We start from the raw sequence: 461,373 nt of genomic DNA, 5'->3' as shown, positions 1-461,373 counted from the left end.
TTGAAAATATTCAATGAAGGCATAATCACTGCCTTCGCGTTCGATATGTTGTTCCGTTAATTTCATCAACTCGTTTAAGGGACGTTTCAAATCTTCTAAAATTTCGCTACTTGAAAATAGCCCGTGCACTGATGTTTTTAATTTTTCAGCATGTTTTAGTTGCCAGTTGCCATGCATGAAAGCTTTGACATGAATGGCTGAAAAAAACTGCTTTCGAAATAGTTGAAATTCGTTAAAACTGGCACTTTTAAGTGCGCAGGCTAAGTCTTCAGGACTTGGGTTCCAGGGCATCAAATGGGCACCAAGTCGGCTAAACAGTTCGCTAACAGGCTTATTCTTATTGTGATTCTTCCAATGGCGGATAAGTTACTTTTTATATTCCGCAAAGCGAGCTGCATGGATTGGTTGATTCAGTAGCGCCTCGACTAGCTCTAAAACCAAGGTGATTTGATTACCAGTAAGCCCTGCGGTGTGAAGTGTTAAGCCACCTTGATGGGAATTAATATGATAACTAAGGCCGGCTAATTCTGCGCTATAAAAACGCTCAGCGACCGCATCCATAAAGAGATCGGCAAACAGGCGAGAGAGTGCCATATGCTTGTGACAAGTGACGGACGGGGCGGAATCTATTTCGAGATAAAAATGTCCTTTGGTGACTCTAAAAGTCAAATCCTGCTTAAACCAAAATTCAAATCCAGGCTGATCAGCTAGACGAATAGGCGTATCCTGTTCACTCTCTACATCATGAAGTGGGTTTTTCGCGCTGAGGTATGGATTAATTAGTGGTAGCGACATTTGTGGCAAAGGCATATGCACATTATAGAGCGACTCAATCCAATCTTTGGCTATTGGCGAGACACTGTATGGCGTGTTGTACCATTTAGCTTTTTTATTTACCTCCACATGAGGGTGGATAAGCACAAGGCGCATATTAGTAGGGCACAAATGCATCAGTAGTTTTTCGTGCTGCTCTTGAGAAAAGCCATCCATGCGATAATCACCATAGAGAAAATCTTCTTCTTCATAGTGGTGCATATTAACGCTGATTGAATTTACCCAGTCTAACATACGGCCGACTTCTTGGTTATCGAACGCGATATCTAGTAAAGTGCTTTTATCTTGATAAAGGCGTGGTAGTGCAGCGGTATTTTGCTTAATTAATGCTATGTACTCGAACAGCATTTCCACTATGTCTTCATAGTATTCAATCCCTTCATCGGTAAGTGCAAAGCTGATATTAAAATCTCTGAAATTACTACCCGTGATCCCACCACCAGCCGATAGTGCATTAATCCAACCTTGTGACTTGAGGATAGAATACAGTGAGCCTTTACCTTCATACCCTAACAAATGGGCTAAAAAGCTCACGCTTTTATGGCGGTATAAATCGGTAGGGTTGGGCATAGCAAAACTGACAATAAGTTTTTGCATATGTTTTCTAGGCTTTATTTGCAGTTCTAGCTGCAGGTCTTGCTCTCGGTACATAGGCGCTTGGATCGCTGGTTTTTGCGCTTTGCTGCCAACAATTTTTGTAAAAGGTGAGCAAAAGGTCGCAAGTGTAGCCAGCGGTTGTGGTGCAGCTATCACCAAAGTCATCCATTGGGCCTGATAGTATTGATTGAAAAATGCCCGTAATTCACTGGTAATATTACCATTACGATCTGCGAGAGTGTCTCGGGTACCAACAGAAAACTTGGCAAAAGGATGCTGAGGATTGATGGTTTCTTTATGAACTTGATAGATGCGACGGCCATCATCTTTGATTTTCATCTTAAACTCGGCATCGATGGCTTCACGCTCTTTTTCAGTATCGCTCTCGCTCAGCAGTGGAGACACAAAAAATTGGCTAAAGCGTTCTAACGCTTCGTCTAGTTGTTCGGCGTCGCAGTCAAAATAATAGCTCGAGTGCTCGGTACCGGTCCACGCGTTGCTCTGGCCACCATACTGACTAATAAATTGCGAAAAGCCACCTGAATCAGGGTGCTCTGCAGTACCAAGGAATAGCATATGCTCCAAAAAGTGCGCCATCCCTTGACGCGTTTCGGGGTCGTCAAAGTGGCCGACATTAACTGTTAATGATACGGCGCACTTAGCAGTTGAATCGTCATTGATCAACAAGACTCTAAGACCATTGTCCAGTGTTAGTAATTGGTACTGCCGACTATCATTATTACTCAGTTTCAATATGCTGCTGCCGATAAATTAGTTAAAAGATAACTGAAGGTAATTAGAATTTCATTTCATGTTAATCCTTCATTTGTTTTAATATAGCGAACAAACCAGTGAGATAGCTACCGGTTTAGAAGAAAATAATGCCAAGCTGCATATATGAGTAGTCAGCAAGCATAAGATCCCGGGTGTGAGTGGCGCAGAAGGGAAAGGCCATTAACGACAATAGGTTAAACGTGGATCTCATCATGCATAAGTCCGCATATATGTAGGGTGATATAAACAGAAGGTGCTGAACAGTATGAAGACTATCTTGATTATGCGTCATGGTGAAGCTGAACCCATGCAAGCCGACGATGCAAGCAGAAATTTAACCGAACAAGGATTACAACAAGCCAAGGATGTAGGTGAATGGTTGAAACAATATTTTGAGATAGACGCTGCACTTGTGAGTCCCTTCGTCAGAGCACAACAAACCGCGGAGCAAGTGCTTGCACTTCAAACGCCTAAATTTGTTGAAACCTGTTCAGACATAGTACCGAGTGGATCAGCACACACAGCTATCGATTATTTAGAAACACTTATCTCTATGTATCCAGCACACCAAACCTGGATTTTAGTCGCACATATGCCAATAGTTAGTTATTTGGTAGACCGTTTGTGTCCGGATACAATGCCTATCTTCTCAACTGCCGCGGTAGCTATAATTGAATACAATGAACAGACTGGCCGTGCTGAATTCACATCGATGCAGTTACCTTAAGCCTTTTATTTATAAGTGGCATAGAAAGGCTAAAACTTCCCTTTAATCGGTCTAATGTCCTCTTTTTAATTTTGTTTGAACTTTATCATTACACCGGTGTCATATCATTGGCATTGCAATCATGGTTTCCGATATGGCCAATACGTTTGTTTGGGCGCAAATTTGTATTGTTTAGGTAACCGGCACAGTTTCGACCACTGTGTTATGGTTCTGTTATCGGTAAAGATGGTTTTTTGGAACTTATATACCATTAAGTTTAAAGGACAATTGTCCGCTTTTTTGTGTTTTTTGTTGCTAAATGTTGTAAACTGTCAGCTAACGTCGCTGAAAGTTGCAAAAAATTTGATTTTTTAGTTCGGTTTATAAAGCAAAGTAGAAATTACCTGCTATAATTACCGCCGTCTCGTTCAGCCTTACAAAGTTGTATCGCACTCTCGACTGTAAGGTCCGCGTTATTATATTCAAATCGCGAAAAATTGAACGTTCACGCCAAGTGAAACGGCGCCCAAATTTTAAACCGTTGAACAAAGAGTGCACTAAAAGGTCGAAAACCAACATGAAAGCAATGAAAAGATCTACGTTAGCTACCCTTATTAATGCTACGTTGTTCTCTGCTGTGGCAGGTACTTCATTTTCTGCACTTGCTGAAGAAGAGCAAGCCAAAAAAAATCAACTAGAAGTTATTCAAATCACCGCACGTAAACGTGTTGAAAACGCGCAGGAAGTACCTGTGTCTGTTTCAGCGCTTCAAGGTGATAACTTGAATGCTTACAGCTCAGCGGGTATGGACATTCGCTTTATGAATGCGAAGATCCCAAGTTTATCGGTAGAATCTTCGTTTGGTCGTACCTTCCCACGTTTTTACGTACGTGGATTAGGTAATACAGACTTCGATCTAAATGCTTCTCAACCTGTATCTTTGGTTGTTGATGAAGTGGTTCAAGAAAACCCTATTCTAAAAGGCTTCCCTGTATTCGATATTGCACGTATTGAAGTATTACGTGGTCCTCAGGGCACGCTATTCGGTCGTAACACGCCAGCAGGTCTTGTTAAATTTGACACGGTTAGACCAAGCCAAGAGTTTGATGGCTATGCTGCTGTTTCTTATGGTAGCCGCGGCGCGGTAGACTTTGAAGGCGCAGTAGGCGGCTCAGTAACTGACCGTGTATCAACGCGTATTTCTGCATTGTGGCAGGAACAAGAAGACTATATCGATGTAAAAGCGCCAGGCTTCGAGAAAGAAGATTCTCTAGGTGGTTACAGCGAGCAAGCCGTTCGTGTTCAATTCCTATATGAAGGCGATGATTTTAACGGCCTACTTAACTACCACTATCGTGATTTAGATGGTCGCCCAATTGCATTTCGCGCAAATTTAATTGAAGCTGGCACAAATAACATTAACCCATTGTATGACAACGATGTGGTATACCACGATGCGGCCTCTCGTTCGACGCAACAGGTTGAAACTCAAGGTTTGAGTCTAAAACTTGAGTGGGATTTACCTGAGCATACTGTAACGTCAATTACTGCTTGGGAAAGTGCTGAAATCTATTCTCGTGCAGACGTTGACGGTGGTTACGGTGCTGACTTCCTTGGTTTCCAAGGCCCAGGTATCATTCCATTTGCTTCTGAAACAGCAGATGTTATTCCTGAACATAATCAGTACACGCAAGAGCTTCGTTTATCTAGCAACTTCTCAGGCGATTACAACTATCAGGTAGGTATCTTCTTATTTGAAGAAGATCTTATGATTGAAAGCTACAGCTTCGATACATTTGCATTTGATGCTGGCCTTGGTCAGTACGGTGCACAAAATGGTTATGCTTACCAAGATCAAGATACATCAGCATGGGCGGTATTCGGTTCTTTTGATTACACCGTATCTGATGATTTAAAAGTAACTGCTGGTCTGCGTTATTCTGACGATGAGAAAGAGTTTTACGCCAAGCGTACTAAAAATCCAACACCTTGGAACGGCTCTCCAGACGTACTTGATGGTACTGCTAACCCAAGCGATAGCCACGTAAGTTGGGATTTAAGTGCCACTTACAAGCTAACTGATGACGTAAACTTGTTTGGTCGCGTAGCTAACGGCTTCCGTGCTCCAAGTGTTCAAGGCCGTATTTTGTTCGGTGATGAAGTGACTGTTGCTAAGTCAGAAACTACTAACTCGATTGAAGCTGGTATTAAGTCAGACGTACTTGATGGCCAAGGTCGCGTAAACGCGACGGTATTCTACTATCAGATGGACGACCAACAGCTAACGGCTGTAGGTGGCGGCTCAAACTTCAACCGCTTAGTGAATGCTGATAAAACAACCGGTTATGGTTTCGAACTTGATACCGAATGGGTGTTAACGGATGAGCTAAATGCAACCTTTAACCTAAGTTACAACAAAACTGAGCTTGAAGATAAAAACTTAGCAGTAGCGGTTTGTGCGCAGTGTACCGTGACGGATCCAACCTATATGGTTGAGGGTGCTAACGGTCCAGAAGCTCGAGCAATTTTGGACGGTAACAGCTTACCTCACGCACCTGAGTGGATCGCAAACGCAACACTTCGCTACACCAAAGAGTTAGAAGGCGGCGAGTTCTTCGTATATGGTGATATGTCTTACCGTAGTGAAGTAGACTTCTTCCTATACAAATCAGTAGAATTTGAAGGTGAAGCGTTGTTTGAAACAGGTCTTCGTACTGGTTATATGTGGTCTGAAGGCGATAACGAATATGAAGTGTCAGCCTTTGTTCGTAACCTATTTGACGAGCAAGTGGTTATCGGTGGTGTAGATTTCAATAACAACACCGGTATGCTAAATGAAGCGCGCTTCATTGGTGCTGAATTCAAAGTGAAATTCTTCTAATTCACGCTACAGTGATTATAATAGAGTAACTAAAGCCCGCATTAAGCGGGCTTTTTAATGAAATTTTTATGTTAGGAGTGGATATGTCAGGTTTTTGGAATTATCGAGTGATATATTGTGAAGCAACAAAAGACGAAGCGGCTTTATATCAAATCCATGAAGTGGAATATAACTTAAATGGGAAGGTAACGAATTGGTCTGAAACGGGTGCTGCACCTTTTGGTCGTTCGATGGAAGAGTTGCAAGCGGATGCAGATAGACTGAAGTCAGCTTTCGATAAACCAATTCTAAAAGTAATAAGACAGCCACGAGGCTATACATTAGTTGAAGTTGATAGCGGTGAAGAAGCCACTGCTGAGCCACCAGCAGGGATCAACGGTTAATTAATACAACCAAATTAAGGAGTGTAAATGCGTTTTCAGGCAGTTTTATTTGATTTTGACGGTACATTAGTTGATTCAGAAGCACTCCATTACCAAAGTTGGATGAAGGTGTTAGCCCCGTATCAGGTTACTTATACGGAGCATGATTTTTGTGATGAGTTTTCGGGTGTACCAACGCTTAAAGCCGCGCATATTCTTAAAGAAAGACACCAACTTGCGCCTTCTGCCGGCGATTTATGTGATGAAAAAAATGTCGTCTTTGTGGCAACTGCTGCGGAAGTACTCCCTAGATTGATGCATTTTGCAAAGCAAGTGGTTGAATTAACCTCAACGCGTTGTCCAATCGCACTCGTGACAGGAAGTAGCAAAGCAGAAGCGCTCCCTGTTTTACGACACTATCGGCTATTAGAGTTATTCTCTGTCATTGTGTGTAAAGACGATGTCGAACAGCCGAAGCCTCATCCAGAACCTTATCGCAAGGCGCTTGCTGCGCTAAACATTGCACCACACGAAGCCGTGGCAATAGAAGATACCTACACAGGGTTAACTTCAGCCAAAGAAGCTGGGTTAACCACGGTTGTTGTACCAAACATGCACTCAGCTAAGCAAGATTTAAGTCTTGCTGATCATTCATTTACCGATCTCGAAGCGGTTTTTGACTGGCTTTGCCCTGAAAGCTAATACGGATTGCTATAAAGAGGGGGCCTTTTAGTCAAAGCTTGTTTGATTTTACAAACTTCGATTGTTGTGTAATCTTTAAGCATGAAATTTATTAATTTTTAATATCAGTGAACGTAAACAATGCACCTAGTCGCTGGTATTAAATATCCACTGCAAAGGATTATGCTATGCGATATTTACCATTCTTATTCTGTCTATTATTAGGTTTTTCCAATCTCCTTTATGGAAATGAAACCGACACAAAAATCCAGCTTGCTTCGGTATATCAAGGCAACAAAGATATTTCTAATTATCTTGTTAGTGAAAAGTTCGATGGTGTGAGGGCCATTTGGGATGGCTCTCAACTGCGTACGCGTGGCGGTCACTTAATTAAAGCACCAGACTGGTTCACGCAAGGATTACCTGATACTTGGTTAGATGGCGAGTTGTGGGCTGGGTACAATAACTTCGCTTTTGTGAGTGCGATTGCAAGGCGCCACGCCCCTAATAACGAACACTGGCGTCAAGTGACTTATTATGTATTTGACGCACCAAATTCTACAGAAATATTCTCTCAGCGCCATGAGCGTTACTTAAGCCTACTAAGCCATATTGAGTTATCACACATTAGACCCGTCAAGCAGCTATCATTTGGCTCAGTTGATGAGTTAAACGACTATTATCATGGTGTCTTAAAGCGAGGCGGTGAAGGTGTTATTTTGCATGCTAAAAATGCCAAACACGAAGATGGAAGAACAACCAACGTATTAAAATACAAGCCGTACCTTGATGACGAAGCTATCGTGATTAAGCATTTACCCGGTAAGGGAAAGTACCAAGGGATGATGGGATCGCTATTGGTGAGAGATGAACAAGGTATGGAGTTTAAAGTTGGGTCGGGGTTTAGCGACGAAGAGCGCGCATCACCACCACCGATTGGTAGTCAAATTACCTATCGATATCAAGGGTATACTAAGTTTGGTAAACCGCGTTTTGCGCGATTTTTAAGAGTAAGGCCAAAATTATAGAATGGCACTATTGCAAAGAAAGTTTGGGGATCTTTAGACGCTAGCGAGCACAACGGCTCGCTATCAAAAGTGCAATGGACTTATTCTGCACGGCCCATGAACTTAGATTCAGCAGTGTTGATCTTAATTTTGTCACCGCTTGAAATATGCTCAGGAACTTGAACAACAAGGCCAGTCGTTAATGTCGCAGGCTTTGTTCTAGCACTAGCAGATGCGCCCTTGATTGAAGGAGAGGTATCTTCAATCACAAGCTCTACGCTTGAAGGTAAGTCGATAGAAACAGGCATGCCCTGAACCACGACGATAGATAAACCTTTAGTTGATTCATCGATAAACAATAATTGCTCAGCAATAGACTTTTTATTTAGATGGTATGGCGTGTAGTCTTCATCATCCATAAACACATACTCATCACCATCTACATATGAAAGTATTGCAGGGCGGCGGTTAAGATCTGCAAGTGTCAGCATTTCTTCCGCTTTAAAAGTCTCATCTACTTTAGAGTTATCTACTACATCGTACATACGCATACGGTATAGGCTACCACCAGCGCGACCTTGTGGTACTGAACGCTCAATGTCACGAACAATCATTACGCGGCCGTTATACTCGATCGCGGCATGTTTTTTTATTTCACTTGCCTTTGGCATAGCTTAATTCCTAATACAAATAAAGTTGGCACAATATAATCATTTTTCGGCTTTTTGGCGAGTTTCAAAACTCATTCTGAGCCTCAAATACCGTATAAAGTCGTCATTTCTGAGTACTTGATCCCAAAGTGCTGGTCAAACCAACGGTTGATATAGTCATGCTCGGGCTCAAGCTTGGCACAGCGTAGAATATTTTCGCCTTTATTGCTGCCAAGTGCCTGTCCACAGTAATTTTGCTTCCAAGTTAGCGTAAGATCTTGAGAGAATTTTTTGAGTAGTTCGTCAAAGGTCTTTTCAGTTATCTGTGAAAGATTAAGAAAGTCTGGAGACAGTGGGGTGATATCAAGTTGTTCAAAATCAGCCTGATGCGCACGGGTTTTATTATGCTTACTATCGCTTGCACTGCCTTTGATATAACGATGGGCTAAACTCGCCTCATAATTAACGTTGATATCAAATTTCTCATCGTAGATGGTCACCGGGTAAGTGAACTCTCTTGTGACTTCTACGGTGTGCGTCTTATCTGAGTTATTAGGGTCTGGTCGTTCAACTTCCTGTTGATAATGCTTACGCTGAATATATTGATTGCTAGTGCGGTAATAGTCTGCATCTGCATATAGCTCTAATGAAAGCTGTTGACTGCCATCACTATCAAACCAGAGGCTATTATTAAATGCCGTATTTAGGCTTGAGATAAATGCGCCATATTGTCCTCTGATTGAATTGCCAAAGCGCAAGCCAATATCGACACGATCTCGTATGTTCATCGCAAAATAACGACTTTTATCTTGGTTATCTACACGTAAACGTTTTGAAGTTTGCCACGCTAAACAGTATTTTTCCGTGAAACTTTTTAAATAGAAGCGCTGCCCGCTGACCTGTCCTGCAAGTTCATCACACTTTTTCTGCGCTTGCGTTCTTAGCGTGTCATAGTGGGTACTCATGGCGCTTGCTAATTGCGCATTGCTGATCAGATGGCGATAGTTATGTTCAAACAGCTTAAACTTGTCAGGGTAGGGCGTATTTGATAGCGAGCGGGCTTCGTCGAGTAGCCATTGCCTCGCGTAATCTAGTTCTTCTCTTTGGGTATTTGCCATCGCGCCAGTCGGCTTCATTTGCCATTGTGCTTGGTTCTCTACGATTTCTTCTAGCCTAGTTGCAGCAGCGGTGTAGTTATTTGCTAAGCGCAGCATACGCACATCGATAAGTCCTTTATCTATAAGCTTATCTCGCGCCAGTGTTAAACCTTGTTTCGCTTCAAGATCCTCAGGGTCTTCCGCGAGTGCTTGTGAATAATATTCAGCAGCTTGGCGGTACATTCCCGCTTCGTAAAGTTTATTACCTTTATAAACCAGCGATTTACAGCCGCTAATAGCAGCCAATATTGCAATGATGATGGCGGTTTTCTTGATCATAATATCATTCCATTCGCGCAAAAAGTTCCATAAGCACAGTTATTGATTTTAGTATCCATTCGCTTAACGTACAGGCACACCCGTTCCTAAGCTTTTAACAGGCTTATAATACAGGGTTCTGGCGAAATCTACATCACTGAATTGTTACGATTTTGTTTTGGGAGGTATTGAATCTCGCTGTGTTGGTTTGTTGTCCTCCTGACTGGTTTCGGCGCCCGTCCATGGGTGTAGTGGCATAGTTAATTTGGCCACCCATTAAGAAAGAAATGTTATGCTATTTGCATACAAATTTGGGTGAAAAAATGACGAAATTAAAACGCGCAACCTATTCTGCGGCAATCAAATTAGAAACAGCTCAACTTGTAGTTGACCAAGGCTACACACAAGAAGATGCAGCTAAGGCTATGGGGGTTGGTAAATCAACTGTAAGTAAGTGGGTAACTCAATTGAAGCAAGAGCGGAATGGCCAGACACCCACAGCGTCACCAATGACACCTGAACAAATTGAAATCCGCGAACTTAAAAAGCAAATCCAACGCATTGAATTAGAAAAGGATATATTAAAAAAGGCTACCGCTCTCTTGATGTCCGACTCCCTGAACAATTCTCGTTAATTGAGAAATTAAATCAACGAGAGCGTTACCCAATTAGCGTGTTGTGTAGCGTATTCAATGTGCATCGCAGCAGCTATAAATATTGGGCCATACGGGATACAACGCCTACACCAGAGCAAATAAGGCTAGAAGCTGAAGTTAAAGCCATACATGCAATGAGCGGCGGTTCAGCTGGGGCACGGACAATCGCAGCAATCGCAACGAATAACGATTTTGAATTAAGCCGTTATCGCGCCGCTAAGCTAATGGTTAAACTAAAACTAGAGAGCTGCCAAGTACCACAACATCAATATAAAAGGGGTGGTAATGAGCATCTTGAAATCCCAAATTTGCTAGACAGGCAGTTTGATGTTGTTGAGCCGAATACGGTGTGGTGCGGTGATGTGACGTATATTTGGACAGGCAATCGCTGGGCCTATTTAGCGGTCGTTGTTGATTTATTTGCACGTAAAGTCGTTGGTTGGGCAATGTCGTTGTCGCCAGATACTAGCTTAACGCTAAAAGCGCTTGAACTCGCGTATGAAAGCAGAGGTAAACCAAGTGGATTGATGTTTCACTCAGACCAAGGAAGCCATTATACAAGCTTGAAGTACCGCCAACGTTTATGGCGCTATAAAATTACACAAAGTATGAGCAGGCGCGGAAATTGTTGGGATAATGCGCCAATGGAGCGATTTTTTAGAAGCTTTAAAACGGAGTGGATGCCAAAGGTTGGATACGAAAACTTTAAAGATGCTAAATATGGTGTGAGTGATTATATCAACGGATATTATAACAACGTTAGGCCTCATCATTATAATGCTGGTTTAGCGCCAAATGAATCTGAGGTTAGATACCAAGATTCTAAAACTGTGGCCAAAATTAGTTGACCACTACAGGGCTACGACATACTTTTCTTTGATGCCCAAAGAAAAGTATGCAAAAGAAAGGGCACTCCCGACATCACACTGACTCCTCAAGTAAATCGCCAATATGAACGTCACCGCGGTGTAAGGGACATCCCTGTCCCTGTCACCGCTTTTCACGCATCCATGCGTTGAAATGACTCATTGGCACTTTACTTTCGTGTGTGATGAGGGAGGAAAACGGTGCTGAGAGCTTTTTTGGTGCTTGTAAGTGACTTAGCTGCTTCAGGAGATAAAACCAGAAACAACAGTCAATACCACGCCCGAAAAGCGTAACTTCTCGGCGGGTGAACCGCCTCCCACAAAACGATTCAGACTGTGAGGTAGGAGGCTACGCTGATAGTTTTTGTAACCCTTGCAAACAGCTTCACCGTAAAAATCGTAGACGATCTCACAAGCAACTTATTCCCCCCCCTCCATCACACCCGAAAGGCATAAGCCGATATGCAATGTGTCGACAGGATGTCGGCCAAGTCTTGTCAGGCACAAGGACGTGCCTTACAAGACGGTTGCACTACACTGACTCCTCAAGAAAATTGCCAATATGAACGTCACCGCTGTGTAAGGGCCATCCTTGGCCCTGTCACAGCTTTTCACGCATCCATGCGTGAAATGACTCATTGGCAATTTACTTTCGGGTGTGATGAGGGAGGAGAACTGTGCTGATAGTTTTGTTTGGTGCTTGCAGGCAAATTTGCTGCTTTGAGAGGAACACTAGAATTAACAAATAGAGCTATTTCCCCCATATTCAAGAAAATGCGCAAGTTGCGCATTTTTATCTTTCTCAAAAAATCGTAACTTGAACTTTTAATAATGTTGGCCATGAGTTATCAATTTTGTTAAAACTAAACCAATCATAAAAGTGCGCGATTGCAAATCAGAAATATGCGCGATTTGCGGACTATTAAATTGTTATATGGCCTTAGAGAATGTTTGAAATATCAGGAAGAAAATTCACTATTCAAGTGGCTAGCGACATAGTTCGAAACGGAATCGGTGTCGAACTATGCGAAACAACAAATGGTAAATCGGTCTTCTGTTGCGAAATTTTTAGAAATGACTCTAAGAAGCTGATAGAGTTTTCTGCTGCTGAAATAGAGATACCATTTGAAGCCATTGAACTGTTAAAAAGCACTTTTGAATCGGAAATACCAAAAGAGTTTCAAGACTGAACGGCCAAATAACAAGTCAATTATGTGTGGGACGTCTAAAGCTTGGCTGACGCTCATTCTTCGCTAATTTTAGCCAAGCTTAATACGCCCCATATTGAGGCGTTAAGCCTAAAAATATAGAGGAATAGTTTTGCCGAAAGAATGGATAGATGTGGCTGATACAGCCGTAAAAATTGGCTTAGGCTCATTAATTACAGGGGTTTTCACCTACCTAGGGGTGAAGTTTTCGCACAAATCAGAGCAAAATAAATATCTGCTAGAGCACAAAGTTAAAGTTATAGAACAAATTGCTTCAGAAGCAGAAGAATATTTCGCCGCATGGAATGGTGTTATATATAAGATTGGCGGCATAACGAAGAAGATGGATTTTGACATGGAAAATGTTGACCTTAGTGCGAACCAATTGAAATGGATTAAAGAGAGAGATAAAGCCCTTGTTGATTCTTGGTCAGCTAGACAATCTGTTCAGTCAAAATTAAAGTTATTAAAGGCTGAAAATGCTGTAGAAAAATTTAAAGAGTGTTCATCTCTGGAAACTCAACTCAGAGATATGATGTTTTTTGATAAAGAGTATCCAAATTACAATCAGCTTACTAAGTACCGTAAAGAAGCTAAAAAAGCCCAAAGAAAATTTCAAGAAGAGTTAGCCGAGACTTATGAGAATATACCGGCTTAACACATCTGAACCTTCTCCGGTCAAGTACGCATAACGATTCTTTTTAGCTGCTTTTAAGTAAGCAGCTAATTTGTATTGGCAACGCTTAAACCTGTTCAACTTCGTTATGTCGGTTAGCCGTTAAATCGTTTACGGCAAACACATATTGAGGGCCTCTTATTGCGATCTCATCGCTGCCTAAATCAGTCGATACAACTTATCGTTTAGGGCCACTAGACATTCATCGGTTAACCTTAATCTTGCGCTACTCAAGGGATGGCTTATTCGTCCAGTTAGTTAAAGGCTCAGTTAAGGTGTAAACGATTCAATTCATTGCTTAAATAAATGCGCACCAGTTGGGTGTCTAATCAAGGCCAAAGAGCTTATTACTTCGACAACACTTACCTGTAAAATTCAGCTATTACTGACAAAAGCACAAATAATGCATGGTTTTTCGTGCTTCTCTAGTTAGGTGTTGAGCTCACCCCATTGTACGACTTAGCTTTTTAAAAAACGTTTATCGTCGAATACCGTTTTGTTCTTAAGCATAAAATAAACTAACACCATTCTTTTCTGACATACAGACAATCGGGTTTGATTAAATCTGATTAATCAAACCCGATAGATAAAGCTAACTCTTATAAAACCAAGAATTAAACCAAGGTAAGGTTATGGCTCTAGTTTGTCTTGGGTGTTGGTATCAAAGTCGCTGGCGTCGTGCCTTTCATGAAGCTGCTCATGAGGTTCTCCCCATGTTTTATTTACCATTTTTCCGCGTTTGACCGCTTCTCTTGAGGCGATGAGTCCAGCCCAGCGGATCACGTGTTCATAGCCATTGACGTCTAAAAACTCTGCCGCGTCATATAGGTGTCCTTGGGCTAGCACGCCATACCACGGCCAGATTGCCATATCAGCGATAGTGTATTCATCGCCACAAATATATTCTCTTGTGGCTAGGTGTTGATTCAGTAAATCCAGTTGGCGCTTCACTTCCATCGTGTAGCGGTTGATTGGATATTCGTAGTGCTCTGGTGCGTAGGCATAGAAATGACCAAATCCACCACCAAGTAGTGGTGCAGCCCCCATTTGCCAAAATAACCAGTTGAGGCACTCTGTGCGTTTTGTGGGGTCTTGAGGAATGAACTTTTGGAACTTTTCAGCTAAATAAAGCAAAATTGAGCCAGATTCAAAGATTTTGGTAGGTAAATCAGTCGATACAACTTATCGTTTAGGGCCACTAGACATTCATCGGTTAACCTTAATCTTGCGCTACTCAAGGGATGGCTTATTCGTCCAGTTAGTTAAAGGCTCAGTTAAGGTGTAAACGATTCAATTCATTGCTTAAATAAATGCGCACCAGTTGGGTGTCTAATCAAGGCCAAAGAGCTTATTACTTCGACAACACTTACCTGTAAAATTCAGCTATTACTGACAAAAGCACAAATAATGCATGGTTTTTCGTGCTTCTCTAGTTAGGTGTTGAGCTCACCCCATTGTACGACTTAGCTTTTTAAAAAACGTTTATCGTCGAATACCGTTTTGTTCTTAAGCATAAAATAAACTAACACCATTCTTTTCTGACATACAGACAATCGGGTTTGATTAAATCTGATTAATCAAACCCGATAGATAAAGCTAACTCTTATAAAACCAAGAATTAAACCAAGGTAAGGTTATGGCTCTAGTTTGTCTTGGGTGTTGGTATCAAAGTCGCTGGCGTCGTGCCTTTCATGAAGCTGCTCATGAGGTTCTCCCCATGTTTTATTTACCATTTTTCCGCGTTTGACCGCTTCTCTTGAGGCGATGAGTCCAGCCCAGCGGATCACGTGTTCATAGCCATTGACGTCTAAAAACTCTGCCGCGTCATATAGGTGTCCTTGGGCTAGCACGCCATACCACGGCCAGATTGCCATATCAGCGATAGTGTATTCATCGCCACAAATATATTCTCTTGTGGCTAGGTGTTGATTCAGTAAATCCAGTTGGCGCTTCACTTCCATCGTGTAGCGGTTGATTGGATATTCGTAGTGCTCTGGTGCGTAGGCATAGAAATGACCAAATCCACCACCAAGTAGTGGTGCAGCCCCCATTTGCCAAAATAACCAGTTGAGGCACTCTGTGCGTTTTGTGGGGTCTTGAGGAATGAACTTTTGGAACTTTTCAGCTAAATAAAGCAAAATTGAGCCAGATTCAAAGATTTTGGTAGGTTCATTGGTGCTGGTATCTAATAACGCGGGGATCTTAGAATTTGGATTCAGTGCAACAAACCCTGAGCTAAATTGCTCACCTTCCATGATATTAATTAAAAAGGCATCATATTCTGCTTCTTTTACCCCGGCTGCTAAAAGCTCTTCTAGCAAGATAGTCACTTTCACGCCGTTTGGGGTTGCGAGGGAGTAGAGTTGTAACGGGTGTTTGCCTTGCGGTAGGGACTTTTCGAATCTTGCGCCTGCAGTAGGGCGGTTGATATTTGCGAACTTACTACCATCGCCACTTTGCCAAGGCCACTGCCAAACTTTAGGTGGGGTATAACCCGATGTACTCATTTCATGAACTCCTTCTGTGACTGTCCAACTCCATTATAGAGTGTAGAAGTGAAATGGAAATGAACAAATCTCTATGGTCATAGGCTTACCCGCTTTATCCAGATCTTAAGAGAGGGAGCCGAACAAGCTATCAACAAAAGATGAGGGGGGAGTAGTAGAATAAAAAAATGCCGATCAAAAGACCGGCATTCTTGAATTGGTTGGTTGGGAGTTAAAACACAACAGTTTGTGTTGCTGAACAGGCCGCAGTGCTACCTTGTTCGCACACTTGGTAGCCGTATGTACCGCCGCCTTTAACACTGATGCTGTCTGTATGACTATTATCATTGCTAGTTGTGACAATTTTACTACCGTTGCGATAAATATCGACTTGTGACGTGCTTACACCATTCCAGCTTAAGTCAACATTACTGTTACCTTTTTGCTTATAACCTGAAGCTGAAAGCTCAACGCTTGTTGTGTTATCACCGCCACCTGAACCTGTACCACCGCCAGCACAACCATTAGCTGTTAAGTAAGCGCTCGCATCTGCTGCTTTAACGATACCGTAACCAAAGTACACGTCTTTACCTGCAGCGCCAGCATCTGCTGCGGTTGCTTTTAATGCACTACGGATTTCTTCACCAGTACACTCTGGGTGGTTAGACCATACCAATGCTGCAAGACCTGCAACAGCAGGAGTTGCCATTGATGTGCCGCTCATTAAGCCATAATCACTCGTACCAATGCTGATGTTCGCGTTTGTAGCGGCCATCAACGCTGTGCGATCTTCAAATGCAGCGCCAACCGCTGGGATTGATGTGCTGTTAGTATCACCTAAAGTGCCGTATAGCATGCCTGCTTCATTGTTTACGATAATCGCGCCGATACCACCAGATGCTTCACAGTTTGCTACTTTATCGTGGAATGAAATATTACCACGGTCAATTAGGCACACTTTACCGTTTGCAGCGCCATCGGTTGCTTCAGCTGTGCCCATAAAGTAAAGCGAGCCTGAAGCGTTACCGCTATTTTCCATTGCTGAACTTGCAAACGCCGAACCATCAGCGGTCATGCTTGAAGAGGTCGCCATGTCTGCTGGGTAAGTTGAAAGCGTATCAACACCGCCTGCAGTTACCTCTACACAAATATGCTCGTCGTTAGTCGCGCGCTTTCCACGACCAGAAGTACAGCTTGGGTACTGAGAAAAGTCTGCAATTTGATTATCTGCATCGTTTGCACCGATCATCATTACTGATGGGTAGCCTGCAGGATATGAACGAACATTGTTGCCATCGTTACCAGCTGCAGCAACAACTAAGCCACCAGCATTACGGAAGTTTTCAAATGCGTTTGATTCTGTATTGTTTGAGCCACCACCACCCAAGCTCATATTGATGATGTTTGCACCTGCTTGTGAGCATAGGTTTGCCGCGTGAGCAAGGTCAGAAGAGTAGCCCCAGCCTTCTGCGTTAAATACTTTAATAATGTGCATTGGCACGCCAGGTGCCATGCCGATAACACCAATATTATTGTCAGCAGCACCGATAGTACCGGCTACGTGTGTGCCGTGTGGGCCACCATTTTCATACCAATTACCTGTGCCGCTGTCATTATCACCAGTGATATTACCCCAAATGAAATCAGGGTTTGATTGGTCAAGACCTGAGTCAATCACACATACTTTCATGCCTGCATTGGCATCGAAAGTAAGTTGATCAGCTTGTGATTGGTAAACTGCATAAGGCGTAACCTGTTGCTGCATTGGGTTACCTGCGTCGTCGTTATAAATCCCCAGTGGGTAACGCTTTTGGTCTGCTTCAACGAGTTTGATGTGTGGGTTGTTTAATAAGCCCTTTACTTGACTAAGATCTTTGCCTGTAAAAGTTGCAGCGAAGAAGCCATCGCCATCAACGTGCAGCTCAGCGCCAAGCTTTTTAGCAAGTGCTTTTACGACGCCTTTTTTCGAATTGTCGACCTGAATGATGTATCGATCGTCAGATGCCTGTGCTTGTGACATAGCGCAAGCGCCAGCGATAAGTAGTGCCCCAGTTAACTTGTTTAATTTCATTGTTATTTTCTCAGTTACATTGCGTGAATATTGTTGTTAATAAAAACTAACAACTTCTTAACGGTGGTTAGCATATAACCAATAACAAGAACTCGTAAAGAGTAAATTATGCAGATTTGTGGAATTAATAAGAATATTTAATTACTTTAATATAATGTATGGTTATGACAGGACGTCTAACCATACATCGTAGTTATTAATAAAGGAACTGTACTGATAATTGCTATTACATCAATTCTAATTAAGCTGCACTGTGAAGCTGGTGACGATACTTCGTAGCCAGCAATAGCAGGAAAGGTAGTGCGAGTAGTAAGTGCAACGCGAGTTGCATCGGGGCATCCAATGCTAATGGTTGTGTCATGGTTGCAAGTATCCCTGCGCCACTCATCTGTAGTACCCCAATCAGCGCTGAAGCCGTCCCAGCTTGTTTAGCAAACCCAGATAACGCTTTACCAGCCGCGGCTCCAATCGTAAATGCAAAGCCGACTGATGCCATATACATAGGCAGTACAAAGTGCGCTATTTCAGTTTGTGGTAAAGCCAGTAACAACAGGCCGCTAAAGCTAAAAACGGCGAGGCCAAAGGTGAGTGACTTCTGGCTATTACGCTTGATGAAGTGGGGAGCAATAAAACTTGCGACAATACTCAGCACCGCATTGCCAGTAAACCAAAATGTGAAGTCGGAAACACTGCCGCCCATTTTTGCCATGATCCACCCCGGAGCCGAAATCACAAATACCAGCATTGCAGCCATACCAAGCATAGCTAAGGCGGCATTGTATATGAAAGTCGAGCTACTGAGCATCGGCTTAAAACGTCTCAAATCTAGGATATGACCACTGTAATGCGTATCTTCGGGGCGAGTCTCTTTATAGATAAGAGAAACTAAGATGAGGCCAACAACGGCAAAGCCAAACAAAAAGCTAAAATTACTCTGCCAGCCAAACTCGACGGTTAACCACGCACCTAAAATAGGCGCTAATGCTGGGATAAAACATACAATACCATTGAGGTAAGTGATCATTTGGCCACTGCCTTTGTGTCCAAAGCTATCACGAACAATAGCAAAAGCGCTGACGAAAGTGGCGCAAGCGCCCAGACCTTGTAGCACTCGAGCTACCATCATGAGCGGCCAAGTGGAGACTGTGCTTGCCATTACGGCGCCAAGTGCAAACAAAACGATTCCAACCAGTGCAACTGGTTTACGGCCATATTTATCCGCAAGTGGACCTGCTATCAATTGTCCAAGACCCACAGCTAACATATAAATACTCACCGTTTGCTGAATTTGGCTTTCTGATACTTGAAGGCTGGACTGCATGTCCACAAACGCAGGTAGATAGAGATCGATACCTAAAGGGCAAAAGATAACAAGTAAAGCGAGAATAAAAATCAGTGCTTTTGAATTTGATTGGGTCATGGCGTCTCCTTTTGGCCGTTATTGTATTGTGGAGAATGAGAAAAGACAGGACAAAGCGCCGATTTAGCAAATTTTTAAGATATTTTATTCGCTGATAATTGTAGACGGTTGATTAACTGGTCAGATGTGTTAATTTTAAGCAAAATCATTTTAGAAAAATCTTATGTCTGCACCACTTTTAAAAATTTATAAAAGGATGAGTTGGTTGCCATTTGGTAAATGGATGTTCAGTAAGGCGGTATGTCGTAAGGCCCCTTACTTTGGCACCATTAAGCCTAAAATCACACAACTGAAGCCTGGCGTTTGTAGAGCCACAATTCGTAACCGTAAAGCCATTCATAACCACATAGGTACGGTTCACGCTATTGCACAGTGTAATCTTGCCGAGTTGTGTGCAGGAGTCATGACAGACGCAACCATCGATCATAAAACCCATCGCTGGATCCCAAAGGGGATGTCAGTGCAATATTTAGCTAAAGCCGAGACCGATCTGCATGCCGTGGCGCAAATAGAATACCCGCGAACATGGCAAGATAAAGAAGAGATAGTTGTACCGGTGGAAGTTTTTAATACTGTGGGAGAGAAAGTGTTTCACGCTGACATTAACATGTATATCAGCGCGAAAAGATCTTAGTTGTTTACAGTTTGATCGTCAGTAGAGTCAATTGCCGTGACATTATTGGCTCGCTCGTTACGGTGCGTCAGTTTACCATCGACATGCGCACCAGCTTCAATCGTTAAGGTTTCGTGTTCGATATTGCCAAATACTTGAGCACTAGGAAGCAGTGTAACTTGTTTGGCCTGAATATCACCTTCTACCTTACCTAATATCGTCAGTTCATTGGCTTGGATATTACCTTGTACTAAACCTTTATTGCCGATGATTAGTTTTTCGATGTCGAGATTACCATGGACGGTGCCATCTAATTGCAGTTCACCTTCACAGACAATATCGCCCGTGACTTTAGTGCTTTGAGCAATAATGGCCGGGACGTCGTTTCGTTGGTTTTTAAAAGAGTTAAACACGAATTCCTCGCTACCGCAGCGCAATTGCAATTATATGTTACTTATTGAATGCGCGAGCGATTTTAATTGGGTTTAGGTGTTTTTTACCTTGAATCACTTCATAGTGCAAGTGTGTCGCCGTACTTCTTCCTGTGCTACCCATTAATGCAATTACATCACCTTTATTGATTTGTTGACCCGCTTTCACTTTGATGGTGTGAAGATGACCATAACGTGTGGTGATATCATTGGCGTGCTCAATTTCGATAAAGTTGCCATAGCCGCCATTTTTCCCCGCTCGTTTAACGGTGCCAGAAGCGGGGGCTACGATCTGTGTCTTGTGCCAACCTGCGAGATCGATACCTTTATGATAGGCACGACGGCCAGTGATTGGGTCTTTACGAAAACCAAAAGCACTGGAGACATAATATTTCTCCTGAGCGACAGGCAGTGTATCTGGCAGTTGGCCAATCATCGTCGCTAACTGCGCATAAACAGCGTATTGGTCAATGGCATTAATAAAGCTGGCTTCTACTAATTCTAAGTCGGCTTGGAAGTAGGGACCACCTTGTGCTTCTGAGAAGTCAGATGATAGTTGTAATCCCGCACTGTCGATGGATTCTTGCATCGCTGCAATTTCAGCGCTGAACGATTGCCCAAGTTGTTCGCTGAGCTGTCGTTGTTGGATGAGTAGGTAACTGGCTTGGGGAGCAAATTCGGTTGTGGTACTTGGTTGTGAGCTGTTAAGGTCTGTCGGTGTTTCTTCTAGCTCGCCTTCCACTACGTTGTCGTCAGTTGTTTGAGTCGAGTCAACCAATGACTCAAGCACACTGTGCTGCTGTGACAGTTGGTCAAGCATGCCTTTTTGCTGCGCTAATTGTGCTTGAAGCTGTGATTTTTCTTTTTGCCACTTAGCTTGTAGCTGCGCTAAGTTTTGTTGCTCTTTAGTAAGCTTGTCACCGTTTTTTTGTAATTTGAGTGAGGCATTGGCTATCCAAATGGCGACAGCAAGCAGAATCAAAATCGAGCAAGCTTGAACCCAAGATGGCAGTTTCAGCATCTTGACAGTTGCGTCTTGACGAACAATTAATTGAGTCGGCTTAAACAGCTTTAGATATAGGCGCTTGAGTACTTGCAACATTCAACCTCAAATTTAAATCAGCGCTACACTCTAACAATTTTTAGTCAAATTTCCAGTTTTTAGAACTAAAAAAAGGCATGAAATCATCATGCCTTTGATTTAAAAGTAAATAAAATTGCGATTAACGCACGAATAATTGCGATTATTTTGCTGGAAGTACAGTGCCTTCAACACAGCCAAAACCAATACGGTTGTAGCCTTGGGCTTCACACCAACCGCGCATAATTACTTTATCGCCATCTTCTAGGAACTTACGCTCTTCTCCGTTTGCAAGTGTGATAGTTTCTTTACCGCCGCGTGATAGTTCGAGTAATGAACCCGCTTCTACATGCTCAGGACCAGATTGCGTGCCTGAGCCTAGCATATCACCTGGTAGGAAGTTACAGCCGTTCACTGTGTGGTGCGTAACCATTTGCGCAACCGTCCAATAGCTGTGCTTGAAGCTGGATTCAGACAGTTTGCTTGGTTTAGCGCCTTCGCTACGCATTTTTTCAGTCTCTAGTAAGACATCCATGCGAATATCAATAGCACCAGACTCGCGGTTTTGCGTTGATTCTAAGTATTCCAGCGGTTGTGGATCGTTTTCATCACGGTGCCATTGAGTACGGTATGGTGCAAGTGCTTCGGTGGTTACAACCCAAGGAGAAACCGTTGAAGCAAAGTTTTTCGCAAGGAATGGACCTAATGGTTGATATTCCCAAGCTTGCAAGTCACGTGCAGACCAGTCATTGAATAAACAGAAACCAAAAACGTGATCTTCAGCGTCTTTAATTGCGATAGAGTCGCCAAGTTCATTACCTTTACCTAGATAAATACCCAGCTCTAATTCGTAGTCTAGACGTTTACAAGGACCGAATGACGGCGTATCTGCATCTGGTGCTTTGGTCTGGCCTTTAGGGCGAGGGAACGTTTGACCTGAAACACCAATAGACGATGCACGACCATGATAACCGATTGGTACCCATTTGTAGTTTGGTAGCAGAGGGTTATCAGGACGGAACAGGCTACCTACCGCTGTTGCGTGGTAGATTGAGGTATAAAAGTCAGTGTAATCGCCAATGTGACAAGGTAAAGCGTATTCTACGTCATCCTGTGCAACCAATGCGCCTTCAAGGCTTGATTGCAGTTCAGAACCTTCACGTAATGCACGAGACAGGGCAAGTCTAAGAGCCGACCAGTACTGTTGGCCCATACCCATAAATTCATTTAATGCTGGGGCGTTTGCAGCTTCGGCTGCTTCTGCGGCGTCGCCTGAAAATAGGTTAGCGTCAACAACTGCGCCAAGGTCTAGTACTTGATCACCAATCGCAACTCCGCCACGAAACTCTTCATTACTGTTCTTACGACGAAATACTGCAAAAGGTAAGTTTTGAATAGGGAAATCAGTTCCAGTCGCATTCGCACTAGCTACCCAACTTGTTAATTGGATGTCGTGTGTTTCATTAATTTGAGACATTGCCTTTCCTTTAATTTTGGCTTTCAACTTGAGTTATGGTCAAAAGTGAAAAACTCAAGTCGTAATAGCAATTTGATAAACCACAAAAAGCAGCTATCGCTAGCTGCTTCTTTATTAATTTGATATGTGTGTTTAGATTACACCACGGCGCTCTTGGTCGCGTTCAATTGACTCGAATAGCGCTTGGAAGTTACCTTCACCAAAGCCGCCATCGTCAACACGTTGGATCATTTCGATGAAGATTGGGCCAAACAGGTTTTTAGTGAAGATCTGTAGTAGGTAGCAGTCTTCGCTTTGGCTATCTACTAGGATTTGGTGCTGTTTGATCTTTTCTTTATCTTCTTTAACCCAAGGCACACGGTCAAAGATAGTGTCGTAGTAGTGATCTACGATATCTAAGGTGGCAATGGTGCTCTTGTCCAGTTTATCTAGTGAGCCAACTAAATCGTCAGTTAAAAATGCTAAATGCTATACACCTGGACCATTGTACTCATCTAAGTACTCATCGATCTGGTTGTTGTTGTCGTCTTTACCTTCGTTGATTGGAATAGAGAAGGTGCCACATGGTGACTTAAGTGCATAAGAAAGCAGCGCCGTTTTTTGACCTTTGATGTCAAAGTAACGAACTTCAGTAAAACCAAATACGTCTTTATAGAAGTTAGCCCAAGTTTCCATCGTCCCTTTGTAAACATTGTTCGTTAGGTGGTCGATGCGCTTAAAGCCTTTGTCTTCAACAATCTTTTGCTCTTCTAGGTCAACGAAATCTTGCTCGAAGATTGACCCTTTATCGCCAAAGTTTTCGATGAAATAGATAAGGCTATCGCCAATACCGTAAATCGCTGGGTATGGTAAGTCTTTGTGTGTTGAGTCAGTCGCAGGTTTTGCACCACGCTCAACCGCAGTATCAAACGCCTTTTGCGCATTTTCTACACGCCAGCCCATAGAACAAATTGCCGGGCCGTGGCTTTTGGCAAACTGTGCTGAGAAGCCTTCACGCTCGTTATTCAACAGGAAGTGAATATCGTGCTGGTTGTAGTAAACGATATCTTTGTCTTTAAATTTCTTTAGTTTTGAGAATCCAAAGTCAGTGAATACTTTATCCATGTAATCAGCGTCAGGTGTTGCATATTCTGTAAACTCGATGCCGACTAGGCCTAGTGGATTATTTACTTCACTCATTGTTTTACTCCCGTATTAAGCACTGGGTGACTTGTTAGTATTTATGACTGGATGATTAATCAAATTACTGCAAAGGGGAAGTTAGAGGCAGTAAATAGCAGTAGGAGACTTTGTAAATTTAGTTGCACAATTGCCATGTAAAAGACACAAAATTGACACAGGCGTGACGATAATTATTTTTGCTTAAATTTTGACTAAAAACAGCAAGGCGCTTTGTGGGGTATTTTGTAAGTTTATTTGTGTATTGCTATGATTTTATTTGTTTTTTATGTTTTTAATTGATGGACTATATGAGAGAGGGGATTTTTATCACACGACTACATTGAGAGGGGAAATGGCGCTAAGTGTATTTAAATCTTTACGTATGGCTATTGTGGGAGAGGTAAACCACGCTAAATTAGCGTGGTTTACAGCAAATATTATTGCTTCTCAGCGGATACTTCTAGCTCTTCCGCAAGGTAATGTTCTTGCGTATGAGGTTCGTGCTTGCCCTCAGCGCCGTGCATCCAATCTACAAGCTTGTTGCTTAATAGATACATTAACACAGCAGATAGCAAGGCAACGCCGCCTAAACCAATGAAGATGCTCATCGCGTTTTCCATTGCTTCTTGGCCTTCACCGATGAAAGAGCCAACAAGGCCAGCAAGTTTGTTTGCAACGGCCGTACACAGGAACCAAATTCCCATTAGCAGTGATGCTAAACGTAGCGGTGCCAGTTTACTTACCATAGAAAGACCGATTGGTGATAAACATAGTTCACCAAGTGTGTGGAACATGTAGAACAATACTAACCAAATCATGCTGATCTGAAGTGTGCCACCCGCTTCACCACCTTCTGTTGCAAGCGCTAGCATCATGGTTAAGAAACCAAGTGCTAAGAATACTAGACCAATTGCAAACTTCACTGGAGAGTTTGGCTCTTTGTTATCTAGCTTTAACCAGATCATCGCTACCAATGGCGCAAATACAATGATGAAGATAGAGTTAAGCGACTGGAACCAAGAAGCCGGGATCTCAAAGCCCATAAACATACGGTTGGTATAGTCGTTTGCGAATAGGTTCATCAGACCACCAGCCTGCTCGAAACCCATCCAGAAGATAATTGAGAAAACACTCATGGTGAAAATAACACGGATACGATCTTTTTCTTTCTTCGTAAGCGGCTCTTTTGTCTGTGAGTCAGACATCTGTTGAGAAAGTTTAGTAGAAGGTACTTTACCGATATCGCCAAGGTATTTCTGGCTTAAGATAAGCTGCATAACCACAGAAATGATCATACCAATACCTGCTGCGATAAAGCCTGCCTGCCAGTTTACGACCGCTGCTACATAACCCGCAACAAGTGGACCTAATGCACCACCTAAGTTGATACCCATATAGAAGATAGTGAATGCACCGTCACGGCGCTTGTCACCTTCTTGGTATAAATCGCCAACCATCGTTGAGATATTAGGCTTGAATAAGCCATTACCTAAACAAAGTAAAGCCAAGCCCAGGTAGAAGACGTTTACTTCTTGTCCTGCCACAACGCTGTGAGGAATACCCATAATAAAATGGCCAGCAGCCATTAAAATACCACCAATAATGATGGCTTTGCGCTGACCTAATACGTTATCAGCAAGCCAACCACCAAATAGTGGGGTGAGATAAACGGCCATCGTAAACGTGCCGTAAAGACTTAGTGCGTCGGCATTACTCCAACCGAAGCCACCATTTTGTACTTGTGCTACAAGATAAAGAACTAAGATGGCACGCATACCGTAGTAGCCAAAGCGCTCCCACATTTCGGTACCAAATAATAAGAAGAGGCCTTTAGGGTGACCCAGAAATTCTCCGGCCTTCGGAACTGAATTCATATGTACTTCCTAATCTAATCAATGTGTTGTATCTGGCCATTTTTATAAAGGATGCGTTATTGCATCTAATGTTTTTCAATCAACACTGAATAATGAGCCATGTACTTAGCATGCAACGTTTGAAACGACGTGCGGTAAATAGAACACTTTTCAATGCAGATTGGCATTGCCCATCGAGTCACCGACTAAAAATCTTAATCAGATATTAGCTTGTATGAGCTCAGGCTTGCCTGTACTTTTTTTGAACGGGTGACCAGTACCTATTTCAACTAGCGTTTGTTGTATGTAACGACTAACTAATTTAAAAAAGCGCGTCAGTATACTCAGTGAGAATTAATAGGGGAAGTGTTTGGAGTCAGAAAGCGAATAAAATGCGGTCAGTGATTCAGGGAAGGATCATTCATTTAGATGGCGGTGATATCTAAATGAATGGCGTGAGCATTAATATCGCGATATTTCCCATTCATTGCAGGTGTAGGAGCAGGTCGACCCTGCAATCCGTTTGCTGAGAAAACGCCTGCCCCTTGTGGTGCTAGGAGTTGCGAGGGGCTGTGCCCCCACATCATTAGGCTTCTTGACTCAAATATTGTTGGATAAACTCGGTTGCGGCTAAAAAGTCTTGCTCCAATTTATCACGCATCTGGATCAGCTGATCGGTGGTAAGTGTGCCTTCCTTACATAAAGTTTCAAACTCTATGGCTGTTTCAGCTACTTTTTCGGCACCGATAGTTTTAGAGATGGACTTAAGTTGATGACAAGCTTCAATGATTTCTTCTTGGCTCATCGTGATCACCGCGCCATTTACGTCTCGTGTTAACTGGCTACTTTGTTCTAAGTACATTCTAAAAAAGCGATTTCGTTTCGCTTCATCATGATTTACATACTTGTTGAGCATGTCCATATTGATAGCTGGAGCAGATTCGCTGGCCTCAGCTTCAATAGCTTCAGGCTCTAGCTCTGTTTCTTGGTCTGATCCCGGCTGTACTTGGCTAGCGGCTGCTGGTACAGCAGCTGTTGGCTCAGCACTTGGTCTCGGTTGCTGTGCTTTTGGTAGGCTTTCTATACACTTATTAAGTGTTGCCTCTAATACATTTAACTCTACTGGTTTGGTGATATAGTCATTCATGCCACCAGCCTCACAACGTTCTCTTTCACCTTTGAGTGCATTAGCGGTCACGGCAATGATGTATGGTTGTTCAATGGTATCTGTTGCGGTTTCTACATAGTCTCTAATATGTTTGACCATGTCGTAGCCCGACATCTTCGGCATATGTAAATCGGTCAATACGATTGGAAAGTGCTCTTTTTTCCAAAGCTCTAGGCCTTCCTCACCATTTTCCGCAACCTCGACACCATAGCCTAACAGGTGTAATTGGTCGGTCAGCACTTGCTGATTTAATACGTTATCTTCAACTAACAACACCAGTTTGTTGGTTGCTCTTGCTTCATCAACGCTTAAAAAGTCGTTGATAGTGCGTGATGGTTTAATTTCCTTTGGTTTATGCAAACCTGCAGCAACCAAGATAGCCGTCATAAAGCTAGACTTACATAACGGTGATGCATTGAGATAGAAAATATTTTTGTGATTAAGGGCGGCTTCGTCCATTTTACTTAGGACAACAACTTGCTGTTCGTTTTTCTCAAGCGAGTAAACTACGGTTCTTAGCTCTTCATTGACCTTGTCCATGCCGTCTAAACCATCTAGCACCCAAATAAGTTTATCTTCGTGCTGGTGTTCGGTTATTTCGCTTTCATCGATAGCAACCACGCTCGCACCCATGAATGAAAGATAGCGATTTAAAATAGTGCGTCTCTCATTATTTGGGGTGAGTAGGGCAACAGTGCGGCCGTTTAACATTTGCTTATTTGCGTAATTGACTTTGCCATCTACACTAAATGGTAATTCCACAACAAACTCGCTTCCCATGCCAATATCCGAATTAACATGGATACTACCTAGCATGAGTTCGATTAAGCTTTTACAAATAGAAAGGCCAAGTCCAGTACCGCCAAATTCTCGGGTGATAGAGCCCTCAGCTTGAATAAACGGATTAAAAATTTCTCTCAACTGAGCTTTTGTCATGCCTTTACCATTGTCAGTGACGGTAAAGCGTAAGGTGTAATGCTCCGAGGTGTTTTGCGCAACTTCAACGGAGATTTTTACATAGCCTTGGATTGAATCATCTGTAGTCGTGAATTTAATGGCATTACTGCACAGGTTATAAAGTACTTGCCTAACGCGAACGGTATCACCAACTAAATTCGTTGGAATGTCGGGAGCAATAAACAGCTGTAAGTCTAACTTACGTTTTTTCGCTACTGATGAAAGCACACGTGCGACTTCCTCTGTGGTTTCAGCCACCGAGAAAGCACTATTGTCTATGCGTAATTTACCCGCCTCAATTTTAGAAAAGTCGAGAATATCATCGAGAATACCAAGTAACGAGAAAGCCGAGTCGCGAATAATCGTAGTGAGGCGATGTTGAGCACCGTCAAGATCGGTTTGACGCAGTAAATCAATGGTCCCAATGACGCCGTTCATTGGCGTGCGGATCTCATGGCTCATGGTGGCTAAGAAAGTGGTTTTAGCATCACTGGCACGCTCCGCATTTAAAATCGCTTTTTCTAGCGCCAGCGTGCGGGCTTGAACTTCAGTTTCGAGACTTTCTTGAAGCTGTTTTAACTCATTTTGCGTTGCTTGATCGGACTCTATGGATGATTGTACTTGCTTTAACAGCGCATTTATCGCCTCAGCAATCTCAGCCAGACCGCCACTATAATAAGTACCAACTGTCGACTTGTAGTTTTTATCCATCGTTAGATGATTGATTTCTGAGATAAGCTCTTCAGTATCGTTACTTGATGCGCCAGAAAGCCGACGAGCCGCAATTACAACAATCATCAAGGCGCAAATAATAGCGGCAGCGAGCAGTATATAGGCAATGAATGGATCGCCTGATGATGTAGTAGCAACGGGGGGGGGTATAAGTCAAAATGAGTTCACCAACGTTTTGCTCATCTAGTCGCAGTGGCATGTGGTAAACCTGCATTGTGTCTTTGTTATAGGACTCTTCGCGATTCAGTGCAATGATTTGCTCTCCTGCACTTTGTTGAAATACCAGGTTTGGTTGCCCCATCCCCGTATTGACGTACAAATAGGCGCCCAAATGCTCGTTAGATGCTAATAATGCGGATACGATCTGTTTGGCACTGTCAAAACCGTGTTGTGTGACCACCTTAGCAAGGGGAGTTGCAACCGTTGTTGCTTGTTGTTGTAGGTTCACGGTTGGTGCGGTAGGGACGTCAGCTTGCTTTGGTAGTAGATAAGCACCTGCGGCGCTACATAGTCCAACAATCAGTATTGCGATAAATAAAAAAAGTATCCGTCCATTTGCATTGGTATTCGCGCTATTTGGCATGCTTAATCCTGAAAGAATTATTTATACTTATTAGTTGTAGCAATCCTATCACCTTCGGCAAGTTTTTACCTCTCGTTTTTCAATCAATAGTGGCAATACACTGAGAACACTTGATTGTTTTAAATCTTAAAATAATCAGGTTGTTATCTCGATAATTTTAACCACGCCTGCGATGTGTAAAGCATTAAACTTTAATAAAAATTAAATTTTACGTAACGTTTTTATAAAGTAGTATTCGTTCAACCTAATACTTATAAGGATATCTCATGTTTCTACGTCAAAGTCGGCTGGCGTTTGGTTGGCTTATCACACTGCTGGGCTGCGCCTTACTAACTGGCTGTAATAACAGTGACAATTCTATTGCTATTGAAAATAGCGCTAGCGAAGACGTAGCCGTCACTCCGCCGCCCTATGGCAAGGTGGGAGACGGGCTACTCAACGAACAACTGGAAGCAATCCGGGCTGAGTTTGCTATGCCCGCACTTGGCGGGTTTATCGTTTATGGGGATGAGTTGATTGAGCTTGATGTAGCTGGTGTGCGAGTGAGCACAGGGCAAGCTCTGGTCACCAAACTTGATAAGTGGTCGATTGGTTCGTTCAGTAAGTCTATGACAGCAACCGTTGCTGCTCGTTTGGTTGAGCAGGGGTTAATTCGATTTGACAGTCGGGTGAGTGATGTTTTTCCTGAGTTAATCGGAAAAATTAACCCTGAATTTGAGTCTGTTACACTAGGGCCTGTTGATCTTTCAAGTTTGTTTTTGCAGCAGTTTGATTGGTATTTATACAAGGCAGAGCCGGCGTAGCATAGTTATTCTATGTGAGTCTTATTCTATGTGAGTCAGGCGATAACACAGTAGAAATGCCAATCAAGCGCTGCCCTTTGGGTTCACCTGAGTGCGCTTTGTTCATTGTTGCTCAACTTTTGCCTAGATTACTAGGCGGCAAGTCGAGCGTCGCGACCAAAACACACTCAGAAGAACAAAAATCAAACAGCAAAGGTCAACAGGCCCTAACTGCACTGCTTTCGATGGCTTCGGGCTTAAAGCGTGATCTTGACTCCATGTATTCTGGTAAGTGGCATTTAGATCAACGTGGCATGGTCGAGCAAAGATATGCCTGGACTCAAGAGGCGTTAACGACGCAACCAGAAGTGACTCAAGGAACCTATCTATATAGTAACGCAGGTTATGTTGTTGCAGGGCATATGTTGGAGCGTGTGACAGGGCAATCATGGGAAGCGTTAGTGAAGCAAGAGGTATTCATTCCTCTTGGAATGGAAAATATTGGATTTGGGCCTGCTAGCTATGGAGATCCAGAAGGACAGCCGAGTGGTCATCAGATGCGAGAAGGGCAATGGCATCCAATAACACCGGCCGATAGGGTCGATCTACCAAACGTTGTTGGACCTGCTGGGTTAGTCAGTACGACCTTGACCGATCTGTCATACTATTTACGTGCTTATCTCGCGGGCGCCAGAGGTGGTGATAATTTGATTGGTGCTAATTCATATACGCGACTGCTCACACCGGTTAGCCCAGAGTATGGCTTAGGCTGGATCCTTACTCCAAACAACAGTAGCTTTCATCACAATGGCTTTACTGGGACCTTCTATCTAGACAACTTAGTGTTGCCAGAAAAGAACATAGCGATATTAGCGGTAACAAACGGCGATACGAGTAATGCAAAGCAAGCGGTAGAAAAAGCGATACTGGTCATGCAACAAAGATTTGAAGCGCAACATAAAGACAATCTCTAAACAGGATTGATAAACCTTGTTGCCGAGCTTCGCTATAGGAATGAGATAGAATATGTATCGCCATTCTATTTTATTCCTTTAAGCACATATTTCTCTTAAGTGGTGCCTTTTTCTTTGTTGTAGGTCTAAAGTGGTTTGCCTGCTTCATAGATATCAGCCGTTAAATACAGTAAAACATGGTTAGCCGGGTGTTTTTTCAGCGAAAAAGCGGTATTTTAACCGCTTTGTCTGAAAACTGTGCAAACGATAAATGTATTTAAAAAAAGGGTTGACTTAGAACCGCAAAACCCGTTTAATACGCCGCACGCCCAGATAGCTCAGTCGGTAGAGCAGAGGATTGAAAATCCTCGTGTCGGTGGTTCGATTCCGCCTCTGGGCACCAGATTAAAATCATTGCATTAGCAATGTGGTGCATGCAGAAACTGCATGGTACACGAATTAGTGTGCCGACTTAGCTCAGTTGGTAGAGCAACTGACTTGTAATCAGTAGGTCATCCGTTCGACTCGGATAGTCGGCACCATTTAATTTAGGCGTCAGCCTGTGTATTATAGATAGCTTAGTTATTAAGTTATTTAGAGAATAAAAAAGATTTGCCCAGATAGCTCATTCGGTAGAGCTGCTTGGAGTTGTATTGAAAATCCCTTTTAGGATTCAGATACTAAAAAAGATTTGCCCAGATAGCTCAGTCGGTAGAGCAGAGGATTGAAAATCCTCGTGTCGGTGGTTCGATTCCGCCTCTGGGCACCAATAATTTAGTGTGCCGACTTAGCTCAGTTGGTAGAGCAACTGACTTGTAATCAGTAGGTCATCCGTTCGACTCGGATAGTCGGCACCACTTTATTTAGGCGTTAGCCTGTGTTTTCTGGATAGCTTAGTTAGTAAGTTATTCAGATACTAAAAAAGATTTGCCCAGATAGCTCAGTCGGTAGAGCAGAGGATTGAAAATCCTCGTGTCGGTGGTTCGATTCCGCCTCTGGGCACCATCCTTTAAAAAACCTCGCAATCGCGAGGTTTTTTGCTTTCTGGCATTTGTAAATCTTAGCTTAGTGCGGGTTTTACCCACACTAAGCCATAAATCTTATTAGCCTATCATTCAATTCCCATGCAGCTGGCGTAAAAGCTGGTAGTCGCAGGCCAGTCACTAAATACTGCAACTACGTCAACTTGTTTTGCCAATATGTCCAACACCCTAAGTATATCGCCATCATGCTTAACAGCGTTTTTTACAGATTGATAATACCAACCGCCGCCGTTCGCTAAAGGGCCTGAGCGCTCTAAAGACCAAGCAACTATCTTTAATCCTGCGCGTTTAGCGGCTAGGGCGTACTGCGATGGAATGATATCGCCATTTTTATCTTCGCTAATTAACATCCAAATTGGTGGGGCGATAATTTTTACCTTATTTTTGACTAAGTCTTCCATTGACGGTTGCCAAGTACTTGGTTTGTTAATATCAAAATGTTCGCCAGCTTCTCTACCATCAAGAAATACGGCATGGTTTGCAAACTCTGGCGCCTGTTTTATCCAGTACTGAATATCTTGGTACGAAAAGGATTGTGGAAAAACTTGAGATGGGGGGACATTGTGCTCAGTATATTCGTCCAACATTTTTTGCGCGAGCTGACTTTGGCTTAACCCATTAAAGGGCATTGGCACTTCTGGCATTTTTAACTCAGGAGTCATATTTACACCAAGTTGCTTAAATAAAGCAATGCTTTCGCTGTGGGTCATTAAGGTTCCAGAACTGGCATAAAGATCTGTACGCCAATTGGGAGTGCCTTTGACAAACTCTGCTACTGTGGTTGCTTGAGTATTCACACCATCCATTTTTCCTTTTAGTTGCTTGAATTCTGCTAAGGTAATGTCTGAGGTACAGCATTGAGCAGACGCAAGTTTACCGGAGTCTGGATCCGCTGGGGTGAAGGGTTGTCTACACTTGCTAGCAAGCTTAGGCTGTAACAAGATATCGGTTGTTGCATGAAGGTCACATTGCGCATGGCGGCAAACTAAGGTCTTGTCTTTCGTAAAAGTAACATCACATTCGAGCGTTCCAGCTCCCATTTTTGCGGCGGCTATATATGATTCTTTGGTGTGCTCAGGGTATAAAAGTGGCGCACCGCGATGTCCTATGGAAAAACGTGTGCGCTTGATTGGTTTATCTAAACAGCTTGCAAGCTTTTCTTTAAGCTCACCATCTGGAAGTTGCGAGACTAAAAATTGAGGCCGTGTACCGACATCAAACTGTTTTGTTGCCTGGCACCCCGTTAAAAATACCGTTAACCAGATAAGGCCTAATGTTAGGCGCATAGCGACTCCGCTGAATACTTGCAAAAAAGTAAGTAAAGCATGAGTTTTTGACAGCTAGATGTCAGTCATACGAGCGTCTTAGCGATATTGCTGACGATAGTTCTCTACCCATAATTTAGTGGCGCCACAAACGGCAACGGGCATCACGATGAGGTTAACAAATGGGATTGAGGTCAGTACAAACACCGCAAAGCCAAAGCCATAAGACAGCCCTTGTTTACTCTTCAAATCGTCTTTCATTTGCTTGAAATGAATTTTATGGTTATCAAACGGGTAATCATTATATTGCACACTGTACATCCAACACGTAAACATAATCCATAAAATTTGCCCAACGATAGGCAGTATCCAAAGTAAGATGAAAAAGCCAAGTGCACGTGGAAGGTAATAGCAGAGTTTGGTCCATTCTCTACCCAACATTCGCGGCACATCTTTTATGGTATCAATTAGCTTATCATCATTGATGTGTTGGTTGGTCAGGTAAAGTTCCACTTTTTCGGAGAGTAAGCCATTGAAAGGCGCGGCAATAAAGTTGGTTATCACCGTGAAAATCATACTATAACTGAAAAGTATCACTAAGATAGCAATTGGCCACATTAGCCATTCCAGCCAACTGAGCCAATCTGGTAATAATCCGTTGAGATAAGTAAATCCTTGAGTCAGCCAGTCGTAAAGAAAAAAGAGTGATGCACCAAATAGCAGTACATTGATTGTTAAAGGAATAAATACAAAACGTTTTAACCCTTTTTGGGTGATCAAAGAAAAGCCGGCAATAAAGTACTCGATACCGCGTGATAGTTGCACTGTACACCTCGTGTTGTAATACCAATTAGTCTTAATACTTGCGCAATTTGAAGGAGCAAATCTGACGCTAACTGCGTTAAAAATTTCTCATTTAGAACAACCAAATAGCAAAATTTTCACCTGGTTATCGACAAGATTTTCTCGCCTCAAAGTAGATCACCTTAATTAAGAAAATTGGTATGGTTTAATTCTTTTGATTTAAGGCACATATCAAAAATGTTGGCGTTAGTATAACGCTAAATGGCGGGCTACAAATAGGAGATTAGTAACAATTCATCTCAGCTCACACAGTGCCTGAATGTGCGTATGAAAATTAACCTTAGTATATTTAGAAGCTTAGTAAATAGATTAGAAATAATACTTGTAAACGCAAGAAACTGCCCATACACTCAAAGTAAGGCAGTAGAAGTGAGAATACTATGCGGTTAGTTCGTTGGATGATTACATTTTGTATGTTGAGTCTGTTGACAGTGTCAACGGCCGATGCTGCTAAATGTGATACCACGCTTTCAATCGCACCTATCGTTGTCGACCTAGACAATTCGAATTCCAGCCCTGACTTAGATGATTGCGTTGTATCAACAACTCATCGTTTCGTGGTTGCTAGTAGCTTTATCGTAGCGCAATCACAACCCACCTATTCTTATTCAAACTCAGTATGCGAGTCTATTAGAGCACCACCTGTCGCAAATTAATTTAGTCCTTTTCCGTGCTTAATTAATTTTAAAGATAGAGGTGATCTATGAACACTTACACAGTATTGAAAACTCAACCTGTTGCAAATTATGAACTTGCTGAAAATAACTTCCCAGCTTGTAACACTGACAACCTTGAGCAAGCCCCAGCACATTGCCTAATGCACAATCTACATTTGGCACCTATGCAGCATATTGATGAAAACAGTAGCATAGATGAAGCTACGTTAGTGCTGGACAAAACGCACCGCAGAGCAAGCTTTGTCGTTGATAGCAAAGAAAAGCTTGTTGGTATGATCTCTAATGCAAGAATTGGCAGTCGCTACGTGTTGAGTATTGCAGAAAGACGCCGTTGTACAAGACGTGATTTAAACGTCAATGATGTCATGATCCCACTATCAGATCTTCGTCAAATCACCTTAAAACAAACTAGCCAAACTGTGGTTGGCAATGTGCTTAAAACAATGGAAGAAGGTGGCTTTGAGTTTTTACTTGTTATTGATGAAGTGACTCAGCATCCAGTTGGTTATTTTGACCTGATCGATATGATGAAAGCCTGTGGACGTGCAGTAAATTCAATGAAACCGGCAAATAAATTCAGTGATATTGTTGGTACGATATTGCACCACGCAGAAATTTAAAAGAATTCCTATAGTTAATGTAAATTAAAGTTAGCAAGGCGTCGTAAGGCGCCTTTTTTGTGCCTCAAGTTTGCTCCTATGCAGCAGAGGATAGGCGCTATTTTTACTTTGCGCCAGCAAATCCCAGTTGTCGCCAAGACTCATAAACAAAAACGGAAACAGCATTAGATAGGTTCATACTGCGGCTATCAGGGCGCATTGGAATGCGGACTCGCTGAGGCTCAGGCAGTGAAAAAATAATGTCTTCTGGCAAACCTCGAGTTTCAGGGCCAAACAGTAAACAGTCACCAGCTTCATAGGTAACTTCATGATGGTACTTGGTACCTTTTGTCGTGCAAGCAAATACTCGCTTTGGGCTTCGTTTTGCTAAGTATGCTTCAAAGTTTGGGTGGCGCTCTACTTCGCTAAATTCATGATAATCAAGGCCTGCACGTCTTACTCGTTTATCATCCCATTCAAACCCTAGCGGCTCTATCAGGTGTAGTGAATACCCTGTATTGGCACACAAACGAATAATATTGCCTGTATTAGGCGGGATCTCGGGTTGGTATAAAACGATATCTAACATGATAGGCCTCAATTAAATTTTGCCCGGCAGTATAGCTGATACTTGTCGAAATTTATATGTGCTGCGCTTGATAGAGTGAAAGGTATTAGCCAGTTTTTAAAGTACGACTGTTGTGAAAATCTATACAACCGTAATCTGTTTTTCATTTCAAAGCATTACCCTGTAATATAACAGCATCGCGATGCTGTGGCATTTTGCGAGTGGTTTGACGACTAATTAGAGATTTAGGTTAGTTATCCAAACGTCAGATTAAATAACATGAAAAAATGAGGTGCCAGTGGGTCGCAGCTATGAGTTTTGGGTTAGGTTTTCGAGTGTCTTTACCATCATAATGGTGGGATTGATGATCGCAGCTAAGTGTTGGGCTTGGCTGTATTCAGGGAGTGCCGCTATGCTCGGCTCTTTAACTGATTCGCTGCTTGATATTAGTGCCTCTTTAATGAATTTCTTTGTGCTGAGCTATGCACTACGTCCTGCGGACGATGATCATCGATTTGGTCATGGAAAGGCAGAAGCATTAGCTGGGCTTGGGCAAGCGGCCTTTATCGCGGGCTCTGCGAGTTTATTGGCTTTTCATGGTGTAGAGCGAATTATCAATCCAACCCAAATTCCACATTCGTTGTTTGGTGTGTGGGTGAGTTTATTTGCGATAGTGTGTATTTTGTTGGTGGTTGCGGTGCAATATCAAGTGGTTAAACGCACGCAGTCCATCGCCATTAAGGCCGACTCGTTGCATTATAAGGGCGACATTTTATTAAACCTTGCTGTGCTCCTAGCGGTATTGCTTAACTTTTACGGCGTAGGTTATGCCGATCCGATTTTTGGTATTTTGGTGGCGATGTATTTACTTTATAACAGTTGGGATATTGCCAAGGAAAGCGCTGCGCACTTAATGGATAAAGAGCTGCCAGACGAAGAAAAAGCACAGATCATACTTATTGCGTCGAGTCATGAGGACGTTTACGGAGTACATGATTTGCGTACCAGGCAAGGTGGCAAAATCAAATTTATTCAACTGCATCTGGAGCTTGATGACGATATGCCGCTGATGCGAGCGCACCAGGTTGCGGATGAGGTGGTTGCTAGCATTAAAGAAGAGTTTGATTGTGAGATGGACGTGCTTATCCATCAAGACCCCGTTTCTTTAGCGCTAAGTAACTCGTCTGTAAACGCATAAAAATCATCTAGCACGGCTTTGCGGGTATTATCTTGCTCGCAAAGTAGTTCATGTTTCCCGATAAACTCTGTAACGGTCACATTGTCTCTGGTTGCGGCAAATTGACTTTGCGCCTGATTATCAACAATGCTGTCTTCACTGGCTGTCGCGATACGGATTGGCAGATCTAGCTTGATATCTTGAAACGAGCGGCATTTATGTAGCGCCGTGTATAACCAAGCAAAGCTGACACCACCGAGTTGTAGCTCGGGAAATTGATCGTACAAACCTCTAAATAGCGCATATCTAATTGGACAATCAGTAAGGTCATTATCTTGAAAAGGTTTGTTGTGGTAGTGCACCTGTCCCAATGCATAATGCTTACCAAGCCCAAATAAACAAGCTGCGCCTGCCAGTCCCTCGGCAAACCAAGCCGGGTAGGGAGTCGTATTGATCCCAAGCATCGGGGCTGATAAATAGACTCCCTCTATGTTGTGAGGCGCAAATAATGTTAAATAATCGCAGGTAATGGCGCCACCCATTGAATGCGCCAATATAAAAAGTGGCAAGGTATTTTGCTTGGCAACGATTTGGTCCATAAAGCAGTGCAGCGTTGCGGCATAATCTTCAAAGCGTCTAACATAGCCGATTTGTTTGTCTTTAAGTAATCGCGGCGAGTAGCCTTGTCCTGGATGGTCATAGGTAAATACCGCTATGTTGTTTTGCGCAAACTCCCACAGCAATTCTCTGTATTTATGAGCAGATTCAATACGACCATTAACCAACACCAGGCTAAACGTTGCCTTTTCTGGAATGTGGTAGGCGTAAAATAGCCTACCATGAGGGGTATCAAAAAAGCCTTTTTGGCAGCCTTGCCAGTGCTTATCAATTTCCGGAAGGTGTGACTCAAGTTGCTGACTTTGGCTATAAAACATGGCTACCTGTGTAATGGAATTCGAATGCTGACTTGCAAACCAACATTATTACTAAATTCGATATGAGCGTCATGTACTTTTAACGCGTGCTGCGCAATGGCAAGACCTAGCCCAAACCCGCCCATTTGATTTTTGCTTGGCGTACGTGCGCTCGACACTCTGAAAAATGGAATGCAAAGCTTGTCGAGCATGTCTTCACTTACACCTTTACCATCATCACTGATAGTGCATAGCAACTGATTACCATCACGCTCAATATCGACATTAATACGGCTAGTGGCATACTTAATCGCGTTACGAATAATGTTTTCGAATGCGCGGTTAAGTAGCATTGGGTCGCCATAAAGTGTTGCCTCGGGTAGTGCTGTGACGACAAGATCCTTCTCTAATTGCTGTGTTTCGAACAGTGCATCTTCCAATATCGGGTCGAGCAGTTCATTGAGCTTAATTATCTGCATATCGATTGGTACTTGATCCGCTTCGAGCTTAGATAAATGCAAAATATCGCTGAGCATATTTTCAACTAACTGAGCTTCACGCTCAATGCGATCGATATAACTTTGGCTTTGCGCTGTGGCATGACCGGCAGCGAGGCCTGTGGCCATTTGTAAGCGGGTGAGCGGTGAGCGTAGTTCATGGGATATATCAGCAAGCAAGCGCTTTTGGTTGTTAACCAGAGACTCTAATTTATCAGCCATTAAGTTAAAATCATGACCCAGTTGGCCGAGCTCGTCTTGGCGCTTGGTATTTATATTGGCTCTGCTCGACAATTCTCCACGAGAAAGTTTTGCAGCAGCTTTTTGTAGCTCTTTAATTGGCGACAATAGATCTCGAGTAAACCAAAAACACAGTAATAAGCTTGCGCCTAGCACGACCGCAATTTTTACCCAAAGCGGCAGAGTTCTTAATTTGATGAGCGCACTTGGGGTATGGTTTTCAAAAATTAAATATAGGCGATAATTTTCACCTTGAAGTGTAAGCTCTAGGGGGCCAAAAGCCTTGTACTCAGGAGTAAAAATAGCGGCAGGTTTAGCATCTTCGGTAAAACTGAGTAAATCTAAATTCAGCGTTTTTATATTGGGATCGGCGGCAACGCTTTTTTCGGCATCGCGGTGGCTCAAGTAGATATTTAGCGCCTTTCTTTTACGCAGTTTGGCGACCTTATTCAACTCAAAGTTGGGGCGCTCGCTTGCGCGTATTAACGCCTGTTCTAATTGTTTTAGATTTTGCAGCATGGGTTTTGAGATGCGGTGAGTTTCTACAACATCAGGTTGTAGCATGCTGATCCCAAGCAGCAGCAACATAGTGGCAATGATGGTAAGCCAAAACCAGGCAAAAACCTTAACAAGTAAGTACCGCTTCATTCATTACGCCTTTAGAAAAATATAGCCAGCGCCGCGGATCGTTTTGATATAAGTATGTTCACTTAACGCGGCAATTTTCTTGCGAACGTTAGAGACATGCATATCGATAGAGCGATCGTAAGGCACAAGTGGTCGGCCTAGTACTTGTCGTGAAATAGTCTGCTTGTCGACCACTTCTCCTGCGGTTCTGACCAACAATAGTAGCACCTCGTATTCGGTGCCCGTCAGTGACAGCACCTCACCATTAACAGTAGCACTTCTTGAAGCTACATCTAAACGCAGCTGATGGATAGTAAAGGTATCGTCCGGACTGTGTTGTTTATAATGATCGACGCGACGGGTAATCGCTTTAACGCGAGCGAGTAGTTCGCGGTGGTTAAACGGCTTTGGAATATAATCGTCAGCACCTAGCTCCAAGCCAAAGATGCGATCAAAGTCATCGCCTTTTGCCGTTAGCATGATAACGGGTGTCATCTTCTGGACACGTAACGCTTTTAGTACTTCAAAACCATCCATTTCGGGAAGCATTACGTCTAATAATATCAGGTCGAAATTTTGCTTTAATGCCAGCTGTAGACCTTCAGTTCCTGTGTGGGCCATCGCCACTTCAAAGCCTTCTGCAGTAAAGTATTCTTTTAACAGGCCGCAAAGTTCTTGGTCGTCATCAATAAGTAAAATGGAATGTTTCATTGTCATACTTAGTCCAGCATTGTTGATTGGCGTTGGTCTGAATAGTTCGGCTCTAGCATATTACACCTTACTTCAACGCCTTATGTAAATTGCCTTTGCTTTTTTTTGCAAAGCACTGACAAAACTTTACCTCTGTCTGACGTTCCTTTTCTTTGTGCTTGCTAAATTTGGAAATGACAAAGCAATGGCGAACAAGGAGCCAATATCATGAAATTACTATCTACTTTAGCATTAGTTACAGCACTTGGCGTATCGACTTTCAGCTTCACTGCAAACGCAGGCCCGATGGGCGGGCAGCTTGAGCACTCAGCAAGGTTGCTACTATCAGATAAAGGCCAGAAGTTATTAGAGTTAACAGAAGCGCAGCAAGATCAACTAAAGACAATTTATGCGGATTACAAAACTGCCAAAAAAGCGCTAAAAGAAAGCGGGAAAGAAGCATATTCAGCTTATCGTGAGGAAATGAAAGCACTTATGGCAGCGCCAACCTTCGATAAGATTCAAGCGCAACTTTTACTGGAAAAAGGCCAAGATAAAAAGCAAACCTGGGCGCTACTTTCAATGGAAGCTCGCCACAAAGTATTCCATGTATTGAATGAAGAGCAGCGCGATAAGCTCCAAGCACTTAAATCACGCCGTAGCCACAAAGGCCATAAAAAAGCAGATTAAGTCCCAATGTTCTCTCCAACTTAGCCCTGACCTTCACGGTAAGGGCTTTATCATTTCTTGCCAGTTACTGTTGAATAATGAGAGCTGGTACTCCAAATTGACAAAGAGTACAGGCCAGTTGCGATTAATGTACAAAATAATGCGACTGTCTGTACAGCTTTAAGTTACATGTTGATAACATGTTTGCGTTGTGGTACTTTTCGATTAAGAGTACATCTAGCGAGTCTGCGGACAACTCTTTGAAATAGTGTCGAATTGAAAAATTCTTAATTTACGCGCACAAACTTTCCAATAACTTTTGTTTTTTTCAGAGTAACTAAGGGTATTCTTTGTTGTTGGCTGTTTGTTACTAGGTATCACTGAGGGAGACATGCAGACACCTGAAGAATACGAGGTGACACTTAGGATCCGAGAACTGCTAAAAGAACTCAAAAAGCGTAGAGGCTATACTAAAAAAACCATTAGCCAAAAGCTCGGAATAGGTCTCACCACACTAGACGATTACCTAAACGGAACAAGCTCATTTCGCTTGGGTACCTTAATTAAATTGTCGGAAATTTGCCGGATCCAACTAAGCGATATTTTGGAAGGAGCGGGGCATATTGCTAAAAGCTACCAAAATGAAGTGAGAAGCACTGAGCAGAAACCGGAACAAGATCAAACTGAGATAGATCGTTAGCAAATGCTATCGAGATCGAGCTATTTTCGCCAAATAAGCTGTGATTAAAGTGTCAGGCCGAGATACTCGGCCAATAGTTTATTCTTTAAAAAAGCTATCGTCGTTTTTTGCCAGCATCGCTTCTATATCTTCAATCAAATTTTCCGCATCTTGAGGTGTAAGTTCACCACTTTTCATCGGTGTAGAAATCGTATTTGATTCGTCAGACCAATCACCTAAATCAATTAATTGACAGCGTTTTGAGCAGAACGGACGAAATGGGCTTTTATCCGACCATTCAACAGCCTGTTGGCAGGTTGGGCACTTTACTGTGGTTGTCATAATACACTTACTTTTTACTTCGTAGTTGTGTAAGTCTAATCGCATTTTATTGCTTTGTGAACCGAGCGTATATCTACTCTGAACACCTTGCATACTAGGTGGGGATCCGTGATAGGATGGTGTAGCTAGGTAAAAGGAGAGGATGTAGTAAAGGTGGAGAAGTTCGAAGCAACACTAGACAATTGTCATAAAGAGCCAATTCATATTCCAGGTTCAATTCAGCCACATGGCTATTTATTGCTATTCGACACCAACACATTAACCCTGCGCTATTTTAGCGAAAACTTTGCCGCACTTATAGGACTTGAACCTAGTGCTTTGGTCAATACTCATGCTGAAGCGATTTTTGAATCTCCTTTTTTGAGTTGTTAGTCAGTAACGCTAATTCCTCTGAAATTCATCGTCTTAATCCGATGACTGCCAGCATAAAAACCAAGAACTCAACATGCGTTGAATTCTCCGTAGTCGCTAGTCAAAACGAAGCTGGGCTCATTTTAGAGCTTGAGCAAAATACGGCGTATGGCGTTGAAATCAATCATTCAATGCAGCACCTTATGAAACATTCGTTGTCTAGTATGGTGGATTCTCAGTCGTTACAGGCTTCGTTCGAGATGGCCGTGGAGGAGATTAGAGAGTTAACACAATTTGACAGGGTGATGCTGTATAAATTTGATCACGAGTATAATGGTGAGGTGGTTGCAGAATCGAAGCGTAATGACCTTAATTCGTTTTTAAACCAGCACTTTCCTGAGTCGGATATTCCAAAACAAGCAAGAGCGCTGTATTTAAGGAATCCGATCCGCTTGCTTGCCGACGTTGATGGCGAAAATTCACCGCTTTATCCGCAAGACAAGCCGATTGACTTAAGTGCTTGTATTTTACGTAGTGTTTCGCCAATTCATTGCCAATATTTACGCAATATGGGCGTTCAGGCAACCATGTCTATCAGTATTATTGTTGCTGGTAAATTGTGGGGGCTGATTGCCTGCCACCACTACGAGAAGCACGTAGTGCCATTTAACATCCGTGAAGTCGCCCAGTATATGGGGCTGATGTTATCTTACCTTATCTCTCTCAAAACTTCGTCCTTAGAAGCAATGGCAGAAGCCAATGCACTGACATTGAGCTCATCCGTCACCGAGCGCATGGCAAAAGAAATCTTTTTTGTTGATGGGCTAAGGTACGAATCCGCTGCTTTACAAGAGATGATGAAAGCGACAGGTGTCGCGTGGCGTGTTGACAATGATTTGGAATGCTACGGGCAAACTCCTGCAAAAGTGGATATAGAAGCCATTTACCAATGGCTTGCAGAGCATCAACTTGGCGATGACTCCATTTTTTATTGCCATAATTTAGGTGAGCTTAACGAAACATTTAAAGCCTTTGCGAAAACCGCGAGTGGGGTGCTATTGATGCCACTTTCAGCGGATGCTAATCACTTCATCATGTGGTTTAGAAAGGAAGTTATTCAAACCAAAAATTGGGGAGGGAAGCCTGAAAAATCCATTGAGTTTTTGGATGATGGTAGCCACCGTTTAATGCCGCGTAGTTCGTTTAAGTTGTGGGTCGAGAATGTGAAGTGCAAATCTCACCCTTGGACGGAAGCCGAAGTAAGTTGTGCATTGAAGTTTCGTAATACCTTGGTTAATTATGTGCTGGCTAAATCTGAGCGATATAAAAAGCTTAATGCAATTCTAGAGCAAAAAGTTACCAAGCGTACCGAAGCGTTGGAAAATGAGATCACTTCGCGTCGCACTGCTGAGCAATTACTGACGATAGCACTTGAGAAAGCACATGAGTCGAATCAAGAGCTGGAGCGTTTTGCCTTTTTAGCGTCCCATGATCTACAAGAGCCACTTAGAAAAATCCAAATGTTCGGCGATCGGATCCAGTGTTCAGCTGAGGGACTAAATGATAGACATGCCTCTTATCTTAAGCGCATGATGGATTCTGCTGAGCGAATGCAAAAGTTGATCAAAGGATTGCTAAGCTTTTCACGGATTGATCGTAAAGGTGAGTCATTTAAATCATTTGATGGCGATAATGCGTTAGCTGAAACCTTACTAGATCTTGAGTTAGTGATTAAAGAATCAAACGCACAAGTGGATACCACAGGGCTTGGTGATGTATTTGGAGATCGCAGGCAGTTGCAACGTGTGCTGCTAAACTTAATTAATAATGGGATTAAGTTTAGTGCGCCAGAAAGAGCGCCGCGGGTCTCGATTAGCAGCGAACGTAAAGCAAATGAACTGATTGTTGCCGTTAAGGATAACGGGATTGGCTTTGATCCCGAATTTAGTGAGCAGATCTTCAATCTTTTTGAAAGATTACATGGTCGTAGCGCATATGCCGGTACTGGGCTTGGGCTTGCTATTTGTAAAAAAATCGTCGAAAGACATCATGGTCGCATATGGGTCGAAACGGAAGTGGGGCAAGGTTCTACTTTCTATTTTAGCTTGCCGATTTCAGCGCAAGAGAGTTAACTTAGCTGTAGAGCCATTGATGCGGTTCTGATATCAGCATACAAACTCGAGGTTTAACGCGAGTTTAAGGAGAGAGCGTATGGTTCATCATCATGATTTAATTAAACAGCTTCACTCTGTAAACTATATCTTGGTTGCAGATGATGATTTCGACGACCAAGAATTAATCCGTGATGCATTTGAAGATAATGGCGTGATGGAGGCTAAGTTACAATTTGTAAGTGATGGCGTTGAGTTGATTGAAAAACTTAATAGCACCGAGCTATTGCCTAGCCTTATTATTCTTGATTTAAATATGCCACGAAAAAGCGGCAAAGATGTATTAGCTGAGATGCGCGGGGCGGCAAACCTTAAGCATATTCCAGTTATTATGTTCAGCACATCAGACTCAGAGTTAGATATAAAACAGTGTTATTTGCTTGGGGCAAATTCTTATATGACCAAACCTTCTCAATATCATGAGTTGGTGGATTCAATGAAGTCCTTGTTGTCTTTTTGGCTTGGCACTGCAAAGCTTGTGATTGATTGAAAGTGTAGGGCCAGATAACTAACTGGCCCTTAAGCTGTCATAGCACTACATTGCTTCGTTAGTATGCTTTTGCTTTAACAAGCGACTTGTCACTGTACCTGCGGTCATTGAACCCGATACATTGAGTGCCGTTCTTGCCATATCAATTAATGGCTCAATAGAAATAAGCAGCGCTGCAATTGTCACTGGCAGTCCCATTGCCGGTAGTACCACCAAAGCTGCGAAAGTGGCACCACCTCCAACACCCGCAATACCAAACGAGCTAATTGCAACCATAGCCACTAAAGAGACAATAAAGTCGAGTGCGAACGGGTCAATTCCTACTGTTGGCGCAACCATTACTGCAAGCATTGCAGGATAAATACCGGCGCAGCCATTTTGTCCGATTGTCGCACCAAACGATGCGGAAAGGTTTGCAATCGCAGGGGGAACATTAAGCTTGTGGATCTGCGCTTCAACGTTCAGTGGAATGGTTGCCGCAGAGCTTCGTGAGGTGAAAGCAAAAGTTAAAACTGGCCAAATTTTTTGGAAGAAATGCTTTGGGTTTTCACCAACCAAAGTAACGAGCAAACCATGCACCAAAAACATCAGTAAAATGGCAACGTAAGAGGCAATGATAAAACCGAGTAAGCTAATAATGTCAGCCATGCTTGATGTGGCGATCACTTTGGCCATCAAGCCAGCTACACCGTAAGGCGTGAGGGCGATGATCATACGTACTAATCGCAGTACAACGGCCTGTGCGCCTTCAACTGCATTTTTTATTGGGTTACTTAAATCTGACTCTTCCATGATGGCTCTACGAGCAGCAATACCAGTTAACACACCAAAAATCACCACGGCGATAATCGAGGTCGAGCGCTCGCCAGTTAAGTCAGCAAACGGATTGGTTGGTACAAAGCTAAGCAGCATTTGTGGAATGGTTAAATCGGCAACGGTTGTTGCACGTTCTTCTAGTACCGCTATTCTGGCCGTTTCGCGCGCACCTTCAACTAAGCCTTGAGCGCTTAACCCAAATGCTTGAGTGATAAAAATACCAATGAGCGCCGCAATGGCCGTGGTAAAAACTAAAATTGCGATAGTGACAAACGAGATCTTTCCAAGAGAGCCTTGATTATCTAATTTTACAACCGCGGCAATCATAGAAACTAAGACCAATGGCATAATGACCATTTTTAGAAGATTGACATAGCCGCTACCAACAATCGCAACCCAATCTAGTACAGTCTGTTTAGTGGTTAAGTCACCGGAGAAAACAAATTGTAGGGCGAGTCCAAATAGGCTACCCGCAACTAAGCCTAATAATACCGTTCGTGACAGGGTTTCGGAGCGCTGTTGAAAGCGGTAAAGACCGAAAAGTATGGCAATAAAAACCGCCAACGCGGCGATAACAGCAAAAGACATCAGAATACCTTTCGAAATATATGAAAATAACGCGCTACTATAGAGGTTTTGTTGATTTGGCTAAAATATTCTTTGACTATGGAATAGAACAAAAGGTTATCAATAAAAATGAAAGTTTTTAATGGCTTTTCCTTTCATATAAAGATGTTTTGTAGTGAGTTGGTACTAACTCGTAGTAATTAAAAACACTGAGATATGAGCATAGCTTACAATAATCTTTCGTAGCAGCGAGTTTATCTCGCGACTCTTTTCGAGCGTCTATCTCGCGACTCTTTTCTAGAATTTATCTCGCGACTCTTTTCGAGCGTCTATTTCGCGATTTCCTTTGCTTTGCGACGTTAACCGTGTAGCCGAATTTATAGTATCGAGTTGGAGGTGTGGTTTATTGAGTATGTGTAAAAGCGAGTTAATTCTAAGGCAATGACATGCGTCAAGTGGGAAAGGTTGTTCCCCAGCTTCGCGGATGCCGATGTCAGCCCTTGAACCCTGAGGTTCAAGGCGGAGAGCAACAGCCTACCGTAGGCTTCTCGGTACATGCCGAGCATGCTCAATAGTAAACAAACTGCTATCCTAAACGAAATTTATCGGCTCAGGGACTTAATCAGCTGTCCTACGAGCTAGGGAACAATTACAGTATATAAAACATCTGCCGATCACGAAACCATAGTAATGCAATTTATGTGTTAACCGCGTGCTTTTTACTCGCTTTGTTTAGTGACTAATCAAACGTTAATCTGAGCGTTAGCTGACCACGCTAAATTTGCTTAATTTTCGAAGGCCACAGTTTCTTAACCGTTTCTAACTAACAGAGTAAACGCTATTTAGCTCAGATTACTTAGAAAGGAACCGGGGCGGTAAAGGTCATCATCTCAGTAGTTGTCGGATGTGAAATTTGCAGCATCTCTGCATGCAACTGTAGACGTGAAGCCGCCGCTAATGCCTCTCCCGTAGCGTATAGTCTATCACCTAGAATAACGTGTCCAAGCGAAAGCATATGTACTCTGAGTTGATGAGAACGTCCTGTGATGGGGGTTAGCTTTACGCGTGTTGTTTGCGCTTCATATTCCATGACTTCAAAATGCGTTAATGAAGGTTTTCCGGTCTCATGACAAACCATTTGCTTAGGGCGGTTAGGCCAATCACACACCAGCGGTAAATCAACAGAACCCGTTTGCTGTTGTAATTTGCCATAAACACGGGCGATGTAGTGTTTGTGGGTTAACCTGTCTTGAAATTGAATGCTCAGATGGCGATGCGCTGCTTTATTCATCGCAAGGCACAGTACGCCGGATGTCGCCATATCAAGGCGATGCACAATTCTTGCGGTAGGGTAGACAAAATTGACTCTGGCGATAGCGCTGTCCCAATGCTTCGGATCTTTACCAGGTACGGTGAGTAATCCGCTTGGCTTGTTGATCACCAACATATCTTCATCTTGGTACAAAATATCAAGATAGGGAGAAAGGGGGGGCGCGTAATTTAGTAACACCAGCTGCCTCAGCATGAACAAGAACGAAGCCGAGTATTATATATGAGTTGCTAAGTGAGCGGTAGCAAGAAAGAGAGCCGCAGCTCTCTTTCGCTGTGGAAGGTTTACTGGTTTGCAACCACAATTAAACGAATCGCATCCAGCTTAAGCTGCGCTTTTTCAATGTGTGTGCTCAGCTCAGCCCTTTGTTTATCAAATACTTGAACTTCTTCATCACGGATGTTCGGATTGATAGCCTTAAGTGCTTGTAAACGACCTTGCTCATCACCTAATTGCTTTTGCATTTTATCCATCGCGTTGGCTTGAATACTTTCAAGTTGAGCTTGTGCAATATCGCCAGCTTGAGTAATAAGCGGGTGAATAGCACTTTGCAGGGCATTAACTAGCTTACTGCCTGTTTGTCTGCCAACGGCAGAAAGCTGTTGATTGAATGCATCAAACGCAACGTTTTGGGCTAAGTCATTGCCACCTTTATCCATTAGGACTCGAATTGGTGTTGGCGGTAAAAAGCGGCCTACCTGAAGAGACTTAGGCGCAGAAGCTTCTGCAACGAAGATCATTTCAACAAAGAAAGTACCGACAGGTAACTTGTTGTTTTTAAGCAGTGCCACTGACGCACAACCAAAGTCATCGTTACAGATCATATCCATTACGCCGCTGACCATGGGGTGATCCCAGCTGATGAAATGCGCGTCTTCTTGTGACAGTGAGGTGTTACGGTCAAAAGTCACTGTGATGCCATCGTCTTTCAAACAAGGGAAAGAAGGATTTAGCATGTGCTCGGTCGGCTTGAGAATAATCGTATTCTCGCCTTTGTCTTCTTGGTTAACACCAAAAGTATCAAACACATTAATCATAAACGCAGGCAAAATTACGTCGTTATCAAGTGCTTCAAGTTCAGCAACGATATTATCTGTTTTACCTTGGCCACTTGAGTGAAGTTCAAGTAGACGGTCTCGACCTTGCTCCATCTTTGTGCGCAGCTGTGCGTTTTCTTTTGCGGCTTGCTCCAATAGAGGATCTAATTCGTCTTCGTCACAGTTGTGTTCAGCGATCAGCGCTAACAAATCATCAGAAAAAGACTTATACAGCATTTGCCCTGTAGTGCTGGTGGTTTCGAATGCATCTAAGCCCTCGTGATACCAACGTAGTAATACTTCTTGTGCGGTACTTTCAAAGTAAGGCACGTGAATATTGATGTCGTGCTTTTGACCAATGCGGTCAAGACGACCAATACGTTGCTCAAGTAAGTCAGGGTTAAGCGGTAAGTCAAATAGCACCAAGTGATGTGAGAACTGGAAGTTACGACCTTCAGAGCCAATTTCAGAGCAGAGTAATACTTGCGCGCTATCATATTCATCAGCAAAAAACGCTGCCGCGCGGTCGCGCTCAATGATAGACATGCCTTCGTGGAACACCGCCGCTTTAATCGCTTCGCGCTCACGTAACACTTGTTCAAGGCTAATTGCGGTTTCCGCTTTGGCACAAATAAGCAGTACTTTTTCGTGTTTCAGCTCTTTTAATTTAGCAATCAACCACTCAACGCGCGGGTCAAACTGCGCCCAGCTGCTTCCTTCACCTTCGAACTCTTGGAAGATTTTTTCTGGGAACAAAGCACGCATCGCGTTAAATTCAGGACTTTGAATACCACCAATGTTACCCATTACCGACATTGCTGTTTTGTATTGCTTTGGTAAAGGTACTGGGTATTGATGTAACAAACGACTTGGGTAGCCATCAATGCCACTGCGGCTATTTCTAAATAGAATACGGCCAGTACCATGACGGTCTAGTAACATAGACAAAATTTCAGCTTTGGCGTCGCTATTGCCACTTTGTGCCTTTGCAAGTAGCTCAGAAATATCGGTTTCTTTTAGCAGTGTACAAAGTGTTTGCTCTTCTTTTGCGTCTAACTTTTTGTCTTGCAGTAAGTTGTTCGCGGCTTCTGCGACTTCTTTATAATGACTTTCTTCTTCAACGAACACGTCGTAGTCGTAGAAGCGGTCTGGATCGAGTAGCTGTAAACGCGCAAAGTGACTGCGGTGACCAAGTTGGTCAGGTGTTGCAGTCAACAAGATAAGCCCAGGAATATCCTGAGAAAGCTCAGCAATACGTTGATATTCAGTGCTTGGCTTTTCCTTTGTGACCGTCAGGTGGTGTGCTTCATCAACAATCAGTAGATCCCAATCAGCGAGTGTGGCTTGTTCAAACCAGCGGCGCTTTTTGGTAATAAACTCTAGGCTAACCAATACCAGTTGCTCTGTTTCGAATACATTCGGTGCATCTGCATAAGCTTCGCTACAACGCTCTTCGTCAAAAATCGAAAAGTGCAGGTTAAAGCGGCGTAGCATCTCTACAAGCCATTGGTGTTGTAAGTTCTCTGGAACCACGATCAACACACGGTTGGCGCGACCAGAGAGAATTTGCTGGTGTAAAATCATGCCCGCTTCAATGGTTTTACCTAGGCCTACTTCATCAGACAGAAGTACGCGAGGTGCAAAGCGCTTACCGACTTCATCGGCAATATAAAGCTGGTGTGGAATAAGGCTAGCGCGCTGACCTATCAATCCTTTAAGGTGAGATTGTTCTTTATCAAACTGGTGTTGCCAAGTTTGATAGCGTAGTGTGTAGCGATCAAAACGGTCGATTTGGCCTGCAAATAGACGATCTTGAGGTTTATTGAACTTGAGGAAGTGATCAAGAAAGGTCTCTTTGAATGAAGTCTCTTCTTCATTATCAACTCGAGTACCATGATAGCAAAATAGTCCATTTTGCTCTTCCACGCTGTCAACACGTAGTTCCCACTCTTCAACATGGCGGATCACATCGCCTGGGTTGAATACAACTCGAGTTACAGGTGCTTCCTGTACTGAGTAAACACGGTTTTCTCCGCTAGCGGGAAATAAAATAGTCACTTGACGCCCCTCAAGTGCCACTATTGTGCCCAATCCCAAATCTGATTCCGTATCACTGATCCAGCGCTGACCTAAGGAAAAATTCATGGTTATCTCGTCTATGCAGAAAAAAGGCGGCTATGTTACCTATTCATATCGGTTTGTTCAATACACAACAGTGACTCAGGCCTTTATTTATCAAGTGCTGGCGCTTTTTCTATCTAGTTGGCATGGCAAACGCCAACTAGTTGTTTTTTATCAATATGCAAGTTGGATTTTCTACTGTCATAAAAGCGACTTTTGTGACAAATAGACTAAACTTGAACTATACCCAAAACATAATCGGTCACTACGTTGTGTATTGGGTATAGCATAATAATCTGTAAACAACAGGAATGCGCTATGGTAAAACAAGACAAAGACCATAAAGTGTACGTGCTCGACACCAACGTACTTCTCCATGAACCGCTCGCTTACCTTTCCTTCCAAGAACACGATGTTGTTATTCCCATGACTGTCCTTGAAGAACTTGATCATATAAAAGATCGAAAGAGTGACGTGAGCCGAGACGCAAGAGTTGCCATTCGTGGGTTAGATGATGTGCTTCGCGATGCAACACCAGAGCAAATGCTAGAGGGGGTAGCGCTACCAACATTGAGGATAGAAAGTCACCGAACGCCCAGTTCAGGTAAATTGATTATTGTAAACGATCACCTGTTTCCTGATTCCATCTCAGGGTTACCCGGCAACGAAAATGACCACCGCATTATTAATTGTGCGGTACATTTGCAAACTCAGTACAGCGACAAAAAAGTGGTGCTGGTTACCAAAGACATCAATATGCGACTAAAAGCGAAAGGCGCTGGACTCAAGTATGTTGAAGACTATCGTACCGATCAACTGATTGACGACATTGCGCTGTTAACCAGTGGCTTTAAAAAGGTTGAAGGCGATTTTTGGCAAAATGTTGGTGAGTGTCAAACGCAGCAGGAAGGGCGATACACGGTTCATGATGTGCCAAAATCACTCGTACCAGATGTGTTCTGTAATGAATATCTGATAGACGATACTAATCACTTTGCAGCTCGGGTTGTGGGTTACGACTCTGAGCACATTCGATTAAAAGACTTAGGCGTTGAACGTTTGATGCACCGTCAAGCATGGGGAGTGAAACCAAAAAATATCAACCAAGGTATGGCGCTGGATGCATTACTTGATACTGACATTGAACTAGTGATACTAACTGGGCCAGCAGGGTGCGGAAAAACCTTATTGGCGCTTGCCAGTGCGCTTGAAATGATCATCGAAAAAGGAATTTACGATAAGGTAATTGTGACGCGAAATACGCCTGAAATTGCAGAGAGCATCGGCTTTTTACCGGGTACGGAAGAAGAGAAAATGGCCCCTTGGCTTGCGGCAATTACAGATACCTTAGAAGTGCTCCACAAACACGATGAAAGCCCAGTGACTAGCCGTAACTATATTATGGAAAAGGCGAACATTCAGTTTAAATCGGTGAACTTTATGCGTGGCCGTAGTATTCAAAATGCGGTCGTTATTTTAGATGAGAGCCAAAACTTAACGGCATCACAGTTAAAAACTATTATCACTCGCTGCGGTGAGGGAACCAAATTGATTTGTACGGGAAACCTCGCCCAGATTGATAGTAATTATCTCACCCCGGTGACATCAGGGTTAACCTATATTGTTGAGCGCTTTAAAGACTTTGAAGGTAGCGCTACCATTAACTTAAACGGTGTAGTACGAAGCCGCTTGGCAAGTTTTGCTGAAGAAAATTTATAACTTGCCTTGAGCCGACTGGCTCGTTACTCTTTTGCTAACACTGTGTGCAAACGGGAACGAGCCAGTAAATGGATGCGACAAAAGAATTTTTACCACTAAAAAGTTACCGAAAGGGAATTTTAGTGGCGGTAATAATACCCATCCTACTTGTCCTCGTCTTAGCCTATCACCTCTATCAAATTAAACTCGAACGCCAGTACAAAGTACGTTTTGGTCAGTATGAATATGTTTCTCAGCAGCTGAAACAAGAGTTTTATGCTGCACATGTCGTTCTTGATAGCATCGCCGTTAACCTAGCGCAGCCCATTTCTTTTCAAAAGCCACCAGAGTGGTTAGAAGATATAGAGCAACACCCTGAACATTATTATCATGCGTTACCAAACAATGGTGGAGAGATTGTTGGTCGTGGGCAAGTCAGTGAAGCGCTTTTTGCCACGAAACGATGGCAAACCGTATTGTCGCTTAATACCGCTTTTGATGCCGCGCTCGCGTTGCAAGGTGGATTGTATGCGGTCGCATACGTAGAAGATGACGGCTTTGCGTATGTTAAGCGTCGAGAAGCCTCAAGCAGCCATTTCATCACGCGGCTAGTTCAAGGTAAGTTCGAACCCGACTTTAGCTTGGGCAATATAGTCGTTGGTCCACCCGTGAAGTTTTTCGATAGACAAATGTTTGCGCTCGGTAAGAAACTATCAACGGTGGATAACGCTCATGTATTGATGATTTATGATAGCGATATTATTGATAGATGGTTGTTAAACATCGGCTCCTTAGAAGGTACGATGGAATTTAAAAACCAAAGTGATGAGATTATCGCGGGAGAACGCTATGATCACGACCACGATGGGCTTGTAAATTCATCAGCACCTTGGCAGTACGGACTGCACTTTATTGCAAAACCCGCCAAAGAGCCTATTAGCTTAAACTATCATGAAAGCTATGAGCAGTTTGCCGCTCCACTACAGCGGGAGATCTTGCTCGAACTTGCACTATTACTGTTTTTTATTCTTTTTACCTTTGTGACTATTGTGTGGTTAAGCGGACAAATATTTGTCCGACCTCTAAAGCACTTTGTGAATTATCTATCTTTGCAAGAGCATACACCACAAGCCACTTTAAACTATCCCATCCCCTCAGAATGGCAACCTTGGTTTATACAAATTAAGCAGGTAGTGGAGCAAAAATCGCGCTTAATGCATGCCCTTAAGCAACATAATCAAGAAATAGACGACGAAATTAAGCGTAAACAACAGGCATTAAAGCAAAGCTTTGAGGCAAAAGAGCGTCAAGCTGCTTTGCTAAATGCAGTGCTTGACTCTGTGCCCGATATTATCTATTTCAAAAATATAGACGGTTCATTCATAGGCTGTAATCGCGCATTTGAAGAGTTTATGGGTGTTGATAAGTCGGATTTGGTTGCGAAAACACAACCTGAAGTGACATCTGGATTAACCATATTACTTGAGCAAGAAGCGGCGATGGAGCGCTCGCAAGAACAAGTGGCAACTAACTTTGTCCTTGGGGCGAATACCTACTTTTTGACAATCACGCCATTGAAATCGGAAACTGGAAAGCTCATCGGTTGTTTGGGGGTTGCGAGAGATATTACTGCCGCACAAGAGGCATACAATGCCCTAAGAGACTCTGAAGAAAACTTTAGGGCTGCGACTGAGTTTGCACCTAATGGCGTGATTTTAGCTGCGATCAGCGGTAAAATTTTGGAGATGAACAAGGCTGCCAAACGTTACTTGTCACTTGATAAGAATACGGGAGAAAAGCAGCTGGAACGCTTGTTTGATGAACAAAACTGGCAAGAGCTAAAGCCTGTCTTGGCTGGGCTATTAAAAGAGCAAAAGAAAGTCGTTGAACACATGATCTCACAGTCGGGTAAGCACCGCTGGTTACAATTGAGTATTTCTTTAGTTTGGGATAAAAATAAGCGCCCTAAGTATTACGTAATCCATATTCAAAATATCACCGGTTTGTTGTTGGCAAAGCAAGATGCTGAGCGCGCAACGCTTGCCAAAAGCCGCTTTATCGCGAATATCAGCCATGAAATTAGAACGCCAATTAATGCCATATTAGGTTTGGCGGATATGATCAAAAGTGAGGCGCTGACTCGAGTTCAGAATAAAAAATTGCAGCAGCTTTCTGGAGCTGCAAACGAGCTGCTTACCATGCTCAACAGTATTTTAGAGTTTGCTAAAGTCGAAAGTCATCAGGGTACAATTCAATACGAGACATTTCAGACCTGCCATGTATTTACCACGATAGAATCACTGATTAAACCTTTATGTATACAAAAAGGTTTGGAATTTGAGTTACAGGTCGACCCTCAAGTTTGGCCTTACCTGTACAGTGATGAAGATAAGGTAAAGCAAATCTTAGTAAACCTACTTGGTAACGCTGTAAAGTATACCAATCATGGTAAGGTTGGTTTGAAGGTAACGTTAGTTAATGATAGAGCTGCAAAACAAACCATAAAGTTTGCTGTTTGGGACACAGGAGTTGGGATCAAATCGCAAGAGATTGAACATCTTTTTGACGCATTTACCCAAGGTGATGAAAGCTTCACACGTCGTCACGAAGGCATTGGTTTGGGGCTTGCGATTGTGAAGCAAGAAGTTGCACTCTTAGGTGGCGATATTGCGGTTAACTCAACCCCGAACGAGGGAAGCTGCTTTTTCTTCGAATTGGTGCTAGATAAAGGCGCTTGTCCAGTTGTGGATAGTCACAAAGAAGTTTACTGTCTCACCACCGAAGCGCATAGCTTACCAAGCTATTTTTCAGGTCTTGCAGAACCTTTATCTGTTGAACGATTGCACGCGATGAATACTCAGCTCGACAAGTCTATTGTTGTTATTCCACCGGAAGCAGCGCTTGACCCCGCTTATGCGCTACCTGGAAATACTGCATTACTACTACATAGTGAAGGGGAATTTCCTGAGCAAAGTAACCATATTGCGCTTAATCAAAATGTGTTTTACCAATCAGCTTATACTTGGCTTGCTGAATTTGCCCATATGACGCAAACCGTCGACAACGTGTGTATGCAGGTTGCCGGTGCACTTTGCTTGGTGGTCGACGATAACAACTTAAATTTAGATATTACTGAAAATATGTTGAAGCAGAATGGTATTTCTACCGTAGGGCTACAAAGCGCCGAACATATTGAGGAAGTTTGCCGCTCACTGCAACCCGACATCATCCTGATGGATATCCATATGCCAAACATTGATGGCTATCAAGCGACCAAGCAGATCAGAGCTGTGTGGTCTGAAACTGAGCTGCCCGTTATCGCCTTGACCGCCAATGCAAGTAAAGAAGAGCGGGCGAAAGCTACAGCCGTTGGCATGAATGATTATTTGGTAAAACCAATTAATAGCACACAGGCGTGCAAGGCATTGGCAAGTAATATTTTCCAGTCAGATAAAACAGAAGAAGCTTTTTTTGATTATGAGTTTGCTTTATCACAAATGATGCAAAATGAAACGTTTTTGCAAACAATGTTAGATAAATTTGCTAAACTTTGCCATGATTACCTAGAACAGGTTGCTGAAATAGAGCAAGGTTCAGCATTATTCGAGTTAGCACACGGAATTAAGGGCGCTGCAGCAGGTCTGGGCTTTAAGCGACTAGCGAAAGTTGCGAAAGACCTTGAAACGCAAAGCAAAACGATCACAACAATAACAAATCGCACTGACTTGGATGTGTTAACAAATGCACTTTCACAGGTGGTGTGCTTTATCGAGCTAAAAAGGTAGCGTCATAAGATGCAGCAAGCTGAGCACATTTTTATTATTGATGATGACCCAATAAATAAGATGGTCCTAAGTAATACATTAGGTGATGGCCATCGGTTATCCCATAGCACTGACACTAAGTTATGTATTGATGAACTAAAAGCAAGCAAACCAGACCTTATTATTTTAGATGTGTTAATGGCTGACGGCGCTGGGTTTTCTGTTTTAGAGTGCCTAAAAAAGGATGCGAGCACTTATGGTATTCCCGTTGTCGTGATCTCCGGTAGTGTGAGCTTTAAAGATGAAGCACGAGGTTTGGAGTTAGGGGCAGTGGATTATATTACTAAACCCTTTAACCCTTTGATTGTAAAAGCCAGAATCAAAAACCATTTAGCAATAAAAAAGAAAAATGATCTGCTAGAAAAGCTAGCCTCTATCGATGGTTTAACGGAGTTGCCCAATCGTAGATATCTAGATGAAGCGATGAAATCAGCATTAGAAATCGCAAAAGCTGATGGCAGTGCTTTTACCGTTATGCTGGTTGAGGTGGACTATTTTAAAACGTTTAATGAGCATTATGGCTACATGCATGGTGATGATTGTTTATTTAAGGTCGCCAAAGCGCTAGAAGAAGGCGCAACCCGACGTTCTTTATTTATTGGCCGTTTTGATGGTACTCGTTTTGCGTTGGTGCTAACTCAGCATAATATCGATGTAATTAATGAGATAGCAGAAGCGTTGCATGACTCGGTTAATGCGTTAAAAATCCCCCATATTGCCTCACCGATATGTGCTCATGTGAGCGTTAGCATTGGTGCAGTTCATATTGAAAATCACTGTAGTAGTGAGCTTGGTGAGTTGATCAAAATGGCAGATAGTGCCCTTGCCGTTGCACAAAAGCAGCAAAGCACGGTATTTATTAAAGCACTATAAATATCTAAAGCCATATGCAGGGAAAAGAGCGTATCCGCATTATTCACCATCCTTGGTGCGATAAAGTCTTACTGAATTTGCTTTAATGCGTTGTCGCCAAAGCCAACCAGTTGGTTATTTTTGAATACCAATGGCGTGCACTCATCTTTTGTTACTTTGCCGTCTGAGTGTTTACTGTTGGTTGCATAGTACAGCACTTGATAGTTGTCGCCGTCTTTTGACACCAACTCGCTAAAATCAGGGGTTGTAAACATGTCTTTTACTGATGAGTAAGACGCGCCCATTTCAAGGTTGGCAATCTTTTCACGATTTTTACGCTGTTTATGTTCCCAGTTAGACGAGTTGTATTCAGAAGCCCAACCGTGCTCTACTTCACCGTCGGATACAGCAACGATACAGCCTGATAATAGAGTAGAGCTAAGCGCAGCCACTAACATTAATTTTTTCATTGTTGTTTTCCTTTTTAATTTTGTTGCTGAGTAAATAATGCAAACAGCCATTTGTTTTTGCTTGAATTATCACAAGAGTTGCAAACTCTTTGCCAACTAATAAAGTTTATAAATATCAGTTTGTTGTTGGTTTTTAATCAGTTTATAGTTGATGGTTTTCACTAACATTTAGCGATATCACTCACTAAAACAGTAATCTAGACCACTCGGTTTCTCGTTGTCTCAGCCACAAAACTTTCAATATTAATGGTAATTTCGCCGACTAAACGTTCGATAGCCTCTTTACTTGCCCATGCCGTATGCGGTGTCAAAAGCAAGTTCTCACCTTGGTATTGAACGAGTGGGTTGCTTGCTTGTGCCGGCTCTTGTGTGAGGACATCCACAGCAGCACCAGCTATTTGCTCGTTAGTTAGTGCATCCACCAGCGCTTGCTCATTGACTATTCCGCCTCTTGCGGTGTTGATAAGATAAGCATGATTTGGAAGTAGGGCGAACTCAGCACTTGAAATCAGGTTTTCTGTTTCAGCGGTAAGCGGGCAGTGAATCGATACAATATCCGCAATCTGCAGTGCTTCTTCAAAAGCCATTCGTCCTGCTCTAACCTCAGTTACGCCTCTACGTTCGGCAACAATTACCTGAGCTCCAAATGCTTGTGCGACTTTTGCAACGGCTTCTCCTAACGTTCCATGGCCTACGATCACAAAGTTTTTGCCTGCAATTTCATTGATGCTGTAGTCCAAACGACAAAACATGTCACTTTGCTGCCAAAGCCCTGCATGGCAGTCTTGCTGGTAACGATGAATATTTGTCATTAAGTTACCAAGCATAGTAAAGGTGTGCTGCACGACAGAAGGCGTCGAATAACCAGCCACATTGGCAACCGCAATGCGATGGGCTTTTGCGGCTGCTAAGTCGATGTTGTTGACGCCTGTGGCCGCAACACAAATCAGTTGTAATTGCGGTAACGCCGCGATCGTTTCTTCAGTTAATTGTACTTTATTGGTGATGATGACTGCTGCATCTTTACAGCGTGTGATGATGTCCTCACTGGATGTGGTGTCGTAAGACGTTAATGTGCCTAGTTTGGCAATGAGGGAAAGATCGGTTCCTGCAAGGGTTTTAGCGTCTAATACCACGATTCGCATTATTTTTATCCTTTTCTTGACTTTGGAGTTAACTCTAAGGTTTATACTTGTGATGTCGACTAGGATAATCTTCAGGACTTGGGAGTGTAAAGTGGTAAAGATTGGTGAGCTGGCAAAGCGGCTTAACGTATCAACTGACACGTTAAGGTATTATGAAGCAAACGATCTCCTACACCCTTGCACAAGGAGCGAGGGCGGGTATCGGTTGTTTGATGAGCAAAGTGAAAAGCAAATGCGCTTTATTCTTCGCGCGAAGGAAGTGGGGTTCAGCCTCAAAGAAGTGCAAGACTTGCTGAAGATAAAGTTTGAAAAGCATCAGCACAGTTGTGAAGAAGTGAAAACACTGACTATCACTAAACGAGATTTAGTGAGAGCGCGTATCGCTGAGTTACAAAAATTTGAACAATCGTTATCGACGCTAGCAGAGCAATGCTGCGGCGGTGAGGAAGCGGCTGTGAGCTGCTCGATTTTAACGGCCTTGGAGGCTATCGATGAATGAACTGATAGTAAATTTTTGGCAGCTATTTTTAGTATCTGCCCCGTGGTTACTGCTTGGCCTAATATTGGCCGGGTTACTTAATGTATTTATTCCAAAAGATTTGTTGCAAAAGCATTTAGGGAAAGAAGGATTTTGGACGACGATAAAGGCAGCACTGATTGGGGCGCCGATGCCGCTTTGCTCTTGCGGCGTTATTCCAGCTGCAGTGGGACTGAGAAGAGCGGGCGGCTCAAAAAGTGCGACAACCGCATTTTTAGTCTCAACGCCTGAAACTGGCGTGGACTCTATCTCGGTTTCTTATGTGCTACTTGGTCCTTTTATGGCGATAATTAGGCCAATTGCGGCTGTGGTTAGCGCAATTGCGGCTGGGTTGCTCGTTGGCAGTGAGAAAGATGATAAGCCTGTGTCGCTAAAGCACCTTAATACCTCAGAGGAATCAAGCGCGACTAGCGGTTGTTGTGACGCTAATCATCACTCAGAGCCAAAGCCTGCTGAAAAGCATCACAGCCATGATAGCTGTTGCGCCAGCACTAAAGTGGAAACCGCAAAAGTAAGCTCAAGCTGCTGTGCGCCTGCAGGCCCTCAATTAGCAATGGCAGGGGCGAATATGTCTTGTTGTGATACTCCGGAGCCTACCGTAACCAGTTGTTGCGATGCTTCATCAGCCACGACAAGTTGTTGTGAGCCAGCCCCCGTACCTGAAAACCAAGGGGTTTTTGGCAAAATTGTAGAAGCTGTTAAGTTCAGCTGTAATCAATTACTGTCCGACACCGCTGTTTGGCTACTTATCGGTTTATTCTTTGCAGCGTTAGTGCAAACCTTTGTGCCTGAATCTTTCTTATCTCAATGGGGCGACGGTATTATTGCCATGCTAGTGGTTATTCTTATCAGTATCCCAATGTATATTTGCGCCACCGCTTCAACTCCAATCGCTGCGGGTTTATTAATGGCTGGTGTTTCACCTGGTGCGGTATTGGTATTTATGCTCGCAGGTCCTGCAACTAACATCGCCACAATTGGGGTGGTAGGTAAAGAATTAGGGCGTCGTGCCGTGTTTGCCTATTTGGGCGGCGTTATCGGGGTTGCGCTTATCTTTGGCTATTTAACTGATTACTTAGTTAATACTTACGGTTTTGTAGTAACGCCGATGATAGGTGAGGAGCACGAAGTGCTACCACATTGGTTAACAGTATCGATGGGCGCATTATTAGCAGCACTCTTACTAAGATTAGCTATACTCAAATTAGGTAAAGTTGTTAGAAGATAAACAATTGTGGTACTTTTTACCGTATTACAATTGCATGACGCTTAAGCATTTAATGTTCCAACTTGGTATATCGCCTTGGTGGTCAGACATGAAATGCTTAGCGTCTGTTTATTTGACACGATAGAATGCGTTCCAGTATTCGTTAATCCGACAATTTGAGAAGTAGAGTGGATAAATACGCTGACATTAGACCGTATAATGATGATGAAGTAGTGCCAGCATTGGCACGTCTACTAGGTGATGATCAATTCATTGATGTGATCGCCAAATATAACCTGCCAGCTTGGTTGAATGCCTGGCCTGTTATTGCACGCCCACTCGTAAGAATGAAACTAAAAAAGAAGTGGGGAGATTTTTGTACGATTGAACAAGTACAAGATGAAGTGGCGTACTATCTACAAATTTTAATCAATAAAACGACGTCTAAAGTGACTTATTCTGGCCTTGAAACATTGGACTCGAATACCTCGTATTTATTTATTTCAAATCACCGTGATATCGTATTAGACCCTGCGCTTGTTAACTGGGGCTTGCATCAGCAAGATATGCGTACGGTGCGTATCGCTATTGGTGATAACTTACTACAAGTACCTTATATCACTGAGCTTATGCGCCTTAATAAGAGTTTTATAGTAAAACGTTCGGCAAAGGCGCCGAAAGAAATGCTAAAAGCATTAACCCAGCTTTCTGCCTATATTTTTGACTCATTGAGTGAAGGTAACTCCATTTGGATTGCGCAAAAAGAGGGGCGTGCAAAGGATGGAGTAGATCAAACCGATCCAGCACTGTTAAAAATGCTACAGCTCAATGGTCGCAAACAGAAGCTAGATTTTTCAGAATATGTAAAGCAGCTCAGGATAGTGCCCGTTGCCATCTCCTATCAATATGAGCCATGCGCGGTTGCTAAGGCTAAAGAGCTATACCATAAAAAGCAGTTTGGCCAATATGTGAAAGCACAAGGCGAAGACATTGCTAGCATTGTCGAGGGCTTTAGTTCAGATAAAGGCCATGTGCATATCGCATTTGGCGATCCTATCACTGCGGATGTTGAAAACCCAGATGAGCTGGCGAATGTCATTGATAAACAGATTTTAGATTTATACTATCTGCATTCAACCAATCACCTAGCAGCAGGTGATGATGCGCAAGTGAGTCCAGAAGATAAAGAGGACTTTATCTCTAAACTAGAGTCTGTACCGGAAGAGCTGAAGCAATTGGTGTTGAGCATGTATGCCGAACCACTGCGTCGCAAAGGCATTTAATAGCAGTGAGCAAGCGCAACCGTAGTCTTAGGTGGTTGCGCTTTCATTCGTTTAATTAATAACTTTATGATAATAAACGACTTCCATATCTCCTAAAATATCTTTGTGAAGCCCTTTTTTCACATAATTCATCCCAAGTTTCTGCATAATTTTGATGGATCCAAGGTTCTCTTCTTCAGCGATAGCGCTCAAGTGCGTCAAGGTAGGATTGGCTGCTATTAGGTCTGGAATAATATGTTGTGCGGCCTCTGTTGCAAACCCTTTGCCCCAAGAGGCTTGTTTAAAACGCCAACCAAGCTCTAAATCCTGATCGTTTCTTTGTTCTGAAAAGAAATTAGCAGGGCGAACCAAAATCCAACCAATAAATGCCTTGTTTGGCAGCTCGAAACAACCCCAAAGCCCCCAACCTTTGATCTCATCGGTAAACTCTGTTAAACGTGGAATATATACAGTTTTTACTTCTTCAAGTGAGTTAGTCTGACCGCCTGTGATGTATTTCATTACCTCAGGGTCGCTATCAAGATCGGCGAGCAGCTGTGCATCTTGTGAGGTGAGTAGGCGATAACTCAGTCTTGCAGAGTCCTTTACTTGCATTTTTTACTCCTAATGAAACCCAATAAAACTTTAGAGTACAAAAGCTTATGTCATGAGTAAAGATGTTGCATAAGTTTGCATAGACGCCAGCCGAGCGCTTTACTAAAATACGCCGGCATTTTTAGATGGGGAACAGAGTGAATAATTCAGTACTAGCGCTTAGACAGCGTCAAATCGCTGCGGCTCAACGCGAATATAAGGCAAGGGGATCAAAGCTTGCGCGTTGTGAATGCTGCTTATTAGCCACGACTCTATGTATTTGCGATAAAGTCGAAGTGGCCAAAGCAGACTGTGCGGTGTGTTTGCTTATGTATCATAATGAAAGCTTTAAGCCCTCCAACACCGGACGCTTGATTGCCGATGTGATCCCAGATAATCATGCCTTTCGTTGGGACAGAACTGAGCCTGACGCTGCGTTATTAGCGCTTCTTTTGGACGAGCAATATGCACCAATAGTCGTTTTCCCAGAGCAAGGCGTGGAGCCTGAACGGGTAATTACTAAGGTGACTCGCACTGAAAATAAAACACCACTATTTATCTTTTTGGATGGGACATGGCGTGAAGCTAAGAAAATGTTCAGAAAGAGCCCCTACCTCGATAGTTTACCTGTGTTATCCATCGCCCCTGAAAAGCTCTCGGATTACAAGCTACGAGTCGCGCCGCATGAACATCAGCTTGGTACGGCAGAAGTTGCGTGTGTGTTGTTTGCCGAATGCGGCGAGCAGGATGCGGCAGCTAAATTAACCGCGCATTTTATCGATATCAGAGATGCCTACTTAAAGGGTAAGCGCAGTAAACTGTAGGCTGAGCCCTAACCGTAGGTCGAGGTTTATCTCGACAAAATAACCACATTATTTACGAAATATGGCGAGCAAGATGATAGTAGATCGAGATTTATCTCGACAAAAAGCTGCATTATTTACGAAATACAGCAAGCAAGATGCCGGTAGGTCGAAATTTATTTCGACAAAAAGCTGAATTGTTTACGAAATACGGCAAGCAAGATGCCGGTAGGTCGAGACTTATTTCGACAAAAATCTGAATTGTTTACTAAATGCGGCGAGCAAGATGACGGTAGGTCGAAATTTATTTCGACAAAAAGCTGAATTGTTTACGCGGTACAGCGAGCAAGACGGCGGTAGGTCGAGATTTATCTCGACAACACAAACGTAATATCACGCGATAAATAGGAACAAAATAAGAAGCGCGCGACCCATTGCTGAGTCGCGCTTACGGAATCTTCTAAATGCATCCTGCAAAGTTGAGTAGTTCAACGTCCTGAATCTTTCCTCTTCCATGGCATCGCTTGGTGTTCTCGTTTTGCGAATAAAGGCATCTTGCCCTGTGTCCATCTTCCTTTTACACGTCCGATGTCTTATCCATTGCCATCCACTTGCTAAGAACAAGCCCTTGTTCTAATTGCCCCTATTTGCTACTTTCCAAAATAGCAGTGCCAATCATCACTTTTTTACCTTGGCACTTGGTAGCCTGAACGTGTTGCTTCAAGCTAGGTGTTGCACTGTTAATTGCAACAATTGGCATCTCCTAAGCCACATTTTACCAGTACATCCGATGTACCTTCCTTCCTCATCCTTAACCACCTGCATATCCAATGCAGTAACGTTATCCCTCAACGTTTAGCCTCTCCCCTGAAGCAATCCTTAGGCTCATCATGAACCTTTAATCCCTGTCCTTTAATGTAATCACACCATGTGACATACAATCTCGCTCGCTTTTCCCTATATTCCTTTAAGTGGGTGCTTATCCATTAGCAAATCCTGCCCTGAGCGTATCCCGTGTATCCTTTATCTCTCTTCCTGAGATGTTGTTAAGTATAAGCAGACTAAAAAAAATCGGGAGCAGTGAAATTCAATCTTTTTTGCGCCTTCTTCTAGTAATAATTAATAACTTATTATTTTTTAATTACTTACTGTTATTTTGAGTGTTATTTCAGCGCATCTTTACTCAATTTCTGGTAGCTAAGTGAGATATATCTCACAGGTAATTCTCCCGTTTTCTACAACGCTAATTTTATCTTGAGCGTAGTTTCAAATATTCAGGGTGTAAAACGGCACAATTACAGGTAGAATTAGTTGATAATAATTATTGTTTACCTAATGGAGTCTTTATGAAAAAAGCACTTGTTACTATACTGGCAACGCTTACTTGCCTACCTGCAATGGCTGCAGAGGAAGTTAATATCTACTCGTTTAGACAACCTTTTCTGATCCAACCTATTTTGGATGACTTCACCAAGCAAACCGGTATCAAGACCAATGTGGTTTTTGCAAAAAAAGGCTTAATCGAGCGTGTTAAGCGTGAAGGCAAGCATAGCCGTGCTGATCTCGTACTCACTTCAAACTTCAGTGCGCTAATTCAACTTGAAGACGAAAACCTAACACAAGCAATTAACAGCGAAGCTGTAACCAAGAATATCCCAGCGAACTTCAGAGATCCTGAAGGTCAGTGGGTTGCGCTTACTAAGCGTGTACGCAATGTATATTCTGCAAAAGACCGTGTAGGCAAGTTAGATGCGCTTACGTATGAAGCGCTAGCGGATGAACAATACCGCGGTAAAATTTGTACACGCTCAGGTAAGCATCCCTATAACCTTGGTTTAGTGGCGTCTATGATTGCCCATCATGGCGAAGCAAAGACCAAAGAATGGCTTGAAGGTGTGAAGAAAAATTTAGCTCGTAAGCCTCAAGGTAACGACCGTGCACAAGTCAAAGCAGTAAAAGAAGGACTGTGTGATTTGGCCATCGGAAACAGCTATTACTTCGGTAAGATGATGGAAGATGAAAAGCAAAAAGCCTGGGCTGAAGCGGTATATATCAACTTCCCAAATCAACAAGATCGTGGTTCTCATATCAACGTTTCTGGTGTTGTCTTGACCAAGCACGCTAAAAATACAGAAAATGCCTTGAAACTCATTGAGTTTATGACCGACAATAAGGCGCAAAATATGTATGCGTCGATGAATATGGAATACCCGGTTAAACCTGGCGTCGAGTTATCGAAACTTGTGGCATCTTGGGGTGAGTTTAAGGAAGACAGCCTACCATTGTCAGAGATCAGTAAATACCGTCCGTTAGCGCTTAAGCTAATCGATGAGGTAAAATTTGACCTTTAATGCAATTATCATTTTCACTGTCTAAATGGCAGAGTTTTGCGTGGCTGATAGGGCTTAGCCTATCAGTCCCGCTGATGTTTTTAATCTTTGAGTCGCTACAACCTGACTCCGAAGTCTTTGCTCACCTTTGGAACACCGTTTTGTGGGACTATGTCCGCAATACGATTTGGCTGATTGTAGGTGTATGCATCCTTTGCGCTTTAATCGCGCTACCACTTGGCTGGCTAACCGCGTACTGTGAGTTTCCTGGACGGCGCTTTTTCGAATGGTCGTTGATGCTACCCCTTGCGATGCCAACCTATTTGATTGCTTACGTGTATACCGATTTGCTGGATTACGCTGGGCCTGTACAAATAGCGCTGCGAGAGTGGTTTGGCTGGCAATCTCCAGATGATTATTGGTTCTTTGATATTCGCACTTTGTCAGGTGCTATCGTGATGATTGCACTGGTGCTTTATCCTTATTTGTTTTTGATTTTTAGAACGGCGCTAAGAGAGCAGTCGTTTAAGCTGGTGCAAGCCAGCCAATTGATGGGTAAGTCGCCTTCACAGAGCTTCTTTAAGGTAAGTTTACCTTTGTCGCGAGGGGCGATTGTGGCGGGGCTGGCACTGATCGCCATGGAAAGCATGGCAGATTTTGCAACCGTACATTACTTTGCCGTGAGTACACTAACCACCGCCGTTTACGATACTTGGTTGGGTTATTATTCACTTACTGCTGCGGCTAAAATTTCAGGCATCATGCTACTGTTTTTATTTTTAGCCCTAACACTGGAGCGAGTAAGCCGCCCAACTCAGGTAGTGCATGAGCGCCAATCGAGTGTTAACAGTACCACGCTTTATCATCTTAAAGGCGCGCAGGCTTGGTTCGCTAGCGCTTTTTGTTGGCTTATTCTTATTGCGGCTTTTATCGTGCCTACATGGGTGCTTGCAGATTACGCCGTCGACTATTTTGAACAAGCTTGGAATGACGACTTTTTCTTGTATGCGTGGCAAAGTTTAAAAATAGCGTTTTGGGTAAGTGTGGTATTAATTATCATGAGCATGCTGGTGGTGTTTAACCAGCGAGTTAGCAGTGGTAAACGCGTCACGCTGCCGGGTAAGCTTGCGAGTACCGGATACGCGCTACCGGGCACTGTGCTGGCAATTGCAGTACTTATTCCACTCACTTTATTAGACGACAAGCTAAATACTTGGCTTGAAAGCTCCTCATTTGAGCCTGGTTTGCTGTTCAGCGGGACGATTTTTGCACTGGTTTTTGCTTACGTTGTACGATTTTATGCGATTGCGCAAGGCGCGGTCGAATCGAGTTATCAGCGGATCAGTCCAAGTCTAGATATGGCAAGTTTTTCGTTGGGTCGCAATCGTTTCAAAACCATGTTATCAATACATTTGCCATTGCTGCGTCGCGGTATTTTAACCGCAGCACTGTTGGTTTTTATTGAGTGTATGAAAGAACTTCCAGCGGCATTGTTATTACGACCCTTTAATTATGAAACACTGGCAACACACGTTTTCCAATATGTGAGTGATGAGCAGCTGGAGTTGGCTTCTGTCTCTGCGTTATTTATTGTGTTGGTTGGTTTAATTCCGCTTTATGTTGTAAACCGTTCTATGGAGCAGCGAAGTTAATGCATAGTTTAGTGCTTGAAAATCTCTCTTATCGTTATGACGGTGAAGCCGTTGTGGATAGCCTAAATCTGACAGTAGAACAAAACGAGATTGTTTGTTTGCTTGGTGCCAGTGGCTGCGGTAAAACGACCACGCTGAAGGCGATAGCGGGCTTGATAGAACCATTTCAAGGCTCGGTGAGTATTTTAGGCAAAGCCATGAATGGTAATGGCGCTTTTGTACCTCCACAAAAACGCAATATTGGCATGATGTTTCAAGACTATGCGCTATTCCCATATCTCACTGTGGCGCAAAATGTGGCGTTTGGTTTAACCTTAAAAAGCAAGCGTGAACGTCAAGACCGAGTAGCTGAAATGCTCCATTTGGTGCAGCTGCAAGACTATAGCGACCGTTTTCCACACGAGCTTTCAGGTGGCCAACAACAACGTGTCGCAATTGCGCGAGCACTGGCGTACAAGCCAAATCTGTTGCTGCTTGATGAGCCGTTTTCAAATATAGATGCTCAAGTGCGGTTTCAGTTAATTAACGATATTCGCCGTATAATCAAAGATCAGCAAGTTTCCGCGATTTTTGTTAGTCACTCGAAAGAAGAAGCTTTTGCTTTTGCCGATCGGTTGGCAATAATGGATAAAGGGAAAATCGCACAAGTGGGTGAGCCGAGAACGTTATTCCAACGACCAAAGAGCAAAATGGTTGCCGAGTTTTTGGGTCAGGGAATTTATATTCCTGCACAACGAGTGAATGGCGCTTCGGTAGAAACCCAATTTGGTGCCGTAAAATCACTCGTTGAGCTCGGTAATATCGACGCGAAGGGTGAAATGTATGTGAGGCCGCAGCACATTACGTTAGAAAACGCCGAGCTTGGCAGCGTTAAAATACTCAATCAGCGCTTTATGGGAACAGAGTACATTTACCGTGTTGCATTAGAGGGTCAAGAGCTCGAAGTACCGCATCCAGCGCATGAACCGCTCGACTTAAATCAACCAATCTCTTTAAAAATTAAGGCACATGCTGTAAATTTCTTTTCTTAATAGCAAATGAATAAACGCAGGGAGTAGAGCATGGCGCTTGCCCAATCAGGTGTGTGTGCTGAAGCCAATTTGCACGGCTTACACTTGTTCTTCAATGTGCTTGAAGGGCAAGACGAGGCGCTAAGAGCGGCGCTCGCAAATTGTGGACGCTTGCAAGAGGAGTTGGAAGACAGATTCTCCGAGTCTATGCTGTCGAGCTTTGTCGCGGTTGGTGCGCAATACTGGCCGCACATTTATCCTGAGTTTATTCCTAAAGAGTTAAAAAGCTTTCCACATATTGTTGAGGCTGAGCACACCGTGCATACTCAGCCTTTTGACTTGCTTTACGTGATCCGCTCCGACCGAGAAGACGTTAATCATATCTTTGCTCAAAGTGTGCTGCACATGCTAAACGGTCTAGTTGAAATGGTGGCACATGTGCGCGCTTTCCGTTTCTTAGATGGTCGTGATTTTAATGGCTTTATTTATGGTGCAGACATCCCTAGAGGGCGCAATAAACGGGAAGTTGCACTTGTGCACAACCCAAATGCAGCCGACCACCTTGGTAGTTATATTCACGTACAGCGGGTGAAGTTTGATTTACTGCGCTGGCAGGCGTTGCCGCTTGCTGAGCAAGAGCAATTAATGGGGCGTACGCGTCTCGACAATGACCTAATTGAAGATTGCGAACCCTGTAATCATGCGGCATTAACCGAATTGAAAGACGCAAACGGTAATGCGCTACTGCTTAACCAAAGCATGCCATTTGGTGATGTATTTGAACAAGGAAGCTTGTCGCTAAGTTGCAGTGCCAAGGGCGATGCTTTTGAGCTGGTGCTAAGAAGCCGATTGGGGGAAGGGGATGAATACGACCCCATATTGGATTATTCTAGTGCCGATATGGGCTCTGCGTTTTTTGCACCCTCACTAGAGTTTTTGGCGGTGATGGCAAAAATGCCGGAGTAAGTTATCTGCCACTTTACATCTCCAAAGCCCATCCATGGGCTTTGGCTTGTTTCGCAAGCGTTTTTCCGCCGTTACAGCATATACGGGTTTTTCGCTGGTGAACCATTACTAACTACAGGCCTTGATTGAATATCCTCTAGCTTTTGTAAAATGTCTTTTAGCTGTTGCTGCTGGACTTGTTCAGCGTTTGAGTTTGCCAAGGTATTTGTTAGCAAAGTGGTGACGGCTTCAAGCGCTTTTGCACTGCTATCATCAATGTGATTGTCGACTTGAATATGCGGTTGTGCCACCGCTTCTAAGCGCTCAGACAGGTTTTCAAATAACGTATTTTGCTGCTGACCTTGTTGGCCCAATGCTTGTTGTATTTGCGCTTGGGTGCTGAGCAAGTCATTGAGTTTGCCAAGGTTAGTGAGTAGCTGCTCGTTGTTCGCGGTGTGTTTGATAGCGTTTTGCAGCCCCGCAATTTCCTCAGCGACTTGTTGCTGTGAAGCTATCAATTGTTTTAGCGGTGTAGCGTAAGGTTGCTGCGTTAAGGCCTCACGTAGCTCAGTTAACTGCGTGGCAAACTCTTGCTCGTTAAGCACTTGAGCCAATTGTTGCAATAGCGCACTGTAATCAAAGCTAAGCTGCTCTTTGTCGAGTTTAGCGGCGATTTGCGAAAGGGATTTATTGACAAAGCTTAGCTGTTCAACTGCCAATTGCGCAGGGCTTCCCTCATCGCTATTGCGGTGCAGGCGGGCATATTCGGCCTTGATTTCATGCCAGCGCGTTGCTTCTTCATCCGTTAAGGTACCGCGTAATTCAGCCAGTTTCAGTAAGTTTTCTTCGCTGCCTTTGCTAAGCGTTTGTGCTTCACCGCGATAGTGATCTTGAATTAGGTATTCAAGTTCACTGTCATTCATGGCAGCAACCACCTTTTCAGCCATCTTATTCATGTTCCGGTAACTGCCTTGTAGCTTAAACGGCGGCTCGGTTCGATAGTTATCATCTTGCGCTGCTGAGGCAATATATTGGGCATTTACTTTGAGCACGGTGTTGCGGATGGTGAGCAGCTTTTTCAGTACGCTGACAACTTCATTCACTTGCGCTTGAGAGTAATTAAATTCCAATTCATTGATGGAGATGTCTTCTCCGTCGGCAATGCGTACTAGCTTGTACAAGTCTTCCATACCACGATTGGCAAGTGGCGCAAGCACCGCATTGGAAGTGAGCGTATTTTCAATAAAGCTCATGGCAAATTCTTGTTCGCAGCCACTGAGGGTGTCACCGAGGTTGTAAATATCCGCACGGTTGGCAAGCATATCTGGGATCTTAAAGGATTCACCGGATTCGGTGTAGGGGTTTCCTGCCATCACAACGGCAAATTTTTTGCCTCTCAGATCATAAGTTTTACTGCGGCCATTCCACACACCGTCTATGCGTCTTGAACCATCACATAAAGAGATGAATTTTTGTAAAAACTCGGGGTTGGTATGCTGAATATCGTCAAGGTACAGCATCACATTATTGCCCATCTCAAAGCTTTGGTTGATCTTCTCAATTTCTTTTGCGGCGGTCGCGTTGATGGCTTGAGCAGGATCTAAAGAGACTTGGTCGTGACCAATGGATGGACAGTTGACCTTAACAAAGGTGAGTCCTAAGCGGTTAGCCACATACTCGATTAACGTGGTTTTACCATAGCCCGGTGGGGAGATAAGCAGCAACATGCCCATTAAGTCGGTGCGTTTATTGTTTCCTGCAGCCCCGATTTGTTTTGCTAAGTTATCGCCAATAATAGGGAAGTAGACTTTGTCAATCAGCTGGTTACGTACAAATGAGCTTAGCGGTCTGGGTTTAAACTCATCCAATTGCAAGCGCTGCTTTTGCGCCTCAAGCACTTGTGCTTTTAACTGTTGATACTGTTTGTAGGCCGGAACATGAACCGTGAGATACTCGTTACTACGGGCAAAAAAGTCTGCGTAATCTAGGCGTAACACTTGGTTCTCGATACGTGGGTGTTGGCCCATTAAACCTGAAATTTCGGTTTTTATTTCGGCTTCTTTGACTTGGTAGGTGATATCTAACTGAGTGGAAAGCAAAATGTAGTTAGCGGCCTCAAGCAAGGTTTCAGCACTTTCATTTTGCTTACTGCCATAGGCGCGCAGCCAGCTACTTAACAGGCGGCATTTGTCCGCAAGTTTAGTCAAATGTGTTAATGAGTCTTCAAGCTGTTGCCAAACGCCTTTGGCCTTTGCCATCGAGATAAACTGCTCGCTGGTGTGTTTTGCAGGTGAAGCCAAATCAAATTGTCTCGGCTTAACTTGCTTGGCAAGGGCTTTAATTAAGTAAGTTGCGCTTAACTCGCCTGAAAAGCGGTGTAGCTCGGTTAAATAGCTCGATAAATTTTGTTGGCAAAATGCCGTGATCTTTTCACTCAATTCTTTGCTTAGCTGTTGGCTAAAACTATGGTCATCTAACTTCGTTGCCATCAGCTCTGCTTGTGTGGCCTGAAACGCCAATTCAGCTAGCTCAGCCTTGCTTTGTTGAGTATAAAATAGCTGTGCCGCAATTCGACAGCTAGCAGGGTAGACGAGTAACTCAAGCTGTCGTTTTTGTTTTAGTAAATTAGCTAAGATCAGGCTGGCATCTTGATCATGAATGCCTTTTTCATAGCCTTCTTGATATCTGGGTTCTGCAAATTTTTGTACGATGGGCAGTAAACTTCCGTCATCAACGGCAAGTTCTAGATCTGCTTGACTAAAGTCGTTGCCGTCTTGCTCCGCAGCTGCTAATACTTGAGCTGCAAGGTACTCGCCTCGATATAAGTGACGATTTTCTGAGATCAGGTTTTGCTGCCAGTATGTGCTTGCGTCATTGAGTTGTTGATTGACAGTGGCGTCAGGAATAGTATCGAAATACTCAGTGCCGGTGAGGTGTAACATCAGCTGTTCACCACGAGGCAGCAAAGTCAAATCAAGGATTTGTTTATTGAAACTAAACGCATGTTTGCCGACTTTAACGGTATTGCCACCATCAATGTAAATATCTTGCTTGTCTCGCAAAGCGCGGATTGCTTGATCTTTGCAGGCCTTGAGTTTGGCTTGAATATCATCCGCCTTCACTTCATCGCTTAGGCGCTTTAGCTCTTGCGTTAAATCACGCAGCTTGCCAATCATAGGATCGGAGGCAAAATAGCTATTGATGTCGTCTAAGGTTTTAAAACTTTGCGAGCGTCGATTCACCCCCTGTAAAATACGCTCAGCAGCGTTTGCTAGGCTTAGTGCTCGGCGCTGTCTTTCGTCGATGAGCTGCTGTTTATGCGCCTCAAAGCTTTCATAAACGTCATCACGTTTAGCCAAGATCTCCGTTAAAAATTCATCATACTGACTAAATTGAGACTCGAGCTCTTCTAATTGGATAAGTAAGCGAGAGAGCTGGTCGTCACATTGCTCTGGGGTTTTGGCAGCGCTTAGACCGCTGGTAATACTTTGGCTGAAAAGCTTAAAGCGAGCCGCGAATTCGGCTTTTGCTTCAACACTGCCCACGCTCTTTTTCTGGATTTCTAACGCTGCTTTGGCGCGGTTTACTTGACCATAAATGGCGCTGACATCTTCCAAAATTTTAGTGCGAATGCGGCTATCGTCAATGTCGAGATCCAGCATGGTATGGTTGAGCAAATCAAGTTCAGCGCTCAAGGTTTCCAAGGTTGCCAAAAAGCCGTTAAGCTCGGTGACACTCTCTGTCTGTGCTCTGGCTTGCTCTAAGGAGTCTAGTTGCTCGTAGTAGGGCGCCAAAGCACTATCTTGCTGCAAGAACTCCGCGGTTTTATGGCTTAAACTCAAGGTTTGCTCATCAATCTGCTGCAGCATGACAGATAGCGCGCCAAGATTGATATACTTCACTTCTTCAAGGCTTATCACTTTGCCTTTCAAGCGTTTGAGATATTCTAAGCTCTGAACGAATTGCTCCGCTGTTTTAAAGCTATCAGGTCTCACCTCGCGAAGCACATCTTGCATGGCTTGCTCTATTTCCGCTTCTGCGCGCCGAGCGTCGGCCTCAATTTGGCTTACCTTTTCAAATTCGTCGAGTACCTGCTCCGAAGTTTCAAAAATTTCATGTAGTTTTGCTGTGACGTCTGCAAAGTCCGCTTCAGCAAGCCAATGATAGCGGTCTAAAATACTGCGGGTGAGGGCAATTAAATCTTCATAATGAAAGACCGTGGGGCTTTGTTCGTTAATGGCTTTGAACACACTGTATAAATCAGAAATCGCGCGTACTAAATCCGGGTTGCCGATCCGGCCAAATAAGCCGCTTGCGCGAGGGGCTTGTGCGGCAAACTCGCTGCCACAAAATGGGCTTTGCCAGATTTGAATAGGGTGCACGCGCTCAGGCTCAGGCTCTGCTTTAAAGGTTAGCGCTAAGCCATCGTCATAAATTCCATAGCCATGACAATAAATAGGATTTTGCAGGTTTTTCTCAATAATATTGTAAGAGAAAAGTGCGTAGCGACCCTCGTTTGGTTCGTAGAAGATATACAGTACATCTTCACCATTGGGTGATTTGATCTGGCGATGGAAAATTAAATCGTCCAGTTGGTCGTCAAAATAGCGTGTTTGCCCAGATTGTAAATAATAGCCACCAGGAAAAATAATTCCTTGGTTCTCAGGTAATTGAACACAGGCACCACCCAGCGCATCTTGGCGCAATACCTGTTGGGTGCGGCAATTATAAATAAAATAACGCCATTGTTTTTCTCGGTAGGGAAGTAACTTTAACAACACCATTTCGCCAACTTCGGCAAAACGTAAATCGCAATCTGCGAGTGATTGACTGGCGTCATCAACGGCTTCTTGATAAATACCTTCACCGCTTTGGGTATTGTTTTCTATTTTTACGGTGAGTTTGCCACTCGATACTTCAATAAATACTTTGTCGTTTACATTAATATGTGGGTGACGGCCTTCGACGTGATCGGCGCGATCGGTTTTTTGCCATTCAAAGTCAAAGTTTTCCACTTCGCCTAGGTCACGCTCTCCTCGGTTATCAATGTAATCTAAGGTTTCGTCTTTGGCGATTTGCCAGCGAAACACGCGGACATCAGAGAGCTTTTCGCCAATCTGAAATAGTGCAAAAAGCTTGTTTGATTTAACAAATAGGTGCTGTAGACGGGTGTCTTTGTAATACGTGTATAGTTCGTCGAAGTCCCGTAAGAAACGTTGATCAGTGAGGAATTTGGTTTCTTGCGGGTAAGGTTCTATTTCGTAATGATCTTCTTGCAAGTGTAGCTTTTGTACGGTGAATACATCGCTGACTTGGGTATTTTGTTTAAGCCCCATAAAGACATTATAAGCAAAGATAAGCTTGTCGCCGATCAGTACGATGTCGCGCGGCACGCAGTTATGCTCAGTGCGAACTCTTGCTCGACCTTTCACTTTAAGCTCGGTGCTGCCAAAAGTGTCAACACGCTGTTGGTTGAGGTTATCTATCTGACTTTTCAGTTCACTGCCAAAGTTACTAAGCCGGCGTTTAATCAGTTGATAAGAGTCTTGTTCGAGCGTTCGCTCTGGCGCTTGTTGCGTTGCTTCCGTCATTCTTTTGCTTTCCTATGTGCGCTGTCGCAAATGGGGGAGAGGAGCCAAGAAGATTGACTCCTCAGGGTTAATTACTCTAGTGGTTCGCTTTGTTTACTGCCATTTAACGAGCCGCCAAGTAACTTGAGTAGCTGCTGTTTATCCGCATCTGAGCTATTGCTTAGCTGTTGGAAGAACTTACTCATGTTGATGTTTTTTAGCGTTTCCGACGACGCATTGGCACCAGCCAACACCCCTTTTAGGTCGTCCATCAAATTACGCTCACCGTTTAGGTGATCTTTAAATACGGTTTGTACCGTCTTACTCTCGCCGACTAAGCCGTCAATTGACTTGCCCACTGTGATGGCATTCATAAACTGGTTAAAGAACTGGCCGTCGCCGCCCATAAAGTTGATATCAGCACCGCTCAGTGCTTTACCTAATACTTCAGCCTGACTTGCAGAAACTTGTTTGTTTGCCTCGATACTCGCAAGCGTCAGCTCTTTCTGTTGATTTAGCTGTAGTGTAAAGCCTTCGTATTCACGGGCGTCTTTATCCATCTTATTCAGTGCTTCCAGCTTCTCTGTAAGACCTTTGGCTTCTGCTGACATCTTACGCTCAAGGTTGATAGCTTCTGCTTCACCTTGTTTTTCAATTGCCTCAGCCATTGCTGATTGAACCTCAGCTTCTGCCAAACCAATTTCACGTTTGCCTTGCGCTTCGGCTTCACTTTGCTTCTTAGTTGCTTCAGCCATTGCTGCTTGTACTTCGGCTTCGGCGCGGCCAATATCACGTTTACCTTGTGCTTCTGCTTCTAGTTTTTGTTGTAGTACTTTAGCGTCAGTCTCGCCTTGTATGGCACTTGCAGCGGCTTTAGCCTTGATGATATCAGCTTCTGCAAGACCAGGCGCTGCCGCTTCAACTTGGGCAGCTTCGGCAAGAATTTTCTTCGACTCTGCGGTTTGGTTCGCAATACGTAGTTCTGCTGCGGCCATTTTTTCCATTTCACGGGCTTTAAACTCGGCAGCTTGCTCTTTAGCTTTAGCTGCTTCAATATCTTTAACCAACGCTTCTTCAGCCTCAGCTTGAGCAAGAATAATTTTCGCTTGTTTTTCACGCTCGGCTTCAGCAATACATTGTACGTCTTTGATGCGCTCTTGTTCTTCGGCAACGGTTTTCTCTACGGCAACCCGTTCACGCTGAACATCGGCAATCTCTTTACGTTCAACTTCTAGCGCTTTGGCCTTTTGAATACGTAGTATTTCGGTTTCACGCTCACGTTCGATAATTTCAATCTGGCGAGAACGCGTGACTTTTTCTTCTTCTATACCGAGTAAGCGAAGGCGGTTTTGCTCTGCAACATCGATTTCACGCTGTTTATTGTGCTCTGCAATTGCAATTGCTTCGTCCGCTTTGAGGCGTGCTTCTTCGGCTTTTAAGCGCTCTTCATGCTTAACACGTTCAGCTTCTGCGGCTTCGCGAGCGCGCACCGATTCGATTTCACGACGCTGTCTCGCGCTGGCATCTTCTCGTTGGCGCTCGACTTCTGCGGCTTTTTCAAAGGCTGCTTGATTTTGGTTGTCGATTTGCGCTTTTTCATCGCATTTAAGTTGGTTCGTTTCCACGTTTTGGCGTGAGGTTTTTTCGGTAATACGGCGAATACCTTCAGCGTCAAGAATGTTATTTGGATCTAACTTGTCGATAGAGGTTTGTTCAAGATAATCAATCGCCACATCTTCTAACGTATAGCCAGATAAATCTTGTCCAATCACTTCTTTAATAGAATCTCGGAACTCATTACGATGGGTAAATAGCTCCTCAAAATTCATGCGCTTACCAACGGTTTTCAAGGCTTCGGAGAATTTTGCCTCAAATAATGCTTGTAAGGTTTCTGGTGCCGATGCGCGGGCACAGCCAACTTGTTTAGCAACGCGTAGGATATCTTCTTTGTTTTCGTTTACGCGAATGTAAAAAGTGATGGCGATGTCGGCACGGATATTGTCTTTACAGATCAGGCCGCTGTTTTCACGACGCTCCAATACCATGCGGTTAGTTGAAATATCCATGACTTCCATTTTTTGGATCACAGGTAGCACAATGCCGCCTGTAGTCGTGACATCCGGCTCGTTTTTCATCTTGTTGATGATCAATGCCTGACCTTGTTCAACCTTGCGGTAGAACTTTCCAATCAGAAGTAGAATGGCAAAAATAATGACGATGGATATGCCCACGATTGCGAGCACCGGTCCGAGGTTGTTTAGAAATTCCATGTTTTTTCCTGCGTTGCGCTATATTGTTTGAGCTGGTATTAGCTATACCAACTCGTTCCTAAATTCCGTTATTTTCCGTACTATTACCAAGGTTTAGCCACAATCGTGTAGCTATGTGTAAGGGTGTCATGTTCGATAAGTAAGGCACTGTCTCCTAGTGTGAAAGTGTTATCTTCATCCGAGCGCACTTCGATGAGTTGCTCTGTTCCTTGAATATATACTCTGGCTTGACCGAACGTGTTGCTAACTCTCGATGTTGCAATAACGCATTCGAGCCCAACCAGCGCTTGCTTTGATGTGGTTTCTTGGCTTTCGAAAAAGCGTCGTAATGGTCTTACAATGACGGCGGTTAGTGGTAATGCAGCAATGAGGCTAACAAGCATAAATACCGTGCCCATCAGGTAGTAGAAAATGCCATTGCCTAGTAGGTAAGCAAAAAACTGTTGTACATAAATACTGACAATCCAGCCCAGCGCGATGATTAAACTCAATGAAATACTCACAGGGACGCCGCCAAAAGCGACTTCCCAAAAAGAACCAGAGCTTGCGCCTTCGGTTTCAATATCAACATCGCCTTCTAAGATATCGATATCAGCAAAACCGAGTAAAGCAATTAGCCAGAACAACAACACTATCAGTAGTAGTGTTGAAAAAATAACAGTGGGAAACGTAAATGCAGTATTTAAAAATTCCATTGCTGATCCTTAGTTCCTTGCATTTCCTTTTAAGCGGTTAAGTAAGTGAATTGTCCACTCAGCGCCGTAAGGTGTCTTTGTGTGTATCAAGCGGTGAGTTCCGCATCATAGAATGTGAGATGATTGAGTGAAGCGAATAGCGTTCGTGTCCGGTAAGACGGAGACACTGTAGGAAACAAATCCGAGAAGCTAGTCAATCAGCTTAAAAACCATCCATGCGTTGTGAGAAAGCCTCACATGTGTTTCTAAAGTTGCCACAGTTAGACATATTATGTCAAACGTTTTTTGCTGTAAAGTTAAGCAATTTATTCTGTTTATCGTGATAGTCGGGAAGCGTGTTCGTAGAAGCTAGAGTATCAGAGTATGTGCTAACCTGTGAGTTAGCACCGATAAAAATAATAGACTAAACGTTATCGAACAGAGTTTTTACTTTATCTAAAGTAACGTCGATTTCAGATACTTTGGCAGGGGCAATAAAAATCGTGTCATCGCCAGCGATGGTACCTAATACGCCGTCTGCGGTGCCTAATGAGTCAAGTAGCCTCGCAATTAACTGTGCAGCACCAGGACTGGTTCGAATAATAATCATCATTTCGTTGTGCATAATATCAACGACTAACTGACGTAAAGGACTTTTTGCTGTTGGTACGCTCATTTCGGCGGGTAAGCAGTAAACCATTTCTTGTTTGGCATTACGTGTACGCACAGCACCAAACTTGCTCAGCATGCGCGACACTTTGCTCTGACTGACGTTGTCAAATCCTTGTTGTTTTAGAGCATCAACAATTTCACCTTGAGAGCCAAAGTTTTCTTCTTTTAAAATGGCTTTAAATGCTTTGATCAGTGCTTCTTGTTTTTCTTGCGGCTGCATAGTCTGTCTTCTTTTACGGCTAATCTTTAAATTCTACACAAAACCGCCGAGATTCCCAAATTTGCGCGACCAAAATGGCAGTCGTAAAGCATAAGTGTACAAAGTGTCGCGATCTTTACACTTTTATTTAAGACATTAGTCAAAAAATCTCGAAAATAACCGTGATTAATTTGTGTTTAACAGCGCTTTTCATTATCTTTACTGCACACTCAATTCCACCTTCAAATTATGGAGAATTCAAATGAAAGTTGCTGTATTAGGTGCCGCTGGCGGTATCGGTCAAGCTCTATCTTTATTGCTTAAAAATGGTCTTCCAGCTGGCTCTGAGTTAGCGCTTTATGACGTTGCACCTGTTGTACCTGGTGTTGCAGTTGACTTATCTCACATCCCAACTGCGGTAAAAGTAGCGGGTTATGGTAAAGACGACCTAGACCCAGCTCTTGCTGGTGCTGACGTAGTGCTTATCCCTGCTGGTATGCCTCGTAAGCCTGGTATGGACCGTGCTGACCTATTCAACGTTAACGCAGGTATCATCAAGACACTTGCTGAAGGTATCGTTAGAAGCTGCCCTAAAGCACTTGTTGGTATCATCACAAACCCAGTAAATGGCACGGTACCAATCGTTGCTGAAGTGTTCAAAAAAGCAGGCACTTATGATCCAGCTCGCGTATTCGGTGTAACAACGCTTGACGTTATCCGCGCTGAAACTTTCATCGCAGAGCTTAAAGGTCTAGACGTTGCTGAAGTTAAGATCCCAGTAATTGGTGGTCACTCTGGTACTACAATTCTACCTCTACTTTCTCAAGTTGAAGGTGTTGAGTTCACTGACGAAGAAGTCGCTGCACTAACGACTCGTATCCAAAACGCGGGTACTGAAGTGGTTGAAGCTAAAGCGGGTGGCGGTTCAGCTACGCTTTCAATGGGTGCAGCAGCAGCACGTTTCTGCTTCTCACTAGTGAAAGGCCTACAAGGTGAAGAAGTACTTGAGTACGCATACGTTGAAGGTAACACAGGCGATGCAACATTCTTTGCACAGCCAGTTATCCTTGGTAAAAACGGTGTAGAGAAGTTACTACCTTACGGTGAGCTAAGCGCGTTTGAGCAAAAAGCAAAAGACGACATGCTAGCGACACTTGAAAAAGACATCAAAGAAGGTGTTGATTTCATGGCGTAAGCCAGATTGATACAAAAAACCAGTCGCTTCACAGCGACTGGTTTTTTTATGTGTGATTCTTCTTATACCAGTTGTATTAAGTAAATGATCTATCTTGAAGCGGGGAAATAGCTTTAGTAGCAAGGCAAAAATTTTGCTATTTAGTTGTTCTAAATGAGAAATTTTTAACGAAGCTAATATGCTATTTCACCCTTCAAATTGATTAGAGAATTAATTCAATTGGTATTAGTGAAGAATACGTGCTCTGATAGTTCCTTCAACTGCACTTAACTCTTTCAACGCCACTTCAGAGTGGTCGCTATCGACGTCGATAACCACGTAACCAATAGATTCATCCGTTTGTAGGTATTGCGCCGCAATATTGATACCGTGCTGAGCGAACGCTTGGTTGATTTGCGTTAGTACGCCTGGGCGGTTTACGTGTACGTGTAATAAACGGCTTCGGTTTGATAATTCAGGTAGAGAAACCTCGGGGAAGTTAACTGCCGTGACTGTTGAACCATTATCTGAATATTTCGCCAACTTACCCGCGACTTCCACACCAATGTTTTCTTGTGCTTCTTGGGTAGAACCACCAACGTGTGGGGTTAGCAGTACATTGTCAAACTCGCGTAGTGGTGAGACAAACTCTTCATGATTAGATTTTGGTTCAACGGGGAATACATCGATAGCAGCGCCAGAAAGTTTCTTCGCGGCTAAAGCTTCAGCTAAGGCGTCGATATCAACAACCGTTCCACGTGATGCGTTAATTAGGATTGCGCCTTGTTTCATCACTTCAATTTCAGCCATGCCGATAAGGTTTTTGGTCTGTGATGTCTCTGGTACATGCAAACTGACCACGTCCGCTCTTTGTAGCAGTTGCGTTAGCGTGTGTAACTGCGTTGCGTTGCCGAGCGTGAGCTTATCTTCGATGTCATAAAACTCGACGTTCATCCCGATATTCTCAGCCATAATGCCAAGCTGGGTGCCAATGTGACCATAACCAATAATACCCAGCGTTTTACCACGGGCTTCGTATGAACCATCGGCAGATTTATCCCACTCACCGCGATGCGCCTTTGCGTTACGCTCAGGAACACGGCGCAATAACAAGAGAATTTCACCTAAGACGAGTTCAGCCACAGAGCGGGTGTTAGAAAATGGTGCGTTGAATACGGCGATACCGCGTTTTTTAGCAGCATCCAAATCCACTTGGTTGGTGCCGATGCAGAAACAGCCAATCGCGACCAGCTTTTCAGCCTGTTCTAAAACTGCTTCTGTAAGGTGGGTACGTGAGCGGATCCCGACAAAGTGAGCATCTTTGATCCGCTCGATCAGCTCAGGCTCCGGTAAGGATGTTTTAACGTAGTCTATGTTGCTAACGAAGCTAATATGCTATTTCACCCTTCAAATTGATTAGAGAATTAATTCAATTGGTATTAGTGAAGAATACGTGCTCTGATAGTTCCTTCAACTGCACTTAACTCTTTCAACGCCACTTCAGAGTGGTCGCTATCGACGTCGATAACCACGTAACCAATAGATTCATCCGTTTGTAGGTATTGCGCCGCAATATTGATACCGTGCTGAGCGAACGCTTGGTTGATTTGCGTTAGTACGCCTGGGCGGTTTACGTGTACGTGTAATAAACGGCTTCGGTTTGATAATTCAGGTAGAGAAACCTCGGGGAAGTTAACTGCCGTGACTGTTGAACCATTATCTGAATATTTCGCCAACTTACCCGCGACTTCCACACCAATGTTTTCTTGTGCTTCTTGGGTAGAACCACCAACGTGTGGGGTTAGCAGTACATTGTCAAACTCGCGTAGTGGTGAGACAAACTCTTCATGATTAGATTTTGGTTCAACGGGGAATACATCGATAGCAGCGCCAGAAAGTTTCTTCGCGGCTAAAGCTTCAGCTAAGGCGTCGATATCAACAACCGTTCCACGTGATGCGTTAATTAGGATTGCGCCTTGTTTCATCACTTCAATTTCAGCCATGCCGATAAGGTTTTTGGTCTGTGATGTCTCTGGTACATGCAAACTGACCACGTCCGCTCTTTGTAGCAGTTGCGTTAGCGTGTGTAACTGCGTTGCGTTGCCGAGCGTGAGCTTATCTTCGATGTCATAAAACTCGACGTTCATCCCGATATTCTCAGCCATAATGCCAAGCTGGGTGCCAATGTGACCATAACCAATAATACCCAGCGTTTTACCACGGGCTTCGTATGAACCATCGGCAGATTTATCCCACTCACCGCGATGCGCCTTTGCGTTACGCTCAGGAACACGGCGCAATAACAAGAGAATTTCACCTAAGACGAGTTCAGCCACAGAGCGGGTGTTAGAAAATGGTGCGTTGAATACGGCGATACCGCGTTTTTTAGCAGCATCCAAATCCACTTGGTTGGTGCCGATGCAGAAACAGCCAATCGCGACCAGCTTTTCAGCCTGTTCTAAAACTGCTTCTGTAAGGTGGGTACGTGAGCGGATCCCGACAAAGTGAGCATCTTTGATCCGCTCGATCAGCTCAGGCTCCGGTAAGGATGTTTTAACGTAGTCTATGTTGCTATAACCGTTGCGCTTTAGCGTCTCAACAGCGCTTTGATGCACGCCTTCTAACAACAAAATTCGAATTTTATCCTTTGATAACGAAACCTTGCTCATCTGTAATCTCACTAGTTGATTTTAGGCCCTTCTGGAGTGCCTGTTATTACAACGTCAGCGCCACGCGCGGCAAATAAGCCATTAGTCACGACGCCAACAATCTGGTTAATTTTTTCTTCAAGCGCTTTTGCTGCGCTAATTTCTAGGCCATGCACATCAAGAATGACATTGCCGTTATCAGTGATAACGCCTTGACGGTAAACTGGATCGCCACCTAATTTTAGTAACTCTCTTGCCACGTAACTACGCGCCATTGGGATCACTTCAACAGGTAGTGGAAATGCGCCTAGCGTCTCAACATGCTTTGTATTATCAACGATACAAACAAATTTCTTGGCAACAGCTGCAACGATTTTCTCGCGCGTCAGTGCTGCGCCACCACCTTTTATCATTTCGTTGGTGCTGTTGATTTCATCTGCGCCATCAACATATACCGCAAGCTCTGACACATCGTTTAGCTCGAAAACTTCAATACCAAGTGCTTTTAGCTTCTCTGTTGAAGCTTCAGAGCTTGATACTGCCCCTTTGATTTGATCCTTGATACTGCCAAGCGCATCAATAAAGTGGTTTACCGTTGAGCCTGTACCAACCCCAACAATGGTGTTTTCTTCTACATAGTTCAAAGCTGCCCATGCCGCGGCTTTTTTCATTTCATCTTGAGTCATAACGCTACACTTAGTTGTCATTGAAGTTGTATGGAGTATAACTCAATCAAAGTGTCAGCGTCATGGTCAAAAGTGCCTCAAAATGCGCTTAACTATTTGCCTGCTAAATTATTTTTTGGCCAAGTGTATAGTTGGGTTGGAGTGAGGATAGTTGGGAGCGGTACATCCCAAGCTGCTGTTGGTAAGCTTGGAACTTGCTGGCAATCATGAGCAAGACCAACAAGTGCTGGTTTAGCTCGCTGCTCAGCGTAGTGTAACGCCAATGTTCTATCGTAGTACCCACCGCCCATACCGAGGCGATTACCTTGCTCATCAAAAGCAACCAGAGGCATCAAAAGGAAATCCAATGATGCAAGCGGTGCCACTGCTGAACAATCTAACTTAGGTTCCAAGATAGCATAGCGATTTGCCTTCATGGGTGAGTTTTTTTCATACTTCTGGAAGAGCAAATTAGCATGATTAAAGGGGTGGATTATGGGTAGAAAAACTTGGTGTTTTTTATCCCAAAGCGATTGAATTAAAAGGGATGTATCTAGTTCTCCATCGTTTTGAATATAGACCCCAACATTGGCATTTTTAGGAAGTTTTATTTGTTGAAAAAAATTAATGTTAAGGTGTGCCGCGGCTGTCTTCTGTTGCTCTGCTGATAGCGAGTTTCTTGCGTTTCTAATCATTTTTCTCAAATAAGCACGAGTAACTTGAGATTTATTTATGTTGTTATTAGTTTTACTCATTCTAACGCGAGCCACTCAGGGAAAAACAAACTTACACCAAGCAGAATAAATAAAATAATTAATACAGCGAGCAGATAATATAGCCAAGTCTTAGATTTAGCCGGAGGGCTAGGCTCAAAGTCCAGCTCATCAAATAGCTCCTTCGTTTCCCACTCTTCGTCTGTTGTATCTTCTATTTTAGTATGGGGAGTTGGTGCTACGCGTTGCTCAAGTTCCTCTAATCGCTCTTCGATGCGTATTAGACTGCTGGTGATGTAATCCAACGCTTCAAATACGCGCTCTTGATCTGCGTTGGTTGGAGTAGCGGCTGTTTGGCTTTGTAGCTTGGCATTGATCCCCGCGCTTGCAAGTAATTTTACCTGTTTTAGTGCTTTGGCTTTATCTGCAGGAGCAAACAAGTTTTTGCCAGCGTAAAATTGCTGGATCTTTGAGGGTGAGGTTTTCAACCTGTCTGCAATTGCGATAGCGGCGCTTTGTTGATCCTTACCGTCGGCCATGCCAACGAAGACGACTTTAAACTGCTCGTTCATGGTGCGTGCCTAAGTTGTAGAGAGATAGTATTGAGTATATCTAGATTATAGGTAACTGTAGAAGGATAAAAGGAAATTTTTACAATCTGGTGAGCATTAGATAAGTGACCGCTTGCGCGGCCACAATGGGTTGGGAATTTAGTAAAGCGCAGACTGATCCGCTTTGGGGGTTGTTTTTAAGATAAACTCGCGGAGATCTTCGTTCGACTTTTGTAAATCTTCATGACGCAGATACATCATGTGCCCGGAGCGGTAACCTTTAAAGCTTAAGCGATCACGCATTTTTCCGCTCGGATCGAGTTGCCACATATTGTATTTGGCATCAAAGTAATTCGTTGCGCCATCGTAATAGCCAGATTGGATCATCACGTTTAGGTAAGGGTTTTGTGCCATTGCTAATCGTAATTGCTCACCGACATTATTATCGCTGTTATCCCAAGGGTAAACTGAACCAAACATATTATATTTTACATCGGTTTTATAGTTGAGTTCTGTAGCGAAGTAATGATTAATCGCTGGCGTAAATGAGTGCAACCAAGAGGTCAGCTCAGGCCAATAATCAGGGCGAGAACCGGCGTCTCTTTTATCAATACCAAGATAGCGTGAGTCCAACCGACCAAGTGTATAGCCACGGTCACGCAACAGTTCTTTCCAAAATGCTGCAGTAGGAATATCTAGGTTGTTTTGAGCTACAAAGCGTTCGCTTAAGCCACTATATTTAGCAACGGCCTGTGTCACACTTTGTTTTTCTTGGGCGCTGATAAATGCGCCTTTGGCGAGTGCGGGAAGATACTGATCAACCGTATATTGTTCAACCTCTGCAAGCACTTCGAGCAAATCTTTATTCTGTAATTCAGAAGATAACGCCTTGTGATACCAAGCGGCAGCAGCGTAATACGGTAAACGGTTTGCCACTTCAACCGGACCTTCTCGTTTAATGCCGATTTCTGTAGGAGATACCAACACCACGCCATTGAGATAAAGCCACTGATTGTTTTGCATCGCGTGCGCAAGACCTGACACTCGAGTCGTGCCGTAGCTCTCACCAATCAGGTACTTAGGGGAAAGCATACGCTCATTGCGATGAATAAATGTATTGAGCCATTCGGCTAAGTACTTCACGTCCGCGTTGACGCCAAAAAACATCTTTGTTTGTTCGGCTTTACTCGGATATTTACCTTCAGCATTTTTGAGTACGCGAGAATAACCTGTGTTGACTGGGTTTACATAAACAATATCGGCAACATCTAGCACCGAATATGGGTTATCTTTCAAACCGTAAGGTTGCAGTGGATATCCTTCGTCATCAATTTTTAATACTCTTGGGCCAGTATAGGCAATGTGCATCCACACGGAAGCAGAGCCCGGACCACCGTTAAATGAGATCAGCAGCGGACGTTTGCTCATATCTTTAATTTTTGTGCGTTTGTAGTAGGTGTAATGCAACGTTGCAACTGCATCGCCGTTTTCATTCCACACCGGCTGCGTGCCTGTTGTTGCGGTGTAGTTAATACGTTCACCTTTTATTTCGGCTCTATGCTCAGTTGTTATTTTATGATCTATCTCAATTGCGCGGTTGTGCTCTTCAGCTATGCTTGGCGCTGAGAGCAGGGCACAACTCACGAGCAATAGTGGTAGTAGTTTTTTCATTGCTTCCTCGGTATTGCATTAGGTATGTCTGCATTAAAGAAGTATTTCATCTGAAATTCAAAGCCATTGAGACAAACTCAACAAAAAAAACGGCAGGTTTGAAAATAGACTGTTGTAACCTCGTTTGTCGAAAAGTAACGAATTTGAGCCGATTTGGTTTTTTTTAGTGCAAGATTCGCGTATATTTAGTACTTTATTATGTAGTAATAAAGTATTTAGCCCCGTTAAATTCTTGTTTCACTGCGCTTCTCGTTGTACTTAAGAGATCTCAATCCATGCAAAGAATTTTAATTGTTGAAGACAGTAAAGTCGTACAACAGGTATTGCGACACCTTGCTGCTCAGCATCTAGATGTCGAAATCGATTTTGCTTGGTCCCTCAAGGAAAGTAAGGACTTCTTAGCACAGCACCAATATACATTGGCGCTGGTAGATTTAACGCTGCCCGATGCGATGGACGCAGAGGTCGTGCAGCTTACGCTCAGCCACAAAATTCCCACTGTGGTGCTGACCTCAAAAATAGATGAATATAGCCGCCAGCAAATGCTTGAAATGGGCGTGGTGGATTATGTGATTAAAGACAACCGTGATTCATACCTATACGCGGTCAAGTTAGCATCTAGACTGTTGAGAAACCAAGGTTGCAAGGCGCTGATCGCCGATGATTCTGTGATCAGTCGAGCAGTAATGAAGCAGATGCTTGAAAAGCAATTATTTACAGTGCTTGAGGCGCAAGATGGCGAACAGGCATTGGAGATGTTGCTATCTGACCATGAAATTAAGCTACTGCTGACAGACTTTGCGATGCCGACGATGGATGGCTTTGAGTTGGTGAAATCCGTTCGTAATAGTCGCGGACGAGATGAGTTGGCGATTATTGGTCTGTCTGGCGCTGGAAGTCATGGCTTGTCAGCAAAGTTTATCAAATACGGTGCCAATGACTTTTTGGCAAAACCTTTTATGAGTGAAGAGTTTCATTGCCGCATCATGCAGACGATGGAGCAGCTCAATTTGATTGCAGAAATCAAAGAATATGCGCATCGAGACTATTTAACAGGACTTTATAATCGCCGTTATTTCTGTCAGCAGGCAGAGCGTTTAATCAAAAACAAACCGAGCCAGCATATATTGGCATTGTTAGACCTCGATCATTTTAAATCTATTAACGACCAATATGGTCATGAAAGCGGTGATGATGTACTTAAACAAGTTGCTGATTTACTGCGTAGTGCATTTGGTCACTACATTGTCGCACGTATTGGTGGGGAAGAGTTTGCTTTGCTTATTCCAAGCTCAGATATGAAGATGGCAAAGCACATGCTAGAAGACTTTAGAGAGCGCCTTGCACAGCAAGCATTTAAAATTCCTGAAGGTAAGCATTATTGCACCATCAGTATTGGCCTCGCGGCTTGCCAATCAAAGAGTTTAAGCGAAGTAATGCGCAAAGCTGATAAAGCGCTCTATAAAGCGAAGGACAAACAACGAAATTGCGTTATCGCGCATTAGCTTTTCGTTATTTGGGTGTTTATGCACCAACTCAGTTCAGACTTAATATCAATGCACCTAGATGGTGCATTTTTTATGCGTTAAATTCCACCTCCCACTTTAATTCATTGTTAATTAAGGAATAAAAAATTTGGCATAAAGGTTGGATTACTGCATACAACAGGATCAACTGTCCTAAGGGGACTCAGCATGAAAATGATAAGTGCAATAATAAAACCATTTAAACTGGATGAGGTGCGTGAAGCGTTAGCCGATCTGGGGATTGAAGGCATGACGGTCGTTGACGTTAAAGGGTTTGGACGTCAGCGCGGTCACACCGAACTGTATCGCGGTGCAGAATATCAAGTCGATTTCATTCCAAAAATAAAAATAGAAATTGCAACGTTAAGCGAAAACGCCGAGCGCGTTGTGGAAACGGTTACAAAGGCTGCGTTCACTGGAAAAATTGGTGATGGAAAAATCTTTGTTTACGACTTAGACCAAGTTGTTCGGATCCGTACCGGCGAACTTGATGAAGAAGCCATTTAAGGGGAGCCGAGCAATGGAAAATACAATAATAGAACTAAAATTTTCATTAAATACCTTTTACTTTTTGATCTCTGGCGTCTTAGTTATGTGGATGGCTGCCGGTTTCGCTATGCTTGAAGCGGGATTAGTACGCTCAAAAAATACCACTGAAATCCTTACCAAGAACGTCGCACTGTACGCTATTGCTTGTACTATGTATCTGCTTATTGGTTACAACATCATGTATGTGAATAATGCCGAAGGTGGGGTTTTACCAAGTCTTGGCGCGCTCATTGGCAGTGCTGCTAAGGATGCCGACCATGCACTGCAATCCGACTTTTTCTTCCAAGTTGTATTTGTTGCAACGGCCATGTCAATTGTCTCGGGCGCTGTTGCTGAGCGTATGAAATTGTGGGCGTTTTTAGCATTTTGTGTGGTGTTAACTGGTTTTATCTACCCGTTAGAAGGCTATTGGACGTGGGGCGGTGGTTTCTTATCTGAGCTTGGCTTTGTTGACTTTGCCGGTTCTGCCATTGTGCATGGTGCCGGTGCTGCTGCGGCACTAGCGGGTGTTCTGTTACTAGGTGCGCGCAAAGGAAAATATGGCAAAAATGGTGAGATTTACCCAATTCCTGGTTCCAACATGCCACTAGCTACACTAGGCACATTTATTTTGTGGATGGGGTGGTTTGGCTTTAACGGTGGCTCTCAACTGTTCCTTGCCGACAAAGAAAATGCCATCGCGGTCAGCCAAATCATGCTAAATACCAATGCGGCGGCGGCTGCAGGTGCGGTTGCTGCACTGTTGGTGTGTAAATTAATGTGGGGCAAGGCGGATTTAACTATGGTGCTTAATGGTGCACTAGCAGGTCTAGTGACCACTACCGCAGAACCTGCCTCTCCAACACCTGTATTAGCGCTTATCCTCGGTGCCATAGGCGGTGCATTGGTGGTGTTTAGTATCGTTGCGCTAGATAAAGCAAAAATTGATGATCCTGTCGGTGCTATCTCTGTTCACGGTATCTGCGGTGCGCTGGGTGTGATGATGGTGCCATTTTCAAACTCAGACGCTACTTTCCAAGGTCAGGCTGTGGGACTTATCACTATTTTAGGTTTTGTTTTCATTGCTTCTTATATTGTTTGGAGTGTATTGAAAGCGAGCATGGGGATCCGCGTTGGTGAAGAAGAAGAGCTAAGCGGTATGGATCAACATGATTGTGGCGTAGATGCCTATCCCGAGTTCGTGACAGTTCGCGGACAGTAATACCAATTTGGCTCTCGGTCAATATTGTAAAGTTCTCGTTGTCTAAACAAAGTGAGTCCAGCAGGGCTCACTTTTCTTTATAAATATTATTCTACTTTCAGCAGTTGTTAATTTAGGTTACCCTACCATCTTGCGATTCATTTTTTAGTTTTACTTGGGTCATGACGGATAAAAAGAAAAGAACACCTGCCAAAAATTCAAACGTCAAAGCGAACACTTCGCGTAAAAACAATACCCAGCAAAACGGTTCTAAGATGCAAAGAATTAAAGGCCGTGTACTGAGCACGTTGTGGTCTTTCTTTTGGAAGGGGACTATTGCGGCGATATTCCTTGTAGCAATCTATATCATCTACTTAGACGCCAAAATAAGCCGCCAGTTTGAAGGCAATAAATGGGAACTTCCCGTGCAGGTTTATGCCAGATCGATGCAGTTTTTTCCTGATCAGTTCCTTAATGAGGATGAAGTGCTGTGGGAGCTGAAGCGGCTTAATTATTCCCGTGTAAATCGTATCAGCCGTACCGGTCAATATACCGTTCAAGGTCGCACAATCACCATCCATCGTCGCGCGTTCGAATTCTACGATGGCCCAGAAACCGCGCGTATTTTTACGCTTAATTTTGCTGGTAAGAAGCTTGCCAATATTGTTGATAATCAAGGTCGACGCTTAGCTGACGCTCGCTTAGAACCAGTGCAGATTGCTCGGATCGGCAATGAATCTCGGCAAGACAGAGAGTTTGTTCCGTTCGATAAATTTCCTAATATTTTAAAAGAAACGCTGCTGGTGGTAGAAGATAGAGACTTTTACCAACATCATGGTGTTTCTGCGCTGTCTATTTTACGTGCGCTGTATGCCAACATCAAAGCAGGGCGAACCGTGCAAGGTGGCAGTACGCTTACGCAACAGCTCGCAAAGAACTTTTATCTCACCAGAGATCGCACCTTAATCCGCAAGGTGAATGAAGCGTTCATCGCATTGATTTTAGATTTCCGTTACAGCAAAGATGAAATCCTCGAAGCCTATTTGAACGAAGTGTTTTTGGGGCAAACCTATAATCAAGGCGTTCATGGTATGGGGCTTGCGGCCGATTTTTATTTTGGTAAGCCGGTGGACGAGCTTGAGTTTGACCAAGTCGCTATGTTAGTCGCGATGGTGAAAGGGCCGTCTTTTTATAACCCAAGACGCTACCCTGAGCGGGTAATGGAAAGACGTGATTTAGTCTTAAGGCTAATGGTGGAAAACGACCTTATCACAACGCCTGAGTACCGCGCAGCGCTGGCAAGGCCGATTGACGTACAGCCTTTAAAAGCGAGCCGTATGCAGTCTTATCCTGGATATTTGGAGTTGGTGAATCGCGAGTTAAAGAAACTGGTGCCTGATGATGACATTGTCGACTCTGGAATTCGGATTTTTACCTATCTCGATTTACAAAAGCAAACGGCGATGGAAGATGCCGTTAAAAAGGGCTTGCCTTACTTAGAGCGCCGCTTTAAAACGGAAGATTTAGAAACTGCAATGCTGTCAGTTAATGTTGAAAAAGCGGGTGTATCGGCGTTAGTTGCTGGTCGTCAGTTGAAGTTTTCAGGTTTTAATCGAGTGTTAGACACCGAGCGCAATATAGGTTCACTGGTCAAGCCTGCTATTTACTTGAGTGCCTTGTCGAATCCAAACTACCATTTGGGCATGCTACTTGATGACAGTCCCCTTGAAGTGACCGACGGTTCAGGTAAGGTTTGGTCTCCAGAGAACTTTGATCATAAATTCAGAGGCCAAGTGCCAATGTTTGAAGCGTTCAGCAATAGCATCAATATTCCAGCGGTAAACCTTGGTCTGGATGTGGGTGTTAATCGAGTCGCACAAACTTTGAATGAGCTTGGTGTCTCTAAGTCGATTCCACTTTATCCTTCTTTATTGTTGGGCGCGTTAGAGCTATCCAGTTTTGATGTTGCAGAGGCCTACACCACACTTGCTGCAGATGGTAAGCAGAGCGAGTTGACCAGCGTCATGGCTATCACCGATTCACTGGGTAAACTGGTATACGAACATCCTGTACAAAAAAGCCAAACGCTAGACAGCGATGCAGTATACATGACGAAATATGGCATGAAGCGCGTAACTAAAAAAGGCACGGCAAAACGCCTCAATCTTCATTTCCCCTCTATTCAACTTGCAGGGAAAACGGGGACGAGTAATGATTTAAGAGACAGCTGGTTTGCCGGTTTTGACCAAAATACGGTCACCGTTGCTTGGATTGGTCGTGATGATAACAAGCCAACGGGGTTAACGGGCAGCCAAGGTGCGCTTGAGCTCTATATTCGTTACCTAAAACCACTGAACCCACAAGCGATTGTTTATGAGCGTCCAAAGTCCATTCGCTGGGCGTTTATCAATCCAAAAACGGGTAAGCAGTCGCCTCCGAGTTGTGGTCCTGTATTGCAGCTACCTATTAGAGAAAGCATGTTCGAACCAAGACCTGGGTGTTGAGCAAACTACTGGCTGCTAGGGTTTGTTGACCCTAGCCAGTCTCTAAGCTTTAAATTTATCGATTTCTTTATTTAAAGTTTGTGAGAGCTTGCCAAGTTTTTGTGCATCACTTTGGGTCGCTCTTGCGGAACCCAGAGTATGCTGTGCTAAGTTACTGATCTCAGATGATTCATTCAATGCGTGTTCGGTCGCTTGGGTTTGTTGTTGCACTAACTGACTGATCAGTTTCCCTTGTTCATCTATGTCTCGCATGCTTTGCTCTGCGTGCTGTAGGACTTCATTGGTATCATTCGCGGCGATAACACTTTGTGCCATATTGTCTTCACTGCTGCGCATTTTGTCTTGCGTGTCTCTGGATGCAGCTTGTAAAGATTGAATAATATTGTGTATTTCTTCCGTTTGTTGCTGCGTTCTTTGCGCAAGCGTTCTAACCTCATCCGCTACCACCGCAAATCCTCGGCCTTGTTCACCTGCACGAGCAGCCTCAATTGCGGCATTGAGCGCGAGTAAATTGGTTTGCTCGGCAATCTCTCTAATCGCGGAGCTCACCTGACTAATGTTTTGCGTGTCTTCCGCTAGCTTATCTAAGGCTGCACGACTTTGTTGAAACTCAGCTTGTAGTTCGGTCATTTGCTCTGCAAGGGCTGTGGTATTGACGCTACTTTGCTTTACTTGTTTGGCTGCTACGGAGGCCAGCTCTGTTGCGCTAAATGCGGCATCCTCAACTGAGCGAGCGGACTGTGCCATATTCTCGAGAGAATGGTGGATAGACTGGATTTTATTCTCCTGCTGGGCAACGTCCTTCTCAGTATCTTGGCTTATTTTATTGAGTGTTCTTGTTGCATGCTGTAGCTCGTCACTACTTAATCGAACGTTGCCAAGCAAAGAGATAAAGGCACGTAGTACCGCATTAAATTGTTCAATAATTTGGCTAAGCTCGTCGGAACCAGTTGTCTGCGCTTTGATGCTTAAATCCCCTCGGGAAGCGCTCTGCGCTGCATGTGAGAAAGTCGTGATGGTGCCCATGACCGAGGAGTAAAAGCCAACCATAAGATAAATAGCGATGATCAGTGCGAGTAGTGAAGCCAAGGCAACGGTGTTTCTGATCCACCGTTGCTGGTTTTGTTTTTCGGCGACAAGCCCGGCAAGCGTGGGTGTTGCAACATTAACAAACTGCTTGATAGCATCACTTGCACTTTGGTAGTAACGGTTAAATTGCGCTTGTGAGAGTGCCAGTTCATCAGGGTCTAACAAACCTGTTTTCACCGCTTGCTGGTAATCAGAGAGGCTAGACTCAAGCTCAGCTAAGGGCTGACTAAGCTGCTTTTTGAGTCGCTGATTATCATTGATAGCAATGTTAAGTTTGCCTGAAAATAGTGTCGTGACGCCTGGCAATCCTTTGTTTAAATTGGACAGCGCAATAAAACTATCTGGAGTAAAACTGCCTCTACTGATGATATCGCTTGCTTGCGCTTCAATTTCATTGATTTGCGATATAAGTCTTGGCGCAGACTCAACAAGTGTGCGATTCAGGTAACTGCGTCCAAGATCATCATCAACGGCAAGTTGAGAGGCAATTGAGAGCTGCTCAAGGGCGCTTGCGCCCACGGCGCTCACTTTGGGTAACTTAGTGCGTTGCAATAAAATTGAATTATCGGAAGCTTTACCCGCTAAAATGTTTTCCAACATACTGGGGTAAAGTGTGAGCCCTTGCCTCTGCATCTCACTGACTGAAATAGAATGGTTAAGTACACTGTTTAGAAAAAACAAGCTGAGGCTTAGTGGTAGTAATAAAATGCCAAATACAACGGCCATTTTTGTTTTGTATCGCAACCGTGCCATCAAACGGGTTGCAGGATTAATAAGCGTATTAAATCCAGCCATCACTTCCTCTGTATGATAGTTTTAACTTTGCACAGTGTTATTAATTATGTGCGCCTAGGTTAAATAGACCGAAGCTTTTGAAAAGCTTATTCAAAGCGTAGCTGAAAAAACAAAAAAAGCCCTGAGCGGGCTTTTTAAATACAAACTAATGTGGGTTGCAATCAGTGATTACAACTTGGCAAATGCACGCTTTGCAGCATTGATAGTGTTAGTGATTTCTTCGTCAGAATGCATTGTGCTCACGAAACCCGCTTCGAATGCAGATGGGGCTAAATAAACGCCTTCATCTAGCATCAAGTGGAAGAACTTTTTGAAGCGCTCTAGGTCGCATTCAGTTGCTTGTTGATAGCTGGTTACTTTTTTAGCGTCAGTAAAGAAGAAGCCAAACATACCACCCGCGTAGTTAGTCGTAAGCGCGATGCCTGCTTCATCAGCAGCAGCTTGAAAGCCTTCACACAGGGCTTTACTTTTAGCTTCAAGCTCTGCGTGTAGCCCTTCTTTTGAAAGCAGCTCTAGCGCTTTTAAACCAGCAGCCATGGCAATTGGGTTACCAGATAGCGTGCCCGCTTGATAAACCGGGCCAACTGGGGCGATGTAATCCATGATTTCTTTTTTACCACCAAACGCACCCACTGGCATACCGCCACCAATCACTTTACCTAAACAGGTTAAGTCTGGGGTGATGTTGTAGTACTGTTGAGCACCACCAAGTGCAACACGAAAGCCTGTCATGACTTCATCAAAGATAAGCACACTTTGATTGTCAGTACATACTTCGCGTAGGCCTTCTAAAAAGCCTTCTACTGGTGGAATGCAGTTCATGTTTCCAGCAACTGGCTCGATGATCACACAGGCGATTTGATCTTTGTACTGCTCAAAAATAGCTTTTACTTCATCAAGGTTATTAAATGAAACCGTTAACGTATGCTTAGCAAAATCGGCAGGAATACCTGGTGAGTTAGGCACGCCCATAGTAAGTGCACCTGAACCTGCTTTAACAAGCAAAGCGTCAGCGTGACCGTGGTAACAGCCTTCAAACTTTAAGATCTTATCGCGGCCGGTGTAACCACGAGCAAGGCGAATAGCGCTCATGGTCGCTTCTGTACCAGAGCTTACCATGCGCACTTTTTCAATAGATGGTACTAGCGCTTTTACTTTTTCCGCCATTAGGATTTCAGTTTCCGTCGGCGCGCCGTACGATAGGCCATTTTCAACTGCTTCAAGCACTGCTTGTTTAATCTCAGGATGGTTATGACCTAAGATCATCGGGCCCCAAGAACCCACATAATCAATGTACTGTTTACCATCGGCATCAAAGGTGTGAACGCCTTCGGCTTTGGTAATAAATAGTGGCGTACCACCTACACCATTAAAAGCGCGAACAGGAGAGTTAACGCCTCCAGGGATTGAGTCTTGGGCGCGTTTAAATAAGTCTTGACTGATTGTCATTGTCGATCCTTTTTAGCTTTCACGTTTGCGGCTAAACCAAGGTACTTCTACCTCGTGTTTTTCCACTTGGTTTTCAACACCTAGCGTTAGGGCAAAAAGTGCCATACGGATCAATACACCATTTTGAACTTGGCGGAAGATAGCTAGGTTGTCGTTGTTATTTAGGTCGTTGTCTAGCTCGTTTGCATCGCTACGGCTGTCGCGAGGTAATGGGTGCATTAATACTGAGCTAGGTTTACAGTGAGCGTCATAAATCGCTTGGCTGATCCTAAAGCCACCACGGTATTTGTTTGCTTCTTCTTGAGAAGGGAAGCGCTCTTCTTGAATACGAGTCTGGTAAACGATATCGGCAGCTAAATTGCCTTCCATCTTAGACACGACTTCAATACGGTGACCGGCATTGTCTACGACATCTAAAATAGACTGAGGCATTTGTAAGCCATCCGGTGCAACCATTGTAAAGCGGATATCTTTGTAGTGGCTAAGTAACTTTGATAAAGAATGCACGGTACGGCCGTATTTTAAATCACCGACTAGGGCGATGTGCATGCCGTCAATTCCGGTACCAAAGCGGCTAAGCTCTCGGTCAATCGTCAGTAAGTCCAACAGTGCTTGAGTTGGGTGTTCATTAGGGCCATCGCCACCGTTGATGACAGGAACGTCGGAACCAGTTGCAAACTCGGCTACTGAGCCTGCGTCTGGGTGGCGCATAGCCACGGCGTCAGCATAAGCAGAAATCACACGGGCGGTATCATACAAAGATTCGCCTTTTGCCAGTGCTGAGCTTTGCATACCTGTGGTTTCACGGACTAGGCCGCCTAGCAGGTTAAATGCGGTGCCGAAACTTACCCGTGTTCTCGTGCTTGGTTCAAAAAATAGATTTGCCAAAATCGCCCCATTAAGTACTTGGGTACGTTTTTGCTTTTTAGCATAGGGTTCCATTTTTTTGGCAATGGAGAAGATGTGTTCAATAGAATCTCTGTCTAATTGATTGACAGAAAGAATGTTTTCACCTTGGAAACTGAACATTTGGCGATTCCTAAAGACAAATTGACTACCGGGTTGCAAGGTCGCTCACCCAACCAGATAACACGCAGATTGTGGGCGGTTACTTGGGCGCATATTATACCCAAGTACCCCCAATAATGCACGGTTACAGTGCAGGTTTTAAAGCGGCAAGAAAGACAATGGCTAATAGAATTAGTACGGGAAATTCGTTGAAAAAACGATAGAACTTGTCGCTTTTACGATTGCGATCATGTTTGAAGTCGGCAAGTAATTTAAAGCAATAACCATGATACATATAGAGTAAAATCACTAAAGTCAGTTTATAGTGTAGCCACATACTGTGCTTAAACCACTCACGTCCGTATTCTGTAATCGTTAAGACCCCAAACACAGCGGTGAGAATAGCAAATGGGGTTACAAAAAAGAGCAGACGGCGCTCCATGATTTTGAGCATTGAGCCACAAGATTTTTCTTCAGTCATCGCGTGGTAAACAAAGAGACGTGGTAGATAAAAAATCCCTGCAAACCAGGCAATCATAAAAAAGATATGTAAGGCTTTATACGTTAGCAATAAGCTCATTATAAATTCCACTTTTTAGATTAGAGTAAACTGTTTCTGGTGGTGAGTATGTGACGAATTTGGTCCCATCGCAATAACCCAAGTATTTGTTTTTCATCCTTTTGGTTGTAGATATACACTGCGCCTGAACGTTTATCTTTTAGCACATCAAAGGCGTCTGCTAAGGTCGCTTGTGTGCTTAGCCCTTGTAGCTCGATATAAGAGACCGATACGCTGCCCTCGGAGATTAAGTTTAAATCGTATTCGGCTAAGCGGTAGCCGCTTTGTTCATCATAAACAATGAGCGGTGTTTGGCTATCAACCGCGGATAGGGTTTCCTTTATCTGCTCTTTGTCATCGGAATAGAGCAGTTTAAAATTCTCATCCATCTCGGCTACTATTCCTACTTTCTGTAATGCCTCTTTTGCCGGGGATACTTGGTAAGGCAGCCCTTGGAAATCTAGTTGTTGGATAAAAATAGAGCGGTTGCCAAACGCCTGTAAAGCCGTAACGTAAGCTGTGGTGATCACCAGCATAGCTGGAACGATTATTTTTGGATTGGAAGTCAGCTCCATTACCGCTGTGAGTGCAGCAAGCGGGGCGTGCAAAGTCGCCGCAAGTAAGCCTGCCATACCGAGTACACCATAAGTTCCTGCAACATCGACGCTGGGTTCAATAAACTGGGCAAAGAAAGACATCAAGGTGCCCATGATAACCCCAAGCCCAATCACTGGACCAATAATACCACCGGGAATACCAAGTCCAATCGCAAATAAAGTCGCCATCAGCTTAGCAATCAATATTGTGGTGAGTAGCTGTAAGTTATGTGGAGATTCAACGGCTTGGGTGATAGCGCTCATACCTGAACCCATGGCTCCCGGTACGGCGTAGCCAATTAATCCCGCAATTAAACCCGCTAATAAAAGGCGAGGGAACATACTGATGGGCTTAAAAGTTTTGATGATCAGCATTAGATTTTGATTAAAGGCAAATGCAACCGCTCCTAATGCTGCACCACAAATAATTAAATAAGGGTAATGCCAAAAACTCAACGGAGTAATATGAATGAGCGCTAGCTCGGAACTATTACCAAACACATATTGCGTGCTCATTGCACCGATCACTGAGGCTAACATCACGGGCACGAAAATGTGGATTTTATACTCCCTGAGCACGACTTCCATAACGAATATCACCGCCGCGAGCGGAGTGTTAAATGAGGCAGCAATACCTGCAGCTACACCGCAACCGGCCAAAGTTCGCGCGGCATTGAGTGGTAGATGTAAACGCTCTGATAGAATGCTCGCTGCTGTTGCCCCCATGTGTACAGATGGTCCTTCTCGACCAACAGAGAAACCACTGATCAAAGCAACGGCACCACCAAAAAACTGGTTCGCAGAATTCCAAATTGGCATATGACCGTAGTGGTGTTTGATCCGGTTGATCACATATGGAATGCCCAAACGGTAATGCTTAAACCCGGTTAAGGCGGCAAAGACCGCGATGAGTAGCGCAGCAAGCACAGGCAAAAATAGCCGATGTAGCTCAGAAAGCTCGGTAAAGTCATCAGGTTTATCGAGAAATGTGCCTTGGATTAATTCAATAGTAAGACGAAAAGCAATGATAAGTATCGCCGCAAGCAGGCCAGCACCGGCACCAAGTAGGCACAGTTGCGCTGAAGTTTTAGGTTTTGCAAGGCTTCGTCTTAATGTATCCAACGACATGAACGTCATTCCACAATAGTAAACCGTTTAAGAATATCAAATTTTTTACACTAAGTCCTTGTGCTAACGCAACTTAACTGAGGCAATAGTCTTATTTCCTTTGGTTTAGCATATAGATACCAATTTATATCAATATACATTCAATAGCAGGTTAGGTGCAGAGTTAAAAATCTCTCTATGACAAAAAATAAATAGAAACCTTTTGACAGGTGAACGGCGAGTTCTTTCCTCCAAAAATAGATCATTTATCAAAGATAATTGGTACAAACGCTATACTTGATTAAAATACTCAGGTATTAGATAATTTGCAGATTACAGGATTAGGGGTCTAAATCTATGTCTGAACAATTACCAATTCAGTTTTCTGACGCTGCCGCAAGCCGCGTAAAGGAACTTATTGAAGAAGAAGAGAATGCCAATCTTAAGCTACGCGTGTATGTAACGGGTGGCGGTTGCTCAGGCTTTCAATATGGTTTCACTTTCGATGAAAAAGTAAATCCAGGTGATTTGGAAATCGTAAAAAACGGTGTCACTATGGTTGTCGATCCTATGAGTATTCAGTATTTAATCGACGGCATCGTGGATTATACTGAAGGGCTTGAGGGCGCACGTTTCTTTGTGAACAATCCCAATGCAACAACCACTTGTGGCTGTGGCGCAAGTTTCAGCGTCTAGACTTTATTCGCACTACGTTCCACTAAAGAGTCATGCGTTTGTCATGGCTCTTTTTGTTTCTACCCATCACAACTCAATTTGCTTTATTCGTCACAAACTACCTGTTAAATACATCATTAAGACAAAAAAGCCTAAAACAAAAGATGAAAATACTAAGATGTAGATAAAGCCTTTTTTCCCTTGCTTAAGCGGCACGCCGTTAGAACGAAGGAAGTAAATCCAGCCTAAGCACAATAGAATTGGCAGTAAAAACAGTAATCGAATCATCTAGTAATAGCCTCTTTTTTAACCACTTAGTAAATGTTAGCTGTAAGTTTTTATTTTTTAAAGAAAAATAATTTATTTCAAATACTGGTACATTTTTTAAAAAATTTGTTAAAGTGTTACTGGATATTACAACCCTTAATGAATTAAGAAAAAGTAAAAAATTAATTAGGTGTTACTCGTGTTTTAGTCTATACCTAATTGGGTACATAGGGACAAGTTAACATTTTGTCTACGTGTTACTGGTTTGGTATAACTTATCGCAGCTAGCTGGTAAGTTGTACCGCATTCGGGGTAAACTGTAAGCTTGATCGAGTTCTAAAGACAAAATGCTGAGTTCATACAGGCTTAACATTTTGCATTGTAGAGTTCCTCGATAAGCTACAACTGTAATATTTAGATAATAACTAAATGAGACGGGCATATTTCATTTAGATAATTTAGTCTTTCATCTAGTAGGAGATGTTTAATTATGATGGGTAAAACGGTTTCTTCTGAAGAAAACGGCAAACTAACGAAGTGGCTAAAATCAAAGCGCCACGAGAAAGGTCACACAATGCGTAGTCTTGCGCAGGTGTTAGGTACGCCTCATTCATTCATCGGTAAAATTGAAAACCAAGAGCGTCGATTGGATGTCATTGAGTTTTTACGTTACTGCGAAGTGTTAGAAGTTGATCCTTATGAAGGCTTACAGCTAATCAAAGAAGATCAATAAGTGTTTAGTTAGCAAGAACGTAAAAGGTGCAAGGACCTGCACCTCTAGCTTTTGTTAGCATGATACGCCTTTTCAATAGCATAAAGCTTGTGCCGAATTAAATATAAAAACAATAATGACGGAAGCACCATAAGCGCAGTTAGCGCGAAGAAGAGTGCCCAATTACCTCCAAGCAAATCATCTATCACAAAACCACTATAGCCTGATAGCACGGTACGGCCTAAGCTACCAAGTGATGCAAGTAAGGCATAGTGGGTTGCGCTAAACGCTCTATCACAAAGCATAGAAATAAACGCCACCATTGCTACCAGTGACCAAGCTTGGGTAAAGCCGTCCACCACAATTGCTAGCGCGTATAGATGTTCTTTAGGGCCTGCAATCGCAATCCAAGAAAACATTAAATTTGATGCGGCCATTGCAACACCACTAACAAATAGGCCCTTCACGATACCGTATTTATGGTTAAAGATACTGCCAAGAAAAGCAAATACGATAGTGATCACACCGGTACCAAGCTTTGAATATTGCCCAATTTGGGTGTTTGTAAAACCGACTTCTTTATAAAATACGATGGACATACGGGCTAAAAAGGCCTCTCCTATCTTAAATAGGAAAATAAAGGCGAGTAGGGCGCATGCCGTTTTAACCCCATTTTTTTCAAAAAATCGCTTAAAGGGTTCAACCAGAGTCACGGCAAGCCAGGCATAGATCTTTTTAGAAGCATTTGATGAAGCGCTGTGGTTAAGTTTTTGCTCGTAACTCTTCTGTAGCTGTGCCTGTACTTGCTCGCGATGAGACTTTGGTTCTTTTGCCAACAAAGTGACAACTAATAAACACACTACGATGACGCTTAGCATCTGATAGATAATGGGCCAACTAAAGCCGGGTAAATCAGCCATAAAGAACGGAATTGCACCGAGTAAGGCATAGCCAGACCACCAACCTGAAGTCGCCATCGCTGCCGCTGCTGTTGCCTTTTCACTTTCGTCTTCTGGTAAAATGTCGATGCGATAAGCATCTATTGCAATATCTTGGGTAGCTGAAAATAACGCAATAATAAAGCACAATAATGCAGCATGCGAAAGATGGTCTTTAATTGAAATAGTGGCTAATGCAAAGGTGGCAACAATAATAATAAACTGGCAACTTGCTATCCAGCTTCGTCTTTGCCCTAAGCGATTATACAGCAGGGGAATTTTTATGCGGTCAACGAGTGGGGACCACAAAAAGTTAATTGTATAGGCGCCATATACTAAGCCAAATAGGCCAATGGTGCTACGGCTTAACCCTTCATCTTTAAGCCAAGCTGACATCACCGAGCCAATCAATACCCAAGGAAAACCGCTACTTATTCCAAAAGCAAAGACAGTTAATAGATGTTTGTCTTTGTAATAACCAAGATATTGCGAAAAGCTAGATGATATCAACATAAAAGGGTATTACTCTGGCTGCTTTAATACTTCGACTGAAAGAATAATGACGGGCTCTTTGGGTATAAAGGTATAGCCAAGCTTTTCATTGTAGCCGGTTTCCACCTTCATAATTGCGTCCAGTGTTTCATAGCCTTCAGAGACGTTTCCGAACACGGCAAAACCCCAGCCTCTACCCGGGTTCAAGTGATCGTTGTCATCCATATTAAAGAAAAACTGTCTGGTACCTGAGTGTGGTTTGTTGTCTTGGTAGGCCATGGCAATGGTATACATATCATTTTTCAAACCATTACCGCTTTCATTGAAGATAGCTTCGCGCTCAAACATACCATCGTACTCTTTGTCGTAACCTCCACCTTGGATAACAAAGTCTTTTTCGTTGGCTTCATCACGCTCAACTCGATGAAAGACAGAGCCGTTATAGTCTTTATTGATAACGTAAGTTAAAAAGTTATTTACTGTGATAGGCGCTCTCGATCTGTCTAGTTCGACAATAATCGGCCCTTTACTGGTATTGATCTGAACTCGAGGGAATAGATTATTCTTTTGTACGAATTTACCGTTCATTTCGGCAAATACATTCATACTTAATAATAGGACGGTTAAGCTTAGAATTATTTTTTTCATTAACTTCCTCTCACAAATTGAATAAATTCAGGATCTTGAACGATTCGAGTAACAACCTGTTGAGCTAGGTTGTTGAGCTGCTCTTCGACTTTGGCTTGGTCGTGTTTTAGTGGGCCATTTAAATTAGCACTACCTTTATATTGCTTTTCGAAACTGCGAGCGCCTTGCTTTATCAGTACGGTGACGTCAGCTTCAGCATCACTTTGATGAGTCGAGAAAGATTCATCAATAATGGCTTTAAAGCGATTGATATTCACAGTGATTTGCGCAGCAGCGACCGGTGTTATTTGCGCGCCATGTGCGGTGAGTGCTTGCGTTAATACCTGATTGAAATTAACTGGTAAATTAGCATCAGGTACGTAAAGTGCGGGCTCTTGGTTTTTCACGCGAATGGTGTATTTTGTGGTTCGTAGATCGTTTACTTTGACCGCCACGTTGGCGGCAAGCGCGTTTGACGAAGGTCCTTGATACTCCGGATGAAGAATGACACTGCGTGGTGAGCTTTCACAGCCCACGAGTATCAAGGTTAGCAAAATAATCAGCAATGAAAAACGCATGAAGTTAGCTCCTCTTTATTGCACTTAAAACAGTGAATTTTTTGTTGTTGCCTAGTGTCTTGCTGTTACCGAACAAACGCTTGAGTTTGTCGTCGTATTCCAAGTGGCGGTTACCGATAATTCTTAACTCTCCCCCTTGGCGAAGCGCAGCCTTAGCTTGTAAAAACATCTGCCAAGCAATGTGATCGGTGATTGCGTTGGCCTGATGGAATGGTGGGTTACACAGTATCAGATCCGCACCGTAATTTTCAAAACCCGTAAGGCAGTCGTTTTGAACGAACTGACAATCAGCGACACGCTCGGGTAGGTTATCCACGACATTTTGCTCCGCGCTATGCACCGCCATCGCGGACTCGTCGATAAAGGTGACGGTGGCATTTGGCATTTTTGCGAGCGTCATCAATCCGATGACACCATTACCGCAGCCAAGATCAATGACCTTCAATGGCTTTTTCCCCATAGGGAGGTAATTGATAAAAAAGCGTGCGCCTATATCAAGAGAATCTCGTGAGAAAACATTTGCTTCATTCGACAAGGTAAAATCGGTTTTTTCCAGCGGCCAAGACACAGGGAATTTACTATCAATGGCTTTGGCTGACGTCTTGCTGAACACCAAACGCGATTTTTTTACCGCTAAGCTAGTCGTTGGCTCCGTCAAAAAGTGGCTAAAGCTTTTTAATGTTGAGGTGTGAATTTCTTTTGCTTTGCCAGCCGCAATGACGGGAATGTCTATAGTCAATTTACTTAACTGTGCAAGTTGCGCTTGCAATAGCCCTGAGTTTTTGGGAATTTTTATTAATATCAGATCGATATCCTTTGGCAGCTCATCCATGCTAGTGAGTACATCAACCTTAGCGTCCGCAAGTTCGTTGGCCTCTAAATTATACTCATAGGCGAGGGTACTCACATAAGAGTCGGTCACTACCGTACAGTGCTTGTCAGCAAGTGCACAGCATAATGCGCCAAAACTATCGTTGAGAATGAGAATACGATTTGCATCGCGGTGATGTTCAAAGACATAATCTAACAGGTATTCGTCGGCTGAATCCCAAGCTTGTAAGCTACGATTTTTTTGATCGAGTGGAAACCTATGTAGCGTAAAAGGGTTTCCGGCTAGAATTGCATCAGTCGTCATGTGAATGTTCTATAAATAAAAGCAGCGGGTAGTTTAACATGAGAGCAGTAGACAAAGCACGGAACTTGCCGTGCGGTTTTAGCTATCAAGCACAGGCTATTAGCTTCGATAAAAGTCTAGCGCTATATAATGTACTACTGAATAGCCTTGCGTGGCAGCAAAATACCATCACCTTATTTGGTAAGACCCATCAAACGCCTCGACTTGAACGATTTATTGCCGACCCTGACGTGCATTACAGTTATTCTGGAAAGCGACTTGAAAATGCTCCTTGGCCTTCGGTATTGCTGGGGATCAGACAAACGCTAGAACGCAGATTTAATATGCCTTTTAATGCAGTATTGGCTAATTTTTATCGTGACGGTCAAGACAGTATGGGCTGGCACAGTGATGATGAACCTGAACTCGGTTTGACGCCCATAATTGCTTCACTGTCGCTTGGCGCGACCCGTAAATTTAAAATACGCCACAAAGTAAGTCACTCTGTAACTGATATTCTATTGGAAACAGGCAGCTTATTGGTAATGCAAGGTGATAGCCAGCGCGACTATCAACATGCTTTGCCAAAGCAGGCCAAGGTGACTCAGGGGCGTATTAATCTCACTTTTCGAAGTGTTGGAAATACGCGCTGAACGGCGTATAGTAGCGTCACGAATTGCTCTAGGAGACAAAGTATAATGTCAATGCAATCACAGATTTATGACAAAATAGCTGAAGCCGTTGCGTGCAAGCATCTGAACGTTATCAATGAAAGCCATATGCACAGCCGTGGCGAAGAGTCTCATTTTAAAGTCATTGTTGTAAGCGAACAATTTATCGGTCAGCGGCTGCTGCAGCGTCATCGAAAGATCAATGAAGTGCTAAAAGATGAGCTGCAAAACCATATTCACGCTTTGGCCATTCATGCCTATACACCAGAAGAGTTTTCAGACAAAGAAGGTCAGACGCCAGAGTCACCAAAATGTTTGGGTGGTTCTAAGTTTGATAGCTGATCAGATGTGTGTTTTACATATCTGCCAGTACACTACGCAGTAATTTTAATAAAGTGAGACCAATCTCACTTTTATTTTGTATCAAATCAATGGATAGGATCTCTTATGGTCATCAAACCAAAAATTCGCGGATTTATTTGTACTAATGCGCATCCAGTAGGCTGTGCTGCACACGTTCAAGAACAGATTGAATACGTAAAACAACAAGGCCAAATCGAAAATGGTCCTAAAAATGTATTAGTAATTGGTGCATCGACAGGTTATGGCTTGGCATCGCGTATCACGGCTGCATTTGGTGCCGGTGCGAAAACGTTAGGTATCTTCTTTGAAAAAGAAGGCTCAGAGAAGAAAACCGCGTCAGCGGGTTGGTATAATACGGCTGCCTTCCAACAAGCTGCAGAAGAAGCGGGTTTGTGGTCGAAAAATATCAATGGCGATGCATTTTCTGATGAGTTGAAGCAAAAAACCATCGACACCATCAAAGCTGAATTGGGTAAAGTAGATTTAGTGGTATATAGCCTTGCGTCTCCTCGTCGTAAAGACCCTAAATCTGATGAAGTTTATTCTTCAACACTTAAGCCAATTGGCTCAGCTATCACAACTAAAAACCTGAATACTTCTAAGCGCGTCATTGATGAAATGACAGTTGAAGCTGCTAACGAAGACGAAATCGCCAATACGGTGAAAGTGATGGGTGGTGAAGACTGGGAACTTTGGATTGATGCGCTTAAGCAAGCAGATGTACTGGCTGATGGTTTCAAAACAACGGCATACACTTATATTGGTAAAGAGTTGACTTGGCCAATATACGGCCACGCAACGATTGGTAAAGCAAAAGAAGACTTGGATCGTGCGACGCTGGCAATTCGCGAAACCACTGCTGATATTAAAGGCGAAGCTTATGTGTCTTCACTGAATGCAGTAGTGACGCAGGCAAGCTCTGCTATTCCAATTATGCCTCTTTATATCTCTGCACTATTTAAAGTGATGAAAGGTGATGGAACTTATGAAGGGACAATCGAGCAAATTCATGGGCTGTTTACTGAAAATCTATATGGTCAATCGCCACGCTTTGATGATGGCGGTCACTTGTTCCAAAACTATAAGGAACTAGAAGACGGCGTTCAAGCTCGTGTGCAAACTATTTGGGATACTGTTGATACTGATACAATTGATGAATTGACGGATTATGTTGGTTATCACAACGAATTCTTGAAGCTATTCGGCTTCGGAGTTGACGGCGTAGATTACGAAGCTGATGTGGATGCAACGGTAGAAATTAGTCACCTAGTTTAATTTCACGGTTTTTGATCTCACTGTTTTTGATTTTGCGGGCAAAGTGCTACTTGGTACTTTGCCCGTTTTTGTTTGACCGTGAATTTTTACTTATTTTGTAGATTAGGGTAAGAAAAATTTTATCTATGCAACTTTGGTCTATACTCCCTCCAGTGATGGATTTTTCAACTAATCTAAATCCACGTTAAAGTCGTATTAATTTCATAATTCCACTCGCATACTCAGTACGATTAATGTTAAAATCAGAGAAATATGTGAGGACTTTTATCACGACGCTGCTTTTTTGTGCGCGTTGAGGGGTATTTTAAAGGGGCTTGTTTGGGAACCCTATCCGGACTCATAACTTTCTGCTCTTTATACCTAATACTTAGTACAAACGAGGTGGCGCTGTGGTGACTAAAGATATTTTCAGTTTCTTTCCGTTAATGTAATGCAAGTGCGTATGATCAACATAAAAAAAGGTCTGGACTTACCAATAGAGGGCGCACCTCAGCAAGTTATTCATGATGGTTCTGCCGTCAAACGAGTAGCTGTGCTAGGTGAAGAATTCATCGGTATGCGTCCTACCATGCATATTCGTGTGGATGACCAAGTCAAAAAAGGCCAAGTTCTTTTTGAAGATAAAAAGAACCCAGGCGTCAAGTTTACTGCGCCAGCTTCTGGTGTAGTTAAAGAAATTAACCGTGGTGCTAAGCGTGTACTTCAATCCGTTGTGATCGAAGTTCAAGGCGACGAGCAAATCACTTTCGAGAAGTTTTCAGCTGCTGATTTAAGCAACTTAGACTCTGAAAAAGTGAAGGAAGTGCTAATCGAGTCTGGTCAGTGGCCAGCGCTTCGTGCACGTCCATTCAGCCGTGTCGCTGTGCCGAGTGCAACACCTAGCTCAATCTTTGTGACAGCAACAGATACTAATCCGTTAGCAGCAGATCCTGCTGTTATCATCGCAGAAAACGTGGAAGCGTTTGAAGCGGGTCTAGCGGTTGTATCTCGTTTGACTGAAGGCAAAGTATTTGTGTGTAAGAAAGCGGGTGCTAACGTACCTAGTTCTTCTATCTCACAAGTAGAAGTTCATGAGTTTGCAGGTGTGCACCCAGCAGGTAACGTGGGTACTCACATTCACTTCCTAGATTCTGTAGGTACAAACAAGCAAGTTTGGCACATTGGTTACCAAGATGTCATCGCGTTTGGTAAGTTGTTCCTGACAGGTGAAATCTACTCAGACAGAGTTATTGCTCTAGCAGGTCCTCGAGTTAAGAACCCTCGCTTAGTAAAAACTCATGTCGGTGCGTCGCTAACAGATTTAGTTGCAGGCGAGCTTGAAGACGGTGATAACCGAGTCATTTCTGGCTCTGTGTTAGCTGGTAAAACAGCAACTGGCCCTCACGCTTACCTTGGTCGTTACCATACTCAAGTATCAGTTTTACTTGAAGGTCGCGAGAAAGAGCTATTTGGCTGGATCGCTCCTGGTAGTGACAAATTCTCCGTAACACGTACATTCATTTCACACTTAACACCTAGCCGTTTGTTCAAGATGACAACGTCTACTGGTGGTTCTAAGCGTGCGATGGTACCAATCGGTAACTATGAGCGTGTTATGCCACTCGATATTTTGCCAACGCTATTATTACGTGATCTTATTTCACGTGATCTAGATTCTGCGATTTCGTTGGGTGCACTAGAGCTAGATGAAGAAGATTTAGCACTATGTACTTACGTATGTCCGGGCAAATATGAGTACGGTTCAATCCTACGCGATTGCCTGACTACTATCGAGAAGGAAGGTTAAAAATGGCCTTAAAGAAATTTTTAGAAGACATTGAACCTCACTTTGAACCTGGTGGTAAACACGAGAAGTGGTACGCGCTTTACGAAGCCGTAGCAACTATCTTCTATACTCCTGGTTATGTAAACAAAGGTGCAACGCACGTTCGCGATAATATCGACCTAAAACGTATTATGATTTTAGTGTGGATGGCGACGTTCCCAGCAATGTTCTTTGGTATGTTCAACATCGGTCACCAAGCTGCGCTTGCACTAGGTAACGGTTTTGAGCTTGCTAATACTTGGCAGGTAGCTATCTTCCAAGCGCTTGGTGGTGAATTAACTGCTGATGCAGGTTGGGGCGCCAAAACGTTCTACGGTGCGTGTTTCTTCTTGCCTATTTACGCTACCGTGTTCGCGGTTGGTGGCTTCTGGGAAGTGTTATTCGCATCAGTTCGTAAGCATGAAGTAAATGAAGGTTTCTTCGTAACTTCGGTATTATTTGCGCTTATCCTGCCTGCGACAATTCCTTTATGGCAAGCTGCTTTAGGTATTACGTTTGGTGTTGTAATCGCGAAGGAAATCTTCGGCGGTACTGGTCGTAACTTCTTAAACCCAGCACTTGCAGGCCGTGCGTTCTTATTCTTCGCATACCCTGCTGACATTTCTGGTGACACAGTGTGGACAGCTGTTGATTCGTTCTCTGGTGCAACTTACCTAGGTCAAGCAACTGCAGGTTCACTAGACTACAGCAATATGGACCTTTGGTTTAATGCGTTTTATGGCTTTATCCAAGGCTCTGTAGGTGAGACATCAACACTAGCAATCTTACTTGGTGGTTTGTTCCTGGTTTATGTTCGTATCGCTTCATGGCGCATCGTACTAGGTACATTCATTGGTATGGTTGTAATGTCATTCGTTCTAAATGCAATTGGCTCTGAAACAAATGCTGCGTTTGCTATGCCTTGGCATTGGCACTTAGTACTTGGTGGTTTTGCATTTGGTATGTTCTTTATGGCAACAGACCCTGTATCTGCGTCTTTCACAGACAAAGGTAAGTGGTTATACGGTGCGCTAATCGGTGTAATGGTTGTGCTTATCCGTGTTGTTAACCCGGCATACCCAGAGGGCATGATGTTGGCAATCCTATTCGCTAACCTTTTTGCTCCACTATTCGACCACTTCGTAGTGCAGTCTAATGTGAAGAGGAGATTGGCACGTGTCAACTAATAATGAATCAATGGGCAAAACGCTTGGCGTAGTTGTTGGCTTATGTTTAGTGTGTGCAATCGTAGTATCTTTTGCTTCGGTTCAGCTTCGCCCTATGCAACAAGCAAACAAAAACGAAGATATTCAACGTAACATTTTAGCCGTTGCTGGCTACGATAAAGTTAAAAACGTATCTGAAGTTTTTAACCAAAATATCGAATCACGTGTTGTTAGTCTTAAAACAGGTGAGTTTGTAGAAGACGTTAAAGCGGAAACTTTTGACTTTGAAGCGACTAAGTTTGATGCCAAACGTAGCTACAAGCTTTCAAAAGCAGAAGACAAAGCGGGTATTCAACGTATCACAAATAACTCTCCAGTTTATTTTGCAAAAGATGACCAAGGTAAAGTGTCTACTATCATTCTACCAATCCAAGGTTATGGCCTTTGGGGTGTGATGTATGGCTTCCTTGCGCTAGAAGCTGATGGTGAGACGATTAAGTCAATCAACTTTTATAAGCACAGCGAAACTCCAGGTCTTGGTGGCGAAATCCAAAACCCTAAGTGGACTGCACTTTGGGAAGGTAAAGAGCTTCCTATCGATGTAGTTAAAGGTAGTGCTGGCGGTAACGAACACAAGGTAGACGGTCTATCTGGTGCAACACTTACTTCTAACGGTGTTGATCACACAGTTGATTTTTGGACAAGCGACAAAGCGTTTGGTCCATTCCTTGCGAAAGTACGTAAAGGAGCATTGAACTAATGGCTAATGCAAAAGAAATGAAGGAAGTCTTGTTTGGTCCTGTTTTTGCAAACAACCCGATTGCACTGCAAGTGTTGGGGATCTGTTCTGCACTAGCGGTAACTTCAAGCCTTAAAAATGCACTTATCATGTCAATCGCGTTGACATTGGTTACTGCGTTTTCAAGTTTATTTATCTCAATGATCCGTAACCACATTCCTTCAAGTGTGCGTATCATTGTACAAATGACGATTATTGCATCATTAGTAATCGTTGTAGACCAAGTGCTTCAAGCGGTTGTTTACTCAACAGCAAAAGAACTATCAACGTTCATCGGCCTTATCATTACTAACTGTATCGTAATGGGTCGTGCAGAAGCATACGCAATGAAGTCACCACCAACAATGTCGTTCCTTGACGGTATTGGTAACGGCTTAGGTTACTCTGTTGTACTTCTAACAGTTGGCTTTATCCGTGAGCTATTCGGTGCGGGTACATTGTTTGGCGTTGAAATCTTACCACTTATCTCTGAAGGTGGTTGGTATCAGCCTATGGGTCTACTAGTTATGCCATTCAGTTCGTTCTTCATCGTAGGTGCATTTATTTGGGCACTACGTACTTGGAAGAAAGAGCAAGTAGAAGCGAAGGCATAAGGGGAGAGAGATGGAACAATATATCAATTTATTTATAAAAGCAGTTTTCATTGAAAACTTAGCTTTGTCTTTCTTCTTAGGTATGTGTACTTTCTTGGCGGTATCTAAGAAAGTAACAACGTCGCTAGGTCTAGGTATTGCGGTAGTTGTAGTTCTTGGTATCTCTGTACCAGTAAACAACTTGGTTTATCATGCAGTGCTAGCGCCGGGCGCATTGGAATGGTTAGGCTTCCCTGAAGTGGATCTTAGCTTCCTACGCTTCTTGACGTTTATCGGTGTAATCGCAGCGCTTGTGCAAATTCTAGAAATGACATTGGACAAGTTCTTCCCTGCGCTATATAACGCACTAGGTATCTTCCTACCGCTAATCACAGTTAACTGTGCGATTTTCGGTGCGGTATCATTCATGGTTGAGCGTAACTTAAACTTCGGTGAATCTGTAGTTTATGGTCTAGGTTCAGGTGTGGGCTGGGCACTTGCTATCGTATTGTTAGCAGGTATTCGTGAGAAGATGAAGTATGCAGACGTTCCTGATGGTTTACGTGGCTTAGGTATTACCTTTGTTACTGTAGGTCTAATGGGCTTTGGCTTCATGTCATTCTCTGGTATTTCACTGTAAGGTAGCGAGGAAACTATACGATGGAAACTATTGTATTAGGCGTAAGCATGTTCATCGCTATCGTTGTGATGTTAGTGCTTATCATCATTGCAGCGAAATCGAAGCTTGTAGCAAGCGGTGACGTGACAATTGATATTAACGGCGATCCTGAAAAAGCGATCAAGACTCCTGCTGGCGGTAAGCTACTAGGTGCACTTGCAAACGCGGGTATTTTCGTATCGTCTGCATGTGGTGGCGGTGGCTCGTGTGGTCAGTGTCGCGTACATATTAAAGAGGGTGGTGGTGATATTCTACCAACCGAACTTGACCACATCTCTAAAGGTGAAGCACGTGAAGGCTGTCGTCTAGCGTGTCAGGTTAACGTTAAAAACGACATGGAAATCGAAGTTGAAGAATCAATCTTCGGTGTTAAAAAGTGGGAATGTACTGTTATCTCTAACGATAACAAAGCAACTTTCATCAAGGAGCTAAAACTAGGCATCCCTGAAGGTGAAGTTGTACCTTTCCGTGCCGGTGGTTACATTCAGATTGAAGCACCAGCTCACCATGTTAAATATGCAGACTATGATATTCCTGAAGAATATCGTGCTGACTGGGAACGTTTTGGTTTCTTTAAGCTAGAGTCTAAAGTTGACGACGAAACGATCCGTGCGTACTCAATGGCTAACTACCCAGAAGAGTTTGGCATCATCATGCTAAACGTACGTATCGCAACTCCGCCGCCAAATAACCTAACATTACCTTGTGGTAAGATGTCATCATACATCTGGTCACTTAAAGAAGGTGATAAGGTTACTATTTCTGGTCCATTTGGTGAATTCTTCGCGAAAGACACTGATGCAGAAATGGTATTTGTTGGTGGTGGTGCTGGTATGGCGCCAATGCGTTCACACATTTTCGATCAGCTTAAGCGTCTTAACTCTAAGCGTAAGATGTCTTTCTGGTACGGTGCACGTTCTAAGCGTGAAATGTTCTACGTGGAAGACTTTGACGGTCTAGCTGAAGAAAATGATAACTTCCAATGGCATGTTGCCCTTTCAGATCCTCAACCAGAGGATAACTGGGAAGGTTACACGGGCTTCATTCATAACGTACTTTTTGAAAACTATCTTAAAGACCATGAAGCGCCAGAAGATTGTGAGTTCTACATGTGTGGTCCTCCAATGATGAACGCGGCAGTTATTAACATGCTTAAAGACTTAGGTGTGGAAGACGAAAACATCCTACTTGATGACTTCGGTGGTTAATTAGGTTTCGGTCTAACAATGAACTTAAGTTAGAATATAAGCCCTCCAGCAAAATACTTTGCTCGAGGGCTTTTTTATACCCGTTGGTACTAAATTCAGGGAATTCTGATGCAAGCAAGTTACGCTTTTTTATCTAGATTTTTTATTATTTCGTTTTTATTCGTTTTTTTAACAGGGTGCCAAGACGCCAAACCTGAAGCCAAGGAAATCGTGCTGTCTGGTAAAACCATGGGCACAACCTACAACATCAAAGTATTCCCTGGCGAAAAGTCGCTCTCACAAGCGCAGCTGCACGATGAGGTTGAGCAAGCATTAAAGACTGTTAATCAATCTATGTCCACCTATATCCCAGATTCTGAGATTAACCAGTTCAACCGTTTAGCGGCAAATACCGTTATGCCTATCAGTGAAGACTTTCGCTTGGTAGTTGCTGAATCTATCCGCCTTGGGAAGTCGACAAAAACGCTTGATGTTACGATGGGACCGCTTATCGATTTGTGGGGATTTGGTCCTGACAAAAGACCAACAATGCGTCCGTCACAGGCTGAGTTAGACGATATGCGCACTCGTATCGGTGTCGATAAGCTCATTTTAAATGACACTGGCCTCGCTAAAACAATTGCTGGACTTGAATTATCATTTTCTGCAACCGCTAAAGGTTATGGTATAGATAAGGTCGCTGAGGTGATTGAGAGTCATGATATTCATGACTATATGGTTGAAATTGGCGGCGAGCTGCGAGTTTCAGGTAAGAAGCCGGATGGTGAGTGGCGTATTGCTATCGAGAAACCTGATGCGCCTGTTGGTCAACGCCAAATTCACCGTGTGATAGAGCCTGGCAAAAATGGCATTGCGACCTCAGGTGACTACCGTATTTTCTATGAAATGGATGGTGAAACCTTTACACACCTTATTGACCCAACAACAGGTCGCCCGGTTAAACATGAGCTAGTATCAGTAACGGTACTGCATCCATCTGCGATGACGGCTGATGGCTTAGCAACAGCATTGACTGTGATGGGCACGGAGCGTGCAAAGGCGTATGCCACTGAGCATCAACTCCCCGTGTATTTAATGTATAAAAGTCCTGAAGGGATCAAGAGTTACGCGAGTGAAGCATTTCAGCCGTACTTGAATTAAGCTCTACAACACCCCATAATTTAATTGTGAGTGACGTCATGAAAGCGTATAATTTGCGCGTCGTCACTCAATTCAATGTAGCAATAAAAGGGGCTAGATAATGTCTTTATTCCTCCTTACTTTCGGTTTACTTATGCTTATCGCTGTTGCGATGGCAGTAGGCGTTATCGTACAAAAGAAATCCATGGCAAGTAGCTGTGGTGGTTTGGGCTCAATGGGCATTGACAAAATTTGTGATTGCGACGATCCATGCGATAAACGCAAAAAGCGGTTAGCAAAAGAAGAGATGTGGAAAGAAAACCAGATCCTGTAACCGTAGAATAATATTAATTGAAAACGCAAGCTTAGCTTGCGTTTTTGCTTTTTGGGTAACAAACCTTAGGTTAAGTAAAAATGCAGCGGCAGCTATATTTTGTTCGTCATGGTGAAACGACCCTATCAGGCCATTTACTTGGAGTGACAGATCCCGAACTCAGTACCATAGGCGCTCAGCAATTGCTGCAATCGTTAACGAGTCTAAGTGGCCTGCGGCGTATTATTAGCTCTCCAAGGAAGCGCTGCCTGAATACAGCCACAGCCTTTGCAAAGCAGTATCAACTCCCCGTTGACGTGGAGCCAAATCTCGCCGAATTTGATTTTGGGTTATGGGATGGACAACCATATGATACGCTTTGGCGAGAAACCCAATCTCCAAGTATTGGCGATTTTTGGCACAACCCTTGGCTGCACACGCCTCCTGAGGGCGAGTCTATGTATGATTTTCATCATCGGGTTGCCACATGGTGGCACAGCATTTTGGCGTCGCCAAGTGAAGAGTGTACCGCCGTGGTAGCACATGCTGGAGTAATAAAAGCGCTTGTAGCACTTATTCTTGACCTATCGCCTGAGCTTACTGCATACCAATCGAAGATAGATATTCCTTATGCGGGTATAGTAAAAGTTGAGGTGTTTTACGACAGCTGCCAAACTGCTTGGCCAAAAGTTGTATTTTAGACGTCTAGACTTCATAATATTGCAAATTTCGTGATAGGCAGATATTGGGAATGAGGTGTGAGTCCTCAACTGTCCCCGCAACTGTAAGTGTATGAGCCTTGTCTCTTGCATAAGTCAGATACCAAGGCCTATCCATATACTTAAGCGGGCAGACTTAAGTCAAAGTTGTCGCTTCTCTATAAGCTACTACTTTGCCGTGCCCAATCAGAGGTGCTATGGCAGTCACTCCACAATTTCAAGTCGATAAACTTAGCGTACAGCTTGGTGGTAAAGCCATCTTAAAGGCACTCAGCTTTGCTATTAATTCGGGTGAATTTATTGGTTTGCTCGGACCGAATGGTGCTGGAAAGTCGACTTTGCTGCGCACTTTATATCAATACACAGCACCAAGTTCTGGGGCGCTACTTTTCAATGATAAGCCGCTAGCTAGTTATGGACGTAAAGCCTACGCGAGACATGTTGCTGTGGTGCTACAAGAGATCCCCGCTGAGTTTACTCTGCCATTATTTGATATGGTATTGATGGGGCTAACACCGAACAAATCACTGCTCGCGACAACGACGGCTGCTGAAAAACAGGCAATCTTACATGCCATTGAGCAAGTTGGATTGAGCCATAAGTTAGAGCAATGTTTTAGCTCCTTGTCTGGTGGGGAGAAGCAAAGAGCAATGATCGCACGTGCCATGGTGCAAGCGCCTCAAGTATTGATAATGGATGAGCCCACCAGCCATTTGGACATTAAATATCAAATCCAAATTATGGAGCTGGCCAAACAGCTTGGTGTTACTATCATTGCGTCTTTTCACGACTTAAATTTGGCTAGCGCCTTGTGCGACCGCTTATTAATATTAAATAACGGTGAGCTTGTTGCAGATGGGTCGCCACTTGAAGTCATTACCGAAAGCCTATTAAGCCAAGTTTTTGGGGTATGCGCAGAGGTTTCTACTGTCCGCCATCCGCCAAATAACAGTGAGATCCCACATATACGCTTTCATTACGGGTATCAATTATGATTGCCGCAAAGCGGATCGCGTTGATATCGATACTGCTATTGAGCTTGTGCTGTTTTAGCATGCTGATGGCACTTAAGATCGGTGTGATTGATTTATCTTGGCATACGGTTATACAAGCGATTATTAATTTCGATCCAAACGTACTTCAACAGCGGGTGGTAGTTGAACTTCGTCTGCCACGGACGTTACTGGCGATGAGCGCGGGAGCAGGACTGGCGATAGCGGGTCTTATTTTGCAAACCGTGACGCGTAACCCTCTAGCTGATCCTTATTTATTTGGTATTTCTTCAGGTGCTTCATTCGGTGTGGTGGTGCTTATTGCGCTATTTGGTGCACAGTCTAGCCTAATGATGTCTGGGGCTGCATTTGTCGGAAGTTTGCTGTCTATTTTGTTGCTTTTATTTGTGGCAAAGCGCAATGCAATGCAGCAGGTGGAAACTATGCTCTTGGCGGGCGTTGCACTTTCTTTTCTGTTCAGTGCCTTTACTAGCTTGTTGCTCTATTGGAGTGACCCTCAAGCCATCAGTGCAATCTTCTTTTGGAATCTAGGCTCGTTTGCAAGGGCGAGCTGGCAATGGCTATGGCTTCCTTGTTTGGTCGTGTTGCTGAGTTTTATCACGCTTTTAGTGATGCGTCGGCCACTCAACGCCTTGTTGCTCGGAGATGAGAGTGCCACCACGCTTGGCGTGAATGTAGGACGAGTGCGAATAGGTATGTTGTTATTGAGCTCCTTACTCACCGCAGTACTTGTGGCTGCGTGCGGTGGAGTCGGATTTGTAGGTTTGATGATCCCGCATATCGTGCGCTTTTTTATCTCGCAAGCAAAGGTCATTGGGCTTGTGGCCACCGCGCTTTGCGGTTCGCTTTTGATGCTATGGGTGGATGTATTGTCGCGCACACTTATCGATAATCAGGAACTTCCCGTGGGTGTGATCACCGCCGCCATTGGCAGCGTGTTCTTCTTAGCATTGCTTATTTTCAAAAATCGCCGCTCTGGAGGCGTCGGAGTTACCCATGGTTAAACCGTTAGATACTCGCTTAAACACGCTTATTCAACAGCGCATTGACTTAAAAACCAAACCGCTAGGTGCGCTAGGTAAGCTTGAAGCCTTGGCTGCGCAGCTAGTACAGATCTTCTCACAAAGGCAGACGCAATTAAACATCGAGCAGTTAGCAATAACACGCCCTGCAATGTTTGTTTTTGCGGGTGACCATGGTATTGCAAGCCATGGGGTTTCTATTGCGCCAAGCGAAGTGACTGGGCAAATGGTTGCAAACTTTGTGCAGGGGGGGCCGCGATCAACGTCTTTTGTCGGCAACTTGGTTGGCAGTTAACCGTAGTAGACTGTGGCACATTAGTGCCATGCGAGCCTGCGCCGCATTTGCGCTCACAGCGACTTGGCGATATTACTCATGCCTTCCATAAACAACCCGCGATGAGCGAAATGCAGCTCAAGCAAGGACTTGAATATGGAGAGCAAGTGGTGATGCCCGCTATTGAAGCGGGTAGTAACGTGATTGCTTTTGGTGAAATGGGGATTGGCAATACCAGTTCCGCAGCTGCAATTTTAGCGGCGCTCAGCGGGGCGAGTGTGGAATTATGTGTGGGGCGCGGTACAGGCATTGACGATGAAACGCTTTGCAAAAAACGGGCACTTATCAAACAGGCTCTAGAATATCATCAAGATAAGCTTGCGACACCAGAACAAATTTTGCAGCGCCTAGGTGGCTTTGAAATTGTGCAAATGGTTGGTGCCATGCTGGCGGTTGCACGGGCACAAAAAGTAATCATAGTGGATGGCTTTATCTCCACCGCAGCGGCTATGTTGGCAAGTAGAATAGCACCGCATAGTAAGCAATATATGGTGTTTGCTCACGGCTCTATGGAGCAAGGCCATAAGTTAATGTTAGAGCAGTTAAATGCCGAGCCATTACTACATTTAGATATGCGCTTGGGTGAAGGAACGGGCGCCGCTCTAGCGCTTCCATTATTACAAGCTGCGCTAGGCTTTTTTTGCGAAATGGCAAGCTTTGCCGATGCCCATGTTACGCAAGTGGTAGACGCATAATGCAGTGGCAACAAGAGTGGCGACTGTTTAAGCTTGCCGTGGTGTTTTTAACGCGAGTGCCAATTCGTTTGGATCCTGCCCCTTCATCCGATGAACTTAACGAAGTGAGTGGTTACTTTTCTTTAGTCGGTTTATTTGTTGGTAGTTTCTCGGCCATGCTTGGCTATGTTGCCAGTGGAGGTGTGTCGCCAATGTTCGGCGCCGCCGTTGCACTGGCTGCAAGTATTTTACTTACCGGTGCTTTTCACGAAGATGGTTTTGCCGATGTTTTTGACGGTTTTGGCGGTGGCTGGAGCCGTGAACAAAAGCTTGAGATCATGAAAGATAGCCGTCTTGGTACATACGGTAGTTGTGCGCTGATATTGCTGTTATTGGCCAAATTTTCGCTTTTGCTCATGCTCTTTAATGACTTTTCTGTGACACTCGCTGCACTTATTTTGGCCCATAGCCTAAGCCGTGCCTTTGCGGTGTCTTTAATCGGTGCACTTGACTATGTACAAGCTGATAAGCTGAGCAAAGTTAAGCCTGTAGCTAAATATCTATCGAGTGCCGCGGCGACTCGCCTTACGCTTACTACCATCGCGATTTTAATTTTCTGTTGGCCATGGCTTGCGCTTTCACTGTTCGACTTGCTGATGCTGTGTACTTGCTTATTTGTGTTAAGACTTGTGTGCATTAAATGGTTTAACGCGCAGCTCGGTGGTTACACCGGAGACTGTTTAGGGGCTGCGCAGCAACTTGCTGAGCTTGTTATTTTGCTTTTTATTGTGGGTCATCTCTAATGGCACAAATACAGTTAATACTGGGCGGTGCTCGCTCAGGCAAGAGTCGCTTGGCAGAGCAGCGCGCTATTCTAATGTTAGAGCAAGGTGCGGTGAACGAACTTTACTATGTTGCAACTGCAAAAGCTCAAGATGAAGAAATGAAAAGCCGAGTGTTTGCTCACCAGATGCAGCGCGATAGCCGCTGGCAGCTAGTGGAAGAGCCATGGCATATTGATAAGCTTATTGCTACTGCACGCGAAGATGCGCTGTTACTTATCGATTGTTTGACTTTATGGCTGAGTTTTGGCTTATGCGAAATGGGCAAAGCCGCGACCATAGACAAAAAAGAACATTTGCTGGCGGCACTAGAAAGCTGTGCTGCCACTGTTATTTTGGTGAGTAACGAAGTGGGGCATGGGATAATTCCGCTTGGCGAGCTAAGCCGTGAGTTTGTTGATGAGTCTGGTTGGCTCCATCAAGACATTGCTAAAGTGGCCGACAGAGTCGATTTTGTTATTGCAGGCTTGCCACAATGTTTAAAAGGTCAAGACGTATGAAAACCTTAATGGTGCAGGGCACCACGTCTGATGCCGGTAAAAGTACACTGGTTGCGGGACTTTGCCGGGTGCTGCAACAAAAAGGCTTATCGGTTGCGCCTTTTAAGCCGCAAAATATGGCACTAAATAGTGCCGTCACACCGTGCGGCGGTGAAATTGGTCGGGCGCAAGCACTCCAAGCCGAGGCCGCAAAAGTCCCACTATCCACAGACTTTAATCCTATTTTGCTTAAGCCAAACTCTGACACTGGCGCACAAGTGATCATTCACGGCAAAGCCATTAGCAATATGGAAGCAGCCGCTTATCATGATTACAAAAAGGTAGCGATGGAGGTTGTACTTTCCTCACATCAACGCCTCGGCGAACAATTTGAGCTGTGCATAGTGGAAGGGGCAGGGAGCCCTGCTGAGATCAATCTGCGTGAAAATGACATTGCCAATATGGGGTTTGCCTGTGAAGTTGCATGCCCCGTGATCGTTATCGCTGATATCGACAAAGGCGGGGTGTTCGCACACTTGGTTGGCACACTTGCGTTATTAAGTGACTATGAACAAAGCTTGGTTAAAGGGTTTGTGATCAATCGCTTCCGTGGTGATATTGCGTTATTGCAATCTGGACTTGACTGGCTCGAGCAAAAAACGGGTAAGCCTGTACTTGGGGTATTGCCCTATTTGCATGGCTTAGCGCTCGATGCAGAAGATGCGGTGACGGTGGACAATATCTGTGAACGGGGATCGTTAAGCGTCAGGGTTTTACTATTTCCTCATATTAGCAATCACACCGACTTTGACACCTTGCGCTTAAACCCTGAAGTGGATTTGCGTTATGTACGCTATCAAGAATCTATCGGTCCTTGTGACTTAATCATTCTGCCTGGCAGCAAAAATGTGTTGAGCGATTTAACCTTCTTACGCAAACAGGGTTGGGCAGAAGAAATCAAACGGCACCTGAGGTACGGTGGTAAGGTACTAGGTGTGTGTGGCGGTTTGCAAATGTTAGGTAAGTTCATCAGAGATCCAAATGCGGTGGAATCAACTCTCGGTGAAGTCGCTGGGCTTGGTCTGGCTGACTTTGATACTACACTTTCAGAGCAAAAAGTACTGACGCAAGTATCTGGCATTTGCCAATTGGATGAGCAAAGTGCTGAAATTTGTGGTTACGAGATCCATGCAGGGATTTCTTCTGGAGCGGCACTAGAGCTGCCATTCTTGCGATTTAGCACACATCCAAATAACAGTGTGAAAGATGGTTTTATCTCTCGAGATAATCAAATTGCAGCCACCTATTTACATGGTTTATTTGATACGGTCACCGCGACACAGGCTATCTTGTCTTGGGCTGGTTGTAAGCAAGCGGGAACAGCCGCGATTGATTTAGCGAAGCACAGAGAGCAGCAAATTACGCGTCTTGCCGACAGCTGTGAAGCACATTTAGATTGGCAAAAATTGATGAAAATAATTGAGGAATAACATGAGCGAACAACAAGAGAAGCATCAGCAACGACAGCAAAAAGTAAAACAACAAGTCGATGAAAAAATTGCCGCGGCGCAGCAAGAGCAGGGCATTTTACAAGTGATCACAGGTAACGGTAAAGGTAAGTCAACATCTGGTTTTGGCACCGTTGCGCGTTGTGTCGGTCATGGTATGAACGCTGCAGTTGTACAGTTTATTAAAGGAACCTGGGATTGCGGTGAACGCAATTTGCTCGAAAAAGTCGGCGTGCCATTTGCGGTAATGAAAACAGGCTTTACGTGGGAAACGCAAAACCGTGAAACCGATACTGCCGCTGCCCAGGCGACGTGGCAGCAAGCGAAAGTATGGCTACAAGATGAACGCATCGATTTGGTATTGCTTGACGAAATTACGTATATGTTGAGCTATGACTATCTAGATTTGGACGAAGTCATAACGGCGCTAGAAAACCGTCCTACCATGCAATCAGTGATTGTAACTGGGCGCGGTGCACATCGACGCCTGACCGAGCTTGCAGATACCGTGAGTGAAGTGCGTAATGTGAAGCATGCGTTTGAGGCCGGCATTAAGGCGCAAAAAGGGTTTGACTACTGATGCTAAAATTCGCCTTATTTATTGTTCTAGGTTTTGCCTTTAGCGTTAGTGCTAAGCCCGCAGAGCGGATCATCGCGCTTGCGCCTCATATTGTCGAAAATCTTTATGCAATAGGAGCTGGGGAGCGGATTGTAGGCACGGTCGCCTATGCCGATTATCCAGAATCAGCCAAGCAACTGCCTCAAGTTGGTGACTATCAAGGTATTTCGGTTGAGAAAATTTTGGCACTTAAGCCTGATCTTATCATTGCGTGGAAAAATGCAAGTCACGTTCCTATGCTTGAAAAGCTCGAAAGCTTTGGTGTTGACGTGATTTATAGTGAAGCGAAATATCTAGATAAACTACCCGATGAGTTGCTACGCCTAGGTAAAATTACTGGCCTTGGAGCTCAAGCACAGCAACAGGCTGATTTATTTACTAAACGTTTAAATGAACTAAAAGCCCAGTATAAACAAAGCGCTAGCTTAGCTGTATTTTATCAATTGTGGCCATCACCGCTGATGACTGTGGGAGGCGAAAGTTGGTTACAGCAAGTATTTACTGTGTGTAATGTGAAAAATGTTTTTGCCGACGCCACCACGGACTATCCGCAAATTAGCATTGAGAATGTTCTGTTGAAATCACCACAAGTGATTGTAATCCCAGAAGAAAAGACCAAACAAGAGGTCAAAGCAATTGCATGGCAGCAATGGCCTTCGATCCCTGCAGTAAAGTACCAACAAACTATTTCGGTAGATGCCGATCTGCTCCATCGTTATAGCTATCGTATGCTCGAGGGAATATCGGATTTATGTGGTAAACTCGACGTTTCTCGAAGCCATTATAATATGATGAAAAAAGGTGAAGCATGACAACGTGGAGTGACGTGTTAGGTCAGGAAAAACAACAAGATTACTTTAAACAAACCATGGATTACGTGGCAGAGCGTCGCGCTCAAGGTATAAATGTGTTTCCGCCCCATGAACAGGTATTTGAAGCGTTCAAAGTCACACCTTTCGATCAGGTTAAAGTGGTGATTTTAGGGCAAGACCCCTATCACGGCCCCAATCAGGCTCATGGTCTATGTTTCTCTGTGTTACCAGGGATTAAGCCGCCGCCGTCGTTAAATAATATGTATAAAGAATTAGTGCAGGATATTGATGGCTTTCGCATACCTAATCATGGCTACCTAATTGACTGGGCTAAACAGGGCGTACTGCTGTTAAATACGGTGTTGACAGTAGAGCAAGGCCAAGCACACTCACACAAGCATTTGGGCTGGGAGCGCTTTACAGATGTAGTGATTGAAAGGCTGAATGCCCACAGTGAAGGTGTGATTTTCTTACTCTGGGGCTCACACGCCCAGAAAAAGGGTAAGAGCATAGACACAAACCGTCACCATGTTTTACACGCACCACACCCTTCGCCGCTCTCAGCACATCGCGGCTTTTTTGGTAGTGGCCATTTCAGTAAAACCAATCAGCTGCTCACCCAAATGGATAAGCAGCCAATCGACTGGCGATTGGCCGAGCTATAATACCAATTAGTCTTAATACTTGCTCAATTTGAAGGAGTAAATCTGACGCTAACTGCGTTAAAAATTTATTATTTAGAACAACTAAATAGCAACATTTTTGCCTTGTTATCGACAAGATTTTCTCGCCTCAAAATAGACCACTTAATTAAGCGAATTGGTATAACAACAAAAAAGAGCGCCGTGAAGGGCGCTCTTTTTAGTTAAAATCAAATTCGTCTAAATCAACACTGTCTGCGAAAATATCCAATTCCTGTAGTTCTTTGCGTAGTCGCTGTTTATCTTTTAGCGCTTCAATTTCACGCCATTTTCTTTTTTTGCCCTTAGATGAAGTTTTTTTCCTAGTATCCGGACTTTCTAATAATTCTAATAACTCGTCTAGGGTATCCATGAAAATCTCCTATTGATAAAAACAACCTAAAGTGGCATTTGCTTTGGCTGTTGTTAGCACTACAACTGCAATGACACCGTTGATTTCTTCATACTATTTGGCAAACCTCGATATGAGGAACCGATAAAAGTCTGATAGCTAAAGTACGCTACAAACAACCCCGCGTTGCTTGCTTTTTGTACCAAAACCAGAAAGTAGCGGCATCAATTTTCACTTCAAGTGATATTGGTATACCACAGACGGGATAAAAATAAAACACAATTGTGTCTTTTGGGTTAAAACCAAGTGACAGTTTGATGAAGGTCAATTCGGGTGATATCTAGGAGGTGTTCAGAAAGGTTTGTATTGAGAGCGATAACAAAAACGCCGCAATATGCGGCGTTTCGAAATCGAATGTTTAAGGCACTTACAGTGCTTTGAAGCGTGCGACTAGTGTTTCTTGTGCATCAGAAAATGAGCGAATACCTTCAGCAAGCTTTTCTGTGGCCATTGCGTCTTGGTTATGTAACCAACGGAACTCACTTTCGCTAAGCGCAGCAGGTTTTGCTTTAGGCTCAAAGTCAGCCTCAAGTAGGTAATCTTCGTTTGCAGGCATTGCAGCAAGCTCTTCTAATAGAGAAGGGCTAATCGTGAGCTTATCGCAACCCGTTAGGGCTAGAATTTCACCTGTATTTCTGAAGCTGGCGCCCATTACAACGGTTTTATAACCGTGCTGCTTATAGAACTCAAAAATACTACGAACAGATTGTACACCCGGATCTTGTAGTGGATCAGTTGGTTTTTCTAGGCCGTTGGCAACGTGCCAATCTAGAATACGCCCAACAAATGGTGAGATTAAAAATACGTTTGCATCGGCACATGCTCGTGCTTGCGCTTCGCTAAATAGCAACGTTAGGTTACACTTTACACCTTCTTTTTCCAGTGCTTCAGCGGCTTTAATACCTTCCCAAGTCGATGCAATCTTAATCAAGATTTTGTCTTTGCTTACGCCTTGCGCTTCATATAAATTTAATAGCGTTTTTGCTTTTGCGATAGTCGCTTCGGTATTAAAAGATAAACGTGCGTCTACTTCGGTTGAGATATATCCCGGCACAGAGTTTGCGATTTCTTTACCAATCACAACGGCAAAATAGTCACAAGCAAGCGCTAATTGCTTTTCAGCGTCACTTTCATTGGCTTTGGCATAATCCCAAGCTTCTGTTAGATAAGGCTGATAAGCAGGCGTCTCTGCCGCTTTAAGTAAAAGAGAAGGATTAGTTGTTGCATCCTCAGGTTGTAGCTTGCGGATGGCTTCAATGTCACCGGTGTCAGCGACGATTGATGAATGTTGTTTTAGCCTATCTAATGCTGAAGTCATGTGTTCCTCATTCCAATATTGATAACAGCGAAGTGATATTAGACGCCTTATGTTGCAACACCATTAAATAGCTGAATAGGTCATATGTCCGTATCGGGCGACATATCACACTCGTTATTTAGGGTTATTGTTATATAAGGTCGAGTTGTAAAGCGAAGCTGTACTGTAACAGCGAATTGCTTAAACCCAAGTGAAAGCGGACAAACACTTGAAGTTACTTGGGGATAGTGTTGAAATTGACATTAATTACTAGCTAAGTCAATAGGCAAACCATGATCACAGTTATCTCTCCAGCGAAAAACCTAGACTATGAAACACCCGCACCAACCAAGATGCACACACAGCCAGAGCTGCTGGAGCATAGCGAGTCACTTATTCAAGTTTGTCGCGATTTATCACCACAGCAGATCGGTAGCTTAATGAAGATAAGCGACAAGCTCGCGGGCTTAAATGCGGCAAGGTTTGCCGAGTGGTCAGAGCCTTTTACACAAGACAATGCTAAACAAGCTATTTTTGCTTTTAATGGCGATGTGTATGTTGGTTTAGAAGCGCAAAGCCTAACTGAGGCTAATTTAAATTATGCGCAAAATCATTTACGTATCTTATCTGGGCTGTATGGCATCCTAAAACCACTTGACTTAATGCAGGCCTATCGTTTAGAAATGGGTACAAAGTTAAGTAACCCGCGTGGCAAAAACCTGTATGAGTTTTGGGGCACGATTATCGCTGAAAAACTGAATAAGGTCATGGAAGGGGCACAAACACAATACTTGGTAAACTTAGCTTCAAATGAGTACTTTAAAGCGGTAGATAAGAAAGCGTTGAAAGGCGACATTATCACTCCTATCTTTAAAGATTGTAAAAATGGTCAATACAAAGTCGTCAGTTTTTACGCGAAAAAAGCGCGCGGTATAATGGCAAGGTATATCATTGAGAACCAAGTATCGGATTTGGAAAGCCTGAAAGCGTTTGATATTGCAGGATACCGCTTTAGTGAAGAAGCAACGCAAAAGGCCCAAGAACCGGTGTTTTTGAGAGCAGAACAATGACAACAAAATTATGGGTAGCAGCAGTGTTCGCCGCTGTGTTTGTGAGTGGCTGTAGTGGACATTTTACAACTAGAGTCAGCAATGTGCCGGTCGATTGCGAAGGTGATTCACGTTCGTGTTCTATGAGCTGTCGCAAAGATTACTCAGATCCGATGCAAGTACAAAACTGTGAGGACAGGTGTTTCCAACAGCAAAATCAATGTCGAGTGGATAGACCAACAGAAGATAAATGGGAAATTACGGACGAAAAACCGACTTATCCCGCTTCTTTCTAATTCACTACGCTACGCGCCTTTGGGTAAGCTCATATAGGCGCGTACGACTCTATCTCTAAATGCTAAATCCGCTGCTTTTTCGGCAGCTCTGTATAGTTGGCAAAACCCCTCGGGCTTTCCTGTTTGCAATAAGATGTCATCTAAAGCATCGACGCCAGTTAGGGTCTGCTGCCAGCGAGATACTAGGTTAGTGTCAGGCTCTGGCAGCTGACAGAGGATTTGCTCAGATAACCTAAACTCACTGTTGGTAGCGACCTTGATCATATCGTCATTGGCCGCAGCTAACCAAGTAGCGCCTGTTGCATTGACACAAATTAACGGTAGATAAGGCGCGATGGCTGGAAAGGCGGTGTTTTTAAACACCTCCACTTGCCAGTAAGCGCGAGCAATCTTCACAAACTGCTCGAAATTAGTGATGGTGGAAAAGCCTGATTGTGCGATGGGTTTGATTTCAACTCTGGGTTTGTTTGCATTGACCGTATCGTTTGCGGTATCTATATACCAATCTCCCACCAACATCGCATTTTGAAAGTACTCATCGCGTAGCGAACCCCATACTTTTTTGAGCTCGGCACTTTCTTTAAGCATGTAATTTCTGAGCACAGATAAACGTTCTGAATTTTGCTTGAGCTCTGTGGTGACGAGTTTAAACATTTCATCGCGAATTTCTAGGCAGCGACCAAGCGGGTAGGGTTTATCTGAAAAGTAACTGTACTTCGGTGCAAGTGTAAGATCGGCTTTGAGACGAAGGTTTGCCAGCTCAAAAGCGAGTAAATCTATTTCCTGTTGTGTCAAAACAAAGCCACTGGGTAGATACTAGATGGCACTAGTATAACCACAGTGGCGAATTTGGCCTATTTAATTGAAGAAATTAAATAACTTAGGATTGCATCAGGCTTAGGATCTCGGCTCGTATCCGGCAGATATTTAGGCCTCGTGAATATACCTTGCTCTACTAACGCGTCCAGCGCATCTAAGTGCGCAATGCCCGTTTTACCGAGATATAAATTATCTAAGCTGCGAGTATTGGCAAGCTGCACTATGTCTTTAAAGCCTTTTAAGTAGAGATGATCTTTAGTAAAGCCACCACCACGGAAAATTCGCGTGGTCAGCGCAAAGGCTTCATTGACATTTAATACACCCGAGTCAGCTAAAAACTCATACACTTGATAGAATTTATCGCCTTTAAGCAGCATGTTAACCGCAATCACCCTAAGCGCTAATACTTTTAATCGTGTCAGATTTATTTGCCCAGATTGATACTCGCGATAGATGGCAAGGCCTTCTTGGGTGTAGGTGTTGCCAGGTAAACCTAAGTGCAGCACTTTAAGTTGCTGAGCGTCAGCATTTAAGGTCGTGAGTAAGTGCACGCCAATTTCATGCTCTATCAAGGCATTGATATCAAGCTCAGATAGCATCGCACTGCTATTTACAAGCAGAAGACGTTTACTATTGTCGACCATTGCTTTGGCAACAAGTTTGCTTGATATGGCGACCTTACAAGGTAAGCCCATGGTCTCAATCGCTTGATTAAAACGTACTAGGGCCTGCTCGGCTGTAATGTCTTTTTTTGGCAAGGTTTCGGTTTCGCGCGCGTGCAGCAAGAAGGTCGCATTATTTATATCGTTGTAATCCGGCTCACCATAATAGCGTAGCGAGTTATACAAAAAGGCTTCGCGACCAATTTGGGTGATCAGTTCGATTTTTGTGGCGTAGCTGTCGATCACTTTACGATATAAATCTTTTACGATCGGATCTTGGATTTTTCCAACGGGCAAGCGATAGAGTTGCTCTTTGAACTCATACGGGTCAATTTTCAGCGGGCGATATTTAAACGCAGGCTGATAATGACGTTTCGAGAAAAAGCGACGTTTCTCTTGTGCGATATTACTTGGGTTAACGTAATGCAGCGTTTCAAGGTTTCTGGCTATGCGGTATAGCGCAGAGTCCACGTTGATCAGCGCAGGGTCAAGCTGCGACGTGGATTTTGCTTTGCGAAGTGGCTTATAGCAGTGATTTTTAGCAAATGTTTTTGCCGTTTTACTCAAAGCAACATGCATGTTGCGCTGTAGTTTTTCAAACACCACAGGGAACAATTCACCACTGTTTTCGTCCATAAAGACTTTTTTCACTTCCAGCGGTACCACTAAGGTGTTATCAAAGTGGCTGGTAATATATTGCGCTTGATAACCATGGCCCTGAAAGACGGTATTTTCTGCACAATCCACCAGCTGGCCTGCCAGTTTTTTCAGTCCTAGCTGCTTTTTCAGCTCATCTAATACGGCGCGAAAACGCAAGGTATCAAGTTGTGCAGTGCCAATATTAAAGGTTGGTGCATAAGGGTAGCTACGAATTTGATAGTTATAGCTGTGCACATCAAATAGCAAGCAGGCACCAAACTTACGCTCAAGCGTGGTTAACAGCGCACTGAGCACACGGTAATAGGCTGCATGCTTTGACAAGCTAACATCTATGTCTGCATTTGGTAGCGCTTGGCTCCACACTTGTTTACCCCATGCTTCTTTGTATATCGCAAGCTCTGGCGCACGGTTAAGATCGTATTCGTAACGTGAGTCACGCGCGATAAGCGTGATGGGTAATGATTCAATCATGCCGTCGGTAAACGGATCTTCCTCTTGTAAACGCTCAGCATCACTAATGGCGAACCAGCCTTTTAGGCTAGCCCGGGTACGGTGGCCTGCGTGTACAGCAGTGGCGACATAAGGCACGTATTCTCTCACTTCAAGGTGAAAAGCACCTTCAGCAAATTGTCCACTGATGGGTTTGCCGGCTTCAAGCGCGGCAATGATGGCTTGTTCAGATAGCATGAGCATCTTCTATTACTTGACGGAATTGGTTTTTGCGATGCGTTACTAGCTCTTTGGCGTGCACCACACTTTCTACAAAATCGATAACTTGCACTTGCAGCTTACAGCGGTTTAAACGGTTAATACGGGTTATCCCGCCAGGCGAGAGTACGTTAACTTCGATAAGCTTGCCGCCTATCACGTCAATGCCAACAAAATACAAACCATCACGCACAAGCTTAGGGCCGATGTGCTTACATAACGCTTTTTCTTGGTTGGTGAGTTTGTGTTTCACCACTTTGCCACCGGCATGTACGTTGGCACGCACTTCATTTGCTGCAGGCACACGCTTCATGGCGCCAATCGGTTCACCGTTAAGCATTAGGATGCGAACATCACCTTCGTCGGCACCTTCAACATAGTCTTGTAAAATGACGTAGTTGCTGCCTTTACCTGCCTCGTCGCCACCAATATAAAATTCAAGGAGTGAGCTAAAGCTTTGTTTCGCGCGTTTCTCAACGACGATAACACCGCGACCACCAAAGCCATCAAGCGGCTTTAAGATCATTTTCTCTTGCTCTGACTCAGAGAATATACGCTCTAAATACTCTTTGTTTTTAGATACATGCGTATTTGGAATAAACTCTCTCGCAATACCTTGGAAAGATGCCGTGTATAGCTTGTTATTTGCGATACGCAGGCCATCAATGTCGTTGATGATGAAAGTATCATCACGAACAGAGTCTAAAAAGTTCATCGCTAAGGTATCAAGCGGCGGATTAGCGCGCATAAATATTGCGTCAAAACCTGCCAAAGGAAGCTGTACTTTTTTAAACTCAGCTTTGTTGTAAAAGCTCACGAAGTTGTCAGATACTTTTTGGCCCGCAACAAATACATCACAGAAGGCACTAGCAACACTTTCGCGAATAGTGAGGTTGTTTACGGTGGTGATGGCAACGACGTGACCGCGCGATACGGCTTCGTGGATAAGTCTTAGCGTGCTGTCGTTTTCAGCTTCTACACGCTCCCAAGGGTACATAATAAAACAGATTTTCACGGGCTATTTTTGCTCAGCAAATAAATTGGCAATATAGCGGTAAAATAGCTTAGACGCTCACGGATTATTTTTATCGACAAGATAAGGAATATCAATCATCTATTGGGCAAGAAGCAGAGCACTGACAGGTGCTCTGCAAGGTGGATATCATACTCTAAAGCGATTAACTATGTCACTCAATTCGTGACTTGCTCGTGTGAGTTGCTCACTGGTGTTGTTGAGTGAATGTGTGGTATCCAAAGAGTGATGGGTGGAGTCAGAAAGCTGAGCTATTCGCTCATTAACTTCTTGTGCTGCAAGACTCTGCTCGTCGGTGGCTTTGGCGATGTGGGTACTCATATCCGAGATCGCATCAATAAGGCGCTCAATTTCGGTTAATGCGTTATCGGCAAGCTGTACCTGTTCAACCGTTTGCTCCGAGATTTGTTGGCTAATTTTAACTGCTGCTACGGCCTGCTGCGCTTCTTTTTGCAGTCGCTCGATCATGTTGTGGATTTCATCTGTGCTTTGACCTGTACGACTTGCAAGGGTGCGTACTTCATCTGCAACAACAGCAAAGCCTCGTCCTTGTTCACCTGCTCGAGCGGCTTCTATTGCCGCGTTTAATGCAAGTAAATTAGTTTGTTCGGCAATACCTCGAATAACATCGAGCACCGATCCTATATGTTGACTCTCTTGCGCAAGGCTCGTTGTGGTCACGCTCACAGATTGAATTTGCTCCGACAGCTTTTTAATGGCGGCGATGGTTTGAGAAATAGTTTGTTTGCCTTTTTCACTGTAATTACGTGCGTCTGCGGCGGAATGCTCTGCAGTGTCTGCATTGCTACTGATCTCACGAACTTGCATGGTCATTTGTTCAGCAGCAGTAGCTACTTGGCGACTATTGTCATTTTGTGACTCAATAAATGCAAGATTCTCTTCACCAGCCGCTTTTACCTGATTGGCCAGTGTTTCCACTTCCTTGGCGTTATGGGCCACTGTCGCGATGGAATGACGCATCTTTTCAGTATATAAGTTAAAGTACTTGGCAAGCGCGGTTATCTCATCTTTACCGCTTTCGTCGAGTTGTCGAGTCAAATCGCCTTCGCCTTGAGCGATATCTTTCATCATGTCTTTGGCTTGTTGAATGGGGGTGATGATGCTCTTACCTATGATTGCACTAAATGGGAATAGCAAAATAATAAGCACCGCCATCTCTATTAATAGCAAATTTCGAATATGTGCAAACTCAGCTTCGATAGTGTCGAGGTACACACCGGAGCCGATGATCCAGCCCCAAGGTGTAAACGCTTTGACGTAAGATATTTTTTCGACAGGAGCTTCTTTACCGGGCTTTGGCCAAAGGTAGGGAACAAATCCCGCACCACTTTTTTCTGCCACTTGCACCATTTCAACGAATAAGCGTTTGCCGCTGGGATCTTTTGATTGGCTGAGATCTTTGCCGTTGAGCTCGCTTTTAAATGGGTGCATCACCATTTTAGGATGATAGTCGTTGATCCAGAAGTAATTATTACCTTCGTATCGTAAAGCGGCAACGGCATCAAGGGCTGCGGATTTCGCTTGCGCCTCTGGGAGTTTCCCAGATACATATTGTTGATGAAAGTAAGCCACTAAACTATAGGTATTTTCAACAAGGTTTTGAGTTTTATGATATTGCTGCTTTTCGAGAGCATCATACTGTTGCGATAAGCTTACTGCGCTTTGAAGGATAACGCCGATAATAACGACAATGATAAGTAACGCGAGGCGCTGGAAAATGGTGAGATTTCGAAAAAACTGTTTGGACATAACGCAATCCTTATGTCGTTTTTATTATTGAAAGTAGAAGCGAAAACGCCTCATCAATTCATACTAATTAATCTTAGTAGTAATACCAATTGCGTTCATTCTCCAACCAATTTGAAGGGTGAAATACCATATTAGCTTCGTTAAAATTTCTCATTTAGAACAACTAAATAGCAAAATTTTTGCCTTGCTACTAAAGCTATTTCTCCGCTTCAAATAGCTCATTTACTTAATGCAATTGATATATAACTTGGATAGAACAATAATTTCAGTTTTTCTTAGTCTTGAAGAATAAACAATTAGACCAATGGACTAGAACAAAATGTAGAGAAAAGAAGAAGCGCCCAGCTCATAGGAAGCTGGGCGCTATTAAGTGCTTACTTAGCTTCAACGTCAAAATGACGATTAAAGAAGTCAGTAATAGTTTGATGCAAGTGGGTTTGTACTTTTTTGCCACGTAAGCTGTGCTTCGAGCCTGGATAAGTCATCATTTCAAATGGCTTAACCTCGTCCTGCAACTGCTTAAATAGTTTCGTTGCATGGGTAAATAGTACGTTATCGTCCGCCATACCGTGATAAATCATCAGCGGGCCTTTTAGTCCATCAGCATAAGGGAATACCGCGCTTTGCTCATAGCCCTTAGCATTTGTATCTGGGTGACCTAAGTAACGCTCAGTATAATGCGTGTCATATAGAGCCCAATCTGTTACTGGCGCACCAGAGACACCAGCTTTAAAGTAGTCGCCTGCTTTAAACATTGTCATCAGCGCCATATAACCACCATAGCTGTGACCATAAATACCGATACGCTCAGGGTCGACGTACTCTAGTGTACGTAAGAACTCAACGCCTTTAATTTGGTCAGCCACTTCCACTACACCTAAGTGCTTGTAGATTGGATCTTCAAACTTTTTACCACGGTTGTATGAACCTCGGTTATCTAATTGGAAAATCACATAACCTTGTTGTGCAAGATATTGGAAATACAAGTTTTTGCTACGCCAGCTGTTGGTCACGCGTTGTGCATGAGGTCCGCCATACACGTTCACAATAACCGGATATTTCTTACCGGTTTCAAGCTTTGCTGGCTTAAATAAGCGGTAATACATGGTTTGACCATCTTCCGCTTTAAGCGTGCCATATTCTGGCGTGGCTAGATTGCTCAAATAAGGCGTTAACGGATGTTCGTTATTCAGCGCATTTTCTTCAAGCCAAGTCACAAAGTCACCATTCACTTTGCGTAGCGCAACGGCTGGTGGACGGTTTACAGAAGAGCTTTTATCGATAAAGGTACGGTTATCTTTTGCCAGTACAACACTGTGATAGCTGCCTTTTTCGGTAATACGTTTTGCATCGCCATCTTTAAAAAGTGGTACGCTGTATAGGTGGCTTTCGAGCGGCGTGTCTTTGCGGCCGGAGAAGTATACGATACCTTTTTTCTCATCAATGCCCTGAAGACTTTCAACAATCCAATCGCCTTTAGTGATTTGGCGCACAAGTTGGCCATTGGTTCTGTACAGGTAAAGGTGTTTAAAGCCATCGCGCTCAGATGCCCAAACGAAATGCTTTTTGTCCTTTAAGAATTCAAGGTCAAAGTGTAGGTTAATCCAAGTATCACTGGTTTCGGTCAGGGCAACCTGCTGCTTTTTGCTTTTAGTATCGTAAAAGCGCAGTTCCAGTTTTTGCTGTGAGCGATTTTGCCACTGGTAGGACAATGTTTTGTTGTCTTTTAACCAATTTGCACGGGCAATATAGATATCTTTATCGTCGCCTAAATCAATCCAATCCACCTTTTGGTCATTGATCTTTACAACACCCAGTTCAATTTCAACGTTAGCAGTACCCGTATATGGATAGCGTTGATTGAATAACTTGACCTCTTCGGCATAGATTTCGTTACGAATGGCTTCTTGAACAGGGCTTTCATCAATGCGTGTGAAGGCGATTTGTTGCTCATCACCCGACCACCAATAGCCCGTCATACGGCTCATCTCTTCTTGAGCAACGAACTCAGCCATGCCGTTTTTAATTACGCCACCGCCGTCTTTAGTTAATTGCGTTTCTTTACCCGATTTAAGGTCAATGGCATAGAGGTTTTGCTCACGAATAAAAGAAACAAAGTTACCTTTTGGTGAGAAGCGAGCGTCGGTTTCGAATGCTTCCGTTTCCGTTAGTTTCTTGCTCTTACCAGAAGCGATTTCATAGTAGTACAAGTCGCCATTGAGTGGGAAAAGTAGCGCTTTGCCATCTTTTGACCATTTGTATTCTAAAATACCACGGCCAAAAATACGTTGACGCTCACGACGTGCTTTTTCTTCATCTGAGAGGTTCTCTGGGCCAGAAAATAGCGCCGCAGAATCTACCAACAAGCGGTTGGTATTGTCTTTTAGATTGTATTCCCAAAGGTCGTAACGGTTATAGTCTTCTTTTTTACCTTGAAGATAAGTAACACGAGAACCGTCAGGAGAAAATTGCAGTTTTACAGGCGCTTTACCTGAAAGGGACGGGTCGTCAAAAAGTCGCTCTAGCGTTAGTTGCTCTGCGCTAACGGTGACAGAGGCAAGCGCTAACGGAAGGGCGATGGTGTAGTGTTTAATGCGAGAGTGCACGGTAGCCACCTTGTTATATTTTTAAAGTCTGATCGGATGGTAATGAAGCCGCTTTGCAATAGCAACAAATTCGGATAGAGTGCCGAGTAAATAGGATTTAAAGAGTTTCACTATGTCATTTGAATTAGCTAAAGAATTACAACGAGACTGTATCTTAATTACCGAGTGGCCGCTGTGTAGCGTATTGTTAATGAATGACTCACAATACCCTTGGTTTATCTTAGTACCTAGGGTTGTGGGCGCGAAAGAAATTATTGATTTACCTGAGTCGCAGCAAGTTCAATTTTGGCAAGAATCAGCCAAGCTGAGTCGTTTGTTACAAGACACCTTTACCCCAGATAAATTAAATGTGGCTGCGCTTGGTAATATGGTGCCGCAACTACATGTGCACCACATCGCACGATTTAAAACTGATATTGCATGGCCAAAACCCGTATGGGGACTCTATCCAGCAAAACCTTATAGTGATGAGGAAGTTGAGCAGCTAAAAGCGAGTTTTGCTTAAAGCCTCAAAAAGGCCATAAGACTGTAAACACATCAAGCGCTTTACAAACTTTTTAGCTCTACGTGTTTTGTGTTTATATCTGGGACTGTTATAACTGAAATTGACTTTTGCCGTTTTAAATCAAGGAGTACGCGATATGAATAAAAGTTTAGTTGTTATTTTGGCAGTATCATTATTATCCGCCTGTAAGGCGACTGTGCCAGAGCCTTATCAAAAAGATCGTGAACCAGAATCCAGAACTGAATATAGTGGTGTGGAAGGGTTGGTGCAGCAACAGCAAGATCAAAACTATTTGATGCGCAAAGAGCTACAAGACAAATGCGATGATGCGAAAGTAAATTTAGCGATTGCTAAATCTGACAAAGCCACAAAAGCCATCAAAAAACACCAAAGAGAAATCAAAGATTATTGTATCTAGGATTAATTACACCATGGTAGTAAGCACTACCATGGTGTGCTCGGTAATTACAGTCCTAGCACCTGCTTACCTTGCTTAAAGGTAACATCAACAGGAATGTTCGCTTTGGAAAGCTTATCTAGATCTTTTTGTAGTTCCGCTTTGATATCGCCGTGTGTAGCGATCAGTTGGTCTACTTTTTGATAGTCGCCGTCACCTTGTAGCGTTAGGATAAGGTTAGACAGTTTCTCCATCGCTGCGCCCATCTTTTCCATATTCACTTGATATAGACCGTCCGTGTTCTTAGAAAACGCGCCTTCTTCTTTAAAGAAGTTAAAGCGGATCATGTTCGCTTTACCATGTGCACTGGATGCGCCAAAACGTACTGAGCGGAAGATACCAGCCATAAAGGTGATGTAGTAATCCTCAAGTGTACCTTCGGTAATCTCGCCTTTTTTAAGTAGTTGCTCGACCATGTATAGACCTAGGATATCGGCTTTACCTTCTTCAAGTGCACTGGCGTGTTCCTGTAGTGACTGGCGCACAGTGCCTTTACCTGTAATGGTATTTTTAATGCCTAGACCATGGGCCACCTCATGGAACATGGTATTAGCAAAGAAAGCATCAAAGGTGATGTGCTTACGTTGCTCAGGGACGATAAGTTGGTCAGCAATTGGTACTAAGATCTTATCGAATTTTGCGCGCATGGCGTTTTTAAGCTGTAGGCGACGTGTACCTTTTTGGAGTTGCACCTCTTCGTCATTTGGCAGGTTAATCGCAATGGTTTTACTACCAGCGTTTGAGTGGCCTGCATAATAAATGACGTCATATGCGTTTAGGTCGGCATCAGAGCCTGGTACTTCTTGCTTATATTTATCATCAACAGGCAAGCCGGTTTGTAGCTCAGGTAAGAAAGCGGCAAATTTAGCGAGACGCTCACTCCACGCTAAGTCTTTAACCAGAACGTAAGACTCAAAAGCGGCGCGATAGCCAAATAGCTGGTCTTCATAGGTTTCAATTGGACCAATCACCACATCAATTGGGTTATTCTTCATGTCCATCCAAGCGAAATCAGACGCTTGGTAGCTATTATTGACTAATGCATCTGCGCGCAAGTTTAAGTAGTTTGCAAACTCTTTGTCTTGTGCCAGTTTACTTGCTTGGCGTAAAAGCTCTGCGGCTTTATCCAATTCTGCTTTATACGCGGATGAGTAAGAAGTGCTGTATAACTTGCCGTTTTCATCGCGGCGGATAACAGAATACAGTCCTGTTTTATCTTTTACATCGGCGTTATTTAGCTCGTCTTTGGTGATGTCGCTTGGATAAAATTCTGCACCCAGTGCTTTTTCTTCAAAGCCAGAAAGAAAAACTTGGTCGCCATTTAAACGATCCCAAGGGCCATAGTTAATGTCCGCGAATTGGCGTACTTTTTCGTCTGAGATTTTGCTTAGGAATGTTGCTTTGTCTTCGCCGAATGCTTGCTGCCAAAATAAATCATCCATAATAACCGAAGCGTCGATGAGTAAAGCTAACATCTTTTTCTGGTTATCGTTTAAGTGACTTAAGTCTGTTTCTAGCGTTACTGGGGTATAAATATCTAGCCGGTCTTGAGATGCATTAACGAGCTTATAGCCTGATTGTTTAGTATCAGCTTGTGCTTGCTCAGTTTGTGCACTAGGTTTCTCTGAAGAGGTTGATGGCTCAGAGCAGCCTGTTAGAGTGAGGCCTGTTGCAAGCGCGATTGCAACCGAAATCATTGAGTGTTTCATAATGCTCCCTTGTTGTCTTAATTCTGTGGTGATCACCTTACACGATTTTGTATCACAATACTTAGTTAACTTAGATTAGCATGTGGTATGCAAGCCGCTGTTAACGTGAAAGGTCATCATTTGTGTCCAGCTGTGGGTCATTTTCAGTATTTTTGCGGCAAAGTTTGCCACAAAGTACTATATGTCTTGAATTCTAACTTGCTAATTATTTAGGGTATATAAATAAAATATTATTTTTTTAGATTTTCTTAACTTTATCCGAAAGTTAGACAATACTTACGTCATAGATACTAAAAATCAGCAGTGTGACCTCTAGCAAGCAAGTGCTTACTTTTGCCATAAGCTTACGCTTGTAGTCGGGTCTTTTATTCAGTTATTAAGGGATTTGGTTTCATGTCTACAGAAAATGCTTTGCTCACAATTCTAACTGACAGAATTAATAACGACACCTTGGTATTGCCGACATTACCTGAAATCGCAGTGCGGGTTAGGCAGGCGGCAGATGACCCTGAAATTAACTTGATGCAGATGGCGGACGTTATTTCTCACGATCCAGCCCTTGCAGCACGTATGATCAAAGTTGCCAACAGCGCTTTTATGGGCCGTTCGGTGAAGGTAAACACCTTAAACCAAGCAGTAACTCGTATCGACCTCAGACAAATCAAGAATATAGCGACTGCAATGGCAATGGAGCAGTTATTTGTTTCTAATAACAAACTCATCAAGACATACATGGACAAAGCTTGGCAGAAAACGCTAAAAGTCGCTTGCCAAGCGATAACAACGATGGATTTTTATCTTCGCGTCAATAAGCACACTTCGCTTAACAAAGATACAATCACGTTGGCTTCTTTGGTGTTTAATATCGGTGTTTTGCCTATTTTGACGGAGGCCGAACGCCATCCTGAAGTGTTTGCTAATCCGAGCTTTTTGGCCCATGCCATCCAGAAATTAGGCGGCAAAATTGGAGGGGCAATAATGCGAGAGTGGGAATTCACCGATGAGTTTGTTGAAGTCGCAGAAAGCTGGGCAAATCCAAATTATCGGCCTGAACATGTTTGTTATGTCGACTTTATTCGTGTTGGTGCAATTGTAGAAGGTATTTTGCAGGTATCGGATAAGTCTGCAGCGCTAAAACAGTATGAAGAAAAAGGGGTAATAAGAGAGGTAAATATGTTTGCTGATGACACTTACTTGAATGTACTCGAAGACGTTAAAACAATGTTTGCTTAATCCTTGTACTCAATATGCAGTTTCAGCGCCTTTGTTTCCCGTGAATATAAAGACCTCTGTTGAGGTCTTTATCGTTTAGGGTATAGCCTCGGCCTGGGGTTTTCTAAATATTTTGCTTATCCGAGCACCTGTAACAGAAATCGTTAAGCCACATAAGATAAAACTGCCCCCAACGGCTTCCATTAACATCAATTGCTCATTAAGTAATAAGGCTGAACCTACAATGCCGACAATAGGGATTAATAAAGCAAAAGGCGTGACTGCCGCGGCCTTGTGATTTTTAAGTAGCCAACCCCATATTGTGAATGCAATCAGTGTCGAGATATAACCCACATAGGCAATGGATAGCCAAGACTGTGTTGTGGTGTTTAGTAGTAAGGTCAATGGTGCGTCAGTTTCAATAAAATAAGATAGTGTAAAAAGTGGCAATGGCGGCACTAGGCTTACCCAAACAATAAAATGGAGTAAATTAACGTCTTGCAGGCGCTTCATAATGAGATTTGAAAACGACCAAAATAATGCTGCGAATAGAATGAGCACCGCGCCCAATATTGTCGTTGACCCAGACGAGTTGATAAAAAACAAGCTAAAGCCAAACGTTGCGATGCTAATTCCCACCACTTGAAAGCGATTCATGGTTTCCTTTAACAATAAAACACTTAGCAAAATCGTGAAAATGACTTGGGCTTGTAGCAGCAAAGAAGCAATGCCGGCTGATGCATTCGATTCCATCGCAATAAACAGCAAGCTAAACTTAAGCACACCTAAAAATAGACCAACCCCGAGTACGTTCCATACCGATGTTTTAGGAAAAGGAATGAAGAATACTGCAGGGATCGCGACTACCAAAAAACGCAAGCCTGAGAATAAAATAGGAGGCAACTCTGCTAGGCCAAATTTAATGACCGAAAAGTTAAGCCCCCAAATTATCACGACTATTAAAGCCAATGAAATGCTTTTTACATTCACGCGCGTCAAACTCCGTTTAATTGTACGAGTTACCGTTGTTGGGTATCGGACTACTGGAGTAAATAGTCTTCGATGCCTGAAATTCAGGTTAGTAAAGCGTTACTGCCAAAGCCGAATTCCTATCATGCCATTGAAGAGTAAATAAAGCGCGACAAATGCGTTGGTTAGTGTAAATAAAGTGGCGAGCCAGTAACTAAACGCTCGCACTTGAGTGCGTGCAGTCCGTTCGCTATTGGCGCAAAGTGACCTTGTGAAGATAGAATATTGAACTGGATAAAGAAAAATTGATAGCCATATCCGCTATCAATTTTTCGTACTCAAAGCTCAACAGATTCTAGATGGTAAAATTAAGACGCTAAGCCTTCGTCGTCACCAAGACCTTTGGTTAGATCTTCTAACAATTCTTTGATTTCTTCCGATACTAAAATAAAGTCAGCATCAAGTTTAACGGCTAGATCTTCTTTTGGAATATCTGCATTTTGGTCTTTAAGTGCTTCTGCATAGCTTAAACGTTTTAATGTGCCATCGTTTTGTAAAACGAACTTCACGCGCTCACGCCAATCTAACGCGAGTTTAGTCACACGTTTACCGTTTTCTAGGTGCGTTTTGATTTCGTCTGATGAAAGGTCATGTTGTTTTAACTTTACCTGAGCACCGTTGTCGTCTGGCTCTTGCAACTCAGCGTCGGTGCCTATTGCAAAGCCTTCAGGTGCACTAAACTCGGTGAGCCAGTGTGTTAGCTGTAAGTCTAAATCATAGTTTGCAAACGCAGGTACAACAGGAAGTGTGCCCAGAGACTTACGCAGTAGTGCAAGTAGTTCTTCCGCTTTATTGAAGCTGGCGCTATTTACAATCACCCAACCTGACTTTTGGTCGATAAAAGCAAATTGTAGGCTCGATTTTTTGAACGCCTGAGGCAATAAAGTGGCTAGGATATTTTCTTTAATATCGTCTTTTTCTTTTTTCTTTACTGGACGATTTTCTTGCTGCTCTATTTGCTCAATTTTTTCGGCGACCATTTCATTGACTACGGCTGCAGGAAGCACCTTTTCTTCGCGCTTAGCACAAACTAAGATACTGTCTTGAGAAAAATGAGAAAGCATTTGGCCATGTTTGCCAAAAGCTTTAGTCCAGCCAAAAGTGGTCATGTCTTGGCTACCACAAGGACGAAAAATATCCTGCTCGAGTGCTTTTTCGAAACCTTCTTGTGCGTAAGTTACATCTTGTTTGAATTTGTAGCAGATTAAGTTACTGAACCACATAGAAATATGCCCGTCTGGAATAAAATTGCGGTCATCATAGCAAAAAGGTCACAGCTTGTATTCCACTAGATGATGTTTGATGGTGGGGGGATACTTGCTCCAATACGCCACTTTGCAGTATGGCGTATTGGATGGTTGTTGTGTTCTAAACTTGGTTAGCTAAACATCGCCATTGGTTTTTGTAAGTCTTTTGGGAAGCTGATGTAGTAGGTGAGGCCTTTGCCTTCTTCGCTATTTACTTCGATATCCCCATTCAAGGTTTGTTTTACGAGGTTTAGGGTAATATGGGTACCAAGCCCACTACCACCCTGATCGCGTTTGGTTGTAAAGAAGGGGTCAAACAACCTGTCTAGTTGGGCTTTACTCACGCCTTTGCCGTTGTCTTTGTAGACAATATTTACCATACCATTGTCTTCTTTAATCTTAATATCTATTTGTCCTTGGTCTTGATTTTCAAAACCATGGATCAAAGAGTTCATGATAAGGTTAGTGAATATTTGGCTAATTGCCCCAGCTGGTAAATTTAGCGTCATGTCTTCAGGACATTCAACATTCACTTGATGATGAGTTTTCTTCAATTTTGGATGCAATGAGCGGATCACTTCACCAAGGTATTGTTTCAGGTTAATAGTACGAACCGCCTCACTGGCCTGATCGACTGCAATTTGTTTAAAGCTTGCGACAAGCTCCGATGCGCGGTCTAAATTGGTGGTAAGTAGACTGGCACTTTGCTTTGCTTCGCTAATGAATTCTTCTAACGCTTTTGGTGACAAGGTTTTTCCGTTGTAAGCCGCCTCAAGCTGATCTAAACGTTCCTGTAAGAACGAGGTCGCAGTCACGCCAATACCAACGGGTGTATTAATATCGTGCGTAATACCAGCAACGAGACCACCAAGTGCTGCCATTTTTTCAGAGCCCACTAAGCGCTCTTGAGCCATATTTAGCTCGTCTACGTATTTCTCAAGTTCTTTTTGTTTCGTTAGTAGTTCTTCTTCTGTTTGTTTTCTTAAATCAATCTCTTCTGTGAGCGTTAACTTCTGCTTTTCTAATTCATATTTTTGTTGTTGAAGATCCATCATCGCTTGGCTAAGGTTCGAAGTCTTACGTGCGACTTCTTGTTCCAATTGAATATTATGTTGGTCGAGCTTTTCATTGCTGATCAAAAGCTCTTTTTGAGTTTGATCGAGCTTTTTACGATATTCAGAGACCTTATCAATTAGCTTATTGAATGCCTCTTCCATGATCTTTAGTTCATTGCGCTCTTTTGCGCCGATATCTATTTTATGGCCATCAACGTTGTCGACCTCAAAGTCTTCAATTTGCTCGGTGAGGTCGCTTAATGGCTCGGTAAGTAGCTTTCTGAAGGCAATTAAAAATAGAATAATCAAGAAAGTCGTCTTGATCATCGCATTACCTATCAAAAAGTAGATAGAGATCATGATGCGACTAAAGACCACCTCCCGGCTAGAAAACAATGTAACATCACCGACTTGTGTTGCACGTCCCGAGAATTCAAAAATCAACGGAAATGTGTAACCAAATAAACCGGATGGTGTATCTTCGATTATTGCTTCTTCTTGAACAAGCTGTTGACTATACAGCTCGTGAATATCTAGTGAGCGGCCAAGCTGTGAAATAATCTCGCCACTGTCATCACGTACAATAATTCCTTCGATCATGGGGATCGCAAGTAGGCCTTCTGCCGTAGTAACGGTCTGCTTCGTATTGAGCTCCCAAATGGCACGGGTCAAACTGCGGCTAAAGGTTTTTTGCAGCATGGTAAGTTCATTGCGAATATAGTCTTTGGTATTGACGTATTCAGCAACGATTTGACCACATGTGACGACAAAGGTTAGAAGGAAGTAAACCGACAGCACATTGGTGAGCAATTTTTTTGAGAGGCTTTTTTGCAGCATGAATTAAGCTGAGCTCCTACGGTAAGTTCATCGCCTTTGTATAATCTGTTTTTAAAGTTAGCCAATAAATGGTTAAAAATAAATAATTATCTTCATTAATTATGCTTTTTAGCGCCTTACCTAGGAAAGTTTAATGTGTTATAAGATAGCGATATCCAGTGACCGTTTTATTAACGATAGTACAAGACTGACCACTTTATGAGTTATTCCGTCTTAGTTTGCGATGATTCGGCTGTCGCCCGTAAACAAGTCATTAAAAACTTACAGAGCAAATTAGACCTGACCTTGCACCAAGCACAGAATGGCCAGCAGGCGATTGATTTACTGAAAACTCAGCAAATAGATTTATTGTGCCTGGATTTAACCATGCCAATACTTGATGGGATTGCTGTGTTAGAGGCAATAAAAGCACACCGAATTGAATGTTTCGTGGTGGTTATTTCGGCAGATGTTCAGGCCAAGATGAAAGAAAGGGTAGCGAATTTGGGAGCGTTAGGGTTTTTAGAAAAACCGGTTAAAGCAGAGCAGTTATTAGGATTACTGCACCAGTTTGGTATCCGATAACTTATATATGCAAATTACAAATGTCACTATTAAAAATTTGCATAATCTATTTTGCTCTTTCGTATTGACAGCGCGGCTAAACTTCAGGCACTCTAAAATTATGAAAACGAATATTATCACTACGACCATTATTACAACCACCATCCTAACGGGATAGTGGCATAGGTCAGTGCGAGTTTGAAAAGGCCTGTGTTCACTAAGAACACAGGCCTTTTTTGTTTTTGGAATGAGGAAAAATGATGCGAGTACTAAAGTTTGGAGGGTCTTCCCTCAAAGATTTTGCCTGTTTACAAAGAGTCAGTGAGCTAGTTAAAGACCACGGCCAGCAGCAAGCGCTTGTCGTGCTGTCGGCTCCCGGTGGCATGACAGATCAGCTTGTTGAGCTTGCTGATTTGGCTGGACGAGGGGAAGCGTTTGACTCCCAGTGGCAGTCATTTACTTCCCGCAGCCAAGGCTTACACAATGAAGTGCAAGCGGTGTACGGCGGTGTTGTGGGCTGGCCTGACTTTGAATTACTTAAGAATAAATTAGATGGCGCCAAGTTACTAGGACATTGCCCAGATCAAGCAAGAGCCTATGTCATTAGTTTTGGCGAACGTATTAGCGTTGCGTTGATGGACACCATGCTGCAATCAGATTCAGTAGCGCTTAGTGCTGACGCGTGCGTAAAAACGCAGGGCGGGTATCTTGATGCCGAGGTTGACCTTAAGCTAAGTAAATTATGTTTTGCAGAGTTGGTGCGTGCCCAAGCGTCGCGTTTTTATATCATGGCAGGATTTACGGGAAGCAATGAAGCGGGCGAGCTGACAACGCTTGGTCGCAATGGTTCTGACTACTCTGCGGCAGTCGCTGCTGCATGCCTAGAAGCCGAAATCTGCCAAATCTGGACTGACGTTGATGGTGTCTACAGTGCAGATCCTCGCCTGATAAAGAAAGCGACTAAGGTCGACGTGCTATCTTATAAAGAAGCCATGGAGCTATCTTATTTTGGCGCTAAAGTGCTGCACCCAAAAACCATTTTACCTTGCGCCAAAGCAGATGTGCCTTGTGAAATTAAAAATACTCATGATCCAGAAGTGCCGGGTTCACTGATTTGTGCTCAAGGCGGTGGCGAGGCTCCAGTAAAAGCGCTTTCGAGTCTTGATAAACTGGCTATGTTGACCGTGGCAGGACCTGGGATGAAAGGCAAGGTTGGCATGGCTGCTCGGGTCTTTTCCGCACTGGCAGCAGATAATGTATCCATCGTACTTATTACGCAATCTTCTTGTGAATTCAGCATCAGTTTCTGTGTCCATGAGCAAGACTTAACACTTGCGCTGGTTGCGCTTGAACAGGCATTTGAGCTTGAAACGCAAGCAGGATTAATTGACCCAATTGAAGTGCAACGTAACCTTGCTATCGTTACTTTGGTTGGCGATAACATGAAAGCGCACAAAGGTCTTGCGGCCAAATTCTTTGCGTCACTTGCACAGGCTCAGGTGAATATTGTCGCCATCGCACAGGACTCAACAGAGAGTTCGATTTCGGCGGTGGTTGACGGTGAACTTTGCCAAGATGCAGTAAAAGTATGTCATGAAAACTTCTTCACGCATGTACCGTCCATCGATGTTTTCCTGATTGGCTGTGGTCTAGTGGGTCAAGAATTAATGAAGCAGTTTCATAAGCAACAAGCATGGCTTGAAAAACGTAATATACGCTTGAACCTCTATGGAATTGCAAACTCAAGTAAGTGTTATTTAGACCCAGAAGGCGTACCGTTTGATAACTGGGAACTGGCACTAGAGAAAGCTGAGTCGGGCTTTGATTTACAACAGGTTAGCCAGTTTGTTAGACAAAATCATTTAATTAACCCTGTGATTGTTGATTGTAGTGCAGCTCAGTTCGTTGCCGATGGCTATTTAGACTTTCTTAATGCGGGCTTTCATGTTGTTGCGGCTAACAAAAAAGCCAACACTGGCAGCTTTGAGTATTATCAGTCACTACAGCAGGCTGCGCTAGCCAAGCGCCGTCACTTTCTATACGAAACCAACGTTGGCGCCGGACTCCCTGTATTAGACAACCTTAAATTGCTGTTTGGCGCAGGAGATGAATTGCTTTCATTCAGTGGTATTTTGTCTGGCTCGCTATCGTATATCTTTGGCGTATTGTCGGATGGTTTATCGCTATCGGAAGCGACAGAGAAAGCCAAACAAAGTGGTTTTACAGAGCCAGATCCGCGCGATGACTTATCCGGTACGGATGTCGCGCGTAAGCTGCTTATCATTGCCCGTGAATCGGGGCTGCCGTTGGAACTCAGTGATATTGAAGTTGAATCAGTATTACCTGAAGGGTTTGCTGAGGGCGCCAGTGTTGATGAATTTATGGCGCAATTACCACAATTAGATGATGCTTTCGCAGCGCGTATTGCGGCAGCAAAAGCACAAGGGCAAGTGCTGCGCTATGTCGGTTCAATCGTTGACGGTAAATGCCGCGTTGGCATTGAAGCGGTAGATAAAGAGCACGCTCTGTACGATATTCGTGACGGTGAAAACGCACTGGCTATTTTAAGTCAGTATTATCAACCAAAGCCTTTTGTGATCAGAGGTTATGGTGCGGGCGCAGAAGTAACCTCTGCAGGCGTATTTGCTGATATCCTAAAAACGCTGTCGAGGTAGGAGTTATGAAAACGTTTTATGCACCAGCGTCAATGGGCAATTTTTGTGTTGGCTTTGACGCCCTTGGCGCCGCAATCCAGCCTATTGATGGCAGTTTATTGGGCGATCAGGTCAGTGTTGAAGCCGCAGAGCGTGATACGTTCAATTGTATTGGTCCATATGCAGAAAAGCTCTCCGCCGATCCTAAAGACAATTTGGCGTTTCAGTGTTTACAGCACTTCAAACTGCATGTGGCACCAAACATGCCAGCAGTTGCTATGACCTTATATAAGGGCCTTCCTGTTGGTTCAGGTTTAGGTTCAAGTGCATGCTCTGTGGTTGCCGCTTTTGCTGCACTTAATGATTTTGCCAATACGCAATTGAGCCAAGAGGCGCTCATTGAATTGATGGCCGACTTTGAAGCAAAGGTCAGTGGCGGTCGTCACTATGACAACATCACGCCATGCTACCTTGGTGGACTACAACTGACGGCAGACTGCATCCCAAGTAAAGCAATCAGTGTTGCGCATGATGAGAGCTGGTTTTATGTTATTGCATATCCTGGCTTTGCCTTGAATACAGCGAAAGCAAGGCAAGCACTACCACAGCAATTTTCTTTGCATGATACGGTGGAATTTGCCCAGCGATTGTCGGGCTTTTGTTTATTGATGCAGTCAGGTCAATTTGACAAAGCACTGTCGATGATGAAAGACAGCATTGCCGAGGAAGCGAGAGCGCCACTCATTGCCGGCTTTAGTGAGGCAAAAGACGCGCTACCAGCCCTAGGTGCTGAGCTGGTGAGTATTTCAGGGGCAGGGCCCACATTATTTGCTATTTGTAAGTCAGAGCAACAGGCAAATGCAGTGCAGCAATGGTTGCAACAAAATTACATTAATGAAGCAGGGTTTAGCCATGTTTGCCGATTAGATATGCTTGGCACAAGAGAATTAAAGGATCAAAAGTAATGAAATTAGTGAATTTAAAAGACGAACAGCAGATAGTCTCATTCGTTGAAGCGGTAAAAATCGGTTTAGGTCGTAACCAAGGGGTTTTTTTTCCTCCTACATTTGAGCGTATTGCGGATGTTGATGCACTACTTGAATTACCTTTTGCTGAGCGTAGTGCCAAGGTATTACATCACCTTATTGGTGATGAACTACCACAAGATACGCTCGATGCAATGGTAAAACGCGCCTTTAATTTCCCAGCTAAGTTAGTCGAAGTTGCTAAAAATCAGCATTGTTTAGAGCTTTTTCATGGACCAACACTGGCGTTTAAGGACTTTGGCGGCCGCTTTATGGCTGAATGCATTAGCATGTTTAATCAAGGTGAGCGCGTGACTATCCTCACGGCAACAAGTGGCGATACTGGCGCCGCCGTTGCCCATGCCTTTTACGAAAAAGAAAATGTCGATGTGGTGATCCTTTACCCTCATGGCAAAATTTCGCTTGCCCAACAAAAGCTGTTTACAACACTTGGGAAAAACATTCATTGTTATGCTGTAGATGGCAGCTTTGATGACTGCCAAGCGATGGTAAAGTCTGCATTCCTTGATGACGAAGTAAAGCAAAAGCTTGGTCTTAATTCGGCAAACTCCATCAACATCAGTCGTTTAGTGGCGCAAGTGTGTTATTACTTTGAAGCGCTAGCGCAATTACCTAAGTCGCAGCGTGATAAAGTGCATGTTTCAGTGCCAAGTGGTAACTTCGGTAATGTCTGTGCGGCGATGATTGCGGCCGCGATTGGACTGCCGATTGCCAAGTTAAGTGCCACGACAAACCAAAATGATACTGTACCCCGTTATATTGCCTCGGGTGAGTGGCAACCAAACGACACTTTGGAGTCACTCTCTAATGCGATGGACGTGAGTAAACCTAATAACTGGCCTCGAGTTGAAATCATGCTAGAAAGAGGGGATTTTAACAAACATGACTTTTATTCACGTTCGGTGACGGAAGCGCGAACTCAGACAGTAATGCAAGAATTACATGATAAAGGTTACTTGGCTGAGCCACATACTGCGATAGCCTACGAAGGATTAGCGCTGGACTCTCAAGCGGATGAAACCGGAATTTTCCTTGCCACTGCGCATCCTGCGAAGTTTAAGGAATCTGTAGAAGGTGTTTTAAATCAGAAGCTTGACATGCCAAAACCGTTGGTCGATGCATTGCAAAAACCATGTTTGGCAGAGCCGCTTAGTGCAGATTATGATGCTTTGAAGGCAGCAATGTTAGCAAAACTCAACTAAATCAGAGAGCCTGTCTGAGTGGGTAGAACGCCCACTCAGATAAGGTCAATTTCAAGACTATATTAGCTTTTCAAATACAACTTAGGTTGTCTTATTTAAAATATTAATGTTTAAATAAAAAAATATCATCGCGATAGGGGTGTGAAATAAATTCAATCCCTGCTTAAATATGCCCATGCTGATTTCATAGGCAAACTGGTTATCTTGTGATGCTAGATTGTCTTTAAAAATACCCTTACGTTTACCTAGGAGAAACCATGTTAGAACGTAACATGAATATTGCAGATTTTGACCCAGAACTATTTGCAGCGATTGAAGCAGAAACTTCACGTCAAGAAGAGCACATCGAGCTTATCGCTTCTGAGAACTACTGTAGCCCACGTGTACTTGAAGCGCAGGGTTCTCAGCTAACAAACAAGTATGCTGAAGGTTACCCAGGTAAGCGTTATTACGGTGGTTGTGAGCACGTTGATGTGGTTGAGCAACTCGCGATTGACCGTGCCAATGCGCTATTTGGTTCGACTTACGCAAACGTTCAGCCTCACGCAGGCTCACAAGCAAACGCGGCGGTATTCCAAGCGCTACTTCAGCCACATGACACTGTGCTAGGTATGAGCCTTGCTCACGGTGGTCACTTAACGCACGGTTCACACGTAAACTTCTCTGGTAAAACGTACAATGCTATTCAGTACGGTTTAAACGAAGAAACTGGCGAAATCGATTACGCGCAAGTTGAAGCGTTAGCACTTGAGCACAAGCCAAAAATGATCATCGGTGGTTTCTCTGCGTACTCAGGTATCGTTGACTGGGCTAAGTTCCGCGAAATCGCTGATAAAGTAGGTGCTTACCTACTTGTTGATATGGCGCACGTTGCAGGTCTTGTTGCCGCTGGTATTTACCCAAGCCCAGTGCCTCATGCACACGTTGTAACAACAACAACGCACAAAACGCTGGCGGGTCCTCGTGGTGGTCTTATCATCTCTGCTTGTGATGATGAAGAAATCTATAAAAAGCTAAACTCTGCCGTATTCCCTGGTGGTCAAGGTGGTCCTCTATGTCACGTTATCGCTGCAAAAGCGGTTGCGTTCAAAGAAGCACTACAGCCAGAGTTCAAGTCATACCAAGAGCAAGTGGTTAAAAATGCACAAGCTATGGTTGCGGTACTTCAGGAGCGTGGTTATAAAGTGGTTTCTGGCAAAACTGAAAACCACCTGTTCCTACTTGATCTGATTGATAAAGACATCACAGGTAAAGATGCAGATGCAGCGCTTGGCCGTGCAAACATCACAGTAAACAAAAACTCTGTACCAAACGATCCACGTTCACCGTTCGTTACTTCTGGTCTGCGTATCGGTTCTCCTGCGATCACTCGTCGTGGCTTCAAAGAAGCTGAGTCGAAAGAGCTTGCTGGCTGGATCTGTGACGTACTAGACAACATCAATGATGAGTCTGTACAGGCACAAGTGAAAGAAAAAGTAAAAGCAATTTGCGCTAAATTACCTGTTTACGCATAATTTCGCTCACAAAAAAGCAGTTTTTTGTTATGATTAAGGCCGCATTCAAGCGGCCTTTTTTGTTTTTGAGTCAACGAGAGCGTCTATGCATTGTCCATTCTGTACAGCCAAAGATACCAAAGTGATAGATTCACGTTTGGTTGCTTCCGGCCACCAAGTCCGTCGCCGTCGTGAGTGTATTTTATGCCACGAACGCTTTACCACTTTTGAAGGTGCAGAGCTCTTAATGCCGCGCGTAATAAAGCAAGATGGAACCAGAGAGCCTTTCAATGAAGATAAGTTACTTAATGGCATGCACCGAGCGCTGGAAAAGCGCCCCGTCAGCACAGAACAAATAGAAGAAGTGGTACACCAGATTAAATCTCAAATTCGTGGTACGGGCGAACGTGAAGTACCAAGCGACATGATTGGCGAATGTATTATGGAAGCCCTCAAAAAGCTCGATAAAGTGGCTTATGTGCGATTTGCTTCGGTATATCGCTCTTTCGAAGATATTCGTGAGTTTGGTGAAGAAATTGCGAGGTTGGGGGATTGAGCCAATTCACAGCGCAAGATCATGATTTCATGAGCCGTGCCATCACGCTAGCAAAGCGCGGTAAATACACCACAACACCCAATCCAAACGTCGGCTGTGTGATCGTAAAAGACGGTGAAATCGTCGGCGAAGGCGCGCACTTAAAAGCAGGTGAAGGCCATGCTGAAGTGCATGCGCTTAAGCAAGCTGGAGCTAAAGCCGCTGATGCAACTGCCTATGTAACACTTGAGCCATGTAGTCACTATGGCAGAACGCCGCCGTGTGCTAAAGGTCTGATTGACGCAGGCGTCAGCAGAGTGGTTGCAGCTATGGTTGATCCAAACCCACAAGTTGCTGGGCGTGGATTGGCAATGTTAGAGGCCGCGGGAATTGAAACGGCTTTTGGTTTGCTAGAGCCACAAGCAAGGGCGCTAAATACTGGTTTCTTGAAGCGAATGGAGTATGGGTTGCCGTTCGTGACCTGTAAGCTTGCTGCTTCTCTTGATGGCAAAACTACATTAACCAATGGCCAGAGCAAGTGGATTACCTCAGCGGCAGCGCGCTTAGACGTACAGCGCCACCGCGCGCAAAGCTGCGTGGTCTTGACCGGAGCGGATACGGTTATGGTAGACAATGCAAGACTCAATGTTCGTGAAGAGTTTTTGCAAGACACCGATTATCCTCAACCTGAGCTACGCCAGCCGATACGTGCGATTATTGACTCACAAAATCGTCTGACACCAGATCTTGCGCTATTTAAAATTGCATCTCCAGTGATTATTTTTCGCCGTACTATTGATAATTCAGCGCAATGGCCTCATTTCGTAGAGCAAATTGTCGTGCCTGAAATCAACGGTAAGCTTGACCTAAAAGCCGTGCTCAACAAGCTGGCTGAAAAGCACTGTAATTATGTTTGGCTTGAGGCTGGCGCCACCCTTGCGGGGGTAATGCATGAACAAGGGCTAATTGATGAATATATCATCTATTTGGCACCGAAAATAATTGGCGCTGGAAAAGGGCTGTTTAACACCACACCACTGAGTGCCATGTCGCAAATACCAGAGTTAGTGTTTGGCGACGTTTGCCAAGTGGGACCTGATCTCAAACTTATCGCGACTAAAGAGAAGTAAAATGTTTACAGGTATTATCGAAGCAACAGGAACATTAACTCAATTGCAGCTCAAGGGCGGCGATTTAATTGTTCGTGTGACCACGACATCTCTTGATATGAGCGATGTAAACTTGGGTGATAGCATTGCCACTAACGGGGTCTGCCTGACCGTAACTGAGAAGTTTCATGATGGCTTCAAAGCCGATGTTTCTAACGAAACCTTAAGTTTGACGCGTTTTGCCGAGTACCAACAAGGCCAAAAGGTCAATCTTGAAAAGGCACTGCAGCCGATTTCACGCCTAGGTGGTCATTTGGTTTCTGGCCATGTGGATGGTATTGCTGAAGTGGTAGAGATAACCGCTAATGCCAGAGCGACTGATTATTGGCTAGCTGCGCCGTCATCGCTAATGAAGTATATTCCGTATAAAGGCTCGGTTGCCATTGATGGTATCAGTTTGACGGTCAATGCCGTGGAACAAAACCGCTTTAAACTGACCATTGTGCCTCACACGGCGCAAGAAACGACGATTGCAGGTTTTCAAGTCGGGTCAAAACTAAACTTAGAGGTTGATCAAATCGCCCGCTACCTCGAAAGACTAATTCAGGGTGAGCCAAGCGCTGCCAGCGAGTCCACTCTCACAACCAGTCTATTGGCGAAAGCTGGCTTTATAAAGTAGCCACAGACAAAGTAAAAATGGGAAAACTATGAGTTTAAATAGTGCTGAGGAAATCATCGCGGACATTAAAGCCGGTAAAATGGTTATTTTGATGGATGATGAAGACCGAGAAAATGAAGGTGATCTGATCATTGCAGCAGAGCACATTACACCAGATGCAATTAATTTCATGGCAACATATGGTCGCGGGTTAATCTGTTTAACCATGACACAGGAGCGCTGTGAGCAGCTGAACTTGCCACTAATGGTGAAAACCAATGGCGCTCAGTTCTCTACCAACTTTACTTTGTCTATTGAAGCTGCGAAAGGCGTAACTACTGGGATTTCAGCGGCAGATCGTGCTCGTACAGTGCAAGCTGCAGTTGCCAAAGGTGCAGTGCCTGAAGATATCGTACAACCTGGTCATATCTTCCCAATCATGGCGCAACCAGGCGGCGTTTTAACGCGTGCAGGTCATACTGAAGCTGGATGTGATTTAGCACGTTTGGCGGGATTGGAGCCTGCATCTGTGATTGTTGAAATTCTCAATCCAGACGGCACTATGGCACGTCGCCCACAACTAGAAGTATTTGCAAAAGAACACGATATTAAAATCGGCACCATTGCTGATTTAATTGAGTATCGTAACTTAAACGAAACTACTATCGAAAAAGTAGCAGAGTGTAAACTGCCTACTGAGTTCGGTGAGTTTAATCTGGTGACGTACAAAGACACCATTGATAATCAACTTCACTATGCGATGGTTAAGGGCGAGATCAAATCGGAAGAAGCCAATTTAGTGCGTGTGCATTTGCAAAGCACGTTTAACGATATTCTTCATTCAGATCGCAGTGCGGATAGAAGCTGGACGCTGCAAAGTGCCATGAAGCACATCGCTGACAACGAAGGTGTATTAGTCATTCTTGGTAAGCAAGAACACAGCGAAGAAATGGAAGCGCTAGTTAAGGCGTTTGCTGCGGAAGATGCGGGCGAACAGGTGAACTACCGTAAATTCCAAGGTACTTCGCGCACCGTAGGTGTGGGGTCGCAAATTTTGGCTGATTTAGGCATTCAGAAAATGCGCCTAATGAGTCTACCGAAAAAATATCATGCACTGTCTGGTTTCCACTTAGAAGTGGTTGAATACGTCGAACCAAAATAATTCCAAAATGCCAAATTGATCGCAATCGCCTATATTCTGATAGTAGGCGATTGCCACATTACTGTGCTATCATGCGCCTCAATTTGGCAATTGCTCATACAGATTAGGAACATCTAATGAAAGTAATCGAAGGTAATAAATACGCTCCTGGCAAAAAATTTGCCATTGTCATTTCACGTTTTAACGATTTTATCGGTAGCAGCTTACTTGAAGGCGCTGTAGATGAATTAAAACGTACCGGTGGTGTTAGCGATGAAGACATCACGGTTGTATATGTACCGGGAGCGGTTGAACTACCACTAGCAGCAAAACGCGTTGCGATGAAAAAAGAGCACGACGCGATTATTGCGCTAGGTGTGATTATTCGTGGTGGTACACCACACTTCGATTTAGTTGCTAACGAGTCTAACAAAGGCTTAGCTAGCGTTTCATTAGATTATGACATCCCTGTTGCTTTTGGTGTACTTACTACTGAAAGCATTGAGCAAGCTATCGAGCGCGCGGGCACTAAAATGGGCAACAAAGGGGGAGAAGCCGCCCTTGGAGCTCTAGAAATGGTGAACGTGCTAGAGCAAATTTAAGAGGAATCTCAGTGAAACCAGCAGCTAGACGCAAAGCACGTGTACTTGCTTTACAAGCTATTTATTCTTGGCAGCTAAGTGGTAACCCAATTGCCGATATCGAACAGCAAATGCTGATCGAAAACGACGTAACGAAAGTCGATGTGGAATACTTCAAAGACTTAGCGCGTGGTGTTGTTGTTAACCAAAAGCAGCTAGACGAAGCAATTCGTCCGCATTTAGCTCGTCCACTTGAAGAATTGGATATGGTTGAGCTTGCCGTGTTACGTGTTAGTGCTTATGAGCTTAAATTCCGTGAAGATGTGCCATACAAAGTGGCTATCAACGAAGGTATTGAGTTAGCGAAAATGTTTGGCGCTGAAGAAAGCCACAAATTCGTTAACGGTGTACTAGACAAAGCGGTTAAGTTTATTCGCAAATAAGCTTTACTATAGGAATAGCCGGCCTTGGCCGGCTTTTTTGTGTATGAAAGAATTTGAGCTAATCAATCACTACTTTAAAGGCCGTGGCATTATTCGTCGAGATGTAGAGCTTGGGATCGGTGATGACTGCGCCTTAGTTTCAGTTCCTGCTGGCAATCAGCTTGCGGTAACAACGGATACGCTAGTTGCGGGTGTGCATTTTTTTGAAGATATTCCACCTCGGGCACTTGGTCACCGTGTGATCGCGGTAAACCTTAGCGACTTAGCTGCAATGGGGGCGGAACCTACTTGGGTGTCGCTTGGTTTAACGTTACCTAGCGCTGATTTAGAGTGGTTAGAGGCCTTCACCGAAGGCATGCATGAAATCGCTGAGTACTATAACGTACAAGTAATAGGTGGCGATACAACGCAAGGTCCATTGACTATCACTGTATGTGCAAAAGGTATTGTACCAACTGGTAAAGCACTCAAGCGCTCAGGTGCGCGAGTGGGTGATTGGATTTATGTAACAGGTCCGCTTGGTGACGCAGGGCTTGCTATTGAAGCGCGAAAGCAAGGCTGGACGCTTGAGCCAAAACACTACAAAGCAGCGCTTGAAAAGTTTCACTATCCTGCGCCACGAGTTGCTGCGGGTCAAGTACTCAGAGGCCTTGCTACCTCTGCAATCGATATCTCAGACGGTTTACTTGCGGATCTTAAGCATATTTTACGTAGCTCGTTAGTTGGCGCTAAGATAAATGCCGATAAAGTCCCACAGTCTGATGCGTTGCGCTCAAGTCTTGATGAAGATGCACGCATGCGGCTCGCGCTCGGTTTTGGTGATGACTACGAGTTACTCTTCACGGTCAATGATAATAACAAAAATGCCGTGGAAACCAGATTGAAGCAGTATGGTGTTGAGCCAGTTTGCATTGGCCAAATTACGGCTAATAATGGCGAAATTCAATTGCTCAAAAAAGGTCAACCTTACCAGCTCGCAGGGCTTGGTTTTGAGCATTTTAGCTAGGAGTTGGTTTGGCTAAGCAGTATGTATTTAATTTAAAGAAGCCGCATCAACTCTTTGCACTCGGGTTTGGTCTTGGTTTAGCGAAAAAAGCACCTGGTACTTTTGGTACCTTCGCTGCATTACCGTTTATTTTTGCAACCCAAGGTGCACCAATGTGGCTGCAATGTCTTGTTGCGATTGTCATGACGTTATTTGGGATCTGGGTGTGTGGTAAAACAGCAGACGATGTTAATGTTCATGACCATCCAGCCATTGTCTGGGATGAAGTGGCAGGCTTTTATATTACCATGATAGGGGCGGCACTTAGCTGGCAGTCATTAATCGTTGGCTTTATTTTGTTCCGCTTTTTCGATATTTTGAAACCGGGTCCGATTAGATGGCTCGATAAACGTTTGCACGGTGGCTCGGGGATTATGCTAGATGATGTATTAGCTGGCATTTTTTTCATTGATTTGCGTGCAAGCTTTGTTTAAAACTGGCATTTTAGTCTAACTGTGCTGATGTGATGGAATCGAGATGGCAAGGCTATTGTTTTTCATTTTCACTTTGCTGCTACCAATTACGAGTTTTGCGGCGATAGATGATTACGTAGTTAAACAGTGGAATATCCAAAGTGGATTACCGTCACAAAGCGTTAAGAGTGTCGTTCAAGACAATCAGGGCTACATTTGGCTCGGAACTCAGTTTGGCTTAAGTCGGTTTGATGGTCATCAATTCCAAAACTTCAACACCCAAAATACCGAATTTTTAAATAGCAATGCCATTAATAAATTGGTGGTAGACCGATTTGGCATGCTCTGGGTTGGCACGCGTCGAGGATTGCTAAGACTTAATCCCCAAACCTTAGAAGCTCGGCGTTTCGACCTGCAGGGGCCCGTACGGGATATCTTGCAAGATGAAGATGGCGGGATCTGGATTGCTGCAAATGGTCTGTATTATGTTTCTGCGAAAAAGCTGACGTTAGCCGCCAATAACATCGAACAAAGTACGTTAGATGTTACCCAAATCAATCAAATTGTAGGTTCCGTGACTAAAATGGCGCTGGTGCCAGATGGTATTTGGTTGGTAAATGAGCGTCACTTACTTAAAATCAGCGAATCAAGCAATCGCACTGGCGATGGGGTTCGGCTTGAATTGGCAAGTAAAGTGTCATTACCTGAACAGTTAGCACAAACCATCATACATGACTTAGCTTGGGTCGATGGTAAGTTGTTCTTAGCATCAGAGCTGGGCGCCTATTTTCTAGATATTGATGAAGTACTACGTCGTTACCAAGAAGTGGGTAACAATGCGGTATATAAGTTTCTTAACGATAAGGAAGGTGGCCTGTGGGTTTCCACTTATGGGCGATTGTTATACCGACAAAATAATGGCATTTGGCAAGCTGTTGAGCCAATTCAACTAGATCAGAGCATCTGGTTTGCCGATATTTTTATGGATAACGATAATAATATCTGGCTTGCTAGTTTAAATGAGGGACTTTGGCTTGCTCACTCAGGTAAGGTTGAGCGTCATCATATCGGCCAACGGACAAATCAAGCTATCTCAGCAATTACTCAAGGCCCCAATGGTCAATTGTGGGTAGCTAGCAGAGAAGGTCTTGGAATTATTGGGTTAAATGATAGTTATCAACCTGTGCTCACAAGTGCTCAGTTAAATCGCTCTGTAATACACGACTTAGAATTTATCGGTGAAAAGCTCATTCTTGGTACTGACCGTGGTGCGCTTATTTACGAAGATGGCACACTGCAAAAGTTAAATGAGCGGGAGCTCAGGCAAAATCCGGTATTTTCTCTCAGCCCTTCAAATCGTGGGGGGATGTGGTTTGGTACTGGCAGGGGCTTGTATCGCCTTGATTACAAGGGGATAACGCCGTTTGCCTATAATGCCTTTCTCGGTAGCCAATTCGTCACTTTTGTTGAAGACTTCCCTAGATACGGCTTCATTGGTACAAACAAAGGGGCTTATCGTTACAATGATAAGGGGATCGAAAAAATCGGTTCTCAAACGTCATTGGATACCGCTTATATCACCAGTATTTTGCATTTGGATACCGTGACGACTTTAGTTGGCTCACTCAACGATGGGTTATTCTATCGTACCTCAGAGGGTGATTGGTATCAGCTTGATGCTTCAAATGGATTGCCTTACGGATCGATATTTTCGCTGCATTATGACAAGAGCAATCAGCTCATCTGGGTGAGCACAATGAAAGGGGTATATCGCATGCCCGTTGCGCAATTTGGTCACGTTATAGAGAGTTTGCAAGTTGAACAAGTAATAAGCCCATTCGATAGGCAGCTTGATGGCAGACCAAGCCAATGTTGTTCGGGGCTTGGGCATGATGCAGTGGTTGAAACCGAGTCTGCTATTTTTTACCCCAGCTTACAAGGTGTCGTTGAGATCCCTAAAAATGTCCAGCTTTTTGGTGGTGGGGATTTATTGCCAAGGCTAGAGTCATTGTCTACCCACGATAGAGTATTTAGTACAGAATCCTTAAATCAAGTGATCCAGCTTGATACATCTGAGCGTGATCTAACCATTAATTATACTGCAATCGATTTTTACGCGCCGCATAGTATTGAATTTAGATACAAGCTAAAAGGGCACGATACGCAATGGCGTGATGCTCAATCTCGCCGCGAAGCAATTTATACCAATTTACCACCAGGCAACTTCACCTTTGTTTTAGAGGTTAAGCGCCAAGGGCAAGATTGGGAGCAGGCGAAGGTGCTTAACTTATCCATTACGTTACCGCGCCGTTTTGATGAAACGATTTACTTTAGACTGTTTATCACTTGTGCATTTATATTTATGTTCTATCTCATTTTCTGGGTATTTAGAGCACAAGAAAGAAGGAAGCAAGCCGCACTAGAAGCGTTGATAGCAGAGCGTACGACAGAGCTCAGAAAAGCCAATGAAAAGCTCAATCAGGTCAATACTCAGCTTAAGCTTGTAAGTCACTCAGATGAATTGACGGGGCTACGTAGTCGTCGCTTCCTCTTTGATCAGTTACCAAAAGATGTCGAGCATTATCAGCGCAATGCGCAGTCACTACAGGCTCAAAATAAGAGTTTGGTATTGATGATCATGAACATTGATGATTTTAGCAAAATTAATGATTCTTATGGTCCAATTGGCGGTGATAGCTGTTTGCAGCAATTAGCGACGTTACTCAATACACGAACGCAAGGTTCTGATTATGTCGTCCGTTGGAGCGGTGATGAATTCCTATTACTGCTACGTGACTTTAGCAGAGACTATATCGAAGAGTACGTCAGCGACTTATGTAAGGCGATTGCTGAAACGGATTACCGCTTACCGAATGGTAAAACGACTAAATTAACGGTGTCGATGGGATGGTCATATTATCCATTGCCACTACTAGGTGGTAAGGTCATTGGCTGGGAATCATCTGTGAACTTAGCTGATATCGCATTGCATCAGGTCAAACAACGTGGCGGTGATGGTGCTGCGACAATCATCTTTGACGATCAATTGGATGCATTCGAATTTGAGCAAAGCGCAAACATAGAGTCTCAGTTACAACTTTTGCAAAGCAATGGACTTGCGGAAGTGAGAGTGTGGATGAGGTAATACTCATCACTAGCGCTTAAACTGTCAACCTTGTTTAGGATGGGACAAGAGCATAAAAAAGGCTTCCAAATGGAAGCCTTTTTTAGAACAGCTCAAAGTCAAGACTATGGATTTAGCCAGGCCTTAATTTGCTGGCTTATTCCTTCGCTGTTTAAACCCAGTTCGGCGTGGATCTCAGTTTGTGAACCATGCTTAATAAACTCATCAGGTAGGCCGAGTAGTTTGATTGGCTTTAGATGGCCTTGGGCTAATAGATATTCGCTCACAGCTGAACCTGCACCACCAGCAATCGCATTGTCTTCAAGTGTTACAAAGCGCTCGTGAGTTACCACTAACTCTTCGATAAGTGCGGTATCTAAAGGTTTTACAAAGCGCATATCAACTAGTGTCGCATTTAGCTCTTCGGCTACGGCTTGAGCGTTTTCAAGCAATGTACCAAAGCTTAAAATAGCCAGCTTTTCACCTTCTCTTACTACCTTGCCCTTACCAATTTCCAGTTCGCTCATTTCTGCACTAATCTCTGCGCTTCCCGCACTGCCCCTAGGGTATCTTACCGCAGCTGGCCTATCTAGGCGGTGACCGGTATAGAGCATTTGGCGACACTCATTGAGGTCGCTTGGTGCCATGATCACCATATTAGGAATGCAGCGCAAAAAGCTTAGATCATAAGCCCCTTGGTGTGTTTCACCATCCGCACCAACGACACCTGCGCGGTCAATGGCAAAAAGTACTGGCAGGTTTTGTAGTGCAACATCATGAATTAATTGGTCATAAGCACGTTGTAAAAAGCTAGAATAAATAGCAACAATAGGATTCAAGCCCTCACAGGCAAAGCCAGCACCAAGCGTAACAGCATGTTGCTCAGCAATCGCAACATCAAAATACTGAGCCGGGTACTCTTTAGAGAAGCGCACCATGCCAGAACCTTCACGCATTGCAGGTGTAATAGCCATCAGCTTATTATCTTGTGCGGCCATATCACAGAGCCAGTCACCAAATACTTTTGAAAAGGTCGGTGCGCTGGGTTTTGATTTGGGTAAGCTGTGCACGGTTGGATCAAACTTAGGTACACCGTGGTAGCCAATAGGATCCGCCTCTGCAGGCTTATAGCCTTTCCCTTTTTGCGTTTTAACATGCAATAACTGTGGCCCCTTTAGGTTACGCATATTACGCAGCGTATCAACTAGGGTGCCAACATCATGTCCATCAATTGGACCAATATAGTTAAAGCCAAGCTCTTCAAAGAAAGTGCCTGGGATTATCATCCCTTTTAAATGTTCTTCCATTCTGCCAGCAAGTTCTTTAACTGGTGGCACACCAGCTAACAGCTTTTTACTGCCTTCACGAATATTGGTATAGAAGCTACCAGAGAGGATCTTAGCGAAATGGTTTGTAAGTGCACCAACGTTTTCAGAGATAGACATTTCGTTGTCATTCAAGATCACGAGCATGTCCGGGTTAACATCCCCTGCGTGGTTCATGGCTTCAAACGCCATACCAGCAGTCATTGCGCCATCACCAATAATAGCAACAGTTTTACGGCCTATTGCCTCTCTTTCAGCGGCAATAGCCATTGCGAGCGCTGCAGAAATCGAGGTGCTTGAGTGACCAACACTAAAGGTATCGTATTCACTTTCCTCTCGATATGGGAAAGGGTGTAGCCCATCTTTCTGGCGAATAGTATGCATCTGGTCACGGCGGCCCGTTAGAATCTTATGGGGATAAGCCTGATGACCTACGTCCCACACCAATCTATCCTGTGGTGTGTTGTAGACGTAATGCAATGCAACGGTCAGTTCGACCGTGCCAAGACCTGAAGCTAAGTGACCGCTGCTTTGAGAGACTGAGTTGAGCAAATACTCTCGTAATTCATCACTTAACGCAGATAACTTATGCTGGGGTAATTGACGAAGTTGACTTGGGTCGTCAATTAACGCGAGTAAAGGATACTTGCTACTATCAAGTTTCATGGTATTTATCAGAGTCCTAGTGAGTCTTTGCTGAGTACTTACTCGCGCAGCTCACTTCATAATTATTAAAATTCGTCACCAACTGGTCATAATATTATGTTAGCCAGTATTTACAAAGTACTTGTGAATATTTTCTTAGCTTGGCGTAGTTATTTTATACGTCAGCTTAATATTCTCGATCTATGATGTATTTTGCTAAATCTGCAAGTATTTCTGTGTCACCATCTATTTTCGTAAGCGCATCCAGTGCTTCATCTATCAACTGTTCGGCTTTTTCTTTTGCTTGCTCTAAGCCTAAAAGTGCAGGATAGGTAGACTTATTATGTTCTATGTCAGAGCCTTGTGGCTTACCAAGCACCGCAGTGTCACCTTCTACATCAAGAATGTCATCTCTGACTTGGAATGCAAGGCCTATTGCACGACCATAAGTGCGTATTGCATTACATGCTTGCTCGGTAACTTGCTCTGGGTTGCCGCATAAGATCCCAAGCTCCACAGCACAGCTTAGCAGTGCACCTGTTTTTAGCTTATGAATACGTTCAAGTTCGTCTATGGAAATTGAACGATTAGTAGCAGCTATATCAAGTGCTTGGCCACCAACCATGCCTTGTAGACCCGATGCTTTAGCTAGCGCGGAAATCATTTTTATTTGCGCATGGTGGCTTACTGCGAATTGATGCCCACTTAACAGCTCAAACGCCAGAGTTTGTAAGGCATCGCCAGCTAAGATAGCTGCCGCTTCATCGAATTGAATATGGCAGGTTGGACGGCCGCGCCTAAGTTCATCATCATCCATCGCGGGTAAATCATCGTGCACCAACGAATAGCTATGCACGCATTCTATTGCTGCAGCGGCCTTGTCTAAGTCTTCTGGAGCCGCACCAAACAATTCACCAGTGCAGTACACCAAGAATGGTCGCAAGCGTTTACCACCATTTTCTATACTGTAGCGCGTTGCGGCTTTGATATTTTCTTCAGTATCAATCACATTATCAAAATAGTGTAAAACGGTGGTTTCTACACGAGTCTTAGCTGACAGGAGTTTTTCTTGTAATTTTGCTGACATTAGGCTTCGTTTTCAAATGGCTGTAATTGCGCTTGCTCATCTTCGCCCATTAAAATAGCGACCTGCTGCTCAGCTTGCTGAAGTTTTTGGTTTGAAGCTTTTGCGAGCTTTATCCCACGCTCAAATTGTTTAAGTGCTTGATCCAGAGGTAAGCTACCGTTTTCCATGTCTGCAACGATTTGTTCCAACTCTTGCATGGCCTCTTCAAAGCTCAAATTATCAGGTTTTTTTACCGCCATATGTCACACTGACCCGTAAAGTAAAAGTGTGGCAATTTTAGGGGGATTGCGCGCCAAGGTCAAAAAAACCAGAGACTTTTTGATCTGACGGAGTATCGGCATTACAAGATCTGCTATAAACTCGCATTTTAAACACTTTTTAATATAATAGTGTTAAGTTGTAGAGAAACTTGCCGATAACTCAAACAATAATAACTGCGTGATTTATCACAAATAACTTCCCTCGGAGGACATGTGGATTTAGCAACGGTAATAGGGATCCTGGGTGCCATAGGTTTGATTGTAATGTCGATGGTACTGAGTAGTGATGGCCAGATCGCTATGTTCTATAACACGCCTTCCGTCGTTATCGTATTTGGTGGTTCAATTTTTATCGTATTGTCTAACTTTACGCTTGGACAATTTTTCGGCATTGGTAAAGTGGCCGGCAAGGCCTTCATGTTTAAGATTGAAACCCCTGAAGAGCTGATTGAAAAAGCCGTTGAGCTTGCTGATTCTGCGCGTAAAGGTGGTTTCTTAGCGTTAGAAGAAGCTGAAATTCCCAACCAATTTATGCGTAAAGGCGTTGATATGTTAGTCGACGGCCATGACGCTGATGTTGTACGTGCCACACTGCAAAAAGACATTTCCCTAACGTCTTCAAGACATGAACTAGGCGCGGGTTTATTTAAATCCCTCGCCGATATTGCGCCTGCGATGGGGATGATCGGAACACTCATCGGCTTGGTGGCTATGCTATCTAACATGGATGACCCAAAAGCAATCGGGCCAGCCATGGCTGTTGCACTTTTAACAACTTTGTATGGTGCGTTTTTAGCTAACGTGGTTGCGATCCCTATTCAGGTTAAGCTTGAGCTTCGTAAAGATGAAGAAGAGCGAAATCAGCGGCTCATCTTAGATGCTATTTTAGGCATTCAGGATGGCCAAAACCCGAAAGTTATTGAAGGCATTTTGAAAAATTATTTGCCTGAATCTAAACGTGGCGCTGAGGCTGAGGAATAACCATGTCAGATGAGAAAGAATGTAAATGTCCTCCTCCAGGTCTTCCCGCCTGGATGGGGACATTTGCTGATCTGATGTCATTACTGATGTGCTTCTTTGTACTGCTACTGGCATTTTCTGAAATGGACGTGCTGAAGTTTAAGCAAATTGCCGGGTCGATGAAATTTGCTTTTGGTGTGCAAAACAAAATTGAAGTGAAGGATATCCCAAAAGGTACCAGTGTTATCGCGATGGAATTTACTCCTGGTAAGCCAGAGCCAACACCAATTGAAACTATCCAACAGCAAACCGTAGAAATGACGCAACAGATGCTTGAGTTTCAGGCTGGTGATGAATCGTCTGCGGGTGGTCGGCAAGAGCAGCGGGGCAATAAGCGTGGTGGTGAGTCAGCCAGTACAGCTCAAGAAATGGCGTCAACGCAAGCAATCGCATCCGCAGATCAAGAACAAGTTAATGAGCTTGTTAAAAAGATTGCGCAGCAGCTAGAAAAGCAAATAATGGATGGTGCGATTGAGCTTGAGTCTCTAGGGCAGCAAATCATTATTCGTATCCAAGAGAATGGTTCTTTCCCTGCAGGTAGTGCGTTTTTGCAACCTAAGTTTGAACCTGTGATTGCCGAAATTGCAGAACTACTTAAAGATGTACCCGGTGAAATTACTGTATCAGGTCACACAGACGATTTTAGAGTCACAAACGAACTTTACTCTAATAACTGGGATTTATCGGCGACGAGAGCGGTCGCTGTTGCGACTGTGATGGAGCGCGTCCGTGGTTTTGATAAGAATAGAATGGTCGTGGTTGGTCACGCAGACACCAGACTACTTGTTCCCAATGACAGCGATGCTGATAGACGCCGCAATAGGCGTGTTGAAATCTCAATTTTACAGGGTAAACCTAAAGAGTCAGACCCTATTGAAGTGAGGCAAAATTAATTACAGTTTATTGCCAAATTACAGGGAATTCGCTATTGTTTCGTTTGGTTCTACTTAAAGGAGAAATAGAATGATTTCAATAAAAAAACCTCAAAATTTTAGACTGCCAGGCGGTAATGGTGAAGGCGGTGATGAAGAGGCGGAAAAAAAGCCGTCTTAACCGATTGTAATAATTACTTGACCCATTAAAAAATCATCTTAACTAATAATTAGAAGAGTAAATATGTTAGAGGCTTGGGAGTCGGTTAGGCTTTTTTATATCCAATACAGCATTCCACTATCGCTGATTGCAGTGTTGGTCTGTTTAGTTTTAAGAGATATAAAAGCCGCTCGTTATGCGATTTTGATTGCTTTATTTTATATTATTGGCTCTTTTACTGGTGATTTTATTAGAGCGATAGACGATGAGTTGGTTTATCGCTATATATTTTGGGCATTTAACGATATTGTGTTTATGGCTATAATTGCTGTTTGGGCTATTAAGGACAAAGTTTATATGTGGCAGAGTGTAATTGCTCAGCTCATTATTATACCTGCACCAATCTTACAGATGTTCCGCTTAGTTGATAGGCATTTAATGGAACTTAGCTATTCGTCTTATCTCTACGTTACAATTATCCCAATAGTTAACTTTGCTACTCTATGCTTAGCATTTGTACCTGTAGTTGCTTATTTTCAATTGAAACATAAACGAATGCAAGACGGTGCGCTGGAGAGAATCGAAATAGGCCGTTAAGACCTACGTCGTCTTGATAATGCTTACCCTAAACTAGGAATAAGGCCAGCCATTTGCATTAGCTGAGAGGTGATGATCATCACACCGAAAATGGCGGCAAGTCCTAGTCCAAGCGTACCGCCTTTAACCTGATATCCGTCATTACCTCTAACTTTTCTCTGTTTCCATACCATAGCAACTGGTAGAAATACCGCTAACACCACGAGCGCAATCGCCGCATATCCCAGTGCCATGATAAAACCTTTGGGATAAAAAAGGGCAAACCCTAGCGGTGGTAAAAAGGTAATGAACGCCGTTTTTATACGGTCTTTCTTGGTATCTTGCTTTTTAAAGGCATCAGCAAAAAAGTCGAATAAACCGAGACTAACACCTAAGAATGAAGTCGCCAGAGCAAGATCTGCAAAAACCGTCACAAATAATTGTACGTTGTCGTTGTGTGCGATAGACGAAATACTGGTGACAAAACCTGGCAGTCCCTCACTTGCCATTAAGCTCTCTTGCCCCATAACACCTTGGCTTAGTAGTTGCCAAAATACATAGATGATAAGCGGGAGGGAAGCACCAAACATCATTACTTTACGTAATTGGCGGATATCTACGCCCACGTACTTAACGATTGACGGGATTGATCCATGAAACCCAAATGAAGTGAAAATTACAGGAATTGCTGCAATAACAAGTCCTTGCTCCACTGGCATATCGATAAGGTGTTGGCCATGGACATAGGGAGTCAGGATAAAAAACAAACTCGCGAGCACGATAACTTTAATGGTAAATAGTAATTGGTTAAGCTTATCGACGGTACTTGTGCCTAATGTCACTATGGTTGCTATGATAACAGCAAGCAATACTGAACCGAGTTGGGGAGTGATCCCATCACCTAGTATACTAACCAGTTTGCTTTGAAGTTGTGCTCCACCTCCCGCGATATAAGCTGCGCACAGTGCATAGAATAAAAATACCATAGAAAAGTTAGCGACATATTGGCCCGTTTTACCGAGCAAGTTTTTCGCCAGTGTATTTAGCGTTGCGTCTTGATCTGCGTATTGATGTACTTCCAACATAAGCAAAGCGGTATAGGTCATTAACAACCATGTGATTGCTAATAATGCGATAGCGGTAGAAAAGCCGAGTCCTGCTGATGCAATAGGGAGGGCGAGCATACCCGCGCCAATTGTAGTACCTGCTACAATCAGCATGCTGCCCAAAGTTTTATTCTTAAGCACGTTTTGCCCCTGATTATTATTATCTGGTGAGGCAAGATATAACGAATAGCGAGGAAATGAAACCGTTTTGCTGCTAATACCAATTCGCGTATAAAATTTATGCGTTAAAAACAAAAAAGCCGCATATCAATATGCGGCTTATTCTACTCACTGGTATTTTCATCCAGTGAGTTTGTGCTTGTACCTTTAACTTTTAAATAAAGTCTTCATCTCTCATGAAACTGCACCGTATCAAGCTAACTTACCTAAGAGTCTATTGCGCTCGTACTAAATTGTCAAACCAATCTTGACCTCTCGAACTGAGCGACTTTAGCACAATAAGGTCACTCTCACCGTCGGGTAGCTTCAATCTTAAATGCTCATCAAGCGCAATTGCACGTTCTAAATGGCTGCGGATCTCACCCAGCGTCCGGACCATACAATCTAGCTCCTCAGGTAAGCCTTCGCTAAAATCTATACGAGTCTGGTAACAGGCGATATTCCAATGCATACGAGCTCTGACGGACTCACTCATATCTGAGATGGAAAGTGCGCTTTCTAGCAGCTTGATGGCTTCTGCGAGCTTACCATCTCGGCTGAGTGCTCTGGCTTTTATGCCAATTGCTCTTGCATGGTTTGGATGAATGTTGGTAAGAATGTCATCACAAACCTTAATTGCTTCATCGTATTGTGTGTTTGCAATCAATTCCCTAGCGCGTTGGAGTGCGATTTCTACGGTATTCTTACGTGCTATTTCATACTCTTCTTTAACCTTTTGTTGGATGTCATTGAATTCATCTTCGCCAACGTAGCGCTTGTAGGCGCTAGAAACGAGTCCTACACCACCAAAACCGCTTAAAATAGAGAATGAAAAGATTTTAATCCAAGTCCAAAATGCTTTATCAGAACCGGTAATTGAGTCGTTTTCCCGCTTCAAGTTGTGCTCAACGACCACTTTGATTATACGGTTGATCTCAACGGCATTATCGTTATGCGCAGATGAAAACATCGCCACGGGAATGAGTATCTCATCATTGTTTTGATGGTGGGAGTCGTGCTCCCCATTTTGATATGATTTAAATGCATACTTACTGACTGGGCTGAAGTCAGCAGCGCCCGCCATGGTGAGCACACCGATTGCCATAAATGCTGAGATCACACCGGCTAGAATGACACCGAATCCACCTAAGTCCCAATACTCTGGGGCGGCGCTATTCGCACTCTTAAACTTAGGTTTGCGAAATTTATATGACGACGTTGAACGCATCGCTTGTAGGAGCCCGCCTAAGGAGCCTCCAAGTACCACAACGGCAATAAAAATAGCGTAAAAGCTGATTGGTCCGTATTCCATATTATTATTCTAAGTAACTTGAGCTGGGGATAATTAATGCCTTGTTACCACTAAAACTCTCTGGCTAGACAAGGGTGTAAATTAAGGGAACTTTGGCTATTTTACATTGAATTTACATGAATGCGTAGAGGGGAGAGCGGAAATTGCTCCTATTTACGACTAGAAGCAATATCCGCGTTACTTGAACTTAAGTTCGGAGAGAAGTTATTTTACTTCTTTACCGGCGGCTTGCTGATCCGCATGATAGCTAGAGCGTACAAATGGTCCGCAAGCTGCGTGGCTAAAGCCTATCTCGTCGGCATATTCTTTTAGCCCATCAAATTCAACCGGTGGCACGTAGCGTTTTACTGGCAAGTGGTGCTTTGAAGGTTGCAGATACTGGCCTACGGTGAGCATATCTACGTTATGCTCGCGCAAGTCTCTTAAGACCTCTTCAATTTCAGAGATTTCTTCGCCTAGTCCAACCATTAAGCCTGACTTTGTTCTTACCTCTGGGTGCATTTCTTTAAAGCGGCGTAGTAATTCGAGTGACCACTTATAATCGGCACCTGGACGCGCTAGCTTGTATAGTCTCGGTGCAGTTTCAAGGTTGTGGTTGAATACATCTGGTGGTGTTTCACTCAAGATTTCAAGCGCTCTATCCATACGGCCACGGAAATCAGGCACGAGAATTTCGATTGTAATACCTGGGTTGTGCTTACGGATCTCACGAATACAGTCGGCAAAGTGCTGCGCACCACCGTCGCGCAAATCATCACGGTCAACAGAGGTAATAACAACGTAGCTTAACTTCATGTCTTTGATGGTAAGTGCAAGCTTTTCCGGCTCTTGAGCGTCGGGTTTTAATGGACGACCGTGGGCCACATCGCAGAATGGACAGCGGCGAGTACAAATTGCACCTAAAATCATAAAGGTTGCTGTACCGTGATTAAAGCACTCAGAAAGGTTAGGGCAAGACGCTTCTTCACAAACAGAGTGCAAGCCGTGCTTACGCATTGCTTGTTTAATGCCATCGATACGCTCACTTGATTTTGGCAAACGGATCTTTAACCACTCAGGCTTTCTCAGCATTTCTTCGCGTTCTGTTGGCATGACTTTAACTGGGATCAATGCCATTTTTTCAGCATCGCGGAGCTTTACCCCTGGCTCCATTTTGACTGGTTTACTCATACGTTTTCAAACCCTTCAGTGTATTCGACATGCTCAGCATTAATGCGTTTTAGCATGTGTTTTACCAGACCAGCCCCCGCATCAGCGACGGTTTGAGGTCCATTAATTTCGCTACTTTGCACCATATTCATGCCCGCATAACCACAAGGGTTTATTCGTAAAAATGGACCAAGATCCATATTGACGTTGAGTGCGAGTCCATGAAACGAGCAGCCACGGCGGACTCTAAGTCCAAGAGATGCTATCTTGCTATCGTTGACGTATACACCCGGTGCATCGGCTTTAGCGTAGGCTTCTATCCCATATTCTTTTAGGGAGTCGATAATGCTTTCTTCTAGCCAAGTGACGAGTTCACGTACCCCTATTTTCAATCGTCGTAAGTTGAGCAGAACATAAAGCATTTGTTGCCCAGGGCCATGGTAGGTAACTTGACCACCGCGGTCCACTTTTACGACAGGAATATCACCGGGCGCCAAGACATGCTCTTCTTTACCGGCTTGACCTTGTGTAAAAACAGGCTCATGTTCCACCAGCCAGATTTCATCCGCCGTGGTGTCATCACGCTCATCGGTAAAAGATTGCATTTTGTGCCAAATTGGCTCGTAACTACAAAGGCCGAGTTGGCGCACAATTAACTTACGAGATTCCATAATTAGGGGTCCTTACCAACTACAGGATGTAACGGACGTCTTCGATGCCACCGATCTCGGTATAAATCTGCTCGATATGCTCTTTGCTGGTTACGGTAACGACAAGAGATACGGCTTCATAGGTGCCTTTGCTGCTTGGTTTAACCTTTGGTGCATAATCACCCGGTGCAATAACCTGCAGTTTAGCTAGGATCTGATCCGTCAAATCGACATTTGCAAGGCCCATAATCTTGAATGTAAATGGGCAAGGAAATTCTAAGTATTCATCAAACTTAGTATTTTTAACTGGTTTTACCACGACGGTATCCTCACAACGAACTACTTGCTGACGCCCTTATTTGGCCACTTAGATGCTCTTTCAAGCCTAGAGCTGCCAAGGTCGTCATTTATTGGCCGCATTCTATCATTTTTGGCGCAAAAAAAAACGTTCACGATAAGGGCGTTTTTGTTGAGTCATTTTGAAGCTAGCTTTCACCATTGATTACGTCTTTACAATTATCAAAAACTGCTAAAGTAGCTAATAGAAGGAAGCAGTGATTGCTAAGCCTTCCGAGTCAAAGAAAAATCGAAATACTGTTGTTAATAGTAGTAGTATCAAAAGCGCTGTTTTGTTGCGTTTCAAGGTCTTTACTATGTTTCTTTTAGACAGCTTGATTCTAGCGCTAAGAATTCGTACCAGCTGATAAATGATGATACTAACTACGGCAAGATTGATACCGGTAATAAGCATTGAAGGAGATGAGAGAGTAACAATACTAACCAATAGCAGAATAAATATTGGAATGTATCCAAATGCTTCATATTGGCTTTTTCCGCTTGGGTATTGTTAAGCTGCGTAGCAAGTTGATAAAGTGCGTCGTACAGAGCAATATAAAAACCAAGATACAGTAGTACAGGTTTATTTAAATAATCACTTAATATGAAGCAGACAATAAATACAGCCATGCTAATGTGGATCTAGATAGGAGATTGTTGCTCGGGGTGTAAAAAGTCAATCAGTATCTAACCACTGATTGACTTTTATCTAAATAGGTTATTGCGAGAACTCTAAACTAGTTTAATCAGGCGCAAAAATATTCTCACTAATAATATGGTTTAAGAACTGTATGTAGCAGTTAAAAATAACCATATAACTAGCAGCCCACGTTCCTAAAGACATTGTTAGAAATGGTATGGCACACATAACAACAATGAGTAGCAGGTTAACGGAAAAAATAAACCTCGACTTGGTTTTTAATCTCTCCTTTATCGCGTCAATAGCGGACGTATTTCTTATTTTATACACAACTTTAATAACATGGACAGCCAATAACAGACTGAATACAATATTAAAAAGAGTAAGTAGTGGGTATTCAAGGTGTAGCCCGGCAATACCTATACAAGCAAACGCTAGCATAAGTGGTAACTGTATCCAGTGCTGTTTACAGTAAGCTATGAGCGTAACTTTTGCACAAGCTCCTTGTTCTTTTGCCACTACGGATAATAAATCCCATGCAGTTATAATTAGCGCCATATAAAAACCAATATATAAAAGTAGGCTTGACTTGTATAAAATAGCAGAGAAAAGCAGTAATACTGCAATAGTCAATTTGGCTACTGGTAAGCCTGGTTTTAGATATATACGATCTATGTAGTTCATAGGAAAGCCTTTAGTGTGTATCACCTATTAGATTAACATCTCTCTACTTCTTCCCACTCATAACAGCCACAACCTGTACAGACAGAATATTCTACTGAACAAAAACCTCCCGAAGAGCTACTGCCACCGCCGTCATTATTTCCTCAGTCATGAGGAGTTTCTACACTTCACCATTATTACCGCGGTTGTCACCATCATCATTTAAATATCCTTTTATTTATAGTTCGAGTTTGTACCTAAAATCAATTATTGCAAATTGTTTTTAAATTGTAAAATTAAAGTGGTTTTTCAGCCGTGTGCTATGTTGAAAAGGGGTCTTAGATTAGAAAGTAGGATGTCTGGGAAGCTAAGGGAAATAAATAAGTTTTCAGAAAAGATAAGCCAACCGGTCTGTCTCGGCTGGCTTATCAGATAAGAAATTATTGCGAGATCTGTAAACGTAGATAGTCGTAGATCTTGCTAAAGAATCCACCTTCTTGGATCTCTTCAAGCGTAACCAGCGGGTATTGTGCTACGTCTTCACCCTCAAGCTGTAAGAACAAAGTACCAACCTTAGTGCCTTTTGCTAGCGGCGCTTCGAGTGTTTTATCTAGCTCAAAGTTAGCCTTTAAGTTCTTGCTTTGACCACGTGGAATAGTGATTGGCGTGTCTTCCATAATGCCAAGCGATACGGTTTCTTTGTTACCCATCCATACGCGCTGATCGGCAAAAGCGTCACCAGCTTGGTAAGGAGTAATGGTTTCAAAGAAACGGAAGCCGTAGTTAAGCAACTTTTTGCTTTCAACTTTACGTGCACGCTCACTCTCTGTGCCCATGACTACTGCAACAAGACGCATATCATCTTTAACCGCTGAAGTAACAAGGCTATAGCCTGCATCTGAGGTGTGGCCGGTTTTTATGCCATCCACTTCAAGGCTTGCATCCCAAAGTAATGAGTTACGGTTATATTGCTTTATGCCGTTGTATGAGAAAGACTTTTTCTTGTATAAAGCGTATTCATCAGGTACATCACGAATAAGCGCCGCCCCGAGTGTTGCCATGTCTCTTGGGGTGGTGTAATGCTCATCAGTATCTAAACCATGGCTGTTAATAAAGTGGGTATTAGTCATCCCCAGTTTTTCAGCATGCGCATTCATCAGATCGGCAAACGCACTTTCACTACCAGCAATATGCTCGGCCATTGCAACACAAGCATCATTACCTGATTGAATAATGATCCCGTGGTTTAAATCATCAACACTGACCTGCTTACCCACTTCGATAAACATCACCGATGAACCAGGAAAATTCTTAGCCCACGCTTTTTCGCTAATGGTGACCTGATCAGATGGACTAATGTTACCTGCCGCGATTTCAGTACCAATAACATAACTGGTCATCATTTTGGTTAAACTTGCTGGCGCTAGCTTAGTATCGGCTTCACCTTCTGCAATCACCTTTCCAGTTGTGAAATCTACAAGGAAATAGCCTTTTGCATTGATCTGCGGCGGCGAAGGAATAATTTGTGCGCTGGCACTCATAATAGAGAAAGTGCACACCAGTCCAAGGACTTTTTTAACGATTTTTGGTTTGATAGAAGTCATTATGCTCGCTTTTTTGTTTATCGGCATTCATTGCGGTTATTCTAAAGTTCCTGCTCACTGTAAAGCAAGAAAGCACGACTAAATTGACCTTGTTGTAAGGTTTTTAGTAAAGATTGTGCTTGATTGTCGTCGGTAATTGGGCCGACTCTAAGCTTGTACAGGTTGTTTTCAAACGTGATGGGTGTACCTAACCCCAGTTCTTGTTTTAACTGACCTGCTAATAACTGTATGTTCTCAAGTTTACTGCCAGCAGCAACTTGTACATAGGTTAGCCTTGGAGACTCGCGCGATAGAGTAATGGCTTCGACCTTAACGCGCGCTGTACCCTGAAGGTGATAGCCTAGCTTATAGGCGGCAGCGTAAGATAGGTCGATTAATCTATCGTCGTGGAATGGACCTCGGTCGTTAATTCTAACGATGGCAGAGCGTCCGTTGTCTAAGTTTGTTACTTTAGCGAAGCTAGGGAGTGGCAGCGTTTTATGTGCCGCTGTCATATCGAACATATTAAAAATTTCACCATTGGAGGTGTGGTAGCCGTGGAATTTACGGCCATACCAAGAGGCGATACCTTGTTGCTGATACCCATGCTCGTCCGAAATTGGCGTGTAACGTTTTCCAAGTACCGTGTAGGGGCGATTGGCACTCACGCTCTTTTTCTCGTTGGTGACAATGGCATCTTGCATTTCCAGTTCGGTAGGTTCGCGCAATGGCGCTTTATCATGACGAATATGATAACGGCTACCACAAGCGCTGAGCACGCTTAACAGGGCCAATACTAAAACCAGTTTTGAAATTAGGGTAATACGAACTGTCATTATTTTAACAACATCCTCTTATCTGTTGCGATTGCCATAATAATGCCAAAACCGGCCATTAAGGTCACCATCGATGTGCCACCATAGCTAATTAGGGGCAGTGGTACACCTACTACTGGCAAAAGACCAGAAACCATTCCAATATTTACAAAAACATAGACGAAGAAGGTCAACGTCAGTGCTCCCGCAAGCAGTTTACTGAAAGCGTCTTGTGCTTGCACTGCGATATACAATCCACGACCAATTATAAAAAGATACAAGCTGAGTAAAATAGTGACGCCCAACAAGCCAAATTCTTCGCTCAGCACCGAGAAGATAAAGTCGGTATGGCGCTCAGGTAAAAATTCTAATTGAGATTGCGTTCCATGCAGCCAGCCTTTGCCTTCAACGCCACCGGAACCTATCGCAATTTTCGATTGGATAATATGGTAACCAGAGCCCAGCGGGTCGCTTTCTGGATCTAAAAAGGTCAGTACACGTTGCTTTTGATAGGCATGCATTCCGTAATGCCAAAACGCATAGCCACCAGGGACCGCGAGTAATAAACCAGAGCCGATTAAACGCCAACTTAACCCAGCTAAAAAGAGCGCAAAAATACCAGAGCTGGCGATTAAGATAGAAGTACCCAAGTCGGGTTGCTCTTTGATAAGGATAGTGGGCACTAACACAATCACAAAGCCGATTGTTAAATTCAAAATACTAGGAGGTAAGTGAGAGCGGCCAATAAACCAAGCGACCGTCATGGGTACTGCTAGCTTCATTATTTCAGAAGGTTGAAAGCGGGTAACACCTAAGTCGAGCCAGCGCTGAGCCCCTTTACTACTGACTCCAAAAAACAGCACGGCGGCGAGCATGCCAAGACCTAAGAGGTAAACCGGAATTGCCACACGCTTAAGTGTATTGGGAGAAAACTGCGCCATAAATAGCATGGCAACTAATGCACCAAACATGCGTGTGCCGTGGCGCATCATCATGCCCATATCTTGTCCACTAGCACTATACACAATCGCGAGACTACCAATCATCATAGTGATCAAGGCGGCAAATAACGGTAGGTCGATATGAACTTTTTCAAATAGCGAACGCGGCTTATTCAGCGGGCTCATTGCTGTTGCTCCTTCTCAAGCGGGTAGGCTGAAAAGTAATAATCCATCACTTGTCGTGCCATTGGCGCTGCGATAGCACTACCACCACCTTGGTTTTCGACAACCACAGTGATAACAATTTGAGGGTCATCAAAAGGTGCAAAACCTACGTAGATACCATTGTCTCTGTGTTTTTCTTTTAGCTTTTTGGCATCGTATCTTTCGCCCTGAGCAATGCTGACAACTTGTGCGGTACCTGTTTTACCTGCGTGGTCATAGGTCACGCCCTTAAATGCGCTTTTTGCGGTACCTATTTTTACTGTGTTGTGCATGGCTTTTAATGCAATATCCCAGTGATAAGGGTTTTTCAACACAACGGGTGGTTTTTCTTCCGTAAATAGTTGTTCCACTTCAGTGTCTTGCTTAGAAATTTGTACTAAGTGCGGCTGGCGGTGTATACCTTTATTGACCAAAATGCTCAGCGAGTTCGCTATTTGCATTGGAGTGGCAGTCCAGTAGCCTTGCCCTATCCCAACAGAAATCGTATCTCCTGGGTACCATGACTCTTTAAAACGTTCTCTTTTCCATTCAACCGATGGCAAAATGGCGGAGGTTTCTTCATGAATATCGATACCCGAAAGCTCACCAAAGCCAAACTGGTTCATAAAGTCGCTAATTTTGGTTATGCCGAGTTTATATGCGGTTTCGTAAAAATAGGTGTCACAAGACTGCTCAATAGCCTTATACACATCAACATGCTCATGGCCCCAAGGGCGCCAGTCACGCCATTTATGTTTTACATTGGGAATTTGAAAAAAGCCGGGATCCCAAATTTTGGTTGTTTCGGTGACAACACCTTCTTCCAGTGCAAGCACTGCAAGATGGGGTTTCACTGTGGAAGCAGGAGCATAACGGCCTTGAGTTGCACGGTTGATAAGCGGTCTGTCTGGGTTGAGCAAGGCTCGGTAGTCTTTGCCGCTGATCCCGTGAACGAACAGATTCGGGTCGTAACTTGGGTTAGAATAGAGCGCTAAAATTCCGCCATCGCGTGGATCCATAACGATGATCGCGCCTCGGGTGTCTTTTAGTACATGTTGGACGATTTGCTGCAAGCCGATATCAAGCGTTAGCACCAAGTCTTTACCTGGTTGTGGCGTTTCCATGCTTAGCGTGCGAATGATACGGCCGCGATTATTCACCTCGACGCGACGAGAGCCCACAATACCGTGTAGCTGTTCTTCATAAAACTTCTCGACGCCGAGCTTACCGATATCATGGGTGGCACGATAGTTAGTGTCTTTGCCTACTAGTTCGAGGTCAAAGAGTTCCTCTTTATTGAGCTTTGCGACATAGCCAAGGGCGTGTGTGAGGGTATCTCCATAAGGATAATAACGGGATAAGCGCGCTTCAACACTAAAGCCTGGCAGGCGGTGTTGGTTAACCGAAAGGATCGCAACTTCTTCTTCATTCAGACGACCTTTTAATACTTGGCTTTTGAAGCGACGGTTATGCTTGATTTCCTTTTTGAAATCTTCTACTTCTTGCTCAGAAATTTCGATGAGTTGACGTACAGAAGCTAATGATGCTTCGAGATCTTCGACATCTTCTGGGATCACTTCAAGGTTGTAAACAGGGCGGTTTTCGGCGAGCAAGACACCATTGCGGTCGTAAATCAGACCACGATTAGGGGCGACCGGAATGACTTTAATACGGTTATCGTTGGAGCGGGTGCGATAGGTCTCGTGCTCGGTTACCTGAAGCTTGTAGACATTGTGAAACAAGATCCCAACAATAATAACGACAAAAACAAAGCCGACAAAGGCCCGTCTCGCAAAGAGGTTAGCCTCGGCAGAATGATCCCTAATCGTCGGCCGTTTTTTTATCATTATTATTCTCTGTGGTAAGGGTGATTGTTATTTAAACTCCAGCCGCGATACAAGCTCTCGGCAACCACTATACGCACCAAAGGGTGGGGTAGGGTTAAGTTTGATAATGACCATTTTTGTTCAGCCGCAGCAATACATTCTGGTGCAAGCCCTTCAGGGCCGCCAATCAGTAAGCTAACATCACGACCGTCCAACTGCCACTTTTCCATATTGCTCGCAAGTTGGTGTGTATCCCATGGCTTGCCAGTCACTTCTAAGGTTACGATGCGATTGCCTTTTGGAATAGCGGCTAAGGTTTTTTCACCTTCTTGTTGCAAAATGCGTTTAATATCTGCGTTTTTCCCCCGTTTGCCAGCGCTAATTTCAATTAACTCCAGTGGCATATCTTTGGGAAAGCGTCTTTGATATTCGGTGAAGCCAGTTTCAACCCACTTCGGCATTTTGGTACCTACTGCAATGAGTTGGATCTTCACATTAGCCCCACAGCTTTTCTAGGTCATAAAAATCACGGGTTTGGTCTTGCATTACGTGAACAACAACGTCGCCCAAATCAACCAATACCCACTCACCAACGTCTTGACCTTCTTGGCCAATTGGTGTTTCTCCAGCATGACGTGCTTCTTTTGCGACATGATCGGCAATCGATTGTACATGGCGTTTTGAGGTGCCTGTACAGATCACTAAGTAATCGGTGATTGAAGAAGTTTCGCGAACGTCGAGCTTAACAATATCACGCGCTTTCATATCATCTACTTTGTCTAGCGCGAAATCTAATAACTGTTGTGAATCCAAGTTTTTGTCTCTGTATTTCAAATAATCGGCGATTTTAACATGCTTTATAGGGTTAATCAGCATACAAGCCATGGCTATTTATATAATCTATGACAGAAGCAGGCAGCCAATGTTCCAAATATTCTTTATCTCGCTGTGCAATTGCAGCTCTTATTGTACTCGATGCAATGTCTTTTTGCTCACCGTGAAGGAAATAGCAATGTCCAGCCTTGGTGGTTTGGAGCTTATTTAAGTTATCTGTGCGTGCTTTAGCTAAATAAGCCGAGACTTTAGCATCTGGTGAGCAATGTTCTTTTGGGCGTTGATACACCACAAGATGGCACAGCTTTGTGATTTCTTGCCATTGATACCAAGTGTGCAGACTATTAAACGAGTCCATACCCATTAAAAATAAAATCGGCTGGTCCTGATATTCGTTACGTAGTTCTTGCAGGGTTAGCAGGCTGTAAGAGGGTCCTTGTCGGTCAAGCTCACGTCTATCAATAACCAGTTTTTGTTGCCCTGATAGCAAATTTGCAACCATCGCTAGGCGATGCTCGTCACTGATGCTGGGCTTTTGCTTATGAACCGGTATGGCACAAGGTAAAAACTTTAACTCAGCCAGACTTAACTCGTCGACGCAGCGCATCGCCATATTTAAATGACCTAAATGCGGAGGATCAAAAGTACCACCAAACAGAGCTATCATACATGCTCACTCTGGCTAATTGGTAGCGGCATCGTGATAGGTGTAGCAAAGGCCAGCGCGATGTGTGCTAGAGCTTGATATGGCGCAGTGAGCCTGGCTTCTTTATATGCGGTATCAAAGTCTGCCATCATACAAAGCAACTGTTTCATCTGCTCTAGCGTTAATCTATCTAACGCTTGCTGCGTGATGGTTTGCTGATTTTTCCAGACATTATGCTTTTTATAGGCATCTGCAAGAGTAGTGCCGGTTTGCCACAAGGTTTTAACACCCAGTAGGGTGCGAGCTTGGTTTTGCAAGGTCCAGAGAATACTCGCGGGCTCCACATTATCGCTTGCGAGCTTATTCAATACTTTGATGATTTGTTTAGGGTTGCCACTTAGCAATCCGGTATTTAAATCAAAGATATCGAACTTAGATTGATTTAATAAGCCGCTCAGCAATTGCTGTTCATCAACCGGGTTTTTACCAAATAGTAAGGAGAGCTTTTCGAGCTCCTGATGCGTTGCAAGCAAGTTGCCTTCTGTGGCGACGAGGAGGGCGCGCTTGCCTTGTGGAGACACCGACAGCTTCAGCCGCTTACATTCGTCATCAAACCAACGTTCAAGATGACGGCCCGTTAACGCATAGCAAGGGACAAACAGGCCTTTAGGCTCTAATGCTTTGAACCAAGCTGTGCGTTGAATGTCTTGACCCGCGCCCAGTCCTTTAAAAATAACAACGACATCTGGATTGAGCTGTTCGGCCAAAGACTTCAAAACTGCAACACCTTGGGTAGGAACTTTTTGCTCGTTAAAGTCGAACTCGATGAGCGTACGCGCACTGAACAAAGACATACTGTTGTACTGCGCACTGAGCTCTTGCCAGTCAAATCCCGGAAGTAGAGCAAATTTAATGACTTCGTCAAAGCCTTGTTGCTTAGCTGCGGTTCGTATGGCAAGTGCACATTCGCCTTGCTGAAAGGGTTCTTCACCAAAGACCAGATAAAAAGGCGCAAGCCCTTTATTTAGGTAATTGGAGAGTTGATTGGCATAACAACGCATTACAGTTGCGACAACTCTCGAATAATACGTTGGCTTGCAAGACGACGCATCTCGGTTAGGATCAGCTCAAGCTCTTTTGCTTTTGCTAATGCATTGTCTGGGTCGTCCTGATAGTTGCGATACAGCTCGAACATTTGTTTAACGGGTTCTTGGCCCGGACGACTCAAACGGTATGACACGCGATATGCCAGTTCATACTGAGCAACTTGACCATTTTTGAACAAACTGAGTGTTTGACGTTCAAGTGAGTCATTGTACAAGTACAACTCGGCGGCTTGTTTGGTATTTTTTGGCGTAAGGGATACCTGAGCGCGCTGAAGATCGGACTGTAGCTGTTCAAACAAGGCTGAACGCTTGTCGTCACCGCTTAAGGTGATTTCTTTTAGATCGTCAGGCAGATAAGAGGCTTGCTTGAGGTGAAAACCACAGCTCGCCACGAACAAGCAAGCTAGCAAAACTGCTAGCTTGCTGGTGTGCCAAAATAGGCTACGCATCTTAGTTTGCAACCACATTAAGTAGCTTACCAGGAACATAGATCACCTTACGGATGGTCTTGCCGTCAGTAAACTTAGTGACGTTTTCTTCGCTAAATGCAATCGCTTCAACTTGTTCTTGCGTTGCATCTGCCGCCACGGTGATTTTAGAGCGCAGTTTACCGTTGACTTGTACAACGATAAGCTTTTCATCTTCAACGAGCGCACTTTGGTCAACAACAGGCCATGCCGCATCAAGGATATCGCCAGCTTTGCCTAGCTCAGCCCATAATTCGTGACACATGTGCGGTGTGATAGGCGCCAGCATGATCACCATGGCTTCTAGCGCTTCGTTTGCTAGTGCAATGTCCTGCTCATCGCTCAGTGGCGCTTTGATAAGCTTGTTTGAAAGCTCCATCACCGCCGCAATTGCCGTGTTGAACGTTTGACGGCGTTCGATATCGTCTGTCACTTTTGCAATGGCTTTGTGGATATCGCGACGGAGTGTCTTTTGCGCTGCATTTAGTTTGCTTAAATCAAGCTCGGCAGTGCCTGCTTGCTTTACGTCAACCGCGTATTTCCAAATACGACGAAGGAAACGGTGCGCACCTTCAACGCCTGAGTCAGACCATTCAAGCGTTTGCTCTGGTGGAGCCGTAAACATCATGAATAAGCGAACCGTGTCAGCGCCGTATTGCTTGATAACCGTTTGCGGGTCAATACCATTGTTCTTCGACTTAGACATTTTGCTCATGCCTGCAGAGAATACCGGCTCGCCGTCTTCATTATGCCACGCTTTAGTGATGCGGCCTTTGTCGTCAGTCTCAGTTAATACGTCAGTTGGTGCGATCCAAATATCGCCGCCTTTCTCGTCTTTGCGGTAGTAAGTGTCCGCAAGTACCATGCCTTGACAAAGCAAGCGCTCAAATGGCTCATCAGAGTTCACTAAACCAAAATCACGTAGCAACTTGTGGAAGAAGCGCGAGTACAACAAGTGCAAGATAGCGTGCTCAATACCACCAATATATTGGTTTACTGGTAGCCAGTAGTTTGCAGCACCTGGTTCAAGCATGCCTTCATCGTAGCGTGGGCTACAGTAACGTGCATAGTACCAAGATGATTCCATAAAGGTGTCGAATGTATCGGTTTCGTGGAATACCGCTTCACCATTTATTGTTGCTTTTGCCCATTCTGGATCTGCTTTAATCGGTGAAGTTACTCCATTCATGACTACGTCTTCAGGTAGACGAACAGGGAGCATGTCTTCAGGTGCAGCAAGCTCAGAACCATCTTCTTTGTTTAACATTGGGATTGGCGAACCCCAGTAACGCTGGCGGCTTACACCCCAATCGCGAAGACGGAAGTTTACTTTACGTTTACCGACGCCAAGTGATTCTAGTTTAGTCGCGATGGCGTTAAATGCGCCTTCAAAGTCTAGGCCATCGAACTCGCCAGAGTTGATAAGCGTACCTTTTTCGGTAAATGCCGCTTCAGCCAGATTAGCTTCTACTTCTGCGCCGGCTAGAGGCTGAATAACTTGTTTGATCTCAAGACCATAAGCGGTTGCAAACTCATAGTCACGTTGGTCGTGACCCGGTACTGCCATCACGGCACCTGAGCCGTAATCCATTAGTACAAAGTTAGCTACCCAAATTGGCACTTCTTGCCCTGTGAGTGGGTGGATAGCAGTAAAGCCAGTTGCAATACCTTTTTTCTCCATTGTTGCCATATCCGCTTCGGCAACTTTGGTGTTTTTGCACTCTTCAACAAAGCGAGAGATTGCATCGCTGTTTTTCGCCGCTTCCTGAGCGATCGGGTGGCCTGCCGCAACCGCTACATAAGTCACACCCATAAAGGTATCTGGGCGGGTGGTGTATACGGTGAAACTTTCGTCGTTGTCGGCACGTTTAAAATCGATTTCAACGCCTTCTGAGCGACCAATCCAGTTACGCTGCATGGTTTTAACTTGCTCAGGCCAGTGGTCAAGCTTGTCTAAGTCATCCAGTAACTCTTGGGCATAATCAGTGATCTTAATGAACCATTGTGGAATTTCTTTTTGTTCGACAATAGCACCAGAGCGCCAACCACGGCCGTCAATTACCTGTTCATTTGCCAGTACCGTTTGGTCAACTGGATCCCAGTTTACCGTTGACATCTTTTTGTATACTAAGCCTTTTTCGTAAAGCTTAGTGAAGAACCACTGTTCCCACTTGTAATATTCAGGGTGACAAGTCGCGATTTCACGATCCCAGTCGTAACCAAAACCAAGTAACTTAAGCTGGTTGCGCATGTAGTCGATATTTTCGTAGGTCCATTTCGCCGGTGCAGTATTATTTTTAATTGCTGCGTTTTCAGCTGGAAGACCAAACGCATCCCAACCCATAGGTTGCATAACGTTTTTGCCTTGTAGGCGTTGGAAACGAGAAACCACATCACCAATGGTGTAGTTACGTACGTGACCCATGTGGAGGCGACCACTTGGATATGGGAACATTGAGAGACAGTAGTACTTCTCTTTACTTTCGTCTTCGACAACTTTGAAGGTATTGTTTTCTTCCCAGTACGACTGTACTTTGGCTTCGATATCTTGCGGGTTATATTGCTCTTGCATCTAGGTTTCCAAACATCTGGCAAAATTAATAGAAAATTGCTCGATAGCATACCCGAAATTGGCCAGCAATCACAGCACCTAGAGTGGAATTATTTTAGTCGATTGTCGCGGACGAAAGAGCGTGTTGAAGTGGAGATAAACTACGCGAAGACCAGCAGCGGTAAAAGCGTAAATTTTGTGCTGTTGCAAGTAAGAGTTATTATCACTTACTATTGCTAAATATCGAAAGAAGTTTGAGAATTCCCTTGATAAAATTGTGGTTACGCCGTGCTCACCTAGTAATGGCGATAGTGGTTGGTGCATTTATTATTTGCTTAAGCTTAACTGGGGCACTGCTTATATACGCCAAAGATATTCAATACCTTACTCAGCCTCAGTTGTGGCGAGTTGAGCCGCAGTCTAAGCCTCTTGGGGTAGAGCAAATAGTCACCTCAGTTGAATCTACAACCGCTGAAAAAGTTTCACTGTTTATGCCTGAGCAGCAACCGGATTTGGCGTGGCAACTGAAGTTGTCTAGCGGTGATTATGTCAGCGTTAACCCCTACAGTGGCAAGATCCTTCATCGCTACGAGTATTACTCTACGCTATACGGTTATACGATGGCGCTACATCGTTGGTTGTTGTTTGAAGATGCTGACAACAAAAAGCCGCTTAGAGACTGGGTATCTATTTGTGCACTTGTACTCATTATTGAGTTGGTGTTGGGCTTTTATCTTTGGGTAAAGCCTAAAAATCGCTTGAAACGGCTAGTGATAAAACCAAAAGCTAAGCTAAGGATCCTGCTTTATCAGTTACACACCGTATTGGGGGTATATTTGCTTTTACCTATACTGCTCATTGCCTTTAGTGGTATGGCGTTTAACTGGAAGCCGCAAACTAAGGCTGTGGTTGAGTGGTTGAGCTTTGACGAGGTCGAAGCAAGACCAAAACCGCCCACTATTGCGGTTAATTTTCACGGCTTACCCTATGATTTAAATAGCGCTACAACACGCGCAAAAACCACCTTCCCAGACAGTCAGCTGTTCCGTATTTATATGCCTGACAAAGCGTCCGACAGCATCGCTTTCAGAGTTCAAAATCCAGGCGAAAGTCATGCCTATAGCTGGGTTTGGGTAAACCCTTATAATAGTGAGGTTGTAGCGCAATATGATGCGTCAAAAGCGGGAGTCGCTACGCAAGTTTGGAACTTTAAGTACAAGTTTCATATTGGTGATTTTGCAGGACCCATCGTGCAATTTGTCTGGTTAATACTTGCCTTAGCTCCGACCTTTTTCACGGTATCCGGCCTGTATTTTTGGTTACAACGCCATCGCAGGAAGAGGTAATTAACTTCACTCTAAGTTACTGTTATGTAGATATAATTGCAAAAAGTGGTGCAGAGTAGGATAATTTTTCAGTAAAGGGTAATGCAAATTATTCACATTTGCCTTGTTTTTACTGAGGTTTGCCAATATTATATTGCCGCTTTTTACATCATTATTATTCTAAATCCAGCAAGGATAACCATGTTAAAAACTACTCTCAGTATGGTAGCGTTGGCTGTTAGCGCAGCAGCCATTGCAGACGATACCAATGTTAAAGATCTTCAAGCTGCAGATATGGAGCATATCGTGGTCTCGGGCAGTCGTGTGTTTGAAAGCATCGATGAAGTGCCTGCCTCTATTACGATTATTAATCAAAAACAAATCGAAGATCATTTAAAAGTAAATCCAGAACTACAAAGTTTGTTATCTCAAATTGTTCCTGGTCTTGCTCCGGATACGGGTAGTTCAAGTAATACTGGGCAATCGTTGCGTGGACGTGCACCACTGGTGATGATTGATGGTGTACCTCAGTCTACACCACTACGAAATGGTTCTTTAGGTGTAAAAACACTCGATCCAAGTGCCATCGCCCGTATAGAAGTGATCAAAGGGGCAACCTCAATTTATGGCAATGGTGCTTCAGGCGGGATCATTAACTACATCACCAAGCAGGCCAAAAGCGATGGCAAACCAGAAGGTGAAATTAGCCTATCTAGCCGCTTTAGCGCAGTAAAGCTTGCAGAGAGCGCCGGTGCTCGAATTGCGGGCGCGGTTAATGGCCGCGTTGACCAATTTAGTTATTTAGTCACGGCAAGCTATGAAGAAAATGGTGTTCAGCGTGATGCTGAAGGTGATATTCTGGGTTTACAGTATGGTCTGTCGGATACTGTGACAGAAAACTATTTTACTAAGCTTGGCTATGACTTTGATGAAGACAAGCAACTGCAATTTAGCTACAACTTCTACAGTTCTCAGCAAAAAACTGACCTAGGTGATGTGTTTGGTAACATCAATTTAGGTGAAAAATCTTACGCTATTCACGTGCCACCAGCTCAGCAAAAACAAGGTAAGCCTCAAGGGCCAGAAGGTAATGAAAACATTACTTTGAAATACACCGATATAGAAGTTTTTGCTAATACACAAATGACGCTTGATGCGTATATGCAAGACATTGAGAACGTGTTCTTCTTCTCTCCAAGCTTAGCAAACCCTGATGAAGGATACACTGGCGGTCAATCTATCATCCGCTCTGAAAAAAAGGGCGCGCGTGCGACATTTAATACCTTGGTTGATTTTGACAATGTCCAAGCTACCTTCATTTATGGTATCGATGCGTTGAATGATGTGACCTCACAGCCACTTGTCGATGGTCGTATTTGGGTGCCAGAAATGGACATGGAAAGCATCGCAGGTTACCTACAGACCAAGTGGATTGTTGCGGATGACCTAGTGTTAAAAGCGGGAGTGAGACAAGAAAGCATTGATCTTGCGGTAGCTGATTACCAAACACTAAAACTTTGCCGTTCAGCGGATCAGTGCTCTGTGCCACTTAACGTGAAAGGCGACACCATTGACTATGATGCCACAACTTACAATGTGGGTATTAAATATAACGCGAATGAAAAGTTCAGCCCATTCGCCAGTTACTCGCAGGGCTCTGATATCTCCGATATTGGCCGTCTGCTGCGCAGTGCAACGGTAGAAGACATAGGTCAAATTCAAACAGAAGCATCGATTGTTGATAACTACGAAATCGGTTTTAACTCTCAATTTGAGACGTTACGATTTGAATTTGCGGCATATAGAAGTACGTCTGAGTTTGGCACAACGAATAAATTCAATGAAGTAACCGGAGTTTATGAGCCTGTTCGAGCACCACAAAAAATATGGGGCTATGAGGCACTTGTCGATTACAAGATCAACGACTCGCTAAAACTCATTGCGACATATAGCTATGTAGAGGGTAAAGATACCGAAGCCGATACTTATCTTGGCTCTAGACAAATTAGCCCACCAAAGCTTACGGCAAACCTAAACTGGCAGCCAGTTGATGCGCTATCGATGACGTTAAGCTGGTTACATGTGGGCGACCGTAAACGTTTTGAGCGGAACGATAAAGGCAACTATGTTGGCGATCAAGGTCCAATTGACAGCTACAACGTGGTTAACTTTAGTGGTCAATATCAATTCGACCAAAGTTGGCAAGCTTTTGTTGGTATTGAAAACTTATTTAACTCAGACTACTACCCAGCTCGCGCACAAGCCTATACGTACGGTGGCTACAATATTAAAGGCCTTGGTACAACAGCAACGGTTGGCGTGAAGTATCGTTTCTAAGCTAATAGCAATGACTTTTGGCTTCATAATCCGAAGCCAAATGGGTTTGCTGAGCACCAAGTTCAGCAAACCCTAATACAATGAATGGTATATCTGGTCTACACTTAATCTATTGGCGAAACAGGAGTGTAGCAATGGCGGATTATCAAAAATGGCTGGATCAATTTTCCGATTGGCTCAAAGACGTCAAAGAACATGAAATTGACGATTTATCTAAGCGATTCTGGGAAGCGCAGAGCGCACTGAAAGACTACACCAAACAAACCTATGATGATTATAGTTACTATCTAAAACGTGACTTGGAACATCTTCTCGAAAACAAAACCTTCTACGATGAAGCGGCTTGGAGTGAACTCAAAGCCAACATCTTATTCGAAATATCCCAATTAGAAGATAGAACTCAACTTGAGTGGTCCGCACTTTTAAAAGATTTTGAACACCAAGGCATTTATAAAGAAGGTGAATGGATAGCTTTGGGACAATTAGTGTGTAAGAATTGTGGCTATAAATTAGATGTTTATTATGCCATCAAGATCCCAGCTTGCAGCGAGTGCGGGCATGGGGAATATACTAGAAAAGCATTAGCGCCCTAAAGTGTGGGCGCTCAGCTTGGAAGCACCAAGCTGAGTAGACTAACGTATGCGAATAATACAAAGAAGTTAGAATGACCAAATCTAAATTGTCGTGTGAAAAAGCACTGCCTGCGAGTCAGCTCGCGCCATCAGTTTCGTTGACTCACATAGAAAATTGTATCCAAAACCCTTATCCAGAAGCACTACCGTTTATTGGCCAGCAGCGCGCTCAAACCGCGCTAGACTTTGCTTTGGGAATGGAGCTTCCTGGTTATAATGTGTATGTCATGGGAGAAGCGGCGCTGGGTCGTTTTACCATGGTAAAAGACAAGCTTGAGGCACACAGTAAAACTAAGCCAACGCCTAAAGAATGGTTGTACGTCAACAACTACGACGACCACCGCGAGCCTATCGCGCTATTTATGCAGGCGGGTGAAAGTAAGCAGCTTGAGGCTGATATAGACGCCTTCATCGATGAGATCTTAGATACTTTTCCTGCAGCTTTTGACAATCCGGGTTATCAACGTAAGAAAAAGTCGCTAGATAAAGAATTCGAACAAAAATACGATGCTGCGATCACCGCTGTTGAGCAGCAAGCTATGAATATGAGCGTTGCACTGATAGAAGATACGGGGACTGTTGGCTTTGCTCCTGTGGTCGATGGTAAGCAGCTCAGTGATACGGAGTTTTCGGCTCTGGACGAGCATGTTCAGGCACACTTTTTAACCGCAATAGAAACATTAGAAGATGCCCTAATCGAATCGCTTATTGAGCTGCCAAGATGGAAGCGTGAATCTTCTGAGCGCTTACGTAATCTTAAAAAAACTACCATCGAAGTGGCGACCAAACCGCTATTAAAAGCACTTGAGCATAAGTATGCCGCACACATTGGCGTGCTGCGTTATCTTAAAGATCTGAAGGTTGAAATTGTCGATGCGGTATTAGATTGGCTAGACGACGATAGTAGCAACAGCGACGAAAACAAAGATGACTTTGACTCAAAGGGAATGCTCACGGACTTTTTTGCGCCCAATATTCTGGTTGAGTTTAAAGAGGACGACCCTGCGCCTGTGGTGTATGAGCCAAATCCGACCTTTGGTAATATTTTTGGTAAGGTGGAATATGCAACCTCTCAAGGTAATTTGATCACCAGCTATCGCTCTATTCAAGCCGGTGCATTGCACCGCGCCAATGGCGGTTATCTGATCATGGATGCTGAAAAGGTCATGGCTAACGCGCAAGTGTGGGATGGCCTTAAACTGTCGTTAAAAACCCACCAAATTAAAAATGACCTACCGTATCAAGACAATTCGGTGGGCAGCAGCTTTACCTTAAAGCCGCAGTTAATTCCATTGGATGTCAAAATTATTCTTTTGGGTTCGAGAGATCTATATTACACCATAGGTGAGTACGATGAAGAGTTTGCAGAACTATTTAGAGTGCTGGCCGATTTTGATTACTATTTACCAAGCTCGGACAAAATGCAGTATCAATTTATCACTAAGGTGATGGAATACTGTAATGATACCTTGAAGATTGAGCTTAGCTCAGCGGCGCTGGCGCGTATGCTTAAATTTAGCTATCGCCAAGCGGAGCACCACAGTAAGCTTTCGGCGCGCTTTGCTGATGTTTTGGAGCTGGTGGCAGAAGCCAGTTTTTATGCCAAGCAAGATGGCGTAAACCAAATAGCCGCTAATCACATCGATGAAGCGATAGCTGGAAAAGAATATCGGACTGGGCAGTTGAGTGAAAACATGCTCAGCGATATTCAAGAAGGGCATACTTTGATTGCAACTGAAGGCACCGCAATTGGTAAGGTAAATGGCCTGACGGTACTGCATATTGGTGACACCGCATTTGGTACGCCTGCGCGTATTACCTCTACGGTATACGCGGGTGCTGACGGGGTGATTGACGTTGAACGTGAGGTAGATTTAGGTAAGTCAATTCACTCAAAAGGCGTGATGCTGCTTACGGGTTACCTAGGTAATAAGTATGCGCAAGACTTTAGCCTGACACTTAGCGCAAATATCGCCATTGAACAAAATTATGGTTTTATTGACGGTGATAGCGCATCACTTGCAGAACTTTGTGCGCTGCTATCGGCGGTGACGCAACTACCCGTAGATCAATCTTTAGCGCTCACTGGCTCAATAAACCAACACGGTGAAGTACAAGCCATTGGTGGTGTAAACGAAAAAATCGAAGGCTTCTTTAAACTCTGCAAAATGCGAGGCCTCACAGGTAAGCAAGGGGTGATTGTCCCTGAATCTAACAAGGTCAACTTAGTGTTAGATGATGAAGTGATTGCGGCTGTTGAAAAAGGCTTATTCCATGTCTACGCCGTTGCCACAGTAGATGAAGCGCTTAGCTTGTTAATGGATAGACCAGCAGGGGCGCTAAGTGATGAAGGCTATCCCGAAAACAGTATCAATGCAGTTGCAATGGCGAAACTTGAACGTATTGCAAAAGTAGTAAACGGCGATGACGACAAAGGAGAAGAAAGCCATGACGACAACTAACATTATCCTCGTTATCGTTGCACTGGTGATTGCAGTGGTGTTTTTTCGAGGTGGTCAGAAACAAAAGCAGCTTGCGCAGTTTAATCGAATTCAAGCGGCAGACTTTTTGAAAGAAAACGAAAAGCGCGCAGAGGTACATAAAACTGACTCAGGTCTTCAGTACGAAATAATCACTCAAACTGACGGTGGCAAGCAGCCAAATGCAACGAGCAAAGTTAGAGTGCATTATCATGGCACTTTACTTGATGGCTCCGTATTCGACAGCTCGGTACTGCGTGACCAACCCATTAGCTTTGGACTTAATCAAGTGATCCCGGGTTGGACCGAAGGTGTGCAGTTGATGAGCGAAGGGGATAAATACCGCTTTTGGATTGGTCCGGATCTAGGCTACGGTGACCGCGCAGCAGGTAAAATCGAACCGGGTTCGTTGTTAGTGTTTGAAGTTGAGCTGCTCGCGGTAGAGTGATGATCTCAAAGCGATGAGGCTCTAGCAGCTATTTTTATTTGCCCAAGCGTGATTAACCGTCGCTACAATTGTTAAGGTGGACTGCTAGAGAGAAATGATGTTATTTAAGCTCAGGTTATTTAGAGCCATCCTGTGCTGATTTTGTGACAAGGACGTCACAGAGGACATTTTTGAAGATGTGTATGCCAGCAGCTAATGCTCCTAAAATTAATAGGTTGGAAGATAATGGGTCATCTTCCAATAAGTAGTTATTCAATAATGCTATTAGTAACATCATGATGACTACGAAAATAAGTGGTTTCACACTATGTTTATCAATACTTTTCTTAATCTCTGCTTCTGTCATCGTTCCCTCTTAGGTTGTAGCTTTAACTATTTAAAATAGTTGGAAAATTAATGGACTAGTATTACTGCTCACTTGTTTCTTTTATCTGAGTAGCGACTGAGTAGCATATTGGCGACTTGTTGCTTTACAGCCCGTTTGTCGTTGGGAGCAACGCCAAAACGTTCTGCCAGTAGTGCGATTTCATCATCGGTTAAATTGAAGGATAAGCGTTGCCGAGTTTTCTTCGATTTAACTTCTAAATCAAGGATCTTTCTGATCATATCGGATGGCGTTAGCTCTTCGTCTATTGCCTGTTTTTTAATACTTTTTTGTACTTCCGTGGTTAAATCGAAGGCCATTTGTGTGGCCCTCAATGCGACTTCTTGACGTTTCCACTTGTCTTCTCTTGTGGTCACGAGTTAGCTCCAGGAAATAGGTCGACAATATCGCTCAGTGGGCGACACATGGTTAGTGACACGTCAGTTTCCCCCCCATCCCAGATCTCAATATTGATAGCGAACTTTTCGTCAGGACTCAGTAACTCGATAACTTCACATACTTCGCCACTTTCATCTTGATAGCGTGGCAAGGCGCGGCCGCGATAATCGCTATCGTAAAAATAGCAAACGTAGGGCGCTTCGCTTTGTTGATAGCTTTTACCTAAAAATCGCTCGAAAATCTCTGGAGTGGCGTGGGTGTCGATGTGGGTCAGTGCTTCTTCATCGAAAATACGCGCAAATTCATCAAGCGTAAAAATAGCGTCGACGTCTTCTCTTTGGATTTTGATAGAGAAATTCGCGTATTCCTCACCGTCACTTTGTTCAATTTGCAAAAAAGTAATGTTACCTGAATCACTTTCGAGAACAAATTCATATGCAGCGCTGCGTTCAAATTGGTAAGTTTGTACGCCAACAACTTTTAGGGTTTGTCCCTTGAGCCAGCTTGGGTAAGCGAACGAATCGATGATGGTGAGCATGTCCCCAACTTTCAGATCTTTTGCATGAGTAAGTTGTCGCTCAGGAGTTTTTTTTGATTTAAAAAAGCCAAACATAATGCACCTACATAATCAAAAAGGGTAAAAAGGAGGCGAGGCCTCCTTTTTCTAATCAGCAAATATTAGTTGCTTTGTTTAGCTCTAATACGTTCAAGAATATCATTACTCTTTTGCGTAGAGCCAATACCTGCTTCTGCCATTTTAGCTTTTAGATCTGCACCCGTTGCAGCGGCTTCAAGCTCTTTTGCCGCAGCCAGTTGATCTTGCCTATCTTGCTGGCGTTGCTTGATACGCTCAAGCGACTGACGTGCATTTACCATAGATGACGCATTGGTATTTAGCGTGCTGTTTACTGCCATGGTTGCTTTTTGAACGCTGTCTGTGGTTTTTACCATGGTCAGCTGGCGTTGGTTTTCTTTAATCGTTTTTTCAGCTTCTTTGATCTGCTGCTTTAACAGGATCACATGTTTACTAAAACCGTCTAGCACTTGCTGATGCTCTGCGCGCTCAACTTCAAATTCACCGATTTTCTCTGCGATTTCTACCGCTAAAGCTTCGTTACCTTTTTCGAGCGCTTGTCCAGCATAGTTTTCATGCTCGATAATGCTTTCGTCAAGTGCAGCTAATTTGCGTTTTGTCTGCATCTCTTTCGCCATTACTTCAGTTAAGCTCTTTTTGGCTTTAGCTAAAGCGTTTTGTGCGTCAGCAATTTCTTGCTCAAAAATACGAATGCCATTTGCGTCAACAATTGACTCACCAACTTCTCTAGCGCCACCACGAACAGCAGTAAATAATTTCTTTAAAATACTCATTTCACAACTCCAATATTATTCATTCAAATACACAGTCACTGCATCTAATGCTTCGATTGCATTGTCCGCGAGGGTGACCAGTTCGTGCGTGATCTCATCAATTGAGGAGGAAACGGCTAGAGCACCAAATATCGCATACTGCTCATCAATTTTAGCAAACGCACTCAGCGGGATCGGCACATTCAGTTTTAATAGTGCTTCGTTTAACTCGTTTAGCAACTCAGGCTTTACCTCATTCTCTTTAAATAGGTAACTAATGCATACAAGTTGTTCTTCAGTCTGAGTCACAAAAATTGGTAATTCGTCATTTCCGTCAACAATCACTTGCAATACATCTTGCTCGCCTTCATTGGCGATTAAGAAAGATTCGAAGTTAGCACCTTCTGTTTCAAATGATGCTAATTTGATTGATAGTTCATTTAATTCCATCTTCATTTACCTTTTTGTTTTGACATATTATGTCTGAGTTAAGAGTTGCACGTAAGACATAATATGTCAATGGCCGTGCGCTAATTTTTATACAACTCATCTTCTGTTCGCCATGCTTGGCGATAATAATCGTATAGTCTCCCCGTTCCTAACTGGTTGACTTCAATATCTTTTGCTCCATCAAAAAAGCGATTTGGGAAGGCGAAAGTCGCGAGTAAATACTCTTTGTTTATCCAGTTACTTGGAACAGGCAAAGACTCGGCCGACCGGATCCTAGCACTTGCTGGTTGTCCTGCTCTCGTTGCGATTGTCCATCCCCATTGGCCAAATGAGGGAATATTCTGTTGGTACTGCTCAACATGCGTAAACCCGGCATGTTTTACCGTTTTAGCTATGCTAATAAACGCTTTTTTGGCGTGATAGGGAGACGTTGACTGAATAGCGAGTGCACCATCAGGTGCCAGTAATTGACGCACATGATTATAAAAGTAGTCGCTATATAGCTTGTTTAAATCGGGGTGATTAGGGTCGGGTAAATCGATAATGATAGTGTCAAATTGTCTACCTTGGTCGAGCATTTTTTCTACTTCTAAAAATGCATCTGCAACGATAACCGTCGCTCTTGGGTCGTTTAACGCGTCGCTATTCAAGCGGGTTAATTGACTGGTGATATGCGGTCTAGCCGGGTAAGGCTGCCCTTGTAGTCCAAATAGTGAGAGCAGTTGCCCATCCAAATCGATTAAGGTTGCATTTTCAACAGGCCATTCCAGTACATCTCGAAGTGCCAGACCATCTCCGCCACCAATAATTAACACCTTTTCGCGACGGTTGGATGCCAGCATTGCAGGATACACAAGCATAGTGTGATAGATCTGTTCATCCACAGATGAAAACTGTAATCGACCATTTAAGAATAAATCGTTAATTGGCATGGGTTGTGCGCGGCTCAATCGCTCAGTGATGACAACATGTTGATACTTCGTTGACTCTGAATAGATCACTTTGTCTTTGTAAAGCACATTGCTGAGGTCTTTCATCCAAAGAGAGCCATGGCTTAGGATGACAAAAAAGATACCAAGCAACACAAAGTGGCAAGCAAACAGTAGCTTAGCGAAGCGGACATGAGCATGGTAACGCCATAGGAAGATAAGTCCTGCAACAATATTAAATAGCGCAGTCCACGCTGCTGCTTGCATTATTGGCAGCGCAAGCATAATCGTGACCCAAATGGCAGCACCAACACCAGCACCGATATAATCTGCACCGTAAATGGTACCTGCGTTATTTTCAAGGAAGCGGCCATACACTTGTTGACGGATCCTAGCGATCAGCGGAATTTCCATGCCAATTAAAATGCCTAGGATGAGGCCGAAAACATAAGGTAGAAATCGGGCAAATGCTTGTAATTGCGCAAATGGCATGCCATCTAAGACACTATCGGGAGGCAGGCTGTATAGGCTAGAAAGTGTATGGGGCAGGGTATAGGTAAGTGCAATAACACTGGCGATCACCAAAATACTGCTCATGCCCAGTAGCGCGATTAGGCTTTCAAGCCAAGCAAAAGCGGTAAAAGGATCTTTAAACCAGCGTGCTAAAAATGCGCCAATGCCCATGGCCACGATCATAGTGCCTATCATGGCATAAATCGCGCTTTCTACGGAGCCTAAAACGCGACCAGCATAATGGGAGAGTAAATATTCGTAGATTAGGCCGCAACCGGCCAAAATAGCCATGACGCCAATTAGTAGGGTGTCGTGACCGAACAACGACCAGTTGCCGGTCACTCTTGCTGAAGTTTGTGGTGCAGATGCGCTCAAGGGTTATGCACCTAACAAACTTGCCATAGTCGTACCAATCGCAAAAGAAAGCGCGGCTGAGATTGCAGCAACACCAACATTCTTTTGTCTGTTCACTTCATCGGAAATATCTTTACCCGCCAGAATAATTTTTATCATGATGAGGTGTAAGACGATGAAAAGCACAATGCTACCCAGTGCCGCAATACTCCAGTACAGTAAACTTGAGTTAATGTTGTCCGCTACATACGGCGCTAAACCGGACGCCGCAGTTAGTGCCAGTGCTGAGCCGATTAAAAAGCCAGCGTAGCGGATCCCGACCGCGATATTGTTGTCTTTGATTGCTTGCTGTAAACAGTCGCCACTTTTGTTGGTGCGCTTAAATAGTTGTACTCGGTATTGGCTTACAAGCAGCATACAAATATTACCAATAATGAAGGCCGCAACCACAATCGGTAAACCATACCAGCCCTCTGTGAGTACCCAAAGCAAAGCTGAGCGGATCACAATGGCAACGCTCACCACATGGCCAAAATCAATCAGTGCTGAGGTGACATTACCTTTAACGATTTCGTCATGAAGGTTCACCTTGCGTAACGCGACTTTATCTTGGAAAAAGTGTCCGAGTTTGATAAGAATGATACCAACGATACCATAGCCCGCCATTTGTAGTGCTTCTTGAGCCAAAGAACTGGCAAAAGCACCACTTGAAATACCTGAAATCACAATGGCTAAACCTGCTAAACCACCAGCAAAGCTGAGGCCAAATGCAAAGTTGTCTTTTTCTGTTATTTCATCGTTTGCATGAAGGTTAGATACCCAACCTTTGATGTATTTTAAGCTAACAAACAACGCGACGATCACCGCCATATCTATTAGCAATGCTTGAAAAGTCCAAGCTGTTAATCCGTTAAATTGGTACATGTGTTAACTCCGCTATATATGCGCTATTTGCCCCGGCTTACGCCACGGGAGGTTCTACTTGAGCTATTGCGAACTGAGCCGTAGCTTGAGGTTCGAGAGTAGCTGCTTCGAGTTACTGCTGATGGGGTATTACTACTTCGACTTAACCCTGACGCGCCAGACTTTTTCTTGGCATAGGGACTGGTAAACTGTTTACCCTGTCTTTGATACGATTGTTGAGTACGTTTGGCGAGTTCAGTTTGGCGTTTGTAGCTTTTATAACTGGTGTATCTATGGCGACCATAGTCACTGTAGTAGCTGTATTTGCGGTGTTTACTCCAGCGGCCATACTCCACATCACCAACAATATCTCCAAGCATGCGATACATGCCGTACCACATCCAAAAGCTAGTGCCGTTTGAGTTGGTCTGCCATTCGCCATAGTTGGCATTACCAACAAGCTGGTTACCGACACCGGTCTGACCATTTGCTGTTTGTTTTGCTTGCTGACTGATTGCGCCGACTCGCGCTAGCTTCCCATCTGACATATCGGCTAAAACATTGATTGGATCTGTCAGCGCATCATTGAACAAACTGATTGAAGCTGCTTCTTTTAACAAGAGCGCTTGGTTGATAATATCATCGCTGTTCATACTTGGAGCGGGGGACTTGAGGGACTGATAACGAGTCAATAAACTCTGATATAAGGTTCCACTGCTTGTTGCGTCTTGGGAAATAATTTGCGCAATTTCACTGAGCTGAGGTTTTTGCTGACTAAGTACTTTGCCATACTCAGTCAAAAGGTTGGCGTTTCTCACCTGCTTTTTATCAAGGGCGGTTCCCAGCGTATTTATCGCTGTTGAAGCTTCTTGAAGTGTATGTGTAATGGTTTGCTGGATACGTTCTTCTTTCGATTCGCAGCCCAGCATTAGGCTCAAAACACACAGTAGGCTAACCAGTTTCCAAATTCTAAAGTTGGACATTCATTGTCACCTAATCTACCTTGACCATTCGTTTTAATGTGCTGTTTTATTGAGTTTAAGTCAACTCAAACGTGCCGTGATCGGCATGTTAAAGGGGCTTAAATTGTAACAATAAATCAGTCTAGAAAGTTATTACCTATACACCTTAACATTTGTATTAACATAAACCATAGCGTTAGGTGGACTGGGATAATAATAGAGTTTGTTCATATAGAAGTTGCATTCGTATGAATGCAACGATCACCAAAGCATCAATATAAATCTATCAATACTATAAGGTTAATATACCTTAGCAATTCGCCTCTAGAATGTCATAGATAGCATCTTCTAGGTCTTCTAAATCTGCTTCATCTATCAACAATCTGGCTTTTGACTCATCAAGGTCTAGCGCCTCCGCAAAGAAGCCTTTAAAGCCTCGCGCTTTGCGATCAATCTCAAAGATGATTTCGAGTTGCTCACCACGATTAAAGAAAACCATTTCTACTTCATCAAAGCGACCATGGAAGTCACCTGTGATCGTTTTAAACTCTAGTTCTTGTACGAATGGCAGGCGTGAGAATGATACTTCATCAATACCTTCACAGTCTGATTCATAAAGTTTAAAGCCAAGCGCTTCCATCGCATCGATAGCCGCTTGTTGTAGCTCGGTAGGTACGATATGTAAATAGTCCCTATCTGACTTGTCGAGCGCCATATCAATATCAAGGTTGGTAGCGATCCAAGTTTTGGATTGGCCAACAGTAAGCGGGGTTTCTTCAGCGAGGTCAAGCGCGAATGGAATGTGCTTTTCATCACCGGGTTCGATAGTAAATCGTTCGTTGATTTGAAATTTAGCAAGGGTGTGGTTTTTAGTGATGGTCGTTGTTTCACCTTCACTGTCTTCTCTTTCAACTGTGTAGTTGCACATTACGTTAAGATCTATTTTGTTGATCTCTTGAGCAACTTTGCCACCGATGATTTTAACCGTTCCAGAAATTTCTTCGCCAGGGGAGGCGTGATGGGTTTCTAAGATGGTATCTACTTTTGCTGCACCGATACCGACTGCGCCAAGGGCTTTTTTGAAAAAAGACATAGTCATCCTTATATATCTTGTGACCTTCCATCATGGAAAGCGCTGCCGTGTCGATTATAGGAATTATTATCAATTCGTCAATTGCTTTTCTCCTTCGAAGCCGATGACATGAAAATATTTTTATGATGCAGTCGGTAATTAGTCATAATTCGCAAAATTGGTATATTATTTTTATAACGATAGCTGTAGATGAGCTGTGTTCATTGGCATGTTTCAAATTGCAAAGTTCAAGTTTATAGAATTATGGAACAGGATGTTGCAACGCCTCATGATTAAGGACCGTCGTATGGCCCGCACTCAAGCTTTGGCGCAACCGAGCTATGAGGAATTGGCGTCGACATTGAGTGCGATGCCGGACTTGATGTTTGAACTGGACGAAGAGGGGCGACACTGGGACGCCAGAATACTCCGCCCTGAGTTATTAGTCGCGCCAGCAGAACAATTGATTGGCCATACGGTGACTGAAGTGATGCCAGAGCAAGCCGCTAAAATAGTGATGCAGGCATTACAGGAAGCAAAAGTTAACGGCTACTCACATGGTAGCCATATTCACTTGTCTACGCCTGTTGGCGAGCGTTGGTTTGAGGTCTCTATTGCCCGTAAGGTTGTCACTGCAAGCGATAATCATGCAGAAACACGTTTTATCGTGTTATCTCGGGATATCAATGACCGTAAGTTGGAGTATCTTGAAGCCGAGAAGCTGGCGTATCATGACCAATTAACCGAGCTACCGAATCGCCATGTTCTCCAACATGGGTTAACGGAGCAGCTCCGTATAGGTCAGCAGCTTGGTAGTTATAGCGCAATCTTGTTTTTGGACCTTGACGATTTTAAAAAAGTAAATGACTTGCATGGCCACCATGTGGGGGACCAGCTACTTAAGGCGGTTGCCCAGCGTTTGTGTGCTAGCGTACGCCAAGATGATGTGGTGATCCGTTGGGGAGGCGATGAGTTTGTGATTTTAATCACTCACTTATCTCCACAACAGCCTCAAGCCGAATCTCATGTGGTTGGGATCTGCCAGCAAATAATCAACAAGGTAGATAAGCCATATCTCTTTGAAGGCAATAAGCTAAGTTGTCGGATTAGTATCGGCGTCAGTCTGTTTAATAACCTCGATATCGAGACTGGGATCCAACAGGCAGATTCCGCTATATATCAAGCCAAGCAATCTGACAGCGTGCGCTATGCTTTCCACAACAAACCAATTAAGGATGTTGGAACCTAGGGCCTGTTGACCTTTGCTGTTTGATTTTTGTTCTTCTGAGTGTGTTTTGGTAGCGACGCTCGACTTGCCGCCTAGTAATCTAGGCAAAAGTTGAGCAACAATGAACAAAGCGCACTCAGGTGAACCCAAAGGGCAGCGCTTGACTGGCATTTCTACTGTGTTATCACCTGACTTACATAGAATAACTATGCTACGCAGGCTCTGCCTTGTATAAATACCTGTCAAACTGCTGCAAAAACAAACTTGAAAGATCAGGCATTACAGGAAGCAAAAGTTAACGGCTACTCACATGGTAGCCATATTCACTTGTCTACGCCTGTTGGCGAGCGTTGGTTTGAGGTCTCTATTGCCCGTAAGGTTGTCACTGCAAGCGATAATCATGCAGAAACACGTTTTATCGTGTTATCTCGGGATATCAATGACCGTAAGTTGGAGTATCTTGAAGCCGAGAAGCTGGCGTATCATGACCAATTAACCGAGCTACCGAATCGCCATGTTCTCCAACATGGGTTAACGGAGCAGCTCCGTATAGGTCAGCAGCTTGGTAGTTATAGCGCAATCTTGTTTTTGGACCTTGACGATTTTAAAAAAGTAAATGACTTGCATGGCCACCATGTGGGGGACCAGCTACTTAAGGCGGTTGCCCAGCGTTTGTGTGCTAGCGTACGCCAAGATGATGTGGTGATCCGTTGGGGAGGCGATGAGTTTGTGATTTTAATCACTCACTTATCTCCACAACAGCCTCAAGCCGAATCTCATGTGGTTGGGATCTGCCAGCAAATAATCAACAAGGTAGATAAGCCATATCTCTTTGAAGGCAATAAGCTAAGTTGTCGGATTAGTATCGGCGTCAGTCTGTTTAATAACCTCGATATCGAGACTGGGATCCAACAGGCAGATTCCGCTATATATCAAGCCAAGCAATCTGACAGCGTGCGCTATGCTTTCCACAACAAACCAATTAAGGATGTTGGAACCTAGGGCCTGTTGACCTTTGCTGTTTGATTTTTGTTCTTCTGAGTGTGTTTTGGTAGCGACGCTCGACTTGCCGCCTAGTAATCTAGGCAAAAGTTGAGCAACAATGAACAAAGCGCACTCAGGTGAACCCAAAGGGCAGCGCTTGACTGGCATTTCTACTGTGTTATCACCTGACTTACATAGAATAACTATGCTACGCAGGCTCTGCCTTGTATAAATACCAGTCAAACTGCTGCAAAAACAAACTTGAAAGATCAACAGGCCCTAGATAAATTCATCTGACAATAACGACAACCATAATACACTTCGCGACTTTTCAGCAGTTTGAGGTAGAGAATGAAAGTCGGGTTTGATTACGGAAGCTCTCATTGTGCAATGCCTAGTGTGTTATGCAAAACGGTTTCATTCCACGACAAGCCTATAAAGGATGTGAGAACCTAGATAAATTCATCTGACAATAACGACAACCATGATACACTTCGCGACTTTTCAGCAGTTTGAGGTAGAGAATGAAAGTCGGGTTTGATTACGGAAGTTCTAATTGTGCGATGGGTGTCATGCAAAATGATGAAGTGGACTTACTGCGTCTCGAGCAAGATAAATATTACCTGCCTTCGACTATGTATGCGATGCACAATGCGTTAATTCCTGCATTTGTTAACCGTCATCTGAGTGAACCAGATCCAGTCTACACACAGTCTCGCCAAGGGCTGCTAACGGTAGCACAGCAAGCCAAACGCGATCTCGATTTAGAAGCGCATGAAGCGGGCGTTTTTTTTGGTCAAGCGGCGATTTCTGAGTATATCGAATTTCCCGAAGAAGGTTTTTTTGTAAAATCACCCAAGTCCTTCTTTGGTGCGGTTGGGCTTAAACCTCAACAAATCGCCTTCTTTGAAGATATTGCTGCGGCGATGATGATGGAGATTAAGCGCCGTGCCGAGTCGCAGTTGCAACAGTCCATCACCGACACTGTGATTGGTCGACCTGTTAACTTTCAGTCCGTCGGTGGAGAAGAAAGCAACCAACAAGCGGTTAATATTCTTACCACCGCCGCAAAAAGAGCTGGGTTTAAGGAAGTGGATTTTCTCTTCGAACCGCTCGCAGCGGGGATTGAGTACGAAAGCCGTCTTCAGCAAGATAAACTTGTGCTGGTGGTTGATATCGGCGGTGGTACTAGCGATTGTTCGTTTGTCCGAATGGGGCCAAGCTATCGCAATAACACACAGCGCCAACAAGACTTTTTAGCGCATACGGGCAAACGTATCGGCGGTAACGACTTAGACATTGCGCTAGCTTATCACCAATTAATGCCGTTGTGTGGTCTAGGTTCTAACATGAGTTCAGGTTTGCCGATGCCTAGTCAACTGTATTGGCAGGCATGTAAAATCAATGATATTCAGTCTCAACTAGACTTCTACAGCGATAAATTAGCGCGAGAATTGCAAAGCATGTTGCGAGATGTCGCCGAGCCGCAAAAGCTGGCGCGTTTACTTCATATTCAACAGAACAAACTTACCCATCAAGTGGTTCGTGAAGGTGAGCTTGGTAAGATAGCACTCTCTGAGCAAGCAAAGTTTAATGCCAATCTTGGTTTTATTGAGCCACAGTTAACCTCTGAATTTACGCAGCAAGATTTTGCCGAGTCCATCATGTCGAACTTAGAACAGATGGACATGCTTGCGAAAGAAGCGATTCATCAAGCGGGATCAAAACCCGATGTAATTTATCTGACTGGCGGTAGTGCACAATCACCGTTACTCAAGGCAACGCTTGCACAGCAAATTGGTGATATTGAAATGGTGAACGGGGATAACTTTGGTAGTGTTACTGCAGGCCTGACTAAGTGGGCGGATAAAATATTTAAGTAATCGAAGTCAAAAATCAAAGAAGCGGTCACTAGCCGCTTCTATCCATCAATCTAAGCGACTAGCAAGGTACTGCTCATAATCAGGTAAATGTCTTGCGATTGGCTGGCTCATTTTATCGCACGCCATCAGTAAATCTGCTGTCGCTTCATTACAGGCGACGGGAATATTCCAAACAGCAGCGAGTCTCAACAGTGCTTTTACATCCGGATCGTGAGGCTGTGACGCCAGCGGATCCCAAAAGAAAATCAAGACATGAACATCTTGCTCCGCAATTTTGGCACCAATTTGCTGGTCGCCACCCATTGGGCCACTAAATAGCTTTGTTACTTCTAAACCAGTATGCTTTTCTATTAGGTTACCCGTTGTGCCCGTAGCGTAAAGCTTGTGCTGTTTAAGGCTATCTAAGTGAGTCTGACACCACTCAAGTAGGGCTGGTTTCATGCCATCGTGTGCAACCAAAGCAATATGCTTTTTAGCTGGCAGTGGCTGTGAACGTTTTTGCATGTGTACTGCTCCTATTTTGCGTAACTGTTTAGAGTAATAAGTTGACTGCCAATGCGATAAAAATTAAGCCTGAAATTCGATCAATCCACACCGGCGCTGCGGGATGCTGCCTAAAATAGCCCGCGATTTTATCACCACCGTAGATGTACATGCAGTCGATGGGAAAAGCTAAAATAGGATAAAGTAAGCCAAACATGGCCAGTTGCATCGTTGTCGAGGTCGTCAAGCTACTATCGACAAACTGAGGAATAAAAGCAATAAAAAACAAGGCGACTTTGGGATTTAAGACTTCCGTCATCATTGCTTGGAACATCACGTTTTTAGGCTTTTTGGTGCTAACGTGTGGTTTTTCCTCGCAAGCTATCTGCCCCTTCCCAAGCGTCTCTTTGATAGTCATTACACCTAGATAAGCTAAGTAAGCTGCGCCGAGGTATTGTACTGTGGTATAGGCGGTCTCTGAGGCTTTTAGGAGTGCCGATAAGCCGACAACGGCAAAGAGTGTGTGGATCACCCCACCGAGTGCAAAGCCTAATGCGCTCTGCATGCCAGCAGCGCGGCCATTAGTAAAGGTCTGCGCCATTAAAAACGCATTGGATGGGCCCGGTGCCACGGCAATTACCATGCTGGCGATTAAAAATGAGAATAAGTATTCAAGATTTAGCATCGTATTATTAAATTAGATCTTTACCAATCCATACCACTTTACCGAGAATTTCCAGCTGCTCCAATTCATTCGGCATCACAACTTGTTCCCTGTATTCTTTATTATCGCTAATCAAGCGTACTGAGCCATCAAAGTTTTGTTGTAAGCGCTTGGCATAAAGCTCTTCACCAAGGCGGACAACATAGATCAGACCTTCGCTTAACTTTTTATCCGATAAATCCACTAAAATTGTATTGTTATTGTGAATAGTGGGTTCCATAGAGTCGCCTTTGGCAAACACCACGACCAGCTGTGACTTATCTAGGTTTTTAAATTCAATCCACTTTTTTCTAAATGCAAGATAACGTGCAACCTCGGCACTTTGGTTAAATGCGCCATAACCGGTGCTGACAGAGACATGGTAGCCAGGCACAACAACAAAGTCTTCATTGAAGTCTTCCAAGGTAATACTTTGCTGGATGATTGGTGATTCGGTTTTGCAATCAAGTGGGATCCCGGTAACGAGCCACATCAAATCTACGTTGGCCTGTTTAGCAATGCGTTCAATCACACTGAGTTTTGGGTCTTCCCCTTTTAATATTCTGCGCAGCGTCCCTTCAGATACATCAATTTTTAACGCAAAAGCTCTAATACTGTCCGGCTTGATCGCATATTCTACGCGCTCCGCTAGGCTCATGAGACTTTGTTCCATGCGTTGCCTCTTAAATAATGATACGTGTGCGTCATTATATGGGCTATTTTTTGCGAAGTAAAATCATTTTTGACGCAAAAAAGATCCATTTTTTCGTTGTAATGCGTAAAAAATAGATCTATTATCTTCATTAAATTACGCAGTGAATGCATTTAGTCAGTGAGTGCGTAAATAAGTGATTTTTCTAAAAGTCATATATTTGCGCAATTTTTTAAGGAATGAGTGTGATGTTAATGAGCCAACCTTTAATTTCTGAACGCGCGCCGCTTGGTGCTGCCATACTTAGATTTGCACGTAAAAGTCGCGGTTTTACTCAAGCTGAATCAGCCGCAAGTTATGGTATAGAGGAGCGAACATTAAGGCGCTGGGAGAATAACGAATACAATCCTAAATGGAATGATGTGATTGCTTTGGTTGAAGATGTTTATTTAATGGACATTGTTAATGTCATTGTGGGATTAAGGACATCAAGCGCTGCGTAAAAAATTAAAGCCAGCTTGCGCTGGCTTTGTTCAATAAAGTCGCTATGTCTAACATAGCGACTTATATTCTCTTACTCTTCGTCTTCAACAAGTGTCATCAGTGAAGTGTTACCACCAGAAGCTGTGGTATCGATACTGATGGTTTTCTCAGTCACAAGACGGTTGATAAGCGTATCGTAGTACTCTGCACTGATCACAGGCAGGATAGCACCTTTGCGCTCTGCAAGTTGCTGTGAGAAGTAACCAAGGCGTGAAGAGCGCGCAGCCACAACAGCACCTGCAAGGTGAGGGTGTGCCAAAATCGCTTGTAGCTGGTTTTGCTTCGCTACTTGGAATACGCCTTCAGCAACGCCAGTTGAGATGAACTTATCTCTAAATGCCAATGCTTCTTCATAGAATAAGTCAGAGGCTACTGTGATCACTGTGTTACCGGCAGCAAGTGCTGTGATAATTGAAATCGCCCAGAAGTTGAACGACGTACTCTTATCGGCATATACCACTACACAACCACGCGCTTCTAAGTGCAGCGTGTTCGACTCACCAGTAGGTCCCGGTAGTGTTGTGTAAGTACGCATACGCTTTTCTAAGCGGTTTAGCTGAGCACGTGCATCAGAAAGCGTTAATGATAAATCATCCGCCAGCTCATCAATGATGTCTACTGTTGCTACTTTAGCAAGTAGCTGACGCACTGCCGAAACACGGTCATTAAGCGCAGTACGACGCCAGATCTTCTCATCACGCTTAGAGTTTTGCATCAGTTTTTCAACTTGCTCAACGGCACCTGGGAAGTGGTGGATCTCTAGCTCATCAGGCGTCAGATCTGTCATTTGGACGTTGTCTGGTGACGCTTTTTCTTTCACAAGGCGAAGTAGGTAGTTTGGACCACCTGCTTTTGGACCTGTACCTGATAAGCCACGACCACCAAATGGCTGAACACCAACAATCGCACCAATCATGTTACGGTTCACGTATACGTTACCCGCACGCGACATCTTAGCTAGGTATTCGCAGCGCTCTTCAATACGTGAATGAACGCCCATCGTTAGACCGTAGCCTGTACCATTGATTTGGTCGATCACATTATCAAGTTGATCAGCTTTGAAGCGTACAACGTGGACTACCGGACCGAATACTTCACGCTTAAGCACGGATAGATCAGCAATCTCATATAGGCGCGGAGCGAAGAAGTAAGCGCCGTTCTCGCTGTTATCGGGGATCTTAGCTTCGAATAGTAGCTTACCGTTCGACTTCATGTAATCAACATGCTTAGTCAAAGTGGTCAGCGCTTTTTCGTCGATTACTGGACCTACGTCTGTAGATAGTAGCGATGGGTCGCCGATATGTAGCTCTTTAAGCGCACCTTGGATCATTTCAATGATACCGTCAGCAACATCTTCTTGTAAGAACAACACACGAAGTGCTGAACAGCGTTGACCGGCACTTTGGAAGCCTGAAGAAATAACATCGTCAACCACTTGCTCTGGTAATGCTGTTGAGTCAACGATCATACAGTTTTGACCACCAGTTTCTGCGATCAGAGGAACCTGAATATCGTTACGCTCAGCAAGAATTTGTGAGATAAGCGTACCAGTCTCTGTTGAACCTGTGAACATAACCGCTTGGATACGCTCGTCAGGCACGATGTGTTTACCCACTTCGCTACCGCGTGCGATAACCGGTTGTACTACGTGCTCCGGTAAGCCAACGGTATGCATTAATTCAATACAACGCAGTGCAATCATACTGGTTTGTTCAGCAGGCTTTGCAATAACGGTATTACCTGTCACGATAGCGGCAGCTACCTGACCTAAGAAGATCGCAAGTGGGAAGTTCCACGGGCTGATACATAAAATCACGCCACGAGCTTCAAAGCGCTCATCTTTAGAAAGCTCTTCTGCACGTGCTGCATAGTAGCGACAGAAGTCAACGGCTTCACGTACTTCATCGATGCTGTCTTGGGTTACTTTACCAGCTTCTTTAATACAGATGGCAACAAGTTCGTCATGGTGACGTTCAAGGATGTCAGCAGTACGGCGTAGTAGGTTTGCACGCTCTTCAACTGAGGTTTGAGACCAACTTTCAAAAGCCGCATCAGCATTGGCAAGCACGCTTTGCATGTGTGCTTCATCGTGTAAAGGCACAGATCCAATCACTTGTTTGTGGTTCGCAGGGTTACGAACAGCAAGGTGACCCTCTGGTACTTGGCTTTCATCGATTAGATGTTCGTTAAACCAGTTGTCTAGGTTTTCTTTAAACGGTGTTAAATCGTTGATGTCCGTTAGGTCTTTACCTTTTGAGTTTGGACGCTCATCGCCATAAAGCTCGATAGGTAGTTTAATTTGCGTATTGTAACGGTTACGTAGGCCTTGCAGCGTTTCTACAGGATCTGGAAGTAGTGACTCAACAGGTTTAGTGGTATCAACGATTGCGTTTACGAATGATGAGTTTGCACCATTTTCAAGTAGACGGCGTACCAGATAAGCAAGTAGGTCTTCGTGCTGACCAACTGGTGCATACACACGACACTGAATTCCTTCGTTTTCAACGATTTGGTCGTAAAGTGATTCACCCATACCGTGTAAACGTTGGAATTCGAACCCTTTGTTATCGCCTTTGGCCACTTCTAGAATGGTTGCTGCGGTGTAAGCATTATGCGTCGCAAACTGCGGGAATAGCACATCGCGAGCTTCAAGTAGCTTAATAGCACACGCTTTATAAGAAACATCAGTCGTTGCTTTACGAGTGAACACAGGGAAGTGCTCAAGACCATCTTGTTGAGTGGTTTTGATTTCTGTATCCCAGTAAGCACCTTTAACTAGACGCACCATCAGTTTACGGCCTACGCGACGAGCAAGTTCTGCTACCCATTCCACAACGAAAATAGCACGTTTTTGATATGCTTGTACTGCAAGACCAAAACCATTCCAGTCGCCAAGCGCGTCGTCTGAGAATACCGCTTCGATAACATCAAGTGAGATATCTAAACGATCCGCTTCTTCCGCATCAACCGTGAAACCGATATCGTATTCTTTCGCAGCAATAGCAAGTTCTTTTAGCTTAGGTACAAGCTCGTCCATCACGCGGTCACGATGTGTGAATTCGTAGCGCGGGTGGATAGCAGAAAGCTTCACTGAGATACCTGGGCTCTTAATTGGGCCACGGCCTTTCGCTGCTTTACCGATCGCGTGAATAGCGGTCATATAGCTTTGGAAGTAACGATCTGCATCACGCATCGTACGTGCGCCTTCACCTAGCATGTCGTACGAATATACATAACCTTTTTGTTCTTTATCAGCGGCACGATCGATAGCATCTTGAATGGTTTCACCCATTACAAACTGCTTACCCATGATCTTCATTGCGTAGTTAACGGATTTACGGATAACCGGCTCACCAAGACGACCAATTGTACGCTTTAACACGCCAAATTGTTCTTCTTTATTCTTGTCTGAATAGTTAACCATTTTACCGGTAACGAGTAGACCCCAGCTTGAAGCGTTAACAAATAGCGAGTCGCTGCTGCCTAGGTGTGAACTCCAGTCGCCTTTTGCGAGCTTGTCGCGGATCAGGCTTTCTTGTGTTGCTTTGTCTGGTACACGAAGTAAAGCTTCGGCCAAACACATCAGTACCACGCCTTCTTCGGTAGAAAGAGAGAACTCATTTAAAAGCGCGTCTACACCGTTTTGACCATCTTGATCTCTACGAATGTTCAATACCATTTGACGTGCACGTTCCCATGCTCGGCTTCGAGCTGTAACGCCTACCTCAGCTAAAGGTAAAATATGATCAATTACTGCGTTCTCATCGATGCGGTAAAAATCACGGATCTTTTGTCGGATAGGACAGTTAGTTGTCAAATCGCCGTTATAAAGCATAAGCAACCCTCAAAAATTGGAGTCAAAAATACATGTAATTCGCGCCTGCCTATGGAATCACACACCTTAATGTGCAGATTACAAAACTACATCTGAACTGATGCCAAACTAAGCAACCAAAGGTTGAAAGTGTAGTTTAATTTGTATAGGAAGCCTCAATTACGACAAAATGATGCAGTCACATTGCTAACCATAACACACCCATTTGGGGGTTCAAATTTTAGCCAGAATGCATTATCTAAATGTTCGAACAAAGCCGCGTTAAAGACTGAAATAAGCCGCTTTGCCCTTTATCGTTAATTTCGCGGGCATTCTATCGAAAAGACAGCAGAATATGCTGTTTTATTTTTAAGGAATACGGTAAATTTGCGGGTAATCTCAAACCCTCACAAAATTTTATGCTGATATGACGACTTCCATTAAAACTCGGGTATTAGATCGCATCGATTTAGCAATCTTAGACGCGCTCCAGCGCAATGGTCGGATCTCTAATGTAAACTTGGCGAAAGAGGTAAACTTGAGTCCGAGTCCTTGCCTCGATCGAGTAAAAAAGCTCGAGTCGGAGGGGTATATCGAAGGGTATACGGCAAGATTAAATGCCGCAAAACTTGGCCAGCATTTGGTTGCGCATGTGGAAATCACCTTAAAAAGCTCGACCGAAGCGGTATTTGAGGTATTCAAACAGCATATTGTAAAAATCCCCAACGTCGTTTCTTGTGATATGGTAGCTGGTGGCTTTGATTATTTAGTTAAGATCCGAGTTCAGGATATGCGTCAATATCGTGAGGTATTAGGTCAAATTGTTGAAATACCTGGCGTTGGTACAAATCATACCTATATGGTGATAGAACACGTCAAAGAAGACATGGGTGTAGAAGTACTGAACTATCAGTAGCTGTTGGCCTAATTTAAGGAATAATAAATGCAAAAAGTGGTACTTATCACCGGTGCGAGCCGTGGGATTGGTGCGGCAACGGCTCAACTGCTGGGACAACAAGGATTTACCGTTGTTATAAATTACAAGCAGAATGTGCAAGCCGCAGAAACGGTTGCTGATACCATCCTAAGAAATAATGGTAAAGCGCATTTGTTACAAGCAGATGTCACAGATGAAAAATCTGTAGAGGCAATGTTTGACAGGATAAAGACTGATGTTGGCGTAGTTACGCATCTGGTCAACAACGCTGGCGTGCTGAACACGCAGACTCGAGTTGAGCACATGACTGCAGCTCGCATCAACAATATGCTTACCAATAATGTTACGCCGTATTTTATTTGTGCTCGCGAAGCAATTAAGCACATGCGTTTAAGTGCCAATCCAGCACAATGCGCAATAGTGAATGTATCGTCGGCAGCTTCTTATTTAGGTGGAGCTAATGAGTATGTTGACTATGCGGCTGCAAAAGGTGCAATAGACAGCTTCACTAAAGGCTTATCTCTGGAATTAGCCGCTGAGCAGATCCGAGTGAACTGCGTGAGACCGGGCTGTATTTATACCGATATCCACTGCGACGGTGGTGAACCAAACCGAGTTGATCGTCTAGCCGATTTTTTACCGCTGAAGCGAGGTGGAACCGCGATTGAGGTTGCCAATGCTATCGCTTGGCTTTTAAGTAACGAAGCAAGCTTTGTTACAGGAACTTTTATTGATTTAGCTGGAGGGAAATAGCAGTTTATGAAAAATAAAATTGTTTATGTCTCAGGAACATTTGATTTATTTCACAGTAATCATTTAAAAATGATTAGTTATGGCCGAGGTTTAGGAGACACGTTGATCGTTGGTGTAAGTACCGATGAACTTGTTTGTTCTTATAAAAAGCCACCGGCAGTGCCATTTGAAGAGCGTTTGGCGATTATCGAAGGGTTAAGAGACCCAGATCTTGCTATTCCACAACGTACTTTAGATCATCGTGAAACGGTGAAAAATCTAAATATTGATGTGTTCGTGATTGGCGATGATTGGAAGGGAAAATATGATTATCTGAAAGAGCTTGGAGTTCAGGTATTTTACTTTCCTTATGGTGCTGGGGTTAGCTCTAGTAACTTAAAGCAAAAAATCTACGATCAGTATAAAAAGCTGATAGAGCAAAGCGACAATCATCCAATCCCAGAGCCACAGAAATGAAAGTGTTAATAACGGGCGGACAGGGTGGTCTTGCCGTTTATTTAAGCGATGAACTGAAGCGCTTAGGACATGAAGTGGAAGCGCCATCGCGCGTGCAGCTTGATGTCTCTAAACCAGCTGAAGTTGAGCGTTTTTTTGACGACAAATCTTATGACTGTGTGATCAATGCGGCAGGAACGCTTTACTCAAGTTTAGTCGCAGACTCTGAGCCAAATCTCTGGATCCGTGACATCGAAGTAAACCTAATCGGTACTTATTTAATTTCTCGTGCTGCAATTAAAGCAAACAAAGCGGTACATTTGGTCAATGTGGCGTCGACGGCGGCATTTAACAGTTACAAAGATTGGACGTCTTATTGTGCGGCGAAAGCGGGTGTGGTGACCTTATCTAAAGGCCTTCACAAAGATGGCTACAAAATAACGGTACTGTGTCCCGGGGCAATAGATACGAAGCTGCGCGCTGGTCTTACTATCAATAATCCCAATGTGATGAGCATACCACAAGGTGCTGCGCCAATCTTAGAGGCTGTAACTACACCACAGCACATCGGTAAGCTGTTTTTTTATCGCCTGAATGAAAGTCGTAGCGAGTCGCTTGATTAGACTGGTTTGCTAATATTCGTTGGCACAATGCGTTTGAGCTACGCGCTCAATATGTTTGCGCAAGGTCGGTGCAAGCAGTTTGTAATAGTATGTGGTGGCATGGAAGTCACCGCGCTCATCACTGACAAAATGAGGGATTTGTCCTGCGACTTTAAAGCCCAAACTCTGATATAGAATTTCTGCGTCCGAATCTGATTGTGTATCAAGGACGAGTAACGATATCTGCTGCCGCGTAGATTCTTGCTCTATGGCTTGCATCAGCTTTGTTGCCACGCCTTTTCGTCGGCTGTTTGGATGCACTAATAGCTTTTCCACTTCTGCTCGGTGCTGAGCATTATCTTTTGTTGCTGGTGAGAGTTGCACACAACCTGCCATTACGCCATTAAGTTCAGCGATAATAAGCGTCTTTTGCGACTTGATCACAGCATCGAATACCTGCCACCAGTAGTTTTGTATTGCTCTGCTAGAGGATGAGGGCAAAAAGCCGATAGAGGCGCCAAGATTAATACAGGCTTGCGTCAGTGCGCTGAGTTGTTTTACCCAAAGCTGACAATCTAAGCGATTGTATTTCAAGCTAGGCGCCTGAATAATGCGAAGCTGCATAGCGCTATTAGACAAATTGTTCATGCAGTTCCTTATTTATCCGAGCCAGACTTTGCTCAAGCCTTGCCTTTTCATGCATTAATTTTTGCCATCGAGTTTGCTGTTTTTCTTGGGAGCTTCGCAGTGCTTCGTAAAGTGCTCGCTGCGACACATGATAGGCTTTTGCAGCTTGTGATGGGGTGAGCATATCGTTCATTACTGCGTGTACTGCTGTGTCTAGTTTGCCAAGTGTCATTGTGCCTTCTCCTTAACATCTACTGGGTTTGTTGCTGTATCGTGCACAGGCCAGATACTCACGTCCAAATGCCAAAGTAAGTACATCGTTTGATATAAAGTGTACATAATTACGCTCCTTTCATCCGTCGTGTCGTTTAATAAGGAAAAACTGTGCCAGAAATTAAAACTATTTAATATCAATAGGATACGGTTTGCGTTGGTCTGTAAATACGTTCGCATTGCACTGCTTTAGTGAGGTGGGTGCAGCATTTGCACCGAATTGAACAGAATTAGCGCGAGAGTGCTTAAAAGTTAATTTGGATCAAATTAAAGTGAATGAAGTAAATAAAATGTTTATTTTTAATATTTGGATAGTAGGCTTTGTGCGACTTTATTGAAGGAGCATTTTTCATGTCTGAATTATCCAGAACCCAAGATATTACAGACCCTGAGGGGTTACAGTTCCAAATTCAAATCGACGACATTGCGGTTAATGCATGCGATGGTGAAACCGTGTTGTCTGTTTTGCTTGCGGCAAACTATAAGCAAATCATGGAAAGCGATCGAGAGGCCGTATCCGGTGCTTATTGTGGTATGGGCGTTTGCCATTGTTGTCAGGTAACGATAAACAAGCAACATAAACAAAAGGCTTGCCAAACCTTAGTACAACCCAACATGCAGGTTGAAACTAAACAAAATCGCTTCAAGCAGGTTGGAGTATAGTGTGATGTCTAGTTGTCAAAAAGAAAAAATCGTTATTGTTGGTGCAGGACCTGCAGGCGTTAGCTGTGCAGCTGAGCTGGCTAAATATGGCATTACTAGCACCTTAGTTGACGAAGCACCAAAAATTGGTGGGGTGATCTATCGCGGGCCACTTCGACAAGCGAGCAAGCTTCCTCATTTAGATGAAAATCTTAAACGAGCGATGGCTGCGCTAAAGGTACGCTACGAACATCATAAACAAGATATAACACTACAACTACAAACCAAAGTGCTTGGGCCTGAAGGCGAGAGCGGTTTGCTGTTGCAAACACAAAATCAGTTAACACAAATAGATTACACCAAGTTGGTTCTGGCAACTGGTTGTCACGAGCGCAGTGTGCCATTTGAAGGATGGCAGTTACCTGGTGTGATGTTAATGGGCGGGATGCAACTTCAGCTTAAAAGTGGGTTAGTTCGACCAGGGAAAAAAGTGGCTTTAGTTGGAACTGGACCATTATTACCATTGGTTGCTTGCCAGTTACATAAATCCGGTGCACAAGTGGTTGGCGTATATGAAGCGAGTCGCTTTAGTGAACTGGCGAAAGAGACTGTGGCGCTGCTTAATAAACCTAAGCTTACGCTTTCGGGATTGAGTATGTTGGCGTATCTCAAAAAGCATAATATTCCATTCAAGTATGGCTATGGCATTGTGAAAGCAGAAGGCCAAGAAAAACTCTCCAGTGTTACCGTAGCGCCTTACGATGAGCACTGGCATGCGGACTTGTCAAAAGCACAGCATTTAGCCGTGGATAGTCTAGGGGTCGGCTATGGTTTTGTTGCCCGCACCCAGCTTGCCATGCTACTTGGGGTTTCTCATCAGTACACAACCACGAATGGTTATGTGCCTTTATTAGATGACAATTTACGCAGTAGCTTAAATTCAATTTTTGTCTGTGGTGATACCAATGGTTTGCTAGGTGCAGAAGCGGCTATCATTGAAGGGAAAATGGCCGCAACCATGCTTGCCTATGAACAAGCCTGTTTAAGCGAAACGGCCTTCCACACGCGGATGCGCAAGCTCAAAACTAAACGTAAGCAAGCACAGAAGTTTAGAGCCGGATTTGACCGCTTCTCGGCGCGCAGAGAGGGGCTACTAGCGTTAACCCAGCCAGATACTGTGGTGTGTCGCTGCGAACAAGTAAAGCGCCAGCAACTCGATTTAGCGTTGCAACAAGGTGCGAAAGATTTGTCTAGCGTGAAAATGAGAACCCGTATTGGCATGGGAGACTGCCAAGGAAAAATGTGCTCTAGCTATGCACTAGACCGACTGCACGCTGCAGGGCATTTAGATACACTCGGTGTGATAAGGCCAAGATTCCCACTTGACCCAATTCCATTTACTTTACTGGAGAAAAACCATGAAGCAGTATGATGTCATTATCGCAGGTGGCGGTGTAATTGGTGCTGCCTGTGCTTACTTTTTAAGCCGCGATACTAACCTAAAAATCGCGTTAGTGGATTTAAAAAAGCCGGGTAACGCGTCTCGTGCATCTGCGGGTGGATTATGGGCAATTGGTGAGTCGGTTGGACTTGGCTGTGGTGTGATCTTCTTCAAAACCTTGTCGAAGCTCCAAAGTGAAGGAGATACCGAAGCTGCACAAACATTGCGGCCGCATCAATTACCAGAATGCTTTTTTGAACTTGCGCTCAAATCAAACGAGTTATATCCAGCACTGCATGAAGAAATGCTGGCCAGACATGATGTCGACTTTAAGTTTGAACGTACCGGTCTTAAATTCATTATGTACAATCGCGATGATGAAATATATGCAGATAGCATAGTGTCTGGGATCCCTAATTTGTCTTCGCAGATCCGTTGGTTAGACCAACAGCAATTACGTGCAGAGGAGCCTTATATCACCCCAGATGCAATTGGTGCGATAGATTTTATTTGCGACCATCAGGTAAACCCATACCGGTTAGTTGATGCGTATACCGAAGGTGCACGCCAAAATGGTGTTGAGTTATTTTTGAATACCGAAGTGCTAGAGGTACTGCGTGAAGGCAATAAGGTGATAGGTGTGAGGACGCAAGATCAAAGCCTGCATTGCGAGACCTTAATTAATGCCGCTGGTGCCTGGGCGGATGACATTTACCATCAGGCGACTGGTAAACACATGCCAGTTTACCCGGTTAAAGGCCAAATAGTGCTGTCTGAGCGCATGCCTAAAGTATTAAATGGTTGTATCAGTACCAGTGATTGCTACATTGCACAAAAGGACAACGGCGAGATTTTGATTGGCTCATCAACGGAGGAAAAAGGCTTCGATACCACCAATAGTCTAGATAAAATCACCGAGTTGTCACAAGGTGCTATGAAGTGCTTGCCGGTGCTAAAAGAGTCGAGTATTAAACGTTGTTGGGCAGGACTTAGACCTGGTACACCGGATGAGCTGCCAATTTTGGGCCCCGTTGATGGAGTAGAAGGTTATATTAATGCGTGTGGACACTTTAGGACGGGGATTTTAATGTCGGCCATTACTGGCACGCTTATTACTGAACTCATGACAGGCAAACCTACCTCTGTTGATTTAGCTCCGTTTCGCGTTGAACGATTCGAATAAGCGTTTGATTCTGTTGTCTTAATGGGATATATCTAGTTGCTGATGAATATTCCATTAAGGCAAGATAGACGGTGCAATTACGCGAGCCTAAAAAAACTAAACCGAGGTGATACCCTTGCGATTGTATCACCTAGCTGGGGTGGCCCAGGTATATTTCCTCACATCTTTGAGCAAGGGTTAGCAAACCTGCGTTCGCTTGGTTTTAATATTGTTGAAATGCCGTCGGCTCGAACGGCCGCGGATGTGCTCTTTTCACAGCCACAATTACGTGCAAAAGATATTAATGATGCCTTTGCAGACCCGAATATCGCCGGGATAATTTCTTCTATTGGTGGTTCAGATTCCGCGCGGATCCTACCTTATTTAGATAAATCCGTTATCTTGAATAACCCTAAGTTTATGATGGGCTATTCTGACTTTTCGACGCTTACCACATTGCTGAACCAATGGGGATTAGTCACCTTTAACGGCCCATCGGTCATGGCCGGTTTCTCCCAGTACCACAACGCTAGTGCTGAGTATCAAGCCTATTTAGCGCAGGCGCTGCTAGGTGAAGTCCATTATCCAATATTCAAAGCTTATTCTCATGGGTATCCTGAGTGGGCAATACCAGAAAACGTCGGTAAGCTGCATCCCGCTATTGCGACAAATGGTCCTAAAGTACTGCAAGGTACTGGGCAAGTGGAAGGGCGGCTATTTGGTGGCTGTTTTGAAGTGATGGAGATGCTAAAAGGCACAGAATACTGGCCATCGCCGTCATTTTGGCAAGACAAATTGCTATTTTTAGAAACCTCTGAAGACAAACCCAGTCAAGACTATATTCGCTTTTGGTTACGTAACTATGGCGTAATGGGCGTGTTTGAAAAAATATCCGGCTTAATGATTGGCCGCGCACGGGACTACAGCGAGCGCGAGATGGCTGCGCTTGATGAAGTGATTTTATCGGTTGTACGTGATGAGTTTGGCTGTGACAGTTTACCCGTAATAACTCGGCTTGACTTTGGCCATACCGATCCGCAGTGGATTTTGCCGCTAGGAATACAGCACCGCTTGGATTTGGATAACTTCAGTCTAGATGCGATAGAGCCTGTGTTTGATTTGTTGTAGTGATGAGGGAGACATACTGTGCTGAAAAGTTTTTTTGGTGATTGTAGGCAAATTTGCTGCTTTGAGAGAAAAACTAGAACTCGCAGTCAAAACTAATCCGCTTAACCACACCAGAAGAGCATAACTTCTCGGCGGGTGAACTGCCTCCCACAAAACTATTTAGACTGTGAGGTAGGAGGCGATACAGATAGCTTTTGCAATGCGTGCCAGTAGCTTAATCATAAAAATCGTAGAAGATCTCACAAGCAACTTATTCCCCCTCCATCACACCCGAAAAGCATAAGCCGATATGCAATTCGCCGACAGGATGTCGGCCAAGTCTTGTCTGGCATAGGGATGTGCCTTACAAGGCGGTTGCACTATATCAGCTTAGGGTTTGAGGATTGAGTGTGATGCTGGGGCGACGTTTTCTTGGTTCGTTCTTTTTCGTCGTTTAAAAAGAATGAACGAGAAGCGTATGGATGCGCTTTGATATCGGCCAAGGAGAGTAAGGCTAATATGTCCTCCTGACTAGTTTCGACGCCCATCCATGGGCTACGACATACTTTTCTTTGATGTCCAAAGAATCGTTGCGCAAAAGAAAGGGCACTCCTGACATCACACTGACTCCTCAAGTAAATCGCCAATATGAACGTCACCGCTGTGTAAGGGACATCCCTGTCCCTGTCACAGCTTTTCACGCATCCATGCGTTGAAATGACTCATTGTCACTTTACTTTCGGGTGTGATGAGGGAGGAAAACGGTGCTGATAGTTTTGTTTGGTGTTTGTAGGCAAATTTGCTGCTTTGAGAGAAAAACTAGAACTCGCAGTCAAAAATAATCTCCCTCCATCACACCCGAAAAGCATGAGCCGATATGCAATGTGCCGACAGGATGTCGGTCAAGTCTTGTCTGGCATAGGGATGTGCCTTACAAGACGGTTGCACTATATCGGCTTAGGGTTTGAGGATTGAGTGTGATGCTGGGGCGACGTTTTCTTGGTTCGTTCTTTTGCGTCGTTTCAAAAGAATGAACGAGAAGTGCATGGATGCGTTTTGATTGCAGCCAAGGAGGGTATGTTTGATTATGGCTGATTTGTAAAATCAAGTAGTTAACCTGCTTAATTACTCAGGCTAACGGCCTCTGTGCGCGTAAAAAATATCATTGATTATTAAGGAAAATTTAGGTGTAATGAATACATAATAAGCGCTGAGCAATGCAGGGAAAGCTTAATTAATAATAGATTAGCTGTTCAAACCAACTGATTTGGTTAATTTCTCTAAAAAGCAAATTCCCATGGCATAAATAACACCAACTCTGACACATCGAGCGGGTAGCTGCTCAGTCCAACAAGCGATTATGCAACACAAACTGCGTGTCGCATGAATACTAAAATGTTAGCCATACAAAGGAGATTATGTGGCAATCGAATCACCGTTATTCCAGAGTGCAATGGAGTTACTAGGTCACTCTTTCTCGCACTATAATGGTGTAGTGGTCAACTAATTTTGGCCACAGTTTTAGAATCTTGGTATCTAACCTCAGATTCATTTGGCGCTAAACCAGCATTATAATGATGAGGCCTAACGTTGTTATAATATCCGTTGATATAATCACTCACACCATATTTAGCATCTTTAAAGTTTTCGTATCCAACCTTTGGCATCCACTCCGTTTTAAAGCTTCTAAAAAATCGCTCCATTGGCGCATTATCCCAACAATTTCCGCGCCTGCTCATACTTTGTGTAATTTTATAGCGCCATAAACGTTGGCGGTACTTCAAGCTTGTATAATGGCTTCCTTGGTCTGAGTGAAACATCAATCCACTTGGTTTACCTCTGCTTTCATACGCGAGTTCAAGCGCTTTTAGCGTTAAGCTAGTATCTGGCGACAACGACATTGCCCAACCAACGACTTTACGTGCAAATAAATCAACAACGACCGCTAAATAGGCCCAGCGATTGCCTGTCCAAATATACGTCACATCACCGCACCACACCGTATTCGGCTCAACAACATCAAACTGCCTGTCTAGCAAATTTGGGATTTCAAGATGCTCATTACCACCCCTTTTATATTGATGTTGTGGTACTTGGCAGCTCTCTAGTTTTAGTTTAACCATTAGCTTAGCGGCGCGATAACGGCTTAATTCAAAATCGTTATTCGTTGCGATTGCTGCGATTGTCCGTGCCCCAGCTGAACCGCCGCTCATTGCATGTATGGCTTTAACTTCAGCTTCTAGCCTTATTTGCTCTGGTGTAGGCGTTGTATCCCGTATGGCCCAATATTTATAGCTGCTGCGATGCACATTGAATACGCTACACAACACGCTAATTGGGTAACGCTCTCGTTGATTTAATTTCTCAATTAACGAGAATTGTTCAGGGAGTCGGACATCAAGAGAGCGGTAGCCTTTTTTAATATATCCTTTTCTAATTCAATACGTTGGATTTGCTTTTTAAGTTCGCGGATTTCAATTTGTTCAGGTGTCATTGGTGACGCTGTGGGGGTCTGGCCATTCCGCTCTTGCTTCAATTGAGTTACCCACTTACTTACAGTTGATTTACCAACCCCCATAGCCTTAGCTGCATCTTCTTGTGTGTAGCCTTGGTCAACTACAAGTTGAGCTGTTTCTAATTTGATTGCCGCAGAATAGGTTGCGCGTTTTAATTTCGTCATTTTTTCACCCAAATTTGTATGCAAATAGCATAACATTTCTTTCTTAATGGGTGGCCAAATTAACTATGCCACTACAGTGGGTTAGCACGATAGATATAAATGGACTGCTTTAAGTAGTTTTTATCATCATCGAAGTGAGTTCGATGCCATTGTTGGCTACCAAGAAACTGATAAACATCCGCATCATGACCTCCTTGTAACACTAAATAGTTAACATTTTTCAGGATGTTTCTACCATCAGCATGTTGATATTGCCCGTCCATTGGGGCTAAAGCGACAATGGATTTAATGTTAAAACCAAACTCTGTTGATTCACTACTATTTGGTAAGGTCTTCCATTGATTAAATGATGCAGCTAAAGCAACAGCCTCCCCTCCTCTAGACATCCCTATTAAAGCGATATTCTCTAAATCTATTTTGTTATAAAAAGCGTGACCTTGCTCAGCATTCCATTTTTGCAGCAGCTTAATATGTTCAAGTAGTATCCAACCACGGGCACCATTTTCTCCCAATAAATCATTCAAATAAGTTTGATTTACTTGCACAACAAAGTGACCTCGGCTGGCGAGCAATTCACCTAGATAATCAAACCCCGGGGCAGAATTTCCATGGACTAATAATACTAACGGTAGTGGTTGGGCTCCCAACGGAAGCCAAACTTTAGCCTCCAAAGGTAAATTACTACTTTTAAATTTGTGGTAGGCATTGTCCTCATATCCTTGGTTACGAGAATAGTCGGAAAGAAAGCTAGGTAAGCTCACATTTGGAGCAATTACATCAGGTTTTGATATAGCAAATAAAAATGGTCGTTCGCCATAGTTCATCACTGTGTATTTATGTTCGCCCTGTTCGGCAGGATTAGGTAAACCCGTAAACGGGTTTCGAAACAAGGATTCATCTTTACGGTTAGCAAGTGTTGGTAGTGTAAAGAGTTGCGGAATAGATTATCTTTTAGTTGGATGGGCGGGATTAGTTCCTGAGTCCTGTAGGAACACCATTCTTTTTATACCACCCTCGATGACAAAGTATTTTTGGGGCTACCCTGAACGCCTTGCATCAAGATTACAGAGCTATGGTTCGGATGTTTATCTATGGTCTCGACATGAATCGATCACCCAATCCTACTCTGATGTTGTCACATCGGGTATTGGAGTTATCACTAGTGATCTTGATTTTATTCGTGCAACGCAAACTAACAAACGAGTCAATCAGGACGCTCGCTAACTCGCGCACGCGAGCGTTATAAATACTTTCAGACACTGTGTGTAAATACCATAGGGGATAAATATCTCAGGTTTAATCGGCGTAAATACGAAAGTCTTAGACTTTTTAACAACAAAAAGGATCACTATGAAAATCAAACAGCATTTCACAAAATTATTATTACTATCGGCATTTTTTAGCTCTGGTATTTATGCAAACGAGAGGACTGTCGAGTTTTCTGTGCCTGGAAATCAGTATTGTGATGCGAATCATGTGACTGAGCTATCACTGGTAGTATCAAATTTAAGCGATGTTGAAACAACAATAAAATTAGATCTATACACAATCAAAGGCACTCCTTTGATACATGGAGGAACAGCTAATAACGGTATGGAATCTGAGCTTACAACTGGACAGGAGCTGGTATTAAGTGGTAGAGCAACTACAACTTACCACATTCCATTTGGTAAAGGGAATGTTGCATGTTCCTCTAGAATCTACCATGGGAAAATAACAGTATCCAGTCTTAATGGTAGGATCATTGCTTCAGGCTTCATTTCAGGTAGAAATAAAGAGCTCTTCCGAAGTTCTGCGCCAATTATAATAAACGGTGGCAACGCGTTTTAAAATTGAACAGTCGCATTTATCTAGATTAGCACTTTCCCAAATTAACATAAAAAAACCAGCGTATTGACGCTGGTTTTTTGGGTTATTTTTTCTTTTTAACCTTGGCGGCTTTCTTTTTCGCCTTAATTTTCACCGGGTCTTTTTTCTTCTTCGGTGCTTTTGCTTCTTTATGTTTAGGTTCAAGGCCTTTAATTACACGGCGCTTAAGTTTTTGGTCGGTGTAACGCTCAACCTTCCCTAAAACTTCAACATCATGGGCTTCAACCAAAGAAACCGCGGTGCCTTTTTTACCAGCGCGGCCTGTACGACCGATGCGGTGTACATAAATATCTGCGGTGCGTGGCATATCAAAGTTAAATACGTGGCTGATATCCGCAACGTCGATACCACGGGCTGCAACATCTGTTGCCACTAAGATATTCGTCTTACCACTGTGAAAACTTGCCATCGCAGCCATGCGTTTGTCTTGTGGCATTTCACCACGTAGCCAAGTGGTTTTAATGCCTTTGGCAAATAGCTCGCCAACGAGTGTTTCTAAGCGTTCACGCGTTTTTACGAAGATAACCGCTTTGGTGACTTCTTCGTCATCTAGTAGTTGTGCGAGCAAATTGACTTTGTGCTCGTAGTTATCTGCAAGGTGAACCCACTGATGGATTTTACCTTTTTCTTTACGTGATGGCGTGGCTTCAAGTAGTGCTGGGTCTTGTAATATACGCTCAGCAAACTTCTCAACGCTTTCGCCCTCAAGCGTTGCAGAGAACAAAAAGCACTGACGACGGTTAACCGCTTCAGAGCAAATACGTAGCATTTCTTTTCGAAAGCCCATGTCTAGCATGCGGTCGGCTTCATCTAAGATCAGTAGCTCAACGTTTTCTGCGTGGAAGTTCTCGGTTTCAAGATATTCCATCAAACGACCTGGGGTTGCGATAAGGATATCATTGTTCTTTTCGAAGATTTCTTTGTGACTGCCGTAATTAATACCGCCAGTTACCACGCCTATTTTAAGGTTAACACCTGCGGCAAGGAGTTCACATTGCTCGTGTATTTGATAGGCAAGTTCACGCGTTGGCGTCATGATAAGTACGCGGGCAAAGCCTGGCTCTTTGCGAGGGAAATCAAGCAAATACTGAATCGCAGGGATCAAGAATGCAGCGGTTTTACCCGTACCGGTTGGTGCGCTGGCGAGAATATCTCGGCCAATTAGCGCTTCAGGAATAGCCATCTGTTGAATGCTGGTGGGAGTATCGAAACCCATTTTTTTAATCGCACTAATCAGCTTGCTGTCTAAATCAAATTCAGTAAATTGCATATTGCATCACAAATAAAGGACAATAGCGGAATTATACGTTGCTATTGCATTTTCTCAAAGGTATAGGATGTCTCAGTTTGCATTTAAACAGTTTTCGGTGACCCAGCATCATGCGGCAATGAAGGTTTCGACCGATGGTATTTTGCTTGGCGCGTGGGTTCCACTCGCTAAAGCCAATCGGATTGTTGATGTCGGAACGGGAACTGGGCTTATCGCATTGATGTGTAAACAGCGAAGTCCAACGAGTAAAGTCCATGCGGTTGAGATTGATGACGATGCGTTGAAAGATGCTGAATTTAATATCAAGCACAGCCCGTGGCCTGATATTGAGCTGCATCGCTGTGCAATACAAGAGTTTGATAGCGAGCTGCGCTTTGACCTCATGGTATCAAACCCACCATACTTCAACGCGAGTTTGAAAGGAGAAAATCAAGCGAGGAATAGAGCGAGACATACGGACAGCCTAAGTTTTGATGCCTTGCTTGATGCCTTCGAAAAGTTTACGACGGATGCTGGGCAACTTGCGGTAATTTTACCCTATCAAGAGAGTTTGCTCTTTTGTCGGCTTGCCAAAGCGCGAAATTGGTTTCTTGTTTCAAGCTGTGCGATTAAAACTACCCCGAGTAAATCTTACTCTCGCAGATTGCTACTGATAGGCAAACAAAGCATAGCACAACCAAGTCATGAGCAATCGTTGGTGATATACGATGTAGATAACCAATATACGAATGATTTTGTTTCTTTATGTCATGAGTTTTACCTAAAAATGTGATGGATATTTTTTGCTCGTATCGTGATTTATCTTCTACACTTTAGCTGAGAAATAGTCAGAATCATCGTGTCAAAAGTGCAGTCTGATTTACGTGTACTTTGCTGGTTTAATTCGCTTGTGTAGGTGTTCATGAAAAAAGCCGAGATCCCAAATAACGAAGAAAATCGTCTCAAAGCGCTGCGCGAATATAAGGTATTGGATACCGCTGCTGAAGCAAATCTTGATGAAATTACGCAGCTAGTGTCAGAGATCTGTGAAACGCCTATCGCGCTTATTAGCTTGATAGACACAAATCGCCAATGGTTTAAGTCTAAAGTAGGGTTGGATGTGGATGAAACCCATCGAGATATCTCCTTTTGTTCTCATGCTATTTTGCAAGAAGATGTATTTGAGGTGCAAGACGCCCTAGAAGATGAGCGCTTTTTTGACAATCCACTGGTTACTGGCGGTCCGAAAATCCGCCATTATTCCGGTGCACCGCTGATTAGCTCTGGCGGTTATAAGGTAGGCACTATTTGTGCTATCAGTGATAAGCCCAAAAAACTCACCGATTTGCAAAGGAAAACACTTGTCACCTTGGGTCGTCAGGTAATTCGGCAACTTGAACTGCGCAGAGAAGTAAACGTACTTAAGCTGCTCAATGATTCCAAAGACAATTTCTTATCTGATATCAGCCATGAATTACACACTCAACTTAATGCCATCATTGGCTTTAATGATGTGGTACTCAACTCTGCTGAAGCTGAAGGGTTTTCTGAATCTACGACAAGCTACCTGCAAAATATAGAAACGGGGGGGAGTAAGCTGCTTACTGTCATTGATTCCGTATTAGAGCTTGAGCTTATTGAAGGTGAAAAAGTTCAGTTTGAACCCATTCTTTGTTCATTATCCGATCTACTCAAGCAGTCAGTTGCTCGCTTTGCTACTGAGGCAAAACAACATGATATTACGATTACGCACTCTATTGCTGGCGTCTATAAAGGTGAGGCTTTGATGCTCGATAAGGATAAAGTGTCGCGCGTCATAGAGACTTTACTCGACACTGCAATTCAGAGCAGCGAGGCTGGGCAAGAAGTGGTGCTCAGAGCATATGTCATTGGTAATGAAATACAGTTTATTGTAAAAGACAGTGGTAAAGGCCTTTCGGCGCTTGAGCAAAGTAATCTATTTGACCGCTTTAGCATGTTTGAGGGCAGAGGAAACTTAGGGGTTGGATTAAGCCTATGTGTGACTAAAGCACTTATTGATATTATGGGGGGGCGGATCAGCGTTTCCAGCCAAGAGGGTGAAGGGACTGAGGTGGTGTTTATTATTCCATGCAAAAGCGAAAGTGGAGTAAAAGTCGCTTCGCCACCAAAAACAGAGCATATCGCCATTTTCTATCATCAGATTGGTGTAATAGAAGACAATCCGCTTAATCAGCTACTGATCACTGCGATACTCGACAAACTGAATTGTAGTTATGATATTTTCGAATCTGCTGAAGCCTATTTTGAAGTGGCAAAAGAAAAACACTTTGACATCATTTTTATGGATGTGAATCTTCCGGGTATGAGTGGTACAGAGGCGGCACATTTAATCAAACAAGAAAATTCAAGGTTACCGATTTTGGCGATAACCGCTGATATTTTCTTAACTCAAGCTCAAAATGAAGTTTTTGATAATGTGATCCATAAGCCGTATAAGCTATCACAAATTGAGGCCGCATTGAGTCAGTTTTACAGATGATATTAGGGATGGGCGTTAACACTTTGGATTAGTGCTAACGCTTACTGCGCTAAACATCTAATTCGGCGTATTCCGTCATGATTTGCTCTATCCAAGTTGCGATACGCTCGTCGCTTTTGTCGTATTGACTGTCTTCATCTAATGCTAGGCCAACAAACTGACTTTTATCTTCGGTCAGTGCTTTTGACGCTTCAAATTCATAGTCGTCTGAATTTGGCCAGTAACCTAAAAAGGTGACGCCTTGAGGGGCAATTTTTTCATGTAGCATGCCTAGTGCATCTTGAAACCATTCACCATAACCTTGTTGGTCACCCATGCCGAATAGCGCTATGACTTTGTTGCTCAGATCAACGCTGTCGATATCGTCCCAGTGAGATTCCCAGTCTTCTTGAAGTTCGCCGAAGTCCCATGTTGAGATACCAAAAATGAGGAAGTCAAACTGCTCAGCTTGTTTTAGCGGCTCGTCCTTAATATTAAATAAGGTAATTGTGTCTTTGCCGATGATTTCCTGAATCTTTTCTGCGGCCATTTCTGTGTAACATGTTGTCGAGCCGTAAAATAACCCAATTTGCATTGTATTTATCACTTTCAATTTGACTGGTATTATAGGTGGCAAGTCTACATCATGACGTTAATAATTAATACAGGTACTCTGTGAGCGAACACCAAGCAACTACCCATACACTGTCCGATCTGCAATATATAGAAGCCTTTTTAGATGCGCTATTTTTGGAGCAAGGGCTCAGTGAAAATACCATTGCAGCCTATCGCAGTGACCTTGAAAAGTTTCTCTTATTTATAAAAGCAGAAACCTCGGTGTCTTCTTTACTGGCAATCACAAGTCAGGACGTTGAGGCTTATTTGGCACACAGAATAGACAAGGGCTTAAAAGCAAAGAGTAACGCGCGAGCCATCAGTGCATTAAAGAGATTTTATTTATATTGGTTGCGAGAAAAACAAATCGCGCAGTCTCCACTGGATACTATTGCGCAACCCAAAACAACCCCGTCGCTGCCAAAAACCTTGTCAGAGCAAGAAGTTGAGGCCTTGTTAAATGCTCCTGATTGTGACGACCCGATGGGGCTGAGAGATAAAGCAATGCTCGAGCTCTTGTATGCCACGGGGTTGCGCGTGACTGAGTTAGTCGGGCTAAGAATGGAGCAAGTCAACATGAGACAAGCTGTTGTACTTGTGCGTGGTAAGGGAGGCAAGGAGCGCTTAGTGCCTATGGGTGAAGAAGCATTGCATTGGATCGAACAATTTCTCAAAAAAGGGCGGGGCTTAATGATCAAGCATGCTACCGATTTTGTCTTTCCATCCAGGCGAGGCATAGGTATGACGCGACAAACTTTTTGGCATCGCATAAAACACTATGCTATTTTGGCAGACGTTAAGTCGCCGTTATCGCCACATACGCTACGTCATGCTTTTGCAACACATTTATTGAATCATGGCGCTGACTTGCGAGTTGTGCAAATGATGCTTGGCCATAGCGACTTGTCGACGACTCAAATTTATACACATGTTGCCAGTGAACGTTTAAAAACATTGCACCAGCAGCATCACCCAAGAGCTTAATTTTTGTTGCTTGGGAATTATTTATGGTTACTCCGGTCTTAGTGAGTAGCACAAAGGGGCGCGTGAACCCCTCAAATAACAGGTTTAGAGAGAACATAATGAAAAAACTAATAGTTGCCGCTTCACTGGCATTGAGCTTTGGCGCTTTCGCTGAGCAAGTTGAGGGTCCTGTCGCACCAACAGCACAAGTAGACCCAATTACAACGCAATTTAGCGGATTAGGTATAACGGTTAAGCAAATCAAAGATAGTCCGCTTGCGGGCTTAAAAACAGTGATCACAGATAAAGGGGTACTGTATTCAAGTGCCGATGGTAAATACCTAATTCAGGGCACTATGATTGATCTTGATAACCGCCGTAATATCACCGAAGACGCGTTGAGTGATGTGCGCCAAAAAGGTATTGCTGAATACGAAGATTCAATGATCGTCTACAAAGCGGAAAATGAAAAGCATCAAATCACGGTATTCACAGACATTACTTGTGGCTACTGCCGCAAACTTCACCGTGAACTAGAAGATTACTTGGCAGCTGGTATTACCGTGAAATACCTAGCTTTCCCACGTGGTGGTTTGCGTGGTTCAGGCTATGAAGATTTGAAAAATGTATGGTGTGCAAAAGATGCCGCTGCTGCACTTACTGAGGCGAAAGCTGGTGGTGAAGTGAAACCAGTTGAAAACTGCCAAGCGCCAGTAGCCGAGCACTATCAACTAGGGCAAAGCTTTGGCATTTCAGGAACACCAGCGATCATACTTGAAGATGGTTCAATGATCCCAGGTTATCAACCTGCAGCAGCTATCGCACAAATGCTAGATGCAAATAGCCCTAAGTCATAATGACTCACGCTTAGCGATGGAGTTCGCGTTGAGAACTCGATAAGATAGCAAGATAAAGAATATAAAAGGCCATTTTGGCCTTTTTTGTTTTGTGAAAAAGTATGCATACAGAAATTAAACCAAGAGAGCGGGTTGATGACAGCCATTTACCGGCTTCACTACATCCCGTGATCAAACAGCTTTATGCTGCCAGAGGGGTTAAATCGGTCGTTGAACTCGATAATAGCGCCGCAACCTTACACGATTTTAAATTATTTAAAGACATCGAGCTTGCAAGCCAAATTCTGGCTGAAGCACTTTCTTTGCAACAACAAGTGTTGATTGTTGGTGACTTTGACGCCGATGGCGCAACGAGCACCGCCGTGTTAATGGAGGGGTTGCCTCAGTTTGGTTTTCAGCGGGTGGATTACCTCGTGCCAGATAGATTTAGCTTGGGGTACGGCCTAAGTCCAGCATTGGCCGAGCAAATCGTTGCCATAAAACCTGATTTGGTGATCACCGTAGATAACGGTATTTCCTGTATTCGCGGTGTCGAAATCGTGAAGCAGGCGGGTATTAAAGTGATTGTTACCGATCACCATTTACAAGGTGATGAGTTGCCGGTTGCCGATGCGATTGTTAATCCAAATCGTGTTGACTGCGATTTCCCGTCTAAGTCTATCGCGGGCGTTGGGGTTGCCTTTTATCTGCTGATAGCACTAAGGCATTACTTAAGAGCGCAAAACTATTTTGTGGAGCGAAATATCGCGATGCCAAATTTGGCGGCATTATTAGATATTGTCGCCCTAGGCACCGTGGCTGACGTTGTGGCTTTGGATGCGAATAACCGCACTTTGGTATATCAAGGGCTCGCCCGGATCCGCAGTGGTCAAACGCGACCGGGGATCCAAGCGCTTATCGAGGTTTCTAACCGTAATAATGCTAGATTAAGTGCCAGTGATTTTGGCTTTGCGTTAGCACCAAGACTCAATGCCGCGGGGCGTCTTGACGATATGAGTTTAGGTATTGCTTGCTTGTTATCGAAAGACATTAATCAAGCCCGCCGTATTGCGTCCGAGCTCGATAGTCTCAATATAGAACGACGCGAGATTGAGCAAAGTATGCAGCAAGAGGCGCAAGCGGTATTAGAGCGTTTGGTACTTAAAAGCCAAGAAGTACCAGATGCCTTGTGTTTGTATCAAGATGATTGGCATCAAGGTGTGATAGGTATTCTAGCGGGACGCTTAAAAGAAAAATATCACCGCCCGTGTATTATTTTTGCACAAGGCGACAACGGCGAGATCAAGGGCTCATGTCGTTCTATTGAAGGTCTACACATGCGTGACCTGCTGGAGTCAATCAATACCCAGCACCCAGAATTAATTGTAAAGTTTGGTGGTCATGCGATGGCAGCAGGATTGACCATTTTAGAGTCTGAATTTGCGCGGTTTAAACAGGTATTTGAACAAAACGTCAGTGCGACGCTGAGCGAAGAAGCAAAGCAAAGCATTCTGTTGACGGACGGTGAGCTGCCGGGCGATTGCTTTACCATGGATTTTGCTTTTGAACTACAGCAGGCAGGTCCGTGGGGGCAGCAATTTAGTGAGCCGGTATTTCAGGATGTATTTGAGTTGGTGCAGCAACGTATTGTTGGCGACAAACATCTAAAACTTGTGCTTAAGCATCGTTCAGGCCGATTGGTTGATGCGATAGCATTTAACGTTGACGTTCGGGCTTGGCCAAATCTCCAGGCAACTCATGCTTTGTTTGCCTATCAATTAGATATTAATGAGTTTCGTGGTAAATATAATTTGCAGCTTATTGTGCGTGAACTTCAGGCGCAATCGAATTAATAGAGATGTGCGTACCGAGTTTGTTAAAAAACTCCCAAAATTCTCACTTTAAGGGATGCTAAGCGCGGTTATTATTTGATACTATTGGTCGCTTAAATCTATGGTCTGACCCGTTGTCAGACCTGTTTGTGTGAATTCACAAACCGACAAATTTAGTTCTGGAGTAATGGTAAATGTTTGAAGTGAATCCTGTGATTAACCAAATCAAGGAAATTCGCGAACGTACAGAGCTTCTTAGGGGGTATCTTTGACTACGCTCTAAAGCAAGAGCGTTTAGAAGAAGTTAATGCCGAATTAGAAGATCCTGCTGTATGGAACGAGCCGGAAAGAGCCCAAGCACTGGGCAAAGAAAAATCGAATTTAGAAGTGATTGTTGAAACCATCGATAATCTCGTGTCTGGTACCGATGATGTAGAAGGTTTGGTTGAGCTTGCCGTAGAAGCCGAAGATGAAGAAACTTTCAATGAAGCAGAGCAAGAGGTCAACGGCCTTGTTGAGCAGCTGGAAAAACTAGAGTTTCGTCGTATGTTCTCGGGCGAGCAAGATGCCAACGATGCGTACATCGACTTACAGTCAGGCTCTGGCGGTACTGAAGCTCAAGACTGGTGTAACATGTTGCTGCGTATGTACTTGCGCTGGGCTGAGGCGAAAGGTTTTAAAGCCGAAATCGTTGAAGCGACCGATGGCGACGTTGCTGGTATTAAGGGCGCGACAGTTAAAGTCACGGGCGAATATGCTTACGGTTGGCTTCGTACAGAAACGGGCGTACACCGCTTAGTACGTAAGAGTCCTTTTGATTCAGGCGGCCGTCGTCATACTTCGTTTGCTTCTGTATTCGTTTACCCAGAAATTGACGACAATATCGAAATCGATATTAATCCTGCAGATCTTCGTATCGATGTATATCGTGCATCGGGCGCGGGTGGTCAGCACGTTAACCGTACAGAGTCAGCGGTACGTATTACGCACTTACCAACCAATACCGTAGTGCAGTGTCAGAATGATCGTTCGCAGCACAAGAACAAAGATCAAGCGATGAAGCAGTTAAAGGCGAAATTGTTTGAACTTGAACTGCAAAAGCAAAACGCTGAAAAGCAAGCTCAAGAAGATGCAAAATCTGACATCGGCTGGGGCAGCCAAATCCGTTCATACGTGCTAGATGATTCACGTATTAAAGATTTGCGTACAGGTATTGAAAATCGCAATACCCAAGCCGTACTAGACGGCGATTTAGACAAATTTATCGAAGCAAGCCTGAAATCAGGCCTTTAATCCACAAGCTAAACTAAGAGCTAAACAATGACAGATCACAATCAAGACGAAAATAAACTTATTGCTGAGCGTCGTGGCAAGCTAGATGCGATCCGGGAAAATTGCCCTGCGAATGGCCACCCGAACTCATTCCGCCGCGAAGACTACACACAAGATCTACAAGCTAAGTTTGGTGATAAATCGAAGGAAGAGCTAGTAGAACTTGATCATCATGTTTCTGTTGCGGGTCGTCTGCTTGCGAAACGTGGTCCTTTCTTAGTGTTGCAAGACATGAAAGGTCGTATTCAGGCTTATGCTTCAAAAGACGTACAAAAAGACCTAAAAGAGAAGTATGGTCAATTAGATATCGGCGATATCGTTGGTGTTAAAGGTCCGCTTCATAAATCAGGTAAAGGCGATTTATACGTCGACATGGTTGAGTATGAACTACTGACTAAGTCGCTACGTCCACTACCTGAAAAGTTCCACGGCCTGACTGACCAAGAAGCAAAGTACCGTCAGCGTTATGTTGATTTGATCACTAACATGGACACGCGCGAAACATTCCGTATTCGTTCAAAAGTGATTGAAGGTATTCGCCGTTTCTTAGCCGAGCGTGACTTTATGGAAGTGGAAACGCCGATGCTACAGGTTATTCCGGGCGGTGCCTCTGCACGCCCATTTGTAACGCATCACAATGCACTAGATATCGATATGTATCTACGTATCGCGCCTGAGTTATACCTTAAGCGTCTAGTGGTTGGTGGTTTTGATCGTGTGTTCGAAATCAACCGTAACTTCCGTAACGAAGGTTTATCTACGCGTCATAATCCAGAGTTCACTATGATTGAGTTCTATCAAGCATACGCGGATTACAATGATTTGATGAACTTGACTGAAGACATGTTACGCACCGTGGCACAAGACGTGTTAGGCACTACTACGGTTGTTAATACTGTGAAGAATGCTGAAGGCGAAGTGACAGAGACGATTGAGTATGACTTTGGTAGTGCGTTCCAGCGTTTGTCTATGGCTGATGCTATTTTACAATATGGCCCAGATGCTGAAGCACAAGCTGAAATCTTCAAAGATCCAGAAAACCACTTTGAAGCACTAAAAGCATACGCTAAGAAAGTTCACGTTAAGATCCCTGAAAACTGTGTATGGGGCCCAGGTAAGTTCCTATGTGAAATCTTCGAAGAAGTTGCTGAGCACAGACTTATCCAACCGACATTCATCACTGAATATCCTTGGGAAGTGTCTCCGCTTGCGCGTCGTAACGATGAAAATCCATTTATCACTGACCGCTTTGAGTTCTTCGTGGGTGGCCGTGAGCTTGCAAATGGTTTCTCTGAGCTTAATGACGCTGAAGACCAAGCTGCGCGCTTTGCTCGCCAAGTGGAAGAAAAAGATGCGGGTGATGATGAAGCAATGCACTACGATGCGGATTATATTCGTGCGCTAGAGCATGGTTTACCACCAACAGCAGGTGAGGGGATTGGTATCGATCGCCTTGTGATGTTATTCACAGACTCACCGACTATTAAAGACGTTATCTTGTTCCCGCATATGCGTCCTGAAGTACAAGCTGAACAGTAAGTATTTTCACGTAATCTGAAAGTACATCTAGAAAAGCGCCTAATGGCGCTTTTCTGTTATTTGCGTAAGATAAATCTCACAGTATTTTTAAATACTTAGTTTTATTATGTAGTTATTGCCAACTCCTATTCATAATAAAAGTTGTTTCTCATTTGAAACTAGATTATCCCAATTTCCTAACTAGTCTTTTTCAAGTTCTAATGTTGCGTTAAAAATAACAAATAGGGAATCCAATAAGATGAGCAATAATGAGTTTGAAAATGTTGATGAGCACGAGCAAGCGAGAATTTTATATTATCGGGCTTGTATCGCTGAGTTTCAGCAGCTTGGTTATCAAGAAGCATTTTTGGACGAAGTTTTGCGTCAACAACGTGCATTAAGAAATACCTACAGCGATCCTAACCCCCTACAAAATGAGTAAAAATTGGCGGTAGTGCCGAGTAACTAAGCAGACTGCACAATCTATCACCATTCAGTGCTTTTTTACAAGAAAAGTATTTGACATATTTTTTCTAACCTATATTATACGCCCCACAAGACGGAGAGGTGGCCGAGTGGCCGAAGGCGCTCCCCTGCTAAGGGAGTATAGGGTTTGTAGCCCTATCGAGGGTTCGAATCCCTCCCTCTCCGCCATTTTTAATGGTTGTCTTGTACGGACGCATAGCTCAGCTGGATAGAGTACCTGGCTACGAACCAGGCGGTCGGAGGTTCGAATCCTCCTGCGTCCGCCACTTTTCCTTAAGTGGTTAAATAATAAAGGTAGGAAACAGGCGTTGGAGGTTCACCTTCAAAAAACACGTCCTGCGTCCGGCACTTTTCTTTTAGTGGTTAAATATAAAGAAGTTGGAAAACTATACATTCATAACGGACGCATAGCTCAGCTGGATAGAGTACCTGGCTACGAACCAGGCGGTCGGAGGTTCGAATCCTCCTGCGTCCGCCACTTCTCCTTAGGTGGTTAAATAATAAAGGTAGGAAACAGGAAGTCGGAGGTTCACCTTCACAAAATACGTCCTGCACCCACCACTTTTCTTTTAGTGGTTAAATATAAAAGAAGTTGGAAAACTATACATTCATAACGGACGCATAGCTCAGCTGGATAGAGTACCTGGCTACGAACCAGGCGGTCGGAGGTTCGAATCCTCCTGCGTCCGCCACTTTTCCTAAAGTGGTTAAAAATAAATAAGTTGGAAAACTATACATTCATAACGGACGCATAGCTCAGCTGGATAGAGTACCTGGCTACGAACCAGGCGGTCGGAGGTTCGAATCCTCCTGCGTCCGCCACTTTCCCTCAAGTGGTAAAATAAAGAGATAAACAAGCCGACGGAAGTCGGTTTTTTTGTGCCTAAACATTTCGTGTAGGAGCAGGTTTACCCTGCGATCTTTTACAAAAGTTGAATATGACTGCGCTCGGAGATTCACTCTTCACAACACACGTCCTGCATCCGCCACTTCTCCTTAAGAGGTTAAATAAAGAGATAAACAAGCCAACGGAAGTCGGTTTTTTTGTGCCTAAACATTTCGTGTAGGAGCAGGTTTACCCTGCGATCAGTTACGAAAGTTGAATATGATGGCGATCGGAGGTTCACTCTCCACAACACACGTCCTGCGTCCGCTACTTTTCCTCAAGTGGTAAAATAAAGAGATAAACAAGCCGACGGAAGTCGGTTTTTTTGTACCTAAACATTTCGTGTAGGAGCTGGTTTACCTGCGAGCTGTTACGAAAGTTGAATATGAAGGCGCTCGGAGGTCCACTCTCCACAACACACGTCCTGCGTCCGCCACTGTATGATAAAACTCCCGAAACACTTTTCATTTTTTTTCTGACTGATACCCTAATCGCGTATTTATTTAGAGAAAGCGTTATATGTTTCAATCACTCAGAGTTTATTTACTGCTTGTTTTTTGTTGTGTTCCTTTAACCGTTGAAGCGCTTATATTAGGTGCTGAGCGTGCAGATGAGTATTTACCTGTGTTAAAAGGTAAGCGCGTCGGATTAATCGTAAACCAAACATCCCGCGTTGACGACCAACATCTAGTTGATTACTTACTTAATAAAGAAGTGGATGTTAAAAAGGTCTTTGCACCGGAACATGGGTTTCGTGGTAATTATGATGCGGGTGCTAAAGTAGCTGATGCAAAAGATGTGAAAACTGGGCTACCAATCATTTCGCTTTATGGCAGTAATAAAAAGCCAAGGCCTGAGCAGCTCAAAGATATCGATGTGCTTATTTTTGATATTCAAGATGTGGGGTTGCGTTTTTATACATACATCAGCACTATGCACCTCGCGATGGAAGCCGCAGCCGATGCAAATATTGAATTTTGGGTTTTTGATAGGCCAAATCCAAATATCGCATATGTTGATGGCCCATTATTAGAAAAACCATTTCAATCTTTTGTTGGTATGCATCCCATTCCCGTATTGCATGGCATGACCGTTGGCGAACTGGCAACTATGATTAAAGGAGAGGGGTGGTTAACCTCGCTTAAAGCGCCACAGTTACGTGTATTTCCAATGCGAAACTATAGTGGCAGCACGGAATATAGATTGCCGATCCCGCCAAGTCCTAACCTACCAAACCAGCAAGCAATCTATTTGTATCCATCATTGTGCTTTTTTGAAGCGACACCTATTTCTGTAGGTCGTGGAACGAATTTTCCATTTCAAGTTTTTGGCTACCCAGCTCCTAAATTGGGTGAGTTTCAGTTCACACCTAGACCTGTGTTGGGGGCGGCTTCCAATCCTAAATTAAATGGTGTGACTGCGTTTGGCTTGGACTTAAGAAACAGCAATGTACGAGGTTTTGATCTAACTTGGTTTGTCGCTGCATACGCACAGTTCAAGTACGAGAATAAAGCGTTTTTTCAGTCCCCCGATTTTCTCGATAAGCTTGCAGGTACGGACAAAATCCGCAAAGCCATTGAGTCTGGCCAATCGGCATCAGAGTTGAGAAAGCTGTGGCAGCAGGATGTACAAGATTTTTTAAAGCAGCGAAAAAAGTATTTATTATACCCGAGACCGTAACGGGTTTTTGCTAGAGGTAAACGGCAGCACGAGTCTGCCGTGAGCAGATTAAGTCTTACTCGCTACGCAATACTTGCATGTTTTCATTGGCCTTATCCACGCGTTTTTGCCAATGCAGGTTTGATTGTGCAAGTGCCGTGAATAAAACATCAATAAGGTAGGCTTGAGAAGTACGAGACAGCATACCTGAATGTTTAAGTGGCTCCCCTTCATTGATGCAATACAGTATCGCATCTGCCATTTCCGCAAGTGAGTGGCTACCATAACGAGAAATGGCAAGACATTTACAACCATTATCCAATGCTTGATTAGTCAAGGTTAGCAAGCTCTTACTGGTTCCTGTATTGCTGATCACAATAAAAAGATCGTCTTTCCCCATCGTTGCAATAAAGCTGGAGGCGCTGATTTCATCAACCTGAGCAATTGCCGGAATACCAAGCTTTTGGAGTTTCCAAGTTAAATCTTGGGCCATAGTGAAAGTACTACCAAGTGCACACACAATGACTTTTCGTGCGTTCTTCACCAACTGAATTGCGTTCTCAAACTGTTTTGCTGAGTTAAGTTTTCGAGTTTCGGAAATAACATTTTGCTGTTTTAGTTGTAATTTATCTGCGATTAACTCGATGGAGTCATTACTGGAAATTAACTCATCAATTGGTGCGCTGGTATCTGTTTGCTCGTTGAGCGCATCAACAACGGCAAGTTTAAATGCTGGAAATCCTTTATAACCCAGCTTTTGGGCAAATTTTACGACGCTAGATTGGCTGACACCGGCTTCGCGTGCCAGCTCAACGGAGGAAAGCGCACGGATTTTATCGCCCGAGTTCAAGGTAAAGTCAGCAAGCTTTGCTTCACTATTTGATAGTGATGGACGAAGTGCTTTTATTTTGACAAATGTAGACATGCGATACTCAATCCGAACTAAATTAATCTGTCCATATTATAGGTTCAATTGGAATGTTACGATAGACCAAAAAGGAATATCATTGCACAAAACACACTCATTGTACCAGTATTGGGGTTAAATGTTGACTTAAATTTAATTTAGTCGCAAAGACTTGGTGTTTTAAACCGCTTAACTTAAGCTAAGTGTTTTGAATTTATAGATTAAACTATATGGCTTGGTACTCGATTTTGCCACCTTTGATTGCAATTGCAGTCGTGTTTTGGCGTAAAGAAGTGATTATCGCATTGATTTTAGCGCTAGTTTCTTCCGAATTTTTATTGGCTCTACATGGTCAGCAGTCACTAGTCGCTGGCACATTCGTAGGCAGTATTGAACGTGTTATTGAGGTTGCGACATCGGCAGGTAACAGCCGGATCTTGATTTTTAGTATAGTGATCGGTGCATTGCTCGCCTACATCAGAGAGTCTGGTGGGGTTGCTGCAACGGTGAATATGCTGCTTAATCGAGGCGTCGCTAAAAGTAAACGTCAGGTTGGCTTACTAACCATGTTTACAGGCACGGCAGTGTTTATCGAATCAAATATGAGTGTACTAACCTCTGGTATTGTTGCGAGGGGACTATTTGATAAGTTCAAAATGAGCCGGGCTCGTTTGGCTTATATCATCGATAGTACTAGCGCTCCTGTATGTATTTTGATTTTACTTAATGGTTGGGGCGCTTATGTGCTTGGATTGTTGAGTAACTACGAACTTGAGCAGTCGGCAGTGAGTATTTTATGGGGTAGTGTCGCGTTTAATTTCTATGCGATTATTGCACTGTTAATTGTTCTCTATACGATTGTCTTTGATAAAGTTCATGGACCGATGAGGGCCGCAGAGCAAGAGTTAAAGCACCATACAGCTGAAATAAGTAGTGGGCCAAGTGCCACCAAATCGCGTTATATGCTGATCCCTTTGTTAACTCTGATTGTAAGTATGATTGGATTTATGTTTTGGACAGGCAACGGTGTATTGGCAAATGGTAGTGGCTCTAAGTCAGTACTTTATGCCACAATTTTAGCTTCAACCGTTGCATACCTGCTGCTGTTAAGTGGCAAGAGATTTAGTCATCACGAGCTAATGGATGTTGGATTTAAGGGGATGGGGGAGCTGCTGCCATTGGTAAGCATTGTGTTACTCTCTTTGACTTTAGGTGCAAGTCTAAAAGAGTTGGGAACAGGGACTTTTGTTGCGTCTTTAGTTGGTGACTATCTGCCTATTTACTTGATAGTACCTGTACTCTTTATTACAGGTGCAATCATGTCATTTACAACGGGTACATCATGGGGAACTTTCGCCATATTAATACCGATTGGCGTGCCACTTATTCAAGCGCTAGGCCTGCCACCGTCGCTTGTGCTTGGTGCTATCTTAAGTGGCGGAATATTTGGCGATCACTGCTCGCCTATCTCTGATACCAGCGCGGTATCGGCACTGGCATCTGGATGTGACTTACTGACTCATGTTAAAACCCAGTTGCCTTATGCATTGGTGGGTGGGGTATTAGCAATTATCTGCTTCTTTATTGCCAGTCTTATTATGATTTAAAAGTAAGCGCCAGTTAGGGGCAAGCCAAAACTTGGTTTTGTCCCGTACTTTCAATAGCAATAATTTGCCCGTTGTTGGCGGTCGACAGTGCTAGCATAACTGGCGTATTAAAATTGATAACACTAGTTTTTGGCTGTGGCATCACGCTAAGTAGGCTTTGTTTTAACTCTATGAGAGTATGGGTATTACACTCTTCAATTAACCAAGCATCATCGTTAATCGCAACGAGTCGACCGTAACGCTGTTCTTGAACTTGTTGTTGCGTAGCCTCAAATCTAGCATCTAGCACTTTTTTCTGTTTATCTATACGGGCAAGATACTGGCCTTGCTGTAGCTCATGTGTTTCGATGTGTTGAAAATCTCCATAGCTGACTAAATGAGCACTTGAGTTATATTCTTTATCAATATCAACATGTTGATTTTGATACCATAAGGTGAAAAGTAAAGCGACTGAACAAGTAACCGCGCTCCATTGCCAAGTTTCTATACGACCCAAAAAATGATGGACAAAGCTAACTAGTCGCACCTTGATGCGAGTAGCCAAAGTTAACGGTTTGTTCTGCTTGTTGGCTTGGTAAGCCGCTTTTAACTTGGCGTCAAATTTGTCTAAATTACTCATGATTTTCACCCACTTGAGACTTAAGTGTCTCTTTTGCGTATCTAATTCGAGTTTTTACGGTCTCTTGTGTGGCCCCTACAATTTGTGCTATTTCAGCTAAGCTGAACCCCTCTAACTGTAAGCTTAGCGCTTCTTTTTGTAATAAAGGAAGTGCAGCAATTTGCTGGTATAGCCACTGTTCCTCCGAGGCTTTTGTAAACTCATTGGAGTTGGTCATACCTACTTTACTATCTGTCAACTCAGAGAGTTTACCTGACGCTCTGATTGAATCGATTAGCAGGTTACGTGCAATGTGAAACAAGTAAGCCTTGGGGTGGCCCTGCTGTCGATAAGCGCTTTTCTTTTCGATGACTTTTAGCCATGTTTTTTGACATATATCTTCTGCCGACGCCGCCTGTGTTTGTGTTTTCAGAAAGTGAAATAAATCACTTTGATAGCGCTCAATGACTTGCTCGAGGTATTTTACTTTACCCGTTGTTGCATATTCATAAAGCGGATCTTCTACGTTGCTGATGGCGCGAGCACGCCACATTTTCAAGCTACTCAGCATAGGCAATCCTAAGTCTCAAGGGTCAATAGACCCTAATATCAATAAGCTAAATTAAGAAGTTTACTTCGTGAATCAGCGACTCAAATTGATTACATATCAATGGCTGTTACTGTTCCAGTGTAAACTCTAATACAACGCGCTGAGCGTATTGCGGTTGCGGTTTTCCATCAACAATAAGTGGTCTATATTTCCATTTCCTTAGTGCTCTGACAGCAGCCTGATCAAATACTCTTTTAGGTTCCGCATTCGTCACTTTAACATCAATCACTTCGCCTTGTGGAGAAATGGCAAACTCCATTTCTACCCAGCCTTCCACTCCATCTCTCGCAGCCGCAGGTGGATAGTTAGGGTTGCTTCTAACAAGTGGAGTCGCTTGCCCATCGGTGGAGAATTGCAGCGTCATTGTGTTAGTAAACTTACCTAAATCTAAGCTAGGTGTCTCGCTACTAATTTGTAGATTATCTCCTGTATCAACGATATTTTCAGTAGGTCTAATCGGGGCCGTTATTGGTTTTGGTGGTTCTGGCATTATCCTTTTTTCTTCGACTGGAGAGTCCTCTCTATCTGCTGCAATAGTAAGATCAAATACTTCTATGTCGATAATGGGGCGAGTGAGTTCTTGAGAAACCAAGTTTTACATAAAGCCAAAGGTGGCAAAAGTAATAATAACTGCGCCAACAAGTGCTAGTGCGAGTTTTGGAATTGCTGAGTTATGCCGTTGAAGAGTGGCTAATGTCGTCATGATTTTATCCCCGTTATGTTGTTTTCGTAAATAGAACGTTTGGGTAACGGAAACGGGGTGAAAGTTTTTAGATTTTTTTGATATGTATCTTGGTTTGGCTACAGGCCTTGGATTACAATGCACGAGGAGCAGAGTGCATTATTTAATTTTTCGTGATCATAGGTTGTTATGAAGCTAGTTGAGATCAACAAGGCGCGTTATCGCAAACATTTAAATCAAGTTATCATTGCTTGCGTTGCAGCGCTAACAATCGGTAGTTTAGGGGTTGCTCAGTTATTGATCCAATTATTTCCTGATGTAGATGGTAGCCATTTTCATTGGAATTTAACTGGTGTAGTCGTGACCTGCATCGTTATTGGGCTCGTGCTCAAAAAGCATAAAGCGCACCCATTTATGACCGAAGTAAGTTATGTGTGGGACTTAAAGCAATCACTGAACAAAATCACTCGTAAAATGGCGAAGTTAAAACAGGCTGCGCAGCAGGGGGATGTGGACGCGATGACGGCGATTCAGTATAGCTATGCGGGATCTCGTCAGCTATGGCAATTGGATGACAATACCATAACGATGGGTGATTTGGCGATGTGGCAAGCGGAGCTGGATTCACTGGCTAGCAAATATCAAGTTGAAATAAAAGCAGAAAACTATAAAGAAACGATGTTGAAACAGTACTAACAAAGCGGCTTGATTCGGCGTTAAACTTTTTCACAATTTTTAATGTGACACTAATGTGTCAGAACGGTAATATAACAGTCGAATTTTCTATTAAAGGAACAAATTGAACTGTGCTATTGCGTCATCGGTTTCACCAGTTCGGCTGGTTGGTTCTTATCAACTCTCTTTGCTCAATCTTAATTACCATAAACGTTGTAAATACTAATCCTGCCGATTATCAAGGACTGACATTATTTTACGTTTCCGTATCAACGTGGAGCCATATGGCTTTACTCACAGCGTTAGTGAGTATTGTCGCTATGCCTTTAATATGGTTACAGTCAAATAAAGTGAGATCCGTATGCTTTGCTTTATTTTATGCATTATTTTTCGTAGCGCTTATTGCAAATAGCTTGTGCTTTGAGCTATACAAGTTTCATATTAACGGTGTTATTGTCGATATGCTGCTTGCAGGCCAAGTTATTGAGTTCTCAGCAATTGCATGGGCTCAAGCGATAGCTATTTTTGTTACGATATTTGTGATCCAGTTTTACCTGTCAACGTGGTTAAGTAAGCCCCGAGCCGTAATGCAGCTGCGCTTTGGTCGAAAGTTTACCAGCGTAACCATTATTGCCCTGTTGGCGAGCAATACAATTCATGCTTGGGCAAGTGCGACGGTATATCAACCAATCACAGGGTTCAGTAAGTACTTACCTCTCTACAAACCCGCAACAGCAAACTCTTTTTTGCGTAAATATGATTTGCTAAATGAAGCTGCATTGGCGCAGCAGAAGAGAATGTCTTTAACACAAGGACAATTTAACTATCCTTTACAACCTATTGAAGTAGAGCCAGTTAAGAAGCCTCTTGATATTGTTTTTGTGGTGCTGGATTCATGGCGGTATGATGCTTTTACGGCGCAAGTGACTCCCAATATTTGGCGATTCTCACAACAAGGAGCGGTCTTCAATCACCACTTTTCTACTGGAAATTCTACACGTACAGGGATAACCGGGTTATTTTATGGCTTGCCTGGCACCGCTTGGCAGGACATTTACAATAATCGAGTTACTCCATTATTGATGGATAGAATGCGCGATTTGGGTTATCAATTTGGAATATTTTCTTCTGCTCAGCTTGTTCGCCCTGAGTTTAATGAAACCGTCTTTGCTCGCGTTGAGGGGCTAAAAACGCATACTGAAGGCGATGACGTATTAGCACGAGATAAACAGGTCACTAATAATTGGTCCTCTTGGTATTCAAAGCGAGATCCAGATAAGCCTTCATTTAGTTTTATTTTCTATGATGCAATCCATGGCTACGCAGTTCCTGAGGGTTACCATGCTGGGTTTGAGCCAATGCACGGTCCCATTAACCATATGTTATTGGACAACGATTATGATAGAGAACCAATTTTAAATCGTTATCTTACCAGTACACACTTTGTAGATAGTCTTGCTGCATCGGTATTAGCGCAGCTTGATATAGAAAATACACTGGTGATTATCACCTCAGATCATGGTGAAGAGCTAAATGACAACAAGCTTAATTACTGGGGACACAATAGTAATTTTACTGAGCCGCAGATAAAGGTGCCATTTATTGTAGTTGGGCCAAAAAGCGAAAAGTGGCAGCGTTGGCAAGCCTCAAATGCGGTAACCAGTCATTTAGACGTAGTACCAACCCTGATGAGTGAGTACTTAGGGATTAAAAACACGCCTGAAGATTATAGTACGGGTTATAACTTAACCGGGCCTGTTAAAGAGAGAAATTGGTTACTACTTAGCAGCTACAACAAATATGCGGTTGTGAGTAAGCAGCAAATTATTGAAGTCTCGCCCATGGGAACATATGAGACGCTCGATGAAACGAACAAGCCATCTGAGCAAGAACCAAACTTTGAATATATTCAAGAGGCGATGCAGCAGATCAGCCACTTTCAGTAGATAAAGGAGACTTAGGTGTGCTGTTGTGTATAGGTACACACTAACTCAAGCGGTATAACTAAGCGCTTAATGAGTAAAATTGAAAGGCGTTTTTCTTGTCTTTTTTAACCGTGTACATGGCGACATCAGCACATTCGATTAATTGGCTTAGCTCAATAGCGTCTCTTGGGTAGCTTGCAATACCTATGCTCGCGCCAACTCGCAGTGGCAGTGATTTCCCTTCTGGCGTTTGCCAAATCATTTCGGTGTTAATCGCCTCTAGCAGGTTTTCAGCGATGCGCTGCAGCTTTTCATTTTTGGCGCAGTGCAAGGCAATCAAAAACTCATCACCTCCCCAACGACAAACTACATCTTGTTCTCTAACCTGAGTACTAATTTGAGTGGCGATATGTTTTAACATAGCGTCACCGGCGTTATGGCCATAAATATCATTGATTGGTTTAAACTCATCTAAATCAAGAATAAATAAGCTAAACGGAGTTTCGTTATCTAACCACTCGTTGATTTTGATCTCAGTACCATGGCGATTGTAGAGGCCTGTTAGCTTATCGCGGTTAGCCTTTTTATTGAGTTCTTGAAACACGGTTTTTCTCAGCGTGATATCTGATAAAAATACCTGTAAATAGAAATGTCCGCTACTTTCCACTCTCAGCATGATGACACTCAGCCAAACAAGTTGCTCGGTCAAGGGGTTGATAAACTCAAACTCTGACTGAGTTGGCTGGTTAAGCTCCAAAGTATGCTCCGTAAAGGTATAAAGAATATCCGGAGTTTTGCAGTAGCGACCAAAGCTTTCTGGAAAATATTCATCAAGGTCAATCGCCATACCAGCCAGCAAATCACAAGCGGCATCATTAGCTAAGATCACTTCCCCTTTGTCTTTTACCAGTAGGGTGGGAGAAGATGAGCGCTCAAACATGAGTCTAAAGCGCTTCTCAAGGATTTCGATATCAGCTCGAAGTTGCCGTTCTTGCTCGAACATGGAAGCGGTTTTAGCAATAAGTTGATTGGTATTGCTTGCAATATCACCGATTTCGCTTGATTCATGTCCTTTAGGTACGATTAAATTTAAGGGGGCTCCGGGAATAACCCTAGCAATTTGACTACTTAAGTTACTCAGGGGCTTTGTCACGATAAAGTGTGTCACAACCGTGAATATCACTAAGATTGGAATGATGACGACCAGTAAGGTTTGAACGCTTGAGCGGGCGATATCCCTAGCGTTTTGCTCGATAAAAACGGAGTTTGGCTGAATATAGATCTCACCAACGATTTCGCTCAATAAAAACGGATGATTGAGCTTAATAATGGTAGCATTTTGCGGCTTAAATCCTACGCTTTGAGCGAGCCACTTTTCTTCACTTTTGATTGCGGCTGAAGAGATTACATCGTTACTGACTAGGCCATTAATGACTTCTACAGCCAGGTCTTTGTCATTGAGATAAGTTGCAATAGAGGAAGAAGACGACACGGTTTGGCCAATTTGCCCGATAATAGTATTAGAGCGCCGAAGTTCACGCTCAACAATATGGTCGTGATATAACTTAGCGTAAAGCATTGAAAAAATAAAAGTTGAGACAACCAGCACGAGTGCCAGTCGTACAATCAATCCATACTTAGTCATCGATTTGATAGATTACCTTTACATCACCCGTCACAAAGTCTGCTGGAATGTAGCCGATTGCATTTGGCGTATTTCTTATATTTTCAAGTATAGCTGATGGTGAAGAAAATGATTGTGGGGGAGAAACTTTGCCGCTGAATTTTATTCTCGACCAATAGGCGTTAATTTGGCTCTCATTTCGGCCAGTCAGTGCCAGAAAAAAAGGGCCTCTTAATGGATGCGATTTTTCGTAGTCATAGGTCACGGCTATATCACCGTTAGGAAAGGCAACGTATTTTCCCATATACATGTCGATGAGTTGACGCTGTGATATCGACTCGATGGGGTTGTCTTTGTTAACGATGACGGCAATATCAGCGGCTGCTGAAGTAGGGTATGAAACGAGGAAGAAAACAGTAATAAGTAACCTTTTCATCAGAACACCCAATTAAAGCTAAGCGTAAAGGTGTTAAACGAAAGGTCTGGGTTACTAAATTGCTCTATATTGTGAAGATAGAAAGCACTGGGTAGGTGATTTGTAGAAGTATGTTTCCAGTTAAGCTTCAATGCGAGTGTTGGGCTGAGTTCGCGCCGCCACGTTAAGGAAGTGCTGCGCTGATCCAATTGATAAAAACCAGAGTATGTTGAGGCTTCTTCATAGAGATATAATAATTCTGGTGATGGAGTCAATGGACCGGATTCAATCATTGTCTCATTATCTGATTCAGCGACAGAATAGGTAAAAGAGACCGTGTTTAAACCAAATCACTTACCTAAGGTAACATACCCCGCCTTGAGATGGTTGAGGATGTTAGAGGTTGAGTCTGTTAACGATATTTCACTTTGTATGAGCCAGTCTGAGTCATCGTATCTCATGCTGAGCGCACTGTAGGTAAAGCGCTCGTCAATAATGTATAAAGAATCAATTAGTTCGTTTTTGGTCGGCCAAATTTGCAATGGAACTTGCGCTAAAGCATCGCGTAACAATCTTTGCTGTTCATGCTCATTGGCGGATTTGGTCGTTGTGTAGTTTGCTCTAAACAGCCAGTTTAACGTTTCGTATTGCGCGACCATACCAACGGTAGACTTGAGCTCTACATTCCAATAAAAGTCGATATCACTGTAGATTGGCGCTTCGGATCGTCCCCAATAAGCTTTGATACTTGCGATACCTTGTTCTAGAGGCACGCGATACTGAAGGTCTACGCCATCCAAGTTCTGATGAGGAATAATAGAATAAAACTCGACAGGAGGGTGTTCCATATCCATCGAATAACCGATATCTCGATACTCGGTCATCAGGAACAAGTCTAAACCAGTACGACCCGCACGGATTTGCCAGTTTGAGTTTAAATTATAGCGTAAGAAAGCAAGCTTTATTGCATTGTTAATTTGGTTATCATGCTGTTCTTTTAACAGCAGTTGGCCCACGAGTTCTAGATTGTCACTTGCATGCCACTCGGCTTGCAAGCCTAAAGAAGAAAATGAAAAGTTGAGTTCATCTCTTTCTACACCGTTGGGTTGTGAGATGGACTCTCTTATTTTGGCGGTATGGGAGTCTGTTTTAACCGCTTTGAGCGTAGCAAAGCCACTGAAATCGATGTCAGAGCCATAGCTGAATGGGGTTAAAAATAGTAGGCAGATAAAAACAGAGCGCATGAGTTATAAATGTATTCGCTTTCCTTTTTTATATAGCCTAGTTCGAATTTTGACATTTACCAATGCGATGTCCGCCTTGCCCTTGTATAATGAACTTAGAGACACCATATCCCATTTATGGTAGCATATTGTTATATTATCACATTAGGCAAGATTAAGACGTGGCAGAAGTAAGAGCGAGAGTCGAGCTGAATGTAGGGCAGCATAGTAATATCCCTGCAGAAATAGTTTCTTTTTCAGGGCTAAAAGATGGCCAAGAACATGTTGCGCTGGTATTTAATAGCGCAGACAGTCAGCAGCAAGTCCCCCTAATTCGTATGCACTCTGAGTGCTTAACCGGCGATGTCTTTCATTCTTCTCGTTGTGATTGTGGCGAACAGCTAAATGAATGTATCGAGGCGATGCATAAACAAGGCGGCATTTTATTATATTTGCGCCAAGAAGGTCGTGGCATTGGCCTGTACAATAAAATCGATGCTTATGTATTGCAATCGCAAGGGATGAACACCTATGAGGCAAACAATCACCTCGGTTTTGAAGATGACTTAAGAGATTTCTCTGATGCAGTATTGATGCTTCAAGCGCTAGGGTTAAACCATGTTAAGTTAATGACGAACAATCCAAGAAAGCTAAAGGCGTTAAGAGAAGCTGGTATTACCGTCGATGAAGTCGTTGGTACTCAGGCACATGTTAAGGCAGGGGTTTCTGGTAATGAACAGTATCTAAAAACGAAGATCCAACATGGCGCGCATATGCTGGATATCAAAAAGATTTCAAAAGCGGATTAGCCTAAGCGTATATGCTTATCACAACAAGCCGACTAGATAAGTGCTTCGGTTGGCTTGTAATATCAAACATTCTATTCTCATTCCAATCCCTTCAAACTTAAGATGCTCAAGTAGGTTACGTCTACCGCCAGTATTTGTTTAAAATATGCTAAAAAGCGCTGACAAATCCGCCTTTCATGCCTTTTCACTCGACGCGGTAATCAGTATAATCAAAGACGTTATAGCTTAAATTAAGTGGACTATGTCGACACCAATTAGAACATTCAAAGCAAGCATGGGCGTGCAGTGGCTAAAAGCCGGGTGGGCAATTTTCAAAACCCAGCCTATGACTTTCATGCTGATGTACATTTTTATGGCGGTAGTAAGTCTATTACCCCTGTTCGCACCTATTTTTCATATTATCGCTGCCTTGTCTGGTCCTTTCTTAAGTGCAGGCTTCTATCTTGCCGTTATCAATAAACAGATCAATAAACCAATAAAGTTGGCAGACATTTTTGAGCCTTTTGCAGCAAAAGGCCGTCGATTACACTTGTTCCGAGTTGGTATTTATCAAATGGCAGGTGCACTGTTGCTGACTATGGTTGCCGGTGTGCTATTCAGTGATGTGGCGAGTGCGCTAGAGAGTGTTGGCCCAAACACCGATCCGAATGAACTTATCGGGCTTATCGCGAGCAATATTAGTTTTGCCGAAGTTGCAGTATTTGTGATTGCACAATCGGTCATTATGATGGCCTTTGCTTTTGTTGTGCCACAGGTCTTTTTCCAAGGTGAAAAACGTATTTTTCACGCGATGAAGTGCTCGCTTGCCGCTTTTTATCATAATATGGCTGCTCTGAGTATTTACGGCTTAGTCGTCGCAGCGCTTATCGTCGCTTCTATACCGCTATCGATGATCCCGGCGATTATTATCATGCCAGTCGCCATGATAGGCTTTTTTGTTTCTTTCCAGGCGATGTTTATGCCAATTATCGTTGAAAAGAAGGAAAATGATGAAAATGCTGACATTTCTCAGTCTGACTCAGGACGCTTTGACGCCTGATGGATGAACAAGAAGTTAAAAAGCTAAAAAACTATGCGGTTTGGTTACTATCGAGACAAGAGTACTCTGAATCAGGACTGACGCAAAAGCTACTGCAAAAAGGGGCTACAGCGGCAGTCGCGGAACAATTGGTATCTTGGCTAAAGTCGCTCGATTACGTTAATGACGACCGCTATGCTGAGAGTTTTTTAAACCGCCAGATTGCAAAAGGACTTGGAGAAAAGCGTGTATTAATGGATGCAGGGCAAAAGGGTGTGAGCCGAGAGACTTTGCATACACTAATCGCCGAGCGTGAAATTGATTGGTACATGCAAGCCGCAAAAACCTATGAAAAAAAGTACGGTCTTTGCGCACAACCGATAGAATATAAAGAAAAAACTAAGCGCGTACGTTACATGAGTTATCGTGGCTTTAGTTTTGATGAAATAGATTTTGCAATTGAAGCTGCAATGACTGCAGCAGAGCAAGAAGAAATAAAGGGTGAATGATCACATGCAGCATATGACTACCGCACAAATCAGGCAAAGCTTCTTAGATTTCTTTGCTAAACAACAGCACCAAGTGGTGCCTTCAAGCTCGTTAATTCCGGGTAATGATGCCACCTTACTGTTTACCAACGCTGGTATGGTGCAGTTTAAAGATGCATTCTTGGGTGCGGAAAAACGCCCTTATACGCGAGCAACCAGTTCACAGCGTTGTGTTCGTGCTGGTGGTAAACATAATGACCTTGAAAACGTAGGTTATACCGCAAGGCACCATACTTTCTTCGAAATGCTAGGTAACTTTAGCTTCGGTGACTATTTTAAAACCGACGCAATTAAGTTTGCTTGGGGCTTCCTTACGGATGTGATCAAGCTGCCAAAAGAAAAGCTACTAGTCACGGTTTACCATGAAGACGACGAAGCATTTGAGATCTGGTCAAAGCAAGTTGGTGTTCCTGAAGACAGGATCATCCGTATTGCGACGGCGGATAACTTTTGGTCAATGGGCGACACGGGTCCTTGCGGTCCTTGCTCTGAAATCTTTTATGACCACGGTGAGCACATTTGGGGTGGACCTCCGGGCTCACCAGAAGAAGACGGTGATCGCTTCATTGAGATCTGGAACTTAGTATTCATGCAGTACAACCGTCATGCAGACGGCACAATGGAACCGCTGCCAATGCAGTCGGTTGATACCGGAATGGGTCTTGAGCGTATCTCTGCAATTATGCAAGGTGTGCATTCAAACTATGAGATTGACCTGTTCCAAGCGCTGATTAAAGCAGCTGCACAAGTAACAGATGCTCAAGATTTAGAAGATAAATCACTACGTGTGGTTGCTGACCACATTCGTTCGTGTGCGTTCCTTATTGCTGACGGCGTCATGCCATCGAATGAAGGTCGTGGTTACGTGCTGCGTCGTATCATTCGTCGTGCAGTTCGTCACGGTAATAAACTCGGTGCAAAAGGGGCTTTCTTCTATAAGTTAGTCGCTGCACTTGCTGAGCAAATGGGTGAAGCTTACCCAGAACTGGTTAAGCAACAAGCAATTATCGAAAAAGTACTACGTATTGAAGAAGATCAGTTTGGTAAAACTTTAGACCGTGGTTTAACTATTCTAGAAGATAGCCTTACAGGTATTGAAGGCGACGTTATTCCAGGCGATTTAGTGTTCAAACTGTATGACACTTACGGTTTCCCTGCGGACTTAACAGCAGATGTGGCGCGTGAGCGTTTTATGACGATCGACGAGCGCGGTTTCCAAGCATGCATGGAAGAGCAGCGTAAAAAAGCGCAAGCGGCTGGCAAGTTCGGTGCTGATTACAACGAGCGCTTGAAATCTGATAAAAACACTGACTTTAAAGGCTATGACGCTGAGCACTATACCGGCACTGTGGTTGAAATTTTTAAAGAAGGTCAACATACCAATACGTTAGAAGATGGTGAGCAAGGTGTGGTTATCCTTGACCGCACGCCTTTCTATGCTGAGTCAGGCGGCCAAGTTGGTGATATAGGTGTACTAAAAGTGGCTAACGGCGAGTTTGTGGTTACTGACACACAAAAGCTAGGTAATGCATTTGCACACCATGGTCATGTAGTTGGCCGCATTGGTGTTAACGATAAAGCCGATGCGCGTATTGATGCTGAGCGCCGCGAGCGAGTGAAGAAAAACCACACTGCAACGCACTTAGTACATAAAGCACTGCGCGATTTACTGGGCGATCACGTAACGCAAAAAGGTTCATTGGTACTGCCAGATCGTTTGCGTTTTGACTTCTCGCATTTTGAAGGCGTCACTAAAGCACAGCTACAGCAAGTAGAAGATGCAGTGAACGCAGAGATCCGTCGTAACTTTGCTTTGCAAACTGAGTTGATGGATATCGATGCTGCCAAAGACAAAGGTGCAATGGCGCTCTTTGGCGAAAAGTATGATGATGAAGTTCGAGTCGTTTCAATTGGTGGATACTCAATCGAGCTTTGTGGTGGCACACACGTAAAACGCGCTGGTGATATTGGTCTCTTCAAGATTGTTTCAGAAGGCGGTATCGCAGCGGGTGTTCGTCGTATCGAAGCAGTAACAGGTGCTGATGCTATCGCTTATGTTAATGAGCAAGAGCAAGTGCTTTCTGAAATTGCAGCTTTGGTTAAGGGTGATACCTCATCTGTGCTAGAAAAAGTATCTGCGCTACTTGAAAAGTCAAAAGGCCTTGAAAAGCAAGTTGCTCAACTAAATGACAAATTAGCAAGTGCAGCGGGTGCAACGCTACTTGACTCTGTAACTGAAGTGAACGGGATTAAATTACTCGTTGCAAACGTTGCAGGAACTGAGTCTAAAGCACTGCGTGGCATGGTCGATGATCTGAAGAACAAGATTGGCTCAGGTGTCATCGCGCTAGGTGTAGCAAATGGCGATAAAGTAAGCCTAATCGCTGGCGTAACGAAAGACTTAGTCGGTCAGGTAAAAGCAGGTGAGCTAGTTAATCACATGGCTTCTCAAGTCGGTGGTAAAGGTGGTGGTCGTCCTGATATGGCGCAAGCTGGTGGTTCACAACCAGAAAACCTAGACGCAGCACTAAACAGTGTTCCAACTTGGTTAAATGAAGTAACGCAGTAATCAGCAAGTGGCGCTGATTGTACAAAAGTTTGGCGGCACCTCGGTAGGTTCGGTAGAGCGTATTGAGGCGGTTGCCGAACACGTTATCAAAACACAACAACAAGGCCACCAAGTGGTGGTCGTGTTGTCTGCAATGTCAGGCGAGACAAATCGTCTCATTTCCCTTGCCCAACAAATCGATGCACGTCCAAGTTCTCGTGAGCTAGATGTGTTGATCACCACCGGCGAACAAGTTTCTATCGCGTTATTGGCGATGGCCATCATTAAGCGTGGGCATTCTGCCGTGAGCTTACTTGCCGATCAGGTTGGTATTAAAACCGATAACATGTTCTCTAAAGCGCGGATCACAGAAATAGACACAACCCGCTTAAAGCAAGAACTTGAGCATAACCGGATAACCATTATTGCCGGATTTCAAGGGCGTGATGGAGAAGGTAATATCACCACGCTAGGACGCGGCGGTACAGATACCTCAGCAGTTGAAATCGCAGGGGCTTTGCAAGCAGACGAATGTCAGATATATACTGATGTCGATGGTGTTTACACTACCGATCCGCGAATAGAGCCAAATGCAAGGCGTCTATCACATATTACTTTTTCTGAGATGTTGGAGCTAGCAAGTGTTGGCGCTAAGGTCTTGCAGATCCGTTCGGTTGAAGCGGCCGGTCGATATAATGTACCGCTGCGCGTACTTTCTTCGTTTTCTCCTGATAACGGCACCTTAATTAGCTATGAGGAAGGTAAGATGAAAAACACCAAAGTGGTCTCTGGGGTAGCGAGTGTCAAAGACGAAGCGCTTATCTTAGTTAACAATGTAGATGCAAAACCTAGTAATCTTGCCAATATACTTTCTCTTCTTGGTGAGCATAATATCGAAGTCGATATGATTAACCATTTGAACCACAGTGAGAAAAAAATAGACTATGCTTTTACTGTGCACACAAATGATTGTATTCTGGCGGAAGAAGTTTTAGCGCAACATGCACAAAATTTAGGTGGCGCAACGGTAGAGGTTAATGCTAACGTGGCAAAAATCTCAGCGGTTGGCATCGGGATGAAATCTCATTCAGGTGTTGCTGGTCTCTTTTTTATGGCATTGGCCGAAGAAAATATTCACACTCTATTAGTGTCTACATCAGAGATAAAAATCTCGGCACTAGTAGAAGAAAAATATTTAGAGCTAGCTGTACGGGCTTTACATGCCAAATTCGAATTGGAAAGTACAGAGTAAAAGAAGTTTTTGCTTACTTTTCTAGGAACTTTTATTTAAAATGGATTTGACGCGGAATCTTTTAAATTTTGGAATAACAGGAGCAAGAGAATGCTAATACTAACTCGTCGAGTAGGTGAAACCCTGATGATTGGTGATGAAGTGACTGTAACAGTACTAGGTGTTAAAGGTAACCAAGTACGTATTGGTGTAAATGCGCCTAAAGATGTTTCAGTTCACCGTGAAGAAATTTACATGCGAATCCAGGCTGAGAAATCTAGCCCGGGCAATATGTAATTGACCAAATACTGAATTACGATGTTAGTTAACATGGTTTAACTGGCATAAAAAACCCCGCCATTGCGGGGTTTCTTATTTCTGGCTTTGCTCAGATAAAAAGGCTATCGCTTCTTCGTTAAGTCCAGATTTACTGATATAGCTCGGTTTGTTTTGGTGAAATACCAAAAAACCTCTGTTCGTTTCAACAAGTTTATCTAAGTCGTCAAATAGGTAAGAAAATTCGGCATGTGTCGCTTTGGTGCTAATGCCTGCTTTAGAGATTGAAACCTCGACGATATTGCCGGCGGCACGAGAATATGACTGTCTTATCACCCACCAAGCTTTGCGATAGTAGAAAGCAACGCATTCAACTACAGCCAATAGAATAAGAAAGTTCCCGACGTAGTGCTCCTGCAATCCGTAAATAGCAAACAGCCCCAGTACAATTAGCAGTACAAGCAAGCCATATTTCGGTTTAACAGCAAGCCCATTGGCTTCAGACTCTTCAAAACACTCTCGATAATAGGCTTTATCTAACTTAAATTGGCTTTGAAAAGATAAATTTTCATTTTGTTCAAGGGAGGGCATAGACGTTCGTTTTGGTAAAAATTTCCCCTTATTATACCCATCTATATTGAAAAAGCTGTAACGCGAATAAATTGTTTGCAGCTCCCTTTTCCTACATCCAGCGAAATACGCGTCACATAGGGTGACGTTAACGTAAACGTTAATTGTTGGTCAGTCCAATTTACAATTTATCTTGCGTAATCAAAAATCCATTCTATATTCATTAAAATCTCAGTATTAGTTGGCGCTATTTTGAATATTTTTCATATTTATTACGTTAATTTTCCATATTTATTAATGTTTTCTTAGCTAACTCACTGATAGTTTGTAAGTTAAGTGCTTTGGTAATACCAATTTACAACGCGCTTTACAGGGGAACATTTTTTGTTATAAGGTGAATAAATATCTACAAAAAGTGAAGGTTTATACCGGTTCGTTAACATCGAACAGGAAAACCAAACAGCAAGTAAGGGGTAAAAATGGATATTGGATCGCAGCTACTGCAAGCAGGAAATCTCATGCTGACCGGTATGGTTGGTGTTTTTGTTTTTCTGTCCATTTTGATTTTTGCGATGCGACTGTTGGCCAACTTTGCTGCTCAATTTAAAGAAGTAGAGCCAAGTACCACAAGATCAAAAACAACCAGAGCAACATCGTCACAGGGTGTGCCGCAGGCACATATTGCAGCCATTAGCGCTGCCGTTGCAGCCTACAGAAAAAACAATTAATAGGGGTTTTGCATGTCACAGTTAAAGCTAACCGAATTAGTGCTGCGCGACGCGCATCAGTCATTACTCGCCACCAGAATGCGCTTGGAAGATATGCTTCCTATCGCTGAGAAGCTCGACAATATGGGCTATTGGTCTGTTGAATCATGGGGGGAGCAACCTTCGACTCGTGTATTCGCTATTTAGGCGAAGATCCATGGGAGCGGATCCGTGCACTGAAAGCTGCAATGCCAAAAACCAAACAGCAAATGCTACTGCGTGGTCAGAATCTATTGGGCTATCGTCACTATGCAGATGATGTTGTCGAAAAGTTTGTTGAGCGTGCCCACCATAACGGGGTAGATGTATTTAGAATATTCGATGCAATGAACGACGTGCGCAACTTAGAAACGGCTATTAAAGCGGCCATCAAAGTGGGCGCGCATGCGCAGGGCACGATTTCGTACACCGTAAGCCCTGTTCATACGCTGGAAATGTGGCTCACGCAAGCTAAGCAGCTCGAAGACTTAGGCTGTCATTCCATTTGTATTAAGGACATGGCTGGATTACTGAAACCCTATGATGCTGAAAAGTTAATCTCTGGGCTCAAAGCGTCCGTCTCTATTCCTATCGCAATGCAGTGCCATGCAACCACAGGGCTCAGTACTGCAACTTATCAAAAAGCCATAGATGCGGGTATCGATATGCTCGATACAGCGATATCTTCGATGAGTATGACCTATGGCCATAGTGCAACAGAAACTATCGCGGCGATTGTGGAAGGCACGGAACGTGATACAGGGCTTGATTTACTAGAGCTAGAAGAGATCGCAGCCTATTTCCGTGAGGTGAGAAAGAAATATGCAGCTTTTGAGGGCAGCTTGAAAGGAGTAGATGGTCGTATTCTATCTGCACAAGTGCCAGGTGGCATGTTAACTAATATGGAAAATCAACTGCGAGAGCAAGGTGCAGGTGACAAGCTTGACGCGGTACTAAAAGAAATTCCAAGTGTGCGTAAAGAACTTGGCTACTTACCGCTCGTAACACCAACCTCACAGATAGTCGGGACGCAAGCGGTATTAAACGTACTTACCGGTGAGCGTTACAAGTCTATAACCAAAGAAACGGCTGGCGTGCTGAAAGGCGAATATGGAGCGACACCAGCGCAAGTCGACCAAGCTTTGCAACAACGAGTACTTGAAGGCGCAGAGCCTATTACCTGCCGTCCTGCAGACTTAATTGAACCTGAGCTAGATAGTTTACAAAGCGAACTAGTCGCGACGGCAAAAGAGGAACAAATTACCTTAGCCGACGAGGTTATTGATGATGTGCTTACCTATGCATTATTCCCGCAGATTGGCCTTAAATTCTTGAAAAATCGCAATAACCCAGATGCGTTTGAGCCAAAACCGACGCTTGTTGAAAACAAACAACAAAAAGCAGCAGCGGCGCCTGCTAAAGCTAAGTCATCAGCTACTGAGCGTTACAGCGTAAAAGTGGATGGCAAAGTATACGATGTAGTGGTTGCGCCGGGAGGTGAGTTACAAGAAGTACAAGTCAAAGACAGTGAGCTCATTCCGCAATCAACTTCGGTGAGCTCCAGTGAAACTTTGAATGCCCCACTTGCCGGCAACATCTTTAAGCTTATGGTGCGCGCAGGAGATGAGGTGCAAGAAGGCGATGTAGTACTCATCATGGAAGCCATGAAAATGGAAACCGAGGTGCGTGCAACACACAGTGGTCAAGTCGCAGAACTACTCGTCTCTGAAGGCGATTCCGTCAGTGCTGGCGATGCCATCATGTCTTTAGCATAAGGATGTCGTGATGGAAGGGTTATTTAATTTATGGCAAGCAACAGGGCTTGCCAACTTCACCGTGCCTGCACTTTGCATGATGGCAGTGGGCTGCGGACTTTTGTATCTTGCGATCGCCAAAGGCTTTGAGCCGTTGCTATTAGTGCCTATTGGCTTTGGTGCCATACTCACGAACATTCCTGTTGCTGGGCTTGCCGATCCCGGTGGGCTCTTGTACTACGTGTATTACATTGGTATAGACAGCGGAGTATTCCCCTTGCTGATCTTTATGGGGGTGGGCGCGATGACGGACTTTAGTGCACTGATAGCCAACCCCAAGATGCTGTTGCTTGGTGCCGCGGCGCAGTTTGGGATTTTTGCCACTTTGTTTGGGGCTATTTTGCTGAACTATATTCCGGGCTTTGAATTTACCCTGCAAGACGCTTCAGCAATCGCCATTATTGGCGGTGCTGATGGACCAACTGCGATATTCCTCGCGTCTAAGCTTGCACCAGAGTTACTAGGGGCAATTGCGGTGGCAGCCTATTCGTATATGGCGTTAGTGCCAATTATTCAACCACCAATCATGAAAGCACTCACGACGAAAGAAGAGCGCCAGATTGCGATGCCACAGCTGCGCCATGTATCAAAAACCGAGAAAATCCTCTTTCCTCTGGCGGTACTAGGTTTGACGATATTGTTTTTACCTGCTGCAACACCTTTGGTTGGTATGTTTTGCTTAGGTAACTTGATGAAAGAGTGCGGTGTAGTAGACCGCTTGAGTAAAACGGCGCAAAACGAGTTGATTAATATCACCACTATTTTCCTCGGACTGGCGGTGGGCTCAAAGCTGGCCGCTGATCAATTCTTAACGGTTGAGACGTTGGGGATTTTAGCGCTGGGTGCCGTGGCTTTTGGAATTGGTACCGCAGCAGGTGTATTAATGGCTAAAACCATGAACAAGTTTAGCGATACCCCCATTAATCCGCTCGTTGGCGCAGCTGGGGTATCTGCAGTCCCGATGGCTGCGCGCGTGGTCAATAAGGTTGGCCTTGAAAGTAATCCGCATAATTTCTTGCTGATGCATGCGATGGGCCCCAATGTAGCGGGTGTATTGGGTAGTGCGGTTGCTGCCGGTATTTTGCTTGCACTAGTAGGTTAATTTACACTTATCCAACCATTTGCGTGGCGATTTTAGATTGCCGCGCATTTTTTAGACCTATAATACCAGCTCAGTTGGGGAAATAAGACGGTAGTAAGTTTTGTTGTCACTTTGATGCTTTTTGGTATCAAATTGTTTAAAAAAATCTTTTTTGTTTCTATTTGGGGGTTGTTTTTCTGTTTTTTTTGGGTACTGTATTACTTGAGTATAACAATGAAAATAAGGAAGTAACATGAAATTAACTATAAAAAAAACCAACTTAAAAAGCTTATTAGGTAAAGAAATTGCAGCGTCTCAAACTAAAGATGTTGCGGGTGCAAGAGGGACTGATACATTAACAGGCCTAATGGCATGTAATCCACCTCCTACAGGTAAGCACTACTGTCAGCGTCCAAAAGATATGCTTTAAGCGCTATCTGAACTCATTCAGATTACAACTATATTACGCCTGATGTGAAACCATGTTGGGCGTATATACAACCAATAACTAAACCATAGAAAACATAACAATCCACTCTCCCACACGTGTTTAACACCAAAAAGTCGGTTTCTGTTATTTAGCAGTTTGACGTTTCATTTCGCTGGACTTTACATTCTGGAACTTGATAGTCTTTCGTCACTTTTAATTAACACGAACAACCTCAGATGAAGCTTTTAGCTCCTTTCTTATTTTTGTTACCCTGTGTGACAGTTGCAACGGAAACATCGACTTTAGTGGTAACGCCGATAGCAGAGCATGTCTATAAACATGAATCTTCGCTACAGGTTGAACCTTGGGGGGTTGTGGCAGGCTCTGGGCTGATTGTGGTCGACGGTCAAGATGCTTACATTGTTGATACACCTTGGACCGAGCAAGACACAGAAGCGCTGCTATTGTGGGCTGAGGACCGCAAGCTCAACGTTAAAGGGGCGGTGGTCACGCATTACCATCAAGATGCAAGTGGTGGTCTAGCAGTAGTAAATAAACATCAGATCCCAACCTATGCATCAGCCCAAACCAATCATCTATTAGCCCAAAAACACAGCGCAATCGCGTTACATAATTTGCCGCAAGCCTCATCAGCGATTAAGTCAGGTGTCGTTGAAACCTATTACCCAGGTGCAGGACACTCGAAAGATAATATTGTCGTGTGGCTGCCACAATCTAAGATTTTATTCGCAGGATGCTTTGTGAAAAGTATGGCGAGTAAAAGTTTAGGTAACTTGGAGGATGCTTCGGTTGATGAGTGGCAAGCGTCTATACACAAGGTATTAAGCCGATATCCGGAAATAAACATGGTTATCCCAGGGCATGGTAAAGAAGGGGATTTATCTTTGTTGCACCATACCGTTAAGCTAATCAAAATCGAGCAATCAAAAGGTAAATAAAGGACTGACATGAAATTTATTCCATTTCGTAATTTACGCTGTCCGGGTTTAGAAACTGCGCTGTGGTATTGTCGCTTGTTGTTTTTGACGGGCGTAGCCTTGATAGTGTTTGGGGTGATCAAAGAGGGGATTGCAATCTATCATTGGCTAGTCGCCATGATAGAAAACGGCGACGCGCCAATAAAAGCAGCCTATCTCTATGACTTAGATTTGCTTTCACACCCGAACTTTCATTTGATCATTGTCGGAGTGGTGAAGATCTACTTCTCCTGTGGCCTTGCGATTAAACTAAAAACAATGTCCCACGAGCAGGCGTTACAAAAATAACGAATACCACGTAAAGGAGTCTCATAGAGGAGTTTCTCAGAGAAATTTCTTAGACCCTTTTACGTGGCAGAGTTACTATTTTAAAAATTAATACTCCAGTTGTCCGCCATTTTGGATAAAGGCGACATATTCGTTCCAAACATCTTCAACACTTCGGCCCAAGATATGTTGAAATGCAGCATCAAATGACCAAGTATAATTGCCCATATCTTTCGCCGCTTTATTAAACTTGTAGATAAACTCTGAGTCGTGCTGTTGTTTGACGTAATGTAAGAAAAACCCAGTAGTGGTGTAGCCACTAAGCCAGCGTTTAGCGTTAATGATATCCGGTGAGCGTGATTTATGAAAACCAGCACCGATCCGCACGGCATCAGCTAGGCCTTCGGTGTATGCCCAATTTGCCTTGCCATCACCATAGCTGTCATGAGTCAGCGGTGAGTTATTGTAACCATGGGTGACTTCGTGGAATAAAATGCCGTCGATTTCATCACGGATCACGGCATCGTTGTTATTATTATCACGATAAATACGCTCTAAGTGCGCGGTGCTAACGACGATAGTCATCTCACCCGAACCGTCTTGTCCCATCTTATAGGCAACGAAATCCTTACCCCAATGATCTTTGGCTCTCAGCTCAAACTGCAATTTTCTAAAACGCTGGGATTCACTGGCGTTGCGGTATAATACTTTTGCTACATCCACACAGCGCTCGGCCATGTGTGCAGCTGGGTTTGGTATGATCCGTTTAAATAATGCCGAGCCTTGTGTTTCAGGGTTTACATCAACAAAGTTCACTTCCGGACGTTGCCACGTGTCGTTTGGTGGTGTGCTATCGCTACTGACGGTTAATTCATAATTGGCGCTTTGGAAACCGTATACAGAAACATAAACCGGTGCGTTTGAGCTCAAATCACAGCGCTCGTTGGAGCTGGCATCATTGATACTTTGGCAGTCATAACTTGCGGTGGTCGGTTGGCTATTGGCTTTTAGGTATAGATCCGCATCACCGCTGCCAGTCAAGGTTGCTGTGATAGGAGCTGAGCTTGTAAATGGCCCAAAATGTGACCATTGGCCAGGGGTAACGCTGCCACCTTGGTTAAATGGCAAGGTTGTACCACCGTTTGCCGGAGCACCGATAAATTCGATTTCTGCAAGCTGTAATAAATTGGCACCTTGCGTTGCAGTAACATTTAAGCGCACAAAGCGGTACGCTTGATTGGTACTGACATTGAACTGCTTAGTTTGATGTCTCGAAGCAAAACTTTGATTGTTTTGCGAATCTATAGTGAACCACACTTGACCGTCTTGAGAGCCTTGAAGCGTCCAATTTTTGGGATCTCTTTGTGGCGCATCGTTCGCAGAAGTGAGGGTGTAAGCTGTTAAATTCACCGCTTCGCTAAACGCATAACTTATCCAACCGGAAGCTGAAAAAGTAAGCCATTTGCTGTAGTGGTTATTATCAAATGCGTTGACTTTGCCCTCATAGGGTTGGTTTTCTCCTGAAACGCTGATAGCAGCGGCATTGGCAGTTGTCAGATCGCTGTTTGCGTGCGCCGAGCTTAAGCCTAAGCTCACCAAAGCGGTTGCTATGAGAGAACGTTGGAAACGCGTTTTAGCTATAATGATGTTCATGTTGACCTCTTTTGTATCGTTCCATTTTTTGTGGGTGAATATCTGTTGATGTTGTATCCATGGCTATTTTTATTTTGGTGTCCAAATTAACTTGGAACGGTTTAATTGTTGTTGCTTTTATGTACGCTTGTCAAATGGAAATTTACTTTAATTTAACGATAAGGATAGAATTGATGTTCCTGATTTAGCTTGAATTACGATGCGAAGGCTAGCACTGTCAGGCGTTACAGGGCGTAATGTCAGGGAATGTTATTTATTTTGGACTGTGTTTTGTTGGGGCGTGTTTGATTGATTTTTCGGGACTTTTTTATTCGCAGTCTCTTGAGTTGCAATTTGTTTGTGTTGTTTCTTTTTTAATCGCTTTCGCTCTGCTTTAGTTACGTGCTTTGCCACCCATTTAGCAATCTTTTGCATGAGCATTGGAGGGAAGTCATGACCCATCCCATTGACCAGTTTTAGTTTGGATTTGCGAATAGTAGCGGCGGTTTGCTGGCCAGCGGCCGCCGGGAAAATAGGGTCGTCTGTACCATGGATAACAAGTGTAGGCGTTTTGATCTTTGCCAGCGTGTGCTTGCGACATTGGCTTGCGACAATCGCCGCAAGCTGGCGCTTAAATCCTTGCGGGTTATGTGCGCGTTCAATACTGTGTTTGGCTTGTTGATGTAGTGTCCCTTCGTCTTGAGGGTAGGCGGGACTGCCGATCAGCTGGTTGAGTTTTATATTGTATTGAATGGCAGATTGGTGGCAGTCTGACTTTGGCCGTGCTTTTGCCAGTTGCAGCATGACTTTTACATTTGCTGCGGTAAACTTGGGATACGCTGAGGTTGACATAATTGAGGTCAAACTTACCACTTTCTTTTTATGCTTAGCGGCAACGATTTGTGCAATCATCCCGCCCATAGAAGCACCAACAAGGTGGGCGCGTTTAATCTTAAGTCCAGCCATCAAAGCGACAACATCTTCGGCCATATCTTCTAGGGTATAGGGAACAGAAGCGCGGATGGGAAGCTTTTTACTCAGCATGGTTTTTATCACACTCGGAGAACCTAAATGGTCCAAGTGGCTCGATAATCCCGTGTCGCGATTATCAAAACGGATCACCCGAAAACCTTTATTGACTAGCCCAAAGTACAATTCATCTGGCCAAATCGTCATTTGTGCCCCAAGACCCATTATCAAAATAATAACGGGGGCGTGAGGCGCACCCTCGTCCTGATAATGTATGCTGATCCCGGTTGCAATCTTGATATCGGTCATTGTCGCGAACGTTTAGCTTGACTTGAAAGGGCTGCATTTAAGTATAGAGCGTAGGTATGAACTTAACTTTAAAATAGCAGTCAAAAAAGACGAAAATTTATTGCTAAAAGCCATTGCGCTTTAAAGCATTTAGGTTAATATTCGCGCTTGTTGATGGTCGGAAATTATGCATCAACACTATCAATTTATACGATTCTTATTTGGAGTAAGTCATGACTAAAAAAAGCAAACTTCAGCATGCTCATCATCGTGGTGAAATTAAAGACAACGCACTAAAAGCGTTGGTAACCAGCCCGTTGTTTAAGGCGAAAGTTGAAAAGAGCAAAAAAGGCAAAGGTAGTTATCAACGTAGCGTAAAGCACAAAGGCCAAGAGCCTTACCTTAAGGCAGCCTAAGCTTTAAGATAAGGTTTTTTGCTGATACATTTGCTTGTCAGCTTGTGCGATTAAATCGCTGATATCTGTTATCGGGTGTTGGGAAAATGCTCGTCCGACACTACCTTGAATTGCCACTTTTTGTTTCCCATGGCTAAATTGCAAGCTATTGAGTTGTTGTTGCAGCTGTTGTGCTTTTTCTTCTGCGGACTGTGTGTCGTCAAATAAGCACAGGGCTGCAAACTCATCGCCACCTAGGCGTCCTACAATATCTTGTTTTCTGATACTTGATGACAAAAACGTCGCAACATGGGCAAGCGCCTTATCTCCAGCATCGTGACCAAATTGGTCATTAATCAACTTAAACTTATCTAAGTCAATGTAAAATAATGCCAAAACACCACCACGTTTATTAAATTGCTCGACTAGCACGTTGGCATGTTTGTACCAGCCTCGACGGTTAAAAATGCCGCATAATTGATCATAATTTGCTTCATTTTCAGCTTGTTGCTTTTGCTGTCTGAGCCGTCCAATGCGTTTAGATACCGCAACGGCAAGCAGTAAAGACTCAATGGCAAACGCAAAAATAAGTGCATAGCGCTGCATAAATGGACTATATCCCACTAACAGCACGCGAAATACCATACCGACTAATACTAGGCTCAGAGCCGCAAAAACCAAACTTGCTTCGCCAATTTTACGCTTGGTTTGAAGAGCAGATAGCACAAAGATAGTGGCGACAATAACGAGGGTTATATAGGCCATAATTTGGCTTAATAAGTAGGACAATTGTGCTTGTTGAGTGGGAATTTTAAGTATGCTCAGGAGCATCACGATACCCGCGGCACTTTTAAGTAACAACACGAGTTTTGGCCACTGCTTGTCAACAAGTAGGATACTCAACATAAACCAGGTTGCCGAAACCACAGTGAGACCAATACTAAGTAAATATGCGTGTTTGAGTAATGATTTATACTGAGATGAAACAAAAAGATTTAATTGCCCTTCTTGGAATAATACAAATCCACAAAGGCAGAAAATATAAGCCCCGTAAAGCCTAAATATAGGATCATTGAGGCGACTACCCATGATCAATACATAGCAAATTAAGGTAAAGCAAAGGCCATAAAATGCGCCCATGACTAGGCTGTTTTTTTGACTTTCCCAAATAAATTTCGGCACGCTCATCAGCCTAAATCTTGGCGTATGAATTTGCATAGAATCTAAGCTTAAGGTTGCTGTGTACTTACCTTTTGGAATGATAAATGCGGGCTGTGAGAACTTAACGGGCGAAGGGGCATTGACTCGCCACTGATAGTGTTCAAGGCCAACATCTACAAATGAAATAACGCTGTCTTCATTTAAATTGCAGGCTATCGAGACGGTATTGTTGCCGCGTTTAATTTTGCTATAAGACGTGGTATTGATAGCAAGCGAAATCGAGTTGCCGTGAGCAATCGTGAGTGAGCAATTGTCATCAAGCGCAAAAATTGAGGGGCTAAACAAAAATACAGCGCCGTAAATAACAGCGAGTAGGAGCGTAAGCTTCCCACTAAAGTTGCTGTATATTTTGACGCCATTCAACCTAGACTGCAGCACAACGAAAACCTAAGGTTATTGTTGTAGTTAATGTAACAAACTTGTGCGTAACTTAGCCAGTGTAAAAACCCTTTGACCAGAGACTTTTTACACCCTATCGAACAAGAAGCTAAACCAGGCAAAAAACAAGCAAAAGCTACTTAACCCAAATGCTAGGGTTCTTAATCGTAAGTTACTGCCCAGTACGTGCTCGTAGCTGTGCCAATATCTTGCTGCGACAAACACAGTGCTGAGCACAAACCAAAATTGTCCTGTCATTTGCTCAATATGCAAAAGTATCAGCAGTGCAATAAATAAAACGGGCTGCTGAAACTGGCTGTCATAGCTATTACCTAATAATCTTATGCGCTCGGGGAAGGCATGTTTTTCGACATAGCGAATATCTTGAAGTGCAATATCACCATTTTTGACTGCGCGAATTCTACTCGTTGCGGTCAAAAGGAATAATAACAGCGTTAGGCTAAGCAAAAATAAAATCGGAATATGGATCCACATAGTAAAGCTCCTGAGTTTGAAAGAGGTTTTACTTTAACTAGATTGATTGCTAACTTATCGTGTCAATAATGACTAATTTTGGTTTGATATTGCCATGAAAGTAATTTTGCTATGTCCTGAACATGTATTTGCGAGTGCATTAACTGGCGTGATTGATATTTTGAATGTGGCAAATAAAGTCGCTGGTAAGACGGTGTTTTGCTGGCAGACGGTTGCACTTTCTGGGCAAAAGTCGGTGATGAGTAGTCAAGGCTTAGAATTTGTTTGTCATGCAGAATTTAGCGCATTGGCTGATGCTGATGTCGTTATCTGGCTCGGCAGCCAGTTTTCGTCAGAGCCTTTGTTGTGGCAACAATGCCAACAGGTCAAAGCACAATTAAACAAGCATGGTATTGAATTTCATCCCGCGACTTATCAACTTGCCGGATGTTGCGGTACCGCATTTTTAGCCACAGCAGGATTGTTGGATCAAAAACAATTTACATGTAGCTGGTGGCTTACGCCCTTTTTTACACGATATTATCCCGTTTTAAAGCCCAACAGCCAAAAGGTAACAGAGCAAAGCGGTATGGTGTATACCGCGGGCGCGGCTCATAGTTACTTGCACTTGATGTTGCGGTTTATTACCGACGTGCTGGGTTCAGAAGTGGCAAAAACAATCGCCGCCTGGCTGGCGATACCAAACGAGCAAGCGAGTCAAAATGAGTTTGTGCAGCTCAGTGGCTTTTTACAACATAGAGATGCGCAATTGCTCAAAGCACAGCATCATATTAGTGATAATCTAGATGTTTCGCATAGCTTACATAGCCTTGCGAAACAGGCTTGTATGTCAGAACGCACGCTAATTCGACGTTTTAAACAGCACACGAGTATGACACCTTTTGAGTATGTGCGACTTGCGCGACTCGTTCGCACCAAACAGCTATTGCATAGCACCAATATGAGTGTGGAGCAGATAGCCAATCAGGTTGGCTACCAAGACAGTCAGGCTTTAGCGAAGCAATACAAAAAGTACTATAACCAATCGCTTAATCGAGTGAGAGGGTAGTGATATCGGGGGTCAGCGTTTTTTAATTTATGGACTCAAACATAGGGTCCATAAACAAACCGATGACAAAAAATAAACACCAAAAAACCATAGCAGACAACAAAGTTGCCATTATTGTCTTGGCAAGTGAACTAGCTGAAATAACATACAAGTAGTAGAAATATCGATAAATGACGAAGAGACTCAGTAAGGCTGAGCCTGCCATTCCAATAGTACCAATAGCTGGTCGAATAGTGTCATTTAGCGTCGTGTCATTATTTGGATCTGCCCAAATATGCATTTCATACATGTTTGTAAACATAAGCATAAGGAGTAGCATGCCTGATGTGTAGCAACATATTGCAAGGTGCGGTTTGAACTGGGGCGTTAAATTTAATTTCGAGAAAACTTTTTGCGTTACGAAGGCATACAAAGAAATAATAAGGACTGTTGGAATCATAGCTCCAGCAGCTTTGGTTATCGAAAATTTAGAAGCCTCTGTGTTAATTCCGCTACTCAAAAAATCATATCGTTCAAATAACCAACTAATAAACATTAGCTGGTTCAAAGATTTATATGAAAATGCAATGGATATAAAACCTATTATCACAAAGAATACAAGAGGTCTTACATGTGTAATTTTGTATGAGTCTTTCAACTCTTTAATTGATAAGACTTCATCCTTAATTATCTTAGGTCTAAATAAGAAGTCCCATGAGGTTATAACAAGTCTGCCAACAAACAAAATTACCCCCATAAGGAGGTTTTCCGCTGCTCTTCCAATATCAATATCTTTTACCCAGTCGGGGATACTTGCTTCTTTCTTTTCCATGATGCTTAAAAAGTTAGTCAAATAGCACTTGCGTCTTTTATAAAAAAGACGCGTCCATTTTCATTACATACTAATAACAGTTTATGTGGTTTTTTGCTACCTATATACTTTCAGGTTGTTTATTTATTATCAATTGGAAAATCAACGTACTTTTCTCATATTGTGACTTTGGTGTAAAAACACTAAGAGACAAAGAGTTAAATCTTGGGCTTATAGGTCGCACTTCATTGCTCATTGCTTGCGCTCAAAGCCGCCTACCAGCTAAACTCCATACCAATTTGTCTAACTGGTAAGGCAAGCGATGAGCAAATACAGTTGGAGGAATATTTTCCTCCATTCAGTCAGTTCAACTTGTTTAGCTTGACGCGAGGCAACGGGTACTCGGGGTTTCACCGGGTTCGATGATATTAATATTGACCTCTTTTAAGTCACCGATTATGGGTTTTAAAGCTTTATCAAAACGATTTGCTGCGGCTTCGATTTTTTCGGCATAGTCGTCAATGGCATCAAAATTAGCAGCGTGGCTTTCAATTACAGCCTCAATCTGCTTGGCCTTTTCTTCTTGTTTAGCCAGTAGCGCTTTATTGATCACAAGTCGATCGTCGTCTTCTTGTATAGCCTCTTTACTAATGGCTTCCATTTCTTTGCTAAGCAGTGCGAGCTTGTCTTCAATATCTTTCATTGGTAACTCAGAAGCTGACATATCAAGCTCTGCCGCTTTGAGTGCTTTGTATGCAGCCACCTGTTCGGCGTCCATGGTGTGTTTGATTATTGGGTTACAGTCTTGGTAAGCGATAAGCTGGTAGCTACCTTGCGTTTGCGGCTCTGTTGGATTTGCATTGGAGTAGCCAACGCAGGCACTCACAGCCAGTGTTACCGAAATAATGAGTATTGATTTTGTGGTTTTCATAAGCACCTCGAAGGATAAGTCTGATTTACAAAATTAGTCGCGGTGCAGTCTGAAAAGGTTGGTTTTAGATGCGCAAGTAATAGTAACAAAATATGAATCGGGCAGTGAGCTTAGAATTAGTTGCTACTTTTATCAGGCGCTTGGCATTGGTGCTGTGCAATTTCTTCGGCGTATTTGGCCTTGACTAGTTCAACGTAATGGTTGAGGTTTTTATCAGGACTTACGGTAAAGGTCCGCTCACTTTTATGTATCGCGGTGATACGGTCCAAGCGAAATTCACGGTAATCACTGCGGAGCTGACAAAATGCGACCAGCGTCCATTTTCCACCCCAATAAACCAATCCGAGTGGCTCGATAATACGCAGGGTTTGTTGCTTTGCAACGTCTTGATATTCAAGTTGTACACACTGCTTAGCCGCAATGGCGAGCCTAAGTGTAGCGCTAAAGGATTGTTGTTGTGGTCCGTGCTTAAAACTCGAGACCAAATATGGGGAGTGGTCATGCTGTTATTTGAGGTGAGCGGGTAGCACGGCCTCTATTTTGGCAATGGCCGCTTTTGCATGTGCGCTTAGTTCGGGATCCGTCCATGCTCCAACCATTTTACTGCCAAGTAATAATGCGGTGAGTTCATCATAGCTAAACATCATAGGGGGCAGTGGGTAGTCACCAATGATATAGCCGACACCTGCTTCCCCCTCAATTGGCACGCCAGAACTTTGTAAGTCCTGAATATCGCGATAAATCGTACGCTCTGATACCGTAAAGTGATCGGCCAATGACTTAGCGGTAACCGCTAATCGTCGACCCTTGAGCAGATCCACTAACTGAAAGAGACGTTCTGATTTATGCACGAGTTTTCCTTGTTATTCAAATCTCAGATTAATTAACCGCTACATGGCGTTTGAGAGAGTACATTACTGTGACTAATGGTGACACTCTCGCTGTCTATGTATTGCGTTAATCTTTGGCATACTTCGGTTGTTGGGAATTGTGCCGACACCGCTTTTGCATGCTCCATCGATTGCCAATAAATAATATCTAAATACTCGCCAGTCTGACTGTCTTTAGTCAACGAACGATATAGTAACCCAGGTTGCTGTTCAACCCACTCGGTAAATGCTGGGTTTACACCCATAATGTCACTCTCTGTAGCACCAAGAGCCAATTTAAATTTTACAATCTCTACGACATTTTGTTGCATGGTCTTTCTCCTTTTTGAGTTCAAAAAGAGTAAACCACGATGTTGTGTCAGGGAGTGTCAGTAGTGTTTAAATATACAGTTTCACCTGGCAAAACAAAGGATCTGTATTAGGATTTAGGGTACTGCAATTGGCAGGATTAACCGTGTAAAGGATAAGGAAATGAAATTAAGTACTAGCATATTTGCAACCAGTTTGGTTGCATCCGCTATCTGCGCTTCCCATGTTTTTGCAAAGGACATAAATGACAGCGATGTCAAAAGACTGCATGTCTTGGCAAAGCAAGTCGCATCACAAAGTGTCAGTGGGTCGTATACTTTTGCTATCAACTGTCATACTAACCCCAGCTTACTGAAACGTGCCGTTGAGCAAGTAAGTTGGCCTGTCGATGAAATTACCTTTGCTATTCAAGGACAATGTCAGGGCCCAATTAAGATCACGAGACGTGGTATCACCATTTCTGGGTCTGATAATACTCAAGATGTTATCTCTGCGGCGCAAAGCAGCGTGCAGCCGACCATATTAGTGGAGTCTGGTTCGGTTAAGCTCAATAACTTAGGGCTTGTTAGCACAGCTCAGCAAAGTAGCGTAACGGTGACGGCGCAGGGAATGGCAAGATTGGATAATGTCGCGACTCAAGTGCAAGGCACTGAGCCTGAATACCACTATATCGTGACAGATAATAGTAATCTTTACTTAAGTAATCTAAACCAAGCGAAAGTGAAAATAGCAGGGGGCGCTTTTGCTGAATTTGTAGCCGGCAATCAGGCGATGACAGCATATGTATTTGACACCGCCAATGCTAGAAGTACTCAAGGGAACCAGTTTGACGCAGTACAAGTTGCTGGAAATGGCTACTTTTTAGCAGATGGGCAGTCGCATATAAACCTATTGATGATCTGGAGTAAAGGCGCCGCCGAAATCGACCAGCAAAGTAGTGTTGGTGAACTGATGATGGGCGGCCAAACCTTGTTTGCTGCTTATCGAAACTCGACCTTATCAGGGCCTTACAGCTTCTTTGGTAATGTGGTTTTTGAGTTGGAGCACTCCTCTGCGACAAATTGGGTAACGCAAGAAAGGCCGCACTCGCTGTTTTCTGGTAATAATGCCGTCGTGAATGGCGAACTCTTTCCAAGTTGGAGCTGGCAAGGACAGGCACCGCAACCTGAGTAACCTGAGCTTCAAAACAATGAGTTAGCGTATTTCTTATTCAAACCTCAGGTTGCGTAATTTATGCTACTACGCCGCTTGGTATTATGCTTTACTACTAAGCGGCAACGATTAATCTAAAGGCAGAAGAATAAGATGAACCATCAACAAGTACACGACTACTTGCTTGCAAAACCTTATACCAGCGTAAGTCAGCCTTTTGGTGAAGGCGTGGATGTATATAAAGTGAAGGACAAAATGTTCGCGACGTTGGCGCTTGGTAAAATGGGTAAAGAAGATGACGAGCACTCCCATTGGCGCGTAAATCTCAAATGCGATCCTGATGAAGCGCAAGCGCTGCGAGACATTTTTAGTGCGGTGTTACCGGGTTATCACATGAATAAAAAGCTCTGGAACACGGTGGTGCTCGATGGCTCCATTCCAACTGGAGAACTTGAGCGGATGATGGATAACTCATTTCGCCTTGTAGTCGAAAAAATGCCGAAAAAGCAGCAGGGGATTATCCTTGCGCAGCATCAATAGATGCACAAACGACTTGGTACACGGCGTTCACTTTAGGTTCTGTGAGCGCTTGATTTGCCACAACAAAATGTACAGGGAGCGAAAAGTCTAGCAAACTAGACAAGGCAACCTCTGCTCCTTGATCTGCAATGGCGTTGGCTTCAATAAAACTCACGCCGAGTCCTGCCTTAACTAAAGCCAAGCGGGAGCGCTCATCTGCAGCATTAATATTTACCGCGTTTACTTCGCTTAGCTGTTGATCAAGTTGCTTATCAAAAGGGCAGCCTTTTCCCATACGTATCCACGTCATCTGTGCCAATTCGGCTTTATGTGATGGCGTAGGCCAAGATGCAGGATAAGCGGTGGTAACCGCAACTTCTGTGAGCGGTACAGCGCTAAAATGAGCAGGTACTTCGCCATAAATAACCCCACCATCAAGGAGGCCATCACTGAGTTTGTCGACGATGACACCACTTGAGAGTAATTCCAGAGAAAAAGAAAGACTTGGAAAGTGCTGGTTGAGGGTTTTTATCAGTGTGACAAGTTCGCTCGAGGTGCCAATAGGGTGGTTCAAGCCAAGTCTGAACTCGCCGGTGAGCAGTGTTTTGGCTTGCGCTGCGGTGTGCATTAAATCATTTGCACTTGCAAGCGTTAACTTAGCTTTGTCTAGCAAGATCTTACCTTGTTCTGTGAGCTGCATCCCTTTGCTAGAACGGTGGAACAACACAGTATTGAGTTCTTCTTCAAGCGCTTTGATATGGGCGCTGATAGCAGGTGGTGTGGTGTACAGTCGTTTCGCTGCTGCCGTTAGATTTTGGGCCTCTGCAACCGCAACAAACGACCTTAAATGGTAAAACTCCATTGCACTAAACTCAATCACGTATTGAATACCACCAGTTTAAATGAGCTTGCTGTGATTGCCTATTCTGAAATGACGAACATCGCCTTCAAAAAATATGAATTCATTAACGTTGATTGAATGCGTAACGTAGTTGACCTCGGGTGACGTTAAATAGTTATCCGCAGCTCAGATTATTTAGGACCCAGAGTATTTAAATAGGAGTTAGAAGATGAAAGTAGATGTATCACAGTATTTTGCAATGAAGCTGGCTTGCGAAACGGATTGTGCTGATGTTTATCAGGCGATATTAACGGGGCAGCAGGATTTTGTGCTATTTGATGTCAGGTCGAATGAAGCCTTTGCCAAAAGTCATGCTCAAGGCGCAGTCAATATGCCAAGCGCAGACATAAGCGAACTGACGATGACTAAATATGACAAGGTTACGCCAATCGTGGTTTATTGTTGGGGTCCTGGGTGTAATGGCGCAACAAAGGCCGCGTATAAGCTTGCAAAAATGGGCTATCAAGTAAAAGAGATGATAGGTGGAATTCATTACTGGGAGGATTTCGAGCGTTACCCCGTTAATCGCCGAGTGTCACAGGCACAAAGTTGATATAGGTGCATTTTTCTTCATCTCATGATTATACTGTTATTCATTCACGGCACATTTATCAGTGTGTAAAGTGAGTGAATAACGATAATAACAAGGGAAATATCATGTCGAAACTATTGTACTGCGCCATATTTTGCTCGTCTTTGCTAAGTCAGACATCCTTCGCCACTGACTCAGCTCAACCTCAAGTTCAACAAGTTGCACATAACCTCTTACCTAAAGTGCAATTGGAAGGCCAAAAATATAAGCCTGTAGATTTGCAGACGCGTCTTCAAGAAACACATTTGCCAGGTTTAAGCCTTGCTGTGATTAAAGGTGGTAAAGTGGTGTGGGCTGAGGGTTTTGGCATTGCAGATAAAAAGCAAAATCGAAAAGTGACCACTGAAACGCTGTTTCAGGCAGGGTCAATAAGTAAGCCCGTTGCAGCGCTTGCGGTATTAAAGTTAGCGCAAGATGGTAAAGTCGATTTAGATGCTGACGTTAATCAATATCTCACCTCTTGGAAAGTACCAACAAACGAATTTACCAAAGCCAATCCTGTTACTTTGAGACAGTTAATGACTCACACTTCGGGGCTCACCCAACATGGTTTTCCGGGCTACGTGCGTGGTAGTAAAATTCCAACCGATGTTGAAGTCTTAATGGGTAAAGGCAATACCGACTTAGTGACGGTTGACACTTTGCCAGGTAAAGCTTGGCGCTATTCTGGCGGTGGTTACACGGTAATGGAGTTGCTCGTGGCAGATGTGACAAAAATGCCATTTGAAGAGTATGTCCAACAGGCAATTTTAACTCCGCTAGGGATGCACAACAGTACCTATGCACAACCACTACCGAAAGCGTTATGGTCAAAAGCCAGTGCTGCGTTTGACGATAAAGGCGAGCAAGTCGAAGGGGACTGGCATGTTTATCCAGAACAAGCCGCGGCTGGTCTTTGGACCACTCCGGTGGATCTTGCTAAATACATTATGGCTGTACAACAAGCGTATGCTGGCAATACCGTGGGGCCCATCACGCCAGAGCTGGCGAAGCAAATGCTTGAAGTTCATCATGACGTATGGGGTTTGGGACCAGAGCTTGAACAGCGTGAGCAAGGACTTATCTTCACCCATGGTGGTAAAAATAAAGGCTTTAGCAACCGGTTTGAAGCATATGTAGAAAAAGGTGAGGGTATGGTGTTGATGTCCAATGGCGACTCAGCGAGTACCGTATTTGGTGAGCTTCGCATTGCCATCAGCGAACATTACGGCTGGGATTTTCTACGCAGTAAAAAAATAATATCGATTACATTATCTGAGGCACGCGCAAAGCAATTGGAAGGTCTGTATGCGTACGAGAAAGATCATCAGTTTAAAATGAAAATCACCCGAGATGGTACGCGATTTAACGTCTTAGATATGGCCCGCGATAACCTGATGGCATTCGTTGCCACAGAGGAAGACACCCTGATTGAGCTTGAAGGGGGCGCAGATGTCACCATTGAAACGAATGACAAAGGTGACATCACTGCGGTGATTTGGCGTGGCCTATATCGTTTTGAGCGGATTTAATCGGAAGCTTCACTTCAACGAGTAGCCCGCCAAGCGGGCTATGATTGGCGTTGATAGAACCATGATGCGCCAACACAATATGTTTGCTAATCGCAAGTCCAAGCCCCGAGCCTCCAAGATCTCGGCTTCTGGAGTGTTCACAGCGATAAAGTCGCTCAAAAATTTTATCTAGCTCCGAGGTTGCTACTCCTGGGCTTGAATCTTCCACTGTGATAATGGCATATGAGTCGACTATGCGTGTATGTATTAGACTGGTTCCCGCTGCATCAGTGTAAAAATGGCTGTTCCGTAAAAGATTCAGGATGACTTGTTTTAGACGCTGTGGGTCGCCTTTTACCTGCAAGGTTTGCTCACTTAAATTACAACGCAGAGATTGCTGCTTTTTCGCAAAAACAGGCGTGAGTTCTGCGCAGCAATCCTTAACAAGGGTATTAATATCAAGCGGCCTGAGCTCTAACGACATCACATTATTGTCAAACTGAGCGGACTGATAAATATCCGAGATTAAGGTATCTAGTTGGTTGATTTTACTGTTCACTTTTTTATAGGCGACATCAATATCAGGCTCGATATTAAATTGCATCGCCTCAATTGTCAGTTTTAGTCCGGTTAACGGGGTACGCAACTCGTGAGAAATATCGGCGAGCAACTGGTTTTTTTGCTCTAAAGCTCGCGCGGCCATGTGCTGCTCTAAGGCTTCTAGTTTTTGTTTCTGGCGTTGTCTTAAAAAGTATATGGCAAGCCCTGCGAGCAGCAACAGCGCAGAGGCGATGGCCAAGCCTCGCTGCAACTTTAGGTTTTCTAAATTTGCTTGTTGCAGCGACTGTTCTTTTTGCAACAGGCTAAGTGCTTGTTCCTTTTTCACAAGTTCTATGTTTAATGCCATTTTGTACGCTTTGTTTTTATCACTAACCTTCTTTAATTCAGTTTGTGCTTGCTGATATTGTTTTAATTGAGCAAGTGCGGCTTCAAACTCGCCTGCTTGTTGATAAATTGCGGCCAGCTGTTTGTGAATATCACTTTGAGTTTGAGTGCCAAGCTGAGGTTGCTTTAGTAATAGTTCAAGCTGTTCTTTGGCGTCTTCACTTTTATCTTGAGCCAAATAGACATTAGCAAGTGCCAGCCTAACGGTGCGCTCTGTTCGGTTGGCACCGGATTTTATCGCAAGCGTAAGCGCTTCATTTGCACTATTTAAGGCTTCATTCACATCACCTTGAGCTAGTTGGACATTGACTAAATTACTTAATTGCCAAGCCGTGTCGCTGTCAGCCTCCATTTTTTTTGTTAGGGCAAGGCCGTTTAGAATAAACACCTGAGCTTGTTTATACTCTCCCTGTTGATATAAAACTTGGCCAATCTTACCGTAACTGTTGGCGATATGACGCGGATTACCTAATAGCTTATCAACCCTGAGCGCCTGCTCAAAATGTGATAGTGCAAGAGGAAATTCTTCTAAATCACGGTAGAGTTCGCCGATGTTGTACAGTGAGTTGGAGATCCCTTGCTGGTTATTGCGTTTGCGCTGAAGCATAAGGGATTGTTCATGGAAGCTGATAGCTTGCTCAATTTGGCCCATGTAATCGTAAACAATGCCAATTTGGTTATAGAAACCTGCGAGTCGCGGAACATCGTTAATGCGTTTTGCAATTTGGATGGCCTGCTCAGCATGATTTAGCGCGCTGCGGTAGTTTGCCCGAAAGCGGTTAATATGAGCAAGGCGATCATGAATATCTGCAATTAACCGCTCATCGACTTGAGAGGTGGTGTTGAGTGCCAGCTCAAGCTTTTCTTCTGCCTCTGTCGCGCGATTTTGACTAAGTAGCACCGTGGCGTGACTCAATAGCAATTTACTCTTGGCATCAGGGTCTGCCACTTTATCTAACACCTGATTGAGCTCATCTATCGCCTGATAAGCAGTTTCATAATGGCCAAGCAAAGAATGGGCTTCAACCTTCATTAGGCTGAGTTTAAACCAAGCTGCTGAAAGATAAGTTGGAGTCGTGTTTTTGTTTAGGAGTGTGTCAATTTCTTCAAGCGCAACAGATGGGTTATCTGTTAACAGCTGCTTTAACGTTTCAAGCGTGGGTAATAATGCACTGGCTTGGGTGGAAAACGGAGTTAAAAGTAAAAATAGCGTAAATAGTGCCTGGGCAAAAAGCAACCTAACTCTGTTTAACACTGCAAAAAACCCCATAACCAACAAATATATCTGCATTATAGTTGATAACCATGGAGCAAATATAGAGGAGTATTTACTCTAAATTTTCAGGTTCGATGAGTTGTTGTTGCATGTGGGCAATTAATTGTGGAAAAAAGACATTAAATCCTGATTCTAGTTGTTGATAGTGCTTGGTAATATCCCTTTCACTGCCAGCAAATTGATTTTGAAAACGAATACGTTTAGCGATGTTATCGAGTGCATGGCCCACACCAGCTACGGACTCATAGGTGGCAAACCAATCATTTTGTGTCATTGCGCTAACGACTCGTTGCATGTGCGCAGGCATGGTATGCAAGTTATCGTGCAGCAAGGAAAAGCTCTGACGTTTAAAGTCGTCAAGCGAGGTGCTGTGATATTGCTGCCAGTGTTTAATCAAAAAGTGGTCATATAACACATCCAGTGCAATGCCTGCAAAACGGCGACGCGTGGGCGAAAAAAGTTGTTTAGCAGATTTTGTAATCGAGTGGCTATCGGTAAATTTATCGACTTGCCTATGTGTTTGTAGACCAAGTTGCACAGGTTTAGGCAGTGCTTGTATATTCACGCCTTTTTGAAAGTCACCGAGTAAGTTGCCAAAGTGCGATGCGGCAGTCGGTTTGGCAAAGTACAAATGCGCCAAATAATTCACAGAAACATCCCTCCAACCATTAACTCTAAAACAGGGTACCGCATTTTTCCGCACATACAAATACCAGCATATATAAAGCACTGCTTAATTCAGGAAGGAGAAACTTAGCTTAGGCTATGCTTGTCTCCGTTACTGAAAAAATCAGGGGAAGTGTGATGGCGTTAACGGCTGAATTGAAGCAGAAGACCAAGCGATTAGTAGAATCAAAAAATATGCTTAAAGGGATCACGGTTGCATCTTTTTTAGAGTCAACCATCGTGCCTATTCCGCTTGAAGCTGTGATGGTGCCGCTTATGCAAGCAAGGCGAGAAAAGCTATGGCTAATTGCGTTAATGGCGACGGTTGGATGTGTAATTGGTGCCTTATTTGGTTATGCGTTGGGTTACTATTTATTTGATGCAGTGGGGGATTCCGTTATTGAGCTGCTGTCGAGTCCGTCTCAGTTTGAGCAAGTGAAAGCGCAGATGCAAAGTCAGGGATTTTGGTTTGTGTTGACCTTAGGTATTGCGCCAGTACCTTTTCAGATTGCCATGCTAGCAGCAGGCGCCACAAAATTTTCACTATTACAATTTCTAATTGCAACCTGTATTGCCCGTTCTTTACGTTATTTTGGCTTGGCGGCGGTCGTTTACTTTGCTGGTAATCAGGCTGAAAAGCTAATTAAAAAACATAAAATAAAAGCCGTTATTCTCACAACGGCCATTGTGCTGCTCGCATGGTGGATAGCTAGTTAAGGCATCTTTATTTTAACCGTTTGGGAGAGCAAAGGAGCGGCTACTACTAGTCCTTCCTAGTTAATGGGACCATTCACGGCTAGGTTAGATCGCGTATTTTCCTCTGAATTTCCCAACACTTGAGTTATTCAATGGCTGTCTGATCTGCATTTTGCTGGCTGTCGCTGAGTAATAACCCTGCTTATAAAAGTGAAGTGCATTATCTTGCCAATCCAATTCGAGAAATTGACAGACTTCCTTCATCACAGCCTGGGGTATTTCTACCAGCGATTCATAATTCACAAACTTAATTTGAGTCGGATGTCTTTGTGCAGCATCTTGCAAAAACGCATAAGTATTATCATACATAGCTTGAATATCTTGCATCCGGTATGAGTAGCCATGAAAGGGGCTATTCGTTTGATATAGCTGACGGAAGTTTGCGATACAAGTATCTGTTCTGTCTCGTTTCATCACGACAAATTTTGCGCGTGGAAACGCCTTTGCAAGCAAATCGGTAAAGAAAAAATGAAATGGTTGTTTGTCTATAAAACGTTGGTCACCAGCAACGGATTGCACGGTGAAGAGGCGGTATTGCTCAATGGCGTTAGCTTCTTCATAGGCGTGGCTGATGTGCTGAATATTGCTGTTATAGTCACAAGAAAACCTAAGTGCTTGGGGTAATACACTGGTTTCTCCCAGCGGTTGTAGCGACAATTGCGCTAAGATCTGCTCCATTAAACTGGTGCCTGAACGTGGCAGACCAATGACAAATATTGGTGCAAGCGTTTGCTCTGGAGCAAAATTAATAGGCTTGTCTAGAAGTTTGCCAAGTGTTTGAAAATAGCCAGTCATTTGTTCAGATGAATAGGAAACCTCAGTACTAATCGCTTGTTTACTGGCAATAAAGCTTTGCCATGCCTTGGGATAATTTTCCTGCTTTTCATATTCGATTGCCTGCGCATGGTAAAGCCGTTGTAATGCAAGTGGTGCAGTTTGCACTGTTATCTCAGTTGCTAACTGAGTGATGCGAGTCGATGCTAATTCTACAGGAGTAAGCTCTGAGTAGGCTAACTGGCACTTAGCATTACTTGGCTTTGCTTGCACTAAAGAGGCAAGCAGCGTCCGCGCTTGTGCTAATTCACCAGACATCTTTAAATGCATTGCATAGTTGAGCGCGATTTCAGGACAGTGTGGTGAGCGTGTATAGGCATGGTTAAAATGCCAACCAGCGTCAGTGTATTGGTTTAATCTCAGTAAGAGATTTGCGAGGGTATCGTGCTCTGACCCCGACAATTGTGTGTTACCTAGCAAATGCAGAATATAACGCTTTGCCACTAATGGTGCTTGGGTAAAAAGCGCAAGTTTGGCAGCACTTAGGGAGTAAAGTGCGCATGGAAATAAACTTAGGCACTTGTCGTAAATTTTTAGCGCTTTGCTGAGGTTACCGAGAGCGATATTCAAATCGGCCAATAAGGCGTACGCGTGGTGATCGTTGGCATTGCTGTTAATGCGAGCGACTAATGCGTGATGCGCCGCTTGAAATTGACGCTGTTGAATATAGCTTTGGATCTGATTGTATGATGTCATCGCAACGTAAAGAGAGTGAAGGTAACTTCACTCTCTATTTTAGTTTTTTGCTGATTATAACTCAAACTGGTAGTTAAGCTTGACCCCAACGGTGCGAGGTGTTGTGACGTAGTGTCCGTAAACACGCTGCTGCTCTGGCAAGGCTTTATTTAACGCCGAAAATTTAGCTTCACCAGCCCAAGATTTGTCGCGCCTTACCGAGGTGAAAGCAAATTTGTCAAACAGGTTGTCGACATAAAAAGTGACGGCCCATTGCTCGCTTGAAAGCTTAGCACTGAGGTTAGACAAGGCAAACCCTGGCAATACCTCTCCGTCAGCTTTGAGTCCGACTTTCGTGTATACGTCACTCTGTGCGGTTACTCCATAATTAACGTTAAGCATTTTGTCGTCGAACACTTCCTGTTCGTAGCTTAAACCGAATGAGAACTGCTGTTTTGGCGCGCCAGGTAAGCGGTCACCGTCTGTACCGTCATAGTACGGCTGGTAAAGCGCGATTTCTTCAGCGCTATAGTCACCTTCTTTGAATACCGCAAACAGGGCTGGTGCATCATCAGTTAGCTGTGCTTTTGCATAAGAATAGGTTGCATACACCGTCCACTGGTCGTTCAATATCGCCCGGGTTGACAACTCAATCCCACTAGCGTTCGCAGAACCAGCATTGGAGGTAATGATCTCTTGGCCGTTTACCGTCACAGATGAGATCTGTGCATCTTCCCAATCAACACTGAATAATGCGGCATTAAAATGCAGCTTGTTATTTAGCCATGTTGACTTTAATCCCAGCTCATAGTTAGTGGTGGTATCTGGTTTATAGCTAAGCTCATGCGGCAGTGCACAGATGATCTGTTGCTCTGGTAGTGTTTCTGGACACGATTCCAAACCGTTACCACCGCCTAACCTAAATCCTTCACTGACAGTGAAGTACGTCAGTAGTCCATCTTGCCAAGTGTAATTGGCATTAAACTTAAACAAACTACCATTGTCTTTGGCACTGACTTGTTCAAATGAAATTTGTTCGAGGCTTGGCAGGCCTCCAGAATAGAGCGGGGTTTCAGCCGCTGACTCAGTTTTAACATCATAGCGATAGAAACGAGCGCCCACTGTGATATTAAAATCGTCTGAAAATGCATAGCCAATTTCGCCAAACAATGCTGACTCTTTGCTGGTGGCATTGGTCAGTGCGATATACTCAAGATCTTGCTCAATATTGTTGATTTCATCGCCCCAAAACGCCGTGAGTCCTGGCGTGTACTCTCTATCATCCGAACTAATTTCTTGTTTGCTGTAATATACCCCTGCAATCCAATTTAGCGCGTCATCCCCTTTAGAGACTAAACGGATCTCTTGGGTAAAAGTGTCTTGATCAGTAGTATCTTTAGTCAAAGCGGTAAAACTAGGAAAATCCGCATAACCCGGCCAAATATCATAAAGTAGATCGGTTTGATCTCGTTGGCCTTGTTGCTCTTTGCTTGACCAACCAGACGCCGAAACTAAATCAGCAAACTCTAAATCGGCGTTGATTTCAAGGCTAAGCAGGTCGTCTTCTTGTTCGTTAGGTTCAAGCACACGATAGGCTGACTCGTATGGTTTAATAGAATCGGCAAGCGGGTGCTGTGCTGCAAGGCTTTGATATTGTGAAATTGAGTTAGCGCCATTTTCTTGCTTCTGATGAAAATAGTTCAGCGTGGTATCGATATTCTCACTCACTAACCAACGTAGAGAAACTCGTGTGGTTGTTATGGTCTCATCATTTGCATCCGCAACTGCGTTGATGTTTGCTTTTACATCCTCAGCATTGGACCAATCAGGATCTGGGTTTGAAACACCGGCTTGCTTAACCACATAATTGTAATCCATAAAGCCGGGGTTGTGATAGCGGTTAATGCTCGCGCGAACGGCTAATTCATCCATCACTATAGGCATATTGAAGACAGCACCTACTTCATGACCATGGCTGTCACTTTCATTGATACTGAATAAGTCACCACTTAGTTTACCTTCAATAACGTCAAGCACTGGCGCTTTAAGCATGGTTCTAATCGCACCACCTAGCGTGCCTGCACCGTAAAGCGTACCTTGTGGGCCGATCAAGACTTCAACACGTTCGATATCGGTTAGTCGCAAATCCACATTGATTGGGATTTCACCGAGGTAAGTTGCCACTGTTCCTGAGTCAGAAGCACGTTCCGACGAATTAGTATTCAAGCCACGAACAATAATAGGTGAGCCCTCACGGCCACCTTGCTCTGTGATTGTCAAACCAGGAACCCATCTTGCTACATCTTCAAGGTCGCCAATATTTTGGTCGCTCATAACATCGCTGTCGACGGCAGTAATGTTTAATGGCGCTTCTTGAACTGTGCCTGCGCGTCGAGTAGCTGTTACTTGAATTCGCTCAATTGACTTTTCTTGAAGCTTACTTTCTTCAGCTTGTGATTGATTAACAACAAAAAAACTCGAACTAACAGCTAGTGCGACTAAGCTTGGATGGAGCTTACTCATGGATGGCGGAACCTCAAATTAAGAATTAAACGTGACGAAATTTCAATCTTTAGAAATGGGTAACTATGCAGGTGGTGCATTTCTGTCCCGAGTTTAGAGAGAATTTCATACAACCGGTGGTGAATAAACTAGCCATGTTTTGTTCATGGTTTAGGTAAATTTAGCCACCCTGAAACTGCGGCGCATGCTAACATGCTTATTCGTATTTTGTGAATAATTATTTCAGTTATTTGAATGGTTATCTCTTTTTTAGATAAGGTGATTTGCGAAAATTTTCAAATAGCTTAGAGTATTAACTCCGTATGTTTCTTTTGTACGTCGATTATCTTAAGGAAAAACAATGAAAAAGCTGATGTTTGCATTGTTGGCATCTTGTACGTTACTAGGTTGCTCTGACAGTGAAGTTGGTGATGTGTCACTCGGTCTATTTACGCTCAAAGATATAAAATTAGACTCTATGGTTGATCCCGTTGTAACGGGTGTGACCTGTCATGTGGCGAGTGTTGAAGATGACTTGAGTTTTTCCGACCCAAGCGATAGCTCTATTTCTTGCCGTCAAACGAGTGAAATAACACCGGCAATGCTGGCGAATATAGATAAAAGTGACTCAGGCGAAGTGGTATTTAAAAAATCAAAAAGTGTGTTTTTTAAAGCAATGAAGGTGAGAAGGATCTTTGATGCAAAAAATCAAACCTTGATGTACTTAGCCTATACCACTAAGGAAACCTCTGGTAGCTTTAAGCATAGCTTATCAACGGTTCCATTATGGGGAACTCAGGCTTATCAAGGCGTTAAAACCAATTAACTCGAACGTTGGCTAACGCATAATCCCACACGCTTCGATAATTGCATTTAGTAAATTATTTTTTATTTGAATTAAACCTTTTTGCTCACGATTTCGACTAAGCTTAGTAGGAATAAGTTTAGGAGAAATCGTGATGTTAAAAACACGCTTTTTAGGGAAAACGGTCAATATTGCATTTGCAGTGATGACTGTATTGTTTGTTATTTTAACGTTAACAACTGATGCTCATAGCATCTCATCTCAAGCAACTCAGGTTGAGATGTTTAGCCAAGACGAGGTGATTACCGAGTCCAAATCTAAGTAAGTTTGGGCTGTGATTTATCTTGTTTTGCTGATTAGTGTCACTCGAAACGATGAAAAATTAATATAAATATTGCGCTCGGCTCAGTCTTTGTTGCGCGTAGTGTTAAGTGCATAAGTTTGCATGAAGTTTTTATGACATATACTCATGCTTCACTTACGCTCTGTATAGCGTATAAACTCTAAACTACCACCTCTGACTCATCTCATTAATAGTCTTAACCAGGCTGTCACCAAAATTGTAATTAATTTGTTGCGTTCTTCCCAGTCTGCATTAGCTTTAATTAGGGACTAAGAAAAAAGCAGCGCAGTTTGCAATCGGATATATGCAAGTTTCTGTTTTAAAAAAATACGAATTTTAGCTGACGTACTCACTATTCGTCTGACTAAAACACTCACACACAAGGAAGAAATATGGCACGCCAATTCGATAACTTTTATAGTCATGGGGCAATTAATTTTAGTGATTTTATTAATTGTGTTTCTAGCTTATATACTGGTCCAGACTGCTTGGATGATAGTACATTAAGACTACTTGCTGAGATGTTGTATCGGCTATCGCAAAACAAGCAATTTCTCGCGGCTCAAGTTGCGGGCAGCAGTAATTACCAGCATCATGCCAGAGGGATGTTGGACAATGATGATCTATATGTACTTTATGAAAATAAACGACCATTTTTTAAAGTGTGCGCACAAATTTGGCATCCAATGCCAAAGCGGGGGACTCAGCGCTGTTTTATTCCGCAAGTGCGGGACTACAACTTTACGGCATTGACAACCAATTATTTTGGCCCCGGTTGTGGCAGCAAGCTCTACCAATATGAATATAGGAAGGAATTACAGCAAGGCGAGCATTGTGATTTACAGTTTGGGCAGTTTTATCAATTTACCCCTGAATCTGTACTCTTTACAGAAGCCTCGAGAGATGTGATAGCGCAGGCTTTACCTAAAAGTTTGAGTATCACCATCAGCTTACAGTTGGAGCAAAGGCCACATGCTTGCTTTGTGTTTGACAAGTCATCTGGTCGCGTGCAGCAGATTATTGCTGACTCTGCATTTGGCCACAACGAAATACCTGAACCTCTGTTGCTTGAAGACTAAGCACTCTATCTAAGGTTATGTACCTTAGTTAAGGTGTAGAGAAAGTAACTTATTTTGCAGGATTCTATCTTTTATAGCTGTAACAAAAGCGCAAATATGTTACTTGTAGTTGCATCTATGAGAATAGCGTGAGCACTTTATTGCATTCTGATTTCTCAATGAATGAAGTGCTTATACCAAATTGAACAAGTGTTCAGTCAAATTGGTATGATTATTCTATCACCAGTCTGATCTGCACTGGTATTTTTAGCTTTGACAACAACCCTAATGGAGCGGCGTAATAATGAATAAAATAAGCTTGGTAGCACTCTCTGTCGTGCTAGGTTTGAGCGGATGTGCTCAAGACAAGCCAGTAACAGAAACTACATCTGTTGCTAAAACCACTGAATCAACTCTCTCTCGTGCAGAAATCGACAAAGTCGTAGAACAGTACACCAAGCAGTTTATTAACCATGAACCCGCACTAGCCACTTCGCTCAAATTATCAAGTAGTGAATATGGCCACTATGCTAATAGACTGCCGGATTACTCGGTTGTCGGTATGCAGGCGCTCCAAGTGGATATGAATGCAGCCGCAGATAAATTAAAACAATTACAATCGGGCGTGGCGAACTCTGATGACTTGTTGCACCTTAAAGTAAATGAAGTTATTGCACGTTATTATGCTGGTGATAAGGGCTTCTCAGCAGGTTATATTGATACTTGGGGCGGACACCTGCCATATATTGTCAATCAATTGTCCGGCCCATTGCTGGATATTCCGAATGTGCTTAAAGACCAGCATGGAATAGAGAGTGAGCAAGATGCAAAAGACTATGTTGCGCGCCTAAATGCCTTTGTTGAAGTCACGAAGCAAGTTGCAAGTAAGGTAAAAGCGGATGCTAATAAAGGCGTAATTTTACCAAAAGTTTTATTTCCGAACACGCTAGGTTATTTAGATAACTTCACGGCGCCAAGTGGTGCAGAACATCCTTTGGTTGCGTCGTTTAAAGATAAACTTGCGAATATTGAAGGTATTACGGATAAAGCCGCTGCTGATTATGTTGCACAGGCAGCACAAATTGTTGAGCAAAAGCTTTATCCTGAATTTAAAAATGTGTCTGCGATTATGCACGCTCTAGAGAGCAAGGCGCCTGAAAATGTCGGTATTTGGGCCCAACCAAATGGCGAAGCTTTCTACCAGCATGAAATCACCTATTTGGCGGATTCTGATCTGAGCGCGGAAGAGATCCACCAAATTGGTCTTGCTGAGGTGGAGCGTATTTCAAAGCGTATGGACGAAATCCTCAAGCAAAATGGCTATTCACAAGGTACTGTTGGTGACCGGATGAAGCAGCTCAATGAAGAGTCGAGATTTTTATATGCGGATTCTGACGAAGGTCGTGAAGCGTTATTATCGTTCTTGCGTGGTGAAATAGGGACTATTTTACAAAAAGCGCCAGATTATTTTTCTACTATTCCACCGCAACCTGTTGAAGTGAAACGTATACCAAAAGCAGTGGAAGCAGGCGCACCGGGTGGTTACTACAACGGTCCATCGCTTGATGGAAGTCGCCCTGGGGTATTTTCAATCAACCTAAAAGACATGAAAGCAGTACCAAGCTTTGGCATGAAAACCTTAACGTATCATGAGGCGGTTCCTGGTCACCACTTCCAAATTGCGCTTAATATGTTGCAAACAGAAATCGGTTTGATGCGTCAAAATGCTTCATTTAATGGTTATGTTGAGGGCTGGGCACTGTATTCAGAGCTATTGGCTTACGAAATGGGGATGTATAAGGACGACCCATTTGGAGACTTAGGTCGTCTGCAAGCTGAGGCATATCGTGCTGCTCGACTGGTGGTGGATACGGGCCTACATTATAAAAAGTGGACACGAGACCAAGCGATCACTTATTTTGCTGATGCAACCGGTACGGCGATGAGTGATGTGGTATCGGCTATCGACCGTTATATCGCTTGGCCAGGACAAGCGCTTGGTTATAAATTAGGTATGCTTAAATTGGTTGAACTTAGAGAGCACGCTAAGCAACAGCTAGGTGATAAGTTTGATATTAAAGCATTCCACGACGTGGTGTTGTTAAAAGGCGCAAGGCCTATGGCGCTTGTTGAAGAAGATATTAAGACTTGGATTAATTCTCTGAAGTCGTAAATATACTTTTCGGCTTGAAGTCAGTGAGAGATGCTGGCTTCAAGCTGACACTATTTAAAAACCTCTATTTATAGCGCTCGTTCATAACTCACCATCATAATTTGCAATTCGGCTTTGCCACGGCATTTTCAATAATTTCTTTGCTGCGATGTATATCTTTCTTTTTCAGCTCAAGACCTGCTTCATCTTCATTTTTTACGGGTTGATAAGCGAGTTTTGCATAAAGCGCAAAGTGATCTGACCCTATGTTGTTGAGCCTTTTAATATTGATCACTGTGAAATGGTGACTCGCAAACAAATGATCTAGCGGCCAGCGTGCAAACGGGTACTGTGCATGAAAAGTGTTAAACATGCCTCGGCCAACTCTCGGATCAAGAAGCCCACTTATTTTCCTAAATAACCTCGTGGTTGGTGACCAAGCAACATCATTGAGATCGCCTGTGACTATGGTAGGCAAAGGCTCCTTTATGACGCGTTTGGCGACAACCACCAGTTCTGCATCTCGCTCAATGGCCGTTTCGTTCTCGGTGGGGCTCGGAGGTGCTGGGTGCAAAAAATGGGTTTGGATAGTGATATGGGGAGCGATCTTGAGTCTTGCATGTATCGAAGGCACGCCTTCTTCAACGATATACTCACATTTTGCCTCGTCTAGCGGGTAGCGAGAATAAACGTGCATGCCATATAAATTGGATTGTGGACATTTAACGCTGTAGGGCAGTATATCTAACAACGAGTCTAATTTTTGCTCCCATAACTCATCACTTTCTAACGTGACTAAAATATCAGGTTGATGTGTCCTAACTTGCTCCAATATCAGATTAAACTGTCGATTGGTTTGCAGGACATTGGCGGTGATCAAACTGATTGTGTGAGTATTGGTTGTCGCTTTTTTTACTTCGACCGGCCAAAGCGGGGTGTAGGGTAAAATCCACCACAGTTGAAAACTTAAACAACCTAATAGAGCAATGACAGCAAGCGCGGCTACGCTTTGAAGATTAAGGTAGAAAATGGACAGCAGTAGCGTAAATGCAGTAATAATAGCGAGCTGAAGCCGTGGGAACTCCATTGCTCTGACACTCCAGTGCGGATGCTTAGCAAGTGGCAATAACGTAGCAAGTAGGATAAAACCACACAGCGCGACGATAACCCAAGTCATGAAATTCCTCAGCAAATAGATGAATTTAAGAAGTATATTTCATGTTAGCTGAAATCGCTGTGAATAGTATCGGGTTTAGACGGTTGCCTAAACCCGATACTCGTTCAGGGATAACTAGTTGAGATTAGTTTTGGTACGGAGTGTTTTCCGCAAAATATTCATGGCTGTCAGCATTTTGAATCGCTTGACTTGGGTTTGAGTTTGCTAAGTTTTTCGCACCAGATTGGCCATAAACGATGTCATCTGTACCTGCAACGGCATTAAAGTGACTTAGCTCATGAACAATCGTGCCCGCACGTGAATCTGTACCTAGCTCATTTGCGCTCCAAAATGCGCGACATAGATAGACTTTGTATGGTTGATTTGGGTATACATAAGCAAAGTATGATTTGTTACAACTACAGTCAAAAGTGAGATCTTGGTTGTCGATTGCATCATTGATTGCGTTGAAGTTAGATTTCACGGTTGCGTAACGGCTGCTTGTCGCTGCGCCAAACCAAGTTTGATAACGCGTAGATGGGTTGCTTGCTGAGTGGCTATTTAGGTAAGCAACGGAGTCATTAGTGATCTGGTCTGCAGCATTTAGTGCTGACAAAATACTGGTTTTTTCACTGTTACTACAACGACCTGTAAAACAAGTGCCATCAGTACAATCGGCCGCGCCTGCGGTTGGTTTTGCATTGACTTGAACATTGCCCTTCGTCATCGCAACGCCTTCAAGCCACAGATTTACCGAATTTGAGCTGAGTTCTGCTACATCGGCACGCATCATCGATTGCTGACCCATCGTTCTTGTAGTCATGCTCGGGATTTCTTTTTTACCGAAAAGATCAAATGATTCAACATCATAACTAATTTCGTAGTTACCTGGCTGGCTAAGATCATAAAGGCCTGAAAGCTCAAATGATTTAGTGAGCGTTTCGCCAGACTTTAACTTGATAAAGTCAGCTTCAGTAGGAGCTGGGCGTTTGTAGTGAGGACCAAAGAAATTAACTTCTTTACCATCACGCGTAATTTTGAAAATATGCTCTTCTTCAAGGTCTGTATACCAGCTTAAGATTTTTTGATTGCCTTTACCCTGATTGGTGATGTTTAGCGTCGCAACAACATCGCCATTGCTTTTTGTGTCGACATCAACACTTACCGCTAGGTTTTTATTCATTGCTTGAGCATTCAGTGATGCGGTTACGGCTGCTGCGAGTAACCCTGTAGATAGTGTGCGTGATAGTAGCTTCATTATTTCTTCCTGTTGAGGTTGCTACAGTCTCTCGGTTGGCAGGTACAAAACCAGTTGTGAGGACTGAGTTTACTTGTTGTCATTTCGTTATTTTTAAAGGTGAATTCACTCTTCACTTTTAATTAACAATAATATATTCAATGTTTCAAGCAGAATTTTCACAACAGAGCTAAAAAATTCACATTAAAAAATTACCAATAATTTCAAATAACTGTAATGTTATTGAAAAGTATGGATAAATTTAATACAAAACTGGGGAGAGGATAGTTGTGAATTTATTGTTTCATTCACATTGGTTTACATTGAGGTGTTTGAAATGGTATTCCAACAGAAGTTGGAGTGGCACTGACGTTATCTAGCTAGCCATTATCAGTGCCAAACTGGGTATTAGATTTCGGTAATGATATCGTCGATAGCAAGGCGAGATTTAGGTAATTTAGCATTAAAATCACCTTCGTCTCGATAGCCCAATGCGACAATGGCAAGAGCGTCAAAGCCTTGCTCAGTTAACCCAAGCTCATTGCTGAGGATTTCAGCATCAAAACCCTCGATAGGAACTGAGTCAATGCCAAGAGATGCCGCACCGAGCAAGAACTGTCCAAGATTTAAATAAACTTGTTTGCCAGTCCATGCTTTGATTGCTTCATCGCTGGTTTGATTTAAGCCGACAAAATAGCGACGGCCATTGTTCATTTGTGCCTCGATCTCAGAGCCTTTTTCAAACCGGCCATCGGCACTTTCTTTGGCAAGCACTTTATCTAAATGTGCATCATCTATATTTTGTTTTGCAGAAAATACAACAACATGCGATGCATTTAGTATTTTTGCTTCATTAAATTTGTAATTCTCTTGTGTGCTTTTTGCCACTTGAGTTTTGCCAGCCTCAGTACTTGCGATGACAAAATGCCATGGCTGAACGTTGGTACTAGACGGGCTTAGTCTTAGCGCCTGCTTGAGTAGGTCAATATCTGAATCACTAATTTTTTTATTAGGATCAAAGGCTTTTGTTGAATAACGATTGTGGATTGCATCGCGTAATGTGTACATATCAGACTCCTAAAATTGCTTTAAAGACATAATATGGATTTACATAATCAATAAAAAGATGATAATGAGTTAAATAGTTTCAAAAATTTTTTGAAAATGAATACGCAAGATTTAATCGTCGTAATGAAAACGGCTCAGCTTGGCAATATTAGTGCGGCGGCTGCGCAGTTAGATATGCAGGTTGCTACAGCGAGCGCTGCGATAAAGCGAGTAGAAAAGCTCCTTGGCTTTCAACTTTTTGTGCGTTCTACGCGCAGCTTAAGGCTATCAAAGCAAGGTGAAACTTACTTGCCAATTTGCGAGCAGGCACTTGCGCTTTTGGCTGATGGCAAAAAGCAGGTGCTCGACAACGACAACGAAATTGACGGTGAGCTAAGGTTAACCGCACCGTCAGATTTTGGTCGTAATATCCTCCTTCCTTGGCTAGACGAATTACTTGATGAATACCCTAAACTTGCCCTGAAGCTTATTCTTAATGATCACAATCTCGACTTTTATCGTGACGGTGTTGATATCGCGCTGCGCTATGGTGCGCCTGAAGACAGTAGCTTCTACGGCTTTAAAATTTGTGATGTGCCATTGCTGCTGTGTGCCTCTACGGAATACCTAGAAAAACAGGGTACACCAAAGGATCATGAGGATTTAAGTGAGCACCAAGGGCTATTCTTTTTGATCAGAGGCAGTAAGTTTGATACGTGGAAACTGACGAAAAATGAACAAACTTACAAAGTGGTGCTTAAAGGGCGTAGAACCAGTAATGATGCGGATGTGGTAAAGCGCTGGTGTGCGCAAGGAGCGGGTATTTCATTGCGCTCCGCGATAGATGTAGCAGACCAACTAGAGCAAGGTGTGGTGCAAAGTATATTAAATGACTACCGCGTTGAATGTAAGCCGCTGTGGTTGATCTGCCCGTCAAAGCAAATGATCAACCCAAGCGTGAGAGTGCTGCGCGATAAACTAAGAATGTATTGCCAAGCGCTTGTAGAAAAGGCCGAGCGATATAAATAACACACTAGGGCTTGACTGAAGCAGTATTCTTAGGCTTTTCGGATAAGTGGGTTGGATAACCAAATAGCGCTAACCATTTGCCCTTTAAGGTGTTTGCTTGTGAAAAACGGTGGAACATATGGCGCCACTGAGCAAAGTTAACATCTAAAGGAGTCTGCTTTGGCGCCGCACCTCTTATTCCATAACAAATTGTTATGTCTTCACGTTCTTCAACAAAGGTACCAAAAAGCTTATCCCAAATGATCAGCACCCCAGCAAAGTTTTTATCTATATAGTCAGGATTACTGGCGTGATGGACTCTGTGGTGAGAAGGCGTATTAAAAATTCGCTCTACCATCCCTAATCAATTAACCGTTTGTGTATGGACAAAAAATTGAAAAGCCAAGTTGATTGCGACGATGGCAAATACCAGGGTCGGGGTAAATCCAAGCAGTATCATAGGCAGCCAGAACAGCCACATACCGACAATAGGGTATAGCAAGCTTTGGCGAAATGCGGTGGTAAAGTTCATGTTGTTAGAACTGTGATGGACTACGTGTGCACTCCAAAGCCAGTGAATACAATGTGATGCGCGGTGAAACCAGTAATACAAAAAATCTTGCAAGATAAACCCAAAGAGCAAAGTGAAGATATTTAATTCGATTGTGAATAAGGCAAATTGATGGAGCCAGTAAAAGAGCGGCATCAGCACAAGCAAAGCCAGCGCGTCGCTGCCTTGATGGAGCAACGCAAGTAGGGCATTGAGTAATGAATCTCGCCAATCATAGTACTCGTGGTGCTTAATATATTCCCATGCAACACAAAGTAAAAAGACGGGACTGAGTGCCAGTAAAATTAGTGATACATCAATCATATACAGCTCCTTCTTTAGCCAAAGCTTTGGTACTTTATATGCGTAAGCGTAGCGGGTTAGCCATTGACAATCCTGCCAAACTGCGCCAACAATTTGTCCAAATACGACAAAAGGAACTGCAATGCACTCCACTTCGTTTGTATATTTTTATAGTGCGTGGGTATATCTCCATGACCGTTTTACCGATAACAAGAGACTGCAAGGCGAGTTTGCTGAGCTAGTAGCGTCACGGCCTGAACGTGCAACACTCATTGAGTACGAGCGGTTGCTTGAGGTAGGGCAGGAGTTAAGCGGCGATCCCCTAATTGGCTTTGAGCTGGGTAAAGCCATTCAGCTGCATGACTATGGGGCGCTTGGTTACTTGGTCGAAACCAGTAAAGACTTGCAGCAGGCTATTACCTCATTATTGCATTACGACGCCATTGTTGCTGATATTGGCCTCGCCGTATTCACAAGTGATAGCGACAATGCCAAGTTAACTTGGCAACCAAAAACCCCGCTGGGTAAGCAAGCCATTTTGCGTAATATGACCGCTTGGGTGAGCGCTGCACGGCAGCTTTTGCGATCAACTTTATCGCCTAACCAACTCCAGCTTAGCTTTAGCGTGTGTGACCTAGAATTACAGCGGTTGCAAACTTGGTTTGGTTGCCCCGTATCATAAAATTGCCCTGAAAATGCACTGTCGTTTCCGTTAGATTTTCTTACCATGCCAGTCGCTACCGTCGACAGCCTAATGCACGAACATATTGAGCAAGCGGTTGCAAAAAGCGTATCAGCGCTCTGCGATAATCATGATTTAAAAACGCGTGTTGCCAATTTACTTGCGGCAAAGCACTCACTGACTGGAGTCAACCAAGCAAGTATTGCTAAGGCATTAAACATGAGTGTGCGTTCGATGCAGCGTAAGCTAAAAACACAACACACCAGCTTTAGAGCCTTACTCGACCGAGAGCGAAAGCATAGATTTGAACAACTCATCGGCAACACAAGGTTACTCGATATTGTAGACGCACTCGGTTTTACAGAACAAAGTGCGCTCAATAAAGTTTGTTTAAAATGGTATGGGAAACCACCGTCAAAGCTAAAGTGAAGAACCGAAGGTAGGTAAGTTTTGGTTTGTTAGTCAAATTCCCAGCTTCGGTGCAAATATGCAGTGGGAATATATAGTGGGTGTCATCGATTTCCTATTTACGAATACTCCTGACTTGGCTTGTTAGCACTTTTTCATTCCCTTTCTACTAAGCCGAGAAATAAATCGCTGACACCCACCTCAGATCGACGTGTTCTAAAAATGCCACTTAAGTTTTAATACTGAAACGTAGTGATAGGTGTCATCTTTTCGCTCTGTTCATAAGCAATGCGTTTCATGTCGCAATCGGCAAAGCATAAAGTCAGTTATTGACGCCATAGTCTCTCGTTATATGCAATTACGCTTCACCCTCTAATTTCCCAGCTACCGGCATAGTAACAACATGAAAATTTATACCATCTGGATCTATAACTTCAGGGTGTGCTTGCAGATATTGCCGAATTGCAACTGCTTGTTCTGGAGTTGATACAGTTATATCGCCGTGGGCTGTGATGCTATTTCCTCCTCCACCACTAAGTAAAGAGGGATTTATCGACTGTCGTATTGGCGAAAACTTAAGAGTGACACAGTGTCTTTGATTTGCTTCGGTTTTGGCCGATAAATCGACAAAAAATTTAAACCCGCCACTTGCTTCGGCCTTTAATCCAAACTCTGTTTGAAGCTCAACTGCATTAAGCGTAAAAAATGGATCATCGTCTTCTTTTTTGTTTTTTACAGCCTCAACCAATTCCTTTTTTACTTCACTAATAAAATCAGCAAGACTAATTTGACCTTTCATAACAACTCCCTTTAGTTTTAATAAATGACCCCAAAACACTTACACATAACGAGCCTGTGGAATTGCTCGTTTTTAATACGTTTTGCATTGTGGTATCAACCTTAGCCGAGTTCCGTGCTTGGTTCAATTGTTTACTCTAAACGTCACTGTCATTTTTTTGCTATGTCTTATAAGGTTGGTCTCTGTTGAATAAATCGCTTAAATCGCTGACACCCACCTAAAGTTTGTGTATTCAAAAGATGACAGCTTCAACTTTGAAGTGCCCTCCCTGTATCGGCAAAAATATGTGATGGATGTCATCTAAAGCTTGTACTGACACCCACCTTAAATTTGCGTGCTTTTTAATCTCACTTTGCCAGTATAGATACAAATAATAGGGGGTGTCACTTATTCCACTAAATCCTAAATCGCTTACACCCACCTCAAATTGGGGTGTTCTAATGTTCTAAAAATGTCATTTAAGTTTTAATACTGAAACGTAGTGATGGGTATCATTGACTCCAGACTTCATGATCGACTCCATGTGCTTACTCCAGTAATCCTTGAGACCACAACGACACAACAACATCCATTTGGCTATTATGAACTTTAGACTCAGAGCCACATGACTGAATCCAAAGTTTTTTGATGTCATTTTGCATATCTGGCTTTTCGTTTAACAGCCTAACAGCCCTTAAAGCATACTGTTTATTTAAAACTGATTTTGTATAGCTTCCTTTGGGCACACCGACGACAAAGCCATTTTCAGCTAAACCTAGAAAAGCGTTTTTTGGACATCCTTTTTTAATGGAAGCAGTACTGTCCTTGAACTCTTTTTCTGCGGCTGTATTCCAAGCTTCAACTGGACAGACTCCAGTTTGAGCGATATGAGTAGCTCCTACAGCAACATCTCCATATTTGCTCATTTGACCTCCTAGCACATAATGCCGCAATATACGGCTAATTTTATTGAAGACTAATCGTTAAAGTTTGTGCTGACACCCACCTAAAGTTTGTGTATCAAAAAGATAACATTTTCAACTTTGAAGTACCTTCCCAGTATCGGTGAAAATATGTGATGGGTGTCATCTGCTCTCTCTTTGTGAATTGATTTCGAACAGGTTGTTATCGATGCGTCTTACGAAAACTCAACTTCTTCAGCTTGTTTTTCATATATATGTTTTTGCCTCAAAACGGATACTTGAATTACGGCAGGGATTGTTACACGGTATGCAGCCCCGGCAACATCAACTGCTGTCCACAAGCCTGTGATAGCCCAACCAATTGGTCCAGTCAAAACCGCCATTGTTCTAGTAAGCGCAGCATTACCTGCGAACGTCAAGCCGCGACCAATTAGAGCTTTAGCTACGGCATTTACGATAATTAGTGTTAGCTGGTATGACTTAAAACCTCCGGCACGGAATACCGCCTGAAAAAGACCAACCATTGCTTCTTTCGTTATACCTGAAGTATTTTCTACACCAGTACTCAATGCCAATTCTTTGAGCTCTTCCGGAGACATTTTTTCAATAGCGTCCTCGAGAATTTTCATTAGCAAATTTTGCTCAATCTTTTCAACACTAGAGTTTTCATTGTAATTTACTTTCATCTTGTCGCAGACATCAGTCAACACTTCCTTATACTCGACGCCTTTACCACCACGTAGGAGAGTCACAAAAGTGTTGGCACCAAAACATTGTATTTCAGCAGCTATTTCTTCCCAGTACATCGAATGATCTGGATAGTGTCTTTTATAGTTTGCATGCTGAGTAAGCTCTTCAGTAAAACGCTCCTCACCATCCTTATCATGAGTTAAACAATAAACTAAGTCACTAAGATCTTCAGATTTAATCGCTCCTAAAAATTCTAAGTCACTATCATATCTATAAGCCATTTTTTTTCCTTTATTACTATTTTACTTACAACAACTAATTTGTACTCCTAACGCCTGTTAGGGGCGGAGTAACGCAATACTGATGCCGCCGCATACAACCTTAAACACTCAGAGCAACTCATAACAAAAAAGCCATGCGTTTCGAATCACTCTCAAACAGTTGTTATGCTATTTTTTGTCCGTAATAGCTTCGACGCCTCGAATAGAGAAACGTTTACTATAATGAGGTGATTTGTATAGAGCTTTGGTTTTTTTCTCAGCGATCGTAATTAACAGTTCCATGGCTTCAGCTAATCCCTCTTCTTTGTATGCTGTTGAAGGTTCATTACTAAATTTCATATCTGGATTTACCGTTATACAAGGCACTTTAGGATGATCGATTTGCTTCAAGTAGGCATAAAAAGCATCTTTTGAAATTACCAGACCAAACTCACGCCACGCATATTTCTTACCCCATAAATAACCATCTGTGCCTTTATGTGTAACCCTTTCGTCGTTTTTCTGCTTGTTAACTGTATGTTTAGCTCTAGAAAACTCTTTTGCATACATATAGGATAACATTGGGTTTACACTGTCTGATTTTGAAATACACGACAAGTCGACGATCTTACGACCATTTTATCCTCACGGAATCCGATGTTGTACCTTTCGCCTTCTTCCATCTCTGCGACACCATTAGCTTCGAACTGATATAAAGTATTCGTCGTTTTCGGCTTAAATGTGTGTAAGAATCGGCCTTCACCGATATGTGTCATCATGTATTCAGTTACAATAACGTCATATATTGTTTTTAAATCTCTTGATTTCATAAATATCCAATAATTTCTATTGACATGTTTAAAATTGCATAACTTTTTTGGCTAAAGTTAGCGAAGAATGAGTGCCAGCCAAGCTTTAGAACCCATTCTTAAGGCGCTTGTTATAGCTACTTATACGGAAACGGTTACTCTAACTGCAACACTGATTACGGACACAACGATTGCAACAACTGAATACTCAACTTTAAATTTCACCGGTGAGGTATTCGAGATCTTTCATTTTTTCATTGTGTGGCAAATTTGTAACAGACTTTTATCATTTATTTTTAACAATTGAAATTACACTGCATTACACATTTGCATTGCTTTCTCTTGACCACGACTCAAGTAACCCTATTGCTCGTATTCTTAACGATTCAAGCGGCTTAAAAATACCTGTCTTGAAATCATCAATAGGGTGTAGCTCTGTCCACTCTCGCTGTTTACTCACGACTTCTTTGCAGATGGACTTAAGGCTTATCCGCTCACAAATATAAGCAACTACAACCAAAGCACTCATTGCTCGTGGTGCTTCCACGCATGTCTACCACTTGCTATTTCATCCTTGATATCTGTTTGTAAACACGAGAAATCTTAATCGTTTCAATCAAATTTAATTGTACGTGCTTTTATGGTTTTTAACCTTTTGAAATTTAATGATTTTGTTCCGGTCGTCGACAGCAAGAAAGATTTATCTTGAGAATCAAAATTACTCAATTGCTAAGTGCTATATTTAAGATTACAACTACTCCACTTTAATGTGGGTCTTGAATTTGCCCACTAACCCTATGTTAAATCGTGGGGTGCCTAAACCATCATGTACTGATGTGCTAACGTATCGCCACCTAAGGATTATTTAGATGCTATCTACTCTATTCGTTGTTGATCAAAATGCAGATGTACTGCCTTTGGCAAATAACGTAGTGACGTTTGAAACGTATTTGCAAGAGTACCCAAAGCTCGGTGAATCAAAACTTCGAGTGATTAATTTATGTGACTGTGACCGTTATTTAAGCCAAGGTTATTACTGCTCTTTACTTGCTGAAGCGCGTAATCACCAAGTACTTCCGAGTCTAAAAGTTATTAACGGTTTACGTGATGGCGATAATGCGTTGTTTTTATCGCAAGCCTGGTTTGATAAGCGTGGGATCGCGATTACCGATGACGCTGAGCTGATCATTTATATGGGCGAAACCCAACAGCCTGAGTTTAGTAAGTTGGCGGCGTATTTATTTCAGCAATTTCCAGCGCCTTTACTAAAAGTGACATTACAGCAGCAAGATAAAGGCGTGCGTGTGCAGGTGCAGCGTCGAGACTTTTCGACTCTACAGGTGGCGCAGCTTGAGTTTTGTACTCAAGTATTAGGTCATGTGCATGCCACTCAGTGGAACAAGCGTAAGAGCCACAAAAAGTATCGCTGGGATATCGCGATGCTGGTGGACCACGATGAAAAGTTGCCGCCAAGTAATAAAGGGGCGATCAGCCGCTTTGTAAAAGCGGGTGAAAAGCTTGGCATTAAAGTCCATCCATTAGAAGCGGCTGAGTTATACAACTTAGGCCAATACGATGGGCTATTTATTCGTGAAACCACAGCGATTGACCACCATACTTATCGCCTTGCGCAAGAAGCAGAGCAAAAAGATTTAGTCGTAATTGATGACCCAAGCTCGATCCTACGCTGTTGTAATAAGGTGTTTTTACATGATGCCTTTAATTACAAGAAGGTGCCAAGTTTAGAAACGCGATTTGTGAGTCAGTGTAATGAACAAATAATCGATAAACTCATTGCTGAGTTATCGCTACCTATGGTGCTTAAAATGCCTGAGAGTTCGTTCTCAAAAGGCGTATTTAAAGTAAAAACCAAAGAAGAACTTGGCGAGCGTTTACAAGAGCTGATGAGCGTCTCTGCGATTGTGTTGGCGCAAGCTTACTTATACACAGACTACGACTGGCGTATTGGGGTATTAAATGGCCGTGCGATCTACGCATGCCGTTACCATATGGCACGTAACCATTGGCAAATCTATAACCATGAGTCAAAACGTAATTTCTCGGGTGGGTTTGACACGCTACCAACGTTTGAAGTGCCAAAAGCGGTGTTACGTGCGGCGTTAAAAGCGGCGGCAGTTGTGGGTAATGGTTTGTATGGTATTGATATTAAAGAGCACAACGGCAAAGCCTACGTGCTTGAAGTAAACGACAACCCCAATATTGATCAAGGGGTTGAAGACAAATATCTCGGTGACGAGCTGTACATGCAAGTGATGTCTGAATTTTCAAGACGTCTTGAAGCGAGGGGTAAAAAGTAATGTTGCAAGCCGCGTTGGTGCTTGAAAAGGCGACACAGCACGATTTGAATTCACTTAACGCACTGGAGCAAAGCTGCTTTAGTGCAGATAGACTGAGTCGCCGCCAACTCAAGCATTACATCAGTTTTGAACATAGCTTGCTGCTCACTGCAAAGTTAGCAGGGGAACTTGTGGGCTATGGATTGCTTTGGTTGCACCAAGGGACGCGGCTAGCAAGGCTTTATTCATTGGCGGTATCGCCTCATCATCAAGGTAAAGGGATCGCACGCCAATTGATGTCTGAGCTTGAAGTTAGAGCGGGTGAAATGGGCTGGTTATATATGCGTTTAGAAGTGGCTAAACGCAATGACGCGGCCATCGGCTTATATAAACGCATGGGTTATCGTGTATTTGGCGAGTATCAAAACTATTACGCGGATCATGACGATGCGCTAAGAATGCAAAAATGCGTGCGTAAGCTGTCGCAAAAGGCGGTATTGCATCAGGCTCCTTGGTATCAGCAAACGACAGACTTTACCTGCGGACCGGCGTCACTGATGATGGCAATGGCAAGCATAGATCCAGGCTGTATGGGCGATCAGGCCTTAGAGCTTGAGATATGGCGTGAAGCGACCACCATCTTTATGACCGCAGGTCACGGCGGCTGTCACCCATTTGGATTGGCATTGGCTGCGGAGCGCCGTGGTTTTGCGGCAGAGGTGATGGTGAATACGGCGGGCCCGCTATTTTTAGATGGCGTGAGAAGCGCGCAGAAAAAGCAGGTGATGACCTTAGTTCATGAACAATTCCGTCAAGAGTGTGAATATCGTGATATTGCTATTCACCAAGCCGATGTAAAGCTTGAACAGGTTGAACAATGGTTGTTACAGGGCAGTGCGGTATTGGCTTTGATCAGCACTTATCGGCTAAACGGTAAAAAAGCGCCGCATTGGGTGCTTATTACGGGCTTAGATGAGTTGTGTTTATATCTTAATGACCCTGATGTCGAGGACGACCAAAACCCTATCGACTGCCAGCAAGTGCCCATCGCAAGGTCGGATTTTGAAAAAATGATGACGTTTGGCGCAAGCAAATTAAGTGCGCTGGTGGTGTTGCACGAGTCATTTTAAATAACGTTTTCGGTTATAAGTCAAAGGGCCTGTATTCGGCCCTTTGTTTTTAGTGCTACATGGCGTTTATAGTGTTTTCAAAAACTCAACGATTTGCCATTTTTCATTGTCACTCAAGGTTGTGCCGTAAACGTGACCGCTGTTATCATTGCCCGGCATCACTTCACCGCTGGCTTTGTTCACATTGAACTCGTTCATGCCTTGATGAGTAATATAACCAACGTTGATAGGATCGAATTCACGACTGCCAACCCAGAAGGTATCTGGGCGCGACTCTGGTGATTGTAGTAGTGACCATAGGTTTGGCACCGAGCCATTATGTAAATAAGGCGCGGTTGCCCAAATTCCATTTAACGGCCTTGCTTTGTAGACACCTGCATCGTAAAAACCATCCACACAATCTTCGTTAGTATTGGGGGTTAACTGTTGTCTATTTGCCAAATAGACTTTGAGGCGCTCTTCAATGGATTTTTTCACGGTGGTTTTCTTACCATCTGGCCCGGTGCGCTCTGCTATTAAGCCCGCTTCGATTGCTTTGATGGGATCTTTTAGCACTAGACCCACAACCCCATTTACTGGGATATCGATAGCGCTATCCACTGCTTGGAATTTGTCTCCCGCGATAATGTCGGTTTTTGTGCCTTCCAAGAACAGTGTTTTTGCCATGTGGCAGCTTGCGTTATTAGACATAGTCGGATCGGTACCTATCTCTTTTACCGGTACTTTTACTGCTTCGTAATCCTTGAGTAAGTTTTTGCTATCAATAAGTTGGTGGCAGTTGGCACAATTTGCTTGGAATAGCATTTTCCCTTGTGCCGCCTTATTGGTGTCAATCCCCGGAAGGTATTGCTCAGGCCAAGCTGGTGGCAGAAGTGTTTTTACCCAGGCTTCTAGTTGCCCTAACGCATGCATGTCTACCGTTGAGCTATATCGAGCATGTTTTCCCCAAACGCGCTGCCAAACCGGTGCTTCTTCAATGGATAACGAACCAAACACACCGACAACTTCACCAATGTTGCGTACTAATGGGCCGACCACAGGAATATTGGGGGCGGAAGCATTCCACTGCACAACATTTGACTGGTGCGTCCCCCATAAAAATGGATAGGAGACGGGCGCGGTGGGCGCATTTTTATTGTTAAGGTCGTCAAGCGCAAATGCCGTGCCGGCGTTTTGTATATTGCCAAATGCATCAAGTCGAGCATAGCTAGTAAAATCGTCTGGATAGTCTTCGGGCAAGTCATTAACGGTTTGTCGCTCGGCGGTTGCAAGCGCCACATGCTTGAGATCGTCTCGTAGATCATCAATCAATTCTTGCGATGCCCCTTCTTTTAATACGCGCATCGCGAAACGGCTAAACTTTTGATTATCGTTAAGGGTCGCTTCTAACGCGGCATTTAGGCGGCTAAAGAAGAGTACAAAGTTGGCGAGGGTGGGCGCACCTTCTACCAAGATTTTTGTGCCATTATAGTCAATTTGGTTAGTGTGACATGCTGCACAGGTCATCCCGACCCAAGCTTGTCCCGTGGTTTGATTGTTATGCACGGCAAAACCGATGGGCAAGCCTGAAGGGTTATTGGCGGCGGTTTTACTGGGCAGGTAGCGCAGCATTTCCATATGTTCGCTATCGCGAAAGAGCTTTTTACTATTGGGTTGCTCTAACCAAGTAAACCAAGTATAGGGAATGATTTGTGACCCTTGGCCTGTAAACCAAAAGTCTTGCCGAAGTTTATCTGACCACCCTTGATTGAGCCAAACTCGCTCAGGCACTTGACCAGATTCTGCAACCGGGTCGAGCGTTTCTTTTGGCACAGAAGGTTTTTTACTTGGTGAGCTACAACTTGCGAGAAACAATGTGCAAGCCACTGCCGCACTTACATATTTTATTACTAGTCTATTGTTCATGTTGAACTGTCCGTGACGGTCGAAGTACCAACTACCTTAGTACAAACTAATTAACAATCAAGTTACACGACATTACACGTGCCGCTAATTCACAAGATGAGAAAGTCTCATCTTTCCAAATATGAAATATTTATGTAAATTTATTTGTTTACACTAAATTTACTTTATTTGTTCGGGAGCGGTTGTGCGTCGAAGTAGTTTTGCCATTTTTCATGTTATGGCGGTAATAGTTATCTTGGTTGGGTTACTGACAGGTCCTCGTTTGGGCATTATCAATCATGATTTTCTGGCGTTTCTTTCGCCTTTGCTTCCCCAAGGCGCGTTGCTGTCAATGCATGTGTTATTTGGTTGCTTACTCACCTTGATTGCGATTGTTTTTACTTTGGCAACCATTCGCGCACCGTTTCGTGGTGCACCAAGCAAGTTTGATAAAGCTGTTAACTACATTGGGTATCTTGTTATCGTGCTGAGTATAGCCACCGGTTGGTTACTTTGGCTCAATCCAGAGAGTCTAAGTCTAGTCATTCATGGGTTATCAGCGACAGCCATTTTTTTGTATTTGGTGTTACATGGCATAAAGCACACCGTATTTAAGGGCAAGCAAGTACTGAGCGTATTATTGCCTAGAAACGCGCTTATTTTACTCAGTTGCAGTATTGCTCTGGTGTATTTTTGCGGCCTTGGCATAAAGCTTATTGTTGCAGATCAGCATTTACGGTTAGAAGTTGCGCCGCTATCAAGGCAAAGCCACCTTGAAATAGACGGTAAAGGAGACGAGCCTGAATGGTTGCGTGCTAAGCCTATTAAGTTAACTACATTTGGTGGTGCAAACTTCTTGGATGGGAGTAGTGAGGTCGAAATAAAAGCGTTGAGCAACCATGATGAAACCTTTTTTCTGATCCGCTGGCAAGATCCGACCGAAAGTCTAGAGCATCTGCCGCTCGAAAAAACCTCGAACGGTTGGCAAGTACAAGAAAATGGCTTTTATCGCTTTGACGAGCGCACTTATTATGAAGATAAGTTTGCCATTATGCTATCGACTACCTGTGAACTAGGAGGTGATGGCACCGTTCAATACGGCGATGCGCCGCTTGCAGGCAAGCCCCGTAACTGGCATGGCAAGGGCTATCATGCAAGTACGGACGGCCGCACGCGAGATTTATGGCACTGGAAAGCGCTGAGAACCAATGACATGTACTTGGCCGATGATAATTTTTTTGGGCCGCCTCAAAGCGTTGCACTTGGGCAAAGACGCTACACCGCAGGGTATCAACCTGATGGCAAAGAAAGCGGTGCTTATGTGATGAACTGGTGCTGGTACTCACCGACTGAGGTTACGCCAAAGCGAATACCAATCCCATCGCCAGATATCACTGAGCGCAAAGTCCTTGATTGGTTTGCCAGCGAAACCTACAACCCACAACGAGACATGGCGAAAATTGGCGAACAGTTACCGTCCGTGTTGTACCGTTCAAATCGCTTTGAAGGAGATAGAGCAGATGTTAGAGCTAGGGGAGAGTGGCGCGATGGCTATTGGACGCTAGAGCTGGTACGTAAACACCAAACGCATTCTCCTCTTGATGTTGAACTGCGCTCTGGTGTTTGCATGTGGGTTTCGGCATTTGATCACGCACAAATCGCGCATACTCGTCACCACAGAGCTATTCAATTGAGGTATATGCTATGACCGTTGCCTCACGTTTAATACTTAGTTTAGCGATTGCCGCTGTGGCGATTAGCTACTTGTTATTCAGCGCTCCTGAGCGAGAAATTCCAACTCATGCACGCTTTATTAAAGTCACCAATGACATGCAGTTTTTGTCTGTATGGCAGGGCCCTTGGCATTGTGTCTATGATAAAAAGCTTAATCTGCTTTGGGAAGTAAAACGAGATGATGAGTCTATTCACGATGGCTATTGGAGTTACTCTTGGTATGACGGTCAATTTGGTCATGCTGATCAAGGTGATTGTTATTTCGAAGCATCCCACTGCGACAGCCAAGATCTGATCCGTAAAACCAACCAAGCTTCATTATGTGGTAGTGCCGAGTGGCGCTTACCTACACCTGATGAGCTGCGCTCTTTAATTCAAACACCAAATAGTCCCGGAAAGCCCCATATCGCAAGTGATTTTTTCCCACACATTAAAAATGGTGACTATTGGAGTAGTGAGGCTGGAGTGTCGTTACCCAAGTCGTTTAAGCGTGAAAAGTTAGGGGCAACGGCCGTGAATTTTCAATCGGCAGAGACGCTTTCGCTCCCTTATGCAAACGCCGCATTTGTCATGTTGGTGGCTACGCCGTCAACACCACTCTCATTGGCTCAAAGTCGTGTTGAGCCTGTTACTCTAAACTAGGAACCAAGGAAATGAAATATACTCAAATGGCAACTTTTGTGGTTGCAGTTGGCCTATCTTGTAGCAGTTTTGCTGCGAGTGACTACCATCGTCTTGTGTGGGACACCAGTCCAAGCACTTCAGCAACAATAGGATTTACACCCACATCAGGCACTAATCATATTGTTAAATATGGCAGCACAACGGATGAGCAGAGCTGGCAAAGTGCTGCGGTCAGCGCAACGCATACCTTTGACGGTGGCCTCTCAAGTTCATTTGTGAAATTAACCGGTTTAACCCCAGATAGTGCGGTTTATTATCGTGTTTGTGATTCACAAGGTTGCGGTCAGCGTTTGTGGTTCAGAACTGCGCCGCAAACGGCATCAGGGATCACTGCTGTAGCTGGTGGTGATACGCGCACAGGTTGGACAACGCGTCGTAAAGGCAATGAGTTGATCGCTAAAATTCGACCGTTATTTATTATGCATGGTGGCGATTACACCAATGCAAACTCCGTTTCTGAAATGCGTGAGTACTTAAAAGATTGGCAATTAACCTTTTCGGATGATTTGATAGATGGCCTTGCATACAAGCGAATTTATCCATTTGTAGCAACACATGGCAATCACGAAGACGATAACTACAAAACGCTATGCGAAGTATTTGGTGTAGATTATGACCAAGATGGTGCGTGTACAGCAAAAGATACCTATGGTGCTTTTAACGTGGCGGGGCTTTTAAGGGTTTATACCTTAAACAGCCAATTTAAAAATAGTGGCTGGTCGAGCTATGCTACGGCGATGAACAATTGGCTGAAAAGCGACTTACAGTCTCAGGGCAACAGCGCAACGTGGCGTATCGCTCAGTATCACAAGCCGATGTATCCTCACTATTCTGGTAAGTCAGACAACACCATATTACACACTTGGTGGGCACAAGACTTCTATAATAATGCGATGAACTTAGTGGTAGAGTCCGATACTCATATCAATAAACTAACTTACGCACTAACGCCTACCAGCAATGGTTTTACGGCAACGACGCAAGGCGGCACCGTTTATGTGGGTGAAGGAAGCTGGGGTGCACCGGCAAGAAGCGCCAATGATCCAAAAAGCTGGACTATCGATCTTGCGAGTATTCAACAGTTTAAGGTGTTGAGTGTGACAAACGATAAGCTCACAGTTCGAACCGCTGAGTTTTCAAGTAATGCAACCGCGTTATCTAAAGCGCAGCGAGATGCTGATCCGCTCGCGTTACCTATGAATATGACATGGTGGTATGCCGCTGAAATTGGTGATGAACTGAATCTGATCAAAGCAAGCAATAATCTATCCGTGATTGAAACTCCCATTATTGAGCCGCCAGCTGCAATTGAACTTATCAGTGGTCAAACACAAGCGAATGTCACTGGCGCTAAGTCTTCTCAGACACTTTATTACATTGATGTGCCAGCAGGAGCAACGCAGCTAAAAGTCGAAACGGCGGGCGGCAGTGGGGATGTAGATATGTATGTGCGCTTTAATGCGGAGCCAACGACACAAAACTACGATTGTCGACCCTATAAATCAGGTAATAATGAAGTCTGTGCGATTACTCCAGTACAAACAGGTCGTTACTATGTCATGCTTAATGGCTATGAGAGTTATTCAGGCGTTGCGCTAACGGCTACGGTTTATACTGACACTCCTCCAGATCAAGGCAATAGCCAGCAATGGTTGGATCAATCCGCCAGTAAAGGTCAGTGGCAGTATTATACTTTTGACGTGGCACAGGGCACACAGAGCCTGCAAGTAAAGGCATCGGGTGGTACTGGAGATGCTGATTTATATCTGCGCTTTGGTCAACAACCAAATAGTAATACCTACGAATGTCGGCCTTATGAAAATGGCAATAATGAAACATGCACAATCACCAATCCAAATGCGGGAACTTGGCATATTGGGCTCTATGGTTACGCTGCTTTTTCAGGATTGACTCTACAAGCAGAAAGTCAATAACCCTGTAAATGAGAGCTTGGTGGTTATTGGTGTAACGATCAAGCTCATTTTAAAACTGACCGAATTTTGAGAGTAGCTTGACCGTTCACAATTAATGGAATTGAGACAATAATCGAGGTACAATACCGCTGCATTTTTGGGCATGCAATTGTCTTTATGCAACGACCTCTGACGCGCGCAATCGTTGCGGTTCGTAGGGAAGAATAAATTTACCACGTGTTTGGCTATGTACCGTGGTGATAACAAGGAATCAATTATGAATACAAAACTTCTCGTTGGCTTAGGTGCGGTGGCTATTGCCGTTGGTGCTTATGTAACCACTCAATCATCTTCTTCAAGCATCGCGATGGAACAACTGGAATATGTTCCGGCTGATACCGCTGTATTTTGGGGGCAATTAACGCCTTTTGAGCAGCAAAAATATTTATCTTTTATGCCTGAATCGCTTAGAAAAGTACAAGATCTTGAAGAAGTAACTGGGTTGCTTAGAAAAGAAAATGACAAACATCTTAATTTTCTGGCAACGCTATTAGAGCAGTACAATCTAGCAATGACATCCCCTGAGCAAATGAAAGCTATCTTAGGTATGGGTGAGACAGTTAGAAGTGTATTCTACACCGTTGGATTGTTACCGACACTGCGTTATGAGCTTGCAGATCCTGAAGCTTTTCAGCGCACAATAAAAATGGCTGCAAAAGATGCCGAAATCACATACCAAGAAGATACGCTTGATGGCGTCGCATTAACGCGTTATCAGCTTGAGTTCGCGCCAGAAGCTAAAATTGAGCTTATCACATCCGTGCAGGGTCAATGGGTAACGACGACATTTAACACGCCAATTAACACCGAGGCGGATTTAAAAGTTGCTTTGGGTATTGCCAAACCAGCCCAGTCACTGGCGCAATCTGGCAAACTTGAGCAATACAATACGCAGTTCGGTTTTGATGGTTCGTCAATTGCGTTTCTGAACCATGTGGCTATCGTCGATGGCATTACTGCAAATAAGCAGTCTGATTTGACTCGTATGTTAGATAACCTATTGCAGCTAGGTGGTGGTACTGAGAAATTAGCAGCGGTACGTGCTCCTGAGTGTCAGGCGGACTACAGTGAAATCGCCAATCTGTGGCCAGCAACGGTATTGGGTACCAAGAATATTCAATTTACTAATTCTGCAATCGACTTTGAAGTTGATACTGTGGTGGTGGGTAAAGATGCCGAACTGATGAAAGCGCTTGGGTCGATCCGTGGCTTTATTCCTGCCCACGTCACCAACGGTGAAGAGAAAGTACTAGGGTTTGGCTATGGTGTTGATGTTGCAAAAGTTGCGCCGCTTGTAAACACCCTTTGGGGCCGCTTTACTAAAGCTGAATTCAAGTGTTCTGAACTCGTTGCGCTACAGCAGCAAGCGAAACAAAACAGTCCAATGGCTATTGCGATGATGACAGGCATGGCGAACTCGGTTAAAGGCGTGAGTGCATCCGTTTTTGATCTTATTATGGAGCCAAACGACCAAGGCATGCCAGAACCTAAAACGTTTGATGCTCTAGTCACATTGTCTGCCGAAGATCCTTTAGTACTTGTTAATACGATAAAAGGGCTTGCACCTATGCTGGGTCAAATTCAAATCCCAGAAGATGGTACTCCGGTTTCAATTAACCAGTATATTCCATCTCCACAGCCTTTAGATGTAGATATTAAACTAGCAGTTAAAGGCGATCACTTGGTATTGTTTACGGGTGAAAAGGCGACGGTTATTGCTGAGAAAATGGCAAACCAAGCGCTAGAAACTAATGGTATGACGCATTTGAGCATGGATATGCAAGCGTTTTTAGCACCAATGTTAGAAGCGGCAAAAGCGACGGATCTCACTATAACTGATAGTATGGATGCAGTTTTACAGCAAAATATGGTGTTTGAGTTTAGTATGGATGTTGCAGATCACGGCCTTGTATTTGGCACTGATATGAAGCTGAAAAAACTATAACGAGCAAAAGCTAAAATGATGTTAAATATGCCGACTTTAAGTCGGCATATTTGTTTATACTGGCTGTAATTTTTGAGAAGGAGGTTTTATGAAATTACAAAATAGGTTGCTGCTGATGTTGGCATTGCTTAGTACTATATCTTATGCAAGTGATACTCAGTTTGGCGGTGGTGCAGACATGAGTAAGCTCGTTGCGGGCAAAGACGTATTGAAAAATACTGAGCAGTTTGTGGGGAGTCAGATCACGCTGTCGGGTGAGGTGGTCAAGGTGTGTAAAAAGCGTGGTTGTTGGATGACACTGAAAGTAGATAACGGCGAGGAAATAAACGTAAAGGTACGGGATGGCGATATGGTTTTTCCAATGTCCGCCATTGGAAAGCAAGCCTATGCGACTGGAATACTTGAGCAGTTCGAGTTAGACATTGAGAAAACGAAGCGTTATTTGGCTCATAGAGCACATGAAAACGGTGAAGTGTTTGATGCAAGCAAAGTCACTGAGGGAATGAATCTAGTTAGGCTCAAACCGGACTCAGTAACGATTTTAGAAGCGCAATAAAAGCTATTTCACAAGTACGGCGTACTCGAAGTTTGTGCGCTGTGAATTTGGGCTGATCACTACTTGGTAAGTGTCAGCGCCAAGCATCACATAATTCACCTTACCCACCTTGAGCGGTTTTGGTGTGCTATCTAAATCCATTATCCAGACACCAGTTTCTGTATCCGGAGCCAAGTTTATTAAGGTTCTTCCTGCGTTATTTGGAATATATAAAGCGGCATTGCTACTTTTACCCCAAATCGCTTTGAGTTTGTGGTTTTCCGACACCAATGTGTAATCCGCAGGACCGGAAGGGCGCATATCGGTCTGACGTTTGACTTCACACTGTTCACATTGAATTGAGGGAGCTGACAGGTGCGTTTGCAGCTGACCATCAAAAATGATGCCTTCTGAAGCTATTCTCCACAAAGATTGACCTTCGCCCAGCTGGTGGCATCCCGACATCAGTAAGGCTGAAAATAGCAGGCTGTAATGTTTGTTGAAAATAGGCACCGGATCACCAAAAGAAAACTAGTTAAACCGGTACAAATAGTAGCTAATCTTTGGCGCCAATATAAGGCCTTAACGTTAACGAATGTAAAAGGCCGCATCCTAGAAATACTTTGTGTTTAACTACTACAGCCGCTACCGCAACTTGAATCACTACTACAACTTGAGTTTGAAGAGCTTGAGGAAGTGCTGCTGTCGCCACTGTCCATTGACGTACACCCGATGTGCCCGGCATAGGTTGTGCTGCTGGAGTCGCCTTTGGCAATGGGCTCTCGAAAATCAGTTGCCGAGTAGTAATAGCCATTTGGGATGTTAAGTAAGGCATCCAGTGCGAATAATATAGGTAAAGTAGCTGGTCTTCGCGGAGATATTCCTTCGATGCTACAGCAGGCTCTCCATGTTTTACGCAAACTGAGTTGAGCTTTGTTTTTCCCTTTCATTGCCTCAGATGGACAATGGTGTAAGAAACGGTCAAAGGCCTGGTAGCAAAAGGAATGATACTCTTGTGTATGTAAAATAAATTCATGCCACAGCGCATCGACAACCAGAGAGGGCATAGCCAAGGATTGATCTTCGAGCAATAAGTTCGCTTGAAAAAACTGCTTAAGGCCTAGCTCAACCTGTGTCAGTTGCTCATTGGTAAGCTCAGGGTAATGGTGGCTGAGTTTGGGCCTTAAATGTGTGAGATTGTAATCTTGAATAAAACTACGTCTACGTGCCGTCGTTTTTACTTTTTGATATTGTAATACGCCAACAAAGGCTACGAACGCCGCAACAAGTATAAGAAATCCAATCATGTTATTTCCCTATATTTTTGCGTCCTAGACTGACCGAATGTATAGAATGTGTCAATAACGGGAAATATTAGAAGCAAGATTTCTTGCCTCTAATTGATTTGATTGTAAGTTTCTTAAATACTCTGTTTGACGTATTCTCCGGGGGCATCGTAAATCCCCGGTTGTTCATCATTTTGTGCAGCACGAGCTGGGACTTGCTCTGGGTTTATTTGATGTAACCACTGTGCCCAATGGGACCACCATGACCCGCTTTCATGCTTTGCCGAGGCAAGCCACTCAGCGGGGTTTTCTTGGTCTTGTCCATCAAACCAATAACCATATTTGTTTGCATTTGGCGGGTTAACCACACCAGCAATATGACCAGACTCACCGAGCACAAAGGTGAGCGGGCTGCTGAGTCTTTTGGCCCCCTCAAAAGTGCCTTGCCACAGCGCAATATGATCGTCACGGGTAGAGAGAAAGTAGACTGGCTGCTTTACTTTACTGAGGTCAATTTTAGTGCCACGAATACTGACAGATTTGTCTTCAATAAGCTGATTATTGAGATATAAGTCTCGTAAAATAAAGTTGTGGCAGGCCGCTGTTAGGTTCGTGCTATCACTATTCCAGTAGAGTAAATCTAAGTCGGCGGGCGCTTTGCCTTTGAGGTAGTTATTGACGAAGTAATTCCAATACAAGCTGTTTTCTCTCAGCATACTAAAAGAAGTACCGAGCAAGTGCCCAGACATCACGCCATTTTGATTATTATACTGCTCTAGCGCATTAATGGTGGGCTCATTGATAAATGCGCCAAGTTCTCCAGGCTGCGAGAAATCTAAAATCGTAGTTAGCAAGGTTGCACTTTTTACTCTTTGTTTGATGCGCTTAGCAGCAATATAGGCCATACACGTAGTGAGTAGAGTACCGCCGATACAATAACCCACAGAATGGATTTGGGTTTCGCCTGTTTGCTTTTCAGTTTGCTCTAAAGCACATAACACACCGTCGACGACATAGTCTTCAAACGCAATATTTGCCATGCTTGGATCTGGGTTTTTCCATGACATCATTAACACAGTATAGCCCTGTTCAAGTGCCCATTTAACCATCGAGTTATCTGCTCTCAAGTCCAAAATATAGTATTTATTAACAAATGGCGGCACGATAAGCAGGGGAGTCTTGTGTACTTGCTCCGTAGTCGGATGATATTGGATCAATTCAAACAAGTGGTTTTGGAATACCACTCTTCCCGGTGTACAAGCTAGGTCTTCTCCAAGTGTATACGCATTTTCATTGGTCATGCTGACTCGGAGCATTTCAGTACTTTTGGCTAAATCTTTTTTTAAGCGCGCCAGTCCATCGAATAGGTTCTGCCCGTTACTTTCTAGCGTCAGCTTGAGTAATTCAGGGTTGGTTGAAACAAAGTTGCTCGGCGATACTGAATTAACGGACTGTCTTGCAAAAAACGCTAATCGCTCTTTAAGTTTTGGGTCGAGACCTGGGGTATTTTCAATGGTGTTTTGTAGTGATTGTCCAAACCAAAGATAGCTTTGTTTAAGGTAGTTAAACCAAGGATTGTCCTGCCAATCTGGGTCTATAAAGCGTTTGTCTCCACGCTCAGGGCTAATAATGTCTTCTTTCTCATCAATCGTTTGTGGCATAAAACTGTTTTGAAAAATTGCAAACTGAGTTTGCCACCACGCATTTTGCTGTTTAATAAAGGTTTCTGGTTGCTGATTGAGTGCACTGAGCCAACTTTGTAAGTCGGCTTGGTTTTGCTCATTTAATGCATTTTGTAATGGATTCTCTTTACCAAAATTTGTCGCTGCGAGCTGCCACAATTCTTGGTTATATTGCCACCACGCAGTTAACCCTTGCTCAATATTTTCTTGAGTGCCCATACAGGTAGATCCTTTGTGTTGTTTGAACGGGTAAGGCGACCTAAGCCGCCCAAAATTGCAGGTTATTGCGCTTTCGCTGTTTTTAGCGTTTCTTTACCAAGAGATTCTAAGCTGTCTTTAAATTCTTGACCTAACTGAGAAAGCTTTTGATCATCTTGGATCATCTGTTGGCTTAGTGCGTTTAACGCGTTCAACTGACTTGCGTTAAAATCCATCATAGATTTTGCATCTTTGATTTCAGTCGCTTGCTTTAGCTGCTCAATGGATGTTTTAGTGATCTGTTCAGCCGAGTGCAGCTGAATTTTAGATAGTGCTTCGATGTTTTTTGCCACGATTTGGTTAAACTGTACCGCTGGTGCAAAGAATTGCTCAGTTTGTTCGTTGAATGTTTTGAATAAATCGCTGTACATGGTCTTTTCCTTGTTATCGATTAAGTTAACACAATGGATGATAGTGAATAGTTGGCACCACCGAACATCAGGTACAGCTCGCTCCCTCAGTGGTACTTAGGTTATTGCATGTATAGGCCGCCATTGAGCGACAGGGTTTCGCCAGTAATGTAACCGGCTTCTTTTGATGCTAAGTAAGCAACTGCAGCTGCAACTTCGTCAGGCGTGGCTAAACGCTGCATCGGTACTTGTGCTTTTATGCTATTTAATACGTCTTCACGCATGGCGCTCACCATAGGCGTTTCTGTGTAGCCTGGTGCTACTGCATTGACGGTGACACCGCTTCTCGCACCTTCATAGGCTAGCGCCTTAGTAAAGCCAATCATGCCCGCTTTCGCAGCGGAATAATTTGCCTGCCCAAATTGACCTTTTAGGCCATTAACGCTAGAGATATTAACGATACGACCTTGCTTATTAGCGCACATTGAAGCAAAGACCGGGTTGGTCATATTAAAAAGGGAATTTAGATTGGTGTTGATCACCTCGCTCCATTGCACGTGGGTCATTTTTTTAAACGCTGAGTCGCGTGTGATCCCGGCGTTGTTTACGAGTAAATCGATATTACCAAATTCTTGTAGGACCTGAGTCATCGCTGTGTGGCACTGCTCAGCATTAGTCACATCCAAGAATAGAGGTTTTACTGCCGCTGGATTGATTTGTAGCGTGTTAAGCCAGAGATCAAAGTCGGCCTCATTACGCCTTTCGCTTGCTATCGCGACAACAAAAAAATCTTTTTCAATGAGTGTTTTCGTAATAGCAGAACCAATACCACCGAAGGCACCAGTTACTACCGCAATTTGCTTGTTTTCCATAACGCTCCCGCGAAAAAAGAGGCTATACCAACATACTTCCTAGCCGAGTTAGCTTATCGAGTATTTTTGCTGGTATTTATGACAAATTGGTCGCGAGTTGATGTCAGTTTGAAGACAGCGGAAACGAAATTAGGAACGCACAACGTAAATTTAATTAAGTTTTATCCAGTTTTTCCGATATGTATAGCAAACAGTATCTATCCCAAGGAGTGAAAATGGATATTCAAATACATCAAGGTGGCTTACCACCGCTAAAGCAACAGACTGAATTGAAATCACAAGGCTCGGCTCAAGTTGCTTCCAACCAGCTAAAAACGAAATCACCAAGCGATGCGGAAGAAAAGCCAGAGGTGCCCGCGATGCTCTCCAAAGAGCTTGATGATGAAGCAGCTGGTTATAAGGAAGATAACCCTGTATTTAAAGAGGATTATGAAAACTTAGAAAAGGCAATGGACCTTATTCAAGCGCAAATTCGTAAACTCCAAGAAAGAATTAATAAACTGATGCAATCCCAAGAGCAGCGCTTTCTAAAAGTCGAACAACACCCAGACGCGACTAATGATGAGCAGCAAGCTTTAATCGAACACGTAGGCAGTAAAAAGTACCGTGACCAAACAAAAGTGGATGAAGTGGAAGTGCTTGAAGAGCAGCTCTCTGAATTTAAACAGCAAGAAGCGGAGCTTCGCATCCAGATGTTAAAGATGATTTTGGCGGAGCGAGAGCGGTTAGAAGAGCTTAAACGCAAAGGAAAACGGTAGAAATCAGATAAAGGTCATTAATAAATCATCAGAAATTCAAGAGAATTTTGCTGAAATTGTTACCTTACCCACTCTCAAAAAAATAATCTCTAACCGAAGAAAGTGAGTAATAAAAATGAAAATAAACATTGGTTTAGCGCTGTTGATGATATCAATGTCTGCTAAGAGTTTCGCGCAGCTTAGATCCGGTCCTTATCTTGGCCAAACACCTCCTGGGGACACACCTCAAGTATTTGCGCTTGGCACGGTGTCAACAGAGCACAGAGATCACAATGCGTTTTTCTCCCCGGACATGAAAACCTTTTATTTTACGCGAAAGGATCTGAACGTGAACCGTTGGAGTTTAATTGCATACAAGCAGCGAGGTGAACAGTGGCATGATACGGTTGTTGGTCCAAGAGTTGGCAGGCCATTATTAGCACCAGATGGCGTGACCATGCATATGGGTAAATATGTTATGACACGTCAAGAGGGGAGCTGGTCTGAAGCCAAAAGTCTAGGCCCTATGTTTGATAAAGAAAGCTGGGGGATCATGCGGTTAAGTGCATCTGCGAGTGGTACGTATGTGTTTGACGATTATAAAAGTGGCGATGTTATTAGGATCTCTGAGGTGAAAAACGGTCAGCGCCAACGACCGGTTAAATTAGGTCCTGAAATTAACACTGGCCTTTATAATGCACATCCATTTATCGCGCCCGATGATTCTTACATTATATGGGACGGGGTTCGAGATTCAGGGTTTGGTAACTCGGATCTTTATATTAGCTTCCGCTTGAAAGACGGTAGTTGGGGCGAAGCGATTAATTTGGGAGACAAAGTGAATACCAGTGCGCGGGAGGCGTCAGCGAGTGTCACGCCCGATGGTAAATATTTGTTCTTTAACCGTACCACACCTTCACGAGATGCTGATATTTTTTGGGTTGATGCTCAGGTAATCGAAACGCTAAGACCTGCTAATTAACTTATTGGTATACAGCGCACAGTGACTACTTTGGTGTGCGCTTTATTCTTTTCTTTAAGTTAGTCAGAGTAAGCTGCTCAACAATGCTATCTAAAAAATGAGCTTGATCTGCCGTGATATTGAAGGGTAATGCTTTAAACCTAAACTCGTCACTAAATCCCAGTTGAATAGCCTGTTTGAAATAGTCCTGAGCCTTGTCATTTTGCTGATGGTAAAGGCTGATGAGACCGAGGCTAAAGACTAATTCAGGGTCTTGGTTGCCGGCCTTTATCTGGTTGGCAATATCATTGGTGTATTTACTTATTGATTGATGCTTAGCAGTGAGGAGTGACAAGTATAATTGACTGAATAATGCGTATTTACCGTGCTTTTCAACAGTCAGCGCTAAAACATCGGTCGCTTTATCATGATGATTGTTACTTAGATAAGAAAGGGCTGTGAACCAGTTTAATGTCTGGGAATTTGGTGCGGCTTTGGCTAATAAGTTAAGTTGTTGGATGGCTTGTTCGTGCCGCGCTTGTTGCTGCAAAAACTGGATGTGTTCTAGTTGTATCCAAGGAGAGCCCTTTACTTCAGGGCTGGCATTGACAAGTACCTTGCTAAACCAGTTGGCCATATACATTTTGCGCAGGCAGTGGAGGTAGCTAGCAACTACCTTGGGTTCGGTGGGAGAAGCCTCATAAGCTTGGCGTGCTAGCGGGTATGCATCAATGGTATTGCCTTGCAAGAGATAGGTCTCGGCTAGGTGTGACTTTAACAAAGGCCAATTAGGTGTATTTGCTATGGTGTCATTTAGAAGTTTTTGTGCTTGATGGTAATGCCCTTGAAGCGTCTGTGCTTGAGCCAAAAGCAGATTTGCTGATGGACTATCAGGTGTTAAGTCCAGCGCTTTTTCTGTATTGATCCGGCTTTTCGTCAGCGCGTCTGCAACCTGATTATATAAGTTGTAGTCGCTCAATAATGCTCGACTCAAGCCCTTATAATTCTCATCTACATCTTGCGATGTTGTGATGCTTTGCTGATACAGCGCTATCGCCCGCAAATTATCTTCTAAAGTTTGTTGGGTAAAGTGTTGCTGGGCGATGCTCAATGTTGCGTCCGAGTTTGTTGAAGAAAATGGTGAGGTAAAAGGGGAGTGATATATACAGATTGCAGACACCAGAATTAAGCCGATACTTCCGCCGGCTAGAGTAGTAAATCGTTTTACTGCTGGCGCTTGCGCTTCATGATTTATCATATTAACGGTTGCGCTAAAACGGTATCCGAAGCTGCGTTCAGACACGATATATTCTGGTTTATTGGCATCATCTTCAAGGAGCTTTCGTAGCCTTGCTATTTGTTTTTTAATCGCATCATGAGTCACGACTCGACCAAGCCAAACTTGTTGTTCTAATTGCTGGTGGCTCACAAGGTGAGGTGCATGCTCAATCAGGTTCAGCAACAATCTATGCGCGAGCGGTGTCAGTACATGAGACACGTCGCGATGACTGATGGTGCGAGAAGATACATCAAAGTCCCATTTTTGATTCAACTGATACTGCAAGTCATCAATCCTGTATTTTTTATTTTATTGATTTAAAAGCTTTTAACTGTTCTGTCACGCAATGTCACCAAAGCACACTGGCAAGCCAACATTAGATACGTAGAGTAAGACTCGTCATAACAATAAACAAGGATTTACATGAAAGCATTACCCCATTTACTGTTATTTTTATGCTTGTTTTCTATGCCTGCTCAGGCGACGACTCAACTGCAAAAACAACTAGATGACTATATCGCGCAGTATCACCAAATTAAAGAGTTTGATGGTGCCGCTTTGGTTGCTCGAGGATCTGAGGTGTTACTGCAACAAGGTTATGGGTTTGCCAACGTAGAGTGGCAAATAGCAAATCAGCCCAATACTAAATTTAAGCTAGCATCAGTGACCAAACAGTTTACCGCGCTTTTGGTATTACAACAGGTTGAGAAAGGAAAGATTGAGCTTGATGCTAATATTTCCAGTTATTTACCTAAATACCGAAAGGATACGGGAGACCAAATTACCATAAGACAATTACTTAATCACACATCAGGTCTACCTGATGTGTTTCAACACCCCGAATTTCGCCAAGTGCAGAGTCACAACCCTTATAACCATGATGAGTTTATCGACCATTTCTGCTCAGGAGACTTGTTGTTTGAGCCGGGCTCTGCGTTTCGTTACAGCAATGCCGGTTACACTATACTTGGACGTATCCTTGAGCTTGTGAGTGGACAAAGTTACTGGCAACTACTTGAAAAGCAAATATTAGTACCGTTAGATATGAAAGAAACTGGATTTGCCGATGATGAGCAGGTAATTAAAGGCTTAGCCAGTGGTTACGATACCACGTTAAAGGGGTTCAAACATGCCGATTTTATTGACATGACTGTGCCTTTTTCCGCGGGTGCAATGTATTCAACGGTGCTAGATATGTATAAGTGGGACCGTGCATTATACACAGATAAACTATTAACGCCTGAGACCAAGACATTGTTATTTACCCCCTCTAAACATAGAAATTACGGGTTTGGCTGGGAAATCACCAACAAAGAAGATGCCAGTCAAACTAAAACGCTGATTCACCATGCCGGTGGAATCCCAGGGTTTGGGGCTAAGATTGCAAGAGTATTGGAGGACAAAACGGTTATTATTTTGCTGGATAATACAGGTGGTGCGCCATTGACACAGATGGTTGATGGCATACTTGAAATCCTTGCAGGTAGGGCTGTAGCAGCGCCTAAGTTAAGTCCATATCGGCTGCTTTTTGCAACGATTCTATCTGACGGCGTTGAAGTTGCGATTAAAAACTATCAACAACAGGTTCGCGAAGGGAAGGGGCTGAGTGAGCGCCAGCTAAATCGCTTTGGGTATCAATTATTGGAAGTCGGTTATTACGACGCCGCAATTGAATTTTTCAAATTGAATGTTACGGCACACCCAAAAAGCGTGAATACCTATGACAGTCTTGCTGAGGCGTATCTAATTAAAGGAGATAAAACCAATGCACGTGTTACTTATCGGCAGTTATTGCAATTAGATAGTAGCCATGAAGCGGCTAAGAGGTTTGTAGAATCAACCTTGAAGTGAGCGCAGCAGTCAACTTTTGCTATGTCTGTTACCGAGCATAGTTTTCTGATGATAGAGTGTTTCAATTATATAGCGCCTAGCTAAGCCTAAGCGCTATTAATTTCGTCGGGTTATCTTAGAGCGTAAACTTGTCGACTTGTGACTTTAAGTCATGGGCAAGTTTACTCATTTCATTACACGCCGTCGCGGTTTGGTTGGCACCTTCGGTCATTTCAACGGCTGAGTAATTGATAGTCTCGATATTTTTGTTCAGCTCCTCTGAAACCACTGATTGCTGATGACAAGCTGACGCGATCTGTGTACTCATGGCTGCGATGCTATCAATTTGAGATTCAATTTGATGGATCATATTGCCAGCGACTTCCGATTGCTCAACACAAAGTGCAATACCTTGTTCACAGCTTTTGGTTGCCACGCCAGTTTCCTTCGACTTGGTTTGTAGGTCGTTGACGATTTCAACAATTTGCGTGGTTGAATCTTGGGTGCGTTGGGCCAGTGAGCGAACTTCATCCGCAACAACGGCAAAACCACGACCTTGCGCGCCTGCACGAGCGGCTTCAATGGCGGCATTTAATGCCAATAGATTCGTTTGTTCCGCGATCTCTCTGATTACGTCAACAACCACATTAATGTTGTGTGAGTTTTTCTCGAGATTATTGGCAAGCTCGCCTGCAGATGTGACTGTTTGTGCAACGTCTGAAATATGATTAATATTTGATTTAAGTGCGTCGCTGCCTTCTCTGGCTTTTTCACTTGCCTGATTTGCTGACTCAGCGCCCATTTCTGTACTTTTAGCTACTTCACTAATCGCAGCTTGCATTTGTGTCATCGCGGATGCGACGGATTGCAGCTCATTTTGTTGTACATTCATGCCTTGGGCATTTTGGTAAGAAATAGCATTTACTTCTTCTACCGCTGCAGTTAATTGAATGGCTGAGTCATTGATCATGGTGATCAAGGCGTGTAACTGTGAACGCATTTTTTCTAAAGATTGGGTCAATAAACCGAGCTCGTTCTTGCCTGTATCTTCAAGTGTAATCGCATGATTTAGCTCACCACGGGCGATTTTACTCGCAAGATCCACGGATAAAGCAAGCGGTGTCTTAATCGCTTTACTCAACAGCATACAAATAATGACTATGGTTATTGCAACGAGTAATCCAGAAATCGCTAAAGTAAATAGGGTGCTATTAACGGCTGATATAGCCGAGCGCTCAGAATTTTCAACACTGCTATCATTTAGTGCTTCCAGTTCACTAAGCTCAGACATGGCGTTGGCAAACAGGGGGTAGCTATCCAAAATAATACGATTTGCTTCTTTTGCGTTGCCACTTAAGATAAGGCTTTCATAATGATAGGTCGCATTGACGTATCGCTGCCAAGCTTTAATAAATGCGTCGAATAACGCTTTTTCTTCTGTGCTGACCGGTAATGATTGATAAAATGCTATCTTGTCATTTAATGACTTCTTCAGATCTCTTAATATAGCGAGCCAGTTTTGTACCTCTGAGTCTTCAGGGTTTAATGCAGTACTAAACTCATCTTTACGTATCGTTGCTAAGTCAATTTTAATGTCTTTGATGGTTTCCATCGATGGAATACTGGTTCTGACTATGTCGTTCAGATTGGCGTTTACTTCTTTCATTCCTTGGTAGCTCATCAAGCCAACTCCAATGAAAATGACAAAAAGTAAGGTGAAACTTAACGTTATTTGGTTAGAAATAGATAGTTTTTTTAACTGCATTATTGAAGCTCAATGAATCCATGGATGATGATTGATATTTAAAGGGGCGGTATTGTATTTGAAAAGCAGGTGATATTAATAATTAAATGTTCTTTGCTAATGTTTGCAGTTTGTATTATTTGTTGATTATATTTTGTGTTTTAGATTTGTGATTTTTTAGCTGAAAGGTGGTGTGGTTTTTTATCCTCTTTTTGTGATTTTCTTTTCTAAAAAATGTCCGGTTTTTAACTTTGCCACATCACTTACTTTTTTGTTCAAAACCTTTACGTTATGGAGACTTATAAATAGCGTTGAAGGACAAAGTTGAGGTATGTAGCCTAAGTGAATTAAAATTCACCTAAATTTTAGTTGTAGAAATCTGCATAATATTGATTTAGTTAAGTCGTTATAAAGTAATAGAGGCGCTAGGACTATTTAGACTTCATACCTTTTATCTCGTTGCCTAGTCATTTCATCAAGTACCATTTGGATCATCTGTTGCTTTATATCAGCATGCTGTGATTTAAGCTCATCAAGTTGTTGGGTTAAAATCTCGATTTCTTTTTCTGTTTCATTATCGCGGTACTGTTTTGCGCCGGTATGTTCATATCTCAGGGTATCTTCTTGTGTCGTTGGGACATCAATATCACTTACTGTGGATAATTTTATGGCCCGCTGCAGAGGTGTCTTTTTTAACTCGCTAATAAGCTGTTGTAAATGTTGGATTTGCTCTTTCATTAGGGCTTCAGACTGTTCTAACATTTCATATTGTTGCTTAAAATTAGGGTTGTTACCTTTGTATTTCTTTGCCTTTTTATCCATAAACTCAGTCAGTATGGTTTCATTTGCTGGTTTTTCTTCCGTTTCTTCTGTGGAGTTACTTGTGGCAGTGGATGTGTCGTTGTTTGCGTTTAGTGCGTCGGCAAAGTGATGTAGCTTCGTTTGAATTTCCATAACGTTATCCTTGTTATCTCTATTTCTAACTGTATCGGAGTATTTCCTGATTTCTTTAGCTGTTTGGTTAATCCCCGCTAAGCTAACAAGGTTGGTTATAAGGAGTCAGTGAAATGAAGGTATGGTTGGTTATTAGTATTTTGTTTTTTAGCTGCAAGAGCGTAGCTAAATGTGAAGGCCAGGTATTTAGACAGTTTGATTTTTGGCTTGGAGATTGGTCGGTAACGAGCGTAGGAGGCCTTGAGTCTGGACATAATCGTATTACCCGTGAGTATGATGGCTGTGTTATTAAAGAAAGTTATACCACTGAACTTGGGTATCGTGGTGAGAGTATAAATATTTATGATGCTTCCACTCATCGTTGGCATCAAACTTGGGTGGATAATAGTGGGCTGTTGTTACAGTTGGATGGTGAGTTTCATGAAGGGAAAATGGTATTACAAGGGGATAGGAAAAATGCAGCAGGTATTAAGGTGACGGATAAGATAACATGGACTGCGAATCCAGATGGTACGGTACGTCAAGTTTGGCAGAGTAAGCAAGGGGCTGATGAGTGGCAAATAGTATTTGATGGATTATACAAAAAGGAGACTAAAGAATGAGAAAACTGATTATTAGCTTTATGTGGTTTGTTAGCAGTATTTGCTATGCCCAATCGGAAACGATCACACAGCAAGCACTGATGGTAAATCAAATGTCTGCAGACGCTTACACCATAGTGGACGTACGAAGCCCTGAAGAGTTTGCCGCAGGACATATCAAAGGGGCAATAAACATTCCTTTTAATGAGATTGAAATGCATCAGGAAGAGCTGACTAAATTGACTGATACACCACTCGTAGTGTACTGCCGCTCAGGGCGTAGGGCTGGCATCTTCATTAAAGCACTAGCGCCAAAAGGTTACACCTTAAAACACCTAGAAGGTGATATGAATAAGTGGCTGGCGGAGTCTTTACCTGTGGTGGAAAAGTAGGGGTTCCCTACTTTTTGAGTAAATAGTAGAGGGTAAAAACAAAAGGTAAACGGCAAAGCTCAATAGGGTTTGGTCGCTGGTACGTTTGAATAGCGCTTAAAATAACTTCATATCACTAAAAAAGGGACTTGAAAGAACTATTAATATAAATGATAATCACTATCGTTTTCAAAATGAAGTTAATTTAGGGAAAAACGATGCGCTCTTCATCTCCACGTACACGAAACAATTCTTTAAAACTCTCTCTTTGCGCCACTTTTGTGCTGTTCTCACTACATGGCAATGCACATGCCGCTGATGATACGCTAGCTGCTGATGCCGCGGGTGATGGCAGGGCTCAAGAACTAGAGCATATTTATGTGACTGGCACGAGTGTAAAAAATTACACTGAGTCCGCGAACAAAGCAGCATTAAAAATGATTTTATCACAGCGTGAAACGCCTCAAGCGGTGACCGTTATCACTAATCAAATGATGCAAGATTGGCAAACGGTTAACATTGATGAGATCTTGGAACATGCAACGGGCTTTTATGCAAAGCGGGGGGCCAGTCTCGATAGGACACGTTTTTCTGTACGTGGCGGTGATGTCAATTTAATCCAAATAGATGGTGTGCAACAGTTTCCTGGTGGCCGAAGACCGAATGTAAACGGGGATGCGGTTGCTTATGAGCGCGTGGAGATTGTACGTGGTTCAAATGGTTTATTAACTGGCGTTGGTGACCCAACCGCCACCGTAAACTTAGTAAGAAAACGTGCAACAAGCGATGAGTTTAAGGGCAGTGTGGCGGTTTCGGCTGGTAGTTGGGATAATTACCGCGCAGAGGTGGATGTGGCGAGCGGGTTAAACCAAGAAGGCAGTATTCGCGGCCGCTTTGTTGCTGCACATTATGAAAGAGATTCTTATATTGAGCGTTATAGCCAAGAGAAGACGTCAATCTACTCTACTATTGAGGCAGATCTGACCGACTACACCTTATTACGACTCGGTGTGGAATATGCTGATACCGCTTCAAAAGGGGCGATAAATAGCCACTCTCAGCCTTACTTTTATGCTGATGGTAGTCGCTATCAGGGACGCCGTGGTGACACTGGGATGACGGCAAAATGGAGTAGCTGGCCAATCGAAGAGTACACCTATTTTGTTGGGCTTGATCACGCGTTTGAAAACGATTGGCAACTCCATGCCATCGCGACTTACAATACTATTGAGATGCAAGGTGGGCAGCTGTTTTTCGTCTATCCAGATGGGCCTATCAACCCTGATGGCAGCAGCGATAATGGATTCGGTTACAGTGCTGTAATAAGTAGCTCCGAAGATGAACAAAAGACAATAGACTTGTCACTCCAAGGCCCAGTAGAGCTATTTGGTCGTACGCACGATGTTATTTTCAGCTACAACCAATTCAAGCGAGAGCGTACCTCATTTGGCAATGAAGCAGACCAAACCGCGATTTCATTGGAAGGATTAAATTTTCACGATTGGACAGGTGATGTGCCGCGCTATCCGTTTAAAGATTTAGGCCGTGATAGTTTGACGGTAACAGACTCTAATGGTGGATTTGTGGCCGTGCGTATTAACCCGCATGATGATGTTAAGCTTATTGTTGGCGCTAGGATCACCAATTGGGAGTACGATATTGACCTCTATGATCCTAATAACGGTAACTTTCTTCGTAACCGCTATCATGAAAAGGTGGATACAGAAGTTACGCCTTATGCCGGGCTCGTGGTTGATATTAATGAGCAATATAGTGTTTACGCAAGCTACACAGAGGCATTTCAGCCGCAAGCCTACTTTGATATCAATGATAAAATGCTCGACCCAAGCACCGGCGAAAGCTATGAGCTCGGGGTAAAAGGTGAGTTACTTGATGACACCTTGAACTTTACGGCGGCGGTGTATCGTAATGTTGAAAATGGGCTTGCGATTGTCGATCCAAACTACCCAGACAGCTATCTAACTCCGCAGGGCAATAGGCCATATATTCAGCGCGGTGAAGGCGATACGACAGAAGGCTTTGAAGTTGAATTTACGGGCTCTATCAATGAGCAGTGGAATATCAGCTTAGGGCTATCAAAACACAAAACTGAATCAAAAGATGGCAAAGAGCTGTTAACGGATCAGCCCAAAGAGCTCATAAACCTGTATACAACCTATGACTTTAGCGAGTTTGTTGACGGCTTGACTGCGGGGCTTGGAATTAATTGGCAAGGTAGCTTTTATGCAATACCACAAAGGCCATTGCCGGGCGGCGGTAGCGAGGCGTATAAGATCACACAATCTTCCGGAGCGTTACTTAATTTAATGGCAAGATATGAAGTGAGTGAACAGCTTAGTGTGTCGCTTAACTTCAACAACCTACTGGATGAAAGTTACTACAACAGTATTTCATCTTGGGACGGCTATGTAATGCACGGCGAACCGTTCAATTGGCAATTAGGGATGCGCTATAGCTTTTAGTGAGTCAACCTAAGCTTGGGTGACTTAAGCTTAAAATACGGAGTGCACCGCCGAGGCGGTGCATTTTTTTGCCTTAAATTTTTTTGCTTCAAAATAATAAGCAAATTGGCATTAGATTTTGCATTGTTCCGCAACTCCGTTATTATATAAAGCATATATGATATGTATATGGTTTATATAAATGGGTATCGTAAAAATTTCAGATGAACTACACGATGAGATCCGTGAAGCGAGCACTGTGATGTCGCGCTCAATCAATTCACAGGCTGAGTTCTGGATTAAAATTGGGCGACTTGCCGAGCGCAATCCAACGCTTACATTTACAGAGATCATTACGGCAGAGATGTCGCGAGTGAAGTCACAACAGCCAAAAGGAAATTGAGATGCAAGAGGTTACCTTCAAAACCGCTGATGAGATCCAATTGATGCGCGAAAGTGGACGATTGCTTACGCAGGTGTTTGACTACATTGATAGTTGGATTGAACCCGGAATTTCTACGCTAGAGATTAATGATAAAGTGCACAACTTTATTGTTGATGAGCTTAAAGCGCGTCCTGCCAGCCTTGGTCAATATGGTTATCAGTTCGTCCTCAATAGCTCTGTAAACGAGGTTGTGTGCCATGGTGTGCCGAGTAAATCACAAATCTTAAAGTCTTCAGATATTGTAAACATCGATATTACGCTTGAGAAAAATGGCTTTATCAGCGACTCCAGCAAAATGTACGTGATGCCAGACGCATTACTCCCAGCCAAAAAGTTAGTGGCAACGACTTATCAAGCGATGTGGGCTGGGATAAAAATGGTTAAACCGGGAGCAAAACTTGGGGATATCGGTGCGGCTGTACAACAAGTGGCGGAAAAAGCAGGTTACAGTGTGGTACGCGAGTATTGTGGTCATGGGATCGGTAGAGAAATGCATGAAGCGCCAAATGTATTGCACTATGGCAAAGCAAATACCGGGATGACGCTAAAGCCTGGGATGACCTTTACCATTGAGCCGATGATCAATCAGGGAAGCGCAAAAATTAAAACCAAAAAAGATGGCTGGACTGTAGTAACCCGAGATAAAAAGCTATCGGCGCAGTGGGAGCATACTGTGCTGGTAACAGATGACGGTGTTGAGGTGTTAACCCTAAGAGCGGAAGAAGCGTAAGCAGTGCTGTACTTACGCTTGCTTTAACATCAAGTGGGTGTAACGACCTAGAGACGCATAGGGCTCTTTACGATTGTATTTAAGCTCTAAGGCGAGCAAAGCATCAAAACCTTCATCCGCCTTATTCAACTCCCTTAAGTAGTCATGAAAACAGCGAACACCGGTTTTTTGCATAACGCTGAGTTTTGCTTTATCAAGCCAAGTTGCCATATTAGTTTGGCTAATTGGTTTATTGGGACTGAGACCTACTTTTTGTTTTACCTTAAGGCCTTTTTGCACATAGTCGAAGTTACCGTACACCATATTGGCCATCAGATGCGCCTCATGGTTGAAATACATTAGCGAAAGCAAGCCAGTTTCGCTTAGCTGCGACTTTAGCAGCATAAGCGCACTTTGTTGCTCAACCAGCCATTCAAGCACCGCATGGCACAATACTAAGTCGAATTGTCCTAAGTTCAGCGTATCGAGCGCTTGCAGGGGCGCGTGGATAAAATGAAGCTGGTCATTTAGTCCAGCTTCATGCGCGCGCGTTTTGGCAAGTTCAAGCATCTCTTCTGAAATATCAATCACAGTGACATGGTGGCCTAGCGAAGCTAAATAGAGCGCCAATTGCCCTTGTCCGCCGCCAACATCTAATATGCGTTTGCCACTTGATTGCGTTAGCCAGTCAACTTGTGCGCTTAAGTCACGCTTGAGCACCGCTTCTCTGATTTTACCTTTATTGGTGCCATAGATATTGTTTTTAAACTTGTGCGTTAGTTCAGCAAAGTTTCTATCTGTCGGTGCTGGTTTTTGCTGCTGCTTTTTTCTAGCCATATGCGAGATCACACCAAACGGTTAAACCGGGTTGTCGATATCAATGAATTCAACATCCAAACCATATTGCGCAGCCAAATATTCACCAAGTGCCTTCGCGCCGTAACGCTCTGTGGCATGATGTCCCGCTGCGATAAAGTGGATCTGTTGTTCGTTTGATGAATGAATGGTTTGCTCTGATGCTTCACCCGTTAGGTAGGCATCAATGCCTTGGCTTGCCGCGAGATCAATAAAGCTTTGCCCGCCACCGGTACACCAAGCGATGGTGCTGATTGGGTGATCGCCTGCAACATTTAAGAGCGGTTTTCTACCGAGTTTTTCTTCAACTAAAGCGGCAAAATCAACAGCAGTCATTGGCGTCGTTAATTTACCTTTTACCGCTACGCTATTTTTATTCCAAGGTTCAAGCGGCCTTTCATATTCAAGCCCAAGTAACTTACCGAGCTGTGCGTTATTCCCGAGTTCAGGATGAACATCCAGTGGAAGGTGGTAAGCGATTAAGTTGATGTCATTAGCAAGCAGGGCTTGTAGGCGGCGCTTTTTCATGCCAGTGACACATTGATCTTCCCCTTTCCAAAAATAGCCGTGGTGAACCAAAATGGCATCTGCACCTCGTTCAATAGCGGCATCAATTAAAGCTTGGCTTGCGGTAACACCCGTGACGATTTTTTGGATTTCGTCTGTTCCTTCCACTTGCAGACCATTTGGACAGTAATCGTTAATTTGAAATGGCTTCAGTAATTCCGTTAATTGATTCACTAATTTGGTTCGTTTCATAACACCCCCTAACTCTTAGATAGCGCTAGTTTAACTGGTTTTACGATAGATCAAAAAGGGAGATTACACCGATAGATACATGCAATATGAAGGAATAAAGACAAACAGCTCGGATCTGATTGTTCTTTTATTCGAAATAAAAATGAATTACTGTATGTTTGTAGTTCTTTATTATTAGTAAAGGTAAATACATGTTTAAGTTTGCAGTGTTTCTGCTGCTTTTGTGTCCGTTTTGCGTTCAAGCAGAACTGAATGAAGAGGATTTTGAGTCTCTTCGGCTGCAAATTAGAGAGCAATATACCGTTGACCCTAAAGTTGCGCTTCAACTCACTGAACAAGCCTTAAATACTAGCCGTTTGAGCGCAGATCAAAAAATCAAAATCCTGAATTACAAAGCTTGGTTTCAAATGGAGCTGAATCAATTTTCGGCTGCTATGCGCACGATAAATGAAATCAAGCGACTGATAAGTGGCGCTCAAGATAAATCACTGATTTATGCTTACTATAATTTGTCGGGGGGAGTTTATTCTAAACTAGGACTGTATGAGCTTGCTTTGGTGCAGTACAAGGATGCATTGATTGTTGCGGAGCAACGAGGCGACGACATGGTATACCAAACAAAAAGTAATATTGCTGACGTTTATTTTTTGCTCGGCCAATATGATGTCGCGTTAGATTACTATAACGAGTACCTGCACTTTCTGAATTCAAACAAAGATGAGCTGTCATTATCATTGCTTTATAACAACATTGCTAAAGTCTACATAGCTAAAAGTGAATACGATAATGCTACAAAGTTTATTGATAAAGCACAGCAAATTCAAAAGAGTAGCAAGTCTGACTACCATCTAGCGTATTCGTCACAGTTTCGAGGAAAAGTCGCGCTTGCTAGAGGTCAACAGGGTGCTGCATCGGCCTATTTCAGGAAAGCCATCATGACTTTTCAACGGCTTGGTAATGTTCGCGAAGTCAATGACGTTAAGCTCGATTTAATTACCTTGGATATCAAACAAGGAGATATCACGGAAGCTAAAAAGCTGGCTGAAGAAGTGTTGGAAGCTGCGAAGCAAACAAACACTAAAAATAAACAGGTACGCGCTTTGTCGGTGTTAGCGAAAATAGCCGAGCTTCAGGGGGACAGCAAACACGCACTGGCTTTAACACAGGAGTTAAGCCAAGTGGAGCGAGAGATCTATGCTCAGCAGCGCAATATTACCTTATCTCGTGCTTCTTACGAACTTGAAATGGTTGAAAAAGAGCTAGAAATAGAGTCGCTTAAACGAGTGCAGGCGGTTCAAGCTGCAGAGGCAAGCGCACAACAAAAGTGGCTGTTGAGTATTATCATATTTATGTTGATTTATGCCGTATCAACTATCTTAGTGATCCAAATAATTCGACGTCGAAATGGCAAGCTACGGGCCACATTAAAAGAGTTAACAAACACGCAAGAAATGCTCGTTGAAGCGGAGAAAATGTCGTCACTAGCTGGATTGGTTTCGGGGATGGCGCATCATCTCAATACACCAATAGGTTTAGTGATCACCGCAAACTCATCCCTTAATGGCTCGCTACGCGACGTTCAAGACAAATTTGAACAAAAAACGCTGTCGCCTAGTCAACTTAATCACTTTATAGGAGATGCTTTAGTGGCATCAGATATTGTTGACCGTAGTGCCAATCGCCTCAATGCCACAGTCGAGCGGTTTAAAGCAATTAATACCTCAATTGGTAGTGCAGAACTTAAAACGATAGAATTATCAGACTTTTTAAATTTGCACATTCGTGAGATGCTGATCCGCACAGCGCCAAACGCTAAGTTAATGTTGGATAACGATAGCCTTGAGGTACAAACCTATCCCAATATCTTGCTTGAGGTATTGAAGGAGTTTATGCACAACTCAGTGCAACATGGATTTATCGACAATCATGTAGAAGACCAACCTCTAATTACCATCCGTGTGAATGAATACGATGATGCATGGCAGCTAAGCTATAAAGATAATGGCCGAGGCCTGCCTGATCATAATACAGAGCAAGTGTTTAATCCCTTTTTTAGTACAAATCTAGCGGCGCAATTAGGACTTGGCTTAACCATTGTATTTAACAGTGTGAGCCATGTGCTTCAGGGCAGTATTAAGGCATATTCAGATGATAAAGGGGTGGAGTTTTTGTTGACCTTACCCAAGCAGCTAAAAAATGGTAGGCGCAAAGCTGTGAAAAATTAATTCAACTACTTTCGGAAGCTGTGATGCTTTTAAAAATGAGCCGCTCGTCCATGAGTGAGCTCATTGGGCTAGTAACTGATTGTTATTAAGGGTTTGTCACCTCTACGTCTTGTCCGGTTTGTAGGCGCTCTGCGCCGCGAACGGCGACTTTATCACCTGCATGTAAGGTATCTTTGGTACGGGGAGTAATTTCAACCCATTGGCCTTTGCCATTGCCGACGGTGACAGGAATTTGTTCGGCTTTATTTTGCTTATCTATTTTGACGATATGGGTGCCTTGCTTGCGTAATATCAAGGCATCACGGTCAACCAGCAGTACGGCTTGTTTGCTGGTGAGCGGCACTGCCACATCAACTAATTGTCCAATTGCCCACCTATGGGTCTGATCTGCTGCCAGTGCTGCACGCACTTCAACGGTTTGTGAGCGCGGATCGGTTGAGGGGATCACCGCTGTGACTTTTGCTGACGTATTATCTGGCTGCGATAAGTCACCAGAACGGATTGGCAGCGCTATGCCTTTTTGCAAAAACTTTAAGTATTTAACGGGCACATATAAGCGAACCTCAAGATGATGGATATCTAATATGGTGAGCAGTTCATCGGCGCGATTTATTTCTCGCCCTGCGCGTTTAAAACGTTCACTGATAACACCATCAAATGGAGCACGGACCGTTGCGCGGGACAACTTATCGTCAATAACCTTAAGTTCGACTTCTGCTAAGGCGATATCTGACAGCGCTAGGTCATGTTTATTTTGCATTTCATCGACTTGGCTCTCTGCCGCACTGCTGGTTTTTGCGAGCTTTTTTAATCGAGTCAATTCTTGTTGATATAAGCGTAAATTGATCTTGGCTCGATTTAATAATTCGGCTTGGCGGGCCTTATCGAGTTCCAGCGGGAGCGTGTCCATCCGCACTAAGATTTCGTCTTTCGCGACACTGGTACCGGGTTCTGCTACGTATAATAAACGGCCACTAACCCCTGCGGTCAGCGTCACATCGTCTTTCCCATACAGTGTGCCACTAACTTCAATTTCGCTCGTGAGAGGGGCTTTTGTCACTTCAGCGACGGTGACTGGCACCACGGCAACGGCTTGTGGTGCAATGATCCCAGCACACAGTGCTAGGGCCTGAAGTGTCTGTTTTATTGGGTTTTTCATTCTGTTCTCACTACTCACTGATTGGCAACTAGGCTGAGCGGGGCTTTGGCCGTTGATTTGTTTGTTTCGGATGGCGGAGTTTGCCGCCCAAGTTGCAATAAACTCGGCATCAACACTAAGGTAAATAATGCACTGATAGCCATGCCACCGACGATGACGGTCGCAAGGCCGCGGTAGATTTCTGAGCCGACGCCTGGCATGAGCATGAGTGGCAGCATGCCAAACAGGCTGGTCAAGGTACTCAAGTAAACGGGTCTTGCTCTTAGTAACACCGCTTGTCTGACCGATGCTTCACGGTTCATGCCCGATGCCATCGCAACGCGAGTCTGATCCACTAGCAAAATGGCATTATTAACGACCAGCCCAAGCAAGATGATAAAACCTATCATGGTCAGTAAATCCAAGGACTGGAAGGTAAAGAGGTTTAAGATATACAGAGCCAGCACGCCACCTGCGATAGCCAGTGGCATCACTAATAATACCAAGGCGCTGTCTTTGGCAGACTTAAACAGCGCGGTCATCAACAAAAACAAAATGAACAACGCGAGGACAAAATTCAACGCCATTTCTTCCATTGCGGAATTCATCTTTTGCGCATTCCCCGCTAAAATAGCACCCGCACTGGCTGGTAGGCTTGCGCGCACTTTTGGCATTACCTGTTCACTCAAGATGGTTTGCACTTGCTGCAGGCTCATATCAGCCGGAGGCGTGACAACAATGCTGACCGTACGGCGACCGTTCACACGCCGCAGTTGCGTCGGGCCAACTGTACGTTCTATATTTGCCAACTCGCCGAGAGTTTGAATTCCTGACTGAGGTGTTACGATAGGCAAGGCTTTTAGTTCCTCAGGGCTTTGCCAAGGGATACCACGAAGAATAACGTTCATACGCTCGTTACCATCAAAATACTCATTGACGAATAATCCACCGGTATAAGCTTGTACCGCTTGAGATACATCTCGACGCGTTAATCCCGCTTGGGTGATCCTGCGATCGTTAGGCGTTAATCTAAGCTCTGGCTCTGCCATATCCAATCGTGGCTGAGGTCTGGCAGTTGCCTCTGGTAGCGCCGTTTGTACTGCCTGCAAAGCCACTTGAGCAGCTGAGATTAAGTCGTCCATATTGGGACCTGTAAGGTCAATATTAATATCGCGACCATCGCCGCCATTGGCGACTTGGATCATGGAGCCGCGAAAGAAAAACACTTGTGTATCGGGAAGGTCAACAAAGATTTCTTCTCTGGCTACTTTCATCAGTTCTTCAACACGTTGAGGGTCGGCTGAATAGATAAAACCGCCAGCATTAGAACCAAACGCATAGAAATTAAAGTCTTTAATACCTGGCTCTTTTTCGCCTTGGTAATAGGGCATTAAGCGCTTTTTCACGCGCAGCAGTAGTTCTTCTTCCATAAACTGCACATTGCCACCAGGTGGTGTCACTAGGTTAAAGAAAAAGCCGTCGGTGGGGGCTCTTGGCATAAAGTCAGTTTTTGGCAGCATGGTCAAGGTTGCAACTACCGAGCCACCCAGTAATACGCCAATCCAAGTAAGTTGCTTTACTCTATTATTGGTTAACTTCATGATGAAATTGGTGAGTTTTTGCCAGTATTGATGGTAAGGATCTGGTTTTAGTTCAGAGTCTGGCCACAAATGGTTTGCCAGTGGAATAAGGGTAATTGCACACAACATTGACGCAATAACGGCAATAGAGAGTGTCAGTGCTAAATCGGAGAATAGTTGTCCCTCAGTACCCGCCATAAAGAGAATCGGTAAAAAGATGGCGACGCTGGTGGTTGTCGAAGCAAATAATGCTCCGGTCACTTGTACTGCGCCTTTTAAGGCGGCTTTTTTGTTATCGAATCCTTCTGCTCTTAAGCGTGAGATATTCTCTTGAACTATGATAGCGGCGTCTAGTACAAGGCCCACTGCAAATGCCAACCCCGCCAACGAGATCACATTCAGACTACGGTCAAAGATATTCAGTGCGAGAAAGGCGACCATCAATGAAATGGGGATTGTAGCTGCAATCACCAAAGTTGCTTTCAAGCCTCTAAAAAATAGCCACAGGATTAAACAAGATAAGAGTACCCCAAGGCCTAAATTACTTTTTACTAAAGAAAGTGCATTACGAATGTGGACGGAGGCATCAAAGCTGAGCTCAATCGATAAGCCGTTCTCAGCCAGCGGCCCTTGGTTTAATTCATCAATTGCAAGGTTGATTTCATCAAGTAAGGCAACGGTATTTGCCTCGTTAGCCCGTGAGATCCGAATATAGTAGGCTGGTTTACCATTGCGGCCACTCATGCCCAAACGGTCTGAGAAGGTGCGTTCCACACTTGCGATATCACCTAAGTAGATTGGCCTGTCTCCTGAATAGCCGACACGCATTTGGGCCATACTGGAAAGGTCGTATTGGCCGGTGAATCGTACGGTATATTGACGACGTCCAACGTTGGCAAGACCTCCAGAGGTATCGCGAGAGCTCGCAAGTACATTACTGATTTGATCTAAACTAATACCAAGCGCGGCGGCTTTGTGCGGGTCGAAAGTAATACGCAGCTCTTTTGGCCGCTCACTCGCGAGATCGACACGTGCCACGCCGGGAATACGTGCAAGTCTTGGTTCAATAAACTCGTCGATTTGCTTTTGAAACTGCGCCATATCAAAGTCGAGACTATTTGATTGATAGTCTTTAGGTGTGACCAGCAAAGTGGCTGCAGCTTCACCGTTATTACCGCCGGCGAATACGACTGGGTCTAGCGCATCAAGTGGCAACGGCGGAGCCTGATTTAAGCTTGTTAGCACATCTAGCATTGCTTGTTGCATATTTGCACCCACCGCAAATGTTAGCGTAATAGAGCCGTTACCACGATTGATGTTGGTATTAACTTCAAGTGCGCCGGGTGTGTTTTTGACCGCATTTTCTAGCGGTTCGATGATTACAGATTCTATTTCTTCTGGAGCGGCTTGGCGCCATCCCGAGAAAATCGTGATCTGTGGTTGCTCAATATCTGGCGTCAACTGAATGGGCAGTTTAAATATACTTAACAGCCCAAATAAAACAATCAACACCAAGATGACAATTACACTCGCTGGATTTTTTAGCGAACCGCGTGTCACGTTCATTTGGTATATTCCAATCTTGCTTTTTCTGCATTGTAGTGGGATGTAAAAAAAGTGCCAGTAAGGTGAAATTCACGTTTGCTAAAGTTAGCGCTAAATCGGCAAAAATAAGCGACAAAGCGCATTTCTGTAATACCTTGTAACGCTTTTTTATAGTTTGAAAAACTTTTTGATCTGAATTAAAGGCAACTGAACTTGTACTAGTAAGATCAATAGAAGTGGCTAAACTTAGCCGAGTATGATCAGCTCTTTGCAATAATTGATAAATGATGTTCATAAGGAGGTTATATGTACGTTGCGTTAAAATGGGACCATATTATCGGAGCACATTTTGTGCAGTGGATCGTCGTAAAGTGCAGTGGCGTAACGGACAAATTTGGATTGCCACAAGCCTTACCCCCTCGGCGTGATATTGCCTATTTCACCGATCCCCAATCTGCTGAGCAAGATGCTAAACAATTTGCGGATTACAAAAATACTGGGCAAATGGCGCATATTGAAAAAAAATACTCTCCTAACTTGGGGGAGCACCATGGCTTTTGTCACTATGCGTGGGATCACACCTATCTGGGGGAATTAGTAAAACACGCTGTGCTCTACTGGGAAGACGGCAAACACTTTTCACCTGAACCACACCGAAGCGATGTTGCTTATTTTATCGATCCGCAAACAAGTGAAATGGATAGTATTTTCTTTGCACAATATAAGCTAGAGCGAGCAAGACAGCTTAGGCAAAAGCAAGACGCAGGTTAATACCTATTGGTATAAGCATATCGACTCACCTCACCGATGGGTGAGGTGAGTATGTCTTCGCAATTACTGAGCGTTATCTACATCACTTTGTGAGTACACTGGGTAGTCACTGGGTTTAAAGCGATTAAGGTTATTGAGGAAGCGACTGTCTTTAACGGGCAAGGTGGCGGAGCCATAGTCATATTGATTGAGCTTTTCTCGTAATTCCGTGTTCGAAATTCCATCTCCAGCCATTTTGTACCAACTGATGATAGCGGGTGTGACAAAGCGGTAATAGTTGTTTTCAGCGATTTCGTTTGATTTGGCGAAGCGCAGTGCATGGGTCAAAATACCGTCTTTATGATAGACAATTTTTAAATGGCCATTCTCGAATGGTAGCTCATTAGCAGGTTTAGTGAATAAGTCGCCATGTGCGCTATAACTACCGTGTGTAACTATCCCATCTCGAGTCCATACCGCTGCATACTCCCAGTCATGGCGGTGACCACCACCAAAGTAATCAAACACTTGGTCTTTTTTGAAGTAAAGTGCATAGAAGTGTCCACAATACTCGCCGCTAGTCGTTGTTTTACAGGCGTAGCGATGCACAGTATTAGAAGTATTTAAAAATTGATTATCTCGGCAATCACCAGTGATGCGACCCGATGTTTTTAGCCCTGAATTTTGCACACCAGTTCTACTGATCCCTGCACTAGGCAGGCAACCATCACCGTCAAAATCGAACACAGGTTCGGTACCATTGATAATGTAGGGGGCTGGTAGGGCTTCGTCTAATGCCGCAAAGTCATTGGCGTAAGCGTATTGTGTACACGCTGCAACAATTGCGAGGGACAATAAAGGGAGTTGTGTTGTTGTCATACTGCTTTCCTTAATAAATGCAGTTGTGCCGTTTTGCACAACCGCTATCGATTAGAATCTAAGGTTAAAAAAGAAGTATGACTTGAATGTATATTTAATGTTAAGTTTTTTGTTGGTTATTTAACTTTTTTTGAAAGTCAGATCTGACAATTTCAAGTGCAGCCATGACTTCTTCTGCTGGAAGATCATGCTCTTCTAACAACATAATAAGGTCGACGGCAAGTTTTACATGAGTTGGCGCTTGTTCTAGAGGGGTGCTCATACTTGAAATTGTTCCTTTTTAGCGATTTGTGAAATGGCAAAATCAATCGCACTTTCTACCGCTTGTTCCATTTTTACACGCTCGGGCTGAGGCAGGTAAAACTCCATGTCGACATCGTAGCGAATATAACGCGATGGAAGTTGGTTCAAAACAGTACAACAAAAATCGGCCATTACGTCTTCATCATAGATTTTATCTAACTTACGACGGACGATATGTTCGACTACCAGCTTTTCATAATAATTATGAATATCATCATGTAACTTCATACAGCCTCCTGCACATTCCTTTTAAGTTTATATCATAATAGCGGGGTTATCGAACAAAGCCAAAAAGGTTTGTTGATGTATATCTACAAGACGATCAACGTCGCGCTGATAGCCCCCACCAAGAGCAAAAGCTAACGGAATATTGAGGTGATGAGCATACTCAAAAACAATCGAATCTCGAGCCCTAACGCCTTGCTTTGAAACACTAAAGTGTCCTAGTTCATCACCTTGATACACATCTGCGCCGGCGTTATAGAGTATGATGTCTGGCTGGTATAATCGAACCGCCAGTTGTAAGGCTTCGCGGACGGTTGCCACATATTGTGCGTCCTGTGTATTCACAGGTAAGGCAAAGTCCAAATCGGATTGCGGTTTAACGCGAGGAAAGTTACTTTCACAGTGGATGGAGCAGGTAATGATATCGTCTCTATCTGCAACGATCGTTGCCGTGCCATCGCCTTGATGCACGTCACAATCAAAAATAAGCACTCGCTCAACCCGTTGATGGGCAATGAGCGTTGCTGCGACCACTGCCCAATCATTAAATATGCAAAAGCCGCTGCCAAAATCGCGATGTGCGTGATGATAGCCGCCGCTTAAGTTTGCTCCAAATCCATATTCGAGCGCAGACTGTGCTGCTGTTAAACCGCCACCTAGAGAAATCAAAGTGCGCTGCACGAGTTGCTCACTCCAAGGAAAGCCCATTTTCTTAATTGCTTTTTCGCTCAACGTGCCGTTTAGAAAGGCATCAACGTAATTACTGTCGTGGCAAAGTTGCAGTGCATCAGCTGTGATTTTTTGCTCGGGCTCTTTGATAAATTTAGCAAATTTACTGGCGTTTATTCGTTGGTATAATTTTTTATACTTGCTGATAGGGAAGCGATGCTTTTCAGGTAGATTTAGCTCGCTATAAATAGGGTGGTAGTAAAGCATTAACGGCTCTGACTTTTCTCAACTTCTTGAATTTTTTGCTCGGTGGCGGAAATAGCCTTTCTGCAGCGGCCAAGGCGGGCATGAAGGGCTAATATTTCGGCATTGAGTTTGGCAGCCTGAGTGGGATCTGCTTTGTCCATCTGTAGTCTTCTGAGATCAATCATTTCTTGCAGTCGACGCTCAAATTCATGATTTTGCGACAGTTCATGATATAACTCATGGGACGACTGCATAATCTTCTGCACTGCTTTCTTATACACTTTGGCTTTTTTTGGTGTATTTAGTTTGTTTTCTTTCGCCCAGACCGGGGTTGATTTTAACACCTTCAACACGGCTTCCATTTGCGAGCCTATCCGCTCGATGGCAAATGTAAAGGCGTGACGTTGTTCACTTGGCGGCAGGTGAGACATTGCTTCTGCTATTTCTTCAACATAGTCGCTGAGCTTTAAGCTTTTAGTTCGAAATACACGGGCATCAAATAAGCTGGGCTGTGCTTGCATATAACGATTCTTATCAAACCATTTCGCAGAGTCAAATTGCGCTGCTTGTTGCTTTAAGCGGCTGACTTGTTGCTCAAGCTTGATAAGTCCTGTACTCACGAGAAATAAGCCTCAAAAATGAGCTTGCCCGCAAGTACAATAACCACAGTGTTAAAGAGTGGTTTGATCAGTTTGTTACCAAACTTAATCGCAGAATGCGCGCCAAGCCAAGCACCAAACATTAAAAAGGCGCCCATGGTGACACCAAGCATAAAGTTAACATGGCCCAAGGCTACAAAGGTGATAAGCGAAATAAAGTTGGAAACAAAGTTCATTGAACGAGCAAGACCACAGTTTAAAAGTAAGCTCATTTTATAGAGCATACTGTTAGACGCAGTCCAAAACGTGCCAGTACCAGGCCCTGCCATACCATCAAAAAATCCCAACGATAAACCTTGCACCCATTGCTTGATTTTGAGTGCTCGATTCGCTTCAGGCAAAGTATGGGAATCTGTAGGGCTTAGTCTACCGACTAAGCTATAAATTGCGACAGCGATGATAATAACGGGGATAAGTTTATTTAAAAACTCGATACTGAGAAAGTCGACAAGCAATGTGCCCAATACAGCACCTATCGCAGTGGCAATAATAGAGCCAATCCAAAAGCTAGGTTTGAATAACTGCTTTTTGTAGTAGGTAAAGCTCGCGGTTAAAGAGCCAAAACTCGCGGCAAGCTTGTTGGTACCTAAGGTTAAGTGCGGAGGAAGGCCTGCAGTAAGCAAAGCTGGTACGGTAAGCAGCCCACCACCACCTGCAATTGCATCAATAAATCCAGCAGCCAGTGCGACTAAGCAAAGTAACCCCCAAGTTGTGGGATCTAAAGCGAGTTCAAACATTATTAATCAATTTGCCTTTTGTATGGTGGCAGAGTATCAAGCATGGCTTTGCCATAACGTTTTGTAACTAAACGTCTATCTAAGATGGTGATACGGCCGGAGTCTGATTCTTTACGCAGCAGTCTACCACAGCTTTGCACTAATTTCTTTGCAGCATCGGGTACAGTGATAGATAAAAATGGATTCCCCCCTTTACTTTGCACGAATTCCGCTTGGGCTTCTTCAATAGGGGACGTTGGCACGGCAAAAGGGATCTTAGTCACCACGAGGTTTTCTAAGTATTTTCCGGGTAAATCTAGCCCCTCGGATAAGCTTTGTGTACCAAATAAGATACTGCCGCGACCTAAGTCGATATTTGCTTTGTGACGAGTGAGTAGGGCGTCACGGGAAAGCTCACCCTGCACCAAAATATTGAGATTTTTACCTCTTAATTTTTCTACCACATGGTTCATTTGCCAATAAGAAGCAAACAGTACAAGGTTGGCCTTACTGGTGTCTAAGTAGGTTGGCAGGGCATCCGCTAAATAATCGCTAAAGGCTTTATCCGTTGGATCTGTTTGGGTTTTTGGCAAATACAATGTTGCTTGATTGGGATAATCAAACGGAGAATCAGCCTTGATATATTTAACACCAGGCTCTTTTGCCAACCCGCTTTCGTGGGCGAAATGATCGAATGTGCCTAAAGCGCTGAGGGTTGCGGAGCAGAGCACCGCGCCTGCACACTCTCGCCAGAGGTTATCTTTCAAATAATAGCCGACTTCGATCGGGCAATCGCAAAGTAAATGGTCGTGATGGTGTTTGTATTCTAAGCGTTTTATCCACCTCGCATGTGGCACGCTGTCGCCTTTTCGCGCATAGCTAAACCAGAGTTTGTTGAGTTGCTCAAGCCGATTGATATATTGACCGCTTTCAACCAATAACGGGTCGGCTAAAAAAGCTTGCACATCGCCGTCTGAAACATCGCCCGATAGTGCATCATGCATCTTGGTAAGGCAACGCAGTGCATCTTGCGTGGCATCTGCGATATCTTTTGCTTTTACGGTGAGGGCTTCAGGTACTTCGCCATGACTAAAGCGGTAGGTATCGTCATCGTTATAGGTAAAGTCGCTCTGATCGAGTATATCCCTTACCGCTCTGAGATATTTCGCAGCGTCATTGGCTGCATCATTCAGTTTGAAATTCTGCCCAATGGCTTTTTGCGAAACCACAGTGTTTGCCATCTTTCCGCTAAACTTAAGTAGCTTTTCAAGCCACTCGATAGTGCCTTTAATCGTCGCCGCAGCAGAAGAAAAATCTCTGGTAATATGAGGCAGGTGGTGCGCTTCATCAATTACGTAAAATGTTTCTTCTGGTTCCGGTAATATCGTTCCGCCACCTAGTTCTAAGTCGGCCAGTAACAAAGCGTGATTAATCACTAGCACATCCATTTGTGCAATCTTTTGTCGAGCCAAATGAAAAGGGCATAAGTGATGAGATTTTAATTGCCGTTGGCAGGCGTGTTTATCACAAGCGATAACATTCCAAACTTTATCTGGAATTGTGTCTTCCCAGCTATCTCTGTCACCTTGCCAGCGCTTTTCCTGGTATGCAAGTGCTAACTCTCTCAAGCACTTTTGCTCCATTTGAGAAAGCGGACTGCTGGTTGTCGGCATCATCGACATTTGCATCTCATCATCACTGACAGCAGCCATCAGTTTTTGTACACAGATGTAGCGTTGACGGCCTTTTACGAGGTCAAATTTAAAGTCTATGCCTGAATGTTCTTTTAAAAATGGCAACTCTTTGTTGATCAGCTGTTCTTGTAAAGCGACGGTTGCAGTTGAAATGACGAGTTTCTTTTTACTTGAGAGTGCAACAGGAAGCGCGCCGAGTAGATAGGCTAAAGATTTTCCGGTGCCTGTTCCTGCTTCAATCACGCAAATACGTTGAGAGCGGTGATAATCACCTGAAAGTGTTTTTGCAATTTCGGCGACCAGATAATTTTGACTCGGACGAGGACGAAAGCCATCTAAAGCGGAGGCGACATTTTGATGTGCTTGGCGGATGGTTTTTTTTAGTTTGTCTGAGAGCATAATCTATTTAGCCTAGAGTTCTGATATGAAGCAAGCCTACCACTTGAGTCTCGATTTTTAGTTAATCACTGCGTTAATGGGTAGGTTTTATTCTGTTTGTGACTTTATGTTCAATAAACAGGTGGATATAATTACAGTGATTCGTCTATTTTAGGGTGGTATTGGAGTTGGCACAAGCGATATATCAGGGCTTTGTTTTATCGAGACAGCAGATGCAGGTAAATGGCCAACTGCGCTTGTGTTATTGGCTCAAATCGCAACATCAGTTACTCAAGGTGTGGGTAGAGGATGAGCAGCCACTTTTTTTCATTAAACAAGATAAAAAAACGGAAGTAGAGCTGCTGCTAAGTCGCGCTCAGTTGCAGTTTAGCATCTTGCCAAGTCAACTAAAGCACTTCGATCAAGCCCCTGTTGGTGTTGTGAAATTTCGTACTTTGAATCACTTCTATGAGGCAAAACAGCTACTTGAAAATAAAGTCGCATTATATGAAGAAGATATTCGCCATTCCGACCGCTATTTAATGGAGCGCTTTATTCGCGGAGCCGCTTGGGTCAAAGGTAAAGCCATGCAAAAGTCAGGCTACATCGAAATTACTCAGGCGCAATTTAAAGCTTGTGATGATTATAGGCCACACCTTGAAATGCTCTCTATCGATATAGAATGTAACGGCGAGGGGGTCTTGTTTTCGGTGGGCTTAGTGACCGATACGGAAAAGCTGGTGATTATGATAGGTGAGGCACAGCATGCTGCCGTCAATGTCGTTTGGGTTGAAGATGAAATTGCGTTATTAGAAGAGCTAGTAACACAAGTGAATCGTTTAGACCCAGATGTGTTAATTGGGTGGAACGTTTATCAAGATGAGTACTTTTTAAGTTCATTTGTTGACTTATATTGATTACCTACTAAAGTCAACATAAATCGCCTACGTATATTTTCTTATGTGGAAAAAGTTCAAAATTACTGGAATTAATAGCCCAATTGGTCTGATCGATACATACTTTTTGATTCGTGACGATAGGCCTTTTGGTGAAGAGCATTTCCATGTACCTGCTTGCCTCTTTCTATTGCTCGGTTCGTCTAAAGGGCAAAAGCTCAGTACACAGAAATCTAGAGCTAGTGATCTGGCTTTGTTTTTAAACACTCTCGAATTCCCAGAAAAACTTCACGAAAAGGTCTCTCTAGATTGGCGGCGGCTGACTGATGCAGAGCGCGCTGGCTACTTGTCTTTTTTAAAAGTTGAGCGTGGTAATTCTGATGCCACTATACAGCGGGCAGCCTCAACACTCAGTGCATTCTACAAATTTTCACTAGAGCAACTACCAGTTTTAGAGTCATATACAGATTTCTCTTTTTATTTTAATAAAGGTGTATCAGTAACAGAGTACCGTTCAGGATCAATAACTCCAAGAAGAGTGAAATCACAGTACATAGATAGATTGCTTTTTGATGAAATCGAAAATAACGTCACAAGTAAGTCAGCTTTTATTCGAATGAGGAATCTTATCGGGATTCGTCTTGGTAGGAATAGTGGTCTCAGAGCCCACGAAGTAACTCTTAAAGGAAATTTTACAACTAGGGGATTACGAGCTCTAATTTCTGAGATGCGTGTCCGAGGTGAATCGGAGATAGAAATGGATATTCGTTCGGAAAAGGGTAATAAGGAGAGGCCTATAGTGATAAAACAAAAGGATATTGTGTTTATTAAACGTTTTTTGAATGGTCCTCGGAGTAATCTTCCGGAAGGAGAACTTCTGTGTCGTAGCGATGGACTTGCTTTTTCTAGCGAGAGCACGCCTGCAACTATTTGGTTTAAACAGGCACGGAATAAGGCAATGCCATCATTGCTGGCTAACTACGGTGACTATTGCACAAACCCTAAGCGCAAGTTTATTCTTGCGAAGAAATGCCTTAAAGACATCAGCTTTCATTCAGGAAGGCATAGTTATGCAACTGACCTAGTTGGAGAGGCATACGAGGATGGTACAGATCCAAAAGAGCTTTTATTGGTCCGTCTTGGTCATGTTGATAAAAAAACCTTGGCTGCTTATATTACGATTGATGCACTCACATCTGGTCGAAGGATAAATAGATCAGATCTTGACATCTCAATGGAAGATGTAAGTGAAAGATAAAAGTTGGTTAGCCGCCTATGCTTTGGGTGAGGTGGCACCAATTAACAGTGATCCAACATTTGCAAAATTTACAGCTTCTAACTCTAGGAGACATACTCCTTCTTACCATACACTCCGTATACCTAATCGACTTGAGAATGATCCTCTGTGTCTGGCTATAGTAGCTTACTGCAAGTCAGAGCCTTTCCTTAGTCAAGCTAGTATCACTCGGAAAGGGAAGTACCGATGTTTCATAAAGTTGTTCAATTTTCTTGATGAAAAGTTTGGAGAAGAAGGAGAGTGTGATTTGACAGCACTCCACCCAGACTGGACCAGCTATTTAAAGAAACGAAAAGTGTCTATTCAGGGTGATGTTGCCACTGTAAATACAGCGCTGAAATGGTATTTGGCAACAGAAAAAGGCAATAAGCGAGCTACAATTGCCCATGCTCGAGTAAATGCAACCCAGAAGAGAGTTCCTAGAATTTCTCGCCAATCATCTACCACTCGAAAAGCATTATCAGAACTGAGTAAATTAGAGTATGGCGATCAAACACTTATAAAATCATTACGTATGTTTTGTGTTGTCATGCTTAAAATCTTAAGAGAACAAAGGAGTTACCTTCTTTCAAATGCCGAGGTTAAAGAGGCAAGAGCCAATCTTAACAAATTAACTGGAGCGACTGCTAAGCAAGTTAGGCATGGATCTATAAGAAGTGTAAAAGCTGATGTTGTAGAGGCATTTATAAGACCGCTATGGAATGCTATAAGTTCATCTGACAACCCATTGCTAATAGAACGTTTATTATTGAATTGTCCTTCCTCTCGTCGGCTTATACAAAATAGCAAAGTTACTTTTACGCCAGAAGAGCAAAAGGAACTTATGAAATTGCATCTAACAAAAAACGGCTTCTTGAGGCGAGATCGGAACTATCTACTACATAAAGCGAAAAAGGGAAAAGTTGTAAGCTCAGCAAGGTTTGACAGGTGTTCATATGAATCACTAGACAAACCAATTCAAGCAGAAAAGGTTATGATTTCATGGCTTCTTGCAAGTGAACGAATACAATTATCAGGCCAAATTGATCTAAAGGTTGGAGACTATTATATTTCAGGAGAAACAGGATCTTGGGACTTTGGTAAGAATAGATCCACAGCCACAGAGTATACTTCGCAAATGTATAGTAAAGGCTCAGCAGTACATAATGCATATAAAGAATACATTGCTTTGGCTAGCAATGATAATGATGCTAAGAGCTTAGCAGGAGTAAATCCTCAACCGACTCAACTAAGACTAACATTTGAACGATGCTCCCACTTAGATCCTATTCTATCTGTAACATTAAAAGGATCATATTTAAGAAGTTGGCTCTTAAAAAACTACCCAATCACGAAGCCATTTATTGAGCTTATAACAGATATATGCACCCAAAATGATCTTTGGTATCTCGAGAAAGATAAAGGGCAAACTAAAGGAAGTACAGAGTTAGCCTTAAGATCTTTAGGACTTTCATATGTGGCGCAGTCTGTTGCAATTATTAACGATAAGCGTGGAATTCGGGAAAAGCAAAGTGCGTATGAGATGTTTAGTCAATCTGAAGTGAATGCTGCGTTGAATGCTCATACACCAGATGTGAGGCAGAATATCTATATTAATAGAAGTGAGACACTGACAAGAATCAACGAACGTAAGTGGTTTTCAGAGGTAGTCACTGAAGAGATGATCAAAGATGCTCAGAACCTGATTGCAGTTCTATCAAATTCAAAAACTAAGGTCGTTTCTTTGTCAGAGGCCAGAAACGTGCTGGGCCTTAAAAGCTTTCAAAAAGAACCTGAAGATATGGTAGCTTTTTCTGAGTTGCTTGAAGAGTGCGAAAAACACGATACTGAGGTAGGTTGTTTTGGTGATATCAAAACAGGATCAGAAAAGTTAATAGTTGAGCTTCCAATCACAGCTGCTTTAATGCTGTCATATCAAGCGGAATTAAAGAAAAAATTTCAAGAGCAAATAGCTATATCCAATCGCCAAAAAGCTTACTATCTATCTCGATATATCTATATCGATGGAATTTTAAATAGCTTTGAGCCGCATACAGTTAAGTCTGGTATTGAGCTTATGAAGTGCTTTGATATCCCTGCACCACCTATCTTTGTGGAGAAGTTATGAGAGCCAAGAATCTCGAGGGGATCAGTCCTTCACTATTTGAAAAGAATGGCAACAAACATCCTAATAATTTGGGTGATCCAGCTTGGTACATCCATGATGAGGATAAACAGATACGAAGAATTGATTTTTCGGAGTGGGAGTGTAGTGACGATAAAACTATTTGGGCGCAATCATTTATTTTAAGGCGTGCTGATGGATATGTTAATAATGACCAAAAAATTGTAGTTAGTGATCAAGGTATTTGGAACCCTATTATCAATAAGTTGAGGGATCTCTGTGAATATTGGGAGTTGAATCATTCCCGCACTCCTTTGTCACGATGGACTGAGACCGATGTTGTTTCTTTCCTTAAATACGTCATGCTATATGTCGATGATGAGGGTGATATATGTGTGCGACACCATGGGCAGGAAGAAGGGTATAGGCATATATTGTATCGAAGTCATCAGTATTTCATGGATGCATCAATTGTAGATGGCTTACGTGTAGAGGTAAGTAAACGTTTTTCTGAGAGTCTACTTGAACCTTATTTGTCTAAATCTGGTATGAGTTTAGGCGCTTGGCTTAAAGGCGGTAGTTTGGGATCTATTCCTATCGAAAATGGTATGGTTGTATTGGCAAGTGCAATACAACTGCTAGAATCTCCCCATGCAAATGCAGCTAGAGCATATTTCAAATTCATCAGAGATAATCATGATATAAGCGCTGCAAACGTCTTATCTTCAAAAGATAACTTGTTTGTAGAAAATAGAATATATAACTCTGAACGAAGTGATTTTAAAGTGCTCTCTGCAAAGAGGGCTGAATTAAAATTAATCTTAAACAAAGAGTTAGCTGGAGAATCGGTCGATTTTTTTAAGCAAGGAGCTTTTAGTGCATTCGTTGCAGAGCTCTATGCAGCTGCTACATACATTCTTTTAGTTTTAAGCGGCTTTCGTATCAGTGAGTGGACGACATTTAATACAAGAGATTTTATTCACCACAAAGATGGGACATGGGAGTTTCGAAATCAGATCCATAAAACGAATTATTCTATAAAAGCTCCTAGATATCTTCATGGTATGACAGCTTTTGCCTTGAATACGTTAATTGAATGCTCATACGTTGATAAAATGTCAGAAAATGCTCCTGTATTTCTTAGATCGTTTAGGTGTAGCCATTTATGTACTCTCGGTAAACGAGCAACTCTTTCCGATTTGTTGAAGGTTGGCATTTGGGGCGAGCACCCTGAAAATACTATTAGAGGAGCATTTCAAAAGTTTTACAGAAAAGTTATAAACCAACACCCAGAACTGGCCAGTATTCATAGTGAAACTAGTCCTCATCAGGCTAGGCACCTTTGGGCTGAATATTGTATACGTAGATTTGATGGCGCTGTTGTAGAGCGGATTTCAGAGCATTTTCGGCACCGATTGTCCGATAACTTTATAAGAGCATACTATGAGAAGGCTCTTAGAGAACGCGAACGCGATGCTATTGAAAACTCTTATATCGAAGAAATTTTACGTAGTATCGGAGGAAGTGATGAATCAATGATTAGATTATACGGACCAGCTGCAAAGCGTGCTCGGATGGAGCTGAATAAGGCCAGCGTGATCTCCCCAGACGACTTTGAACTAACTATAGCAAACCTTTCTGAGAGTATTATTATTACTGTTGATGAGTGGGGCTACTGTCTACTCAGGAAAGGGGAGGAGCAATACGCAAAATGTTTCAATAAAGATTTAGGAACGACAATGGTCGAAGAACTGCGCTCTTTTGAGGTCTGTGCTAGCTGTATTCATAGTTGCAATACAAAATTACAAAGAGTAGGGATTGAACGTTCGTTAATAGCGCATGAGGAGTTCATAGAGGCTCTACCTCTAGAACTTTCACGCTTAGCTGATGCAAGTAGAAAGCATATAAGGGTTGGTGAAAGTCGGTTAAAGGAAATGGACAATGAGTAGACTTTTAAATTATAAGAAAACGGCTAGCTCCTCTCTCCATGAACCAGAATGGATTACCAATGCAACTGTACTCCAGAGAAGGCTTTATTTAGAAGCTAAAAAACAGTTCGAAGCAAAGAAAGCTGAAATACTAGCTGGGAAAGCTTCCGATGGGAAATGTCGTAAGATTGTTGCTTCTCAAGTCGCTTTGGCAGCTGGGTGTGACAAAAGTAATATTAGTGAGCGAAAAAACCCAGATCTCCATAAGTGGATTAAAGACCGTACGGAAGAGCTAATTGCTTTAGCTCAAGAAAAGCTTCGCTCTAGAGTTTCCCGAAAGAAAACAGCAGAAGAGGTACGTAAAGAAAATGCATTAATCAGACATCAGATAATGGAGTATAGAAATCATGATTACGCTAAGATTGCCGAGGCTTTGCTAAGTAGTACATTAACTGAGTCTCACAAAAACATATCAGCGGAACTGGCTGAGTTACGACGTGAGAATCAAACTCTACAAAATCAAGTTGCTGAATTACGTGAAACTAATAAGCAACTAATAAAATCAATCAATATCTCACCTCAGAAGCATAATTAATAACCGTAGTGTTCAGCCCAGAATGTGTCAATGTTCGATAGTTTGCTTACTTTAGCTCTGTATTGAACTTGGCTAAGTGCTTCCTTTTGGACGATGTTTTGAATTTTTATTTTGTTCAAGTTGATTTAAAAACTTCAGCTTTTCTTCTTGAGATAACTGATCGAATAACATAACAAGCTTGGCCATATCATCATTTTCACAAAAGAAATAGTTTAGTGGAACATGTAGTTCTTCAGCTATTCGCTTTAAAGTTTGCAAATCTGGTGTATGTCTGCCTTTTTCATAATGGTTCATACGCCCACTCGCAGAACTTGGCTCCAGACCAATTCTAATTCCCAAGTCTCTTTGAGAAATTTTTTCTCTTGTCCTAGCCTCTTTAAGCCGCGCCGGGAGGGGGTTACTAAAATCCAAAGGTTAATCATAATAAAAAGCTGGTACTTAGATTCTCTAAGTTTTACTCTATCATGTATACTTAGGAATCCTAAGCTACTATCGAGGAATATGATTGTGAGTAAGACTTACTCAGATGAAATAAAGTTATCAGCGACCAGAAGGGTATTGTCTGAAGGAGAGCGGGTTGCAGATGTTGCTAAAGATTTGAACATAGGTCAGAGCACTTTGTATCATTGGATACAATCAGCGAAGCAACTAGAAAACTCGAAATATAGCTTGATTGTTAATTCACTTGAAAAACGTCTAGAAGAGTTATCAAGAGAGCGAGATATTTTGATTAAAGCTGCGTCAATATTTGCTAAAGAGCTTCACTAATATATTTGATTAGAAGCGTGAACAAAGGCTATGGAATTGGTTTGAAGGATCTAGGTTGCTTTGTTTTCACGTGCTCAATTGAGTAAATATTAACTTGAACTGCCACAGTTGATTTTTTTGAATAAAACATAATTGCGAACAGTTGTTTTGTGGCAGAAGCTGCCTACTTGTTTTTATAGCTTTTTTGCGATGATATGCTCAAGCATCGAGTGCTTTAAGTTCAGCGTGGCAAGCATATCTTTTAGCCTACGATTTTCTTCTTCAAGTTCTTTAAGACGTTTAACAACAGATGCTTCCATTGTGAGAGAGTAATAAAGTCTCATACCAAGTAATAAAGATTCATACTAAGTATTAAAGTATCATACTAAGCATTAAAGTATCATACTAAAATGGCAGCTAGCGCAGTCGATACGCTGCCATTTCTAAATCGAAAATGCCCCAAAACGTGTTGACAACTAGGAAGCCCCCCATACTGGACTAATTCAGGGCCGATCAGACTCTTCTTCGGTTTTAACTGCCCAGAGGTTACCTAAAAGAACGTCATTACTGTCTGGTTTGCTGTTGTCGCTTAATTCATCCACTTGGATCAGCATAGGCAGATCAAACGAAGTACCTGTAATAATGCAAGAGCCTCTTGATAGGTTAGGAATCAATGATCGAGAAACAGAATCTAATGTACTAATGGTGTTATCTAGTAAGAACAAATCACGGTCATTAACCAAACGATGGATAAAGAAGTTATGCAATTGGGACATAATCGTTGCAGATATATCCGCAGGTCGTTGACTCGATAATGTTAGGAAAATTCCGAACTTGCGACCTTCCTTAATCAATTCTTCAAACAACTCTAAACGATAGTCTTTCCAGTTAGCCTGTTCACGTACTGATTGCTGAGAAAGGATGTTATGTGCTTCATCAATGATTAGGTGCAGTGTCTTTTCTGGTGGGCTTGTCTTGATTTGATTCTTATGAGAATTGTAATAGTGCTTCGTTACAAGAAGGGGAATGATTTTCTTCACGTCTTGGTTGCAATTACGCAGCGAAATGACGGTTAGTGCCTTATCGTCAGCAGAAACACTAGACTCTACTTTGATTACCTTGGATAACCCTCCTAGCGAGGATTCAGCACGTTTTAATAGTGGCTGTATGTGATCGAATTGAACAAAGTTGAACATCAAATCATTAATCAACTTCAATTTGCACAGAATTTTGAATTCCTGAAATGCGTCAAGGTCATTAATCTGAATGCTATCAACAGTATTTTTGAGGTAGAGATTATATTTGCTTTCGCTATTAAAGAATTCAAAACCTGTCCCAACACGAATTTTAAAGTTACTTCCATGCCAACTAACATCTTTGAGGATATCTACGCTATCAGTGCTCTTTAGAGCACTCTTGATGAGGTCGAGTACTTCAGGCTTCTGAGAAGATGAAGTTAAGCAGAACTTAATAGTATACTTTAAGTAACTTAGAGCACTCGCCTTACCAGAGCCATACTTTGAGCGTCCTTGCAGGACTCTATTAATAAACGGTTTCTGTGTATTGGTCGTGGCTTGGAAAAGAATTGAAAGCGTCTCCGCATTCCAGAATTCGTCTTCTGCTAACGGGAATTGATCGACTGCTGTATTCGTATTCAGATCTATAGCGTGCTTATGTTCCAGTGATACGATTTGATCTTTGATGTACTCACCATTGAAATCAAGCAGCACGAACTTACTGACAGGTTTGATTTGCTCATGCTTTTCATCGAACAAAGTGGTGAAGAGTTTCGTTAGAGTATTTGATTTACCGCTACCAGTGTTTCCAAAAATACCAATGTGTAGTGGTCAACTAATTTTGGCCACAGTTTTAGAATCTTGGTATCTAACCTCAGATTCATTTGGCGCTAAACCAGCATTATAATGATGAGGCCTAACGTTGTTATAATATCCGTTGATATAATCACTCACACCATATTTAGCATCTTTAAAGTTTTCGTATCCAACCTTTGGCATCCACTCCGTTTTAAAGCTTCTAAAAAATCGCTCCATTGGCGCATTATCCCAACAATTTCCGCGCCTGCTCATACTTTGTGTAATTTTATAGCGCCATAAACGTTGGCGGTACTTCAAGCTTGTATAATGGCTTCCTTGGTCTGAGTGAAACATCAATCCACTTGGTTTACCTCTGCTTTCATACGCGAGTTCAAGCGCTTTTAGCGTTAAGCTAGTATCTGGCGACAACGACATTGCCCAACCAACGACTTTACGTGCAAATAAATCAACAACGACCGCTAAATAGGCCCAGCGATTGCCTGTCCAAATATACGTCACATCACCGCACCACACCGTATTCGGCTCAACAACATCAAACTGCCTGTCTAGCAAATTTGGGATTTCAAGATGCTCATTACCACCCCTTTTATATTGATGTTGTGGTACTTGGCAGCTCTCTAGTTTTAGTTTAACCATTAGCTTAGCGGCGCGATAACGGCTTAATTCAAAATCGTTATTCGTTGCGATTGCTGCGATTGTCCGTGCCCCAGCTGAACCGCCGCTCATTGCATGTATGGCTTTAACTTCAGCTTCTAGCCTTATTTGCTCTGGTGTAGGCGTTGTATCCCGTATGGCCCAATATTTATAGCTGCTGCGATGCACATTGAATACGCTACACAACACGCTAATTGGGTAACGCTCTCGTTGATTTAATTTCTCAATTAACGAGAATTGTTCAGGGAGTCGGACATCAAGAGAGCGGTAGCCTTTTTTAATATATCCTTTTCTAATTCAATACGTTGGATTTGCTTTTTAAGTTCGCGGATTTCAATTTGTTCAGGTGTCATTGGTGACGCTGTGGGGGTCTGGCCATTCCGCTCTTGCTTCAATTGAGTTACCCACTTACTTACAGTTGATTTACCAACCCCCATAGCCTTAGCTGCATCTTCTTGTGTGTAGCCTTGGTCAACTACAAGTTGAGCTGTTTCTAATTTGATTGCCGCAGAATAGGTTGCGCGTTTTAATTTCGTCATTTTTTCACCCAAATTTGTATGCAAATAGCATAACATTTCTTTCTTAATGGGTGGCCAAATTAACTATGCCACTACAATGTGAGTATTAAACAACTTCTGCCAAGGTAGAGATATCTCAATCCCTTCTTTTAACAACGATCCAATGCAGAAATCTGATTCAGCGCTAGATGAATAAACTGTCTTTAAGGCGTGCTCAGGTAACAGGAAGGCAGGATCTCGGATCAACGGTAAGAACTTGATGCCTTCAAAGAAGTTACCATTTTCAATGTAGCCAATAGGGCGAATATGCACTTTTCGTACGTACTCGATTTTATCCGTGTTCTCTTGGAAACGCCTTTCATCTAAGTACTCACCCTCAACGATGCATACAATGTCACGGAAGCCACGCTGAATTGAAACATACTCTCTGATAGATATGCCTTTGTATCGCTGACCTTCATAGAAAATGGTGTCTTTGTTCGATGTCTCATCAACGGTCAACGTAATTTGAATGCCATTTACCGCTGTTACCTCACCAATGAAGATGCTCATGCGTCATCCTCACCAAGAGTTAGGACGTGAGAGTTGAAGTAAGAGAAATCTAATGCCTTACCTTCTTCATGGACAACATACTTGATGTTATTGAAGTCAGAGAAATGCTTCTGTAATTCGGGGATTATCGTTTCTCTGTAGCAACAGATGTATACCTGTAGAGTAGGGTTCGTCAGAGAGCGTTTAATCAAGTTCCTGATATGCTCATCAGCAAATGAGAACCCGAAGGCTATCAATACGCTATTTGGCTTTTCTAACTCATAACTAAGGTGCCGCAGCATTTGGTAATAGTGTTCTTCAAATACCGTTTCGTGGAACTTCCATTTCGTAGGGTTCACGATAGGTAACTGGTTATATTCCTTGTAGAAGTCATTTTGTATGTTCTCGAATGCTGCTTTGTTTTCATCATCGATAGTCATTGAACACAACTGATCCACGGTGTGAGAGCCACTTTCTAGCATCTCTTTGAAGTCACCGTAGTACATGCTGTCTATTGATGACTCAGAAACGATTTGATCCGCAGAAGAATAATCAACGAGGATAGAATCGTTGTGCTTACGCCAGAAAGCAGAGCCGTGAAGGTGGATAAGATTGATTTGTCGTTGGACTTCTTTGTTTCTGTCGAAGATACCTGATTCAGTGGTCATACAATCGAAGTTACGAGCCTCAACGATTTTCTTATGGAAACCACGAGAGCCATCGTTGATGTTAAATCGGATTGATTTTTCTTCGTAGAGATCATCTGCTGCGTAGGCTAGGCAGGAATCGTAGTTCGTGGTGAAGAAGTTAATCTTTCTGTCGTAACCTCGTTTTCGACGAAGAATTTCGAGGTTCAATTTCATGAACTTCTTATAATTATCGATGACTGTTTGTTCATCGTCTTTTAAGGAAGTGAAATCAACAGAACTAACAGGCTTAATGCATTCCTCGTAGTAATACATGAATAGCAAGGCTTTGAGGTGTTTAGCGTCAATAGAATCGAACTCGGTAGCCAAAGTTTCAATCGTCTCCCATTTCCCCTCAGTTTGCATGTCCAGTGCAAGAGTAGGGAATAGACCTGCCGATGCTCCTGCACCAATCAAATAGTTTATGTTCTTGTCGTGTAGGTCGTTCAGATCGATTTTGGAAGTCGTCATAGGGTCGAATGCTCAGAATAATTATTAAATTTGTTGATAAGCAACTGTTTTACAACTGAGATTATCGGGAAATGAAATGACGGTCAATTCCCGATAAGTAGTGAGGATTTCATAGTGAGTGGAAGGGGGGTTCTTTTACTTTGTTTATTAGGTTTTTCCATAGTTGATTTATTTGAATTTTGCCAAATTAGCAAAGCCACTGACTCATCTATGTCCAAACCTTAGTCATTGGCAATCTATCTATTATCAATAGTGACTTTTAATTAGGAGGTCACTATGAAACAAAAACTAAACCACAATGCTACTGGGATGAAACGTCCTTTCAAACTTGAAGAGATTTGGCGTATACGTACTCGCATTGAAATTCAAAATAACTTGATGCAACTGGCGTTACTTAACTTGGCGATAGACAGCAAGCTAAGATCATGTGATCTACTGTCTTTAAGGGTTAAAGATGTCGCAACCCAAGATCAAGTTTTCGAGAGGGTTCAATGGACACAAAAGAAAACAGGGATCGAAGTTCAATTTGAGATAACTCCGAGAACACAACAAAGTATTAGCCGTTGGGTTCAAGAAGGTAAATTGAAACCTAGTGAATATTTGTTTCGGAGTTTACGTCGCACTAATCAACCAATAAGCTATTCATATTACAGGTCTATAATCAGGAGTTGGGCTGAGCAGTTAGGGCTTGATTCTGATCTATATGGTACTCACTCAATGCGCAGAACCAAAGCGACTTTGGTTTACGCACGAACCAAAAATATTCGCGCTGTTCAATTACTACTTGGTCACACAAAAATCGATAACACGATTAGATATCTCGGAATTGAGATTGAAGATGCTATCAAGGTATCCAGAGAAACAGATTGTTAATTAAGAAAAGGCGGCAATTTAAGCTGCCTTTGCCCCAAAACAAGCTAGAAACCTTTGCTCAACGGGGTATCATCGGTTCTGACCGAATATTGCTTAGTCAGCATAAATTTGACTGTATTTATATACAGTGGTGGCGTATTTCTCCTATAGTCAAGAAAACGACCCACTGAGTCGTTTTTATCCTTTCCATTATTGCAGAAATGATGAAAAATATATCTGTAGCAACAAGTTAGTTATTGTGATAAAACTGGTACAATGAGAATAATGACCCATGACTCGGTATAGAAACGACCCATTGGGTCGATATTAAATTGTTAGCTTTCCCTGCTTCAATAAAGAGATATTACATGGCGCGATTATCCCGACACGAAAAGCCATTGCTTAAGACTAATGAGCATGGAAGCAACCCTAATAAAATAATTGTTAATCAACATGTAATTCCTAGCAAACATCTTTTAGAGTGGTCTTCTGATGGGAAAATGGTTGAGGTATTCGACATCGAAAGTAAGAAGTTAAAAACACTTCCTGCTAAAAGCCCATACTTCTGTGTTATGAGGTTGTGGGATCAATGGACTGAATCGAAGATGTTGAAAAGTAATGAAGATAACTATCAAAGCCAGATCGGGCTTATGAAAAATGGAAATGATTTTACCGATCCCGATTATGTTATGGCTTATTATGTATTGCTGTGTGTTAGGGTTTGGGTTGCTAATAAAGAGCGTCCCCACTACCCATCAGAATTTTCTTCAATATCCCATGAATATAGTAAATCTGAATTAGAAGATAATGAATTGGAAATGGATGGCCCCGCTCATATTGTAAATGCCACAATAGATCCTGATAGTCAGCATATGGCGAGACAAGTTGTGAAAATGGCAATGAATCAAGCCTTCGCACAATGGTGCGAAACTATAAAAAATCAAAGATGGCGGTTGTATCAAAGCGACAATGATAAATTTATCCTATCAGATGCTTTTTGTGCCAATTTCCTAGAAGGATTTCATGTACTTCCTCTTAACCCGAAACAAGTGTTAATTGCTGAATCAACTTATGAAAATTTAGTGCAAAATTCGTGCTTGTCCGTTCAGTTCATTAATGATGTTATGAAAAGGAATGCAGTTAACTATTACCTTGAGTCATCGAACTCTGATGATACAGAAAGCTAACAAGGCCAAGCACTCGGAAAATTTACTCGCTGTCGCTCCTAAATTTCCGGTGTTGGCGGCGTTATATACCTTAATTTACTTTTGGAGAGATCATGAAACTAAGGAAGGTAATCATCCATAACTTTAGGTCTGTATTAGACGCCACATTTGAAGTGTCGAACTACAGCCTAATTGTTGGTGAAAACAATTCAGGGAAAACAAACCTGCTCAGCGCATTAAGGGTATTTTACGAGGATGATGGCCTGAAGTTCGATAAGAACAGGGATTTTCCGAAGATTGACACGGCTGACAATGAATCATGGATGGAATTGCACTTTCATACTTCGGACGAAGAGCAGGATTCATTGAAAGATGACTATAAGTCTCCAGACAACCTTCTCAAGGTTCGTAAGTATTTTCTCTCTGATGAGGGAAAAGTTAAGGCTAAGCAGTCAAATATTTATGCGTATGAAAATGGAGTGCTTTCTGAAAGCAACTTTTATGGAGCCGCGAATGTTTCCTCATCAAAGCTCGGCTCAATAATATATATACCCGCTGTAAGCAAAGTAGAGGACACTTTAAAAACCTCCGGCCCTTCTCCATTTCGTGATTTGGTGAATTTGGTTATGAAAAAGGTAGTTGCAAGTAGCAATGTCTTTGAAGAGCTAAATAGTGCCTTCTCAAAGTTTAATGATGAGTTTAAAGGTGAGGAAGCTAGCGGGTTATCAATAGATGGGATTAAATCAGGAGTAAACGCTGAGCTATCGCAGTGGGGAGTTGGAATTGATATTGAAGTCTCTCCAATAAAATCAGATGACATTGTTAAAACCCTGCTTAAACCACACATTGAAGATCATAAGCTAAACGGACAGCGTGTCGATATATCTTCATTCGGACAGGGCTTACAAAGGCATCTGATTTACACTCTGATCAAGATGTCTTCTCAGTACAATACTCCATCCAAACCATCAAAGAAGGATTTTAACCCTGATTATACGTTACTTTTATTTGAAGAGCCTGAAGCATTCCTGCACCCTTCACAACAAGATGTGCTGTTTAGAAGCCTAAAAGATCTGGGTAACTCCGACGGGCAACAGGTAATTGTATCTACACATTCCTCGCAATTCGTTGGAAAATCAGTAAGCGATTTAACTTCTATCTTACGTTTGCATCGAAGTGATAAGCACTCTGTTGCCCATCAGCTAACTGAATCGACGATGCAAGAGGTTTTAGATAACAACTTGGTTGCTGCCAGAGAATTCGGTGAAGACCAAGATCCAAATTTTGATGAAGAAGTTAGAATGGCAGATGAAGAGTTAAGATATTTTCTCTGGCTAGATTCTGAACGATCTAGTCTGTTCTTCGCTCGTCATGTTTTGTTATGCGAAGGTGCTTCTGAAAAAATATATTTTGACTATTTGGCTGATAATGAGTGGGACTTTCTAAGGGAGTCTAGAGTTTATGTGCTGGATTGTCTTGGCAAGTACAATCTTCATAGGTTTATTCATCTTCTAACTGAGCTAGGCATTCCACATTCTGTGATTTTTGATGGGGATAATAATAGAGGCAATCATGCCACGTGGAATGGAATTGTGACTGATGCATCGACACCACTAACTTCGGGAATTTATCAATTTACAGAAGATCTTGAAGAGTTCCTCGGAATACCTAAGCCACAAGGACGCAATGATTTGAAGCCGATAAATATAATCAAACACCACGTGGATGGTTTAATTGATGGGCAGAAGAAAAGCGATCTTGAAGCTATAGTGAAGGAGTTGGTCGGTGTATAACAAGGCGCTGCTGTCGGACAAATTTTCCGCTGCGCTCCAAATTTGCCGCTGAGCGCGGCGTTAGCTTCTTCAGTGGTCACTCAATCAAAGTGAAATCTATTATGAATGTTTTTATTGATACGAACGCTTTTTTTAATAATTGGTTTGTAGGTAATGTTAATTTTAAACTCCTGTTTCACTACTTAAATAATGAAAACTTAGACTTGCTCTTATCTGAGTTGGTAGTGCAAGAGGTCAATAACATCAGGAACAGGGAAGTTGATGCATCGAAGTCGGAAATTAAAAAGCATTTTAAACGCTTACATAAGTTAAATAGTGGAAGTATTGGGGTATCAATAGAAGATATCTCCACATCCGAGTACGATATTAGATCGATCTTGGAAGGTAAAGTACATTCAATAGAAAATATTGACTATGAGGGGATATCGCAGAAAGAAGTTGTACAGCGAGCTTTAAATGTCACTAAACCATTTACTGATGGTGAAAAAGGATATAGAGATACTTTGATTTGGTTATCTTTTCTAAAATACCTAAAAGACAATGCAATAACAGGAGATGTAGCATTTATTACGGATAATAAAAGTGACTTTTTTGAAAAGAAAGGTTCAAATTTAGTTTTAAATGAAGATCTTCAGAAGGATATTACATCTCTGAAAATTGGCGCAACCATTAAGCCTTATCTTAAGGTCTTTGATTTTAATAAAGATAATGTAGATCAAATAGCGAATGCAGTAAATAAATATGAAATCCTAGATGATGAAGAGGACTTCCTAATTGAGGAAACAGAAAGTTACTTAAACTCTATGTCTAATTCTGAACTCAGTAATCTATTGGGCTCTAGAGTTTTTGGAGAAAAGCTTACTGAAGTCATTGATATTAAATCAGATATTTTTGAAGGACTAGAAGATCCTGAAGTAAATTATGTTAGTGAATTATCAGGCTCAAGCGTTTATATCAGTTGTTTTTATGAGGTGAGAAGAGTTGATCTAGTAGTATCTATCGACTTAGTAGAATTTAAGCAGCATGTAGATGATATTGAGAATATAAAGGCACTTTATAATATTGAAATTGATGAGGATACAGTAAACCTTTCTTTCATATTTAGGTTATATATAGATGCAAGCTTTGAATATGATACAACGTCTGAAACATGTTCAAATTTAAGTATTGAGCAATTATCAGCTCGAAGCTAACAAAGTTGTAAACTCGGACAAAAAACAGTTGGCTTTGTTCGTGCCTCAAAAAATTTTAGCCAACTATTTTTAGCCAGTTACAACAGCGTTATAACTCATGGAGGAACTGTGTACTTTTACTTACCGATTTATAAAGAGACGAAAGAGCAATTTGAAGCGCGGTACGAAAAAGCTTTCACTAAGAGAGTCTCAGAACTTGAAGATCAAACAAGCGGAGATGTTAGTGCAAGAATGAAGCTTATGATGAAAGATCAATTAGCTAAGGAAATGGGAAGGAGTTGGCGAGAAAACCATGCGATAGGCTGGATTAGAATAGGTAAAGGAAAAGGGGGCTTCACTTTTATTATTTCGAAATCTAATCCCGAAAAGCCTCGGAGCCCAAAGCGTTACTTTGATTTAATCCCTCCAGATAAGTGCTATGGTAGTTATCATGTGATTTCCTTTGAAAGTTGTACAAATTCAGAAGCAGTTTTGAAAAAGTTTGAAAGTATCTTCTCTGAAATTGTAGAAGACACTCCATTTAAAGGATGTTTCGTCGATTACAGCCAAATTAAAAATTTGGCTGATTTTATTGATTGGAAATCACTTATCGAAATGTGAGTAATAATAAGCTGTTATAACTCATAGCAAAATTTAGAGTATTCGTGAATACAAGTGAATTAATCGAACATATTAAAAATGAAGTTGCTCAAGCCGCATTGGATAAAAATAAAGATGCAGTAAATATGTACCTTGTTGTTAAATATGCGGAGCAATTGAGAGAAATAGATCCAATTGATTTCGCTTTATCAATTGGCCGTAACGAAAGTTACGCTACAGAGTTTCGAAAAGGTTTAAAGTTAGCCACTATCATTAACGAACGTGGCTTGTAACTAATTGAGTTATAGCAAGTGCCTAAACCAAGGGACGCAAAACAGCAGGCTTGCGCTCCTTCGTCGCTAATTTTAGCCTGCTATTTTACGCCGGTTAGGCAAGCGTTATATTTTTTATCCTAAGAAGAGGCAACCTTTGAAGCAGCTCTTTAAGTATATGAGCAAACCCCGAAACTTTTTCGAAGAGGGTTTTATTCGTCTTTCACAACCAAGTGCTCTAAATGACCCTTTTGAGGCTGCTTTTTGCCGAGAAAGTTTGGATGACTTGGCTAGCCACTTTGATGAATCTACATCTTGGGATTCAGAATATGGTGAGTTGACATTTTCTCAGTACGTCGACTTTAGAATGCACCATATTGGCGTTATAAGCTTTACCGAAAACAAAGAAAACCTTCTTATGTGGGCGCACTACGCAGATGAACATAAGGGAGTTGTTGCTGGTGTTGCACATTTACCAGCAGTCGGTTCAATTTTTGAAAACCTATTTAGAGCTGACTCTTTTATAAACTCCGCTTGGGGTGAAGAGTGGTCGCAGTTTGATGGTGTGCCAAAGCCTGTTTCATACAGAAAAGGGTTGCGATACCGGAATGACAAGTTTGATTATGACTATTCAAATATATCGGCAGAAGGTGCTGATAGGATTCTTTATGAGGTGTTCTTACAAAAGAGCGATGAGTGGATTTATGAACAAGAACACCGTGTTGTCCTAAGGTTAGAACAATCTGACAGAATAGAAATTCCCAACCTTGATATCATTAGTAATGAACGTATCAAAAATATAATAGGAGCTTCGTCATACTCCGTTATAAACCCTGAAAACAACTCATGTTGTGTAAACCTTTACGAGATTTCTGATGATGCTGAGAGAACTGCTGTGGCAATGGAGCTGGCTAAGCTTAGCCAGAACCCACAAGTCATTTATCAGATGAAATTGTCATCAAGCTCAATAAATAATTGTTTGATAGGTTTAAATTCTGAAATAACTAAAGCTGATGTGCAAGGTAGTTATGCGCTTTCAACTGGATACTTAGATACTTGGAAAGCCACAAAGAATATGGACTATTACAGCATTGAATTCGAACAAATATAACAAGCGCATGTTGCATCAGCCATTAAGTGGCTTGGACGGCTTTTACGCTCCTCCCTCGCTACAAAGCCGTCGCAAATGTGAGCGTTATAGTTTCTGGGAGGAATGGAGTTGCGAATAGTTTTGGCACTTTATTTTGTATCGTTTTTCAGTAACGCTACGTCATGCCATATCACTAACAAACAGTTTGAAAAATGGAACCAACAGTATTCCCATTTATTTCAAATTGAAAAAACGAACAAAGCTAATGATCTTAGCGTTATTACTTCGCTTCCGAAAACTATCGATGGCTTAAAATTTCAAAATGCTGCTGTTTTCAAGGGTAGCTTGGGTAACCCAACCTTTTTTACACCCATGCAAGCAGTCAACGAAAATGGCATTTTGAAAGTTTGGTTTACTGCAATAGCTAAATCCAAAGAGCATTATTTTTTAAGCTTCAGCTATGGTCAAGACTGCGGTATTTCGGTTAGTCTGCCAGTAGAATTAAATTGAAAATATAACACATATGAACCTTATCCGGTCAAGTAAGCATAACGATTCTTTTTAGCTGCTTTTAAGCAGCTAATTTGCATTGGCAACGCTTAAACCTGTTCAACTTCGTTATGTCGGTTAGCCGTTAAATCGTTTACGGCAAACACATATAGAGGGTCTCTTATTGCGATCTCATCGCTGCCTAAATCAGTCGATACAACTTATCGTTTAGGGCCACTAGACATTCATCGGTTAACCTTAATCTTGCACTACTCAAGGGGATGGCTCATTCGTCCAGTTAGTTAAAGGCTCAGCTAAGGTGTAAACGATTCAATTCATTGCTTAAATAAATGCGCACCAATGGGGTGTCTAATCAAGGCCAAATAGCTTATTACTTCGACAACACTTACCTGTAAAATTCAGCTATTACTGACAAAAACACAAATAATGCATGGTTGTTCGTGCTTATCTAGTTAGGTGTAGAGCTCACCCCATTGTGCGACTTAGCTTTTTAAAAAGCGTTCATCGTCGAATACCGTTTTGTTCTTAAGCATAAAATAAACACAACGACCGAGCTTATGGGCGAGCACTGAAAGTGCTTTGGCTTTGCTCATGCGTTTTTGTAATTTGTTTAAGTAGCACCGAGCTTTGTCATTTCCACGTAAATAAAGTACAGCGGCTTCACTGAACGCCCATTTCAAGTGTCCATTTCCAATTTTATTGCCGCTGGTGCCATAGGTTTTGCCAGCAGATTCTGCTTTGCACTTAACTAGTCGACAATAAGATGCAAATTTTTGAACAGACTCGAAGCGGTTAATATCACCAATTTCATACAAAATAGTCATGGCTAGAATAAGACCAATACCTGGTATGGTTCGCAGTTGTGCGTAATAGTTTGGTTGATGCTTTTTAGCTTTGCTCTCTAAATAATATTCAAGTTTTTTAAGCTCTTCTGCGTAGGCATCGAGGATGGCTAAATCAAAGTTAACATTGCGTTGTACGGCTTGGTCGTCAAAACGCGTTTGGAATTCTTGTCGAACACATTTGTTTTTCATGTGTAATTCGAGTGGCGGGTAGTTGTACTGGCTATTTGTGTTAACTATATGCGCTTTCAGTTGTGCGCCATGCTGAACCAGTCGCGTTCGTCTGCGAAGTAAATCGCGTGTTGAACGCATATTATAAATCAGTCGATACAACTTATCGTTTAGGGCCACTAGACATTCATCGGTTAACCTTAATCTTGCACTACTCAAGGGGATGGCTCATTCGTCCAGTTAGTTAAAGGCTCAGCTAAGGTGTAAACGATTCAATTCATTGCTTAAATAAATGCGCACCAATGGGGTGTCTAATCAAGGCCAAATAGCTTATTACTTCGACAACACTTACCTGTAAAATTCAGCTATTACTGACAAAAACACAAATAATGCATGGTTGTTCGTGCTTATCTAGTTAGGTGTAGAGCTCACCCCATTGTGCGACTTAGCTTTTTAAAAAGCGTTCATCGTCGAATACCGTTTTGTTCTTAAGCATAAAATAAACACAACGACCGAGCTTATGGGCGAGCACTGAAAGTGCTTTGGCTTTGCTCATGCGTTTTTGTAATTTGTTTAAGTAGCACCGAGCTTTGTCATTTCCACGTAAATAAAGTACAGCGGCTTCACTGAACGCCCATTTCAAGTGTCCATTTCCAATTTTATTGCCGCTGGTGCCATAGGTTTTGCCAGCAGATTCTGCTTTGCACTTAACTAGTCGACAATAAGATGCAAATTTTTGAACAGACTCGAAGCGGTTAATATCACCAATTTCATACAAAATAGTCATGGCTAGAATAAGACCAATACCTGGTATGGTTCGCAGTTGTGCGTAATAGTTTGGTTGATGCTTTTTAGCTTTGCTCTCTAAATAATATTCAAGTTTTTTAAGCTCTTCTGCGTAGGCATCGAGGATGGCTAAATCAAAGTTAACATTGCGTTGTACGGCTTGGTCGTCAAAACGCGTTTGGAATTCTTGTCGAACACATTTGTTTTTCATGTGTAATTCGAGTGGCGGGTAGTTGTACTGGCTATTTGTGTTAACTATATGCGCTTTCAGTTGTGCGCCATGCTGAACCAGTCGCGTTCGTCTGCGAAGTAAATCGCGTGTTGAACGCATATTAGCAGGATAATTGTAAGCCAGCGGGAAGTTGCCACCACGCAATAGACTAGCGATTTTATAAGAGTCAATCTTATCGTTTTTGGCTTTACCACCGTGAATAGCTTTCATGTAAAGCGCGTGACCAAGCACAAAATCAATATCATGTTCAGCACATAAATCACTCACCCAATACCAACAATGCATGCATTCAACACCGATAACGATATCTTCGAGATAGGGCGAAATCAGTCTAAGTAATTCATGTTTATCAGCTTTTATTTTCTGATGAACAACTTTATTACCACGCTCATCAATAATGCAAACGTATAAAATGCGTGCATGAAGGTCAATTCCGCAATAATATTTATGAAAAGTAGTATAGAATTTCATTGAGCTTTCTCCTTTGGGTTTCGTCGCCTTGAAGTTTAGCTGTTCGCTAAACTTCGGGGAGAAGGTTCAATAAGTATCAAGCCAATTAAGCGCGGGACTGCTAAAGCTTGGCTCAGTTCCGCTTCGCTACACTAGTTTAGCCAAGCATTTCCAGCCTCTTATTAGGGCGTTACCAACGACGGAGTTTGGCACAGCGGCAACTTCCGGCTCTAAATTGTTTTTGTCCAGAAACGAGTTAGAGAAAACGTCCGATTTAAGTTTATAGCTGCCTGTTAGATGAACTCTAAACCTTTTCATCTATTGTTAGAACAGATATGAACTGATTCGACTTAATATTGATAAATGCTTGATATAACAGCTGGTACTTGTTGTTTTTATAAAATTAAAAAAGCCCTAATTGAGGCTCAATAAGTTGCTTAAAGCTGTAGCCAACAAAAGGTAAGATAGCCTCAGCAATAGGCTTAAGCTGTTTATCTACATAGTGTTGATAGTCAATAGAGCTTTCCAAAAACTCTTTTGGTTCTGGACCATTGATAGTTATTAAATACTCGATACGGCCTCGGTTTTGGTACTGCAGCGGTCGTCCTAATTGTGCGTTTTTTTCATCAGCTATCCGTGCCGCACGAACTTGAGGTGGGACATTTTTTTCGTACTCATGCAATCGTCTCCGTAACCGCTTCTCATAAGTCAACATGTGATCAAATTCGCCCATGTGGGTTCGTTCAACTATGTTTCTCACATAATCACATGGATTTTGGTTATGAAATACCATCATATAAAGGTTTTTCTGAAACTCTTGAGCGAGAAGCGTCCAGTCTGAACGAGCACTTTCAAGACCTTTAAAGACAATTTGCTCACCGTTTCCTTTACTTACTAATCCGGCATAGCGCTTTTTTGACCCAGCTTCTGAGCCGCGAATCGTTGGCATCAAAAATTTACGGTAATGTGTTTCATACTCTAACTCCAAAAATGAGTTAGTCCCAAAACGTTGCTTTAGCTCTTGTTTCCACCAAACATTTATTTTTTTAATGAGCTTCTTGCCAATATTATCAGCTTGTCGATCAGAATGGGCTCTATTAAGAGCGACAAAAATTGAGTCAGTATCGCCGTAGATAACCTCGTAGCCTTGCTCTTCTATCAGTCGCTTAGTAGTTTTCATTATTTCGTGCCCGCGCATAGTAATACTTGAAGCCAAACGAGTATCAAAGAAGCGGCAGCCTGAAGAGCCCAACACACCATAGAAGGAGTTCATAATAATTTTTAAAGCTTGAGAAAACGCATGTTCATTACTTTTCTTTGCTTGGTCACGAGCTTGCCAAATATCTTTTACCATTTGAGGTAAAAAATGCTTTGTTCTATGAAACTGTCCACCACGGAACCCCTTGATAGCACTATCTTTTGTATTGCCCACAGGCAGTTTAAGCCCTTCTATGAGTCCAACCGGATCAATAAGGAATGAACGAATAATTGCAGGATAAAGGCTCTTATAGTCAAGAACTATAACTGAATCATATAGTCCAGGAATGGAGTCCATAACATACCCCCCCGGAGAAGCAGTCCAATCTTCTGGGTGCATATTGGGAGCTATATAACCCGCACGATGTAGCTGTGGTAGGTATAGGTTAGTGAATGCTGCGACCGAGCCACCGACGCGATCTAATTCAAGGCCGGTCAAGCAGGAACGTTCTATTGCAAAATCTAACAGGTGGGTTTTTTCAAAGATTTTATTGACTAAAATACAGTCTTGGAGATTGTACGTGGCGAGTAAAGGCTTGTCCGAGAGAAACATTTCATTTATCTCTTCCATTTGGTCATTTTTATTTCGAATAATTTTGCCTTCACCTAACAAGTCTTGTGAGACGGATTCGAGAGACCAAGAGCGGAAATGGTAGGTCGCTGTTTTGAGCATATCTATACCATCGATTACAACTCGTCCTGGGATTGTAATAAAGCCTTTTTGGTTATTACCTGAACGAAAAAATGCATTACTGTTTTTACGACCAATGGCCAGTGATAATTTATTATTTAAGGCGCGTTGGTCTAACAGGCGAAAGTCGAAATCTATAATGTTCCAGCCAATGATGACATCAGGATCGAATAGCTGAAACCATTTGTTGAGCGCGAGCAAAAGAGATGATTCATCTTTTACCCATTGTATCGGTGTCTCCGCTGGCTCAGGTTGGCCAATCATAATTACTCGGCTATCCCTTTCGCAATCCAGCCCAACAGAATAGAGAGCCCCATTCTCTGAACACTCAACATCAAGAGATACTACACACAAGCTTGGTCTGAAATGTCCAGGGCGACATTTGTAGGCAGAAATAAAGCTGTGATCACGATGTATGACTTGATGTCCTGTAAACTCAATACTTCCTTTAATAAATCTTTCCATCAAATATCTGTCAGAAAGGCGAATATCACTTTCGTAAACAACGACGCTGTTCTGTTCAAGGATTTTGACAGCTTTATTAGCATCCCGAATAGTCGAGAAGTAACAAGCTGCGACAGAGTAATTTTGAAACGTTTTCAGAGGTAAAGGTTTTATTTCAAACTTGATGCTTTGATAGATGAATAATGTCCTAGCTCTTTGGACATCGCTAATTTCGATAAAAAAGGTTGGGCGCTCTCCCTCAATCTCAAGCTTTACGGGCCCGTGAAGAGTTGAAATCCAAAGCTCGATAACTGTTCTGTCGCCTTTGTCTTTTGCTTGCTGGGTTAAAATAAAACCATCATTGATGTTCAATCGACTACCTGAATTACTTTGAAATGTATTTCTACCTTGATGATGATATCAAAAATCCTTGGACAAAAGGGGGGGATTTTAATATCGGGTAATTAGAGGGTATGTAGTGGTCAACTAACTTGGCCCTTCTAGACTTTTGTGAATACTTTACTGTCCTATAAGTTTTTAATATGAATTGAATTAAGGTCAACAAATTCTCTAAATTTATCTAGTTTACAAATTTTAGCAGTCATTCTACCTAGTAATAAATAAGTCAACGTTGACTCCTCAGTATTAGCACCATCGACCCTAGAGATGAGCAATTAAGTTTATGTATATTTTGGTATTTTTCTTTTTAATAATTCTAAAGTCAACAAATTCCCTACAGATAAAAACGTGATTGAGTTCGATGCCGCAATACTTGTGGAACGCGCACAGGCTAACGGCGTTGCACTTGCGATAGGACGAGATGGCGGAGCGATGTCGACCTTCAAAGGTAACTATACCCGGGTATTTATTCCGGGGAGAGTGATGCTAGATGGCATCGATATGATGAAAAATGCGACCTATCATTTTGAAACATTTAAACTGAGCTTTGTAGCTGAGAAGATTTTGGGTACTTCCAAGCTTATCGCACAGGATGACAGGCTTGAGGAAATCATCAGGCAGTTTCATCATGATAAACCGGCGCTCGCAGCTTACAACTTACAAGATTGTCAATTGGTGCTCGACATTTTTAGTAAACTTAACTTGCTTGACTTTGCTCTCGCTCGAACTCAGTTGACGGGACTGGAACTCGAGAAAATGGGCGGCTCAGTCGCTGCGTTTACTAACTTGTATTTACCGTTACTGCACCGTAGTGGTTACATTGCACCAAATTTATCTGAGCATGGCATTAACTTTGACAGTCCCGGCGGTTATGTCATGGACTCAAAGCCGGGCCTCTACCAAAATATTTTGGTACTCGATTTCAAAAGCCTCTACCCCTCAATTATTCGCACTTTTTGTATTGATCCGATGGGGTTAATAGAAGGATTACAGCATCCTGAACATGCCATAGATGGCTTTAATAAAGGTAAATTTAGTCGCACGGAACATCATTTACCGGGTTTAGTCGCAGCGCTTTCCAGCGCACGTGAACAAGCTAAATTAGACAAAGACATGATGCTCTCGCAGGCGATAAAAATCATCATGAACAGTTTGTACGGCGTACTTGGGTCTAAGGGGTGTCGGTTTTACGACCCTCGTCTTGCGAGCTCGATAACGATGCGCGGTCATCAGATTATGCAGCAAACGCGAACCTGGGTTGAACAGCTTGGATATGAAGTGATCTACGGCGATACCGACTCAACTTTCGTCTGTTTACCTGAGCCTTTGAGTAGCGAAGCGTGCCAAACAATCGGCAAGCAGTTGATGATGGAAATCAACGAGCGCTGGCGCGCACTGCTGATGGACAGCTTTGGCCTTCACAGCCATTTAGAAATAGAGTTTGAAACACATTATAGCCCTTTCTTTATGCCCACCATTCGTGGCCAAGAAGTCGGCTCTAAAAAGCGATATGTTGGGCAGATCACCGAGCTTGGTAAGCAAAAGCTGGTTTTTAAAGGAATGGAGACCGTGCGTAGTGATTGGACGGAAATTGCAAAGGAATATCAACAAGCAATTATTCGCGCGCTGTTTGATGGGCTCGACACCGTTGAGATCACCCACCAATACATAAATGAGATTTTCGCTGGAAAAGTAGACGAAAAACTCGTTTATAAAAAGAAGCTTGGTAAGTCTGTTGAACTATATACAAAAAATATCCCTCCCCAAGTAAAAACGGCGAAACAGGCTATCGAAGATGGATTGTTGCAAACCGCCAAAAAGGGGGCACAAATACCGTACTATTTAAGTACCGATGGACCCAAGTTTGCGCAGCAAGGCAAGCTCGTAGATATTGATTATTATCAATACGTTGAAAAGCAAATTCTGCCTATATATCAGATGCTTCCCAATGCTTCTAAGCTATCAATTCGCTCAGATGGGCAGCAAAGTTTCGATTTGCTTTAATTGAGATCGTGCTATCAAACTTTCTGCGTCCTCCACTCTTAAAATTAATTAGTCAGTTAAATACACTAAAATAAAGTTCCCTTTTTGTTAACTAAAACTCCCTCCTTTGCTCGTTTATTGCTCTATTGTTTCGTTTTTGAGGATTTTTCGATTTTGATTTCAATTGAAAGTATATTTTATTCTTTTAATTCAGCTTGTTGTGGTTTGTTTTTGTTGTGCCTTAAATTGGTAATTGCAAAAAACAGTATAATTAACCTTGATCATTGGTCTGGAGTTTGTTTAATATCTTGCCCCTAATGTTGCTATTTTAGAAATTAACAAGGCAACAAAATAATAATTAATACAAGCTGTTTACAATAAAACAATCCAGGGTGATTCACATGCTAAACAATAAGTTAACTAAGGCGGTTCGCTTAGCGATCGCGTTTGGTGGCGCTAGCGCTGCCGTGTTTGCAACCAATGCAGTTGCTGAAGAAGAAGGCGCGAAAAGCGTTGAGCGCATTGAAGTTACAGGTTCTCGCTTAAAACGCACTGACCTTGAATCTACTGCTCCAATCACAGTTATCGGCGGCGAAGCGCTAGGCGATATGGGTATCAGCAACGTTGGTGAATTTGTTCAATCAAACCCAGTTATGTCTGGATCGCCAGCAACAACAACGCGTAACAACGGCGGTAGTGGTGGTGTATTCGTAGAACTACGTGGTCTAGGTTCAGAGCGTACGCTAGTACTTATCAACGGTCGTAAGCCTGTAAGCTCAGACTTCCAGAATATTCCTGCTGCAATGATCGACCGTATCGAAATTCTAAAAGATGGTGCTTCGGTTGCATATGGTTCTTCAGCAATGGCTGGTGTTGTAAACATCATCACCAAAAAAGAACTTACTGGTGTTGAAGTTAAAGCAACAACGTCTTGGTATGACATGTTTAGTGGTGGTAAAGAGCAAAGCTTCCAACTAGTTGGTGGTAAAGAGTTCGATGCAGGCCATATCACAGTAGGTTTCGATTATACCAAGCAGGATCCAATCTATCAGGGTGATGTGAAAGACGTTAACTTCTTCCAGTATCCTTGGCAGGTGCTTTCAGAAGAAGGTGCTAAGAGTTTTTACGAGAACGGTTTAATCCCAGATGGTGACAATGCGAACGTATTCATTTTAGGTTCGGGTTCTACTCCTTGTGGTAATTTCTACGTTGAAGGTAAAGGTAACTTTACTAACGATAAATGCCCAAGTGGTGGCGACGGTAAGCCTTCTCTAAGTGACATGCGTCCATTTGTCGGCGGTGGTGAAGTAAACGATACTTACAACTACAACCCAGTAAACTTAATGCAAACACCTTTTGAAGTGATTAACTTCTTTGTTGATACTTCATTTGAATTAAACGATGACCTTGTTGTATATACAGAAACACGCATCAATAAGCGTACTTCAAAACAGGAACTTGCGGCTGTACCTTTCGACACAGCCTATGATCCAGGCTATGTAGTTACTCTTTCAAATGGTTCGACGGCTAACGGTGTATCAGCTGATAACTACTACAACCCATTCGGTGAAGATGTTTATCGCTCTCGTCGTCGTATGCTTGAAGGTGGTCGTTACTTTGAACAAGATTATGTACGTTTCCAACAAGTTGCAGGTCTAAAGGGCGCAATTAACGACAACTGGCAGTTCGATGCTTACTACAACTATGGTGCAAATAGCCTTCAAGATACTGACTTTGGTCAGCTTTACGGCCCACACCTAGCAAAAGCTTTAGGTCCATCATTCAAAGATGACGCTGGCAATGTGGTATGTGGTACGCCTGACGCACCTATTTCTGATTGTGTATCGTTAAATGTATTTGGTGGCCCTGGTACTGTGACTCAAGAGATGCTTGATTACATTACTGCACCACTAGGCGATCACTACAATGATTCATTCCACCAAGTTCGTGTAGACGTGTTTGGTGAGCTATTTGAAGTTCCAGCAGGGTATGTTTCAAGTGCATTTGGCCTTGAGTATTACACCACTGAGTTTGAACAAGTAAATGATTCCGGTAAGTTCTTTGATTCAGTGACTGGTAACACCAGCAAGCCACTAACAGGTCTATCTAAGAACTACACAGCTGCATCAGCAGAGTTCTTAATCCCATTAGTGCGTGATTTAGGTGTTGAATCCGCAGATTTGACGCTAGGTGCACGCTATGACGACTTTAGCACAACGGGTTCAAACTTCTCTTGGATGGCTAAAATTGAGTCAAACATTTTTGATGGCTTAAAGTTCCGTGCAAACTATTCCGAAGTATATCGTGAACCAACACTAAGCGATTTGTATTCGCCAGAGCTTGATTCATTTGAAAGCGCTTCAGATCCGTGTTCTGCGGCAAACATTGGTGGTTTATCTGCAGCGGGTCAGGCTAAATGTCTTGAAATGGGTGCTCCAGCTGGCGGCCACAACAGTGCTGATGCGCAAGTTCGTACACGTTTAGGCGGCAACACAGGTGTTCAATCTGAAGAAGGTGAAACATTCACTATCGGTTTTGTTTGGGCTCCTGACTTTGTTGAAAACTTAGGTATTACTATTGATTATTGGGATATCAACATTGACGGTAAAATTGGTTCTCTAGCAACTGATGATATTCTGCAGGGTTGTTATGCCGGTCTTATCGAAGATATGTGTGCAAAAATCTCACGTGGCTTTGATGGCTCAGTTGACCGTGTAGACAGTCGTACAACAAACTTACAAAGCATGACTGCTCGTGGTATCGACCTTGATGTGAACTATTCATTTGACACAGACTTCGGTGCATTTGTAGCTAGCGTATCATGGACTCACTTCCTAGAGCGTGGCGAAGAAAACTTTGATGGTGAAACGGGTACATTTATTGTTGAAGATTTAGTTGGTAGGTTTGAAGATGATACATCTTACTTTGAAGACAAAATCTTATTCAATTTACGTTATGACCTAGACAACCTACGTGTTGTGTGGGCTGCAAACTACCAGTCTGGTCTTGAGTACGGTGATCTAACTTACATTAAGCGTGATAACTATGATTCATTAGCAGGTTTAGTTGCTAAAGTTGATTCGTACGTGTACCACGATTTAACGGCACAATACTCATTTGATACAAACACAACGGTGCAAGCAGGTATTCGCAACCTAACAGACGAACTACCTCCTTATATCGAAACAGCGTTCAACGCGAACACTGACGAAAGTAACTTCAAGCTATTCGGACGTCAGTTCTTCTTAGGTATAACTCAGAAGTTCTAACCGAAATTTAGCAATTTTGACCCAAATCGGCCTCTGTTGAGGTCGATTTTTTAATTTCCCACTCGAGCTTGCCTCTTCTTGTAGTAACCCCACCCAATTTATAACAAATTCTTTGATGCGTGTTTATTTTATTGTAGATATGAATTTTCTATGTTTATCGAATGTTACTCATTACTGTGTGTAAATGTAGTGTTTGTGCTTTTATTGTTGCGTGAAGTGTGCTTTTTTGCGATGAATTACAAAAGTGATAAAAAAAGTGAACTTATTTTTATATTTATAACACCATGAAAACAAAAGGGAAAAGTGGGATTTAATGTTAAAATTATGCCTTTTTGGGTTTATTTTATGAAATGATTGTTGACCCTATGTTGGTACTAAAAGTAGTATAACCATCGATACGATAACTTAACCAACTCTGAAAATGATATCTAAGTGTGTTTAAGGTGTTGTTTTTAAATAGGTTTTTTTATACATAAAAATAAAATCAGGGATCAATCATGTTGAATAATAAAGTAAGCAAAGCTGTTCGTTTAGCAATCGCTTTCGGTGCAGCTGCTACCGCTGCAGTAGCAAGTTCATCTGCGCTAGCTGAAGAAAATTCAGAAGCAGGTGTAGAGCGCATTCAAGTAACAGGTTCAAAAATCAAGCGTCAAGGCTTAACATCTCCAACACCTGTGACAGTAATTACAGGCGAGCAATTAGTTGCTCAAGGTATTACAAACGTAAATGACCTTTTACGCGACTTACCTGCTGGTGAAGTTGGTAACTCTCCAGAAACAACAACAAATACTATTTATGCGAGTGGTTTGAACACTTATAACCTTCGTAACCTAGGGTCTAGCCGTACACTAGTTTTGGTTGATGGCCGTCGTTTTGTTGGCTCAGGTCCGACAAATAATGCCGTTGATTTAAATAACATTCCAGCGTCAATGATCGACAGAATTGAAGTAACAACTGGTGGTGCATCTGCTGTATATGGTGCAGATGCTGTTGCAGGTGTTGTTAACATCGTTACTAAGAATTCTTTCGACGGTGTTAAAGTTCAATTAGATACGCGTCGTCCACAACAATCTGGTGGTGAGCGTGATAGTATCTCAATTACTGGTGGCTACGAGGGAAGCGATTTCAGCTTTATCTCTACACTAGAATACAACGACGCAAAATCGCTAGCTAAGATGGATCGTGATTTCTTCAGAACGCCTGTAGAAACATTTAGAAATCCAGCAAATAAGACAGATACAGACTTCATTCCACGTATGCTTTCTCACGAACGTCGTGAAGGTTATGCACTATATGCAAGTCAAGGTAACTTCTTACTAGGCCCATTTAATGCTGATACGATTGATAACCGTAACTACACATTCGATTCAAATGGCAACATTAGAAGCTTTGACTATGGCGAAGGACGTTTACCTGACTTTGATCCAGCAAACCCAGTATTAAACTACGTCGAGACAGATGAAAACCCTGGTGATGGTATTCGTCATGGTTATCGTGAATTCTTTAATACGCCGTTGGAGCGCATCACTTTTGGTACAAACTTCGAGTACCGCTTTGCTGATGAGCATAGACTAACTGCTGGTGTTTTCTACGGTAAGTCAGAGTCAGCAACAGAGTCATCACCATCTTTCCACAGACATACTATTCGTCGTGACAATGCTTATATGAAGCAAGATATGAAAGACTTGCTTGATAACTATGAGAACGCAGATGGTGAAGTTAGCCCTGTTTCCAGCGTAACACTTTACCAAATGTCAGATAAGCTAGGTAACCGTGAGTTTACGCAAGACCGTGAGTCATTGAACTTCAGTATTGGTGTTGATGGTTTAATTACTGATGATTGGGCTTACAATGCCTATGTTCAATATGGTAAAAACGAAAACGAATCAGTTTGGAAAGGTGAAGTATACACTCAAAACCTAGCAAATGCTGTTGACGCTGTACTTCTTGACGGCAATGTTGTTTGTGCGGACAGAGATGCAGATGGCAATGTTGTTGGTGCTTTAGCAGGTTGTACTCCATTGAATGTAATGAACATTCAGGATCTGACAGCAGAACAAGCAAGCTACATTCTTACTGAAGCGTCTAACGTACGTAGCGCTGAAATGTATTCTGCAGGTGTGACTGTCGATGGTGTTGTATACGAATTACCTGCAGGTCCACTTTCAACTGCAATCTCACTAGAGCGTAGAAAGAACGAATCTGAAGCGACTCCTAGCGAAAATATGCAAGCGGGTACGATCTTTAACAATTCAAGTCAGCCTTTTAAAGCAGACATTTCTGTAACTGAAGCATCGGTAGAATTCTCTATCCCACTAATTACAGATATGGAGTACATTCAAGACCTGACTCTCGAAACTGCGTATCGTTACATGGATTATTCTGTAACAGGTAGTGATAACGCTTGGAAATTAGGTGTAAACTACACTGTGAATGATGAATTATCATTCCGTGCTACACGCTCTAAATCTGTACGTGCTCCAGACTTAGGTCAGTTGTTTACAAATAAGTCAACAACTTATGGTACAAGATCTGACGTATGTACCGCAGAGTCAATTAGCAGCTCAACATCTCGTTATATCGATAACATTAAGAAAAACTGTGCGGCTGATGGCGTACCAGTCGACTTCCAGCCTTCGCAAGAGTGGAGAACTGGTGGTTCACTGAAAGGTTATATTGATGGTAACCCAGATTTAGAGAACGAAGTGTCTCAAGATTTAACGGTTGGTTTTGCTTATTCACCAAGCCAGATTGAAGGCTTTGATATTACACTAGATTATTGGGAATTTGAGATCTCTGGTGCGTTAGCAACTTTCGACGAAGAAGTAATTGAACTTTGCTATGAATCAGAATCACTTGATAATCCGTTCTGCCCTAACGTTATTCGTGACCCAAATACTCGCGAAATCACAGAATTCTATCAAAGAGCACTGAATGCTGCAGTAATCAACAGAAAAGGTGTTGATTTTGAATCTCAATATCGCTTTGATGCACTAGGTGGTGAGATTGTTACTGGACTTACTGCGACTTATAATATTTTATCTGATGAAAATACAACTGGTCGTTTAGAAGACTATCGTATTTACACAGGTGAAGTTGGTACACCTCGTGTGAAAGGCCGACTAAACATTAAATATCAGGCTGATACTTATTTCGTAGGTGCAACAGTTAACTACCGCTCTGCTACTGTAAATGATCGTAATGACTGGACGCCTGAAACAAATAATTATAACGATGTGTCTTCGTATACTCGAGTTGAAGTGCGTGCTGGTGTTGATATTACTGAAGATTTCACAGTAACGGCTCGTGTTAAGAACTTGTTTGACGTTAAGCCTCCAAGAACTCCTGATACATATGATGATGGTGAATTCTTTGACATCTACGGACGTACTTTGTCTTTAAGTGCTTCTTACACGTTCTAACTTGAGATGCTCTAGAACTAGAGCATCAGGTTAGTACTGAGAACAAAACAAAGCGCCTAGTGTAACTCTAGGCGCTTTTCATTTTCATTAGAATCAATACACGGCTTTTCTAACTTACATCGACCACTTTACTCGCTTTACGGTAGCGTATTTTGAAGCCACTCCAGGCTGGCAGTTCCCACCTCTTTGGTGCCTCTTTCCTTGTACCGCTGATATAAGTAATTTCGATTCTTTTCCCTTTAAAGTTATAGCTTACTTCCATAGTCAGCTCTGGAATTGACCAGGTTAGCGGGAACTTTTCAACAAATGGTGTTAACTTCCACGTTTCAACTTCATTGAATAGCAAGTCTTGTTCGCTGATTAGCTCTACATCGTCATAGCTTTCTATACCAAGCGCCGTTAGCTTCTCACTTAAAAACGAGTCGAGTGTGGGCACAAGTTCACTGCATTCGTAGAATTGATAGAATAATGCAGTCTGCTCAATACTGGCTTCTACTTGCTTGGCCAAACCTGAAAACAGCGTATTATTTTGGATAAGAAATACTAAGGCATAAACAACATCCTTGGGGTTATCAAGGCGCTTAGTTTGTTGGCCTAAAACCTCGTCACTGTAATGTGTAATAAACTCACCCCAAAGCTCATCATTATCAATATAGGCTGAGCGTAATGTTTGGCTGCCGAGGCCCATTTCAAGTAATTGCTTTTTCGTTAGTAGCGCATTACACATCGCGAGTGTCTTGGCTTGCTTGATACCTTTACTTGCGAGTGAAAAAGTATCTAATACCAGTAATGCTTCTGCCTGTTCCGGTACGCGAGTATGGTTTGAAGGTATGACTTCAGCTAAGCCATTATTAAAACCATTACGACGGTTTTGCTTATTGATATAAACCCAATGTGGCATTAGCTTAGCTAACTCAATGACCAGTTTGTCATGATCAAAACTGGCTGCTTTATCCAAAGGAGGTAGTGCAAATGCTTCACGCAATTGCGTGCTAAATTGCTGTGCTTCTGTGAGCGCCTCAGGCGTAATATCAATTAATTCTTCAGTTTGTCCTCTCACCACCGCGATAGCGATTTCTATATCTGAGCCTCGAGTAAATCGGTTATTTAATCTTGTTAAGCGCTCCACATCATTCGGTAGCTGGTAGACTCGTGCTGGTACAGACAGTAGCGAAATTAGGTCAATAGCCGCTTGGCGTAGCGTGTTTGAGGTCAGTTTATGGATCACATAACCAAACTCAAAATCGACGGGCAGCGGGTACAGCAGCTTGCCAAACGGAGTTGCTATATTTTGTTCATCAATGGCTTCTAATGTAATTAGCTGTTGTTTAGCTTTATTTAGTGAGCTTTCTGGGAGTGGGTCGATAAAATCAATAGACGAGACGCCTGTTGTTGCACAGCCCGCCGCAAGCACGAGTTCTGCCAATGATTCTCTTTGGATCTCAGGCGGGGTGCTGTCTATCAAAGGCGCATACTGGCCATATAACCGGATACATAGTCCCGGTTGCGTGCGTCCTGCACGTCCTAGACGTTGCTTTGCCGAATCTCTTGCAATCGCATCTAAGCCTAATACGGTTTTTCCAAGGCGTAAATGAGTACGACGCTCAAGCCCTGAGTCAATCACGCAAGTGACATTGGGAATAGTGAGCGAGGTTTCGGCAACATTGGTTGCGAGAATAATTCGACGTGTACTTTGTGCGGTTAATACAATGCGCTGAGCTTCTGGACTGCAGCCACTATATAAACCAACGATAGTCGCTGGCAGCGTTTTTACTTTAGCTAAGCTTGCTTGGATCTCGGCCTTGCCAGGTAAAAAGACTAAAATATCGCCTTGGCAATGTTCCAATGCGTATTGGCAAGCTGCAAAAACGCGAGTATCGAGTTGCTCTTTCTGGGGCATAGTTCTTGGATCAGAGGCGTGAAAACACTCTTCAACGGGGTAAATGAACCCTTCTGACTCTAAGATCGGGGCGTCTAAATAAGAGGCTAATTTTTGGCTGTTTAACGTCGCCGAGGTAACAATTAGTTTGTGTGATTGAGCCTGCCTTAAGAGCGCTAATAATAAGTCCATGTCCCAGCGTCTTTCATGAAACTCATCCAACATAACGGCGCTGAATTCTGCAAGTTTGCTCTCAAAAAACCATCTTAGTGCTACACCAGGCGTCACATAAACTACCTGAGTGTCTGGTGAAAACTTCCCCTCAAACCGAATAGCAAAGCCCACCTTTTCACCAAGCGGTGAGCCACTTTGAGCCGCAACATATTCAGCTAAAGAGGTACAAGCAATACGCCGAGGCTCAATGACTAATACTCTGCCATGTTGTGAGGCCCAAAGCGGAAGTTGGGTCGATTTGCCTGAGCCTGTTGTGGCACATACCACAATCGCATTTTGTTCGTTTAGTGTTTGAGTAAACTGAGGCTGTAAAGATTCAATGGGTAAAGACATAGCAGTTCATTTGCATTTTTTCGCCATAGTACCAAAGTTTGCTTGAAAAAGTGGGAGTCAGTACCAATTAATATTTGATAGATTATTCAACCTGAACTCGGAATAGGAAGTTAGGGAACTGATATAAAATACGCTTTCTAACATTATTCAACTCTAGCCAGATGTTCTTTCGTAATACAAGGCAAATTTGAGCGTCAATAGCTAGCCTATTGCAAACAAATTTAACGCAGTAGTCAGGAATAACAACTGCTAGAGAACAAGTTATTATTCCTAGTTTAGGTTATTTTATAAAGGCCAAAAGCCATGATAGAAATATTGCTTATTGTCGGCCTTATTCTATTTGTTTCTCTGTATTGGAACTGGGAAAAAATTCAAAGACTGCAGTGGCAAAGGAAATACCGAGATCAAACACTTAGCGCGTCAGATAAGCAAGTATTGCTAAAATACATGCCTATCTATCGTAAGATGACAGATGCTGACCGCACACAGTTAGAAAAACATATTGTCTGGTTTCTTGGCGAGAAGCGGGTATTGGGTAGGGATGGGTTAACGGTGTCACGACCGATGACCTTAATTATTGCTGCAGATGCCTGTTTACTGGTTCTTAAGCAAGCTTGGCCACTCTATCCCAACGTCAAAGAAATATTACTGTATCCCAGTAGCTATTACGCGCCACAAACTGCTAGAGATGGTGCTGGTTTGGTTAGTTTTCACCAAACCGTTCGTCAAGGAGAGTCTTGGCCTGGAGGTACTTTAGTACTGAGTTGGCACGATGTACTTGAGGGAAATCGATTGCCTGAGGATGGTCACAACTTAGTATTTCATGAGTTCGCCCATCAACTTGACCAACAAACTGGTGCGACGAATGGAACGCCTGCGTTACCTGTAGGAATGAGTTACCAAGACTGGGGGAGGGTGCTATCAAAGGCCTACAAGCACTTAAAAATGCAGCTGTCTTACAATATGCCTCATGCTATTCATTCATACGGCGCAACAAACGAAGCGGAGTTTTTCGCCGTGGTCACAGAAACCTTTATTGAAAAGCCCCATGAACTCAAACAGGAAAACCCAGAGCTATATAATTTGTTAAAAGACTACTATCAGTTTGAACCAAGAGATTGGCAATAACATTAAAGCATAACTGACACTAGCTAAGATAAAAAAACCGCTCAATTGAGCGGTTTTTTCTTAAGAGCGTCGATTAAGAAAAGCTAATTTCTTTTCTTTCGCGCTTTTCTCTTCTTTGACCTTCAGGACGGCGTTTATCGCCACCGCCACTACGTGGGTCTTTAAAGCTACGCTTACGGTCTCTTTGCTCTTCGCCTCTGCCTTGACCTTGGTCAGCAGGGTGAGTGCTCTTAGTCATGTTCATAGGGCGTTGACAGATGTGAACGCTCTTGAAGTGGCTAAGTACATCACTTGGCATATTCTGCGGCAATTGAACCGTGCTGTGTTCATTGAACAGACGGATTTCACCGATGAACTTGCTTGAGATATCCGCTTCGTTTGCGATAGCACCAACGATGTTCTTAACCTGAACACCATGATCACGACCCACTTCGATGCGGTAAGTATCCATTGGACCTGATGCACGATCACGGCTACGAGATTTGCGTTCACCACGCTCGCCACGTTCACCACGGCTACCATCTCTTTCGCGACGCTCGCCACGACGGTCGTCACGTTCTCTACGCTCACGTTGTTGAATTTGAATATCTTCAACTTTCAGCGGCGTTTGCTGCTGTGCAAGACACAATAGCGCTGCTGCTAAGTCTTCTTGGCTCAGCTCTAGCTTTTGTGCAAGGCCTGATGCCACTTTTGAGAAGAACTCAATGTCTTTGTGCTCAAGCGCTGTAGAGATCTTAGTCTCTAATGCACCAATACGCTTTTCTTCAACGACTTTCGCACTTGGTAATTCAACCTGTGCAATATCAGAGCGCGTATGGCGCATGATGTTTTTAAGTAAATAACGCTCGTTGTTCTTCACGAACAAGATTGCTTTACCTTGACGACCAGCACGGCCGGTACGACCGATACGGTGAACATAAGCTTCACAGTCTTGTGGGATATCGTAGTTAACAACCAGGCTTAGACGCTCTACGTCAAGACCACGTGCCGCAACGTCAGTTGCGATAACGATATCTAGTAAGCCGCTCTTTAGACGGTCTACTGTGCGCTCACGCGCCTGCTGGTTCATGTCGCCGTTGAGCGGTGCAGCTGAGAAGCCTTCACGCTCTAGTAGCTCTGCAAGCTGAACAGTGTCATTACGTGTACGTACGAACACGATAGCACCGTCGTAATCTTCCGCTTCTAAGAAACGTACGATCGCTTTGTTTTTGTGTGCAGTTGCACGCCAGTAAACTTGCTCGATCGTAGATACTGTAGAGTTACGCGGTGTGATCTTAACTTGTTCAGCGTTGTCTAAATACTTATTACAGATTGATTGGATCTGCTTAGGCATAGTCGCAGAGAACAAACAAGTTTGCTTCTCTTCCGGTGTTTTCTCCATGATGCTTTCAACATCATCGATAAAGCCCATGCGTAGCATTTCATCTGCTTCATCAAGTACAAGTGCGTTTAGACCAGAAAGGTCAATCGTCTTGCGGTTGATGTGGTCAATCAAACGACCTGGTGTTGCCACAATAATTTGGGCACCACGGCGTAGAGCACTTAGCTGAATGCCGTAGCTTTGACCACCATAAAGCGCTAGTACTTCAACGCCTTTAGTATATTTAGCATATTGCTGAAATGCTTCAGCAACTTGAATAGCTAGCTCACGCGTTGGCGTAAGCACAAGAGTTTGCGGTTGTTTAACGGATGCGTCTACTTGGTTTAACAATGGCAGTGCAAATGCTGCCGTTTTACCTGTACCCGTCTGCGCTAGTCCCAGTACGTCTTTTCTTTCTAGCAATAACGGTATACATTGAGCTTGGATCTCAGAAGGTGTTTTATATCCCAGCTCTTCGACTGCTTTTAAGATTGCAGGAGAAAGGTCTAAAGATTCAAACGTAACTGGTTCTGACATTAATGCGCCTCAACTATTTTAAAGAGGCGCGCATTGTACAGGAAAGATAAAATAAAAGCTTGCATAAAATCACACTATTTTATATGTGCCTGATATTGGTTAAAATTTAATCTATGTGATTTTGCTAATTTACTGGTAAAGGCCTAAATTTGCTTTTGCATAGGCTTCAAATTCAGTAAAGCCGCCAATGTGATCTTGGTCGATAAAAATCTGTGGTACGGTAGGGCAAGGTTTACCCGCTGACTTTTCAAGATCGGCTTTGCTTACGCCTTCCTTGATAATGTCAACATAGCGAAAATTGAAGTCATCGCGCTCTTGCGTTAAACGCTCAGCCACTTCTTTTGCACGAACACAAAACGGGCAACCTTCACGACCAAAAATAACAGTAAACATATTCTTTTTCTCCTCTAAACGGTTAGCTTCAGTATAGAGGATTAATCATGAAGGTAAATTAAGTTAAAATGATGAGATTAATCCAAAAAAGCGATTAACTCCGATAGACGGTTTTGATCAAGTGGAAGCCGAACTTGGTTTTCACAGGGCCGTGCACTTCAAATAACGGCTTTTTGAATACCACATCGTCAAAGGCCTTCACCATATCCCCTTTATTGAACTCACCAAGGTCGCCACCGCGCTTTTTTGAAGGACAAAGGGAATGTTGTTTAGCCAATTTGCCAAAGTCAGCACCTTTGGCTAGTTTGGCTTTGATGTCTAAACACTCTTTTTCGGTTTTTACTAAAATATGATAGGCGCACGCTTTAGGCATGAAGGGACTCTCATTATAAAAATAAATGCGATCATGCAGAGCTTGCGCGCCTATGGCAAGTTAAAATGTTACGCTGAAGCCAATAGAAGGACGCATTTCAAAGTCATCGCTTTCCTCTTCTATATATAAATCATTGATTGATTTGACTCTATCGTAGTCAAGGTCAACATAGGCAGTATTGTCTTGGCCATATGCATTCATTAGCTCCAAAATTAGCTTGCCATCGAGACCAAATAATTCTGTTTTGCGTTCAAAACGAATATCTAGGCGGTGATAAGTGTCAAAACGCTCTGAGAATGGGTCGCCATACACAGGCAAGTAGCGGTTCGCAAATTCAGGATTCTCTTTTACACCCACAATTGGGGTATAGGCTTGACCGCTGCGAGCGGTAAAGTTAAAGCCTCCAGACCACTTTCCACCAAAGTCATAGTGGAACACGGCATTCAGAATAAAAGGGGTATCGGCATAATAGTCACGCTTAATGCCAGTTAGCTCATCCTCACGCTCACTTTTTGCAAGGCTTACAGCAATCCAACCATACCAGTCATCGGTTTTGTTTTTGTTAACAATAAAATCAACACCGTAGGCTGTACCGGAAGTCCCATTGATATAGTTTACTTGAGATAAGGGGGCACTTTTTGGCAGGTCATCCATGGTTTTATAATAGGTCTCGACGGAATATGACCACTCATTATCCAACTCCTGTTTAAAACCTAAGGTATAGTGAGTTGAACGCTGAGCTTCAAGTTCCGGGTTACCAACAACAGGTAATATGTATTCAAGGTCTTGAATGCGGGTGTAAGTGCCAGCCTTGGCTGAGATCACTGTGTCATCGTTATAGAAGTAATTGAGCGCAAGGCGTGGATGGACAATCGTCTCATCACTGTAGTCATAATATTCACCCACTATTCCTAATTCACTTTGCCAGTTTGGTGAAAATTGCCAAACGTGATTAACCCCAATAAAGGCAGAATCTGTTCCAGCACTCGATGTGCCCTTAATCCTTTCTCCTTTATTTAGGTCACAGTCGGGGTCAAACTCGGTGCAAACATAGTTAAAAGCATCGTAGCGGTAGGTGGATTTTTTGTCGTAGTAGCCGGCATCTGCAATGACACGTTGCTCTTTATTTAGTTTATAACTGGCTCGTACTTTATAACTGAGTTGTTCTTCTTCAAAATTTTCAAAGTAGCCATCAGATAAAGTCGCGCGTTGACCATAGCGCATAGTGGCTTGGTGATTGAGATAACCGACGCCTGCGCGAATATGTAGGTCTTTGGCGTAGTGGTCCCACAATATGTTCTGACTATTAAATTTACGAATATAGCGAGCATCGCCCTGATATTCTGGGGTTTTAAGGGCAAGATCTGACGCGCCTGAAAACCCAGCCGCAACCGAATCCTCCGCGCCATTGATATTTACCGTTAAGGTATTATTTGCATTGATATCCCACAGCCACTTGGCTTGGTAATCGTGATCATCCGGTGGATCGTTAATGGTGATCCCTGTTGGCTTGCCATCATCGTCCTCAAGCTCCTCGCCATCACTGAAAAACAGCGGTAGGGTACTTTTTCTTGCTGACACATAGAATGCAGAATTTTCAGTTGCTTTACCTTCAACAAAAATACCTGCGTTAAACATGGTTAAATCAAGTGTGGTGGCAATATTTTGGTATTTTGGATTACGCAGCGTGACGTCAAACACGGCACCAGTGGCATTGCTGTAACTGGTACCAAATCCGGCAGAATTCAGCTGAAAATCTTGAATTGTATTGCGGTTGAAAATAGAGCTGCCGAAATCGTGAAAGATATATCCTGCGGGCATAAAGTCCACTTCAAAGATATTGTCGTCAGGAGAAGAACCTCGCACGGCAGGTGCGCCCATAGAACCACCCGCAGCAACAACGCCAGGTAGAGCAAAAGCAGCCCTGAGCGGGTCGCCCATGGCTCCTGGCATGTCTACAAGTTTTTGCGCATCTTCGGTAATTTCTGAAATAACTGAGCTGCGTTTATAAATAACTTCGATGTGTTCAATTTTCTCCTCATCGGCTAATGCATGATTGCCAAGGGTAGTGCAGAGCACGAGGAGTGAAATTTTACTGAGCGTAAAGTGTGGGGCGTGGCGCATGGTCGGCTTCCTATTCATCCTTTGTTAAGATGTGCGTTAGCCTAAACGAAATAATTGTTGATTAATTTCAGAGAGTCGTAATTAACTGTAAGCGGTTTATTTAGGTTTCTTACAATCTCGCTCGGATCCCTATCTCGGATGAGTAACCAACAGAGCGCTCGGTTATTTTGAAGTCTTCATCAAGTACATAATAGGTAGGGTAAGCCTGCACTTTGTACGCTTGTGCCGTGGTCTGATTGCCGAGTAAGACGGGCATGTCTAATTGTAGATCGCTGACAAACTTTGTTACTTCTTCGGTGGAACGATAATCCAACGCAATCGCTACTGCTTTGACTTTGCCTTGCTGATGTAGTTTATCAATATTCGGCATGCTCACTCGACATACGCCGCACCAAGGCGCAAAAAAATACACGATACTTTGTTGACCTTTAAGCTGAATAGAGGAATAAGTTTGCTTGGATTGTAAAATGGGTAGGTGAAATGGCGGCGCCGTTTGTTCTCCCGAGTCGGCAAGCATGTTTCTTTCTTGATAGGCTGAGACGGCGAAGAACACCAGCACAATGATGAAGGCTTGGCCAAGTAGTTTGAGCATACAAATGATCCCGTGATAACAGTAAGCAACAATAAAGACCGCAGTGTAGCGATCTTTATTACAGCGGATCAATGTATTTGAGCTTAACCGTACGGGTTGTCGCCTAGGTAGCGTTTCGCTTTTTGCTCTTTTAATTTCGCTAAGTCAACGAGTACCAGACCATCGATGCAGTTATTAAAATCAGGATCTATACTAAAGCTCAGAAAATTCACGCCTTGCTCTTCGCAAAGCTCCGTATATTGCTTAAATAATGTAGGGACTTGAGCACCCATATTAGCAAGAATATGTTTGAGCTCTGCGAAATCTTCTTTGATGTCATCGCCACTAAACATGTGTTGATAACGGTTAAGCTGATCATTACTTAGCTTCATTTCGTTGTTCGGCGTGGCGATACCTGCAAGGTTTGAAAAGTAATGTTGGTAGTGATACACCAACATGGCTTTTGCTTCATCCGGTAACGCGTTTGAAAGGCTGACTGCACCAAACATATAACGGTGTTCTGGGTAGCGCTTTACGAATGCACCGATCCCATACCACAGGTAATCTAGGCTCTTGCGACCCCAGTACTTGGGCTGCACAAAGCTGCGACCAAGTTCGAGGCCTTTTTCAAAGTATGGGGTCATGGCTTCACTGTACGAAAACAAGCTGTCGGTATAAAGCCCGGCTTGCCCGTGTTCTTCTATCACTTGCTTGGCACTTGCAAGGCGATAGGCACCCACTAGCTCAAGTTGTTTCGTGTCCCATAACAACAAATGGTGGTAGTGCATATCGTACTTATCGATATCACGACGATTACCACTTCCTTCTCCCACGGCCCTAAAGGCAATTTCTCTAAGGCGTCCAAGCTCTCTAAATATCACCGAGCTGCCGGTGTATTGGTAAACGTATATTTGCATGCCATCGGGTGTTTCACCGATACATTCGCACGCTTCCACTGCCTTTTTAAGTTCTTTGCGATTTTCTGGAACTGCAATAGGGGTTTGTGTTTTGAGTGGCAGTGGCTTTTTACTGGCAAGGCGATAAAGTTGTTTGCGAATAAGCGCGACTATCTCTTTGTCTTTAAGGTTATCAATAAGATAAGACTCTGGAGGAATACTGGCGCCTATTTCAAATTCTAGCGACTTTTGCCTTTGTTTAAACATCTCTTTGACCAATAATAAACTGGCTAAAGGCTTATAAATCATACTGGTGCCGTAAAAGAGCGGACTGTTTTTCGCTTTGATAAAAATGGGTAGAATGGGGCAATTGGCTTTTTTAGCCATTCTTAAAAAGCCAGAGTTCCATTTGCAGTCTTTAATACCGGTTGGGCTTAAGCGAGAAACTTCACCAGCTGGGAAGATAAGTAGCGCTCCCTCAGACTTTAAATGCTTGTGAATGTTTGCCAGCTCTTGTTTTTTACTGGTTCCTGAGAGGTTATCAACAGGCAGTAATAGGGGATGCATTGGTGTAACCGACATCAACATCCGGTTAGCAACAACCTTTAAGTCAGGCCGTACTTGCGCCAGCACTTTGATTAGTGCCAGTGCATCTAAAGAGCCAATAGGGTGGTTTGCGACGATCACCACTGGACCTTCGCTTGGGATATGCTCTATTTGCTTTGGTTTAAAGCGAGCGTCAAAATCTAACTCATCGAGCACTTGTTCAAGAAACTCGAGTCCTTGCAAATGAGGGTAGGTGTCAGCAAACGCGACAAACTCTTGCTCATGCAAGAGATAACCAAGCCCTTTTTTTACTAAACCTTTTACCTTTGGGGAGTTTTCAAGTTGTGGAAGATTTGCTTCAATGACTTTATCTACACTGATCATTTTTCATCATCTGTTGGCGCTTTTTTGCAAGAGTAAAAACTATTAATGACAAGCATGTTGCATTGGTATGTCATTTATTTTGCAGTGATAGCGTGTCGAGAGAATAAAGGAACAATATGGCTTTACTTATTTGTGTTACTGGTCGTAATAATGACAAGCTAGTTGCTAAGCTAGCAGCTCTGTTGCCGCAGCAAAGCTTGCTTGAATGGCCCGTTGATGATGTTAGCTTATTAAAGGAGGTCGAGTTTGTGCTGGCATGGAATGCGCCAGAGACGCTATGGTCAAAGCTTCCTAATTTAAAAGTAGTGCATTCCTACGGTGCCGGTGTTGATAGCATTCCGATGCAGCTGTTACCACCAGATGTAGAAGTTGCGCGTATCGTTGACCCAAATTTAGCGGATGATATGGCTGAATATGTATTAGGCCAACTATTAAGTCATAAGCTTAGAGTAAGAGAGTACGGCCACAATCAATCTCAGCAAATATGGAAGCCTAGGCGCGCAAGAGCTGGTCGCTTGGTTGGTATTATGGGGATGGGGCAACTTGGCCTTGCGGTCGCGCATAAGCTACACGTAAATGGATTTAACATCAAAGGGTGGTCCGGCTCTGCAAAACAACTGGACAATATTGAGCACTTCAGTGGGCAAGATGAGCTAGCAGCTTTTCTTTCAGACATTGATTATCTTGTGTGCCTTCTACCATTGACTGAACATACCAAAGGGATATTGAACGCCCAGCTGTTTGCACTCGCGCCAGATCATTGCGTTCTCATTAATGTCGCAAGAGGTGGCCATCTGAACGAGGCGGATTTACTCAATGCGTTAGCGGCTGAGACGTTTGGCGGGGCTATTTTAGACGTATTTGATACAGAGCCACTCCCTGCATCACATGCCTTTTGGCAGCAGCCAAACATTAGTATTACTCCACATGTTGCCGCATTAACCAGTTTGAATACGGCAGCTCAGCAAATTGCTAACAACTATTTAGCGATGCAGGAGGGCAAAGCACTTGTTCATTTAGTTCATAAAAAGCAGGGTTACTAATTGATTAAATAGTTGTAATTAGCCACAGAGTAGGGTGTAAAGAGAATAGTGTAAACTACTGTATAAAAAAACATCTTGAGTGTTTATGAATGATGCATTAATTTAACAAAAAAACAATAATAAAAAGGTCTAACCCATGAAGCAAAGTCAAGGTGGCGCGAAATTATCACTTGTTGTGGTTTCGGTTATTTTGTTAGGTGTATCAGCTTGGTTTAATCAAGCGAGTGCAAGTGAACTTCAGGGGACGACACCCACCGCAAATAGCAAATAAGCCGAGTTTTACTCGGCTTTTTGTTTTTTAGCGTTTAGCGTGACGCTCTCTATTTTCTTGTTTTTTCTCATCACTCTTTCTTAGTAGTACGTAAGTAGAGCCGCTACCACCATGGCATTTTAATGCAGAGTGAAATGCCAACACTTGTGGCATTTCTTGCAGCCATTTATTTGTATAGCTTTTCAGTACAGCGGGAAAGGGTTTACTGTTTAAACCGATACCATGCCTTAATAACAATACTCGGATGCTTTTTGCATGGCAATCTGTAACAAAGTCAAACAAGGCTTTGCGGGCATCATGAAATGGTTTGCCATGTAAGTCTAAGGTAGCATCAACTTGGTATTTACCTAATCTGAGATTTTTGTATACACCATCTTGGACGCCGCTTTTTTTATAGGCGAGTAGATCGTGCGGATCTAATAGATCAACGTATTCTGTGGATAAGTAATTAGGATCAAACTCAAGTTCTTGTTCGGCAGCCTCGCGTTTTGCGAGTTGCGAAATAGTTGGTTCGTTTTTGTGACGGCGTAATTCTGCTTTTTTGTCGTGAGCGAGAGGAGTGACGTCGCCCATTGAAGCTAAAAATAGTTCTTCATCAGTCATGGCCATACTGCTTCTCCATTAACAAGCAATGATGGCCATGATTTTAGCGCACCGAAGTGAAATAGGGAACTAGTCGCTAGGAACTAGTCGCTAGGAACTAGTTACTGCAAAGAACTAGTGAACTTCCAGCTGACCAAAGGTATAGACTTTGAATAGATAAAAAGTATTTATCAAAATCAAGCTAAGGTTAGAAATTACACTGGTGTTCATCAGATCAAGGCTAAACGAGATAAAAAGTACGCCACATGCGCACACAGCAGCTACTCTTAGTAGCGTTTTATGGTTAATAAAAAAGGCACCAAAACCTAAAGTAAGTAAAATTAAGTTAAGTAGCCAGTCGAGCTCGTTTGCCATTGTCTGTTTGGTTCTCCAAATGCGTTTAAAGGATCGCCATTATGGTGATCATTTATGCTTCATTCAACTGATAAATTTTATGATTTTCACATTAGAAATTTTAATGAATTAATGGTGGCTGAATACTTATGTAGCAGCGCTTGCATAAGTCGTTACAAATACCCAGACGCACTTTTTATTTCTTTGTGAATAGTCTCAGCTATAGTTAAGTATCTTCATGATTATCATAAACAAGTTGATGAATCAGCGCAGATTAATAAATGCATATCTATACTTAGTTACATATGTACAAACCTAAGAGAGTTCCGCATAAGGCGATAATAAAAAGCCGTAGGCGACAAAAATAATTAAGGAAAGGCAATGAAAATGCTTAAGTACTACCTGTTTGCAAGTCTCTGTTTAGCCTCACTCACGATCCACAGTATTGGATCTTGGCTAATGTTGCCGCTTGCGTGGTTTACCGTCTCTTTTTCTTTAGTTACTTTTGCTTATGCAACCAACTATCCGCACATATTTAGAAAGCACGGTACAGGCAAAATTCCTTGGTATATAACCTGGCTATTTTGGCCTTACTTAGGCTGTGTACATTTATACAATGCAATTGAAAGAGGTAGAGATGTTGTTGATGCATTTCAGCCGCTTACAGATAATTTATTTGTTGCTTGTCGGTTATTTCCAAGCGATGTGGATATGCTTAAGGCGGAAGGGATTGAAGCCATTTTAGACGTAACTGCTGAGTTCGATGGGTTAAACTGGTCAGCAGAACAGCAAGGCTTACACTACCTCAATATTCCAGTGTTAGATCATCAAGCGCCTACCTCTGAACAGTTAGCGCATGGCATGGCATGGATAGCAGCGCAGCACGAACTAAAACGGAAGGTTGTAGTGCATTGTGCGTTAGGTCGAGGACGCTCAGTGTTCTTTTGTACTGCTTATTTACTGGCAACCAACCCTGATTATACCGTCCGTGAAGCACTCGAAAAAATACAAAACCGCCGTGAAACGGCGAGGTTAAACAAGCAACAACTTAAGGGAATGACAAAGCTACATCACAGTCAAAACTTTACCCATAGTGAGCAGGCGGCGTTAGTCATAAACCCTGTACCAGGATCGGGTAAATGGTTTACCTATGAAAATGACATTGTGGGTATGCTGACGGAAAAATATAACTTATCGATTCACTTTACAGAGAAAGAGACAGATGTCGCGGCTTTAGCTAAACAAATCATGTCTGATAAACAGCCAAATATCATCATAGCAGGGGGCGGTGATGGCACATTAGCAAGCGTCGCCCATGGTGTTCATGAAAACGATGTACTGTTTGGTATATTGCCTTTAGGTACTGCAAATTCCTTAGCGACCGTGTTACTCGGTTCACTGTCCAAGATAGATCCTATCAACCGCGCTTGTGAAGCAATTTTAGCGGGTAAACCTAAGCCTATTGATCTAATGAACTGTAATGGCCGCACCGCGCTTTTAGCGGCGGCCGTTGGCTTTGGTCAGGAAATGATAGAAAAGGCTGGGCGTGAAGAAAAAAATAACTCGGGGCAATTAGCCTATATTCGAGGCCTTTGGCAGGCGGTAAGTGAGAATAAGCCCCTAAATTTTAGAGTGAGCTTTGATGGCGCTGAGCAATCTCAGTTAGAATGTGTTAGTCTGGTTGTAGCGAATGCAGCACCAAAAACCACAATTCTTGCTCAAGGTCATGGAGGGCCAATCTATGACGATGGCAAACTAGATATTACGATTTTACCGGTTGAACCGGATGGTGCGCAGAATCTTACGGTAGCTGAACTTATTTTACCTAAATTGGACGGCAAACCTTCTAATATTCGCACCGAGCAGTGCGAAAAGATAAACATAGAATTTGAACAAGAACAACACTTTGCACTAGATGGTGAAGTGCTTAGTGCAAAAAGTATTGAAATAGTGATCCAGAAACACGCGCTGAACGTAATGGTTCCGAATTAGGCATTTTGCGGCCATTCATTAGTGTGCGAGATAAAAATCAAAAGTGGAAACACTATTGGAGCATTGAGAGAGGGACTCAATTGAAAACCGTTTTATTAGTAGATGATGATCATGATTTTGCAGAGCTGGCTTGCCGTATAGTTGAATATCTGGGCCATGACGCGTGCTTAGCGAATGACTTGGCATCGGCCAGACAATGGCTAGAAACGCAAAGTTTTGATCATATCTTTCTTGATTTTATGCTGCCAGATGGCAGTGGTTTACATCTAGTTGATGAAATTAGAGCCGCAGGGATCCGTACACCAATAACTATGGTTACGGGACATCCATCAGTAAAGTCAGCATTGTCGCAGCTTTGTCATGATGGATTGAATTATCTCACTAAGCCCGTTGACGCAGATGATTTTAGAAATGCGTTAAGCCCTTCCAAGAACAAACCCAAGCGAACCGAAAGTCAAGCGCATTTTGGTGTGTTGCTGGGCGAGTCTGCCAAAATGAAACATCTATATAAGATGATAGAGCGCGTGGCAGGTACCGACGCTAATGTGATGTTGATGGGGGAAAGCGGTGTAGGTAAAGAAATGTTTGCCCGCGCAATTCACAATGCTAGCACAGTGACAGGGGATTTGGTTAACGTAAACTGTGGTGCAATCCCGAAAGACTTGATCGGTAGCGAACTATTTGGTCATGAAAAAGGCGCGTTTACGGGAGCAAATGCTCAAAAAGTTGGAGTATTTGAACAAGCAGAGAATGGCACTTTGTTTTTGGATGAATTAACCGAAATGCCAATCGAGCAACAGCCAAACTTACTACGTGTACTTGAAACACACACGGTGACACGAGTCGGTGGCACAAAGCCGATAAAAGTAAATTGCCGGGTAATATCGGCGACTAACCGTAGTGTCGAGGATATCGCTACCAATGACGTACTGCGAGAAGACATTTATTTCCGTTTAGCGGTATTTCCAATCCACATTCCACCGCTCAGAGAGAGAAAAGAAGACATTCCATTACTTGCCGAGCATTTTCTCCAGGGTTTGAATAAAACAGGTAATAGTCAGTATGTGATTAAGGCGGCAGATATGAGCCGCTTGGTTGACTATGACTGGCCCGGGAATGTGCGTGAACTCAAGCACACAATTCATCGTGCCTATATTATGGCAGATCACGATGACCATAGCTTAGTATTTGATGCGAACTTCGCTTCACCATTCGCGCAGGCGAAACGCATGGTGGAGCATGCGCAGTTAAATCGCGCTTCAATTCCACCACAGGTGGGCACTTCAAGCAGAGCAAATGCGATTCAAGTACCAACGCCTGAAATGAAGCCCGGTAAAACGATTGAAGAAGTAGAAAGAGAATTGATCTATCAAACGTTAGAATCAGTAGAAGGAAATAAGACGCTGGCCGCGCGAATGCTTGGGATCAGTACAAAAACGCTCTACAACCGTTTAAACGCCTATGAGGGAGAAACACAGTCATAATTTCGGGGAGGAACAATGACACAACATGATCAAGGTACGCTCGCGAAGTTAGTGCATGACGCACGCAAGCCTTTGAATCAAATTTCAATGAATTCAGAGTTGATCAAACTTATCGCTGAACAACCTGATTCTCAACAACAGATAATCGAGATAGCAAATACGATTATTAAAGCAACCAAAGAGTGTAGCGAGCTGTTACAGACGCTGGTGGAGCAAGGAAATGATGAGTGAACAATGAGTCCAAGTTTAGTTATTTTATGAACTTAAGTAATAAACTTAACTTTATCTGGTTTGCGGTTGTTGTGAGTGTTGGCCTTGTAGCGTCCAATGCCCTAATCGGTTTTAACAATGTTAAAGAATTAAACCAAGTTCAAGAGAGTATCCGAAACACCAGCGAAGTAATGATATCTCTGGATCAGCTGCATATTGCGATGTTAAATGCGGAGGCAGGACAACGGGCATTTTTAATCTCAAATAAAGAAGGCGATTTAGCACCTTTTATAAAAGCATTGCAAAATCTTGATGAGAGCATAGCTAAAGTTGGTCAGAATCACTCTGAAAGCGATGTACAGCAGCAAAAAATTAATCGTTATATCGAAGGGGTAAAAGCGCGATTTAAAACTTTGCAAAGTACGGTGATTGTTGCACGTAATACAGATATGGGTAACGAAGCTCAACTACTCGACCGAGCTGCAGAATCAGGTGGGGATCTACGAGATGAGTTCACTCAAATCATGGCCGCAGAAGTGGACATCCGGACCATTCAGCTGAATCAGTTAAAACGTGTCCGCAAAGAAGCGCAAGTTAATATCGTTGTATTTACTTTGCTGAGCGCCGTGATGATTTTTGCTATTTTGCTACTTTTGGTCGTCAATCTACGCAGCGCAAAGAAAGCAAAGAGCGAGTTAGAAAAAGCGAACGATCATTTAGAAGAAAAGGTGCAAGCGCGTACCGAAGCGTTAGAACATTATGCTGAAGAGCTAAACCGTAGTAACCGGGAGCTCGAAGACTTTGCGTTTGTTGCCTCTCACGACCTGCAAGAACCACTAAGAAAGATCCGCGCTTTTGGCGATCGCATCGAAAAAAATTATGGTGAGCACCTTGATGACAAGGGCAAGGATTATTTGGCTCGAATGACGAGTGCCGCACAGCGGATGTCAACGCTTATCACTGACTTGCTTGAGTTATCCCGAGTTACCACCAGAGCAAAGCCTTTTGAAGAACAGGATCTCAACCAAGTTTTACAGTTTGTGTTGGACGATTTAGAAATTGCAGTAAATGACAGCAGTGCGAGCGTAAACTCGGACGTGTTACCAACAATAAAATGTGATGCTAGTCAAATACACCAGCTGTTTTTAAATCTACTTTCCAATGCTATTAAATTCAGAGTAGAAGGGCGCGATCCGATTATTACAATCGCGGTTGAAAACACTCAATTGATGAGTCAAGATGCTTACACTTTTGTGGTAGAAGATAATGGCGTTGGCTTTGATGCTGAATATGCTGAGAAAATATTCTCGCCTTTTCAACGACTACATGACAGAAAAAAATATGCTGGTACTGGCATTGGTTTAACCGTGTGTAGACGCATTGTTGAGCGACACGGCGGAACGATTTCAGCGACCAGTGAAGACGGTAAGGGTGCTAAATTCACGATCACACTACTCGCTGAACCAGCACCAATTATTCAGGAACTGAAGAATGAACTATAAAAAAACTCAGCCGATCCATATTTTGATGGCGGATGACGACGAAGATGATCGCTTGTTGGCTCAAGACGCTTTAGAAGAAAGCCGAGTACTCAATGCATTTCAGTTTGTTAAGGACGGGGTTGAGCTTTTGGAATATTTGAGAAATGAGGGGGAGTTTACTGATAAACAACGATACCCAAGACCAAACCTCATTTTACTTGACCTGAATATGCCAAGAATGGATGGTAGAGAAGCGTTACAAGAAATCAAAAAAGACCCAATACTACGCTCTATACCCGTGGTTATCTTAACTACTTCCAAAGAGGAAGAAGACAAACTGAGAGGGTATGACTCAGGCGCTGCATCTTACATTACTAAGCCCGTGGATTTTGATGGTTTAGTTGATTTGATGAAACATTTAGGCAAGTACTGGATTGAAATAGTAGAGCTGCCAAATTAATCCCATAGCGCTTGTGCAAACAAGCGCTACCTCACCGCAAGTCGTCCTATACTTGTTTCAACATAACGTGACGACCCAAACGAATTAATATCACTTCATTTGTGGAGGCTAGTATGACAAAGGAGTCGGTCAGTGAAGTCAATGTGCTGCTCATTGAAGATGACGAAGACGATTATATTTTAACCTTAGATTATTTACAGTCTATTCCTAACTTTAAATTTAATCTCGTTTGGCAAAGCCAATACCATCAAGCGCTAGAAGCACTGGAGAGTAATGGCTTCGATCTCTGCTTATTGGATTATCAATTAGGCCCACAAACCGGTTTGAGCGTGTTAAAAGAAGCCAGAGCGAGACAGGTTCATACGCCGATAATCATGCTGACGGGGCAATCAGATGAAGTGTTAGATAACGAAGCCCTAAAAGCGGGTGCTGAAGACTTCGTGCTTAAGTCCGAAATAAGCAGCGCTCGATTTATTCGTTCCATTCGCTATGCTTTGGCACGCAAAGAACTTGAACGTGAACGCCTGGAGCGATTGCGAGTGGAGTCCGACAGTCGAGCAAAAGACCGCTTTTTGGCACATTTAAGCCATGAGTTGAGAACACCGTTAACGTCTATTTTAGGTTACACCAATCTCCTCTTATCTCGGGAAGAGTTGCAGAATGTTAAGCCTGAGCTTTCTATAATCAATAACAATAGCGAGCACTTACTTAACTTATTAAATGATGTACTCGACCTATCCAAGTTAAATGAAAATCGGTTACAGCTAAATAAGCAAAGCACGTGTTTGAATGGCTTTCTAAGTGATTTATATAGCCTGTTTAAAATGGCCGCGGCCAAGAAAGGCTTGAGTTTTAGTATTGAAGCTAAAACGCCACTTCCTCAAGATGTAAAGATTGATAAAACACGACTGAAGCAGGTACTTATCAACATTATTTATAATGCGATTAAGTTCACAAGTTCCGGTTTCGTGAAGGTTGAGATCACGTTACAGGCTGATGCAAAACTTGAGTTCAAGGTGATTGATACTGGTATTGGTATTCCTTGCGAGAAGCTTAAACGTATATTTAAACCTTTTGAACAAGTACAAAACGTCACAACGCGCACGGATGAAGGCGCTGGTCTTGGTTTAGCTATTAGCTCTGCACTCATTAAATTGATGGGAGGCGAGCTTGCGGTTGAGTCGACTTTGGGAGAGGGGAGTGAGTTTGGTTTTAGTATTGATCTTGATACTATCGATGGAATGACTCTGGCGCCATTGATGCTAGATAAAACCCAAAATGCGACCGATAACTCGCTTCCATCTGATTTGCAAGGGCATATCCTTATCGTTGAAGACATTAGTGAGATCCAGATGTTGTTGCGCACCCTGATAGGTCAAACCGGTGCAACCGCTGAAATTGCGGGCGATGGCATCGAAGCGCTTGCGATGCTTAAGGATAATCCTGATAAGTATGACTTAGTCTTTATGGACTTGCACATGCCAAGAATGGATGGCCGAGATACGATTGTTGCACTCAGAGAGCGTGGTATTGACTTACCTGTTGTCGCACTAACGGCGGCCGCTCAAAAAGGCACAAAAGAAGAGTTAGTGGCGCTTGGCTTTAGCGATATGATGAGTAAGCCTGTTAATGTCTCTGAGTTAGGTGAATATTTAGCACACTACTTGAGTGATGAATTGGCAACATCTAGCGATGATATGGCGCAAACTACCGGTACTTTGCGGTTTTTAGTGGTAGAAGACGACGCAGATACACGCAACCTGCTTAAGCTGTTACTTAATTCACTGCAAGTGAATGTGGTTACGGCTGAGTGCGCGCAAACTTGTTGGCAGCACTTTGTTGGTTCTGAGCGCTTTGACACGATTTTACTGGATATAGGTCTGCCCGATAAGTCCGGGCTTACGCTTGCGCGAGAGATTAAAGCACAAGATCCTAATCAGCATATCGTGATTGCAAGTGGTTTTGATCCAGAGCCGGAAAAGTTGGCTGAGTCACAAGTGGATGAAGTGTTATTAAAGCCAATCACACTGGTGGATTTGAAAGAAATTAAAGAAAAGCTGGTTTAGATAAGAACCAAAGAATAGCGCAAGGAATTAAATGATACCTTGCGCTATTCTTTGTAGTAGTACGATTTTTCTTAGTGCACCAAACTTGCCATATTTAGCGCTGAGTGCGCCAAACATAAACATGAAGCCTAACCCTTGAGGTGAGCTAATCGCGCCGGTAAATACTTTTTTGGCTTTCACTTGGGTAAGGTGATTAAAATGTCTAGCGGTAATGAGCTTTTTCTTCTCTATCACCACTTCTTGGTGCAACTTATCAGTGATGAATTCAGCGAGCTTCGTCATTACTTGCCTCCTGCTTCGCAACTGGAGTATAAAACCCAGACGTCAGGTCGTTTATGCTGTTATTAAAGAGTTTTAGCCCTGTGATGATCAAGTAATAAATCATTGCGATATTGATAGTAAGTACAATACCCGCCGAAATAAACCAGCTTAGGCCTGCATAGGTTAAGGCGTAAGCAAATAACACGTGCAAGCTGCCCCATACCATCGCCGTTAAAATTAAAGAAAACAGAATTAACCCGAGCGCGATACATAAAGTTTTTAAATTAGCTCTGAACTTGGCACCTAATAGGTTAATTTGTGCTTCCGCGATTTGCTGATAACTGTCGAATAATAGAGACACAGAATCTTTAAGTTCAGCGAGCGCTGGCGTGCGCTCGTGAGCTGCTGCTTGACGGTCTCTTAGTTGAGCTTGGTCTTGCATGATTACTTATTCCTTAACAGCATAGTTGCCAACATACCGAGTGAAAATGCGATACCAGCCGTTTTTACTGGGTTTTCCGTTGCATACTTTTTCACACCAGATGTATTCCACGCACGTTCCCACTCTTTACGCTTGGCACCAATGGCTTCGCCTGAGTTATGGCCTTTTTCGCGCAGCGAGGTTTCAGTGCGAGACGCTGAAGCGTGCAGTGAATCTACTGACGCATGTAATGTATCTGCAATTTGATCCGTAACTGGGTGACTAGAATCATGGCCATTTGACTGTGGTTTTGCTGTGTTACTTGTCTGTGTTTGGTTTGCTTGATTACTCATAAACTACTCCTTATTCGTTTAGTTCACTGTATTTGTTGCAAACCCTTTGCCAACTTAAAACTTTATAAATATCAGCTTGTTATCTATTTTTTATATTTTGTGTCGGTAGATGCGATACGAAGGGTGTAAATGTTACATAGCAGAACCTACAGGGTGTAGAGTTTAAAAATGCGACAGATTTCATTTCTAGCTGTGACTGGTAAATATTACATCTAGAGATTGTTTATCTTTAAACTCTATTTTCTACAAATAAAGGAATAGCGAGAAAGCAATCATATTATTCAATATAGAAGCCGTACATTGAAAACAAAAAAGGCGCTACCAAGAGGTAGCGCCAAAACCAGACTCTTGTGGAAGAGCCAGGACTGAGTCAAAGGGGAAATAATTGGGAGGCTATAAATTAGCCATCAGTACTGCTTAAAATTGATACTCAATAGAGACTGCTGCTACGTCCATATCTGGATCAATATCGTCTTCAAGTTCGTAGCGCGTATATTCTAAACGCATGTTAATGTTTTCGTTTAGGTGGAACTCTACACCGGCACCATAAAGCCAGTCGCCACCTTCAAGGTTAGATGAAACACGACCCACAGCTGGAATATCAGCATAGATATCTGCATCCCATTCAAGCCAACCACCTTTTGCGTAAACTGAAAAGTATTCGTTTAATGGGGCTGAGAGACGTGTAGATAAAGAAATACCGTCGATTTCAGCAGAGTTGTCAATGTCACTTGCTTCGTCGAAGTTTTCATAGGCAAGTTCAAAGCTCCAATATGGATTGATTTTTGTACCCACATACGCTTTTAACATAGACGAGTCATCATCGAACGAGGTGTCGTTCTCACGATCTTCCCACTGAAAAGAGTATTGGCCATAACCGATACCTGTATAAATTTTATAATCTTCTAGTCCAAAATCACACTCCGCGTGAGCAGCGGTAGATGCAAGACCTAGAGAAGCTAGTAGCGCAGCGGCAATAGTTAATTGTTTCATCTTTACTCCTTAAATCAATATAAATATGGGAGGGGGGAGTACCCCCTCAAATCAAAATTGCTTATGATTTTTTAGTAACGCGAAGGTTATCTTTTACATCTTTAACGTCATTGGCGTTTTTTGCGATTTGCACAGCAAGTTTACGCTCCGCTTCGCTGCCAACATGACCGTTTAGTGTTACGACTAAACCTTCCACATCAACATCGATGTCAGTACCATCTACATCTGTGTCAAACAGGTAGCGAGACTTAATTACTGTTGCGATTTTTGCGTCAGTAAAGCCGCTATCGCTTTCGTAGTTACGCTCTTTTTTGCGTTCATCGGACATATCCACGATAGTCAGGTCGTTTTTCACTTCTTTTACGCCGTCGATACCTAGTACCAGTTCTTCAGCTAGCTTTTTGTCTACTGAGTGTTCAACTTTACCAGTTAGCACTACAACGCCATTTTTTACATCTGTGTTAATGTCAAAGTTGTTCAGCTCACCGTTGAAAAGTAGCGTCGCTTCTGCTTTACCGTCTATCCAAGCATCGCTTGCTTCTTTTTCCCAAGAATTATCAGCAGCGAACGCTGAAGCAGTAGTAAGTGAAGATACAAGTACAGTTGCAATTAATGTCTTTTTCATAATTAAACTCCTTTAATTTCGTAGTCGAATTACCTATTGCAGCTGTTGTGCCATGTTGTAAATTATTGAATTTTATGTGTTTTTATTTTGTTGGTAAGTTTTAAGGAAGAATTTACCGAGAAAATGTGTACATTACTTTGTAATAATTACCTTTTTCATGAACGGCTAATTAATATCAGTAGGAATGATTACTGCATTCTATCTTTGTCGCGTACTTATATAGGAATGAGTAATTATGAATTTAGAAAAATTTTGGACGTTAATTAATGATAAGTTAATCTCTTGGCTTGAATCCGGTGTGTAGTTACTACCGAATATGATCCTAGCCTTAATGATACTAATATTCTTTACAGTGCTGGCTAAAATATCAACAATCTGGTTTTCTAAAGCGATTAAAAAAGCAATAAAGACAGAACAAGTTGCTTCTCTTATTAGTTCCATATTTAAAGTCTCTATTATTACCATTGGGATTTTCTTCGCTTTAGATATAGTAAAACTATCAGGTGCCGTAATGTCACTGTTGGCTGGGGCGGGGATCATTGGCCTTGCTATTGGCTTTGCATTCCAAGATATGACCGAGAACCTCATCGCTGGATTTGTGATGGGAGTCAGAAAGCCCTTTATGGTCGGTGACATTATCAGAACCAAGGATTGCTTTGGCACGGTAAGTAAAATCAATTTGAGAAATACCTTAGTAGAAAACTTTTACGGCCAGCTGTCTTATATTCCCAACAAAATTCTCTTTAAGAATGAGTTACAAAACTACACTAAGCTTGGTAAGCGAAGAATAGAAGTACCAGTTGGTATCTCTTATGCGGATGACCCAGAACAAGCCCGAGAGGTGATTGTTGAGGCAATTAACAAGCTTGATTTCGTAGTAAACCAAAAAGAAACGGATGTCTATGCTGAGTCTTTTGGTGATAGTTCTATCAATCTACTCGTGTGGTTTTGGATAGACTACCCAGCTGATCCCGGCTTTATGGTGGTCAGGCACCAAGCAATTTGTACAATTAACCGTGTTTTAGCCGATAACGATATCTTAATTCCTTTCCCTATTAGGACGATGGACTTCAATGCCAAAGGCAGCACGACCTTAAGTGTGCAATTATCACAGGAATAATTTACATCTAGTTTGTAATATTTTCACCGGTCTGAAAGTGCTTATATTAAAAACCCTTGTAAAATAAAGGTTTATAATTTGGCATTTAATCTGCATTGACGAAAGGGACAGAAAATAATATTTGCAAAATGCACTTATTAAATATTGCAACGAAAGGAGTTATTTATGGCAGATTCAAATTACGACATGGAGCCGGTAAAAGAGCTCATTAAAGTATTAAATGGTGGTGTTGATTTTTACACCGAAGCTAAAAAGAAGCTAGATAATATCGAATTAAACCGCGTATTTGACCAAATGATTGTAGATAAAGCGCAAGCAATCTCGGATCTACAACCATTTGTTCTTATTGACGAGGGTGAAATCGAGACTGATTCAGCGCTTAGCATCGACATTCGTGAATCGTACACCAAGTTGGTTGGTATGGTGAGCACCGACAAAGAGCACACCTATATTTCTCAGCTAGAAGAAGTGGAAGATAAAGTGTTGAGCAAGCTTGATAAAGCGCTAAGTAAAGATCTTCCACCTAAATGCAAGAGTGTATTACTGCAAATTCAAACCAGAATGCAAGCTTGTCACGATCAAATGAAGCAGTTGCAAGAGCTAACTGCCTAAGGAGAATGTTATGTTGAGTTGGGCTGTAATGTTTTTATTCCTAGCACTTGTCGCAGCCGTGTTAGGTTTCACCGGAATCGCGGGCGCTGCAGCAGGTATGGCGAAAATTCTATTCTTTGTGTTTATCGCCTTTATGATTATTTCGTTTATTTTTGGTAAAGCACGCGCTCCCAGGTAAAAGGGATTTAACGTTCTAAAACGGTTTTAGGAGATAGATTATGAAATCAGCAATTACATTAGCTAAAGCATTTGGTTTTGTTTCAATTTTAGCACTTTTTGGTTGTAGTGAAGGCCCAGCGGAAGATGCGGGTGAGCGTTTCGATGAAACGGTGCAGGAAGTGGAAAACAGTGTAGAAGATGCCTGTGAAGATGTAAAAGAGAACCTGAACGCAGAAAACGAAGAGTGTTAAGCAAAAACAATTTCGACGTGGAATGTAAGAGGAGAAGCCGATAAAGCTTCTCCTCTTTTTTGTAATAAGTTTAAAAATCAATACCCTAAAAAGGGGGGACACAGTAAATAAATATGATGCACATCAAAATCACGCTGCTTAATCTGCAATTAATATTGTAATCTACGAACTTTGAGTAATACTTTATTTCTATGTTTACTCAATAAAAATCAGATTATGCTAAATAGGGTTTCAGTTAAAAGCAGATTGTTGTCGCTTTCAGGCATACCTGCTGTGTTTTTTATTCTTGCAACCATCTTCACAATCGGAACATTATCAAACCTTATCAATTACATTGACCGTATTTATGACGACAGAGTTGTACCGCTTAGACAAATAAAAGTGGTGTCAGATAACTACGCGGTGGTTATTGTGGATACGTTTCACAAGTTACGAGGCCATCAACTATCCAATGGTGCTGCGTTAAAGCAAATCGAAGAAGCTAAGAATATCGCTGAAAAAGAGTGGAATAGCTATTTGTCCACGGACCTTACGAGCGAAGAGCGAAGCTTAGTAAAGCAAGTTGAAAAAGCAGAATTAAGCGTCAAACAACTGCTGTCTAATTATATTAACCGAGTTAACGCAAATACCTTTGAAGAAATTCCTTACGATAAATTTGTACATGACCTCTATGCGGCCTTCGATCCGCTTAGCGAAAGCTACAGTGCCCTAATTGAATTGCAGCTTACTGAAGCGAGTGCGCTTCGGAACGTCGGTCGCTCAGAAGCCAGTGCGACAAAAGCGGCGATGATTATCTCTTCCGTTGTTATTGTGGTAGTAATGGTGCTAATTGGCATGTTGATATTTAGGTCAATTAATGAACCGCTTAGCCGCTTACGTATGCGTATTGGTAATATTGCAAGAGATGCAGATTTAACACAAAGAGTGGTAGTTGAGGGGCAAGATGAGTTAAGTCAGATAGGGAATGACTTCAATACCATGGTGTCTAGCTTACATGAGCTAGTTACCAATCTAGTCACAATCGTGAATAGCCTTTCTACGACCTCGAACGAGTTGAATGGTATCAGTCAGTCGATTGCGGGCACTTCGCAAGAGCAAGAGCAGCAAACTGTGATGATTGCAACCGCAGCAACAGAAATGAATAGTGCGATACAAGAAGTGGCACATAATGCGATGAATACCGCGAACAAAGCTGAGATGTCCGGCAAGCTTGCGAAACAAGGGATGGATGTTATTTCGCAAAATATTCAGGCCATTGAGCGCCTTGCTAGTGAAGTAGGAGATAATGCGCAGTTAATTAAAGCGTTGAACGATCAGTCTAATGAAATCAACCAGGTTGTTTTAATGATCCAAGGTGTGGCTGAACAAACAAATCTTCTGGCATTAAACGCTGCAATAGAAGCGGCGAGAGCAGGGGAGTCTGGCCGAGGTTTTGCGGTTGTTGCCGACGAAGTCAGGCAATTGGCACATAATACGCAAAAAGCCACAGAATCTATCCGAGATATGATCAGCAAGTTACAGGGCATGGCACAAAACGCAGTATCATCAATGGAGAATGCGCAATCAAGCGCAGCTGCGGGGGTAGATAGGGCTAATGAATCAGCTCAAATAATGACCGATATTGATAAGGCGGTGGATGAAATCGTTGGTATGAATATTCAGGTTTCAACGGCGACAGAAGAACAAACAACGGTGGTTGCGGAAATCAGCGAAAATATTAATGATTTCAGTAGCAGTATTTCTGAAATTACCCGAAATGCACAGAGTAATGCCGATGTAAGTAATGACTTAGAAGCGTTAGCCGAGCAGCTAAACAGCCAAGTACTAGTATTTAAAGTTTAGTAATATTAGGGCCGAGCCTGTTTAAATCAAACAGTAAAGATCAACAGGCCCTAGAATTAAAGAAATAAAAAAACCTCGTCATTGCGAGGTTTCAGATTGATGATAAACCCCGCTTTTTTAAGCGGGGTTTATTTTTCCCAGTTGTTGGAGTAGTTTTCTCTGCCGTAAGTTTCAGCGTTGGTTTTTTGTGTTGGCTAGGCTAATTATTGTGATTTGGTGTGTCCAAGATCGTTTTGAGGGCTTTTAGGGGGAGTTTTCGAGGTTTTTTGCTAGTGTGCAGCCATGAGCGCCATTTTCTTCATATTTTGACATGCCGCTGCTAACAAGCACTGCGCGGTCACTTTTGACAGACCTCTATATCTGCAGTAGCGATGTCCATGATGTTGTTTCGCATCAGCGAAGCTTCTTTCCACCGTTTCGGCTCGTCGTCGATAGAGCTTTTTACCCCAGTCGCTCAGCCTAATCGCATTGGCGTTTTCTACGCTCGATTGCCAAACATGCCGCGTTATAACTTTGGTTTGATTTTTACTGGCTGTACATTGATTTCTGACTGGACAGCGTCCACATTTGCTCGGGTCGGAATGATAGTGACGATAGCCTGTTCGGCTTGTTGTTTTGTAGATTAGAGTTTCACCTTGCGGGCACAGGTAAGTATCTGTATCGGCTTGATATTGATACTCACGTTTGGCGAAGTAGCCTTTCTTTTTATTTGGTCTTCGATACCCCAGCACGCCAACTAATTGCCTTTCTTCCAGATTGTGGCATACCGCGGCGGTAAAATAGCCTGCATCTAGCCCAACCGCGATAGGGTTGAGTGCAAAGGTATCGAGCGCTCTGTCGAGTCGACTGATAATAGGTTGTGAGTCATGGACATTGCCTGCGGTGGCGTGTGTATCAACAATAATGCCGTGTTTACCATCCACAATTCGATGGTCTAGATAGAAGAACCCTTTTGGCTTTTCATCCCGTACCATAAACCCGCTATCTGGGTCGGTGCGGCTGACTTTGGTTGGTTTTGTGCAAGTTGTTTCTTCCTTACACTTCAGGGGCTTTTTTCCTTCATCCTCCCGGTCTTGCAGTACTGCTTCGTTCAATTGCTCTACATACACTGAAGGACTGACTTTTAAGTCTTCTATGTCATAGCGCTTTTTATTGGCATTGGCTTTGAGGTGTGTACTGTCAGCAAATAAGCTATAGCCACCTATGAGTTTTTGTTTCATCGCTTGGCGGACAATGTTATCGAAGATGGATTGATAAATATTGCTGTCTTTAAAGCGCTTTATGCGGTTTTGGCTTAGCGTCGAGTGGTGGATGACATCTTCAGTTAGTCCCATACCTAAAAACCAACGATATGCGACATTGACTTGGATTTCCTTAATCAAGCGACGCTCGCTTTGAATGCCAAACAGGTATCCAAGAAATAAAATCTTGAACATTCGCACTGGGTCAACCGCTGGGCGACCATTGTTTTTACAGTAGAGATGGGCGACTTCATCGCGGATGAATTCGAAATCAATCGCAAGGTCAATCAGGCGAACTAAATGGTCTTTTGGAACCAATTGGTCGATAGCGACCATTTCTAGTTCATATTGCTGAGGGGTTTTGTCTTTAAGCATGGTGAACTCCCTAAACTCACTACGCTTATTAGATCAAAGGGCTAGATCTGTGTCCAGCCCTTTTTCAACAGTCTGAAACCTCGTCATTGCGAGGTTTTTTTATTTATGGAGTTGTTGTTACACCAACTGATATTACACAACACCACGAGGTAAGCGGCAGTCGTGATCTTTTGCTGCTAGTTCAGCAATCCACTGTTCTTCCGCTTTGAAGCCTTCTTCGTTTTCTGTAACGATAGTAAAGCTCGCTGATTTTACAGCTGCAGCCTTAGGCGCTTTCTTAGTCGTTTTCGCTTTTTTGGCAGGCGCCTGCGTTTTCTCACTTGCTACAGCTGACCCTGAAGTTAGCTCTTCTGTTAATTCAGCTACCTCAGCAAGACGCATGTTTTTGCCACCATCGATGCTATACCAACCTGGCTTTGCAGTGATCTCAGGCTTTTTGCCATGTGCAGCTTCGTACGCAGCTTCGAAAGCGCTTAGTACTTCAGTTTTATCTAGTTTACTCATCGTAGATCCTAGTCGTGTTGTACGCGGATACGCGGGTTAAGATTAAACTCTATTTATACCCATATTTGCGCAAATTTTCAATTTTTTACGTTTTTCAGCGCTAATTTATCGAACTTTAGCCTGATTTTGGTGTCTTTTTCGACGCTTAAAGTGCCTCAGGGTCAATCACACGACGGATCGTGATCCACATACTTCCAACCTGTTCATGCCAAATCCGAGTGACTACTTCTAAGGCCTTATGGTTTGGAATAAATTGTCTGCTCGGTGGGTATTGCTTGAAGTTATAAAACTCCGTCGGTGCAGCGAACACTTCTATGCCTTGTGCTTCAAATAGGTTTTTTGCTCGCTGTATGTGCGAAGCCGATGTGACCAATGCGACGTCATAATCGACTAGTAAAGGTGCTAGCATTTTTGCTTCGTCCGCGGTGTCTTTGGCATTGGGGTTTTGCTTAATACGTGTAGCGGAAATACCCAGGCTCTGTGCGGTTCTTGCCATGAGTCCCGCGCTTGTTGCATGGCCATAGCCGTAACCAGAGACATACAGCTGGGCCTTTGGGTAAATATTAGCAAGTCTTACGCCTTCAACTAATCTGGCTAGACCGCAGCTGCCAAGTTGGGCGTTGCTGGGGGGAGATTTATCTGGGTATAAATCACAGCCAAGTACCACGATTTTATCTATATTGTTGTGCTTGCTTGGATTGAATGCGGCGAGAGCGCCTGTATCCCACTCAATAATATGTTGTGCGACATAAGGAGTCGATAACGCCCATGTCGTGAGTAAGACAAACCAGCTTGCGATGTAAGGCCCTTTACGCGTTTTGGCGATAAAAAGCATAAGCCCCACAAGCACCACTAAAGATAATGGTAACGGCATCATAAGTTGACCGATAACCTTTTTGACTTCAAACATTTAAACATGCCTTAGATTTAGATAAGCCTGACGCAATGCTAGCATGAGATGGGAGTAGTAGAAATGTATAACAGTTAGGGCTCAAAAAGAGCCCTGTCATCTATCTTGCAGTGGTTTTACGGCAAGTATTGAGGAAATGACGATAAACAGGGTTATCTTTCATGCTTTTCTTCATTGCTAAATACATTGGACGATTTAGCCCAAGTGCGCCTAGAGGAATCGATTTAATTAGCCCTTGACTCTCATAAGGTGTCACTAACCAGTCCGGTAGTGCTGCAACCCCCATGCCTGCACTTACCAGTTGGAAGATTAATAAACCTTGATCGACGGTTTTTAGCGTACCATCAAAGCGTGCATTTTGAATAAAGTGCTTAAATATATCCTGGCGCTCGCGAGGAATAGGGTAAGAAATGATGGTTTCATCTTTTAGGTCGAGTGCTGTGACATAGGCCTTCTTGGCCAATTCGTGATCTGGTGCAACGATTAACTTTAATTTAAAGTCGAAAAGGTGCGCGTATTCCAATTGTTCTGGTTCTCGAATGTCTGAGGTAAGCACTAAGTCCAGCTCATCTTCAATAAGGTCAGGAATAGCGTCGTAGCTAAAACCACGTTCGTAATCGACTTTAATGTCAGGCCAAAAGGTATTGAATTCTTTAATTGTTGGCAGCAACCAGTGAAAACAAGCATGACATTCCACGCTTAACCTGAGTTGCGAGATAGGTTGATTAAGGCTTTCCTTCAAACGACACTTGGTTGCTTCAACTTTAGGTAAAACATCGTTGGCAAGTTCCAATAATAACATCCCTTGAGGGGTAAAGCGTACTGGTTGCGTTTTGCGCTCAAAAAGCTGGCAGTCGAGTTTGCTCTCAAGATCTTTGATCTGATGTGATAAAGCAGATTGAGTCAGGAATAGCTCTCGTGCTGTATTCACGAGAGAACCAGTTTCTTTCAAGGTGGAGATAGTCTTTAGGTGCTTTATATCAATCATTATCAACAATTCTCATATTTTAAGTGAGCAAATCTCAGCATTACTCAATATTACGATTCTATTTAGTTATTATCAATGTCTAGACGTCTAAATACCTGCGGTGAGTTGTTCAAAAATTCACAAATCCACTATAACACTAAAAATGACAGCGTTGTCACTGCTTGTGTAAAAATTTTTTAAAAAATTACAATTTAATTTTATTCATATGAAATCTGAGAAAGCATCAATTGTTGTTTTTGATTATGAGAATTATATTTTTAGACATCCATACATCTAGACGGAATTAAAATCATGGCATTAACACATAACTTGGGTTTTCCACGCGTAGGCAAAAAACGTGAACTTAAATTTGCAGTAGAACGCTATTGGTCGGGCGACTTAACGCAAGACGACTTAATCGCGGAAGGAAGGCGCATTCGTGCAGAAAATTGGGCATTGCAAGCTGAGGCTGGTGTTGACCTTCTACCTGTAGGCGATTTTGCTTGGTATGATCACGTGTTGAATACTTCATTACTTGTCGGCGCTATTCCTAGTCGTCACAAAAATGATGAGTCGGTAAATCTTGATACTTTGTTTCGGATTGGCAGGGGACGAGCACCTAGCGGCTGTGCGTGTGCTGCAAGTGAAATGACGAAATGGTTCAACACCAATTATCATTACATCGTCCCTGAGTTAACTCAAACGCAGGAATTTTCCCTAACTTGGACGGAGTTATTTACTCAAGTAGAGGAAGCACAATTACTTGGCTACCAAGCAAAACCCGTATTGGTCGGCCCGGTAACCTACCTCTACTTAGCTAAATGCGTTGGTCAAGAGTTTGACAAATTGGCTTTATTAGATAAGTTATTGATTGTATATCAGCAGGTACTTACCAAGCTTGCTGAGCAAGGTGTTGAGTGGGTACAAATTGATGAACCTATTTTAGCTCTGGAAATCGACGATGCTTATCGTAACGCGCTGCGCCGGAGTTTTGATGCGTTGAGCGGGCAAGGAGTAAAAGTGTTGTTGGCCAGTTATTTTGACTCCGTACAAGCGCATGTTGAAGATATCCAGTCTTATCCCGTAGAAGGCGTACATTTTGACTGCGTAACGGCAAACTACGACTTGGCTGCGTTAGAGGAAGTAGTTGGGCAAGATAGCGTGCTGTCTCTAGGGGTTGTGAACGGTCGTAACATTTGGCGCTCGGATCTTGAAGGTGTATATCAGCAACTTGCTCTGGTTCATGAACGTCGAGGTGATAATCTCTGGCTTGCTCCTTCATGCTCATTATTACATACGCCAGTCGACTTAGATCAAGAGCAAAAACTTGATAGTGAGTTAAAGTCTTGGCTCGCATTTGCCAAACAAAAAGGACAAGAGCTGGCATTATTGAAAAATGCATTGGAGCAGCGTGATATTACCCAGTTGGTCGAATATTCTAAGCCTGTAAAAGCGCGTTTGACTTCTACTCGCGTGAATAATAATGAGGTGCAGCAGCGTGTTTCAGCGCTTACAGCAAAAGATGGCCAACGCAATAGTGAATTCGCAACCAGAATTAAAAAACAAGCACAGTCGCTAAATTTACCCTTATTGCCAACCACAACGATAGGCTCTTTCCCACAAACCCAAGCTATTCGTAAGGCGCGACGTGATTATAAAGCGGGTACGTTGAGTGCTGATGCTTATCAAAGCCAGATGGAAGCAGAGATCCGTTATGCCGTTGAAGAACAAGAAGCGCTTAACTTAGATGTGCTGGTTCATGGCGAAGCAGAGCGCAATGATATGGTTGAGTACTTTGGTGAATTACTCGAAGGTTTTGCCTTTACTCAGTTTGGTTGGGTGCAAAGTTATGGTTCGCGCTGTGTTAAGCCCCCAGTGATCTGGGGAGATGTCTCGCGTGCGGCACCAATGACTGTTAATTGGACGAGTTATGCACAGAGCTTAACCAAAAAACCGATGAAGGGCATGCTAACAGGGCCTGTGACTATTTTATTTTGGTCGTTTGTCAGAGATGACTTAGACAAGCCGAGCATCGCGAATCAAATCGCATTAGCACTGAGAGATGAAGTGGTGGATTTGCAAAACGCAGGGATTAAGGTGATCCAAATCGATGAACCTGCATTTAGAGAGGGGATGCCACTCAAAGCCAGTCAGTGGCAAGCCTACTTAGCGTGGGCGGCGTATGCGTTTAGGGTATCTGCAAGTGGTGTGAATGACGAAACACAGATCCATACGCATATGTGTTACTCGGAGTTTAACGATATTATCGCCGCCATAGCGGATATGGATGCGGACGTGATCACAATTGAAACGTCACGTTCAAATATGACCTTACTCGACGCCTTTGAAGATTTTGACTACCCCAATGACATCGGGCCTGGCGTTTATGATATTCACACACCAAACGTCCCTGAGGTGGCATGGATAAAAGACTTAATTCACAAAGCAGCGAAGAAAATCCCGGTAGAAAGATTATGGGTGAATCCAGATTGTGGGCTAAAAACCCGAGCATGGACAGAAACCCGAGCTGCACTTGAGAATATGGTGACAGCAACCAAGGAGCTTAGAAGCGAATTAGGGGAAAGTTAATCTAAACCAGTCCACATACCTCATTGTTTACAAACAATGAGGTATGTGGCGAGTGTGTCTAGTTTCTACTCAGTAAAAATGCCATCGCTTGATCTGCGGCTAATGGTTTAGAAACAATATAGCCTTGACCAAATTGACAGCCTTTTTGCTTTAATAGCTGCCACTGGGTTTCGAGCTCGATACCTTCAGCGACAACGGTTAGGTTAAGTGATTGTGCAAGTTTCAAAATCGCATCAACTAGCGGGTTTTCTCTTTCAGTTAGTTGGTCAATAAAGCTCTTATCAATTTTAAGCACATGAATGGGGAGCTGGTGCAAATAACCTAAAGCAGAGTAACCAGTGCCAAAGTCGTCAAGGTAAAGCTTCACTCCAAGGGATTCTAATCCTTGAATAATTTTGGTTGCGAGGGCGAGGTTTGCTATCAATCCAGATTCTGTGATTTCCAAACATAAAGAGCCTGGTGTAAGCTCATAATGATGATAAAGTTGCTGAATTGTATCAACGAACTCTAAGCTTGCGAAATGTCGCGATGAAACATTTACCGTAACACGAGTCTTCGGCAGCTTTTGTGCTTTCCAGCGTTTGAGTTGTTTGGCTGCCAACTCCAACAAATGTAAGTCAAGCTCAATTATCTGTCCGGTTTGTTCTGCAATTGGAATAAAAGCATCCGGAGAAACGAGACCATTTTTGGGGTGAAACCAACGGACGAGGGCTTCAAAGCTTACAATAGCGCCAGTCGTTAGAGAAAATATCGGCTGATAATACAGCGCAAATTCATTGTTTTTTATGCCATGTTGCAGATCATTTTCAATATCGGCTTGCTGTTTTAAGCGCTTGCGCATGGCATTATTAAAATAGCAGACTTGACCCCGACCCGAAGATTTTGCTTCGTACATGGCGGCATCTGCTTGCTGCAGTAAATTAATTGCGCTATCGGACTCGTTATCAGTGAACGCAACGCCAATACTGCCTGAAGCTTGCAGAACATGGCCATCTATATGAAGGGGCTTGGTTATAGCAGTGGTGATCCTATCAAGTAGCAGGGTGACCTGTTGCCTGTCTTGGACATTTTCCATAAAAATCGCAAACTCATCACCCCCGAGCCGCGCAAAGGTGTCGGTTTTGCGAATACAGCCATTTATCATCTCGACAATAGCAATCAAGAAATGGTCGCCAACATCGTGTCCAAGTGAGTCATTAATGCTTTTAAATCTGTCCAAATCGAGATAGATCAAGCAGTGCAAATTAGAGGACTCCACTCGCGCTAGCCTCAAAATGGCATGTTTGATCCGTTCTAACAATAAATAGCGATTGGCAAGACCCGTTAAATCGTCGTGTAAAGCTCTATGTTCTAGCGCCTGCCTTGAAAGCTGCCGGTCTATGGCCATGCTGACTTGACGACTTATATAAGTCAAAATAGATAAATCATGATTCACGAAAGCTTGGTCGTTATTGTAGCTTTGCAGCACAATCACGCCCTGATATTGATCATTAACCAAAAATGGTACGCCTAACCAAGAGCGTGGCGAGCGACCCACCATTTTAAAATCACCCCGCGTGATATGCATTCTAAATTGATCGTTATCACACAGCAGTGGTCGTTGGTTCTTCAGAATATAGTAAGATGCAGTATGCTTTATCTGATCTTTTGATACCTTTTGGTGAGCATTACATTTTTCGCCTCCCTCAATCAAATAATCGATTTCTAAAATATCCTGTTGAGTATCATAAAGACCGATAAAGAAGTTCTCGGCGCAAAGCTGAGAGGCAATGATTTTATATAAGTCATCATAAAAAGCCTCAAGGTTCTCAAAGCGGTAAGTGATGTTCGCAATTTTAAGCAGGGACTTTTCTAAATTTTGTGCTTGGTGTAACTGGGCAATCGTGGTTTGGAGATTTTCTAAGGTGCGTAACTGATGGATTTTGGCACTGAGTAGATGTGCGACCGTCGATAATATTTGTAAATGCGCGGAGGTAAAATAATCAGCCTCTGGATGCTCACAGTCAATCACACCGATTAAGTGGTCGTCATACTCAAGTGGTACACAAAGCTCTGACATCGCTGGTCGTAAGTCAGCAATATACATGGGGTGAGAGGCGACGTTTCCAGAAATAAAGGGCTCTCTCGTCGTTGCGACTTGCCCGGTAATACCTGAACCAATCTTTATCTTGGTTTGTTCAACACGATAATCCCCATTAGCATGGGAAACGCCCATACTTGCAGCGACTTCTAGATACTCTTGATAAGGATCTGCGAGATAGATAACACAATCTACAAACCCCAGTCGATTAACGACCTGTGTTGTAACGTATTCAAATAATTCGTCAAGTTTGGTTAGATGCAGCAGCGACGAAGAAAACTGGTTGATGATGCTAAGCTGCTCAGTTTTTGATTCTAATTTTTGGTTCTCAGATAGCATACATATTTCTCATGAAAAGATGCTACTAAGTTAACTTAAAATGTACATATTTACCAATATTGTGAAAAATGAAAACGAGCTAAAAGTAAACTTACAAAATGAAATAATCTGCGGTTGGCCTGAAAAACTTTACTAACACCCATGTGCAGCCTATGATCGGGCAAATTCAGCAGTGGAAGAGAGCAATGACGAGCAAACAAACGTTAACGATTACACGACCAGATGATTGGCATGTGCACCTACGTGATGGTGATGTCTTGGTCGACACGGTAAGAGATATTAGTCGCTACATGGGCCGCGCGATTATCATGCCAAACCTTGTACCACCAGCAACTTGCACAGAGACTGCTTTGGCTTATCGTGACCGCATCATGGCCGCTAATCCTCAAGGTAACTTTCAGCCTCTAATGGTGTTATATCTTACGGATAACACGACTCCTGAAGAAATCAAAAAAGCGAAAGCAACTGGCCATATTGTTGCTGCTAAATTATATCCAGCCGGCGTAACGACAAACTCAGCATCGGGTGTAACGGATATTGAAAATGTATATCCAGCGCTCGAAGCGATGCAAGAAGTTGGCATGTTGCTACTCGTGCACGGTGAAGTGACGGACTCTTCTATTGATATCTTTGATAGAGAAAAAGTATTCCTTGAGACAAAACTGTCCAAAGTCGTTGATAACTTCCCAACGTTAAAAATTGTACTCGAACATATCACAACAAAAGACGCAGTTGATTTTGTTAATCAAGCGCCTGACAACGTTGCTGCAACTATCACAGCTCATCATTTGCTTTATAACCGCAATCATATGTTGGCTGGTGGCATTCGTCCTCACTATTATTGCTTACCTATCTTAAAGCGTAATACGCATCAACAGGCGTTAATTGAAGCGGCGACAAGCGGAAGTAAAAAGTTCTTCTTGGGCACAGACTCAGCCCCTCATGCGAAAGATAAAAAAGAAGCCGCATGTGGCTGTGCCGGTGCGTACACTGCACATGCCGCAATTGAGCTTTACGCAGAGGCATTTGAAGATGCAAATGCGCTGGATAAGTTAGAAGGTTTTGCGAGTCACTTTGGTCCGGACTTTTATGACTTACCACGCAATACGGATACCATTACGCTGACTAAGTCTCCTTGGCAAGTGCCTGATACATACAAATTAGGTGAAGGAACGGTTGTGCCAATTAAAGCTGGGTCGACAATTGATTGGAAAGTTGAATAAGATTTAAACAAAATGTAATTAAATCTTCTTAATTCTAACTAAAAGGCGCCATTATGGCGCTTTTTTCGTAACAAAATTAAAATTCATAGAATACAATTTGTTTTTTATTAATTTTAATATAGTATTCAATATAAATATTAAAACTAAGCTTAATTGAGAGAGTATCAATGCGTGAGATCAAGTCTTTTATTAAAAATGCAAGCTACGGTGATTTGGAAAAAGCGTTAGAGCTTATTCAAAAAGCACTGGACGAGCAAAAGGAACAACAGCAGGCTAAAGAAGAAGTATTGGCTATGCTGAAAGAAAAAGGACTTACGCTTGATGATTTAGTAGGCACTACGCCAGCTGACCGTCGTTCTAAAGTAAAAGCAAAATACCGAATTGAAAAAGACGGTGAAGTAATTGAGTGGACTGGCCGTGGTAAAACACCTAAAGTATTCCAAGGTGTTAACCTAGATGATTATCTAATCTAACAATACTTTATTATGAAGGCTGTTCGGTATTGAACAGCTTTTTAAAATAGCATAAATAAAAGGCGTATCTTATGGATACGCCTTTTTTGACTTAATTATTTATATCCTGAGGTGCTTATTTACGTTTTAAGACCTTACCAACAAGAAGCGGTACAAAATACGCTGAATCACTTTCGCAAATCAAGCGAGTCAGCCGTTATTGTATTACCTACAGGGGCCGGAAAGAGTCTAGTGATTGCGGAGCTTGCACGGCTTGCGAAACACAAAATATTAGTATTGACTCATGTTAAGGAGCTCGTAGAACAAAATGCACATAAATATAAAAGCTATGGGTTACAAGCGAGTATTTTTTCTGCTGGATTAAAAGAAAAGTCGTTACAGCACCAAGTGACTTTTGCCAGCGTGCAGTCATTGTCTCGAAACTTATCACAACTCAATCAATTTTATTCATTAGTTATCATTGACGAATGTCACCGAGTGAGTGGGGAAGATAATAGTCAGTATCAGCAAATTTTAAACCAGCTGGCTCAGTTTAATCCTGAACTAAAGTTACTGGGCTTAACAGCAACCCCTTATCGTTTGGGGATGGGGTGGATATATCATAAACATTATCACGGTTTTGTTAGAGGAAAAGCTGATTCACCATTTAAGCAGTGTATTTACGAATTACCACTTAGATATATGATAAAAAATTCGTATCTGACGCCGCCTAATAAAATTGATCCTGCCGTTGAGAATTATGATTTTTCTAGTTTAAGTACAGATTCGTTTGGGCGTTATTCAGAATCTGATATGAATACATTATTACAAGCACAAACTCGTGCAACAAAGAGCATTATCACTCATTTACTGGCGCTCAGTGAAAATAGGGCGGGAGTAATGATTTTTGCCGCGACGGTTATGCATGCAAAAGAAATTCTCGGCTATTTACCCACGCAATATAGTGCGCTTATCACGGGTGAAACCAAATCTGCCGAGAGAGATGCACTTATCATCCAGTTCAAAAATAGAGAAATTAAGTATTTAGTGAATGTTTCTGTGCTGACTACTGGGTTTGACGCGCCCCATGTTGATGTTATCGCTATTTTGAGACCCACGGAGTCCGTGAGCCTCTATCAGCAGATTGTAGGCAGAGGACTTAGGTTAGACGAAAACAAAGAAGATTGCTTTGTCATTGATTATGCAGGCAACGACTTTGACTTATTTGCACCTGAAGTGGGAAGTAAAAAGCCAAATTCAGACAATGAGCCTGTACAGGTGCTGTGTCCTGGTTGTGGTTTTGCCAATATTTTCTGGGGCAAGGTAGACGAGCAAGGCAAGCTTATTGAGCATTTTGGTAGGCGCTGTCAGGGATTGCTTGAAGACGATGAAGGTCACTCGCAGCAATGTGATTATCGTTTTAAGTATAAAGAATGTGAGCAATGCGGTGCAGAAAATGATATTGCTGCAAGGCAATGCCATCAGTGCGGCGCAATAATGGCCGACCCAGATGATAAATTGCGTGCCGCACTGAATTTAAAACATGCAATGGTACTACGCTGCAGCGGACTCTGTGGCGAAGTGCTTAGTGGTAATAAGTTAAAAATTACTTACTTTGACGAGGATGGGGTAAGTTGCAGTGAAGTCTATGACTTCTCTAATCAAAAGAGTCTATTTATATTCCACCAGCAATTTGCAAAGCGGCGAAAATCTACGTCGGCACCTGCAAAATGGCAGTCAGCTGAAGAAGTGATAGATACTGATTTGATTGCACCGGATTTCGTGATTGCTAAATTACACAAGAAGTTTGGTTGGCAGGTTTCTGAAAAGCTGTTTGATTATCAAGGAAGCTACAGAAAGGCTGACAAAAGTTAGCCTTTCTGTGGCGGTTTATTCTTCCGAGGCCATTAAGCCCCAGCCATCACCATATCCTTCATAACCATTGGCTATGCTTTCAAGGTATTGCTCCGTTTGACTCAGTAGCTCGTGCATCGGGACCATAGTCACCGTGGTGATCACTTCCCAAACGCCTGTGTCAGGACATTGTTGTAACTGGGTTTTCGGTGCTAATTCGTCTTTCTCAATCGCGCCAATGAAACGCTTAGCATCATCAGCTTGCTCGAAAAGAATATAAAAATCGATATTCTGCATTTGCGTCAGATCAACGCCAGCAGCGGCAATCTCAGCTAGAAGCTTACCGTTATCATCATTTGGGAATTGCATAATTTCACTCTGCAGGTTCAATTGCTGCTATTGTCCGTTATCTGCAAGAAAATAAAAAGGATGAATGTAAATAAATGTGCGATAAAACCCACTGCGTTACAACAAAATACACCCTATGTTCAGCTTAAGCTCAGTAAAATTGCACTTTCTCTGAAAAGTCGTTTTACAGTATCCATTTTCACAAGCACAATGGCGTTATCGATGCCCATAAGTCGCGATATTTAGGTCGTTTTATTTTAATGAAGCCGTATTTCTCTTGTTTAACACTAGCGCTTTTTTTGTGCTGCTTTTTCTCGTTTAACGCAGGTGCTGAGTCTCGTCCTGCATCAGTAAAAATCTCCAACATTGAAGTCAAAGTCGAAAACGGCGATGTAGAAGACAACATCACTGGTTTTTTAAAATCTTACAAAGGTAAGCCAAAAATTCCTCGGGTGATGAAAGAGGTGCGTGCGGACATACGTCGCGCTTTGCATGCTTTAGGCTATTATCATTTTGATATTCAACTCAGTGGAGAAGGGCAAAACGTCATAGCCGAAGTCAAACTTGAAGCACCACTGAAATGGAAAGATATTAATATTGAGCTTGTGGGTGCGGGTAGGGACAATGCGGATTTAGTTTCGCTTATCAAAGATGTACCGATCCAAGTTGGCAAGCAAGTCAATCATAGTGATTATCAGGCAACGAAAAGCCGCTTTGAAAGCGAGCTACTAGAACTTGGATATTTTGATTATCAATGGCAAGAGTCCAAATTGCTTGTTCACAAAGCGAATCGCTATGCTGGCGTGCGACTGCTGCTCAACACTGGTAAACGTTATCAATTTGGTGACCTTGCTATTGAGGGAAACACTAAAGCGGCTAACTATATACGTTCGCTAAGCCCATTTTCGAAAGGACAGCCGTTTGAAGCGAGCCTCTTGTCTGATTTTAATCTGTCTTTAAATGCCACCCCTTATTTTAGTGCGATAAAGGTTTATCCGCTGTTAAAGGACCGGACGAGCGATCAGATCCCAGTTCGAGTGAGTGTTGAAGACAAACCCGCAAATAGCTTTGAAGTGGGTGCTGGCTACAGTGATGATGTGGGTGCAAAAACCCGTTTTAAGTGGACTAAACCCTGGATCACCGAGGATGGCCATTCCTTTGAGTCCAATCTGAGGCTATCGCAAAAGCAACAAGATATCACTGCCAGTTATACCATTCCAGTAGACAATCCTAACGACGATTTGTGGCGTGTGTTAGGCGGCTATAAAGTGCAGGATGAAGTAACGGAAGGGATCAACAGTCGGATTTGGAACGTACAGGTACAGCGACAATGGCTAACGGATGATGAGTGGGTGAGAACGGCGTTTTTGAAACGTGAACATGAAACCACAGAACAGTTAGGCGAAAAACAACGCACGGAAATGTTGATCCCAGGCATTAGCTACTTAAAGAAAGAAAGTAAAGGTGGCGCGCTACCTTACTGGGGGAATGAGCGCCTGATCTCCATTGAAGCCGCAGCAGATTCGGTACTATCGTCTGCAAATATGTTGAAAGTGAGATGGAACAATGAATGGCTAAGAAGCTTTGAAACCAAGCACTTGTTTTTTGGTCGCTTAGACTTAGGGGCGATCGTGACAAAGGATATTGACCAAATTCCGTTTACCCATCGTTTCCTTGCAGGGGGAGATCAAAGTATCCGTGGTTTTGCCTATGAATCTATCGGTCCTCGCGATGACGAAGGGCGCATACTTGGCGGCAGATATTTAGCCACAGGCACAGTGGAATATAACTATCAATTCCACCCAAGTTGGCGAGCCGCTTTGTTTGTTGATGCGGGTACTGCAACGAACGATTTCTCGGACGCTTGGGAAGTTGGAGCCGGGTTTGGTTTTCGTTATTTGACCCCCGTTGGTCCAATCCGACTCGATCATGCTTGGGGGCTGACCAAAGAAAGTAAAAGCACCCGTCTCAGTATTGTTATAGGACCTGAAATCTAATGCAGTTCAGAAGCTTAAGAATCAAAATCATTACTGCCATTATTAGCCTATTTTTACTTTTGGTTTGTTTATGTTTTACCTTGCCGGGGCAACAGTTGCTGGTTTGGGTAGCGAATAAAACGGTTTCAGGGTTAGCAATCGATAGCTTAGACAAGCGCTTATTATCTGGCGCCAATCTTACGTTGCGTTATCACAATGACGATATCGATATTCGCCTTAGAGACACCAAAGTTACTGTTGAGTGGTTGACTTGTGCCAGCGTTTGCATTGCGCTAGACGCAAAAGAGATAGCGATTGTACAAAAGCAGAAAAGTGTCAGCGAAGCGGAAACTACTGAAAGTAGCCAAGTTGAGTTACCACTGCCAATTGCAATAAAACGTGCGCAAGTTCAGCAATTTTCGTTGGAAACGCCGGAGATTACTGTGCGATTGCAAGGCTTAGACACGCAGCTTTCAGGTTCTGGCTCACATTTTAATGTCCCTTTTTTGCTGTTAGACAGTGTAAAGTTGACCACAAAGGCAACCGATCAGCCCGTGCCTGCAAAATCGCCAGCACCACTTAATACATTAGCGCCACTCCAAATACCTAAGATAGACCTGCCGCTAACCGCTGAGCTCGGCGAGTTAAAGATTAACAACCTCGCGATAGATGAGCAGACGCTTGAGAATATCAAGCTTTCTCAAGTTGTAGTGGCTGAAAATGTGGACGTGGAGCAGGTTCAGCTTAACTATCAAGAATGGTTTATATCAGCGGCGGCAGAAGTCTTGCTTAACGACTGGACTGTTGATCTTAGGTCAACCTTGAGTGCGCCACAGGGGTTAGCCAGTTTAACACTGGCGGGTCGCCCTCACGATCTCACGCTTACTTTGAATAGTGAGGGAATGGCGTTTGCAAAACTGCAAGCCCATGCGGATTTGACAACGACAAACTGGCCTTTTGAGTTACAGGGTCAAATAGATAAGTTAGTCATTCCGTCAGGGTCCACAACTTTAAAAGGTGCAACACTCGGCTTGAGCGGAGATGCCTCAAAATACAATTTATCAGGCTCAATCGCTGTTAATACAGTGCAGTTTGGTGATGTCACCGCGACACTTGAAGGGCAAGGTGGACTACAAGCGTTTACACTTGCTAAAGCAAAGCTTCAGCTTGAAAAAGCGCAAGCGCAAATAGCAGGACAAGTGAACTGGTCGCAAGGCGTGAAGGGCAAAGTGAACGGGGACTTTTCTCAGCTACCAATCGATAGGCTGCTAGGACTAGTGCAATACGATGCAGGGCTTACGGAAAACGATATGCTGGCAGGGCAATTCGCGCTCGATTTTGTGAGCCAAGGTGAGCAGTGGCAAGTTAATGTTGAGCGCTTTAAGCTCGATGGTAAAGTAGCGGGTACATCACTTAATGCGGACGTTAAGGTCGTTGTGGATGAGAGCCTGTTAGGTGAGTTTAGCCATGCACGCCTGAATTATGGCAAAAATAGCCTGACGGTAAGCGGTGAGCTTGGTCAACAGTTAGATCTCGATATTGACTTTCAGTTTGAGCAGGCGGCAAATACGCTTATTCCAGCTGACTTGAAGGGCAGTGGTGAAATCTTTATTCAGGGCGACCACCTCAAGCCGAGTATTCAGACCGATATTAAGTTTGACTCTGTGCGCTACCAAAATATAGCACTACATGGCTTAACGACGAAAGGCTCGGTTGATATTGCCAATGAAGTGACTGGGCAAATTAAACTGGCACTAGACCGTTTGATTATTGACTCTGAAATGGTTGAAGACATTCGTTTAGCTGTGAATGGCAACCAGCAGCAACATAACGCGACATTGGATATTCGTGATAAACGAGTGGTTGCAAGCTTTGAAATCAATGGCAAGATGCAGCAGTCAACTTGGCAGGGAGAATTGTCGTCTGGTGAGGTAACTTCTCAAGGGCAAACAATTGCATTGCAAAGTCCCGCCGCAATCGTGATCAGTGATGTCAGTCAGCGCATTGCAAAGCAGTGTTGGCAGATGGATGATACTGATTTGTGTTTTGCAGCCGAGCAAAAGGGCACACAAGGGCAAGCCGATGTTAAACTGGAGAAGTTGGCACTGGCTAAACTACAAACTTGGTTGCCAGCAGAGCTAAAAATAACAGGTGAAACTCAGGCCGTGGCTAAACTTGCGTGGCAAAATGGCCAAGTAACGCGAGCCGATGGCGAGCTGAACATTGTTGATGCTGGCATTACGACTCATGGGCAAACATTTTCAATTTCCGAATTTAAAGCGTTACTAAAAACCAATAACAAGCAAATCCACGCTGATTGGCGCATGACCTCCGATACCTTAGGTAAGTTCAGTGGTGATACACGTGTGCCGCTAGATAAACAATCCCCTCAATTAGCTGGTAACGTAAAAATAGAGTCAATTGAGCTAGCTAAATTGTCAGCGCTACTAAACCGAGTAACGGAACAAAGCTTTGACCTGCAAGGGGAAGTGTTAGGGGATATAAATATCTCAGGTAGCCTCGCAGCCCCAGAAGTGAACGGTAAACTAACCGCTCAGCGCTTATTTATGTCTTCGGACTCTTTGCCTGTGGAAATCGATAAAGGTCACATCAATCTTGATTTTAATACCACTTCTGCTCAACTTGAGGCTGAGTTAACTGCAGCAAAAGGCGGCAAGGTGGCACTCACTGGCGAAGCCTATTGGTCGCCCGAGCTCTCTGCTGAAGTAAAAATAAAGGGCGAAAATATTTATGTGCAACCAGACTCACAGATTGAACTAACCGCAAGCCCGGATCTAACACTTGCCTATAAAGATAAGATTGCGCGAGTACTTGGAGAAATTGTGGTGCCGTTTGGCCGAGTAAACATTGAATCTCTGCCTGAGGGAGTCACCTCGCCAAGCGACGATGAAGTCATTGTTGATGCCAAGGTGCAAAAGCAGATGTCGGTGCCAGTTCAACATGAAATAGATTTAAAACTGACCGTTAAAGATAATTTTAGGGTGAAGGCGCTTGGGCTAGATAGCTTTGTTACCGGTGCAATCGAAATTGATAAGCAAGTTGAGTCGCCAATGCTGGCAACGGGAGAGTTGCAATTGCGAGAGGGGAAGTATCGTGCATTTGGCCAAGACTTGTTGATCCGTACAGGACAAATTGGCTTCAATGGCGCATTAGATAAGCCATATTTGAACATTCGAGCTATTCGAAATCCAGCGACAACCGCCAATGATGTAATAGCCGGTGTTGAGCTCACTGGCAATATTGCTAAGCCGCGTTTGACTGTATTTTCAGAGCCTGCAATGGACCAAGCCAAGGCACTGTCATACCTACTTAACGGTCAGCCTTTAGGGGAGTCTGAAACCTCTAATAATGCGCTACTCACGCAGTTTTTACTCTCACAGGGAATTGACCGCAGTGAAGGATTCTTTAGTAAGGCGGGGGAATCGCTTGGACTTTCGGATGTTAACCTATCAGCAAAAGGCAGTGGTGACGATACACAGGTCGAGGTGTCAGGTTACATCACCCCCAATGTTCAGGTCAGTTATCGGGTTGGGGTATTTGAGTCTATTAACGAAATTGCGCTGCGTTATCGTGTTTTTTCGAAGTTTTATGTTGAAGCCACGAGCGGTTTGTACAACAGTATAGACTTCTTATACAAATTTGATTGGGATGACAAATGAAACTGCTCTGGCTCGCTCTAGGTTTTGTGATATTTCCTCTCAAAGCACAAGAAACAACGGAAATTAGGATCAGCGCTGGTGCCGATCCGTACATTATAGAGCTGCTTACTTTGAGTTTGTCATACCAGATAGAGTCAGCGAGGCTCGTATCAGTGAGAAGTATTCCTTCTCAAGACAGAGCGGTGCGCCTACTTGGAGAAAAAGGGGGGCTGGATGTCAGTTGGTTAGTGACTAACTCACAGCGCGAAAAGGCCGCGAGCGCAATTCGCATTCCCCTAGTGAAAGGGATTTTGGGTTATCGCATTCCTTTAGTACACAAACATAATCAAGCCTTACTGAGTGGAGTACGCTACATTGGCGACTTGCGCCGAGTTACTTTTGGTTTACGCAGAGATTGGCCAGACCATCAGATTTTTGAGCGTAACGGCCTTAGTGTGACTTCTTTCTCACAGGAAGACAGTGGTTACGACATGTTGTTGAAAAAACGTTTTGATGTGTTGCCAAGCGATTTAGTGAGTATTGAAGCTGCCCTGAGTGACACGGACTTGGTCGCAGATCAGCACGTGGTGTTTTACTACCCTTCGGCGGTATACTTTTTTGTTTCTCACGACAATCCGTTGCTCCATAGCCAAATTGAGAAAGGCCTCAAAAGCGCATTACAAGATGGCCGATTTGAGGCGTTATTCTTAAAACACTTTTCCGCTCGTCTTGAAAAGCTAGATCTTAAAAACAAAACAGTCATAGAATTAGACAATCCAAACCTGCCACCCAGTGCGCCGTTGGAGGTGCCATTTTATTGGTATAAACAAGGAAAATAAGAATGAAAAAAACCTTACTACTTATTGCGCTTGCCATAAGTACACCCCCTGTCTTAGCAAAACCTGATACAAAGTCACCATCGGAAGTCGTTGCTGAGGCCAAAAGCAGCGACTGGCAGCAGTTGGACCCTGAAAATATTCTTAAAATAGAACTACAAACAGGGCCGGTCTATATCGCGCTTAACCCTGAACTTGCGCCCAATCATGTGGCAAATATTAAAGCGTTAGCGCGAGAAGGATTTTACACTAATTTGAGTATGTATCGGTTTGTGGAAAACTTTGTGGCCCAAGGCGGCGATATGTCGGACAAGAAAATGCCACAAAAAGGAAAAAAAGCGATTGCCGCCGAGTTTTTTCATAGCACAGAATCAACCTTGAAGATCACACCGCTAGATGCTGTGGACGGCTACGCGCCACGTACCGGGTTTTTAAATGGTTTTGCCGTAGGACAAAATGAAGCTGGAACCAAAACTTGGATGACGCACTGCGTTGGTTCGTTTGCCATGGCTAGAACTAACGATACTAACAGTGGTGGTACTGAGTTTTACATCACGTTGACGCCGCAGCGATATCTAGACAAAAACACTACCGTGTTTGGACAGTTGTTATCGGGAATGGAGCATGTTCAGCACCTAGATCGCAAACCTGTTGCTGGACAAGCGTTCAATGTTATCAAAGGGGTCACGGTACTTGCTGATGTAAAAGGTGCGCCTTCGTTTAAAAGACTGAAGACAAATACACCGATTTTTGAGTCGCTAATTGCTGCGCGTAAAAATAGAGCGGGAGATTGGTTTGTTGATACGCCAAATCACACCGACATATGTTCGGTCCCCGTCCCGGTTGAAATGGAAGACGCGACAGGGGAATAAATAACCTGAGCTGCGGATAATTAATGCCTTTCTAGCAGCTAGTTTTAGCGCTAACTGCGTTGAATTCACTTCCAATAGCCAGCTATTGGTGCGTAAATTCGCCTTGTTTTCCCTAAAACTCTCTGGCTAGACAAGGAAAAAACTAAGTTTTGCTTTAGCAACAATGAGTTGGAACATTCCTTATCCAAACCTCAGGTTAAATAGCAATACTTAGATGTGATAAAAAGCCATGTGAGAACATGGCTTTTTTACGTTTTACTGTCGGTTAGTTCTTACCGCATACGGAGTTTGATCTTGTTCACTCGAACGATATGGATTGATATCTAACCCGCCGCGGCGAGTATAGCGCGCATAAACCGATAATTTTTCAGGGTTAAAGGTGCGCCAAAGCTCACAGTAAATGCGTTCCACACATTGCTCATGGAACTCGTTGTGATCACGGAATGAGATCAGGTACTTAAGCAGCGCTTCTCGGTCGATTTGCTTACCATGGTAACTTATCACCACGCTTGCCCAGTCTGGCTGTGAGGTGATCAAGCAATTTGACTTGAGTAAGTGGCTGTGAAGCGTCTCATCAACTACATCCTCAGAGGCAAGTTGTAGTAAGTCACTATTTGGTGTGTAGCTATCAACTTCAATATCAAGCTCATCGATACACTCACCAGGGAGGCGCGAGAAAGGAATACAATCGAATTCGTCTGCGCCAAATAATGTCACGCTAACTTGGCTATTTGATGCCGTGGAAAGATCCGCAGCTAGCGTTTGGCGCACGGTTTCCATCGTATCAAAGCGACTTTGGTTAAAGCTATTCAAGTAAAGTTTGAACGATTTTGACTCAATGATATGTGAGCTTTGGCAAGGAAACACAAAAGTGGCAACCGCAACTTGAGGTTTACCTTTGTTATTGAGCCAAGACAATTCGTAGCCTGTCCAGGTATCTTCACCTTTAAATGGTAAAGCGGACTCATCAACATTGATTTGGTCACGATTAAGTTTACGTGCAATGGGGTGCAGCAGGCTTGGAGTATAAACACTGGCGTATTCTGATTGGTGCGTAAATTCGCCTTGTTTTCCCTAAAACTCTCTGGCTAGACAAGGAAAAAACTAAGTTTTGCTTTAGCAACAATGAGTTGGAACATTCCTTATCCAAACCTCAGGTTAAATAGCAATACTTAGATGTGATAAAAAGCCATGTGAGAACATGGCTTTTTTACGTTTTACTGTCGGTTAGTTCTTACCGCATACGGAGTTTGATCTTGTTCACTCGAACGATATGGATTGATATCTAACCCGCCGCGGCGAGTATAGCGCGCATAAACCGATAATTTTTCAGGGTTAAAGGTGCGCCAAAGCTCACAGTAAATGCGTTCCACACATTGCTCATGGAACTCGTTGTGATCACGGAATGAGATCAGGTACTTAAGCAGCGCTTCTCGGTCGATTTGCTTACCATGGTAACTTATCACCACGCTTGCCCAGTCTGGCTGTGAGGTGATCAAGCAATTTGACTTGAGTAAGTGGCTGTGAAGCGTCTCATCAACTACATCCTCAGAGGCAAGTTGTAGTAAGTCACTATTTGGTGTGTAGCTATCAACTTCAATATCAAGCTCATCGATACACTCACCAGGGAGGCGCGAGAAAGGAATACAATCGAATTCGTCTGCGCCAAATAATGTCACGCTAACTTGGCTATTTGATGCCGTGGAAAGATCCGCAGCTAGCGTTTGGCGCACGGTTTCCATCGTATCAAAGCGACTTTGGTTAAAGCTATTCAAGTAAAGTTTGAACGATTTTGACTCAATGATATGTGAGCTTTGGCAAGGAAACACAAAAGTGGCAACCGCAACTTGAGGTTTACCTTTGTTATTGAGCCAAGACAATTCGTAGCCTGTCCAGGTATCTTCACCTTTAAATGGTAAAGCGGACTCATCAACATTGATTTGGTCACGATTAAGTTTACGTGCAATGGGGTGCAGCAGGCTTGGAGTATAAACACTGGCGTATTCTGTGGTTTTACCAAGCACAGAAGATTGCAGCTCTGGCGAGTTACTGTAGTCTGTCATGTTAATTCAAATCTCGTTACAATGCGGTCATTATAACGAATGTTCACCTCGGGATTAATAGCAATTTGCTTAATTGCACGAAACAAGTATTCAGCCCGCAGTGAGAAAAATAAAGAGAGCTTTATATATGACTCAGCCCGTAAATATGGCGCGCTTGCATCAAGCCTATGTAGATTATCATCAACAGACCTTTAAAGGTTTACCGAGCACCGAGCATGATGAAAATTGGCCAAGCCCATGTGAGCAGGGTGAACCGAACAAGCTTAACGAGATAAAATGGCTAGCGGTAGAGCGCTCACCAGCGGGACATTTAAATGATTTAGCCAAAGCGTTGGAAACGCAATTTCCTGAGGGATTGAACGGACTGTATGGTGACTTCTTCGCTGGTAATATCGTGGCATTCATTGAGGGTAAGCAAATTGAGCTACTGCAAGTATGGAACGAAGATGACTTCGAGCGCTTGCAGCAAAATATCACCGGCCATATTTTAATGAAGCGCAGGCTCAAACAACCTGAAACCGTGTTTATTGGCTTAACAGAAGCAGATGACTTATTGGTGTCGGTCGATATCGCTACGGGTCAAGTTGGGTTAGAGTTTGTCGGTAAGAAGCAGCACCATGTTTTGGCTGATTCTATCGCAGAGTTTGTGGAAAAACTGACAGTCAACTACCCAATATAGCTAATTGATATAAAGGAGCTTGCGCTCCTTATTGAAAGTCCCACGAAATATTCGAGACCAATTGGCAAGTTTCACAGCGAAAGTCGAAAAGGCCGAACCAAGGCTCTTCAAGTAACCAGTCTCCCTGGCAGCTTGGGCATTTTCTTGCTTTTTCTGCGGCGAGGTTTTCGCCGCCAACACGATACAGATAATAGTAAACCGGTTTTTTCGTGAGATAGCGAATACGTTTGCTCAAATCCATGCCGCGTCTAAACAAATCGCTACCCGTGCTGGAAATTTCTTCCAATGCAGCAAATTCGCAGCGAGTTGCGCCATTGATCTGTATTTGATCGCAGGCTTGCCAATCTTCTTTCCATTTGATCAGTGCTTTGTAATCACCGTTGGCAATAGCTGGGATTTTATATAAAGGTACTGGTAAAAAGTCGTCGCCACAATACAGTGGACTACAAGTGTGTACGTATGTGGTGTAGAGAATGTAGCTTGACGGTTCATGACAGGCATCAGCGCTGTTGGCATGTATATCTTGCCCAAAAACTTTGACCTTAGGTGCAAGCAAGCCTGATTGCTGTAGCTGGTCAATTGCAAACTTCACAAAAGGACTATGGTTTAATGGATGCAAAGCGTCTTCTTCTGGACACATCACACGAGTAACGAAATAGCCATCTTTAAGTACAGTTGGAAATTCGTCACCAATGATTTGACCATTAAAGCGAAGCGCATTGACCACACGGTTAATGGCCTGCTCGGCAGCATCTAAGGTGGTTTCCTCATAGCAATCAAAAGTTAAGTCGACAACAAACACTACGACTTCTCCAATAAGGCAATGAGCTTATCAAGCTTAGCTTCAATTCTATCTAATTGGCTTTGTGAACTTGCTTTGACGACCTCTTCAACCTCTTGAAAGTGATCAATACAGGTAGGGTCTTGTTTGTACGCAGCAATGCCTGAGATGACGTCTGGCATTGCGACGCTTTGAGTTAATTTGCTTTTTGTTAGCGCGACGGTTGGAGTCTTTCCACTATCGACTAATTTTTTGATAGCTCTGGCAACAGCAGGGTGCATAGAGGTTCCTAAACGCCTAAATCATAGGAGTGGATCATAGCACCAAGTTACGCAAGGAGCGATTGCTTTAGCTATCTTAACATCGCATCTAGTTCGTCAATGATTTCACTCCAATCGGCGTCCTCTTTCAGTGATTCTTCAATAAAGTGACGCTGTCCTTCATTCCAAAATGGTGCTTGGCTTAACAGCATATCGTCAGGAAGGCGGTGTTGTTTGACAAACCCTTCAATCGCCTTGGGATTGTTGTCGAGCCCAAGTTGGGCAAATAAAGTACTCATAGTGTGGCGACTAGTATCCATTTCGTTCTCCCTCGTTTGCTTGAATTTTACTCACTAACTATAGTAAAGGTGGTTGTAAAACCTTTAGCAAGTCATCATCGATAAAAACCATAATGACTAATGCGATGATAAATATACCTGTCCACGACTGAATAAATTGTGACTTGTATCAATATCTATCACTAGCGAGTAGCCGTACATTATTGAAGTACACAGAAAAAATTCTGAGGTTTTGATATTAAGTAGTATTTCGGCATGATTATCAGAAGCTTGGGGCAATAACAATAAGGAACCGTGATGTCAGTAGAAACTTCTCAACATGAATTAATCGTTAGATATTTAAATCCAGAAGATATCAATGTAGCCGCGAGTGTGTTGTATCAGGCTTACCACGATGATCCGCTACTCAAGCAGGTATTGGAGGCAAAACAAGAAGCAATTTTTGAAAAAAAACTCAGAGCCTTAATACGAGAAGAGTTGTCGGCATTTGGCCAAACGGGTCAGCCTATGGTGGGGTTATATCATCAAGATAGATTGGTCGCGGTAGCATGCGTTATTGCGAATGGCGATGAATTGGACGCAAATCGGCAGTGGCATTGGCGATTACGACTCATGATGAGTGCGGGATATTTGCAAACGCAGCAGCTTATTGATAAAGAAAAGTCGATTAGACAAGCGTTGCAAACGCAGGAGCCGTGTCACTTTTTATCCCTAATTGCCGTTGACCCACATGTTCAAGGGCTTGGCTATGGTCACTATTTACTCACCGCGCTGGATGATTTAATTGCACAAAGTGAAGAAACGAAAGGGATGGCAGTATTTATTACTAAGCCAGAACACGCGCAGTTTTTTGCGGGTCACGGTTACCAAATTTTACAAAAGATGGCGTTTAGCTCAGTAGAAGGCACATTGTTATTTAAGAGCAAATAGCAACAATGGAAATTACCCTGTGAGATATCTCCTACGAGAATGTGGGTTAAGGCGCTTTGTAGTACCGAATTTGCAGTGTTATTTTTACTTATCTTTTTGTTTTTAAATGAATTCTTTTACTTTTCTTTTAAATGACAGCAAAAAGATTGTTCCTAGCTATCTAACAAAAATACTCAATCCCCGTAAACTTAACAATGTAAGGAAACACAAGAGCAGGAGCTCAGCGTCAAAGGATAAGGAATTTGACAACAAGAGAAGGATGTATTGCATAAGGCAAGGAAGATCAGGAACTCGAGGAAGCGAGTGTGAAGCGGAGCTTCACTAGGGATAAGGAGACACATGGAGTGTCAAGGAGCGCGGGAAGCGTAGTGGAGCAAGGAAGAGTAAATAGGGATGAGCAAGGCTCTAGGATGAAGGAGCGCAATCTGGATGATTGCGAAGTGGATGGGTTACACTGGACGTAACAATGTATAGGGAGCACATAGGGAATATGTGAAGCGGAGCCAAGATGGCATAGGAGCGCGGGAAGCGAAGTGGAGGCCAAGGGGGCTAAAATGGAGATGCACTGGAAGTGCTAATGGATGACACAAGGATGGGATTCGGGTAGGTCGGAGTACATACCCGTTCAGGGGAAGAAGAATTGGCGGATTGCTTTTGGGTTGTAAAGCAGAGGGATTGGATACCTCTTGGGATAATCGTCAGGATTGAGGCGCAGCAGACAGGCTAGCGCCTTAGTTTTTTGTGGCCATTGTAAATTTGATATTTATTTTCCTAGTAACTTAGTTGAAGTTTTCAAAACTTTCCGCTTGCAGTTTCATTGTTACCTTTCGATCTCATTGCTAGATTATTTCACTCTCATTTTAGTCTTATTTTTTAGTGCACGGTGTTGGCGTAATAGCTAAGGAAAAAGAAATGGAATGGTATTTAACAGTATTAAAAAGATATTCCGATTTTAGTGGACGTTCAAGACGCAAAGAATATTGGATGTTTATCTTGATAAATGCGTTGATAGGCTTTTCAATTGGGATTGTCGACGGGCTTTTCGGAACCCTGATTTTGACAGGTATCTATTATTTGACAGTTCTAGTACCGACGGTTGCCGTATCTATTCGTCGTCTTCACGATACTGGACGCTCGGGCTGGTGGCTGCTTGTGAGCTTTGTGCCTATTGTCGGTTTATTAGTGATGATATATTTCACCACCATGGATAGTGAGGTTGGTGAAAACGACTACGGACCAAGCGTCAAAGGATATGTTTAAAATAGTCGTACTATAAATTCAGAGCAGGCACTTGTATTCATATGAATTTAAGTGCCTACTTTCGCACTTACCGAATTAACTTGCGATTTTATAAGCGGGCAATTCTTTTTTGACTAATCGTTCATTTTCTAAGTAAAGCTTACCTTGATAGGCTGACTCGCCATCTGAACTAAACTCAAACATAAATTGGCTTTTTATTCCAAGCTTACCGTCCTTTAATACCCCGAAACGGCGCTTAATACAGGCAACACTTAACAGTTGCACTTGCAAACTTTCAGCTTGATGCTGTGCATGCCTATTTGCTGCTTCTGCGATCTGGCGACTATACCAAAATAGCGCGATACCTGATGATACGATGATAAAAAGCCAAAGTGTTGTCATTTAAGAAAATAACCTTCCAATTGCACGAGACAGAGTTTCACTGCGATTTTCTGCTCTAATAATCCCTAAAACATGTGGGCGTAACATAGGTATTGCAACTAAGTCTGCGAAAATACTGCTGAAAAGTCCATCGATTTGATTATTCTCAGCGGCTTTTTCCATATAGGAAAAGAGTCTTTGCTGGTCAGTTAGAGTCTCCCAAGCACGCCCTGCAATAGTGAGTAAGCAATCTGCATCTGATCCCAATTCGGATGCTAAAATGGTGTCTACTGCTTGTGCGATGAGACCAAGCGCGTGACTTCCCGACATCGCACGCAAGTTGGTGACTGCGGCGTCCTTATCTTGCTGTTGGCATGCATGGGTTAAAGCGGCTAAAAAGTCTTCGGTTTGTGATGTTGAGATGGTAACGTGCTCAAGCATTGCGGCTAATGGGGTCTTAACTTCTGCAGGCAAAACTGACCACGCCTGTTGCAGGTTGTTCGCGTTATGACCGTGGTATAGACGAAGGGCAAAGTCTGCAATACCTTGTAGCGCTATTTCTTGCCAGCGTTCGAATCCAAGTTTGCCAGAAAAGTAGAGTTCGGCGTGCTCGTAATATTGAGAAGCTGGGCGATTAAGCTCACGCTTTAATAGCGCATTGAATGCAGCGAGTTTGTTCGCATTTGGCGTGAAGACATAAGGGTTGTTATCAAGTTTCCCTTGAGCGGCTTCACCCGTGAGTTGTGTACCTAATGCTTCGAGTACCATGGAGGCAAAGTGGTCTCGACTGGCGATAATGAGCTTGCTTTGCTCATCCAGTGGAAACTTTAAAAACCAAACATAAGGATCAACTGTCGCCTCATTATCCCAAAATTGAATTGCCATGATGGCATGACCACCAAGTGGATACGGATAAGGGACTTGAGTATTCTCAATTTGCGCAAACTGCTTCTTATCTATTTTTGTGATACGTCGACCCAGATCATAGACTCGCCACTGCGTACCGGCGTTTGTTAGTAATTCACCTAAAGTTGAAATTTGCGCTGTCATGAATGCTCTATATGTTACTTATATTTTCAATAGCGGCAATTATAGCTACTTTTAGGTGCGCTGATAAGCCTAGGAAAAAGGTGTACTTGAGAGAATTGGCTAGCTCCTAAATAATGCAAATTGCTATAATGTAAAAAATTGAGAAAGAGACAGAACCGATGAATTCGGAATTATTGATTCAATTAGATGAACTTGAGACTTGTTTAAAAGCAACTGGTCTTTGGCAAGACGAGCCAATTTCGGCTAAGGCACTTACCTCTACGGAGCCATTTTGCTGCGATACCATGACCTTCGCGCAGTGGTTGCAATTTGTATTCTTGGGCAAAATGCGAACAATGGTAGAAAGTGGTGAAGCATTACCGGAAAATATGGCGATTGCGCCAATGGCTGAAATGGTGCTGAGTGAGCACCTTTATTTTAATGCGGTTCATCAGTGCTTAAAAAACCTTGATAATACAATTGCAAAGAGCGCGTAATGCTTGAGATCTTATATCAAGATGCGCATTATGTTGCGATAAATAAGCCGTCAGGGTTATTGGTTCATCGCTCATTTTTGGATAAGCGAGAAACACAATTTGCGATGCAAATGCTGCGTGATCAACTCGGTCAACATGTTTTCCCCGTTCACCGTTTAGATAGACCGACGTCAGGCGTGCTGCTGTTTGCGCTAAGCTCTGAGGCCGCGCGAGACATGAATGAAGTCTTTATTAGCGGTAATATTCAAAAACACTATTTAGCGCTTGTTCGCGGGTTTGCTCCTGAATCTAGATTCGTTGACAGACCACTCAAGGAAGAACTTGATAAAATCGCTGATAAGTTTGCCTGTCAGGATAAAGCTCCGCAGGAAGCGCAAACACAGATAAATTGTTTATTGCAGGGTAGCCTGCCAATTCCTTTTGGTAAGTATCCAAGTATCCGCTACTCATTGGTGGAGTGCTTTCCTAAAACGGGTAGAAAACACCAAATCAGGCGCCACCTCAACTATTTAGCACATCCGATTATTGGTGATGTCAATCACGGTGATAATAAACACAACCACTTTTTTGTCGATCATTTTGGTTTACGTAGGTTGATGTTATTTGCAACTAAATTGGAATTTGTACATCCTTATACCAACATGACGATTTCAATTACCGCGGATTTGGGGGAAGAAGCATTGGCTGTTTTCGCTCAGCTCGGCTGGTCAGACAACGAGAAGGATTATAAATAATGGCAAAAGTTTCCATTTTTGTGGGAAGCATGTACGGCAACGCTGAAAACTTGGCTAACGACAGTGCTGAGTTTTTGAATAAATCGGGTCATGAGGCAAGTGTTATTGAACCTGCTTCCATCGTTGATGTAACGCAAGCTGAAAACATTTTATTTATTTCTTCCACTACCGGATCTGGTGATATTCCAGATAACTTGTTGCCTTTATTTTTGCAAATGCAAAGCGAATTTCCAATGCTAACGGGCAAAAAAGTAGCAGTCATCGCATTGGGAGATTCTAGTTATGGCGATACTTATTGTGGTGCTGGAAAGCAAATTGATGCCCTGATTGAAGAGCTGAACGCCACTCGAGCACAACCGCGCTTAGACATCGATGCCTGTGAATATTTTGAGCCTTGGGAGCCTGCTGAGCCTTGGCTTCAAGCATTGGCAAAAAACCTATAGGTTTTATCTTCTGTTCAAGCATTACCTTCCAATTTACGCGGCTTAATAGGCGCGTTTTTTATGCAAAGAAAGATGTTAGTTATCATTTTTGTAACATTCTGTATGTATATTTACATTTCCATTTCCATTTCATTGTGTGACAGTAGTGTTGATTGTGTAAAAATCAATCACACTTAGAATTCATAAATAATGAAAAGGAAAAAATAATGATTAAACCAATTCTATTTGCTGTTTCTGCAATCTTTGCCACCGCTATGTCTGCCGACGCAACTGCATACGAGGAAATTTACCTTGAATGTTACAAAAATGGTGAGTTGTTATGGGCTGACTCGTTTACTGATTATCGGGACGCGGATAACGCATCGAGAATTTGCAGGAGGATTGGTGGTACGCCAATAATGTATTAACGATATCAGTTCTTTATGAAATTTTCTTTAATCAGTATTGAAGTCTAACCAAATTTTGGGGTTTAAATCAGCTGTAAGTAACATTGAAAAACTGTGTATTTAAACGATAGATAGTACTGTCATAATTTTTAAGGAAAAGTGAGTCAAAAGTGCTGCTTTAATATGTAAAAATCCAATATCATCACAGATATTGGATTTTTATTTTTAAACCCTATTTCTTAGTGCTAAACACGTTTAGTTTGAACTTTCAGTTTTAACTTTTGACCTGGCTGGAGATACTTCTGCCCAGTCAGGTTATTCCATTTGACGATTTCATTCACGCTAACGTTAAATTTAGTGGCGATACGTGCCAGTGAGTCGCCTTTACGCACTTTATAAGTGATTGTGCGCTCAGTGTTGACGAGTACGGTTTGAGCCGCTGCTTTTTCATCTTTAAAGACAGTAAGTTTTTGTCCAAGGCGCAAAACGGCATTGGTTTTTAACTTATTCCAGCTAGCTAATTGCTTAACGGTAACATCATATTCGCGGCTGATATCCCACAATGTATCGCCTGACTTTACCGTGTGGCTGAGCTTTTTCTTGGTTACTTTGTTGGCGGCAAGGCGCACTTCTGGTGGTAAATGCTCACTTTGCAATTCGCCATCACTTAGTGGCACCAATAGCTTCTGGCCAACACGGATCATATTGCCATCGATGCTATTAAGTGAGCGAATGGCGCCGATACTAGTATTAAATTTAGTCGCAACGACCGACAGGCTGTCTCCTTTTTGCACCGTATAATATTGCCAACGAAGCCTATCTTTTACTTCGGTTTTAGCTAATTTTTCTTGAAAAGCATCAACCTTTTCCATGGGTAATAATAGCTGGTGTGGGCCATCTGGATCGGTGGCCCAACGATTAAAACCTGGATTGAGGCGATAGAGTTCAGTTAAAGATATATCAGCCATTTCAGCGGCAAGTGCTAAATCAATTTGTGACCCTACCTCAACTATATCAACAACTTGGGCATTGATGATAGGTTGCCACGCGACCTTAAACTCATCTGAGCGTTTTAAGAGGTCGGATAAGGCAAGTAATTTAGGCACATACGCGGTGGTTTCACGAGGTAAATCGAGAGACCAAAAATCGGTAGGCAAATGCTTTTTACGATTTTTCCGGATTGCATTGAGCAATCGGCCTTCACCTGAGTTGTAAGCGGCAATTGCGTTTAACCAATCGCCCTCCAGCGTTTTATGGAGATAGGTGAGATAATCAAGTGCCGCTTGCGTTGATGCGATAATATCGCGACGACCGTCATACCACCAATTTTGTTTAAGGTTAAAGCGCTCACCAGTTTGTGGCATAAACTGCCAAATACCGGAAGCGGTGCGGTGTGAATAGCCAAATGGATCGAATGCGCTTTCCACAATAGGTAACAACGCGATTTCTACCGGCATATTGCGCTTTTCTACTTCTTCAACAATATAGTAGAGGTAAGGTTCTGCACGTTTTGCGATACGGTCTAAATAGGCTTGATGACGTTGATAGTAATTACGTTCGGCGACAACCGGTCTATTTTGTGGCACTTCGATAGATAACTGATAACGGATCCGCTCCCATACATCATCAAATACAGGCACAGCATCTTCATCTTCGTCTTGCCATGAGGTACTGAGTGTTTGAGAGATATCATAAGGGCTCGCGTGATCTAAGTTGGCCTGCTTCACTTGTTCAGTTGCAGTTTCCAATGGGGTTTCTTGTGTGATTTCACAACCACTTAATATTGCTGTTGATGCAATAATAAAGGCGAGCTTTTTCATAAATGCGTTCTTTTGCTTGGGGGTTCGGACAAAAACTCGGCAATATTACCGAGTTTGTACCAGCATTTAAAGCTTCTTTATTATTTTATTTCGACTTCCTAAAAATCGTTAGATATGCTTATTCTTGGCGGTATTGCAAAGAAAATGGATAATTTATTCAATACTTCCCATGTAAGTGCGCCAAAAAAGCGTCATTTTGGCGTTACATTAGGTCACTATTGAATATTTTAGAAGTTATCCTTCCATTTTCTCAGCGCACTAAAGCGAGCTTCTGGTGTATTTTCTGACGCGATAAATTGCGGTGGAACATGGGTGAGAATGGCTTCATTTGCGGCACGTACAAAAGGATTGATTGCTTTTTGCTGTTCAATTGTTGTCGGCACTGTACGCTCGTTATTGGCTCGTAATGACTTTGCTTGTTGGTGATACTGGGTTAGTGCTTGGTTAGTAGGCTCAACAGCCTCAGCAAAAGCAAGGTTCGCGAGCGTGTACTCGTGCGTGCAATACACTTTACATGTGTCAGGTAGGGTGAGTAGCTTTTCAAAGGAGTGCCACATTTGGCTTGGTGTTCCCTCAAAAAGTCTGCCGCAACCTGCGTTGAATAAGGTATCACCGGTAAAGGCCAGCTCATCATTTACATAACAGATATGGTCTAACGTATGTCCAGGGGTGGCAATAATGTTCAGCGTGGTATCAAAAAGTGTGATCTTATCGTGTTCACTAAGGCTATGAGTAATGCCTTTATATTTACCATTTTTAGGTCCGTACACTGTTAAGCTGGGAAAATGTGATAAAAGCGGGGCAATGCCATCAGTGTGATCCCAATGGTGATGGGTGACTAATATGCCTTGGAGTGTTAAATCAAACTTGGCGAGGTAATCTAAAACAGGTTGTTCGTCACCGGGGTCAACCACCCAACAGTTTGAACTTAGAGGGTCTTTTATCACCCAGATATAATTGTCATCAAATGCTTTGATTGCATCGACTTGCACCATAACGCAATGCTCTATAAAGTGATTAATAACACAAGTATAACGAGCTTAGTAAATGAAACCAGCGTTAAGTTTTTTACAAGGACCCAAACCCGATGAGTGGCAAGACTTTCCTCACGGTGAATATTTAAAAGTAGGGATCCAAAAACGACTGGATGAATGGCTACCAAGAATGTTTGGTTACCACATGCTAAAACTCGGCTGTTTGAGCGGCCAAATGAATACCTCTGCCAGCCCGATTAAGCATCAAGTTTGTGTTGCCCCACAGGGTAAACATGTTGGGGTATTTGCTGAAATTGACGAGCTACCTTTTTACGAAAACTCAGTCGATGCTTGTATTTTAAGCCAGTGCTTAGAATATCATTCTGATCCGCATCATATTCTACGCGAAGCCCATCGCACGCTTATTCCCGGTGGTTATATTGTGATCTCAGGTTTTAATCCGTTTAGTTTATGTGGTGTGGCGCAAATGCTTCCCTTTAGTAAAGAAAAATTACCTTGGTCAGGGCGCTTCTTTACTCCATCTCGGGTGAAGGATTGGCTAGATTTACTCGGGTTTGAGATTGTTGGTGACGAGCGCTTTATTTATGCGTCTTTAGCGCGAGGCTCGAGGCTTTCTCGTTTTGCGCCATGGCGCCGCTTTTGTCGTCATTACTTAAAGCCGATGGGAAGCGTGTATATGTTGGTGGCAAGAAAGCGGGTGATGCCGCTTACTCCGATCAAGCCCAAGTGGCATGTAAAGCCTAAGTGGACACCCGCTGTGAAAGGGGCTGGACTCAGGCAAACCTGCCAAGATAAAGAATAACGAGTATTATTACTTAAGATAAATCTTAAGGGAGCTGTTATTTGTTATTGAATGATCCCTTAGTTAGACGCTGGCTTCGTAGCCTTCATCTATAAGTAGGTTTGAACCTGAAGCCGCTTCACGCGCTAAATCATCAACAAGCTCATTGTATTTATTTCCAGCGTGGCCTTTTACCCAGCGCCATTGGATCGTGTGTCGGCTGGTGGCAGCGTCCAGTCTTTGCCATAAATCGACATTTTTTACCGGTTGTTTGGCTGCGGTTTTCCAATTGCGCTTTTTCCAATTTTCAAGCCAAGACTCAATGCCTTGCTTAACATATTGGCTGTCGGTATAGAGAATGATATCGCAGGGGCGCTTTAATGTTTCGAGTGCAACAATGGCTGCAAGCATTTCCATTCTATTATTGGTTGTGAGTTTATACCCTGCACTCATTTCTTTTTCATGTCCTTGATAGGAAAGGTAAACACCATAACCACCTGGACCTGGGTTGCCTAAACACGAGCCATCGGTATAAATCTCTACGGTTTTTTGCACTGAATTGCCTATTTTTATGTAAAATGTGCGAATAGGGCAAAATAATAGCAAAGTTAAGCGGGCAACGATATGCACACACGGCAAATAGTACTGGATACAGAAACCACAGGTATTGATCCTAAAGCAGGGCACAGGATCATTGAAATTGGTTGTGTTGAGCTGGTCAATCGCAGACTAACGGGGAATAACTTCCACGTATATATTAACCCTCAGCGCGACATTGAAGAAGAAGCCATTGATGTTCACGGTATCACCAACGAATTTTTACGTGATAAACCTTTTTTCCATCAAATTGCGCAAGAGTTTTTTGACTATATTAAAGGAGCTGAGCTTGTCATTCATAATGCGCCGTTTGACGTCGGCTTTATGGATCACGAGTTTGCTAAGTTAAACCAAGGCTTTCCTGCTACACATGACTATTGCCAAGTGCTAGATACTTTGGTGATGGCAAGGGATCTTCATCCGGGCCAGAAGAACAGCCTAGATGCGCTTTGCCGTCGCTACGATATCGATAACTCAAAGCGTACGCTGCACGGCGCTTTACTGGATTCCGAGATCCTTGCTGATGTTTACTTGTCGATGACGGGAGGCCAAAAAAAGCTGAATTTGGCGAATCAAAATAAAGGTGATCAGGCTAACTCAGCCGGTGGCATTATTCGTTTAGACAGCAATCGCCCTGCACTTAAAGTTTTACGTGCTTCTGCCGATGAAGAACAAGCACATACAGAACGTTTAGAGCTTGTAAACAAAGCTTGTGGACAAAGTCTGTGGCAACAATAATGAATATAATCGGTATCGTTGGGGTGGAGTAGCCGCTTAATTAGGGACTTTATCCCAAAAAAAAGATCACTCAGGCCATCAACGCAATGTAAGGTTAATGCATGAATCTAAAACAGCTTATCTTGGGGTTTGTACTGCTAGTAAGTACGGTTGTTGGCGCTCAAACACCACAGATAACGATGTTGCAGCGGGACGGTAAGGTAAATGAAATCCCTCTTTTAGATAACCGTTTTCGCATTGATTATAATATTGAAGAGATCACTTTACTGTTTTTTCGTGCACCAGGCGCTCCCGCCGTGGTACTTGTGAAGCCTGATGGTAGTAAATATTATGCGACCAGTTCGCTAGATAATGATGCACTGCAATGGTACGACGAAGTCAGTTATGACTTGATCATTCTAAAGAACCCAACGCCAGGCCCTTGGCAAGTCATCGGACAGATCCAAAAAAGCAGCCGCATAATGGTGCTTGGTGACATTGAGCTCGAAGTTGAGGCTTTGCCCCCGCTATTATTCCGTGGTGAAGTGCTGAAGGTAACAGGGCGTGTGACTAATGATGGCAAACAGATAGATGTGGGTTACTTCAGGGATGTCGTGACTTTGTATGTGGAGTTTTCTAGTACCAATAACGATGAATATGCCAACTTTGGTGCAGGTACGCAAAGCGTGACCGACTTTAAAGATGATGGCCGAGAGTTTGATGAAAGACCCTTGGATGGAATTTTTACTGGTGAGTTTAAGTTAAACTTTCCAGCGGGAGAGTGGCAGCCTGAATTCTTCATTGAAACGCCCATTCTAAAAAGAAGAGTGATAAAATCACCTATTGTTATCGCTGAGCCGCCATTCAACTTTGAATTGATGCTAGCGGGTGAAAACGAGCTTGAACATGGCCTTACTATTACGATAGACGACACGGTTGTGAAACCTGAGACCATATTGCTACAGGGTAAAATTTTCTACCCCAATGGTGAAGAGCAGATGTTTACCTTAGATGCAGAAGAGCGGCTTTATCGTCAGCTGCCAATCAAGAATTATGATTGGGGGCGTTATACTGTAGAAATCTCCGCATTTGGTGAAAATATCAATGGCCGTGAGTTTATGGCAACACTGCCAAATTACAATTTTGAAATTGAAAGACCCATTGAAAAAGTGCCTGAATTGGAAGCCGCTGCGTTACCGGCAGTGGAACAACCTGAGCCAGAACCAGAGCCGACTATAAGTACAGCGCTACTAGTCAGTATTATTGTTGCTGGTAACTTAGTTGTATTATTGCTCGGTTGGTTAGCCATTCGTATTTTGGTGCAAAAAAAGCCAATTAGACTAAAAATACCAATGCCAAAGAATCCATTTAAGAAAACCGAAGAAGTCATTGATCTTGATGATTTAGGGCCATCTGAAAATAACGCAGCAGGGAATGGTTCAAAAAATGACAAATTAGGTGATATTTTGAACCTTTCAATGAAAGATAACTAAAAAACACGGTTTTTTTTCAAAAAACGGTTGACTCATGAGGGGGTCATTCGTATTATTCACGCCGCTGTCAGGGAGCACACCTTACAGCAAACACTGCAAGAATATGACGCGGAGTGGTAGTTCAGTTGGTTAGAATACCGGCCTGTCACGCCGGGGGTCGCGGGTTCGAGTCCCGTCCACTCCGCCAATACTTATTACAAACGTGCATTTGCTTCTTATGGAGTGGTAGTTCAGTTGGTTAGAATACCGGCCTGTCACGCCGGGGGTCGCGGGTTCGAGTCCCGTCCACTCCGCCAAATTTCTTCGTAGTATCAATAAGTCGCGCTGGAGTGGTAGTTCAGTTGGTTAGAATACCGGCCTGTCACGCCGGGGGTCGCGGGTTCGAGTCCCGTCCACTCCGCCAATACTTATTACAAACGTGCATTTGCTTCTTATGGAGTGGTAGTTCAGTTGGTTAGAATACCGGCCTGTCACGCCGGGGGTCGCGGGTTCGAGTCCCGTCCACTCCGCCAACACTTCGAAGCAAAAAATGCGAATACTCAGTGGAGTGGTAGTTCAGTTGGTTAGAATACCGGCCTGTCACGCCGGGGGTCGCGGGTTCGAGTCCCGTCCACTCCGCCAATATATCGCATAACTATATTCAAGCTTTATGACAGCTTGTTTACTCGCTGGAGTGGTAGTTCAGTTGGTTAGAATACCGGCCTGTCACGCCGGGGGTCGCGGGTTCGAGTCCCGTCCACTCCGCCAACACTAAAACGAGTAAAATAATGTCATTAAGATATCTCTGCGGAGTGGTAGTTCAGTTGGTTAGAATACCGGCCTGTCACGCCGGGGGTCGCGGGTTCGAGTCCCGTCCACTCCGCCATTTAAGATATCTTGCAAATCTATCACTTCCTTGATCAAAAATCAAAAATCAAAAATCAAATAGCTCATTTGCTTTAGCCTTTCTTTTGTCATCACTATCAAGTAACTTATTTTCAACATAAGCTTATAATAATGTCGTTATAACTTTGCCAGTTGCAGCGAAGTGGTAGTTCAGTTGGTTAGTTGTTGCCTAAGTGGGTAGCACTCATCGAGGCCAAAAGACGATTATCTACGCGCCACCAGTTGGTTAGAATACCGGCCTGTCACGCCGGGGGTCGCGGGTTCGAGTCCCGTCCACTCCGCCAGTTTGCACTTTCTCTTCTAAGCAAGCTTCCTTGATCAAAAATCAAAAATCAAAAATCAAAAATCAAAAATCAAATAGCTCATTTGCTTTAGCCTTTCTTTTGTCATCACTATCAAGTAACTTATTTTCAACATAAGCTTATAATAATGTCGTTATAACTTTGCCAGTTGCAGCGAAGTGGTAGTTCAGTTGGTTAGTTGTTGCCTAAGTGGGTAGCACTCATCGAGGCCAAAAGACGATTATCTACGCGCCACACTCATTGTTTTACGTCTCAGTTCTTGTCGCCTTTTATACAAATACACTTTGTAGATCTCATTTCTCCTAAGCAAAACACGATTAACTTAAAGCGCAAACTATGGTTATTTTTAACTCGCCTCTTTTCTAGCGATCTACTTGCGATCTGCCTTTATTTAAATATACTGTATATATAAACAGTTTTTGGTGATGTATGGCGAATTATATAGATCTTCTTGAGCGTAAAAACTTGCTTTGGCGTGGACGTGGACAGGCCGTGCAGCATGATGTCGTCAGTACTCGCTTTGCTGCACTTGACGATTTGCTGTGCGGTGGTTGGCCGCAACAAGGTGTGATTGGTGTGAAAACTGCAATGGGAGTAGGAGAGTTAAGGTTGATATTGCCCCATTTTGTGGATGATAACCGTTTGAAGGTATTAATTAATCCTCCAGGGCAAATACATGCCGCAGCATTGCATTATTTATCGTTAGATCTGAGTGAATTTATGATATTGCAGCCACCAAGTGAAAAAAAAGCATTGTGGGCTGCGGAACAATGTGTAAAAAGTGGTGCGTGTAGTGCGCTTGTACTTTGGCACGAAGCGCTTTCTATTGCTGCTGTAAAGCGTTTGCAGTTAGGTGCACAGGCGGGAGGTTGTAGGTTATTTGCTTTGTATCAAGCGCAGTACGCCCAGACTTTACCATTTACACTTTCAGTGGTTTTACAAGCACAGCACAGCGGCTTGGATGTGACAGTAAAGAAGCACAAGGGGCACTTTGCACATCGCAGTCTTAAACTAGAGAATCCCCACTATTGGCCAGAGCTTGAAAAGCCAAATCTACCTCATGTTAGCGATAATATAGTTGCATTTTCGGGCTATGAGCGGCGTTTAACGAGCTAGTTATGTGGTTATATCTCTATTTTCCTATGCTGCAACTAGAAGGAATGACAAAGCAAACAGTTTCCGGTGATTTTGTGACACCCGTTGTTATTATTGATGGCCGCAAAAACCAGATAGTACAGCTAAATGATGCAGCGCAGCAGCGAGGTATAAAAATAGGAATGGGCCTTGGGACTGCTTGTGCATTGTGTACACAGCTTCATGTTTTGCCCTACGACGACCTTCTAGAAAGACAGCAGCTATTAGAAATTGCCAATATGCTTTATCAAGTAAGTGCAGATATTGTAATCGATGAACCTAATGGCCTTGTGCTTAAAGTCGATTCTATGCTGTCGCTCTATCATGATTTGCCAAGTTACTGGCAAGTAATATCTGGACAATTAGCGCAGCTTGGCAAGAGTTATTATTACGGCATGGGTGAGTCCACAATAATGGCTAAACTCTTGGCGCGAGAGCATTGCAATGCGCTTATGTTAACGCTGTGCCAAAAGCGTCATTACTTGGGGAAAATTGGACTAACACATACAAGTCTAGACAGTCGGGTGATTGAGCTGCTTGCTCGCACCGGAGTTAAAAATGTGGCGCAGTTAGAGCAGTTTGCACTCAGTGAGCTGGCTAAACGTTTTGATACTGAACTCGTACATTATGTAGGCTGCTTGTTTGGAAAGCTAAAGGAAACTCTTAACTATTACCAACCTGCGGAAACTTTTGAGCTTACTGCACCTTTACTTTACGAAGTCGAAGTAATGGCTTGGTTAGAAAAGCCAATCGAGCATTTGCTATCGCGTTTAGCCTTATTCCTACAGCAACGTAACTTAGTAACTCGAACGCTTTATTTTACCTTAGCACTTCGAGATAAAGAGGCTTTAGAAATCACATTAAACAGCGCGGAGCCTGAATATAAGGCGGAAAATTGGCAGCGTTTGTTAAACCTCAAGCTAGAATCCATAACCTTAGATGCGCCCGTACAAAGTGTTTCACTCAAAGCTGATGCACTAGAAACGCAGCATGCCACAATAAAAGATCTCTTCTCAACGCAGCAAAGTGCGATGTCTGCGCAAGAGCTGCGGGCTATTCTATGTGCTAAGCTCGGTGAGCAGGCTGTGCAAGGTTTACAACTTACAGGCGATCCTCGTCCTGAAAAGGCCAGTAATTATAGCCACGAGCCACATTTCACGACACTCAAGAGTAAATTAAGACCTACCATTCTATTTCCGAAGCCACAGCCTTTATGTGAAAGAGTCAATATTATTTCTGGTCCAGAGCGTATTGCTTCAGGGTGGTGGGACGGTGAGCCGGTCCAGCGAGATTATTTTATTGTACAAAATGAACAAGCGCAGCGGTTATGGGTATTTCGAGAGCAAAATAACCATTGGTATATTCATGGAGTATTTAGCTAATGTCTTATGCCGAGCTTTTTTGCCAGAGCAACTTTTCATTTTTGACTGGCGCATCGCGACCAGAAGAGTTGGTCAAACAAGCAAATTTTTTAGGTTATAGCGCAATAGCCATTACTGACGAATGCTCTTTGGCTGGCATTGTCCGTGCTCATGCTTATATTCGTGATCATAAGCTCAAGATAAAACTCATAGTTGGGAGTTTGCTGAAGTACAACAATATTGACTTGGTTGCTATTTGTCCTTGCCAGCTCGCTTATACAGAGTTATGTCGAGTGATCAGTAATGCTCGCCAGCGAACGGAGAAGGGACAATATCAGCTTAGTGAGTGGGATATTATGTCGCTTAAGCATGTTTTATTGTTGTGGTTGCCAAAGGGGAACAGTCAAGATGTTCAAGCATTGCAATGGCTGTGTAAATATCACCCAAATAGAGTATGGATTGGCTACCGACGTAACTTGAGTGCAGAAGATGTACATTACTTTACCCATTGTGTAAAACTGTCAAAAGCTTATCAAATACCTGTCTGCACTGTTGGTGGGGTGCTTATGCACTGCCCGTCTAGACTAGCGCTACAGCACACACTGACAGCCATTCGACAGAATCGTGTGATAAGCGAGATCCCTGAGAAAATGATTAGTAATAGCGAGTCGGCACTGAGATCTATCTCTAAGCTTAATAAGTTGTTCTCACCTACCTTTCTTGAAGAAAGTGCCAATATCGCGAAGCGATGTGTATTTAATTTAGACTCATTGCATTATCAGTATCCTCAGGAGTTAGTGCCTAAAGGCTTTACTCCAATGGCTTATTTACGCGCGTTGGTCGAAAAGGGTAAACAAGTTCGCTTTCCTGATGGCGTGCCGCCAGATATAGAAGCCATTATTGATAAAGAGCTCTCGCTTATCGAAGCGCTTGATTATCCGTTTTTCTTTATCACTATTCATGACATTGTGATGTATGCAAAACAGCATCAAATCTTATATCAAGGGCGAGGCTCAGCCGCTAACTCTGTGGTCTGCTATTGCTTAGAGATAACCGCAGTTGACCCTCGGCAAGTGGGCGTATTGTTCGAGCGTTTTATTAGTAAAGAGCGTAATGAGCCACCCGATATAGATGTAGATTTTGAACACCAACGTCGTGAAGAGGTGATCCAATATATCTACAAGAAATATGGCCGTAAACGCGCAGCATTAGCAGCAACGGTGATCACGTATCGTTTAAAAAGTGCCATGCGTGATGTTGGCAAAGCCTTGGGCATTGAAATGGCGCAAATAGAGTACTTTATTAAGCATCTCAACCGCCGTGATAAAGGACTTAACTGGCAGGCCCAATTAGTGGAGCTAGGGTTAGAGCCAAACTCATTAAAAGGTCAGCACTTTATTCAGTTGGTTAATGACATTATGGGGTTTCCAAGGCATTTATCGCAGCATGTTGGTGGTTTTGTTATCTCAGAAAGTCCATTACATGAATTAGTGCCCGTAGAAAATGCAGCTATGCCAGAGCGCACAATTATTCAATGGGATAAAGATGACCTTGAAACCCTTAAGTTACTCAAAGTCGATATCTTGGCCTTGGGTATGCTAAGCGCTATCCGTAAGTGTTTTGGCTATATTGTAGCGCATACGAAGCGAAACCTGGATCTTGCCCAATTGACTCGTATGCAAGACGACCCTTTGGTCTATAAGATGTTGCAAAAAGGGGATAGTGTTGGCGTGTTTCAAGTAGAGTCTCGCGCGCAAATGAGTATGTTGCCAAGGCTGAAACCCGCGAATTACTACGACTTAGTGATCCAAATTGCCATTGTACGTCCCGGCCCTATTCAAGGGGATATGGTGCATCCATTTTTAAAGCGACGAGATGGTGAAGAGCAAGTGACTTATCCATCAGAAGCGGTTAAATCTGTATTAGAGAGGACCATGGGGGTTCCTATTTTCCAAGAACAAGTGATAAAACTGGCTATGGTTGCAGCTGGATTTACTGGAGGAGAAGCAGATAGCCTACGCCGAGCTATGGCGTCATGGAAGAAAACCGGAGAGCTGATGCAGTTTAGAGAAAAGCTTATTCGAGGCATGCTGGAGCGGGGCTATGAAGCACAATTTGCTGAGCGGATTTTTGAGCAGATTTGTGGCTTTGGTGAATATGGTTTTCCTGAAAGTCACTCAGCTTCTTTTGCTGTGTTGGCTTATGCCTCTGCGTGGTTGAAATACTACTACCCAGCAATGTTTTATACCGCTCTACTTAATAGTTTACCAATGGGGTTTTATTCGGCTTCACAGCTGTTGCAAGATGCATCAAGGCATAAGGTTAGCATTTTACCTATTTGTGTTAACCAGTCCAATTACGAACATCAAGTCGTACAAGAGCCAAGACAAACAACGTTTGCGATCCGTTTAGGACTTCGGCTTATAAAAGGGTTAAGTGAAGAAGAAGCACTGCAATTATTACAATGCAGACCTCAAGAAGGGTTTGGTAAAATCGTGCAGTTACAACAAGCTGGTATTACCAACAGTACTATTGAAAAGTTGATTTCTGCGGATGCTTTACATCACTTTGTGGATAGCCGTTATGCTGCTAGGTGGTCGCTTGCAGATCAAAGTAAAACCTTGCCACTATTCAGCGATATTGAAGAGAAAGAGTCGCAATATAGTCACTTTAGCGCCACAGAGTTTGAAAACTTACAGGAAGATTATAATAGCACTAAGGTTTCCTTACGCACTCACCCAATCAAGCAACTTGAGCAAGCTAAGCTTATAGCCCGAACGGTTAAGGCCAATGAACTGCTTTATCGACCGCATAAATCGTTAGTAACAGTGATAGGGCTGGTAACAGGAAAGCAAGCCCCAGGTACCGCAAAAGGCGTGACCTTTTTTACTTTGGAAGACGAAACAGGCAACATCAATGTAATTGTGTGGTCTGGTACTGCTCGAGCACAAAAGCAAGCCTATATGGGCGCTCAGCTATTAGAAATAAAAGGCATAGTAGAGAAAGAGGGTGAAGTGGTACATGTTATTGCTGGTAAGTTAATCGATAGAAGTGAGTTACTAGAAGCAATGAAAATTAAGGCTCGCGCTTTCCACTAAAACTCAGTGTAGAGGGGGAAACTTTTGCTGCAGCCTTTATTGTTGACATAAATCATTTCTATTTTTTTTCTTTCAGGTACAGTATCTAATGCCAATTTGATTTAATACTTGCTCAACTTGAGGGATTAACCTGACGCTAGCTGCGTTAAAAATTTCTTATTTAGAACAATTAAATAGCAAAATTTTTGCCTAGCCTAAATGTGGATTTAGGTATCTTGGCGATAGTAGGATGCTGAAGCGGAGCTATTGACATGCTTTTCTTGCCTCAAAATAGACCACTTAATTGAGTGAATTGGTATAAGCCTAATTAAAAATACGTTATAAAAGGACGTAACGAATGACACTAAAAAGAAATACACTACTTATCCCTCTACTTTTTTCTTCAGTTTCTCACGCTACGGTTATTGTCCAAGCTACAGCAGATAATGAAAATGCTACGGTAGAAGCGATAGGTGGTCGAGTTAACTTTGATACCGTCATAAAAAATGAAGGTAGTGCAGATGCTAACCTAAGGTACTATGACACGTTGATTTTTCCTAAAGGGGAGCTATATAACCGTTCAGCTGCAAGTAATATTACATTATCAGCTGGTGCAAGCTTTGAGCAGACCAGGCCAAGTGTTGTTGTGCCTCCTGAGTTTCCTGCTGGAGAATATAATTACGTACTATCTGTATATAATAAGGATACGGGTGAGATCACATCTTCTAACTTTTCATTCTTTAAGCAATATGGAGAAAAGAAAGGCGCCAGTTGTCATGAAATACTGATCGATGGGCAGAGCCAAGGAAGTGGCATTTATACGATAAAGTCCGAGAGTGCACCAGTACCTTATCAGGTGTATTGTGATATGGAAACTAAAGGTGGTGGTTGGACACTCGTTGGAATTAAAAATAAGGCATTACCTAATGAGGAGGTTGAAGAGCTTACTTCTTTAGATAGTGAAGCAAGTGTTGTCTCTGATCAAAAGTGGCAAGAGTTAAAATATGTTTCCCAAGAGGTATTGGTGGTAGCTGATAAAATTACAGCCGTGCTAGATATGGATATTTTGAAGAGCGCAAATTGCAAACCATTGGCTGAGTCCCTGACAGAAAACCTATTAGCCCACAACGAAACTGGTGGTTGTAATGGCAAGGGACAAGACTATTCGCTATTTGGTTCAAATCAAGGCATTACTTCCGTATACGATTATTCTTCAACTAAATTTATTAAAGAAAAAAGTGGCTCGGGATGGGGAGGTGCAGATACCTCACCCTATTATAATGGAACTAAAATGTGGATTTATGTCCGCTAAGCTAACTTTTACCCAGCGAAGTTTAAAAAATGATGATACGGTTGTTTAAGCCGTATCATCATTATAGAAGTTCCGTTGCCCTTTCAAAGCGATTTTTTAAGACTGAAGCAATTTCATCATGGCCGCTATAAAGCCTTCTTGCTTGATTATTTGGTACTTTTGGCACGTATCTGGGTTTTTCAAATCGTGACATAGGTATAGTGTATTACGCTCAAGTGCTGGCTTTGGGTGTAAATTTGAGTCAAATAGCACAGGATCAATACCCGGAAGACCAGACCAATATACACTACTAGCCACAAGGCCTAATTTCTCATAAGTAATCAGTTGTGGTTTTGGCAAGACAACGAATAGTATTCCAATGACTGCAAGTGCTATCCACTTACCTTTTCCCTTAGGTCTATCATTATCTGTAGCAGTTTGTGCTTGCTGTGCTTGTGCGGTTTGCTGAGCCTTCATCGCTGCAATTTGTTGTGGCGATGGTCGACGGTTTTTTGTTGTACTAGTGCGTTTCTTTTGGTTGGACTGTACTTGACCTAAAAGCGATTGTTTTTTTGATGGTTTTGCCATGCTTTAAGTAGCCTTTTAGTTGCAGGTCTCTATAATGCTTCTATGCTAAGTATAATAGCTTATTTTTACACTACAGCCTACGGGAAAGGACTATGGATCAAAATATCTCTATTTTAATCGTCGATGATGTAGGGACAGTTCGCAGCTTTTTACATCAAACCTTAATGCACTTAGGCATTGATCATGTAAGAGAAGCCTCCACTGCAACGCAGTGTGTAAAGTCATGTGAAGAGCAACATTTTGATATTGTCTTTCTAGATATTGAGCTGCCCGATGGTGATGGTAAAGAGTTAATTGCAACCCTAAATGAAATAAACCCGAATATTAATGTCGTTATGGTGTCGGCACACTCAACGGTAGACAATGTTAAAGATGCTATTGAGCGTGGTGCTAAAGGTTTTGTTGTTAAACCATTTTCGCCAAAGAAAATCGCGGCTATGCTGAAAAAGTTTTACCCAGATTTAGAATTGGTTTAAAACTGCACTGATTTTATCTTTTGATACCAAAGTATATAAATTACAGACATAAAAAAACCGACATAATGTCGGTTTTTTCAATCCAGCAACAAATTAAAGTGCTTTGATCTTAGCAACTAAACGGCTCTTATGACGAGCAGCTTTGTTTTTGTGGATTAGACCTTTAGTTGCGTAACGGTCTAGGATAGGTGCAGCAACAGCGAATGCTTGAGTTGCAGCTTCTTTATCACCAGCTTCAATTGCAGCGATTACTTTTTTGAAGTATGTACGCATCATTGAACGACGGCTTGCGTTGTGCTTACGACGCTTTTCGCTAGTGATAGCGCGTTTTTTTGCAGACTTGATGTTAGCCAAGGTTTGCTCCTAACAATCTTAAAATAAGCTTAATTTAAAGGCCGAGGAATATGCCTGTTTTAATCGCAAAAGTCAATATAAATTAACAAGCGCGGCCTAATGTTCAACACCCAAGACTCGACTTGGGCTATTCTCAATTCTTAACCTGTACAAATCAAAACGTTGCTATGCGACATTTTTACTTCTATAGCAGGCAAGTAAACCCGTAATATCCCAAGTTGCACTAATAATTTGCAAAGCGTAGCTTCACAAAGTGCCTTGAAAATCTCAGGTCTGAACCAAAGTAAACAGTCAAATTTCACGAGGTGAAACAGGCCTACCAAGGTTAATGGCGCGTATTGTATCAAAGCTGACAGGGCACGCCTAGTGCTAAATGCACAACGACTGTGGCATAATTTGCCGCGATTCACTGAATTTAGGAGTTAAGGTGGCAAAAGGGTTATTTAAATCGGGTATGATTGTCAGTGCCATGACTATGATTTCGCGGGTTCTGGGGCTAGTTCGAGATGCCGTCGTGGCAAACCTATTGGGCGCAGGATTGGCCGCAGATGTCTTTTTATTCGCCAACCGGATCCCTAATTTTTTACGTAGGTTATTTGCAGAAGGCGCGTTTGCTCAGGCGTTTGTTCCTGTACTTTCAGAAATTAAAGAAAAGCATGGAGACGATAGAGTAAGGTTATTCGTTGCACAAGCTGCTGGGACACTCGGGACCGTATTGCTTATTGTTACTATTTTAGGGGTGATTGGCTCGCCTTTGATCGCCGCATTATTTGGCACTAGCTGGTTTCTTGACTGGTGGCAAGGTGGTGCTGATGCCGAAAAATTTGTGCTTGCAAGCGCACTATTAAAGCTCACCTTTCCTTACCTATTTTTTGTTTCATTAGTTGCACTTAGCGGGGCGGTACTGAATGTTTATAATCGCTTTGCGGCAGCGGCCTTTACGCCAGTTTTACTCAATGTGTCGATTATCGGCTGTGCTATTTTTCTCCATGATAAATTTGCACAAGGTGCGTACGCTCTAGCACTCGGTGTATTTATTGGTGGTATTGTTCAACTATTATTCCAGATCCCATTTTTGTTGCGCTTAAAAGTCTTGAGTCGCCCTCAATTTGCATGGCGAAGCCCTGAAATAACCAAAGTCAGAACATTAATGATCCCTGCATTATTTGGTGTTTCTGTTAGTCAAATTAACTTACTACTGGACACCGTCATTGCTTCTTTTCTCGTGACGGGATCGATTGCTTGGCTTTATTATTCAGACAGATTAATTGAATTTCCACTCGGCCTATTTGGTATCGGTATTGCGACCGTGATACTGCCTGCACTTTCTAAATTACATGCAGGAGAAAAAAGTGAAGACTTTCAGAAAACACTAGACTGGGGTGTACGTTTTGTCATCTTCTTGGGATTACCAGCGATGCTAGGGCTGATGGTGACAAGCCCACTTATCATTTCAGTATTATTTGGCCATGGTGAGTTTGTTTCTCAAAATGCAGACAATATAAACAAGGTAAGCTTAGGGGTAGCCGCATATTCCGTTGGTTTATTAAGCTTTATGTTGATTAAAGTACTGGCACCGGGCTTTTACGCTAGACAAGATACTAAAACGCCTGTTCGTATTGGTATTATTACTATGGCACTCAATATGGTTTTCAATCTTATCTTAGCGCCTTTTATTGGTTATCTAGGCCTTGCATTGGCAACTTCATTGTCAGCGTCTTGTAATGCGTTTTTACTTTATCGTCAGCTGTCACATCAAGGTGTGTATCAGCTAAGCGCATTTTCTCTTGGTTTTACTGCCAAATGCTTTGTTTCAGCGGTCTCGATGGCTGCATGCGTATACTTTCTAGGCGCCCGCTTTGAATGGCTAGAGTGGGGACTGATGGAGCAGGTGCTATTACTTTGCGGATTATTAGTAACTGCGATGGTGAGCTATTTTAGTTTACTATTTATACTAGGGGTAAGATTGAGCACAATCCGAGATGCTTGATTCGCATTTTTAAGCAACTTGGGTATAATTGGGCTCTTTGATATTTGCTGCACAAAGGCACGGCACTATGCAACTAATCCGAGGGATCCATAATATTCGACCACATCATTTTGGTTGTGTGTTGACGATTGGAAACTTTGACGGGGTTCATCTTGGACATGTAGAGGTTTTGAAGGGGCTGATTAGCGACGCAAAACACTATCAACTTCCAAGCACAGTGATGTTATTTGAGCCGCAGCCCTTGGAGTTTTTTGCCAAAGATAAAGCACCGGCTAGGCTGACGCGATTACGTGATAAACTAGTCCTGTTGCAAGAGCTTGGTATAGAGCGAGTCATTTGCGTCAACTTTAATCGCAAATTTGCCTCGCAAGATGCAGAGCAATTTATCAAAGAAGTCCTAGTGACAAAGCTTGGAACCAAGGCGCTCACGGTCGGCGATGACTTTCGTTTTGGCCGTGAACGAGCTGGTGATTTTGCAATGCTAAAACGAGTGGGCGAACCGCTAGGTATGCAAGTAAAAGACACGGCAAGTTTTCGCAAGCAAGATTGTCGTGTAAGTAGCACGTTGATCCGCACGGCGCTTGCGGCTGGTGATTTACGTCAAGCACATGATATGTTGGGCCATACTTATGCCATTTCAGGCCGTGTTATTCACGGTTGGAAGAAAGGCAGAGAGCTTGGTTTCCATACTGCAAATATAGCCTTAAAACGCCAAGTGAGCCCTGTGCGCGGTGTGTATGCAGTCAAAGCGACTGTGAATCACAAAACACATTATGGCGTAGCGAATGTTGGCACTAAGCCAACCCTAAACGGAACGAAAGCCCTTTTAGAGGTGCATCTGTTTAATTTTAATGAGACCATCTACGGTCAGTTTATGAAAGTGGAGCTAATTGAAAAGCTTCGCGATGAGCAAAAATTCGAAACATTGTCGCAGTTAACAGAACAAATCAGTCGTGATGTTAGCAATGCAAAACAGTGTTTTTCTTTAACGTAGCCGATACGGAAAGTAGGATAAATGAGCGACTACAAACATACTTTAAATCTACCGGAAACTGAGTTTCCGATGCGTGGTAATTTGGCGCAACGCGAACCAAAGATGCTGAAAAAATGGTATGAAGAAGACCTATACGGTCAAATTCGCATTGCGAAAAAAGGTAAAAAGCCATTTATTTTGCATGACGGTCCTCCGTATGCAAATGGTGATATTCACCTAGGTCACTCAGTAAACAAAATCCTAAAAGATATTATTATTAAGTCAAAAACGCTTTCTGATTTTGATGCGCCTTATGTACCAGGTTGGGACTGTCATGGTCTTCCAATTGAGCTACAAGTGGAAAAGAAAGTAGGCAAACCAGGTAAGAAAGTATCGGCTGCTGAATTCCGTGAAAAGTGCCGCGACTATGCTAAAAAGCAAGTTGATGGCCAAAAAACAGATTTCAAACGCCTTGGTGTGTTAGGTGACTGGGATAAGCCATACTTAACCATGAACTTTGATTTTGAAGCCAATGCTATTCGTGTGCTTGGTCGTATTATCAAAAATGGTCACCTGCACAAAGGTGCAAAGCCAGTTCACTGGTGTACGGATTGTGGTTCAGCGCTTGCAGAAGCAGAAGTTGAATACCAAGACAAACAATCGCCGGCAATCGACGTAAAATTTGTCTTTGCTGATCAAGCGGCAATCATTAGTGCGTTTGGTTTGGCCGAAGGCCATGAGGGCAAAGGCGAAGTAAGTACCGCAATTTGGACTACAACGCCTTGGACATTACCAGCAAACCGCGCTGTGGCAGTACACGGTGCGCTAGAGTATGCGCTGGTACAAATTGAAGATGAAGGTCAAGAGCAGCGTATTGTGCTTGGTTCTGAATTAGTCAAAGACGCTGTTGATCGTTTTGGATTCAAGCACTTCCACGTACTAGGTTACGCGAAAGGCGCTGCGCTTGAGAATCTGCGCGTTGCACACCCATTCTTAGATTTCGATGTGCCTGTTATTTTAGGTGAGCACGTAACAACAGACTCAGGTACTGGTATCGTTCACACTGCACCTGGTCACGGTCAAGAAGACTTTGCAGCGGGTCAAGCTTACGGTCTAGAGGTTGCAAACCCGGTTGGTGCAAATGGTGTTTATCTACCAGATACACCGATTTTTGCAGGTCAGCACGTATTTAAAGCAAATGACAGCATCATTGAGTTATTAACTGAGAAAGGCGTATTGTTCCGTCATAAGGCGCTAACGCATAGTTATCCACATTGCTGGCGTCACAAAACTCCTATTATTTTCCGTGCGACGCCACAATGGTTCGTCAGCATGGATCAGGCTAACCTTCGCACTGATTCACTGAATGAAATCAAAAAGACAGAATGGTTGCCTGAGTGGGGTGAAAGCCGCATCGCAAACATGGTTGAAGGTCGCCCTGACTGGTGTATTTCACGTCAGCGTACTTGGGGTGTGCCAATCGCGTTATTTGTTGATAAAGACACCGGCAGCCTACATCCTGGAACGGAAGCCCTTATCGAAGCCGTTGCTAAATTAGTGGAAGAAAAGGGTATTCAGGCGTGGTACGACTTAGAGCCTAGCGCGCTATTAAGTGAAGCTGATGCTCAACAGTACGTAAAAGTACAAGACACACTAGACGTATGGTTTGATTCAGGTGTAACACATGCGTGTGTTGTTGATGCGCGAGAAGAATTAACAGGTCCTGCAGATCTTTACCTTGAAGGCTCGGATCAACACCGTGGTTGGTTTATGTCATCAATGATGACTTCAGTTGCTATCAATGGCCATGCACCTTATAAGCAAGTGTTAACGCACGGCTTCACGGTCGATGAAAAAGGACACAAGATGTCTAAGTCATTAGGCAATGTGATCTCGCCGCAAGACATCATGAACAAGCTAGGTGCAGATATTTTACGTTTATGGGTAGCTTCTACCGATTATACGGCCGAAATGACCGTGTCTGATGAAATCTTTAAGCGCTCAGCTGACCGTTATCGTCGTATTCGTAACACAAGTCGTTATCTACTTGCGAACCTAAGTGGCTTTGATCCAAAAACGGACTTAGTAGCAATTGAAGATATGGTTGAGCTAGATCGCTGGATTGTTGCGCGTGCTGCGCAGCTACAAACTGAGATCAAAACAGCGTACGACAAGTACCAAATGCTTCAAGTAACACAAAAGCTTATGAACTTCTGTACTGGTGAATTGGGCTCGTTCTATCTAGATGTCATCAAAGACCGTCAGTACACCGCGAAAAGTGATAGCCATGCCCGTCGTTCTTGTCAATCAGCGCTTTATCATATCGCCGAAGCGATGACACGTTGGATGGCGCCAATCATGAGCTTTACCGCACAAGAAATCTGGGAAGTATTACCAGGTGAGCGTGGCCAGTTTGTATTCACGGATACTTGGTATGATGCAATTGAAGGGGCGACAGAAGGCTCGTTGAATAACGAGTACTGGCAGAACTTACTCGCGGTACGTGATGAAGTAAACCGTGTACTTGAGAATGCACGCAAAGAAGAAGTGATCGGTGCGACGCTACAGGCTGAAGTAACGCTATATACAGGCGGGGACTTAGCTGAGCAGCTCAATGCCATTGGTGACGAATTACGCTTTGTTTTACTAACTTCGAAAGCAACGGTAGAAGTAGTCAACAGCAAGCCAGAAAATGCAATTTCATCAGAAATTGATGGTTTATACATTAGTGTAGCGGCAACATCGGCTAAAAAGTGTGATCGTTGTTGGCACTATACCGACGACGTAGGTACGGATGAGCAACATGCAGACATCTGTGGCCGTTGTATTAGTAACGTTGAAGGTGACGGCGAGCAACGTCAATTCGCCTAGGAGTAAAACGTGACACAAACTACACAGAAAAGTGGTCTGGTGTGGTTGTGGCTTAGTCTACTGCTTTTTGCAGTAGACTACTTCACCAAAGCACTGGTTATGGCTGAAATGGAACTCTATGAATCCATTGATATTTTGCCTATATTCAATCTCACCTATATGCATAACTATGGTGCGGCTTTTAGCTTCCTAAGTGAAGCTGGTGGCTGGCAGCGTTACTTTTTAAGTGGCATTGCCGTGGCGATTAGCACTTTACTGATTTTTTGGCTACGTAAATTGCCCGCATCAAATTGGAAGTTGGGATTGGCCTACGCGCTGGTATTAGGTGGTGCTGTAGGAAATTTATACGACCGTATCATTCATGGTTATGTGATTGATTTCCTTCATTTCTATTATCAAGACTGGCATTATCCAGCGTTTAATGTGGCAGACATGGCAATTGTCGGCGGTGCTGCACTATTAATTTTCGATGCCTTTACCAGTGGCGATAAACCACAGGAGAAAAATGCGTGAGTGAGCAACTAATTGGAGCAAAGTCTGAAGTCTTGTTCCATTTTTCAATCAAGTTATCAGACGGTTCAGCAGCAGATTCTACCAAAGTTCATAATAAACCCGCTAAGTTGTTTATGGGTGATGGCAGCCTGACGGAAAATTTTGAAAAGTGTTTGCTTGGATTAAAAGCGGGCGATGAGAAATCTTTTGAGCTAGAGCCAGAAGACGCGTTTGGACAACCAAATCCTGATAATATCTATTATGTTGACAGAAGCAAGTTCGGCGCAGAAACACCTGCTCAAGTAGGTAGTATTATTGCATTTACGCAACCTGATGGTACTGACTTACCTGGATTGATCCGAGAAGTAGCCGGCGACTCGGTAACTGTCGATTTCAATCACCCGCTTGCAGGCCAAAAAGTAACGTTTGAAGTTGAAATTCTTGAGGTAAATAACTAATGGATATCTTGCTGGCAAACCCGAGAGGATTCTGTGCAGGTGTAGATAGAGCGATCAGCATTGTTGAGCGTGCACTCGATATTTTCGAAGCGCCTATTTACGTTCGCCATGAAGTTGTTCATAACAAATATGTTGTTGATGGTCTGAAGTCTCGTGGTGCGGTATTCGTTGAAGAACTAAATGAAGTGCCAGACGACAGTATTGTTATTTTCAGCGCGCATGGTGTTTCTCAGCAAGTACGCAATGAAGCGAAGCGCCGAGAGTTAAAAGTCTTTGATGCAACTTGTCCGTTAGTGACAAAGGTGCATATGGAAGTGACGCGTGCTAGCCGCAGAGGTACTGAGTGTATTTTGATTGGGCACCATGGGCACCCTGAAGTTGAGGGTACTATGGGCCAGTATGACAATCCGAACGGTGGTATTTATCTCGTTGAAAAACCAGAGGATGTAGCAGCACTCGAAGTGAAAGATGCTGACAATGTGTTCTATTGCAGTCAAACGACGTTATCGGTAGATGACACTGCGGATGTAATTGACGCGCTGCGTAGCAAGTTTCCGAACATCAGTGGTCCTCGAAAAGATGATATCTGTTATGCCACGCAAAACCGCCAAGATGCGGTTCGCGACTTAGCGGACAAAGTTGAGTTATTGCTTGTGGTGGGTGCGAAAAATAGTTCTAATTCTAACCGCTTAAGAGAACTTGCGGATAAAATGGGAACTAAGGCATTTCTCATCGATGATGCCTCTTCCATCGAAGAAACTTGGTTCGATGGGGTTGCAAAGGTTGGTGTAACTGCCGGCGCATCTGCACCTGAAGTGCTGGTTCAACAGGTTATCTCTCGACTTAAAGAGCTTGGTGGGGAAACGGTAGTTGAGAACCCTGGGCAAGAAGAAAATGTCGTGTTTGCCGTACCTGTAGAACTCAGATAAGAGAGTTAGCACGATGACACCGCGTATCAGGTTGTTGTCTGCACTATTGAGTGAGCGAGGTGTGCTAGCATTGCTAGTTGCCTCGCAAATCCTAGCCTTTTTATATACGCTGATTTCCGCGACTGCGTTTTGGCAATCCCTTGGGTTAACTAGCTTATTTATTCATTTCACTGCCTTTTTATCACTTGCCGTGATAGCGATTGTGCGCCACGCTGTTGAGAAGCGCTCAGATCTAGTTGAAGCTGGTATTCTCATTTCTGTCTTCGTGCTTTGTACTGCTGTCACTAGTACGGCTTTTCCCTATGGTTTTACACTGCTCGGTTGGATTGATGAGGCTAAAATTGAATTGAGCTTATGGCGTAACATCGCAATATGTCTTTGCATTATCACGCTTTTCGCGCATTTCTTAGCTATATTTACCGATAATATTCGTAAGGTGAAAGCGCTATCTCAAGCGGAACTTGAAGCGTTACATGCGAGAATTCGGCCGCACTTTTTATATAACTCACTCAATACCGTGGCCGAATTGACTCATATCGATCCAAATGCAGCAGAAAAGTCAGCATTAGCCCTTGCCGATTTATCTCGTGCTGCGATGTCCACACAAAATATTGTTCCGCTGGAAAGTGAAATATCTTTATGTAAAGCGTATTTAGCACTTGAGCAGTGGCGCTTTGCAGAGCGTTTGAGGGTAGAGTGGGAGTTAGACAATGTCTTGGGAGATGTTTTGCTCCCTGCGTTGATATTACAGCCATTGGTGGAGAACGCGGTTAGTCATGGGGTAGAGCCAAACCCAAATGGAGCGGATATTCGTATCCATATTCACTGCAGTAAACAAACCTTAACGGTGGTAATTTTTAACAGCTATGACGCAAAATTAAAGCCGACGCACCAAGGGCATGGCATTGGGATGAGCAACATCAGACGCCGCTTGGCTTTACACTACAATCAGCCCATTGATTTTAAAACCGAAGCCAGTCAAGATAGCTATACTGTCAGTTTTTCGCTACCGCTATGAAAACAGTAATATCTTACCTTATTGTGGATGATGAGCCGTTGGCAAGAGCTCGCGTTAAACGATTAATGCAAAAGCACGCAGGCTTTCGTTGTATCGGTGAAGTTGACTGCGCGGGTGGTGTGAAAGCGCTGCTAAATCAGGAGCCTGTACAGCTAATTTTTCTTGATATTTCGATGCCTGGTCAGTCAGGTGTTGAGCTTGCGAGCCAATTACGCCTGCAATTTCCGAGGATGAAAATCGTGTTTCTAACAGCGCATCCGGAATATGCGTTAGAAGCATTTGAACTGCACGCCAATGGTTATCTAGTGAAGCCACTAGATAGTGATAAGCTAGATGCTTTATTAACTACTATCTTTCCGAGTATGGAGACGCTAAGCTATTATGTTGGCAGTGAGTTGCGTTACGTTCAGGTTTCGGATGTTATGGTTGCCGAGGCGGATGAAAAATATACGCGAGTAACCTTGAATTCTAGCCTACAAGCATTAATTGACATGTCACTCAAGTCACTGTTAGATAAGTTTCCAACACATTTTATTCAAATCCATCGCAGTACATTAGTTAAGCGAACAGAAATTTCTGCTTTAGAACTACATGAACAAAAGCACTACGTTTGCCTCAAGTCGCTGCCCAATCGCTATGAAGTTAGCCGTAGAGCCTACACCCAACTAAAAACATTATTTTGAGTGTTAAGTGGTGAATAAACCGTTTATCGCCTCAATAGACCTTTCATACTATCCCATATTGAGTTTCAAAGACGACGGCTTACACTGAGGCTAGGGCAATTGAATTCTGGTTGAGATATGCATACTTCGCTAAAGCAACATGGCTTCACACTGTTAGAAGTGCTTATTGCGTTTATGATTTTAAGCTTTGGACTGCTTGGTGCTGTGGCATTACAAGCAAAAGCGAAACAAGCAAGTTTTGATTCTATGCAACGAGCCGCTGCGGTAGAGCTTGCCAGTGACATCATGCACAGAATAAGAACAAATGATGCGGCAAATATCACCACACTTTACGATGTTGACTTTAATAGCACCGAAGACGTACAGGCAAACACTACGTGTTATACACAGCGCTGTAATGCAGAAACGCTTGCGAAAACAGATATTGCTAATTGGCGTCAAGCGATAAGAGCAAGGGAAAATACAGGTTCGTTGGATAACGCGATTGTGTGTATTAATCCAACCGCAGGTGCCACTCCATCTGGGGTAAATGTGCAGGTTATTGTCACTTGGCGAGGGCGTCAGGCAATGACTGCATTGGAAAATAATCCAGCAGCCGGGTGTGGTGTTGAAGACGATAGACGGCGTGCAGTCGTAATGGAAACTTTTGTGTTGTTAAGGAGTCAGCCGTGAACAAAATCCGAGGTTTTACATTGTTAGAACTCATGATCGCCATGTTTATCGGCGTATTGTTGTTAGGCGGCGTCATTGCTACTTATGTCGGTATGAAAGCGACGACCAACGACACCATGAGTATTGGAGAGCTACAAGAAAAAGGACGTTTAGCGCTTTCCATTATGAGGCGGGATATTGAACAAGTTGGTTTTTGGGGGACTTTTTACGATCAAGGTTTCACGGATGATAATCAGGCCGCTCCAGCTAACCCAGGAAGTGACTGCTCTGGTGGGATAAACAATGGTAGTTTTCCGAACAATGAGCCTGCTAATTTCAGGCCTATTTGGGCAACATTCACAACAAATGCAACGGCAATGGGATGCATAACTAAAGCTCGACCACAGTCAGAAGTGTTACAGGTGAAGTTTCTGGAAGGGAGTCCTGTAGAGATAACAGGTCTTGTGCCAGACGCAGGTGCTATCCAATCAACTAGGTATTATTTTATTGCACAGCAAGAGCAAGCCGAATTTATTGCAGGTGGCAATGTTGGCAACATGCCAAGCGTGAATGCGACACTTTGGCCATATAGTCACCATGTATATTATGTGAGTGAAGAGCAGCAGGTAATTAATAATCGTACTATTACTATTCCCGTTCTAAGAAGGCAAAGGCTACATGTAAACGGTGGTATGAAGGATGAATTAGTGATCGAAGGCGTTGAACAAATTCGTTTTGTTTTTGGTTTAGATACCAATTTTGACGGCCGAGTGGATAGATATAGAAATACAACAAATATGTCCGATGCTGACTGGGGCGCTACAAGAGGCATCTTATCCCTACAGCTGTTTGTATTGGTAAGAGTATTGGAACCGGATGTTGACTTTGGGGTACAGTCGCGGTCTTACGTATTAGGTAATGATCCTGATAAAAGGACGTTGACTTATAACGATGCCATTAGACGTACCGTATTTTCAACCACAATATCAATGTACAACATGAGAGGCTCAGCATGGGAAATGTAAAGCAACGGGGTGTAGTACTGATCATGGCTATGGTCATGGTAGTCGCCATAATGGCGGTTGCAGTAACGTTAATGAGTACCAGTACGTTGGATATAAAAATGACCCATGCCGTCATGGAACGAGAAGAAGCTGAAAGCTTACTCTTTGGTGAAATGCAAAGATTAATTCAGCAAGAGCAGCCGCTTCCTAACAATATTTTTCTGCGTTCAAGGCAGCAGTTAGCGGACGAAGGCACAACAGTACAAACGCCTAATGGCTTACAAGCCACTGTGACTAACCTAAATAATGGTGAGCTAGAGCTGTTTTGTCCACGTCAATATGACTATACCGAGGGTTTTGTGTGCAACATGACGGAAGTCGAAGCCACTGTGGAATATGGTGATAGGGGACGTCACAACGTCACAATCGTGATGGGAATTGGTCAGGAAATTGTGAGTGTTTCAAATTAACAGCCTTTTTCGAGTAACTGATATGAATAAGTTAATATACACGATAGTTGCATTAATGGCGCTATTACAAACCGCTCAAGCAGAAGACATTGAGCTTTATGTTAAACATAATGTTTCTACCCGTGAGCAACCTCGGGTACTGATGCTGTTCGATACATCAGGCAGTATGGCGTGGGATTCTCAAAATGGTAAGGCGTGTTATGAGCGTTATTCATATCGTGTTTGGAATGGCTGGTACTATGAAACGCGTTATGGCTACCGAGAAACAGAGTGTTTTAATGGCAGTAACTGTTATCAAGCGAACCAATATAATCAAGCGGTTCAGGGCTGCGCGGATAGCCGCCTAAAAGTAGCACAAAATGCAATGCGCAGTTTAGTTAGCGATAATGATGATATTAGATTTGGCCTGTCTCGACTTTATTCTTCGAGTGGGGGTTATATTCTTAATGGGATTGACAGTAGCCGCAGCGATATTGTTGATAAGATCAACGCATTACCAGCAAGTGGTTCTACGCCGCTGTCAGAAACGCTTTGGGAGTTGTATAACTATCTTAAAGGTGGCGGCGTATACTGGGGTACTAACGGAGGAAACGACAGGGATAAAGGGATTGAACGTGGGAGCAACTATATTTCTGCTTTTAAGCCCGTGCGTGGCGAAGAAGAGCGGTGTGATACGTCAATCAACTTAATTTTAATGACGGATGGCGACCCTACCAGCGATACTGATTCTAACACAAGTATCGTTAATGAATATTACTCAGTGTATGGCGCCTACCCTAATTATTTCGACATTAATGAAGGCTCTGGTGTTACCAAAAACTATTTACCAGCTTTAGCCAAAACAATGCGTGGTACGTCTCAAGTTAAAGTTGACTTATACCCTTCTACGCCTGATGAACACGACTTTGCACGAGTCTTTACGATCGGTTTTGGTAACGGTATGTCTGGTACAGGCAAGAAGCTGCTGAAGGAAACCGCGGCGCAAGGTGGTGGGCAATATTTTCATGCTCATACTGCGGAAGAGTTGTCAGACGTACTCAAAACCACCATTACCAATATCAGAAATGTAAGTGCAAGTTTTAGCTCACCAACGGTGTCTGCCAATGCAGAAGACCAAACCCAGACCGGTGATGCACTTTATTACACACAGTTTAAACCGGAAACACATACGCGTTGGCGTGGCAACCTGAAAAAGCTTAAGTTTGTGGGTACAGAGATAGTAGGTCAGGAACTGACTAAAGCGATAAATGATAAAGGTGCGATTGATAGCAATATCACAACGTATTGGTCGCAAGCGGAATCAAAAGATGGCAACAATATTGAAAAAGGAGGAGTTAACTATGCGCTTGAAAATCAGGTTACTAGAAAAGTACTGTCTGATTTTGGTGGCGGTGATTTAGTTGATTTCACCTATAATAATGCCGAAAGTGCCTATGGTAATTTAACTAAACTTGCCACAGCAATGGAGTTAAGTGGTGCAAGTAAAAGTGAGATACAAAGTATTTTTAATTGGGCGATAGGTCAAGACGTCGACGATGATGATGGTGACGGTTTGAGATCTGAAAGAAGGCCAGACATATTCGCCGATCCATTACACTCAAAGCCTGCAACGGTTGACTATGGCAATGGCGATATTCGCGTGCTCATTGGTACCAACGCCGGCATGCTCCATATGTTTAAAGATCAAGGAAATAGCGTAACTGAAAGCTGGGCATTTATCCCAGGTTCTTTATTACCTATCCTGAATCCAGTCAAAACACGTAAAGCAGAAACGAAACTGTATGGCCTAGATGGACCTATTACTGTGTACTTTCACGATGTGAATAAAAATCGCAAGGTAGAAGCGGGTGATAAGGTTTGGGCCTTTGTGGGAATGCGCCGCGGCGGCAATAAATACTATGGCTTTGATATTACCAATCCAGATTCACCCAAACTATTGTGGGGTGGGCCTATTTCCGGTGATTCAAATAAGTTTAAGAACTTGGGGCAAACGTGGTCCAAGCCTGTGGTGACTTTCATTGAAAAGCAAAAGGATAGACCGGTATTGGTTTTTGCAGCAGGATACAATACCAATAAAGATAATGTTTCACGTAGCGATGATAATGATAAAGGCGTAGGGGTTTACATGGTTGATATCATGTCAAACAATGCTGATATCGTTTGGTCGCTGACTGGTGATGCGTTTAAAGGTAAGCACAGTATTGTTGCGGAGCCAACGTTAACGGACTCAGACTACGATGGCTATATTGACAGAATTTATTTAGCGGATACCGCAGGGAGTATCTGGAGAATTGATATACCCGGTCCAAACCCATCTGATAGTACTGAGCCTTGGACTCATTTTGAGTTGGCACGTTTGGGGAGTAGCTTTGCTGATGAGGATAGACGCTTTTTTTATCGTCCAAATATTGCTCGTACCTTTTATAGTAAGGTAACAGAGACTAGATATAACGGGAATTTGATTAAAGAGCGCAGAGATACACCGTTTGACGCCATTGTTATTGGTAGTGGTAATCGCTCTAAGCCGACAGATTCAAGTGTGACTGACTATCTTTTCATGATTAGGGATATACATACGAAAACGCAATCTTTTGTAAACGATATTCCAGACCCTATATTAATTTCTGATTTAATGGAAATGAAGAGCGATCCGTTTGGGAATGCTGTAGATGATATTGACGACTTTGTTGAACTAGAAGTAGAGCTGGCTAAGTTTAATGGCTGGAAGTATCAATTATCAGGGGGCGAAAAGTCGCTCTCTGGTGCGACTGTTATTGGAGGAGTCGCATATTTTACTTCGTTTACACCAGCAGATCAGACAACCCAACAATGCACATTAACAGGTGGTAAAGGGCAGCTTTACATGTTCCATTTACATTATGGCACAGGGAAAACTTACGTGACCTCACAAGACCTACCAGATACGCCGACTCTAGTTGTACGCAAAGATGAAAATGGTAAAAGAGTTCCTTATATTGCAGGCCCTGGGATTATAGCTGATGACAGTAATCCATTTGTGCCGCCAGGGATACCGGGTGAACCAGTGCCAGTTGTAGGCGATGATGACAAGGTTATTATCTTTAAAAATAAAACTTCGGGTATCAGAACAAAACAACTTTACATTTATAAGAGGGAAGATAGTGATGAGAAGAAATAGTACCCTAGACAAAGCAATATCAGGTTTTACCCTGATTGAAGTAATGATAGTGGTGGTGATCATCGGTATTCTCTCTGCGATTGCATACCCTAATTACACTGAGTATGTGAGAAGAGGGGCAAGGGCTGATGCCATGACTTTGCTACTTGACGCCGCGAATAAGCAAGAGCAGTTCTTTGTTGATAACAGAGCTTACAGCGATAATCTAGCGGCAATCGGTGTAGCGACGGCAACGGAAAATGGTTATTTCAATGTAACACTTGAAAACGTTACTGCAGATACCTTTAGAATCGTTGCAACAGCCGCAGCAGGGCCGGTTCGAGGCGATGAACAGTGCCCAGCTTTAACCATTGATGAACTTGGGGTTCGTGGTGTTGCTGGGACAACGAATCAAGACACTATAGATAGGTGTTGGGAACGTTAATTTTCGGGGGAGTAGTTAACTCCCCTTTGTATTAACACTAACTATCCCCGAGCTTAGGTTATTTAACCTGAGGTTTGGATAAGGAATGAGCTAATTCATTGTTTTTAATATTACATTAAATTATTTCCTTATCTAGCCAGAAAGTTTTGGGATTAACAAGGCGAATTTACGTACCAATAGCGGGCTATTGGAAGTGAATTCAACGCTGTTAGCGCAAAAACTGGCTGCTAGAAAGGCATTAATTATCCGAAGCTTAGGTTATTTACTTTTGACACTCATCAGTATCTTTTAAAGTGCTTCTCCCTGTGTAGCTAACTGACAGAGACAATCCCACGGTAGAACTTGCGTTACAATAGACAAAAGTACCGTTATAGAGTCCCGCGAGATGACCAAAGCGGCGAAATATAATGGCGTTTCTTGGGTAGGTGAGCATGTCCCCTGAGTCTACTGAGTCCACAACCGCTAATTTATAATCATCGCCTGAAAACTCACCTTGAGGGTGGTAGTCGATAAAAACCGTTAACTGAGTGTGCCATTCTTTGTCGTCGCAGCGATTGTTTTTCAGGGGGCACAAAGTAACGGTTGCACCGCTTGCAACGGCCTGAATGCGAGCAAAATTAATGGCTCGTCGCAATGCTTCAAGCTTTATTTTTGGTTTATCAAACTGAAATAAAGCCGTAAGACTGGGAAGAGAGAATAAACTGACGATAGTGATAATCGCCAAACACACTAAAGATTCCAATAGGGGAAAAACCCATATGACGATGCATATCCTTTGCCTCGTTTTATATTTTCTTTAAGCCTAGACGTTTATATATTAAAGGCAAGATTGAAACTTCGAGATATTTTGCGCATCAGTACTTTTGTGGCTATCCACAGGTATCTGTTGTATTTCCTCGATATAATGCTGTGCCAGCGGTTGAAACACTCAACTGCTGATTGTTGTCGTCACTACCAGGACAATAGGTAAAGTTTCCCGCGTTTGAACCACTTAAGAGTCCACTTGAATCAAACCTTAGACGATTGTCACCAGAAAATACCATTGTGTCGTTATCGTCTACGACCTCCATCGTACGATGGATAGTATCACCATTACTAAATGTGCCATTTTTATCACTATCAACAAACACGCTAATTCTGTTCGTTGCCCAATTATCTTGGCAAGTAAATGCAGTCCTAGCTTGAATATTGGCTGGGGGAGCTGGGCAGAGAATGACAATTTCGTCTGCGGCGGTTGCTTTTACACGAGCAAAAGCGATATTGCGCTGTAATTCTTGCAAGAAGGACTCAGCTCGGTTGCGTTGCAGCAGGTTGCCATCAAAGCTAAATGAAATGGCCAATACGATAGCCAATATAGCGATGGTTATCATCAGTTCTAGTAGATTGAATCCTGCTGATTGTTTCATTACCGCCTCACAACCAAAAAGTAATAATTTATGATTAATATTATTGCGTGAAATCACTTCAACTTTCAATGTCTTTGTTTGCCTTGGGCAAGCGGATTGTCTAAAATCGACGCTATACCAAAGGAATCGAGATAGTCATGAAGAAAATAGAAGCAATAATTAAACCGTTTAAACTTGATGATGTCCGAGAAGCGCTTTCGGATGTGGGGATCACAGGTATGACGGTATGTGAAGTAAAAGGTTTTGGTCGTCAGAAAGGTCATACTGAGTTATATCGCGGTGCTGAATATATGGTAGATTTCTTGCCTAAAGTGAAACTTGATATTGTTACCGCAGATGAAGACGTTGACAGAGCGATTGAAGTTATCCTAAAAACCGCACAAACGGGCAAAATTGGTGATGGTAAAATCTTTGTGACCGATGTTGAACGCGTGGTTCGGATCCGTACAGGTGAAGAGGACGAAGAAGCGATTTAATACGCTGTTAAGTCAAATGCTTACCTTTTAAGGCTGCTTACCTTCTATTATGGGCAGCCTAATTCCTTCCTTATTACAACTACAATCAAATAAAATATGCTGACGGCTGACGGCTGACGGCTGACGGCTGATGTCTATGTACAGAAAACAAGTATTTTTTACTGCTGTAGAATGCTTGAAGGCGAGCGTTGGTGGGAGAGAAGTCACAACATCGGTGATATCGTGACTTAACAGTGTATTTATTTGTTACGAGCGTTAACCGATTTGGCTTTTTTCACATTATCCGCAAGGTCTGGCAGGCCGAGTTTGCGGTAGCTTTTTTCCATAATGTCAAAAGCTTGGGTCAGATAACTACTTTGAGAGTAGTGTTCTACTACATATTTACCACGGTTTGCTGCGGCAAGATATGCTTCACGCTCGAAGTAATATTCAGCGACTCTCAGCTCGTAACGAGCCATTTTGTTTAGTAACCATACTAAGCGTTTTTTCGCCTCTGGTGCATACGGACTGTTTGGATAGTTTTTGACTAACGTGGTTAAATCCTGAAAAGCAACACGGGTACGATTGGCATCGCGGTCGGCTCTGTCTACACCAAAATATTCTTGGAATGCGTTTTCGTCAGCTTTAATACTTACCAGACCTCGCATGTAGTACATGTAGTCTAGGTCTTTATGATTTGGATTTAAGCGAATAAAACGATCAATAGTGGCAAGTGCTTGGTCAGTGTTACCTGTTTGATAATATGCATAGACTAAGTCCATTTGAACTTGTCTTGCATAAGGGCCAAATGGATAACGAGCATTAATCGCACCCAATAATTCAATGGCGCGGGCATATAAACCAGAATCTAATGTTTGTTTAGCATCTTCATAAAGCGCTTGGGCGGATTTGTTTGGTACGCGTTCAATATCTTCTTGTTCTGGTGCGGATGAACAGGCTGCCAAACCCAAAACAGACGCGGCTAACGCCAGCCTAAAGGCGTGTGTCCTTAAGTTTTTAATCATTTTATTTTACTACCTTTGTTTTCTTCGGCTAGGCCAACTCGGCAAAACCGAGTAAACTATGCATTAATACGATTCTAACCCAGTCGAGCACGGCTTGCACTGGTAAATTAGGTAAAGTTTCAGATGTCAGAGCAAATTTCCCTCCAAGCGGAGGTTCCAGTCGAACTCGGTGGTAAACGTCTAGACCAAATATTGGCGCAATTGTTCCCGGATTTTTCTCGTTCAAGAATAAAAACTTGGATCCTTGAAGATAAAGTCACCGTAGATGGTGAAGTATTCAACACCCCTCGTGAAAAGTTACTTGGTGGTGAAAGTGTTGCTATCGAGACGGTTATCGAAGCACAGCGCGAATACGAAGCGCAAGATATAGAGTTAGACATTGTTTACGAAGATGATGACATTCTTGTGATAAACAAGCCGATGGGGCTGGTGGTTCACCCCGGTGCCGGTAACCCAGATGGCACTGTGTTAAATGCTCTGCTGCACCATCACCCAGAAATCATTAACGTGCCTCGTGCTGGTATCGTACACCGTCTGGATAAAGACACTACCGGTCTAATGGTCGTGGCGAAAACCATTCAAGCACAAACGCACTTGGTGAAGAATCTACAAGCGCGTGAAAACTTCACACGTGAATACGAAGCAGTTTGTAATGGCACGATGACCGCAGGTGGCATGATTGAAAAGCCAATCGGTCGTCACGCAACTAAGCGTACACATATGGCAGTACATGAGATGGGGAAGCCTGCTATCACTCATTACCGTGTTGCTGAAAAGTTTCGAGCACACACGCGCCTTCGCCTGCGCCTAGAAACCGGTAGAACGCACCAAATTCGTGTACATATGGCGTATTTGAATCACCCGCTAATTGGCGATCAGCTCTATGGCGGCCGTCCTCGTCCACCAAGAAATGCGACTCAAGGATTAACCGAGCAATTAAGAGAGTTTAAACGTCAGGCATTGCATGCTATAAAACTGAGTATCGCTCACCCTATTACTGGCGAGAAGATGACATGGGAAGCGCCTGTGCCTGAAGATATGATTAAACTGGTGGCTGCGCTTAGAGAAGATACCAAAGAAAACCCGGATTTAACGTTATAAGATGCAACTTGCTCAGTGGCCATTAACCCAATTCGTTGGGACATTATCAACAACGCGCAAGGGCGGTGTTTCAGCACCGCCGTATGATAGCTTTAATCTAGCCTTTCATGTTGGTGATAATGCTGAACATGTAGCCGAAAACCGTCGAATTTTACATGGTTATGTGGCCAACCCGATTGTATGGCTTGAGCAAGTACATGGCGCTGAAGTGGTGGTGGTCGACGAGCAGTTTGAAATCGCGCAGGTCCATCAAGCCGATGCCTTATACACTCGCTTGCGTCAAACGCCACTGGCTATCATGACAGCAGACTGCTTACCCATTCTGCTTGCATCAAAAGATGGTGAAGAGGTGGCCGCTATCCATGGTGGTTGGAAGCCTCTTGCTGCTGGAATTATCTCGCAAACACTGGCTAAGTTTACCTGTGCACCTGAAGAGATCTGTGTATGGTTTGGCCCAGCGATTGGGCCTAGTGCATTCGAGGTGGGCGAAGACGTAGTACAGGCTTTTGAGGCGCAACGAAATACGGCATTTGTTGCCAAAAAAGACGGTAAATATCTTGCGGATATTTTCGAGCTTGCACAGTCGTTATTGCGCGAACAAGGTGTAGAGGATTTTTACGGCGATAAACACTGTACAGTAACTATGTCCGAGCAGTATTTTTCTTATCGTAGAGACAAAACAACGGGCCGTATGGCAACTTTGATTTGGCGCAAATAATCAGGGTAAATTATTACTTTTACGCTTGATCTTCGTTCAGTTAATACCCATAAATAAGGTAATTCGATATTTTATATGGGTAAATAAATCATGCGTTTAGATAGATTTACAAGCAAATTCCAAGCTGCGCTTTCCGATGCGCAGTCATTAGCGCTTGGGCGCGATCACCAATTTATTGAACCTGTTCATTTAATGTATGCTTTGCTCCAACAGAGCGGCTCAAGTGTGCGCGCATTATTAGCACAAGCAGGTGTGAGCGCCGACGAGCTTAATACTAAGTTGTCACAAGCCATTGAAAAGCTATTTAAAGTAGAAGGCGTAGGTGGTGATGTACAGCTTTCAAATAACCTTATTTCACTGATCAATCTGTGTGATAAATATGCACAAAAGCGTAAAGACAAATATATCTCCAGCGAGTTGTTTGTTTTTGCTGCGTGCGAAGATAAAGGCCCATTAGGCGAGATTTTCAAAGCGCTTAACATCACCCAACCAAAGATTGAGCAAGCCATTAAGGCTATTCGAGGGGGTCAAAAAGTGGATGACCCTAATGCCGAAGACACTCGCCAAGCTCTTGAGAAATTTACTATCGATCTCACTGAGCGTGCCGAGCAAGGCAAGCTTGATCCGGTTATTGGCCGTGACGACGAAATCCGCCGCACTATTCAAGTGCTACAGCGCCGTACTAAAAACAACCCTGTACTTATCGGTGAACCGGGCGTTGGTAAAACCGCCATCGTTGAGGGGCTCGCGCAGCGTATTATCAACGGTGAAGTTCCAGAAGGCTTGAAAAGTAAGCGCGTACTATCGCTAGATGTGGGCGCATTGGTAGCGGGAGTCAAATACCGTGGTGAATTTGAAGAGCGCCTAAAGTCGGTATTAAACGAGCTGGCTAAAGAAGAAGGCCAAGTTATTCTCTTTATTGACGAAATCCGTACTATGGTAGGGGCGGGCAAAACCGACGGTGCAATGGATGCGGGCAACATGCTAAAACCCGCACTTGCACGTGGTGAGCTTCACTGTGTGGGGGCGACCACGCTTGATGAGTATCGTCAGTATATTGA

405 protein-coding genes, 18 tRNA genes, 1 other RNA gene, 13 pseudogenes and 1 riboswitch (2 of these 438 running past the window's edge) are annotated in these 461,373 nt (G+C 43.1%); of the genes and pseudogenes, 245 read left to right on the top strand and 192 right to left on the bottom strand.

All coding sequences use genetic code 11. The features are described from left to right. Positions 1 to 2,184 (bottom strand): annotated as a pseudogene (locus PPIS_RS10815) (insulinase family protein); it reaches 486 nt to the left of the window's first position. A 286-nt stretch (positions 2,185 to 2,470) separates the two neighbouring features. Here PPIS_RS10815 and sixA point away from each other — a divergent pair. The 5 genes from sixA (at position 2,471) to PPIS_RS10790 (ending at position 7,863) form a co-directional block, all read left to right on the top strand. Further along, complete coding sequence (gene sixA, locus PPIS_RS10810; protein ID WP_010374744.1) at positions 2,471 to 2,932, top strand: phosphohistidine phosphatase SixA; 462 nt, start codon at positions 2,471 to 2,473, stop codon at positions 2,930 to 2,932. 556 nt (positions 2,933 to 3,488) lie between these two features. Then, positions 3,489 to 5,792 carry a TonB-dependent receptor gene (locus PPIS_RS10805; protein ID WP_010374746.1) on the top strand — a complete coding sequence of 768 codons (2,304 nt, stop codon included), beginning with the start codon at positions 3,489 to 3,491 and terminating at the stop codon, positions 5,790 to 5,792. A gap of 83 nt (positions 5,793 to 5,875) precedes the next feature. Next, the gene (locus tag PPIS_RS10800; RefSeq protein WP_010374748.1) at positions 5,876 to 6,175 is read left to right on the top strand and encodes a hypothetical protein; all 300 of its coding nucleotides are present in this window, start codon (positions 5,876 to 5,878) and stop codon (positions 6,173 to 6,175) included. A gap of 27 nt (positions 6,176 to 6,202) precedes the next feature. Then, the gene (locus tag PPIS_RS10795; RefSeq protein WP_010374750.1) at positions 6,203 to 6,856 is read left to right on the top strand and encodes an HAD family hydrolase; all 654 of its coding nucleotides are present in this window, start codon (positions 6,203 to 6,205) and stop codon (positions 6,854 to 6,856) included. 167 nt (positions 6,857 to 7,023) lie between these two features. Beyond that, positions 7,024 to 7,863, top strand: a complete 840-nt coding sequence (locus PPIS_RS10790; RefSeq protein WP_010374752.1) for a DNA ligase — start codon at positions 7,024 to 7,026, stop codon at positions 7,861 to 7,863. Positions 7,864 to 7,943: 80 nt separating this feature from the next. Here PPIS_RS10790 and efpL read toward each other — a convergent pair whose 3' ends face one another. Beyond that, complete coding sequence (gene efpL / locus PPIS_RS10785) at positions 7,944 to 8,513, bottom strand: elongation factor P-like protein EfpL (protein WP_010374753.1); 570 nt, start codon at positions 8,511 to 8,513, stop codon at positions 7,944 to 7,946. A gap of 83 nt (positions 8,514 to 8,596) precedes the next feature. Continuing rightward, positions 8,597 to 9,928: a tetratricopeptide repeat protein gene (locus tag PPIS_RS10780; protein WP_010374755.1), complete on the bottom strand. Its 1,332-nt coding sequence runs from the start codon at positions 9,926 to 9,928 to the stop codon at positions 8,597 to 8,599. A 302-nt stretch (positions 9,929 to 10,230) separates the two neighbouring features. Between PPIS_RS10780 and PPIS_RS10775 the strand changes: the two genes are divergently transcribed. The 3 genes from PPIS_RS10775 to PPIS_RS10765 all read left to right on the top strand — a co-directional run bounded on the left by PPIS_RS10775 (position 10,231) and on the right by PPIS_RS10765 (position 13,295). Continuing rightward, positions 10,231 to 11,411 (top strand): IS3 family transposase gene (locus tag PPIS_RS10775; protein WP_096040897.1). Its coding sequence is split into 2 segments (ribosomal slippage): positions 10,231 to 10,489 and positions 10,489 to 11,411, totalling 1,182 coding nucleotides; the frame shifts between segments, so codons are not numbered across the junction. A 965-nt stretch (positions 11,412 to 12,376) separates the two neighbouring features. Then, on the top strand, positions 12,377 to 12,619 hold the full coding sequence (locus tag PPIS_RS10770) for a hypothetical protein (RefSeq protein ID WP_010372407.1): 243 nt from the start codon (positions 12,377 to 12,379) through the stop codon (positions 12,617 to 12,619). Between the two features lie 130 nt (positions 12,620 to 12,749). Further along, a complete protein-coding gene (locus PPIS_RS10765; protein WP_010372406.1) occupies positions 12,750 to 13,295 on the top strand; it encodes a hypothetical protein in 546 nt (181 codons plus the stop codon). Between the two features lie 648 nt (positions 13,296 to 13,943). Here the strand turns inward: PPIS_RS10765 and PPIS_RS10760 are convergent. The 4 genes and pseudogenes from PPIS_RS10760 to PPIS_RS10745 form a co-directional block, all read right to left on the bottom strand. After that, positions 13,944 to 14,489 (bottom strand): annotated as a pseudogene (locus PPIS_RS10760) (glutathione S-transferase C-terminal domain-containing protein); the annotation flags it as partial. Between the two features lie 458 nt (positions 14,490 to 14,947). Then, positions 14,948 to 15,820 carry a glutathione-dependent disulfide-bond oxidoreductase gene (yghU, locus tag PPIS_RS10755; protein ID WP_010372405.1) on the bottom strand — a complete coding sequence of 291 codons (873 nt, stop codon included), beginning with the start codon at positions 15,818 to 15,820 and terminating at the stop codon, positions 14,948 to 14,950. A 211-nt stretch (positions 15,821 to 16,031) separates the two neighbouring features. Then, on the bottom strand, positions 16,032 to 17,870 hold the full coding sequence (locus PPIS_RS10750) for a S8 family serine peptidase (protein WP_010372404.1): 1,839 nt from the start codon (positions 17,868 to 17,870) through the stop codon (positions 16,032 to 16,034). Between the two features lie 241 nt (positions 17,871 to 18,111). Next, complete coding sequence (locus tag PPIS_RS10745) at positions 18,112 to 19,290, bottom strand: multidrug effflux MFS transporter (protein ID WP_010372403.1); 1,179 nt, start codon at positions 19,288 to 19,290, stop codon at positions 18,112 to 18,114. A gap of 163 nt (positions 19,291 to 19,453) precedes the next feature. Between PPIS_RS10745 and PPIS_RS10740 the strand changes: the two genes are divergently transcribed. Continuing rightward, positions 19,454 to 19,924, top strand: a complete 471-nt coding sequence (locus tag PPIS_RS10740) for a hotdog fold domain-containing protein (RefSeq protein WP_010372402.1) — start codon at positions 19,454 to 19,456, stop codon at positions 19,922 to 19,924. Here the strand turns inward: PPIS_RS10740 and PPIS_RS10735 are convergent. From PPIS_RS10735 to PPIS_RS10710, 6 genes and pseudogenes are all read right to left on the bottom strand, one after another. After that, positions 19,921 to 20,316 carry a bactofilin family protein gene (locus tag PPIS_RS10735; RefSeq protein WP_010372401.1) on the bottom strand — a complete coding sequence of 132 codons (396 nt, stop codon included), beginning with the start codon at positions 20,314 to 20,316 and terminating at the stop codon, positions 19,921 to 19,923. The two genes, PPIS_RS10740 and PPIS_RS10735, sit on opposite strands and share 4 nt — an antisense overlap. A gap of 37 nt (positions 20,317 to 20,353) precedes the next feature. Beyond that, on the bottom strand, positions 20,354 to 21,436 hold the full coding sequence (locus PPIS_RS10730) for a M23 family metallopeptidase (protein WP_010372400.1): 1,083 nt from the start codon (positions 21,434 to 21,436) through the stop codon (positions 20,354 to 20,356). A 142-nt stretch (positions 21,437 to 21,578) separates the two neighbouring features. Continuing rightward, positions 21,579 to 22,892: a fumarylacetoacetase gene (gene fahA, locus PPIS_RS10725; RefSeq protein WP_010372399.1), complete on the bottom strand. Its 1,314-nt coding sequence runs from the start codon at positions 22,890 to 22,892 to the stop codon at positions 21,579 to 21,581. Positions 22,893 to 23,024: 132 nt separating this feature from the next. Then, positions 23,025 to 24,071 (bottom strand): annotated as a pseudogene (gene hppD, locus PPIS_RS10720) (4-hydroxyphenylpyruvate dioxygenase). Positions 24,072 to 24,490: 419 nt separating this feature from the next. After that, on the bottom strand, positions 24,491 to 25,927 hold the full coding sequence (locus PPIS_RS10715; protein ID WP_010372398.1) for a peptide MFS transporter: 1,437 nt from the start codon (positions 25,925 to 25,927) through the stop codon (positions 24,491 to 24,493). A gap of 565 nt (positions 25,928 to 26,492) precedes the next feature. Next, positions 26,493 to 29,346: pseudogene (locus PPIS_RS10710) on the bottom strand (hybrid sensor histidine kinase/response regulator). A 266-nt stretch (positions 29,347 to 29,612) separates the two neighbouring features. Here PPIS_RS10710 and PPIS_RS10705 point away from each other — a divergent pair. From PPIS_RS10705 to PPIS_RS10675, 7 genes are all read left to right on the top strand, one after another. Continuing rightward, on the top strand, positions 29,613 to 30,149 hold the full coding sequence (locus tag PPIS_RS10705) for a serine hydrolase (protein ID WP_010372392.1): 537 nt from the start codon (positions 29,613 to 29,615) through the stop codon (positions 30,147 to 30,149). Between the two features lie 14 nt (positions 30,150 to 30,163). Then, positions 30,164 to 31,102, top strand: coding sequence for a serine hydrolase domain-containing protein (locus PPIS_RS10700; protein ID WP_248694154.1), 939 nt, complete (start codon positions 30,164 to 30,166; stop codon positions 31,100 to 31,102). A gap of 306 nt (positions 31,103 to 31,408) precedes the next feature. Then, a tRNA-Phe gene (locus PPIS_RS10695) sits at positions 31,409 to 31,484 on the top strand. 63 nt (positions 31,485 to 31,547) lie between these two features. After that, positions 31,548 to 31,623 (top strand) — tRNA-Thr (locus PPIS_RS10690). Between the two features lie 151 nt (positions 31,624 to 31,774). After that, positions 31,775 to 31,850, top strand: a tRNA-Phe gene (locus PPIS_RS10685). A 12-nt stretch (positions 31,851 to 31,862) separates the two neighbouring features. Next, positions 31,863 to 31,938: transfer RNA gene (locus PPIS_RS10680), tRNA-Thr, on the top strand. Between the two features lie 72 nt (positions 31,939 to 32,010). Beyond that, a tRNA-Phe gene (locus PPIS_RS10675) sits at positions 32,011 to 32,086 on the top strand. A 106-nt stretch (positions 32,087 to 32,192) separates the two neighbouring features. Here the strand turns inward: PPIS_RS10675 and PPIS_RS10670 are convergent. Together PPIS_RS10670 and cysZ are read right to left on the bottom strand one after the other, a co-directional pair. Continuing rightward, on the bottom strand, positions 32,193 to 33,410 hold the full coding sequence (locus PPIS_RS10670) for a glycerophosphodiester phosphodiesterase family protein (RefSeq protein WP_010372389.1): 1,218 nt from the start codon (positions 33,408 to 33,410) through the stop codon (positions 32,193 to 32,195). Between the two features lie 78 nt (positions 33,411 to 33,488). Continuing rightward, positions 33,489 to 34,214 (bottom strand): sulfate transporter CysZ, encoded by a 726-nt coding sequence (gene cysZ, locus PPIS_RS10665; protein WP_010372387.1) that lies wholly within the window; start codon positions 34,212 to 34,214, stop codon positions 33,489 to 33,491. A gap of 419 nt (positions 34,215 to 34,633) precedes the next feature. Between cysZ and PPIS_RS10660 the strand changes: the two genes are divergently transcribed. Together PPIS_RS10660 and PPIS_RS10655 are read left to right on the top strand one after the other, a co-directional pair. Further along, the gene (locus PPIS_RS10660; RefSeq protein WP_010372384.1) at positions 34,634 to 34,909 is read left to right on the top strand and encodes a hypothetical protein; all 276 of its coding nucleotides are present in this window, start codon (positions 34,634 to 34,636) and stop codon (positions 34,907 to 34,909) included. A gap of 47 nt (positions 34,910 to 34,956) precedes the next feature. After that, positions 34,957 to 35,550, top strand: coding sequence for a CBS domain-containing protein (locus PPIS_RS10655; protein ID WP_010372380.1), 594 nt, complete (start codon positions 34,957 to 34,959; stop codon positions 35,548 to 35,550). A gap of 103 nt (positions 35,551 to 35,653) precedes the next feature. On the opposite strand, the gene trmL is transcribed toward PPIS_RS10655, so the two are convergent. Next, positions 35,654 to 36,118 (bottom strand): tRNA (uridine(34)/cytosine(34)/5-carboxymethylaminomethyluridine(34)-2'-O)-methyltransferase TrmL, encoded by a 465-nt coding sequence (trmL, locus tag PPIS_RS10650; RefSeq protein WP_010372377.1) that lies wholly within the window; start codon positions 36,116 to 36,118, stop codon positions 35,654 to 35,656. Between the two features lie 331 nt (positions 36,119 to 36,449). Here trmL and PPIS_RS10645 point away from each other — a divergent pair, with 331 nt between their 5' ends. After that, positions 36,450 to 37,295: a cation diffusion facilitator family transporter gene (locus tag PPIS_RS10645; RefSeq protein ID WP_081629146.1), complete on the top strand. Its 846-nt coding sequence runs from the start codon at positions 36,450 to 36,452 to the stop codon at positions 37,293 to 37,295. Here the strand turns inward: PPIS_RS10645 and PPIS_RS10640 are convergent. From PPIS_RS10640 to PPIS_RS10630, 3 genes are read right to left on the bottom strand one after another with little or no spacing between them, the layout of a single operon-like run. Continuing rightward, positions 37,247 to 38,209 carry an alpha/beta fold hydrolase gene (locus PPIS_RS10640; RefSeq protein WP_010372372.1) on the bottom strand — a complete coding sequence of 321 codons (963 nt, stop codon included), beginning with the start codon at positions 38,207 to 38,209 and terminating at the stop codon, positions 37,247 to 37,249. The genes PPIS_RS10645 and PPIS_RS10640 overlap by 49 nt on opposite strands. Before the next feature lie 2 nt (positions 38,210 to 38,211). Next, on the bottom strand, positions 38,212 to 39,573 hold the full coding sequence (locus PPIS_RS10635; RefSeq protein WP_010372370.1) for an ATP-binding protein: 1,362 nt from the start codon (positions 39,571 to 39,573) through the stop codon (positions 38,212 to 38,214). A gap of 3 nt (positions 39,574 to 39,576) precedes the next feature. Beyond that, the gene (locus PPIS_RS10630) at positions 39,577 to 40,263 is read right to left on the bottom strand and encodes a response regulator (RefSeq protein ID WP_010372367.1); all 687 of its coding nucleotides are present in this window, start codon (positions 40,261 to 40,263) and stop codon (positions 39,577 to 39,579) included. 207 nt (positions 40,264 to 40,470) lie between these two features. On the opposite strand from PPIS_RS10630, the gene PPIS_RS10625 reads away from it, so the two are divergent. Continuing rightward, entirely contained in the window at positions 40,471 to 40,932 is a 462-nt protein-coding gene (locus PPIS_RS10625) for a Spy/CpxP family protein refolding chaperone (protein ID WP_010372364.1), read from the top strand. 370 nt (positions 40,933 to 41,302) lie between these two features. Next, positions 41,303 to 41,611 (top strand): helix-turn-helix domain-containing protein, encoded by a 309-nt coding sequence (locus tag PPIS_RS10620; protein WP_010372362.1) that lies wholly within the window; start codon positions 41,303 to 41,305, stop codon positions 41,609 to 41,611. Positions 41,612 to 41,689: 78 nt separating this feature from the next. Here the strand turns inward: PPIS_RS10620 and yacG are convergent, their stop codons facing one another. After that, positions 41,690 to 41,932: a DNA gyrase inhibitor YacG gene (yacG, locus tag PPIS_RS10615; RefSeq protein WP_026345569.1), complete on the bottom strand. Its 243-nt coding sequence runs from the start codon at positions 41,930 to 41,932 to the stop codon at positions 41,690 to 41,692. Positions 41,933 to 42,085: 153 nt separating this feature from the next. Here yacG and PPIS_RS25375 point away from each other — a divergent pair, with 153 nt between their 5' ends. The 3 genes from PPIS_RS25375 (at position 42,086) to PPIS_RS10600 (ending at position 44,944) form a co-directional block, all read left to right on the top strand. Continuing rightward, positions 42,086 to 42,304, top strand: a complete 219-nt coding sequence (locus tag PPIS_RS25375; protein ID WP_010372358.1) for a phytochrome family protein — start codon at positions 42,086 to 42,088, stop codon at positions 42,302 to 42,304. A 41-nt stretch (positions 42,305 to 42,345) separates the two neighbouring features. Beyond that, on the top strand, positions 42,346 to 44,415 hold the full coding sequence (locus PPIS_RS10605; protein ID WP_010372356.1) for an ATP-binding protein: 2,070 nt from the start codon (positions 42,346 to 42,348) through the stop codon (positions 44,413 to 44,415). Positions 44,416 to 44,494: 79 nt separating this feature from the next. Beyond that, a complete protein-coding gene (locus PPIS_RS10600; protein WP_010372351.1) occupies positions 44,495 to 44,944 on the top strand; it encodes a response regulator in 450 nt (149 codons plus the stop codon). Between the two features lie 45 nt (positions 44,945 to 44,989). Here PPIS_RS10600 and PPIS_RS10595 read toward each other — a convergent pair whose 3' ends face one another. From PPIS_RS10595 to rapA, 4 genes are all read right to left on the bottom strand, one after another. Beyond that, positions 44,990 to 46,348 (bottom strand): L-cystine transporter, encoded by a 1,359-nt coding sequence (locus PPIS_RS10595; RefSeq protein ID WP_010372348.1) that lies wholly within the window; start codon positions 46,346 to 46,348, stop codon positions 44,990 to 44,992. Positions 46,349 to 46,792: 444 nt separating this feature from the next. Then, a non-coding RNA gene (gene ssrS, locus PPIS_RS10590) (6S RNA) lies at positions 46,793 to 46,975 on the bottom strand. A 208-nt stretch (positions 46,976 to 47,183) separates the two neighbouring features. After that, positions 47,184 to 47,837: a bifunctional tRNA pseudouridine(32) synthase/23S rRNA pseudouridine(746) synthase RluA gene (gene rluA / locus PPIS_RS10585; protein ID WP_010372345.1), complete on the bottom strand. Its 654-nt coding sequence runs from the start codon at positions 47,835 to 47,837 to the stop codon at positions 47,184 to 47,186. Between the two features lie 104 nt (positions 47,838 to 47,941). Further along, positions 47,942 to 50,839, bottom strand: a complete 2,898-nt coding sequence (gene rapA, locus PPIS_RS10580; protein ID WP_010372341.1) for an RNA polymerase-associated protein RapA — start codon at positions 50,837 to 50,839, stop codon at positions 47,942 to 47,944. On the opposite strand from rapA, the gene PPIS_RS10575 reads away from it, so the two are divergent. From PPIS_RS10575 to PPIS_RS10560, 4 genes are all read left to right on the top strand, one after another. Continuing rightward, entirely contained in the window at positions 50,838 to 51,044 is a 207-nt protein-coding gene (locus PPIS_RS10575; protein WP_010372338.1) for a hypothetical protein, read from the top strand. The genes rapA and PPIS_RS10575 overlap by 2 nt on opposite strands. Before the next feature lie 89 nt (positions 51,045 to 51,133). Then, complete coding sequence (locus PPIS_RS10570) at positions 51,134 to 52,534, top strand: PhoH family protein (protein ID WP_010372335.1); 1,401 nt, start codon at positions 51,134 to 51,136, stop codon at positions 52,532 to 52,534. Between the two features lie 122 nt (positions 52,535 to 52,656). Further along, complete coding sequence (locus PPIS_RS10565; RefSeq protein ID WP_248694155.1) at positions 52,657 to 56,298, top strand: hybrid sensor histidine kinase/response regulator; 3,642 nt, start codon at positions 52,657 to 52,659, stop codon at positions 56,296 to 56,298. Positions 56,299 to 56,307: 9 nt separating this feature from the next. Then, positions 56,308 to 57,210, top strand: a complete 903-nt coding sequence (locus PPIS_RS10560; RefSeq protein ID WP_010372328.1) for a GGDEF domain-containing response regulator — start codon at positions 56,308 to 56,310, stop codon at positions 57,208 to 57,210. Between the two features lie 68 nt (positions 57,211 to 57,278). Here PPIS_RS10560 and PPIS_RS10555 read toward each other — a convergent pair whose 3' ends face one another. Together PPIS_RS10555 and PPIS_RS10550 are read right to left on the bottom strand one after the other, a co-directional pair. Continuing rightward, positions 57,279 to 57,659 (bottom strand): DUF3192 domain-containing protein, encoded by a 381-nt coding sequence (locus tag PPIS_RS10555; protein WP_010372325.1) that lies wholly within the window; start codon positions 57,657 to 57,659, stop codon positions 57,279 to 57,281. A 197-nt stretch (positions 57,660 to 57,856) separates the two neighbouring features. After that, positions 57,857 to 58,804, bottom strand: a complete 948-nt coding sequence (locus PPIS_RS10550; RefSeq protein ID WP_010372323.1) for a D-2-hydroxyacid dehydrogenase — start codon at positions 58,802 to 58,804, stop codon at positions 57,857 to 57,859. A gap of 91 nt (positions 58,805 to 58,895) precedes the next feature. Between PPIS_RS10550 and zntR the strand changes: the two genes are divergently transcribed. From zntR to PPIS_RS10535, 3 genes are all read left to right on the top strand, one after another. Then, positions 58,896 to 59,303, top strand: coding sequence for a Zn(2+)-responsive transcriptional regulator (gene zntR / locus PPIS_RS10545; protein WP_010372320.1), 408 nt, complete (start codon positions 58,896 to 58,898; stop codon positions 59,301 to 59,303). Next, the gene (locus PPIS_RS10540) at positions 59,296 to 60,570 is read left to right on the top strand and encodes an SO_0444 family Cu/Zn efflux transporter (RefSeq protein WP_010372316.1); all 1,275 of its coding nucleotides are present in this window, start codon (positions 59,296 to 59,298) and stop codon (positions 60,568 to 60,570) included. Before zntR ends, PPIS_RS10540 begins: the two co-directional genes overlap by 8 nt. 167 nt (positions 60,571 to 60,737) lie before the next feature. Beyond that, positions 60,738 to 61,832 carry a 1-acyl-sn-glycerol-3-phosphate acyltransferase gene (locus tag PPIS_RS10535; RefSeq protein ID WP_010372313.1) on the top strand — a complete coding sequence of 365 codons (1,095 nt, stop codon included), beginning with the start codon at positions 60,738 to 60,740 and terminating at the stop codon, positions 61,830 to 61,832. Positions 61,833 to 61,883: 51 nt separating this feature from the next. Here the strand turns inward: PPIS_RS10535 and PPIS_RS10530 are convergent, their stop codons facing one another. Next, the gene (locus PPIS_RS10530) at positions 61,884 to 62,426 is read right to left on the bottom strand and encodes a GNAT family N-acetyltransferase (protein ID WP_010372310.1); all 543 of its coding nucleotides are present in this window, start codon (positions 62,424 to 62,426) and stop codon (positions 61,884 to 61,886) included. Positions 62,427 to 62,563: 137 nt separating this feature from the next. Between PPIS_RS10530 and PPIS_RS10525 the strand changes: the two genes are divergently transcribed. The 5 genes from PPIS_RS10525 to PPIS_RS10505 all read left to right on the top strand — a co-directional run bounded on the left by PPIS_RS10525 (position 62,564) and on the right by PPIS_RS10505 (position 69,166). Continuing rightward, positions 62,564 to 63,229, top strand: coding sequence for a tRNA-uridine aminocarboxypropyltransferase (locus PPIS_RS10525; RefSeq protein ID WP_010372307.1), 666 nt, complete (start codon positions 62,564 to 62,566; stop codon positions 63,227 to 63,229). Between the two features lie 1,325 nt (positions 63,230 to 64,554). Beyond that, a complete protein-coding gene (locus PPIS_RS10520; RefSeq protein ID WP_010372304.1) occupies positions 64,555 to 65,559 on the top strand; it encodes a Fe(3+) ABC transporter substrate-binding protein in 1,005 nt (334 codons plus the stop codon). After that, positions 65,559 to 67,190, top strand: coding sequence for an ABC transporter permease (locus tag PPIS_RS10515; RefSeq protein WP_010372302.1), 1,632 nt, complete (start codon positions 65,559 to 65,561; stop codon positions 67,188 to 67,190). Before PPIS_RS10520 ends, PPIS_RS10515 begins: the two co-directional genes overlap by 1 nt. Continuing rightward, positions 67,190 to 68,221, top strand: a complete 1,032-nt coding sequence (locus PPIS_RS10510) for an ABC transporter ATP-binding protein (protein ID WP_010372299.1) — start codon at positions 67,190 to 67,192, stop codon at positions 68,219 to 68,221. The genes PPIS_RS10515 and PPIS_RS10510 overlap by 1 nt, the downstream gene beginning before the upstream one ends. Positions 68,222 to 68,251: 30 nt before the next feature. Continuing rightward, entirely contained in the window at positions 68,252 to 69,166 is a 915-nt protein-coding gene (locus PPIS_RS10505) for a Dyp-type peroxidase (RefSeq protein ID WP_010372296.1), read from the top strand. Between the two features lie 71 nt (positions 69,167 to 69,237). Here PPIS_RS10505 and PPIS_RS10500 read toward each other — a convergent pair whose 3' ends face one another. From PPIS_RS10500 to argR, 4 genes are all read right to left on the bottom strand, one after another. Continuing rightward, the gene (locus PPIS_RS10500; RefSeq protein ID WP_010372292.1) at positions 69,238 to 74,736 is read right to left on the bottom strand and encodes a DNA repair ATPase; all 5,499 of its coding nucleotides are present in this window, start codon (positions 74,734 to 74,736) and stop codon (positions 69,238 to 69,240) included. Positions 74,737 to 74,807: 71 nt separating this feature from the next. Beyond that, a complete protein-coding gene (locus PPIS_RS10495; protein ID WP_010372289.1) occupies positions 74,808 to 76,985 on the bottom strand; it encodes an SPFH domain-containing protein in 2,178 nt (725 codons plus the stop codon). Between the two features lie 83 nt (positions 76,986 to 77,068). Next, a complete protein-coding gene (locus PPIS_RS10490) occupies positions 77,069 to 77,680 on the bottom strand; it encodes an OB-fold-containig protein (protein ID WP_010372286.1) in 612 nt (203 codons plus the stop codon). Positions 77,681 to 78,083: 403 nt separating this feature from the next. Then, positions 78,084 to 78,551 carry a transcriptional regulator ArgR gene (gene argR / locus PPIS_RS10485; protein WP_010372285.1) on the bottom strand — a complete coding sequence of 156 codons (468 nt, stop codon included), beginning with the start codon at positions 78,549 to 78,551 and terminating at the stop codon, positions 78,084 to 78,086. Positions 78,552 to 78,792: 241 nt separating this feature from the next. Here argR and mdh point away from each other — a divergent pair, with 241 nt between their 5' ends. Further along, a complete protein-coding gene (gene mdh, locus PPIS_RS10480) occupies positions 78,793 to 79,725 on the top strand; it encodes a malate dehydrogenase (RefSeq protein ID WP_010372282.1) in 933 nt (310 codons plus the stop codon). 225 nt (positions 79,726 to 79,950) lie between these two features. On the opposite strand, the pseudogene serA (PPIS_RS10475) reads toward mdh, so the two are convergent. The 6 genes and pseudogenes from serA (PPIS_RS10475) to PPIS_RS10450 all read right to left on the bottom strand — a co-directional run. After that, positions 79,951 to 81,084 (bottom strand): annotated as a pseudogene (serA, locus tag PPIS_RS10475) (phosphoglycerate dehydrogenase); the annotation flags it as partial. A gap of 59 nt (positions 81,085 to 81,143) precedes the next feature. After that, on the bottom strand, positions 81,144 to 82,373 hold the full coding sequence (gene serA / locus PPIS_RS10470) for a phosphoglycerate dehydrogenase (protein ID WP_010372278.1): 1,230 nt from the start codon (positions 82,371 to 82,373) through the stop codon (positions 81,144 to 81,146). Between the two features lie 11 nt (positions 82,374 to 82,384). After that, entirely contained in the window at positions 82,385 to 83,038 is a 654-nt protein-coding gene (gene rpiA, locus PPIS_RS10465) for a ribose-5-phosphate isomerase RpiA (protein ID WP_010372275.1), read from the bottom strand. A gap of 92 nt (positions 83,039 to 83,130) precedes the next feature. Beyond that, positions 83,131 to 83,772, bottom strand: coding sequence for a 5-formyltetrahydrofolate cyclo-ligase (locus tag PPIS_RS10460; protein ID WP_010372272.1), 642 nt, complete (start codon positions 83,770 to 83,772; stop codon positions 83,131 to 83,133). After that, positions 83,769 to 84,302, bottom strand: coding sequence for a hypothetical protein (locus tag PPIS_RS10455; RefSeq protein WP_010372269.1), 534 nt, complete (start codon positions 84,300 to 84,302; stop codon positions 83,769 to 83,771). The genes PPIS_RS10460 and PPIS_RS10455 overlap by 4 nt, the downstream gene beginning before the upstream one ends. Positions 84,303 to 84,440: 138 nt before the next feature. Beyond that, positions 84,441 to 85,952: a S10 family peptidase gene (locus tag PPIS_RS10450; protein WP_010372266.1), complete on the bottom strand. Its 1,512-nt coding sequence runs from the start codon at positions 85,950 to 85,952 to the stop codon at positions 84,441 to 84,443. A gap of 275 nt (positions 85,953 to 86,227) precedes the next feature. Here PPIS_RS10450 and PPIS_RS10445 point away from each other — a divergent pair, with 275 nt between their 5' ends. The 4 genes from PPIS_RS10445 (at position 86,228) to mrcB (ending at position 91,711) form a co-directional block, all read left to right on the top strand. Beyond that, positions 86,228 to 87,457, top strand: a complete 1,230-nt coding sequence (locus PPIS_RS10445; RefSeq protein ID WP_010372263.1) for a GGDEF domain-containing response regulator — start codon at positions 86,228 to 86,230, stop codon at positions 87,455 to 87,457. Positions 87,458 to 87,646: 189 nt separating this feature from the next. Beyond that, a complete protein-coding gene (locus PPIS_RS10440; RefSeq protein WP_010372259.1) occupies positions 87,647 to 87,985 on the top strand; it encodes a P-II family nitrogen regulator in 339 nt (112 codons plus the stop codon). A 13-nt stretch (positions 87,986 to 87,998) separates the two neighbouring features. Beyond that, the gene (locus PPIS_RS10435; protein ID WP_010372257.1) at positions 87,999 to 89,228 is read left to right on the top strand and encodes an ammonium transporter; all 1,230 of its coding nucleotides are present in this window, start codon (positions 87,999 to 88,001) and stop codon (positions 89,226 to 89,228) included. A gap of 161 nt (positions 89,229 to 89,389) precedes the next feature. After that, positions 89,390 to 91,711 carry a penicillin-binding protein 1B gene (mrcB, locus tag PPIS_RS10430; protein ID WP_010372255.1) on the top strand — a complete coding sequence of 774 codons (2,322 nt, stop codon included), beginning with the start codon at positions 89,390 to 89,392 and terminating at the stop codon, positions 91,709 to 91,711. A gap of 42 nt (positions 91,712 to 91,753) precedes the next feature. Here mrcB and PPIS_RS10425 read toward each other — a convergent pair whose 3' ends face one another. The 5 genes from PPIS_RS10425 to PPIS_RS10405 all read right to left on the bottom strand — a co-directional run bounded on the left by PPIS_RS10425 (position 91,754) and on the right by PPIS_RS10405 (position 98,335). Beyond that, positions 91,754 to 93,595 carry a methyl-accepting chemotaxis protein gene (locus tag PPIS_RS10425; protein ID WP_010372252.1) on the bottom strand — a complete coding sequence of 614 codons (1,842 nt, stop codon included), beginning with the start codon at positions 93,593 to 93,595 and terminating at the stop codon, positions 91,754 to 91,756. 168 nt (positions 93,596 to 93,763) lie between these two features. Further along, complete coding sequence (gene hemL, locus PPIS_RS10420; protein ID WP_010372249.1) at positions 93,764 to 95,044, bottom strand: glutamate-1-semialdehyde 2,1-aminomutase; 1,281 nt, start codon at positions 95,042 to 95,044, stop codon at positions 93,764 to 93,766. A gap of 12 nt (positions 95,045 to 95,056) precedes the next feature. Further along, positions 95,057 to 96,073: an aspartate carbamoyltransferase gene (locus PPIS_RS10415; RefSeq protein WP_010372246.1), complete on the bottom strand. Its 1,017-nt coding sequence runs from the start codon at positions 96,071 to 96,073 to the stop codon at positions 95,057 to 95,059. Positions 96,074 to 96,197: 124 nt separating this feature from the next. Then, positions 96,198 to 96,632: a CopD family protein gene (locus PPIS_RS10410; RefSeq protein WP_010372243.1), complete on the bottom strand. Its 435-nt coding sequence runs from the start codon at positions 96,630 to 96,632 to the stop codon at positions 96,198 to 96,200. Positions 96,633 to 96,652: 20 nt separating this feature from the next. After that, positions 96,653 to 98,335, bottom strand: coding sequence for a chloride channel protein (locus PPIS_RS10405; RefSeq protein WP_010372240.1), 1,683 nt, complete (start codon positions 98,333 to 98,335; stop codon positions 96,653 to 96,655). A 336-nt stretch (positions 98,336 to 98,671) separates the two neighbouring features. Here PPIS_RS10405 and erpA point away from each other — a divergent pair, with 336 nt between their 5' ends. Together erpA and PPIS_RS10395 are read left to right on the top strand one after the other, a co-directional pair. Next, complete coding sequence (gene erpA / locus PPIS_RS10400; protein ID WP_010372235.1) at positions 98,672 to 99,010, top strand: iron-sulfur cluster insertion protein ErpA; 339 nt, start codon at positions 98,672 to 98,674, stop codon at positions 99,008 to 99,010. A gap of 736 nt (positions 99,011 to 99,746) precedes the next feature. Then, complete coding sequence (locus tag PPIS_RS10395; RefSeq protein ID WP_010372230.1) at positions 99,747 to 99,989, top strand: helix-turn-helix domain-containing protein; 243 nt, start codon at positions 99,747 to 99,749, stop codon at positions 99,987 to 99,989. A gap of 44 nt (positions 99,990 to 100,033) precedes the next feature. On the opposite strand, the gene PPIS_RS10390 is transcribed toward PPIS_RS10395, so the two are convergent. Genes PPIS_RS10390 through PPIS_RS10375 form a run of 4 tightly spaced genes read right to left on the bottom strand, consistent with a single transcriptional unit; the run spans position 100,034 to position 103,738 of the window. Beyond that, positions 100,034 to 101,419 (bottom strand): AmpG family muropeptide MFS transporter, encoded by a 1,386-nt coding sequence (locus PPIS_RS10390; RefSeq protein WP_010372227.1) that lies wholly within the window; start codon positions 101,417 to 101,419, stop codon positions 100,034 to 100,036. 9 nt (positions 101,420 to 101,428) lie between these two features. Next, positions 101,429 to 102,046 carry a peptidylprolyl isomerase gene (locus PPIS_RS10385; protein ID WP_010372225.1) on the bottom strand — a complete coding sequence of 206 codons (618 nt, stop codon included), beginning with the start codon at positions 102,044 to 102,046 and terminating at the stop codon, positions 101,429 to 101,431. Continuing rightward, complete coding sequence (locus tag PPIS_RS10380; RefSeq protein WP_010372222.1) at positions 102,046 to 102,603, bottom strand: YajG family lipoprotein; 558 nt, start codon at positions 102,601 to 102,603, stop codon at positions 102,046 to 102,048. Before PPIS_RS10380 ends, PPIS_RS10385 begins: the two co-directional genes overlap by 1 nt. A 4-nt stretch (positions 102,604 to 102,607) precedes the next feature. Next, entirely contained in the window at positions 102,608 to 103,738 is a 1,131-nt protein-coding gene (locus PPIS_RS10375; RefSeq protein ID WP_010372220.1) for a methyltransferase, read from the bottom strand. A gap of 38 nt (positions 103,739 to 103,776) precedes the next feature. On the opposite strand from PPIS_RS10375, the gene PPIS_RS10370 reads away from it, so the two are divergent. The 21 genes and pseudogenes from PPIS_RS10370 (at position 103,777) to ung (ending at position 122,373) form a co-directional block, all read left to right on the top strand. Next, on the top strand, positions 103,777 to 104,370 hold the full coding sequence (locus tag PPIS_RS10370) for an alpha-ketoglutarate-dependent dioxygenase AlkB family protein (RefSeq protein WP_010372217.1): 594 nt from the start codon (positions 103,777 to 103,779) through the stop codon (positions 104,368 to 104,370). A gap of 45 nt (positions 104,371 to 104,415) precedes the next feature. Further along, on the top strand, positions 104,416 to 104,730 hold the full coding sequence (locus PPIS_RS10365; RefSeq protein ID WP_010372214.1) for a BolA family protein: 315 nt from the start codon (positions 104,416 to 104,418) through the stop codon (positions 104,728 to 104,730). Between the two features lie 105 nt (positions 104,731 to 104,835). Further along, positions 104,836 to 106,026 carry an enoyl-ACP reductase FabV gene (fabV, locus tag PPIS_RS10360; protein ID WP_010372210.1) on the top strand — a complete coding sequence of 397 codons (1,191 nt, stop codon included), beginning with the start codon at positions 104,836 to 104,838 and terminating at the stop codon, positions 106,024 to 106,026. A 442-nt stretch (positions 106,027 to 106,468) separates the two neighbouring features. Beyond that, positions 106,469 to 107,812: a Na(+)-translocating NADH-quinone reductase subunit A gene (locus tag PPIS_RS10355; RefSeq protein WP_010372207.1), complete on the top strand. Its 1,344-nt coding sequence runs from the start codon at positions 106,469 to 106,471 to the stop codon at positions 107,810 to 107,812. Between the two features lie 2 nt (positions 107,813 to 107,814). Further along, entirely contained in the window at positions 107,815 to 109,017 is a 1,203-nt protein-coding gene (locus PPIS_RS10350) for an NADH:ubiquinone reductase (Na(+)-transporting) subunit B (protein ID WP_010372204.1), read from the top strand. Further along, positions 109,007 to 109,756: a Na(+)-translocating NADH-quinone reductase subunit C gene (locus PPIS_RS10345; protein ID WP_010372202.1), complete on the top strand. Its 750-nt coding sequence runs from the start codon at positions 109,007 to 109,009 to the stop codon at positions 109,754 to 109,756. The genes PPIS_RS10350 and PPIS_RS10345 overlap by 11 nt, the downstream gene beginning before the upstream one ends. Further along, a complete protein-coding gene (locus PPIS_RS10340; protein ID WP_010372200.1) occupies positions 109,756 to 110,388 on the top strand; it encodes an NADH:ubiquinone reductase (Na(+)-transporting) subunit D in 633 nt (210 codons plus the stop codon). Before PPIS_RS10345 ends, PPIS_RS10340 begins: the two co-directional genes overlap by 1 nt. Positions 110,389 to 110,398: 10 nt before the next feature. Continuing rightward, complete coding sequence (gene nqrE / locus PPIS_RS10335; protein WP_010372198.1) at positions 110,399 to 111,007, top strand: NADH:ubiquinone reductase (Na(+)-transporting) subunit E; 609 nt, start codon at positions 110,399 to 110,401, stop codon at positions 111,005 to 111,007. A 20-nt stretch (positions 111,008 to 111,027) separates the two neighbouring features. Beyond that, positions 111,028 to 112,254, top strand: coding sequence for an NADH:ubiquinone reductase (Na(+)-transporting) subunit F (gene nqrF, locus PPIS_RS10330; RefSeq protein ID WP_010372196.1), 1,227 nt, complete (start codon positions 111,028 to 111,030; stop codon positions 112,252 to 112,254). Positions 112,255 to 112,362: 108 nt separating this feature from the next. Then, positions 112,363 to 113,394, top strand: a complete 1,032-nt coding sequence (locus tag PPIS_RS10325; protein WP_010372195.1) for an FAD:protein FMN transferase — start codon at positions 112,363 to 112,365, stop codon at positions 113,392 to 113,394. A gap of 100 nt (positions 113,395 to 113,494) precedes the next feature. Beyond that, positions 113,495 to 113,707 (top strand): (Na+)-NQR maturation NqrM, encoded by a 213-nt coding sequence (gene nqrM, locus PPIS_RS10320; RefSeq protein WP_010372193.1) that lies wholly within the window; start codon positions 113,495 to 113,497, stop codon positions 113,705 to 113,707. 80 nt (positions 113,708 to 113,787) lie between these two features. Then, positions 113,788 to 114,387, top strand: a complete 600-nt coding sequence (locus PPIS_RS10315; protein ID WP_010372191.1) for a histidine phosphatase family protein — start codon at positions 113,788 to 113,790, stop codon at positions 114,385 to 114,387. 18 nt (positions 114,388 to 114,405) lie between these two features. Beyond that, a riboswitch (cobalamin riboswitch) is annotated at positions 114,406 to 114,533 on the top strand. A gap of 69 nt (positions 114,534 to 114,602) precedes the next feature. Then, positions 114,603 to 115,400, top strand: coding sequence for an ABC transporter ATP-binding protein (locus PPIS_RS10310; protein WP_010372189.1), 798 nt, complete (start codon positions 114,603 to 114,605; stop codon positions 115,398 to 115,400). After that, positions 115,397 to 116,422 carry a FecCD family ABC transporter permease gene (locus tag PPIS_RS10305; protein ID WP_010372187.1) on the top strand — a complete coding sequence of 342 codons (1,026 nt, stop codon included), beginning with the start codon at positions 115,397 to 115,399 and terminating at the stop codon, positions 116,420 to 116,422. The genes PPIS_RS10310 and PPIS_RS10305 overlap by 4 nt, the downstream gene beginning before the upstream one ends. Then, a pseudogene (gene cobT, locus PPIS_RS10300) lies at positions 116,415 to 117,469 on the top strand (nicotinate-nucleotide--dimethylbenzimidazole phosphoribosyltransferase). The gene PPIS_RS10305 and the pseudogene cobT overlap by 8 nt, the downstream one beginning before the upstream one ends. After that, positions 117,469 to 118,251 carry an adenosylcobinamide-GDP ribazoletransferase gene (locus PPIS_RS10295; RefSeq protein WP_010372181.1) on the top strand — a complete coding sequence of 261 codons (783 nt, stop codon included), beginning with the start codon at positions 117,469 to 117,471 and terminating at the stop codon, positions 118,249 to 118,251. The pseudogene cobT and the gene PPIS_RS10295 overlap by 1 nt, the downstream one beginning before the upstream one ends. After that, a complete protein-coding gene (cobU, locus tag PPIS_RS10290; RefSeq protein WP_010372179.1) occupies positions 118,251 to 118,790 on the top strand; it encodes a bifunctional adenosylcobinamide kinase/adenosylcobinamide-phosphate guanylyltransferase in 540 nt (179 codons plus the stop codon). The genes PPIS_RS10295 and cobU overlap by 1 nt, the downstream gene beginning before the upstream one ends. Beyond that, positions 118,787 to 120,259, top strand: a complete 1,473-nt coding sequence (locus tag PPIS_RS10285) for a cobyric acid synthase (protein ID WP_010372175.1) — start codon at positions 118,787 to 118,789, stop codon at positions 120,257 to 120,259. The genes cobU and PPIS_RS10285 overlap by 4 nt, the downstream gene beginning before the upstream one ends. 1 nt (position 120,260) lies before the next feature. Then, on the top strand, positions 120,261 to 120,857 hold the full coding sequence (gene cobO / locus PPIS_RS10280) for a cob(I)yrinic acid a,c-diamide adenosyltransferase (RefSeq protein WP_010372173.1): 597 nt from the start codon (positions 120,261 to 120,263) through the stop codon (positions 120,855 to 120,857). Then, positions 120,857 to 121,708: a cobalamin-binding protein gene (locus PPIS_RS10275; protein ID WP_010372172.1), complete on the top strand. Its 852-nt coding sequence runs from the start codon at positions 120,857 to 120,859 to the stop codon at positions 121,706 to 121,708. The genes cobO and PPIS_RS10275 overlap by 1 nt, the downstream gene beginning before the upstream one ends. Then, positions 121,705 to 122,373, top strand: a complete 669-nt coding sequence (gene ung, locus PPIS_RS10270) for a uracil-DNA glycosylase (RefSeq protein ID WP_010372170.1) — start codon at positions 121,705 to 121,707, stop codon at positions 122,371 to 122,373. Before PPIS_RS10275 ends, ung begins: the two co-directional genes overlap by 4 nt. A 196-nt stretch (positions 122,374 to 122,569) precedes the next feature. On the opposite strand, the gene PPIS_RS10265 is transcribed toward ung, so the two are convergent. Together PPIS_RS10265 and tal are read right to left on the bottom strand one after the other, a co-directional pair. Next, positions 122,570 to 122,761, bottom strand: a complete 192-nt coding sequence (locus PPIS_RS10265) for a DUF3545 family protein (protein ID WP_010372168.1) — start codon at positions 122,759 to 122,761, stop codon at positions 122,570 to 122,572. Positions 122,762 to 123,167: 406 nt separating this feature from the next. Next, positions 123,168 to 124,118, bottom strand: a complete 951-nt coding sequence (gene tal, locus PPIS_RS10260; RefSeq protein WP_010372165.1) for a transaldolase — start codon at positions 124,116 to 124,118, stop codon at positions 123,168 to 123,170. A 272-nt stretch (positions 124,119 to 124,390) separates the two neighbouring features. On the opposite strand from tal, the gene yaaA reads away from it, so the two are divergent. Continuing rightward, complete coding sequence (gene yaaA / locus PPIS_RS10255) at positions 124,391 to 125,167, top strand: peroxide stress protein YaaA (protein ID WP_010372164.1); 777 nt, start codon at positions 124,391 to 124,393, stop codon at positions 125,165 to 125,167. Then, positions 125,164 to 125,442: a hypothetical protein gene (locus PPIS_RS24860; protein ID WP_145957331.1), complete on the top strand. Its 279-nt coding sequence runs from the start codon at positions 125,164 to 125,166 to the stop codon at positions 125,440 to 125,442. Before yaaA ends, PPIS_RS24860 begins: the two co-directional genes overlap by 4 nt. A 9-nt stretch (positions 125,443 to 125,451) precedes the next feature. On the opposite strand, the gene PPIS_RS10250 is transcribed toward PPIS_RS24860, so the two are convergent. From PPIS_RS10250 to PPIS_RS10230, 5 genes are all read right to left on the bottom strand, one after another. After that, entirely contained in the window at positions 125,452 to 126,237 is a 786-nt protein-coding gene (locus tag PPIS_RS10250; protein ID WP_010372161.1) for a hypothetical protein, read from the bottom strand. A 59-nt stretch (positions 126,238 to 126,296) separates the two neighbouring features. After that, positions 126,297 to 128,276 (bottom strand): flavohemoglobin expression-modulating QEGLA motif protein, encoded by a 1,980-nt coding sequence (locus PPIS_RS10245; RefSeq protein ID WP_010372157.1) that lies wholly within the window; start codon positions 128,274 to 128,276, stop codon positions 126,297 to 126,299. Beyond that, positions 128,260 to 129,306 (bottom strand): glutathione synthase, encoded by a 1,047-nt coding sequence (gshB, locus tag PPIS_RS10240; protein WP_010372154.1) that lies wholly within the window; start codon positions 129,304 to 129,306, stop codon positions 128,260 to 128,262. Before gshB ends, PPIS_RS10245 begins: the two co-directional genes overlap by 17 nt. 147 nt (positions 129,307 to 129,453) lie before the next feature. After that, the gene (locus tag PPIS_RS10235; protein WP_010372151.1) at positions 129,454 to 131,094 is read right to left on the bottom strand and encodes a methyl-accepting chemotaxis protein; all 1,641 of its coding nucleotides are present in this window, start codon (positions 131,092 to 131,094) and stop codon (positions 129,454 to 129,456) included. A 374-nt stretch (positions 131,095 to 131,468) separates the two neighbouring features. Further along, the gene (locus PPIS_RS10230; protein WP_010372149.1) at positions 131,469 to 133,700 is read right to left on the bottom strand and encodes a S9 family peptidase; all 2,232 of its coding nucleotides are present in this window, start codon (positions 133,698 to 133,700) and stop codon (positions 131,469 to 131,471) included. Between the two features lie 112 nt (positions 133,701 to 133,812). On the opposite strand from PPIS_RS10230, the gene PPIS_RS10225 reads away from it, so the two are divergent. Next, complete coding sequence (locus PPIS_RS10225) at positions 133,813 to 134,205, top strand: HIT domain-containing protein (protein ID WP_010372146.1); 393 nt, start codon at positions 133,813 to 133,815, stop codon at positions 134,203 to 134,205. A 136-nt stretch (positions 134,206 to 134,341) separates the two neighbouring features. Further along, complete coding sequence (locus PPIS_RS10220; RefSeq protein WP_010372143.1) at positions 134,342 to 134,623, top strand: hypothetical protein; 282 nt, start codon at positions 134,342 to 134,344, stop codon at positions 134,621 to 134,623. Positions 134,624 to 134,670: 47 nt separating this feature from the next. On the opposite strand, the gene PPIS_RS10215 is transcribed toward PPIS_RS10220, so the two are convergent. Then, a complete protein-coding gene (locus PPIS_RS10215; protein WP_010372140.1) occupies positions 134,671 to 136,371 on the bottom strand; it encodes a dipeptidyl-peptidase 3 family protein in 1,701 nt (566 codons plus the stop codon). A 393-nt stretch (positions 136,372 to 136,764) separates the two neighbouring features. Between PPIS_RS10215 and PPIS_RS10210 the strand changes: the two genes are divergently transcribed. Next, the gene (locus PPIS_RS10210) at positions 136,765 to 137,604 is read left to right on the top strand and encodes an HDOD domain-containing protein (protein ID WP_010372137.1); all 840 of its coding nucleotides are present in this window, start codon (positions 136,765 to 136,767) and stop codon (positions 137,602 to 137,604) included. A gap of 75 nt (positions 137,605 to 137,679) precedes the next feature. On the opposite strand, the gene PPIS_RS10205 is transcribed toward PPIS_RS10210, so the two are convergent. The 3 genes from PPIS_RS10205 to PPIS_RS10195 all read right to left on the bottom strand — a co-directional run bounded on the left by PPIS_RS10205 (position 137,680) and on the right by PPIS_RS10195 (position 141,751). After that, the gene (locus PPIS_RS10205) at positions 137,680 to 138,573 is read right to left on the bottom strand and encodes an EamA family transporter (RefSeq protein ID WP_010372134.1); all 894 of its coding nucleotides are present in this window, start codon (positions 138,571 to 138,573) and stop codon (positions 137,680 to 137,682) included. A gap of 347 nt (positions 138,574 to 138,920) precedes the next feature. Next, positions 138,921 to 139,835 (bottom strand): recombination-associated protein RdgC, encoded by a 915-nt coding sequence (rdgC, locus tag PPIS_RS10200; RefSeq protein ID WP_010372131.1) that lies wholly within the window; start codon positions 139,833 to 139,835, stop codon positions 138,921 to 138,923. 155 nt (positions 139,836 to 139,990) lie between these two features. Continuing rightward, positions 139,991 to 141,751: a sensor histidine kinase gene (locus tag PPIS_RS10195; RefSeq protein ID WP_010372128.1), complete on the bottom strand. Its 1,761-nt coding sequence runs from the start codon at positions 141,749 to 141,751 to the stop codon at positions 139,991 to 139,993. A 198-nt stretch (positions 141,752 to 141,949) separates the two neighbouring features. Here PPIS_RS10195 and PPIS_RS10190 point away from each other — a divergent pair, with 198 nt between their 5' ends. The 14 genes and pseudogenes from PPIS_RS10190 to PPIS_RS10125 all read left to right on the top strand — a co-directional run bounded on the left by PPIS_RS10190 (position 141,950) and on the right by PPIS_RS10125 (position 157,759). Beyond that, positions 141,950 to 142,315 carry a response regulator gene (locus PPIS_RS10190; RefSeq protein ID WP_010372125.1) on the top strand — a complete coding sequence of 122 codons (366 nt, stop codon included), beginning with the start codon at positions 141,950 to 141,952 and terminating at the stop codon, positions 142,313 to 142,315. A 239-nt stretch (positions 142,316 to 142,554) separates the two neighbouring features. Beyond that, positions 142,555 to 144,969 (top strand): bifunctional aspartate kinase/homoserine dehydrogenase I, encoded by a 2,415-nt coding sequence (gene thrA / locus PPIS_RS10185; protein ID WP_010372123.1) that lies wholly within the window; start codon positions 142,555 to 142,557, stop codon positions 144,967 to 144,969. Between the two features lie 5 nt (positions 144,970 to 144,974). Next, positions 144,975 to 145,913, top strand: a complete 939-nt coding sequence (gene thrB, locus PPIS_RS10180; protein ID WP_010372120.1) for a homoserine kinase — start codon at positions 144,975 to 144,977, stop codon at positions 145,911 to 145,913. Continuing rightward, complete coding sequence (thrC, locus tag PPIS_RS10175; RefSeq protein ID WP_010372117.1) at positions 145,913 to 147,196, top strand: threonine synthase; 1,284 nt, start codon at positions 145,913 to 145,915, stop codon at positions 147,194 to 147,196. Before thrB ends, thrC begins: the two co-directional genes overlap by 1 nt. 257 nt (positions 147,197 to 147,453) lie before the next feature. Next, a complete protein-coding gene (gene glyA / locus PPIS_RS10170; protein ID WP_010372111.1) occupies positions 147,454 to 148,710 on the top strand; it encodes a serine hydroxymethyltransferase in 1,257 nt (418 codons plus the stop codon). Positions 148,711 to 148,795: 85 nt separating this feature from the next. After that, positions 148,796 to 149,245 (top strand): transcriptional regulator NrdR, encoded by a 450-nt coding sequence (gene nrdR / locus PPIS_RS10165; protein WP_010372109.1) that lies wholly within the window; start codon positions 148,796 to 148,798, stop codon positions 149,243 to 149,245. Next, positions 149,242 to 150,354, top strand: coding sequence for a bifunctional diaminohydroxyphosphoribosylaminopyrimidine deaminase/5-amino-6-(5-phosphoribosylamino)uracil reductase RibD (gene ribD / locus PPIS_RS10160; RefSeq protein ID WP_010372105.1), 1,113 nt, complete (start codon positions 149,242 to 149,244; stop codon positions 150,352 to 150,354). The genes nrdR and ribD overlap by 4 nt, the downstream gene beginning before the upstream one ends. A gap of 1 nt (position 150,355) precedes the next feature. Beyond that, the gene (locus tag PPIS_RS10155) at positions 150,356 to 151,012 is read left to right on the top strand and encodes a riboflavin synthase (RefSeq protein ID WP_010372102.1); all 657 of its coding nucleotides are present in this window, start codon (positions 150,356 to 150,358) and stop codon (positions 151,010 to 151,012) included. Positions 151,013 to 151,040: 28 nt separating this feature from the next. Beyond that, entirely contained in the window at positions 151,041 to 152,153 is a 1,113-nt protein-coding gene (ribBA, locus tag PPIS_RS10150) for a bifunctional 3,4-dihydroxy-2-butanone-4-phosphate synthase/GTP cyclohydrolase II (protein ID WP_010372099.1), read from the top strand. 116 nt (positions 152,154 to 152,269) lie between these two features. Then, entirely contained in the window at positions 152,270 to 152,734 is a 465-nt protein-coding gene (ribH, locus tag PPIS_RS10145) for a 6,7-dimethyl-8-ribityllumazine synthase (RefSeq protein WP_010372096.1), read from the top strand. An 11-nt stretch (positions 152,735 to 152,745) separates the two neighbouring features. Then, on the top strand, positions 152,746 to 153,156 hold the full coding sequence (nusB, locus tag PPIS_RS10140; RefSeq protein WP_010372094.1) for a transcription antitermination factor NusB: 411 nt from the start codon (positions 152,746 to 152,748) through the stop codon (positions 153,154 to 153,156). 43 nt (positions 153,157 to 153,199) lie between these two features. Further along, positions 153,200 to 154,162 carry a thiamine-phosphate kinase gene (gene thiL / locus PPIS_RS10135; protein WP_010372092.1) on the top strand — a complete coding sequence of 321 codons (963 nt, stop codon included), beginning with the start codon at positions 153,200 to 153,202 and terminating at the stop codon, positions 154,160 to 154,162. A gap of 8 nt (positions 154,163 to 154,170) precedes the next feature. Then, positions 154,171 to 154,654 (top strand): annotated as a pseudogene (locus PPIS_RS10130) (phosphatidylglycerophosphatase A family protein). Between the two features lie 24 nt (positions 154,655 to 154,678). Beyond that, the gene (locus PPIS_RS10125) at positions 154,679 to 157,759 is read left to right on the top strand and encodes a ligand-binding sensor domain-containing diguanylate cyclase (protein ID WP_010372087.1); all 3,081 of its coding nucleotides are present in this window, start codon (positions 154,679 to 154,681) and stop codon (positions 157,757 to 157,759) included. A gap of 104 nt (positions 157,760 to 157,863) precedes the next feature. Here the strand turns inward: PPIS_RS10125 and dxs are convergent, their stop codons facing one another. The 3 genes from dxs to xseB all read right to left on the bottom strand — a co-directional run bounded on the left by dxs (position 157,864) and on the right by xseB (position 161,034). Beyond that, the gene (gene dxs / locus PPIS_RS10120; RefSeq protein ID WP_010372085.1) at positions 157,864 to 159,729 is read right to left on the bottom strand and encodes a 1-deoxy-D-xylulose-5-phosphate synthase; all 1,866 of its coding nucleotides are present in this window, start codon (positions 159,727 to 159,729) and stop codon (positions 157,864 to 157,866) included. A gap of 166 nt (positions 159,730 to 159,895) precedes the next feature. After that, a complete protein-coding gene (ispA, locus tag PPIS_RS10115) occupies positions 159,896 to 160,795 on the bottom strand; it encodes a (2E,6E)-farnesyl diphosphate synthase (protein WP_010372083.1) in 900 nt (299 codons plus the stop codon). Next, positions 160,795 to 161,034, bottom strand: a complete 240-nt coding sequence (gene xseB / locus PPIS_RS10110) for an exodeoxyribonuclease VII small subunit (RefSeq protein WP_010372081.1) — start codon at positions 161,032 to 161,034, stop codon at positions 160,795 to 160,797. Before xseB ends, ispA begins: the two co-directional genes overlap by 1 nt. Positions 161,035 to 161,268: 234 nt before the next feature. Between xseB and pomA the strand changes: the two genes are divergently transcribed. From pomA to PPIS_RS10095, 3 genes are all read left to right on the top strand, one after another. Further along, positions 161,269 to 162,036, top strand: a complete 768-nt coding sequence (gene pomA / locus PPIS_RS10105; RefSeq protein WP_010372079.1) for a flagellar motor protein PomA — start codon at positions 161,269 to 161,271, stop codon at positions 162,034 to 162,036. 2 nt (positions 162,037 to 162,038) lie between these two features. Further along, on the top strand, positions 162,039 to 162,968 hold the full coding sequence (locus PPIS_RS10100; protein WP_010372077.1) for a flagellar motor protein MotB: 930 nt from the start codon (positions 162,039 to 162,041) through the stop codon (positions 162,966 to 162,968). Positions 162,969 to 163,191: 223 nt separating this feature from the next. Further along, positions 163,192 to 163,704, top strand: a complete 513-nt coding sequence (locus PPIS_RS10095) for a hypothetical protein (protein WP_010372074.1) — start codon at positions 163,192 to 163,194, stop codon at positions 163,702 to 163,704. A gap of 23 nt (positions 163,705 to 163,727) precedes the next feature. On the opposite strand, the gene PPIS_RS10090 is transcribed toward PPIS_RS10095, so the two are convergent. The 16 genes from PPIS_RS10090 to leuS all read right to left on the bottom strand — a co-directional run bounded on the left by PPIS_RS10090 (position 163,728) and on the right by leuS (position 180,692). Beyond that, entirely contained in the window at positions 163,728 to 164,930 is a 1,203-nt protein-coding gene (locus PPIS_RS10090) for an aromatic amino acid transport family protein (RefSeq protein ID WP_026345571.1), read from the bottom strand. 253 nt (positions 164,931 to 165,183) lie between these two features. Beyond that, complete coding sequence (locus tag PPIS_RS10085; protein ID WP_010372068.1) at positions 165,184 to 166,260, bottom strand: tetratricopeptide repeat protein; 1,077 nt, start codon at positions 166,258 to 166,260, stop codon at positions 165,184 to 165,186. 204 nt (positions 166,261 to 166,464) lie between these two features. Then, the gene (lipA, locus tag PPIS_RS10080) at positions 166,465 to 167,430 is read right to left on the bottom strand and encodes a lipoyl synthase (protein ID WP_010372064.1); all 966 of its coding nucleotides are present in this window, start codon (positions 167,428 to 167,430) and stop codon (positions 166,465 to 166,467) included. Further along, positions 167,427 to 168,080: a lipoyl(octanoyl) transferase LipB gene (gene lipB, locus PPIS_RS10075; protein ID WP_010372061.1), complete on the bottom strand. Its 654-nt coding sequence runs from the start codon at positions 168,078 to 168,080 to the stop codon at positions 167,427 to 167,429. Before lipB ends, lipA begins: the two co-directional genes overlap by 4 nt. A gap of 19 nt (positions 168,081 to 168,099) precedes the next feature. Further along, on the bottom strand, positions 168,100 to 168,378 hold the full coding sequence (gene ybeD, locus PPIS_RS10070; RefSeq protein WP_010372058.1) for a DUF493 family protein YbeD: 279 nt from the start codon (positions 168,376 to 168,378) through the stop codon (positions 168,100 to 168,102). 759 nt (positions 168,379 to 169,137) lie between these two features. After that, complete coding sequence (locus PPIS_RS10065) at positions 169,138 to 169,719, bottom strand: hypothetical protein (RefSeq protein WP_010372055.1); 582 nt, start codon at positions 169,717 to 169,719, stop codon at positions 169,138 to 169,140. Between the two features lie 419 nt (positions 169,720 to 170,138). Next, a complete protein-coding gene (locus tag PPIS_RS10060; protein WP_010372052.1) occupies positions 170,139 to 171,302 on the bottom strand; it encodes a serine hydrolase in 1,164 nt (387 codons plus the stop codon). A 41-nt stretch (positions 171,303 to 171,343) separates the two neighbouring features. Continuing rightward, a complete protein-coding gene (locus PPIS_RS10055) occupies positions 171,344 to 172,117 on the bottom strand; it encodes a septal ring lytic transglycosylase RlpA family protein (RefSeq protein WP_010372048.1) in 774 nt (257 codons plus the stop codon). Then, a complete protein-coding gene (gene rodA / locus PPIS_RS10050; protein WP_010372045.1) occupies positions 172,117 to 173,223 on the bottom strand; it encodes a rod shape-determining protein RodA in 1,107 nt (368 codons plus the stop codon). The genes PPIS_RS10055 and rodA overlap by 1 nt, the downstream gene beginning before the upstream one ends. Continuing rightward, positions 173,220 to 175,088, bottom strand: coding sequence for a penicillin-binding protein 2 (mrdA, locus tag PPIS_RS10045; RefSeq protein WP_010372042.1), 1,869 nt, complete (start codon positions 175,086 to 175,088; stop codon positions 173,220 to 173,222). Before mrdA ends, rodA begins: the two co-directional genes overlap by 4 nt. 2 nt (positions 175,089 to 175,090) lie before the next feature. Next, positions 175,091 to 175,561, bottom strand: coding sequence for a 23S rRNA (pseudouridine(1915)-N(3))-methyltransferase RlmH (gene rlmH, locus PPIS_RS10040; protein ID WP_010372039.1), 471 nt, complete (start codon positions 175,559 to 175,561; stop codon positions 175,091 to 175,093). A gap of 1 nt (position 175,562) precedes the next feature. Next, positions 175,563 to 175,880, bottom strand: coding sequence for a ribosome silencing factor (gene rsfS / locus PPIS_RS10035; protein ID WP_010372036.1), 318 nt, complete (start codon positions 175,878 to 175,880; stop codon positions 175,563 to 175,565). Between the two features lie 52 nt (positions 175,881 to 175,932). Then, positions 175,933 to 176,568 (bottom strand): nicotinate-nucleotide adenylyltransferase, encoded by a 636-nt coding sequence (nadD, locus tag PPIS_RS10030; protein ID WP_010372033.1) that lies wholly within the window; start codon positions 176,566 to 176,568, stop codon positions 175,933 to 175,935. After that, positions 176,565 to 177,608, bottom strand: a complete 1,044-nt coding sequence (holA, locus tag PPIS_RS10025) for a DNA polymerase III subunit delta (protein WP_010372030.1) — start codon at positions 177,606 to 177,608, stop codon at positions 176,565 to 176,567. The genes nadD and holA overlap by 4 nt, the downstream gene beginning before the upstream one ends. Continuing rightward, positions 177,608 to 178,120, bottom strand: coding sequence for an LPS-assembly lipoprotein LptE (locus PPIS_RS10020; protein WP_017216350.1), 513 nt, complete (start codon positions 178,118 to 178,120; stop codon positions 177,608 to 177,610). Before PPIS_RS10020 ends, holA begins: the two co-directional genes overlap by 1 nt. After that, positions 178,104 to 180,692, bottom strand: coding sequence for a leucine--tRNA ligase (leuS, locus tag PPIS_RS10015; protein ID WP_010372023.1), 2,589 nt, complete (start codon positions 180,690 to 180,692; stop codon positions 178,104 to 178,106). Before leuS ends, PPIS_RS10020 begins: the two co-directional genes overlap by 17 nt. Positions 180,693 to 180,940: 248 nt before the next feature. Between leuS and PPIS_RS10010 the strand changes: the two genes are divergently transcribed. The 5 genes from PPIS_RS10010 (at position 180,941) to PPIS_RS09990 (ending at position 187,893) form a co-directional block, all read left to right on the top strand. Beyond that, positions 180,941 to 182,017, top strand: a complete 1,077-nt coding sequence (locus PPIS_RS10010) for a PepSY-associated TM helix domain-containing protein (RefSeq protein ID WP_026345572.1) — start codon at positions 180,941 to 180,943, stop codon at positions 182,015 to 182,017. 180 nt (positions 182,018 to 182,197) lie between these two features. Continuing rightward, a complete protein-coding gene (locus PPIS_RS10005) occupies positions 182,198 to 184,333 on the top strand; it encodes a TonB-dependent receptor (RefSeq protein ID WP_010372017.1) in 2,136 nt (711 codons plus the stop codon). 134 nt (positions 184,334 to 184,467) lie between these two features. Then, positions 184,468 to 184,926 carry a zinc ribbon-containing protein gene (locus tag PPIS_RS10000; RefSeq protein WP_010372012.1) on the top strand — a complete coding sequence of 153 codons (459 nt, stop codon included), beginning with the start codon at positions 184,468 to 184,470 and terminating at the stop codon, positions 184,924 to 184,926. 71 nt (positions 184,927 to 184,997) lie between these two features. Beyond that, positions 184,998 to 187,427, top strand: a complete 2,430-nt coding sequence (locus tag PPIS_RS09995; RefSeq protein WP_010372009.1) for a Lon protease family protein — start codon at positions 184,998 to 185,000, stop codon at positions 187,425 to 187,427. Then, entirely contained in the window at positions 187,414 to 187,893 is a 480-nt protein-coding gene (locus PPIS_RS09990; protein WP_010372006.1) for an FKBP-type peptidyl-prolyl cis-trans isomerase, read from the top strand. Before PPIS_RS09995 ends, PPIS_RS09990 begins: the two co-directional genes overlap by 14 nt. Before the next feature lie 115 nt (positions 187,894 to 188,008). Here the strand turns inward: PPIS_RS09990 and PPIS_RS09985 are convergent, their stop codons facing one another. The 9 genes from PPIS_RS09985 to PPIS_RS09945 form a co-directional block, all read right to left on the bottom strand. Further along, positions 188,009 to 188,239: a hypothetical protein gene (locus PPIS_RS09985; RefSeq protein WP_010372003.1), complete on the bottom strand. Its 231-nt coding sequence runs from the start codon at positions 188,237 to 188,239 to the stop codon at positions 188,009 to 188,011. A gap of 68 nt (positions 188,240 to 188,307) precedes the next feature. Next, entirely contained in the window at positions 188,308 to 188,577 is a 270-nt protein-coding gene (locus tag PPIS_RS09980; protein WP_290442399.1) for a hypothetical protein, read from the bottom strand. A gap of 53 nt (positions 188,578 to 188,630) precedes the next feature. Next, positions 188,631 to 189,269: a DUF4178 domain-containing protein gene (locus PPIS_RS09975; protein ID WP_010371998.1), complete on the bottom strand. Its 639-nt coding sequence runs from the start codon at positions 189,267 to 189,269 to the stop codon at positions 188,631 to 188,633. Between the two features lie 65 nt (positions 189,270 to 189,334). Then, positions 189,335 to 190,024 (bottom strand): PspA/IM30 family protein, encoded by a 690-nt coding sequence (locus tag PPIS_RS09970; protein WP_010371996.1) that lies wholly within the window; start codon positions 190,022 to 190,024, stop codon positions 189,335 to 189,337. A 15-nt stretch (positions 190,025 to 190,039) separates the two neighbouring features. Further along, positions 190,040 to 190,453 (bottom strand): DUF2170 family protein, encoded by a 414-nt coding sequence (locus PPIS_RS09965; protein ID WP_010371994.1) that lies wholly within the window; start codon positions 190,451 to 190,453, stop codon positions 190,040 to 190,042. A gap of 80 nt (positions 190,454 to 190,533) precedes the next feature. Next, complete coding sequence (locus PPIS_RS09960; RefSeq protein ID WP_248694157.1) at positions 190,534 to 192,186, bottom strand: polyamine aminopropyltransferase; 1,653 nt, start codon at positions 192,184 to 192,186, stop codon at positions 190,534 to 190,536. Positions 192,187 to 192,273: 87 nt separating this feature from the next. Next, positions 192,274 to 193,173, bottom strand: coding sequence for a DUF350 domain-containing protein (locus PPIS_RS09955; protein WP_010371990.1), 900 nt, complete (start codon positions 193,171 to 193,173; stop codon positions 192,274 to 192,276). A 23-nt stretch (positions 193,174 to 193,196) separates the two neighbouring features. Then, complete coding sequence (locus tag PPIS_RS09950) at positions 193,197 to 194,135, bottom strand: hypothetical protein (protein WP_010371988.1); 939 nt, start codon at positions 194,133 to 194,135, stop codon at positions 193,197 to 193,199. A 289-nt stretch (positions 194,136 to 194,424) separates the two neighbouring features. Then, a complete protein-coding gene (locus PPIS_RS09945) occupies positions 194,425 to 195,207 on the bottom strand; it encodes a sporulation protein (protein WP_010371985.1) in 783 nt (260 codons plus the stop codon). A 286-nt stretch (positions 195,208 to 195,493) separates the two neighbouring features. Between PPIS_RS09945 and PPIS_RS09940 the strand changes: the two genes are divergently transcribed. The 3 genes from PPIS_RS09940 (at position 195,494) to yegD (ending at position 199,281) form a co-directional block, all read left to right on the top strand. Continuing rightward, positions 195,494 to 196,435, top strand: a complete 942-nt coding sequence (locus PPIS_RS09940) for a sensor domain-containing diguanylate cyclase (RefSeq protein ID WP_010371984.1) — start codon at positions 195,494 to 195,496, stop codon at positions 196,433 to 196,435. 243 nt (positions 196,436 to 196,678) lie between these two features. Continuing rightward, complete coding sequence (locus tag PPIS_RS09935; RefSeq protein ID WP_249031214.1) at positions 196,679 to 197,416, top strand: GGDEF domain-containing protein; 738 nt, start codon at positions 196,679 to 196,681, stop codon at positions 197,414 to 197,416. A 506-nt stretch (positions 197,417 to 197,922) separates the two neighbouring features. Then, a complete protein-coding gene (yegD, locus tag PPIS_RS09930; protein WP_010371981.1) occupies positions 197,923 to 199,281 on the top strand; it encodes a molecular chaperone in 1,359 nt (452 codons plus the stop codon). Between the two features lie 45 nt (positions 199,282 to 199,326). Here the strand turns inward: yegD and PPIS_RS09925 are convergent, their stop codons facing one another. From PPIS_RS09925 to PPIS_RS09915, 3 genes are read right to left on the bottom strand one after another with little or no spacing between them, the layout of a single operon-like run. After that, complete coding sequence (locus PPIS_RS09925; RefSeq protein ID WP_010371978.1) at positions 199,327 to 199,785, bottom strand: methylglyoxal synthase; 459 nt, start codon at positions 199,783 to 199,785, stop codon at positions 199,327 to 199,329. 28 nt (positions 199,786 to 199,813) lie between these two features. After that, complete coding sequence (locus tag PPIS_RS09920; protein WP_010371975.1) at positions 199,814 to 200,449, bottom strand: LysE family translocator; 636 nt, start codon at positions 200,447 to 200,449, stop codon at positions 199,814 to 199,816. 7 nt (positions 200,450 to 200,456) lie between these two features. After that, on the bottom strand, positions 200,457 to 201,140 hold the full coding sequence (locus tag PPIS_RS09915; RefSeq protein ID WP_010371973.1) for an XRE family transcriptional regulator: 684 nt from the start codon (positions 201,138 to 201,140) through the stop codon (positions 200,457 to 200,459). A 227-nt stretch (positions 201,141 to 201,367) separates the two neighbouring features. Between PPIS_RS09915 and PPIS_RS09910 the strand changes: the two genes are divergently transcribed. Then, positions 201,368 to 201,622, top strand: coding sequence for a helix-turn-helix domain-containing protein (locus PPIS_RS09910; RefSeq protein WP_010371972.1), 255 nt, complete (start codon positions 201,368 to 201,370; stop codon positions 201,620 to 201,622). Positions 201,623 to 201,693: 71 nt separating this feature from the next. Here the strand turns inward: PPIS_RS09910 and putA are convergent, their stop codons facing one another. Beyond that, the gene (putA, locus tag PPIS_RS09905; RefSeq protein ID WP_010371970.1) at positions 201,694 to 205,497 is read right to left on the bottom strand and encodes a bifunctional proline dehydrogenase/L-glutamate gamma-semialdehyde dehydrogenase PutA; all 3,804 of its coding nucleotides are present in this window, start codon (positions 205,495 to 205,497) and stop codon (positions 201,694 to 201,696) included. Positions 205,498 to 205,903: 406 nt separating this feature from the next. Here putA and PPIS_RS09900 point away from each other — a divergent pair, with 406 nt between their 5' ends. The 4 genes from PPIS_RS09900 to PPIS_RS09885 are packed head-to-tail and all read left to right on the top strand — an operon-like array spanning position 205,904 to position 208,224. Further along, positions 205,904 to 206,392: a winged helix-turn-helix transcriptional regulator gene (locus tag PPIS_RS09900; protein WP_010371968.1), complete on the top strand. Its 489-nt coding sequence runs from the start codon at positions 205,904 to 205,906 to the stop codon at positions 206,390 to 206,392. A 27-nt stretch (positions 206,393 to 206,419) separates the two neighbouring features. After that, positions 206,420 to 207,166: an SDR family oxidoreductase gene (locus PPIS_RS09895; protein WP_010371965.1), complete on the top strand. Its 747-nt coding sequence runs from the start codon at positions 206,420 to 206,422 to the stop codon at positions 207,164 to 207,166. 6 nt (positions 207,167 to 207,172) lie between these two features. After that, positions 207,173 to 207,622, top strand: a complete 450-nt coding sequence (locus PPIS_RS09890) for an FAD synthase family protein (RefSeq protein WP_010371961.1) — start codon at positions 207,173 to 207,175, stop codon at positions 207,620 to 207,622. Further along, positions 207,619 to 208,224, top strand: coding sequence for an SDR family NAD(P)-dependent oxidoreductase (locus PPIS_RS09885; RefSeq protein ID WP_010371958.1), 606 nt, complete (start codon positions 207,619 to 207,621; stop codon positions 208,222 to 208,224). Before PPIS_RS09890 ends, PPIS_RS09885 begins: the two co-directional genes overlap by 4 nt. Positions 208,225 to 208,233: 9 nt before the next feature. Here the strand turns inward: PPIS_RS09885 and PPIS_RS09880 are convergent, their stop codons facing one another. Together PPIS_RS09880 and PPIS_RS09875 are read right to left on the bottom strand one after the other, a co-directional pair. After that, positions 208,234 to 208,851: a GNAT family N-acetyltransferase gene (locus PPIS_RS09880; protein ID WP_010371955.1), complete on the bottom strand. Its 618-nt coding sequence runs from the start codon at positions 208,849 to 208,851 to the stop codon at positions 208,234 to 208,236. Continuing rightward, positions 208,835 to 209,062 (bottom strand): helix-turn-helix domain-containing protein, encoded by a 228-nt coding sequence (locus PPIS_RS09875; RefSeq protein ID WP_010371952.1) that lies wholly within the window; start codon positions 209,060 to 209,062, stop codon positions 208,835 to 208,837. The genes PPIS_RS09880 and PPIS_RS09875 overlap by 17 nt, the downstream gene beginning before the upstream one ends. Positions 209,063 to 209,454: 392 nt before the next feature. Here PPIS_RS09875 and PPIS_RS09870 point away from each other — a divergent pair, with 392 nt between their 5' ends. Genes PPIS_RS09870 through PPIS_RS09855 form a run of 4 tightly spaced genes read left to right on the top strand, consistent with a single transcriptional unit; the run spans position 209,455 to position 213,476 of the window. Further along, a complete protein-coding gene (locus PPIS_RS09870; RefSeq protein ID WP_010371949.1) occupies positions 209,455 to 209,766 on the top strand; it encodes a 2Fe-2S iron-sulfur cluster-binding protein in 312 nt (103 codons plus the stop codon). A gap of 4 nt (positions 209,767 to 209,770) precedes the next feature. Next, the gene (locus PPIS_RS09865) at positions 209,771 to 211,177 is read left to right on the top strand and encodes an FAD/NAD(P)-dependent oxidoreductase (RefSeq protein WP_010371946.1); all 1,407 of its coding nucleotides are present in this window, start codon (positions 209,771 to 209,773) and stop codon (positions 211,175 to 211,177) included. After that, the gene (locus PPIS_RS09860) at positions 211,164 to 212,369 is read left to right on the top strand and encodes an NAD(P)/FAD-dependent oxidoreductase (protein WP_010371941.1); all 1,206 of its coding nucleotides are present in this window, start codon (positions 211,164 to 211,166) and stop codon (positions 212,367 to 212,369) included. The genes PPIS_RS09865 and PPIS_RS09860 overlap by 14 nt, the downstream gene beginning before the upstream one ends. A 42-nt stretch (positions 212,370 to 212,411) precedes the next feature. Continuing rightward, entirely contained in the window at positions 212,412 to 213,476 is a 1,065-nt protein-coding gene (locus PPIS_RS09855) for a S66 family peptidase (RefSeq protein WP_010371938.1), read from the top strand. A 1,478-nt stretch (positions 213,477 to 214,954) separates the two neighbouring features. On the opposite strand, the gene PPIS_RS09850 is transcribed toward PPIS_RS09855, so the two are convergent. Both PPIS_RS09850 and PPIS_RS09845 read right to left on the bottom strand, forming a co-directional pair. Then, positions 214,955 to 216,135, bottom strand: a protein-coding gene (locus PPIS_RS09850) for an IS3 family transposase (protein ID WP_096040897.1) whose coding sequence is annotated in 2 segments (ribosomal slippage) — positions 214,955 to 215,877 and positions 215,877 to 216,135 — 1,182 coding nt in all. Because the reading frame shifts where the segments join, the coding sequence is not laid out codon by codon here. A 71-nt stretch (positions 216,136 to 216,206) separates the two neighbouring features. Then, positions 216,207 to 216,959 carry an alpha/beta hydrolase gene (locus PPIS_RS09845; RefSeq protein ID WP_249031257.1) on the bottom strand — a complete coding sequence of 251 codons (753 nt, stop codon included), beginning with the start codon at positions 216,957 to 216,959 and terminating at the stop codon, positions 216,207 to 216,209. A 193-nt stretch (positions 216,960 to 217,152) separates the two neighbouring features. On the opposite strand from PPIS_RS09845, the gene PPIS_RS25370 reads away from it, so the two are divergent. Together PPIS_RS25370 and PPIS_RS09835 are read left to right on the top strand one after the other, a co-directional pair. Next, positions 217,153 to 217,359, top strand: coding sequence for a hypothetical protein (locus PPIS_RS25370; RefSeq protein WP_249031256.1), 207 nt, complete (start codon positions 217,153 to 217,155; stop codon positions 217,357 to 217,359). A 126-nt stretch (positions 217,360 to 217,485) separates the two neighbouring features. Further along, on the top strand, positions 217,486 to 217,965 hold the full coding sequence (locus PPIS_RS09835; protein WP_010375988.1) for a hypothetical protein: 480 nt from the start codon (positions 217,486 to 217,488) through the stop codon (positions 217,963 to 217,965). Between the two features lie 82 nt (positions 217,966 to 218,047). Here PPIS_RS09835 and srmB read toward each other — a convergent pair whose 3' ends face one another. After that, on the bottom strand, positions 218,048 to 219,274 hold the full coding sequence (srmB, locus tag PPIS_RS09830; protein ID WP_010375986.1) for an ATP-dependent RNA helicase SrmB: 1,227 nt from the start codon (positions 219,272 to 219,274) through the stop codon (positions 218,048 to 218,050). A 67-nt stretch (positions 219,275 to 219,341) separates the two neighbouring features. On the opposite strand from srmB, the gene PPIS_RS09825 reads away from it, so the two are divergent. Continuing rightward, positions 219,342 to 220,046, top strand: a complete 705-nt coding sequence (locus PPIS_RS09825) for a tRNA1(Val) (adenine(37)-N6)-methyltransferase (RefSeq protein ID WP_010375985.1) — start codon at positions 219,342 to 219,344, stop codon at positions 220,044 to 220,046. A 129-nt stretch (positions 220,047 to 220,175) separates the two neighbouring features. After that, the gene (locus tag PPIS_RS09820; protein WP_010375984.1) at positions 220,176 to 221,774 is read left to right on the top strand and encodes a hybrid sensor histidine kinase/response regulator; all 1,599 of its coding nucleotides are present in this window, start codon (positions 220,176 to 220,178) and stop codon (positions 221,772 to 221,774) included. A 49-nt stretch (positions 221,775 to 221,823) separates the two neighbouring features. Here PPIS_RS09820 and fldB read toward each other — a convergent pair whose 3' ends face one another. Then, positions 221,824 to 222,348 carry a flavodoxin FldB gene (gene fldB, locus PPIS_RS09815; RefSeq protein ID WP_010375981.1) on the bottom strand — a complete coding sequence of 175 codons (525 nt, stop codon included), beginning with the start codon at positions 222,346 to 222,348 and terminating at the stop codon, positions 221,824 to 221,826. Positions 222,349 to 222,428: 80 nt separating this feature from the next. On the opposite strand from fldB, the gene xerD reads away from it, so the two are divergent. From xerD to PPIS_RS09755, 12 genes are all read left to right on the top strand, one after another. Further along, on the top strand, positions 222,429 to 223,352 hold the full coding sequence (xerD, locus tag PPIS_RS09810) for a site-specific tyrosine recombinase XerD (protein ID WP_010375980.1): 924 nt from the start codon (positions 222,429 to 222,431) through the stop codon (positions 223,350 to 223,352). Positions 223,353 to 223,450: 98 nt separating this feature from the next. Beyond that, positions 223,451 to 224,188 carry a bifunctional protein-disulfide isomerase/oxidoreductase DsbC gene (dsbC, locus tag PPIS_RS09805; protein ID WP_010375978.1) on the top strand — a complete coding sequence of 246 codons (738 nt, stop codon included), beginning with the start codon at positions 223,451 to 223,453 and terminating at the stop codon, positions 224,186 to 224,188. A 101-nt stretch (positions 224,189 to 224,289) separates the two neighbouring features. Next, on the top strand, positions 224,290 to 226,020 hold the full coding sequence (recJ, locus tag PPIS_RS09800) for a single-stranded-DNA-specific exonuclease RecJ (protein WP_010375977.1): 1,731 nt from the start codon (positions 224,290 to 224,292) through the stop codon (positions 226,018 to 226,020). A 173-nt stretch (positions 226,021 to 226,193) separates the two neighbouring features. Then, positions 226,194 to 227,292, top strand: a protein-coding gene (gene prfB / locus PPIS_RS09795; RefSeq protein WP_096040877.1) for a peptide chain release factor 2 whose coding sequence is annotated in 2 segments (ribosomal slippage) — positions 226,194 to 226,268 and positions 226,270 to 227,292 — 1,098 coding nt in all. Because the reading frame shifts where the segments join, the coding sequence is not laid out codon by codon here. A 27-nt stretch (positions 227,293 to 227,319) separates the two neighbouring features. Beyond that, complete coding sequence (gene lysS, locus PPIS_RS09790; protein ID WP_010375973.1) at positions 227,320 to 228,870, top strand: lysine--tRNA ligase; 1,551 nt, start codon at positions 227,320 to 227,322, stop codon at positions 228,868 to 228,870. Between the two features lie 238 nt (positions 228,871 to 229,108). After that, on the top strand, positions 229,109 to 229,291 hold the full coding sequence (locus PPIS_RS09785) for a hypothetical protein (protein ID WP_010375970.1): 183 nt from the start codon (positions 229,109 to 229,111) through the stop codon (positions 229,289 to 229,291). Between the two features lie 119 nt (positions 229,292 to 229,410). Beyond that, positions 229,411 to 229,503: transfer RNA gene (locus PPIS_RS09780), tRNA-Ser, on the top strand. 21 nt (positions 229,504 to 229,524) lie between these two features. Further along, positions 229,525 to 229,601 (top strand) — tRNA-Arg (locus PPIS_RS09775). A gap of 135 nt (positions 229,602 to 229,736) precedes the next feature. Beyond that, positions 229,737 to 229,813: transfer RNA gene (locus tag PPIS_RS09770), tRNA-Arg, on the top strand. Positions 229,814 to 229,950: 137 nt separating this feature from the next. Then, positions 229,951 to 230,027 (top strand) — tRNA-Arg (locus PPIS_RS09765). A gap of 53 nt (positions 230,028 to 230,080) precedes the next feature. Further along, positions 230,081 to 230,157: transfer RNA gene (locus tag PPIS_RS09760), tRNA-Arg, on the top strand. Between the two features lie 583 nt (positions 230,158 to 230,740). Beyond that, positions 230,741 to 231,901: an exo-beta-N-acetylmuramidase NamZ family protein gene (locus PPIS_RS09755; protein ID WP_010375968.1), complete on the top strand. Its 1,161-nt coding sequence runs from the start codon at positions 230,741 to 230,743 to the stop codon at positions 231,899 to 231,901. Positions 231,902 to 231,956: 55 nt separating this feature from the next. Here PPIS_RS09755 and PPIS_RS09750 read toward each other — a convergent pair whose 3' ends face one another. Beyond that, positions 231,957 to 232,805 (bottom strand): MurR/RpiR family transcriptional regulator, encoded by an 849-nt coding sequence (locus PPIS_RS09750; RefSeq protein ID WP_010375966.1) that lies wholly within the window; start codon positions 232,803 to 232,805, stop codon positions 231,957 to 231,959. 212 nt (positions 232,806 to 233,017) lie between these two features. Between PPIS_RS09750 and PPIS_RS09745 the strand changes: the two genes are divergently transcribed. Next, the gene (locus PPIS_RS09745; RefSeq protein WP_010375965.1) at positions 233,018 to 234,394 is read left to right on the top strand and encodes a Na+/H+ antiporter NhaC family protein; all 1,377 of its coding nucleotides are present in this window, start codon (positions 233,018 to 233,020) and stop codon (positions 234,392 to 234,394) included. Between the two features lie 13 nt (positions 234,395 to 234,407). Here the strand turns inward: PPIS_RS09745 and PPIS_RS09740 are convergent, their stop codons facing one another. From PPIS_RS09740 to PPIS_RS09730, 3 genes are all read right to left on the bottom strand, one after another. After that, positions 234,408 to 235,013 carry a hypothetical protein gene (locus PPIS_RS09740; RefSeq protein WP_010375962.1) on the bottom strand — a complete coding sequence of 202 codons (606 nt, stop codon included), beginning with the start codon at positions 235,011 to 235,013 and terminating at the stop codon, positions 234,408 to 234,410. Continuing rightward, positions 235,006 to 235,563 (bottom strand): RNA polymerase sigma factor, encoded by a 558-nt coding sequence (locus tag PPIS_RS09735; RefSeq protein WP_010375960.1) that lies wholly within the window; start codon positions 235,561 to 235,563, stop codon positions 235,006 to 235,008. The genes PPIS_RS09740 and PPIS_RS09735 overlap by 8 nt, the downstream gene beginning before the upstream one ends. Before the next feature lie 106 nt (positions 235,564 to 235,669). Beyond that, a complete protein-coding gene (locus tag PPIS_RS09730) occupies positions 235,670 to 236,194 on the bottom strand; it encodes an energy transducer TonB (RefSeq protein WP_248694193.1) in 525 nt (174 codons plus the stop codon). Between the two features lie 279 nt (positions 236,195 to 236,473). Here PPIS_RS09730 and PPIS_RS09725 point away from each other — a divergent pair, with 279 nt between their 5' ends. Beyond that, entirely contained in the window at positions 236,474 to 236,980 is a 507-nt protein-coding gene (locus PPIS_RS09725; protein ID WP_010375958.1) for a DUF3087 domain-containing protein, read from the top strand. Positions 236,981 to 237,090: 110 nt separating this feature from the next. After that, entirely contained in the window at positions 237,091 to 238,905 is a 1,815-nt protein-coding gene (locus PPIS_RS09720) for a DUF3413 domain-containing protein (RefSeq protein ID WP_248694194.1), read from the top strand. A gap of 58 nt (positions 238,906 to 238,963) precedes the next feature. Here the strand turns inward: PPIS_RS09720 and PPIS_RS09715 are convergent, their stop codons facing one another. The 4 genes from PPIS_RS09715 to PPIS_RS09700 are packed head-to-tail and all read right to left on the bottom strand — an operon-like array spanning position 238,964 to position 242,167. Further along, a complete protein-coding gene (locus PPIS_RS09715) occupies positions 238,964 to 240,529 on the bottom strand; it encodes a sensor domain-containing diguanylate cyclase (RefSeq protein ID WP_010375954.1) in 1,566 nt (521 codons plus the stop codon). Further along, positions 240,522 to 240,944, bottom strand: coding sequence for a type 2 periplasmic-binding domain-containing protein (locus tag PPIS_RS09710; protein ID WP_010375952.1), 423 nt, complete (start codon positions 240,942 to 240,944; stop codon positions 240,522 to 240,524). Before PPIS_RS09710 ends, PPIS_RS09715 begins: the two co-directional genes overlap by 8 nt. Continuing rightward, positions 240,944 to 241,216, bottom strand: a complete 273-nt coding sequence (locus PPIS_RS09705) for a hypothetical protein (protein ID WP_010375951.1) — start codon at positions 241,214 to 241,216, stop codon at positions 240,944 to 240,946. The genes PPIS_RS09710 and PPIS_RS09705 overlap by 1 nt, the downstream gene beginning before the upstream one ends. A gap of 57 nt (positions 241,217 to 241,273) precedes the next feature. Then, positions 241,274 to 242,167 carry a hypothetical protein gene (locus PPIS_RS09700; protein WP_010375949.1) on the bottom strand — a complete coding sequence of 298 codons (894 nt, stop codon included), beginning with the start codon at positions 242,165 to 242,167 and terminating at the stop codon, positions 241,274 to 241,276. A 161-nt stretch (positions 242,168 to 242,328) separates the two neighbouring features. On the opposite strand from PPIS_RS09700, the gene PPIS_RS09695 reads away from it, so the two are divergent. The 6 genes from PPIS_RS09695 (at position 242,329) to csrA (ending at position 248,597) form a co-directional block, all read left to right on the top strand. Next, positions 242,329 to 242,955 (top strand): GTP cyclohydrolase II, encoded by a 627-nt coding sequence (locus PPIS_RS09695; RefSeq protein WP_010375947.1) that lies wholly within the window; start codon positions 242,329 to 242,331, stop codon positions 242,953 to 242,955. A gap of 241 nt (positions 242,956 to 243,196) precedes the next feature. Further along, complete coding sequence (locus PPIS_RS09690; RefSeq protein ID WP_017216307.1) at positions 243,197 to 243,994, top strand: BPSS1780 family membrane protein; 798 nt, start codon at positions 243,197 to 243,199, stop codon at positions 243,992 to 243,994. Next, positions 243,994 to 244,482, top strand: coding sequence for a regulatory protein RecX (locus PPIS_RS09685; protein ID WP_010375943.1), 489 nt, complete (start codon positions 243,994 to 243,996; stop codon positions 244,480 to 244,482). Before PPIS_RS09690 ends, PPIS_RS09685 begins: the two co-directional genes overlap by 1 nt. Positions 244,483 to 244,486: 4 nt before the next feature. Continuing rightward, positions 244,487 to 247,090 (top strand): alanine--tRNA ligase, encoded by a 2,604-nt coding sequence (alaS, locus tag PPIS_RS09680; protein WP_026345606.1) that lies wholly within the window; start codon positions 244,487 to 244,489, stop codon positions 247,088 to 247,090. A gap of 7 nt (positions 247,091 to 247,097) precedes the next feature. Continuing rightward, on the top strand, positions 247,098 to 248,321 hold the full coding sequence (locus PPIS_RS09675) for an aspartate kinase (RefSeq protein ID WP_010375937.1): 1,224 nt from the start codon (positions 247,098 to 247,100) through the stop codon (positions 248,319 to 248,321). A 90-nt stretch (positions 248,322 to 248,411) separates the two neighbouring features. Beyond that, positions 248,412 to 248,597, top strand: coding sequence for a carbon storage regulator CsrA (gene csrA / locus PPIS_RS09670; protein ID WP_010375935.1), 186 nt, complete (start codon positions 248,412 to 248,414; stop codon positions 248,595 to 248,597). A gap of 75 nt (positions 248,598 to 248,672) precedes the next feature. On the opposite strand, the gene PPIS_RS09665 is transcribed toward csrA, so the two are convergent. Continuing rightward, a complete protein-coding gene (locus PPIS_RS09665) occupies positions 248,673 to 249,167 on the bottom strand; it encodes a hypothetical protein (RefSeq protein ID WP_010375933.1) in 495 nt (164 codons plus the stop codon). A 458-nt stretch (positions 249,168 to 249,625) separates the two neighbouring features. On the opposite strand from PPIS_RS09665, the gene PPIS_RS09660 reads away from it, so the two are divergent. From PPIS_RS09660 to PPIS_RS09640, 6 genes and pseudogenes are all read left to right on the top strand, one after another. Next, positions 249,626 to 249,874, top strand: coding sequence for an OadG family protein (locus tag PPIS_RS09660; RefSeq protein WP_010375931.1), 249 nt, complete (start codon positions 249,626 to 249,628; stop codon positions 249,872 to 249,874). 12 nt (positions 249,875 to 249,886) lie between these two features. Then, positions 249,887 to 251,667: pseudogene (oadA, locus tag PPIS_RS09655) on the top strand (sodium-extruding oxaloacetate decarboxylase subunit alpha). 10 nt (positions 251,668 to 251,677) lie between these two features. After that, positions 251,678 to 252,808: a sodium ion-translocating decarboxylase subunit beta gene (locus tag PPIS_RS09650; RefSeq protein WP_010375929.1), complete on the top strand. Its 1,131-nt coding sequence runs from the start codon at positions 251,678 to 251,680 to the stop codon at positions 252,806 to 252,808. A 232-nt stretch (positions 252,809 to 253,040) separates the two neighbouring features. Further along, complete coding sequence (locus PPIS_RS25130) at positions 253,041 to 253,217, top strand: hypothetical protein (protein ID WP_019647498.1); 177 nt, start codon at positions 253,041 to 253,043, stop codon at positions 253,215 to 253,217. Positions 253,218 to 253,492: 275 nt separating this feature from the next. Continuing rightward, positions 253,493 to 254,176, top strand: coding sequence for a subclass B1 metallo-beta-lactamase (gene bla / locus PPIS_RS09645; protein WP_248694195.1), 684 nt, complete (start codon positions 253,493 to 253,495; stop codon positions 254,174 to 254,176). Between the two features lie 9 nt (positions 254,177 to 254,185). Beyond that, positions 254,186 to 254,503: a hypothetical protein gene (locus tag PPIS_RS09640; RefSeq protein ID WP_010375925.1), complete on the top strand. Its 318-nt coding sequence runs from the start codon at positions 254,186 to 254,188 to the stop codon at positions 254,501 to 254,503. An 87-nt stretch (positions 254,504 to 254,590) separates the two neighbouring features. Here PPIS_RS09640 and PPIS_RS09635 read toward each other — a convergent pair whose 3' ends face one another. Both PPIS_RS09635 and PPIS_RS09630 read right to left on the bottom strand, forming a co-directional pair. Continuing rightward, complete coding sequence (locus tag PPIS_RS09635) at positions 254,591 to 256,135, bottom strand: basic secretory protein-like protein (RefSeq protein ID WP_010375923.1); 1,545 nt, start codon at positions 256,133 to 256,135, stop codon at positions 254,591 to 254,593. A gap of 249 nt (positions 256,136 to 256,384) precedes the next feature. After that, on the bottom strand, positions 256,385 to 257,392 hold the full coding sequence (locus PPIS_RS09630; protein WP_010375921.1) for an alpha/beta fold hydrolase: 1,008 nt from the start codon (positions 257,390 to 257,392) through the stop codon (positions 256,385 to 256,387). Positions 257,393 to 257,604: 212 nt separating this feature from the next. Between PPIS_RS09630 and PPIS_RS09625 the strand changes: the two genes are divergently transcribed. After that, positions 257,605 to 257,787, top strand: a complete 183-nt coding sequence (locus tag PPIS_RS09625) for an alternative ribosome-rescue factor A (protein ID WP_010375919.1) — start codon at positions 257,605 to 257,607, stop codon at positions 257,785 to 257,787. Between the two features lie 3 nt (positions 257,788 to 257,790). On the opposite strand, the gene PPIS_RS09620 is transcribed toward PPIS_RS09625, so the two are convergent. Both PPIS_RS09620 and PPIS_RS09615 read right to left on the bottom strand, forming a co-directional pair. After that, positions 257,791 to 259,365, bottom strand: coding sequence for a sensor domain-containing diguanylate cyclase (locus PPIS_RS09620; protein ID WP_010375917.1), 1,575 nt, complete (start codon positions 259,363 to 259,365; stop codon positions 257,791 to 257,793). An 87-nt stretch (positions 259,366 to 259,452) separates the two neighbouring features. Continuing rightward, complete coding sequence (locus tag PPIS_RS09615; protein WP_010375915.1) at positions 259,453 to 259,860, bottom strand: MAPEG family protein; 408 nt, start codon at positions 259,858 to 259,860, stop codon at positions 259,453 to 259,455. A 94-nt stretch (positions 259,861 to 259,954) separates the two neighbouring features. Between PPIS_RS09615 and PPIS_RS09610 the strand changes: the two genes are divergently transcribed. Next, positions 259,955 to 260,908, top strand: a complete 954-nt coding sequence (locus PPIS_RS09610; protein WP_010375914.1) for a GlxA family transcriptional regulator — start codon at positions 259,955 to 259,957, stop codon at positions 260,906 to 260,908. A 22-nt stretch (positions 260,909 to 260,930) separates the two neighbouring features. Here PPIS_RS09610 and PPIS_RS09605 read toward each other — a convergent pair whose 3' ends face one another. The 5 genes from PPIS_RS09605 to PPIS_RS09590 all read right to left on the bottom strand — a co-directional run bounded on the left by PPIS_RS09605 (position 260,931) and on the right by PPIS_RS09590 (position 263,830). Further along, entirely contained in the window at positions 260,931 to 261,719 is a 789-nt protein-coding gene (locus PPIS_RS09605; RefSeq protein WP_010375912.1) for a hypothetical protein, read from the bottom strand. A gap of 355 nt (positions 261,720 to 262,074) precedes the next feature. Then, positions 262,075 to 262,629 carry a hypothetical protein gene (locus PPIS_RS09600; protein ID WP_010375911.1) on the bottom strand — a complete coding sequence of 185 codons (555 nt, stop codon included), beginning with the start codon at positions 262,627 to 262,629 and terminating at the stop codon, positions 262,075 to 262,077. A gap of 116 nt (positions 262,630 to 262,745) precedes the next feature. After that, the gene (locus tag PPIS_RS25365) at positions 262,746 to 263,114 is read right to left on the bottom strand and encodes a helix-turn-helix transcriptional regulator (protein WP_019647500.1); all 369 of its coding nucleotides are present in this window, start codon (positions 263,112 to 263,114) and stop codon (positions 262,746 to 262,748) included. Positions 263,115 to 263,135: 21 nt separating this feature from the next. Beyond that, the gene (locus PPIS_RS25360; RefSeq protein WP_019647501.1) at positions 263,136 to 263,480 is read right to left on the bottom strand and encodes a helix-turn-helix transcriptional regulator; all 345 of its coding nucleotides are present in this window, start codon (positions 263,478 to 263,480) and stop codon (positions 263,136 to 263,138) included. Between the two features lie 32 nt (positions 263,481 to 263,512). Then, a complete protein-coding gene (locus PPIS_RS09590; protein WP_010375910.1) occupies positions 263,513 to 263,830 on the bottom strand; it encodes a hypothetical protein in 318 nt (105 codons plus the stop codon). Between the two features lie 160 nt (positions 263,831 to 263,990). Here PPIS_RS09590 and PPIS_RS09585 point away from each other — a divergent pair, with 160 nt between their 5' ends. Beyond that, positions 263,991 to 265,001 (top strand): hypothetical protein, encoded by a 1,011-nt coding sequence (locus PPIS_RS09585; protein WP_010375909.1) that lies wholly within the window; start codon positions 263,991 to 263,993, stop codon positions 264,999 to 265,001. Positions 265,002 to 265,133: 132 nt separating this feature from the next. After that, positions 265,134 to 265,520 (top strand): MmcQ/YjbR family DNA-binding protein, encoded by a 387-nt coding sequence (locus PPIS_RS09580; RefSeq protein WP_010375908.1) that lies wholly within the window; start codon positions 265,134 to 265,136, stop codon positions 265,518 to 265,520. Here the strand turns inward: PPIS_RS09580 and PPIS_RS09575 are convergent. Next, positions 265,498 to 266,379: a LysR family transcriptional regulator gene (locus PPIS_RS09575; protein WP_010375906.1), complete on the bottom strand. Its 882-nt coding sequence runs from the start codon at positions 266,377 to 266,379 to the stop codon at positions 265,498 to 265,500. The two genes, PPIS_RS09580 and PPIS_RS09575, sit on opposite strands and share 23 nt — an antisense overlap. Before the next feature lie 190 nt (positions 266,380 to 266,569). Between PPIS_RS09575 and PPIS_RS09570 the strand changes: the two genes are divergently transcribed. Further along, a complete protein-coding gene (locus tag PPIS_RS09570) occupies positions 266,570 to 266,953 on the top strand; it encodes a rhodanese-like domain-containing protein (protein ID WP_010375905.1) in 384 nt (127 codons plus the stop codon). Positions 266,954 to 267,057: 104 nt separating this feature from the next. Then, complete coding sequence (locus PPIS_RS09565; protein ID WP_010375904.1) at positions 267,058 to 268,503, top strand: serine hydrolase domain-containing protein; 1,446 nt, start codon at positions 267,058 to 267,060, stop codon at positions 268,501 to 268,503. Here the strand turns inward: PPIS_RS09565 and PPIS_RS09560 are convergent. Both PPIS_RS09560 and PPIS_RS09555 read right to left on the bottom strand, forming a co-directional pair. Further along, on the bottom strand, positions 268,457 to 270,664 hold the full coding sequence (locus PPIS_RS09560; RefSeq protein WP_248694196.1) for a tetratricopeptide repeat protein: 2,208 nt from the start codon (positions 270,662 to 270,664) through the stop codon (positions 268,457 to 268,459). The two genes, PPIS_RS09565 and PPIS_RS09560, sit on opposite strands and share 47 nt — an antisense overlap. Before the next feature lie 91 nt (positions 270,665 to 270,755). Next, complete coding sequence (locus PPIS_RS09555) at positions 270,756 to 271,352, bottom strand: acyl carrier protein phosphodiesterase (RefSeq protein ID WP_010375902.1); 597 nt, start codon at positions 271,350 to 271,352, stop codon at positions 270,756 to 270,758. Between the two features lie 155 nt (positions 271,353 to 271,507). Here PPIS_RS09555 and PPIS_RS09550 point away from each other — a divergent pair, with 155 nt between their 5' ends. After that, on the top strand, positions 271,508 to 272,086 hold the full coding sequence (locus tag PPIS_RS09550) for a YqaA family protein (protein WP_010375900.1): 579 nt from the start codon (positions 271,508 to 271,510) through the stop codon (positions 272,084 to 272,086). A gap of 84 nt (positions 272,087 to 272,170) precedes the next feature. Here the strand turns inward: PPIS_RS09550 and PPIS_RS09545 are convergent, their stop codons facing one another. Together PPIS_RS09545 and PPIS_RS09540 are read right to left on the bottom strand one after the other, a co-directional pair. Then, positions 272,171 to 273,655: a tetratricopeptide repeat-containing sulfotransferase family protein gene (locus PPIS_RS09545; RefSeq protein ID WP_010375899.1), complete on the bottom strand. Its 1,485-nt coding sequence runs from the start codon at positions 273,653 to 273,655 to the stop codon at positions 272,171 to 272,173. A gap of 54 nt (positions 273,656 to 273,709) precedes the next feature. Continuing rightward, positions 273,710 to 276,157 carry a TonB-dependent receptor gene (locus PPIS_RS09540; protein WP_010375898.1) on the bottom strand — a complete coding sequence of 816 codons (2,448 nt, stop codon included), beginning with the start codon at positions 276,155 to 276,157 and terminating at the stop codon, positions 273,710 to 273,712. 340 nt (positions 276,158 to 276,497) lie between these two features. On the opposite strand from PPIS_RS09540, the gene PPIS_RS09535 reads away from it, so the two are divergent. The 4 genes from PPIS_RS09535 to PPIS_RS09525 all read left to right on the top strand — a co-directional run bounded on the left by PPIS_RS09535 (position 276,498) and on the right by PPIS_RS09525 (position 280,515). Beyond that, on the top strand, positions 276,498 to 276,962 hold the full coding sequence (locus PPIS_RS09535; RefSeq protein WP_010375897.1) for a CreA family protein: 465 nt from the start codon (positions 276,498 to 276,500) through the stop codon (positions 276,960 to 276,962). 130 nt (positions 276,963 to 277,092) lie between these two features. After that, positions 277,093 to 277,266 carry a hypothetical protein gene (locus PPIS_RS25125; RefSeq protein ID WP_155940707.1) on the top strand — a complete coding sequence of 58 codons (174 nt, stop codon included), beginning with the start codon at positions 277,093 to 277,095 and terminating at the stop codon, positions 277,264 to 277,266. A 410-nt stretch (positions 277,267 to 277,676) separates the two neighbouring features. Then, positions 277,677 to 278,363 carry a hypothetical protein gene (locus PPIS_RS09530; RefSeq protein ID WP_010375895.1) on the top strand — a complete coding sequence of 229 codons (687 nt, stop codon included), beginning with the start codon at positions 277,677 to 277,679 and terminating at the stop codon, positions 278,361 to 278,363. Positions 278,364 to 278,646: 283 nt separating this feature from the next. After that, complete coding sequence (locus PPIS_RS09525) at positions 278,647 to 280,515, top strand: DUF885 domain-containing protein (protein WP_010375893.1); 1,869 nt, start codon at positions 278,647 to 278,649, stop codon at positions 280,513 to 280,515. A gap of 94 nt (positions 280,516 to 280,609) precedes the next feature. Here PPIS_RS09525 and PPIS_RS09520 read toward each other — a convergent pair whose 3' ends face one another. From PPIS_RS09520 to nfsB, 3 genes are all read right to left on the bottom strand, one after another. Further along, positions 280,610 to 281,671, bottom strand: coding sequence for an endonuclease/exonuclease/phosphatase family protein (locus tag PPIS_RS09520; RefSeq protein ID WP_010375892.1), 1,062 nt, complete (start codon positions 281,669 to 281,671; stop codon positions 280,610 to 280,612). 124 nt (positions 281,672 to 281,795) lie between these two features. Continuing rightward, positions 281,796 to 282,908 (bottom strand): M35 family metalloendopeptidase, encoded by a 1,113-nt coding sequence (locus PPIS_RS09515; protein WP_010375891.1) that lies wholly within the window; start codon positions 282,906 to 282,908, stop codon positions 281,796 to 281,798. A 387-nt stretch (positions 282,909 to 283,295) separates the two neighbouring features. Then, on the bottom strand, positions 283,296 to 283,955 hold the full coding sequence (nfsB, locus tag PPIS_RS09510; RefSeq protein WP_010375890.1) for an oxygen-insensitive NAD(P)H nitroreductase: 660 nt from the start codon (positions 283,953 to 283,955) through the stop codon (positions 283,296 to 283,298). Between the two features lie 96 nt (positions 283,956 to 284,051). Between nfsB and PPIS_RS09505 the strand changes: the two genes are divergently transcribed. After that, on the top strand, positions 284,052 to 284,963 hold the full coding sequence (locus PPIS_RS09505; protein ID WP_010375888.1) for a LysR family transcriptional regulator: 912 nt from the start codon (positions 284,052 to 284,054) through the stop codon (positions 284,961 to 284,963). A gap of 4 nt (positions 284,964 to 284,967) precedes the next feature. On the opposite strand, the pseudogene PPIS_RS09500 reads toward PPIS_RS09505, so the two are convergent. Further along, a pseudogene (locus PPIS_RS09500) lies at positions 284,968 to 285,816 on the bottom strand (sterol desaturase family protein). A 121-nt stretch (positions 285,817 to 285,937) separates the two neighbouring features. On the opposite strand from PPIS_RS09500, the gene PPIS_RS25355 reads away from it, so the two are divergent. Together PPIS_RS25355 and PPIS_RS25350 are read left to right on the top strand one after the other, a co-directional pair. Continuing rightward, a complete protein-coding gene (locus PPIS_RS25355) occupies positions 285,938 to 286,477 on the top strand; it encodes an AraC family transcriptional regulator ligand-binding domain-containing protein (RefSeq protein WP_019647507.1) in 540 nt (179 codons plus the stop codon). Positions 286,478 to 286,522: 45 nt separating this feature from the next. Beyond that, positions 286,523 to 286,906 carry a helix-turn-helix domain-containing protein gene (locus PPIS_RS25350; RefSeq protein ID WP_019647508.1) on the top strand — a complete coding sequence of 128 codons (384 nt, stop codon included), beginning with the start codon at positions 286,523 to 286,525 and terminating at the stop codon, positions 286,904 to 286,906. 337 nt (positions 286,907 to 287,243) lie between these two features. Here the strand turns inward: PPIS_RS25350 and PPIS_RS09490 are convergent, their stop codons facing one another. From PPIS_RS09490 to PPIS_RS09465, 6 genes are all read right to left on the bottom strand, one after another. Continuing rightward, on the bottom strand, positions 287,244 to 287,684 hold the full coding sequence (locus PPIS_RS09490) for a trypco2 family protein (RefSeq protein ID WP_010375886.1): 441 nt from the start codon (positions 287,682 to 287,684) through the stop codon (positions 287,244 to 287,246). A 527-nt stretch (positions 287,685 to 288,211) separates the two neighbouring features. Further along, positions 288,212 to 288,589: a DUF6979 family protein gene (locus tag PPIS_RS09485; RefSeq protein ID WP_010375884.1), complete on the bottom strand. Its 378-nt coding sequence runs from the start codon at positions 288,587 to 288,589 to the stop codon at positions 288,212 to 288,214. Between the two features lie 212 nt (positions 288,590 to 288,801). Beyond that, positions 288,802 to 289,557, bottom strand: coding sequence for a YaaW family protein (locus PPIS_RS09480; RefSeq protein ID WP_010375881.1), 756 nt, complete (start codon positions 289,555 to 289,557; stop codon positions 288,802 to 288,804). A 168-nt stretch (positions 289,558 to 289,725) separates the two neighbouring features. After that, positions 289,726 to 290,106, bottom strand: a complete 381-nt coding sequence (locus tag PPIS_RS25345) for a hypothetical protein (protein WP_248694197.1) — start codon at positions 290,104 to 290,106, stop codon at positions 289,726 to 289,728. 17 nt (positions 290,107 to 290,123) lie between these two features. Beyond that, entirely contained in the window at positions 290,124 to 290,315 is a 192-nt protein-coding gene (locus PPIS_RS25340; RefSeq protein WP_248694198.1) for a hypothetical protein, read from the bottom strand. 349 nt (positions 290,316 to 290,664) lie between these two features. Beyond that, positions 290,665 to 290,892: a hypothetical protein gene (locus tag PPIS_RS09465; RefSeq protein ID WP_010375876.1), complete on the bottom strand. Its 228-nt coding sequence runs from the start codon at positions 290,890 to 290,892 to the stop codon at positions 290,665 to 290,667. Positions 290,893 to 291,214: 322 nt separating this feature from the next. On the opposite strand from PPIS_RS09465, the gene PPIS_RS09460 reads away from it, so the two are divergent. Together PPIS_RS09460 and PPIS_RS09455 are read left to right on the top strand one after the other, a co-directional pair. Further along, positions 291,215 to 292,663, top strand: coding sequence for a RimK family protein (locus tag PPIS_RS09460; RefSeq protein ID WP_010375874.1), 1,449 nt, complete (start codon positions 291,215 to 291,217; stop codon positions 292,661 to 292,663). After that, complete coding sequence (locus tag PPIS_RS09455) at positions 292,663 to 293,772, top strand: GNAT family N-acetyltransferase/peptidase C39 family protein (RefSeq protein WP_010375872.1); 1,110 nt, start codon at positions 292,663 to 292,665, stop codon at positions 293,770 to 293,772. The genes PPIS_RS09460 and PPIS_RS09455 overlap by 1 nt, the downstream gene beginning before the upstream one ends. A 66-nt stretch (positions 293,773 to 293,838) precedes the next feature. Here PPIS_RS09455 and PPIS_RS09450 read toward each other — a convergent pair whose 3' ends face one another. Further along, entirely contained in the window at positions 293,839 to 295,677 is a 1,839-nt protein-coding gene (locus tag PPIS_RS09450; protein ID WP_010375870.1) for a di-heme-cytochrome C peroxidase, read from the bottom strand. Between the two features lie 184 nt (positions 295,678 to 295,861). Here PPIS_RS09450 and PPIS_RS09445 point away from each other — a divergent pair, with 184 nt between their 5' ends. The 5 genes from PPIS_RS09445 to PPIS_RS09425 all read left to right on the top strand — a co-directional run bounded on the left by PPIS_RS09445 (position 295,862) and on the right by PPIS_RS09425 (position 302,548). Further along, positions 295,862 to 297,364 carry an ethylbenzene dehydrogenase-related protein gene (locus PPIS_RS09445; RefSeq protein WP_019647509.1) on the top strand — a complete coding sequence of 501 codons (1,503 nt, stop codon included), beginning with the start codon at positions 295,862 to 295,864 and terminating at the stop codon, positions 297,362 to 297,364. Further along, positions 297,361 to 298,032: an Lcl C-terminal domain-containing protein gene (locus tag PPIS_RS09440; RefSeq protein WP_010375867.1), complete on the top strand. Its 672-nt coding sequence runs from the start codon at positions 297,361 to 297,363 to the stop codon at positions 298,030 to 298,032. Before PPIS_RS09445 ends, PPIS_RS09440 begins: the two co-directional genes overlap by 4 nt. An 11-nt stretch (positions 298,033 to 298,043) precedes the next feature. Next, complete coding sequence (locus tag PPIS_RS09435) at positions 298,044 to 300,008, top strand: pre-peptidase C-terminal domain-containing protein (RefSeq protein ID WP_010375866.1); 1,965 nt, start codon at positions 298,044 to 298,046, stop codon at positions 300,006 to 300,008. Between the two features lie 256 nt (positions 300,009 to 300,264). After that, positions 300,265 to 301,992 (top strand): hypothetical protein, encoded by a 1,728-nt coding sequence (locus tag PPIS_RS09430; protein WP_010375865.1) that lies wholly within the window; start codon positions 300,265 to 300,267, stop codon positions 301,990 to 301,992. 88 nt (positions 301,993 to 302,080) lie between these two features. After that, positions 302,081 to 302,548, top strand: a complete 468-nt coding sequence (locus tag PPIS_RS09425; protein ID WP_010375863.1) for a DUF4920 domain-containing protein — start codon at positions 302,081 to 302,083, stop codon at positions 302,546 to 302,548. Positions 302,549 to 302,551: 3 nt separating this feature from the next. Here the strand turns inward: PPIS_RS09425 and PPIS_RS09420 are convergent, their stop codons facing one another. The 5 genes from PPIS_RS09420 to PPIS_RS09400 form a co-directional block, all read right to left on the bottom strand. Further along, a complete protein-coding gene (locus tag PPIS_RS09420; RefSeq protein WP_010375861.1) occupies positions 302,552 to 303,040 on the bottom strand; it encodes a hypothetical protein in 489 nt (162 codons plus the stop codon). Positions 303,041 to 303,156: 116 nt separating this feature from the next. Beyond that, positions 303,157 to 303,834 (bottom strand): glycine-rich domain-containing protein, encoded by a 678-nt coding sequence (locus PPIS_RS09415; protein ID WP_010375857.1) that lies wholly within the window; start codon positions 303,832 to 303,834, stop codon positions 303,157 to 303,159. Between the two features lie 113 nt (positions 303,835 to 303,947). Next, complete coding sequence (phaC, locus tag PPIS_RS09410; protein WP_010375854.1) at positions 303,948 to 305,714, bottom strand: class I poly(R)-hydroxyalkanoic acid synthase; 1,767 nt, start codon at positions 305,712 to 305,714, stop codon at positions 303,948 to 303,950. Positions 305,715 to 305,776: 62 nt separating this feature from the next. Continuing rightward, the gene (locus PPIS_RS09405; RefSeq protein WP_010375853.1) at positions 305,777 to 306,124 is read right to left on the bottom strand and encodes a phasin family protein; all 348 of its coding nucleotides are present in this window, start codon (positions 306,122 to 306,124) and stop codon (positions 305,777 to 305,779) included. Positions 306,125 to 306,225: 101 nt separating this feature from the next. Next, positions 306,226 to 306,975: an SDR family oxidoreductase gene (locus PPIS_RS09400; RefSeq protein WP_010375851.1), complete on the bottom strand. Its 750-nt coding sequence runs from the start codon at positions 306,973 to 306,975 to the stop codon at positions 306,226 to 306,228. Between the two features lie 215 nt (positions 306,976 to 307,190). Here PPIS_RS09400 and PPIS_RS09390 point away from each other — a divergent pair, with 215 nt between their 5' ends. After that, on the top strand, positions 307,191 to 307,733 hold the full coding sequence (locus PPIS_RS09390; protein WP_010375848.1) for a hypothetical protein: 543 nt from the start codon (positions 307,191 to 307,193) through the stop codon (positions 307,731 to 307,733). A 115-nt stretch (positions 307,734 to 307,848) separates the two neighbouring features. Beyond that, the gene (locus PPIS_RS09385; RefSeq protein WP_010375845.1) at positions 307,849 to 308,694 is read left to right on the top strand and encodes a TolB-like translocation protein; all 846 of its coding nucleotides are present in this window, start codon (positions 307,849 to 307,851) and stop codon (positions 308,692 to 308,694) included. A gap of 25 nt (positions 308,695 to 308,719) precedes the next feature. Here the strand turns inward: PPIS_RS09385 and PPIS_RS09380 are convergent, their stop codons facing one another. Next, positions 308,720 to 310,237 carry a winged helix-turn-helix domain-containing protein gene (locus PPIS_RS09380; RefSeq protein ID WP_010375842.1) on the bottom strand — a complete coding sequence of 506 codons (1,518 nt, stop codon included), beginning with the start codon at positions 310,235 to 310,237 and terminating at the stop codon, positions 308,720 to 308,722. A gap of 138 nt (positions 310,238 to 310,375) precedes the next feature. Here PPIS_RS09380 and PPIS_RS09375 point away from each other — a divergent pair, with 138 nt between their 5' ends. Further along, entirely contained in the window at positions 310,376 to 311,803 is a 1,428-nt protein-coding gene (locus tag PPIS_RS09375) for a serine hydrolase domain-containing protein (protein ID WP_010375840.1), read from the top strand. 115 nt (positions 311,804 to 311,918) lie between these two features. Here PPIS_RS09375 and PPIS_RS09370 read toward each other — a convergent pair whose 3' ends face one another. Together PPIS_RS09370 and PPIS_RS09365 are read right to left on the bottom strand one after the other, a co-directional pair. Beyond that, on the bottom strand, positions 311,919 to 313,547 hold the full coding sequence (locus PPIS_RS09370; protein ID WP_010375838.1) for a methyl-accepting chemotaxis protein: 1,629 nt from the start codon (positions 313,545 to 313,547) through the stop codon (positions 311,919 to 311,921). Between the two features lie 414 nt (positions 313,548 to 313,961). Next, positions 313,962 to 314,480 carry a hypothetical protein gene (locus PPIS_RS09365; RefSeq protein ID WP_010375836.1) on the bottom strand — a complete coding sequence of 173 codons (519 nt, stop codon included), beginning with the start codon at positions 314,478 to 314,480 and terminating at the stop codon, positions 313,962 to 313,964. A 113-nt stretch (positions 314,481 to 314,593) separates the two neighbouring features. On the opposite strand from PPIS_RS09365, the gene PPIS_RS09360 reads away from it, so the two are divergent. The 5 genes from PPIS_RS09360 (at position 314,594) to map (ending at position 319,069) form a co-directional block, all read left to right on the top strand. Next, positions 314,594 to 315,082, top strand: a complete 489-nt coding sequence (locus PPIS_RS09360; RefSeq protein ID WP_010375833.1) for a hypothetical protein — start codon at positions 314,594 to 314,596, stop codon at positions 315,080 to 315,082. Then, positions 315,079 to 315,453: a rhodanese-like domain-containing protein gene (locus PPIS_RS09355; RefSeq protein ID WP_010375831.1), complete on the top strand. Its 375-nt coding sequence runs from the start codon at positions 315,079 to 315,081 to the stop codon at positions 315,451 to 315,453. The genes PPIS_RS09360 and PPIS_RS09355 overlap by 4 nt, the downstream gene beginning before the upstream one ends. A 197-nt stretch (positions 315,454 to 315,650) precedes the next feature. Beyond that, on the top strand, positions 315,651 to 317,915 hold the full coding sequence (locus PPIS_RS09350; protein ID WP_010375829.1) for a TonB-dependent siderophore receptor: 2,265 nt from the start codon (positions 315,651 to 315,653) through the stop codon (positions 317,913 to 317,915). A gap of 181 nt (positions 317,916 to 318,096) precedes the next feature. Further along, positions 318,097 to 318,297, top strand: a complete 201-nt coding sequence (locus PPIS_RS09345) for a ParD-like family protein (protein ID WP_010375827.1) — start codon at positions 318,097 to 318,099, stop codon at positions 318,295 to 318,297. A 1-nt stretch (position 318,298) separates the two neighbouring features. Beyond that, positions 318,299 to 319,069, top strand: coding sequence for a type I methionyl aminopeptidase (map, locus tag PPIS_RS09340; RefSeq protein ID WP_010375825.1), 771 nt, complete (start codon positions 318,299 to 318,301; stop codon positions 319,067 to 319,069). Positions 319,070 to 319,081: 12 nt separating this feature from the next. On the opposite strand, the gene PPIS_RS09335 is transcribed toward map, so the two are convergent. Then, a complete protein-coding gene (locus PPIS_RS09335; protein WP_010375822.1) occupies positions 319,082 to 319,885 on the bottom strand; it encodes a methyltransferase domain-containing protein in 804 nt (267 codons plus the stop codon). 21 nt (positions 319,886 to 319,906) lie between these two features. Then, positions 319,907 to 320,662 carry a Nif3-like dinuclear metal center hexameric protein gene (locus tag PPIS_RS09330; protein WP_010375821.1) on the bottom strand — a complete coding sequence of 252 codons (756 nt, stop codon included), beginning with the start codon at positions 320,660 to 320,662 and terminating at the stop codon, positions 319,907 to 319,909. A gap of 191 nt (positions 320,663 to 320,853) precedes the next feature. On the opposite strand from PPIS_RS09330, the gene PPIS_RS09325 reads away from it, so the two are divergent. Beyond that, the gene (locus tag PPIS_RS09325; RefSeq protein ID WP_010375819.1) at positions 320,854 to 322,887 is read left to right on the top strand and encodes a tetratricopeptide repeat-containing sensor histidine kinase; all 2,034 of its coding nucleotides are present in this window, start codon (positions 320,854 to 320,856) and stop codon (positions 322,885 to 322,887) included. An 85-nt stretch (positions 322,888 to 322,972) separates the two neighbouring features. Here the strand turns inward: PPIS_RS09325 and PPIS_RS09320 are convergent, their stop codons facing one another. Together PPIS_RS09320 and PPIS_RS09315 are read right to left on the bottom strand one after the other, a co-directional pair. Next, the gene (locus PPIS_RS09320; protein WP_010375818.1) at positions 322,973 to 324,046 is read right to left on the bottom strand and encodes an efflux RND transporter periplasmic adaptor subunit; all 1,074 of its coding nucleotides are present in this window, start codon (positions 324,044 to 324,046) and stop codon (positions 322,973 to 322,975) included. A 14-nt stretch (positions 324,047 to 324,060) separates the two neighbouring features. Further along, positions 324,061 to 327,171: an efflux RND transporter permease subunit gene (locus PPIS_RS09315; RefSeq protein ID WP_010375816.1), complete on the bottom strand. Its 3,111-nt coding sequence runs from the start codon at positions 327,169 to 327,171 to the stop codon at positions 324,061 to 324,063. 285 nt (positions 327,172 to 327,456) lie between these two features. Here PPIS_RS09315 and PPIS_RS09310 point away from each other — a divergent pair, with 285 nt between their 5' ends. Continuing rightward, the gene (locus PPIS_RS09310) at positions 327,457 to 327,921 is read left to right on the top strand and encodes a hypothetical protein (RefSeq protein ID WP_010375813.1); all 465 of its coding nucleotides are present in this window, start codon (positions 327,457 to 327,459) and stop codon (positions 327,919 to 327,921) included. A gap of 63 nt (positions 327,922 to 327,984) precedes the next feature. On the opposite strand, the gene PPIS_RS09305 is transcribed toward PPIS_RS09310, so the two are convergent. The 7 genes from PPIS_RS09305 to dinG all read right to left on the bottom strand — a co-directional run bounded on the left by PPIS_RS09305 (position 327,985) and on the right by dinG (position 333,690). Beyond that, positions 327,985 to 328,779 carry an NPP1 family protein gene (locus tag PPIS_RS09305; protein WP_010375811.1) on the bottom strand — a complete coding sequence of 265 codons (795 nt, stop codon included), beginning with the start codon at positions 328,777 to 328,779 and terminating at the stop codon, positions 327,985 to 327,987. Between the two features lie 100 nt (positions 328,780 to 328,879). Further along, positions 328,880 to 329,041 (bottom strand): DUF2496 domain-containing protein, encoded by a 162-nt coding sequence (locus tag PPIS_RS09300; protein WP_010375809.1) that lies wholly within the window; start codon positions 329,039 to 329,041, stop codon positions 328,880 to 328,882. Continuing rightward, entirely contained in the window at positions 329,038 to 329,310 is a 273-nt protein-coding gene (locus tag PPIS_RS09295; RefSeq protein WP_010375804.1) for a late competence development ComFB family protein, read from the bottom strand. Before PPIS_RS09295 ends, PPIS_RS09300 begins: the two co-directional genes overlap by 4 nt. Positions 329,311 to 329,337: 27 nt before the next feature. Next, positions 329,338 to 330,243, bottom strand: coding sequence for a histone deacetylase family protein (locus PPIS_RS09290; RefSeq protein ID WP_010375801.1), 906 nt, complete (start codon positions 330,241 to 330,243; stop codon positions 329,338 to 329,340). Next, positions 330,243 to 330,842, bottom strand: coding sequence for a primosomal replication protein (locus tag PPIS_RS09285; protein ID WP_010375799.1), 600 nt, complete (start codon positions 330,840 to 330,842; stop codon positions 330,243 to 330,245). The genes PPIS_RS09290 and PPIS_RS09285 overlap by 1 nt, the downstream gene beginning before the upstream one ends. Further along, positions 330,839 to 331,618 (bottom strand): TSUP family transporter, encoded by a 780-nt coding sequence (locus PPIS_RS09280; protein ID WP_010375797.1) that lies wholly within the window; start codon positions 331,616 to 331,618, stop codon positions 330,839 to 330,841. Before PPIS_RS09280 ends, PPIS_RS09285 begins: the two co-directional genes overlap by 4 nt. 2 nt (positions 331,619 to 331,620) lie before the next feature. Next, positions 331,621 to 333,690, bottom strand: a complete 2,070-nt coding sequence (gene dinG / locus PPIS_RS09275) for an ATP-dependent DNA helicase DinG (protein ID WP_010375794.1) — start codon at positions 333,688 to 333,690, stop codon at positions 331,621 to 331,623. Between the two features lie 167 nt (positions 333,691 to 333,857). Here dinG and PPIS_RS09270 point away from each other — a divergent pair, with 167 nt between their 5' ends. Genes PPIS_RS09270 through PPIS_RS09250 form a run of 5 tightly spaced genes read left to right on the top strand, consistent with a single transcriptional unit; the run spans position 333,858 to position 340,489 of the window. After that, positions 333,858 to 334,586 (top strand): 3'-5' exonuclease, encoded by a 729-nt coding sequence (locus PPIS_RS09270; RefSeq protein WP_010375793.1) that lies wholly within the window; start codon positions 333,858 to 333,860, stop codon positions 334,584 to 334,586. A gap of 43 nt (positions 334,587 to 334,629) precedes the next feature. After that, on the top strand, positions 334,630 to 335,823 hold the full coding sequence (locus PPIS_RS09265; RefSeq protein ID WP_010375792.1) for a site-specific integrase: 1,194 nt from the start codon (positions 334,630 to 334,632) through the stop codon (positions 335,821 to 335,823). After that, positions 335,813 to 337,969, top strand: coding sequence for a hypothetical protein (locus PPIS_RS09260; RefSeq protein ID WP_010375791.1), 2,157 nt, complete (start codon positions 335,813 to 335,815; stop codon positions 337,967 to 337,969). The genes PPIS_RS09265 and PPIS_RS09260 overlap by 11 nt, the downstream gene beginning before the upstream one ends. Next, complete coding sequence (locus tag PPIS_RS09255) at positions 337,966 to 339,915, top strand: hypothetical protein (RefSeq protein WP_010375789.1); 1,950 nt, start codon at positions 337,966 to 337,968, stop codon at positions 339,913 to 339,915. Before PPIS_RS09260 ends, PPIS_RS09255 begins: the two co-directional genes overlap by 4 nt. Next, positions 339,908 to 340,489, top strand: a complete 582-nt coding sequence (locus PPIS_RS09250) for a hypothetical protein (protein ID WP_010375788.1) — start codon at positions 339,908 to 339,910, stop codon at positions 340,487 to 340,489. Before PPIS_RS09255 ends, PPIS_RS09250 begins: the two co-directional genes overlap by 8 nt. A gap of 72 nt (positions 340,490 to 340,561) precedes the next feature. Here the strand turns inward: PPIS_RS09250 and PPIS_RS09245 are convergent, their stop codons facing one another. After that, positions 340,562 to 340,900, bottom strand: a complete 339-nt coding sequence (locus PPIS_RS09245; protein ID WP_026345607.1) for a helix-turn-helix domain-containing protein — start codon at positions 340,898 to 340,900, stop codon at positions 340,562 to 340,564. 96 nt (positions 340,901 to 340,996) lie between these two features. Between PPIS_RS09245 and PPIS_RS09240 the strand changes: the two genes are divergently transcribed. Next, entirely contained in the window at positions 340,997 to 341,257 is a 261-nt protein-coding gene (locus tag PPIS_RS09240; RefSeq protein WP_169371678.1) for a transposase, read from the top strand. Positions 341,258 to 341,436: 179 nt separating this feature from the next. Here the strand turns inward: PPIS_RS09240 and PPIS_RS09235 are convergent. The 5 genes and pseudogenes from PPIS_RS09235 to PPIS_RS09215 all read right to left on the bottom strand — a co-directional run. Then, positions 341,437 to 341,556: pseudogene (locus PPIS_RS09235) on the bottom strand (IS3 family transposase); the annotation flags it as partial. A 183-nt stretch (positions 341,557 to 341,739) separates the two neighbouring features. Further along, positions 341,740 to 343,068 (bottom strand): ATP-binding protein, encoded by a 1,329-nt coding sequence (locus tag PPIS_RS09230; RefSeq protein ID WP_081629158.1) that lies wholly within the window; start codon positions 343,066 to 343,068, stop codon positions 341,740 to 341,742. A gap of 15 nt (positions 343,069 to 343,083) precedes the next feature. Further along, a protein-coding gene (locus tag PPIS_RS09225) for an IS3 family transposase (RefSeq protein ID WP_096040897.1) occupies positions 343,084 to 344,264 on the bottom strand; the annotation gives its coding sequence in 2 pieces (ribosomal slippage) (positions 343,084 to 344,006 and positions 344,006 to 344,264; 1,182 coding nt in all). Positions 344,265 to 344,327: 63 nt separating this feature from the next. Beyond that, the gene (locus PPIS_RS09220) at positions 344,328 to 344,795 is read right to left on the bottom strand and encodes a hypothetical protein (protein WP_010378840.1); all 468 of its coding nucleotides are present in this window, start codon (positions 344,793 to 344,795) and stop codon (positions 344,328 to 344,330) included. Continuing rightward, a complete protein-coding gene (locus PPIS_RS09215; RefSeq protein ID WP_248694221.1) occupies positions 344,792 to 345,637 on the bottom strand; it encodes an SIR2 family protein in 846 nt (281 codons plus the stop codon). Before PPIS_RS09215 ends, PPIS_RS09220 begins: the two co-directional genes overlap by 4 nt. A gap of 570 nt (positions 345,638 to 346,207) precedes the next feature. On the opposite strand from PPIS_RS09215, the gene PPIS_RS09210 reads away from it, so the two are divergent. The 8 genes from PPIS_RS09210 (at position 346,208) to PPIS_RS09175 (ending at position 353,386) form a co-directional block, all read left to right on the top strand. Next, positions 346,208 to 346,804 (top strand): tyrosine-type recombinase/integrase, encoded by a 597-nt coding sequence (locus tag PPIS_RS09210; RefSeq protein WP_010378845.1) that lies wholly within the window; start codon positions 346,208 to 346,210, stop codon positions 346,802 to 346,804. Positions 346,805 to 347,151: 347 nt separating this feature from the next. Beyond that, positions 347,152 to 347,970, top strand: a complete 819-nt coding sequence (locus PPIS_RS09205; protein ID WP_010378846.1) for a DUF4238 domain-containing protein — start codon at positions 347,152 to 347,154, stop codon at positions 347,968 to 347,970. Between the two features lie 92 nt (positions 347,971 to 348,062). Next, positions 348,063 to 349,742: an ATP-dependent nuclease gene (locus PPIS_RS09200; RefSeq protein ID WP_010378848.1), complete on the top strand. Its 1,680-nt coding sequence runs from the start codon at positions 348,063 to 348,065 to the stop codon at positions 349,740 to 349,742. A gap of 101 nt (positions 349,743 to 349,843) precedes the next feature. After that, positions 349,844 to 350,935: a PIN domain-containing protein gene (locus tag PPIS_RS09195; RefSeq protein ID WP_010378850.1), complete on the top strand. Its 1,092-nt coding sequence runs from the start codon at positions 349,844 to 349,846 to the stop codon at positions 350,933 to 350,935. Between the two features lie 108 nt (positions 350,936 to 351,043). Beyond that, positions 351,044 to 351,535 carry a hypothetical protein gene (locus tag PPIS_RS09190; protein WP_010378853.1) on the top strand — a complete coding sequence of 164 codons (492 nt, stop codon included), beginning with the start codon at positions 351,044 to 351,046 and terminating at the stop codon, positions 351,533 to 351,535. A 44-nt stretch (positions 351,536 to 351,579) separates the two neighbouring features. Further along, on the top strand, positions 351,580 to 351,807 hold the full coding sequence (locus PPIS_RS09185; protein ID WP_010378855.1) for an HTH-like domain-containing protein: 228 nt from the start codon (positions 351,580 to 351,582) through the stop codon (positions 351,805 to 351,807). Positions 351,808 to 351,943: 136 nt separating this feature from the next. Continuing rightward, entirely contained in the window at positions 351,944 to 352,897 is a 954-nt protein-coding gene (locus tag PPIS_RS09180; RefSeq protein WP_010378858.1) for a DUF2971 domain-containing protein, read from the top strand. 102 nt (positions 352,898 to 352,999) lie between these two features. Further along, complete coding sequence (locus tag PPIS_RS09175; RefSeq protein WP_010378861.1) at positions 353,000 to 353,386, top strand: hypothetical protein; 387 nt, start codon at positions 353,000 to 353,002, stop codon at positions 353,384 to 353,386. Between the two features lie 482 nt (positions 353,387 to 353,868). Here PPIS_RS09175 and PPIS_RS09170 read toward each other — a convergent pair. The 3 genes and pseudogenes from PPIS_RS09170 to PPIS_RS09160 form a co-directional block, all read right to left on the bottom strand. Beyond that, a pseudogene (locus tag PPIS_RS09170) lies at positions 353,869 to 354,540 on the bottom strand (transposase); the annotation flags it as partial. Positions 354,541 to 354,844: 304 nt separating this feature from the next. Then, a complete protein-coding gene (locus PPIS_RS09165; RefSeq protein WP_010378863.1) occupies positions 354,845 to 355,888 on the bottom strand; it encodes an IS110 family RNA-guided transposase in 1,044 nt (347 codons plus the stop codon). 382 nt (positions 355,889 to 356,270) lie between these two features. Next, positions 356,271 to 358,631 carry a DNA polymerase II gene (locus PPIS_RS09160; RefSeq protein ID WP_010378865.1) on the bottom strand — a complete coding sequence of 787 codons (2,361 nt, stop codon included), beginning with the start codon at positions 358,629 to 358,631 and terminating at the stop codon, positions 356,271 to 356,273. Between the two features lie 375 nt (positions 358,632 to 359,006). Here PPIS_RS09160 and PPIS_RS09155 point away from each other — a divergent pair, with 375 nt between their 5' ends. The 3 genes from PPIS_RS09155 (at position 359,007) to PPIS_RS09145 (ending at position 367,332) form a co-directional block, all read left to right on the top strand. After that, on the top strand, positions 359,007 to 360,662 hold the full coding sequence (locus PPIS_RS09155; protein WP_010378866.1) for a DNA polymerase II: 1,656 nt from the start codon (positions 359,007 to 359,009) through the stop codon (positions 360,660 to 360,662). A 380-nt stretch (positions 360,663 to 361,042) separates the two neighbouring features. Continuing rightward, positions 361,043 to 363,910, top strand: coding sequence for a TonB-dependent receptor plug domain-containing protein (locus PPIS_RS09150; RefSeq protein ID WP_010378868.1), 2,868 nt, complete (start codon positions 361,043 to 361,045; stop codon positions 363,908 to 363,910). A 497-nt stretch (positions 363,911 to 364,407) separates the two neighbouring features. Further along, positions 364,408 to 367,332, top strand: coding sequence for a TonB-dependent receptor domain-containing protein (locus tag PPIS_RS09145; protein ID WP_010378871.1), 2,925 nt, complete (start codon positions 364,408 to 364,410; stop codon positions 367,330 to 367,332). A 109-nt stretch (positions 367,333 to 367,441) separates the two neighbouring features. Here the strand turns inward: PPIS_RS09145 and PPIS_RS09140 are convergent, their stop codons facing one another. Beyond that, positions 367,442 to 369,778, bottom strand: a complete 2,337-nt coding sequence (locus PPIS_RS09140; RefSeq protein ID WP_010378874.1) for a helicase-related protein — start codon at positions 369,776 to 369,778, stop codon at positions 367,442 to 367,444. Between the two features lie 303 nt (positions 369,779 to 370,081). Here PPIS_RS09140 and PPIS_RS09135 point away from each other — a divergent pair, with 303 nt between their 5' ends. Next, positions 370,082 to 370,906, top strand: coding sequence for a M90 family metallopeptidase (locus PPIS_RS09135; RefSeq protein WP_010378876.1), 825 nt, complete (start codon positions 370,082 to 370,084; stop codon positions 370,904 to 370,906). A 73-nt stretch (positions 370,907 to 370,979) separates the two neighbouring features. Here the strand turns inward: PPIS_RS09135 and PPIS_RS09130 are convergent, their stop codons facing one another. From PPIS_RS09130 to olsF, 6 genes are all read right to left on the bottom strand, one after another. Beyond that, a complete protein-coding gene (locus tag PPIS_RS09130; RefSeq protein WP_010378878.1) occupies positions 370,980 to 372,803 on the bottom strand; it encodes a DEAD/DEAH box helicase in 1,824 nt (607 codons plus the stop codon). Positions 372,804 to 372,932: 129 nt separating this feature from the next. Next, complete coding sequence (locus PPIS_RS09125) at positions 372,933 to 373,196, bottom strand: GrxA family glutaredoxin (protein WP_010378880.1); 264 nt, start codon at positions 373,194 to 373,196, stop codon at positions 372,933 to 372,935. A 94-nt stretch (positions 373,197 to 373,290) separates the two neighbouring features. Further along, on the bottom strand, positions 373,291 to 373,569 hold the full coding sequence (locus tag PPIS_RS09120; protein ID WP_010378882.1) for a peptidylprolyl isomerase: 279 nt from the start codon (positions 373,567 to 373,569) through the stop codon (positions 373,291 to 373,293). A gap of 60 nt (positions 373,570 to 373,629) precedes the next feature. Next, positions 373,630 to 375,693 carry a TonB-dependent receptor plug domain-containing protein gene (locus PPIS_RS09115; protein WP_010378884.1) on the bottom strand — a complete coding sequence of 688 codons (2,064 nt, stop codon included), beginning with the start codon at positions 375,691 to 375,693 and terminating at the stop codon, positions 373,630 to 373,632. Positions 375,694 to 375,802: 109 nt separating this feature from the next. Beyond that, positions 375,803 to 376,285, bottom strand: a complete 483-nt coding sequence (locus PPIS_RS09110) for a TlpA family protein disulfide reductase (RefSeq protein WP_010378887.1) — start codon at positions 376,283 to 376,285, stop codon at positions 375,803 to 375,805. Positions 376,286 to 376,368: 83 nt separating this feature from the next. Then, a complete protein-coding gene (gene olsF / locus PPIS_RS09105; RefSeq protein WP_010378890.1) occupies positions 376,369 to 378,090 on the bottom strand; it encodes a bifunctional ornithine lipid synthase OlsF in 1,722 nt (573 codons plus the stop codon). A 116-nt stretch (positions 378,091 to 378,206) separates the two neighbouring features. Between olsF and PPIS_RS09100 the strand changes: the two genes are divergently transcribed. Both PPIS_RS09100 and PPIS_RS25615 read left to right on the top strand, forming a co-directional pair. Beyond that, the gene (locus PPIS_RS09100) at positions 378,207 to 379,133 is read left to right on the top strand and encodes a 2-hydroxyacid dehydrogenase (RefSeq protein WP_010378893.1); all 927 of its coding nucleotides are present in this window, start codon (positions 378,207 to 378,209) and stop codon (positions 379,131 to 379,133) included. Between the two features lie 136 nt (positions 379,134 to 379,269). After that, the gene (locus PPIS_RS25615) at positions 379,270 to 379,404 is read left to right on the top strand and encodes a hypothetical protein (protein ID WP_010378895.1); all 135 of its coding nucleotides are present in this window, start codon (positions 379,270 to 379,272) and stop codon (positions 379,402 to 379,404) included. Positions 379,405 to 379,431: 27 nt separating this feature from the next. Here the strand turns inward: PPIS_RS25615 and smrA are convergent, their stop codons facing one another. Together smrA and PPIS_RS09090 are read right to left on the bottom strand one after the other, a co-directional pair. After that, the gene (gene smrA, locus PPIS_RS09095; RefSeq protein ID WP_010378897.1) at positions 379,432 to 380,013 is read right to left on the bottom strand and encodes a DNA endonuclease SmrA; all 582 of its coding nucleotides are present in this window, start codon (positions 380,011 to 380,013) and stop codon (positions 379,432 to 379,434) included. Positions 380,014 to 380,121: 108 nt separating this feature from the next. Continuing rightward, complete coding sequence (locus PPIS_RS09090) at positions 380,122 to 380,361, bottom strand: hypothetical protein (protein WP_010378899.1); 240 nt, start codon at positions 380,359 to 380,361, stop codon at positions 380,122 to 380,124. A 360-nt stretch (positions 380,362 to 380,721) separates the two neighbouring features. Here PPIS_RS09090 and PPIS_RS09085 point away from each other — a divergent pair, with 360 nt between their 5' ends. From PPIS_RS09085 to PPIS_RS09060, 6 genes are all read left to right on the top strand, one after another. After that, on the top strand, positions 380,722 to 382,332 hold the full coding sequence (locus PPIS_RS09085) for a diacylglycerol kinase family protein (RefSeq protein ID WP_010378901.1): 1,611 nt from the start codon (positions 380,722 to 380,724) through the stop codon (positions 382,330 to 382,332). A gap of 80 nt (positions 382,333 to 382,412) precedes the next feature. Further along, on the top strand, positions 382,413 to 383,816 hold the full coding sequence (locus PPIS_RS09080) for a sigma-54-dependent transcriptional regulator (RefSeq protein WP_021032594.1): 1,404 nt from the start codon (positions 382,413 to 382,415) through the stop codon (positions 383,814 to 383,816). A 15-nt stretch (positions 383,817 to 383,831) separates the two neighbouring features. Next, complete coding sequence (locus PPIS_RS09075) at positions 383,832 to 384,047, top strand: histidine kinase (protein ID WP_010378905.1); 216 nt, start codon at positions 383,832 to 383,834, stop codon at positions 384,045 to 384,047. Then, the gene (locus tag PPIS_RS09070) at positions 384,044 to 385,528 is read left to right on the top strand and encodes a sensor histidine kinase (RefSeq protein ID WP_010378906.1); all 1,485 of its coding nucleotides are present in this window, start codon (positions 384,044 to 384,046) and stop codon (positions 385,526 to 385,528) included. Before PPIS_RS09075 ends, PPIS_RS09070 begins: the two co-directional genes overlap by 4 nt. After that, positions 385,518 to 385,967 (top strand): response regulator, encoded by a 450-nt coding sequence (locus PPIS_RS09065; RefSeq protein ID WP_010378908.1) that lies wholly within the window; start codon positions 385,518 to 385,520, stop codon positions 385,965 to 385,967. The genes PPIS_RS09070 and PPIS_RS09065 overlap by 11 nt, the downstream gene beginning before the upstream one ends. A gap of 113 nt (positions 385,968 to 386,080) precedes the next feature. Continuing rightward, on the top strand, positions 386,081 to 388,033 hold the full coding sequence (locus PPIS_RS09060; RefSeq protein ID WP_010378910.1) for a response regulator: 1,953 nt from the start codon (positions 386,081 to 386,083) through the stop codon (positions 388,031 to 388,033). 27 nt (positions 388,034 to 388,060) lie between these two features. On the opposite strand, the gene PPIS_RS09055 is transcribed toward PPIS_RS09060, so the two are convergent. The 5 genes from PPIS_RS09055 to PPIS_RS09035 all read right to left on the bottom strand — a co-directional run bounded on the left by PPIS_RS09055 (position 388,061) and on the right by PPIS_RS09035 (position 390,686). After that, on the bottom strand, positions 388,061 to 388,315 hold the full coding sequence (locus PPIS_RS09055; RefSeq protein WP_010378914.1) for a hypothetical protein: 255 nt from the start codon (positions 388,313 to 388,315) through the stop codon (positions 388,061 to 388,063). After that, on the bottom strand, positions 388,299 to 388,736 hold the full coding sequence (locus PPIS_RS09050) for a phage holin family protein (RefSeq protein WP_010378916.1): 438 nt from the start codon (positions 388,734 to 388,736) through the stop codon (positions 388,299 to 388,301). The genes PPIS_RS09055 and PPIS_RS09050 overlap by 17 nt, the downstream gene beginning before the upstream one ends. A 2-nt stretch (positions 388,737 to 388,738) precedes the next feature. Then, positions 388,739 to 389,068: a hypothetical protein gene (locus tag PPIS_RS09045; RefSeq protein ID WP_010378919.1), complete on the bottom strand. Its 330-nt coding sequence runs from the start codon at positions 389,066 to 389,068 to the stop codon at positions 388,739 to 388,741. 417 nt (positions 389,069 to 389,485) lie between these two features. Further along, positions 389,486 to 390,061 (bottom strand): outer membrane beta-barrel protein, encoded by a 576-nt coding sequence (locus tag PPIS_RS09040; RefSeq protein WP_010378920.1) that lies wholly within the window; start codon positions 390,059 to 390,061, stop codon positions 389,486 to 389,488. 61 nt (positions 390,062 to 390,122) lie between these two features. Next, positions 390,123 to 390,686 carry a BON domain-containing protein gene (locus PPIS_RS09035; protein ID WP_010378923.1) on the bottom strand — a complete coding sequence of 188 codons (564 nt, stop codon included), beginning with the start codon at positions 390,684 to 390,686 and terminating at the stop codon, positions 390,123 to 390,125. A 316-nt stretch (positions 390,687 to 391,002) separates the two neighbouring features. On the opposite strand from PPIS_RS09035, the pseudogene PPIS_RS25795 reads away from it, so the two are divergent. The 6 genes and pseudogenes from PPIS_RS25795 to PPIS_RS09010 form a co-directional block, all read left to right on the top strand. Then, positions 391,003 to 391,197 (top strand): annotated as a pseudogene (locus PPIS_RS25795) (mechanosensitive ion channel family protein); the annotation flags it as partial. Beyond that, positions 391,198 to 391,806 (top strand): mechanosensitive ion channel family protein, encoded by a 609-nt coding sequence (locus PPIS_RS09030; protein WP_010378928.1) that lies wholly within the window; start codon positions 391,198 to 391,200, stop codon positions 391,804 to 391,806. 165 nt (positions 391,807 to 391,971) lie between these two features. Then, positions 391,972 to 392,418 (top strand): PA2169 family four-helix-bundle protein, encoded by a 447-nt coding sequence (locus PPIS_RS09025; RefSeq protein ID WP_010378930.1) that lies wholly within the window; start codon positions 391,972 to 391,974, stop codon positions 392,416 to 392,418. A 10-nt stretch (positions 392,419 to 392,428) separates the two neighbouring features. Next, the gene (locus tag PPIS_RS09020) at positions 392,429 to 392,596 is read left to right on the top strand and encodes a DUF1328 domain-containing protein (protein WP_010378934.1); all 168 of its coding nucleotides are present in this window, start codon (positions 392,429 to 392,431) and stop codon (positions 392,594 to 392,596) included. A gap of 40 nt (positions 392,597 to 392,636) precedes the next feature. After that, positions 392,637 to 392,828 (top strand): hypothetical protein, encoded by a 192-nt coding sequence (locus tag PPIS_RS09015; protein ID WP_010378936.1) that lies wholly within the window; start codon positions 392,637 to 392,639, stop codon positions 392,826 to 392,828. A 216-nt stretch (positions 392,829 to 393,044) separates the two neighbouring features. After that, positions 393,045 to 394,670 carry a methyl-accepting chemotaxis protein gene (locus tag PPIS_RS09010; RefSeq protein ID WP_081629168.1) on the top strand — a complete coding sequence of 542 codons (1,626 nt, stop codon included), beginning with the start codon at positions 393,045 to 393,047 and terminating at the stop codon, positions 394,668 to 394,670. Between the two features lie 269 nt (positions 394,671 to 394,939). On the opposite strand, the gene PPIS_RS09005 is transcribed toward PPIS_RS09010, so the two are convergent. The 4 genes from PPIS_RS09005 to PPIS_RS08990 all read right to left on the bottom strand — a co-directional run bounded on the left by PPIS_RS09005 (position 394,940) and on the right by PPIS_RS08990 (position 398,688). Further along, the gene (locus PPIS_RS09005; protein WP_096040876.1) at positions 394,940 to 396,286 is read right to left on the bottom strand and encodes an IS1182 family transposase; all 1,347 of its coding nucleotides are present in this window, start codon (positions 396,284 to 396,286) and stop codon (positions 394,940 to 394,942) included. Positions 396,287 to 396,418: 132 nt separating this feature from the next. Continuing rightward, positions 396,419 to 396,790 carry a hypothetical protein gene (locus PPIS_RS09000; RefSeq protein ID WP_010370869.1) on the bottom strand — a complete coding sequence of 124 codons (372 nt, stop codon included), beginning with the start codon at positions 396,788 to 396,790 and terminating at the stop codon, positions 396,419 to 396,421. Between the two features lie 145 nt (positions 396,791 to 396,935). Beyond that, positions 396,936 to 397,700: a YdcF family protein gene (locus PPIS_RS08995; protein WP_010370872.1), complete on the bottom strand. Its 765-nt coding sequence runs from the start codon at positions 397,698 to 397,700 to the stop codon at positions 396,936 to 396,938. 100 nt (positions 397,701 to 397,800) lie between these two features. Continuing rightward, a complete protein-coding gene (locus PPIS_RS08990; RefSeq protein WP_010370874.1) occupies positions 397,801 to 398,688 on the bottom strand; it encodes a LysR substrate-binding domain-containing protein in 888 nt (295 codons plus the stop codon). A gap of 291 nt (positions 398,689 to 398,979) precedes the next feature. Here PPIS_RS08990 and metE point away from each other — a divergent pair, with 291 nt between their 5' ends. Continuing rightward, the gene (metE, locus tag PPIS_RS08985) at positions 398,980 to 401,256 is read left to right on the top strand and encodes a 5-methyltetrahydropteroyltriglutamate--homocysteine S-methyltransferase (protein ID WP_010370875.1); all 2,277 of its coding nucleotides are present in this window, start codon (positions 398,980 to 398,982) and stop codon (positions 401,254 to 401,256) included. 58 nt (positions 401,257 to 401,314) lie between these two features. Here metE and PPIS_RS08980 read toward each other — a convergent pair whose 3' ends face one another. Next, complete coding sequence (locus PPIS_RS08980) at positions 401,315 to 403,675, bottom strand: bifunctional diguanylate cyclase/phosphodiesterase (RefSeq protein WP_010370877.1); 2,361 nt, start codon at positions 403,673 to 403,675, stop codon at positions 401,315 to 401,317. Positions 403,676 to 403,860: 185 nt separating this feature from the next. Here PPIS_RS08980 and pyrC point away from each other — a divergent pair, with 185 nt between their 5' ends. The 3 genes from pyrC (at position 403,861) to radD (ending at position 407,225) form a co-directional block, all read left to right on the top strand. Then, a complete protein-coding gene (gene pyrC / locus PPIS_RS08975) occupies positions 403,861 to 404,898 on the top strand; it encodes a dihydroorotase (protein WP_010370882.1) in 1,038 nt (345 codons plus the stop codon). Positions 404,899 to 405,065: 167 nt separating this feature from the next. Beyond that, the gene (locus tag PPIS_RS08970; protein WP_010370885.1) at positions 405,066 to 405,371 is read left to right on the top strand and encodes an H-NS histone family protein; all 306 of its coding nucleotides are present in this window, start codon (positions 405,066 to 405,068) and stop codon (positions 405,369 to 405,371) included. Between the two features lie 111 nt (positions 405,372 to 405,482). Further along, complete coding sequence (gene radD / locus PPIS_RS08965; protein WP_019647335.1) at positions 405,483 to 407,225, top strand: DNA repair helicase RadD; 1,743 nt, start codon at positions 405,483 to 405,485, stop codon at positions 407,223 to 407,225. Positions 407,226 to 407,240: 15 nt separating this feature from the next. On the opposite strand, the gene PPIS_RS08960 is transcribed toward radD, so the two are convergent. Further along, positions 407,241 to 407,573 (bottom strand): ribonuclease E inhibitor RraB, encoded by a 333-nt coding sequence (locus PPIS_RS08960; protein ID WP_010370891.1) that lies wholly within the window; start codon positions 407,571 to 407,573, stop codon positions 407,241 to 407,243. 239 nt (positions 407,574 to 407,812) lie between these two features. Between PPIS_RS08960 and PPIS_RS08955 the strand changes: the two genes are divergently transcribed. The 4 genes from PPIS_RS08955 to PPIS_RS08940 are packed head-to-tail and all read left to right on the top strand — an operon-like array spanning position 407,813 to position 414,895. Continuing rightward, positions 407,813 to 409,549: an autotransporter assembly complex protein TamA gene (locus tag PPIS_RS08955; RefSeq protein WP_010370894.1), complete on the top strand. Its 1,737-nt coding sequence runs from the start codon at positions 407,813 to 407,815 to the stop codon at positions 409,547 to 409,549. Further along, on the top strand, positions 409,549 to 413,208 hold the full coding sequence (gene tamB, locus PPIS_RS08950; RefSeq protein ID WP_010370897.1) for an autotransporter assembly complex protein TamB: 3,660 nt from the start codon (positions 409,549 to 409,551) through the stop codon (positions 413,206 to 413,208). Before PPIS_RS08955 ends, tamB begins: the two co-directional genes overlap by 1 nt. Beyond that, positions 413,205 to 414,026 carry a type 2 periplasmic-binding domain-containing protein gene (locus tag PPIS_RS08945; RefSeq protein ID WP_010370899.1) on the top strand — a complete coding sequence of 274 codons (822 nt, stop codon included), beginning with the start codon at positions 413,205 to 413,207 and terminating at the stop codon, positions 414,024 to 414,026. Before tamB ends, PPIS_RS08945 begins: the two co-directional genes overlap by 4 nt. Before the next feature lie 2 nt (positions 414,027 to 414,028). Continuing rightward, on the top strand, positions 414,029 to 414,895 hold the full coding sequence (locus PPIS_RS08940; protein ID WP_010370901.1) for a peptidylprolyl isomerase: 867 nt from the start codon (positions 414,029 to 414,031) through the stop codon (positions 414,893 to 414,895). Between the two features lie 255 nt (positions 414,896 to 415,150). On the opposite strand, the pseudogene queF (PPIS_RS08935) reads toward PPIS_RS08940, so the two are convergent. Both queF (PPIS_RS08935) and queF (PPIS_RS08930) read right to left on the bottom strand, forming a co-directional pair. After that, positions 415,151 to 415,945 (bottom strand): annotated as a pseudogene (gene queF / locus PPIS_RS08935) (NADPH-dependent 7-cyano-7-deazaguanine reductase QueF); the annotation flags it as partial. A 167-nt stretch (positions 415,946 to 416,112) separates the two neighbouring features. Then, complete coding sequence (queF, locus tag PPIS_RS08930; RefSeq protein WP_010370904.1) at positions 416,113 to 416,958, bottom strand: NADPH-dependent 7-cyano-7-deazaguanine reductase QueF; 846 nt, start codon at positions 416,956 to 416,958, stop codon at positions 416,113 to 416,115. A 127-nt stretch (positions 416,959 to 417,085) separates the two neighbouring features. Here queF (PPIS_RS08930) and syd point away from each other — a divergent pair, with 127 nt between their 5' ends. Beyond that, entirely contained in the window at positions 417,086 to 417,637 is a 552-nt protein-coding gene (syd, locus tag PPIS_RS08925; protein WP_010370907.1) for a SecY-interacting protein, read from the top strand. Between the two features lie 28 nt (positions 417,638 to 417,665). Here the strand turns inward: syd and PPIS_RS08920 are convergent, their stop codons facing one another. The 3 genes from PPIS_RS08920 to PPIS_RS08910 form a co-directional block, all read right to left on the bottom strand. Continuing rightward, a complete protein-coding gene (locus tag PPIS_RS08920; RefSeq protein ID WP_010370909.1) occupies positions 417,666 to 418,439 on the bottom strand; it encodes a Zn-ribbon-containing protein in 774 nt (257 codons plus the stop codon). Beyond that, positions 418,439 to 418,699, bottom strand: a complete 261-nt coding sequence (locus PPIS_RS08915; RefSeq protein ID WP_010370912.1) for a hypothetical protein — start codon at positions 418,697 to 418,699, stop codon at positions 418,439 to 418,441. The genes PPIS_RS08920 and PPIS_RS08915 overlap by 1 nt, the downstream gene beginning before the upstream one ends. Before the next feature lie 71 nt (positions 418,700 to 418,770). Then, complete coding sequence (locus PPIS_RS08910; protein WP_010370914.1) at positions 418,771 to 418,998, bottom strand: DUF2789 domain-containing protein; 228 nt, start codon at positions 418,996 to 418,998, stop codon at positions 418,771 to 418,773. A gap of 276 nt (positions 418,999 to 419,274) precedes the next feature. Between PPIS_RS08910 and PPIS_RS08905 the strand changes: the two genes are divergently transcribed. Further along, positions 419,275 to 419,907, top strand: coding sequence for a nucleotidyl transferase family protein (locus tag PPIS_RS08905; protein ID WP_010370917.1), 633 nt, complete (start codon positions 419,275 to 419,277; stop codon positions 419,905 to 419,907). 912 nt (positions 419,908 to 420,819) lie between these two features. Continuing rightward, positions 420,820 to 421,167, top strand: a complete 348-nt coding sequence (locus tag PPIS_RS08900; protein WP_010370920.1) for a DUF805 domain-containing protein — start codon at positions 420,820 to 420,822, stop codon at positions 421,165 to 421,167. Between the two features lie 75 nt (positions 421,168 to 421,242). Here PPIS_RS08900 and PPIS_RS08895 read toward each other — a convergent pair whose 3' ends face one another. Both PPIS_RS08895 and PPIS_RS08890 read right to left on the bottom strand, forming a co-directional pair. Further along, positions 421,243 to 421,548, bottom strand: coding sequence for a DUF3301 domain-containing protein (locus PPIS_RS08895; protein WP_010370922.1), 306 nt, complete (start codon positions 421,546 to 421,548; stop codon positions 421,243 to 421,245). Further along, positions 421,549 to 422,577 (bottom strand): DUF3549 family protein, encoded by a 1,029-nt coding sequence (locus PPIS_RS08890; protein ID WP_010370925.1) that lies wholly within the window; start codon positions 422,575 to 422,577, stop codon positions 421,549 to 421,551. A 158-nt stretch (positions 422,578 to 422,735) separates the two neighbouring features. On the opposite strand from PPIS_RS08890, the gene PPIS_RS08885 reads away from it, so the two are divergent. The 4 genes from PPIS_RS08885 (at position 422,736) to PPIS_RS08870 (ending at position 424,637) form a co-directional block, all read left to right on the top strand. Continuing rightward, entirely contained in the window at positions 422,736 to 423,053 is a 318-nt protein-coding gene (locus tag PPIS_RS08885; protein WP_010370929.1) for a YqcC family protein, read from the top strand. Beyond that, positions 423,053 to 423,787: a tRNA pseudouridine(65) synthase TruC gene (gene truC, locus PPIS_RS08880; RefSeq protein ID WP_010370931.1), complete on the top strand. Its 735-nt coding sequence runs from the start codon at positions 423,053 to 423,055 to the stop codon at positions 423,785 to 423,787. Before PPIS_RS08885 ends, truC begins: the two co-directional genes overlap by 1 nt. Further along, the gene (locus PPIS_RS08875) at positions 423,787 to 424,230 is read left to right on the top strand and encodes a flavodoxin (protein WP_010370933.1); all 444 of its coding nucleotides are present in this window, start codon (positions 423,787 to 423,789) and stop codon (positions 424,228 to 424,230) included. Before truC ends, PPIS_RS08875 begins: the two co-directional genes overlap by 1 nt. Positions 424,231 to 424,436: 206 nt before the next feature. Continuing rightward, on the top strand, positions 424,437 to 424,637 hold the full coding sequence (locus tag PPIS_RS08870; protein ID WP_010370935.1) for a hypothetical protein: 201 nt from the start codon (positions 424,437 to 424,439) through the stop codon (positions 424,635 to 424,637). 224 nt (positions 424,638 to 424,861) lie between these two features. Here the strand turns inward: PPIS_RS08870 and PPIS_RS08865 are convergent, their stop codons facing one another. Both PPIS_RS08865 and gloB read right to left on the bottom strand, forming a co-directional pair. Further along, positions 424,862 to 426,436: a lytic transglycosylase gene (locus PPIS_RS08865; RefSeq protein ID WP_010370939.1), complete on the bottom strand. Its 1,575-nt coding sequence runs from the start codon at positions 426,434 to 426,436 to the stop codon at positions 424,862 to 424,864. 227 nt (positions 426,437 to 426,663) lie between these two features. Next, positions 426,664 to 427,431 (bottom strand): hydroxyacylglutathione hydrolase, encoded by a 768-nt coding sequence (gene gloB, locus PPIS_RS08860; protein WP_010370943.1) that lies wholly within the window; start codon positions 427,429 to 427,431, stop codon positions 426,664 to 426,666. Between the two features lie 52 nt (positions 427,432 to 427,483). Here gloB and PPIS_RS08855 point away from each other — a divergent pair, with 52 nt between their 5' ends. Beyond that, positions 427,484 to 428,233: a class I SAM-dependent methyltransferase gene (locus PPIS_RS08855; RefSeq protein ID WP_010370946.1), complete on the top strand. Its 750-nt coding sequence runs from the start codon at positions 427,484 to 427,486 to the stop codon at positions 428,231 to 428,233. A gap of 63 nt (positions 428,234 to 428,296) precedes the next feature. Here PPIS_RS08855 and rnhA read toward each other — a convergent pair whose 3' ends face one another. Beyond that, positions 428,297 to 428,767 carry a ribonuclease HI gene (gene rnhA, locus PPIS_RS08850; RefSeq protein ID WP_010370948.1) on the bottom strand — a complete coding sequence of 157 codons (471 nt, stop codon included), beginning with the start codon at positions 428,765 to 428,767 and terminating at the stop codon, positions 428,297 to 428,299. 69 nt (positions 428,768 to 428,836) lie between these two features. Here rnhA and dnaQ point away from each other — a divergent pair, with 69 nt between their 5' ends. From dnaQ to PPIS_RS08785, 14 genes are all read left to right on the top strand, one after another. Further along, a complete protein-coding gene (gene dnaQ, locus PPIS_RS08845; protein ID WP_010370953.1) occupies positions 428,837 to 429,547 on the top strand; it encodes a DNA polymerase III subunit epsilon in 711 nt (236 codons plus the stop codon). A 101-nt stretch (positions 429,548 to 429,648) separates the two neighbouring features. Further along, positions 429,649 to 431,019: a TIGR03503 family protein gene (locus PPIS_RS08840; protein WP_010370956.1), complete on the top strand. Its 1,371-nt coding sequence runs from the start codon at positions 429,649 to 429,651 to the stop codon at positions 431,017 to 431,019. Between the two features lie 110 nt (positions 431,020 to 431,129). Next, positions 431,130 to 431,206: transfer RNA gene (locus tag PPIS_RS08835), tRNA-Asp, on the top strand. Between the two features lie 32 nt (positions 431,207 to 431,238). Then, positions 431,239 to 431,315, top strand: a tRNA-Asp gene (locus PPIS_RS08830). A 30-nt stretch (positions 431,316 to 431,345) separates the two neighbouring features. Further along, positions 431,346 to 431,422: transfer RNA gene (locus tag PPIS_RS08825), tRNA-Asp, on the top strand. Positions 431,423 to 431,454: 32 nt separating this feature from the next. Continuing rightward, positions 431,455 to 431,531 (top strand) — tRNA-Asp (locus PPIS_RS08820). A gap of 32 nt (positions 431,532 to 431,563) precedes the next feature. Beyond that, positions 431,564 to 431,640 (top strand) — tRNA-Asp (locus PPIS_RS08815). A 49-nt stretch (positions 431,641 to 431,689) separates the two neighbouring features. Continuing rightward, positions 431,690 to 431,766, top strand: a tRNA-Asp gene (locus PPIS_RS08810). A gap of 41 nt (positions 431,767 to 431,807) precedes the next feature. Beyond that, positions 431,808 to 431,884: transfer RNA gene (locus tag PPIS_RS08805), tRNA-Asp, on the top strand. Positions 431,885 to 432,043: 159 nt separating this feature from the next. Beyond that, positions 432,044 to 432,188: transfer RNA gene (locus PPIS_RS25100), tRNA-Asp, on the top strand. A 447-nt stretch (positions 432,189 to 432,635) separates the two neighbouring features. Further along, positions 432,636 to 433,322 carry a translesion DNA synthesis-associated protein ImuA gene (gene imuA, locus PPIS_RS08800; RefSeq protein WP_010370960.1) on the top strand — a complete coding sequence of 229 codons (687 nt, stop codon included), beginning with the start codon at positions 432,636 to 432,638 and terminating at the stop codon, positions 433,320 to 433,322. Positions 433,323 to 433,324: 2 nt separating this feature from the next. Next, entirely contained in the window at positions 433,325 to 434,722 is a 1,398-nt protein-coding gene (locus PPIS_RS08795; RefSeq protein ID WP_010370963.1) for a Y-family DNA polymerase, read from the top strand. Beyond that, positions 434,722 to 437,799 (top strand): error-prone DNA polymerase, encoded by a 3,078-nt coding sequence (locus tag PPIS_RS08790; protein ID WP_010370966.1) that lies wholly within the window; start codon positions 434,722 to 434,724, stop codon positions 437,797 to 437,799. The genes PPIS_RS08795 and PPIS_RS08790 overlap by 1 nt, the downstream gene beginning before the upstream one ends. 337 nt (positions 437,800 to 438,136) lie before the next feature. Continuing rightward, positions 438,137 to 439,090 carry an RbmA family biofilm matrix protein gene (locus tag PPIS_RS08785; RefSeq protein WP_010370969.1) on the top strand — a complete coding sequence of 318 codons (954 nt, stop codon included), beginning with the start codon at positions 438,137 to 438,139 and terminating at the stop codon, positions 439,088 to 439,090. A 96-nt stretch (positions 439,091 to 439,186) separates the two neighbouring features. Here the strand turns inward: PPIS_RS08785 and PPIS_RS08780 are convergent, their stop codons facing one another. After that, positions 439,187 to 439,657 (bottom strand): hypothetical protein, encoded by a 471-nt coding sequence (locus tag PPIS_RS08780; protein WP_010370973.1) that lies wholly within the window; start codon positions 439,655 to 439,657, stop codon positions 439,187 to 439,189. Between the two features lie 92 nt (positions 439,658 to 439,749). Between PPIS_RS08780 and PPIS_RS08775 the strand changes: the two genes are divergently transcribed. After that, complete coding sequence (locus PPIS_RS08775) at positions 439,750 to 440,133, top strand: response regulator (protein WP_010370975.1); 384 nt, start codon at positions 439,750 to 439,752, stop codon at positions 440,131 to 440,133. 93 nt (positions 440,134 to 440,226) lie between these two features. On the opposite strand, the gene rpsT is transcribed toward PPIS_RS08775, so the two are convergent. Then, positions 440,227 to 440,487, bottom strand: coding sequence for a 30S ribosomal protein S20 (rpsT, locus tag PPIS_RS08770; protein WP_010370978.1), 261 nt, complete (start codon positions 440,485 to 440,487; stop codon positions 440,227 to 440,229). 427 nt (positions 440,488 to 440,914) lie between these two features. Between rpsT and murJ the strand changes: the two genes are divergently transcribed. The 13 genes from murJ (at position 440,915) to PPIS_RS08705 (ending at position 455,607) form a co-directional block, all read left to right on the top strand. Then, complete coding sequence (gene murJ, locus PPIS_RS08765) at positions 440,915 to 442,477, top strand: murein biosynthesis integral membrane protein MurJ (protein ID WP_010370982.1); 1,563 nt, start codon at positions 440,915 to 440,917, stop codon at positions 442,475 to 442,477. 67 nt (positions 442,478 to 442,544) lie between these two features. Then, positions 442,545 to 443,471, top strand: coding sequence for a bifunctional riboflavin kinase/FAD synthetase (gene ribF, locus PPIS_RS08760; RefSeq protein WP_010370985.1), 927 nt, complete (start codon positions 442,545 to 442,547; stop codon positions 443,469 to 443,471). Between the two features lie 21 nt (positions 443,472 to 443,492). Continuing rightward, positions 443,493 to 446,321 carry an isoleucine--tRNA ligase gene (gene ileS, locus PPIS_RS08755; RefSeq protein ID WP_010370988.1) on the top strand — a complete coding sequence of 943 codons (2,829 nt, stop codon included), beginning with the start codon at positions 443,493 to 443,495 and terminating at the stop codon, positions 446,319 to 446,321. 9 nt (positions 446,322 to 446,330) lie between these two features. Beyond that, positions 446,331 to 446,834 carry a signal peptidase II gene (gene lspA, locus PPIS_RS08750; RefSeq protein WP_010370991.1) on the top strand — a complete coding sequence of 168 codons (504 nt, stop codon included), beginning with the start codon at positions 446,331 to 446,333 and terminating at the stop codon, positions 446,832 to 446,834. Beyond that, positions 446,831 to 447,271 carry an FKBP-type peptidyl-prolyl cis-trans isomerase gene (gene fkpB / locus PPIS_RS08745; protein WP_010370993.1) on the top strand — a complete coding sequence of 147 codons (441 nt, stop codon included), beginning with the start codon at positions 446,831 to 446,833 and terminating at the stop codon, positions 447,269 to 447,271. Before lspA ends, fkpB begins: the two co-directional genes overlap by 4 nt. After that, positions 447,271 to 448,200: a 4-hydroxy-3-methylbut-2-enyl diphosphate reductase gene (ispH, locus tag PPIS_RS08740; protein WP_010370996.1), complete on the top strand. Its 930-nt coding sequence runs from the start codon at positions 447,271 to 447,273 to the stop codon at positions 448,198 to 448,200. Before fkpB ends, ispH begins: the two co-directional genes overlap by 1 nt. A 13-nt stretch (positions 448,201 to 448,213) precedes the next feature. After that, positions 448,214 to 449,218, top strand: a complete 1,005-nt coding sequence (locus tag PPIS_RS08735; protein ID WP_010370999.1) for a sensor histidine kinase — start codon at positions 448,214 to 448,216, stop codon at positions 449,216 to 449,218. Continuing rightward, positions 449,215 to 449,901, top strand: coding sequence for a LytR/AlgR family response regulator transcription factor (locus PPIS_RS08730; protein ID WP_019647334.1), 687 nt, complete (start codon positions 449,215 to 449,217; stop codon positions 449,899 to 449,901). The genes PPIS_RS08735 and PPIS_RS08730 overlap by 4 nt, the downstream gene beginning before the upstream one ends. Before the next feature lie 117 nt (positions 449,902 to 450,018). Continuing rightward, entirely contained in the window at positions 450,019 to 450,573 is a 555-nt protein-coding gene (gene pilV, locus PPIS_RS08725; RefSeq protein ID WP_010371005.1) for a type IV pilus modification protein PilV, read from the top strand. Beyond that, on the top strand, positions 450,570 to 451,577 hold the full coding sequence (locus tag PPIS_RS08720) for a PilW family protein (RefSeq protein WP_010371007.1): 1,008 nt from the start codon (positions 450,570 to 450,572) through the stop codon (positions 451,575 to 451,577). The genes pilV and PPIS_RS08720 overlap by 4 nt, the downstream gene beginning before the upstream one ends. Then, positions 451,565 to 452,026 (top strand): hypothetical protein, encoded by a 462-nt coding sequence (locus PPIS_RS08715; protein WP_010371010.1) that lies wholly within the window; start codon positions 451,565 to 451,567, stop codon positions 452,024 to 452,026. The genes PPIS_RS08720 and PPIS_RS08715 overlap by 13 nt, the downstream gene beginning before the upstream one ends. Before the next feature lie 22 nt (positions 452,027 to 452,048). Next, positions 452,049 to 455,183, top strand: a complete 3,135-nt coding sequence (locus PPIS_RS08710) for a pilus assembly protein (RefSeq protein ID WP_026345555.1) — start codon at positions 452,049 to 452,051, stop codon at positions 455,181 to 455,183. Further along, positions 455,170 to 455,607 carry a type IV pilin protein gene (locus tag PPIS_RS08705; protein ID WP_010371016.1) on the top strand — a complete coding sequence of 146 codons (438 nt, stop codon included), beginning with the start codon at positions 455,170 to 455,172 and terminating at the stop codon, positions 455,605 to 455,607. Before PPIS_RS08710 ends, PPIS_RS08705 begins: the two co-directional genes overlap by 14 nt. A 262-nt stretch (positions 455,608 to 455,869) precedes the next feature. Here PPIS_RS08705 and PPIS_RS08700 read toward each other — a convergent pair whose 3' ends face one another. After that, positions 455,870 to 456,337: a GspH/FimT family pseudopilin gene (locus PPIS_RS08700; protein ID WP_010371019.1), complete on the bottom strand. Its 468-nt coding sequence runs from the start codon at positions 456,335 to 456,337 to the stop codon at positions 455,870 to 455,872. Positions 456,338 to 456,476: 139 nt separating this feature from the next. Continuing rightward, positions 456,477 to 457,013 carry a GspH/FimT family pseudopilin gene (locus PPIS_RS08695; RefSeq protein ID WP_223193559.1) on the bottom strand — a complete coding sequence of 179 codons (537 nt, stop codon included), beginning with the start codon at positions 457,011 to 457,013 and terminating at the stop codon, positions 456,477 to 456,479. Between the two features lie 137 nt (positions 457,014 to 457,150). Here PPIS_RS08695 and glnB point away from each other — a divergent pair, with 137 nt between their 5' ends. After that, positions 457,151 to 457,489 (top strand): nitrogen regulatory protein P-II, encoded by a 339-nt coding sequence (gene glnB, locus PPIS_RS08690; RefSeq protein ID WP_010371023.1) that lies wholly within the window; start codon positions 457,151 to 457,153, stop codon positions 457,487 to 457,489. A gap of 239 nt (positions 457,490 to 457,728) precedes the next feature. Here the strand turns inward: glnB and PPIS_RS08685 are convergent, their stop codons facing one another. Beyond that, a complete protein-coding gene (locus PPIS_RS08685) occupies positions 457,729 to 458,493 on the bottom strand; it encodes an outer membrane protein assembly factor BamD (RefSeq protein ID WP_010371025.1) in 765 nt (254 codons plus the stop codon). Between the two features lie 123 nt (positions 458,494 to 458,616). Here PPIS_RS08685 and rluD point away from each other — a divergent pair, with 123 nt between their 5' ends. The 3 genes from rluD to clpB all read left to right on the top strand — a co-directional run. Continuing rightward, positions 458,617 to 459,594, top strand: coding sequence for a 23S rRNA pseudouridine(1911/1915/1917) synthase RluD (gene rluD / locus PPIS_RS08680; RefSeq protein ID WP_010371027.1), 978 nt, complete (start codon positions 458,617 to 458,619; stop codon positions 459,592 to 459,594). Between the two features lies 1 nt (position 459,595). Next, positions 459,596 to 460,312, top strand: a complete 717-nt coding sequence (pgeF, locus tag PPIS_RS08675) for a peptidoglycan editing factor PgeF (RefSeq protein WP_010371029.1) — start codon at positions 459,596 to 459,598, stop codon at positions 460,310 to 460,312. Between the two features lie 90 nt (positions 460,313 to 460,402). Further along, positions 460,403 to 461,373 carry the 5' portion of an ATP-dependent chaperone ClpB gene (gene clpB / locus PPIS_RS08670; protein WP_010371030.1) on the top strand. The gene runs 1,603 nt beyond the window's last position, so only the first 971 of its 2,574 coding nucleotides appear in the window; the start codon lies at positions 460,403 to 460,405; the stop codon falls past the right edge of the window.

The organism is Pseudoalteromonas piscicida, assembly GCF_000238315.3.
Taxonomy (GTDB): Bacteria; Pseudomonadota; Gammaproteobacteria; order Enterobacterales; family Alteromonadaceae; genus Pseudoalteromonas; species Pseudoalteromonas piscicida.
This window is presented reverse-complemented; position numbering and strand designations above follow the sequence as displayed.

Excerpts from the sequence above, each read along its gene's own strand:
- PPIS_RS09280 (WP_010375797.1), bottom strand. The coding sequence starts at position 331,618 with ATGTTTGAACTCGCTTTAGATCCCACAACTTGGGGGTTACTTTGCTTA.
- PPIS_RS09650 (WP_010375929.1), top strand. The coding sequence starts at position 251,678 with ATGGAAGGGTTATTTAATTTATGGCAAGCAACAGGGCTTGCCAACTTC.
- PPIS_RS10310 (WP_010372189.1), top strand. The coding sequence starts at position 114,603 with ATGGCAGTCACTCCACAATTTCAAGTCGATAAACTTAGCGTACAGCTT.
- PPIS_RS09485 (WP_010375884.1), bottom strand. The coding sequence starts at position 288,589 with ATGAGCAAATATGGAGATGTTGCTGTAGGAGCTACTCATATCGCTCAA.
- PPIS_RS25340 (WP_248694198.1), bottom strand. The coding sequence starts at position 290,315 with ATGATGACACATATCGGTGAAGGCCGATTCTTACACACATTTAAGCCG.
- csrA (WP_010375935.1), top strand. The coding sequence starts at position 248,412 with ATGCTAATACTAACTCGTCGAGTAGGTGAAACCCTGATGATTGGTGAT.
- PPIS_RS10805 (WP_010374746.1), top strand. The coding sequence starts at position 3,489 with ATGAAAGCAATGAAAAGATCTACGTTAGCTACCCTTATTAATGCTACG.
- PPIS_RS10570 (WP_010372335.1), top strand. The coding sequence starts at position 51,134 with ATGGTAAAACAAGACAAAGACCATAAAGTGTACGTGCTCGACACCAAC.
- PPIS_RS09610 (WP_010375914.1), top strand. The coding sequence starts at position 259,955 with ATGAAAGTAATTTTGCTATGTCCTGAACATGTATTTGCGAGTGCATTA.
- PPIS_RS10000 (WP_010372012.1), top strand. The coding sequence starts at position 184,468 with ATGGCGGATTATCAAAAATGGCTGGATCAATTTTCCGATTGGCTCAAA.
- PPIS_RS25370 (WP_249031256.1), top strand. The coding sequence starts at position 217,153 with ATGACAAAGTATTTTTGGGGCTACCCTGAACGCCTTGCATCAAGATTA.
- PPIS_RS08710 (WP_026345555.1), top strand. The coding sequence starts at position 452,049 with ATGAATAAGTTAATATACACGATAGTTGCATTAATGGCGCTATTACAA.
- PPIS_RS09430 (WP_010375865.1), top strand. The coding sequence starts at position 300,265 with ATGAATACAAAACTTCTCGTTGGCTTAGGTGCGGTGGCTATTGCCGTT.
- PPIS_RS09915 (WP_010371973.1), bottom strand. The coding sequence starts at position 201,140 with ATGGAACAAAGTCTCATGAGCCTAGCGGAGCGCGTAGAATATGCGATC.
- PPIS_RS09375 (WP_010375840.1), top strand. The coding sequence starts at position 310,376 with ATGAAAGCATTACCCCATTTACTGTTATTTTTATGCTTGTTTTCTATG.
- PPIS_RS10620 (WP_010372362.1), top strand. The coding sequence starts at position 41,303 with ATGCAGACACCTGAAGAATACGAGGTGACACTTAGGATCCGAGAACTG.
- PPIS_RS10100 (WP_010372077.1), top strand. The coding sequence starts at position 162,039 with ATGTCAGATGAGAAAGAATGTAAATGTCCTCCTCCAGGTCTTCCCGCC.
- PPIS_RS09950 (WP_010371988.1), bottom strand. The coding sequence starts at position 194,135 with ATGTCCAACTTTAGAATTTGGAAACTGGTTAGCCTACTGTGTGTTTTG.
- PPIS_RS25130 (WP_019647498.1), top strand. The coding sequence starts at position 253,041 with ATGAAATTAACTATAAAAAAAACCAACTTAAAAAGCTTATTAGGTAAA.
- PPIS_RS10355 (WP_010372207.1), top strand. The coding sequence starts at position 106,469 with ATGATCAACATAAAAAAAGGTCTGGACTTACCAATAGAGGGCGCACCT.
- PPIS_RS09025 (WP_010378930.1), top strand. The coding sequence starts at position 391,972 with ATGGCAGATTCAAATTACGACATGGAGCCGGTAAAAGAGCTCATTAAA.
- PPIS_RS08780 (WP_010370973.1), bottom strand. The coding sequence starts at position 439,657 with ATGGCAAAACCATCAAAAAAACAATCGCTTTTAGGTCAAGTACAGTCC.
- hemL (WP_010372249.1), bottom strand. The coding sequence starts at position 95,044 with ATGACAATCAGTCAAGACTTATTTAAACGCGCCCAAGACTCAATCCCT.
- PPIS_RS10515 (WP_010372302.1), top strand. The coding sequence starts at position 65,559 with ATGCAATTATCATTTTCACTGTCTAAATGGCAGAGTTTTGCGTGGCTG.
- PPIS_RS08915 (WP_010370912.1), bottom strand. The coding sequence starts at position 418,699 with ATGCACCCTGCTGTTGCCAGAGCTATCAAAAAATTAGTCGATAGTGGA.
- PPIS_RS09895 (WP_010371965.1), top strand. The coding sequence starts at position 206,420 with ATGCAAAAAGTGGTACTTATCACCGGTGCGAGCCGTGGGATTGGTGCG.
- fabV (WP_010372210.1), top strand. The coding sequence starts at position 104,836 with ATGGTCATCAAACCAAAAATTCGCGGATTTATTTGTACTAATGCGCAT.
- PPIS_RS09570 (WP_010375905.1), top strand. The coding sequence starts at position 266,570 with ATGAAAGTAGATGTATCACAGTATTTTGCAATGAAGCTGGCTTGCGAA.
- truC (WP_010370931.1), top strand. The coding sequence starts at position 423,053 with ATGCTTGAGATCTTATATCAAGATGCGCATTATGTTGCGATAAATAAG.
- PPIS_RS08875 (WP_010370933.1), top strand. The coding sequence starts at position 423,787 with ATGGCAAAAGTTTCCATTTTTGTGGGAAGCATGTACGGCAACGCTGAA.
- PPIS_RS10740 (WP_010372402.1), top strand. The coding sequence starts at position 19,454 with ATGTCTGCACCACTTTTAAAAATTTATAAAAGGATGAGTTGGTTGCCA.
- phaC (WP_010375854.1), bottom strand. The coding sequence starts at position 305,714 with ATGGGCACTCAAGAAAATATTGAGCAAGGGTTAACTGCGTGGTGGCAA.
- yaaA (WP_010372164.1), top strand. The coding sequence starts at position 124,391 with ATGATCACAGTTATCTCTCCAGCGAAAAACCTAGACTATGAAACACCC.
- PPIS_RS09590 (WP_010375910.1), bottom strand. The coding sequence starts at position 263,830 with ATGCAACAAAATGTCGTAGAGATTGTAAAATTTAAATTGGCTCTTGGT.
- pilV (WP_010371005.1), top strand. The coding sequence starts at position 450,019 with ATGCATACTTCGCTAAAGCAACATGGCTTCACACTGTTAGAAGTGCTT.
- PPIS_RS10640 (WP_010372372.1), bottom strand. The coding sequence starts at position 38,209 with ATGTTTTATAGCCAAAGTCAGCAACTTGAGTCACACCTTCCGGAAATT.
- PPIS_RS09580 (WP_010375908.1), top strand. The coding sequence starts at position 265,134 with ATGAACCATCAACAAGTACACGACTACTTGCTTGCAAAACCTTATACC.
- ileS (WP_010370988.1), top strand. The coding sequence starts at position 443,493 with ATGAGCGACTACAAACATACTTTAAATCTACCGGAAACTGAGTTTCCG.
- PPIS_RS10505 (WP_010372296.1), top strand. The coding sequence starts at position 68,252 with ATGGCGCTTGCCCAATCAGGTGTGTGTGCTGAAGCCAATTTGCACGGC.
- PPIS_RS09175 (WP_010378861.1), top strand. The coding sequence starts at position 353,000 with ATGGAGTTGCGAATAGTTTTGGCACTTTATTTTGTATCGTTTTTCAGT.
- dsbC (WP_010375978.1), top strand. The coding sequence starts at position 223,451 with ATGAAAAAACTAATAGTTGCCGCTTCACTGGCATTGAGCTTTGGCGCT.
- PPIS_RS09290 (WP_010375801.1), bottom strand. The coding sequence starts at position 330,243 with ATGCTTTACTACCACCCTATTTATAGCGAGCTAAATCTACCTGAAAAG.
- PPIS_RS10455 (WP_010372269.1), bottom strand. The coding sequence starts at position 84,302 with ATGAACGAGCAGTTTAAAGTCGTCTTCGTTGGCATGGCCGACGGTAAG.
- PPIS_RS10655 (WP_010372380.1), top strand. The coding sequence starts at position 34,957 with ATGAACACTTACACAGTATTGAAAACTCAACCTGTTGCAAATTATGAA.
- PPIS_RS09020 (WP_010378934.1), top strand. The coding sequence starts at position 392,429 with ATGTTGAGTTGGGCTGTAATGTTTTTATTCCTAGCACTTGTCGCAGCC.
- PPIS_RS09855 (WP_010371938.1), top strand. The coding sequence starts at position 212,412 with ATGAATATTCCATTAAGGCAAGATAGACGGTGCAATTACGCGAGCCTA.
- PPIS_RS09195 (WP_010378850.1), top strand. The coding sequence starts at position 349,844 with ATGAATGTTTTTATTGATACGAACGCTTTTTTTAATAATTGGTTTGTA.
- PPIS_RS09630 (WP_010375921.1), bottom strand. The coding sequence starts at position 257,392 with ATGACCGATATCAAGATTGCAACCGGGATCAGCATACATTATCAGGAC.
- PPIS_RS09345 (WP_010375827.1), top strand. The coding sequence starts at position 318,097 with ATGGGTATCGTAAAAATTTCAGATGAACTACACGATGAGATCCGTGAA.
- PPIS_RS10085 (WP_010372068.1), bottom strand. The coding sequence starts at position 166,260 with ATGGAATACGGACCAATCAGCTTTTACGCTATTTTTATTGCCGTTGTG.
- PPIS_RS10745 (WP_010372403.1), bottom strand. The coding sequence starts at position 19,290 with ATGACCCAATCAAATTCAAAAGCACTGATTTTTATTCTCGCTTTACTT.
- fldB (WP_010375981.1), bottom strand. The coding sequence starts at position 222,348 with ATGCAAATTGGGTTATTTTACGGCTCGACAACATGTTACACAGAAATG.
- mrdA (WP_010372042.1), bottom strand. The coding sequence starts at position 175,088 with ATGATAAAAAAACGGCCGACGATTAGGGATCATTCTGCCGAGGCTAAC.
- metE (WP_010370875.1), top strand. The coding sequence starts at position 398,980 with ATGGCATTAACACATAACTTGGGTTTTCCACGCGTAGGCAAAAAACGT.
- PPIS_RS09390 (WP_010375848.1), top strand. The coding sequence starts at position 307,191 with ATGGATATTCAAATACATCAAGGTGGCTTACCACCGCTAAAGCAACAG.
- PPIS_RS09540 (WP_010375898.1), bottom strand. The coding sequence starts at position 276,157 with ATGAGTAAGCTCCATCCAAGCTTAGTCGCACTAGCTGTTAGTTCGAGT.
- nqrE (WP_010372198.1), top strand. The coding sequence starts at position 110,399 with ATGGAACAATATATCAATTTATTTATAAAAGCAGTTTTCATTGAAAAC.
- PPIS_RS09625 (WP_010375919.1), top strand. The coding sequence starts at position 257,605 with ATGACTAAAAAAAGCAAACTTCAGCATGCTCATCATCGTGGTGAAATT.
- rpiA (WP_010372275.1), bottom strand. The coding sequence starts at position 83,038 with ATGACTCAAGATGAAATGAAAAAAGCCGCGGCATGGGCAGCTTTGAAC.
- PPIS_RS08855 (WP_010370946.1), top strand. The coding sequence starts at position 427,484 with ATGAAACCAGCGTTAAGTTTTTTACAAGGACCCAAACCCGATGAGTGG.
- ribBA (WP_010372099.1), top strand. The coding sequence starts at position 151,041 with ATGAGTTTAAATAGTGCTGAGGAAATCATCGCGGACATTAAAGCCGGT.
- rodA (WP_010372045.1), bottom strand. The coding sequence starts at position 173,223 with ATGAGCCCGCTGAATAAGCCGCGTTCGCTATTTGAAAAAGTTCATATC.
- PPIS_RS10315 (WP_010372191.1), top strand. The coding sequence starts at position 113,788 with ATGCAGCGGCAGCTATATTTTGTTCGTCATGGTGAAACGACCCTATCA.
- PPIS_RS09015 (WP_010378936.1), top strand. The coding sequence starts at position 392,637 with ATGAAATCAGCAATTACATTAGCTAAAGCATTTGGTTTTGTTTCAATT.
- PPIS_RS09265 (WP_010375792.1), top strand. The coding sequence starts at position 334,630 with ATGTGGAAAAAGTTCAAAATTACTGGAATTAATAGCCCAATTGGTCTG.
- PPIS_RS09310 (WP_010375813.1), top strand. The coding sequence starts at position 327,457 with ATGTACGTTGCGTTAAAATGGGACCATATTATCGGAGCACATTTTGTG.
- PPIS_RS09165 (WP_010378863.1), bottom strand. The coding sequence starts at position 355,888 with ATGAAATTCTATACTACTTTTCATAAATATTATTGCGGAATTGACCTT.
- recJ (WP_010375977.1), top strand. The coding sequence starts at position 224,290 with ATGCATACAGAAATTAAACCAAGAGAGCGGGTTGATGACAGCCATTTA.
- PPIS_RS08960 (WP_010370891.1), bottom strand. The coding sequence starts at position 407,573 with ATGCAATTCCCAAATGATGATAACGGTAAGCTTCTAGCTGAGATTGCC.
- PPIS_RS10415 (WP_010372246.1), bottom strand. The coding sequence starts at position 96,073 with ATGTTCAGTTTCCAAGGTGAAAACATTCTTTCTGTCAATCAATTAGAC.
- PPIS_RS09715 (WP_010375954.1), bottom strand. The coding sequence starts at position 240,529 with ATGACTAAGTATGGATTGATTGTACGACTGGCACTCGTGCTGGTTGTC.
- rapA (WP_010372341.1), bottom strand. The coding sequence starts at position 50,839 with ATGAATTTTTCCTTAGGTCAGCGCTGGATCAGTGATACGGAATCAGAT.
- PPIS_RS09860 (WP_010371941.1), top strand. The coding sequence starts at position 211,164 with ATGAAGCAGTATGATGTCATTATCGCAGGTGGCGGTGTAATTGGTGCT.
- PPIS_RS08865 (WP_010370939.1), bottom strand. The coding sequence starts at position 426,436 with ATGAAAAAGCTCGCCTTTATTATTGCATCAACAGCAATATTAAGTGGT.
- PPIS_RS10630 (WP_010372367.1), bottom strand. The coding sequence starts at position 40,263 with ATGAAACATTCCATTTTACTTATTGATGACGACCAAGAACTTTGCGGC.
- PPIS_RS09980 (WP_290442399.1), bottom strand. The coding sequence starts at position 188,577 with ATGGCCTTCGATTTAACCACGGAAGTACAAAAAAGTATTAAAAAACAG.
- dinG (WP_010375794.1), bottom strand. The coding sequence starts at position 333,690 with ATGCTCTCAGACAAACTAAAAAAAACCATCCGCCAAGCACATCAAAAT.
- PPIS_RS25350 (WP_019647508.1), top strand. The coding sequence starts at position 286,523 with ATGCCAGTCGCTACCGTCGACAGCCTAATGCACGAACATATTGAGCAA.
- PPIS_RS09040 (WP_010378920.1), bottom strand. The coding sequence starts at position 390,061 with ATGAAACAATTAACTATTGCCGCTGCGCTACTAGCTTCTCTAGGTCTT.
- PPIS_RS09870 (WP_010371949.1), top strand. The coding sequence starts at position 209,455 with ATGTCTGAATTATCCAGAACCCAAGATATTACAGACCCTGAGGGGTTA.
- yacG (WP_026345569.1), bottom strand. The coding sequence starts at position 41,932 with ATGACAACCACAGTAAAGTGCCCAACCTGCCAACAGGCTGTTGAATGG.
- PPIS_RS09295 (WP_010375804.1), bottom strand. The coding sequence starts at position 329,310 with ATGAAGTTACATGATGATATTCATAATTATTATGAAAAGCTGGTAGTC.
- PPIS_RS09400 (WP_010375851.1), bottom strand. The coding sequence starts at position 306,975 with ATGGAAAACAAGCAAATTGCGGTAGTAACTGGTGCCTTCGGTGGTATT.
- PPIS_RS09140 (WP_010378874.1), bottom strand. The coding sequence starts at position 369,778 with ATGTCTTTACCCATTGAATCTTTACAGCCTCAGTTTACTCAAACACTA.
- map (WP_010375825.1), top strand. The coding sequence starts at position 318,299 with ATGCAAGAGGTTACCTTCAAAACCGCTGATGAGATCCAATTGATGCGC.
- PPIS_RS10715 (WP_010372398.1), bottom strand. The coding sequence starts at position 25,927 with ATGAATTCAGTTCCGAAGGCCGGAGAATTTCTGGGTCACCCTAAAGGC.
- PPIS_RS10460 (WP_010372272.1), bottom strand. The coding sequence starts at position 83,772 with ATGAGTAAAACTAATAACAACATAAATAAATCTCAAGTTACTCGTGCT.
- PPIS_RS09355 (WP_010375831.1), top strand. The coding sequence starts at position 315,079 with ATGAGAAAACTGATTATTAGCTTTATGTGGTTTGTTAGCAGTATTTGC.
- PPIS_RS10370 (WP_010372217.1), top strand. The coding sequence starts at position 103,777 with ATGAGAGCAGTAGACAAAGCACGGAACTTGCCGTGCGGTTTTAGCTAT.
- mdh (WP_010372282.1), top strand. The coding sequence starts at position 78,793 with ATGAAAGTTGCTGTATTAGGTGCCGCTGGCGGTATCGGTCAAGCTCTA.
- PPIS_RS10435 (WP_010372257.1), top strand. The coding sequence starts at position 87,999 with ATGGAAAATACAATAATAGAACTAAAATTTTCATTAAATACCTTTTAC.
- PPIS_RS10800 (WP_010374748.1), top strand. The coding sequence starts at position 5,876 with ATGTCAGGTTTTTGGAATTATCGAGTGATATATTGTGAAGCAACAAAA.
- PPIS_RS09700 (WP_010375949.1), bottom strand. The coding sequence starts at position 242,167 with ATGCGCTCTGTTTTTATCTGCCTACTATTTTTAACCCCATTCAGCTAT.
- PPIS_RS09365 (WP_010375836.1), bottom strand. The coding sequence starts at position 314,480 with ATGGAAATTCAAACGAAGCTACATCACTTTGCCGACGCACTAAACGCA.
- PPIS_RS10275 (WP_010372172.1), top strand. The coding sequence starts at position 120,857 with ATGCTAAAATTCGCCTTATTTATTGTTCTAGGTTTTGCCTTTAGCGTT.
- PPIS_RS10285 (WP_010372175.1), top strand. The coding sequence starts at position 118,787 with ATGAAAACCTTAATGGTGCAGGGCACCACGTCTGATGCCGGTAAAAGT.
- PPIS_RS10060 (WP_010372052.1), bottom strand. The coding sequence starts at position 171,302 with ATGACTTCTATCAAACCAAAAATCGTTAAAAAAGTCCTTGGACTGGTG.
- serA (WP_010372278.1), bottom strand. The coding sequence starts at position 82,373 with ATGAGCAAGGTTTCGTTATCAAAGGATAAAATTCGAATTTTGTTGTTA.
- PPIS_RS09845 (WP_249031257.1), bottom strand. The coding sequence starts at position 216,959 with ATGAACTATGGCGAACGACCATTTTTATTTGCTATATCAAAACCTGAT.
- PPIS_RS10440 (WP_010372259.1), top strand. The coding sequence starts at position 87,647 with ATGAAAATGATAAGTGCAATAATAAAACCATTTAAACTGGATGAGGTG.
- thrB (WP_010372120.1), top strand. The coding sequence starts at position 144,975 with ATGAAAACGTTTTATGCACCAGCGTCAATGGGCAATTTTTGTGTTGGC.
- PPIS_RS09525 (WP_010375893.1), top strand. The coding sequence starts at position 278,647 with ATGAATAAAATAAGCTTGGTAGCACTCTCTGTCGTGCTAGGTTTGAGC.
- PPIS_RS10730 (WP_010372400.1), bottom strand. The coding sequence starts at position 21,436 with ATGTTGCAAGTACTCAAGCGCCTATATCTAAAGCTGTTTAAGCCGACT.
- glyA (WP_010372111.1), top strand. The coding sequence starts at position 147,454 with ATGTTAGAACGTAACATGAATATTGCAGATTTTGACCCAGAACTATTT.
- PPIS_RS09885 (WP_010371958.1), top strand. The coding sequence starts at position 207,619 with ATGAAAGTGTTAATAACGGGCGGACAGGGTGGTCTTGCCGTTTATTTA.
- ispA (WP_010372083.1), bottom strand. The coding sequence starts at position 160,795 with ATGTCAGCAAAATTACAAGAAAAACTCCTGTCAGCTAAGACTCGTGTA.
- PPIS_RS10375 (WP_010372220.1), bottom strand. The coding sequence starts at position 103,738 with ATGACGACTGATGCAATTCTAGCCGGAAACCCTTTTACGCTACATAGG.
- PPIS_RS09425 (WP_010375863.1), top strand. The coding sequence starts at position 302,081 with ATGAAATTACAAAATAGGTTGCTGCTGATGTTGGCATTGCTTAGTACT.
- PPIS_RS09045 (WP_010378919.1), bottom strand. The coding sequence starts at position 389,068 with ATGAGTAATCAAGCAAACCAAACACAGACAAGTAACACAGCAAAACCA.
- PPIS_RS09110 (WP_010378887.1), bottom strand. The coding sequence starts at position 376,285 with ATGCTCAAACTACTTGGCCAAGCCTTCATCATTGTGCTGGTGTTCTTC.
- PPIS_RS08890 (WP_010370925.1), bottom strand. The coding sequence starts at position 422,577 with ATGACAGCGCAAATTTCAACTTTAGGTGAATTACTAACAAACGCCGGT.
- lysS (WP_010375973.1), top strand. The coding sequence starts at position 227,320 with ATGACAGATCACAATCAAGACGAAAATAAACTTATTGCTGAGCGTCGT.
- PPIS_RS09090 (WP_010378899.1), bottom strand. The coding sequence starts at position 380,361 with ATGGCAAACGAGCTCGACTGGCTACTTAACTTAATTTTACTTACTTTA.
- PPIS_RS09515 (WP_010375891.1), bottom strand. The coding sequence starts at position 282,908 with ATGAAGCTACTATCACGCACACTATCTACAGGGTTACTCGCAGCAGCC.
- PPIS_RS10325 (WP_010372195.1), top strand. The coding sequence starts at position 112,363 with ATGCAAGCAAGTTACGCTTTTTTATCTAGATTTTTTATTATTTCGTTT.
- PPIS_RS09685 (WP_010375943.1), top strand. The coding sequence starts at position 243,994 with ATGGATGAACAAGAAGTTAAAAAGCTAAAAAACTATGCGGTTTGGTTA.
- PPIS_RS08905 (WP_010370917.1), top strand. The coding sequence starts at position 419,275 with ATGTCAGTAGAAACTTCTCAACATGAATTAATCGTTAGATATTTAAAT.
- PPIS_RS09300 (WP_010375809.1), bottom strand. The coding sequence starts at position 329,041 with ATGAGCACCCCTCTAGAACAAGCGCCAACTCATGTAAAACTTGCCGTC.
- alaS (WP_026345606.1), top strand. The coding sequence starts at position 244,487 with ATGCAGCATATGACTACCGCACAAATCAGGCAAAGCTTCTTAGATTTC.
- PPIS_RS10295 (WP_010372181.1), top strand. The coding sequence starts at position 117,469 with ATGCAGTGGCAACAAGAGTGGCGACTGTTTAAGCTTGCCGTGGTGTTT.
- PPIS_RS08775 (WP_010370975.1), top strand. The coding sequence starts at position 439,750 with ATGGATCAAAATATCTCTATTTTAATCGTCGATGATGTAGGGACAGTT.
- PPIS_RS10490 (WP_010372286.1), bottom strand. The coding sequence starts at position 77,680 with ATGGAATTTTTAAATACTGCATTTACGTTTCCCACTGTTATTTTTTCA.
- gloB (WP_010370943.1), bottom strand. The coding sequence starts at position 427,431 with ATGGTGCAAGTCGATGCAATCAAAGCATTTGATGACAATTATATCTGG.
- PPIS_RS09255 (WP_010375789.1), top strand. The coding sequence starts at position 337,966 with ATGAGAGCCAAGAATCTCGAGGGGATCAGTCCTTCACTATTTGAAAAG.
- PPIS_RS09750 (WP_010375966.1), bottom strand. The coding sequence starts at position 232,805 with ATGTCTACATTTGTCAAAATAAAAGCACTTCGTCCATCACTATCAAAT.
- PPIS_RS10645 (WP_081629146.1), top strand. The coding sequence starts at position 36,450 with ATGGTGGGATTGATGATCGCAGCTAAGTGTTGGGCTTGGCTGTATTCA.
- PPIS_RS09145 (WP_010378871.1), top strand. The coding sequence starts at position 364,408 with ATGTTGAATAATAAAGTAAGCAAAGCTGTTCGTTTAGCAATCGCTTTC.
- PPIS_RS10670 (WP_010372389.1), bottom strand. The coding sequence starts at position 33,410 with ATGCGCCTAACATTAGGCCTTATCTGGTTAACGGTATTTTTAACGGGG.
- PPIS_RS09360 (WP_010375833.1), top strand. The coding sequence starts at position 314,594 with ATGAAGGTATGGTTGGTTATTAGTATTTTGTTTTTTAGCTGCAAGAGC.
- PPIS_RS10660 (WP_010372384.1), top strand. The coding sequence starts at position 34,634 with ATGCGGTTAGTTCGTTGGATGATTACATTTTGTATGTTGAGTCTGTTG.
- PPIS_RS09740 (WP_010375962.1), bottom strand. The coding sequence starts at position 235,013 with ATGAGTAATTTAGACAAATTTGACGCCAAGTTAAAAGCGGCTTACCAA.
- PPIS_RS09975 (WP_010371998.1), bottom strand. The coding sequence starts at position 189,269 with ATGTTTGGCTTTTTTAAATCAAAAAAAACTCCTGAGCGACAACTTACT.
- PPIS_RS08695 (WP_223193559.1), bottom strand. The coding sequence starts at position 457,013 with ATGAAACAATCAGCAGGATTCAATCTACTAGAACTGATGATAACCATC.
- PPIS_RS09000 (WP_010370869.1), bottom strand. The coding sequence starts at position 396,790 with ATGAGTAAACTAGATAAAACTGAAGTACTAAGCGCTTTCGAAGCTGCG.
- PPIS_RS09725 (WP_010375958.1), top strand. The coding sequence starts at position 236,474 with ATGAAGCTAGTTGAGATCAACAAGGCGCGTTATCGCAAACATTTAAAT.
- PPIS_RS10005 (WP_010372017.1), top strand. The coding sequence starts at position 182,198 with ATGTTAAAAACTACTCTCAGTATGGTAGCGTTGGCTGTTAGCGCAGCA.
- PPIS_RS08970 (WP_010370885.1), top strand. The coding sequence starts at position 405,066 with ATGCGTGAGATCAAGTCTTTTATTAAAAATGCAAGCTACGGTGATTTG.
- dnaQ (WP_010370953.1), top strand. The coding sequence starts at position 428,837 with ATGCACACACGGCAAATAGTACTGGATACAGAAACCACAGGTATTGAT.
- PPIS_RS08735 (WP_010370999.1), top strand. The coding sequence starts at position 448,214 with ATGACACCGCGTATCAGGTTGTTGTCTGCACTATTGAGTGAGCGAGGT.
- PPIS_RS10225 (WP_010372146.1), top strand. The coding sequence starts at position 133,813 with ATGTCATTTGAATTAGCTAAAGAATTACAACGAGACTGTATCTTAATT.
- PPIS_RS10575 (WP_010372338.1), top strand. The coding sequence starts at position 50,838 with ATGGTTATCTCGTCTATGCAGAAAAAAGGCGGCTATGTTACCTATTCA.
- PPIS_RS10600 (WP_010372351.1), top strand. The coding sequence starts at position 44,495 with ATGGTTCATCATCATGATTTAATTAAACAGCTTCACTCTGTAAACTAT.
- nrdR (WP_010372109.1), top strand. The coding sequence starts at position 148,796 with ATGCATTGTCCATTCTGTACAGCCAAAGATACCAAAGTGATAGATTCA.
- PPIS_RS08685 (WP_010371025.1), bottom strand. The coding sequence starts at position 458,493 with ATGATTAAAAACTTAAGGACACACGCCTTTAGGCTGGCGTTAGCCGCG.
- yghU (WP_010372405.1), bottom strand. The coding sequence starts at position 15,820 with ATGAGTACATCGGGTTATACCCCACCTAAAGTTTGGCAGTGGCCTTGG.
- PPIS_RS08990 (WP_010370874.1), bottom strand. The coding sequence starts at position 398,688 with ATGATTGATATAAAGCACCTAAAGACTATCTCCACCTTGAAAGAAACT.
- PPIS_RS10385 (WP_010372225.1), bottom strand. The coding sequence starts at position 102,046 with ATGAAAAAAATAATTCTAAGCTTAACCGTCCTATTATTAAGTATGAAT.
- pyrC (WP_010370882.1), top strand. The coding sequence starts at position 403,861 with ATGACGAGCAAACAAACGTTAACGATTACACGACCAGATGATTGGCAT.
- PPIS_RS10235 (WP_010372151.1), bottom strand. The coding sequence starts at position 131,094 with ATGTCCAAACAGTTTTTTCGAAATCTCACCATTTTCCAGCGCCTCGCG.
- thiL (WP_010372092.1), top strand. The coding sequence starts at position 153,200 with ATGAAAGAATTTGAGCTAATCAATCACTACTTTAAAGGCCGTGGCATT.
- PPIS_RS08900 (WP_010370920.1), top strand. The coding sequence starts at position 420,820 with ATGGAATGGTATTTAACAGTATTAAAAAGATATTCCGATTTTAGTGGA.
- PPIS_RS10520 (WP_010372304.1), top strand. The coding sequence starts at position 64,555 with ATGAAAAAAGCACTTGTTACTATACTGGCAACGCTTACTTGCCTACCT.
- rluD (WP_010371027.1), top strand. The coding sequence starts at position 458,617 with ATGTCAGAGCAAATTTCCCTCCAAGCGGAGGTTCCAGTCGAACTCGGT.
- PPIS_RS09995 (WP_010372009.1), top strand. The coding sequence starts at position 184,998 with ATGACCAAATCTAAATTGTCGTGTGAAAAAGCACTGCCTGCGAGTCAG.
- tamB (WP_010370897.1), top strand. The coding sequence starts at position 409,549 with ATGCAGTTCAGAAGCTTAAGAATCAAAATCATTACTGCCATTATTAGC.
- PPIS_RS09640 (WP_010375925.1), top strand. The coding sequence starts at position 254,186 with ATGAAATTTATTCCATTTCGTAATTTACGCTGTCCGGGTTTAGAAACT.
- PPIS_RS09330 (WP_010375821.1), bottom strand. The coding sequence starts at position 320,662 with ATGAAACGAACCAAATTAGTGAATCAATTAACGGAATTACTGAAGCCA.
- PPIS_RS09970 (WP_010371996.1), bottom strand. The coding sequence starts at position 190,024 with ATGAGTATTTTAAAGAAATTATTTACTGCTGTTCGTGGTGGCGCTAGA.
- PPIS_RS10540 (WP_010372316.1), top strand. The coding sequence starts at position 59,296 with ATGAATGAACTGATAGTAAATTTTTGGCAGCTATTTTTAGTATCTGCC.
- PPIS_RS09985 (WP_010372003.1), bottom strand. The coding sequence starts at position 188,239 with ATGACAGAAGCAGAGATTAAGAAAAGTATTGATAAACATAGTGTGAAA.
- PPIS_RS09520 (WP_010375892.1), bottom strand. The coding sequence starts at position 281,671 with ATGACTTGGGTTATCGTCGCGCTGTGTGGTTTTATCCTACTTGCTACG.
- PPIS_RS09665 (WP_010375933.1), bottom strand. The coding sequence starts at position 249,167 with ATGCCCTCCCTTGAACAAAATGAAAATTTATCTTTTCAAAGCCAATTT.
- PPIS_RS10265 (WP_010372168.1), bottom strand. The coding sequence starts at position 122,761 with ATGGATACCCTAGACGAGTTATTAGAATTATTAGAAAGTCCGGATACT.
- PPIS_RS09945 (WP_010371985.1), bottom strand. The coding sequence starts at position 195,207 with ATGTCTTTTTTCAAAAAAGCCCTTGGCGCAGTCGGTATCGGTGCAGCA.
- PPIS_RS09440 (WP_010375867.1), top strand. The coding sequence starts at position 297,361 with ATGACCGTTGCCTCACGTTTAATACTTAGTTTAGCGATTGCCGCTGTG.
- glnB (WP_010371023.1), top strand. The coding sequence starts at position 457,151 with ATGAAGAAAATAGAAGCAATAATTAAACCGTTTAAACTTGATGATGTC.
- PPIS_RS09910 (WP_010371972.1), top strand. The coding sequence starts at position 201,368 with ATGTTAATGAGCCAACCTTTAATTTCTGAACGCGCGCCGCTTGGTGCT.
- PPIS_RS10245 (WP_010372157.1), bottom strand. The coding sequence starts at position 128,276 with ATGCTCATGCTATCTGAACAAGCCATCATTGCCGCGCTTGAAGCCGGC.
- PPIS_RS09135 (WP_010378876.1), top strand. The coding sequence starts at position 370,082 with ATGATAGAAATATTGCTTATTGTCGGCCTTATTCTATTTGTTTCTCTG.
- PPIS_RS08980 (WP_010370877.1), bottom strand. The coding sequence starts at position 403,675 with ATGCTATCTGAGAACCAAAAATTAGAATCAAAAACTGAGCAGCTTAGC.
- PPIS_RS09200 (WP_010378848.1), top strand. The coding sequence starts at position 348,063 with ATGAAACTAAGGAAGGTAATCATCCATAACTTTAGGTCTGTATTAGAC.
- PPIS_RS08715 (WP_010371010.1), top strand. The coding sequence starts at position 451,565 with ATGGGAAATGTAAAGCAACGGGGTGTAGTACTGATCATGGCTATGGTC.
- PPIS_RS09480 (WP_010375881.1), bottom strand. The coding sequence starts at position 289,557 with ATGGCTTATAGATATGATAGTGACTTAGAATTTTTAGGAGCGATTAAA.
- PPIS_RS09220 (WP_010378840.1), bottom strand. The coding sequence starts at position 344,795 with ATGAGCATCTTCATTGGTGAGGTAACAGCGGTAAATGGCATTCAAATT.
- PPIS_RS09660 (WP_010375931.1), top strand. The coding sequence starts at position 249,626 with ATGGATATTGGATCGCAGCTACTGCAAGCAGGAAATCTCATGCTGACC.
- PPIS_RS10195 (WP_010372128.1), bottom strand. The coding sequence starts at position 141,751 with ATGCTGCAAAAAAGCCTCTCAAAAAAATTGCTCACCAATGTGCTGTCG.
- PPIS_RS08795 (WP_010370963.1), top strand. The coding sequence starts at position 433,325 with ATGTGGTTATATCTCTATTTTCCTATGCTGCAACTAGAAGGAATGACA.
- PPIS_RS10405 (WP_010372240.1), bottom strand. The coding sequence starts at position 98,335 with ATGTCGTTGGATACATTAAGACGAAGCCTTGCAAAACCTAAAACTTCA.
- ribF (WP_010370985.1), top strand. The coding sequence starts at position 442,545 with ATGCAACTAATCCGAGGGATCCATAATATTCGACCACATCATTTTGGT.
- PPIS_RS09055 (WP_010378914.1), bottom strand. The coding sequence starts at position 388,315 with ATGACGAAGCTCGCTGAATTCATCACTGATAAGTTGCACCAAGAAGTG.
- PPIS_RS10500 (WP_010372292.1), bottom strand. The coding sequence starts at position 74,736 with ATGACGGAAGCAACGCAACAAGCGCCAGAGCGAACGCTCGAACAAGAC.
- PPIS_RS10095 (WP_010372074.1), top strand. The coding sequence starts at position 163,192 with ATGTTAGAGGCTTGGGAGTCGGTTAGGCTTTTTTATATCCAATACAGC.
- PPIS_RS10555 (WP_010372325.1), bottom strand. The coding sequence starts at position 57,659 with ATGAAAAAATTAATGTTAGTGGCTGCGCTTAGCTCTACTCTATTATCA.
- PPIS_RS24860 (WP_145957331.1), top strand. The coding sequence starts at position 125,164 with ATGACAACAAAATTATGGGTAGCAGCAGTGTTCGCCGCTGTGTTTGTG.
- PPIS_RS09880 (WP_010371955.1), bottom strand. The coding sequence starts at position 208,851 with ATGAACAATTTGTCTAATAGCGCTATGCAGCTTCGCATTATTCAGGCG.
- erpA (WP_010372235.1), top strand. The coding sequence starts at position 98,672 with ATGTCTGAACAATTACCAATTCAGTTTTCTGACGCTGCCGCAAGCCGC.
- PPIS_RS09565 (WP_010375904.1), top strand. The coding sequence starts at position 267,058 with ATGTCGAAACTATTGTACTGCGCCATATTTTGCTCGTCTTTGCTAAGT.
- PPIS_RS10365 (WP_010372214.1), top strand. The coding sequence starts at position 104,416 with ATGTCAATGCAATCACAGATTTATGACAAAATAGCTGAAGCCGTTGCG.
- nfsB (WP_010375890.1), bottom strand. The coding sequence starts at position 283,955 with ATGTACACATTACGCGATGCAATCCACAATCGTTATTCAACAAAAGCC.
- PPIS_RS10750 (WP_010372404.1), bottom strand. The coding sequence starts at position 17,870 with ATGAAATTAAACAAGTTAACTGGGGCACTACTTATCGCTGGCGCTTGC.
- PPIS_RS10790 (WP_010374752.1), top strand. The coding sequence starts at position 7,024 with ATGCGATATTTACCATTCTTATTCTGTCTATTATTAGGTTTTTCCAAT.
- PPIS_RS10770 (WP_010372407.1), top strand. The coding sequence starts at position 12,377 with ATGTTTGAAATATCAGGAAGAAAATTCACTATTCAAGTGGCTAGCGAC.
- PPIS_RS10560 (WP_010372328.1), top strand. The coding sequence starts at position 56,308 with ATGCAGCAAGCTGAGCACATTTTTATTATTGATGATGACCCAATAAAT.
- PPIS_RS09600 (WP_010375911.1), bottom strand. The coding sequence starts at position 262,629 with ATGAAAACCACAAAATCAATACTCATTATTTCGGTAACACTGGCTGTG.
- PPIS_RS10605 (WP_010372356.1), top strand. The coding sequence starts at position 42,346 with ATGACTGCCAGCATAAAAACCAAGAACTCAACATGCGTTGAATTCTCC.
- PPIS_RS09335 (WP_010375822.1), bottom strand. The coding sequence starts at position 319,885 with ATGGCTAGAAAAAAGCAGCAGCAAAAACCAGCACCGACAGATAGAAAC.
- PPIS_RS08895 (WP_010370922.1), bottom strand. The coding sequence starts at position 421,548 with ATGACAACACTTTGGCTTTTTATCATCGTATCATCAGGTATCGCGCTA.
- tal (WP_010372165.1), bottom strand. The coding sequence starts at position 124,118 with ATGACTTCAGCATTAGATAGGCTAAAACAACATTCATCAATCGTCGCT.
- PPIS_RS10065 (WP_010372055.1), bottom strand. The coding sequence starts at position 169,719 with ATGAACTACATAGATCGTATATATCTAAAACCAGGCTTACCAGTAGCC.
- queF (WP_010370904.1), bottom strand. The coding sequence starts at position 416,958 with ATGACAGACTACAGTAACTCGCCAGAGCTGCAATCTTCTGTGCTTGGT.
- PPIS_RS08945 (WP_010370899.1), top strand. The coding sequence starts at position 413,205 with ATGAAACTGCTCTGGCTCGCTCTAGGTTTTGTGATATTTCCTCTCAAA.
- PPIS_RS10190 (WP_010372125.1), top strand. The coding sequence starts at position 141,950 with ATGAGTTATTCCGTCTTAGTTTGCGATGATTCGGCTGTCGCCCGTAAA.
- PPIS_RS09115 (WP_010378884.1), bottom strand. The coding sequence starts at position 375,693 with ATGCGCCACGCCCCACACTTTACGCTCAGTAAAATTTCACTCCTCGTG.
- PPIS_RS09325 (WP_010375819.1), top strand. The coding sequence starts at position 320,854 with ATGTTTAAGTTTGCAGTGTTTCTGCTGCTTTTGTGTCCGTTTTGCGTT.
- argR (WP_010372285.1), bottom strand. The coding sequence starts at position 78,551 with ATGCAGCCGCAAGAAAAACAAGAAGCACTGATCAAAGCATTTAAAGCC.
- nqrF (WP_010372196.1), top strand. The coding sequence starts at position 111,028 with ATGGAAACTATTGTATTAGGCGTAAGCATGTTCATCGCTATCGTTGTG.
- PPIS_RS08730 (WP_019647334.1), top strand. The coding sequence starts at position 449,215 with ATGAAAACAGTAATATCTTACCTTATTGTGGATGATGAGCCGTTGGCA.
- PPIS_RS25345 (WP_248694197.1), bottom strand. The coding sequence starts at position 290,106 with ATGTATGCAAAAGAGTTTTCTAGAGCTAAACATACAGTTAACAAGCAG.
- olsF (WP_010378890.1), bottom strand. The coding sequence starts at position 378,090 with ATGATCAGTGTAGATAAAGTCATTGAAGCAAATCTTCCACAACTTGAA.
- PPIS_RS09210 (WP_010378845.1), top strand. The coding sequence starts at position 346,208 with ATGAAACAAAAACTAAACCACAATGCTACTGGGATGAAACGTCCTTTC.
- PPIS_RS09405 (WP_010375853.1), bottom strand. The coding sequence starts at position 306,124 with ATGTACAGCGATTTATTCAAAACATTCAACGAACAAACTGAGCAATTC.
- PPIS_RS09745 (WP_010375965.1), top strand. The coding sequence starts at position 233,018 with ATGGCTTGGTACTCGATTTTGCCACCTTTGATTGCAATTGCAGTCGTG.
- PPIS_RS10530 (WP_010372310.1), bottom strand. The coding sequence starts at position 62,426 with ATGCAAGTAAAGGACTCTGCAAGACTGAGTTATCGCCTACTCACCTCA.
- thrA (WP_010372123.1), top strand. The coding sequence starts at position 142,555 with ATGCGAGTACTAAAGTTTGGAGGGTCTTCCCTCAAAGATTTTGCCTGT.
- PPIS_RS09305 (WP_010375811.1), bottom strand. The coding sequence starts at position 328,779 with ATGACAACAACACAACTCCCTTTATTGTCCCTCGCAATTGTTGCAGCG.
- PPIS_RS09205 (WP_010378846.1), top strand. The coding sequence starts at position 347,152 with ATGGCGCGATTATCCCGACACGAAAAGCCATTGCTTAAGACTAATGAG.
- PPIS_RS09940 (WP_010371984.1), top strand. The coding sequence starts at position 195,494 with ATGGCCCGCACTCAAGCTTTGGCGCAACCGAGCTATGAGGAATTGGCG.
- PPIS_RS09320 (WP_010375818.1), bottom strand. The coding sequence starts at position 324,046 with ATGAAAAACCCAATAAAACAGACACTTCAGGCCCTAGCACTGTGTGCT.
- yegD (WP_010371981.1), top strand. The coding sequence starts at position 197,923 with ATGAAAGTCGGGTTTGATTACGGAAGTTCTAATTGTGCGATGGGTGTC.
- PPIS_RS10380 (WP_010372222.1), bottom strand. The coding sequence starts at position 102,603 with ATGCGTTTTTCATTGCTGATTATTTTGCTAACCTTGATACTCGTGGGC.
- PPIS_RS25615 (WP_010378895.1), top strand. The coding sequence starts at position 379,270 with ATGAAGCAAAGTCAAGGTGGCGCGAAATTATCACTTGTTGTGGTTTCG.
- rdgC (WP_010372131.1), bottom strand. The coding sequence starts at position 139,835 with ATGTGGTTCAGTAACTTAATCTGCTACAAATTCAAACAAGATGTAACT.
- PPIS_RS10215 (WP_010372140.1), bottom strand. The coding sequence starts at position 136,371 with ATGAAACACTCAATGATTTCGGTTGCAATCGCGCTTGCAACAGGCCTC.
- PPIS_RS08840 (WP_010370956.1), top strand. The coding sequence starts at position 429,649 with ATGAATCTAAAACAGCTTATCTTGGGGTTTGTACTGCTAGTAAGTACG.
- dxs (WP_010372085.1), bottom strand. The coding sequence starts at position 159,729 with ATGAAACTTGATAGTAGCAAGTATCCTTTACTCGCGTTAATTGACGAC.
- PPIS_RS09615 (WP_010375915.1), bottom strand. The coding sequence starts at position 259,860 with ATGTGGATCCATATTCCGATTTTATTTTTGCTTAGCCTAACGCTGTTA.
- PPIS_RS09490 (WP_010375886.1), bottom strand. The coding sequence starts at position 287,684 with ATGAAAGGTCAAATTAGTCTTGCTGATTTTATTAGTGAAGTAAAAAAG.
- nqrM (WP_010372193.1), top strand. The coding sequence starts at position 113,495 with ATGTCTTTATTCCTCCTTACTTTCGGTTTACTTATGCTTATCGCTGTT.
- PPIS_RS10020 (WP_017216350.1), bottom strand. The coding sequence starts at position 178,120 with ATGTGGTTGCAAACTAAGATGCGTAGCCTATTTTGGCACACCAGCAAG.
- PPIS_RS10410 (WP_010372243.1), bottom strand. The coding sequence starts at position 96,632 with ATGAGCTTATTGCTAACGTATAAAGCCTTACATATCTTTTTTATGATT.
- PPIS_RS08790 (WP_010370966.1), top strand. The coding sequence starts at position 434,722 with ATGTCTTATGCCGAGCTTTTTTGCCAGAGCAACTTTTCATTTTTGACT.
- cobU (WP_010372179.1), top strand. The coding sequence starts at position 118,251 with ATGGCACAAATACAGTTAATACTGGGCGGTGCTCGCTCAGGCAAGAGT.
- PPIS_RS10340 (WP_010372200.1), top strand. The coding sequence starts at position 109,756 with ATGGCTAATGCAAAAGAAATGAAGGAAGTCTTGTTTGGTCCTGTTTTT.
- PPIS_RS09920 (WP_010371975.1), bottom strand. The coding sequence starts at position 200,449 with ATGCTAAATCTTGAATACTTATTCTCATTTTTAATCGCCAGCATGGTA.
- PPIS_RS10305 (WP_010372187.1), top strand. The coding sequence starts at position 115,397 with ATGATTGCCGCAAAGCGGATCGCGTTGATATCGATACTGCTATTGAGC.
- cobO (WP_010372173.1), top strand. The coding sequence starts at position 120,261 with ATGAGCGAACAACAAGAGAAGCATCAGCAACGACAGCAAAAAGTAAAA.
- PPIS_RS09825 (WP_010375985.1), top strand. The coding sequence starts at position 219,342 with ATGTCTCAGTTTGCATTTAAACAGTTTTCGGTGACCCAGCATCATGCG.
- PPIS_RS09350 (WP_010375829.1), top strand. The coding sequence starts at position 315,651 with ATGCGCTCTTCATCTCCACGTACACGAAACAATTCTTTAAAACTCTCT.
- PPIS_RS09005 (WP_096040876.1), bottom strand. The coding sequence starts at position 396,286 with ATGCTTAAAGACAAAACCCCTCAGCAATATGAACTAGAAATGGTCGCT.
- PPIS_RS10155 (WP_010372102.1), top strand. The coding sequence starts at position 150,356 with ATGTTTACAGGTATTATCGAAGCAACAGGAACATTAACTCAATTGCAG.
- PPIS_RS10550 (WP_010372323.1), bottom strand. The coding sequence starts at position 58,804 with ATGCGAATCGTGGTATTAGACGCTAAAACCCTTGCAGGAACCGATCTT.
- PPIS_RS10055 (WP_010372048.1), bottom strand. The coding sequence starts at position 172,117 with ATGACAGTTCGTATTACCCTAATTTCAAAACTGGTTTTAGTATTGGCC.
- PPIS_RS09415 (WP_010375857.1), bottom strand. The coding sequence starts at position 303,834 with ATGATTGGATTTCTTATACTTGTTGCGGCGTTCGTAGCCTTTGTTGGC.
- PPIS_RS08870 (WP_010370935.1), top strand. The coding sequence starts at position 424,437 with ATGATTAAACCAATTCTATTTGCTGTTTCTGCAATCTTTGCCACCGCT.
- PPIS_RS08785 (WP_010370969.1), top strand. The coding sequence starts at position 438,137 with ATGACACTAAAAAGAAATACACTACTTATCCCTCTACTTTTTTCTTCA.
- PPIS_RS09690 (WP_017216307.1), top strand. The coding sequence starts at position 243,197 with ATGTCGACACCAATTAGAACATTCAAAGCAAGCATGGGCGTGCAGTGG.
- PPIS_RS10220 (WP_010372143.1), top strand. The coding sequence starts at position 134,342 with ATGAATAAAAGTTTAGTTGTTATTTTGGCAGTATCATTATTATCCGCC.
- PPIS_RS09085 (WP_010378901.1), top strand. The coding sequence starts at position 380,722 with ATGAAAATGCTTAAGTACTACCTGTTTGCAAGTCTCTGTTTAGCCTCA.
- holA (WP_010372030.1), bottom strand. The coding sequence starts at position 177,608 with ATGCGTTGTTATGCCAATCAACTCTCCAATTACCTAAATAAAGGGCTT.
- PPIS_RS09100 (WP_010378893.1), top strand. The coding sequence starts at position 378,207 with ATGGCTTTACTTATTTGTGTTACTGGTCGTAATAATGACAAGCTAGTT.
- PPIS_RS09130 (WP_010378878.1), bottom strand. The coding sequence starts at position 372,803 with ATGTCAGAACCAGTTACGTTTGAATCTTTAGACCTTTCTCCTGCAATC.
- PPIS_RS09755 (WP_010375968.1), top strand. The coding sequence starts at position 230,741 with ATGTTTCAATCACTCAGAGTTTATTTACTGCTTGTTTTTTGTTGTGTT.
- leuS (WP_010372023.1), bottom strand. The coding sequence starts at position 180,692 with ATGCAAGAGCAATATAACCCGCAAGATATCGAAGCCAAAGTACAGTCG.
- PPIS_RS09125 (WP_010378880.1), bottom strand. The coding sequence starts at position 373,196 with ATGTTTACTGTTATTTTTGGTCGTGAAGGTTGCCCGTTTTGTGTTCGT.
- thrC (WP_010372117.1), top strand. The coding sequence starts at position 145,913 with ATGAAATTAGTGAATTTAAAAGACGAACAGCAGATAGTCTCATTCGTT.
- ung (WP_010372170.1), top strand. The coding sequence starts at position 121,705 with ATGACAACGTGGAGTGACGTGTTAGGTCAGGAAAAACAACAAGATTAC.
- PPIS_RS09460 (WP_010375874.1), top strand. The coding sequence starts at position 291,215 with ATGCTATCTACTCTATTCGTTGTTGATCAAAATGCAGATGTACTGCCT.
- PPIS_RS09010 (WP_081629168.1), top strand. The coding sequence starts at position 393,045 with ATGCTAAATAGGGTTTCAGTTAAAAGCAGATTGTTGTCGCTTTCAGGC.
- PPIS_RS09030 (WP_010378928.1), top strand. The coding sequence starts at position 391,198 with ATGTCACTGTTGGCTGGGGCGGGGATCATTGGCCTTGCTATTGGCTTT.
- PPIS_RS10425 (WP_010372252.1), bottom strand. The coding sequence starts at position 93,595 with ATGGCTGGATTTAATACGCTTATTAATCCTGCAACCCGTTTGATGGCA.
- PPIS_RS09710 (WP_010375952.1), bottom strand. The coding sequence starts at position 240,944 with ATGAAAAGGTTACTTATTACTGTTTTCTTCCTCGTTTCATACCCTACT.
- PPIS_RS09965 (WP_010371994.1), bottom strand. The coding sequence starts at position 190,453 with ATGGAATTAAATGAACTATCAATCAAATTAGCATCATTTGAAACAGAA.
- PPIS_RS09215 (WP_248694221.1), bottom strand. The coding sequence starts at position 345,637 with ATGAAATTGAACCTCGAAATTCTTCGTCGAAAACGAGGTTACGACAGA.
- PPIS_RS09120 (WP_010378882.1), bottom strand. The coding sequence starts at position 373,569 with ATGCCTAAAGCGTGCGCCTATCATATTTTAGTAAAAACCGAAAAAGAG.
- PPIS_RS10780 (WP_010374755.1), bottom strand. The coding sequence starts at position 9,928 with ATGATCAAGAAAACCGCCATCATCATTGCAATATTGGCTGCTATTAGC.
- PPIS_RS09900 (WP_010371968.1), top strand. The coding sequence starts at position 205,904 with ATGACGACTTCCATTAAAACTCGGGTATTAGATCGCATCGATTTAGCA.
- lipA (WP_010372064.1), bottom strand. The coding sequence starts at position 167,430 with ATGAGTAAACCAGTCAAAATGGAGCCAGGGGTAAAGCTCCGCGATGCT.
- PPIS_RS09315 (WP_010375816.1), bottom strand. The coding sequence starts at position 327,171 with ATGAACGTGACACGCGGTTCGCTAAAAAATCCAGCGAGTGTAATTGTC.
- PPIS_RS10495 (WP_010372289.1), bottom strand. The coding sequence starts at position 76,985 with ATGGAATTTCTAAACAACCTCGGACCGGTGCTCGCAATCGTGGGCATA.
- PPIS_RS09065 (WP_010378908.1), top strand. The coding sequence starts at position 385,518 with ATGAACTATAAAAAAACTCAGCCGATCCATATTTTGATGGCGGATGAC.
- PPIS_RS09035 (WP_010378923.1), bottom strand. The coding sequence starts at position 390,686 with ATGAAAAAGACATTAATTGCAACTGTACTTGTATCTTCACTTACTACT.
- PPIS_RS09545 (WP_010375899.1), bottom strand. The coding sequence starts at position 273,655 with ATGACATCATACAATCAGATCCAAAGCTATATTCAACAGCGTCAATTT.
- PPIS_RS10445 (WP_010372263.1), top strand. The coding sequence starts at position 86,228 with ATGCAAAGAATTTTAATTGTTGAAGACAGTAAAGTCGTACAACAGGTA.
- PPIS_RS09150 (WP_010378868.1), top strand. The coding sequence starts at position 361,043 with ATGCTAAACAATAAGTTAACTAAGGCGGTTCGCTTAGCGATCGCGTTT.
- PPIS_RS10125 (WP_010372087.1), top strand. The coding sequence starts at position 154,679 with ATGGCAAGGCTATTGTTTTTCATTTTCACTTTGCTGCTACCAATTACG.
- PPIS_RS09075 (WP_010378905.1), top strand. The coding sequence starts at position 383,832 with ATGACACAACATGATCAAGGTACGCTCGCGAAGTTAGTGCATGACGCA.
- PPIS_RS09635 (WP_010375923.1), bottom strand. The coding sequence starts at position 256,135 with ATGAACATCATTATAGCTAAAACGCGTTTCCAACGTTCTCTCATAGCA.
- PPIS_RS08910 (WP_010370914.1), bottom strand. The coding sequence starts at position 418,998 with ATGGATACTAGTCGCCACACTATGAGTACTTTATTTGCCCAACTTGGG.
- efpL (WP_010374753.1), bottom strand. The coding sequence starts at position 8,513 with ATGCCAAAGGCAAGTGAAATAAAAAAACATGCCGCGATCGAGTATAAC.
- PPIS_RS10625 (WP_010372364.1), top strand. The coding sequence starts at position 40,471 with ATGAAATTACTATCTACTTTAGCATTAGTTACAGCACTTGGCGTATCG.
- PPIS_RS09990 (WP_010372006.1), top strand. The coding sequence starts at position 187,414 with ATGACGACAACTAACATTATCCTCGTTATCGTTGCACTGGTGATTGCA.
- PPIS_RS09820 (WP_010375984.1), top strand. The coding sequence starts at position 220,176 with ATGAAAAAAGCCGAGATCCCAAATAACGAAGAAAATCGTCTCAAAGCG.
- PPIS_RS09875 (WP_010371952.1), bottom strand. The coding sequence starts at position 209,062 with ATGACACTTGGCAAACTAGACACAGCAGTACACGCAGTAATGAACGAT.
- PPIS_RS08885 (WP_010370929.1), top strand. The coding sequence starts at position 422,736 with ATGAATTCGGAATTATTGATTCAATTAGATGAACTTGAGACTTGTTTA.
- PPIS_RS08955 (WP_010370894.1), top strand. The coding sequence starts at position 407,813 with ATGAAGCCGTATTTCTCTTGTTTAACACTAGCGCTTTTTTTGTGCTGC.
- sixA (WP_010374744.1), top strand. The coding sequence starts at position 2,471 with ATGAAGACTATCTTGATTATGCGTCATGGTGAAGCTGAACCCATGCAA.
- PPIS_RS09925 (WP_010371978.1), bottom strand. The coding sequence starts at position 199,785 with ATGCAAAAACGTTCACAGCCACTGCCAGCTAAAAAGCATATTGCTTTG.
- PPIS_RS09370 (WP_010375838.1), bottom strand. The coding sequence starts at position 313,547 with ATGCAGTTAAAAAAACTATCTATTTCTAACCAAATAACGTTAAGTTTC.
- PPIS_RS09955 (WP_010371990.1), bottom strand. The coding sequence starts at position 193,173 with ATGTACCAATTTAACGGATTAACAGCTTGGACTTTTCAAGCATTGCTA.
- PPIS_RS08995 (WP_010370872.1), bottom strand. The coding sequence starts at position 397,700 with ATGTTTGAAGTCAAAAAGGTTATCGGTCAACTTATGATGCCGTTACCA.
- PPIS_RS08705 (WP_010371016.1), top strand. The coding sequence starts at position 455,170 with ATGAGAAGAAATAGTACCCTAGACAAAGCAATATCAGGTTTTACCCTG.
- PPIS_RS10395 (WP_010372230.1), top strand. The coding sequence starts at position 99,747 with ATGATGGGTAAAACGGTTTCTTCTGAAGAAAACGGCAAACTAACGAAG.
- PPIS_RS09050 (WP_010378916.1), bottom strand. The coding sequence starts at position 388,736 with ATGCAAGACCAAGCTCAACTAAGAGACCGTCAAGCAGCAGCTCACGAG.
- PPIS_RS09785 (WP_010375970.1), top strand. The coding sequence starts at position 229,109 with ATGAGCAATAATGAGTTTGAAAATGTTGATGAGCACGAGCAAGCGAGA.
- smrA (WP_010378897.1), bottom strand. The coding sequence starts at position 380,013 with ATGGCCATGACTGATGAAGAACTATTTTTAGCTTCAATGGGCGACGTC.
- PPIS_RS09960 (WP_248694157.1), bottom strand. The coding sequence starts at position 192,186 with ATGGCTATTTTGGCCGGTTGCGGCCTAATCTACGAATATTTACTCTCC.
- PPIS_RS09705 (WP_010375951.1), bottom strand. The coding sequence starts at position 241,216 with ATGATTGAATCCGGTCCATTGACTCCATCACCAGAATTATTATATCTC.
- PPIS_RS10210 (WP_010372137.1), top strand. The coding sequence starts at position 136,765 with ATGTCTACAGAAAATGCTTTGCTCACAATTCTAACTGACAGAATTAAT.
- PPIS_RS09865 (WP_010371946.1), top strand. The coding sequence starts at position 209,771 with ATGTCTAGTTGTCAAAAAGAAAAAATCGTTATTGTTGGTGCAGGACCT.
- PPIS_RS25355 (WP_019647507.1), top strand. The coding sequence starts at position 285,938 with ATGCACTCCACTTCGTTTGTATATTTTTATAGTGCGTGGGTATATCTC.
- PPIS_RS09835 (WP_010375988.1), top strand. The coding sequence starts at position 217,486 with ATGAAAATCAAACAGCATTTCACAAAATTATTATTACTATCGGCATTT.
- PPIS_RS10350 (WP_010372204.1), top strand. The coding sequence starts at position 107,815 with ATGGCCTTAAAGAAATTTTTAGAAGACATTGAACCTCACTTTGAACCT.
- syd (WP_010370907.1), top strand. The coding sequence starts at position 417,086 with ATGACTCAGCCCGTAAATATGGCGCGCTTGCATCAAGCCTATGTAGAT.
- PPIS_RS10510 (WP_010372299.1), top strand. The coding sequence starts at position 67,190 with ATGCATAGTTTAGTGCTTGAAAATCTCTCTTATCGTTATGACGGTGAA.
- PPIS_RS10390 (WP_010372227.1), bottom strand. The coding sequence starts at position 101,419 with ATGTTGATATCATCTAGCTTTTCGCAATATCTTGGTTATTACAAAGAC.
- PPIS_RS10595 (WP_010372348.1), bottom strand. The coding sequence starts at position 46,348 with ATGTCTTTTGCTGTTATCGCCGCGTTGGCGGTTTTTATTGCCATACTT.
- nadD (WP_010372033.1), bottom strand. The coding sequence starts at position 176,568 with ATGATAGCTCTGTTTGGTGGTACTTTTGATCCTCCGCATTTAGGTCAT.
- PPIS_RS09535 (WP_010375897.1), top strand. The coding sequence starts at position 276,498 with ATGAAAAAGCTGATGTTTGCATTGTTGGCATCTTGTACGTTACTAGGT.
- PPIS_RS09550 (WP_010375900.1), top strand. The coding sequence starts at position 271,508 with ATGGCGTTAACGGCTGAATTGAAGCAGAAGACCAAGCGATTAGTAGAA.
- PPIS_RS09450 (WP_010375870.1), bottom strand. The coding sequence starts at position 295,677 with ATGAACAATAGACTAGTAATAAAATATGTAAGTGCGGCAGTGGCTTGC.
- xseB (WP_010372081.1), bottom strand. The coding sequence starts at position 161,034 with ATGGCGGTAAAAAAACCTGATAATTTGAGCTTTGAAGAGGCCATGCAA.
- PPIS_RS09735 (WP_010375960.1), bottom strand. The coding sequence starts at position 235,563 with ATGCTGAGTAGCTTGAAAATGTGGCGTGCTCGCGCCATCAGCAACGTA.
- PPIS_RS09585 (WP_010375909.1), top strand. The coding sequence starts at position 263,991 with ATGAAATTAAGTACTAGCATATTTGCAACCAGTTTGGTTGCATCCGCT.
- trmL (WP_010372377.1), bottom strand. The coding sequence starts at position 36,118 with ATGTTAGATATCGTTTTATACCAACCCGAGATCCCGCCTAATACAGGC.
- PPIS_RS09385 (WP_010375845.1), top strand. The coding sequence starts at position 307,849 with ATGAAAATAAACATTGGTTTAGCGCTGTTGATGATATCAATGTCTGCT.
- putA (WP_010371970.1), bottom strand. The coding sequence starts at position 205,497 with ATGCTTTATAACGGCGATTTGACAACTAACTGTCCTATCCGACAAAAG.
- PPIS_RS09605 (WP_010375912.1), bottom strand. The coding sequence starts at position 261,719 with ATGGAAAAGAAAGAAGCAAGTATCCCCGACTGGGTAAAAGATATTGAT.
- srmB (WP_010375986.1), bottom strand. The coding sequence starts at position 219,274 with ATGCAATTTACTGAATTTGATTTAGACAGCAAGCTGATTAGTGCGATT.
- mrcB (WP_010372255.1), top strand. The coding sequence starts at position 89,390 with ATGACGGATAAAAAGAAAAGAACACCTGCCAAAAATTCAAACGTCAAA.
- fahA (WP_010372399.1), bottom strand. The coding sequence starts at position 22,892 with ATGTCTCAAATTAATGAAACACACGACATCCAATTAACAAGTTGGGTA.
- PPIS_RS09060 (WP_010378910.1), top strand. The coding sequence starts at position 386,081 with ATGACAAAGGAGTCGGTCAGTGAAGTCAATGTGCTGCTCATTGAAGAT.
- PPIS_RS10795 (WP_010374750.1), top strand. The coding sequence starts at position 6,203 with ATGCGTTTTCAGGCAGTTTTATTTGATTTTGACGGTACATTAGTTGAT.
- PPIS_RS08940 (WP_010370901.1), top strand. The coding sequence starts at position 414,029 with ATGAAAAAAACCTTACTACTTATTGCGCTTGCCATAAGTACACCCCCT.
- PPIS_RS09890 (WP_010371961.1), top strand. The coding sequence starts at position 207,173 with ATGAAAAATAAAATTGTTTATGTCTCAGGAACATTTGATTTATTTCAC.
- pgeF (WP_010371029.1), top strand. The coding sequence starts at position 459,596 with ATGCAACTTGCTCAGTGGCCATTAACCCAATTCGTTGGGACATTATCA.
- ribH (WP_010372096.1), top strand. The coding sequence starts at position 152,270 with ATGAAAGTAATCGAAGGTAATAAATACGCTCCTGGCAAAAAATTTGCC.
- PPIS_RS10705 (WP_010372392.1), top strand. The coding sequence starts at position 29,613 with ATGTTTCTACGTCAAAGTCGGCTGGCGTTTGGTTGGCTTATCACACTG.
- lipB (WP_010372061.1), bottom strand. The coding sequence starts at position 168,080 with ATGGAATCTCGTAAGTTAATTGTGCGCCAACTCGGCCTTTGTAGTTAC.
- PPIS_RS10450 (WP_010372266.1), bottom strand. The coding sequence starts at position 85,952 with ATGAAAAAACTACTACCACTATTGCTCGTGAGTTGTGCCCTGCTCTCA.
- PPIS_RS09455 (WP_010375872.1), top strand. The coding sequence starts at position 292,663 with ATGTTGCAAGCCGCGTTGGTGCTTGAAAAGGCGACACAGCACGATTTG.
- PPIS_RS09250 (WP_010375788.1), top strand. The coding sequence starts at position 339,908 with ATGAGTAGACTTTTAAATTATAAGAAAACGGCTAGCTCCTCTCTCCAT.
- PPIS_RS09435 (WP_010375866.1), top strand. The coding sequence starts at position 298,044 with ATGAAATATACTCAAATGGCAACTTTTGTGGTTGCAGTTGGCCTATCT.
- PPIS_RS09530 (WP_010375895.1), top strand. The coding sequence starts at position 277,677 with ATGGCACGCCAATTCGATAACTTTTATAGTCATGGGGCAATTAATTTT.
- PPIS_RS10635 (WP_010372370.1), bottom strand. The coding sequence starts at position 39,573 with ATGAAGCGGTACTTACTTGTTAAGGTTTTTGCCTGGTTTTGGCTTACC.
- PPIS_RS09505 (WP_010375888.1), top strand. The coding sequence starts at position 284,052 with ATGAATACGCAAGATTTAATCGTCGTAATGAAAACGGCTCAGCTTGGC.
- ispH (WP_010370996.1), top strand. The coding sequence starts at position 447,271 with ATGGATATCTTGCTGGCAAACCCGAGAGGATTCTGTGCAGGTGTAGAT.
- imuA (WP_010370960.1), top strand. The coding sequence starts at position 432,636 with ATGGCGAATTATATAGATCTTCTTGAGCGTAAAAACTTGCTTTGGCGT.